General features: G+C 72.4%; 399 protein-coding genes and 1 pseudogene (1 of these 400 only partly in view). 205 read left to right on the plus strand and 195 right to left on the minus strand.

The features are described from left to right. Positions 1–115: 115 nt before the first annotated feature. Complete coding sequence (locus AB0H12_RS00005; RefSeq protein WP_499619576.1) at positions 116–298, minus strand: hypothetical protein; 183 nt, start codon at positions 296–298, stop codon at positions 116–118. A 167-nt stretch (positions 299–465) separates the two neighbouring features. Here AB0H12_RS00005 and AB0H12_RS00010 point away from each other — a divergent pair, with 167 nt between their 5' ends. The 4 genes from AB0H12_RS00010 (at position 466) to AB0H12_RS00025 (ending at position 6,040) form a co-directional block, all read left to right on the plus strand. Beyond that, a complete protein-coding gene (locus tag AB0H12_RS00010; protein WP_499619577.1) occupies positions 466–2,928 on the plus strand; it encodes an ABC transporter permease in 2,463 nt (820 codons plus the stop codon). Between the two features lie 755 nt (positions 2,929–3,683). Next, entirely contained in the window at positions 3,684–4,349 is a 666-nt protein-coding gene (locus AB0H12_RS00015) for an ABC transporter ATP-binding protein (RefSeq protein WP_499619579.1), read from the plus strand. Next, the gene (locus tag AB0H12_RS00020; RefSeq protein WP_499619581.1) at positions 4,346–4,990 is read left to right on the plus strand and encodes an ABC transporter ATP-binding protein; all 645 of its coding nucleotides are present in this window, start codon (positions 4,346–4,348) and stop codon (positions 4,988–4,990) included. Before AB0H12_RS00015 ends, AB0H12_RS00020 begins: the two co-directional genes overlap by 4 nt. A gap of 6 nt (positions 4,991–4,996) precedes the next feature. Next, the gene (locus AB0H12_RS00025; protein WP_499619583.1) at positions 4,997–6,040 is read left to right on the plus strand and encodes a GDSL-type esterase/lipase family protein; all 1,044 of its coding nucleotides are present in this window, start codon (positions 4,997–4,999) and stop codon (positions 6,038–6,040) included. A 16-nt stretch (positions 6,041–6,056) separates the two neighbouring features. On the opposite strand, the gene AB0H12_RS00030 is transcribed toward AB0H12_RS00025, so the two are convergent. The 7 genes from AB0H12_RS00030 to pdhA form a co-directional block, all read right to left on the minus strand. Then, the gene (locus AB0H12_RS00030; RefSeq protein WP_499619584.1) at positions 6,057–6,677 is read right to left on the minus strand and encodes a histone deacetylase; all 621 of its coding nucleotides are present in this window, start codon (positions 6,675–6,677) and stop codon (positions 6,057–6,059) included. A gap of 11 nt (positions 6,678–6,688) precedes the next feature. Then, a complete protein-coding gene (locus AB0H12_RS00035) occupies positions 6,689–6,940 on the minus strand; it encodes a hypothetical protein (RefSeq protein WP_499619586.1) in 252 nt (83 codons plus the stop codon). 7 nt (positions 6,941–6,947) lie between these two features. Next, a complete protein-coding gene (locus AB0H12_RS00040; protein WP_499619587.1) occupies positions 6,948–7,529 on the minus strand; it encodes a GNAT family N-acetyltransferase in 582 nt (193 codons plus the stop codon). 10 nt (positions 7,530–7,539) lie between these two features. Next, the gene (locus tag AB0H12_RS00045; protein WP_499619589.1) at positions 7,540–8,316 is read right to left on the minus strand and encodes a class I SAM-dependent methyltransferase; all 777 of its coding nucleotides are present in this window, start codon (positions 8,314–8,316) and stop codon (positions 7,540–7,542) included. Between the two features lie 111 nt (positions 8,317–8,427). After that, the gene (locus AB0H12_RS00050; RefSeq protein ID WP_499619591.1) at positions 8,428–9,738 is read right to left on the minus strand and encodes a dihydrolipoamide acetyltransferase family protein; all 1,311 of its coding nucleotides are present in this window, start codon (positions 9,736–9,738) and stop codon (positions 8,428–8,430) included. Beyond that, a complete protein-coding gene (locus AB0H12_RS00055; RefSeq protein ID WP_499619593.1) occupies positions 9,731–10,753 on the minus strand; it encodes an alpha-ketoacid dehydrogenase subunit beta in 1,023 nt (340 codons plus the stop codon). The genes AB0H12_RS00050 and AB0H12_RS00055 overlap by 8 nt, the downstream gene beginning before the upstream one ends. Continuing rightward, complete coding sequence (gene pdhA, locus AB0H12_RS00060; protein ID WP_499619595.1) at positions 10,750–11,823, minus strand: pyruvate dehydrogenase (acetyl-transferring) E1 component subunit alpha; 1,074 nt, start codon at positions 11,821–11,823, stop codon at positions 10,750–10,752. The genes AB0H12_RS00055 and pdhA overlap by 4 nt, the downstream gene beginning before the upstream one ends. A 131-nt stretch (positions 11,824–11,954) precedes the next feature. Between pdhA and AB0H12_RS00065 the strand changes: the two genes are divergently transcribed. Continuing rightward, entirely contained in the window at positions 11,955–12,437 is a 483-nt protein-coding gene (locus AB0H12_RS00065) for an Lrp/AsnC family transcriptional regulator (RefSeq protein ID WP_498779499.1), read from the plus strand. Here AB0H12_RS00065 and AB0H12_RS00070 read toward each other — a convergent pair. The 4 genes from AB0H12_RS00070 to AB0H12_RS00085 all read right to left on the minus strand — a co-directional run bounded on the left by AB0H12_RS00070 (position 12,419) and on the right by AB0H12_RS00085 (position 15,934). Next, a complete protein-coding gene (locus AB0H12_RS00070) occupies positions 12,419–13,123 on the minus strand; it encodes a CAP domain-containing protein (protein ID WP_499619597.1) in 705 nt (234 codons plus the stop codon). The two genes, AB0H12_RS00065 and AB0H12_RS00070, sit on opposite strands and share 19 nt — an antisense overlap. A gap of 243 nt (positions 13,124–13,366) precedes the next feature. Further along, positions 13,367–14,647, minus strand: a complete 1,281-nt coding sequence (locus AB0H12_RS00075) for a HAMP domain-containing sensor histidine kinase (protein ID WP_499619599.1) — start codon at positions 14,645–14,647, stop codon at positions 13,367–13,369. Beyond that, the gene (locus AB0H12_RS00080) at positions 14,644–15,324 is read right to left on the minus strand and encodes a response regulator transcription factor (protein WP_499619600.1); all 681 of its coding nucleotides are present in this window, start codon (positions 15,322–15,324) and stop codon (positions 14,644–14,646) included. The genes AB0H12_RS00075 and AB0H12_RS00080 overlap by 4 nt, the downstream gene beginning before the upstream one ends. Before the next feature lie 49 nt (positions 15,325–15,373). Next, positions 15,374–15,934, minus strand: a complete 561-nt coding sequence (locus AB0H12_RS00085; protein ID WP_499619601.1) for a TetR/AcrR family transcriptional regulator — start codon at positions 15,932–15,934, stop codon at positions 15,374–15,376. Between the two features lie 135 nt (positions 15,935–16,069). Between AB0H12_RS00085 and AB0H12_RS00090 the strand changes: the two genes are divergently transcribed. Continuing rightward, positions 16,070–16,852 (plus strand): SGNH/GDSL hydrolase family protein, encoded by a 783-nt coding sequence (locus tag AB0H12_RS00090; protein ID WP_499619602.1) that lies wholly within the window; start codon positions 16,070–16,072, stop codon positions 16,850–16,852. 55 nt (positions 16,853–16,907) lie between these two features. On the opposite strand, the gene AB0H12_RS00095 is transcribed toward AB0H12_RS00090, so the two are convergent. After that, positions 16,908–17,639, minus strand: coding sequence for an SDR family NAD(P)-dependent oxidoreductase (locus AB0H12_RS00095; RefSeq protein ID WP_499619603.1), 732 nt, complete (start codon positions 17,637–17,639; stop codon positions 16,908–16,910). Between the two features lie 93 nt (positions 17,640–17,732). Here AB0H12_RS00095 and AB0H12_RS00100 point away from each other — a divergent pair, with 93 nt between their 5' ends. Both AB0H12_RS00100 and AB0H12_RS00105 read left to right on the plus strand, forming a co-directional pair. Beyond that, positions 17,733–18,083, plus strand: a complete 351-nt coding sequence (locus AB0H12_RS00100) for an ArsR/SmtB family transcription factor (protein ID WP_499619605.1) — start codon at positions 17,733–17,735, stop codon at positions 18,081–18,083. Positions 18,084–18,126: 43 nt separating this feature from the next. Next, positions 18,127–18,663 (plus strand): hypothetical protein, encoded by a 537-nt coding sequence (locus tag AB0H12_RS00105; protein ID WP_499619607.1) that lies wholly within the window; start codon positions 18,127–18,129, stop codon positions 18,661–18,663. Between the two features lie 24 nt (positions 18,664–18,687). On the opposite strand, the gene AB0H12_RS00110 is transcribed toward AB0H12_RS00105, so the two are convergent. After that, complete coding sequence (locus AB0H12_RS00110; RefSeq protein ID WP_499619609.1) at positions 18,688–19,314, minus strand: peptidoglycan recognition protein family protein; 627 nt, start codon at positions 19,312–19,314, stop codon at positions 18,688–18,690. A 132-nt stretch (positions 19,315–19,446) separates the two neighbouring features. Between AB0H12_RS00110 and AB0H12_RS00115 the strand changes: the two genes are divergently transcribed. From AB0H12_RS00115 to AB0H12_RS00130, 4 genes are all read left to right on the plus strand, one after another. Next, positions 19,447–20,148, plus strand: coding sequence for a VIT1/CCC1 transporter family protein (locus tag AB0H12_RS00115; protein WP_499619611.1), 702 nt, complete (start codon positions 19,447–19,449; stop codon positions 20,146–20,148). Positions 20,149–20,287: 139 nt separating this feature from the next. Continuing rightward, entirely contained in the window at positions 20,288–20,500 is a 213-nt protein-coding gene (locus AB0H12_RS00120; protein WP_499619613.1) for a hypothetical protein, read from the plus strand. Positions 20,501–20,882: 382 nt separating this feature from the next. Beyond that, entirely contained in the window at positions 20,883–25,370 is a 4,488-nt protein-coding gene (gene gltB / locus AB0H12_RS00125) for a glutamate synthase large subunit (protein ID WP_499619614.1), read from the plus strand. Then, positions 25,363–26,814: a glutamate synthase subunit beta gene (locus AB0H12_RS00130; RefSeq protein ID WP_499619616.1), complete on the plus strand. Its 1,452-nt coding sequence runs from the start codon at positions 25,363–25,365 to the stop codon at positions 26,812–26,814. The genes gltB and AB0H12_RS00130 overlap by 8 nt, the downstream gene beginning before the upstream one ends. Positions 26,815–26,994: 180 nt before the next feature. Here the strand turns inward: AB0H12_RS00130 and AB0H12_RS00135 are convergent, their stop codons facing one another. From AB0H12_RS00135 to AB0H12_RS00145, 3 genes are all read right to left on the minus strand, one after another. Beyond that, complete coding sequence (locus AB0H12_RS00135; protein WP_499620760.1) at positions 26,995–27,603, minus strand: DUF4360 domain-containing protein; 609 nt, start codon at positions 27,601–27,603, stop codon at positions 26,995–26,997. 110 nt (positions 27,604–27,713) lie between these two features. Continuing rightward, entirely contained in the window at positions 27,714–28,331 is a 618-nt protein-coding gene (locus AB0H12_RS00140; protein WP_499619618.1) for a DUF4360 domain-containing protein, read from the minus strand. Positions 28,332–28,588: 257 nt separating this feature from the next. Next, positions 28,589–29,107: a MarR family winged helix-turn-helix transcriptional regulator gene (locus AB0H12_RS00145; protein ID WP_499619620.1), complete on the minus strand. Its 519-nt coding sequence runs from the start codon at positions 29,105–29,107 to the stop codon at positions 28,589–28,591. 59 nt (positions 29,108–29,166) lie between these two features. On the opposite strand from AB0H12_RS00145, the gene AB0H12_RS00150 reads away from it, so the two are divergent. Beyond that, positions 29,167–30,678: a diguanylate cyclase domain-containing protein gene (locus tag AB0H12_RS00150; RefSeq protein ID WP_499619621.1), complete on the plus strand. Its 1,512-nt coding sequence runs from the start codon at positions 29,167–29,169 to the stop codon at positions 30,676–30,678. Between the two features lie 36 nt (positions 30,679–30,714). Here the strand turns inward: AB0H12_RS00150 and AB0H12_RS00155 are convergent, their stop codons facing one another. From AB0H12_RS00155 to AB0H12_RS00165, 3 genes are all read right to left on the minus strand, one after another. Further along, complete coding sequence (locus AB0H12_RS00155; RefSeq protein WP_499619623.1) at positions 30,715–31,302, minus strand: hypothetical protein; 588 nt, start codon at positions 31,300–31,302, stop codon at positions 30,715–30,717. Positions 31,303–31,336: 34 nt separating this feature from the next. After that, entirely contained in the window at positions 31,337–31,909 is a 573-nt protein-coding gene (locus tag AB0H12_RS00160) for a hypothetical protein (protein WP_230570876.1), read from the minus strand. Between the two features lie 232 nt (positions 31,910–32,141). Continuing rightward, on the minus strand, positions 32,142–32,780 hold the full coding sequence (locus AB0H12_RS00165; RefSeq protein ID WP_230570877.1) for a RhiA family protein: 639 nt from the start codon (positions 32,778–32,780) through the stop codon (positions 32,142–32,144). Positions 32,781–33,115: 335 nt separating this feature from the next. On the opposite strand from AB0H12_RS00165, the gene AB0H12_RS00170 reads away from it, so the two are divergent. After that, the gene (locus tag AB0H12_RS00170) at positions 33,116–33,439 is read left to right on the plus strand and encodes a hypothetical protein (RefSeq protein WP_499619625.1); all 324 of its coding nucleotides are present in this window, start codon (positions 33,116–33,118) and stop codon (positions 33,437–33,439) included. Between the two features lie 262 nt (positions 33,440–33,701). On the opposite strand, the gene AB0H12_RS00175 is transcribed toward AB0H12_RS00170, so the two are convergent. Beyond that, positions 33,702–34,673, minus strand: coding sequence for a hypothetical protein (locus tag AB0H12_RS00175; protein WP_499619627.1), 972 nt, complete (start codon positions 34,671–34,673; stop codon positions 33,702–33,704). Positions 34,674–34,892: 219 nt separating this feature from the next. Here AB0H12_RS00175 and AB0H12_RS00180 point away from each other — a divergent pair, with 219 nt between their 5' ends. After that, entirely contained in the window at positions 34,893–36,173 is a 1,281-nt protein-coding gene (locus tag AB0H12_RS00180; RefSeq protein ID WP_499619629.1) for a serine/threonine-protein kinase, read from the plus strand. A gap of 48 nt (positions 36,174–36,221) precedes the next feature. After that, positions 36,222–36,419, plus strand: a complete 198-nt coding sequence (locus tag AB0H12_RS00185) for a hypothetical protein (RefSeq protein WP_499619631.1) — start codon at positions 36,222–36,224, stop codon at positions 36,417–36,419. Between the two features lie 58 nt (positions 36,420–36,477). Here AB0H12_RS00185 and ppk2 read toward each other — a convergent pair whose 3' ends face one another. Next, entirely contained in the window at positions 36,478–37,428 is a 951-nt protein-coding gene (gene ppk2 / locus AB0H12_RS00190) for a polyphosphate kinase 2 (RefSeq protein WP_499620762.1), read from the minus strand. A gap of 121 nt (positions 37,429–37,549) precedes the next feature. Then, positions 37,550–38,692, minus strand: coding sequence for a trypsin-like serine peptidase (locus AB0H12_RS00195; protein ID WP_499619633.1), 1,143 nt, complete (start codon positions 38,690–38,692; stop codon positions 37,550–37,552). Between the two features lie 370 nt (positions 38,693–39,062). On the opposite strand from AB0H12_RS00195, the gene vanH reads away from it, so the two are divergent. The 3 genes from vanH to vanX are packed head-to-tail and all read left to right on the plus strand — an operon-like array spanning position 39,063 to position 41,730. Further along, positions 39,063–40,019: a D-lactate dehydrogenase VanH gene (gene vanH, locus AB0H12_RS00200; RefSeq protein WP_499620763.1), complete on the plus strand. Its 957-nt coding sequence runs from the start codon at positions 39,063–39,065 to the stop codon at positions 40,017–40,019. After that, positions 40,016–41,047 carry a D-alanine--(R)-lactate ligase gene (vanA, locus tag AB0H12_RS00205; protein WP_499619634.1) on the plus strand — a complete coding sequence of 344 codons (1,032 nt, stop codon included), beginning with the start codon at positions 40,016–40,018 and terminating at the stop codon, positions 41,045–41,047. Before vanH ends, vanA begins: the two co-directional genes overlap by 4 nt. Beyond that, positions 41,044–41,730, plus strand: coding sequence for a D-Ala-D-Ala dipeptidase VanX (gene vanX, locus AB0H12_RS00210; protein WP_499619636.1), 687 nt, complete (start codon positions 41,044–41,046; stop codon positions 41,728–41,730). Before vanA ends, vanX begins: the two co-directional genes overlap by 4 nt. 44 nt (positions 41,731–41,774) lie before the next feature. On the opposite strand, the gene AB0H12_RS00215 is transcribed toward vanX, so the two are convergent. Together AB0H12_RS00215 and AB0H12_RS00220 are read right to left on the minus strand one after the other, a co-directional pair. After that, positions 41,775–42,890 carry a sensor histidine kinase gene (locus AB0H12_RS00215; RefSeq protein ID WP_499619637.1) on the minus strand — a complete coding sequence of 372 codons (1,116 nt, stop codon included), beginning with the start codon at positions 42,888–42,890 and terminating at the stop codon, positions 41,775–41,777. Beyond that, the gene (locus AB0H12_RS00220) at positions 42,883–43,578 is read right to left on the minus strand and encodes a response regulator transcription factor (RefSeq protein WP_499619639.1); all 696 of its coding nucleotides are present in this window, start codon (positions 43,576–43,578) and stop codon (positions 42,883–42,885) included. Before AB0H12_RS00220 ends, AB0H12_RS00215 begins: the two co-directional genes overlap by 8 nt. A gap of 86 nt (positions 43,579–43,664) precedes the next feature. Here AB0H12_RS00220 and AB0H12_RS00225 point away from each other — a divergent pair, with 86 nt between their 5' ends. Then, on the plus strand, positions 43,665–44,174 hold the full coding sequence (locus AB0H12_RS00225; RefSeq protein ID WP_499619641.1) for a M15 family metallopeptidase: 510 nt from the start codon (positions 43,665–43,667) through the stop codon (positions 44,172–44,174). A 58-nt stretch (positions 44,175–44,232) separates the two neighbouring features. On the opposite strand, the gene AB0H12_RS00230 is transcribed toward AB0H12_RS00225, so the two are convergent. Beyond that, positions 44,233–44,823 (minus strand): hypothetical protein, encoded by a 591-nt coding sequence (locus AB0H12_RS00230; protein WP_499619643.1) that lies wholly within the window; start codon positions 44,821–44,823, stop codon positions 44,233–44,235. A gap of 241 nt (positions 44,824–45,064) precedes the next feature. Here AB0H12_RS00230 and AB0H12_RS00235 point away from each other — a divergent pair, with 241 nt between their 5' ends. Beyond that, positions 45,065–46,093, plus strand: coding sequence for an ankyrin repeat domain-containing protein (locus AB0H12_RS00235; protein ID WP_499619644.1), 1,029 nt, complete (start codon positions 45,065–45,067; stop codon positions 46,091–46,093). A 9-nt stretch (positions 46,094–46,102) separates the two neighbouring features. Here AB0H12_RS00235 and AB0H12_RS00240 read toward each other — a convergent pair whose 3' ends face one another. Next, on the minus strand, positions 46,103–47,092 hold the full coding sequence (locus tag AB0H12_RS00240; RefSeq protein WP_499619645.1) for a LacI family DNA-binding transcriptional regulator: 990 nt from the start codon (positions 47,090–47,092) through the stop codon (positions 46,103–46,105). A gap of 103 nt (positions 47,093–47,195) precedes the next feature. Here AB0H12_RS00240 and AB0H12_RS00245 point away from each other — a divergent pair, with 103 nt between their 5' ends. Together AB0H12_RS00245 and AB0H12_RS00250 are read left to right on the plus strand one after the other, a co-directional pair. Beyond that, positions 47,196–49,115, plus strand: coding sequence for a discoidin domain-containing protein (locus AB0H12_RS00245; protein ID WP_499619647.1), 1,920 nt, complete (start codon positions 47,196–47,198; stop codon positions 49,113–49,115). A 252-nt stretch (positions 49,116–49,367) separates the two neighbouring features. After that, a complete protein-coding gene (locus tag AB0H12_RS00250; protein WP_499619648.1) occupies positions 49,368–50,819 on the plus strand; it encodes a protein adenylyltransferase SelO in 1,452 nt (483 codons plus the stop codon). A 205-nt stretch (positions 50,820–51,024) separates the two neighbouring features. Here the strand turns inward: AB0H12_RS00250 and AB0H12_RS00255 are convergent, their stop codons facing one another. From AB0H12_RS00255 to AB0H12_RS00270, 4 genes are read right to left on the minus strand one after another with little or no spacing between them, the layout of a single operon-like run. Further along, entirely contained in the window at positions 51,025–51,837 is an 813-nt protein-coding gene (locus AB0H12_RS00255; protein ID WP_499619650.1) for a cyclase family protein, read from the minus strand. 59 nt (positions 51,838–51,896) lie between these two features. After that, complete coding sequence (locus AB0H12_RS00260) at positions 51,897–52,997, minus strand: zinc-binding dehydrogenase (protein WP_499619652.1); 1,101 nt, start codon at positions 52,995–52,997, stop codon at positions 51,897–51,899. Beyond that, positions 52,994–53,410, minus strand: a complete 417-nt coding sequence (locus AB0H12_RS00265) for an acyl-CoA thioesterase (RefSeq protein WP_499619653.1) — start codon at positions 53,408–53,410, stop codon at positions 52,994–52,996. Before AB0H12_RS00265 ends, AB0H12_RS00260 begins: the two co-directional genes overlap by 4 nt. A 16-nt stretch (positions 53,411–53,426) precedes the next feature. Then, positions 53,427–55,919, minus strand: a complete 2,493-nt coding sequence (locus AB0H12_RS00270; protein WP_499619655.1) for a helix-turn-helix transcriptional regulator — start codon at positions 55,917–55,919, stop codon at positions 53,427–53,429. Positions 55,920–56,089: 170 nt separating this feature from the next. Between AB0H12_RS00270 and bdeA the strand changes: the two genes are divergently transcribed. From bdeA to ispH, 5 genes are all read left to right on the plus strand, one after another. Continuing rightward, a complete protein-coding gene (bdeA, locus tag AB0H12_RS00275; protein WP_499619657.1) occupies positions 56,090–56,956 on the plus strand; it encodes a bis(hydroxyethyl) terephthalate hydrolase in 867 nt (288 codons plus the stop codon). Positions 56,957–57,386: 430 nt separating this feature from the next. Next, positions 57,387–58,790, plus strand: a complete 1,404-nt coding sequence (locus AB0H12_RS00280) for a family 2B encapsulin nanocompartment shell protein (RefSeq protein WP_499619659.1) — start codon at positions 57,387–57,389, stop codon at positions 58,788–58,790. Positions 58,791–58,822: 32 nt separating this feature from the next. Next, positions 58,823–60,232, plus strand: coding sequence for a family 2B encapsulin nanocompartment shell protein (locus AB0H12_RS00285; RefSeq protein WP_499619661.1), 1,410 nt, complete (start codon positions 58,823–58,825; stop codon positions 60,230–60,232). 104 nt (positions 60,233–60,336) lie between these two features. Continuing rightward, positions 60,337–61,377: a family 2 encapsulin nanocompartment cargo protein polyprenyl transferase gene (locus tag AB0H12_RS00290; protein ID WP_499619663.1), complete on the plus strand. Its 1,041-nt coding sequence runs from the start codon at positions 60,337–60,339 to the stop codon at positions 61,375–61,377. A gap of 24 nt (positions 61,378–61,401) precedes the next feature. Next, complete coding sequence (ispH, locus tag AB0H12_RS00295; RefSeq protein ID WP_499619664.1) at positions 61,402–62,340, plus strand: 4-hydroxy-3-methylbut-2-enyl diphosphate reductase; 939 nt, start codon at positions 61,402–61,404, stop codon at positions 62,338–62,340. A 24-nt stretch (positions 62,341–62,364) separates the two neighbouring features. Here the strand turns inward: ispH and AB0H12_RS00300 are convergent, their stop codons facing one another. From AB0H12_RS00300 to AB0H12_RS00315, 4 genes are all read right to left on the minus strand, one after another. Beyond that, a complete protein-coding gene (locus AB0H12_RS00300) occupies positions 62,365–62,541 on the minus strand; it encodes a hypothetical protein (protein WP_499619665.1) in 177 nt (58 codons plus the stop codon). 67 nt (positions 62,542–62,608) lie between these two features. After that, positions 62,609–62,818 carry a hypothetical protein gene (locus AB0H12_RS00305; RefSeq protein WP_499619666.1) on the minus strand — a complete coding sequence of 70 codons (210 nt, stop codon included), beginning with the start codon at positions 62,816–62,818 and terminating at the stop codon, positions 62,609–62,611. A 90-nt stretch (positions 62,819–62,908) separates the two neighbouring features. Then, positions 62,909–63,400: an SGNH/GDSL hydrolase family protein gene (locus AB0H12_RS00310; protein ID WP_499620764.1), complete on the minus strand. Its 492-nt coding sequence runs from the start codon at positions 63,398–63,400 to the stop codon at positions 62,909–62,911. Beyond that, positions 63,283–63,609 carry a hypothetical protein gene (locus tag AB0H12_RS00315; RefSeq protein ID WP_499619668.1) on the minus strand — a complete coding sequence of 109 codons (327 nt, stop codon included), beginning with the start codon at positions 63,607–63,609 and terminating at the stop codon, positions 63,283–63,285. The genes AB0H12_RS00310 and AB0H12_RS00315 overlap by 118 nt, the downstream gene beginning before the upstream one ends. A gap of 920 nt (positions 63,610–64,529) precedes the next feature. Between AB0H12_RS00315 and AB0H12_RS00320 the strand changes: the two genes are divergently transcribed. The 9 genes from AB0H12_RS00320 to AB0H12_RS00360 all read left to right on the plus strand — a co-directional run bounded on the left by AB0H12_RS00320 (position 64,530) and on the right by AB0H12_RS00360 (position 73,781). After that, positions 64,530–65,765 (plus strand): MFS transporter, encoded by a 1,236-nt coding sequence (locus AB0H12_RS00320; RefSeq protein WP_499619670.1) that lies wholly within the window; start codon positions 64,530–64,532, stop codon positions 65,763–65,765. Positions 65,766–65,791: 26 nt separating this feature from the next. Further along, on the plus strand, positions 65,792–66,967 hold the full coding sequence (locus AB0H12_RS00325; protein WP_499619671.1) for a radical SAM protein: 1,176 nt from the start codon (positions 65,792–65,794) through the stop codon (positions 66,965–66,967). A gap of 3 nt (positions 66,968–66,970) precedes the next feature. Beyond that, complete coding sequence (locus AB0H12_RS00330; protein ID WP_499619673.1) at positions 66,971–67,243, plus strand: acyl carrier protein; 273 nt, start codon at positions 66,971–66,973, stop codon at positions 67,241–67,243. Then, positions 67,244–68,449: an ATP-grasp domain-containing protein gene (locus AB0H12_RS00335; RefSeq protein ID WP_499619675.1), complete on the plus strand. Its 1,206-nt coding sequence runs from the start codon at positions 67,244–67,246 to the stop codon at positions 68,447–68,449. It begins immediately after the preceding gene. After that, the gene (locus AB0H12_RS00340) at positions 68,439–69,416 is read left to right on the plus strand and encodes a Gfo/Idh/MocA family protein (protein ID WP_499619677.1); all 978 of its coding nucleotides are present in this window, start codon (positions 68,439–68,441) and stop codon (positions 69,414–69,416) included. Before AB0H12_RS00335 ends, AB0H12_RS00340 begins: the two co-directional genes overlap by 11 nt. Further along, the gene (locus tag AB0H12_RS00345) at positions 69,413–70,381 is read left to right on the plus strand and encodes a phosphotransferase family protein (protein ID WP_499619678.1); all 969 of its coding nucleotides are present in this window, start codon (positions 69,413–69,415) and stop codon (positions 70,379–70,381) included. The genes AB0H12_RS00340 and AB0H12_RS00345 overlap by 4 nt, the downstream gene beginning before the upstream one ends. Further along, positions 70,378–71,433: a hypothetical protein gene (locus tag AB0H12_RS00350; protein WP_499619680.1), complete on the plus strand. Its 1,056-nt coding sequence runs from the start codon at positions 70,378–70,380 to the stop codon at positions 71,431–71,433. Before AB0H12_RS00345 ends, AB0H12_RS00350 begins: the two co-directional genes overlap by 4 nt. Further along, positions 71,430–72,659: a condensation domain-containing protein gene (locus tag AB0H12_RS00355; protein ID WP_499619682.1), complete on the plus strand. Its 1,230-nt coding sequence runs from the start codon at positions 71,430–71,432 to the stop codon at positions 72,657–72,659. Before AB0H12_RS00350 ends, AB0H12_RS00355 begins: the two co-directional genes overlap by 4 nt. A 465-nt stretch (positions 72,660–73,124) precedes the next feature. After that, positions 73,125–73,781 carry a flavodoxin family protein gene (locus tag AB0H12_RS00360; RefSeq protein ID WP_499619683.1) on the plus strand — a complete coding sequence of 219 codons (657 nt, stop codon included), beginning with the start codon at positions 73,125–73,127 and terminating at the stop codon, positions 73,779–73,781. Here the strand turns inward: AB0H12_RS00360 and AB0H12_RS00365 are convergent. From AB0H12_RS00365 to AB0H12_RS00390, 6 genes are read right to left on the minus strand one after another with little or no spacing between them, the layout of a single operon-like run. After that, positions 73,724–74,260: a hypothetical protein gene (locus AB0H12_RS00365; protein WP_499619685.1), complete on the minus strand. Its 537-nt coding sequence runs from the start codon at positions 74,258–74,260 to the stop codon at positions 73,724–73,726. The two genes, AB0H12_RS00360 and AB0H12_RS00365, sit on opposite strands and share 58 nt — an antisense overlap. After that, positions 74,250–74,642 carry a carboxymuconolactone decarboxylase family protein gene (locus AB0H12_RS00370; RefSeq protein WP_499619686.1) on the minus strand — a complete coding sequence of 131 codons (393 nt, stop codon included), beginning with the start codon at positions 74,640–74,642 and terminating at the stop codon, positions 74,250–74,252. Before AB0H12_RS00370 ends, AB0H12_RS00365 begins: the two co-directional genes overlap by 11 nt. Before the next feature lie 3 nt (positions 74,643–74,645). Then, a complete protein-coding gene (locus AB0H12_RS00375; RefSeq protein WP_499620765.1) occupies positions 74,646–75,014 on the minus strand; it encodes an MFS transporter in 369 nt (122 codons plus the stop codon). Positions 75,015–75,050: 36 nt separating this feature from the next. Further along, a complete protein-coding gene (locus AB0H12_RS00380) occupies positions 75,051–75,563 on the minus strand; it encodes an aromatic-ring-hydroxylating dioxygenase subunit beta (protein WP_499619687.1) in 513 nt (170 codons plus the stop codon). Beyond that, positions 75,560–76,879, minus strand: a complete 1,320-nt coding sequence (locus AB0H12_RS00385) for an aromatic ring-hydroxylating oxygenase subunit alpha (protein WP_499619689.1) — start codon at positions 76,877–76,879, stop codon at positions 75,560–75,562. The genes AB0H12_RS00380 and AB0H12_RS00385 overlap by 4 nt, the downstream gene beginning before the upstream one ends. 11 nt (positions 76,880–76,890) lie before the next feature. Beyond that, complete coding sequence (locus tag AB0H12_RS00390; protein WP_499619690.1) at positions 76,891–78,042, minus strand: glycosyltransferase; 1,152 nt, start codon at positions 78,040–78,042, stop codon at positions 76,891–76,893. A 994-nt stretch (positions 78,043–79,036) separates the two neighbouring features. Here AB0H12_RS00390 and AB0H12_RS00395 point away from each other — a divergent pair. Further along, positions 79,037–79,381: a DUF742 domain-containing protein gene (locus AB0H12_RS00395; protein WP_230570908.1), complete on the plus strand. Its 345-nt coding sequence runs from the start codon at positions 79,037–79,039 to the stop codon at positions 79,379–79,381. On the opposite strand, the gene AB0H12_RS00400 is transcribed toward AB0H12_RS00395, so the two are convergent. The 3 genes from AB0H12_RS00400 to AB0H12_RS00410 all read right to left on the minus strand — a co-directional run bounded on the left by AB0H12_RS00400 (position 79,361) and on the right by AB0H12_RS00410 (position 81,705). After that, positions 79,361–80,242 carry an NAD(P)-dependent oxidoreductase gene (locus tag AB0H12_RS00400; RefSeq protein WP_499619692.1) on the minus strand — a complete coding sequence of 294 codons (882 nt, stop codon included), beginning with the start codon at positions 80,240–80,242 and terminating at the stop codon, positions 79,361–79,363. The genes AB0H12_RS00395 and AB0H12_RS00400 overlap by 21 nt on opposite strands. A gap of 163 nt (positions 80,243–80,405) precedes the next feature. Continuing rightward, positions 80,406–81,137 (minus strand): anti-sigma factor family protein, encoded by a 732-nt coding sequence (locus tag AB0H12_RS00405; protein WP_499619693.1) that lies wholly within the window; start codon positions 81,135–81,137, stop codon positions 80,406–80,408. A gap of 4 nt (positions 81,138–81,141) precedes the next feature. After that, the gene (locus tag AB0H12_RS00410; protein WP_230570911.1) at positions 81,142–81,705 is read right to left on the minus strand and encodes a sigma-70 family RNA polymerase sigma factor; all 564 of its coding nucleotides are present in this window, start codon (positions 81,703–81,705) and stop codon (positions 81,142–81,144) included. A gap of 177 nt (positions 81,706–81,882) precedes the next feature. Here AB0H12_RS00410 and AB0H12_RS00415 point away from each other — a divergent pair, with 177 nt between their 5' ends. From AB0H12_RS00415 to AB0H12_RS00450, 8 genes are all read left to right on the plus strand, one after another. Continuing rightward, positions 81,883–82,461 carry a hypothetical protein gene (locus tag AB0H12_RS00415; protein WP_499619694.1) on the plus strand — a complete coding sequence of 193 codons (579 nt, stop codon included), beginning with the start codon at positions 81,883–81,885 and terminating at the stop codon, positions 82,459–82,461. Positions 82,462–82,473: 12 nt separating this feature from the next. Further along, a complete protein-coding gene (locus AB0H12_RS00420; RefSeq protein WP_230570913.1) occupies positions 82,474–83,226 on the plus strand; it encodes a DUF4142 domain-containing protein in 753 nt (250 codons plus the stop codon). Positions 83,227–83,394: 168 nt separating this feature from the next. Further along, the gene (locus AB0H12_RS00425) at positions 83,395–84,234 is read left to right on the plus strand and encodes a ferredoxin (RefSeq protein WP_499619695.1); all 840 of its coding nucleotides are present in this window, start codon (positions 83,395–83,397) and stop codon (positions 84,232–84,234) included. Further along, on the plus strand, positions 84,231–86,057 hold the full coding sequence (locus AB0H12_RS00430; protein WP_499619697.1) for an NAD(P)/FAD-dependent oxidoreductase: 1,827 nt from the start codon (positions 84,231–84,233) through the stop codon (positions 86,055–86,057). The genes AB0H12_RS00425 and AB0H12_RS00430 overlap by 4 nt, the downstream gene beginning before the upstream one ends. Before the next feature lie 323 nt (positions 86,058–86,380). After that, complete coding sequence (locus AB0H12_RS00435; protein ID WP_499620766.1) at positions 86,381–87,046, plus strand: D-Ala-D-Ala carboxypeptidase family metallohydrolase; 666 nt, start codon at positions 86,381–86,383, stop codon at positions 87,044–87,046. A gap of 239 nt (positions 87,047–87,285) precedes the next feature. Continuing rightward, positions 87,286–91,758, plus strand: a complete 4,473-nt coding sequence (locus tag AB0H12_RS00440; protein ID WP_499619699.1) for an nSTAND1 domain-containing NTPase — start codon at positions 87,286–87,288, stop codon at positions 91,756–91,758. A 4-nt stretch (positions 91,759–91,762) separates the two neighbouring features. Beyond that, a complete protein-coding gene (locus AB0H12_RS00445) occupies positions 91,763–92,605 on the plus strand; it encodes a hypothetical protein (RefSeq protein WP_499619700.1) in 843 nt (280 codons plus the stop codon). Between the two features lie 105 nt (positions 92,606–92,710). Next, positions 92,711–93,121, plus strand: coding sequence for a hypothetical protein (locus tag AB0H12_RS00450; RefSeq protein WP_499619701.1), 411 nt, complete (start codon positions 92,711–92,713; stop codon positions 93,119–93,121). A 282-nt stretch (positions 93,122–93,403) separates the two neighbouring features. Here the strand turns inward: AB0H12_RS00450 and AB0H12_RS00455 are convergent, their stop codons facing one another. Together AB0H12_RS00455 and AB0H12_RS00460 are read right to left on the minus strand one after the other, a co-directional pair. Continuing rightward, the gene (locus AB0H12_RS00455; RefSeq protein ID WP_499619703.1) at positions 93,404–94,891 is read right to left on the minus strand and encodes a trypsin-like peptidase domain-containing protein; all 1,488 of its coding nucleotides are present in this window, start codon (positions 94,889–94,891) and stop codon (positions 93,404–93,406) included. Further along, positions 94,891–95,529: a hypothetical protein gene (locus tag AB0H12_RS00460; protein WP_499619705.1), complete on the minus strand. Its 639-nt coding sequence runs from the start codon at positions 95,527–95,529 to the stop codon at positions 94,891–94,893. Before AB0H12_RS00460 ends, AB0H12_RS00455 begins: the two co-directional genes overlap by 1 nt. 119 nt (positions 95,530–95,648) lie before the next feature. On the opposite strand from AB0H12_RS00460, the gene AB0H12_RS00465 reads away from it, so the two are divergent. After that, positions 95,649–96,107 carry a YkvA family protein gene (locus AB0H12_RS00465; protein ID WP_499619706.1) on the plus strand — a complete coding sequence of 153 codons (459 nt, stop codon included), beginning with the start codon at positions 95,649–95,651 and terminating at the stop codon, positions 96,105–96,107. 3 nt (positions 96,108–96,110) lie between these two features. Here the strand turns inward: AB0H12_RS00465 and AB0H12_RS00470 are convergent, their stop codons facing one another. Continuing rightward, positions 96,111–96,845, minus strand: coding sequence for a lysophospholipid acyltransferase family protein (locus tag AB0H12_RS00470; RefSeq protein WP_499619708.1), 735 nt, complete (start codon positions 96,843–96,845; stop codon positions 96,111–96,113). Between the two features lie 77 nt (positions 96,846–96,922). Here AB0H12_RS00470 and AB0H12_RS00475 point away from each other — a divergent pair, with 77 nt between their 5' ends. From AB0H12_RS00475 to AB0H12_RS00490, 4 genes are all read left to right on the plus strand, one after another. Further along, positions 96,923–98,113, plus strand: coding sequence for a PP2C family protein-serine/threonine phosphatase (locus AB0H12_RS00475; RefSeq protein ID WP_499619710.1), 1,191 nt, complete (start codon positions 96,923–96,925; stop codon positions 98,111–98,113). Then, a complete protein-coding gene (locus tag AB0H12_RS00480; protein WP_499619712.1) occupies positions 98,113–99,606 on the plus strand; it encodes a sensor histidine kinase in 1,494 nt (497 codons plus the stop codon). Before AB0H12_RS00475 ends, AB0H12_RS00480 begins: the two co-directional genes overlap by 1 nt. Further along, a complete protein-coding gene (locus AB0H12_RS00485; protein ID WP_053716822.1) occupies positions 99,603–100,040 on the plus strand; it encodes a response regulator in 438 nt (145 codons plus the stop codon). The genes AB0H12_RS00480 and AB0H12_RS00485 overlap by 4 nt, the downstream gene beginning before the upstream one ends. Positions 100,041–100,398: 358 nt before the next feature. Continuing rightward, a complete protein-coding gene (locus AB0H12_RS00490; protein WP_499619713.1) occupies positions 100,399–100,800 on the plus strand; it encodes a hypothetical protein in 402 nt (133 codons plus the stop codon). On the opposite strand, the gene AB0H12_RS00495 is transcribed toward AB0H12_RS00490, so the two are convergent. The 5 genes from AB0H12_RS00495 to AB0H12_RS00515 form a co-directional block, all read right to left on the minus strand. Further along, positions 100,793–101,791, minus strand: a complete 999-nt coding sequence (locus AB0H12_RS00495; protein ID WP_499619715.1) for an MBL fold metallo-hydrolase — start codon at positions 101,789–101,791, stop codon at positions 100,793–100,795. The two genes, AB0H12_RS00490 and AB0H12_RS00495, sit on opposite strands and share 8 nt — an antisense overlap. Positions 101,792–101,800: 9 nt before the next feature. Then, positions 101,801–103,075, minus strand: coding sequence for a glycosyltransferase 87 family protein (locus AB0H12_RS00500; protein ID WP_499619716.1), 1,275 nt, complete (start codon positions 103,073–103,075; stop codon positions 101,801–101,803). Beyond that, complete coding sequence (locus tag AB0H12_RS00505) at positions 103,065–104,306, minus strand: glycosyltransferase 87 family protein (RefSeq protein ID WP_499619718.1); 1,242 nt, start codon at positions 104,304–104,306, stop codon at positions 103,065–103,067. The genes AB0H12_RS00500 and AB0H12_RS00505 overlap by 11 nt, the downstream gene beginning before the upstream one ends. Then, the gene (gene mptB / locus AB0H12_RS00510; RefSeq protein WP_499619720.1) at positions 104,299–105,909 is read right to left on the minus strand and encodes a polyprenol phosphomannose-dependent alpha 1,6 mannosyltransferase MptB; all 1,611 of its coding nucleotides are present in this window, start codon (positions 105,907–105,909) and stop codon (positions 104,299–104,301) included. Before mptB ends, AB0H12_RS00505 begins: the two co-directional genes overlap by 8 nt. A gap of 379 nt (positions 105,910–106,288) precedes the next feature. Further along, positions 106,289–106,558, minus strand: coding sequence for a GNAT family N-acetyltransferase (locus AB0H12_RS00515; RefSeq protein WP_499619722.1), 270 nt, complete (start codon positions 106,556–106,558; stop codon positions 106,289–106,291). 63 nt (positions 106,559–106,621) lie between these two features. Here AB0H12_RS00515 and AB0H12_RS00520 point away from each other — a divergent pair, with 63 nt between their 5' ends. Together AB0H12_RS00520 and AB0H12_RS00525 are read left to right on the plus strand one after the other, a co-directional pair. Then, entirely contained in the window at positions 106,622–107,638 is a 1,017-nt protein-coding gene (locus tag AB0H12_RS00520; RefSeq protein ID WP_499619724.1) for an LLM class flavin-dependent oxidoreductase, read from the plus strand. A gap of 136 nt (positions 107,639–107,774) precedes the next feature. Then, positions 107,775–107,939, plus strand: coding sequence for a hypothetical protein (locus tag AB0H12_RS00525; protein WP_499619726.1), 165 nt, complete (start codon positions 107,775–107,777; stop codon positions 107,937–107,939). Positions 107,940–107,943: 4 nt separating this feature from the next. Here the strand turns inward: AB0H12_RS00525 and AB0H12_RS00530 are convergent, their stop codons facing one another. Beyond that, a complete protein-coding gene (locus tag AB0H12_RS00530; protein WP_499619727.1) occupies positions 107,944–111,048 on the minus strand; it encodes an AfsR/SARP family transcriptional regulator in 3,105 nt (1,034 codons plus the stop codon). Positions 111,049–111,174: 126 nt separating this feature from the next. Here AB0H12_RS00530 and AB0H12_RS00535 point away from each other — a divergent pair, with 126 nt between their 5' ends. Next, positions 111,175–112,725 (plus strand): MFS transporter, encoded by a 1,551-nt coding sequence (locus tag AB0H12_RS00535; protein WP_499619729.1) that lies wholly within the window; start codon positions 111,175–111,177, stop codon positions 112,723–112,725. A 581-nt stretch (positions 112,726–113,306) separates the two neighbouring features. Here AB0H12_RS00535 and AB0H12_RS00540 read toward each other — a convergent pair. Continuing rightward, entirely contained in the window at positions 113,307–115,301 is a 1,995-nt protein-coding gene (locus tag AB0H12_RS00540; RefSeq protein WP_499619730.1) for a UvrD-helicase domain-containing protein, read from the minus strand. A gap of 149 nt (positions 115,302–115,450) precedes the next feature. Here AB0H12_RS00540 and AB0H12_RS00545 point away from each other — a divergent pair, with 149 nt between their 5' ends. After that, complete coding sequence (locus AB0H12_RS00545; protein ID WP_499619732.1) at positions 115,451–116,221, plus strand: carbon-nitrogen hydrolase family protein; 771 nt, start codon at positions 115,451–115,453, stop codon at positions 116,219–116,221. 2 nt (positions 116,222–116,223) lie between these two features. After that, positions 116,224–117,051 carry an SDR family NAD(P)-dependent oxidoreductase gene (locus AB0H12_RS00550; RefSeq protein ID WP_499619733.1) on the plus strand — a complete coding sequence of 276 codons (828 nt, stop codon included), beginning with the start codon at positions 116,224–116,226 and terminating at the stop codon, positions 117,049–117,051. Between the two features lie 12 nt (positions 117,052–117,063). Here the strand turns inward: AB0H12_RS00550 and AB0H12_RS00555 are convergent, their stop codons facing one another. From AB0H12_RS00555 to AB0H12_RS00565, 3 genes are read right to left on the minus strand one after another with little or no spacing between them, the layout of a single operon-like run. Then, entirely contained in the window at positions 117,064–117,900 is an 837-nt protein-coding gene (locus AB0H12_RS00555; RefSeq protein ID WP_499619735.1) for an ABC transporter ATP-binding protein, read from the minus strand. Then, positions 117,897–118,925 (minus strand): FecCD family ABC transporter permease, encoded by a 1,029-nt coding sequence (locus AB0H12_RS00560; RefSeq protein WP_499619737.1) that lies wholly within the window; start codon positions 118,923–118,925, stop codon positions 117,897–117,899. Before AB0H12_RS00560 ends, AB0H12_RS00555 begins: the two co-directional genes overlap by 4 nt. After that, complete coding sequence (locus tag AB0H12_RS00565) at positions 118,922–119,923, minus strand: FecCD family ABC transporter permease (RefSeq protein WP_230570940.1); 1,002 nt, start codon at positions 119,921–119,923, stop codon at positions 118,922–118,924. Before AB0H12_RS00565 ends, AB0H12_RS00560 begins: the two co-directional genes overlap by 4 nt. 74 nt (positions 119,924–119,997) lie before the next feature. Between AB0H12_RS00565 and AB0H12_RS00570 the strand changes: the two genes are divergently transcribed. Continuing rightward, complete coding sequence (locus AB0H12_RS00570) at positions 119,998–120,480, plus strand: hypothetical protein (RefSeq protein WP_499619739.1); 483 nt, start codon at positions 119,998–120,000, stop codon at positions 120,478–120,480. 3 nt (positions 120,481–120,483) lie between these two features. Here AB0H12_RS00570 and AB0H12_RS00575 read toward each other — a convergent pair whose 3' ends face one another. Continuing rightward, positions 120,484–120,888, minus strand: a complete 405-nt coding sequence (locus AB0H12_RS00575; protein ID WP_499619740.1) for a DUF1304 domain-containing protein — start codon at positions 120,886–120,888, stop codon at positions 120,484–120,486. 110 nt (positions 120,889–120,998) lie between these two features. On the opposite strand from AB0H12_RS00575, the gene AB0H12_RS00580 reads away from it, so the two are divergent. Continuing rightward, complete coding sequence (locus tag AB0H12_RS00580) at positions 120,999–122,039, plus strand: helix-turn-helix transcriptional regulator (RefSeq protein ID WP_499619742.1); 1,041 nt, start codon at positions 120,999–121,001, stop codon at positions 122,037–122,039. On the opposite strand, the gene AB0H12_RS00585 is transcribed toward AB0H12_RS00580, so the two are convergent. Further along, positions 122,034–122,756, minus strand: a complete 723-nt coding sequence (locus AB0H12_RS00585; RefSeq protein ID WP_499619743.1) for a hypothetical protein — start codon at positions 122,754–122,756, stop codon at positions 122,034–122,036. The two genes, AB0H12_RS00580 and AB0H12_RS00585, sit on opposite strands and share 6 nt — an antisense overlap. 101 nt (positions 122,757–122,857) lie before the next feature. Here AB0H12_RS00585 and AB0H12_RS00590 point away from each other — a divergent pair, with 101 nt between their 5' ends. The 3 genes from AB0H12_RS00590 (at position 122,858) to AB0H12_RS00600 (ending at position 125,711) form a co-directional block, all read left to right on the plus strand. After that, a complete protein-coding gene (locus AB0H12_RS00590) occupies positions 122,858–123,172 on the plus strand; it encodes an ArsR/SmtB family transcription factor (protein WP_499619745.1) in 315 nt (104 codons plus the stop codon). 52 nt (positions 123,173–123,224) lie between these two features. Further along, on the plus strand, positions 123,225–124,133 hold the full coding sequence (locus AB0H12_RS00595; RefSeq protein WP_499619747.1) for an NADP-dependent oxidoreductase: 909 nt from the start codon (positions 123,225–123,227) through the stop codon (positions 124,131–124,133). 81 nt (positions 124,134–124,214) lie between these two features. After that, complete coding sequence (locus tag AB0H12_RS00600; protein ID WP_499619748.1) at positions 124,215–125,711, plus strand: hypothetical protein; 1,497 nt, start codon at positions 124,215–124,217, stop codon at positions 125,709–125,711. Between the two features lie 18 nt (positions 125,712–125,729). Here the strand turns inward: AB0H12_RS00600 and AB0H12_RS00605 are convergent, their stop codons facing one another. Further along, on the minus strand, positions 125,730–127,091 hold the full coding sequence (locus tag AB0H12_RS00605) for a hypothetical protein (protein ID WP_499619750.1): 1,362 nt from the start codon (positions 127,089–127,091) through the stop codon (positions 125,730–125,732). Continuing rightward, positions 127,091–127,942: a WXG100 family type VII secretion target gene (locus AB0H12_RS00610; protein WP_230570947.1), complete on the minus strand. Its 852-nt coding sequence runs from the start codon at positions 127,940–127,942 to the stop codon at positions 127,091–127,093. Before AB0H12_RS00610 ends, AB0H12_RS00605 begins: the two co-directional genes overlap by 1 nt. A 164-nt stretch (positions 127,943–128,106) precedes the next feature. On the opposite strand from AB0H12_RS00610, the gene AB0H12_RS00615 reads away from it, so the two are divergent. Next, positions 128,107–128,976: a class I SAM-dependent methyltransferase gene (locus AB0H12_RS00615; RefSeq protein ID WP_499619752.1), complete on the plus strand. Its 870-nt coding sequence runs from the start codon at positions 128,107–128,109 to the stop codon at positions 128,974–128,976. Here AB0H12_RS00615 and AB0H12_RS00620 read toward each other — a convergent pair. Continuing rightward, positions 128,942–129,379 (minus strand): DUF4267 domain-containing protein, encoded by a 438-nt coding sequence (locus tag AB0H12_RS00620; protein ID WP_499619754.1) that lies wholly within the window; start codon positions 129,377–129,379, stop codon positions 128,942–128,944. The genes AB0H12_RS00615 and AB0H12_RS00620 overlap by 35 nt on opposite strands. Before the next feature lie 90 nt (positions 129,380–129,469). On the opposite strand from AB0H12_RS00620, the gene AB0H12_RS00625 reads away from it, so the two are divergent. Further along, positions 129,470–130,039 carry a TetR/AcrR family transcriptional regulator gene (locus tag AB0H12_RS00625; RefSeq protein WP_499619756.1) on the plus strand — a complete coding sequence of 190 codons (570 nt, stop codon included), beginning with the start codon at positions 129,470–129,472 and terminating at the stop codon, positions 130,037–130,039. Here AB0H12_RS00625 and AB0H12_RS00630 read toward each other — a convergent pair. After that, positions 130,036–130,443, minus strand: a complete 408-nt coding sequence (locus AB0H12_RS00630) for a PPOX class F420-dependent oxidoreductase (protein ID WP_499619758.1) — start codon at positions 130,441–130,443, stop codon at positions 130,036–130,038. The two genes, AB0H12_RS00625 and AB0H12_RS00630, sit on opposite strands and share 4 nt — an antisense overlap. Positions 130,444–130,574: 131 nt before the next feature. On the opposite strand from AB0H12_RS00630, the gene AB0H12_RS00635 reads away from it, so the two are divergent. The 3 genes from AB0H12_RS00635 to AB0H12_RS00645 all read left to right on the plus strand — a co-directional run bounded on the left by AB0H12_RS00635 (position 130,575) and on the right by AB0H12_RS00645 (position 133,132). Next, positions 130,575–131,330 carry an SDR family oxidoreductase gene (locus AB0H12_RS00635; protein ID WP_499619760.1) on the plus strand — a complete coding sequence of 252 codons (756 nt, stop codon included), beginning with the start codon at positions 130,575–130,577 and terminating at the stop codon, positions 131,328–131,330. Next, on the plus strand, positions 131,327–132,280 hold the full coding sequence (locus AB0H12_RS00640; RefSeq protein ID WP_499619761.1) for an RNA polymerase sigma-70 factor: 954 nt from the start codon (positions 131,327–131,329) through the stop codon (positions 132,278–132,280). The genes AB0H12_RS00635 and AB0H12_RS00640 overlap by 4 nt, the downstream gene beginning before the upstream one ends. Positions 132,281–132,370: 90 nt before the next feature. Continuing rightward, positions 132,371–133,132: a hypothetical protein gene (locus tag AB0H12_RS00645; protein WP_499619763.1), complete on the plus strand. Its 762-nt coding sequence runs from the start codon at positions 132,371–132,373 to the stop codon at positions 133,130–133,132. Positions 133,133–133,156: 24 nt separating this feature from the next. Here the strand turns inward: AB0H12_RS00645 and AB0H12_RS00650 are convergent, their stop codons facing one another. The 3 genes from AB0H12_RS00650 to AB0H12_RS00660 are packed head-to-tail and all read right to left on the minus strand — an operon-like array spanning position 133,157 to position 135,438. Further along, positions 133,157–134,332, minus strand: a complete 1,176-nt coding sequence (locus AB0H12_RS00650; protein WP_499619764.1) for an FAD-dependent oxidoreductase — start codon at positions 134,330–134,332, stop codon at positions 133,157–133,159. Then, positions 134,329–134,910, minus strand: coding sequence for a PadR family transcriptional regulator (locus tag AB0H12_RS00655; RefSeq protein WP_499619766.1), 582 nt, complete (start codon positions 134,908–134,910; stop codon positions 134,329–134,331). The genes AB0H12_RS00650 and AB0H12_RS00655 overlap by 4 nt, the downstream gene beginning before the upstream one ends. Before the next feature lie 51 nt (positions 134,911–134,961). Continuing rightward, entirely contained in the window at positions 134,962–135,438 is a 477-nt protein-coding gene (locus AB0H12_RS00660) for a GNAT family N-acetyltransferase (RefSeq protein ID WP_499619767.1), read from the minus strand. A 150-nt stretch (positions 135,439–135,588) separates the two neighbouring features. Here AB0H12_RS00660 and AB0H12_RS00665 point away from each other — a divergent pair, with 150 nt between their 5' ends. Beyond that, positions 135,589–136,161, plus strand: a complete 573-nt coding sequence (locus AB0H12_RS00665; RefSeq protein ID WP_499619769.1) for a snapalysin family zinc-dependent metalloprotease — start codon at positions 135,589–135,591, stop codon at positions 136,159–136,161. A 147-nt stretch (positions 136,162–136,308) separates the two neighbouring features. Here the strand turns inward: AB0H12_RS00665 and AB0H12_RS00670 are convergent, their stop codons facing one another. The 4 genes from AB0H12_RS00670 to AB0H12_RS00685 all read right to left on the minus strand — a co-directional run bounded on the left by AB0H12_RS00670 (position 136,309) and on the right by AB0H12_RS00685 (position 152,325). After that, the gene (locus AB0H12_RS00670) at positions 136,309–136,503 is read right to left on the minus strand and encodes an MbtH family protein (protein WP_498773308.1); all 195 of its coding nucleotides are present in this window, start codon (positions 136,501–136,503) and stop codon (positions 136,309–136,311) included. After that, positions 136,500–149,816, minus strand: a complete 13,317-nt coding sequence (locus AB0H12_RS00675) for an amino acid adenylation domain-containing protein (RefSeq protein WP_499619771.1) — start codon at positions 149,814–149,816, stop codon at positions 136,500–136,502. Before AB0H12_RS00675 ends, AB0H12_RS00670 begins: the two co-directional genes overlap by 4 nt. An 87-nt stretch (positions 149,817–149,903) precedes the next feature. Then, positions 149,904–150,914: an iron-siderophore ABC transporter substrate-binding protein gene (locus tag AB0H12_RS00680; RefSeq protein WP_499619773.1), complete on the minus strand. Its 1,011-nt coding sequence runs from the start codon at positions 150,912–150,914 to the stop codon at positions 149,904–149,906. Positions 150,915–150,996: 82 nt separating this feature from the next. Next, positions 150,997–152,325: a lysine N(6)-hydroxylase/L-ornithine N(5)-oxygenase family protein gene (locus AB0H12_RS00685; RefSeq protein ID WP_499619774.1), complete on the minus strand. Its 1,329-nt coding sequence runs from the start codon at positions 152,323–152,325 to the stop codon at positions 150,997–150,999. A 140-nt stretch (positions 152,326–152,465) separates the two neighbouring features. Between AB0H12_RS00685 and AB0H12_RS00690 the strand changes: the two genes are divergently transcribed. Next, positions 152,466–154,142, plus strand: coding sequence for an ABC transporter ATP-binding protein (locus AB0H12_RS00690; RefSeq protein WP_499619776.1), 1,677 nt, complete (start codon positions 152,466–152,468; stop codon positions 154,140–154,142). Further along, positions 154,139–155,866, plus strand: a complete 1,728-nt coding sequence (locus AB0H12_RS00695; protein ID WP_499620768.1) for an ABC transporter ATP-binding protein — start codon at positions 154,139–154,141, stop codon at positions 155,864–155,866. Before AB0H12_RS00690 ends, AB0H12_RS00695 begins: the two co-directional genes overlap by 4 nt. Positions 155,867–155,884: 18 nt before the next feature. On the opposite strand, the gene AB0H12_RS00700 is transcribed toward AB0H12_RS00695, so the two are convergent. The 6 genes from AB0H12_RS00700 to AB0H12_RS00725 all read right to left on the minus strand — a co-directional run bounded on the left by AB0H12_RS00700 (position 155,885) and on the right by AB0H12_RS00725 (position 159,813). Continuing rightward, a complete protein-coding gene (locus tag AB0H12_RS00700; RefSeq protein WP_499619777.1) occupies positions 155,885–156,283 on the minus strand; it encodes a hypothetical protein in 399 nt (132 codons plus the stop codon). Between the two features lie 25 nt (positions 156,284–156,308). Then, positions 156,309–157,421 carry an ATP-binding protein gene (locus AB0H12_RS00705; protein WP_499619778.1) on the minus strand — a complete coding sequence of 371 codons (1,113 nt, stop codon included), beginning with the start codon at positions 157,419–157,421 and terminating at the stop codon, positions 156,309–156,311. Next, on the minus strand, positions 157,421–158,080 hold the full coding sequence (locus tag AB0H12_RS00710; RefSeq protein WP_499619780.1) for a response regulator transcription factor: 660 nt from the start codon (positions 158,078–158,080) through the stop codon (positions 157,421–157,423). The genes AB0H12_RS00705 and AB0H12_RS00710 overlap by 1 nt, the downstream gene beginning before the upstream one ends. A 71-nt stretch (positions 158,081–158,151) precedes the next feature. After that, on the minus strand, positions 158,152–158,301 hold the full coding sequence (locus tag AB0H12_RS00715) for a hypothetical protein (protein ID WP_499619781.1): 150 nt from the start codon (positions 158,299–158,301) through the stop codon (positions 158,152–158,154). A 127-nt stretch (positions 158,302–158,428) separates the two neighbouring features. Continuing rightward, positions 158,429–159,415 (minus strand): LacI family DNA-binding transcriptional regulator, encoded by a 987-nt coding sequence (locus AB0H12_RS00720; RefSeq protein WP_499619783.1) that lies wholly within the window; start codon positions 159,413–159,415, stop codon positions 158,429–158,431. Between the two features lie 161 nt (positions 159,416–159,576). Next, positions 159,577–159,813 carry a hypothetical protein gene (locus AB0H12_RS00725; RefSeq protein ID WP_499619784.1) on the minus strand — a complete coding sequence of 79 codons (237 nt, stop codon included), beginning with the start codon at positions 159,811–159,813 and terminating at the stop codon, positions 159,577–159,579. Between the two features lie 84 nt (positions 159,814–159,897). Between AB0H12_RS00725 and AB0H12_RS00730 the strand changes: the two genes are divergently transcribed. Further along, the gene (locus tag AB0H12_RS00730) at positions 159,898–160,437 is read left to right on the plus strand and encodes an MOSC domain-containing protein (RefSeq protein ID WP_499619785.1); all 540 of its coding nucleotides are present in this window, start codon (positions 159,898–159,900) and stop codon (positions 160,435–160,437) included. A 105-nt stretch (positions 160,438–160,542) separates the two neighbouring features. Then, a complete protein-coding gene (locus AB0H12_RS00735; protein WP_499619787.1) occupies positions 160,543–162,423 on the plus strand; it encodes an ATP-binding protein in 1,881 nt (626 codons plus the stop codon). 47 nt (positions 162,424–162,470) lie between these two features. Here the strand turns inward: AB0H12_RS00735 and AB0H12_RS00740 are convergent, their stop codons facing one another. Beyond that, positions 162,471–163,112 carry a DUF6928 family protein gene (locus AB0H12_RS00740; protein WP_499619789.1) on the minus strand — a complete coding sequence of 214 codons (642 nt, stop codon included), beginning with the start codon at positions 163,110–163,112 and terminating at the stop codon, positions 162,471–162,473. Positions 163,113–163,209: 97 nt separating this feature from the next. Between AB0H12_RS00740 and AB0H12_RS00745 the strand changes: the two genes are divergently transcribed. The 7 genes from AB0H12_RS00745 (at position 163,210) to AB0H12_RS00775 (ending at position 169,207) form a co-directional block, all read left to right on the plus strand. Beyond that, positions 163,210–164,271 carry an AAA family ATPase gene (locus tag AB0H12_RS00745; protein ID WP_499619790.1) on the plus strand — a complete coding sequence of 354 codons (1,062 nt, stop codon included), beginning with the start codon at positions 163,210–163,212 and terminating at the stop codon, positions 164,269–164,271. Further along, positions 164,268–165,878: a vWA domain-containing protein gene (locus AB0H12_RS00750; protein WP_499619792.1), complete on the plus strand. Its 1,611-nt coding sequence runs from the start codon at positions 164,268–164,270 to the stop codon at positions 165,876–165,878. Before AB0H12_RS00745 ends, AB0H12_RS00750 begins: the two co-directional genes overlap by 4 nt. 28 nt (positions 165,879–165,906) lie before the next feature. Further along, entirely contained in the window at positions 165,907–166,656 is a 750-nt protein-coding gene (locus AB0H12_RS00755; protein ID WP_499619794.1) for an SDR family NAD(P)-dependent oxidoreductase, read from the plus strand. 124 nt (positions 166,657–166,780) lie between these two features. Then, the gene (locus tag AB0H12_RS00760; RefSeq protein ID WP_499619796.1) at positions 166,781–167,155 is read left to right on the plus strand and encodes an SSI family serine proteinase inhibitor; all 375 of its coding nucleotides are present in this window, start codon (positions 166,781–166,783) and stop codon (positions 167,153–167,155) included. A gap of 204 nt (positions 167,156–167,359) precedes the next feature. Further along, complete coding sequence (locus AB0H12_RS00765; RefSeq protein ID WP_499619798.1) at positions 167,360–168,031, plus strand: hypothetical protein; 672 nt, start codon at positions 167,360–167,362, stop codon at positions 168,029–168,031. Then, positions 168,018–168,533, plus strand: a complete 516-nt coding sequence (locus AB0H12_RS00770) for a phage holin family protein (protein WP_499619800.1) — start codon at positions 168,018–168,020, stop codon at positions 168,531–168,533. Before AB0H12_RS00765 ends, AB0H12_RS00770 begins: the two co-directional genes overlap by 14 nt. After that, positions 168,509–169,207 (plus strand): DUF3618 domain-containing protein, encoded by a 699-nt coding sequence (locus AB0H12_RS00775; RefSeq protein ID WP_499619801.1) that lies wholly within the window; start codon positions 168,509–168,511, stop codon positions 169,205–169,207. The genes AB0H12_RS00770 and AB0H12_RS00775 overlap by 25 nt, the downstream gene beginning before the upstream one ends. Before the next feature lie 144 nt (positions 169,208–169,351). On the opposite strand, the gene pcaC is transcribed toward AB0H12_RS00775, so the two are convergent. The 7 genes from pcaC to AB0H12_RS00810 are packed head-to-tail and all read right to left on the minus strand — an operon-like array spanning position 169,352 to position 174,689. Further along, positions 169,352–169,714, minus strand: coding sequence for a 4-carboxymuconolactone decarboxylase (gene pcaC / locus AB0H12_RS00780; protein WP_499619803.1), 363 nt, complete (start codon positions 169,712–169,714; stop codon positions 169,352–169,354). Next, positions 169,711–170,460, minus strand: coding sequence for a 3-oxoadipate enol-lactonase (gene pcaD / locus AB0H12_RS00785; protein WP_499619804.1), 750 nt, complete (start codon positions 170,458–170,460; stop codon positions 169,711–169,713). The genes pcaC and pcaD overlap by 4 nt, the downstream gene beginning before the upstream one ends. Next, a complete protein-coding gene (gene pcaB, locus AB0H12_RS00790; RefSeq protein WP_499619805.1) occupies positions 170,457–171,845 on the minus strand; it encodes a 3-carboxy-cis,cis-muconate cycloisomerase in 1,389 nt (462 codons plus the stop codon). Before pcaB ends, pcaD begins: the two co-directional genes overlap by 4 nt. After that, complete coding sequence (gene pcaG / locus AB0H12_RS00795; RefSeq protein ID WP_499619807.1) at positions 171,820–172,395, minus strand: protocatechuate 3,4-dioxygenase subunit alpha; 576 nt, start codon at positions 172,393–172,395, stop codon at positions 171,820–171,822. Before pcaG ends, pcaB begins: the two co-directional genes overlap by 26 nt. Next, entirely contained in the window at positions 172,388–173,110 is a 723-nt protein-coding gene (pcaH, locus tag AB0H12_RS00800) for a protocatechuate 3,4-dioxygenase subunit beta (protein ID WP_499619808.1), read from the minus strand. Before pcaH ends, pcaG begins: the two co-directional genes overlap by 8 nt. Before the next feature lie 35 nt (positions 173,111–173,145). Then, positions 173,146–173,868, minus strand: coding sequence for a CoA-transferase subunit beta (locus AB0H12_RS00805; protein ID WP_499620771.1), 723 nt, complete (start codon positions 173,866–173,868; stop codon positions 173,146–173,148). Between the two features lie 23 nt (positions 173,869–173,891). Continuing rightward, entirely contained in the window at positions 173,892–174,689 is a 798-nt protein-coding gene (locus AB0H12_RS00810) for a CoA transferase subunit A (protein ID WP_499619810.1), read from the minus strand. 186 nt (positions 174,690–174,875) lie between these two features. Between AB0H12_RS00810 and AB0H12_RS00815 the strand changes: the two genes are divergently transcribed. The 3 genes from AB0H12_RS00815 (at position 174,876) to AB0H12_RS00825 (ending at position 179,102) form a co-directional block, all read left to right on the plus strand. Beyond that, on the plus strand, positions 174,876–176,444 hold the full coding sequence (locus AB0H12_RS00815) for a DUF4331 domain-containing protein (protein WP_499619811.1): 1,569 nt from the start codon (positions 174,876–174,878) through the stop codon (positions 176,442–176,444). A gap of 61 nt (positions 176,445–176,505) precedes the next feature. Next, on the plus strand, positions 176,506–177,768 hold the full coding sequence (locus AB0H12_RS00820; protein WP_499619813.1) for a tetratricopeptide repeat protein: 1,263 nt from the start codon (positions 176,506–176,508) through the stop codon (positions 177,766–177,768). Next, entirely contained in the window at positions 177,765–179,102 is a 1,338-nt protein-coding gene (locus AB0H12_RS00825; RefSeq protein ID WP_499619814.1) for a nickel/cobalt transporter, read from the plus strand. Before AB0H12_RS00820 ends, AB0H12_RS00825 begins: the two co-directional genes overlap by 4 nt. 110 nt (positions 179,103–179,212) lie before the next feature. On the opposite strand, the gene AB0H12_RS00830 is transcribed toward AB0H12_RS00825, so the two are convergent. Next, on the minus strand, positions 179,213–179,899 hold the full coding sequence (locus AB0H12_RS00830) for a maleylpyruvate isomerase family mycothiol-dependent enzyme (protein ID WP_499619816.1): 687 nt from the start codon (positions 179,897–179,899) through the stop codon (positions 179,213–179,215). Between the two features lie 103 nt (positions 179,900–180,002). Here AB0H12_RS00830 and AB0H12_RS00835 point away from each other — a divergent pair, with 103 nt between their 5' ends. After that, positions 180,003–180,836, plus strand: coding sequence for a septum formation family protein (locus AB0H12_RS00835; protein ID WP_499619817.1), 834 nt, complete (start codon positions 180,003–180,005; stop codon positions 180,834–180,836). Positions 180,837–180,844: 8 nt separating this feature from the next. Here the strand turns inward: AB0H12_RS00835 and AB0H12_RS00840 are convergent, their stop codons facing one another. Beyond that, entirely contained in the window at positions 180,845–182,254 is a 1,410-nt protein-coding gene (locus AB0H12_RS00840) for a PP2C family protein-serine/threonine phosphatase (RefSeq protein ID WP_499619819.1), read from the minus strand. A 95-nt stretch (positions 182,255–182,349) separates the two neighbouring features. Here AB0H12_RS00840 and AB0H12_RS00845 point away from each other — a divergent pair, with 95 nt between their 5' ends. Then, positions 182,350–186,795 (plus strand): hybrid sensor histidine kinase/response regulator, encoded by a 4,446-nt coding sequence (locus AB0H12_RS00845; RefSeq protein ID WP_499619820.1) that lies wholly within the window; start codon positions 182,350–182,352, stop codon positions 186,793–186,795. 200 nt (positions 186,796–186,995) lie between these two features. Here AB0H12_RS00845 and AB0H12_RS00850 read toward each other — a convergent pair whose 3' ends face one another. Next, a complete protein-coding gene (locus AB0H12_RS00850) occupies positions 186,996–187,859 on the minus strand; it encodes an aminoglycoside phosphotransferase family protein (RefSeq protein ID WP_499619822.1) in 864 nt (287 codons plus the stop codon). Further along, on the minus strand, positions 187,856–188,185 hold the full coding sequence (locus AB0H12_RS00855; protein ID WP_499619823.1) for an STAS domain-containing protein: 330 nt from the start codon (positions 188,183–188,185) through the stop codon (positions 187,856–187,858). The genes AB0H12_RS00850 and AB0H12_RS00855 overlap by 4 nt, the downstream gene beginning before the upstream one ends. 169 nt (positions 188,186–188,354) lie before the next feature. On the opposite strand from AB0H12_RS00855, the gene AB0H12_RS00860 reads away from it, so the two are divergent. Both AB0H12_RS00860 and AB0H12_RS00865 read left to right on the plus strand, forming a co-directional pair. Then, the gene (locus tag AB0H12_RS00860) at positions 188,355–188,741 is read left to right on the plus strand and encodes an ATP-binding protein (protein WP_499619824.1); all 387 of its coding nucleotides are present in this window, start codon (positions 188,355–188,357) and stop codon (positions 188,739–188,741) included. A 146-nt stretch (positions 188,742–188,887) separates the two neighbouring features. Beyond that, positions 188,888–189,124, plus strand: coding sequence for a hypothetical protein (locus AB0H12_RS00865; RefSeq protein WP_499619825.1), 237 nt, complete (start codon positions 188,888–188,890; stop codon positions 189,122–189,124). A gap of 55 nt (positions 189,125–189,179) precedes the next feature. On the opposite strand, the gene AB0H12_RS00870 is transcribed toward AB0H12_RS00865, so the two are convergent. Then, on the minus strand, positions 189,180–189,380 hold the full coding sequence (locus AB0H12_RS00870; RefSeq protein WP_230569698.1) for an antitoxin: 201 nt from the start codon (positions 189,378–189,380) through the stop codon (positions 189,180–189,182). Between the two features lie 206 nt (positions 189,381–189,586). Continuing rightward, on the minus strand, positions 189,587–189,898 hold the full coding sequence (locus AB0H12_RS00875; protein ID WP_499619826.1) for a hypothetical protein: 312 nt from the start codon (positions 189,896–189,898) through the stop codon (positions 189,587–189,589). A gap of 349 nt (positions 189,899–190,247) precedes the next feature. Between AB0H12_RS00875 and AB0H12_RS00880 the strand changes: the two genes are divergently transcribed. Genes AB0H12_RS00880 through cutA form a run of 3 tightly spaced genes read left to right on the plus strand, consistent with a single transcriptional unit; the run spans position 190,248 to position 192,471 of the window. Next, positions 190,248–191,078: a peptidoglycan-binding domain-containing protein gene (locus AB0H12_RS00880; RefSeq protein ID WP_499619828.1), complete on the plus strand. Its 831-nt coding sequence runs from the start codon at positions 190,248–190,250 to the stop codon at positions 191,076–191,078. 42 nt (positions 191,079–191,120) lie between these two features. After that, positions 191,121–192,092 (plus strand): pirin family protein, encoded by a 972-nt coding sequence (locus AB0H12_RS00885; protein ID WP_499619829.1) that lies wholly within the window; start codon positions 191,121–191,123, stop codon positions 192,090–192,092. A 52-nt stretch (positions 192,093–192,144) separates the two neighbouring features. Next, entirely contained in the window at positions 192,145–192,471 is a 327-nt protein-coding gene (gene cutA / locus AB0H12_RS00890; RefSeq protein WP_499619830.1) for a divalent-cation tolerance protein CutA, read from the plus strand. On the opposite strand, the gene AB0H12_RS00895 is transcribed toward cutA, so the two are convergent. Continuing rightward, positions 192,455–193,720: a helix-turn-helix domain-containing protein gene (locus tag AB0H12_RS00895; protein WP_499619831.1), complete on the minus strand. Its 1,266-nt coding sequence runs from the start codon at positions 193,718–193,720 to the stop codon at positions 192,455–192,457. The genes cutA and AB0H12_RS00895 overlap by 17 nt on opposite strands. Before the next feature lie 252 nt (positions 193,721–193,972). Between AB0H12_RS00895 and AB0H12_RS00900 the strand changes: the two genes are divergently transcribed. After that, positions 193,973–194,440, plus strand: coding sequence for a bifunctional DNA primase/polymerase (locus tag AB0H12_RS00900; RefSeq protein WP_499619832.1), 468 nt, complete (start codon positions 193,973–193,975; stop codon positions 194,438–194,440). Beyond that, on the plus strand, positions 194,437–194,778 hold the full coding sequence (locus AB0H12_RS00905) for a hypothetical protein (protein ID WP_499619833.1): 342 nt from the start codon (positions 194,437–194,439) through the stop codon (positions 194,776–194,778). The genes AB0H12_RS00900 and AB0H12_RS00905 overlap by 4 nt, the downstream gene beginning before the upstream one ends. Positions 194,779–194,859: 81 nt before the next feature. On the opposite strand, the gene AB0H12_RS00910 is transcribed toward AB0H12_RS00905, so the two are convergent. Together AB0H12_RS00910 and AB0H12_RS00915 are read right to left on the minus strand one after the other, a co-directional pair. Next, positions 194,860–195,753: an aminoglycoside phosphotransferase family protein gene (locus tag AB0H12_RS00910; protein ID WP_499619835.1), complete on the minus strand. Its 894-nt coding sequence runs from the start codon at positions 195,751–195,753 to the stop codon at positions 194,860–194,862. Continuing rightward, positions 195,750–196,082 carry a YnfA family protein gene (locus tag AB0H12_RS00915; RefSeq protein WP_499619837.1) on the minus strand — a complete coding sequence of 111 codons (333 nt, stop codon included), beginning with the start codon at positions 196,080–196,082 and terminating at the stop codon, positions 195,750–195,752. The genes AB0H12_RS00910 and AB0H12_RS00915 overlap by 4 nt, the downstream gene beginning before the upstream one ends. A gap of 97 nt (positions 196,083–196,179) precedes the next feature. On the opposite strand from AB0H12_RS00915, the gene AB0H12_RS00920 reads away from it, so the two are divergent. Genes AB0H12_RS00920 through AB0H12_RS00935 form a run of 4 tightly spaced genes read left to right on the plus strand, consistent with a single transcriptional unit; the run spans position 196,180 to position 198,197 of the window. Further along, the gene (locus tag AB0H12_RS00920; protein WP_499619838.1) at positions 196,180–196,989 is read left to right on the plus strand and encodes a class I SAM-dependent methyltransferase; all 810 of its coding nucleotides are present in this window, start codon (positions 196,180–196,182) and stop codon (positions 196,987–196,989) included. A 2-nt stretch (positions 196,990–196,991) separates the two neighbouring features. Continuing rightward, positions 196,992–197,390 carry a hypothetical protein gene (locus AB0H12_RS00925; RefSeq protein WP_499619839.1) on the plus strand — a complete coding sequence of 133 codons (399 nt, stop codon included), beginning with the start codon at positions 196,992–196,994 and terminating at the stop codon, positions 197,388–197,390. Continuing rightward, positions 197,372–197,608: a hypothetical protein gene (locus AB0H12_RS00930; RefSeq protein ID WP_499619840.1), complete on the plus strand. Its 237-nt coding sequence runs from the start codon at positions 197,372–197,374 to the stop codon at positions 197,606–197,608. Before AB0H12_RS00925 ends, AB0H12_RS00930 begins: the two co-directional genes overlap by 19 nt. Continuing rightward, positions 197,577–198,197: a TetR/AcrR family transcriptional regulator gene (locus AB0H12_RS00935; protein ID WP_499619841.1), complete on the plus strand. Its 621-nt coding sequence runs from the start codon at positions 197,577–197,579 to the stop codon at positions 198,195–198,197. Before AB0H12_RS00930 ends, AB0H12_RS00935 begins: the two co-directional genes overlap by 32 nt. On the opposite strand, the gene AB0H12_RS00940 is transcribed toward AB0H12_RS00935, so the two are convergent. Both AB0H12_RS00940 and AB0H12_RS00945 read right to left on the minus strand, forming a co-directional pair. Then, on the minus strand, positions 198,184–199,125 hold the full coding sequence (locus AB0H12_RS00940; protein ID WP_499619842.1) for a hypothetical protein: 942 nt from the start codon (positions 199,123–199,125) through the stop codon (positions 198,184–198,186). The genes AB0H12_RS00935 and AB0H12_RS00940 overlap by 14 nt on opposite strands. Further along, positions 199,122–199,523 (minus strand): hypothetical protein, encoded by a 402-nt coding sequence (locus tag AB0H12_RS00945; RefSeq protein ID WP_499619843.1) that lies wholly within the window; start codon positions 199,521–199,523, stop codon positions 199,122–199,124. The genes AB0H12_RS00940 and AB0H12_RS00945 overlap by 4 nt, the downstream gene beginning before the upstream one ends. 64 nt (positions 199,524–199,587) lie before the next feature. Here AB0H12_RS00945 and AB0H12_RS00950 point away from each other — a divergent pair, with 64 nt between their 5' ends. Next, on the plus strand, positions 199,588–203,547 hold the full coding sequence (locus AB0H12_RS00950) for a CHAT domain-containing protein (protein WP_499619844.1): 3,960 nt from the start codon (positions 199,588–199,590) through the stop codon (positions 203,545–203,547). 40 nt (positions 203,548–203,587) lie between these two features. Here AB0H12_RS00950 and AB0H12_RS00955 read toward each other — a convergent pair whose 3' ends face one another. Further along, on the minus strand, positions 203,588–203,722 hold the full coding sequence (locus tag AB0H12_RS00955; protein WP_499619845.1) for a hypothetical protein: 135 nt from the start codon (positions 203,720–203,722) through the stop codon (positions 203,588–203,590). 8 nt (positions 203,723–203,730) lie between these two features. Here AB0H12_RS00955 and AB0H12_RS00960 point away from each other — a divergent pair, with 8 nt between their 5' ends. After that, positions 203,731–205,974 carry a tetratricopeptide repeat protein gene (locus AB0H12_RS00960; RefSeq protein WP_499619846.1) on the plus strand — a complete coding sequence of 748 codons (2,244 nt, stop codon included), beginning with the start codon at positions 203,731–203,733 and terminating at the stop codon, positions 205,972–205,974. Between the two features lie 458 nt (positions 205,975–206,432). Continuing rightward, entirely contained in the window at positions 206,433–208,715 is a 2,283-nt protein-coding gene (locus AB0H12_RS00965; protein WP_499619847.1) for an ATP-binding protein, read from the plus strand. Between the two features lie 236 nt (positions 208,716–208,951). Here AB0H12_RS00965 and AB0H12_RS00970 read toward each other — a convergent pair whose 3' ends face one another. Both AB0H12_RS00970 and AB0H12_RS00975 read right to left on the minus strand, forming a co-directional pair. Then, positions 208,952–210,022: an acetate/propionate family kinase gene (locus tag AB0H12_RS00970; RefSeq protein WP_499619848.1), complete on the minus strand. Its 1,071-nt coding sequence runs from the start codon at positions 210,020–210,022 to the stop codon at positions 208,952–208,954. Between the two features lies 1 nt (position 210,023). Next, entirely contained in the window at positions 210,024–212,357 is a 2,334-nt protein-coding gene (locus AB0H12_RS00975; protein WP_499619849.1) for a phosphoketolase family protein, read from the minus strand. Positions 212,358–212,525: 168 nt separating this feature from the next. Between AB0H12_RS00975 and AB0H12_RS00980 the strand changes: the two genes are divergently transcribed. Beyond that, positions 212,526–214,877: an HAD-IC family P-type ATPase gene (locus AB0H12_RS00980; protein WP_499619850.1), complete on the plus strand. Its 2,352-nt coding sequence runs from the start codon at positions 212,526–212,528 to the stop codon at positions 214,875–214,877. A gap of 16 nt (positions 214,878–214,893) precedes the next feature. Here AB0H12_RS00980 and AB0H12_RS00985 read toward each other — a convergent pair whose 3' ends face one another. After that, positions 214,894–215,400, minus strand: a complete 507-nt coding sequence (locus AB0H12_RS00985; RefSeq protein ID WP_499619851.1) for a DinB family protein — start codon at positions 215,398–215,400, stop codon at positions 214,894–214,896. A 36-nt stretch (positions 215,401–215,436) separates the two neighbouring features. Between AB0H12_RS00985 and AB0H12_RS00990 the strand changes: the two genes are divergently transcribed. Both AB0H12_RS00990 and AB0H12_RS00995 read left to right on the plus strand, forming a co-directional pair. Beyond that, entirely contained in the window at positions 215,437–216,567 is a 1,131-nt protein-coding gene (locus AB0H12_RS00990) for an alkaline phosphatase family protein (protein ID WP_499619853.1), read from the plus strand. Between the two features lie 234 nt (positions 216,568–216,801). Next, positions 216,802–220,611, plus strand: a complete 3,810-nt coding sequence (locus tag AB0H12_RS00995; protein WP_499619854.1) for a DEAD/DEAH box helicase — start codon at positions 216,802–216,804, stop codon at positions 220,609–220,611. On the opposite strand, the gene AB0H12_RS01000 is transcribed toward AB0H12_RS00995, so the two are convergent. Continuing rightward, entirely contained in the window at positions 220,612–222,678 is a 2,067-nt protein-coding gene (locus AB0H12_RS01000; protein ID WP_499619856.1) for an acyltransferase family protein, read from the minus strand. A gap of 176 nt (positions 222,679–222,854) precedes the next feature. Here AB0H12_RS01000 and AB0H12_RS01005 point away from each other — a divergent pair, with 176 nt between their 5' ends. Further along, on the plus strand, positions 222,855–223,454 hold the full coding sequence (locus tag AB0H12_RS01005) for an acetoacetate decarboxylase family protein (RefSeq protein ID WP_499619857.1): 600 nt from the start codon (positions 222,855–222,857) through the stop codon (positions 223,452–223,454). On the opposite strand, the gene AB0H12_RS01010 is transcribed toward AB0H12_RS01005, so the two are convergent. Next, positions 223,451–225,025, minus strand: coding sequence for an ABC-F family ATP-binding cassette domain-containing protein (locus AB0H12_RS01010; RefSeq protein WP_499619859.1), 1,575 nt, complete (start codon positions 225,023–225,025; stop codon positions 223,451–223,453). The two genes, AB0H12_RS01005 and AB0H12_RS01010, sit on opposite strands and share 4 nt — an antisense overlap. A 56-nt stretch (positions 225,026–225,081) precedes the next feature. Here AB0H12_RS01010 and AB0H12_RS01015 point away from each other — a divergent pair, with 56 nt between their 5' ends. Continuing rightward, positions 225,082–225,741 (plus strand): TetR/AcrR family transcriptional regulator, encoded by a 660-nt coding sequence (locus AB0H12_RS01015; protein WP_499619861.1) that lies wholly within the window; start codon positions 225,082–225,084, stop codon positions 225,739–225,741. Between the two features lie 50 nt (positions 225,742–225,791). On the opposite strand, the gene AB0H12_RS01020 is transcribed toward AB0H12_RS01015, so the two are convergent. Together AB0H12_RS01020 and AB0H12_RS01025 are read right to left on the minus strand one after the other, a co-directional pair. Next, complete coding sequence (locus AB0H12_RS01020; RefSeq protein ID WP_499619863.1) at positions 225,792–226,544, minus strand: hypothetical protein; 753 nt, start codon at positions 226,542–226,544, stop codon at positions 225,792–225,794. Positions 226,545–226,684: 140 nt separating this feature from the next. Further along, complete coding sequence (locus tag AB0H12_RS01025) at positions 226,685–227,884, minus strand: cysteine desulfurase-like protein (protein WP_499619865.1); 1,200 nt, start codon at positions 227,882–227,884, stop codon at positions 226,685–226,687. 198 nt (positions 227,885–228,082) lie between these two features. Between AB0H12_RS01025 and AB0H12_RS01030 the strand changes: the two genes are divergently transcribed. Next, positions 228,083–229,675 carry a beta-1,3-glucanase family protein gene (locus AB0H12_RS01030; RefSeq protein ID WP_499619867.1) on the plus strand — a complete coding sequence of 531 codons (1,593 nt, stop codon included), beginning with the start codon at positions 228,083–228,085 and terminating at the stop codon, positions 229,673–229,675. An 89-nt stretch (positions 229,676–229,764) separates the two neighbouring features. Here AB0H12_RS01030 and AB0H12_RS01035 read toward each other — a convergent pair whose 3' ends face one another. After that, a complete protein-coding gene (locus AB0H12_RS01035) occupies positions 229,765–230,394 on the minus strand; it encodes a dienelactone hydrolase family protein (protein ID WP_499619869.1) in 630 nt (209 codons plus the stop codon). 160 nt (positions 230,395–230,554) lie between these two features. On the opposite strand from AB0H12_RS01035, the gene AB0H12_RS01040 reads away from it, so the two are divergent. The 4 genes from AB0H12_RS01040 (at position 230,555) to AB0H12_RS01055 (ending at position 233,379) form a co-directional block, all read left to right on the plus strand. Further along, entirely contained in the window at positions 230,555–230,785 is a 231-nt protein-coding gene (locus AB0H12_RS01040) for a hypothetical protein (RefSeq protein WP_499619870.1), read from the plus strand. Between the two features lie 73 nt (positions 230,786–230,858). Next, positions 230,859–231,323, plus strand: a complete 465-nt coding sequence (locus AB0H12_RS01045) for a hypothetical protein (protein ID WP_499619872.1) — start codon at positions 230,859–230,861, stop codon at positions 231,321–231,323. After that, positions 231,296–233,026, plus strand: coding sequence for an ABC transporter substrate-binding protein (locus AB0H12_RS01050; RefSeq protein WP_499619874.1), 1,731 nt, complete (start codon positions 231,296–231,298; stop codon positions 233,024–233,026). The genes AB0H12_RS01045 and AB0H12_RS01050 overlap by 28 nt, the downstream gene beginning before the upstream one ends. After that, positions 232,990–233,379: a hypothetical protein gene (locus tag AB0H12_RS01055; RefSeq protein WP_499619876.1), complete on the plus strand. Its 390-nt coding sequence runs from the start codon at positions 232,990–232,992 to the stop codon at positions 233,377–233,379. Before AB0H12_RS01050 ends, AB0H12_RS01055 begins: the two co-directional genes overlap by 37 nt. A gap of 17 nt (positions 233,380–233,396) precedes the next feature. On the opposite strand, the gene AB0H12_RS01060 is transcribed toward AB0H12_RS01055, so the two are convergent. Continuing rightward, the gene (locus tag AB0H12_RS01060) at positions 233,397–234,317 is read right to left on the minus strand and encodes an aminoglycoside phosphotransferase family protein (RefSeq protein ID WP_499619878.1); all 921 of its coding nucleotides are present in this window, start codon (positions 234,315–234,317) and stop codon (positions 233,397–233,399) included. A 32-nt stretch (positions 234,318–234,349) separates the two neighbouring features. On the opposite strand from AB0H12_RS01060, the gene AB0H12_RS01065 reads away from it, so the two are divergent. Continuing rightward, positions 234,350–235,423, plus strand: coding sequence for a DUF2332 domain-containing protein (locus tag AB0H12_RS01065; RefSeq protein WP_499619879.1), 1,074 nt, complete (start codon positions 234,350–234,352; stop codon positions 235,421–235,423). Here AB0H12_RS01065 and AB0H12_RS01070 read toward each other — a convergent pair. After that, entirely contained in the window at positions 235,420–236,400 is a 981-nt protein-coding gene (locus AB0H12_RS01070) for a squalene cyclase (protein ID WP_499619881.1), read from the minus strand. The two genes, AB0H12_RS01065 and AB0H12_RS01070, sit on opposite strands and share 4 nt — an antisense overlap. Before the next feature lie 9 nt (positions 236,401–236,409). After that, positions 236,410–237,723 (minus strand): aminotransferase-like domain-containing protein, encoded by a 1,314-nt coding sequence (locus AB0H12_RS01075; RefSeq protein WP_499619883.1) that lies wholly within the window; start codon positions 237,721–237,723, stop codon positions 236,410–236,412. Positions 237,724–237,771: 48 nt separating this feature from the next. On the opposite strand from AB0H12_RS01075, the gene AB0H12_RS01080 reads away from it, so the two are divergent. Continuing rightward, on the plus strand, positions 237,772–238,602 hold the full coding sequence (locus AB0H12_RS01080; RefSeq protein WP_499619884.1) for an alpha/beta fold hydrolase: 831 nt from the start codon (positions 237,772–237,774) through the stop codon (positions 238,600–238,602). Here the strand turns inward: AB0H12_RS01080 and AB0H12_RS01085 are convergent. Next, positions 238,599–239,447: a serine/threonine-protein kinase gene (locus tag AB0H12_RS01085; RefSeq protein WP_499619886.1), complete on the minus strand. Its 849-nt coding sequence runs from the start codon at positions 239,445–239,447 to the stop codon at positions 238,599–238,601. The genes AB0H12_RS01080 and AB0H12_RS01085 overlap by 4 nt on opposite strands. A gap of 404 nt (positions 239,448–239,851) precedes the next feature. Next, a complete protein-coding gene (locus AB0H12_RS01090) occupies positions 239,852–240,802 on the minus strand; it encodes a lysyl oxidase family protein (protein ID WP_499619887.1) in 951 nt (316 codons plus the stop codon). Between the two features lie 215 nt (positions 240,803–241,017). On the opposite strand from AB0H12_RS01090, the gene wecB reads away from it, so the two are divergent. Beyond that, positions 241,018–242,190, plus strand: coding sequence for a non-hydrolyzing UDP-N-acetylglucosamine 2-epimerase (wecB, locus tag AB0H12_RS01095; RefSeq protein WP_499620773.1), 1,173 nt, complete (start codon positions 241,018–241,020; stop codon positions 242,188–242,190). On the opposite strand, the gene AB0H12_RS01100 is transcribed toward wecB, so the two are convergent. Together AB0H12_RS01100 and AB0H12_RS01105 are read right to left on the minus strand one after the other, a co-directional pair. Continuing rightward, positions 242,108–243,418, minus strand: coding sequence for an FAD-dependent oxidoreductase (locus AB0H12_RS01100; RefSeq protein ID WP_499619889.1), 1,311 nt, complete (start codon positions 243,416–243,418; stop codon positions 242,108–242,110). The two genes, wecB and AB0H12_RS01100, sit on opposite strands and share 83 nt — an antisense overlap. Beyond that, complete coding sequence (locus tag AB0H12_RS01105) at positions 243,418–244,224, minus strand: glycosyltransferase (RefSeq protein ID WP_499619890.1); 807 nt, start codon at positions 244,222–244,224, stop codon at positions 243,418–243,420. The genes AB0H12_RS01100 and AB0H12_RS01105 overlap by 1 nt, the downstream gene beginning before the upstream one ends. 356 nt (positions 244,225–244,580) lie before the next feature. Between AB0H12_RS01105 and AB0H12_RS01110 the strand changes: the two genes are divergently transcribed. Both AB0H12_RS01110 and AB0H12_RS01115 read left to right on the plus strand, forming a co-directional pair. Continuing rightward, a complete protein-coding gene (locus tag AB0H12_RS01110) occupies positions 244,581–245,996 on the plus strand; it encodes a sugar transferase (RefSeq protein ID WP_499619891.1) in 1,416 nt (471 codons plus the stop codon). Positions 245,997–246,016: 20 nt separating this feature from the next. After that, complete coding sequence (locus tag AB0H12_RS01115) at positions 246,017–247,396, plus strand: putative glycoside hydrolase family 15 protein (protein ID WP_499619893.1); 1,380 nt, start codon at positions 246,017–246,019, stop codon at positions 247,394–247,396. Positions 247,397–247,444: 48 nt separating this feature from the next. Here the strand turns inward: AB0H12_RS01115 and AB0H12_RS01120 are convergent, their stop codons facing one another. From AB0H12_RS01120 to AB0H12_RS01160, 9 genes are all read right to left on the minus strand, one after another. Next, the gene (locus AB0H12_RS01120) at positions 247,445–248,518 is read right to left on the minus strand and encodes a glycosyltransferase family 4 protein (RefSeq protein WP_499619894.1); all 1,074 of its coding nucleotides are present in this window, start codon (positions 248,516–248,518) and stop codon (positions 247,445–247,447) included. A 288-nt stretch (positions 248,519–248,806) separates the two neighbouring features. Further along, positions 248,807–249,895: a glycosyltransferase gene (locus tag AB0H12_RS01125; protein WP_499619895.1), complete on the minus strand. Its 1,089-nt coding sequence runs from the start codon at positions 249,893–249,895 to the stop codon at positions 248,807–248,809. Continuing rightward, positions 249,892–251,337, minus strand: a complete 1,446-nt coding sequence (locus tag AB0H12_RS01130; RefSeq protein ID WP_499619897.1) for an oligosaccharide flippase family protein — start codon at positions 251,335–251,337, stop codon at positions 249,892–249,894. Before AB0H12_RS01130 ends, AB0H12_RS01125 begins: the two co-directional genes overlap by 4 nt. Further along, positions 251,334–252,608, minus strand: a complete 1,275-nt coding sequence (locus AB0H12_RS01135; protein WP_499619899.1) for a glycosyltransferase 87 family protein — start codon at positions 252,606–252,608, stop codon at positions 251,334–251,336. The genes AB0H12_RS01130 and AB0H12_RS01135 overlap by 4 nt, the downstream gene beginning before the upstream one ends. Beyond that, complete coding sequence (locus AB0H12_RS01140; RefSeq protein ID WP_499619901.1) at positions 252,602–253,525, minus strand: hypothetical protein; 924 nt, start codon at positions 253,523–253,525, stop codon at positions 252,602–252,604. The genes AB0H12_RS01135 and AB0H12_RS01140 overlap by 7 nt, the downstream gene beginning before the upstream one ends. Continuing rightward, entirely contained in the window at positions 253,522–254,565 is a 1,044-nt protein-coding gene (locus tag AB0H12_RS01145) for a glycosyltransferase (RefSeq protein WP_499619902.1), read from the minus strand. The genes AB0H12_RS01140 and AB0H12_RS01145 overlap by 4 nt, the downstream gene beginning before the upstream one ends. 1 nt (position 254,566) lies before the next feature. Next, on the minus strand, positions 254,567–255,793 hold the full coding sequence (locus AB0H12_RS01150; RefSeq protein ID WP_499619903.1) for an O-antigen ligase family protein: 1,227 nt from the start codon (positions 255,791–255,793) through the stop codon (positions 254,567–254,569). Then, entirely contained in the window at positions 255,790–256,743 is a 954-nt protein-coding gene (locus tag AB0H12_RS01155; protein ID WP_499619904.1) for a polysaccharide deacetylase family protein, read from the minus strand. Before AB0H12_RS01155 ends, AB0H12_RS01150 begins: the two co-directional genes overlap by 4 nt. Further along, on the minus strand, positions 256,740–257,564 hold the full coding sequence (locus AB0H12_RS01160; protein WP_499619906.1) for a hypothetical protein: 825 nt from the start codon (positions 257,562–257,564) through the stop codon (positions 256,740–256,742). The genes AB0H12_RS01155 and AB0H12_RS01160 overlap by 4 nt, the downstream gene beginning before the upstream one ends. Before the next feature lie 407 nt (positions 257,565–257,971). Between AB0H12_RS01160 and AB0H12_RS01165 the strand changes: the two genes are divergently transcribed. Next, entirely contained in the window at positions 257,972–258,595 is a 624-nt protein-coding gene (locus AB0H12_RS01165; RefSeq protein WP_499619907.1) for an SAM-dependent methyltransferase, read from the plus strand. A 19-nt stretch (positions 258,596–258,614) separates the two neighbouring features. Here the strand turns inward: AB0H12_RS01165 and AB0H12_RS01170 are convergent, their stop codons facing one another. From AB0H12_RS01170 to AB0H12_RS01180, 3 genes are all read right to left on the minus strand, one after another. Beyond that, positions 258,615–259,520, minus strand: a complete 906-nt coding sequence (locus AB0H12_RS01170) for a phenylalanine 4-monooxygenase (protein WP_499619909.1) — start codon at positions 259,518–259,520, stop codon at positions 258,615–258,617. 95 nt (positions 259,521–259,615) lie between these two features. After that, entirely contained in the window at positions 259,616–260,488 is an 873-nt protein-coding gene (locus AB0H12_RS01175; RefSeq protein ID WP_499619910.1) for an NAD-dependent protein deacetylase, read from the minus strand. Between the two features lie 10 nt (positions 260,489–260,498). Further along, complete coding sequence (locus tag AB0H12_RS01180; protein ID WP_499619912.1) at positions 260,499–261,533, minus strand: LacI family DNA-binding transcriptional regulator; 1,035 nt, start codon at positions 261,531–261,533, stop codon at positions 260,499–260,501. A 69-nt stretch (positions 261,534–261,602) separates the two neighbouring features. On the opposite strand from AB0H12_RS01180, the gene AB0H12_RS01185 reads away from it, so the two are divergent. From AB0H12_RS01185 to AB0H12_RS01195, 3 genes are read left to right on the plus strand one after another with little or no spacing between them, the layout of a single operon-like run. Then, on the plus strand, positions 261,603–263,546 hold the full coding sequence (locus tag AB0H12_RS01185; protein ID WP_499619913.1) for a cellulase family glycosylhydrolase: 1,944 nt from the start codon (positions 261,603–261,605) through the stop codon (positions 263,544–263,546). Continuing rightward, complete coding sequence (gene manD, locus AB0H12_RS01190) at positions 263,543–264,772, plus strand: D-mannonate dehydratase ManD (RefSeq protein WP_499619914.1); 1,230 nt, start codon at positions 263,543–263,545, stop codon at positions 264,770–264,772. Before AB0H12_RS01185 ends, manD begins: the two co-directional genes overlap by 4 nt. A 7-nt stretch (positions 264,773–264,779) precedes the next feature. Beyond that, on the plus strand, positions 264,780–265,343 hold the full coding sequence (locus AB0H12_RS01195; RefSeq protein ID WP_499619915.1) for a dihydrofolate reductase family protein: 564 nt from the start codon (positions 264,780–264,782) through the stop codon (positions 265,341–265,343). A gap of 3 nt (positions 265,344–265,346) precedes the next feature. Here AB0H12_RS01195 and AB0H12_RS01200 read toward each other — a convergent pair whose 3' ends face one another. Both AB0H12_RS01200 and AB0H12_RS01205 read right to left on the minus strand, forming a co-directional pair. Then, entirely contained in the window at positions 265,347–265,769 is a 423-nt protein-coding gene (locus AB0H12_RS01200) for a Dyp-type peroxidase (RefSeq protein ID WP_499619917.1), read from the minus strand. Between the two features lie 232 nt (positions 265,770–266,001). Next, positions 266,002–266,490 (minus strand): annotated as a pseudogene (locus tag AB0H12_RS01205) (Dyp-type peroxidase domain-containing protein); the annotation flags it as partial. A gap of 64 nt (positions 266,491–266,554) precedes the next feature. On the opposite strand from AB0H12_RS01205, the gene AB0H12_RS01210 reads away from it, so the two are divergent. From AB0H12_RS01210 to AB0H12_RS01220, 3 genes are all read left to right on the plus strand, one after another. Then, positions 266,555–267,871, plus strand: coding sequence for a right-handed parallel beta-helix repeat-containing protein (locus tag AB0H12_RS01210; RefSeq protein WP_499619919.1), 1,317 nt, complete (start codon positions 266,555–266,557; stop codon positions 267,869–267,871). Positions 267,872–267,972: 101 nt separating this feature from the next. Next, a complete protein-coding gene (locus tag AB0H12_RS01215) occupies positions 267,973–268,548 on the plus strand; it encodes a TetR/AcrR family transcriptional regulator (protein WP_499619920.1) in 576 nt (191 codons plus the stop codon). Continuing rightward, positions 268,532–269,935: a nitrilase-related carbon-nitrogen hydrolase gene (locus AB0H12_RS01220; RefSeq protein WP_499619921.1), complete on the plus strand. Its 1,404-nt coding sequence runs from the start codon at positions 268,532–268,534 to the stop codon at positions 269,933–269,935. Before AB0H12_RS01215 ends, AB0H12_RS01220 begins: the two co-directional genes overlap by 17 nt. Positions 269,936–269,942: 7 nt before the next feature. Here AB0H12_RS01220 and AB0H12_RS01225 read toward each other — a convergent pair whose 3' ends face one another. Continuing rightward, positions 269,943–272,141 carry a M20/M25/M40 family metallo-hydrolase gene (locus AB0H12_RS01225; RefSeq protein ID WP_499619923.1) on the minus strand — a complete coding sequence of 733 codons (2,199 nt, stop codon included), beginning with the start codon at positions 272,139–272,141 and terminating at the stop codon, positions 269,943–269,945. Between the two features lie 66 nt (positions 272,142–272,207). Between AB0H12_RS01225 and AB0H12_RS01230 the strand changes: the two genes are divergently transcribed. Beyond that, positions 272,208–273,152, plus strand: a complete 945-nt coding sequence (locus AB0H12_RS01230) for a GNAT family N-acetyltransferase (RefSeq protein WP_499619925.1) — start codon at positions 272,208–272,210, stop codon at positions 273,150–273,152. Positions 273,153–273,168: 16 nt separating this feature from the next. Here AB0H12_RS01230 and AB0H12_RS01235 read toward each other — a convergent pair whose 3' ends face one another. The 3 genes from AB0H12_RS01235 to AB0H12_RS01245 form a co-directional block, all read right to left on the minus strand. Next, positions 273,169–274,743 (minus strand): serine/threonine-protein kinase, encoded by a 1,575-nt coding sequence (locus AB0H12_RS01235; RefSeq protein WP_499619926.1) that lies wholly within the window; start codon positions 274,741–274,743, stop codon positions 273,169–273,171. Between the two features lie 242 nt (positions 274,744–274,985). Beyond that, the gene (locus AB0H12_RS01240; RefSeq protein WP_499619928.1) at positions 274,986–276,029 is read right to left on the minus strand and encodes a hypothetical protein; all 1,044 of its coding nucleotides are present in this window, start codon (positions 276,027–276,029) and stop codon (positions 274,986–274,988) included. A gap of 15 nt (positions 276,030–276,044) precedes the next feature. Beyond that, the gene (locus AB0H12_RS01245) at positions 276,045–277,340 is read right to left on the minus strand and encodes a CoA transferase (protein ID WP_499619929.1); all 1,296 of its coding nucleotides are present in this window, start codon (positions 277,338–277,340) and stop codon (positions 276,045–276,047) included. A gap of 62 nt (positions 277,341–277,402) precedes the next feature. Between AB0H12_RS01245 and AB0H12_RS01250 the strand changes: the two genes are divergently transcribed. After that, positions 277,403–278,572: a cytochrome P450 gene (locus AB0H12_RS01250; RefSeq protein ID WP_499619931.1), complete on the plus strand. Its 1,170-nt coding sequence runs from the start codon at positions 277,403–277,405 to the stop codon at positions 278,570–278,572. A 341-nt stretch (positions 278,573–278,913) separates the two neighbouring features. Here the strand turns inward: AB0H12_RS01250 and AB0H12_RS01255 are convergent, their stop codons facing one another. The 8 genes from AB0H12_RS01255 to AB0H12_RS01290 form a co-directional block, all read right to left on the minus strand. Continuing rightward, the gene (locus AB0H12_RS01255) at positions 278,914–279,918 is read right to left on the minus strand and encodes a sugar phosphate isomerase/epimerase family protein (RefSeq protein ID WP_499619932.1); all 1,005 of its coding nucleotides are present in this window, start codon (positions 279,916–279,918) and stop codon (positions 278,914–278,916) included. After that, positions 279,915–281,054: a Gfo/Idh/MocA family protein gene (locus tag AB0H12_RS01260; RefSeq protein ID WP_230569632.1), complete on the minus strand. Its 1,140-nt coding sequence runs from the start codon at positions 281,052–281,054 to the stop codon at positions 279,915–279,917. The genes AB0H12_RS01255 and AB0H12_RS01260 overlap by 4 nt, the downstream gene beginning before the upstream one ends. Before the next feature lie 55 nt (positions 281,055–281,109). Next, positions 281,110–282,156, minus strand: a complete 1,047-nt coding sequence (locus AB0H12_RS01265) for a substrate-binding domain-containing protein (RefSeq protein ID WP_499619933.1) — start codon at positions 282,154–282,156, stop codon at positions 281,110–281,112. Between the two features lie 50 nt (positions 282,157–282,206). Then, entirely contained in the window at positions 282,207–283,211 is a 1,005-nt protein-coding gene (locus tag AB0H12_RS01270) for an ABC transporter permease (RefSeq protein ID WP_499619935.1), read from the minus strand. Beyond that, on the minus strand, positions 283,208–284,758 hold the full coding sequence (locus tag AB0H12_RS01275; protein ID WP_499619936.1) for a sugar ABC transporter ATP-binding protein: 1,551 nt from the start codon (positions 284,756–284,758) through the stop codon (positions 283,208–283,210). The genes AB0H12_RS01270 and AB0H12_RS01275 overlap by 4 nt, the downstream gene beginning before the upstream one ends. Beyond that, a complete protein-coding gene (locus AB0H12_RS01280) occupies positions 284,755–285,951 on the minus strand; it encodes an ROK family protein (protein WP_499619938.1) in 1,197 nt (398 codons plus the stop codon). The genes AB0H12_RS01275 and AB0H12_RS01280 overlap by 4 nt, the downstream gene beginning before the upstream one ends. A gap of 462 nt (positions 285,952–286,413) precedes the next feature. Continuing rightward, positions 286,414–287,619: an ROK family transcriptional regulator gene (locus AB0H12_RS01285; protein ID WP_499619939.1), complete on the minus strand. Its 1,206-nt coding sequence runs from the start codon at positions 287,617–287,619 to the stop codon at positions 286,414–286,416. Positions 287,620–287,628: 9 nt separating this feature from the next. After that, a complete protein-coding gene (locus AB0H12_RS01290) occupies positions 287,629–288,177 on the minus strand; it encodes a DUF6939 family protein (RefSeq protein ID WP_499619940.1) in 549 nt (182 codons plus the stop codon). Between the two features lie 161 nt (positions 288,178–288,338). On the opposite strand from AB0H12_RS01290, the gene AB0H12_RS01295 reads away from it, so the two are divergent. From AB0H12_RS01295 to AB0H12_RS01305, 3 genes are all read left to right on the plus strand, one after another. After that, positions 288,339–288,968, plus strand: a complete 630-nt coding sequence (locus AB0H12_RS01295) for a LysE family translocator (protein WP_499619941.1) — start codon at positions 288,339–288,341, stop codon at positions 288,966–288,968. A 248-nt stretch (positions 288,969–289,216) separates the two neighbouring features. Continuing rightward, positions 289,217–289,456, plus strand: a complete 240-nt coding sequence (locus AB0H12_RS01300) for a hypothetical protein (RefSeq protein ID WP_499620816.1) — start codon at positions 289,217–289,219, stop codon at positions 289,454–289,456. Continuing rightward, positions 289,453–290,082 (plus strand): MBL fold metallo-hydrolase, encoded by a 630-nt coding sequence (locus tag AB0H12_RS01305; protein WP_499620775.1) that lies wholly within the window; start codon positions 289,453–289,455, stop codon positions 290,080–290,082. The genes AB0H12_RS01300 and AB0H12_RS01305 overlap by 4 nt, the downstream gene beginning before the upstream one ends. Before the next feature lie 5 nt (positions 290,083–290,087). On the opposite strand, the gene AB0H12_RS01310 is transcribed toward AB0H12_RS01305, so the two are convergent. After that, the gene (locus tag AB0H12_RS01310) at positions 290,088–292,814 is read right to left on the minus strand and encodes an ABC transporter substrate-binding protein (protein WP_499619942.1); all 2,727 of its coding nucleotides are present in this window, start codon (positions 292,812–292,814) and stop codon (positions 290,088–290,090) included. A 213-nt stretch (positions 292,815–293,027) separates the two neighbouring features. On the opposite strand from AB0H12_RS01310, the gene AB0H12_RS01315 reads away from it, so the two are divergent. Together AB0H12_RS01315 and AB0H12_RS01320 are read left to right on the plus strand one after the other, a co-directional pair. Then, entirely contained in the window at positions 293,028–294,389 is a 1,362-nt protein-coding gene (locus AB0H12_RS01315) for an alpha/beta hydrolase family protein (protein WP_499619943.1), read from the plus strand. A gap of 234 nt (positions 294,390–294,623) precedes the next feature. Continuing rightward, a complete protein-coding gene (locus AB0H12_RS01320; RefSeq protein ID WP_230569622.1) occupies positions 294,624–295,433 on the plus strand; it encodes a transglycosylase SLT domain-containing protein in 810 nt (269 codons plus the stop codon). Between the two features lie 78 nt (positions 295,434–295,511). Here AB0H12_RS01320 and AB0H12_RS01325 read toward each other — a convergent pair whose 3' ends face one another. Further along, positions 295,512–296,906: a BNR repeat-containing protein gene (locus AB0H12_RS01325; protein WP_499619944.1), complete on the minus strand. Its 1,395-nt coding sequence runs from the start codon at positions 296,904–296,906 to the stop codon at positions 295,512–295,514. A 190-nt stretch (positions 296,907–297,096) separates the two neighbouring features. Between AB0H12_RS01325 and AB0H12_RS01330 the strand changes: the two genes are divergently transcribed. The 5 genes from AB0H12_RS01330 (at position 297,097) to AB0H12_RS01350 (ending at position 305,075) form a co-directional block, all read left to right on the plus strand. Continuing rightward, positions 297,097–298,332 (plus strand): epoxide hydrolase family protein, encoded by a 1,236-nt coding sequence (locus tag AB0H12_RS01330; RefSeq protein ID WP_499619946.1) that lies wholly within the window; start codon positions 297,097–297,099, stop codon positions 298,330–298,332. Positions 298,333–298,463: 131 nt separating this feature from the next. Then, positions 298,464–298,934 (plus strand): (2Fe-2S)-binding protein, encoded by a 471-nt coding sequence (locus tag AB0H12_RS01335; RefSeq protein ID WP_499619947.1) that lies wholly within the window; start codon positions 298,464–298,466, stop codon positions 298,932–298,934. Beyond that, positions 298,931–300,946, plus strand: a complete 2,016-nt coding sequence (locus AB0H12_RS01340) for a xanthine dehydrogenase family protein molybdopterin-binding subunit (protein WP_499619948.1) — start codon at positions 298,931–298,933, stop codon at positions 300,944–300,946. The genes AB0H12_RS01335 and AB0H12_RS01340 overlap by 4 nt, the downstream gene beginning before the upstream one ends. A gap of 58 nt (positions 300,947–301,004) precedes the next feature. Next, positions 301,005–301,673: a hypothetical protein gene (locus AB0H12_RS01345; protein WP_499619949.1), complete on the plus strand. Its 669-nt coding sequence runs from the start codon at positions 301,005–301,007 to the stop codon at positions 301,671–301,673. Positions 301,674–301,862: 189 nt separating this feature from the next. Next, positions 301,863–305,075 (plus strand): S8 family peptidase, encoded by a 3,213-nt coding sequence (locus tag AB0H12_RS01350; protein WP_499619951.1) that lies wholly within the window; start codon positions 301,863–301,865, stop codon positions 305,073–305,075. A gap of 76 nt (positions 305,076–305,151) precedes the next feature. On the opposite strand, the gene AB0H12_RS01355 is transcribed toward AB0H12_RS01350, so the two are convergent. The 3 genes from AB0H12_RS01355 to AB0H12_RS01365 all read right to left on the minus strand — a co-directional run bounded on the left by AB0H12_RS01355 (position 305,152) and on the right by AB0H12_RS01365 (position 307,113). Further along, positions 305,152–305,562 (minus strand): SSI family serine proteinase inhibitor, encoded by a 411-nt coding sequence (locus AB0H12_RS01355; RefSeq protein ID WP_499619952.1) that lies wholly within the window; start codon positions 305,560–305,562, stop codon positions 305,152–305,154. 132 nt (positions 305,563–305,694) lie between these two features. Then, positions 305,695–306,060 (minus strand): hypothetical protein, encoded by a 366-nt coding sequence (locus AB0H12_RS01360; protein WP_499619953.1) that lies wholly within the window; start codon positions 306,058–306,060, stop codon positions 305,695–305,697. A gap of 189 nt (positions 306,061–306,249) precedes the next feature. Further along, positions 306,250–307,113 (minus strand): LysR family transcriptional regulator, encoded by an 864-nt coding sequence (locus tag AB0H12_RS01365; RefSeq protein ID WP_499619954.1) that lies wholly within the window; start codon positions 307,111–307,113, stop codon positions 306,250–306,252. Positions 307,114–307,183: 70 nt separating this feature from the next. On the opposite strand from AB0H12_RS01365, the gene AB0H12_RS01370 reads away from it, so the two are divergent. The 4 genes from AB0H12_RS01370 (at position 307,184) to AB0H12_RS01385 (ending at position 311,466) form a co-directional block, all read left to right on the plus strand. Continuing rightward, positions 307,184–308,068 (plus strand): DMT family transporter, encoded by an 885-nt coding sequence (locus AB0H12_RS01370; protein WP_499619955.1) that lies wholly within the window; start codon positions 307,184–307,186, stop codon positions 308,066–308,068. After that, complete coding sequence (locus AB0H12_RS01375; protein ID WP_499619957.1) at positions 308,065–308,901, plus strand: alpha/beta hydrolase; 837 nt, start codon at positions 308,065–308,067, stop codon at positions 308,899–308,901. The genes AB0H12_RS01370 and AB0H12_RS01375 overlap by 4 nt, the downstream gene beginning before the upstream one ends. Before the next feature lie 97 nt (positions 308,902–308,998). Next, entirely contained in the window at positions 308,999–310,663 is a 1,665-nt protein-coding gene (locus AB0H12_RS01380; protein ID WP_499619958.1) for a glycoside hydrolase family 99 protein, read from the plus strand. A 35-nt stretch (positions 310,664–310,698) separates the two neighbouring features. Then, positions 310,699–311,466, plus strand: coding sequence for an SDR family NAD(P)-dependent oxidoreductase (locus AB0H12_RS01385; RefSeq protein ID WP_499619960.1), 768 nt, complete (start codon positions 310,699–310,701; stop codon positions 311,464–311,466). Here the strand turns inward: AB0H12_RS01385 and AB0H12_RS01390 are convergent, their stop codons facing one another. Continuing rightward, entirely contained in the window at positions 311,467–311,664 is a 198-nt protein-coding gene (locus tag AB0H12_RS01390) for a hypothetical protein (protein ID WP_499619961.1), read from the minus strand. 67 nt (positions 311,665–311,731) lie between these two features. Here AB0H12_RS01390 and AB0H12_RS01395 point away from each other — a divergent pair, with 67 nt between their 5' ends. Continuing rightward, positions 311,732–312,547 carry a TIGR02569 family protein gene (locus tag AB0H12_RS01395; protein ID WP_499619963.1) on the plus strand — a complete coding sequence of 272 codons (816 nt, stop codon included), beginning with the start codon at positions 311,732–311,734 and terminating at the stop codon, positions 312,545–312,547. On the opposite strand, the gene AB0H12_RS01400 is transcribed toward AB0H12_RS01395, so the two are convergent. Continuing rightward, complete coding sequence (locus tag AB0H12_RS01400; RefSeq protein ID WP_499619965.1) at positions 312,522–313,445, minus strand: SDR family NAD(P)-dependent oxidoreductase; 924 nt, start codon at positions 313,443–313,445, stop codon at positions 312,522–312,524. The two genes, AB0H12_RS01395 and AB0H12_RS01400, sit on opposite strands and share 26 nt — an antisense overlap. Before the next feature lie 111 nt (positions 313,446–313,556). On the opposite strand from AB0H12_RS01400, the gene AB0H12_RS01405 reads away from it, so the two are divergent. Together AB0H12_RS01405 and AB0H12_RS01410 are read left to right on the plus strand one after the other, a co-directional pair. Next, positions 313,557–314,093 carry a TetR/AcrR family transcriptional regulator gene (locus AB0H12_RS01405; RefSeq protein WP_499619966.1) on the plus strand — a complete coding sequence of 179 codons (537 nt, stop codon included), beginning with the start codon at positions 313,557–313,559 and terminating at the stop codon, positions 314,091–314,093. Between the two features lie 105 nt (positions 314,094–314,198). Next, a complete protein-coding gene (locus tag AB0H12_RS01410) occupies positions 314,199–314,771 on the plus strand; it encodes a hypothetical protein (protein ID WP_499619968.1) in 573 nt (190 codons plus the stop codon). 5 nt (positions 314,772–314,776) lie between these two features. Here AB0H12_RS01410 and AB0H12_RS01415 read toward each other — a convergent pair whose 3' ends face one another. Next, a complete protein-coding gene (locus AB0H12_RS01415) occupies positions 314,777–316,273 on the minus strand; it encodes a flavin-containing monooxygenase (RefSeq protein WP_499619970.1) in 1,497 nt (498 codons plus the stop codon). Between the two features lie 69 nt (positions 316,274–316,342). Here AB0H12_RS01415 and AB0H12_RS01420 point away from each other — a divergent pair, with 69 nt between their 5' ends. Beyond that, positions 316,343–317,344 (plus strand): AraC family transcriptional regulator, encoded by a 1,002-nt coding sequence (locus AB0H12_RS01420; protein WP_499619971.1) that lies wholly within the window; start codon positions 316,343–316,345, stop codon positions 317,342–317,344. Between the two features lie 171 nt (positions 317,345–317,515). Then, complete coding sequence (locus tag AB0H12_RS01425; RefSeq protein ID WP_499620776.1) at positions 317,516–318,337, plus strand: SDR family NAD(P)-dependent oxidoreductase; 822 nt, start codon at positions 317,516–317,518, stop codon at positions 318,335–318,337. Here the strand turns inward: AB0H12_RS01425 and AB0H12_RS01430 are convergent. From AB0H12_RS01430 to AB0H12_RS01440, 3 genes are read right to left on the minus strand one after another with little or no spacing between them, the layout of a single operon-like run. Beyond that, on the minus strand, positions 318,307–319,161 hold the full coding sequence (locus AB0H12_RS01430) for a transglutaminase-like domain-containing protein (RefSeq protein WP_499619973.1): 855 nt from the start codon (positions 319,159–319,161) through the stop codon (positions 318,307–318,309). The two genes, AB0H12_RS01425 and AB0H12_RS01430, sit on opposite strands and share 31 nt — an antisense overlap. Before the next feature lie 56 nt (positions 319,162–319,217). Beyond that, positions 319,218–319,904: a class I SAM-dependent methyltransferase gene (locus AB0H12_RS01435; protein WP_499619975.1), complete on the minus strand. Its 687-nt coding sequence runs from the start codon at positions 319,902–319,904 to the stop codon at positions 319,218–319,220. Positions 319,905–319,939: 35 nt separating this feature from the next. Continuing rightward, positions 319,940–321,370: an AfsR/SARP family transcriptional regulator gene (locus AB0H12_RS01440; RefSeq protein ID WP_499619977.1), complete on the minus strand. Its 1,431-nt coding sequence runs from the start codon at positions 321,368–321,370 to the stop codon at positions 319,940–319,942. Between the two features lie 206 nt (positions 321,371–321,576). Between AB0H12_RS01440 and AB0H12_RS01445 the strand changes: the two genes are divergently transcribed. Then, positions 321,577–321,954, plus strand: a complete 378-nt coding sequence (locus tag AB0H12_RS01445; RefSeq protein WP_499619978.1) for a hypothetical protein — start codon at positions 321,577–321,579, stop codon at positions 321,952–321,954. Positions 321,955–322,248: 294 nt separating this feature from the next. After that, the gene (locus AB0H12_RS01450; protein ID WP_499619979.1) at positions 322,249–323,913 is read left to right on the plus strand and encodes a peroxidase family protein; all 1,665 of its coding nucleotides are present in this window, start codon (positions 322,249–322,251) and stop codon (positions 323,911–323,913) included. A 73-nt stretch (positions 323,914–323,986) separates the two neighbouring features. Here AB0H12_RS01450 and AB0H12_RS01455 read toward each other — a convergent pair whose 3' ends face one another. Further along, positions 323,987–324,679 (minus strand): FadR/GntR family transcriptional regulator, encoded by a 693-nt coding sequence (locus AB0H12_RS01455; RefSeq protein WP_499619980.1) that lies wholly within the window; start codon positions 324,677–324,679, stop codon positions 323,987–323,989. A 71-nt stretch (positions 324,680–324,750) separates the two neighbouring features. Here AB0H12_RS01455 and AB0H12_RS01460 point away from each other — a divergent pair, with 71 nt between their 5' ends. The 5 genes from AB0H12_RS01460 (at position 324,751) to AB0H12_RS01480 (ending at position 332,116) form a co-directional block, all read left to right on the plus strand. Next, positions 324,751–325,479, plus strand: coding sequence for a (Fe-S)-binding protein (locus AB0H12_RS01460; RefSeq protein WP_499619982.1), 729 nt, complete (start codon positions 324,751–324,753; stop codon positions 325,477–325,479). Continuing rightward, positions 325,476–326,870: a LutB/LldF family L-lactate oxidation iron-sulfur protein gene (locus tag AB0H12_RS01465; protein ID WP_499619983.1), complete on the plus strand. Its 1,395-nt coding sequence runs from the start codon at positions 325,476–325,478 to the stop codon at positions 326,868–326,870. The genes AB0H12_RS01460 and AB0H12_RS01465 overlap by 4 nt, the downstream gene beginning before the upstream one ends. A 584-nt stretch (positions 326,871–327,454) precedes the next feature. Continuing rightward, positions 327,455–327,838: a LutC/YkgG family protein gene (locus AB0H12_RS01470; RefSeq protein ID WP_499620778.1), complete on the plus strand. Its 384-nt coding sequence runs from the start codon at positions 327,455–327,457 to the stop codon at positions 327,836–327,838. 163 nt (positions 327,839–328,001) lie between these two features. Beyond that, positions 328,002–331,589 (plus strand): methionine synthase, encoded by a 3,588-nt coding sequence (metH, locus tag AB0H12_RS01475; protein ID WP_499619984.1) that lies wholly within the window; start codon positions 328,002–328,004, stop codon positions 331,587–331,589. Positions 331,590–331,741: 152 nt separating this feature from the next. Beyond that, positions 331,742–332,116 (plus strand): hypothetical protein, encoded by a 375-nt coding sequence (locus tag AB0H12_RS01480; protein ID WP_499619985.1) that lies wholly within the window; start codon positions 331,742–331,744, stop codon positions 332,114–332,116. Between the two features lie 117 nt (positions 332,117–332,233). Here the strand turns inward: AB0H12_RS01480 and AB0H12_RS01485 are convergent, their stop codons facing one another. Continuing rightward, entirely contained in the window at positions 332,234–333,262 is a 1,029-nt protein-coding gene (locus AB0H12_RS01485) for an aldo/keto reductase (RefSeq protein WP_499619986.1), read from the minus strand. Positions 333,263–333,375: 113 nt separating this feature from the next. Here AB0H12_RS01485 and AB0H12_RS01490 point away from each other — a divergent pair, with 113 nt between their 5' ends. Further along, on the plus strand, positions 333,376–333,972 hold the full coding sequence (locus AB0H12_RS01490; RefSeq protein ID WP_499619987.1) for a TetR/AcrR family transcriptional regulator: 597 nt from the start codon (positions 333,376–333,378) through the stop codon (positions 333,970–333,972). Between the two features lie 346 nt (positions 333,973–334,318). On the opposite strand, the gene AB0H12_RS01495 is transcribed toward AB0H12_RS01490, so the two are convergent. From AB0H12_RS01495 to AB0H12_RS01510, 4 genes are all read right to left on the minus strand, one after another. Continuing rightward, positions 334,319–337,408: an efflux RND transporter permease subunit gene (locus AB0H12_RS01495; protein ID WP_499619988.1), complete on the minus strand. Its 3,090-nt coding sequence runs from the start codon at positions 337,406–337,408 to the stop codon at positions 334,319–334,321. 341 nt (positions 337,409–337,749) lie between these two features. Further along, positions 337,750–338,175 (minus strand): hypothetical protein, encoded by a 426-nt coding sequence (locus AB0H12_RS01500; protein ID WP_499619990.1) that lies wholly within the window; start codon positions 338,173–338,175, stop codon positions 337,750–337,752. After that, positions 338,168–338,551, minus strand: a complete 384-nt coding sequence (locus AB0H12_RS01505; protein WP_499619991.1) for a hypothetical protein — start codon at positions 338,549–338,551, stop codon at positions 338,168–338,170. The genes AB0H12_RS01500 and AB0H12_RS01505 overlap by 8 nt, the downstream gene beginning before the upstream one ends. A gap of 46 nt (positions 338,552–338,597) precedes the next feature. Continuing rightward, positions 338,598–339,044: a GNAT family N-acetyltransferase gene (locus tag AB0H12_RS01510; protein WP_499620779.1), complete on the minus strand. Its 447-nt coding sequence runs from the start codon at positions 339,042–339,044 to the stop codon at positions 338,598–338,600. Between the two features lie 112 nt (positions 339,045–339,156). Between AB0H12_RS01510 and AB0H12_RS01515 the strand changes: the two genes are divergently transcribed. After that, positions 339,157–342,417 (plus strand): NACHT domain-containing protein, encoded by a 3,261-nt coding sequence (locus tag AB0H12_RS01515; RefSeq protein WP_499619992.1) that lies wholly within the window; start codon positions 339,157–339,159, stop codon positions 342,415–342,417. Here AB0H12_RS01515 and AB0H12_RS01520 read toward each other — a convergent pair. Further along, positions 342,398–343,504: an amidohydrolase family protein gene (locus AB0H12_RS01520; protein WP_499619993.1), complete on the minus strand. Its 1,107-nt coding sequence runs from the start codon at positions 343,502–343,504 to the stop codon at positions 342,398–342,400. The two genes, AB0H12_RS01515 and AB0H12_RS01520, sit on opposite strands and share 20 nt — an antisense overlap. 138 nt (positions 343,505–343,642) lie before the next feature. Here AB0H12_RS01520 and sigJ point away from each other — a divergent pair, with 138 nt between their 5' ends. Further along, complete coding sequence (gene sigJ, locus AB0H12_RS01525) at positions 343,643–344,482, plus strand: RNA polymerase sigma factor SigJ (protein WP_499619995.1); 840 nt, start codon at positions 343,643–343,645, stop codon at positions 344,480–344,482. Here the strand turns inward: sigJ and AB0H12_RS01530 are convergent. Beyond that, positions 344,479–345,048 carry a TetR/AcrR family transcriptional regulator gene (locus AB0H12_RS01530; RefSeq protein WP_499619996.1) on the minus strand — a complete coding sequence of 190 codons (570 nt, stop codon included), beginning with the start codon at positions 345,046–345,048 and terminating at the stop codon, positions 344,479–344,481. The two genes, sigJ and AB0H12_RS01530, sit on opposite strands and share 4 nt — an antisense overlap. Before the next feature lie 121 nt (positions 345,049–345,169). On the opposite strand from AB0H12_RS01530, the gene AB0H12_RS01535 reads away from it, so the two are divergent. After that, complete coding sequence (locus AB0H12_RS01535) at positions 345,170–345,946, plus strand: SDR family NAD(P)-dependent oxidoreductase (RefSeq protein ID WP_499619997.1); 777 nt, start codon at positions 345,170–345,172, stop codon at positions 345,944–345,946. Positions 345,947–345,949: 3 nt separating this feature from the next. Here the strand turns inward: AB0H12_RS01535 and AB0H12_RS01540 are convergent, their stop codons facing one another. Further along, a complete protein-coding gene (locus AB0H12_RS01540; protein ID WP_499619998.1) occupies positions 345,950–348,451 on the minus strand; it encodes a hypothetical protein in 2,502 nt (833 codons plus the stop codon). Between the two features lie 185 nt (positions 348,452–348,636). Between AB0H12_RS01540 and AB0H12_RS01545 the strand changes: the two genes are divergently transcribed. Then, on the plus strand, positions 348,637–350,052 hold the full coding sequence (locus AB0H12_RS01545; RefSeq protein WP_499620000.1) for an aminopeptidase P family protein: 1,416 nt from the start codon (positions 348,637–348,639) through the stop codon (positions 350,050–350,052). Here the strand turns inward: AB0H12_RS01545 and AB0H12_RS01550 are convergent, their stop codons facing one another. After that, positions 350,053–351,318, minus strand: coding sequence for a hemolysin family protein (locus tag AB0H12_RS01550; RefSeq protein ID WP_499620002.1), 1,266 nt, complete (start codon positions 351,316–351,318; stop codon positions 350,053–350,055). It abuts the gene before it with no gap. Positions 351,319–351,431: 113 nt separating this feature from the next. On the opposite strand from AB0H12_RS01550, the gene AB0H12_RS01555 reads away from it, so the two are divergent. Then, positions 351,432–352,334 (plus strand): effector-associated domain 2-containing protein, encoded by a 903-nt coding sequence (locus AB0H12_RS01555; protein WP_499620004.1) that lies wholly within the window; start codon positions 351,432–351,434, stop codon positions 352,332–352,334. Between the two features lie 55 nt (positions 352,335–352,389). Here AB0H12_RS01555 and fxsT read toward each other — a convergent pair whose 3' ends face one another. Genes fxsT through AB0H12_RS01570 form a run of 3 tightly spaced genes read right to left on the minus strand, consistent with a single transcriptional unit; the run spans position 352,390 to position 359,692 of the window. Continuing rightward, a complete protein-coding gene (gene fxsT / locus AB0H12_RS01560) occupies positions 352,390–356,169 on the minus strand; it encodes an FxSxx-COOH system tetratricopeptide repeat protein (protein WP_499620005.1) in 3,780 nt (1,259 codons plus the stop codon). A gap of 28 nt (positions 356,170–356,197) precedes the next feature. Beyond that, positions 356,198–357,691 (minus strand): VMAP-C domain-containing protein, encoded by a 1,494-nt coding sequence (locus AB0H12_RS01565; protein ID WP_499620006.1) that lies wholly within the window; start codon positions 357,689–357,691, stop codon positions 356,198–356,200. Between the two features lie 48 nt (positions 357,692–357,739). Continuing rightward, positions 357,740–359,692: an MDR family MFS transporter gene (locus tag AB0H12_RS01570; protein WP_499620781.1), complete on the minus strand. Its 1,953-nt coding sequence runs from the start codon at positions 359,690–359,692 to the stop codon at positions 357,740–357,742. A 135-nt stretch (positions 359,693–359,827) separates the two neighbouring features. On the opposite strand from AB0H12_RS01570, the gene AB0H12_RS01575 reads away from it, so the two are divergent. Beyond that, a complete protein-coding gene (locus tag AB0H12_RS01575) occupies positions 359,828–360,751 on the plus strand; it encodes an alpha/beta hydrolase family protein (protein ID WP_499620008.1) in 924 nt (307 codons plus the stop codon). A gap of 149 nt (positions 360,752–360,900) precedes the next feature. Then, positions 360,901–361,908 (plus strand): NAD(P)-dependent alcohol dehydrogenase, encoded by a 1,008-nt coding sequence (locus AB0H12_RS01580; RefSeq protein WP_499620010.1) that lies wholly within the window; start codon positions 360,901–360,903, stop codon positions 361,906–361,908. 48 nt (positions 361,909–361,956) lie between these two features. Here AB0H12_RS01580 and AB0H12_RS01585 read toward each other — a convergent pair whose 3' ends face one another. After that, positions 361,957–364,248 (minus strand): effector-associated constant component EACC1, encoded by a 2,292-nt coding sequence (locus AB0H12_RS01585; RefSeq protein WP_499620012.1) that lies wholly within the window; start codon positions 364,246–364,248, stop codon positions 361,957–361,959. A gap of 443 nt (positions 364,249–364,691) precedes the next feature. On the opposite strand from AB0H12_RS01585, the gene AB0H12_RS01590 reads away from it, so the two are divergent. The 5 genes from AB0H12_RS01590 to AB0H12_RS01610 all read left to right on the plus strand — a co-directional run bounded on the left by AB0H12_RS01590 (position 364,692) and on the right by AB0H12_RS01610 (position 370,155). After that, positions 364,692–365,579, plus strand: a complete 888-nt coding sequence (locus tag AB0H12_RS01590) for a phosphotransferase (RefSeq protein ID WP_499620014.1) — start codon at positions 364,692–364,694, stop codon at positions 365,577–365,579. 131 nt (positions 365,580–365,710) lie between these two features. After that, entirely contained in the window at positions 365,711–365,992 is a 282-nt protein-coding gene (locus tag AB0H12_RS01595) for a hypothetical protein (protein ID WP_499620016.1), read from the plus strand. A 28-nt stretch (positions 365,993–366,020) separates the two neighbouring features. Then, entirely contained in the window at positions 366,021–367,844 is a 1,824-nt protein-coding gene (gene glmS / locus AB0H12_RS01600; RefSeq protein ID WP_499620018.1) for a glutamine--fructose-6-phosphate transaminase (isomerizing), read from the plus strand. A gap of 164 nt (positions 367,845–368,008) precedes the next feature. Continuing rightward, entirely contained in the window at positions 368,009–368,878 is an 870-nt protein-coding gene (locus AB0H12_RS01605) for a TIGR03621 family F420-dependent LLM class oxidoreductase (RefSeq protein WP_499620019.1), read from the plus strand. Continuing rightward, entirely contained in the window at positions 368,875–370,155 is a 1,281-nt protein-coding gene (locus AB0H12_RS01610) for an APC family permease (RefSeq protein WP_499620020.1), read from the plus strand. The genes AB0H12_RS01605 and AB0H12_RS01610 overlap by 4 nt, the downstream gene beginning before the upstream one ends. 45 nt (positions 370,156–370,200) lie before the next feature. Here the strand turns inward: AB0H12_RS01610 and AB0H12_RS01615 are convergent, their stop codons facing one another. Both AB0H12_RS01615 and AB0H12_RS01620 read right to left on the minus strand, forming a co-directional pair. Continuing rightward, the gene (locus AB0H12_RS01615; RefSeq protein WP_499620021.1) at positions 370,201–370,719 is read right to left on the minus strand and encodes a hypothetical protein; all 519 of its coding nucleotides are present in this window, start codon (positions 370,717–370,719) and stop codon (positions 370,201–370,203) included. Positions 370,720–370,728: 9 nt separating this feature from the next. Further along, positions 370,729–371,076 carry an NIPSNAP family protein gene (locus tag AB0H12_RS01620; protein WP_499620022.1) on the minus strand — a complete coding sequence of 116 codons (348 nt, stop codon included), beginning with the start codon at positions 371,074–371,076 and terminating at the stop codon, positions 370,729–370,731. 796 nt (positions 371,077–371,872) lie between these two features. Here AB0H12_RS01620 and AB0H12_RS01625 point away from each other — a divergent pair. From AB0H12_RS01625 to AB0H12_RS01710, 18 genes are all read left to right on the plus strand, one after another. Then, positions 371,873–372,211, plus strand: a complete 339-nt coding sequence (locus tag AB0H12_RS01625) for an MmcQ/YjbR family DNA-binding protein (protein ID WP_499620782.1) — start codon at positions 371,873–371,875, stop codon at positions 372,209–372,211. A gap of 162 nt (positions 372,212–372,373) precedes the next feature. Continuing rightward, positions 372,374–374,845 (plus strand): aminopeptidase N, encoded by a 2,472-nt coding sequence (gene pepN / locus AB0H12_RS01630; RefSeq protein ID WP_499620024.1) that lies wholly within the window; start codon positions 372,374–372,376, stop codon positions 374,843–374,845. Continuing rightward, positions 374,842–375,840 (plus strand): NAD(P)/FAD-dependent oxidoreductase, encoded by a 999-nt coding sequence (locus AB0H12_RS01635; RefSeq protein WP_499620025.1) that lies wholly within the window; start codon positions 374,842–374,844, stop codon positions 375,838–375,840. The genes pepN and AB0H12_RS01635 overlap by 4 nt, the downstream gene beginning before the upstream one ends. After that, a complete protein-coding gene (locus AB0H12_RS01640) occupies positions 375,837–376,340 on the plus strand; it encodes a VOC family protein (RefSeq protein WP_499620026.1) in 504 nt (167 codons plus the stop codon). The genes AB0H12_RS01635 and AB0H12_RS01640 overlap by 4 nt, the downstream gene beginning before the upstream one ends. Before the next feature lie 232 nt (positions 376,341–376,572). After that, positions 376,573–377,607: a 3-oxoacyl-[acyl-carrier-protein] synthase III C-terminal domain-containing protein gene (locus AB0H12_RS01645; RefSeq protein WP_499620027.1), complete on the plus strand. Its 1,035-nt coding sequence runs from the start codon at positions 376,573–376,575 to the stop codon at positions 377,605–377,607. Further along, complete coding sequence (locus AB0H12_RS01650) at positions 377,607–379,448, plus strand: HAD-IIIC family phosphatase (RefSeq protein ID WP_499620028.1); 1,842 nt, start codon at positions 377,607–377,609, stop codon at positions 379,446–379,448. Before AB0H12_RS01645 ends, AB0H12_RS01650 begins: the two co-directional genes overlap by 1 nt. Then, positions 379,445–379,681: an acyl carrier protein gene (locus AB0H12_RS01655; RefSeq protein ID WP_499620029.1), complete on the plus strand. Its 237-nt coding sequence runs from the start codon at positions 379,445–379,447 to the stop codon at positions 379,679–379,681. Before AB0H12_RS01650 ends, AB0H12_RS01655 begins: the two co-directional genes overlap by 4 nt. 130 nt (positions 379,682–379,811) lie before the next feature. Next, positions 379,812–381,134, plus strand: a complete 1,323-nt coding sequence (locus tag AB0H12_RS01660) for a lysine N(6)-hydroxylase/L-ornithine N(5)-oxygenase family protein (protein ID WP_499620783.1) — start codon at positions 379,812–379,814, stop codon at positions 381,132–381,134. A 19-nt stretch (positions 381,135–381,153) separates the two neighbouring features. Continuing rightward, a complete protein-coding gene (locus AB0H12_RS01665) occupies positions 381,154–381,525 on the plus strand; it encodes a cupin domain-containing protein (protein WP_498772898.1) in 372 nt (123 codons plus the stop codon). Then, the gene (locus AB0H12_RS01670) at positions 381,522–383,153 is read left to right on the plus strand and encodes a class I tRNA ligase family protein (RefSeq protein ID WP_499620030.1); all 1,632 of its coding nucleotides are present in this window, start codon (positions 381,522–381,524) and stop codon (positions 383,151–383,153) included. Before AB0H12_RS01665 ends, AB0H12_RS01670 begins: the two co-directional genes overlap by 4 nt. A 13-nt stretch (positions 383,154–383,166) precedes the next feature. Beyond that, entirely contained in the window at positions 383,167–384,408 is a 1,242-nt protein-coding gene (locus AB0H12_RS01675) for an ATP-grasp domain-containing protein (RefSeq protein WP_499620031.1), read from the plus strand. 82 nt (positions 384,409–384,490) lie between these two features. After that, entirely contained in the window at positions 384,491–385,321 is an 831-nt protein-coding gene (ddaH, locus tag AB0H12_RS01680; RefSeq protein ID WP_372470762.1) for a dimethylargininase, read from the plus strand. Next, positions 385,318–385,665, plus strand: coding sequence for an avidin-fold protein (locus AB0H12_RS01685; protein WP_230571786.1), 348 nt, complete (start codon positions 385,318–385,320; stop codon positions 385,663–385,665). Before ddaH ends, AB0H12_RS01685 begins: the two co-directional genes overlap by 4 nt. 21 nt (positions 385,666–385,686) lie before the next feature. Further along, positions 385,687–387,486 carry an ABC transporter substrate-binding protein gene (locus tag AB0H12_RS01690; protein WP_499620032.1) on the plus strand — a complete coding sequence of 600 codons (1,800 nt, stop codon included), beginning with the start codon at positions 385,687–385,689 and terminating at the stop codon, positions 387,484–387,486. Between the two features lie 66 nt (positions 387,487–387,552). Next, positions 387,553–388,869 (plus strand): cation:proton antiporter, encoded by a 1,317-nt coding sequence (locus AB0H12_RS01695; RefSeq protein WP_499620033.1) that lies wholly within the window; start codon positions 387,553–387,555, stop codon positions 388,867–388,869. Further along, the gene (locus tag AB0H12_RS01700; RefSeq protein ID WP_499620035.1) at positions 388,866–390,110 is read left to right on the plus strand and encodes an ATP-grasp domain-containing protein; all 1,245 of its coding nucleotides are present in this window, start codon (positions 388,866–388,868) and stop codon (positions 390,108–390,110) included. Before AB0H12_RS01695 ends, AB0H12_RS01700 begins: the two co-directional genes overlap by 4 nt. Next, on the plus strand, positions 390,110–391,333 hold the full coding sequence (locus AB0H12_RS01705) for an MFS transporter (RefSeq protein WP_499620036.1): 1,224 nt from the start codon (positions 390,110–390,112) through the stop codon (positions 391,331–391,333). Before AB0H12_RS01700 ends, AB0H12_RS01705 begins: the two co-directional genes overlap by 1 nt. Then, positions 391,326–391,775, plus strand: coding sequence for a hypothetical protein (locus AB0H12_RS01710; RefSeq protein WP_499620038.1), 450 nt, complete (start codon positions 391,326–391,328; stop codon positions 391,773–391,775). The genes AB0H12_RS01705 and AB0H12_RS01710 overlap by 8 nt, the downstream gene beginning before the upstream one ends. Before the next feature lie 51 nt (positions 391,776–391,826). On the opposite strand, the gene AB0H12_RS01715 is transcribed toward AB0H12_RS01710, so the two are convergent. After that, positions 391,827–393,056, minus strand: a complete 1,230-nt coding sequence (locus AB0H12_RS01715) for an MFS transporter (RefSeq protein WP_499620039.1) — start codon at positions 393,054–393,056, stop codon at positions 391,827–391,829. Positions 393,057–393,327: 271 nt separating this feature from the next. On the opposite strand from AB0H12_RS01715, the gene AB0H12_RS01720 reads away from it, so the two are divergent. Next, positions 393,328–394,419 (plus strand): S-(hydroxymethyl)mycothiol dehydrogenase, encoded by a 1,092-nt coding sequence (locus AB0H12_RS01720; protein ID WP_499620041.1) that lies wholly within the window; start codon positions 393,328–393,330, stop codon positions 394,417–394,419. A gap of 27 nt (positions 394,420–394,446) precedes the next feature. Then, the gene (locus AB0H12_RS01725; protein ID WP_499620042.1) at positions 394,447–395,280 is read left to right on the plus strand and encodes a siderophore-interacting protein; all 834 of its coding nucleotides are present in this window, start codon (positions 394,447–394,449) and stop codon (positions 395,278–395,280) included. Positions 395,281–395,293: 13 nt separating this feature from the next. On the opposite strand, the gene narI is transcribed toward AB0H12_RS01725, so the two are convergent. Genes narI through AB0H12_RS01750 form a run of 5 tightly spaced genes read right to left on the minus strand, consistent with a single transcriptional unit; the run spans position 395,294 to position 403,299 of the window. Continuing rightward, positions 395,294–396,019 carry a respiratory nitrate reductase subunit gamma gene (narI, locus tag AB0H12_RS01730; RefSeq protein ID WP_499620044.1) on the minus strand — a complete coding sequence of 242 codons (726 nt, stop codon included), beginning with the start codon at positions 396,017–396,019 and terminating at the stop codon, positions 395,294–395,296. After that, entirely contained in the window at positions 396,016–396,651 is a 636-nt protein-coding gene (gene narJ / locus AB0H12_RS01735) for a nitrate reductase molybdenum cofactor assembly chaperone (RefSeq protein ID WP_499620045.1), read from the minus strand. Before narJ ends, narI begins: the two co-directional genes overlap by 4 nt. Further along, on the minus strand, positions 396,648–398,360 hold the full coding sequence (gene narH, locus AB0H12_RS01740; RefSeq protein ID WP_499620046.1) for a nitrate reductase subunit beta: 1,713 nt from the start codon (positions 398,358–398,360) through the stop codon (positions 396,648–396,650). The genes narJ and narH overlap by 4 nt, the downstream gene beginning before the upstream one ends. Then, positions 398,360–402,061 (minus strand): nitrate reductase subunit alpha, encoded by a 3,702-nt coding sequence (locus AB0H12_RS01745; protein ID WP_499620048.1) that lies wholly within the window; start codon positions 402,059–402,061, stop codon positions 398,360–398,362. The genes narH and AB0H12_RS01745 overlap by 1 nt, the downstream gene beginning before the upstream one ends. Next, entirely contained in the window at positions 402,058–403,299 is a 1,242-nt protein-coding gene (locus tag AB0H12_RS01750) for an MFS transporter (protein ID WP_499620050.1), read from the minus strand. The genes AB0H12_RS01745 and AB0H12_RS01750 overlap by 4 nt, the downstream gene beginning before the upstream one ends. 322 nt (positions 403,300–403,621) lie before the next feature. On the opposite strand from AB0H12_RS01750, the gene AB0H12_RS01755 reads away from it, so the two are divergent. After that, positions 403,622–404,635 (plus strand): TerC/Alx family metal homeostasis membrane protein, encoded by a 1,014-nt coding sequence (locus AB0H12_RS01755; protein ID WP_499620051.1) that lies wholly within the window; start codon positions 403,622–403,624, stop codon positions 404,633–404,635. Between the two features lie 419 nt (positions 404,636–405,054). Here AB0H12_RS01755 and AB0H12_RS01760 read toward each other — a convergent pair whose 3' ends face one another. After that, positions 405,055–405,837, minus strand: a complete 783-nt coding sequence (locus tag AB0H12_RS01760; protein WP_499620785.1) for an MBL fold metallo-hydrolase — start codon at positions 405,835–405,837, stop codon at positions 405,055–405,057. A gap of 85 nt (positions 405,838–405,922) precedes the next feature. Here AB0H12_RS01760 and AB0H12_RS01765 point away from each other — a divergent pair, with 85 nt between their 5' ends. Further along, complete coding sequence (locus AB0H12_RS01765; protein WP_499620052.1) at positions 405,923–406,519, plus strand: CGNR zinc finger domain-containing protein; 597 nt, start codon at positions 405,923–405,925, stop codon at positions 406,517–406,519. Between the two features lie 209 nt (positions 406,520–406,728). Continuing rightward, a complete protein-coding gene (locus tag AB0H12_RS01770; RefSeq protein WP_499620054.1) occupies positions 406,729–407,898 on the plus strand; it encodes a cytochrome P450 in 1,170 nt (389 codons plus the stop codon). 44 nt (positions 407,899–407,942) lie between these two features. Here the strand turns inward: AB0H12_RS01770 and AB0H12_RS01775 are convergent, their stop codons facing one another. Beyond that, the gene (locus tag AB0H12_RS01775) at positions 407,943–408,485 is read right to left on the minus strand and encodes a TetR/AcrR family transcriptional regulator (protein WP_499620055.1); all 543 of its coding nucleotides are present in this window, start codon (positions 408,483–408,485) and stop codon (positions 407,943–407,945) included. A gap of 85 nt (positions 408,486–408,570) precedes the next feature. On the opposite strand from AB0H12_RS01775, the gene AB0H12_RS01780 reads away from it, so the two are divergent. Then, complete coding sequence (locus tag AB0H12_RS01780) at positions 408,571–409,761, plus strand: FAD-dependent monooxygenase (protein ID WP_499620057.1); 1,191 nt, start codon at positions 408,571–408,573, stop codon at positions 409,759–409,761. Here the strand turns inward: AB0H12_RS01780 and AB0H12_RS01785 are convergent. After that, complete coding sequence (locus tag AB0H12_RS01785; protein WP_499620058.1) at positions 409,754–410,812, minus strand: glycosyltransferase; 1,059 nt, start codon at positions 410,810–410,812, stop codon at positions 409,754–409,756. The two genes, AB0H12_RS01780 and AB0H12_RS01785, sit on opposite strands and share 8 nt — an antisense overlap. Positions 410,813–410,931: 119 nt before the next feature. Here AB0H12_RS01785 and AB0H12_RS01790 point away from each other — a divergent pair, with 119 nt between their 5' ends. Continuing rightward, entirely contained in the window at positions 410,932–411,306 is a 375-nt protein-coding gene (locus tag AB0H12_RS01790; RefSeq protein ID WP_499620060.1) for a DUF3592 domain-containing protein, read from the plus strand. A gap of 9 nt (positions 411,307–411,315) precedes the next feature. Here AB0H12_RS01790 and AB0H12_RS01795 read toward each other — a convergent pair whose 3' ends face one another. Further along, complete coding sequence (locus AB0H12_RS01795) at positions 411,316–413,142, minus strand: DNA/RNA non-specific endonuclease (RefSeq protein WP_499620061.1); 1,827 nt, start codon at positions 413,140–413,142, stop codon at positions 411,316–411,318. A gap of 261 nt (positions 413,143–413,403) precedes the next feature. Between AB0H12_RS01795 and AB0H12_RS01800 the strand changes: the two genes are divergently transcribed. Further along, positions 413,404–414,636 (plus strand): S8 family peptidase, encoded by a 1,233-nt coding sequence (locus tag AB0H12_RS01800; protein WP_499620062.1) that lies wholly within the window; start codon positions 413,404–413,406, stop codon positions 414,634–414,636. A gap of 34 nt (positions 414,637–414,670) precedes the next feature. Here the strand turns inward: AB0H12_RS01800 and AB0H12_RS01805 are convergent, their stop codons facing one another. Further along, positions 414,671–415,294, minus strand: coding sequence for a response regulator (locus tag AB0H12_RS01805; RefSeq protein WP_499620063.1), 624 nt, complete (start codon positions 415,292–415,294; stop codon positions 414,671–414,673). Next, positions 415,291–416,403, minus strand: a complete 1,113-nt coding sequence (locus AB0H12_RS01810; protein ID WP_499620065.1) for a sensor histidine kinase — start codon at positions 416,401–416,403, stop codon at positions 415,291–415,293. Before AB0H12_RS01810 ends, AB0H12_RS01805 begins: the two co-directional genes overlap by 4 nt. A gap of 316 nt (positions 416,404–416,719) precedes the next feature. On the opposite strand from AB0H12_RS01810, the gene AB0H12_RS01815 reads away from it, so the two are divergent. After that, the gene (locus AB0H12_RS01815) at positions 416,720–417,298 is read left to right on the plus strand and encodes a hypothetical protein (RefSeq protein ID WP_499620067.1); all 579 of its coding nucleotides are present in this window, start codon (positions 416,720–416,722) and stop codon (positions 417,296–417,298) included. Here the strand turns inward: AB0H12_RS01815 and AB0H12_RS01820 are convergent. Then, positions 417,238–417,534: a hypothetical protein gene (locus AB0H12_RS01820; protein ID WP_499620068.1), complete on the minus strand. Its 297-nt coding sequence runs from the start codon at positions 417,532–417,534 to the stop codon at positions 417,238–417,240. The two genes, AB0H12_RS01815 and AB0H12_RS01820, sit on opposite strands and share 61 nt — an antisense overlap. A 43-nt stretch (positions 417,535–417,577) precedes the next feature. Next, a complete protein-coding gene (locus tag AB0H12_RS01825) occupies positions 417,578–420,301 on the minus strand; it encodes an AbfB domain-containing protein (RefSeq protein WP_499620070.1) in 2,724 nt (907 codons plus the stop codon). 231 nt (positions 420,302–420,532) lie between these two features. Between AB0H12_RS01825 and AB0H12_RS01830 the strand changes: the two genes are divergently transcribed. Further along, positions 420,533–421,540 carry a LacI family DNA-binding transcriptional regulator gene (locus tag AB0H12_RS01830; protein WP_499620071.1) on the plus strand — a complete coding sequence of 336 codons (1,008 nt, stop codon included), beginning with the start codon at positions 420,533–420,535 and terminating at the stop codon, positions 421,538–421,540. Continuing rightward, the gene (gene galK / locus AB0H12_RS01835) at positions 421,537–422,637 is read left to right on the plus strand and encodes a galactokinase (protein WP_499620073.1); all 1,101 of its coding nucleotides are present in this window, start codon (positions 421,537–421,539) and stop codon (positions 422,635–422,637) included. Before AB0H12_RS01830 ends, galK begins: the two co-directional genes overlap by 4 nt. Positions 422,638–422,642: 5 nt before the next feature. Here galK and AB0H12_RS01840 read toward each other — a convergent pair whose 3' ends face one another. Next, positions 422,643–423,017: a helix-turn-helix domain-containing protein gene (locus AB0H12_RS01840; protein ID WP_499620074.1), complete on the minus strand. Its 375-nt coding sequence runs from the start codon at positions 423,015–423,017 to the stop codon at positions 422,643–422,645. 461 nt (positions 423,018–423,478) lie between these two features. Between AB0H12_RS01840 and AB0H12_RS01845 the strand changes: the two genes are divergently transcribed. Together AB0H12_RS01845 and AB0H12_RS01850 are read left to right on the plus strand one after the other, a co-directional pair. Further along, positions 423,479–424,990 (plus strand): alkaline phosphatase D family protein, encoded by a 1,512-nt coding sequence (locus tag AB0H12_RS01845; protein WP_499620076.1) that lies wholly within the window; start codon positions 423,479–423,481, stop codon positions 424,988–424,990. Next, positions 424,987–426,198 (plus strand): hypothetical protein, encoded by a 1,212-nt coding sequence (locus tag AB0H12_RS01850; protein ID WP_499620078.1) that lies wholly within the window; start codon positions 424,987–424,989, stop codon positions 426,196–426,198. Before AB0H12_RS01845 ends, AB0H12_RS01850 begins: the two co-directional genes overlap by 4 nt. A gap of 140 nt (positions 426,199–426,338) precedes the next feature. Here AB0H12_RS01850 and AB0H12_RS01855 read toward each other — a convergent pair whose 3' ends face one another. Beyond that, entirely contained in the window at positions 426,339–426,728 is a 390-nt protein-coding gene (locus AB0H12_RS01855) for an MmcQ/YjbR family DNA-binding protein (RefSeq protein ID WP_499620080.1), read from the minus strand. A gap of 93 nt (positions 426,729–426,821) precedes the next feature. On the opposite strand from AB0H12_RS01855, the gene AB0H12_RS01860 reads away from it, so the two are divergent. The 4 genes from AB0H12_RS01860 (at position 426,822) to AB0H12_RS01875 (ending at position 429,417) form a co-directional block, all read left to right on the plus strand. Continuing rightward, positions 426,822–427,895 (plus strand): epoxide hydrolase family protein, encoded by a 1,074-nt coding sequence (locus AB0H12_RS01860; protein WP_499620082.1) that lies wholly within the window; start codon positions 426,822–426,824, stop codon positions 427,893–427,895. Positions 427,896–427,973: 78 nt separating this feature from the next. Then, positions 427,974–428,288: a PadR family transcriptional regulator gene (locus tag AB0H12_RS01865; protein ID WP_499620083.1), complete on the plus strand. Its 315-nt coding sequence runs from the start codon at positions 427,974–427,976 to the stop codon at positions 428,286–428,288. Further along, complete coding sequence (locus AB0H12_RS01870) at positions 428,285–428,803, plus strand: hypothetical protein (protein ID WP_499620085.1); 519 nt, start codon at positions 428,285–428,287, stop codon at positions 428,801–428,803. The genes AB0H12_RS01865 and AB0H12_RS01870 overlap by 4 nt, the downstream gene beginning before the upstream one ends. Beyond that, entirely contained in the window at positions 428,800–429,417 is a 618-nt protein-coding gene (locus AB0H12_RS01875; RefSeq protein WP_499620087.1) for a nucleotidyl cyclase domain-containing protein, read from the plus strand. Before AB0H12_RS01870 ends, AB0H12_RS01875 begins: the two co-directional genes overlap by 4 nt. Before the next feature lie 16 nt (positions 429,418–429,433). Here the strand turns inward: AB0H12_RS01875 and AB0H12_RS01880 are convergent, their stop codons facing one another. Continuing rightward, positions 429,434–430,027: a LysE/ArgO family amino acid transporter gene (locus AB0H12_RS01880; protein WP_499620089.1), complete on the minus strand. Its 594-nt coding sequence runs from the start codon at positions 430,025–430,027 to the stop codon at positions 429,434–429,436. A gap of 69 nt (positions 430,028–430,096) precedes the next feature. Here AB0H12_RS01880 and AB0H12_RS01885 point away from each other — a divergent pair, with 69 nt between their 5' ends. The 6 genes from AB0H12_RS01885 to AB0H12_RS01910 all read left to right on the plus strand — a co-directional run bounded on the left by AB0H12_RS01885 (position 430,097) and on the right by AB0H12_RS01910 (position 438,797). Further along, the gene (locus AB0H12_RS01885; protein WP_499620787.1) at positions 430,097–430,957 is read left to right on the plus strand and encodes a LysR family transcriptional regulator ArgP; all 861 of its coding nucleotides are present in this window, start codon (positions 430,097–430,099) and stop codon (positions 430,955–430,957) included. Between the two features lie 190 nt (positions 430,958–431,147). Continuing rightward, positions 431,148–432,539, plus strand: coding sequence for a CBM96 family carbohydrate-binding protein (locus tag AB0H12_RS01890; RefSeq protein WP_499620091.1), 1,392 nt, complete (start codon positions 431,148–431,150; stop codon positions 432,537–432,539). Positions 432,540–432,608: 69 nt separating this feature from the next. Continuing rightward, entirely contained in the window at positions 432,609–433,820 is a 1,212-nt protein-coding gene (locus AB0H12_RS01895) for an MFS transporter (RefSeq protein WP_499620093.1), read from the plus strand. Next, entirely contained in the window at positions 433,817–434,773 is a 957-nt protein-coding gene (locus tag AB0H12_RS01900; protein ID WP_499620095.1) for a hypothetical protein, read from the plus strand. The genes AB0H12_RS01895 and AB0H12_RS01900 overlap by 4 nt, the downstream gene beginning before the upstream one ends. A gap of 61 nt (positions 434,774–434,834) precedes the next feature. After that, complete coding sequence (locus AB0H12_RS01905; RefSeq protein WP_499620097.1) at positions 434,835–435,935, plus strand: pentapeptide repeat-containing protein; 1,101 nt, start codon at positions 434,835–434,837, stop codon at positions 435,933–435,935. A gap of 174 nt (positions 435,936–436,109) precedes the next feature. Beyond that, entirely contained in the window at positions 436,110–438,797 is a 2,688-nt protein-coding gene (locus tag AB0H12_RS01910; RefSeq protein ID WP_499620098.1) for a lectin, read from the plus strand. Positions 438,798–438,898: 101 nt separating this feature from the next. On the opposite strand, the gene AB0H12_RS01915 is transcribed toward AB0H12_RS01910, so the two are convergent. The 6 genes from AB0H12_RS01915 to AB0H12_RS01940 all read right to left on the minus strand — a co-directional run bounded on the left by AB0H12_RS01915 (position 438,899) and on the right by AB0H12_RS01940 (position 445,813). Further along, positions 438,899–439,753: a carbohydrate ABC transporter permease gene (locus AB0H12_RS01915; RefSeq protein WP_499620100.1), complete on the minus strand. Its 855-nt coding sequence runs from the start codon at positions 439,751–439,753 to the stop codon at positions 438,899–438,901. After that, positions 439,750–440,682, minus strand: a complete 933-nt coding sequence (locus AB0H12_RS01920; protein ID WP_499620101.1) for a carbohydrate ABC transporter permease — start codon at positions 440,680–440,682, stop codon at positions 439,750–439,752. The genes AB0H12_RS01915 and AB0H12_RS01920 overlap by 4 nt, the downstream gene beginning before the upstream one ends. Further along, on the minus strand, positions 440,679–441,965 hold the full coding sequence (locus AB0H12_RS01925) for an ABC transporter substrate-binding protein (RefSeq protein ID WP_499620102.1): 1,287 nt from the start codon (positions 441,963–441,965) through the stop codon (positions 440,679–440,681). Before AB0H12_RS01925 ends, AB0H12_RS01920 begins: the two co-directional genes overlap by 4 nt. Further along, positions 441,965–443,020 carry a LacI family DNA-binding transcriptional regulator gene (locus AB0H12_RS01930; RefSeq protein WP_499620103.1) on the minus strand — a complete coding sequence of 352 codons (1,056 nt, stop codon included), beginning with the start codon at positions 443,018–443,020 and terminating at the stop codon, positions 441,965–441,967. Before AB0H12_RS01930 ends, AB0H12_RS01925 begins: the two co-directional genes overlap by 1 nt. 445 nt (positions 443,021–443,465) lie before the next feature. Beyond that, the gene (locus AB0H12_RS01935; RefSeq protein ID WP_499620105.1) at positions 443,466–444,605 is read right to left on the minus strand and encodes an ROK family protein; all 1,140 of its coding nucleotides are present in this window, start codon (positions 444,603–444,605) and stop codon (positions 443,466–443,468) included. A gap of 104 nt (positions 444,606–444,709) precedes the next feature. Further along, positions 444,710–445,813, minus strand: a complete 1,104-nt coding sequence (locus AB0H12_RS01940) for a hypothetical protein (RefSeq protein ID WP_499620107.1) — start codon at positions 445,811–445,813, stop codon at positions 444,710–444,712. A 304-nt stretch (positions 445,814–446,117) separates the two neighbouring features. On the opposite strand from AB0H12_RS01940, the gene AB0H12_RS01945 reads away from it, so the two are divergent. Next, on the plus strand, positions 446,118–446,255 hold the full coding sequence (locus AB0H12_RS01945) for a hypothetical protein (protein WP_499620108.1): 138 nt from the start codon (positions 446,118–446,120) through the stop codon (positions 446,253–446,255). A gap of 121 nt (positions 446,256–446,376) precedes the next feature. Here the strand turns inward: AB0H12_RS01945 and mmsB are convergent, their stop codons facing one another. The 8 genes from mmsB to AB0H12_RS01985 all read right to left on the minus strand — a co-directional run bounded on the left by mmsB (position 446,377) and on the right by AB0H12_RS01985 (position 458,039). Further along, a complete protein-coding gene (mmsB, locus tag AB0H12_RS01950) occupies positions 446,377–447,597 on the minus strand; it encodes a multiple monosaccharide ABC transporter permease (RefSeq protein ID WP_499620109.1) in 1,221 nt (406 codons plus the stop codon). Beyond that, positions 447,594–449,120 (minus strand): multiple monosaccharide ABC transporter ATP-binding protein, encoded by a 1,527-nt coding sequence (gene mmsA / locus AB0H12_RS01955; protein WP_499620110.1) that lies wholly within the window; start codon positions 449,118–449,120, stop codon positions 447,594–447,596. The genes mmsB and mmsA overlap by 4 nt, the downstream gene beginning before the upstream one ends. Before the next feature lie 11 nt (positions 449,121–449,131). Further along, positions 449,132–450,241 (minus strand): multiple monosaccharide ABC transporter substrate-binding protein, encoded by a 1,110-nt coding sequence (gene chvE / locus AB0H12_RS01960; RefSeq protein ID WP_499620111.1) that lies wholly within the window; start codon positions 450,239–450,241, stop codon positions 449,132–449,134. A 74-nt stretch (positions 450,242–450,315) separates the two neighbouring features. Beyond that, a complete protein-coding gene (araA, locus tag AB0H12_RS01965) occupies positions 450,316–451,824 on the minus strand; it encodes an L-arabinose isomerase (protein ID WP_499620112.1) in 1,509 nt (502 codons plus the stop codon). 20 nt (positions 451,825–451,844) lie between these two features. Then, the gene (locus AB0H12_RS01970) at positions 451,845–452,498 is read right to left on the minus strand and encodes an L-ribulose-5-phosphate 4-epimerase (protein ID WP_499620113.1); all 654 of its coding nucleotides are present in this window, start codon (positions 452,496–452,498) and stop codon (positions 451,845–451,847) included. A 3-nt stretch (positions 452,499–452,501) separates the two neighbouring features. Continuing rightward, positions 452,502–454,157, minus strand: a complete 1,656-nt coding sequence (gene araB / locus AB0H12_RS01975) for a ribulokinase (RefSeq protein ID WP_499620114.1) — start codon at positions 454,155–454,157, stop codon at positions 452,502–452,504. A 335-nt stretch (positions 454,158–454,492) separates the two neighbouring features. Beyond that, entirely contained in the window at positions 454,493–455,479 is a 987-nt protein-coding gene (locus AB0H12_RS01980; RefSeq protein WP_123742618.1) for a LacI family DNA-binding transcriptional regulator, read from the minus strand. Between the two features lie 355 nt (positions 455,480–455,834). Further along, positions 455,835–458,039 (minus strand): immunoglobulin-like domain-containing protein, encoded by a 2,205-nt coding sequence (locus tag AB0H12_RS01985; RefSeq protein ID WP_499620115.1) that lies wholly within the window; start codon positions 458,037–458,039, stop codon positions 455,835–455,837. 254 nt (positions 458,040–458,293) lie between these two features. Here AB0H12_RS01985 and AB0H12_RS01990 point away from each other — a divergent pair, with 254 nt between their 5' ends. The 3 genes from AB0H12_RS01990 to AB0H12_RS02000 all read left to right on the plus strand — a co-directional run. Beyond that, entirely contained in the window at positions 458,294–459,277 is a 984-nt protein-coding gene (locus tag AB0H12_RS01990; RefSeq protein WP_499620117.1) for an ABC transporter substrate-binding protein, read from the plus strand. Positions 459,278–459,418: 141 nt separating this feature from the next. After that, positions 459,419–460,930 (plus strand): sugar ABC transporter ATP-binding protein, encoded by a 1,512-nt coding sequence (locus AB0H12_RS01995; RefSeq protein WP_499620789.1) that lies wholly within the window; start codon positions 459,419–459,421, stop codon positions 460,928–460,930. Next, positions 460,927–461,373: the 5' portion of an ABC transporter permease gene (locus tag AB0H12_RS02000; protein WP_230572986.1), read on the plus strand. It continues 531 nt past the right edge of the window; the window shows 447 of its 978 coding nt (coding positions 1–447); its start codon is at positions 460,927–460,929; its stop codon lies off the right edge, out of view. The genes AB0H12_RS01995 and AB0H12_RS02000 overlap by 4 nt, the downstream gene beginning before the upstream one ends.

A 461,373-nucleotide genomic window follows, 5' to 3' on the forward strand; every position in this document is an offset into this window, starting at 1 on the left:
CCCCTCGGTTAAAACCATGAGGAGCCCCGACCAACCACCACCCATACCAACCCCCCCCCCCCGGCCGGCCCCCCGGCCCCCCCCCCCGCCCGTGCCCCGGGACGAGCCGGTGCGGTCAGTTGTCGCCGTCCTGGCCGTCCTGGCCGTCCTGGTCGTCCTGCTCGTCCTGCTGCTCGACGCCCGGCTGGTCGCCGTTCTCGCCGTCGCCCTCGTTCTCGCAACCCGCGCCCAGGGTCAGGAACAGCGCCGCGCCACTGACCAGCACCGCGAGTGACTTCTTCAGCACGTTCGGTTTCATGCTGTCCCGGTACCCCGAACGGGCCCGCGCCAACCGGAGCAGGCTCCGTGTCAGGTTTCGGTCGGCGGAACCGGACAACAGGACGCGTTGTCCGGACGTTGTCCGGAGGATGATCGTCGTTCACGAAAAGTCTCCTGCGCCGAGAGACCGGAGGTTACCGTGCGCGGGTGCAGATCCCGTGGCGAGCCGCCCCGCGCGCGGCCCTGTCGAGTCCGCTGACGTTGCTGGTCAGCGTGGTCACCGCGCTGCTGCTGAGCTTCGTGGTGGCCGCCGCCGTGATGCACTCGGCGGCGTCCGGCAGCGCGGCGATCGACTACGAGCGGGACCGCCTGTGCCAGGAGGCGCTGCACCCGTCGCTGGAGGCCACCGGGGTGCGCCAGGAGCACGTCCCCGGGATGGTCCAGGCGATCAAGGAGTCGATGCCGGGCCACGAGCCGTTGATCGGCACCTACCTCCGCGAGGAGCGCGTCGACTTCGGCGGCCGGCCGACCGACGCGAAGTTCGGCTACCGCCCGGGCGCCACCGATCACCTGAAGGTGCTCGAAGGCGGCTCGAAGGACGGCCTGTGGGTGCCGAAGAGCATCGCCGAGACCACCGACCTGCGGCTGGGCGAGCGCGGCCTGGGCGGGCGGTTGCCACCGGTCACCGCGGTCTACGCCGACATCCTCGACCCGCTGCCCGACTGGTGGTGCCCGGAACGCCACTTCGTCGTGCCCAACGTGCTCGACCGCGACGAGCTGGCGACCGCCGTGGTGTGGATGCCGAGCGCCGAGTCGTTCGCCGCGCTGCCGCCGGAGCTGAACGGCGTGGTCGACGTGACCGTGCGCTTCCCGGCCGTCCCGCCGGGCACGATCGCCGAGGCCGAGGCGCTGCTCGCCGAGGGCACCGCGCGCGTCGCGCCGATCGAGGAGCACTTCAACCGCACGATGTCGCCGCTGGTCCTGCCGGTGCAGAACGCCAGGCAGACCGTGGGCAACGTGCGTTCCGCCGTGCTGCCGCTCACCCTGATCAGCCTGCTCATCGGCCTGGCCGGCGTCGCCACGGTGACCGTCCAGTGGGCGCAGCGCCGCCAGGCCGAGCTGCGGCTGCTGTGGGTGCGCGGCTCCGGGCCGTTCGCCCTCGGCGGGCGCGGCGTGCTGGAGCTGGGCCTGCCGCTGGTGGTCGGCGGCGCGCTCGGGCTGGGCACGGCCCGGTTGCTGCTGCCGGTGTACGCGCCGTCCGACCTGCTGCCGCCGGGCACCGTGACGACCGCGGCGCTGGCGGTGGTCGTGGTGGTGGCGTTGAGCATCGTGGTCACGTTCGCCACGGGCGCGCTGCGCACGCACCGGATGTTCCAGGTCGCGGGCCGCGGCAACCGGCTGCGCAAGGTGCTGACCGCGTTGCCGTGGGAGCTGGCCACCGCCGCCCTGGCGGTGTGGGCGTGGAACCGCGTGCAGCACAGCGGTCTCGCCACCACGACGAAGATCGGCGCGCTGCCGCGCATCGACGCCGCCGCGCTGGCGTTCCCGCTGCTGGTCGTGCTCACGGTGGCGCTGCTGACGGCCCGGTTGGCGAAGTGGGCGTTGGCCGCGTCGCACCGGGCGAAGCTGTGGTCCGCACCCGCCGCGCAGTTGGCGATCCGGCGGCTCGCGGCCGGCGCCGGCCCGGTCACCGGTGTGCTGCTGATCGGTGTGCTGGCGGTCGGCACCATCGCGGCCGGCAGCGCCATCGCCCAGTCGCAGGAGACCGCGCTGGAGGTGAAGTCGGGCATGTACGCGGGTGCCAACAGCTACGCCCAGGTCTCGGCGGAGGTCACCGAGCTGCCGGAGGCGTTGCGCGGCAACTCCACCATCGTGGGCTACGTCAAGCAGTACGAGCGCGCGGCGCTGGTGGTGGACCCGAGGACGTTCCACGACGGCGCGTTCCCGTCCGGGATCGACCCGGCGCTGCCGGCCGAGCCGCTCCGGGTGGGCGACGTGCCGCGCGGCGAGGTCCGGTTGCCGGGGCTGCCGCCGTTCGAGCCGGACGCGTGGGTGCCGTCGTTGCCGAAGCTCGGCAGGTTCGGCTGGGTCCTGCCGGTCGACCGGATCGAGGACCGCCGTGACGTCGGTTCCTGGTACGTGTGGTCGAGCAAGCCGTTGCGAGAGGTGACCGAGGCGCTCTCGGCGGCCGGCGTGAAGGTGTCGCACGACGTCGGCGTGAAGGAGAAGGCGGTGCAGGGCCTGCCGTTCCTGACGATCAAGTGGACGTTCGGGTTCGTCGCGGCGCTGGGCGCGGTGCTCGCGGTGGTGGCGTCGATCGCGCTGCTGCTGGCGGTGGAGGTGCGGCGACGGCAGAACGCCCTGTCCGGGGCGTTCAGCGCCCGGATGGGCCTCGGACCGGCCGCGATGCTGCGCAGCCACCTGCTCGAACTGGGCGCCGTCGCCGCCGCCGCGGTGGTCGTCGGCTCGGCCGCGAGCGCGGTGAGCAGCGGCTTCACCGTGCCGAAGCTGGATCCCGCGCCGCGGCTCACCCCGCTGCCGGAAGTGCCGAACCTCCTGCCGCTGCTGGTGACGACGGTGGTCGGGGGCGTGCTGGTGGTGCTGGTGGCGGCGTGGATCGCGGTGCGCGCGGTGCGTTCGGCGAAGATCGGGGAGCTGATCCGCGGTTGACCACTCGTTGGCGTGACGGGCAGTGACCGTCCACCGTTCAGCGGCTAGGATTCGATCAAGTGTTCGAGGGGGTGAATTGGTGCTGACCGGTCGTCGCCACCGAGTGGACCGCACATCGGAGCAAGAGACTGTCGCCGAAACCGTTGGCGGGACCTGCCGATCGGACTGGAACACCGCTCTGGAACTCGCCGAAGCCAAGGCCGACTTCCCGTGGCCGGCTGAACCTCCGTCGCACACCCTCCGACGAACGTTGGTGGACTTGGACAGGGCCTGCACGACGCGAGGAACGTGGCGCGTGAAGCGGCGATCGGCACACCGCTGGTCGCCGTCGTCCCGCTTCCCCGGCCCGACGCAGATCACCGTCCACAAGGCTCATGCGAGTGCGCGCGAGATCGAGCGCTGCGAGGTGTTGCAGCAGCGACCGGCTCGCACGGCGAGGGGTTCGAACCGCCGCGAATCCGCTGCCGCCGCCCTGAACCGCGCACTGGGCGAGGTCCGAAGTCGCCGACAGGACTTCACCACGAAGCTCGCTCATGCGCCGGCAAGCGACGACAGCCTCATCGTGTTCGAGGCGCTGCGCCTCAAGATCATTGCGATCAACCCCGCGTGCACGTCCGCGAGCCCGGGTTGGGGCGGGCGAACCCGGACGGACAAGCGGGGCCGGAAGGCACGACGCCCACCAACAGCGGTCCAGCGGTCTTCGGGCAACCGGCCTGGTGGGGATCCCTCGACATGGCCAAGGGAGGACGTCAACCGTGGTTGAGCACGTGTTGCGGCTGCGCGAGGTGGGTGTGGACTACCGCACGCCCGCCGGGGCGGTGACCGCGGTGTCGGACGTGACGTTGGACGTGCCCGCGACCGGGTTGACGGTGCTGGCCGGGCCGTCCGGGTCGGGCAAGTCGACGTTGCTGCGGGTGCTGAGCCTGGTGGAACGGCCGACGCGCGGCGGCGTGGAGTTGCGCGGGATGGGCACGGCGCGGTTGTCGTCCGGTGCGCGGCGGAAGCTGCGGCGGCGCGACATCGCGCTGGTGTTCCAGAACCCGGGGGACAACCTGCTCGGCCACCTGGAGGTGGGCGACAACCTGCGTGCGGCGGCGCAGGCGGCGGGCCGGGTCGCGCGGGTGGACGAGGTGCTGGGGCAGCTGGGGCTGCCGGGCACGGCCACGTGGAAGGTGTCGGCGCTGTCGGGCGGGCAGCAGCAGCGGCTGGCGTTCGGGTGCGCGTTGGCGCGGCAGGCGACGGTCGTGCTGGCCGACGAGCCGACCTCGCAACTGGACGCGTCGTCGGCGGACCTGGTGCTGGAGACGTTGGCCGACCTGGCGCGGCGGGGCGTGCCGGTCGTGGTGGCGTCGCACGACCCGAGGCTGATCGCGTTGGCGGACACCAGGTTCGACCTGCGGGACGGAGGGTTGGTGGCATGACGGCGTTGCTGGTGAAAGGGATCGAGCGGACGTTCCGGCACGCGAGCGGGCCGGTGCGCGTGCTGCGCGGGGTGGACCTGGAGGTGGCGCCGGGCGAGTTGGTGACGTTGTCCGGGCCGTCCGGGTCGGGCAAGAGCGCGTTGCTGGCCGTGCTGGCGGGGTTCGACCGCGCCGACGCGGGCACGGTGGAGATGGCCGGCGAGGTGCGGACGTCGCCGCCGTCGTGGAAGGTGTGCGCGTTGCTGCCGCAGGCGCTCGGTCTGGCCGGTGAGCTGACGCTGGCGGAGAACGTGGCGCTGCCGATCCGGCTCGGCCGCACCGGCGGTTCACTCGACCGGGTGGCAGAGCTGCTGGCGGAGCTGGGTATCGGCGGGTTGGCCGACCGGTACCCGGCCGAGGTGTCGTTCGGGCAGCAGCAGCGGGCCGCGCTGGCCCGGGCCGTGGTCGGCGAGCCGGAGGTGCTGCTGGCCGACGAGCCGACCGCGCACCTCGACCAGCGCAGCGCGCCGACGGCGGTGCGGGTGCTGCGGCGAGCGGCCGACGCGGGCGCGGCGGTGCTGGTCGCCACGCACCACGACGAGGTGCACCGGGCGGCGGACCGCACGCTGGTGCTCAGCGGCGGGCGGATCTCCGTAGGATAGGCACCGATGTCGCGCCGAATCGTGTCCGTTGCCCTGGTCTTCCCCCTGCTCGCCCTGTTGCTGCTGGTCAGCGACTCGCCGTACCCGTCGCTGCCGGGACCCGGGCGCGACGCCCCGCGCGCGATCGTGGCGATGGGCGACAGCACCATGGCCGGTGAGGGCGCGGGGTCCTACGAGCCGGGCACGAACGGCGAGAACGACAACTGGTGCCACCGGTCGACGAAGGCGTCGGTGCACAAGACGCAGGTCGCCGGCGTGGACAAGGTGTTCAACCTGGCTTGTTCGGGCGCGAACTCCGAGCAGGTCGGCATCACCGACCAGGTGCGCAACACCGAGGGCTCGCAGGCGAGGCAGCTGGCCGCCATCGCGCGCGAGTACCGGGTGTCGGTGGTCGTGGTGGCGGTGGGCGCGAACGACGACCCGCGTTTCGCCGACGTGCTCGGCGCGTGCCTGCGGGCGTGGATCGAACGGCGTGCCGACTGCGCGAAGGCCATGGCCGACGAGTGGCGGGCCCGGGTCGAGCGGATGACGCCCAAGGTGGAGCGCGCGCTGCGTGACATCCGGCGGGTGTTGCAGGACGAGGGCTACACGCCCCGTTCGTACACGCTGGTGCTGCAGTCCTACGCCGCGCCGGTCGCGCCGGGGTTGCCGTTCGACCTGCAGAACCTCGCGGGGTGCCCGTTGCGCACGGGTGACCTGGAGTGGGTGCGGGACAGGGCGGTCGAGCAGCTGTCGGAGGGTTTGCGGACGGCGGCGAAGGCGGCGCAGGCGCGGTTCCTCGACCTGTCGAAGGCGGGTGACCGGCACGAGGCGTGCATGGGTGGCAAGAAGGCCGACCAGGAGTGGTTCACCCGGCTCACGGTGGACTTCGACGGCCTGCGGGACGAGGCACGGGCGCGGCACGCGTTGCAGGAGTCGTTCCACCCCAACGACCGGGGCTACGAGCAGTTCGGCCGGTGCATGACGGAGTTCCTGGCCACGACGGCGCGGGAGGCGTCGTGCGTCGCCGGTGACGACGGGAACCTCGACGCGGTGGTGGCGAAGGACTGACCGGCGCTCGCCTTCGTCAGCGCCGCGGAGGGTCGAGCAGCGCCGCGACCTCGGCCGCGGACCAGAACGGGGTGCGGCCGGCGAGGTAGCCGGCGATCCGCCCGGTGCTCCAGGCGTGGGTCTCGGCGAGGCCGGTCGCGAGCATGGTCAGGTAGTTGGCGGAGGGCTTGGTGTGCTCGACGTCGGCCGCGCTCCAGGGCGCGGTGAACGTCAGCGCCGGGTGGCCGTCGTGCTCGCCGAGGTGGAGCAGGGTCTCGTAGCGGCCGGGCCCGAGCGCGTGCCTGCCGTCGGCCACCACCACCGTCAGGTCGAGGTCCGCGCCGGGGTCGCGGTACATCTCCTGCGCGGCGACGTCGGCGAACTGCGCGGTGGTGACGAGGTAGCCGCGGGCGGCGGCGGAACCCGGCAGCCCGGGGTCGTAGAACGCCCGGCCGCCGAGCCAGACGGGCGACTCGGTGGCGAAGTAGATCCCACCGGGCACCTCCAACGCCCTGGTGTCGCACGGCGGGCTGGTGTCCCGGCACCCCGGGTACCCGCGCGTCGCACCGACCGGCGTCCCACCGGCGAGGTAGCACGCGAACCTGTCGGCGTGCATGTTCGAGCCGTAGCTGACGTACCAGACCAACCGGCTCGGCATGACCTCCCCCGTCACAGGCAGAGGCGGCACGGGCGGGCGGTCGGGTGTTCGGCTTCCAGTTCCGCGCGGTTGCCGACGAGTTTCACGTAGCTGCCCACCCAGGTGGTGCCGCGGGCCGGCGTGCCGTTGATCGTGCGGCAGGAGGCGCGGTGCAGGACGAGGTTGTCCGGGTTCAGGTTGCGCTCGGCGTTGACGACGTACTGGTCCTGGTTGTCCGCCAGCCAGTGCTCGTAGGCGCCGCTGTCCTCCATGAACCTCTGCATCCGGACATCATGCGCCGTCCGGCCGCCACCGGCTGTCCGCCATCCGGTGCCACTCGTCCTCCAGGATCGCGTAGACCAACTCCTCGCCCCAGGCGCCCTTGAAGACCTCGTTGTGCCGGAAGTGGGCTTCGCGGCGCATGCCGAGCCGTTCCATCACGCGCCACGACGGCTCGTTGAACGCGTCGCACGACGCGCTGACGCGGTGCAGGCCGAGGTGGGTGAAGCCGAGGTCCAGCATGGCGGCGGCGGCTTCGGTGGCGTAGCCCTTGCCGTGGTGGTCGGGGTGGAAGATGTAGCCGACCTCGCCCTGCCGGTGCGCCTCGCTGAGCCACTTCAGCACGGCTTCGCCGATCACCTCGCCGTCGCGCTCCACGGCGAGCGCGAGGTGGTCGCCCTCCTTCTCCGGCCACGTCACCGACGCCTTCAGCGCCAGGCTCTGAGCCGTCTCCTCGGGGGTGCGCTCTTCGCCGTAGAGGTATCGGACGACGTCCGGGCGGGACTGCCACGAGTGCAGCGCGGCGTGGTCGTCGAGGGTGAACGGGCGCAGGGTCAGGCGCCGGGTCCGGATGGGGTAGTCGGGCTTGGTCACGTCGGTCAATCTACGAAATCGCGGTCTCGCCGTCGTCCGGGTTTCCGCGCCGGAAGACCAGGTGGAAGAAGCGGGCGAGGAGCGGGTACGGCATCCGGTGGGCCAGGGCCAGTTCCAACCGTTCGAGGTCGGCGAAGAACGCCGGGTCGTGCTTGCGGTCGTTGTCGGAGACGTAGTCGGTGACCGCGCGGATGCCGTAGTGGCCGACGAGCGCGCAGTCGGGCAGCCAGTCCCGCACCTGGTCGGCCGTGTAGAGGGTGAGGGTGGTGTCGAACGTCTGCGTGCGCGCCTGGTCGGTGTCCAACGCGGTCAGGGCGGCGGCCGGGTCGAGGTGCTGGGTGGCGTGCCGCAGCGGCTCGGCGTGGCGGTTGAGCGCGATGACCGACAGCAGCCCGCCCGGCGCGACGAGTCCGACGGCCGCGCGCAGGGCCGCCGCCGGGTCCGGCAGGTACTGGATCACGTTGTGCGCCAGCACCACGTCGTGCTCGACCCGCACGTCCTCGGGCAGGTCGGCGAGATCGGCTTCGACCAGCTGCGCCGGCAACTCGGCTCCGGCGAACGCCCGTTCCGCCTCGGCCAGCATCTCGGCGGACCGGTCGACCACGGTCACGTGGTGGCCGCGCCGGGCCAGCCGCAACGCGTCCGCGCCGTCCCCGCCGGCCAGGTCGAGCACCGACACCGACGCGGACGGCAGGTGGCGGGCGAGGTTGGCCTCCGCCTGCGTGTAGCGCAGCCGTCCCCACGGGGCTCGCTGCCACTCCCGCCACTGCCGTGTCGCGTCGGTCATGCCGCCCAGGCTAGTGCGGTGACCGGTGACCTTCGCCGCGTCTTCCGGCGCTCGGCAGGGCGCCTCGCGTCCGACCGCCGAAACACGGGGCAGAGGCCGACGGCCACGGCACTAGAGGTCGGCCAAGGCGGTGATCGGGGACTCGACGCAGTCCGCGACGAACCGCAGGAACCCGCCCGCCGTGCCGCCGTCGCACACCCGGTGGTCGAAGGCGAGCGTCAACTGGGCGACCTTGCGCACGGCGAGCTGCCCGTCAACGGCCCACGGCCGGTCGATGATCCGGCCGATGCCGAGGATCGCGGCCTCCGGGTGGTTGATGATCGCGGCCGAGCCGTCGACGCCGAACACGCCGTAGTTGTTGACGGTGAACGTGCCGCCGGTCATCGCGGCGGGCGTGAGCTTGCCTTCGCGCGCCGACGCGGTGTGCGCGGCGATGGCGGACGCGAGCTCGGCGGTGGTCAGGGACTGGGCGTCCCGCACCACCGGCACGACCAGGCCGCGGTCGGTCTGGGCGGCGAAGCCGAGGTGCACCGCGTCCAGGACGACGATCTCGTCGCCCTCGACGCGGGAGTTCAGCTCGGGGAACTTCTTCAGGCCCAGCACGGTGAACCGGGCGAGCAGCGCGAGCAGAGACACCGTCGGCATCGCGGCCCGTGCGGCGAGGAAGTCGGTGGCGTCGACGTCCACCCAGACGGTCGCTTCGGGGATCTCCCGGCGTGAGGTGGCCAGCTTCGCCGCGACCGCGCCGCGCAGGCCGCGCAACGGGATGCGACGGCCGCCGGTGGGCGCGGGGTCGGGCGTGGCGCGGGCGGCGAGTTCGCGTTCCACGTCCGCGCGCCGGATGACGCCGCCCGGTCCGGTGCCGGGGATCCGGTCGAGCGCCAGGCCGTGGTCCCGCGCGAGTCGCCGCACGAGCGGGGAGATGACGGCGGGTGCGGTGGCACGGCCGGTGTCCGGCGCGGGAATCGCGGCGGGCCCGGCGGCGGTGCCCGGAGCCGCCGACCCGGCCGCGGCCGACGTGCGGGCGGTGGCGATCGCGGCCCCGTCAGGTGTTCCGGGCGTTGAACTCGGGTGTTCCGAGCGCAGGACACTCGCGTGCTGAGCGTCGGACTCGCGGGGGCGGCGTCGGCGGCGCGGGGTTTCGGAGGTGCCGTAGCCGATCAGGACGTTGCCGCTGCCCGACTGCTCCGGCTCGCCCACGGTGAGCAGCACCGAGCCGACGGCCAGCTTCTCCCCCGGCTCGCCGAACCGCGCGCTCACCACGCCCTCGTACGGGCACGGCACCTCGACCACGGCCTTCGCCGTCTCCACCTCCACCACGGGCTGGTCGATCGACACCTGGTCGCCGACCGACACCAGCCAGGTGACGATCTCGCCCTCGGTCAGCCCTTCGCCCAAGTCGGGCAGCCGGAAGTCAGGCACCGTGGCTCCCCACGACCTCGTCGTCCCACTGCAGCCGGGCGATGGCGTCCAGGATGCGGTCCACGCCCGGCAAGTGGTGCTCCTCCAGCTTCGGCGGCGGGTAGGGGATGTCGAACCCGGTCACCCGCAGCACCGGCGCGTGCAGGTGGTGGAAGCACCGCTCGGTCACCCGCGCCACGACCTCCGCGCCGTACCCGCCGAACCCCGACGCCTCGTGCACGACCACCGCACGCCCGGTCTTGCGCACCGAAGCGCACACCGTCTCGTCGTCGAACGGCGACAACGACCGCAGGTCGACGACCTCGACGTCCCAGCCCTCCTCCGCCGCCGCCTCGGCCGTCTCCGACGCCGTCGCCACCATCGGCCCGTACGCGATCAACGTGACGTCACGCCCGGTCCGCCGCACCAACGCCCGGTCGAACCCGATCGAGTCGGACGAGGACGGCAGCGCGCCCTTGGTCCAGTACCGCCGCTTCGGCTCCAGGAAGATCACCGGGTCCGGCGAGTCGATCGAGTCGCGCAGCAACCGGTAGGCGTCGTCGGGTGTGCCCGGCGTGACGACCCGCAACCCCGGCGTGTGCGTGTAGTAGGCCTCCGACGAGTCGCAGTGGTGCTCGACCCCGCCGATGCCGCCGCCGTACGGCACCCGGATCACCACCGGAAGCGACACCCGGCCGCGCGTGCGGTTGCGGAGCTTGGCCAGGTGGCTGGTGATCTGCTCGAACGCCGGGTAGGCGAACGCGTCGAACTGCATCTCCACCACGGGCCGCAGCCCGTTCATCGCCATGCCGATCGCGGTGCCGACGATGCCGGACTCGGCCAACGGCGTGTCGAACACCCGCTGCTCGCCGAACCGCGCGGCCAACCCGTCGGTCACCCGGAACACGCCGCCGAGCGCGCCGACGTCCTCGCCGAACACCAGCACGGTCGGGTCGGCGGCCAGCGCGTCGGCCAGCGCCCGGTTCAGCGCGCCCGCCATCGAGACCTGGGACTCCTGTGCGACGACCGCGGTCATGCCAGCTCCTCCCGCAGTGCCGCGGCCTGCTCGCGCAGGTGGCGGGGCGTGGTCGCGTAGACGTGCTCGAACAGCTCGTCGGGCGAGGGCACGACGTCGGCGTTCAGCCTCGCCCGCACGGACGCCGCGAACTCCTCCGCCTCGGCCGCCACCGCCGCGCGCCGCGCGTTGTCCAGCAGCCCCCGTGACGTCAGGTACGCCTCCAGCCGGTCCACCGGGTCGCGGTCCAGCCACGCCGCGACCTCGTCGGACGTGCGGTAGCGGGTGGCGTCGTCGGCGTTGGTGTGCGCCTCGATCCGGTAGGTCAGCGCCTCGATCAACGTCGGCCCGCCCGACTCCACCGCCTCGCGCACCACCGCGAACACGGCGGCCACGTCGTTGCCGTCCACCAGCACGGACGGCACGCCGTACCCGATGCCCTTGTGCGCCAACGACGGCGCGGCGTTCTGCTTGGCCATGGGCACGCTGATCGCGTAGCCGTTGTTCTGCACCAGGAACACCACCGGCGCCTGCCACACCCCGGCGAAGTTGAGCGCCTCGTGCGTGTCGCCCTCGGAGGTGGCGCCATCACCGAGCATGACCAGCGCGGCGGTGTCCTCGCCCTTGAGCCGGGCCGCGTGCGCGAAGCCCACGGCGTGCAGCGTGTTGGTCGCCAGCGGGGTGCACTGGGGGCCGACGCGGTGCTCGTACGGGTCGTAGCCGAGGTGCCAGCCGCCTTGCAGCAGGGTCAGCGTCTCGGCGGGGTCGACGCCGCGGGTGACCAGGGCGACGGAGTCGCGGTAGGTCGGGAACAGCCAGTCGTCGGGGCGCAGCGCGAGCACCGCGCCGACCTCGCACGCCTCCTGGCCGCGCGAGGACGGGTAGACCGCGAGCCTGCCCTGCCTGGTCAGGGCGGTGGCCTGGGTGTCGAAGCGGCGGCCGACGACCATCCGGCGGTGCAGTTCGACCAGCACGTCGTCATCGGGCATCGACAGCGGCGAGTCGTCCACCGGCGTGCCGTCCTTGCGCAGCAGCGACAACGGTTCGTCGCTGGGCAGCAACGTCCGCTCGGGCGCGCGGGTGCGGGCCATGGGCTCCTCCGGGTGTCCGACTGTCCCACTGGGCGGGATGGAGGGCATGGTCCTGCTCACAACGACCAAAGTTCCAGATCCCGGCCCGGAATCCGGACGAACGGTCGCGCAGACGGGTTATGGTCGGCCACATGACGGCTCGAGCTGGACATTCGGCACCGCTGGACGAGCTCGACCGGCGCATCGTGGAGGAGCTGCGCGCGGACGGGCGGATGTCGATGCGGTCGTTGGCGGAGAAGCTGCACATCTCGCGGGCGAGCGCGTACTCGCGGGTGGAGCGGTTGCACCGGGACGGCGTCGTCACCGGGTACACGGCGGTGGTCGACCCGGAGCGCTACGGCTTCGGCATCTCCGCCTACGTCTACCTCAAGATCAGCCAGCACTCGTGGAAAGCCGTGCGGCGGCGGGTGATGGAGATCCCCGAGGTGTGGCACGGCGCGCTGGTGTCCGGCGACTACGACCTGGTGCTGCTGGTGCGCGCGCCGGACGCGCACAGCCTGCGCGACCTGGTGCTGTCGCGGTTGCAGACGATGCCGGACGTGACGTCCAGCCACACCGTGCTGATCCTGGACGAGCTGCCCGCCGGCGGCGACGGTCACCAGCCGAAGTTCTGAGTCCAGTAGATGCCGTAGGAACCGCCGCGGGCCATGCCGACGCCCAGCGTCTTGAGCTTGCAGTTCAGGATGTTGGCGCGGTGGCCCGGCGAGTCCATCCAGCCCTTGATCACGGCCTCGGCGGTGCGTTGACCGGCGGCGATGTTCTCCGCGCCGGGCGCGGCGTAGCCGGCGGCCTTGACCCGGTCGACGAAGCTGCGGCCGTCCTGGGAGACGTGGTCGAAGTAGTCCTGGGCGGCCATGTCGGCGCTGTGCGCGCGGGCGGCGGCGGCCAACCGGTCGTCGGCGGCCAGCACGGGGCAGCCGTTCGCGGCGCGTTCGGCGTTGGTGAGCTCGAACGCCTTGGCCTCGGCCAGTTCGACCTCGGTCCTGGTCCTGGTCGGCGCGGGGGGCGCGGGCGGCTCGGCCGGGACCTGGGCCTGCTTCGGCGGCTCGACGGTGGTCGTCGTGGTCGTGGTGGCCGGCGGCAGCTCGGACGTCGTGGTGGCGGACGAGGACGGCGTGGCGTCCGGCGAGGTGGTCGCGGTGGTCGCGGTGGTCGGCTCGGCGTCCGGTTGCGGCGTGGTGCGGACCGTGGCGGTGGCGCTCGCCGCGACGAGGGCCATCCCGTCCGGGTGCTCGCACCCGGCCAGGGCCAGCCCGGCGAGGACGACGGCGACCGGCAGCACACTGCTCTTGCGCGACACGCGGAAAACCTCAATCTGCATTCGGCGGCATTCGGGCGCGGCGACCGCGGGTGCGCTTCTTCGCAGGGTAAGCGCACGCGGTCGCCGCACCGAAGGGGGAACCGGGCGGGCCGGGCAAGGGTGGGAGCGCCGCGGCCGACCTCAATTCCGTGAATAGCTTTATCCAGGAATGCAGAACTGTCAACAGCCGTTTATTTAAGGAACATTTAAAGGTCGCATCAGGCGCGGAAAAGGGACCGCGGGTCAGACTGGCTCTTCCGCGCGGCCGAGCCGGAGCTGGACCCGCGTGCCGCCGAGCGGCCCCCGGTCGACCACCAGGGAGCCGCCGGCGGCCTCCGCCGCCCGGCGGGCGATGTCGAGGCCGAGGCCGGTCGAGCCCGCGCCGCTGCTGCCGCGCCGCAGCGCCGCCTCCAGGTCGTCGATGCCCGGCCCGGCGTCCTCGATCACGATGACCACGCGTTCTGGCTGGTGGAACAGTGCGACGACGAACCCGACACCCTCCGGCGTGTGCCGGAAGACGTTGCCGAGCACGGCGTCCATCGCGGCGGCGAGGTCGCTGCGGGTGAGCGGGACGAACGCGTGGCGCTCGGTGCCGCGCAGGTTCCACAGCCGCTGCTGGTCGTCGGCGAGGGCGGACCAGAAGACGAGGCGGTCGTGCACGACCTGGGCGGCGTCGCACCGGCCGCCGTCGGGGTCGTCCAACTCGCGGCGGGCGGCCCGGATGAGTTCGTTGACCTCGCGTTCGAGCGCGTGCACCGCTTGCCGGACGCGGTTGGCGCCGGGGTCCTGGCCGAGCGTTTCCGAATCGAGCCGCAACGCGGTGAGCGGTGTGCGCAAGCGGTGCGAGAGGTCGGCCAGGATTTCGCGTTCGTTCGCGACCAGTTGGCCGATCCGATCGGCCATCCGGTTGAACGCCGTGCCCGCGTCGAACAATTCCGGCGGATCACTCGGCGTCACCCTCGTGGCGAGATCGCCCTGGCCCATTTTGCGCGCGCCTTCGGCGAGGGCGGCGGCGGCTTTGACGACCCGCGCGCCGAGGCGGTCGGCGACCAGCACCGAGCCCAGCACGAGGACGACGGCGACGCCGCTGAGCGCGAGCCAGGCCTGCTCGACGCCCCGGGACAGCTCGGCGCGCGGCACGAACGCCTCGACCACGGCCACCCGGCCCTCGCCGAGCAGCACGGGTTGCAGGTGCACGAGACCGGCCGGTATGGGCTCGGTGGACGCCCGGCCCTCCTCCCGCGCGGTGCGGATCTGCTGGTCGGTCGCCACGGGCACGCCGACGACCTCGCCGTCGGCCAGGTGCACGGCGACCCGGCCGGCGCTGGCGGTGAGGGCCTGGCCGACGGAGGCCGGGTCGGAGGTGATCACCAGGACGGGGGTGAGCGCGCCGGCGAGGCGTTCGGCGTCGACGAGCGCGCGGTCCTCGGCGAGCTGGCGCACCACGAGGGCGAGCGGGATCAGGAACGCGAGCGCGACCATCGAGGTGACGGCCAGCGAGACGAGGGCGAGCGACTTCCTCACTCGGCCGCCGTGAGCTTGAACCCGACACCGCGCACGGTGTGCAGGTAGCGGGGCTGGGCGGCGCGTTCGCCGAGCTTGCGGCGCAGCCAGGACAGGTGCACGTCCAGCGTCTGGTCGTCGTGCCTGCCGGGCAGGTTCCACAGGTTGGCCAGGAGTTCGGCGCGCGGCACCACCTTGCCCTCGCGCGCGGCGAGGTAGGCCAGCAGGTCGAACTCCTTGCGGGTCAGGTTGAGCTCGCGGCCGTCCAGGCGTGCTTCGCGGCGGTCGGGGTCGACGGTGAGGCGGCCGATCCGGAACGTGGCGGGCGCGGCGTCCTTGCGCGCGCGGCGGAGCACGGCGGAGAGCCGGGCGGCGAGGTGCTCGCTGGAGAACGGCTTCACCAGGTAGTCGTCGGCGCCGGCGTTGAGCAGGCGGACGATCTCGCTCTCGTCGTCACGGGCGGTGGCGACGATGACCGGCACGTCGCACACCCCGCGCATCATCCGCAGGGTGTCCGCGCCGTCCATGTCGGGCAGCCCGAGGTCGAGCACGACCAGGTCGAACGCGCCGCCGGTGATCTCGCGCAACGCCTCCAACGCGGTGCCGACCGGCAGCACCGCGTGCCCGAGCCCGGTCAGCGCCCGGGTCACCGCCGACCGCACCACCGGATCGTCCTCGACGAGCAGCACCGAGACCATGGCGCGCACCGTAACGCGATCGGGTGAGTTCCCCGCCGCTCCCCCGGCGCTACCCGTGCACCGACCCGGCCGTGCGATCGGGTTCGGGGAGGAACAGGCCGTCCAGCAGGACGGGGATCGCGCGGTGCGGTTCGGGTGTCCGGTCGACGGCCGCCTGGAGCATCGTCAGCACGACCACGACGTCGTCGAGCACGATGTCGTGGCGCAGGTGGCCCGCCGCCCGCGAGCGGTCGAACGGTCCGCGCAGCACGTCCAGCAGTCGGCGCACGTGACCGCGCTGGTCGGGCTCGGGGAACCGGCGCAGTTCGTCCACCAGCGGGCGCATCGACACCTGGTAGGCCATCACCGAGTGGAGCAGCGCGCGGAAGGCGGCGGGGTCGTCGGCGTCGCGCTCGGCGGCGGCCACCAGCAGCCCCAAGTGCTTGCGCGCCACCGCGAGCAACAGCGTGCGGCGGTCGGGGAAGTGCCGGTACACCGTCGCCTGGCCGAGGCCGGTGAGGCGGGCGATCCGCGCCGGTGACGGTGTCGTGCCGCGGACCACCAGCTCCTCGGCCGCGCGGATGATCGACGCCCGGTTCCTCAGGGCGTCGCTGCGGCGCGGAACGGTCATGGCGGCACCCCGACGAAGCAGTCCAGGTTACTCGCAGGTAATGAGAATAGCACCGACTGTGATCCCTCGGAACGCCTTCGTAACGTCGTCGACCTGCCGCCTTCACGCAGGTGATGTCTCGAGGAAGGACTGGACGTGCGCGGACGTCTTCTCAGGGTCGTGTGCGCGGTGCTGCCCGCCGCCTTGGCCGTCATGCTCACCTCGACCGCGGCGCGGGCCGCCGCTCCGGTCGACTACGTCGCACTCGGCGACTCGTACTCCTCCGGCACGGGCGCGCCGCCGTACCTCAGCGGGTCGTGCTACCGCAGTTCCCGCGGGTACGCCCAGTTGTGGGCGAACACGCACGAGGTGTCGTCGTTCAAGTACGCCGCCTGCGGCGGGGCGACCACGCAGAGCATGACCGACCAGTTCGCCTCGCTGGACGCGGGCACGGACCTGGTCTCGATCACCATCGGCGGCAATGACGTCGGGTTCGCCAACACCATGATCACCTGCGTCACGGGCAGCGACACCAGCTGCGTCAACGCGGTGAACGCCGGCATCGAGAGCGCGCGCACCACGTTGCCAGGGCGGCTCGACGCCACGTACGCCACGATCCGCAACCGTGCGCCGAACGCCACCGTGGTCGTGCTGGGCTACCCGCGCCTGGTGGAGCCGAACGGCACGTGCATGAGCTCGACCAAGCGTGCGGCCCTCAACCGGGGCGCCGACGACCTGCACGCCGTGATCTCGGCCCGGGCCGCAGCCGCCGGCGTCCGCTACGTCGACGCCCGCGCCCACTTCGCGGGCCACGGCGCGTGCGGGAGTTCCCCGTGGATCAACTCGTTCTCCCTGTTCCGCCTGGCGGAGTCGTTCCACCCCAACGCCACCGGCTACGCCTCGGGCTACCTCCCCCTCCTGAACTCCGCCACCTCCTGACCGCGAGAGTCCTACCTTCCCGCGGGCTGAAGGTAGGACTCTCGCGGGGCGGGGGTTAGCCGATGGTGCGGCCGCCGTCGGCTTGGAGGAGTTCGCCGTGGACGTAACCGGCACGAGGCGAGGCGAGGAAGACGATGGCCTCGGCGATCTCCCGCGCCGAAGCCGTGCGGCCGAGCGGGGACTTGCGGCCGGTCTCGTCGACGGCGTCGGGCGCGAGGGCCTGCGTCCCCTCGGTCACGGTGGCGCCCGGCGCGATGGCGTTGACCCGGACCCCGGTGCCGCGGTACTCCACGGCCCACGTCCGGGTCAGGGATTCCAGCGCCGCCTTGGTCGCCGAGTACGCCGCCGCGCCCGGCACGGCGAACGAGGTCGCGGACGTGGACACGTTGACCACGCTGCCCCGGCCCCGGGCCGCCATGCCCGGCAGCAGCGCGGCGGTCAGGAAGAACGGCGCCCGCACGTTCACGTCGAACAGCCGCTGGAAGCCCTCCTCGTCCTGATCGACGGTCGCCGCGAACGGGAAGATCCCGGCGTTGTTGACCAGCACGTCCACCTCGCCGACGGCCCCCGCCAACGCGCGCACCGACGCCAGGTCCGCCATGTCGGCGGCGATGAACTTCGCCTGCCCGCCGTCCGCCTCGATCGACGCCACGGTCCGAGCACCGCGCGCCTCGTCCCGCCCCGTGACGATCACCGTGGCGCCACCGGCCGCCAACAACCGCGCGGTCTCCCGCCCGATACCCGCCGTGCTGCCCGTGACCAGCGCGAGCTGCCCGTCAAACTCCATGGTCCCCACCTCGTTCGAAGTTCGGTGAACATCGAACAACCTACTCTCGCCGGTTCGATGTTCGCAAAACATCGAACATCTAGACTGGGAGACGTGCGCCACGCCGACAGCAACCCGGACGTCGCTCAGCTCACCCTGACCGACGTCCTCGCGGCGCTCAGCGACCCCCTCCGCGTCGGCCTCGTCCGCCTGCTCGCCGACGGCGAGGAGTTCAACTTCGGCGAGTTCGACGCGCCCGTCGCCAAGTCCACGCTCAGCCACCACCTCAAGGTGCTCAACGCCGCAGGCCTGACCTGGCGGCGCGAGGAGGGCACCCGCTGCTACATCCGCCTCCGCCGCGACGACATCGACGCCCGCTTCCCGCACCTGCTCGACACCGTGCTCGCCGCCGCCGACCGGGACGACGTCGGCAACCACGTCACCACCCCGGGCGCCGCGTGCTGAGCAAAGGGGTCCACGACGCCGGTCCCGCCGGCAGGATGTCCGCGTGACCAGGGGCCTGCAGTACTTCGCCGCGTGGTCGGCGTCGACGGCGGTCGCGGTGGTGCTGTCCTGGCTGGGCATCCGGTTCGTGCTGGACGCGGGCGCGCCCGAACGACCGCGCGTCGTCGCCGGACCGACGCAGTCGTCGGCGATCACCACGACCACCACCACCTCCGCGCCCATCACGACGACGACCACCGTCGCAGTGATCGCCACGGTCGCGCCGACCACGACGACGACGGTCGTGCCGACCACCACCACGACCACGCAACCCCTGCCGTCGGAGAACGGCACGTGGACCGAGCGGAACGGCGAACCGGTCTACCTGCGCAGCTTCACGCTGCAGGGCGGGGTCGCCGCGATCAGCTTCTCCGCCAAGGACATGGAGCCCATCTCGGCCACCCCGCGCCAGGGCTTCGCCGCCACCGTCGAACAGCCCGCGGACGCCGTCGTGGTCGAGTTCACCGGCGGCGGCCACCGGTCCCGGCTCGAGGCCACCTGGGTCGGCGGACCGCAGTGGCGGATCGTGGAAGCCGGCTGACCGCGGCGCGCGGAGCACCCCGACCTAGACCGCCAGCGCGACCTCGGCGCGCAGCCTCGGCAGCAACGCGTGGAAGGCGTCGCCCGGGCACACGGTGCCGTCCCAGAAGTCGCGGTGGCCGTGGATCTCCGCCGGCGGGATCGAGTACTGCCGGCAGATCACCGCGCACAGCCACACCAGCGCGTCCCACTGCCCGTCGGGCGGCGCCTGGTCGACGTAGGTGCCCTCGTTCTCGATCCCGATCGAGTTCCGGTTCTGCCCGAACGCGTGCGCGCCCTCCACCATCCGGTCACCGGCCAGCAGCGCGTCCACGCTGCCGTGCCTCCCCTCCAGCACCACGCCGCCGCGCGTGATGGTGAAGTGCTGCCCGGTGTCGCCCCAGTCGTTGGCGTCCATGTGCAGGTTCTGGAAGAACCGCGCCAACTCGTGCGCGTGCCGCCGAGAGCCGTCCGCCACGTTCTCCGTCGCCGTGTGGTGGATGAGGATCCGCTCCGGCCCGCGCCCCAACGGCACCGGCTGTTCAACCGGCGGTCGCGCGCCCCACTCGGGGCACCGCTCGATCCGCCGTCGGGCGGCACGGGGCGGCAACGTGGCGGCGACCGACCCGACCACCGCGCCGACCCCGAGCAGCACCGCGCGCCTGCTGACCACCGCTCCCCCTGATTCGTCAGCCGGGAGCCGATCACCCGGGCCCCGGCGGGCGCACTGCCCCCGCTGTCCATGCTTTCACCCGTTCGCGGGACGGACGCCACCCGTTAGCCGAGTGGTGGTTCGATCACGGTCATGACGCACCCCGGCGAACCCCACCACGACCTCTCCGGCCGGCTCAACTGGCTGCGCGCCGGCGTCCTCGGCGCCAACGACGGCATCGTGTCGACGGCCGGGCTGGTGGTCGGCGTCGCGGGCGCCACCGCGGACCGGGCCACGATCTTCGCGGCGGGCGTGGCCGGGCTCGTCGCGGGCTCGCTGTCCATGGCGGGCGGCGAGTACGTGTCGGTCAGCACCCAGCGGGACACCGAGCGGGCCGCGCTCAGGCTCGAGGCGCGCGAGCTGCGCGAGATGCCCGAGGAGGAGGAACGCGAGCTCGCCGAGATCTACCAGGACAAGGGCCTGTCGGAGGACCTCGCCGCGCAGGTCGCCCGCGAGCTGACCGAGCAGGACGCCCTGCGCGCGCACGCCGAGGCCGAGCTGCAGATCGACCCGGACAACCTGACCAGCCCGTGGCAGGCCGCGTGGGCGTCGCTGGTGGCGTTCGCGGCGGGCGCGCTGATCCCGCTGGTCGCGATCGTGCTGCCGCCGACCGCGTGGCGGGTGTGGGCGTGCGCGGTGGCCGTGCTGGCCGGCCTGGTGCTCACCGGTGTGGTCAGCGCCCGCCTCGGGGCGAGCCGGGTCAGCCGCGCGGTGCGCCGCAACGTGGTCGTGGGATCGCTCACGATGATCGTCACGTATTACGTCGGCCTCCTGTTCGGAGTAACGGTCGGCTGACCCGATCACGCTCCGCACACACCCTCGCGAGCCCTTCGAAAAAAGTCACCACCTGAAGGTGTGAGGTACGCAAAGTGCGGGTACCCCCAGCCGACTTGTCGCCGTCGAGCGCGACAGGCCTTGACTGGAGGTGCGCACCGTGACCCACCCACCGACATCGTTGCCCCTCCTGCGCGGCGAGAAGGCCGAACGCCGGCTCTGGGCGCTGCTGGCGGCGCTCTTCGCGCTGGTCTCGGGCGTCAACGTGATCTTGGCCGTGAGCGAGGCCGCGTGGTGGCAGGGCGCGCTCGCGACGCTGTGCCTCGTCGTCGCGGTGGGCTGCGGACGGGAGTCCAGAAGAGCAGCCAGCTGATTTCACCTGTCACTGAAGTTGCGAAACTGAGCGAAACTCTGGTCCGACCGGGTGTACCCCGTTGGTCGGAACGGCGTCAAGTAGTGGTGTGATTCACCACGACGCCCTGTCGGACTAGAGCCATAACCGCGAATTCACACTATCGTCACAAGACCCCGGCAATCCCGGTGCACCGCCAAGCGCACCCGAACGGCCCCATCCGGCCGCGAGGCGCGCACGAGCAAGTGCAGTTCTCCCGCACAACGGAGTGCGGAACCCACGCCGACGATCGCTCGGGCGTGGGTCCACAGCCAGTACCTGCAGGCCGAGTTGTCCGCGTCAAGCCGCGCGCGGGCGTTCGGCCGTCTCCGTATGCCCGGACGACGCCACGGGAGGGCCCGTTGTGACCCACCACCAGCCGCAAGGCCTTTACGACCCGCAGTACGAGCACGACGCCTGCGGTGTCGCGTTCGTCGCCGACCTGGCCGGTCGCAGAAATCACGCGATCGTCAACCAGGCCCTGGTGGCGCTGCGCAACCTCGAACACCGGGGAGCGCGCGGCGCCGAGCCGGAGACCGGCGACGGCGCGGGCATCCTGATCCAGGTGCCCGACGCGTTCTACCGCGAGGTCGTCGGCTTCCCCTTGCCCGCGCCCGGCGGCTACGCGGTCGGCACCGCGTTCCTCCCCCAGGAGGGTCAGGACGAGGTCAAGGGACAGATCGAGCGCATCGCCGCCGAGGAGGGCGCGACGGTCCTCGGGTGGCGCGAACTGCCGGTGGACGCGGACCACGTCGGTCCGACGGCGAAGACCACCATGCCCGCGTTCAGCCAGCTCTTCCTCAGTGGCGCGGAAGGCCTGGAACTGGAACGCCTGGCGTTCGTGGTGCGCAAGCGCGTCGAGCACGCGACCGACGTGTACTTCCCGAGCCTGTCCGGGCGGACGATCGTCTACAAGGGCATGCTCACCGAGCCGCAGGTGGAGAAGTTCTTCCCCGACCTGACCGACGAGCGGGTCACCAGCTCGATCGGCCTGGTGCACTCGCGGTTCTCCACCAACACGTTCCCGTCGTGGCCGCTGGCCCACCCGTACCGGTACGTGGCGCACAACGGCGAGATCAACACGTTGCGCGGCAACCGGAACTGGATGGACGCGCGCGAGTCGGTGCTCGCCACCGACCTGATCCCCGGCGACCTGTCCCGGGTCTTCCCGGTCATCACGCGCGGCGCCAGCGACTCGGCGACGTTCGACGAAGTGCTGGAGCTGCTGCACTTGGGCGGGCGCAGCCTGCCGCATGCGGTGCTGATGATGATTCCCGAGGCGTGGGAGAACCACGCCGAGATGGACGCGCAACGGCGCGCGTTCTACGAGTTCCACTCCACGCTCATGGAGCCGTGGGACGGCCCGGCGCTGGTGGCGTTCACCGACGGCACGCTGATCGGCGCGGTGCTCGACCGCAACGGCCTGCGCCCCGCCCGGTACTGGGTCACCGAGGACGGCCTGGTCGTGCTCGGCAGCGAGGCGGGCGTGCTGGAGCTCGACCCGGCCACGATCGTGCGCAAGGGCAGGCTGGAGCCGGGCCGGATGTTCCTGGTCGACACCGCCCAGGGGCGGATCATCGACGACGAGGAGATCAAGGGGCAGCTCGCGGCCGAGCACCCGTACCAGGAGTGGGTCGCCGACGGCATCCTGCACCTGGCCGACCTCCCGGCGCGTGAGCGCGAGGTGCCGACGCACTCGTCCCTGGTGCGTCGTCAGCAGGCGTTCGGCTACACGGAAGAGGAAATGGCGCTGCTGCTGCGCCCGATGGCGCGCTCCGGCGCGGAACCGATCGGCTCGATGGGCAACGACGCGCCCTTCGCGCCGCTGTCGGACCGGCCGCGGCAGCTGTTCGACTACTTCACGCAGCTCTTCGCCCAGGTGACCAACCCGCCGCTGGACGCGATCCGCGAGGAGCTGGTGACCTCGCTGCACGCCACGCTCGGCGCGGAGCCGAACCTGCTCCTCGTCGACGCCACGTCGTGCCGCCGGATCTCGTTGCCGTTCCCCGTGCTGGACAACGACGAGCTGGCCAAGCTCGTGCACGTGGACGACGACGGCACGCTGCCGGAGTTCCGCACGTTCACCGTGCGCGGCCTCTACGAGGTGGCGGGCGGCGGCGAGGCGCTGGTGCGGCGGCTGGACGAGATCCGGGCCGAGGTGTCGCAGGCGATCCGGGACGGCGCGCGGCTGGTCGTGCTGTCGGACCGGGGCGTCGACCAGGAGCACGCGCCGATCCCATCGCTGCTGCTGACCGGCGCGGTGCACCACCACCTGGTGCGGGAGAAGACCCGCACCCAGGTCGACCTGATCGTGGAGTCGGGCGACGCCCGAGAGGTGCACCACATCGCGCTGCTCGTCGGCTACGGCGCGAAGGCGGTGAACCCGTACCTGGCGATGGCGTCGGTCGAGGAGCTGCCGGACGTCGAGCCGGAGGTGGCCACCCGCAACCTGATCAAGGCGCTGGGCAAGGGCGTGCGCAAGACGATGTCCAAGATGGGCGTCTCGACCGTGGCGTCCTACACCGGCGCGCAGATCTTCGAGGCGATCGGCCTCGGCGACGAGGTCGTGGACACGTGCTTCACCGGCACCACCTCGCGGCTGGGTGGCGTCGGCTTCGACGTCATCGCCGAGGAAGTGGCGCGGCGGCACCGGATGGCGTTCCCGGCCGACGGCGTCCGGGCGCACCACCGCGAGCTGGAGGTCGGCGGCGACTACCAGTGGCGCCGCGAGGGCGAGGCGCACCTGTTCAACCCGCAGACCGTGTTCAAGCTCCAGCACTCCACGCGCACCGGGCGTTACGACATCTTCAAGGAGTACACCCGGGGCGTGGACGAGCAGGCCAAGCGGCTGATGACGCTGCGCGGGCTGTTCGCGTTCAAGGAGGGCGTGCGCGAGCCGGTGCCGATCGACGAGGTCGAGCCGGTCTCCTCCATCGTGAAGCGGTTCGCCACCGGCGCCATCTCCTACGGGTCCATCTCCAAGGAGATGCACGAGGTGCTGGCCATCGCGATGAACCGGCTGGGCGCGAAGTCCAACACCGGCGAGGGCGGTGAGGACGCCGAGCGGTTCACCCCCGACGCCAACGGGGACTCGCGGCGCAGCGCCATCAAGCAGGTGGCGTCCGGCCGGTTCGGCGTGACGAGCGAGTACCTGGTCAACGCCGACGACATCCAGATCAAGATGGCGCAGGGCGCGAAGCCCGGCGAGGGCGGCCAGCTGCCCGGCGCGAAGGTGTACCCGTGGATCGCCAAGACCCGGCACTCCACACCCGGCGTCGGCCTGATCTCGCCGCCGCCGCACCACGACATCTACTCGATCGAGGACCTGGCGCAGCTCATCCACGACCTGAAGAACGCCAACCCGGCGGCGCGCATCCACGTGAAGCTCGTCTCCGAGGTCGGCGTCGGCACGGTCGCGGCGGGCGTCTCCAAGGCGCACGCGGACGTCGTGCTGATCTCCGGCCACGACGGCGGCACCGGCGCGTCCCCCTTGTCGTCCATCAAGCACGCGGGCGGACCGTGGGAGCTCGGCCTGGCCGAGACGCAGCAGACGTTGCTGGCCAACCGGTTGCGCGACCGGATCGTGGTGCAGACCGACGGCCAGCTCAAGACCGGGCGCGACGTGGTGATCGCGGCGCTGCTCGGCGCGGAGGAGTTCGGCTTCGCCACCGCTCCGCTGGTCGTCTCGGGCTGCGTCATGATGCGGGTCTGCCACCTGGACACGTGTCCGGTCGGCGTGGCCACGCAGAACCCGGTGCTGCGGGCGAAGTTCGCGGGCAAGGCCGAGCACGTGGTGAACTTCTTCGAGTTCGTCGCGCAGGAGGTCCGGGAGCTGTTGGCGCAGCTGGGTTTCCGCACCCTGGCCGAGGCCGTCGGGCACGCGGACCTGCTCGACACGCGGGCCGCGGTCGACCACTGGAAGGCGGCCGGGCTCGACCTGTCCCCGATCTTCCACGTGCCGTCGTTGCCCGAGGGCGCGGCGCGGCACCGCACCACCTCCCAGGACCACGGCTTGGACAAGGCGTTGGACAACACGCTGATCCAGCTCGCCGAGGGCGCCATCGCCTCCGGTGACCGGGTGCGGTTGGAACTGCCGGTGCGCAACGTCAACCGCACCGTCGGCACCATGCTCGGCTCCGAGGTGACCAAGCGGTGGGGTGGCGAGGGCCTGCCCGACGACACGATCGACATCACGTTCACCGGCACGGCCGGGCAGTCGTTCGGCGCGTTCGTGCCGCGCGGCATCACGTTGCGGCTCATCGGCGACGCGAACGACTACGTGGCCAAGGGCCTGTCGGGCGGGCGGATCGTCGTCCGGCCGGTGCCCGACGCGCAGTTCGCCGCCGAGCAGCACATCATCGCGGGCAACGTGATCGGCTACGGCGCGACCGGCGGCGAGATCTTCTTGCGCGGCAAGGTCGGCGAGCGGTTCTGCGTGCGCAACTCGGGCGCGCTGGCCGTCGTCGAGGGCGTGGGCGACCACGGGTGCGAGTACATGACCGGCGGCCGGGTAGTCGTGCTCGGCGCGACCGGGCGCAACTTCGCGGCGGGCATGTCCGGCGGCATCGCGTACGTGCTGGACGCGGCCGTGCAGCGGGTCAACCCCGAGATGGTGGACCTGGACCCGGTGGACGAGTCCGACCGCGAGTTCCTGCGGCGCGCGGTGGAGAAGCACTACCTGGAGACGGACTCGGCGGTGGCGCACGCGCTGCTGGCCGACTGGGACCTGGCCGCGGACCGGTTCACGAAGGTCATGCCGAAGGACTACAAGCGGGTGCTGGCGGCACAGGCCCGGGCCGAGCTCGAAGGCCGGGACGTCAACGAAGCGATCATGGAGGCGTCTCATGGCTGACCCTCGTGGGTTCCTCACCACCGAGCGTGAGACCCCGCGCAGCCGTCCCGTTTTCCTGCGCCTGCGCGACTGGCGCGAGGTGTACGAGGAGTTCGAGCGGCCCAAGCTGGAGAAGCAGGCCGGTCGGTGCATGGACTGCGGCATCCCGTTCTGCCACCAGGGCTGCCCGCTGGGGAACTTGATCCCCGAGTGGAACAACCTGGTGTGGAGCGACGACTGGCGCAAGGCGTCGGACCGGCTGCACGCGACCAACAACTTCCCGGAGTTCACCGGGACGTTGTGCCCGGCGCCGTGCGAGGCCGCGTGCGTGGTGGGGATCAACGGCGACCCCGTCACCATCAAGCGGGTCGAGATCTCCATCATCGACCGGGCGTGGGACGAGGGCTGGGTCACGCCCCAGCTGCCCGCCACGCGCACCGGCCGTTCGGTGGCCGTGGTGGGTTCCGGGCCGGCGGGCCTGGCCGCAGCGCAGCAGCTGACCCGTGCCGGTCACTCGGTCGTGGTGCTGGAGCGGGCCGACGCGATCGGCGGGCTGCTGCGCTACGGCATCCCCGAGTTCAAGATGGAGAAGTGGCGGCTGGACCGCCGGTTGGACCAGATGCGGGCCGAGGGCACCGAGTTCCGGACGAACGTGAACGTCGGCGTCGACGTCACCGTCGAGCAGCTGCGGGAGTCCTACGACGCGGTGGTGCTGGCCGGCGGCGCGACGGCGTGGCGCGACCTGCCGGTGCCCGGCCGGTCGCTGACCGGCGTGCACCAGGCGATGGAGTACCTGCCGGGGGCCAACAAGGTGGCGCGCGGCGAGCTGGACGCGCCGCCGATCACGGCGGAGGGCAAGCACGTCGTGGTCATCGGCGGCGGCGACACCGGCGCGGACTGCGTCGGCACGGCCCACCGCCAGGGCGCGTTGTCGGTGACGCAGCTGGAGATCATGCCCCGGCCGCCGGAGAAGCGCGCCGAGGCGCACCCGTGGCCGACCTACCCGATGCTCTACCGGGTCACGTCGGCGCACGAGGAGGGCGGCGAGCGGCTGTACTCCGTGTCCACCGTGGAGTTCCTCGGCGACGACGAGGGCGCGGTGCGGGCGTTGAAGCTGGTCGAGGTCGAGGCGTCCGGCGGGCGGTTCGAGCCGGTGCCCGGCAGCGAGCGGGAGATCCCGGCGCAGCTGGTGACGTTGGCGATGGGCTTCGTCGGCCCGGAGAAGGACGGCCTGCTCACCGAGCTGGGCGTCGACCTCGACGCGCGCGGCAACGTGGCGCGCGACGAGGAGTTCGCGACCTCGGTCGACGGCGTGTTCGTGGCCGGCGACATGGGCCGCGGCCAGTCGCTGATCGTGTGGGCCATCGCCGAGGGCCGCTCGGCCGCCGCCGGCGTGGACGCCTTCCTGACGGGGCGGGCCGTGCTGCCCAGGCCTATCGAGCCGACCGACCGGCCTCTCGTGTGACTCGTCCCCGGTCGCACAACGACGTGCGGCCGGGGACGGCCTTCCCGCGCGCCCGGACAGCGTGGTCCGGCCGCGCGGGAAGTCGGAACGGCGCGTGCGCCAACCGGTCGAGCCTTCCGCGCACGCGCTCAGGCGGGCCGGTCCGGTGGGTGGGGACCACCACTCATCGGGCCGGTTCGCTCACGGGCAGGTCTTCCAGGCGAAGTGGTACGTCGTCTCGACGCTGCCGTCCGTGGAGTCCATGGACATGAAGCTGGTGGTCGTCGTCGTGTCGGACGACCCGGCGCTCACCCGCAACTCCGTGTTGATGTTGAACAGCCGTTGCTCGCCGCACGGGTGGTAGACGATCGCGGCGAGTTCGGTGGTGTCGGTGGCCTGCCAGTCGTCGCTGAACGGTCCCGCGTAGCTGTGGCTCCGGTACGCCGTCGGCGACATGCCCTGGAAGTAGTAGTTGGCCCGTTCCAGACCGGTCGCGCCCCGCTCGAGGTGGGCGAAGCCGCGGTAGTCGGTTTGCGCGATGCCGTAGGTGAACCCCTGTGGGATGTTCAGCCTCAGGTTGAGCTGGCAGTTCTTCCGGAAATCGGTGGGCAGCGCGCCTACGCCCACCTGCGCCATGAACTGGCTGTAGGTGACGGTGAACGCCTTGTTGTCCGGTGAGACCGCCACGGCCGCGGTACCGGCCGGGCATCCGGAGCCGTTGACGGTCACCACGTCGATGGTCATGTGATCCGGCGGCGGGGTGGTGTTCGGCGCCCCGCCGGGAGGAATGACGATCACCGCCGCCGCCATGGTGACGGCCGCCACGAAATTGAACATGCAGCACCTTCCGACTCGTCGATGAGCACGGTATCGGCGGCGAATTGACGCAAGTCCCTGGCCCGGTCACCAATCGGGCCGCCCTAGCACCGCTTCCACGAGAAGTGGTACGTGGTGCTCACGTTGCTGTCGGTCGAGTCCATCACCATGAAACTGGTTCCGGTCGACGTGCCCGCGGTGACCCGGAGTTCTGTGTTGATGTTGAACATCCGCTGTTCGCCGCACGGCGCGTACACGATGGCGTCCCATTCCGTGGCGTCCGTCGCCTGCCAGTTGTCGCTGTAGGGCCCGGCGTAGGAATGGCTCTTCCGCGCCGTCGGCGACATGCCCTGGAAGTAGTAGCTGCCCTGCTCCATTCCCACCGCGCCGCGCTGGAGGTGCGCGAACCCGCGGTAGTCGGCCTTGGCGATGCCGTAGGTGAAGCCCTGGGGGTAGTTCAACTCCAGCGTGAGCTGGCAGTTCTTCCGGAAGTCCGTCGGCTCGGAGTCGGCGCCCGCCTGCGCGAGGAACTGGCTGTAGGTGACGGTGAAGGCGATGCGGTCGGGCGAGGCGGCGACCGCCGCGGTGCCGGCCGGGCAGCCGGATCCGTTCACGGTCCTGACCTGGACCGTGACGTATTCGGGCGCGGTCTCGACCGTTGTTTCACCGAATGGGACGAGCGCGGACATGGTCAATGCAGCCGCAGCCACTGAGGTCAGCATGAACGGCCTTTCTCGTACGGGTTGACGTGCGGTGTGACGGCGGTTACAGGACCGTAGCGCAACGTCACCGGAGCATTGCTCCTCCATTCGAGTGGAACCGCTCCCAAATATTGGGAAGAATGTTTCCCCGAAGAAATGCCGACGCCTTTCCAGTCGACCGGGCATACCCGGCCCATGAATTCGATGGCGATCGCAGGCCATCCGCACGGCGTTCGTTGAAATTGCGACGACATTGCGAAAACCGCGTCTCGGCGGGACTACCTCGGACGGGCGGCGGCCACTCGTCGGATCAATTGCACCATCTGCGCGCGCTCGTCGGAGTCCAGCACCTCGAACCAGCGCGCCTCGCGCGCGTTCTGGTGCGGGAAGACGCGCGACACCGCCGTGCGGCCCTCCTCGGTGAGCGCGACGAACACCACGCGCCGGTCCTGGCCGTCCCTGGTCCGCTCGACCAGCCCGGCCCGCTCCAGCGTGTTGATCAGGTTGGACATGGCCGACCTGGTCGTGCCGGACAGGTCGGCCAGCCGCGCGGGCTGGGTCGGGCCCAGGATCCACAGCTTGAACATCAACCGGAACCCGGGCATGGTCCACCCCTGCTCGCGGTGCACCAGCGCCTCGTAGTCGGTGATCATCATGTACGCCAGGTGCAGCACGTTGTACGAGAGGCCGAACGCGTCCGCGTCGCCTCCCAAGTCGCCGATCCGGTGCCGGGCGAACCGCTCGTACTCCTGCTCCGTCGCCACGTCGGCGGCGACGGGATCCTCCTGCTCTGCCACCCGCCGATCCTCCCAGGGCGACCCGGCCGAAGGCACCGGAATGCGGCACACTGACCGACGTGATCGGGACGAGGCGGTTCGCCCTCACGGCCGCGGTCGTGGTGGCGCTGGCCACCGCCGCGTCCGTGGCCGCGAGTTTCGACGTCGTCAAGGGCGAGGGCGCGGTGGTCCTCGACGACCTCGCCCAGCTCGCCACCGGCCTGTTCGCCACCGGTTGCTGCTGGTGGACGGCTCGCCGCGCGACCGGGCCGGATCGCCGTTGGCGGCTGGCGATGGGGTTCGGCATGGCCGGCTGGTCCACCGGCCAGGCGTTGTGGACGTGGTACCAGTTGATCGAGCGGCGCGCGGTGCCGTCACCGTCGCCGGCGGACGCCGGGTACCTCAGCATCGTGCCGTTCGCGTTCGTCGCGCTGCTCGTCATCGGCAACTTCCGCCGGTCGGACTCCCCCGACGCGCTGCTGGACCGCCGCTCCCGCAGCGCCCGGCTGGTACTGCTGCTGGACGGCCTGATCGTGGTCGGGTCGCTGTTCGTGCTGACGTGGACCACGTCGCTCGGCGGGCTGGTCGCGGCCGGGAACCCGGGCTCGGCGGCGTTCCTGGTGGCCATCGCCTACCCGGTGACCGACCTGGTGCTGCTGGTGATCGTGGTGGTGCTGAGCGCGGACCGCAAGGTCGTGCTGCGACCGCAGCTGCGGTTGTTGGGCCTCGGCCTGGCGGGGCTGGCCGCGTCCGACTTCGCGTTCGCCTACCTGGTCAGCATCCAGGCGCCGGAGGTGCCGCCGCTGGCCAACGCCGGGTTCGTGGTGGGACCGGCGCTGATCGCATTGGCGGCCCTGGCGCCCGTGCCGTCGCCGCCGACCGGCCGGAGCCGCAACCGGCGGCCGTGGCAGTGGGCCTACCTCCTGATGCCGTACGTGCCCTTACTGATCAGCACCGTGCTGGTGCTGCGGCGCACGATCATCGGCGACCTCGGGCCGTTGGACGCGGTGGAGATCGGCTGCGGCTTCACGGTGTTCGTCGCGGTGATCCTGCGGCAGCTGGTGACCCTTGTGGACAACACGAAGCTCGTGCTGCTGTTGCGCGAGTCCGAGCGCACCCTGACGCACCAGGCCCACCACGACCCGTTGACCGGGCTGGCCAACCGGGCGCTGTTCGAGCGCAGGCTGGACGAGGCGATGGCCGAGCACCACGGCGACGGCACGCCGTTCGGGCTGCTGTTCGTGGACCTGGACGACTTCAAGGCGGTCAACGACGTCTCCGGCCACGCGCACGGCGACGCGATGCTCGAACGGGTGGCGCAGCGGCTGCGGCAGTGCGTCCGCGACACCGACGTGGTGGCCCGGCTCGGCGGCGACGAGTTCGGCGTGCTGGTCGAAGGGCTGGAGGAGCCGGAGAAGGTGGCGTTCCGCATCCTCGACGCGCTCGGCGAGGAGATCAGCGCCTCGGTCGGCGTGGTGATCTGCGCCGACCACGACCCCGAGGCCACCGCCGCGTCCGTGCTCAGCCGTGCGGACAAGGCCATGTACGAGGCGAAGCGCGACGGCGGCCGGGGTCTGGTCATCCACTCGTAGGGCCGGGCCGCCGGACGGCCCGGCCCCACCTCCGGCTCAGTGGATCTCGAGGTCGCTCCACCACTGGACGGCGACCAGGGGATTCCCGCCGGCGAACCTGACGGTGAAGCCCGGGGCCCGGTCGTGGTCGGCGTAGTAGGGGCCGATGCCCAGCGCGATGACGACCCTCCCGCGGCTCGCGGGATCGGGGAGCAGGGCCGGGTCGACCCGGTGGAGCAGGGCGACGTCCGTGCTCAGCGCGGCGTGGTAGTCGGTCCACGCCGTGGTGGAGGACTCGCACCTGAGCTGCATCACGATGAGTGGCGGAGCCTGCTCGTCGACGTTCTCGTCCACGTTGAAGACCAGGTCCGCCCGCTCGACGCGCTCGCCGGGCCGCCGTCGGAAGACCGGCACGGCGGCCTGCCCGGTCCAGACCTGGCCGACCTCGGTCATGACGTCGAGCGGGTCGAACCTGCCGGTGGTGTCGCGCAGGTTCCGCTGCAACCACTTGGCGAACTGGTTGTGCGCCCACCCGTCCCAATCCCCGGCGAACCGGATGACCTCGTTGATCAGCGGCTGCTCCTCGTCAACCCACTGAGCGACCTTGTCGACGGCCTCGTGGGGGTCGAGCGTGAGTTTCGACATCCGTGTGCTCCTCGCAGGTGGGGTGGAAAGCGGGTCAGCCGACCAGGCCGGGGTCGGCCCACCACTGCACGGCGTACTGGCGTCCGGCGCTCTCGACCCGGTAGCCCGCGGCGGGGCGGAGGCCGGGCTCGTTGAAGCAGATGCCCAGCGACAGCACCATCACGTTCTCCGGGCCGAACGCGTCGTCGACGTCCGGGTTGACGCCGTAGAGCTTGGTCACGTCACGGCTCAGCCCGGCGCGGAACGCGGGCCACGGCTGTTTGGGCGACTGGCACTTCAGCTCCGTGATGATCACCGGCGGCTCGGCCTCCACGGTCGGGCTGAGCGCGTTGAACACGATGTCCGCGCGCTGCTGAGGGCTGTCGAAGACCGCGATCGAGCCCTCGCCGGTCGGGATGTGGTTGGCCTCGGTGAGCACGTCGAGCGGGTTGTTGTTGCGCAGCCGCAGCTTGAGCTGGCCCTGCAGCCACAGCGCGAACTGGTTGCGCGCCCAGCCTTCCCAGCCGCCCGCGAACAGGGAGAGGGCTTCGATCGTCGGTTGTTCGACCTGGATCCACTCGATGAGGGCCTTGATCACGTCGACCGGGCCGATGGTGTTGTAAGCCATGACTTCACTCCTGGGGGGAGAGGGGAGAGAGGGGGCGCAGAGCGCGCCGGGGGAGTCGCGCTCTGCGCCCGGGACGACGGGCCGGTGTGGTGGGGGCACCCGGGCTGTCGAGCGGGGCGGGTCGTGGGCGCCTCCGGAGCTCGACCCCGTCGTCCTTCGCGGTGCGCCGGAGGGGGCCTTCCGGCGCACGGGTCCTACGGCAGACCGGGGAGAGATCCGGTCAGGGGTGTGCTCAGGCCGCGACCGACTGCGTGCCGGTGCTGATCGACCACGTGTTGTCCGGGTGCAGCACCGCGGTCATCTCGAAGCCCGCGTTGTAGTCCAGTTCCACGGTGTTGCTGATCTGCTCGACGTCGAGCACCTCGCCGTGGACGTAAGTGCCCGCGGTGAGCCAGTAGCTGGGGTGCGGCGTGAAGACGAGGTTCTCGTTGGGCTGCGCCTGCACCGCGAACACGCCGGAGTTCGACATGCCGATGCCGACCGAGGCGCCGTCGGCGGGCACCGTCGGCAGTTCCCGGATGTAGAGGCTGCCGAGCTCCGGCACGCCGAACGCCTTGCCGGGCACGAAGCGGTGCGCGCCGTCGGTGTAGTCGAACAGGATCTGGTTCGTGGTCAGGTCCTGCGGGTTGGCCCGCCGGATCTCCTGCGCGCGGAACCGCGTGCCCGGCTTGAGCGAACCCGTGTACGACCAGACGAAGCTGTAGTCGAGGGTCCACTCGAAGGTCACGGTGGTGCCCGGCCACGCCGGCGCGGTCAGCCAGGCCAGCGACATGGCGTTGCGCACGCCGAGGTCCACGGGCTGCTGGTAGACGCACAGGTCTTGGAACTGGGTAGATTCATTGCGGACCGTCAGTGAGTACTGGGTTGGCATGGCAGCACAACTCCTTCACGAGGAGACGATTCGGATAAATTCGAACGAGGGCGCGGAATGGTCGGGAGCAGTGCGACCGGTCGCGGGCCGGTCGATCCCACCGCGTTCCTCCGTGCTCGGAACGGCCGGCCGGTCAACGCATTCGGGATTTCTCGATTTCGCTTTGTCGGTCCGTCCGCCTAAACCAGTACACGCCGGCGATCGCAGGGCGTCAAGCGACCGGCCTTCACCCGATACGTCGACGTCGCATTCACCTGACTTGGCCTCCGGAAGCGCCGGGCGCGCCTTTTCGCAACGTGAAAACGCCAGGCGACCCGTAACGAAAGTCGCGCGAATTGAATTGCCAGCAGTGTCGGAAGGAGTTCGCCGCGCAGAGCACCGGCCGGCCCCGTCGGTACTGCTCGTCGGCGTGCCGGCAGCGCGCGTTCCGGGCCAGGCGGGTCACCGAGCGGTCGACCGTGGCGCTGCCCGGTCAGGTCGAGGCGCTCGCCGCCGAGCTCCGGGACAACGCCGAGGTGATCCGCTTCCTCGCCCGCGGCTGGACCCCGGTGGAGGCCGGGATGTCCCTGTCCGACCTGATCGAGGCCACCGCGGACCTCGCCGAGCGGTTACGGGAACTGGGCGGTCGCCTGGCCGACGCGCCGTCCGGGCACGGGTGACGCAACGCGCGACGCAACTCCGTGAGCGAGACCGCCCGCGGGTGACCCCCGGAGGCCTGGCGACGACCGTCGGAGGGGCGCCGTCCGGTCCGTCACCGGGTTCGTCCGCGGCTCACCGGACCGGTCAGGTCGGGCCGGGGCGTGCTCGACCTCGCCGGGCGGACGTCATGGGAGCGTTCGACCGGAGGGAGAGCCGGTCGAGGCGCCGCGGCCCCCGGACCGCCGCCTCCCGGCTCCGTCCGGTTCGACGTCGTGCCGGTCGTCACTTCGGCAGGCCGGCCCACACCTCCGCCGCGACGACCCTCACCGCGGCGCAGGCGTCCTCGACCGCCGCGCCGGTCGGCAGGGCGACGGTGACGAGCGCGAGCTCGCTCAACCCGTTCTCGAACGGGATGTGGGTGGTCTCCGCGCCGCACAGCACGAGCGAGGACGTGGTCAACCCGGACATCACGGTGGGGCGTCCGGCGATGTCCTCGAGCTTGCTGTTCCCGCCGTTCGGTTCGGTCGGCGTGCCCACCGAGTACGTGACCCGCACCCTGGGCGGCGTCGTCGTGCCATCCGGGCTCCACCGGCACTGGTGCCCCGCCGGGTAGGGCCAGGCACGCGAACCCGCCAGCCCGGGCAGCCGCGCGACCGTCGCGTCCGACAGCCCGCGGCACGCGTGCACCGGCCCGAGGGACTTCGCCGCGAACCGCCGGTGCTCCACGTCGCCCGCGAGCACGCGGTCCGCGACGGCGCGCACCACGACGTCGGCGACCTCGCACAGCCGGGTCGCGGCCACCTCGACGTCGGAGTAGTTGTCGACGGTCACGTTCAGCGCCACGAGGTCGGCGAACACCAGGCCGCGCTGGCACTGGACGCTGCCGCCCCGGATCTCGACGATCCGCAGTTCCTTGTACGGCACCAGCGGCCCGTCGAACACGGCCTCGTGCAGCACCCGGTCGAGGCCGCCCGCCACCACGTCGAGCACCGCGCCGCCCGTGGACACCTTGAGCAGGCAGTGGTCGAAGGACTCGACGGGCGCCACCGAAGCCTCGCCGAACGCCGCCACGTCCGCCGGCTCCACCTGTCCGCACGGGTCGACCGACGCCAGGTCGCCGAGCAGCACCTCGGCGGTGCGCGCGGGAGGTTCCGGGAAGGTCGGGTTCGGCACCGGCACGGCGATCCCGCCCACGGTGGCGCTGCACCCGACGAGCAGTGCCGATAACAGGACGACGCCAAGCGCTCTCGCCATGACGGAAGGGTAGGCGAGGATCATCCGCGCAGGACACGACTTCACCCGAGCGCCACGCGGTTCGGACCACGTCGTGACCCGCCGCGGCACCACGGCCGACGGGTCGCGGTCGACGGGTCATCGCCGCCACGACGCCGACCCGAGGCGCGCTCACCTGTTTGCCGCCGGCGTGATCAGGGCATTCGGAACTGTCCCCGCTCACGCGACCGGAGGTACGAGGTGTCACCCTCGGCAGGCGAGAACGTGCTGGCCGACCGCTACCAGCTGATCGAGCCGATCGGGATCGGCGGCATGGCCGAAGTCCACCGGGCCTGGGACACCGTCCTGCGGCGGCACGTCGCGGTCAAGCTGGTGCAGCCCGGTTTCGACCCCGAGGCCGCCCGGCGGTTCGACAACGAGGTCCACCTCCTGGCCGGGCTCACGCACCCCGCGCTCGTGTCGGTCTACGACGCCGACACCACGGCGGCGACACCGTTCGTCGTGCTGCGGTTGGTCGAAGGCCGGACCCTGCACGACCGCCTGGTCCTCGGACCGCTGCCGCCGGACGAAGTGCGCCGGCTCGGTGCCCGGCTGGCCGACGCGCTGGCGCACGTGCACGCGCACGGCCTCGTGCACCGCGACGTGAAGCCGGCGAACATCCTGCTCGACCACGAGGACGACGCCTACCTGGCGGACTTCGGCCTGGCCCACCTCACCGGCGCCACCCGGCTGACCCGCACCGACCAGTTGGTCGGCACCGCCGGTTACCTCGCCCCGGAACAGGTGCTCGGCCAGGAGATCGGCCACCCGACCGACGTCTACGCCCTGGGGCTGGTGCTCCTGGAGTGCCTGACCGGACGGCGCGAGTACGAGGGCGGTGACGTGGAGGCCGCGGTCGCCCGACTGCACCGACCGCCGGTGATCCCCGATCACCTGCCCGCTGACGTCCGCGAGCTGGTGGCGCGCATGACCTCCGCCGCACCGGAGGACCGGCCCACCGCGCACGACTGCGCCCGGGTCTTGGCGGGCGCGGCCCTGCCGCCCGACGACGGGGACGAGGCGGACACCGAAGAGCTACCGCGTGCGGCGACCCGCCCCTCGTGGCAGGTGCTCGTGGCCTCGGCGGGCGCCCTGGTCGGCGCGTTCGCGATCACGATGGCCGCGATCTCGGACGACCCGCCGACGACTCCCGCACCGCCCGCGTCCACCACTCAGCAGGCGTCACCCGGCACCGCGGGGTCGTCGGACGCGCCACAGGACCAGGCCGAGCCCCGGTTCATCGTCACGCCGCAAGCCACGGGCACGGCTCCGCCGTCGACCACTCCCCCGCAGCCGACGTCCCGAGCCGACCACCCACCGGCCGAGGACACGGCGGAACCGGCGGTCGGGCCGGACGGCGGCACCACCCAGCCCGTCGTCACCACCACAAGCCCGCCGACCTCGGCCGCGCCGACCACCACGTCCGTGAGCCCGGAACCGGAGCCGGAACCGTCGCTCCAGCCGACCGAGGACGGGAGCTGACGCCACTCGGCGGCCTGCCCGAGAGGGAACGACCGCTGGTGGCCACTCTTGGTCATCGCTCGCGTGCGGACCGCGTCGACTCCGGAGAACTCGCCGGGTCCGGGCGAACGGCCGGCGGAGACCGAACCCCGCTTCGCCCTCATGGGCCACGCGATGGGCTACGTGTTCTCGGCCGCCCTGCGCGCGGTCGCGGCGTTGGGCGTGGCCGACCACCTGAGCCAGGGACCCGCCCGGTCTCCGACCTGACGGAGTCGGTCGGCGCCGGCCCGCTCAACCTGTCCCCGCAGGTGAGGACGGCGTGCTCTCACGGGTGCACGCCCGGCCCGTGGTCGGCGTCCGGGGGGTGCGTGTCGTCGGCGTGCGCGAGGGGGGTCGGGCTGAGCGTGGTCTCGTCCTCCCCCTCCTCCAGCAGCGTGGCCGCCGGGCCGACCACCCGCGGGTCCGGCTCGCCGACCACGTCGGGGTCCTTGTCGGTGTAGTCCACGCGGGCCAGCACGCTGCGCATGGCCTCGATCCGGGCCCGCTTCTTGTCGTTGCTCTTCACCACGGTCCACGGCGCGGCGTGCGTGTCGGTGGCCCGGAACATGGCCACCTTCGCCGCGGTGTAGGCGTCCCACCGGTCGAGCGACCTGATGTCGTTCGGGCTGAGCTTCCACTGTCGGACCGGGTCGACCTGACGGATCAAGAACCGCGTCCGCTGCTCCGCACGTGACACCGAGAACCACAGCTTGACCAGCGCGATCCCGTCGTCCACCAGCATCCGCTCGAACGTCGGCGCCTGCCGCATGAAGCGCTCGTACTGCTCGTCGGTGCAGTAGCCCATGACCCGCTCGACGCCGGCGCGGTTGTACCAGGACCGGTCGAACAGCACGATCTCGCCCGCCGTCGGCAGGTGGGAGACGTACCGCTGGAAGTACCACTCGCCCTGCTCACGCTCGGTCGGCTTGCCCAACGCCACCACCCGTGCCCCGCGCGGGTTGAGGTGCTCGGTGAACCGCTTGATGGTGCCGCCCTTGCCCGCCGCGTCACGCCCCTCGAACACGACGACCATCCGCCCGCCGGTGTCCTTGATCCAGTACTGCAGCTTCAGCAGCTCGATCTGGAGCAGCCGCTTGGACAGCTCGTACTCCTCGCGCGACAGCCGCGTCGGGTACGGGTAGTTCTCCCGCCAGGTGTCGATCTCCGTGCCGTCGGGGTGCCGCAGCACGGGGTCGTCCCCGTCCTCGTAGTCGACCACGAGGTCGTCCACGCGCAGGCCGGGGAAGAGGTCGCCGAGGTCGAGCACGCTGTCCACCGGTTCGGCGTACCCGGCCGGGGTTCGGCGAAACCTGCCGGTCACGCGGGTCGCACTCCGGGAGCGCGACCCGCGTGGGGCGTCACAGCAGCGTGCTGATCTGGGCGGCGACCAGGTCGATCCGGACGCCCTGGTTCGGGCAGCCGCCGTAGTGGTGCAGCCCGATCACCTTGTGCGTGCGCCGGGACAGCACCGGCGAGCCCGACGAGCCGCCCTCGGTGTCGCACCGGTAGGCGATGTCGGACTGCGAGGAGCTGCCGTTCACCCGGACGGCAGACACGGCGCAGTAGCCACCGCCGTTCTGGTCGTCACGCAGGGAGAGCTTCTTGAGCTTGCCCGCCGGGTGGCCGACGACGTACATCTCCTCGCCGACCGCCGGGACCCGCGCGTCCAGCTCCAGGTAGCCGAACGACGCCAGCGACGCGAAGTTCGTGACGCTGAACAGCGTGTAGTCCAACGCCGCGCTGGTCTTGAGCACCGACGACACCAGCACCTTGGTGACCGCGGCGCCGGCCGTGCCGCCGCAGGTCGGGCACTGGTAGTTGAACCACACCTCGATGCCGGCACCGCTGGTGAAGCAGTGGTTGTTGGTCAGCATCCGGTTGTTCGCGCCGACCCGCCAGGCGGTGCACAGCGAGCCGCCGTTGCGCAGCAGCTTCGCCACCGCCCTGGTCCTGCCGAACTCGGTGGGGTTGCTCGACTGGTAGCAGACGGCGTCGCGGTAGTCGTTCGTGCCGCAGATGCTCTTGGGCGCCAGTTCCGCCGCCGCGGCCAGCTCGGCGTCGGTGTACCCGCGGGTGATCTTGTCGAGCTCCACCCGGCTGGCCGGGTGCGCCGGTCCGCCGTCCCGGCCGCGCAGGCTGACCACGGCCCGGTCGCCGGTGACCGACATGGCCCAGAAGCCGGTGCCGTCCGCGGTCGCGGTGCCCGACGCCGTGACGTCGGAGGTGTAGCGGTAGGACTCGACGCCTGCCGGGTCGGACACCGTGAGCACGTCGCCCGCGACCAGGCGCAGGCCGGTGAAGTGGGTCTTCAGGTACCACGAGCCGGGGCGTTCGAGGGACGCGGTCTGGTCCTTGCCGCCGAGGACGGTCGAGACGACCTCGTCCTCGCCGACCTTCTGGGTCTGTTCGACGTAATCCGGCGCCGGCGCCGCGGTCGCGGTTCCGCCTGACAGCGGTACCACGAGGAGAGCGGCAGCGAGGAGTTGCAGGGTTCTCCGCACTGGTTCACCTCACATCTGGAGCAGGGATGGGTGACACCTCGATGCTGCTCCTCGGAACGTGAGGTGTCAGCCCTCCGAAGGTCGGGTACTCGAACGTCCACTTAGGACCACGCGAACCATCGAGGGTCGGCACGACGGACCCTCGCCGCGCGGACGTCGACCGTCCTCTGTGGACTGGACAGGCTTCCGAGGGCGGTCACGCGCCCTACCGGTCGGTAACATATCGTCCGCGTATCGAGAACCGCATACGTGCCGGCAACGCCGCGCCGTCTTGACTGGCGGCATGACCGACAGCGAACCGGCACGGACGTCGGCCCGCCACACCCGGTCGCCGGTGTCCTGGTCCTCGTCGGCCGGTCCGACGACGGGGATCACGGTGTACGGCTGCGAGCCGGACGAGGCCGCCCTGTTCCGGGAGATGTCGCCTCGCTTCGGCGTCGTGCCGACCATCACCGAGGCCCCGGTGTCCGAAGCCAACGTCGAACTGACCTCGGGGAACCGCTGCATCAGCGTCGGGCACAAGACCCGGATCACGAGTTCCACGTTGCTCGCGCTCAGCCGGGCCGGCGTGAGGTACATCTCCACGAGGAGCATCGGGTACGACCACGTCGACGTGGACTACGCGGCGCGCGTCGGCATCTCCGTCGAGAACGTCGCCTACTCGCCCGACAGCGTGGCCGACTACACGGTGATGTTGATGCTGATGGCGCTGCGGAACGCGAGGTCCATCATCAGGCGCGCCGACGCCCACGACTACCGGTTGCCCGAGGTGCGGGGGAAAGAACTGCGCGACCTGACCGTCGGGGTGGTCGGCACCGGCCGCATCGGCGCCGCGGTCATCGATCGGCTGTGGGGTTTCGGCTGCCAGAAGCTCGCCTACGACATCCGTCCCCGGACCTCCGCCGACTACGTGCCCCTCGACGAACTGCTGCAGCAGAGCGACATCGTCACGCTCCACACGCCGCTCAACGCCGACACGCACCACTTGTTGAACCGTCGGCGCATCGAGCAGATGAAGCACGGCGCGGTCGTCGTCAACACCGGACGAGGTGGGCTCATCGACACCGAGGCCCTCGTTCCGGCGTTGGCGAGCGGCAGGTTGGGCGGCGCCGCGCTGGACGTCCTCGAAGGAGAGGAAGGGATCTTCTACGCCGATTGCCGGAACCGGCCCACCACGAGCACGCAGCTGTCGCGGCTGCAGGGGCTGCCGAACGTGCTGATCAGCCCGCACACCGCCTACTACACCGACCACGCGTTGAGCGACACGGTGGAGAACTCCCTCGCCAACTGTCGCGACTTCGACCGCAGAAAGCAGCACTGGATATGAAAATCGGAATTGTCTTCGGCGGCCGCTCCGAAGAGCACGACGTCTCCGTCAAGTCCGCGCGGGAGGTGGCGAAGCACCTCGACACCGAGAAGTACGAACCGCACTACATCGGCATCACGAAGAGCGGCTCCTGGCAGCTCTGCGACGGGCCCGACGCGGACTGGGAGAACGGCCGTCTCCGCCCGGCCGTGCTGTCGCCGGACAGCGGCGTGCGCGGGTTGCTCGTGCTGGAGGACGGGCAGTACCAGACGATCGGGCTGGACGTGGTGCTGCCCGTCCTGCACGGCAAGCTCGGCGAGGACGGCGCGGTGCAGGGCTTGTTGGAGCTCTCCGGCATCCCCTACGCCGGCTGCGACGTCCAGAGTTCCGCCCTGTGCATGGACAAGTCCCTGACCTACCTCGTCGCGCGCGGCGCGGGGATCGCCACGCCGGACTTCTGGACCGTCCCGGCGGGCGAGCAGGTCGATCCGGACCGGCTGACCTATCCCGTCTTCGTGAAGCCGGCCCGTTCCGGGTCGTCCTTCGGGGTCGGCAAGGTGACCCGGGCGGAAGACCTGCGAAGCGCGGTGGACACCGCGAGGCAGTACGACTCGAAGGTGTTGATCGAGGAGGCGGTCGTCGGCAGCGAGGTCGGCTGCGCCATCCTGGGCAACGGCGCGGAGCTGATCGCCGGCGAGCTGGACCGGATCGCGCTGTCCCACGGCTTCTTCCGGATCCACCAGGAGAACGAGCCGGAGAGCGGGTCCGAGAACTCGACCACGATCGTCCCGGCCGACATCCCGGCCGAGTCGCGCTCGCTCGTCCAGGAGACCGCGAAGGCGGTGTACCGCGCGCTGGGCTGCCGGGGGCTGTCGCGCGTGGACATGTTCCTGAAGGAGGACGGCACGGTGGTCCTCAACGAGGTCAACACCCTGCCCGGCCTGACCTCGTACAGCCGGTACCCCAGGATGATGGCCGCCGCCGGGCTGTCGCTCGGCGACGTGATCGACCGGGTCGTGTCGTCGGCGTTGGCCGGACAGGCCCGATGAACGACGACTTCGTCTTCCTGGACGAGTTCGCGCCCGGTATCCGCTGGGACGCCAAGTACGCCACCTGGGACAACTTCACCGGCAAGCCCGTGGACGGCTACCTGGCGAACCGGATCGTCGGCACGAGGGCCTTGTGCGCGGCCTTGGAGCGCGTGCAGAGGAAGGCCGCGGCCCTCGGCTTCGGCCTGCTCGTCTGGGACGGCTACCGCCCGCAACGCGCCGTCGACTGCTTCCTGCGCTGGTCACGGCAGCCGGAAGACGGCCGGACGAAGCCGCGGCACTACCCCAACATCGATCGCGCCGAGATGTTCGACAAGGGCTACGTGGCCGCCAGGTCGGGCCACAGCCGCGGCAGCACGGTCGACTTGACGCTCTACCACTCGGACACCGGCGAACTCGCCCCCATGGGTGGCGACCACGACCTGATGGATCCGATCTCACATCACGGCGCACCGGGGATCACGCAGGTCGAAGCGAGGAACCGCCGGCAGCTCCGCTCGCTGATGGAGGACTGCGGTTTCCGCTCCTACGACTACGAGTGGTGGCACTACACGCTGAACGACGAGCCGTACCCGGGCAGCTACTTCGACTTCCCCATCACGTGGTCGACGCCGCGTGACCTCGAAGTCGGGACCGCTCCGCGACGACTTCACGAGTCCGGCGCCGGCGGGATCGCCCGGTGACGGGGCCGGGCGTGGGCGGCCGGCGCGCTCGACGCGGAGTCGCGTCAGGCGCCGGTGTGCGGCGGCGCGACAGGTAGCCGCACGCTGATGCGGAGCCCGCCGCCGGCCCGCGGGGTGAGGGTGAGGGTGCCGTCGTGGGCTTGGGCGATGCTCTTGACGATCGCCAGGCCGAGTCCGACACCGGCGTGGTCGCGGCGCACGCGTTGGGTGCCGCGCTGGAACGGTTCGGTGAAGGTCGAGATCAGCTGCGGGGTGAGCTTCTCGCCGGTGTTCTCGACCGCGAGCACCGCCTTCTTGGCGTCGACGCCGGTCGTGACCCACACGGTGCCCTGATCGGGCAGGTTGTGGACGATCGCGTTGTGGACGAGGTTGGTCGTCAGCTGCAGCAGCAGCGCGTGCGATCCGGTGGTGGGCGTCATGTCGCCGGAGGTCTCGATGGTGAGGCCGCGCTTCTCCGCGAGCGGGAGGAGCGTTTCGGCGGCTTCCTCCGCGACGAGCGACAGGTCGACGTGCTCCCGGTTGAAGGTCCGCTGGTTGGCGCGGCTGAGCAGGAGCAGCGCCTCGGTGAGGTCGATCGCCCGGGTGTTGACGAAGCGGAGGCGTTCGACGAGCTCGCCGGCATCGCGGTTCGGGTCGTTGCGGGCGACGTCGAGGAGCGTCTGGGTGATCGCCAGCGGGGTGCGCAGTTCGTGGGAGGCGTTGGCGGTGAACCTGCGCTGTTCGTCGTCGTGCGCTTCGAGCCGCGCGAGCATGGTGTCGAAGGCGTCGGCGAGTTCGCGGAACTCGTCTTGGCGGCCCTCCAACGCGATCCGGTGGGAGAGAGATCCCGCCGCGGCCCGGCGGGTGGCGTGGGTGATGCGGGTCAGGGGCGCGAGCATGCTGCCGGCGAGGAGCCACCCTCCCAGGAGGCCGAACACCAGCAGGAACGCCATCGCCAGGCCCGCCTTCGGCACGAAGGCGTCCTCCAGGGCAGCGCGGTCGGGCACCGACGGGCCCGGCCGCCAACTCCCCGGGGGCTCGAGTTGGACGATGGTCTCGGGCACGTAGCGCAGCAGGAACACCCAGACGACCGCGAGCAGGGAGCCACCCGCGAGCATGAGGAACCCGGCGTAGCTGAGGGTGAGTTTGAGGCGGACGCTCAACCCGGGCGGCCTATCCACGGTCTCGTGCCTCGCGCCCGGCGTCGGACGCCGTGTCGATGCGGTAGCCGACGCCGGCCACGGTGGCGATGACCCACGGTTCACCGAGGCGCTTGCGCAGCGCGGAGACCGTGATGCGCACGGCGTTGGTGAAGGGGTCGGCGTTCTCGTCCCACGCCCGTTCCAGCAGCTCCTCGGCGCTGACGACACCGCCTTCGGCGGCGACGAGGACTTCGAGCACGGCGAACTGCTTCCTGGTCAGCGCGACGTACCGGCCGTCCCGGTAGACCTCGCGGCGGAACGGGTCCAGCCGCAGGCCCGCGATCTCCCGCACCGGCGGCCTGCTGTGCCCGCGCCTGCGGTCGAGCGCCCGGAGCCTGAGCACGAGCTCCTTCAGCTCGAACGGCTTGGTGAGGTAGTCGTCCGCGCCGAGCTCGAACCCGGAGGCCTTGTCGTCGAGCCGGTCGGCGGCGGTGAGCATCAGGATCGGCATGCCGCTGCCGGACGCGACGATGCTCTCCGCGACCTCGTCACCGGACGGTCCGGGGATGTCGCGGTCGAGGACGGCGATGTCGTAGGGGTTGACGCCCAACAGCTCCAGCGCGGTGTCGCCGTCACCGGCGATGTCGGCGGCGATCGCTTCCAGGCGCAGCCCGTCGCGGATGGCCTCGGCCAGATAGGGCTCGTCCTCGACGACCAAAACACGCATGCTCCGATGCTACGGTCCGCAGCATATCGCGGGCATATCGAGAATCTCGAACGTGCTCGCAACACCGCATCGCCTTCATTGGCGGTATGCGCTACCGCGAATCAGCACGCACCACGACCCGAATGCCGGCGTCCCCGGCCGACCCGCGCCCGCACGGCGCCGTCCCCGATCCCGTGACGGTCTTCGACGAGGGGATTCCGGCCGTGGCCAACCTGGATCCCGATCTGCTCGCCGCGCTGCGCCGAGCCGCGACCGATGCCGCGGCCGACGGGGTCGAGTTCTCGGTGAATGGCGGTTGGCGTTCCCCGGAATACCAGGAGCGGCTATTCGACGAGGCGGTTTCCAAGCACGGCTCGGAAATGGCGGCGGCCCGATGGGTGGCCACTGCCGACACCTCCGCCCACGTGTCGGGGGACGCGGTCGACATCGGGCCGGCCGCGGCCAGGGCGTGGCTGTCCGAGCACGGCGCCGGGTACGGGCTGTGCCAGGTCTACCGCAACGAACCCTGGCACTACGAGCTGCGCCCCGAAGCCGTCGCCAACGGCTGCCCGCCCCTGTACGCCGACCCGTCGCACGATCCGAGGATGCGGCGGTGACCGGTGGGCGCGGCGGGTCCGAGCCCGCGCACGGCGACCTGGACGCGCGGGACAGCCGTCAGTGGCGCAGCCGGCCCGTGATGCCGCGGCCGTCGGTCGCCACGCCCTCGATCCTGGTCGGGTCGACGCTCCAACGGTGGGCCAGCGCCATGACGTCGTGCTCACCCGGGATCGTCCGCAACCAGGTCTCGTCGTCCGGCGACTCGGGCCGGGTGCCGATGCCGAGCGCGGTCTCGTCCACCGTCACCTCGCCCTCGAACAGCGGCACGCCGCCGCCGTCGAAGTGGTAGGCCCGGCGCACCTTCCCGCCCGCGGCCAACACCCAGGCGCACGTGCCGGTGATGCGGTAGGTCTGGAAGAACTGCACGTGCCCGAGCCGCTCGCTCAACCCGGCGATCCAGTCCAGGAATCCCGGGCTGGACGCGTCGGGCAGGCCGCGACCCGGCACCAGCACCCAGGGACCGATCGGCGGGGCGACGAACACCGCGCCGTCGTAGGCCAAGTCGACCCCGTGCGCCCAGGTCACCCGCTTGCGCCGGATCAGACCGAGCACGTCGGCCGCGGTCGCCGCGTCCGGTGCGGTGACGGCGAGCCACCAGCACTTGTAGCCGAACGGGACTGCCCGGTCCACGCCCATGCCGAAAGCCACGCCCAATCCTCGCATCCCGCACGCCCTCACCGCTCCCGTTTACCGCAGCCCCGACGTGTCGGCGCGTCGGCGTGCGCGACCCGCCGGCGCCGCTCGGCCGACCGGTATGCTCGGCTCGGCGTCGGAGGGCGCCGCCGGGTCCGTCGGGCAGGACCGAGTCCACCTCCACCACCGAGCGAGTCATCTCTCGTGACGATCTCTTTCGACCCGGACGCGGACCACGGGCGCCGAAGGAGACGTCATGCCCGAGCTTCCCGCGCGGCCCAACCTCGACCAGTTGCGGCACCGGGCCCGGGACCTGCTGCGCGCCGCCCGACGTGGTGGCGTCGACGCCCTCGCCCGCGTCGGGGCGGTGTCCGATCGGGTCGTCCTCGCCTCGGCGCAGCTCGCGATCGCCCGGGAGCACGGGTTCGCGAGCTGGGCCAAGCTCAAGCTGGAGGTCGAGCGCCGCGACGTCCTCAACCAGCGGGACGTGTCCCGGCTGGCGGACCTGCTGGCCCGCCACCCCGAAACGGCCACCACCCGGATGGAAGGCTGGTCCGACCACCGCAAGGGCGCCGACGTGCTCGGCTACCTGGCCATGCTGCGGCTCGACCACCGGCGCCTCGGCCTGCCGCGCGACGTGCCCGGCTCGGACGTGGCGGCCAGGGCGCTGATCGACGCCGGCGCGCCGGTCGACGGTCATCCCGGCGACCAGGAGACGCCGCTGATCACCGCCGCCAGTTGCGGGGACGTCGACGTCGCGAAGGTGCTGATCGAGGCGGGCGCCGACCTGGACGCGGTGGCCGCACCGGACTCCGGCGGCGTGCCCGGCGGCACGGCGGTCGAGCACGCGGCGGTGTTCGGGATGACCGACGTCCTCGACCTGCTGGTCGCCGCCGGAGCCCGGGTCGACAGCCCGGAGATGGCCGCCGCGGCGGGAGACCTGACCGCCTGGCCGCCGCGACGGCTGAGCCCGCAATGCCGACTGCGGTGCCTGGTGTTCGCCGCCGACCACCAGCGACTGGACGTCATCGACCGGCTCGTCGCCGCCGGCACCCCCGTCGACGAAGCCGACGCCGAGTGGCGGCGGATGCCGCTGCACGTCGCGGCGGCCCACGGCAAGCCCGCCGGCGTCCGCCGGATGCTCGACCACGGCGCGGACCCGACGCTGCGCGACCCCCGGCACCTCCGCACGCCGCTGGAGTGGTGCCGGCTCTCGGAGGACGAGAGCCCAGGGCACGCCGAAGTGGCCGCCCTGCTCGTGGAACAAATGAAACAACGGCTGTAACGCGGGCGCTCAGATCGGTGCGGGACCGGTGGAGTCACGGATGACCAGCGTCGTGGACAGCTCCAGGTGCAGGGCCTCGGGCCGGTGCCCGTCGAGGACGCGCATGAGCTGGGTGACCGCGATGCGACCCATCTCCTGCAACGGCTGGCGGACCGTGGTCAGCGCGGGACGGGTCGCGCGACTGAGGTCGATGTCGTCGAAACCCGCGACGGAGAGGTCCTCGGGCACCCGGAGCCCGCGGTCGTGGGCGGCTTGGAGCGCGCCGACCGCGAGCTTGTCGTTGAAGCAGACGATCGCGGTCGGCCGGCTCGGCTCGTCCAGCAGGTCAGCCGCGGCGCGCAACCCCTCGGCGGCGGTGGGCTCCACGTGGTGGACGCGGTGGCGGGCGGGCAGGACGCCCGCCTGGGCCAGCGCGGCGTGGTGGCCCGCGGTGCGCGCGTCGCCCGCGAGCCAGTCCAGGGGCCCGGCGATGACGCCGATGTCGCGGTGGCCCAACTCCACCAGGTGCGCGGTGAGCGCGCGGGCGCCCGCGAGGTGGGCCGCCGACACCGAGGCGACGTCCGGCGGCGGCGCGGTGCGCGGGTCGACCACGACGAACGGGAAGCCGCGACGGGCCAGCGCGACGAGCCGGTCGCCGTCCTCCGGCGGCAGGATCAGGATCGCGGCGTCGACGTCCGGCTCGTCGGGCAGCGTGGTCAGCACGTCGGCCCGCTGGGAGGACACGCCCGCGTCGAGGACCATACGCACGCCGTGCAGGCGCAGCGTCTCGGCGATCGAGGAGACGATCAGGCCGAAGTAGTCGGTCAGCAGGTAGGGGCACCGGACGTGCACGGTGCGGCGGCTCTCGGGCGCGTCGGCCCGGCTGCGCGCCATCGCCTGGAGCACGAGTTCGCGCGTGCGCGGCGCCACGTTGACGTGGTCGTTGAGCACCCGGGAGACGGTGGCGATCGAGACGCCCGCCTCCGCGGCGATGTCGCGCACCCGCGCCCGCCTGGTCACCTCGGCAGCTTAACCGCGTCTTGCACCTTGACTTGTCCGGCACGTCACGTGTTCCATCACGAAACACATTCTCCTAGCTTGTTACATTGCTCGAAGGAGAGCGATGAAGAGATCCCGGACGATCGCCCTGACCGCCGCCGCGGCGCTCTCGGTCGGCCTGACCGGCGGCGCCGTGCAGGCGGCCGACCGCGGCACGACCTCGGCCCGGGTGTGGGTCACGACGGTGGATCGCAGCGAATTGCTCGCCGAACGCCCCTCCGTGGCGTTCCGGACCGGCTCGTCGCCGCACCAGACCATCGTGGTCGACCCCGACGTGACCTACCAGGAGGTCGACGGCTTCGGCGCGTCGATCACCGACTCGTCGGCCGACGTGCTGCACCGGCTCACACCGGCGGCGCGCGAGGAGACGATGCGCAAGCTGTTCGACCCGGTGCGCGGCATCGGCGTGAGCTTCCTGCGGCAGCCGATCGGCTCGTCGGACTTCACCGCCGAGGCCGAGCACTACACCTACGACGACGTGCCTCCCGGCCGGACCGACTTCGAGCTGCGCCACTTCAGCATCGCCCACGACCAGGCCGAGATCCTGCCCCTGCTGCGCCGGGCGAAGCAGCTCAACCCGGCGTTGCGGGTCATGGGCACGCCGTGGAGCCCGCCGGCGTGGATGAAGACCACCGACTCGCTGGTCGGCGGCCGGTTGAAGGACGACCCGGCGATCTACGACGCCTACGCGCGCTACCTGGTGAAGTTCGTCCAGGCGTACGCCGCCTCCGGTGTGCCGGTGGACTTCCTGTCGTTGCAGAACGAGCCGCAGAACCGGACGCCCGACGCCTACCCCGGCACGGACATGCCGGTGGCGCAGCAGATCAAGGTCGTCGAGGCGCTGGGACCGCTGCTGCGCAAGGCGAGCCCGCGCACGAAGATCCTCGCCTACGACCACAACTGGAGCACCCACCCGAACGACGTCGCCGCCACGCCACCCGGCGAGGACCCGGAAACCGACTACCCGCACCGGATCCTGGAGAGCCCGGCCGCGCGGTGGCTCGCGGGCACCGCGTACCACTGCTACTCGGGCGACCCGGCGGCGCAGACCGCGTTGCACGACGCGTTCCCGGACAAGGGCATCTGGTTCACCGAGTGCTCCGGCTCGCACGGCCCGCAGGACCCGCCGGCGCAGGTCTTCCGCGACACGCTCAAGTGGCACGCCCGCAACGTCGTCATCGGCACCACCCGCAACTGGGCGAAGTCGGCGGTGAACTGGAACATCGCGCTGGACAGCGCGGGCGGGCCGCACAACGGCGGCTGCGGCACGTGCACCGGCCTCGTCACGGCCCACCCGGACGGGACCGTGTCCACCGACGCCGAGTACTACACGATCGGTCACCTGGCGAAGTTCGTGAAGCCCGGCGCGAAGCGCGTCGCCAGCACGTCGTTCGGCACGACGGGCTGGAACGGCCAGATCATGGACGTCGCGTTCCGCAACCCGGACGGTTCCACCGCGTTGGTCGTGCACAACCAGAACGACGACCCGCGCACGTTCGCGGTCCAGGTGGGCGAGCGGATCTTCGACCACACCCTGCCCGGCGGCGCGCTGGCCACGTTCACCTGGCCGCGGGCCAAGGCGTTGGACAGCGGGCTCGACCCGGTCTCCCTGACCGGCGCCACCGCCACCACCGCGCCGAACGGGGAGAACCCGGCCGCGGCCGTGGACGGCGACGCGTCGACCCGGTGGAGCAGCGGCCAGGGGCAGGAGCCGGGCCAGTACCTCCAGGTCGACCTCGGCCGCGAGACGACGTTCCGGCGGGTGGCCGTCGACAGCGGCGGCAACCTCGGCGACTACGCCCGCGGCTGGCGGCTGTCGGTCAGCGACAACGGCACCGGCTGGCGGACCCTGGCGTCCGGAGTCGGCGCCGGTCAGTTGACCACGGTCGACGTGCCGCGCACGCGGGCCCGCTACCTGCGTGTCAGCACCACCGCGTCGGCCGGCGACTGGTGGAGCGTCGCCGACGTCCGCCTGTACCGCTGAGGTTGTCCCGGTCGGGGTCACGCCATCGCGGACCCGACCGGCCGGACGTCGTCGTCACCGCCGCGGATCTGCCCGACGACCAGGTGCGGCCCGTCGTTCGGCAACCGCGTGACGGTCTGGTCGAACTGGCGACCAGCCGGAGCGAGCGCAACGTCCTCGGCTGGGGCCTGGCCGCGAAGGACCGGGGGTCGAGGCCTTCGACCAGGACTCGTGACGCGGACGACGCAACGTGGACCACGTACCGTGGACCGGGTGAGCATCGCACCGGCAACCGTCACCCTGAGCGACCAGTTCGCCCGAACGCTCCCGGAGATGGCCCTCGCGTGGCAGGCCGAGCACGCTCCCTCGCCGAACCTGCTCGTGCTCAACGAGCGGCTGGCCGCCGAACTGGGCCTGGACGCCGACTGGTTGCGGAGCCCGGACGGCCTGCGACTGCTCGTCGGCGAGCAGGTCCCCGACGGCGTCACGCCCGTGGCGCAGGCCTACGCCGGGCACCAGTTCGGGCACTACGCGCCACGGCTCGGCGACGGTCGCGCCCTGCTCCTCGGCGAAGTCGTCCACGCCGACGGCGGCACGCGCGATCTGCACCTCAAGGGCTCCGGGCGCACGCCGTTCGCCCGTGGCGGCGACGGCCTGGCCGTGGTGGGTCCGATGCTGCGCGAGCACGTCGTCAGCGAGGCGATGCACGCCCTCGGAATCCCGACGACCCGTTCGCTGGCCGTGGTGGCGACCGGGCGACCGGTGCGCCGCGAGACCGTGCTGCCGGGAGCGGTGCTCGCCCGCGTGGCGAGCAGCCACCTGCGCGTCGGCAGCTTCCAGTACGCCCGCGCGACCGGGGACGTCGACCTGCTGCGCCGGCTGGCCGACCACGCGATCGCCCGTCACCACCCCGAGGCCGCGGACGCCGGCAACCGCCACCTCGCCCTGTTCGAGGCGGTGGTCTCGGCGCAGGCGTCGCTGGTGGCGCGGTGGATGCTCGTCGGTTTCATCCACGGTGTCATGAACACCGACAACACGACGATCTCCGGCGAGACCATCGACTACGGACCCTGCGCGTTCATGGACGCGTTCGACCCGGACACCGTGTACAGCTCGATCGACCACGCCGGGCGGTACGCCTACGGCAACCAGCCGCGCGTGGCCGAGTGGAACCTGGCCCGGCTCGCCGAAGCCCTGCTGCCGCTGTTCGCCGAGGACGAGGAGCGGGCGGTCGAGGCGGCGGTCGAGGCGCTCGGCGCGTTCCGCGGGCAGTACGACGACGCCTGGTCGGCCGGCGTCGCGGCGAAGCTCGGCCTCGCCGGCACCGCGCCCGCGCCGCTGGTGGACGACCTGCTCACCCTGCTGCGGGACAACCATGTCGACCACACCTCGTTCCACCACCGCCTGGGCGCGGCGGCAGACGGCGACACCGAGCCCGCGCGCGAGCTGTTCCTCGACCTCGCCGGGATCGACGCCTGGCTGGACCGCTGGCGCGCCCTCGGACCCGACGCCGACGCCATGCGCCGGGTCAACCCGGTCTACATCCCCCGCAACCACCTGGTGGAGGAGGCGCTCGCCGCCGCGACGGGAGGCGACCTGGTCCCGATGGAACGGCTGCTCGACGCGGTGACGTCCCCGTTCGACGAGCGGCCCGGCCTGGACCGCTACGCGGAGCCCGCGCCGGCCGACTTCGGCGCCGCTTACCAGACCTTCTGCGGAACCTGAGCGACCACGTCGCGGGCGGCGAGCGCGGTGAGGTCGTGGTGCGGCCCGACGAGCACCGGCCGCTTCAGGGCGGCCGCCTCCACCTGCACCGCGCCGGAATCGGTGACCGGAGAAGGACCCGACGACGCCGCTGACCACGTTCGACGACGACCAACTCGTGAGCTGCGGCTGACGCCCGGCGATCACCCGTCCGGGAGTCAGTGCGCTACCGCTTGGGCACGAAGGCGTAGATGCTGGCGGGCGAGCCGGAACCGCGGCGGTTGACCGTGCCGCCGACCAGGACGTGCGCGCCCTGCTCGGGCAGCTCGGCCAGGTTCGCCAGGACCTCCAGGCTGATCCGGTGCTCGCGGTAGAGCAGCTTGGAGACCCGGTACTCGGCGTCGAGCGCGGACTCCGGGCTGAACGTGTCCGTGCCCAGCGCGCCGCGCCGGCCGAGGCGCCCGGTGTCCACCAGCCACCGCACGGCCTCCAGCGAGAACCCCGGCTGGTGCATCAGACCGTCGGCGTCGAAGTTGAAGAACGCCGGGGTGCCCCAGCGCTCCTCCCACCCGGTCCACAGCACGACCGCGGCCTCGTTCGGGATGCGGCCGTGCCGCTTCTCCCACCGCTGCAGGTCGGCGACGCTCACCTCGTGATCGGCGTCGCGCGCGGCCTGTACCCGCACGTCGATCTTGACCGCGGGCAGGAACAGGTCCTCGGCGTCGAGCTCGTCGGCGTGCGGCTGGTCGTCGTTGAAGTGCGAGGGCGCCCCCCAGTGCGTGCCGGTGTGCTCGCCCTGCTGCACGTACTGCAGGTAGAACCCGTGCTCCGGCACCGTGGTCACGGTGGTGAGGGTGAACGCCGGGTCGCCGGGGTAGACGTTGGTCCGGTCCGGGTCGTTGACGTGGGCCAGGTTCACCAACCGGTAGTCGGCCAGGCCGAGTCGGCCCGAACGACCCGAAGCACCCGCCGCACCACCGCCCGCGAACATGCCGCCCACCGCTGTCACCACACCCGCGAGCATCGAGCGTCTCCGCACCGCCGACCACTCCTCTGCCTAGCCGTCACCCGATCCGGGCAACGGTACCGGCTGGGTGATCACAGGAGGATGACCTGGCGGACGGCTTCTCCGGAGGCCAAACGGGTGAACCCGGTGTTGATGTCGTCCAGCGCGAGGCGTCCCGACAGCAGTTCGTGCACGGGCAGCTGCCCGGCCCGGTAGAGGTCGACGAACCGGGGCACGTCCCGCCGCGGCACGCACGACCCGAGGTAGCTGCCCTTCAGCGTCCGCTCCTCGGCGACCAGGCTCAACGCGGGCAGCGAGATCGTGCGGTCGGGGTGCGGAAGGCCGACGGTCACCGTGGTGCCGCCCGCGCCGGTGGCCAGGTAGGCCTGCTCCAGCACGGCCGCGACGCCGGTGGTGTCGATGACCTTGTCCGCGCCGCCGCCGGTCAGCGAGCGCACCTGTTCCACCGCGTCGGGACCGCCGGCCACGTCGTGCGTCGCGCCGAGCCCGCGCGCCAGCTCGCGCTTGTGCGCCACCACGTCCACCGCGATGATCTGCGACGCGCCGGCCGCCCGTGCGGCGAGCAACGCGGCCAGCCCGACGCCGCCGAGCCCGAACACCGCGACCCGGTCCCCCGGCGTGACGGCCGCGCTGTAGAACGCCGCGCCGGCGCCGGTGAGCACCGCGCAGCCGAACAGGGCGGCGATCTCGAACGGCAGGTCGGCCGGCACCAGCGTGGCCGACTTCTCCGACACCACGGCGTACTCGGCGAACCCGGACACGCCGAGGTGGTGGTGCGGGCGCGTGCCGTCGGGCAGCCGCAGCCGCCGTTCGCCGCCGAGCAGCGTGCCCTCGCGGTTGGCCGCCGCGCCCGGTTCGCACAGCGCCTGCCGCCCGGACACGCACCGGCGGCACGACCCGCAGGCCGGGACGAACGACAGCACCACCCGGTCGCCGACGGCGAAGTCCGACGCGCCGGGCCCGGTCTCGACCACCTCGCCCGCGGCCTCGTGGCCCAGCAGCATCGGCAGCGGCCGGACGCGGGAGCCGTCGATCACCGACAGGTCGGAGTGGCACAGCCCGGTGGCGCGCACCTTGACCAGCAGCTCGCCCGCGCCCGGCGGGTCGAGGTCGAGGTCGAGCACCTGAAGCGGTCCGCCGACCTCGGTCAGCACCGCGCCCCTGGTCTTCACGCGACCACCAGCCCTTCCATCGCGGCGCGCAGGCCGTCCGGGATCGCCACCGGCTTGCGGGTCCCGCGGTCGGTGAACACGTGCACGAAGTGCCCTTCGGCGACCACGTCGTCCTTGCCCTCCGGGTAGAAGCCGACCTCGTAGCGGACGCTGGATCGGCCGAGGTGCCCGATCCGCAGTCCCGCGTCCACGGCCTCCGGGAACGCGATCGACGCGCGGTAGTTGCAGTGGGATTCCACGCACAACCCGATCGCCTGCCCGTGGTGGATGTCCAACTCGCCCTCCGCGATCAGCCACGTGTTGATCACGGTGTCCATGAAGGCGTAGTGCACGACGTTGTTCACGTGCCCGTACACGTCGTTGTCGTGCCACCTGGTCGGTATCCGCTGCCAGTGCCGGTACTGCTCGCGCACCGAACCTCCTCCTGAGTCAGTCGAGCATCCGGGTCAGCTCGACCCGGGACCGCACCTCGAGCCTGGCGAAGATGTTGCGCAGGTGGTGCTCGACGGTGCGGTGGCTCAGGAACAGCCGCGCGGCGACCTCGCGGTTGGTCGCGCCCTCGGCGACCAGGCGGGCGATCTGCGCCTGCTGCGGGGTCAGGCCCGCGGTCGGGTCGACGTCGGAGCGGCCCGCGGCCCGGTTGGCGGCGCGGTCGGCGGTCCGGTCGGCCCGGGTCGGCCCGACCGCCTCCCCCGCCGCGCGCAGCTCGGCGCGGGCGCGGGCGACCCAGCGGTCGGCGTCGTAGCGCTGGAAGATCTTCACCGCGTCGCGCAGCAGGTCGCGCGCGGCGCGCGGCTTGCGGTCGCGCCGCAGCCGGTGGCCGTAGAACAGCTCGGTCTTGGCCAGTTCCATGGCGGTGCCGCTGGCCCGGTGCAGCCGGATCGCCTCGCGGAAGTGGTCCTCGGCGCGCAGGCCGTCGGCGAGCAGGCCGCGGCAGCGGTGCGACAGCGCGAGCCGGGCCGCGCTGCCCGTGGTGCCCGCCCACTTCTCGTACCGGCGCAGCGCCCGGTCCGCGGTGGACGGCCGGCCGCAGCCCACGGCGGCCTCCACCACGTGCGGCGCGGCCATCACCTTGATGCCGGTGTGCACGCCGCCCGACCCGGCGGCCATCAGCCGCAGCCGGTCCAGCGCGTCGGCCGGACGGTCGAGCGCGAGGTCCACGCAGGCGAACGCCCACGCGCCGAACGTGCCGGAGCGGCCGAGACCCCGTTCGGCGATCTGCTCGGCGGCGGCGTCGATGCGGTGCACCGCGGTGTCGGTGTCCCCGCGCAGGGCGGCGACCAGCGCGAGGATCGTGAGGTGGTCGACCACGGCGTTGTGCTGGCCGATGGAGGTGGCCGCGTGCACTCCCTCGAACGCGGCCGACAACGCCACCGAGTGCTGGTCCAGCAACAACGCCGACAACGCGCGGTAGACCAGCGCCCACGGCACCAGCGCGGTCAGGCCGTGCTCGTGCGCCGCGGTGACCGCGCTGGTCGCCAGCTCGTGCGCCCTGGACGCGTCCCCGAGGGTGTAGGCCGCCTGGCCGCCCCAGATCTTGGCCTGCGGGTGCGGCACCCGTTCGGCGAGCTCGACCACCGAGCGCAGCACGGGCAGGGCCTCCTCGTGCCGACCGGCGAACGTGGCGGCCATGCCGGCGAGGTGGTCCAGGGTGATCCGGGTCTCGTCGGGCTCGTCGGGCCGGCGCAGGCTCGCGGCGAACGCGGCGGTCTCGGCGTACCGGGCGTGGTCGCCCGCGATGCTGGCCGCCTCGCCCGCGAAGCCCAACGCGGTGATGGCCAGCGTGCGGTGGGTGCCGACGAGTTCGCCCGCCGCGTGCAGCAGCCGGCGCACCGCGACGTCCGGCAGGCCGTTGCCCAGGTCGATGCCGCCGCGCAGCAGCTCGGTGCGCGCCCGCAGCTCGCCGCTGTCGGTCAGCCGGGCCGCGGTGCGCAGCGCGACGCGGGCCCGGCGGGGCGCGCCGGACGCCCAGTGGTCGGTGGCGGCGGCGATCAGGTGGCGTGCCCTGGCGTCCGGGTCGGCGGCGAGCGCGGCGGCGCGGTCGTGGTCACGGGCGGCGGCCGGGTAGTCGCCGCAGCGGCGGGCGCGGCTCGCGGAGGCTTCCAGCCGTTCGGCGAACGCGTCGCGCAAGCCGGGCACGCGGGCGGCCTCGTGCCAGGTGCGGCGCGGTCCCGGCGCCAGGTTCTCGGCCAGCGCGGCGTGCGCGGCGTAGCGCAGGGCCAGCGGTATCGCGGTGCGCAGCGTGGAGCGGACGAGCGGGCCGCCGTCGAGCAGGGAGTTCGCCTCCTCCACCGCGGCCAGGTCGAGGTCGGGCATCCGGGCCAGCGCGTCGGCGTCGACCTCGTCGTCCACCACGCTCAACGCCGCCGCCAGCCGCGCCTGCGGCGAGAGCGCGTGGAAGCGGGCGCTGAACCGGGCCCGCAGCGAGCTGTCCTCGGGCAGCTCGTCGGGCGCGGGCGCGGTGCCGCCGAGCTGCTCGGAGGTCAGCGCGCGGGCCAGTTCGGTGAGCGCGAGCGGGTTGCCCCTGGCCAGGTCGGCGACGTCGTCGGCGAGCCCTGACGCGAGGCCGGGCCGCAGGTCGCGCAGCACGCGCAGGCTGTCGGCGTGGTCGAGCGGGTCCAGCCGCACCCACGGCAGCCCGAGCGGCTCGCCCTCCGTGGCGATCAGCACGGCGACCGGCTCGTCGGCGGCCCTGGCGACCAGCTCCACGAGCCAGTCGGTGTCCTCCAGGAGGTGGGCGTCGTCCACGCAGAGCAGCACCTGGCGGTCGGTCGTGACGGCGGACTCCCGGACGGCGGCCAGCATCGCCGTCTTGCCCGCGCCCGGACCGCCACGCAGGACCAGCGCCCCGCCGTGACCGGCACGGGCGCGGGCGAGCAACGCGTCGGCGGCGACGCGCTGCCGGTCACGTCCGCGCAGCATGTGGCCAGTCTGGCGGGAGGTCGACGTCCGGCGGAAGAGGTGCGGCCGAAATTATCTACCAGTGTTAGTTTTCGCGCCGGGACCGGTGGTTGCACCGATGCGGAGCGCTCACGTAGTGGCGCAAGGTCATCGCTGTCCGTAGTTCCCTGCCAAGCGAGGTGTACACCGACGTGCAACTCCGCAAACTGATCCCCGCGCTGATCCCCGCGCTGGCCCTGTCCTTGGTCGGCGTGACGCCGGCCAACGCCGTCGAAGAGGAGTTCCGGCGCGGTCCCGCGCCGACCAACTCCAGCATCGAGGCGTCCCGCGGCCCGTTCGCCACGGCGTCCACCACGGTGTCCTCCTTGGCCGTCTCCGGCTTCGGCGGCGGCACGATCTACTACCCGACGAGCACCGCCGAGGGCACCTTCGGCGCGATCGCCATCTCGCCCGGCTTCACCGGGACGCAGTCGACGATCTCGTGGCTGGGCCCGCGCATCGCGTCGCAGGGCTTCGTGGTGTTCACCATCGACACCAACACCACCCTGGACCAGCCCGACAGCCGGGCGAGCCAGCTGCTGGCCGCGCTGGACTACCTGACCCAGCGCAGCACGGTGCGCACCCGGATCGACGCGTCCCGGCTGGGCCTGATGGGCCACTCGATGGGCGGTGGCGGCACGATGCGCGCCGCCGAGCAGCGGCCGTCCCTGCAGGCGGCGATCCCGCTGACCGGGTGGCACACCGACAAGTCGTGGGGCAACAACCGGGTGCCGACCCTGGTGGTCGGCGCCGAGGACGACTCGGTCGCGCCGGTGTCGTCGCACTCGATCCCGTTCTACACCTCGCTGCCGTCCACCCTGGACAAGGCGTACCTGGAGCTGAACGGCGCCAGCCACTTCGCGCCCAACAGCTCGAACACGACGATCGCGAAGTACAGCATCGCGTGGCTCAAGCGGTTCATCGACAACGACACCCGCTACGAGCAGTTCCTGTGCCCCTCCCCGGCCAACAGCTCGCTGATCTCGGACTACCGGGACACCTGTCCGCACTCGGTCTGACCCGCCGATCGCGGACCCGGGCGTGGTGTCGCGAACGCATCGCGACGCCACGTCCGTTCCACGGATCGACCACGCGGTGTCGACATCACGTCGGCACCGCGTTTTTTCGTGTCCCCCTGACGATCGAACTTCCTGCCCGCACATCTGCGGACTGACGACCGCACGTCGCACGAGCCATCGTCAACGACACTTTCCGGTGAACATCCTTACGACAAACGAGGTAGTTATTCCGTTCCACCACGAAGTTTCACCAATGCGCGCCAAGATCACCCGTTAATTACTTGCGAGGTGGACAAGGTCCACAGTGAGTACGCACAACAGGCCCGATTGACCCTCAGGGATGTCGTCACATCGGCCGCTTCCCGTAAGGCATTCAGGCTCACTACGGTCAATCCGGACCATCGAGTGAACCCGATTGGCGGTGTGAGCGGTGACTGTGACCGATTCGGACTTGGAGACCGAGCGACCACGCTTGAGCCTCGGCACGGCGGCAGCGCGGAACCTGGCGACCACGACCAAGTCCGTTCCCCAAATGCAGGGCATCACCTCGCGGTGGTTGCTGAAAGTCCTGCCTTGGGTGGAGGCGAAGGGCGGTGCCTTCCGGGTCAACCGCAGGCTCAGCTACGAGATCGGCGACGGCCGGCTGACGTTCACCAACATCGGCGCGGACGTGCGGGTCATCCCGCAGGAGCTGACCGAGCTGGCGCTGCTGCGCGGGTACGAGGACGTCGAGGCGCTGAGCGCGCTCGCCGACCGGTTCACCCAGCACGAGTACGAGCCCGGCGCGGTGATCGTCGAGGAGGGCCGGCCGCAGGACGCGGTGCACCTGATCGCGCACGGCAAGGTGAACAAGATCGGCCGCGGCGAGTACGGCGACCAGACGGTGCTCGGCTCGCTGGCCGACGGCGAGTACTTCGGCGGCGAGGTCCTCGCCGGGCCGCAGGGCGAGTGGGAGTTCACCATCAAGGCCGTCACGCCGGTGATCGTCCTGGTGCTGTCGTGGGAGGTGTTCGAGCAGCTCAACGGCGAGGCGGGCGGCCTGCGCGCGCACATCCAGCGGATGTCCGCGGCCGGCGGCCGGGCCAACGCCTACGGCGAGGCCGAGATCGACATCGCCTCCGGCCACGAGGGCGAGCCCGACCTGCCCGGCACGTTCGTCGACTACGAGGTCGCGCCGCGCGAGCTCGAGCTGAGCGTCGCGCAGACCGTGCTGCGCGTGCACAGCCGCGTCGCGGACCTCTACAACCAGCCGATGGACCAGGTCGAGCAGCAGTTGCGGTTGACCATCGAGGCGCTGCGCGAGCGCCAGGAGCACGAGATGGTCAACAACCGCGACTTCGGCCTGCTCAACAGCGCCGACCTCAAGCAGCGCATCCACACCCGCACCGGCCCGCCGACCCCCGACGACATGGACGACCTGCTGGCCACGGTGTGGAAGGAGCCGACGGCGTTCCTGGCGCACCCGAAGGTGATCGCCGCGTTCGGCCGCGAGTGCAGCAAGCGCGGCATCTACCCGTCGACCGTCGACCTCAACGGCCACCACGTGCCCGCGTGGCGCGGCGTGCCCGTGCTGCCGTGCAACAAGATCCCGATCACCAAGACCCGCACCAGCTCGGTGATGCTGCTGCGCGCCGGCGAGCACAACCAGGGCGTCATCGGCCTGCACCAGACGGGCCTGCCCGACGAGTACCAGCCCGGCCTGTCGGTGCGGTTCATGGGCATCAACGAGAAGGCGATCATCTCCTACCTCGTCAGCGCCTACTACTCCACCGCGATCCTCGTGCCGGACGCGATCGGTGTGCTGGAGCACGTGGAACTCGGCCGCGAAGACTGAACCAGTCCCCCCGACCAGATTGGGCAGCCCAAGTGACCGTGACAGACCCCGGCCTCGCACCGGAAGAGGCCGAGCAGCAGCGGCAGAGCCTGAGCACCGCGAGCGCGCGGAACCTGGCGAGCACCACCAAGTCCACCCCCCAGATGCAGGGCATCTCGCCGCGGTGGCTGCTGCGCAAGCTGCCGTGGGTGACCACCCAGGCAGGCACCTACCGGGTCAACCGCCGCCTCACCTACGCGCTCGGCGACGGGCGGGTGAGCTTCAGCAGCACCGGCGCCGACATCCGGGTCATCCCGCAGGAGCTGCGGGAGCTGCCCGTGCTGCGCGACTTCCCGGACGACGACGTGCTGGTCGCGTTGGCCGACCGGTTCCGACAGCGGGAGTTCCAGCCGGGCGACGTGCTGGTGTCGTCGGGCGACCGGGCCGACGAGGTCTACCTCATCGCGCACGGCAAGGTGAACAAGATCGGGCAGGGCAAGTACGGCGACGCGACCGTGCTCGACACCCTGGCCGACGGCGACCACTTCGGCGACGAGGTGATGTACGGCGGCGAGGTGGAGTGGGACTTCACCATCAAGGCGGTCACCCCGGTGATCGTGCTGGCGCTGCCGTGGCGGTCGGTGCAGGAGCTCAACGGGCAGGCCGACGCCCTGCGAGCGCACATAGACGCGTTCGCCGCCAACGCGGGCAAGCCGCAGAACAAGCACGGCGAGGCGGAGATCGACATCGCCTCGGGCCACGAGGGCGAGCCGGACCTGCCCACGACGTACGTGGACTACGAGCTGTCGCCGCGCGAGTACGAACTGGAAGTGGCGCAGACCGTGCTCCGGGTGCACAGCCGCGTCGCCGACCTCTACAACCACCCGATGAACCAGACCGAGCAGCAGTTGCGGTTGACCATCGAGGCCCTGCGCGAGCGCCAGGAGCACGAGATGCTCAACAACCGCCGGATCGGGCTGCTGCACAACGCCGACCTCAGGCAGCGCATCCACACCCGCACCGGCCCGCCCACCCCGGACGACCTCGACGAGCTGGTGTCCCGGCGGCGCAAGACGGCGTTCATGCTGGCCCACCCGCGCGCGATCGCCGCGTTCGGCCGCGAGGCCAGCAAGCGCGGCCTGTACCCCGGCACCGCCAACGTGGACGGCACGCAGGTCGTCACCTGGCGCGGCATCCCGCTGCTGCCGTCGAACAAGATCCCGATCACGCCGCGGGGCACGACCTCGATCCTCGCCATGCGGATCGGAGAGAAGGACAACGGCGTGATCGGGCTGCACCAGCCGGGCATCCCCGACGAGGTGCAGCCGAGCCTGAACGCGCGGTTCATGGGCATCAACGAGAAGGCGATCGTGTCCTACCTCGTCAGCGCCTACTACTCGGTGGCCGTGCTGGTGCCCGACGCGCTCGGGGTGCTGGAGCACGTGGAGCTCGGCCGGTCCTGACCACACCGTCGTGCACGGCAGCCGGGCCGCCATGCCCGGCTGCCCCTCCCCGCCCGTGCCCGCTCCGGCAGCCGGGCGCATCCCCCCGAACAGGAGTTGTGGCGATGACCGACCTGGACGTGAGCCGCGATCACCGGACCGCGCGCGAGGTGCTGGACTGGAGCCGTGCCGGGCTGGACCCCGCGATGCGCACGGCGGTCGACCGGTTGCCGGACTCGATGCGGGCGATCGCGGGCTACCACTTCGGCTGGTGGGACGAGCACGGCAGGCCGACGGGCGCGGACGCGGGCAAGGCGATCCGGCCGGCGCTCGTGCTGCTGGGCACGCAGGCGGTGGGCGGCGCGGCGCACGCGGCGCTGCCGGCCGCGGTGGCGGTCGAGTTGACGCACAACTTCTCGTTGCTGCACGACGACGTGATGGACGGCGACAAGACCCGGCGGCACCGGCCGACGGCGTGGCACGTGTTCGGCGTGAACCCGGCGATCCTGGCCGGTGACGCGTTGCTGACGCTGGCGCTGGACGTGCTGGCGGGCAGCGGCCACCCGAAGGCGCAGCAGGCGATCCGGGTGCTGTCGGTCGCGGTGCAGCGCCTGCTGGACGGGCAGAGCGCCGACCTGGCCTTCGAGGAACGCGACGACGTGCGGTTGGCCGAGTGCGTGCGGATGGCCGAGGGCAAGACCGGCGCGCTGCTCGGCGCGGCCTGCGCGTTGGGCGCGCTGTTCGGCGGCGGGCGGGCGGACCAGGTCGAGCACCTGCGGTCGTTCGGCGAGAAGGTGGGGCTTGCGTTCCAGTTCGTGGACGACCTGCTCGGCATCTGGGGCGACCCCGCCGTGACCGGCAAGCCGGTGTACTCGGACCTGCGCAACCGCAAGAAGTCCCTGCCGGTGGTGGCGGCGCTGACGTCGGACACGCCCGCCGCGCGCGAGCTGAACGCGCTGTACCGCTCCGAGCAGCCGCTCGGCCAGGCCCAGCTGGCGCGTGCGGCGGAGCTGATCGAGACCTCGGGCGCGCGGGCGTGGAGCCAGGGCCGGGCGGACGAGCTGCTGGCCCGGGCGCGGGAGCACCTGCACGCCGCCGGACCGTCCGAGCGCGCCGCGCGCGAGCTGGACGCGGTGGCCCGCCTCGCCACCCGACGCGACCACTGACACCCCGCCTACCCAGGAGCGCTCATGGCTTTCCCCGTTGTGCTGCTGGCGTCGCCCCGGTCGTTCTGCGCCGGTGTGGAACGGGCGATCGACATCGTCGACCGGCTCCTGGACCAACGCGGTGGGCCCATCCACGTGCGGAAGCAGATCGTGCACAACACCCACGTCGTGACCGAGCTGGAGGCGCGTGGCGCGGTGTTCGTCGACGAGCTGGACGCGGTGCCCGACGGCGCGACCGTGGTGTTCTCCGCGCACGGCGTGTCGCCCGCGGTGCGCGAGGAGGCCGCGCGGCGCCGGTTGGACGTGATCGACGCGACGTGCCCGCTGGTGACCAAGGTGCACGCGGAGGCGAAGCGGTACGCCACGCGCGGCGACACGGTGGTGCTGATCGGGCACGCCGGGCACGAGGAGGTCGAGGGCACGTTCGGCGAGGCCCCCTCGCAGACCGTGCTGGTGGAGACGGTCGCGGACGTGGAGGCGCTGGAGTTGGCGGACCCGACCAAGGTCTCCTACCTGACCCAGACGACGCTCGCGATGGACGACACGGCCGAGGTGCTGGCCGCGCTGCGGGAGAAGTTCCCGGCGCTGCGCGGTCCTTCGTCGGCGGACATCTGCTACGCCAGCACCAACCGGCAGGACGCGGTGCGCGAGATCGCGCGCGAAGCCGACGTGGTGCTCGTGGTGGGTTCGCCGAACTCGTCGAACTCGGTGCGGCTGGTGGAGACCGCCCGCCGGATGGGCACGCCCGCGCACCTGATCGACGACGTCTCCGACATCCGGGAGGACTGGTTGGACGGCACGCGGGTGGTCGGGGTGAGCGCGGGCGCGTCCGCCCCGCCGAGGCTGGTGGACGAGGTCATCGAGGCGCTGGGCGCCTGGGACGTCCAGGTGCGCGAGACGGCGCGGGAGACGATCCGGTTCACCCTGCCCGCGGCGGTGCGCGCGACGCCCGGTCGGTCCTGAGCGGACCGACCGGGCGCGTCCGGCTCACTCGTGGGAGCTCGTCCGCAGGACGTTCAGCCGGGCGACGCGGATCTCGGGCAGGATCGCCGCGACCACACCGACACCGGCGGCGATCAGCAGGTAAGCGCCCAGCTGCGCCCACGGGATGCCCAGGTCGGCGAGCGCCCGGACCGCCGCGATGCCCGGCGCGGTCCCGACCACCAGACCGAGCAGCGCGCCGACAGCAGCGCACGGAGTCCCTGGCTCGGTTCACGGGTGGTCATGTCCCTCACCATCCCGTCGGCAGGCTGCTGAGGAACGGGGCAAGCCGGTCGGCGATCACCCGGTCGTCTTGAGCCGAGGTGTGCTCGTCACATCCGAGGAAGTCGAGGCCCGACTGATCGAGGAACCAGTAGTGGACCCCGCTGTCGCCGGCGGCGTTGCGCGCCTCGACAACCTGCCGCACGTGCTCGGCGTTCACGTCGAAGCCGACGGCCACGAGGGTGGTGCCGGCACCGTAGCGCGTCCGCAGTTTCCGGAGGAACTCGTCGTAGGCGGTGCGGTAGGCGGCCGCGAGGCTGTCTGGCGTTCACGGTTCACCGGGGGTGAGGTCGGAGAAGTCGTTGGCGCCGAGGTTGACCACCACGATCTGGGGACGCCACGTCCCCGGGTTCTGCCAGACGTCGCCGTCCACGTTCAGCAGGGCGCGGTCGTAGTAGGTCCGGTACGTGACGTCCGGGGAGATGCCGGCGACGTTGCGCACCATGCCGAGGCCGGAGAAGCCGTTGATCTGGTAATCGGCGTCCAGCTGCCGGGCGGTCAGGGCGCTGTAGCTCACGTCGGTGTTGGTGTTCCGCTTGAGCTGCTCCGGATTGCAGTCGCGGGTGCCCGAGACATTGCCGTAGCCCACGGTGAGGGAGTCCCCGATGAACTCGATCTGGCGGTCCCGGGGCGCCGGCTTGCTCAGTACGGCGCCCCGGGCGCGGCGACGAAGCCCCTGAACGTGCTGGTGTCCCCTGGGGTTTCGTTGCGTTTGACGACCCGGACCGTGTGCTCGCCGTCCCGCAGGCCGTTGATCCAGTACGTGGTGTCGCCGGGTGTGACCAGGGTGGCGACGGTGGCCCCGTCGACCTGGACGTCGTAGTCGGCGGCCGCGCAGTCGAGTACCACCCCGAGGCCGGTCCCGCGGAAGCGGCCCTCGAAGTACACCCCTGGCCAGCTGAACTGCACCGCCTTCCCCAGGTCCGTGACCCGCCCGGCGGTGTGCACCTGCTCCGAGACGCTCTTCACGGGGACCGGTTGCCGCTGCTGGTTGGCGCCGCCCAGTCGGTGAACCGCACAACCTCGGCACCGTCCGTGGTGGCGGCGTTCCGGACCTCGACGGCCTTGCCGCTGTTGCGGTTGATCAGACGGACGTACGGCTCCCTCAGCAGTACTTGCGCCGGAGATGTCCAGCGCCTTGCCGCTGCCCTGGTTGATCAACTCATACCACGAGCCCGCGTCCACCGCGGCCGCTTGCGCCCTCCCGCGCCCCGGCTTCGGGTCCCTGTCTCTGAAGGTCATGTGCGTGCCATCTCTCGGGCCCTGCGGCGCATCGGTGGGTCACGGCCGAACGTCCGACAATCCACCCCTGGATGTCAACCAATTTGAAGATCTTCCCTGTTGCTCGCTCGCCGGGTCGTGCCGTCCACTCCGGATAGATCGCCGAGCAGTTCGGTGTGGACCTTCGCACCGCCGTCGCCCGCCGAACAGCCGCCGTGCGCGGCCGAGCGGGCCGCGCAGCCTTGTCAATATTCGAGATTGCTCTCTTCGCAAATACGTTCCGCGGTAACGCGACGAACTGAGACAGGGTTCTCCGACACCTTCCGACACCTCCGCCGGACGGAGTCTTCCGCAAGTGGCAGAAGGGCTTCGCGCACTGGTTCGCCGCCTTTGACCGACATCACCGAACGCTATCGCGCCGCGAAACATTTCGGAGCAGAGCCACGCCACACCAGCGCGAATCTGTCGATCCAAGGCAACGCTGCGTGGCCACCGGAGCGCTCTTGCCAACGTTCGGGTGATGTTCTTGAGTTCGATTGATCCCGTAGTTATGGTCGTCCTCAACAGGGCGGCTACGAGTCCGTCTGGGGGTTTCTTTGTTTGTCGGAGCGAATTCCGACGACGTCGACCGGAAGGGATCGGTCGGCGCTGTCGACTCGATGTCAACGTTGTCGAAAGTCGCCGGCGCGACCCGCCAGGGCCGCGACTTCACCTTGTTCTGGGGCAGCCAGGCGGCGAGCGCGGTGGGCGACCGGCTCACCGGTTTCGTCGCGCCCACGGTCGCGATCCTGGCGTTGGACGCGTCCAACGCCGAGGTGGGGATCGTGGCGGCGGCGGGGTGGCTCGCGTACCCAGCCGTCGGGCTGTTCGCGGGCGCGCTGCTCGTGCGCGCGCGGATCCGACGGGTGATGGTCGTGGCCGAACTGGTCCGCTTCGGCGCGTTCACGGCGGTCGCGGCCGCGATCGCGGCCGGGTGGGTCACATCGGTCGTGCCGTTGATCGTCGCGGTCGCCGTGGCCGGGGTGGCCACGGTCTTCACCGATCTGTCCTCACAGGTCCAATTGCCCGCGCTGGTGCCCGCCGACCGGCTCGTCGGCGCGAACGCCCGCCTGCAAAGCACCGACAGCGCGTCCAAGCTCGTCGGCCCGGCGCTCGGCGGCGCGGCCGTGAGCGCGCTCGGCGCGGTGTCCTCGCTGGTGCTCGGCGCGGCGCCGTTCCTGCTGTCCGCGCTGGGTCGGGCGCGCCTTCGCGCTCCCGAACCCGCAGTGCCGCCCGGGAACGAGCCGGTGCTGGCCAGGGTGCGCGACGGGCTGCGGTTCACCAGCCGCCACCCCGTCCTCGGCCCGGTGGTGCTCAGCTCGGCGGTCCGCGCGTTCGGCACCGGTGCGATCGACGCCGTCCTGCTGCTGTTCGCCTACCGCGCGCTCGGCATGTCCGGCACGACCACCGGTCTGCTGCTCGCGTCGGGCGCGGCGGGCGCGCTCGTCGGCGTGCTGTGCGTAGGACCGCTGGTCCGCGCGCTCGGCGCCCGCGGCGCGCTGCTCGCCACGGCCGCGGAAGGCCTGACGTGGTGCGCGATCCCGCTGTGCCTGGCCGTGTCCGCGCCGGTGCCGGTGCTGTTCGCCATCCGGGTGCTGTCCGCGCTGTGGATACCCACCTGGGCCGTCGTCACCACCAGCGTGCGGCAGCGGGTGACGCCGGCGGACCGCCAGGGCACCGTGCACGGCACCGCGCGCGTGCTGACCTCGTCGACCATCCCGCTCGGCTCGTTCGCGGGCGGTCTGGCCGCAGGCGTGGGCGCCGGGCTGGTGGGCCAGTCGGCGGCGCTCGTGTGCGTCGTCGTGGTGGGCGCCCTGTGCGCCGCCTGCTCCGTCCTGCTGCTCCCGTCCGAGGTCGATCCCTGAACATCCGCTGTGGACCTGGAGGCCCGATGCACCCGAAGACGACCCGGACGTTGAACGTCAAGGAGTTCGCGGACATCAAGCACACGGTGTCCATCCGCTCCGCGGCCCGCCGGAAGCTGCGCGCCGACCCCGGCTACGCCGCCGCGCTGCCGCAGGAGGTGAGCCTCCAGCTCACCTACCGCTGCAACCTGCGGTGCACCCACTGCTACCAGTGGAACGAGCAGGGCTTCTTCCGCGACTACAGCGCCGAGAAGCAGCGGACCGAGCTGGACGTGTCGGTGGTCGAGGACGTCCTGCGGGCGACCGCCCCGCGCCGCTCGAAGCTGTTCCTGTGGGGCGGCGAGCCGCTCATGCACACCCGCTTCAACGAGGTCGTCGACCTGCTGGAGAAGTACCCGCGCACGGTCAACATGTGCACCAACGGGCTGCTGTTCAAGCGCAAGCTGGACGACCTCCTGCGCATCGGCGAGAACCTCAACCTGCTGGTCAGCCTGGACGGGCTGGACGAAGACCACGAGGCGCTGCGCGGCCGCGGCACGTTCCGCAAGACCACGGAGAACATCCAGCGGATGCTGGAGCTCAAGCGCGACGGCGAGTTCGACGGCGAGGTCTCGCTGTCGTGCATGGTCTCGCACGTCACGGTCGGCAAGATGTACGAGTTCATGGAGTGGGCCGAGGAGCTGGGCGTCAACACGGTCTACTTCCAGTTCCCGTGGTACATCAGCCCCGAGGTCGCCGAGGCGATGGACGCGCTGTACGAGAAGACCTTCGCCTGGCTGGGCAACGACACCGGCACTCAGCGGCCGACCTGGCACTCCTACACCTACCAGCTCCCGCCCGAGCAGCTCCCCGTCCTGCGCGAGTCGATGGCCCGGCTGGCGAGCCGCGCGTGGCGGGTGCGGGTGCGCTACCAGCCGCAGTTGGAGGCCGACGAGGTCGAGGACTTCATCCTCGGCACGTCCCGCCCCGCGCAGCACCGCAGCAAGTGCCTGGCGGTGTCCAACCGGCTCGAGGTGCACGCCGACGGCAACGTCAGCTCCTGCAAGTTCTTCCCCGAGTTCGTCGTGGGCAACCTCTACGACTCCGGCGTCTCCGAGCTGTGGCAGAGCGAGTCCTTCCGCGAGGTCCGGAAGATCCTCTCGGCCAACGGGATGATGCCGGTCTGTTCCAAGTGCATCCTCCTCTACCTGAACGGAGTCTGAGCCGTGGACGCGATCTACCGGAAGATCAAGGACGTGCTGGCCGGGGTGCTCGCGAACGGCACGGCGCCCGACGAGATCGCCGACGACGCCGACCTGGTCGAGGAGTACGGGCTCGACTCGCTGCAGATGATCTCCTTCCTGCTGGGCGTCGAGGACGCGTTCGACGTTGAGCTGGACTACGAGGCGCTCGACCTGGACCACCTGCGGTCCGTTCGCCAGTTCGGCGACTGGGTCGCCAAGCTCGACGGCGCTGACCTCGACGGCGCGGTGGTGTGAGTGCGGCCCGTCCTGCGGCTGGGCGCGTTCGACGCCGAGCGCTCGTGGCGGCCCGCGGACCTGGCCCGGCTGCCCGCCGTCGCCGCCGAAGGGCATCACGTCGACGCCATGGACGAGCTGCTGGCGGGCCTGTGCGCGCCCGAGGACACGCTGGTGACCCGGCACGGGCTCGACCCGCGGCTGCGGGCGGCGCTGGCGGACGCGGGCATCGCGTTCCGGCACCACGTCGTGCCGGACGGGCCGGGCACGGTGGAGGAGCTGTTCGCCCGCGACCCCGCTGCTCCGGAGCTGTTGCGCGACAACGACTTCGCGCCCTACGCGGTGACGGCGCCGGTCGCCGCGCTGGCACCCGGACTTCCCGCGGTGGCGGACGTGGCCCAGGTCAACTCCAAGGCGTGGTCCAACGACCTGGTGGTGGAGCTGGGACTGCCGGGCGCGGGCGTCGTCGTGCGGTCGACGGCCGAGCTGGCGCGGGCCGTCGACGGTCCGGTCGTGGTGAAGGACCCCTACGGCGTGTCCGGCAGCGGGGTGCTGGAGGTGCGCTCCCCCGGCGTGCTGCGGGCGATCACCCGCGTGCTGGACCGCCAGGCCGGCGCGCGGGTCGAGCTCGTCGTGCAGCCGCTGTACGACAAGCTGCACGACCTGTCGGCGCACGGCGAGCTGGAGCCGGACGGCACGTGGCACTGGCTCGGCGTGCGCCAGGTCCGCAACCGCGGCTTCCGCTACGCCGGTTCCGGTCCGCCCGGGTCGGACGCGCACGAGCAGGCGCTGCGGGACGCGGCCGCGGAGGTGGCGCGCCGGGCGTTCGCGGAGGGCTACTGGGGGCCGATCTCGATCGACGCCATGGTCCTCCCCGACGGCGTGCTGATCCCCGTGCTGGAGGTCAACGCCCGCGTGTCGCTCGGCAGGCTGTCCCTCGAACTGGACCGCAGGTTGGGCGACGGCCGACGGCGCTGCCACCTGTGGCAGGTCGAGCTGGCCGTGCCGGGGGGTGTGGGCGTCGGCGCCCTGGTCGACGCGCTCCGCGACGACGGCCTGCACGAGCGGTGCGTGGTGCTGGGTGGCGGCGCGGTGGCACCGCCGACCGGCCGGGTGCACTGCGCGCTGCTGTCCGAGCCGTTCACGGTGGACGGCCTCAAGGACCGCGTGCTCGCGTCGTTCGGGCGCGCCGGGGTGCGGGTGCGGGGTGCGGTCCATGCGGCTTGACGTCGGGCTGATCGGCGCCACGGGCATCGCCGAGCGCGCGGTCGTCGCGCCGAGCAGGGGCATGCCCGGTGTCGTGCCCGTGGCGGTCGCGGCGAGTGACCCGGACCGGGCGCTGGCCTTCGCGCGGCGCAACGGGCTGGAGCGCGCGCACCGGGACTACCGGGCGTTGGTCGACGACCCGGCGGTGAACGCCGTCTACGTGTCGCTGCACAACTCGGCCCACCACCGGTGGGCCGCTGCGGCGGCGCGGGCGGGCAAGCACGTGCTGGTGGAGAAGCCGCTGTGCCTGTCTGCCGACGAGGCCGACGAGCTGGCCGAGGCGGCGGACGCGACCGGCGTGCACCTCGTGGAGGCGCTGCCCGCCGCCGGGCACCCGTGGCAGGACGCGGTGCGCGAGATGGTTCTGGACGGCCGCTGCGGGCCGCTGCACGCGATCACCACGCGACTGCGGTTCGCCCTGCCCGCCCACGGCGGCTACCGGCTGCGCCCGGAACTGGGTGGCGGGATCTTCCTGGACACCGCCTGCTACTGGCTCCAGGCCGTGCAGGCCACGGTCGGGCTGGCCGACGCGAAGGGCGGCGGGCGGGCCGTGCGCGACGTGCCCGGCGGGGTGGACGTGGAGTTCGCCGCGTGGCTCGACCTGCCCGGCGGGGTGCGTGCCGAGCTGGACTGCCGGTTCGACGAGCGGCACGTCGCCGAGCACGAGTTCCGCTTCGCCGACGCGGTGGTGCGCGTGCGGGGCTTCCTGCGCCCGATCGCGGGCGCGCTGCCGCTCAACCTCACCGTGCGGCGTGCGGACGGAGGCACGTCCGTCGAGTCGTTCGCCCCGGTCGCCTACTACGACCGGCAGCTGCGCCGGTTCCACGCCCTGGTCGTCGGCGAGGGGCGCGGCGACGAACTCGCCGCCGCAGCGGAGCGCGTGCGCCTCATGGCCGAGATCCACGACAACGCCGAGGAGGAGCGGTGAAGGCTCGCCCCGACCGCGACCGGCTGACCGAGGTGCTGCGCCGCGCCGGCGTGGCGGACCCGGAGCGGGCGCGGGTCGAGGAGATCGACGGGGGCACGTTCAACACCGCCTACCGGGTGGCGGCGGGCGACCGGCGACTGGTGCTCAAGATCGCGCCACCGCCGGAGGTCGCTGGACTGTCCTACGAGCACGGTCTGCTCGCGACGGAGGCGATCTTCCACCGCGCCGCCGCCGACGCCCTGCCGGTGCCGGAGGTCGTGCACCTCGACCGCGACCGGGACCTGCTGCCGTCGGACTGGCTGCTGCTGACCGAACTGCCCGGCGTCAACTGGCACGAGCACCGCGACCGCGTCGGGCCGAAGTCCGCGTTGCGAGGCCGGCTGGGCGCCGCCGTGGCCGGGCTGCACCGGGTCACCGGCGACGGGTTCGGCTACCCGCAGTGCGGGCTGGTCGCGGACTGGCCGACGGCGTTCACCGCGATGCTGGGGGCCGTGCTGTCCGACGCCGACCGCTACGGCGTCGACCTGCCCGTGCCGGCCGACCGGTTGCGGGCAATGCTGCACGCCGCGCGCGACGCGCTGGCCGAGGTGGTCGTGCCCTCGCTGGTCCACTTCGACCTGTGGCCGGGCAACGTGCTCGTGGACCCGGGGACGGCACGCGTCACCGGCGTGGTCGACGGCGAACGGGCCTTCTTCGGCGACCCGCTGGCGGACATGCCGTCGTTGGCGCTGTTCGGGCTCGTCGAGGAGGACCAGGACTTCCTCGCGGGCTACCGGGGTGCGGGCGGGCGGTTCGAGCCGACCCGCACGGCGCGACAGCGGCTGGAGCTGTACCGCTGCCACCTCTACACGATCATGACCGTCGAGGCCGTGCCGCGTGGCACGACCGGGTCCGCGGCGCTGCGCCGCCTGGTGGCGACGCACCTGCGCCGCGCCGCCGACCGGCTGGAGAGGGAGTTGGCGTGATCGAGATCCTCACCTCCGGGGTGGCGCTCGGCGTCCACGTGCCCGGTCTGCTGCTGGCCGACCGCCTGCGGGAACGCGGCGCGCGGGCCGGGGTGAGCGTGCTGGAACGGCTGCTGCCGCCCGAGAAGCTGGCCACCACCGAGGCGATGAAGCTGGCTTTCCACCGCGACTTCCGGGTGGCCCTGGTCGGCCAGCGGATCGCGACCGACCCGGTCGACGCGGTGCGCCGCGACCGGTTGGACGCGCTGTTCGCCCACTGGGCCGAGCGGGACGTGCGCCGGTTCGTCGTGTTCTCCGGCTACTGGTGGTCCATTGTGGACGAGTACCGCGGTCGCCACGGCCCAGTCGAGGTGGACGCCTGCCACGTCGACTCGACGACCTCGCCCTCGTTCCGGAACGCGCGGGAGACCGACGCGCGGCAGCTGTGGCTGGCCGACGCCGACCGGGACGCGCTGCCGGCCACCATCCCGGTGTCGCACGAGCCGCAGGCGCCGTGGGAACGGCGCGACCGGGCGCTGCTGCTGCACGGCGGCGGCTGGGGCATGGGCACCTACCGGGAGCGGGTCGGCGAGCTGCGGGGAGCCGGGTACGCGCTGGACGTCGTCGCCCACGAGGAGGCCGACGCGGAGGTGTCCGACCCGCTGGTGCGCTACCACCTGGTCGACCCGGCGTGGCACCCGTGGCTGGACGACGGCTACCCGCCACTGGGCAGGCTGCGCCCCGGAACCCCGACGAAGTACACGCGGGGCTTGCGGCACCACGGTTCCTTCGACCTGATGCGCGGGCTGATGGCCGCGGTGAGCAAGCCGGGTGGCGGCACGCTGCTGGACTCCCTGTGGTCGGCGACGCCGCTGGTGCTGCTGGAGCCGTTCGGCGACCACGAGCGGCGCAACGGCGAGCTGTGGCAACGGCTCGGCTTCGGCATCACCCTGGAGGACTGGCGTGCCGGCGGGTTCTCCCCTGACGTGCTGCGGCGGTTGCACCGGGCGCTGCTCGGCGCCGCGCACCGCGTGCCCGACCTGTGCGACCTGCTGCTCGGAGGTGTGCGATGAGCGCTACGTGGCCCGCGTCCCTGTGGCAGCGCTTCGCGTTGAGCTTCGACGCCGACCGGCCCGGCGTGGCCACCGGTCCGGCGTTCACGATCAACGCCTCGCTGCGCGTCGAGGGCGACTTCGACCCCGGGTTGCTGGTCGCCGCGACGCGGGACCTCGTCGCGCGGCACGACCTGCTGCGCTCGCGACTGGACCGCGAGGCCGTGGTGCAGGTCGTGGAGGCTTCCGCCGCGGCCGACGTCGACGTGCTGGACGACCCGGCCGAGGTGGCGGTGCCGCACCGTCCCGTGTCGTCGGACGCGGTGACGCCGTTGGCGGTGCGGGTGGCGCGCCGGTCGCCGCGTGAGCACGTGCTGTCGGCGCACCTGCACCACCTGATGGGCGATCCCGCCACGTTGTGGCGGCTCTTGGACGACCTCGGCGCGCTTTACACGGCCCGTTGCGGCGGACCGGAACCCGACGCGCCGACCGGGCAGTACGGCGAGTACGCCGCGTTCGAGGCAGAGCTGGAGAACGCAGGCCGCGCCGAGAACGAGGCGTGGTGGAACCGCCAGCTCGACAAGGTCCCACTGGCCGCACCCCCGGCTTCGACGCGGGGCGACCGGTACGCCAAGCGGCGTCCCGTCCTGGCGCCCGAGGAGCTCGCCGACTTGGAGGCACGGGCCCGTGCGCTGCGCGGCAGCCCGTTCGCGGCGCTGATGGCCGTGCTGGCCGAGGGGATGGCCGAGCACACCGTCGGCGGCGACCGGGTGGCGTTCTGCACGTTGTTCCTGCGCCGGGACCACCCGCGCTGGCGCACCATGGCCGGGCCGGTGATCACACCGGCCTACCTGGTGATCCCGTTCGACGCGCCGTCGGACGTGCGCGGGCTGGCGGCGTCGATGGGTGCGGCGCAGCGGTTCTCGCGCTACCCGGTGTGGACGTTGGAGCGCATGGCGGGTGAGAAGGGCGCTTACGTGCCGTTCGTCGAGCTGATCCCGCAGCTGCGGCCGGTGGCGATCCCGTTCGGACCGGCGCGGGCCTTCGTGGAGCACGCCGCCGGGCAGCCGGACGACGGTCGCGCGAAGAACCTCGGGCTGCGGTTCCGCAAGACGACGGACGGCTCGCTGACCACGCACCTCAGCGGCGACGGCGTCGGCTGGACCGAGCCCGCGGTCGACGCGGTCCTGGACGGGCTGGCGGCACGCGTGCCCGCGCTGGGCCGTGCGCCGCTGCCGGCTCGTTGACAACGGTCGGTTCCTGCCCCGGGCATCGTGGCAGGAACCGACCGGTCCGACCGGGGCGCCGCCGCGAACCCGACTCGCGGCGACACCCCGGTGCTCCGGTGGACCGGACATCGGCTCGGTCCCGCGAGCCGCCGGCGGAGGACGCGGACCCACACCCTCCGCTGAGGACCGCAGCTGTCCATCGCAACACCACCGGCCGACCGGCCACCGGCGCATCGTCCAAGTTCCGGTCATAGCGGCCGTGCACCCGACCATGATCACAGACCGCGATACCTGCCAGCAGCCACCCGAACTCGTTGATCACGCAATCCGCGACAGAACCACTCGTCTTGCAGCCCCGCGGCCGCAGCCGTTTCGGTGGTGGTCGATTGTCGGTAGGTTGAGACTGCCTCGGTGTGCGGCCACGTGGGCTTTCGTCAGGTGGCCGGTCTTGGGTGGCGCTGAGCGGACAGGGGAGGCCATCGGATGAAGATCGTCGCGTTGTCCTGCACGCAGAAGCGTCTCCCGTCGCTGACCGACGCGCTGCTCGATGCGGCGATCACCGGGGTCGTCCGGGAGGTCGGTGACGCGGAGGTCCAGCGGATTCGGCTGATCGACCACCGCATCGCGATGTGCGAAGGCGAGGACACGTGCCTCGATCCCGAGGTGGGCCGGTGCACGCTCGACGACGACTTCGAGCACGTCCTCGACCTGGCCGAGGGTGCGCAGGCGATGCTGCTCGCCATGCCGGTGTACGCGGGGAACGTGCCCGCGGTGCTGAAGATCTTCCAGGAACGCTTGAAGAGCACCATGAACGCCACGCAGCGCCCGTTCGGCGACCTGCTGGTGGGGACGATCGTGCACTCGCGCACGATGCTGACCGAGCCTGCGCTGGGATCGTTGTTCCCGTGGTACCTGCGCCTGCGGAACAAGAATGTGGCGTCGGCGTGCTTCACCCAGAACGATCACGAGGACCTGACCCGCACCGCGGCGGTCGACCTGTGCGTGGCCGTGGGCCGGCAACTCGGCATGACGCTCGACGCCAGCCGGTCGCCGGTCGCCCGCCGCACGGCGCTGCCGCTGGTTCAACCACCGGCTCGTCCGCGGTGCGGAGACCCGGCCGCGTCCTCTCCTGGAGGGTGAGGAGATTCCGCGCGCCAGGTGCACCCGTCGCCCGTCTGGTCGCACGACACCGTGACCTCCGGTTCCACGTAACGGGCGGCGATGGCGGTGTTGAGTTCCTGGCAGTACGGGCACGGTGACGAGAACGTCAGTACGACGCCGGCGCGGGCGGCCCGTTTGCGGTACCGGAGGATCCCGCAGTCTGCGTTGCGCAGGACAGTGCCCGAGGGCCGGGTCTCACTGGTCACGGCCGAGTCGTACAGCAACAGCTGGCGCTGCAGCCGGGTCATGAAGTGATCGGTGGCGGACACCCCGGCGGGGCGTTGCGCTCGCAGCAGCTCCGCGGTGATGCGGGCGTTCGCCTGGATCCACGCGGCCAGGCCTTCCTCGCCGTGCTCCCCCAGGATGAACTCCTCCGCGGCCGCCTGGGCCTCGAAGAACCGCTGGCGCCACAGGTCGACCTTCTCGTCCGGGTCGAGGGGAGGCGGTTCACCGGTCATGGTCCGCGTCTCTCCCGGTGGCGCCGTCCAGCTCGGCGAAGACCTCCTGGGCGACGCGCAGCCCGTTGTTGGCGACCGGCCAGCCACCGTAGTAGGCGAGCTGGATGATGACTTCGACGATCTTCTCCCGCGACATCCCGAGGTGCAGGGCGGCGCCGATGTGGCCGCGCAACTCCCAATCGGTCCGCGCCAGCGTGACCGCGGTCAGCGCGACCAGTTCGCGCTCCTCGACGCTCAGGTGCGGACGTGTCCAGATCTCGCCGAACAAGTGGTCGACGGTGATCCGCAGGAACTCCGGGTAGGAACCCGGGCGCGGTTCGCGGCCGAAGACCTGCTGGAACATGGCCTCGCCCCGCTCGTGCCGGGCAGACGGCTGATTCATCGATCAACTCCTCCGTGTTGGCCGAACAGTTGTCAACAGCACCGAGCCGAGGCCGCGGAGCACGAGAAGCTGCCCGTAGGACCCGGCGAACGCCGTCAGGGCCGAGGAAACCGCGCACAGCAGCAGGCCGGTGACCAGGACTCGCCGCTCCCCGGAACGAACTCCGAGCCGGCTGCAGAACGGACTGGTGACCAGCCGCATCAACGCGAGCAGGGCGACGAGCGCTCCGATCCGGGTGGGCCCGGCCCCGAACGTCGCCGCGCACACCGGGAGCACTGGGAGCACCAGTCCCAGGCCCAGCATGACGCAGCCACCGACGACGCTGAGGACGTGGACCTCGCGAGGGGACTCGGCTGGGTGGCGGCAACGGATGGGACGCTGCCCGTGCCGGCCACCGTCACTGTCCGATCACAGGATGATGCTGAGCTTCCCGTGCTCGTACAACGTCTCGTGGTCGAGCACCACGACCCGTCTCCGGACCCGGAACGACTCGCCCTCGACGACGAGCTCGAACCGGTACTTTCCGACGTATGCGTCAGAGCGCCCGTGCCCGAACCGGTGCACGACGACGTTCGCCGCCACGTCGAGGTGCGTGCCCCGATCGGTCAGGATCTCCACGTTGCCGATCATCCGATTCGTGCGCGACCGGGGGTTCTCGCACCACACCTCACCGTTGAGGAGTTGTTCGATCCGCTGGCGCAACCGGGCGGCATCGTCGTCGATGAGCCCGAGCGCATCGGCCGTCCCGCCGCGGACGTCGGTGGCCGGCACCGAGTAGCGGATGTCGTCGGTCAGCATCTCGTCGTACCACTCGAGCAGGCGCCACTCGTCGAGCAAGCGCGCCTCGCGGAAGAGGAACTGGCTGACCCGGTGCCACAACCGCACCCGGGCCGCTTCGTCGACCATCAGCTCGGTGGTCATCGTGGTTCCGCCCCTTGCATCTCGGCCCGGTGGGCGACCTCGAGGTGACCGTCGTCGCCGTGCATCAGCCGGTCCCACTGCCGCCAGAACTCGCGGGCGGGAAGCTCGTCGGTCGTCTCCGGGACCTCCTTGTTCATACCGCGTGACAGGTCCGAGTAGCGGACCGTGCGGTTGAGATAACCCCGCTGGCACGACTCGACGATCTCGATGTCGTCGGGGGTGGCGAAGCCGGCGGGGCCGAGGAACGTCAGGTAGTGGCTCTTGCGGAGTTCCCGGATGTCCGGGTCCTCGTCCTTGGGGGCCAGGGCGACCGAGGTGATGGCCATCTGGCCGGCGCCGACCGGGTCGATCTTGCGGATCGTGATCGCGATCGCGTCGATGATCATCAAGTTGGGGAAGATCAGCACGGCACGATTGGTGCCGGTGATCCGTTCGGCGCGTTCGGCGCCGAACCGGTCGACGAACCGCGCGGCCGTCGCCTCGATCCGCGGCCGGACCTCGGCGCCGAACATCGGCGTCCAGTAGGCGAGCGGGCGGGCTGCCGCCGGTGGCAGCTCGTTGGCTCCGTGCCCCAGTCCGAGGGCGCAGCCGAAGCCGCCTCGTCGTCGTGGTGGCACCGTCCCCAGCGACTCCATGTAGCTGACGTAACGCTTGTGCAGGGCCCGGAAGTGGTAGATGTCGACGCTGTTCTCCATCATGAGCTTCCAGTTGGCCCGAGCGCCGTGGAGTTGCGCACCTTGGATCACCTCCATCCCGACCTCGGACTGGTCGTCGATCAGGTCGAGGTACTCCGTCGCACCCGCCAGGTACTCGGTCAAGGTGCGCGGCTGCTCCGGATCGAAGGTGGCGAACACGAAACCGCGGTAACTGTCACTGCGGTGCCGCGCCAGGCCGAAGTCCGCCTTCCGGAAGCCCGGCCCGTACCCGTCCGGGATCGGGACCCCGACCAGGTCGCCCTGGTTGGAGAACGTCCAGTCGTGGTACGGGCACCGGAACGACCTGGCCTGCCCGGCCGGCTGCGAGCAGATCAGGGCCCCGCGGTGGGTGCAGCTGTTCGCGAACACCCGGATCGCCCCGTCGGACCCGCGCGCCATGACCACCGGGCGCCCGCCGACGTCGCGTGCCACGTAGGAGCCCGGCTCGGGCACCTCCGATTCGTGCCCGACGTACAACCAGCAGCGATCGAAGATCCTGGTCATCTCCAGTGCGGCCAGGTCGTCATCGGTGTAGGCGCGGCGGTCCACCCGGAACGAGAGGCGCTCGAGATCATCGATCACGATCGGGTCGCCCACCGGCCGCTGGGGTTCGATCGTCACTGCTCCCCCTTTCACTGCAACGTCTCGACCGTGCTGATGACCAGCTCTGCCGTGCGCACGGCAGAATCGCCGCACTCCGGCTGCGCAGCGCGCAACCGGGCCTGGTAGTCCCGAGCGGGATCGAGCAGATCGGTGACGGCGTCAGCGACCGCCTGCTCGGTGACGCCGGCCGGCTCCAGCGCCGTCCCAAAGCCCGCGTTGGCCACGAAGTACGCCTGGACGGGCTGATCCACGGCCAGCGGGATCACCAGCATCGGTGTCCCCGCCCGGATCGACTCCGCCACGGAGTTGTACCCGCCGTGGGTGATGAACACGTCGGCGCGCTCGAGCACCTCACGTTGCGGCAGGTACGGTGCGGTGAGCACGTCGTCGGGCAGCGCGAGCTCCTCGGCGAGATCCCCTACCGCGGCGATCACCTGTGCACCGGTCGCCGCCGCCCCGGTGATCACCGTGCGCAGCAGGTCCGGCCGTCGGTAGAAGATCGTGCCGAAGGAGACGTACACCACCGGGCGGGCGGGGTCGATCCGATCCAGGCCGGAGAAGACGACCTCGTCGCCGCGGGGTCCCGCCGCACCCGGCAACCCGACCAGCTGCACACCGTCGTCGGTGACCGCGTCGTCCCCGACGAGAGCAGGAATCGTCGGCATCAAGTTGAGGATCGGCGAACGCGCCGAGTGGGTCCGGGTCGACCACAACACCCCGTGCCCGGTCAGGTAGTCACCGACCTGCTCGTCGTACGGCCAGCGACCTCGTCGGTGCTCGCTCGGGCACACCCCACCCAGGTTGGCCCAGATCATCCCGTACGGCACGCCGGACGCCTGTGCGCCGACCATGGCCGACGCCGTGACCGGCAGCGAGTCGACGAGCACGAAGTCCGGAGCCGTCGCACGGAGCACGTCAGCCGTCTGGTCCGCCACCGGCGACGACCGGAGCATCGGTCCGATCTTCGCCGGGTCACCGCTCCACGGCGCCATCTCGACCTGCCCGATCGCGTGGACCTGCGCCTCGCCCAGGGCCTGTCGACGCTGCTCGTCGAGCACGCCACCGTCCGCGGACAACAGCAGCAGCGCAACCTCACTGCCGGCAGCCCGGAGCGCGTTGACCACCGGGACGTACGGGTTCAGGTGACCATGCTGAGTCGTCGTGAGGAGGGCGACGCGCATCAGATCTCCGATCCGTCGAAAGAAGACGACCAGGCCGACTCAAGCTCTGGCTCCGGATGCACCACAGCAGCCACGACCCCCTGCCTTCAGACGGCGACGCACCAACGGCAGAACTCCGCCCCGGGCAGGCGAGAACGCCCGGGAGGCGCAAAGATCGTCGATGTCCAGGTACTGGTACTGGTACGAGACTCTGCGCGTTCCCACCATCGCTGAGGGGACGCCGATCGACGCTACTCGGAACAACCTCGGAACAACCGGGTTCACCACCTGCCCCTTCGGGGGTTCGCACCCCTGCCTGGATGTGCAATCGATGTCGACGCCTCGCAACTGCCGGCCGGCTGCAGGTGTGTCACAACGTTCTCGACGTAACCCGGGTGGAGGGGTTGCGCCAAACGGCCCTCGAAGGCCAGGGTCCCACCCCTTCGCCCCGGGACGGCGCTCGCCGTCCACTCCTGGCAAATGTGGCCGGCGGGCGGGTCGCGGCGCGTCGGGAATGACCCGGGAATCCCGGTCGGGGCAATCCCCCGGCCCGTGCGGGAAAGCCCAACATCAAACCTTGGTCAACAACCGTTGTGAGAGCGCTCCACCCGTCACTACCTTCGGTTTCGGCCACAAGCCGCTCGGTGGTGAGCTCATCGCCAGGACACTCGAAACCCGCAACGTGTTCTGCGAGGTAAGCGTGATCGCGAATCCCACACCCATCGGGTAGACCCCCGGCGGACGCCTGGGACGACCAGTCCCAGGCGATCCGGAGCCGAACGGCCGGCGAACGGACGGTGAAGAAGTCCGATCATCCGATGCCTGTGCACAGGCCTTGCACAGCGTCGGACACCCCCTGGAAGCGACCGGGCACGGACCGTCGCGACGACGCGCAATCCCTCCCACATGCCGGGAAAACAGAGACAGGAGCGGTGATCGCTCGTAGGGTCTAGCGGCGTCGGCGACCCTGACCCCCGCACGACCATGATCACTTCGACGGCTTTGAGGAGCTGGTGTGTCGACCCTCCGGGTGCGTCCCTACACCAGAACCGGCGGGCGGACGCGCTCCGCGACGACGCTGGCCATCGAGACCATCGTGACGACGAACGAAAGAGCGGCGAGAGACGCTCTCACGTCGACCGCGGAACACCGCATCATCAGCGACCTGTGCCGCAATCCGCATTCCGTCGCGGAAGTCGCGGCGACTTTGCGATTGCCGCTCGGCGTGGTCCGGGTGTTGTTGGCGGACATGTCCGACATGAGCCTGATCAACGTGCACGAGGATCAGGCGGTCGACGCCGCGGGACGGCCTTCGCTGGAGTTGATGGAACGCGTCCTCTCAGGCTTGCGCCGAATCTGAGCGTTCCCGCAAGGCGTGCACGACGGCGGCCACGTCCTGCTTGCCGTGCCCCAGTTCCACCGTGCGGCCCATCAGGGTCAGGCACTCGTCCATCAGCGGCGAGGCGACCCCGGCGGCGCGGGCGGCGGCGGTGATCAGCCGGGTGTTGGTGAAGACGTCGGCGGCGGCGGCCTGCGCCTCGAAGTCGTCGGCGAGCAGCTTGGTGGCCTTCGCGCGGGACACCTTGCTGGCCATCGGGCCCTTGTCCAGCACCTCGACGAGCGTGCCGAGGTCGAGCTCGTGCCGTTCGGCGAAGTGGAACGCCTCGACCAGGCCGGTGGTCATGGTGATCAGGAACAGGTTCACGGCCAGCTTCATCAGCAGGGCGTTGGGAGTCGGTCCGCAGGACACGACCTCCACGCACATCGGCGCGACCACGTCGCGGACCCGTGCCACCGCGTCCTGGTCGCCGGCGAGCATGGCGACGAGCTCACCGGCCTCGGCCGGGCCGCGCGAGCCGGAGACGGGCGCTTCGACGTAGTCGCCGCCGGCGGCGCGGACGTCGGCGCCGAGGGCGTGCGAGTAACCGGGCGAGGTCGTGCCCATGTGCACGATCGTGCGGCCGGCGACGTGCTCGGCGAACCGGTCCGTGCCGCGGTCGAGGACGACGTCCATCGCGTCCTCGCCGGAGAGCATGAGGATCACGGTCCCGGCGGCGGCGAAGACCTCGCCCGGTGTCGCCACGACCCGCGCGCCCGCGTCCCGCAGCGGTTCCGCGCGGTGCGGCGAGCGGTTCCACACCACGAGCGGCCGACCGGACCGGGCCAGGTTGAGCGCCATCGGCTGCCCCATGATGCCGAGACCGACGAATCCGACCTCCACCGAGACCTCCCTCGCACGGCGGCACGGCGCCGCCTCCCTGGTGGGATTAAACGCCGTGCCGGTGGAGCCGGTCGAAGGGTGGTGCGCCGCGCGTGTCGCGAGCGTTCAACTCAGGTGTTCTGAACGTAGGACTCTCGCGGTTTGGAGGTAGGACCCTCGCGGGTCAGGAGGTCGGCAGGCGGACCAGGGTCGCGCCTTCCTTCGTGTCCCGCACGACGAACTCCACGATGTCGTGCCAGCGCATGCCGACGGAGGCCTGCAACGTCACCGGGTCCTTGCCGGGACCCGTCGTCGTCACCAGCCAGGAGCCGAGGACCATCGCCTCGCCCGTGCGCGACTTCGCCACCAGCTCGCACCGGGTGGGGCCCTTCGCGCCCTTCACCTCGACCTGCACCGACGTGCCCCACGGCTCGGGGCTGGCCGAGAGCCGGGCGAACACGCCGGTCGCGGGGTCGGTGCGGGTGATGGAGCCGGACGCGTCCGGGGCGCCCTTCGCCACGTTGGACTGCTCCGGCACCGACGGCGTGGTGGAGGTGGCGACCGAGTCGGACGGTGCGGCGACGTACACCGACACGACCGCGGTCAGCACGACGAGCAGCGTCGCGGCGGCGGCGGCCAGCAGCGCGACGTTGCGGCGCTTGCGCGCCCTGGTTTCCGAGACCGAGTCGAGCATCGCGCGCACCGAACGGCCGTCGGGCCGCTCCCCCGCGTTGGCGCGCAGCATGCCGTTGGCGTCGGCCTCGTCGAGCAGATCGGGCAGTTCGGCGAAATCGCGCAGGTCGAGCGCACATCGACGGCATTGGGCGAGGTGGTTCTCGAACGCGTCGACCTCGTCCTCGTCGAGGACGCCGAGGACGTACGCCGCCACGTCGACGTGGAACGGCTGCGAAGTCACCTGTTCAGCCCCGATCCTGCAAAGCACGTCGCAGGGCGCGAAGCGCGTAGTACACCCTGGACTTCACCGTGCCGGGCGGTACCCCGAGCACCGCCGCGGCTTCCCCGACCGTTCGATCTCTCAAGTAGGTCTCGAGAATAGCCTCCCGGTGTTCCTCCGTCAGTCCGTTCATCGCTTCGGCTACGACTATGGCCGCCAGCGTGCGGTCCGCTTCGTCCCGCTGCGGGGCCTCGTCGGACGGCGTCAACTCCGACTCCTGCGGTCGGACGCTCCGCTTGCGACGGTCGTCGATGACCAGCCGCCGGGCGACGGTGAACAGCCAGGAGCGCAGCAGGACGGGGTCCCGCTCCAGCTTCTCGGCGTTGCGCCACGCCCGCACGAGCGTCTCCTGGACGATGTCCTCTGCCCACTGCCGGTCGCTGCCGGTCAACCTCATGGCATGCCCGAGCAGCGCGCTGCCGAACTCCTGGTAGAGCCTGCGGATCAGCTCGTCTTCCAGACTCAAGTCCGGCCAACTGCGATCTCTCTGGGGGGAAGTGCTGCGTCTGTGCCGCGCCACGCCGAGCATCCAAGCGCGCCGAGGGCTTCCGCGTCGAGGGTTCAGCCACAAAAAAAGTCGTCGATTTGTTCGTGAACCGTCATCGCATCGTGTCCGTACTCCACGGTATCCGCTTCAGAGGCTCGGACCGGTCCACCGGTCTGCTAGCCCTTTCGGCGGACCCGCCGGCAGGAGAAAGGACCAACGATGCGAAGTCGACGTTCCCGGAAGGCGTTGCTGCTGGTTCCGGCGGCCGCGGCGTTGATGCTGGTCAGCGCCTGTGGCGCGACCGGTGTCGACAACGTGGCGAGCCAGAACCCCGCGAACGGCGCCGGATCCGGTTCGACGACTCTCCAACAACAGCCGGAATTCGGCAAGGAGCCGCACCAGATGCTCTCGGCGACCGAGTCGAAGCAGGTCGGGTGGTTCGTCGCGGACGCGGGCGGCTTCGCGCTGTACCGCTACGACAAGGACACCGCGAAACCGTCGAAGTCCACTTGCGACGCCGAGTGCCTGAAGAACTGGCCCCCGGTGCTGGTCAGCGACCACACCATGACCTCCGGCGTCGACCCGACGCTGGTCGGCTCGGTGGCCCGCGCGGACGGCAGGAAGCAGGTCACGCTGGCCGGTTGGCCGCTGTACCGGTACGCGGGTGACAAGAAGGCGGGCGACCTGACCGGGCAGGGCAAGGGCGGCACGTGGTTCGCGGTGACGCCCGAGGGCAAGAAGGCGCAGGCGAACGACGGCGCGGCGCCCGGCCAACCGTCCACCGGCGACGGCTACTAGGACGAGAAACCCATGTCAGCCAAGCGTTTCGCGGCGGTCGCGCTGGCCCTGCACCTGCTGTTGATGCCCGCGCTGCCCGGTGTCGCGCACGCCGACGACCCGCCGGGCGCGGGACCGGTGGAGCAGACGCCGCTGGGCCCGATCACCGCGCAGGACAAGGAACTCCTGGTCAAGGTGCGACTGGCCGGCCTGTGGGAGATGCCCATGGGCGAGGAGGCGCAGAGCCGCGCGGCCAGCACCCGGGTCAAGGAGGTCGGCGCGCAGCTGGCGAGCGACCACACGTTCCTCGACGAGCGGGTGGTGCGGCTGGCGTCCCAGATGGGCGTCGCGCTGCCGGACGAGGCCAACGCCGACCAGCAGTCGTGGATGGCGGAGATGCGCGCGCGCACCGGCGCGGCGTTCGACGACTCGTTCGCCAACCGGCTGCGCGCCGCGCACGGTTCGATCTTCCCGGCCATCGCCACCGTCCGGGCGACCACGCGCAACGAGGCGATCCGGCAGTTCGCCCAGGTGTGCAACCAGATCGTGCTCAAGCACATGACCTTGTTGGAGAGCACCAACATGGTCACCGACATGGGCCTGTCCAAACCCGTGGCCGCCGGCGCCGCGCCCGGGAACGCGGTGACCGCCGACCCGGTGCGGGCCGCGGCGCAGCTGCCGGCGGGCGGCCCGAGTGCCCTCTCCGTCCTCCTCATGTGCCTGGTGGGCGCGGTCGTGACGATCGGGATCCTGCGCCTGCTCCGGCCGCGCAACACCGTCAAGTGAAAGGAGGTGGTGGCCGACCGACACCACAACGCGTCTCCCACCGCGGAGAAACTCCCACACCCTCGAACCCGCCCGGCAGGTCGTGACCACTCCTGCGCGGCCGGCCGGGCGGGTCGGACCTCTCCCACCGCCTGCGAGTCTCTCCCGCCATCTCGGAGGTAAAGACCAGTGCTCACCCAGGTTCCGCTGCTGATCGCCCAGGCGACCGGCGGCGACCACGACGCCGGAGTGCGCCACGTGGCGCAGATCTCGGCCCGCCTGGCCTACGCGACCATGTGCGCCACCCTGTGCTGGGGCGTGCTGATCGCCACGGGCTGGGCCAACAAGATCTCCGGCAGACAGGGGTTGCGCAACAGCCACATGGTGCTGGCGACGATGGCCCTCACGTTCGGGTCGCTGCACGCGTTCGCGTTCACCCTGTTGCAGCTCGGCGCCTTCTCGTACTTGAAGCTCCTGGTGCCGTTCTACGACGGCGGCCTGCTCCGGCACGCCCTCGGCATCCTCGGCCTGGAGATCATGCTGACCCTCGCGATCACCGCGGGTCTGCGCAAGAAGATCTACTACCGCAAGTGGCTGCGGCTGCACCAGCTGGCCTACCTCGCGGTCGCCGTGACCGTGGTCCACTCCTGGTTCGGCGCGATCGCGAACGGCAACCTGGCCGTGCTGTGGTTGGCCGGCCTCACGATCCTGGTGCCGACGGCGACCATCGCCATCGCCCGCTTCCTGCCGCCGGACTGGCTGGTGAAGCTGGGCATGCTGGAGCCGGAGCCCGGTTTCGAGCCCGAGCCGGACGGCGCGGGCGGCAGCGCGTTGGACATCAGCGTCGACAACGAGCGCTGCCACCGCTACGGCATCTGCCAGGCCGAGGCGCCGGGGCTGTTCCAGCTGGTCGACGACGAGCGCCTGCGCTACGAGCGCAGGCCACCACCCGAGCAGTTCGCGAAGGCGCGGGCCGCCGCGCGCGCCTGTCCGATGCGCGCGATCGAGCTGCGGGAGCGTGTGCGGTGAAGAACGAGGAACGCGTGGTCATCGCGGGCGGCGGGTTGGCCGGTCTGCGCGCGGGCGAGCGGTTGCGCGAGCTCGGCTTCCGCGGCGAGATCGTCATCGTGAGCGCGGAGCGGCACCTGCCCTACCACCGGCCCGCGCTGTCCAAGGAGGCCATCAACGGCGAGCTGGTCGCCTCCGACCTGCGGCTGACCATCAGCCGCGAGCTGAACGCGGTGTGGCGGCTGGGCACGGCGGCGACCCACCTGGAGCCGGACCGGCGCGTGGTGGGCCTGCCCGGCGGCGAGGAGCTGGGGTACGACGGGCTGATCATCGCGACCGGCGTCGAGCCGCGCCACCTCGCGGGCGCGCCGCGCCAGGACCCGCGCATCCACGTGCTGCGGACCGTGGACGACGCGATCGCGATCAAGCGGGCGATCAACTCGACGCAGGGGCTGGTCGTGGTGATCGGTGGTGGCCTCATCGGCTGCGAGATGGCCGCGTCGGTGAAGACGATGGGCCGGGACGTGGCCATCGTGAGCCGGTCGTCCGCGCTGCTGGGCAGCGCGGTCGGCAAGAACATCGCCGACACGGTCACCGAGGCGCACCGGGTGCGCGGTGTCCGGATGGCGATGGGCGTGAAGATCCGGCACTGGGTGCGCCAGGCGGGCGGGGTGGCGATCCACCTGTCCGACGGGCAGGTGTTCTTCGCCGCGGTCGTGGTGATCGCGGTGGGCGCCTCGCCGTCGATCGCCTGGCTGCGCGGATCGGGTCTGGTGCTGGAGGACGGCGTGCTGTGCGACCCCACGTGCCACGTGGTCGGCGGGTCCGACATCGTGGCCGCGGGTGATGTCGCGCGGTGGCCGAACCTCCGGTTCGGAGGGCAGCCGCGTCGGGTGGAGCACTGGCTCAACGCGGTGGAAATGGGGCGGGCGGCCGCGGAGAACCTGTTGGCGGGCAGGGACAATTCGCGGCCGTTCACCCCTGTGCCCCGGTTCTGGACCGAGCAGTACGGGATGCGCATCCAGGGGTCGGGCCTGCCCGCGATGGGCACGGACACCACGACGTTGGCGGGGTCGCAGAAGGACCACCGGACCATCACCGGGTTCGTCAACGACGGGCGCCTGGTCGGGATGGTCGGGTTGGACGCCCCGACGGCGATGATCAAGCTGTCGACCGAGCTGTGGCGGCAGAACCGGGTGACCGCGAGCGGGCCGCGCCGCCGCCCGCCGCAGCACGTGCCACCGGACGCCGCGGCCCCGACCGTGTCGCAGAACGTGCCACCGCCCGCGCCGCCGAAGGAGAACCCGGTGCCGGCGGCCGGACCGATGGCCTCACCGGCCCGGCACGAGGAGTCGGTGCGGTTCGAAGCACCACGTACGGACTCGGTGCATTTCCAAGCGCCACGCACCGAGTACGCGCGCTTCGAAGCGCCACCCACCGAATCGGTCCGGTTCGAGGCGCCACGCACCGGGTCCGTGCACTTCGAAGCGCCCCGGGCCAGACCGGAGCGGGCCAAGCGGACGCGGTCGGAGCAGTCGATGCGGTTCGAGGCCGTGCGCTCCGAGGCGTTGCGCCTCGAGAACGCGCTGCTCCAGGAAGCGGTCCGAGCCGAGGCCGCGCGCTCGAACTCGGCGCGCGCCGAACCGGTGCGGTCGGACTCCGTGCGATCCGAGCCCGGCCCGACCCGCACGCAGTTCTCGGACCCGGTCGAGCTGGCCAGGGTGCCGCGCCAACAACAGGAGTCCCAGCCGCTGCCCTTGCCGCCCTCGCACGCCCCGGTCGTGCGCTCACGCGGGCAGAGCCGGTCGCTTGCCCGCACCGGTCCGAAGGCGAGACCCCGGTGATCCGCAGGCGGCGGTGTGCGGTCGGCCGGCTTCGCGGCCCCGAAGGCACTTGCGGCGCACGGTGGCGGTGGGACGGTCGGAGTCGGCGCGCGACCGCCTGGTCACGTTCTACGGTGACCGGACCGAGCGGCGAGAGCGCCCGCGTGACCAGTCGTTCACAAACTGTTCGCGTGGTGTGAAATATTCAGACATCGGGGACAGATTGACGCAAGTTTACCTCTCCGACAGGCTCCAGACCCGTCCCCCAACCCGGTCTGGAGGTCCCTGTGCTCCGACTAGTGTCCTACCTGGCGTCGCTAGCGCTCGTCGCCGTGGTTCTCGTGATGGGTGGTGGCACGGCGCAAGCCGACGGCTGCTACACGTGGAACCGAACCCTGTCCCAGGGCGCGTCCGGCGAGGACGTGCGGCAGCTGCAGATCCGGCTGTCCGGCTACCCCGGCTACGGCGCCGTGCTCGGCCTCGACGGCGAGTTCGGCCCGGCGACGCGGTCGGCCCTCGTGCGCTTCCAGCAGGCTTACGGCCTGGCGGCGGACGGGGTGGCGGGTAGCGCGACCTACTCGCGGATCTACTCGCTGCAGGACGACGACTGCACGCCGATCAACTTCTCCTACGCGGAGTTGAACAACTGCAACTCCACCTGGTCGGGCGGCGCCGTGTCCGCCGCGACGGCGAAGGCCAACGCGCTGGTGTCGATGTGGAAGTTGCAGGCGATGCGGCACGCGCTCGGTGACCAGGCGATCCGGGTCACCAGCGGGTTCCGCAGCGTCGCGTGCAACAACGCGGTCGGTGGCGCGTCCAACTCGCGGCACCTGTACGGCGACGGGGTGGACCTGGGCGCGGGTCCGCACTCGCTGTGCCGCTTGGCGCAGCAGGCCCGCAACCACGGGTTCAACGGCATCCTCGGCCCGGGCTACCCGGGTCACGGCGACCACACGCACGTCGACCACCGGAGCAGCCGCTTCTGGTCGGCCTCGTCCTGCGGCATCTGACCGATCCGCCAGGACGCCGCCCGGCCGCGCGCCGGTCCACCCCTCGACCCGCGCGCGCCGAGCTCCGGATCCCGCCGGCGCCAACCCCTTCACCCGGCGGGATCCGCTGGAGCACCGCGGGCCGCGGACGGGCCTCCACAACCCGTCCGCGGCCCGCGGTGCGCCGCCACCCGCGCTCGCCCGGTGGAATCGCGGGCACGGCCCAGTAAGGTCTTGGGCGGGCGAGACGAGGGGGCGCTATGGGGGCGCGGTCCGGATTAGCGGACTTCGGGCGGTACGAGATCCGGGAACTGCTCGGGCAGGGCGGCATGGGTGTGGTGCACCGCGCCTACGACACCGTCCACGACCGGGTCGTCGCGCTGAAGCGGCTCTCCGCCGCCGCGACCGATCACGAGTACCGGGCCCGGTTCCAGCGCGAGTCGCGCATCGCCGCCGCGCTCAGCCACCCGAACGTCATCCCGGTCAACGACTTCGGCGAGGTCGACGGCCACCTCTTCCTCGACATGATGCTGGTCGAGGGCACGGACCTGCGGCGCGCGTTGGGCGCGGGCGGTGTCGACCCCGTCCGGGCCCTGAAGGTCCTCGGCCAGGTCGCCGCCGCCGTGGACGCGGCCAACGAGCGCGGTCTGGTCCACCGGGACGTGAAGCCGTCCAACATCCTGATCACCGCCGACGACCACGCCTACCTGGCCGACTTCGGCATCGCCCGGGAGACCTCGCCGGACGCCACCGCCCTGACCCGGTCGGGCGACCTGATCGGCTCGTGGGACTACATGGCGCCGGAACGCCTGTCCGGCGGCGCGGTCGACGGCCGCTCGGACCAGTACTCCCTGGCGTGCGTGCTGTTCGAGTGCCTGACCGGCCGCCTGCCGCACCCGGCCGCCGATCCGGCCGCGAAGGTCGCCGCCCACCTGTTGCAGCCCCCGCCCGCGCCCTCGGTGTTCAGCCCGACCGTCAGCCCCGCCCTGGACGCCGTGGTGCTGCGCGGCCTGGCGAAGGACCCGGCGCGGCGGTTCGAGTCGGCGACGGCGCTGATCGCGGCGGCGGAGGCGGCGGCGTTCGGCGGCGACACCGAGCACGCCGCCCGGCCGACGTCGCCCGGCCCGGCCGAGGACCAGGACCGGCTGGTGCGCGCGATCCTCCGCTCCACCAGCAGGCCGCGCACGTCGCGCCCGCAGCCGCCGGCCACCCCGTACCCGGGCCTGAGCGGGTTCGAACGGGCCGACGCGGACCTGTTCCACGGCCGCTCGCACGTCGTCACCGAACTGCTGGTCCGCCTGGCGGAGCAGGTCCGCGGCGGTGAGCCGGTGGTGCTGGTCGGCGCGTCGGGCGCGGGCAAGTCCTCCGTGCTCAAGGCCGGCTTGCTGCCCGCGCTGGCCGGTGACGGCGACGAAACCTGGCCCCAGGTGGTGTTGACGCCGGGGGTGGACCCGGTCGGCAACCTGGCCGCCGCCATGGCCGCGCGCACGGCAGTCGACGCCGGTAGCGGCGCGGCGGTCGGCATGGCCGGCGGCCCGGCGGTCGGTGCCCCTGCTGCTGGTGCGGCGCAGTGGGCGCGGCTGATCCGGGAGTCGCCCGGCCGGTTCGGCGAGTGGTGCGCCGGCACGACGCGGCCGGTGATCGTGGTCGACCAGTTCGAGGAGGTGTTCAACGCGCCGGAGGCGGACCGGTTGGCGTTCGCCGCCGCCTTGACCGCGGCCCGCCCGGCGCTGGTCGTGCTGGCCGTCCGGGCGGACCTGGTCGACCGGTGCATCGAGCTGGCGCCGCTGCGGCCCGCGCTGGCCGCGCCCGTGCTGCTCGGCCCGCTGGACGCGACCGGGCTGCGGCAGGCGATCGTCAGCCCCGCCAAGGACTTCGGCGTGGAGGTGGAGCCGGGCCTGCCGGAGCGGATGATCGCCGACCTCGGCGTGCGCGGCGAGATCGGCTACGACCCCGGCGCGCTGCCCCGGTTGGCGCACGCGCTGCGCGAGTCGTGGCTGCACCGCGACGGGCCGGTGCTGACGCTGGCCGCCTACCGCCGCGCGGGCGGCATCGACGGCGCGGTGTCGCGCACCGCCGAGGAGATCCACTCGGCCCTGGACCCGGTGGGGCGGCAGGCGTTGCGGGCGATCCTGCTGCGGCTGGTCGCGGTGCTCGACGACGGCGCGGTGGTCCGGCGGCGGGTCGACCCGCGGGAGTTCGCCGCGCAGCGGCACGTGCTGGACCGGTTGATCGCGGCACGTCTGGTGACCGTGGACGGCTCGGGCGCGCGGCTGAGCCACGAGGCGTTGTTCACCGCGTGGCCGAGGCTGCGGGACTGGATCGAGGAGGACCGCGCGGGTCTCGTGCAGCACCGCCGGTTCACCGACTCGGTCCGGGCGTGGGTCGAGTCCGGGCGGCACGACGACGACCTGTACCGGGGCGTGCGGCTGGCGTCGCTGACCACGTGGCTGGAGTCGGCGCGGGACCGGGTGCGGTTGCAGCCGGTGGAGCAGGACTTCCTGACCCGGTCGACGGCGGCCGAGCACGCCGGGCAGCTGGCGGCGCGCAAGCGCACGAACCGGTTGCGCGGCTTGGTGGCGGCGTTGAGCCTGCTGCTCGTGGTCGCGTCGGTGGCGGTCGTCGTGGCGACCCGCTTGCAGCAGTCGGCGCAGGCCGAGCGGGACCGGGCGGACACCGGGCGGCAGCAGAACCTGTCGCGGCAGTTGGCGGCGGAGTCGGCGTTGGCCAGGACGGTGGACCCGCGGCGGGCGGCGTTGGCCGCGTTCGGCGCGTGGCGGGCCAGCCCGACCGTCGAGGGGCGCAGCGCGCTGCTGTCCGCGACCACCGACGCCTACCGCGGCCGGATGACCGGGCACGTCGGCGCGATCAACGCGCTCGCGGTCAGCGACGACGGGAAGGTCGCGGCGTCCGGCGGCCGGGACGGCACCCTGCGGCTGTGGGACGTGCCCTCGCGCCGGGAGCTGGCCGTGCTGGACGACAAGGGCGGCTGGTACCGGACGGTGTCGATGAGCGCCGACGGTCGGCTGCTGGCCACCGCCGACCCGGGCACCACGAAGGTCGAGCTGTGGGACGTGCCGGCGCGCAAGAGGGTCTTCACCGTGCCGGGCAGGGCGGTGGACGCGGCGCTCTCCCCGGACGGCGGCACGCTCGTCGCCTACACCGATCGCGGTGTGGTGCTGTGGGAGACGGCGGGGTTCACCGAACGGGCGGTGTTCGCCGCGGAGCCGTCGATCCGGATGGTGTTCCTGCCGGACCCCGGGCTGGTCGCGTTGACCGACGGCAACGACGTCGCGGTGCACCGGGCGGCCGACGGCGCGCTGGTCGCGAAGCTGACCGGGCACACCGGCGAGGTGAGCGCGCTGGCGTTCGCGCCGGGCGGCGGCCTGCTGGCCAGCACGGGGATGGACGCGACGGTCCGGTTGTGGGACACCGCGACGTGGACGACGCGCCAGACGTTCAGCGCGCCCGAGGTGGGGTTGAGCTCGGTCACGTTCACGCCGTCCGGCTCGGCCGTGGTGGCGGGCGCGGTGGGCTCGAGCGTCTACTCGTGGGACCTGGCGACCGGCGACCTGCTGACCCAGTACGCGGCCGGGTCGGTGACCACGTTCGCCGTGGTCATGACCGCCGACGGCCGCACCCTGCTCAGCTCCGACTCCACCGGCGTGATCACGGTCTGGTCCTACCTGCGGTCGACGATGGTGCCGGGCGACTCCGCCGTGCTCAGCGCCGCGTTCCAGCCCGGCGGGGAGCTGCTCGCCACCACCAGCGGCAACGGCGTGGTGCGGCTGTGGGACCACCGGAACGCGCGGCTGGTGCGAGAGCTGCGGGGCCACGGTGACGACGCCTACGACGCGGCGTTCAGCCCGGACGGCTCCGAACTGGCGACCGTGAGCGAGGACGGCGTGCTCGTGGTGTGGAAGGCCGAGACGGGCGCGGAGGCGCGCCGGTTCTCCCGGCCCGGCACGGAGTTCACCGCGGTGAGGTTCAGCCCGGACGGCGGCACGATCGCCGTCGCGGGCCGCAACCCGACCGGGTCGAAGGGCGACCGCGACGAAGTGCTCCTGCTCGACGCCGACGACCTCGAGCTGGTGAACCGCCGTCCGACGGACCAGGAACCGCGCAACACCCCGGTCAACGGGGTCGAGCCCAACCACCCGACCGGCCTCTCGTTCAGCCCGGACGGCCGCACGCTGGCGGTGACGCTGGCGGCGGGCCGGATCGGGCTGTGGGACCTGGTGGACCCCGGCTCGCAGTGGACGATCCTGGCCGGCCACGACAACCTCGCGATCGACGCCGAGTTCAGCCCGGACGGCTCGGTGCTGGCCACGGGAGGCGGTGACCGGCTGGTGAAGCTGTGGCGGGTCAAGGACGGCGTCGAGATCGGCGTGCTCACCGGCAACGACGCGCCGGTGCGCCGGGTGACGTGGAGCCCGGACGGCCGGACGCTGGCCACCGCGAGCCAGGACACCGTGGTGCGCCTGTGGGACGTGGACGGTGCGCGTCAGCTTGCCCGGCTGGACCGGCACGGCGCCGAGCTGAACGACGTGGCGTTCCACCCGAGCGGCGAGCAGGTCGCGTCGGTGGCCGCCGACGGCACCGTCCGCATGTGGAACCTCGTGCCGGACCGCGCGGTCGAGGTCCTGTGCGGTGCGCTCGACCGCGACTCGCTCGCGGACGAGTGGCGCGCGCTCGGGCCGGACCGGGGCGACCCGCCCGGCTGCCCGGAGTAGCGCCGTGCCGAGGGTGGTGGTGCGTGGCGCGGGCCTGGCCTCGGTGGCGCTGGGGCCGGGCGAGTCGCTGCTGTTCGGACGTGCGCCGCACGGCGTCGTCGGCCCGGCCAGGCCGGGGCGGGTGGTGGTCGCGCTGCCGGACTGCGCGCCGCACGTGTCGCGGCTCGTCGGCGAGCTGGCGGTCGGCGCGGACGTGGTGTCGTTGACGTGGCTCGGCGCGGGCGAGGCGCAGCTGTCCAGCCTGTTCGACGCGCCGGGCGGCGCGCGGCGGGTGATCCTGACCCGGTCGGCGACGGCGTTGCTGGACGTCGGCGAGAACCAGCTGGTGCTGCTGCTCGGCCGGCGCGGCGACCGCGACGGGTTCGCCGACCTGCAGCTCACCATCGACGTGGAGCACGTGCCGGCGGCGTCGGAGGCGGCGTTCGGGTCGGCCGGCGGCGACACCCGGACCGGTCCGGGGCTGGTGCGGGGCGGGCGGGACTGGTTCGTCGCGCTGGCGCTGTGCGAACCGTGGTTGGTCGGCGCGGACGACTACCCGCGGCCACCGTCGAACCGGGAGATCTTCGAGCGGGTCCGCGAGTGGCACGGCTACACCTGGAACCTGCACCGGCCGCAGCGGGTGGACGACGCGATCCGGGCGATCTCGGCGATCGCGTTCGGCGCGGCGGACGACCCGTTCCTGGCGGCGCACGCGGGCCGGCTGCAGAACACCAGGTTCGCCGTGGCCCGCCGCGCCGCCGAGGTCCGCCTGGTGACCGCCGCCGACCTCGCCGAGGTGCAACGGTCGGCCAGGAACCGGAAACTTCCACCCCCGCCGTCCTCGCCCGGCCACCCGCCGGCTCCGTAACGTCACCGGTCAGGGGCGCCGACGGGTCGCCCCACTCCTCACGGCACCCGACCGGTCCCGCCCGCGGCGACCGGGGTCGCGCCGTACCCGGAAAGGACCGCCGCCATGGTGCAGCACGATTCCCCCGACTCGCCGACCACCGCCCGCCACGCCGAGCCGCGCGCCAGGAAGGGCGGCGGGATCATCGCGCTGCTGGTGCTGATGACCCTCGCGAACGCCTTCACGCTGGTCGTCGCCGTCGTGGGCTGGGTGGACGAGGTGGACCACGGCGCGGACTGGGGCGACGACTCGTTGCAGTTGGTCGTCTTCGTGGCGTTCGCGAGCCTGGTCGCCGTCATCGGGCTGATCGGCGCGTGGTTCACCCGCAAGTGGGGTCCCCGGCTGTACGTGCTGACAAGCGGGTTCAGCCTGCTGTTCGGCCTGCTCATCTCGGGTGGCGCCGGGTTCTCGCCCATGTCCCTCGTCGCCCTCGGCCTCGCGGTCGGGCTGTGGCTGCACGCCGAGAACAAGTGGTGACAGCGGGAGGCGCGGTCGGTGCGTCCACACCGGACGCACCGGCCGCTCCGCTTGACCCGTGCACGCCGAAGCCGGTGGTGCGGGTCATCACCACGCGGTCAACCCGCCGGCCGCCAGGGCCGCGCACGCGGCGACGACGAACAGCACCACGACGACCGATCGCGCCGGTTACCGGGGATGACCGCTCGCCGGGCCATCGTCTTGACCGCCCGGCCCGCGGAGCACCGCACCCGATCCGGACGTGTCCACGCCGTGCCCGCGACCGGGGCGCCACGACCGCGGTCAGGACCGCGGCGTGGTGGGCTCGTCCTCGTCGCGCCGCTCGACCTTCGCGGTCTCCGCCTCGCCGTCCACCGGCGGCTCGACGGCGGGCTGAACGGCGGGCTGATGGGCGGGCTGAGCGGCCGACGACCGGACGGTGGGCGACTCGGCGATCGGCTCCACCGTCGACGGCTCGGCGATCGGCGGAACGGTCGGCGGCTGACCGGTCGGCTGAACGACCGGGGCCTGCACCGGGATGCCGAACGGCGGGGTGTCCACATCGGACACCACCGGCGGCACCGGACCCAGCGGCACCGGACCAGAGGGCGACAGCCGACGCCTGCGGGTCAGCGCGATCGCCGTGCCCGCCGTCGCCGTGGCCACCGCGACACCACCGCAGAGCACCGCGAACCCGATCAGCAACGACGAACCCGCACCGGCCGACCCACCGCGGTCGACCGCGAGCCGCCGGTACTCCGTCGCCTGCAGGTGACCGGGCGCGGCGGCCAGCACGTCGTCGAAACCCTCCACCGCGCCGTCGAAGTCGTCCGCGAAGTAGCGGTCCAGCGCGGCCCGGTAGTCGCGGTCGTGCGCGCCGGGTTCGACCTTCACGTCCTTGCCCGCCAGCACGTCCAGCAACGTCGAGGACGCGGCGGCGAAGTTGAACGACTGCGTCTCCCCCGGCGAGCCCTGGCTCACCAGGCCGACGATCCGGCCGTCCATGTCGACCACCGGCCCACCGCTCATGCCCTGCGTGGCCGCCGCGCTGAACTCGTAGAACGGCTGGTCGTTCTGCGTCCGGCGAGCCGACACCTGGCCGTTCTTGTTGCTCGGCTCCAGGCTCGGGTCGACCGCCGCGCCCGCCGAACCGGGGTAGCCGATGGCCAGGATCGGCGTGCCGACCGCCGTCTGGTCGGTCCGGATCGCCAACGACGGCAGGTTGTCGCGCGGCACCTTCAGCACCGCCACGTCACCCTCGGTCGGCGCGACGAGGTCGACCACGGTGGCCGGCGCGACGTCCCGGATCGGGCCGTCGCCGGTGGCCTCCATCCGCTCGACCTGGATCGCGCGGTCGACCGGGCGGTCCGGGTCCGCGCCCTCGGCGACGGCGTGCTCGGCCAACTGCGCCTTGGCGGTGGCCCGGTCCACGACCCGGCCGGCCGCCGCCAGGTCCTGGATCGCCGCGTCGAACAACGCGCCCGCGCCACCCTGCGGTCCGGTGTGGACGCAGTGGCTGGCGGTGGCCACGTGCCCGTCCGGGCTGATCACCGCGCCGCTGCACGTCGCCTTGACGACGTAGCCGCTCGCGCCGCCGAACACCTCGCCGGTGCGCTTGTCCCGCACCCACCCGTGCCACTCCACGGTGATGAGCACGATCGCCGGCCTGGCGATGGCCGCGGCCAACTCCTCCGGGCTCGACGGCTGGGCCGCGGCGACCGGAGCAGCGGGAAGAGCGGCGGGAGCGGCCGTGAACGCCAGCAACGCCGCCGCGACGAACCACGCGCGCATCAGCCGTACACCCCGAACCCGGTGGTCCGCGCCCACACCGACCGGTAGCCGCCGGCGTTGCTCTCCACGAGCTGGGTGCCCTGGCAGGCGTAGTCGTCCACTTGGTGCCGCACCTGTTCCGACGGGATCGTCTGGGTCTCCACCAGACCTCGCTGGTCGTAGTAGGCCCAGGTGAACTGCGTCTTGGTCTGGTTGACGTAGGTGATGGCCTTGTCGGTCGCGGTCCAGGTGAACTCGATGAACCCGTTGCCGACGAGCCGCAGCGCGTTGCCCTGGTACGTGCCGTGGAACACCACGTTGTCCATCCGCTCGGTCCCGGTGCCGTCCGGCCGGAACTCGTACGCCCGCCCGCTGGTGACCATCGGGAGCGGGTCCACGCCGTTGTAGAACTTGACCATCACCTGCTCCTCCACCGTGCGCCACGAGCCGATCAGGCACAACGGCGGACCGACGGGGCGGGTGGTGTCCGGACGGGCGGTGGGCGAGGCCCGTCCGGCCGCCACCGGCGCGGCCTGCCGCGGCCGGTCGTCCGCGAGGACGACGGCGGTCAACCCGCCGGCCGCCAGGACCGCGCACGCGGCGACGACGAACAGCACCACGACGACCGATCGCGCCGGTAACCGGGGGGAATCGCTCACCGGGCCATCGTATTGACCGACCCGTCCGGGCCGTGAGCCGGTTGATCCGGAAGTTTCCGCGCCGTGACCCGGCGCCCGCTCCACCCGCGCGCACGCCGCAGCGCCACTACGATGACCGTGTGATCTTCCTCAGCGTGGTCCTCACCCTGCTCGGGCTGAGCACACTGCTGTGGCGTGACGACGAGCTGCTCGGCCTGCCACCCGTCGCCGCCGGTTCCGGCCTGGTCGTGCTCGGCGTGGCGGCCGGTGTGCTGTGGGTCGTGCGCAGGCGCCGCCGGTGGGAGCGCAACGGCGAGCCCCGCCCGGTCGGCAACGTGATCGACCGGGCCAAGGCCCTGCCCCGGTTGCTGCGCGAGCGCAAGGCCTACGGCCTGCCGACCACCACGATGGCCACGTGGGCGTTCGCCGTGCTCTACCTCGTCTCCCCGGTCGACCTGCTGCCCGAACTGCTGCCGCTGATCGGCGTGACCGACGACGCGGGCGTGGCGGTCTGGCTGCTGACCAGCGTGTCCACCGTCACGGGCCAGTACCTGCGGTGGGAACGCGAGCGCTCCGGCAAGGGCGAGAAGACCCGCTGACCGTCACGGACCGGCCGGTGACGGCAGCTCGCGCACACCGCTGAGCAGCGTCGTCACGGCGGCCATGATCCGCGCGGTCGCCTCGTCCAGCACGGCCTTGGTCGGCTCCAGCCCGTACAGGTCGGACAGGTCGACCTCCGCGCCCGCGACCACGGACACCTTCCGCCACGGCCGCGGCACGAACTTCCCCGGCGGCAGCAGCTCCCGGGTGCCCCACTGCGCCACCGGCACGACCGGCGTGCGGGTCGTCAACGCCAGCCGCGCGACACCGTTCTTGCCGCGCATGGGCCAGCCGTCGGGGTCGTTGGTGAACGTGCCCTCGGGGTAGACGATCACGCACTCGCCCGCGTCCAACGACGTGCGCGCGTTGTCCAGCGCCTTTCCCGCGCGCACGCTGTCGCGGTCGACCGGGATGTGCCGCCCGGACGACATCACCCACCCGAGCACCGGCGCCTTCCACAGGCTCGCCTTGGCCAGGTACCGGGGCACCCGCCCGGAGGCGAGCGCGAACGCGGTCAACGTCACCGGATCGGCGAAGGAGAGGTGGTTGGAGGCCAGCAGCACCGCGCCCTCGCGCGGGATGTTGGTCCGGCCCGCCATCCTCATCCGCACGAACAGCACCACCAGCGGCCACAGCACGTCAATGGCCACGGAGTACCAGAAACCCCGGCCCCGCCGGGGCAGACGGGTCGTCAGCGCCACCATCTGGGAGAACGTCACCCGAGGATCTTCGGTCATGGCCGCGAGCGCGGTCACCGCGCCCCACCGCACCGCCGTCGCCCCGTTCTGATCGAGGTCGACTAATCTCCTCCCCCGTGGCAGGGCTCCCCGCACCGCGGACCGCGGTGAACCGGATCAACGTGCTCCTCGTGGAAGACGACGAGGGCGACGCCGTGCTGGTCGAAGCCCTGCTGGACGAGGTCGAGGCGGACGTCGCCCTGCACCGGGCGCGGACGCTGCGAGAAGCGGAGGGCCTGCTGACCAGGGCCGACTGCGTGCTGCTCGACCTCGGCCTGCCGGACACGACCGGGCTCGACGGCCTGACCAGGCTGCTCGCCCACCCGGCGCCGGTGGCGATCATCGTGCTCACCGGCCTCAACGACGAGCACCAGGGCACCCAGGCGGTGGCCCAGGGCGCGGAGGACTACCTGGTCAAGGGCCAGGTGGACGGCGTGGGCCTGGCCCGCAGCATCCGCTACGCGGTCGGCCGCAAGCGGGTCGAGGAGACCCAGCGCCAACTGCGCGACGAGCAGTTGCTCGCGGCGGAGAAGACCCGCCTGGAACGCGGCCTGCTGCCGTCGCCGATCATCCACGGCGACGACATCGGCTGGGAGGTCAGCTACCGCCCCGGCGGCAGCCGGATGCTGCTGGGCGGCGACTTCTACGACGCCGTGCGCACCTCCGACGGCACGCTCCAGCTGCTGATCGGCGACGTGTGCGGGCACGGCCCGGACGAGGCCGCGATCGGCGTGTTCCTGCGCATCGCCTGGCGGGCGCTGGTGCTGGCGGGCCAGGAGCCGTCCCGGGTGCTGCGCACGCTGCACGAGATCCTGCAGCACGAACGCCACCAGCCCGGCCTGTTCACCACGGCGTGCATGGTGACGATCTCGCCGGACCGCCGGTGGGCGCGGGTCTACCTGGCCGGGCACCCGGAACCGATGCTGCTGGTCGGCGACCGGGTGGTGGAGCTGCCGCGCGACCGGGCCGGGCTGCCGCTGGGCGTGCTGCCGGACAGCACGTGGAGCGGGCTCGACGTGCCGCTGCCGCCGGGGTGGTCGATGCTGCTCTACACCGACGGCCTGGTCGAGGGCCGCGTGCACGGCGACACCGAGCGGTTGGGCTCGGAGCGGCTGATCGACCTGATCGGCGAGATCACCAGGCAGCGACCGGACTGGACGCGCACGCCGGCTACGCTGCTGGACGACCTCATCAGCCGGGTGAAGGAACTCAACGGCGGGGAGCTGGACGACGACATGGCCGTGCTGCTGATCTCGGACCGCGACTGATGGACTACCGCACCCGCTGGCCCGCGAGCAAGCTCCTGATCGCGGCGGTCGTGGTCCTGGTCGTGGTCTGCGCCGGCGCCATCGGCAGCCTCCTGGTCGCGCTGAACGCCCTTACCGACGCCCGCACCGAGCTGCTGGAGCGGATCGACCCGGCCGGCCGCGAGGTGCTCGAGATGCAGACCGCGCTGGTCAACCAGGAGACCGGTGTGCGCGGGTACGTGCTCACCGCCAACCGGAACTTCCTCTCCCCCTACACGGAGGGCAGCGAGGCGGAGCTGGCCGCCGTGGAATCCGCCCGCGCGCTCCTGTCGGGCGTGCGGCCCGACCTGGTCCGCGAGTTGGAGGAGGTCGAGCGGCTGGCGACCGACTGGCGGCAGAGCTACGCCGACCCGCTGGTCGACCTGGTGTACGTGTCGGGCATCCCGCAGACCACGCTGGCCGAGCCCGAGCGCGGCAAGGTGTTGTTCGACCGGGCGCGCACGGCGACGGCGGCGCTGAAGACCAGGGTCGAGGAGGTGTCCGCCGCGTCCCGGGACAACGTGACGACCATGGCCGGGCGGGCGAACTGGCTGGTCGTCGGGCTGGGCGTGCTGCTGGTGCTGATCATCGCCGGGGTGGCGGTGATGCTGTACCGGATCGTGATCGCACCGTTGACGGGGCTGGCGGCGGACGTGCGGCAGGTGTCGTCGGGTGACTTCGCGCACGCGGTCGAGGCGGGCGGGCCCCGGGAGACGGTGATGCTCGGCCAGGACGTCGAGACCATGCGGGTGCGCATCCTGTCCGACCTGGAGGAGCTGCGGCGGTCGAACTCGGAGCTGGAGCAGTTCGCCTACGTCGCCTCCCACGACCTGCAGGAGCCGTTGCGCAAGGTGGCGAGCTTCTGCCAGCTGCTGGAGCGGCGGTACTCGGGTGAGCTCGACGAGCGCGGCGAGCAGTACCTGCGGTTCGCCGTGGACGGCGCGAAGCGGATGCAGGTGCTGATCAACGACCTGCTGGCGTTCTCCCGGGTCGGCAGGCTCACCCGCGAGCTGACCATGGTGGACTGCGACGAGCTGGTCGCCCAGGTGCTGGACAACTACTCCGAGGTCGTCGAGCGGACCGGGGCGACGATCGAGGTGGCGGACCTGCCGACGGTGCGCGGCGAGGAGTCGTTGCTCGGCGGGGTGTTCGGCAACCTGATCAGCAACGCCCTGAAGTTCCACGGCGACGAGCCGCCGCACGTGCGCGTGGACGTCGACCGGACGGACGGTTTCTGGACGTTCACCATCAGCGATCAGGGCATCGGCATCGACCCCGAGTACGCTGAGCGGATCTTCGTGATCTTCCAGCGCCTGCACCACAAGGACGACTACCCCGGCACCGGCATCGGGCTGGCGATGTGCCGGAAGATCGTGGAGTACCACGGTGGCACGATCTGGCTGGACACCAGCGAAGGCCAGACCGGGACCACCTTCAAGTTCACGCTGCCGGCTGTAGAGGACGACGAGCAATGAGCAACCCGCTGAACGTGATCGACGTCCTGTTGGTGGAAGACGACCCCGGCGACGCCCTGATGACGCAGGAGGCGTTCGAGCACCACAAGATCCGCAACCAGCTGCACGTGGTGCGCGACGGCGTGGAAGCGCTGGAGTTCCTGCGCCGCCAGGGCCCGTACGAGGACGCGCCGCGACCGGGGCTGATCCTGCTCGACCTGAACCTTCCGAAGATGGACGGCCGCGAGGTGCTGGCCGAGATCAAGGCGGACGAGACGCTGCGGCCCATCCCGGTGGTGGTGCTGACCACGTCGGAGGCGGAGGAGGACATCCTGCGCAGCTACAACCTGCACGCCAACGCCTACGTCACCAAGCCGGTCGACTTCGACCGGTTCATCGAGGTCGTCCGCCAGATCGACGACTTCTTCGTGACCGTCGTGAAGCTGCCCCGCTAGCGCTGGTAGGCGGCCAGGAAGACGCGCACGACCTCGTCGGCGAACCAGGTGCCGGCCGGCTCGGGGAACCGGTCGGTCTCGGCGAGCGCCGCGACCTCGTCCATGCCCGGTACCGTCCAGTTCCCTGGCGGAGGAGTGGTGATGGGCACCGTGACCTCGAAGGACGGCACGACGATCGGGTTCTCGCGGGTCGGTGACGGTCCCGCCGCGGTGTTGGTGGACGCCGCGTGCTGCTTCCGGGGCGGCGGCCCTATGCCCGACGTCGCGGAGGCGTTGCGGGGGTACGCGGCCTACACCTACGACCGCCGGGGCCGTCGGGGAGAGCGCGGGTCGCGGACCGTACGCGATCGACCGCGAGGTGGAGGACCTGGCGGCGGTCGTGGAGGCGGGCGGGCCCGACGCGCGGGACGAGATCGACGCCCCGGTGGCGGCCGGACGGCGCGGTGACGCGGTGGTCCGGTTCCAGGTCGCGTGCGGCGTTCCGGAGGAGTTCACCGCCGGGCTGCGGCGGTCACCGGGCCGGCCGGCGCTGGAGGCGGTGGCCCACACCACCGCCTACGACCTGACCACCACCGGCACTCCCCCGGACCTGACCTCGATCACCACGCCGACTCTGGTGCTCGACAGCGCGGGCAGCGACGCGCGGCTGCGCGCGTGGGCCGACGGCGTGGCCGAACGCCCGGCGCCGCACGGTGGCCGGCGACTGGCACGGCGTGGCGCCGGACGTGCTCGCGCCCGTGCCGGCCGAGACTTCAGCTGACCGCGTACCGCACCACGCCGTCGTCCTCGTCGGCCGTCAGCAGGCCGCGGTGGACCAGCACGTCGAGGTGCGCGGCGGTCTCGCCGGTGGCCAGCACCTGGTTGAACAGGTCGAGCTCGGCGAACCGCCGACCCCGCCTGGTCCAGCCGAGCTCGCGCGCGGTCTCGAAGGCGGTGCCGGTGCCCGCGCGCACGGCGTCCAGCGTGGCCGTGAGCCGGTCCTCGTGGTGGGCGAGCAGTTCGTCCACCCTGGCGTGGCTCGACTCGGTGACGGGGCCGTGGGCGGGCAGCAGCCGCAGGTCCGGGTAGTCGCGGACGAGGCGCAGCGAGTCCAGGTAGTCGCCGAGCGGCAGCGCGGGCCGGGCGGGCTCGAAGCCGATCGACGGCGTGATGTGCGGCAGCACGTGGTCGCCGGCGAACAGCAGCGACGACTCGACGTCGACGAACACCACGTGCCCGCGGGTGTGGCCGGGTGTCGGCAGGACGCGCAGCACCCGCTTCTCCAGGGCCAGGTCGCTCTCGCGGAGCCACTCGTCGGGCTCCTCGTAGTCGCGCAGCTCGGCCTCGCCGATCGACTCGACCACGGCACGCCACTGCTCGGCCAGGTGCGGCGCGCCCCAGGTGGCCAGGTCGCGGTAACCGTCCCGGCGCCGACCGACGACCTTGGCCAGCGACGGCTGCTCCCCCGCGCCGAGCGCGATCTTCGTGCCGAACCGGCGGCGCAGGGCCACGGCCATCGTGTAGTGGTCGCGGTGGACGTGGGTGACCAGGAAGCGGCGGACGTCCTCGAAACCGCGCCCGAGCGCGCCCAGCGCCGCTTCCAGCGCCGTCTCGCCCGCGTCTAGGGCCCAGCCGGAGTCGATCAGGACCAGGCCGTCACCGTCGTCGATCGCGTACACGTTGACGGTGTGCAGCCCGTCGTTGGGCAGGGGCAGCGGTATGCGGTAGACACCGGGCGCGACCTCGAAGACTCCGGGTTCGGTCCACTCCATCCCCGGATCCTACTTGCCGGTAACCTCGATTCGGCCGGCCAGTGGCGCGTCCGCCGGTTCGCGCCGCGCCACCGCCTTCACCACGAACGGGATCACGGCCAGCGTGAGCAGCGCCAACGCCGGGTAGGCCCAGCCGATCGCGGACAGGTAGCCGGGCCTCGGGATGGTCCAGATCGTGGGCTGCCGGTCGAGCTGGAACGCGATCACGTCCCAGAACATGATCGGGCACCACAGGACCAGCAGCACGCCACGCGCCCACGGCGCGATCCTGGTGTGCACCAGCCAGATCAGCAGCGGCGCGATCCACACCCAGTGGTGGTCCCACGAGATCGGCGAGAGCAACAGGCCGAGGACCTGCACGACCAGCACGCCGATCAGCACGTCGCCCGCCCGCACCGCGGCGCGCAGCGCGAACCCGGCGAGCACGGCCGACACCACCACCGCGAGCACCCACGGCCACGTCATCTCGACGTCGTAGCCGAGCGTCCGCGACAACGCGCCGCGCAACGACTGGTTGTGCGCGGTGGCGATCGGGCCGACCCGGTCCGCGGCGCCGAGCAGCTCGAACCAGTAGTGCTTGGCCTGCGCCGGGTCGACCAGGAAGCCGAGGCCGACGCTCACCGCGAACGCGACGATCGACCACACCGCCGCCGCGAACCTGCGCGTGACCAGGTAGTACAGCCCTGAGATGGCGGGCACGAGCTTCACGCCCGCCGCCAAACCGATCCCGGCGCCCGCGAGCCGCGAGTCCCTGGCCGTCATCGCGCCCAGCACCACCGCCGCCAGCAGCAGGTTGACCTGCCCGAAGTCGAACGTGTGCACCACGGGCTGCATCCACAGCAGCACGGCGGTCCACAGCAGCGCCCGACGCCGCCACAACGCGGCGTCCGCCGTCCAGCCGTCGCCTGCCACGAAGCGCAGGGCGACGCGCACCATCCAGTACAGGCACAGCCCGGACAGCAGCCGCAGCGCCCACTGCGCGGCGACCCACGGCAGCCACGTCATCGGCAGGAACACCAGCGCGCCGAACGGCGGGTAGGTGAACGGCAGCGGGAAGTCGGGCGGCGAGTTCGGCGACGTGACGTCGTAGAGGTCGCCGGAGAGCACGTGCGGCGCCAGCGCCCAGTACACGTACAGGTCGATCGTCTCGTTGCCGAACCCGGTGACGATCGTCCAGCCGCGGCCCAGGGCGGACACCACCAGCAGCAGCGGCGCGGCGACCAGCAGCCACCGCTCCGCGTTCACGAGCACGCGCACCGCGGGCGAGGTCGGTTCAGGTGACACTGGGCTCGACCTTCGACGTCGTGGTGATCGGCGTGCCGACCGGTTCGCGGCGCTCGGCGCGCAGCGCCGTCGGCATCACCGCGAGGGTGATCAGCCCGAGCAGCGGGTAGCACCAGCCGAGCGCGGCCAGCGGCCACGGGCGGGGGATCTCCCAGATGGTCGGCTGCTGGTCGATCAGGAACGTGATCAGGTCCGCGCCGGTCACCACGACCCACGCCGCGGCGACCGCCAGCACGGGCCACGTGCGGCGCGCGCCGTAGACGGCCCACAGCACCAGCGGGATCACCCACACCCAGTGGTGGCTCCACGAGATCGGCGAGAGCAGCAGCCCGAACAGCTGCACGGCGACGACGGTGGCCAACGTGTCCCCGGCCTTCACCGCGGCGCGCAGCGCGAACCCGGCGAGCACGGCCGACACCACCACCGCGAGCACCCACGGCCACGTCATCTCGACGTCGTAGCCGAGCGTCCGCGACAACGCGCCGCGCAACGACTGGTTGATCGCGGACCCGACCGGGCCGACCCGGTCCGCCGCGCCGAGCAGCTCGAACCAGTAGCGCCACGAGTCGGCGGCCGAGGCGGCGAAGCCGACGGCCACGGTGAACGCGAAGCCGACCGCCGTCCACACCGCGGCCTTGAACCGGCGCGTCACCAGGAAGTAGAGCACCGAGATCGCCGGGGTGAGCTTCAGCCCCGCCGCGACGCCGACGCCGACGCCCGCCACCAGGTGCCGGGTGGCGACCATCGCGGCGAAGGTGCCGGCGATCAGCACCAGGTTGATCTGCCCGAAGTCGAGCGTCTTGCGCACCGGCTCGCACCACAGCGCCAGCGCGGTCCACAGCAGCGCCCGGCGCGACCAGGTGGCGTCGAACCGCTGCCCCGACCTGGCGGCGACCAGCGCCAGCGCCGTGCGGACCAGCCACCAGAGGCAGACCAGGGACAGCACCTGCCACGCGATCCGCGCGGCCACCCAGGGCAGCCAGGACAGCGGGAGGAACAGCACGGCCGCGAACGGCGGGTAGGTGAACGGCAGCGGGAAGTCCGCCGTGAACGGCATGTCGATCGTGTAGAGCTGATCGGTGAGCAGGTTCGGCGCCAGGCTCCAGTAGACCTTGAGGTCGATCATCCCCCAGCCGCTCGGCACGCCCAAGCGCCAGAAGTACCAGCCCAGCGACAAGCACAACACCAGCGGCGCGAACCTCAGCACCCGCTGCTCGACCCGTTCAACCACCCGTGCTCCCACACTGCTTCCCGGCCCCGTCGGGCTCGCCCGCCACGTCGTCCTCGACGGCGGGCGGCGCCTGCTCGACGACGGGCGGCGGCGCCTGCTCGACGACCCGCGCCGGCGGGTCCACGAGCCGCGTCGGCTCCGCCTCGCTCGACCGGGCCCGCAGCTCGCTCACCAGCGACCACACGGGCCGGCGTTCCAGGAGCGACCGGCCGACCCACACGCCGATCAGGACGGTGACGGCCAGGTAGGACCACCACACGACGGGGTTCGCCGAACCATAGTGCCAGCGCGCGACGATCGTGCCGTCGGGGAGCGTGATGAGGACCATCCAGACCGAGAAGCCCGCGGCGAACGCGAGCCACCGGTCCTTCCAGGCGAACGCGGCGGCGAGCGCCAAGGCCCAGGTGAAGTACCACGGGAGCACGGACGGCGCGAGCACGGAAGCGGCGAGCAGGGCGATCGCGGCACGCCGCACGGCGTCCACACCGCCCGCCCGGGCGAGCCACCACTGGCGGACCAGCACGGCGGCGAGGACGTACACGCCCACCGACCGGAAGAAGCCGAGGAAGCCCTCGTAGGTCGCACCCGGGATGTGCCTGCCGACCGAGTAGTAGAGCAGCTCCGCGACGGCGCAGGGCAGCGACATCCACGTCAGCAGCGGCGTCTGGCTCTGGAGCACGTTGACCCAGCCGAGGTCGACCCCGGCGATGATCGTGGACAGCGCGAAGACGCCCGCGAACGTGATGCCGCCCACCGCGCACGCCTGGAAGAACCGCTGGCGGGCCGGGCCGGACATCCGCGCCACCCAGACCCAGATGAGGAACGGGATCACCAGCACCGCCGTGGCCTTGACCGCGGTCGCCAGGGCGATCACCGCGATGCCGCGCACGTGCTTGCCGTCCAGCACCATCAGCACGCCGACCGCCATCAGGCCGACCATCAGGATGTCGTTGTGCGCGCCGCCGATGCCGACCGCGATCACGAACGGGTTCGCGGCGGTCAGCCACAGCGCCACCGACGTGCGCCCGCCGAGGTGCCGGACCAGTCCGGGCATCGCCCAGGCGAGCATCGCCAGCCCGCTGAGCACGGCGAGCCGCATGAGGACCGCGCCGATGATGACGTTGTCGCCCGTGACCGCGACCACGGCCTTGGCCACCAGGAGGAACAGCGGCCCGTACGGCGACGGCGTGTTCTGCCACAGCGACGCCACGTTGCCGCCCAGCGACAAGGGCAGCACGGACGCGCCGTTGGTGTAGGGGTCGAACCCGTGCAGCGCCACCGCGCCCTGGGCGAGGTAGCTGTAGACGTCCCGGCTGTACAGCGACGGGCCGATGAGCAGGGGAGCGGTCCAGACGGCGGCGGCCAGCACCACGCCGCGCCCGTCGACCTGGCCGGCGCGCACCATCCGACCGAGCCGGACCCACGAGTAGACCAGCAGCGCCACGCCGACGAACACCACGGCGGTGGCGAGGTCGCGGCCGTGGCCGTACCGCACCGCGTTGAGGATGGTGCCGGTCAGCAGCGGGTCCCGGCGGAGCACCGCGCCCGCGCCGACGCCGCCGAGCGCGATCAGCAGCCCGCCGAGCGCGCCGAGCCTCAGCACCCGGGGTGGAACCTGCCGGAGCACTACCGACCACGTGCCCGTCCGGCGGGTCGGGCCGTCCGTCCGTGCGCCACTTCCGCTCACCTCAGCGGTCACAGCCAGGCCCACCTCATCGGTCTCGTGATCGGTCCTCGTCCCCGTCGACCGCATCTGCTGTCGACGACATCACCATCATGGCGGGGATCAAAGACGAGTGAGGCCACGATCAGCAATGTTGACACGATCAGCTAGCACTGTTGACCAAAAGCCGCCTACTTAGCCGTGTTGTTACCCCCATTTGTGATGCTTCACACGAAGAAGCAACCCTGACGGGGTATGCGCTGGTGAGCCGGTTCGACTAGCGTTCGCGCGCGGCGTGCCGGCCCGGATCGGGAAAGCGTCACCCGGTCCGCAGTTCCGGGTGCTTCTCCAGGTAGCCGCGCACGAACGAGCATTCGGCCACGACGGTCAGGCCCTTGGCGCGCACGTCCTCGAGCGCCTGCCGGACGAGCTTGCCGCCCAGGCCCTTGCCCTCGACGGCGACCTCCGTGTGGGTGAACGTGACGACGCCGTCCGCCGAGGTGTACTCGGCGAAACCGCCGAACTCGCCGTCCAGGCGGACCTCGTAGCGGGACTGCTCGGGGTTGTCGGACACGGACACAGCGGTCACGGGTGCTCCTCCTGGCTGCGGCTCGGTGGGTGCCACCGTAGTCGCAGCGGGCAAGATTGTCGGATGGACGTGTACCTGCTGATCCTGGGCGATCACCTGCCCAACCCGTACACCGGTCGGGCCGTGACCGAGTGCGAACGGCTGGGGGCGATGGTCGAGCAGGCCGTCGTGGCGGAGGAGGCCGGCTTCACCGGGGTGGCGATCGGCGAGCACCACTTCACCCGGTACATCGTGTCGGCGCCGGAGCTGCTGCTGGCCACGATCGCCGACCGCACGTCGACGTTGCGGCTGTCCACCGGGGTGACGCTGCTGGCGCACCACGACCCGGTGCGGGTGGCGGAGAACGTGGCCACGCTGGACGTGCTGTCGGGGGGTCGGGCGGAGCTGATCGTGGCGCGGGGTGTGTCGCAGCGCACGGACGTGGCGTTCGGGGTGCAGGACGACCTGCGGGCGCGGTTCGACGAGAACCTGCGGCTGATGCTGCGGCTGCTGGAGGAGAAGCACGTCACGTGGGAGGGCAAGTACCGCAGTCCGCTGGTGGACGTCACGACGACGCCGCGGCCGGTGCAGCAGCCCCGGCCGCTGGTGTGGATCGGCAGCGGTTCGGCGGTGTCGGCGGACCTGGCGGTGGAGCTGGAGCTGCCGTTGATGCTGCCGAGCACGTTGCGCGACCCGAGCACGCACCGGCCGGTGGTGGAGCGCTACCGGGCGTCGATGGGCGGTGGTGGGCGGGTGGCGTTGCCGAGCCACGTGTTCGTCGCGCCGACGGCGGCTGAGGCGCGGACGACGTGGCGGCCCCACCTCGCGGCGTACGCGGAGTTCGCCGACCCGTGGCGCGGTGACGGCGAGGCCGACGTCGACGTGCTGATGGACGGTGCGGCGGTGTGCGGCGATCCGGCGGAGGTGACCGAACGGCTGAACCGGCTGACCGAGCTGCTCGGCCTGGACGCGCAGCTGGTGATGGTCGACATCGGCGGTCTCCCGCACCAGGCCGTGCTCGACACGATCCGCCTGTTCGGCCGGGAGGTCCTGCCGAACCTGAAGCCGGCGGCGGCACGAGCCGCGGACCGCGCGTCCTGAGCGTTGAACTCAGGTGCTCTGAACGTAGGACACGCGCGTTCTGAACGTAGGACTCTCGCGTCTTGAACGTAGGACTCTCGCGTTCTGGATGTAGGACACGCGTGGAGTGGGTAGTCCGGGTGGGAAGGAGGTTGCCATGGTCCAGCCACAACCGCCCCCGCAGCGACCCGTGCCCGTGCCGCCCCCGGTGCCGCAGCCGCCCCGGGAGCCGTCACCCGGCACCGAGCCGCCGATCCCGCCCACCCCGGAGCCGCCACCGCCCAACAAGCCGGCGCCGAACGAGACTCCGCCCACCGGGTGACGGGCTAGGGGACCAGGAGGTCCGGCTCCGCGCCCTGGGCTCGACCTTGGGCGAAAGCTGTGGTGAAAGCGTCGTCACCCAGGGCTGAGCGGGTGGTGGCGGTGATCCGGGAGACGTCGCCGCGTTCGCCCTGCGGGAGTGGGGCGCCCGCTCGCTCCCGCAGGGTGGCGGCGGCACCCAGCAGGTGGGCCGCCCGGTCGTGGACGCCTGCCAGGGCTTCCGCGCCGGCCAGGCCTTCCAGCGCCAGGGCCACGGCCCGCGGGTCGGCTGCCTTGCGCGCCGCGGCCAAGCCCTCCAGGTGCAGGGCGCGGGCGGTGTCGGCGTCGCCCCGCTGTTCGGCGATGAAGCCCAGTTCGGCGAGGATGAGGGCGACCGCCATGTCCGACTCCAGCCACCGGTCGTGGGCCAGCCACTTGCGCAGCAGCTCCTCCGCCTCGTCGAACCGGCCCTGGCGGCGCGCGCCGAGCGCCAGGCCGAGTTCGGCGAACTCCTCGCCGATCGTGTAGCCCTGCGCCACGGCCTGCGCACGGGCGCATTCGTGCAGCTCATCGGCCTGTTCGTGGTCACCGGTCAGCAACGCGATCCGGCCGAGCGCGGACAGCTTGTCCGCCACGTCGGTGCTCAGGCCCAGCTCCTCGGCGATCCGCAGACCCTCGCGGTGCACCTCGGCGGCGCGGCCGTAGTCGCCGACGACCTCCGCGTGCGCGCCGAGCCCGAACGTCGCGTGCAGCCGGCCCCACCGGTCGCCCACCTCGGTGAACAGCTCCATGCTGCGCTCGCCGTGCCGCGCCAACGCGTCCAGGTCGCTGCGCGCCAACGCGTACCGCGCGAGCGTGCCGAGCGCGGCGGCCGTGCCCCACCGGTCGTCCTGGGCGCGGAACACCTCCAGCGCCGCGCCGACCAGGTCCTCGCCGACGCCCAGCTCGCCGATGCCCAGGCCGACGAACCCGAGGAACCACTCGGCGCGGGCACGTCGTGCCGCGGAGTCCCGATCGGCGGGACGGGTGGCCCGCGGCGGCACGAGTCCCGACGCCACGCCCATGAGCAGGCTGAACGCGGTGTGCCACGCCCGGACCGTGCCGGCCACGTCCTCCGGGCCGCCGCCGGCAAGCGCCGCCGTCAACGACCGACGGCCCTCGCCGAGCCTGCCGCGCAGCACCCAGTACCAGGCCAGCGAGTCGACCAGCGGCAACGCCTCGCCGTCGCGGGCCGCGTGGTCGATCGCCGCACGCAGGTCGGCCGCCTCGGCGTCGAGCAGGCGCAGCCACCGCTGCTGCTCCGGGCCGCGCAGGTGCGGGTCGGCGGTCGCGGCCAGTCGCGCGTAGTGGTCGCGGTGCCGTCGCTCGACCAGCGCGACCTCCCCCGCCTCGCGCAGCCTGGCCGACGAGTACTCGGCGACGGACTCCAGCAGCCGGTAGCGCGGCGGGTCGTCGCCGAGGGTGGCGGTGACCAGCGACCGGTCCACGAGGCGCGCCAGCAGGTCGGGCACGTCGAGGTCGTCGTCACCGGACACGGCCTCCGCCGCGCTCAACGTCCAGCCGTCCACGTGCACGGACAGCCGGCGCAGCACGGTCCGCTCGGCCTCGGTCAGCAGCTCCCAGCTCCAGTCGAGCACCGCCCGCAGGGTGCGCTGCCGGGCGGGCGCGCCGCTGTGCCCGGCGGTCAGCACGCGGAACCGGTCGTCCAGTCGCGCCAGCACCTCGTGCACGCCCCACGCGCGCACCCTGGTGGCGGCGAGTTCCAGGGCCAGCGGGATGCCGTCCAGCCGGCGGCAGATCGCCGCGACGGCGTCGGCGTTGTCGGGGTCGAGGGCGAAGCCCGGCACGCCCGCCGCGGCACGGGCCACGAACAGCTCGACGGCGCTGGGCTCGGCCAGCGTCGGCACGTGCCACAGCAGCTCACCGCCCACGCCGAGCGGACGTTGGCTGGTGGCCAGCACCCGCAGGCCCGGCGCGGCGCGCAGCAGCCCGGCGGCCAGCTCCGCCACGGCCGGCGCGACGTGCTCGCAGTTGTCGAGCAGGAGCAGCATCCGCTTGGCGCGCACCGCCTCGGCCAGCTTGCCCGCCAGGTCGGTCACCACGCAGTCGCGGATGCCCACGCTCGTCGCGACCAGGGCCGCCACCTCGTCCGGCGGCGCGCCCGCGGGCAGGGCTGCCAGCTCGACCAGCCACGTCCCGTCCGGGTACCCGACCACCAGGTCGCGTGCCACGGCCAGCGCCAGCCGCGTCTTGCCCACGCCGCCGGGGCCGGTGAGCGTGACGAGCCGGTCGGCCGCGAGCAGCGACCGCACCTCGCCGACGTCGGCGTCCCGGCCGACCAGGTCGCCGAGCGGGTGCGGCAGGTTCGTCGGCGGCTCCGCCGTGCCGCCCAGCGAGGGGTCCTGCTCCAGGATCGCCCGGTGCAGCGCGGCCAGCTTCGGCCCGGGTTCGACGCCGAGTTCCGCGATCAGCCTGGTCCGCAGGTCGCGGTAGCCCGCCAACGCCTCGCTCTGCCGTCCGGCCTGGTAGAGGGCGCGCAGGTGGGCGGCGCGGAGGCGTTCGCGCAATGGGTGCCTGGCCACCAGGTCGCCGAGCTCGTCGGCCAGCCCGCCCGGCTCGCCGAACTCCAACCGGGCCTCGGCGCGCTGCTCCCACGCGGTGAGCCGCAACTCCTCCAGCCGGGAGGTGACCTCGCGCGCGAAGTCCTCGTCGGCGAAGTCGGCCAGCACCGGTCCGCGCCACAGCGCCAGGGCGTCGTCCAGCAGGGCGACCCGGGCGCGCGGGTCGCCGGTGGCCTCGGCGAGGAGCGCTCCGAACCGGCCCGCGTCCACCGCGTCGGGGGTGACGTCGAGCAGGTAGCCGGGCGGGCGTGAGACGACCAGCCGTCGGGCGCCGGGTTCGGCCTCGTCCAGCGCGGCGCGGAGCTGGGACACCCTGGTCTGCAGCGCGCCGGCGGGGTTCGCGGGCAGCCGGTCGCCCCACAGGCGGTCGATCAGCCGGTCGGCGGGCACCACGCGGCCCGCGTCGATCACCAGCTGGGCCAGCAGCGCCCGGACCTTCAGCTCGGGAACGCGGACGGGACGGGCGTCCGACGTCCACGCCGCGAGCGGGCCCAGCACCCCGAAACGCACGGTCAGACCGTACCTGAAGGCGTCCCGAAGTCGATCTGGACGGTTCCTGGAGCCGCGCCGGCCACCGTGGGTTCCAGACGGGCGGGACCACCGCCCGAGCGGTTCGAGCAAAGGGAAAGAAACACCATGTCTGTCGATGTCGGTGACCGGGCCGGGACCAGGGAATGGCTCGGACTCGCCGTGCTGCTGCTGCCGACCGCGCTGCTGTTCCTGGCCATGACCGTGCTGTTCCTGGCCACCCCGCACATCGCCGCCGACCTGCGGCCGACCAGCGACCAGCTGCTGTGGGTCAACGACGTGTACGGGTTCGTGATGGCCGGGCTCCTGGTGGCGATGGGCACCGTCGGCGACCGGATCGGCCGGCGGCGGGTGCTGGTGTTCGGCGCGGTGACGTTCGGGTTGGCGTCCGTCGGCGCCGCCCTCGCGCCGAACGTCGAGCTGCTGATCGCCGCGCGCGCCGTGATGGGCATCGGCGCGGCGGCCGTGATGCCGTCCACGTTGTCGCTGGTCAGCACCATGTTCCGGGATGCGCGGCAGCGGGCGACGGCGATCGGGCTGTGGGCCGCGTCGGTGTCGGTGGGCGTCGCGGTCGGGCCGCTGGTCGGCGGGCTGCTGCTGGAGTCGTTCTGGTGGGGCGCGGCGCTGCTGATCGGCGTGCCGGTGATGGCGCTGGTGGTGGTCGTGGCGCCGCTGTCGGTGCCGGAGTACCGGGCGCCCGGGGCTGGGCTGCCGGACGTGCCGAGCGTGCTGCTGTCGATGGCGTCGTTGCTGCCGTTCGTCTACGGGATCAAGGACTTCTCCAAGTCCGGGCTGACGGTGACCTCGGTGGTGACGGTGGTCGTCGGTGTCGCGTTCGGGGTGCTGTTCGCGCGCAGGCAGCTCCGGCTGGACAGCCCGCTGCTGGACGTGCGGCTGTTCGCGAACCGGACGTTCAGCGGCGCGTTGGGCGTGTTCCTGCTGTCGGCGATCGCGCTCGGCGGCATCTACCTGCTGTTCACGCAGTACCTGCAACTGGTGGCCGGGCTGTCGCCGTTGGCCGCGGGGCTGTGGATCCTGCCCGCCGCGCTGGCGCTGGTGGCCGTGTCGACGTTGTCCCCGATCATCGCGCGGCGGGTGCGGCCGGCGTACGTGGTGGCGGGCGGCGCGGTGTTCTCGGTGGCCGGCTACGTGGTGCTGACCCAGGTGGGGAGCGTCGGCGGGCTGCCGCTGCTGATCACCGGGTTCTACCTGCTCTACCCCGGCATCGCGCCGACGATGGCGCTGACGACCACGCTGGTGATCACGGCCGCGCCGCCGGAGAAGGCGGGCGCCGCGTCGGCGGTCAACAGCACGGCGAGCGACCTCGGCGTGTCGCTCGGGATCGCGTTGATGGGCAGCATCGGCACGGCGGTCTACCACGCCACGATGCCGTCCGACGTGCCCGCCGAGGCCGCGGACTCGTTGCCCGGCGCGCTGTCCGCCGCGGCCGGCCTGTCGGCGGACGCGGCGCGGGCGTTGGTGGAACCGGCGAGGGTGGCGTTCACCAGCGGGCTGAACGTGGCCGCGGTGGTGGCGGCGGTCCTGGTCGCGGGCGCTGCCCTGCTCGCGGTGACCGTGCTGCGGAACGTGCCCGCGACCGCCGCGCCGGCGGAGGAGAAGGCGCCGGCCGAGCGGGAGGGCACGGCAGCGGCCTTCTGAACCCTCGCGCAGCGAGGGCGCGGGCCCCTTTCCGCAACGCCGCGGGGAGGGGCCCGCACCCGTGTTCGTCGCACGCGCCGATCCGGTACCACGACGCCGAACCGGCCCTGTTGTGCATGATACCGTTGCGCCCCAACGTTCTCGCTTGATCAAGCGATGCCGACCGAATGCCCGTTCGAATATCACCTGGCCATGGACACGTCGCCCGCGCTGCCCACCGAGCACGGCCTCTTCGCCGCCGTCGCCTCGGTCGAGCCGTCGATGCGGGCGTTGCACCGGCCCAGCGATCGGCCCAGCCGCCCTCCGAGACCGGGAACACCCGCGCATCAGCGTCACCCCCGACTTCCGGACCCCGCGGCGCGGCGCCGGACACGCGATGCTCCAGGCCGCCACCACCCCGACGCGGCACGAGCACGACGGACCGCCCGTGACGCCACGGTCATCCCGGTCCTGCCGGACACCGACTCCGACGTGCTCGACCTCGGACGGACACGGCGTTCACCCCACCCCGCCACCTCGACCCCGCCCGACTCCCCCACCAGAACCCGCTCCGCCGACCACCCACCGCCATCGCGGCCTGATCACGTGGTGTGCACGACGACCAAGCGTTGGGTGGCGCGGGTCAGGGCGACGTACCGCTCGGCCGGCGTCATGCGGTCCGGGTCGACCACCACGACGGTGTCGAACTCCAGGCCCTTGGCCGCACGCGGCGTGAGCGGGCCGGCCGGGGTGATCACGGCGAACGTGCCGGTAGGCGGGCGGAACGACTCCGGGTCGGCGCCGGTGACTTCGAGGGGTGGTTCGCCGTGCCGCACGGACCTCGGCGGGGCGGCGGCGGGGTCCACTTCGGCCAGCGCGCCGGCGGCGTAGGCCATGATCTCGGCGGGCGTGCGGTAGTTGACCGTGAGCCGGCGGTACTGCCAGCGGTCCCGGGCGAGTGGGTCGAGCACCGTCCGCCAGTCGCGGGCGCCCGCTTCGGACTGGCGTTGGGCCAGGTCGCCGACGATGGTCATGGACCGGTTCGGCCCGCGCCTGGCCAGCAGCCGCCAGTCCATCTCGGACAGTTCCTGCGCCTCGTCGACCACGATGTGGCCGTAGGTCCACTCGCGGTCGACGGCGGCGCGTTCGGCCAGGACGCGGTGGTCGACGGCGGTGTGGCGGTCGGCCAGCCACTCGGCGTCGACCAGGTCGACGGCCCGCAGTTCGTCCTCGTGCATGGCCTGGTCGGTGTCGATGACGTGCAGCACGCCCTGCGCGTACTCGACGGCACGCCGGCGCTCCTGCGCCGCGCGTCGTTCGGCCCGGCCGTCGGAGCCGAGCAGTTCGGCGGCTTCGTCCAGCAGCGGCACGTCGGAGACCGTCCACGCGTGCGGGTCGTCGCGGTGCAGCTCGGGGTGGCCGAGGGCGGAGCAGCGGCCCGCGTAGAGGTCGGCGAGGAGTTGCCGCGGGGTGAGGACCGGCCACAGCGCGGTGACGGCCCGCCGCACGTCGGGGTGGCCTGCGAGTTCGCGGCGCACGTCGTCCGCGAGTTCCGGCCAGTCCTCGCCGATGAGGTCGAGCGCCGGCGCGACCAGCGCGTCCACCAGGGCTCGGTGGAACACGGGCTGGGCCTCGTTGTGCTTGAGCCCGGCGGCGCGCGCGCGTTCCCTGGCTCGGGCGGCGATCTCGGCGGTGAGCGGGACCGTGACGTCCTCCAGTTCGACCGGGATGGGCTCGACGGGCACCTCCTGCCGGTCGGCGATGGCTTCCACGAGCAGGTCGACGGCCGCGAGGCCGCCCTTGAGGGCTTGGAGCTCCGGGGCGTCCTCGCGTTCGGTCCGGACGCCGGGGAACAGCTCGCCCGGCGTGGCGAACACGACGTCGGTCTCGCCGAGGGACGGCAGCACTTCGCCGATGTACCGCAGGAAGCCCGGGTTCGGGCCGACCACCAGCACGCCGTGGCGGGAGAGCCTGTCGCGTTGCGTGTAGAGCAGGTAGGCCACGCGGTGCAGCGCCACCGCCGTCTTGCCCGTGCCCGGGCCGCCCTCGATCACCAGCACGCCCCGGTGCGGGAGGCGGATCACCTCGTCCTGCTCGGCCTGGATGGTCGCCACGATGTCGCGCATGGCGCCGGAGCGGGGGGCGTTCAACGCGTCGAGCAGCGCTTTCGAGCTGAGCTGGAGCTCGTCGTCGTAGAAGCTCTCCAGGCGCCTGCCCTTGGTGCGGAAATGACGGCGCAGCGTCACTCCTCCCGGGTTCGCCGCGGTCGCGGTGTAGAACGGGCGGGCCGCCGGCGCCCGCCAGTCGGTCAGCAACGGCTCGTAGTCGCGCTCGGTGTCGAACAAGCCGATCCGGCCGACGTAGACGCGGTCCTCGGTGGTGTCGATGCGGCCGAAGCACAGGTTCTCATCCGCCACGTTCAGGCGGCTGACCTGCTCGGACAGCGTCCGGACGGCCACTTCGCGCTGCCAGCGCTGCTCGTCGCCGTCCTTGAGCGCGGCGTCCAGCTCCGCCCGCGCGGCGGCCCGTGCCAGCTCCAGCCGGTCGTGCAGGAAGGCGATCCGCTGTTGTTCGGCGGACAATTCCCCGGTGGTCACGCTTGCCCCCTGTGATATACTCGGGTTGTCTCCATTCCGCCATTTCCGGCGAAGTCAACCTTTATGTTTACCACGTTTACGTGAGCGTTTCGCGACACCTCCTCCGCGACCCTGCCCGCGTCGCCCGATCGCGTGAAATGATCGATGCTGTGGAATCCGACGAGTTGGTGGTCGCCGTCGCGCAGCACGCGCCCGTGCCCGGTGACGTCGCGGAGAACGCGCGCCGTGCGGCCGTCACGGTCGCCGACGCGGAGGGCGCGGGTCTGGTGCTGTTCCCGCTGCTCTCGTTGACCGGCTACGACCTGGACCGGCTCGCCGATCCGGCGTGCTGGGTGACGGCCGACGACCCGAGGCTGGACGTGGTCCGCGAGGCGAGCCGGGCGCACGGGGTGACGGCGGTGGTCGGCGCGGCGTGGCTCGGGCCGGACGGTCGCCGGTTGCTGGCGTCGGTGGCACTGGCCCCGGACGGCTCGGTCGAGGTGATCGGCAAGCAGTACCCGAGCCGGGCCGAGCGGGAGCTGTTCGAGCCGGGTGAGCCCGCGCCGCCGCTGGACGTCCGCGGTTGGCGGGTCGCGCTCGCGGTCTGCTACGACGCGGCGGCTCCCGAGCACGCGCTGGAAGTCGCGCGGCGGGGCGCGGACGTCTACGCCGTGTCCGCGCTGTACACCGAGGGCCAGGAACGGCGGCTCGAGGTGCACCCCGCCGCCCGCGCGATGGACCACCGGATGTACGCGCTGGTCGCGAACCTGGCGGGCGCGGGGCCGGGTTGGCGCTCGTGCGGCGGCAGCGGGGTGTGGCACCCGGACGGGCGGCGGGTGGTCGCGGCGGGCGCGGGCCCGCAGGTCGTGACCGCGCGGTTGGACCGCGTCGAACTCGACCGGTTGCGCGTGGACGACTCGAAGGCCGGTTATCGGGGGTAGGCATGGGGATCCTGGACGGCAAGGCCGTGATCGTGACCGGCGCCGGTCGCGGGCTGGGTGAGGCGTACGCGCGGCACGCGGCGGCGGCGGGCGCGCGGGTCGTGGTGAACGACGTCGAGGGCGCCCCGTCGGTCGCCTCCTCGATCGTCGACGCGGGCGGCGAGGCCGTGGCGCACACCGGGTCGGTGACCGATCCCGCGGTCGCGGCGGCACTCGTGGAGCTGTGCGCGTCGTCGTTCGAGCGGGTCGACGGGCTGGTGAACAACGCGGGCGTCACGCACTTCGCCGAGCCGTGGGAGGACGAGCCGGACGTGCTGCGCTCGGTGATCGAGGTGAACGTGCTCGGCACGATGTACTGCGGCACGGCGGCGGCGAAGGTGATGCGCGGCGGCTCGATCGTGAACGTCGTGTCGGGCGCGATGCTGGGCCGTGCCGGCGCCGCGGCCTACTCGGCGTCGAAGGGCGCGGTGGCGTCGTTGACCCTGTCGTGGGCCGGTTCGCTGGCCGCGCGGGACGTCCGCGTCAACGCCATCGCTCCGCTCGCGTGGACCCCGATGATGGACCTCGATCCGCGAGCCGACCAGATCAGCTCACGGGACCAGACACCGGCCAAGATGGCGCCCCTGGTGACGTACCTGCTCAGCGACCTGGCCCGCGGCGTGACCAGCCAGCTGATCCGCTTCCTGCCGGACAAGCTGCACGTGATCTCGCAGCACGCCGTGAAGCAGCCCGTGCTGACCCGCGACTCGTGGGACGTCGACGCCATCGCCGCCGCCTTCGAGTCCGACCTGACCCCCGAACCCCCGGGCCGCGCGAGGTGGCGGGTCTGAGCCGGGGGCTCGCTAGGCGTTGGACGGTTGGGGGACGCGCTGCCGCCGCAACGGCACGATCAGGGGCGTGTCGGTCTCCGGGTCGGCGATCACCCGGCACGGCAGGCCGAACACGTCCTCCACCAGCTCGGCGGTCACGATGTCGGCCGGCTTGCCCTGCGCCACCACGCCGACACCGGGCTTCATCGCGATCAGGTGGGTGGCGTAGCGGCACGCCTGGTTCAGGTCGTGCAGCACGGCGACGAGCGTGTGGTTGCCGTCCTCGTGCAGGTCGGCGCACAGGTCGAGCACCTCGACCTGGTGCGCGATGTCGAGGAACGTCGTCGGCTCGTCCAGCAGCAGGATCGACGTCTGCTGCGCCAGCACCATGGCCAACCACACGCGTTGCCGCTGCCCGCCCGACAGCTCGTCCACCAGGCGGTCGGCCAGGTCGTGCACGCCGGTCATCCGCATCGCGCCGGCGGTGACCTCCTCGTCCTCGACGGACCACTGCCGCAGCAGCCGCTGGTGCGGGTACCGGCCCCGGGCCACGAGTTCCCCGACGGTGATGCCGCCGGGCGCGATGGAGGTCTGCGGCAGCAGGCCCAGCCGGCGGGCGACCTCCTTGGAGCGGTACGCCGAGATCGCCTCGCCGTCGAGGTACACGGCGCCGGCGCGTGGTTTGAGCATCCGGGCCAACGCCTTGAGCAGGGTGGACTTGCCACAGGCGTTGGGGCCGACGATGACGGTGAACGAGCCGTCCGGGATCTCGACGTCCAGCCCGGACACGACGACGCGCTCGTCGTAGGACAGCGTCAGGTCCGCACCACGCAGTCGTCCGGTGGTCGGCTCCGCCTCGGGCACCGTCACGTCGTGCTCCCCTTCCGCCACTCGTGGGCCAGCAGCCACACCAGGTAGAGCCCGCCGATCGCGCCGGTGGCGATGCCGACCGGCAGCTGGGTCGTCGGGAACAGCCGTTGCACCGCGAAGTCGCTGACGACCAGCAGCAGACCCCCGGTGAGCGCCGAGGCGGCCAGACCGGGCCCGGACGCGCCGGTGAGCCGTCGGGCGACCTGCGGGGCGGCCAGGGCCACGAAGCTGATCGGCCCGGCGGCGGCCGTGGCGACGGCGGCCAGGCCGACGCTCACCGCGAGCAGCGCCAAGCGGGTCCGCTCGGCGTTCACCCCGAGCCCGGTCGCGGCGTTGTCGCCCATCTCCAGCAACGCCAACCGCCTGCCGAGCGCCAGCGCGCACGGCAGCAGCACGGCCAGCACCGCGGCGACCACCTGGGCCTGGTCCCAGCCCCGGTTGTTCAGGCCGCCGACCAGCCACGCCTGCGCGGCCAGCGCGCTCTCCAGGGTGGCCCGGGTGAGCAGGTAGGAGTTGGCCGCGAGCAGCATCGCGCTCACGCCGATGCCGATGAGCACCAGCCGGAACCCCTGCACGCCCTGCTTGAGCGCCAGCAGGTAGACGGCGGTGGACGTGAGCAGGCCCGCGACGGTCGCGCCGAGCGCGGTGGCCGCCATGCTGCCCTGCGCCAGCACGAGGACCGCGATCGCGCCGGTGGCCGCGCCCTGGGTGAAGCCGATGATGTCGGGGCTGGCCAGCGGGTTGCGGGACAGGCTCTGCAGGATCGCGCCGCTGAGCGCGAGCGCCGCGCCGACCAGCAGGCCGGTGATCAGGCGTGGCAGGCGCAGCGTGAAGACGACGAAGTCGGCGTAGCCGTCGCCCTGCCCGACGAAGGTGGCCAGCACCTCGCCGACGGTGAGCGGGAAGTCGCCGGTGACCACGGTGGCCACGGCGGCGACCGCGGTCAGCACGGCGATGGCCGCGCTGACGAGCAGGGCGCGTTCGCTGATCCGCAGCGAGACGGCGGGGGTGCGGATGGTCCTCACAGCGTGGCCAACTTCCGACGCCGGCACAGCGCGATGAACACGGGCGCGCCGATGAACGCGGTGATGATGCCGACCTCCATCTCCTGCGGCGCGATGACGACGCGGCCGACGATGTCCGAGCCGAGCAGCAGGATCGGCGAGAGCACCGCCGAGTACGCCAGCACCCAGCGCTGGTCGCTGCCACCGATCATGCGGGCCACGTGAGGCACGGTCAGGCCGACGAACGCGATCGGCCCGGCGGCGGCGGTCGCGGCGCCCGCCATGAGCGTGACGGCGAGGACGCCGAACGCGCGCGTGCGGTTGACGTTCGCGCCGAGCGCCTTGCCGGTGTGGTCGCCGAGCGCCAGCACGTTGAGGTTCCTGGCGAGCAGGAACGCGATCAGGATGCCGGGCAGCACGAACGGCGAGACCTGGCCGATGAGCTCGAAGTCGCGGCCGGCGAGCGAGCCGACGTTCCAGAACCGGAACGAGTCGAACGTGTGCGTGAACAGCAGCAGGATCGCCGAGACGTAGGCGTAGAGCACGGCCGTCAGCGCGGCGCCGCTGAGCACCAGCCGGTCGGGGGTGGCCGCGCCTCGGCCCGCCGCGCCGAGGACGTAGACGACGGTCGCCGTGCCGGCCGCGCCGAGCAGCGCGAACCACACGTACCCGGTGGGGCTGGTGATGCCGAAGAACGCGATGGCGGACACGATCGCCGCCGCCGCGCCCATGTTCACGCCGAGCAGGCCGGGGTCGGCCAGCGGGTTGCGGGTCAACGCCTGCATCACCGCTCCGGACAGGCCGAGCGCGGCGCCGACCAGCAGGCCGAGCACGGCCCGGGGCACGCGGACGTCGCGCACGATGGCCGCGTCGCCGGTGCCGTCGTCGGCGAGGAGCAGGGCGAAGGTGTCGGCGAACGGGATGCTCTTGGTGCCGATCCACAGGCTGAGCAGCACGATCAGGCCCAGCACGCCGATCGACACCAGCAGGCCGACCCCTCGCACCGCGTCGCGCGACACCCGCACCTCCCCGAAGTTTAGGCAAGGCTAACCGACACATCGGGTGAGTCGATCGTCCGGTTAGCCTCGGCGACGTGGACGAGGACGAGGCAGCCGCGTGGCGCGGGCTGGCGGCGCTGCTGCCGCCCGCCCTGGCGAGGGACGTGCTCGAGTGCCGGGACGTCGGCGAGCAGGAGGCCGGGATCGACCTGCTCGTCACCGGGCTGGTCGACGGCGACGTGGCGATCAGCGGGGACGAGCGGGCGGGCATCGCGGTCATCGCCGAGGTCTGGGGCGTGCGGGAGTCGCTCGAACCGACCCTCCGCCGCTGCCGGTCACGCGACGGCGGCCGGGTCCGGGTGGTCGAGGGCGAGCCGGTCGAGGCGGAGGAAGGGCTCGTCGTGGTCCCGTGGCTGGCGTGCGCCGGGTGCGACCGGGTCCTCGGCCGCGTGCACCGGCGTGAGCCGTGGGACGACCTGTCCTACGAGGCCGTGCGCTACGAGCTGCCGCCGCGGCTCTTCGGGCCCGAGGAGGCTTGGGCGGCGTTCACCGCGCTGACGTCCTGCGCCCACCGGTGATCCTCACGCGAGGGCGAGCGCGACGACCGCGACGAGCGCCGGGGTGATCTGCGCGATCGCGCCGACGACGCCGGCGCCCTTGGGGCGGCTCATCGCGAGCCGGTCCGACACGCCGAGGCCGATGCCGGCCAGGACCATGAACCCGCACGTGTAGAACACGAGCGCGCGGCCGACTGCTTCGTCGCCCGTGTTCAGCGCGATCAGGCCGATGACCGTCCCGGCGCCGAGGAACAGGTTGTACAGGCCGACGTTGAACGACCACAACCGGACCGGTTCGACGTCCTCGGCGGGCACCTTGAACACGCCCCAGTGGACGCCGGGCCGCCGGAACAGCAGCGTCTCCCACACGAACACCAGCACGTGGATCCCCGCCGCCACCCCGGCGGCGACCTGGGCGACGGCGTTCACGACGACCACTCCCCTGCCTTCATGGCCCGACGGTAGGAGCGGTCCGCGACCGCCCGCCATCCCGGGAATGTGGGATGGCAGCGCCGCCGTGACCGGCGCATACTCCGGGCATGTGGGAAGGCCGGGCAGTCGGCGCGCGACGCGAGATCGCCGCGCTGGCCGCGGCCGGCCTCGGGGTCGTCGAGCTGCACCGGGCGGCGATCGACGTGGTCGAGCGGGTCGTGCCGACCGACCTGACCTGCTGGGCGTCGCTCGACCCGGACACCGCCGTGATCAGCACGATGACCGGCGGCCCGAACCCGATCCCCGCCGAGTACGAGCCGCTGCTGGCGGCCTTCGAGTACGGCGGCGGCGAGCCGCACACGTTCGCCGAGCTGGCCCGCCGACCGGAGCCGGTGGCGCGGCTGTCGGACGTGCCGCGCCGCGAGGTGGCCCGCAGCGGCAGGCTCAACGAGGTGTGGCGACCGCTCGGCCTCGGTCACGAGCTGCGCGCGGTGTTCCGGGTGGCCGGCACGTGCTGGGGCGCGGCGGGCATGGTGCGGCGTGGCGAGTTCACCGACCGGGAGGTCGGGTTCGTCGCCTCCGTCGCGCCCGCGCTGGCCGCCGCGACGAGGGTCGCGGCGCGGTCCGGCGCCCACCGGGCCGGTGGCGAGCCCGCGATCGTGGTGGTCGGCCCGGACGGCGAGCCGCGTGCGGCCACGGCCGCCGCCCGGACCTGGCGGGAGGAGCTGGACGCGATCGCGCCCGGCCGGTTCGCGCTGATGCTGCGCGCCGTGGTGACCGGCGCGCGGGCCGCGCCGTCCGGCACGTTCCGGGCACGCGTGCGCGACGCGTCCGGCGGTTGGGTCCTGTTGCAGGCCAGCCGGTTGATCGCGGAGGACGACCGCGAGACGGTGGTGACCGTCGAACGGGCGTCCGGCGGCGAGCTGCTGGGCCTGCTCCTGGCCGCCTACGGCCTCACCGCCCGGGAACGCGAGGTGTGCCACGAGGTCATCGCGGGACGGTCCACTTCGGACATAGCGGCCCGGCTCGCCATCTCCGCGCACACCGTGCAGGACCACCTCAAGTCGGTGTTCGGCAAGGTCGACGTGCGCAGCCGCGGTGAGCTGGTCGCCAAGCTCCGACCCGAGGAGCACGCGGCCCCGTCATGACCCGCGGGTCGTGCGCCCCTCGGTGAGCGTGACCTGACCGGTGACGTAGTGGCTGTACACGCCGAAGTCCATCGGCGCGCCCACCGGCGTGTCCGCCTCGGCGAAGCTGCGCCCGGCGTGCCGCCCGCCGAACGTCACCGAGAACGCCTTGGTGACCGCACGGTCCTGCGGCGGCACCGCGCTCGGCGGGATGTGCTCGTCCGAGCCCAACGTGTACCGGTCGCGGTACGGGCGCGAGACGCGCTCGAACGTGTTGTCCAGGATCGTGCCGCTCGCGGGGATCGTGATGAGCACACCCCGACCGCCGTTCGCGAACCTCGTGTTGAACACGGCGACCTCGGCCGATCCGGTCGGGTGGAACTCGGCCGTGCCGCCGCCGACGCGCGAGCCGGGCGGGCACCCGCCGACGCCGTCCCGCTCGATGGTGGCGCGGTCGCAGGTGGGGAACGCGGTGGTGTTGAAGCGGACCGAGTCGTCGAAGAGGAAGACGAACCGGCGCGGCGCGGCCGGCTTCTCCCCCGACTCGGTCCAGCGGCGGGTGTCGAAGGTCAGCAGCACGCCCTTGCCGCCGTCCGTGGTGACGTCGACCGCGCCGGCCTCGACGTTGACCGGGCCGGGCACGTCCGGCTCGTGGTGCAGCCGCTGCCCGGCGGGCGCCGGGTCCGCGACCGGACAGGCGAGCGTGGCGATCAGCGCGGTGCTCAGGACGAAGCCCATGGGCGCCTCCCCGGGTGGCATCTATTCGATGCCTCTCCAAGAGACCATCCCGGAGGTAGTCTTTTCGTGAAGTGTCGAAGAGAGCTGAGAGGACCGCCGGGATGGGGTTGGGCCGCTGGGTGCCGCTGAGCCACCCGGACATCGACGACGTGCGGCTCGACGACGTGCTCAAGGCGCTGGCCGACCCGCACCGACGGGCCATCGTGCGACTGCTGATCGCCGAGGGCGACCGCCCGTGCGGCACGTTCGGCCTGCCGGTCGCCGCCTCCACGCTCAGCCACCACTTCCGAGCGCTGAGGCAGGCCGGGATCATCCGGCAGTGGGACGAGGGGCGGCAGCGGATGAACACGCTGCGCCTGCAGGAGCTGGACACCCGGTTCCCCGGCCTGGTGACCAAGGTGCTGGCGGCCGGCTGAGCGTGGTGACGTACGGTCGAGCGCTCGACCGCGCGTCCACAGAGGAGACACCGTGAAAGCCGTGGTGCTGCACCGCTTCGGCGGGCCCGAGACCCTGCGCCTGGACGAGGTCGAACGGCCCGAGCCCGGCCCCGGGCAGGTGCGCCTTCGGGTGCGGGCGGTCGGGGTGAACCCGTACGACGCGAAGATCCGTTCAGGCGCCATGGAAGCCGTCTTCAGCACACCGCTGCCCACGATCCTCGGCCTCGAAGTCGCGGGCGTGGTCGACGCGGTCGGCTCGGACGTCACCGCCTGGTCGGTCGGTGACGAGGTGCTCGGCTGGTCCGACACCGGCGCGTACGCCGAGCACGCGTTGGCCACCACGGTCGCGCGCAAGCCCGAAGGGCTGTCGTGGGAGCACGCCGTGACGCTGCCCGTGGCCCTGGAGACCACCGACCGCGTGTTCGGCCTGCTCGGCGTCAAGTCCGGCGAGACGCTGCTGGTGCACGGCGCGGCGGGCGGTGTGGGCACGGTGGCCGTGCAACTGGGCGTGCTGGCGGGGCTGCGGGTCGTCGGCACCGCCGGTCCGGCCAACCAGGAGCACGTCGCCGCGCTCGGCGCCACGCCGACGACGTACGGCGAGGGCTTGGTGGAGCGGGTGCGCGCGGTGGCGCCCGAGGGCGTGGACGCGGTGTTCGACGTGGCGGGCAAGGGCGCGCTGCCCGCCTCGATCGACCTGCGCGGCGGCACGGACCGCATCGTCACCATCGCCGACGGGCCGGCCGCCGCCGAGCTGGGCGTGGTGTTCACCCACGGCCCGCAGCGGCGGTCCGCCGAACGCCTGGCCGAAGTGGCCGCTCTCGCCGCGAGGGGCGAGCTCGTCACCACCGTCGGCCGCGTGTTCCCGCTGGCCGACGCCGCCGAGGCGCACCGGGCCGCCGCCGAGGGCCACGGGCGGGGGAAGCTCGTGCTGACCGCGTGAGCCCGCCGACCCCTGGACACTTGGCCACACCTGCCTGTAACACATGGTTAACAAGTACCGGCAGGAGTCCGAGGAGGTCCGATGGCGGCACGGGACATGGATCGGCGCACGCTGCTGCGCCACGCCGGGGCGGCCGGTGCGGTCGGGGCGCTCTCGACGCTGTTCGGTGACGTGCCCGCGATGGGTCAGCCGTCCACGACTCCGTTCGACCTGCACTTCGAGGTGGCGCACAAGCACCGCCCGTTCGACCTCGTCGCGCCCCGGTTCGTGCAGTACGACAGCGCGATCGCACCACCGCCCACCACGGCGGACACGCTGGTCAGCACCGGTGTGCGACCCCGTGCGCCGTTCGGGTCGGTGCTGGTGGAGGTGCAGCGCGCCGAGGGTGTGGTGGTGGCGGGCCTGGCGGGCGGCGGCACGTCCGTGCTCGGCACGCTCGACGCGGCCACCGGCAAGGCGGCGATCGAGGTGACCACCGGCGGCGCCACGACCACGCTGAAGTCCGCCGACGTGCGCGTGACCGGCGCGTTCCGGTTCGCCGTCGTGGTCAACGAGAACGCGGTCACCGTCCTGGTCGACACCACCGGCACGGGCACGGGCTGGCAACCCGTGCTGACCGAGCGGGACGGCGTGCGCGCGTTGGTCGACCTACGGGTGCCCGCGGTGCTGGGCGGCCTCGACTACGTCTACGGCGGACGCGGCGACGTGCGGGTGGGCCGGGTGCGCGCGGGCTACTTCGGCCAGGCGGGCGTCCGCGACCCGCACGTGGTGCAGCACGCCGACGGCAGGCCGTTCATCCGCGACGGCAAGCTGTACCTGACCATGACCAACGCCGGGCTGGGCTTCTTCCAGCAGGCGCACTGGGCGGTGTGGACGATCGACCTGGCCGACCCGTCCCGCTTGGAGCAGGTCGCGATCCTGTTCTTCGAGCGCGACGGCGTGGTGCTGGGCGACCACGCCGGGCAGGTCGTGTACGACGACCGCACCGGCCGGTTCATCGTGCTGATGAGCTCGTGGGGCGACTTCGCGTTCCGGGGCGTGCACATCCGGCACGCCGCGACCACCGCGAACGTGCTGCGCGGCGTGCACGTCCTGCGCACCGAGCGGTTGCCCCTGCCGACCTCCGTCAGCTCGTGGGACCCGGCGCTGACCCGCGTGAACGACCGCTGGCACCTCGCGTTCGTGGAGAGCGAGGCGCAGCAGCCGGCGTTCGTCTTCCACCCGGCGCTCGCGGTCGCCGCACCCGGCGCGGACTACACGGCGACGCGGCTGGTCGGCGCGGACACCGCCGTGGACCAGACCGAGGGCACGATCATCCAGCGCGTCGGCCGCGAGTGGTACCTCTTCGCCAGCGACGGCGACGCGCGCAACTACCCGGTGTACGACCTGGCGATGCGCAAGCTGGGCACGCTCGACGCGCCGTACGGCACGAACATCCCGCACCCGATGCTGCTGCCGGTCGGCCGCGAGTGGTGGCTGATCACGTTCGACGGCACGCAGTACGCCGAGCCCGTGCTGGGGTACGGCGGTCACGGCGACCTGATCGTGATGCGCAGCCCCGCCCCCGGCCGAGGTTAGCCGGGGGCCGGGCGGGCACTACCCCTGCAACTGCTTCTCCTTGGCGAAGAACTCCTTGATCAGGTTGTCGCGCACCCGGGCCCCGTCGGCCGCGTACGGGCCGCCGGGGCCGGTGAGCTGCTCGATCTGGTCGAGCAGGACCAGGCTCTGGTCCCGCTGCGCGGGGTTCATGGTGAACTGCCGCCCGTCGAGGGTCACCGGGTTGCCCTGGACGTAGTCGCGCAGGCCGTTCCAGTCGGTCGGGGGTTGGCCCGGCGGGGGCTGGTAGGACAACCGCGGCGGGTTGCCGTTGGCGTCGTGGTGGGCGTTCTCGTTGACCAGCACGTTCTGGTATTCCAGCAACGTGTTGTGCGAGTTGTGGTGGTCGAAGCCGTGCTCGTTCTGCCTGGCGTGCCCGACCTCGTGCACCAGCGTCGCGTTGTCGTTGTGCTGGTCGTCGAGCATGAGCAGGTTGCTGTCGCCGTTGTAGGCGCCGCCGCCCTGCATGTCGAGGGCGTCCTTGGCCGGGGTGCCCGCGAAGTCCGGGTCGGCCATGAGGTCCGGTGGGAAGCCCATCATCTCGCCGAGGGTCATCCCCTGCTGCTCGGGGGTGAGGCCGTGGCGGTTCCCCGGCGGCAGGTCCATGACCGGCGTGTCGAGGGTGTACGGGCGGCCGTCCGGCCGGTTGCCCGTGGGCACGACGACCGCACCGACGTCGTTGGTGACGCCGAGCTGCTGCCGGATGTCGCCGATGCGGTCGCCGATCGGCCTGGGGTCCGGGTCGGGCATCCGCGTGGCGTTCGGCGGTGGCGCCATCGGGCCGTCACCGGACACCTCGGGAGGCGGCGGCACGGTGCTGTTGTCGCCGTTGGTGGTGTCGCCCTGGCCGTTGGTGCCGCCATCGGACCGGCCGCCCGAGGAGCCGGGCGGTCCCTGGTAGACGTCGTTGTCCTGCCCGATGCTGTTCAGGTCGTCGGTGATGTCGCTGTCGGTCGTGCGCATCGTCTCGGCCGAGTCGCGGACCTTCTGCGCGGCGTTGGCGGCGGCGTCCGCGGCGGCCTTGGTCGTGTCCGCGCCCTGGCTGATCGTCGTGTTCAGCGGTGACGCGATCATGCTGCCGAACGCGCCGTAGGCCTGCGCCGTCGCCTGGTGCGCGCCGAGGTTCTGGCTCGTCGTGGTGAGGCCGTCGCCCAGGTTGTCCAGGTTCTGCGCCTGCCAGTCCAGGTTGTCCAGGCTCATCGCGCTGCCGTTGTCGCTGATCTGGTAGAAGTCCGAGAACGGGTTGGGCGAGGGTGGCGGGCTGACCTCGTACCGGTCGCTGAACGGGTTGCTGGTCGTGCTGGTGGTGCTGTCCGGGCTGCCGGGCGGCGGGGTGGAACCGCCGCCTCCGTGGCGGGCCATCAGACGGCCGCCTTGGACTGGTCCGGCGCGCCGCTCTTGCCGTCGCCGTAGAAGTCGCCGTACCCGCCGCCCGCCTTGACCGTCTCGTGCACGATGCCGCCCGCGTCGCCGAACCGCGAGAAGCCCTGCGCGATCGAGCCCATCGAACCGCCGAGCTTGCCCAGCCGCGCCGCCTGCCTGCCCAGCGCGGCGATCAGCTTGGCGATCCGGGCGCCGATCTGCACCGCCAGCGCGGTGGCCGCCCCGACCGCGTACCCGATGAACCCGACGATGGACGCGCCCAGGGTGAACACCGCGGCCGCCGCCGCGATCAACGCGCCCTTGACGAGCTGGGCGAGCAGGCCGGCGATCAGGTCGCGCACGATGTCGCGCAGGATGATGATCAGCGTGCCGGTCACCGCCGTGACGCGCGCCGTGCCGTCCACGACCTCGGCCAACGAGTCCAGCTCGCCGCCGAGCCGGTCCATGCTCTGCTTGAACGCCTCGGCCGCCTTGCCCTCCCAGCCGGTGAACTGGGCCATCGCGGTCTTGTGCAGCTCGGCCTGGTCGCGGATCTGCTTGGCGTCGGCCTTCACCAGCTCGATGTGCGCCTGGATGGCGTCGCGGTCGCCCATCAGCATGTCCAGCGGCTCGCGCAGGAAGCTGACGTGCTCGATCAGCCACCCGATCCCGGCCGCCAGCAGCGTGCCGATCGGGTCGATCGCCAACGCCACCGTCGAGGCCACGACGTCGATCGCGCCGAACGTGATGTCCAGGACGCGTTCGGTCTCGCTCTGCGCGTCACCCTCGATCGTCTTGACGAAGCTCGCGTAGCTCTCGAAGATCCCGGCTCCGGTCCACTGGTCGGTCATCGCCGGCCCTCCCCGGCCGCGTCGCCGCCGTGCCCTCGCGTTCCCACGAAATCTCTCCCCCTGCTCGGATCCGTCCGAGTGACAGTGCAGCGCGGCGCGCCAACGGCAGACCAACGTCCGACCAACTCCCGGTTACCACCTGCGCGTTTGGCATGCTCGGGGCCGTGACGAACCACATCGACGAAGCTCTGCGGGCACTGGCGGACGGCGACATCGGCGGCGCGAGAGAGGTGCTGCGCGGTGGGGGCACACCGCTGGCGGCGGCGTTGGCGGAGCACTTGGCGGCGGAGCGGGACGGCTCGGTGTACGACCAGCCCGCGGCGTTCGAGGCGTTCATCGACGGCGGCGGCAACGTGGGCCTCTACGGGGCGGTGACCGAGGCGTTGGGGCGGGTGTACGCCGACGCGCGGCCGTCGAGCCTGCTGGACATCGGCTGCGGTGACGGGCGGGCGCTGCGGCCCGTGCGGGCCTCGGAGCACGCACCGGCCTCGGTGACGCTGGTCGAGCCCTCCGCGGCGTTGCTCGACGAGGCGGTGCGGGCGTTGGCCGGGTACGACGTGGACGCGCGGCACACCAGGGTGGAGCCGTTCGCGGCGGCGTTGCCGGCGGACGCGGTGTTCGACGTGGCCCAGTCGACGTTCGCCCTGCACACGTTGCCGCACGAGGTGCGCGACGGCGTGCTGGCCGACCTGGTCGGGCACGTCGGCGTGCTCGCCGTGGTCGAGTTCGACGTGCCGGACCTGCCGCACGGGAGCCCGGAGCACCTCAGGTTCCTGGTCGAGGCCTACGAACGCGGGCTGACCGAGTACGAGGACGACCGGGACCTGGTGGCGCAGGGGTTCCTGATGCCGGTGCTGACCGGCCAGTTGGTGCCGGGCGCGACCCGGGCCACCTGGGAGCAGCCCGCGGCGCGGTGGGCGGAGCAGGTCGAGCGGGCCGGGTTCACCGAGGTCCGGGTCACCCGGCTGCACGACTACTGGTGGTCCCCCGCGTTCCTGCTCACCGCTTCAGGGTCTCCAGGGTCTGCGGCTTGAGGGTTTCCGCCTTCGGGATCTCCCGCTTCCGGGTCTCCCACAGCAGCGACGCCGCCACGACGAGCACCAGCACGGCCGCCGAGCCGTGCACCGCCAGCGCGTAGGCCACCGTGCCGCCGTTGGTGAACACGGCGATGCAGTCGCCGATCGGGATGACCGCGTCGGCCAGCACCACCCAGCCGAGGGCGCGGCGGTGCCGGAGCAGCAGCAGGATCAGGGCGGTCAGCGCGTAGGCGATGTCGCGGACGCCCTTGACCACGAAGTACCCCGGTTCCTGCGGCCACGGGTCGATGCCGAACCCCGCCGCCGCGTTCTGCGGGTCGAGCAGGAAGCCGAGGCCGAAGTAGAAGCCGGCGACGACGACGAGCGCGGCGAGGACCGTGTTGATCCGGTGGTGGGACATGTCCCGACTCCCAAGTGCTAGCAGTGCTAGGTACAAGAGCGACACTAGCTTGAACTGCGCTCGAATGTCTAGCACTGCTAGCATCGGAGTGTGTCCATCCAGGAGCGCCGTGAGCGCGAACGCGCCGAACGCCGGCGGCTGATCGTCGACGCGGCCAGGGAGCTGGCCGAGGCCGAGGGGTGGGACGCGGTCACCACCCGTCGCCTGGCCGAGCGCGTCGAGTACAGCCAGCCGGTGCTCTACAGCCACTTCAAGGGCAAGGACGCGATCGTGCGCGCGGTGGCCGTGCAGGGTTTCGTCGACATGACCGAGCGCATGCGCGCGGCCCGCACGGCCCACCGTTCGCCCGCGCGGGCGCTGCGGGCCCTGGCGATCGCCTACCTGGACTTCGCCGCCGAGCGGCCCGCGTTGTACGACGCGATGTTCGTGCGGGAGGTCGACCTGTCGTTCGGCACCGCCGAGTCGCCGCCCGAGCTGCGGGCCGCGTTCGGCGAGTTCGTGGCCGCCGTGGAACCCCTGGCCGGTGACGACGACCTGGAGACCAGGATCGAGGTGTTCTGGAGCGCCCTGCACGGCCAGGCCACCCTCGACCACGGCCGCCGCCTGCGCCCCAGCCACCGCCGGGCCCGCCTCGACCTGCTGCTGAGCCGCTTCTCCTAGTGCACGGTCTTGTCCGCCTGGTACCACTCGGCACCGACGGGCTCGCCCGCGAGGTTCCAGCTCCAGGACACCGTCGGCGTGATGCGCAGGTAGGTGCCGGGACCGACCATGCCGACCCGGTCGAAGGGCTGGGCCGCGTCGCCGTACACGCGAATGCCGCGAGCGACGAACGGTTCGAGCGACACCAGGTCGTCGACCACCAGCGCCACCTTGTGGTTCCCGGCGGCGACGTTGCGGAACTTCCGGGTGTCGCGCACGGTCGCGCCACCGCCGACCCACAGGAACGTGCCGTCGAACTCGACGGCCACCGGCACGACGTCGGGCTGCCCGCCCGCGCCGAGGGTCGCCAGCCGGCCGAGCGGCTGCGACCGCAGGTACGCGATCTCCTCATCGGTGAAGGCCATGCCGAAAGCTACCGGCCACGACGGTGGCCGGCACCTTCGGCGGGCGGTGTTCCCGGCCGGATGTCACAGGGGCCGGGGCTGTCTCGTCTCGGGTTCGGACGACGGGGTTCGACGGAGGACGGGAGCAGGTCATGAGCGAGCACGGGGTCGCGCTGGTCACCGGGGCGAACAAGGGGATCGGCCGCGGGGTCGCGGAGCGCCTCGCGGCGCTGGGCTTCACGGTCCTGGTCGGCGCCCGGGACCCGCGGCGAGGCGAGGAGGCAGCCGAGGCGCTGCGTGTGGCGGGCGGCGACGCGCACGCGGTCACGCTGGACGTCACCGACGGGGCCACCATCCGGGAGGTCGCGAGGCAGGTCGAGGAGCGCTTCGGCCGCCTCGACGTGCTGGTCAACAACGCCGGCATCACCGGTTCCGGGCAGGTCTCGCCCGCGGACGCCCACGACCAGGTGCCCAGCACCGTCGACCTGGACATGGTCCGGGCGGTGTTCGAGACCAACGTCTTCGGGGTGATCGCGGTGACCAACGCCATGCTGCCGCTGCTGCGGCGCTCACCCGCGCCGCGCGTGGTGAACGTCAGCAGCCACGCCGCGTCGCTGACCCTGACGAGCGATCCCGGCGGCCCGTTCGCCACGCTGCTGCCGTCGGCGGCGTACTCGCCGTCCAAGTCCGCGTTGAACGCGCTGACCGTGCAGTACGCCAACGAGCTGCGCGCGGACGGCGTGCTCGTCAACGCCGTCGCACCCGGCTACGTCGACACGGACAGCAACAACCACACCGGGTTCCTCACCGTCGAGCAGGGCGCCTCGGTCGTGGTGCGGCTGGCCACGCTCGGCGCGGCCGGACCGACCGCCGGGTTCTTCGGCGAGGAAGGCCCGGTGTCCTGGTGACCCGTGACGAGGAGTTCGAAGAGCTGCGACCGCTGCTGTTCTCGATCGCCTACCGGATCCTCGGCAGCGTCGGCGAGGCCGAGGACGCGGTCCAGGAGACCTGGCTGCGCCACGACGCCTCCCCGACCCGGCCGACGTCGACCAAGGCGTTCCTCTCGGCGGTGGTCACCCGGATCTCGATCGACGTGCTGCGCTCGGCCCGCGTCCGGCGCGAGGAGTACGTCGGGCCGTGGTTCCCCGAACCGCTGCTCACCGACCCTTACCAGGACCCGGAGCGGTCGGCGGAGCTGGCGGACTCGCTGTCGATGGCGGCGCTGCTCCTGCTGGAGCGGCTGTCGCCGCTCGAACGCGCGGTCTTCGTGCTGCGGGAGGTGTTCGGGTTCGGCTTCCCCGAGGTCTCGGCGGCCGTGGGGCGGTCGGAGGCGGCGTGCCGCCAGCTCGCGGTGCGGGCGCGCCGGCACATGGACGCGGGCCGGCCCCGGTTCGAGGCCGACCGGCGTGAGCGGGAGGAACTCGCCGGGCGGTTCTTCGACGCCTTCCGGGAGGGTGACGTGGACGGGGTGCGCGAGCTGCTCGCCGCCGACGTGCAGATGATCGGCGACGCCGGCGGGAAGGCCCCGCAGTGGGCCGCGCGGTTCGTCGGCGCGGAGAAGGTCGCCAGGGTGCTCGCCGCGCTCGTGCCGCCGTTCGTCCGGATCGGCGGCGTGGTCGAGCCGCGGCAGGTGAACGGCGAGCCGGGCGCGGTGTTCCGCGACCGGGACGGCAAGGTGGTCAACACCTGGGCGCTCGACGTCCTCGACGGGCGGGTCCAGACCATCCGCACGGTGATCAACCCCGACAAGCTCGGCCACGTCGGCCCGGTGGCGGACGCGTGGGCGGTGCTCCGGGAGACGACGGGGGCGGCCGGTGTCCGGTGCTCGCCGGACACCGGCGGAACCGCTGACCCCTAACGTGACGATCAGCTGTCGCACCGGCGCACGGGCACTTGCCGCCAAGACGACAGGCTCCCCGATCGACAACCACCCCGGAGGACGCGCGCCGTGACCACCCCACCGACACCCGGTCGTCGGCGAAGGCCGGGCAAGGGCTTCGTGGCGGTCCTCGCCACCGGTCTCCTGCTCGCCGCGTGCGGAGGTGGCGGCGGCAACGGGGGCACGCCTCCGGCCCCTCCGACCGCGCCCGGCGTCCGGTCGATGGACGAGGTGAAGGCGGGCACCATCGAGGGCTGGTACGCCTGCGAGATGTTCGCCGACCACGTGCGCGAGTTCGCCGAGTTCCTCGACTACCGGACGTTCGCCGACGACCTGCTCGGCACGAACGGCAAGAACACGGCCGGGGTCAAGCTCTGCGAGGGGCGTGCCCTCTTCTACGAGGACCCCGAGCACACGAGCAACAACGCCGAGGGGAGGATCTCCATCGGGTTCGGCAACGCCAACGTGGAGAGGCACCTCTACCACGAAGAGAAGGACAAGACGCCGACCGGGCGCTACGACCTGAAGTTGCAGCTCATGCGCGACGTCTACGCGAAATCGGGCGGCAACGCGGCCGAGCGCGCCGTGGACGGCCCGTGGGACGAGGCGACCGTCCTGCTGGAGGACACCGGCACCGGCACGACTCTCAGCGCCTTCGTCGTGGACACCAAGCGCGACTTCATGCTCGGGCTGACCTTCAGCGACCTGGACGTGGAGTACCACGGGGACAAGCTGACGTGGGACTGGGACAAGGCCGCGAAGCACTTCCGCGAGGTCACGGTGGTGAACGCCTACCAGGCGATGGCCGAGCGCTACGACAAAACGCGCTGAGGGCGGAAGGTCCCGCCTCACGCACTAGGCGTGGCTGAGGGTCTCGTCCCACTCGATCCGGTGGTCGAACTGCCAGGTGAACTTCGCCGGGTCGGCGAACTTGAACGCCAGGGGCAGCAGCGCGTCGCGCAGCAGGCGGCCGACGGGACCGGCGGCCTTGTCGCGGTTCGTCCGCGCGGCCTGGGCGATGATCCGCTCCACCCGGCCGCGGCGCAGTTCCTCGTAGGCCCGGAACGCCTCGTCGTGCGGCAGGTCGCGCAGGCAGCGGGCCAGCTGCACGGCGCTCTCGAACGCCAGCGACGCGCCCTGCCCCGAGCTCGGCGACGTGGCGTGCGCGGCGTCGCCGACCAGGACCAGCCTGCCGCGGCTCCACTTCGGCACGCTCGGCACGTCCTCCAACGCGCCCGTCACGACCAGGTCGGCCGGGTCGGTGGCGGCGATCATGCGCGCGGCGGGCGTCCGGTCGGCGGCGAAGGCCTCGCCCAGCACGGCCAGCCACCGTTGCGGGCTCGTGGCCCTGGCCTCGGCGGTGGTCAGCGGTGCCCGACGGGGCAGGTTGGCGAACCAGCCGCCGGAGCCGTCGTCGTCGACCTGGTAGCCGAAGAACGCGCGCTTGCCCGACACGAGCCGCATCGCGCCGCCGGACGACGGCTCGCCGGTCCGCGCCAACCGCGCGCCGAAGCCGAGCAGCCCGGTGTGCCGGGGGCCCGGTGCGTCCGGGTCGATGACCCGCCGCACGGTCGACCGGATGCCGTCCGCGCCGACCAGCAGGTCGCAGTCCTCCTCGGAGCCGTCGGCGAAGCGCGCGGTGACGTGCGTGCCGCGGTCGACGGCGTCGACGAGCTCCCGGCCGTGCTCGATGGTGATCCCGCGCCGGACCGCCTCGTCGCGCAGCACGCGGTAGAGGTCGTAGCGCCACACCAGCAACTGCGGCGGCTCGCTGCCGAACCGGCCGAGCGCCTTGCCCGTCCAGCTCTGCAACTCCATCGCGGTGATCGGCGTGCCGATCGCGCGCACCGCGTCGGCCAGGCCGACCACCTCCAGGGCCTGCAAGCCGTTGGGCGCGATGCTCAGCGCCCCGCCCGAGCCGTGGGCCGTGCGGTCGTACCGCTCGTGGACGGTCGCCTCGATCCCGGCCTTCCGCAGGGCCATCGCGGCCACGGGGCCGCCGATGCCGCCGCCGATGACGGTCGCTCTCATCGTTCCCCCTCGTGGAAGCCCGCCCACAGCGGGCGCCAGTCGTCGATGCGCTCCAGGAAGTGCCGGACGAACGCCACCTCGGCGTTCAGCAGCGCGATGCGGTACTCCTCCTCGACCAGGAAGAGCGGGTGCGCGTCGGCGCCGGCCACGATCGCCTCGGCCTCGTCCAGCTGCCGGCGCAGCCCGTCCAGGCGGTCGCGCAGCAGCGCGGCGACCTCGTCCGGGTGCAGGGCCGCGATCATGGACAGGGCCGCGACGAACCGCGGGTGCTCGTGCACCGGTTCGGCGACGAGCTCGCGCATCCAGTCCTTCAGCTCGGCACGACCGGCGTCGGTCAACGCGTAGACCGTGCGCTCCGGCCGCTGCCCCTCGCGGGACGTCTCGTGCTCCACGATGAAGCCGGCCTTCGCGAGCTGCCCGAACACCATGTAGAGCGAGCCGTGGGTGAACTTGATGCTGCGATCGTCACCGTGCGCCCGCATGAGCCTGCTGAGCTCGTAGGGGTGCATGGGCTCGCGGACGAGATAGCCGAGCACCGCCAACCCCAGCAGGTTGCCGACCTTCCGCTTGGACTTCACCGCCACCTCCTAGTCAACTCTGACTATCCATGAGTAACTAGTCAGAGTCAACTACCGGTGGTGCCGCATGCACACCAGACCGGGCCGGTCGTCCCACGAGTCCTCACGGGTGAAGCCGAGCCGTTCGTAGAGCGCGATGGCGTCCTCCCGCCACTGCCACACCGACAGCCGCACCGAGCCCGCCCCCGCGTCGGCGGCGTGCCGGAGCGCCGCGCCGACCAGCGCCTTCGCCGCTCCCCTACCGCGGCACGCCGGGTCTACCCACAGCCGCTTCAGCTCCACCGAGCCCTCGGCAGCCGCGGAGACCACCACGCAGCCCACCGCGTTCCCGGCGATCTCGGCCACCAGGACGGCGTCGGCGGCGAACGCGGTTCGCGGGTCGAGCGCCTCGGCCCGGTAGCGCGGTGGCAGCTCGTCGACCGCGGACACCGCCGCGCCCTTCTCGGCCTCGGTGCGCAGGTGGTAGGCGAGCAGCAGGGGCGCGAGGGCCTGGTCGCGCCACCGGGAGACGGCGATCTCGTCGGTCATGACCGCAGCATCACACGCCGGCGGACCCGATCGCGTCCCCACAACCCTACGTATGGGGCTGGTGACGAGCGGCTACGGACTGGTTCGTTGGTGGTGGGAGCCTCCCCTGTCACACGGCTCCCTCTTTCCCTGTACCCCAAGGAGACCACCATGCTCGTACGAAAGGCCGTCGGCGTCCTCGCCGGCGTGCTGGGCCTGCTGCTGCCGCTCGTCGCGGTGGCCGCACCCAGCGCGTCGGCCGAGCCGCAGGCCCTGGTGCGCACCCTGTACTACGACGTGAGCCAGGCCCAGGAGTTCGTGGCGGACTGGGATCGTGCCGCGACGAACTGGAACAACTCGGTGTCCAACGTCAAGCTGGCCCGCCGGACGTCCACCTCCGGCGTCAACATCCGCATCCTCGCGGACAACGGCTGGCCGCGCGCCTACGTGACGTCGCTCGGCAACGGCACCGTCTACATGGGACGCCAGGCCGTCCAGCAGGGCTACTACCGGCCGCGGATCTCGACGCACGAGATCGGCCACATCCTCGGCCTGCCGGACCGGCGGACCGGCCTGTGCGCCGACCTGATGTCCGGCTCCAGCGCGCCGGTGTCGTGCCGCAACGACCTGCCGAACGCCGCCGAGCGCGCCGAGGTCGAGCGCCGGTTCGCCGGCTCGTTCGCCCCGGCCGACGTGCGCGCGGCGGGCTTCACGGGCAGCAGCACGGAGTGCTTCGTCTACTGACCCGCGCGAGTCCTGCGTTCGCGTCACGAGAGTCCTACGTTCAGAGCACCCGAGTTGAACGCTCAGAACGAGATCAACTGTTCTGGGTGTTCAACTCGGGGTACGCGAACGTAGGACTCTCGTGTTCTGGACGTGGGGCTCTCGCGGTCAGCGGAGGGACAGGGGGCGCAGGTCGGTCCAGTGCTCCTCGACGTAGGCGACGCAGGCGTCGCGCGTGTCGGGGCCGAAGCGCGTGGTCCAGCCGGCGGGGACGTCGGCGAACGACGGCCACAGCGAGTGCTGCCCCTCGTCGTTGACGAGGACGTGGAAACGGCCTTCGGGGTCTTCGAACGGGTTGGTCACGGCTCGATCCTCCGGTCGGGGTCGGTCGTCGCGCGGTGCAGGTGGTGCAGTACCGCGTCGGCCAGGTGTTGGGCGGTGGTCGGGGTGAACAGGTCGGTCGCGTAGACGAGGTAGCACGGCACCGGGCCGTCGTCCTGCGGTTCGTAGAAGCTGATGGTCAGTTCGGCGGGTGTCGTGCCGGTCGGGACGGCTTCGAGCGAGCCCGTGCCGCCCTCCAGGGTCGACAGGACCGCCTTCTCGTGGTGGACGATCATCACCTGCGGCTCGACGGGCACCGGCACGTCCGCGTGGTCGAACGCGGCCAGGTCCGTGGCGCGGACGCGGGCCAGCAGCTCGGTGTAGCTCGGCCGGCCGGCGGTGTCGGTCCGCAGCACGATCCGGTTGAAGAAGCAGCCGACGAGGTCGGCCAGCGCCTCCTCGGTCCGCCCGGCGACCATCGTGCCGATCGGGAGGTCCGTGCCGTACGGCGTGAGCGCGGCGGCCACGGCGGCCTGCACCACCATGAACATGCTGGTGCCGGTCCGGGTGGCCAGTCGGTCGACGGCCGCGTGCAGCGACGCGGGCAGCGAGAACGGGATCACGGCGGCGGGGTGGCGGCCGGGCCGCCGGTCCCCGGAGCGGGGCAGGGCCAGGTCGGGCAGGTCGCGCAGCGCGTCGCGCCAGAACGCGTGCTGCTCCTCCCCCACCGCCTCCACGACTTCCGTCGACCACAGCGTGTAGTCGGCGTAGGTCACGGGCAGTTCGGTCCACTGTGGAGCCTCGCCGCTCCGGCGTGCCGCGTAGGCGTGCTGGAGGTCCCGGAACAGCGGCACGACCGACCACTCGTCCACGGCGAGGTAGCTCATGGTCAGCAGCAACGCCTGCGCGCCGGACGCGTCCACGACCAGCCGGGCCCGCACGGGCGGTCGGCCGGGCTCCGCGGGCTCGGCGGCGAGGGCGCGCAGCGCCTCGTCCAGCGCCACCACGGGCTCCACCGACAGCGGGGACACCCGAACGGCGCGCTGCACGTCACCGTCCAGCACCGTGCGCAGCGGCTCGTGCCGCTCGACCACGTCCGCGTACGCGGCGACGAGGGCAGGCACGTCGAACGGCGTCGTGGCCTTCAACGCCAGCGCGTGGTCCCAGGACACCGGACCCCGCTGCACCGGCGCCGCCGGCAGGTCCACCGGCCGGTCGAAGCGGCGCAACGGCGGCCGGGCCGACGTGGCGCCGGTCAGCCGCCCGGCCAGCCCGGCGACGGTGGGCGAGTCGAACACGTCGCGCAGCGCGACGTCGACCCCGAACACCGACCGGATCTTGCCGACCAGCCGCATGGACGCCATCGAGTGGCCGCCGAGGGTGAAGAAGTTGTCGTGGATGCCCGGCGACACACCCAGGATCTCGGCGAACAGCTCCGCGATCGCCTTCTGCTCCGGCGTCACCGGCCGGTCGTCGCCCGTCAGCGCGGACCAGTCGGGTTGCGGCAGCGCGCGGCGGTCGAGCTTGCCGTTCGGCGTCAACGGCAGCGGGCCGTCCAGGAAGATCACCGCGGCCGGGACCATGTACTCGGGCAGCCGTTCGGCGACGAGCGCGCGCAGGTCGTCGTCCGTCGAGCCCACCACGTACCCGACGAGCCTGGTCACGTCACCCGTGCGGTCGGCGACGACGGCCGCCTGCGCCACGGCCGGGTGCCTGGTCAGGGCGGCTTCGATCTCACCGAGCTCGATCCGGTAGCCCCTGATCTTGACCTGGGTGTCGACGCGGCCGAGGAAGTCCAGGTTGCCGTCCGCACGCCAGCGCGCGCGGTCGCCCGTGCGGTACATGCGGGCTCCAGGCGGACCGAACGGCGAGGCGACGAACCGGGACGCGGTCAGCGCGGCCTGCCCGATGTACCCGCGGGCCAGGCCGCGACCGGACACGTACAGCTCGCCGACCACGCCGGGCGGCACCGGCCGCAGCCGGTCGTCCAGCACGTACACGGTGGTGTTGGGGTCGGGGACGCCGATCGGCACGGCCGAGTCCCACTCCGGCACGGCCTTCCACAGCGTGGAGTTGACCGTGGCCTCGGTGAGGCCGTACGCGGCGAGCAGGTCGAGCCGCCCGGCCCAGCGGCCGATCACGTCCGGCGGCACGGTCTCGGTGCCGACCAGGATCGTGGAGCCCTCGGGCAGCTCGCAGTCGGCGGGCAGCGCGGACACCAGCGACGGCGGCAGGATCATGTGCGTGATCCGCCGGTCGCGCAGGAAGTCGGTCAGCTCCGGGCCTGCCACGCGGACCTCGTCCGGCGCGAACACCAGCCGCCCGCCCACGCACAGCGCCATGGTCAGCTCGAACACCGCCACGTCGAAGCCGACCGAGGCGAACTGCAGCACCCGGCTCTCGGCGGTGAGCCCCATCCGGTCGATGGCGGTCGCGGCGAGGCTGGAGATCCCCTCGTGCGGCACCACCACGCCCTTGGGCCGACCGGTCGACCCGGACGTGTAGATCACGTACATCGCCGAGTCGAGCGCGGACGGTCCACTGTGGACCAGAGGTCCGTCGGGCGCGACGGCCAGCTCGTCCGCCACCGCGTCCAGGACCAGGGTCTCGGCCACGTCCGGCACCGGGGCGTCGTGGGTGGTCACGACCAACGTCGCGGCGGAATCCTCGATCATGTAGGCGATCCGGTCGGCCGGGTGCGAGAGGTCGAGCGGCAGGTAGGCCGCGCCGAGCTTCAGCACCGCCAGCACGGTGGCGACCATGTCCGCCGACTTGGGCACCGCGATGCCGACCACGGACTCGCGGCCGACCCCGCGTGCCGCGAGCAGGCGGGCGACCCGGTTGGACCGGGCGTCCAGCCAGGCGTAGTCGACCGAGCGGTGGCGGTCGACCACGGCGACCGCGTCCGGCTTCTCGGCGACGCACCGGGCGAACATCGTCGTGAACGTCTCCTCCGGCACCGCCCGCTCGGTCCGGTTGAACTCGTCCACCACGCGGCGGCGCTCGTCGGGCGCGAGCAGGTCCACCGCGCTCACCGGCGCGGACGGCGCGGCCAGCACGGCGTCGACCAGCGTGGTCAGCCGCGCGCCGAGCCGTTCGACGGTCACCCGGTCGAACAGGTCGGTCGCGTACTCCAGCCGGCACACCACCGGACCGTCGACCACCTCGGTGAAGCTGAACACCAGGTCGAACTTCGCGGTCGTGGTCTCGTGGCCGACCCACGTCACCGGCAGGCCGTCGAACGACCCCGCGTCGCCGCCGCGGCTGTGGTAGCCGACCATGACCTGGAACAGCGGGTTGCGCGCCGCCGAACGGGTCGGGTTCAGCCGGTCGACCACGGCCTCGAACGGCACGTCCTGGTGCGAGAACGCCGCCAGCGACGTCTCCTTCACCCGCCCGACGAGCTCGGCGAAGCTCGGGTCGCCGGACAGGTCGGCCCGCAGCACGAGCGTGTTGACGAAGAAGCCGACCAGGTCGTCCAAGGCCTCGTCGGTGCGACCCGCGATCGGCGCGCCCAACGGGATGTCGTCGCCCGCGCCCAGCCGGCCCAGCAGGGCGGCGACGGCGGCCTGCACCACCATGAACATCGACGCCCCGGACGCCTGCGCCAAGGCGCGCAGCCCGTCGGCCTGGTCGGGGGTGAACGCCACTTCCAGGTCCGAGCCGCGGAACGTCGGGCGTCCCGGACGCGGTCGGTCCACCGGGAGCTCCAACTCCTCCGGCGCGCCGGCCAGCGCCCGCGACCAGAAGTCCAACTGCTGCTCGCCGACGACGTCCAGCACGTCCCGCTGCCACACGGTGTAGTCCGCGTACTGCACGGGCAGCGGCGCCCACTCGGGAGCCTCACCGGCCCGCCGCGCCCGGTACGCCGCCGCCAGGTCGCGCAGGAACGGCCGGTCGGACCACTCGTCGGTGGTGATGTGGTGCAGCAGGATGACGATCAGGTGCTCTTCGCGCGCCAACGACGCGATCGTCACCCGCAACGGCAACTCCGTGCGCAGGTCGAACGGCCGCTCGACCTCGTCGCGCACGATGGCGGGCACGTCCTCGCGGGACGCCTCCCGGACCGCCACGACCGGGCTGACGTCGTGCAGCACCCGTTGGAACGGCGTGCCCTCGTGCTCGCCGAACACCGTCCGCAACGCCTCGTGCCGGTCGACCACGTCGCCGACGGCGGCGGTGAACGCGGCCACGTCCAGCGGGCCGTGCAGCGTGAACACCAGCGGGAAGTTGTAGGCGGCGGACGTGCCCTCCATCTGCTGGATCAGCCACAACCGCTGCTGCGCCGACGACAGCGGCAGCTCGGCGGGCCGCTCGACCGGCGCCAGCGGCGGCCGAACCGACCCGCCACCGGCCCGCAGGGCCAGTTCCGCGACCGTGGGCGCGTCGAACAGGTCGCGGATCGCCAGCTCCACGCCCAGCGCCGACCGGGCCCGGCTGACCAACCTGGTGGCGAGCAGCGAGTGGCCGCCGAGGTCGAAGAAGTTGTCGTCCACGCCCACCGAGGGCACGCCGAGCACGTCGGCGAACAACCCGCACAGCACTTCCTCTTCACGGGTGGCGGCGGCGCGCGACGACGCCGCGCCGGAGACCACCGGTTTCGGCAAGGCGCGCACGTCGAGCTTGCCGTTCACGGTGAGCGGCAACGCGTCCACCGGCATGATCGCGACGGGCACCATGTAATCGGGCAGGCTGCGCTTGAGGTTCTCCCGCAGCGCCGCGGGATCGGTGTCGGAGACCACGTACCCCACGAGGCGCTTCACCCCGCCCGGACCCGCGTCCACGACGACCGCCGCGTGCGTCACGCCCGGCTGGGTGGCCAGGGCCGACTCGACCTCGCCGAGCTCGACCCGGTAACCGCGGATCTTGACCTGGTCGTCGGTGCGGCCGAGGAAGTCCAGGTTGCCGTCGGCCCGCGCGCGCACCAGGTCCCCCGTGCGGTACATGCGGGTTCCGGGCGGCCCGTACGGGTCGGCGACGAACCGCTCGGCGGTCAGGCCGAACCGGTCGTGGTAGCCGCGGGCCAGGCCGACGCCCGCGATGTAGAGCTCACCGGGCGAGCCGGGCGGCACCGGCCGCAGGCGCGCGTCCAGCACGTACGCCCGCGTGTTCCAGATCGCCTTGCCGACGGTCGCCGTCTCGCTGTCCTCGGTGGACGCGCCGAGCGTGTTGATCGTGTACTCGGTGGGCCCGTACAGGTTGTAGCCGTACGTGCCGGGCGTCTCGCGCAGCCGCTGCCACACCGATTCCGGCACGGCCTCGCCGCCGAGCAGCACCAGCGCGGGCACGTGGCCCTCCAGCAGGCCCTCTTCGATGAGCAGCTGGGCGTAGGTCGGGGTCACGTTGACCACGTCGACGAGGTGCTCGTCGCAGTACGCCACCAGGGCCGCCGCGTCCCGGCGCAGCTCCTCGTCGCACACGTGCACCTCGTGGCCCTCGACCAGCCACAACAGCTCTTCCCACGACATGTCGAACGCGAACGACACGGTGTGCGCGATGCGCAGCCGCCGACCGCCGGCCGCCGCGATGGCGGGCGCGAAGATCGCCTGCTGGTGGTTGAGCTGCATGTTCGTCAGGCCGCGGTACGGCGTGACGACGCCCTTCGGCCGGCCGGTCGAGCCGGACGTGTAGATCACGTACGCCGGGTGGTCCAGCGAGAACGTCGGCCACTCGACGTGGTCCGGCGCGTCGGGCAGGTCGTGCGCGCCCGGGTCGTCCAGGCACAGCGCGTCCGGCACCAGCCCGACCGCCGTGGTCGACAGCACGCACAGCGGCTTGGTGTCCTCGATCATCATCAGCAGCCGGTCGGCCGGGTGGTCGAGGTCGAGCGGCAGGTAGGCGGCCCCGGCGCGGAGCACCGCGAACAACGCCACCACCATCTCGATCGTGCGCGGCAACGCCAGCGCGACCACCCGTTCCGGCCCCGCGCCCCGGCTGATCAGCAGCCGGGCCAGGGCGTCGATCCGGTCCTGTAGCTCGGCGTAGGTGAGCCGCTGGTCGCCGAACACGAGCGCGGTCGCGTCCGGTGTCCTGCGGGCCTGTGCGACGAGCAGGTCGGCGACGGTCTCGGAGACCATCGGGTTGGCGCCGGCGTCCCACTCGGCCTCCAGCGCGCGCCGTTCGCGTTCCGGCAGCACGTCGAGCGTGCCGAGCAGCGCGTCCGGCGACTCGACCAGCCGGCGCAGCACGGTGGTGTACCGGGTGAGCAGCGCCTCGGCGGCGTCGGCGGTGAAGACGTCCGGGCGGGACGCGAGCGTGACGCGGGTGCGCGCGCCGGGCGTGATGATGAGCGTCAGCGGGAAGTGCGTTCCGTCCACATTGGACACTTCGAGCACGCTGTGCCGGGCCGCGAACTCGCCCTGGCGGTCGTCGCCGTCGCCGGTGCGCAGCACGAACAGCGTGTCGAACAGCTGCCGGTGCCCGGCCTCCCGCTGGATCTCGCCGAGGCCGACGTGCTCGTAGGCCATGAGCGCGGTCCGCTCGGCCTGGACGCGCCGCAGCAGGTCCAGCACGGTTTCGCGCGGGTCGACCGCGATGCGGGTGGGGATGGTGTTGAGGAACATGCCGATGACGTGCTCGACGCCGTCGACCTCGACCGGGCGGCCCGCGACGGCGGTGCCGAACACCACGTCGTCCCGGCCGACCTGGCTCGCCAGCACCATCGCCCACGCGGCGTTGAACACGGCGTTCGCGGTCAGGCCGTGCCGCCGGGCCTGCTCCCGGATGCGGTCGGTCAGCTCCTCGGTCAGCTCCTGGTGGAACTCGGCCGGGATGACCGGCTCGCGTGAGCGGTCGACGGGCGCGACCAGGGTCGGCTCGCGCAGGCCGGACAACGCGGTGCGCCACGCCCGCAGCGCCGCGTCGTGGTCCTGCCGGGCCAGCCACGCGAGGTAGTCGCGGTAGGAGCCGGGCGGCGGGAGTTCGGCGTCGACGTCGCGGTACAGCTCCAGCAGCTGCTCCAGGAACAGCCACGCCGACCAGCCGTCCCACAGGATCAGGTGGTGGGTGATGACGAGCCGGTCGCGGCCGTCGGGCAGGCGCAGCACCAGGAACCGGCACAGCGGCGGCGCGGCCAGGTCGAACCGCTCGCGCCGGTCGGCGGCCAGCAGCCGCGGCACGTCGGCGTCCTCGGCGTCGACCACGCGCAGCGGGATCTCCAGGCCGGGCGCGATGAACTGCACGGGTGACGGCACGCCGTCGCTGGTGAACCCGGCGCGCAGGCTCGGGTTGCGCTCCAGGAGCGCGGCGCCCGCGCGGCGCAGGCGTTCGACGTCCAGCCGGCCGGCGAAGTCCATCGTCTCCTGGGAGAGGTAGACGTCGAGCGCGCCGGTGTCGTAGCTGGAGTGGAAGTACAGGCCTTCCTGCAACGGCGAGAGCGGCCAGACGTCCTCCGCCTCGGGCAGGGCGGCGCGCTGCTCGTCCGTCAGCACGAGCAGCGGCGCGTCGTCGGACGTGTCCGTCGTGGTCTCGACGGCGGCCAGCGCGGCGACCGTGCGGTGTTCGAACACGTCGCGCGGGCTGATCCCGATGCCCAGCCCGCGGGCCCGGCTGGACACGGCGATGGACGTGATGCTGTCGCCGCCGAGCACGAAGAAGTCGTCGTCCACGCCGAGATCGGCCAGGCCGAGCACGTCGGCGAACACCTCGCGCAGCAGGCGTTCCCGGTCGTTGCCCGGCGCACGGCGTCCGGTCTTCGCCAGGGTCGGCGAGGGCAGCGCGTTCTGGTCGAGCTTGCCGCTGGGGGTGAGCGGGAAGTCGGACAGCGCCACGATCGCGTGCGGGACCATCGCGGCGGGCAGGGCGGCGGCGATGCCGGTCCGCACCGCGTCGAGGTCGACGTCGGCCGGTGTCACGTACCCGAGGAGCTGGTTGTCCCGGGCGATGACGGCGGCCCGCCGGATGCCGGGCAGCGTGACCAGCGCGGACTCGACCTCGCCCAGCTCGATCCGGTTGCCGCGCACCTTGACCTGCCGGTCGGTGCGGCCTAGGTAGACCAGCACGCCGTCCGGGCGGCGCACCACCAGGTCGCCGGTGCGGTACATGCGTTCGCCGGGCGCGCCGAACGGGTTGGCGACGAACCGCTCGGCGGTGAGCGCGAACCGGCCGTGGTAGCCGAGGGCGAGCTGGACGCCCGCCAGGTACAGCTCACCCTGCACACCGGTCGGGACGGGCCGCAGGAACGGGTCGAGCACGTGCAGCTGCGTGTTCCAGACCGGACGCCCGATCGGCACGGCCGGGTCCGGTGCGGCGTCGTACTCGAAGTGCGTGACGTCGACGGCGGCTTCGGTGGGGCCGTAGAGGTTGTGCAGCGGCACGGCGGTGAGCGCGAGCCACCGGGCGGCCACGTCGCCGGTCAACGCCTCGCCGCTGCTGAACACGCGGCGCAGGCTCGCCGACCACGCCGGGTCCTCGTGCACCTCGGGGACGCCGAGGAACGCGGCCAGCATCGACGGCACGAAGTGCAGCGTGGTGATCCGCTCGCGGCGGATCAGGTCTGCGAGGTAGGCGGGGTCGCGGTGGCCGTCCGGCTTGGCGAGCACGACGGCCGCGCCCTCGCACAGGGCCCAGAAGAACTCCCACACCGAGACGTCGAAGCTGGAGGGTGTCTTCTGCAGCACGCGGTCGTCGGCGGTGAGGCCGTACTCGTGCTGCATCCAGGCCAGCCGGTTCACGATCGCGCGGTGCGTGACGACGACGCCCTTGGGCCGCCCGGTCGAGCCGGACGTGTAGATCAGGTAGGCGGGCTGGTCCGGGTGCGGCGCGGGGAGGTCGACCGGCGGGGCTTCGGTGTCGACGCAGTCCTCGGGCCGGACGACGGTGGTCGCGCCGGAGTCGGCCAGCATGAACTCGACGCGCTCGGCCGGGTAGTCGAGGTCGAGGGGCAGGTACGCGGCGCCGGCCTTGAGCACGCCCAGCAGCGCCACCAGCAGCTCGGCGGACCTCGGCACCGCGACGCCGACGACGCGGTGGCCGCGGAGCCTGCGGGCCAGCGCGGTGGAGCGCCGGTCGAGTTCGGCGTAGGTGAGGGTGACGTCGTCGTAGACGACCGCGACGGCGTCCGGGGTGCGGGCGGTCCGGTCGGCGATCCGGCTGACGAGCGTGCCCTCCGGCACGTCGGCGGCGGTCGCGTTGAGCCGCGCCAGCCACTCGGCTTCGGCGTCGGAGACGAGGCCGAGGCTCGCCACCGGCCGGTCGGGGGTGGTGGCGAACGCGGACAGCAGCCGGACCAGCCGTTGGGCGAGGGAGGCCACCTCGGCGTCGGGGAGGCGGTGCTTGAGGCGCAGTTCGATGCGCTCGCCGGGGAGGGCGATCAGGGCGAGCGGGTAGTGCACCTGGTCGCGGATCTCGACGTCGTCGACGACGTCGGGGAAGTTCTCGACCACGACGAGCGTGTCGAACAGCTCGCCGTGCCCGGTGACGCGCTGGATCTCGGCGAGGCCGAGGTGCTGGTGGTCCAGCAGCCGCGCCTGCTCGCTCTGCAGGTGCTGGAAGGCGGTCGCCAGGCTGTCCGTCCCCCGCCAGCGCTGGCGGACGGGGACGGTGTTGATGAACAGGCCGACCGCGTTCTCGATGCCCGGCACCTCGGCCGGCCGCCCGGCCACGGTGGTGCCGTAGACGACGTCGGCCCGTCCGGTGAGGCCGCCGAGCAGCAGGCCCCACGCGCCGTGCAGGACGGTGCTGAGCGTGAGGCCGCGCCGCCGCGCCTCGCCCAGGAGCGCCGCGCTCAGCTCGGCGGGCAGCCGCACGCGGTGCTGCCCGTGGCGCGGCGAGACCTCGAACTCGCCCACCGGCGCCGCTTCGCGGGCGTCCCCTCCCAGGGGACCCCTGCTTTCATTCTGCCGGCCAGGTCCGGCAGTTCCGGGCCGCGCGGGTGAGGCTGTGGACAGACCGGCGATCCTGGTCGGTTCGTCCACATCGGACAGGGCCGCGCGCCAGGCCTCGTGCGCCGCGTCGCGGTCACGGCTCGCCAGCCACGCGAAGTAGCGCCGGTGGTCGACCGGTTCCACCCGGCCACCGACGAGCTCACGCCGCAGCAGCCCGACCGACCACCCGTCCAGCAGGATGTGGTGCAGCGTCAGCACCAGCCGGTCACCGTGCCGGGCCGCGCGCATCAACGGCGGCCGGGACAGGTCGAAGGGCGCCGCCCGTTCAGCCGCCAGGACGGCCTCGACGTCGTCGCCCGCCGGGTACTCGCGCCACGGCAGGACCAGGGTCTCCGCGATCACCTGCTCCACGCGCCCGCGATCGGTCTGGCGGAAACCCGCCCGCAGCAACGGGTGCCGGTCCAGCAGCCCTTGCACGGCGTCCCGGTCGACGTCCAGGCCCAGCACTTCCTGCACCACGTACGAGTCGTCCTCGTCGTACTGCGCGTGGAAGAAGAAGCCCTCCTGCAACGGCGACGCAGGCAGCACGTCCGAAGAGAACCCGTCCAGCGAGACCTCGTCGGCGCCGGCCACCCGCGCGACCCGCGCCAACCCGGCCACGGTCCGGTGCTCGAACACCTCGCGCGGGGTGAACTCCATGCCCGCGGCACGCGCCCGCGACACCAGCTGCATCGTGACGATGCTGTCGCCGCCCAGCTCGAAGAAGTTGTCGTGGATGCCGGGCGTCAGCCCCAGCACCGCCTCGACCAGGTCCACCAACGTCCGCTCGACCGGGTTCGTGGCCGGGGCGTCGCCGGCCGACGCGGTCCAGTCCGGCTCCGGCAGCGCCGCGCGGTCCAGCTTGCCGTTCGGCGTCAACGGCAGCGGCCCGGCCACCGGCACCACCACGGACGGCACCATGTACTCCGGCAGCGCCGAAGCGACGTGCTCGCGCGCGTCCACCGGCGAAGCCGTGCCGACCACGTACGCGACGAGCCGCTTCACCCGCCGGTGGTCCTCCCGCACCAGCACGGCGGCCTGCGCGATCCCCGGGTGCGCCATGAGCACGCTCTCGACCTCGCCCGGCTCGATCCGGAACCCCCGGATCTTCACCTGGCCGTCGGACCGGCCCAGGAAGTCGAGGTTGCCGTCGGCGCGCCACCGCGCCCGGTCGCCCGTCCGGTACATGCGGGAACCAGGTCCCGCGAAGGGATCGGCCACGAACCGGGACGCGGTCAGCGCCGCCTGTCCCCGGTACCCCCGCGCGAGCCCGCGCCCACCGACGTACAGCTCGCCCTCGACGCCCACCGGCACCGGCCGCAACGCCGAGTCGAGGACGTAGCAGCGGGTGTTCGGGTCCGGCACGCCGATCGGCACCGGCCCGGTCCAGTCGGGTCGGGCGGCCCACAGCGTGGAGTTCACCGTGGCCTCGGTCAGGCCGTACGCGGCGACGACGCGCAACCGCCGCGCCCACCGGGCGATCAGCTCGGTCGGCACGGTCTCCGTGCCGACGATCAGCACCGCGCCCTCGGGCAGCTCGCACTCGGGCGGCAGCGCGGCGACCAGCGACGGCGGCAGGATCATGTGCGTGGCCCCGTGCGCGGCGATGTAGGAGGTCAGCTCCTCGCCCGCGACCCGCCGGTGCGACGGCACGACGACCGCGCGCCCGCCGACGCCGAGCGACATGCACAGGTCCCACACGGCCACGTCGAACCCGACGGACGCGAACTGCACGACCCGGCTGTCCGGCGTGATCCCGATCCGGTCCAGCGCGGTCGCGATGAGGCTCCCGATGCCCTCGTGCGTCACCACGACGCCCTTGGGCCGCCCGGTCGAGCCGGACGTGTAGATCACGTACGCCGCCTGGTCCAGCGCGATGTCCAGCCCCAGGTCGGAGCCGTCGTCGGGCAGCTCGAACCGGGTGTCCGGCGTGATGACGATCTTCGCGCCCGCGTCGGCCACCATGTAGTCGACCCGGTCGCGCGGGTGGTCGAGGTCCAGCGGCAGGTAGGCCGCACCCGCCTTCATCACCGCGAGCAGCGTGACGACCAGGTCGGCCGACCGGGGCAGGGCCACGCCCACGACGTCCTCGGCCCCCACGTCCGAGGCGACGAGCGCGCGGGCGAGCCGGTTGGCGGCGACGTTCAGCTCGGCGTAGGTCAGCGTCACGTCCTCGCACACCACCGCCACGGCGTCCGGGCGCAGCGCGGCCCGCCGTTCGAACGCGCCGGGCCACGTCACCTCGTCCACCTCGCGCGGCGACGTGCCGAAGTCGAGCAGCCGTGCGCGTTCCTCGTCGTCCACCAGGTCGATCGACGCCACCGGCTGGTCGGGGTCGGCGTCGAGCACGCGCAGGAAGCGGCGCTGGTGGTCGGCCAGCTCCTCCGGCGTGCACACGGCGGCGTTCGCCTCGAACGTCACGACCAGCCGGCCGTTCGCGCGTTGCAGGAACGACGTGGTGAGGTCGTTGACCGGGCCGAGCGACAGCATGTGGAACGCGGCGTCGAGGTCGGCGAAACCCATCTCGCGGCCGAAGCCCAGGTAGTTGACCGTCGGCCCGACCAGCTCGGGGATGCCGTCGCGCAGGCCGAGTTCGCGGGCCAGGTCCTCGCCGCGGTAGGCGCTGTGCGGGATGACCTCGCGGATCTCGCGGTCGACGTCGGCGATCAGGCCGGTGATGGTGCTGTCCGGCCGCACGGTGACGCGCAGCGGCAGCACGGTGGACGCCATGCCGGGCGTGACCCGGCTGACCGCGTCGCGCCGACCGGTCACCGGCATGGCCAGCACCAGGTCGGACGCGCCGGTCACGCGGTGGGTGTAGGCGGCGACGGCGGCGATGACCTGCCGTGACGTCAAGGGGTTCGGCAGCTCGACGGTGCGGCGGATGACCTCGCGCACCTGCCCGGCGGCCCGCGGCACGAGCCGCACCGGCTCGGGGTGGTCGGCCATCTTGGCGTGCCAGAACGCGCGGTCGTCTTCCCGCGCCGGCGAGTCGCGGTAGGCGAGGTCGGCGTCGACGAGCGCCCGCACCGGCTTGGGCTGGGACTCGGCGGAACCCTCGTACAGCTCCCCGGCGCGGCGGGTGATCAGCACGCAGCCGTAGGCGTCGACCACGAGGTGGTGGTAGCGCTGGTACCAGAGCACGTGGTCGTCGGCGATGCGCAGCAACGCGTGGTGGAACACCGGGCCGTCGGCGATGTCGGTCAGCCGGGCCATGTCGTCGTCCATCCACGCCCGCGCGTCGGCGAGCGAGTCGAACGACAGCAGCGTGACGTCGGTGGTCGGCGGGACGGGAACCTGGCCGTCCTCGGTGAACCGGACGTGCAGCGCGCCGGTCTCGCCGATCACCTGCCGGACGGCCGCCTCCAGCCGGTCGTGGTCGACCGGTCCGCGCAGCTCCAGGTACCACGCCACGTTGTAGACGGGGTTGTCGGGCTCCAGCTGCTGTGCCAACCAGACACCGGTCTGAGCACCGGTCAAGGGCAGCGCCATCGTCAACCTTCCCGTTCCTTCCCGACTTCCCCGCACACACCGCGGGTGGAGGTGCCGTCGGCACCCCCACCCGCGGTGGACCGCCGACTAGTTCTTGACCGCTTCGAGCAGCGGCACGACCTGCTCGATGCCGTAGGGCACGCTCAGCACCGTGTTGAACGACATGGCCGCGCCGATCGGCGGGTCCATGTAGGTGAGGAACAGGTCGCGCTTCTCGCTGACGACCCCGAGCCGCTGGTACGCGGGCACGGACTTGATCCGGTCCCACGCGCTCTGGTCGAACATGATCCACACCAGGCGGTCGGCGTCGAGCAGGTCGAACCGCTCCTCGCTGAACTCGGCCACGTTCATCTGACCGGCGAGCTTGCCGATCTCGTCGACGAGGGTGAAGCCCAACTCCTTCATGAAGATGGCCTTCGGGTCGGTCGGCGCGAACGCGGAGTACTGGCCGGGCTTGAAGCTGTCGGCCACCACCATCGTCTTGCCCGCCCACTCCGGGTGCGCGGCCTTCGCGTCGGCGAACCGCTTCGCCACGCCGTCGATCAGCGCCTGCGCTTCCTCCGCCTTGCCCAGCGCCTTGCCGATGTGCAGGGTCTGGTCCTGCCACGGCGCGGCGTAGTCCGGGAACGCCTTGGGCTGCGCGACCACGGGCGCGATCTTGGACAGCGTGTCGTACTGCTCCTGCTTCATGCCGGAGTAGACCGCGAGGATCAGGTCGGGCTTGAGCGCGGCGACCTTCTCCAGGTTGTACTCGTCGCGCTCACCGACGATCTCCGGCTGGGTGGAGCCCCACAGGTCCTTGGTCCACGGCCAGTTGCCGAACGGCCGCTCCTTGAACCAGTCCACGACGCCGACCGGCTTGACGCCCAGGGCCAGCACGGGCTCCTGGTCGGACAGGCCGAGCGTGACGACCTTCTTCGGCTCGGCCTTGATCTCGGTGGTGCCGTACTTGTGCTCGACCGAGACCGGGAACGCGCCGGTGGAGGCGGCGTTGCTCTGGCTCGTCCCGCCGGAGCCGGCGTCGCCGCCGCCCCCGCAGGCGGCCAGCGCCAGCGCTGCGGCCGAGACGGCCGCGACCAGCTTGAACTTCGTGGACATCACAGGGTTTCCCTTTCGGAGGCGCGGCGGCGCGCCGCTGTACCAGGTTAGGTTTGCGTAACCTAACAAACTGCGAGGCGTTTCAGCTCACCCGTGAGACGCTGATCGCGTATTCGGGCGGCGAGGGCACTGCCGGCGTGCGGCGGCCGAGCACGGACTGGAGGATCTCCCCCACCCGCACGGACGTGTTGGACAGCAAGGACGACGAGATGCCGTGCGTGTGCTCGGTGCCGCCCTGGAGGTAGAGGCCGGCCAGCAGGTCGTCGTCGGTGTCCAGGCGGTAGTCGCGGCCGACGCTGAGCCTGCCGTGCGCGTCACGGGCGCAGCGCCCGGCCAGCTCGCCCAGCAGACCGGTCGGGTCGGCCTCGCGGTAGCCGGTGGCGTAGACGATCGCGTCGGCGTCGAGCACGTCGCGCGCGCCGGTGCTCAGCGACTCGACGGTCACGACCACACCGTCCCCGCGGTCGTCCAACTCGGCCACCCGGGAGAGGTTGAGCAGCCGCAGCCGCTGCTCGCCCAGGACCTTCTCCCGGTACACCCGCCGGTACAGCTCGGCGATCAGCTCGTTGTCGACCACCGCGTAGTTGGTGTTGCCGTGGTAGTCCATCAGCTTGCGCTTGACCTGCTCGGGCGCGGCGAAGTAGTCGTCGACGGCGGCGGGGTCGAAGATCCGGTTCGCGAACGAGCTGTCGTCGGCCGGGCTGTAGCCGTAGCGGGCGAACACCGCGCAGACCTCGGCGGTCGGGAACCGCTCGTGCAGGAACGCGGTGACCTCGGCGCCGCTCTGCCCGGCGCCGACCACGACGAGCCGGCGCGGGTCGGCCAGCGACTCGACGCGGTGCAGGAAGTCCCGGTTGTGCCAGACCCGCTCGGACGGCCGGACGCCCTCGGGCAGCGCCGGGCGCAGGCCGGTGGCCAGCACCAGGTTGCGGGCGCGGCGCACCTCCACCTCGCCCGCCGAGGTGCGCGAGACGACGTCGAAGTGCGTGATCACGCCGTCCTCGGTCACCGGCCGCACGTCCACCACGTCGTGGTCGTAGGACACCAGGTCGTCGACGCGGCCGGCGGCCCACTCGAAGTAGTCGTGGAACTCGACCCGCAGCGGGAACAGGTTCTTGTGGTTGATGAAGTCGACCAGCCTGCCCTTGCTGTGCAGGTAGCTCAGGAAGGTGAAGGTGCTGTTCGGGTTCCGCAGCGTCACCAGGTCCTTGAGGAACGAGACCTGCATGGTCGCGTCGTCGATCAGCATCCCGCGGTGCCAGCCGAACCGCGGCTGGCGTTCCAGGAAGTGGGCGGTCACCACGTCTTCGGCACGCGCGTTGGCGTTGTACTCGGTGACGGCGATCGCGAGGGCCAGGTTGGACGGCCCGAAGCCGACGCCGAGGACGTCGAAGACTGGTGGCTGTGGCATGGCTGTCCCATCGGTGCGAGAACAGGGCGTGATCGAACTTTGGTTACCCTAACCTAAGTTGATCCTCCGCGGGAGTGATCCAGGCCTCTCTTCTGATTAGGGTAGCCTCACCTAGCACTCAGCGGAAGGCGGGCACAGGGGTGAAAACCGACCTCAGGACCGACGTCCTCAAGGGCGCGGTGACCGGGCAGTGGAGGTCGGTGACCGTCGCGTCGGCGCTCGGGGCGGCGCACCAGACCGGCGAGGCCGCCGTGCCCCTCCTCATCGGCGTGGTGATCGACGAGGCGGTGCGCACCGGCGCGAGCGGGCGGCTGGCGCTCTGGATCGGCGTGCTGGCCGCGGTGTTCGTGGCGCTGTCGTTGAGCTTCCGCTTCTCCTTGCGCAGCGGGGAGAAGGCCTCGCACCAGGCCGCGCACGAGGTGCGGTCGACGTTGGCCGCGCGGGTGCTGTCGGCCGACGGCGGCGCGGCGCACGGCAGGCTGTCCGGGGAGCTGGCGAACATCGCGACCAGCGACGCGCAGCGCGTCGGGCAGGTGAACCTGGCGTTGCCCATCGCCTTCTCCGCGGTGATCGGCGTGCTGGTGGGCGCGGTGGCGCTGCTGCGGGTGTCGTGGGTGCTCGGGCTGCTGGTGCTGGTGGCCGCGCCGGTCCTGCTCGGCCTGGCGCACGTGCTCGGCAAACCACTCGAACGGCGCAGCGACGCCGAGCAGGACCGGGCCGCGCTGGCGTCCGGGGTCGCGGCCGACCTGGTCGCCGGGCTGCGGGCGTTGAAGGGCATCGGCGCGGAGGCCACGGCGGCGCGGCGGTACCGGGTGACCAGCCGGTCGTCCATGGAGGCCGCCATCCGCGCGGCCGGGTCCCGGGCGTGGCTGGACGGGTCGATGCTGGCGGTGACCGGCGTGTTCCTGGCGATCGTGGCGCTGGTCGGCGGGCACCTGGCCGCGTCGGGGACGATCACCGTCGGCCAGTTGGTGGCCGCGGTCGGGTTGGCGCAGTTCCTGTTGTGGCCGCTGTCGATCTTCTCGTGGGTCAACGGGCTGCTGGCGCAGGGCCGGGCGTCGGCCGCGAGGGTCGCCGAGGTGCTGGCCGCTCCCCTGGACGTGCCGCCGGGTTCATCGCCCCTGCCGACCCCGGTGGCCGGGCGGGTGGAGCTGACCGACGTGGTGTCCGGGTCGTTGCGCGGTGTGTCGTTGACCGCGTCGCCCGGCGAGCTGCTCGGTGTGGTGGCCCGTGATCCGGCGGACGCGGTGTCGTTGCTGGCCGTGCTGGCGCGGGAGGTGGACCCGTCGGGCGGCACGGTGGCGTTGGACGGCGTGCCGCTGTCCACTGTGGAAAGTTCGGCGCTGCGGGCGGCGGTGCTGGTCGCGGCGCACGACGCCGACCTGTTCGAGGGGTCGGTGCGGGACAACGTCGCGGCCGGTGGGGTCAGGCTTCACGAGGCCTTGGACGCGGCACGGGTGGACGACGTGGCGCGGGCGTTGCCCGACGGGTTGGACACGGTGATCTCGGCGCGCGGCCGGTCGCTGTCGGGCGGGCAGCGGCAGCGGGTGGCGCTGGCGCGTGCCCTGGCCGCCGCTCCCCCGGTGCTGGTGGTGCACGACCCGACGACCGCGGTGGACGCGGTGACGGAGGTGTCGCTGGCCGCCGGGATCAAGCGGGTGCGGGCCGGGTCGACGACGATCGTGGTGGCCACGAGCCCGGCGCTGCTGGCCGCGGCCGACCGCGTCGTGTTCATGGCCGACGGCGCCGTCGTCTCGTCCGGCGCGCACGCGGACCTGGTGGCGGACGAGGACTACCGACTGGTGGTGTTGAGCTGATGCGCGAGTTGTTGGCGACCGCCTCCGCCGCCCGGACGTGGGCGGCGGTCGGTGAGCTGGTCCGGCCGCGCCGCGCGTTGGCGTGGGCGGCGCTGCTGGTGCTGCTGGCGGGCACGGCGGTCGGGTTGCTGACCGCGCCGGTGCTGGGCCGGATCGTGGACCTGGTGGGCGCGGGGTCGTCCGCCATCGCCTGGCCCGTGGTGGTGTTGGTGCTGGTCGCGGTCGTCCAGGGCGTGTCGACGGCGTTCGGCACGTCGTTGGTCGCGCGGCTGGGCGAGGGGATGCTCGCCGACCTGCGCGAGAAGTTCGTGGAACGCGCGCTGCACCTGCCGTTGGAGCGGGTGGAGAAGGCGGGCTCGGGCGACCTGACCTCGCGGGTGACGCGGGACGTGCAGGTGATCGCCGACGCGGTGCGCAACGCGCTGCCGGTGATGGCGCGCTCCGCGCTGACCATCGGGTTGACCGTGGTCGGCATCGCGGTGCTGGACTGGCGGTTCCTGATCCCCGTGCTGCTGGCGATGCCGATCCACGTGCACACCGTGCGCTGGTACGGCGGGCGTGCGGTGAAGCTGTACGCGGCGCAGCGCGTGGCCGTCGGCGTGCAGCAGCAGCAGTTGCTGGACTCCATCGGCGGCGCGGCGACCGTGCGGGCGTTCGGGTTGGCCTCGGCGCACGTCGCGCAGGTCCGGTCGCGGTCGCAGGAGGCGGTGGACCTGGCGTTGCGCGGCATCCGGCTGCTGACCCGGTTCTACGGTCGGCTGAACGCGGCCGAGTTCATCGGGCTGGCCGGCGTGCTGGTGACCGGGTTCTGGCTGGTCGGCGCCGGTTCGGCGTCGGTGGGCACGGCGACCGCCGCGGCGCTGTACTTCCACAGCCTGTTCAACCCGATCAACGCCGCCCTGGCGCTGGCCGACGACGCGCAGGCCGCCACCGCGTCGCTGTCCCGGCTGGTGGGCGTGTCCGACGAGCCGATGCCCGTGCTGGAGGGCCGGGTGCGGCCGGCGGACACCACGATCAAGCTGGCCGGCGTCTCCTACTCCTATGTGGACGGTCACCCGGTGCTGCGGGACATCGACCTGGAGTTCGCCGCCGGTGAGCGGGTGGCGCTGGTCGGCGCCTCCGGCGCGGGCAAGACCACGTTGGCGAAGCTGATCGCGGGCGTGCACGAGCCGACGACCGGGTGCATCAGCATCGGCGGCGTGGAGCTGGCGTCGGCGGTGCGGTCGGTCGCGCTGATCACGCAGGAGGTGCACGTCTTCGCCGGTCCGCTGGCCGACGACCTGCGGCTGGCCCGCCCGGGGGCCACCGACGACGAGATCGCGGCGGCGTTGGCGCGGGTCGGGGCGCTCGGCTGGGCCTCCGCGCTGCCGTCGGGCCTGGAGACCGTGGTCGGCGAGGGCGGGCACCGGTTGACCGTGGCGCAGGCGCAGCAGCTGGCCCTGGCACGGCTCGTGCTGGCCGACCCACCGGTGGCGATCCTGGACGAGGCGACCGCGGACGCGGGCAGCGCGGGCGCGCGTGAGCTGGAGGAGGCGGCGGCACGGGCGTTGGACGGGAGGACCGGACTGCTGGTGGCGCACCGCCTCACCCAGGCCGTGACGGCGGACCGCGTGGTCGTGATGGAAGCGGGCCGGGTCGTGGAGAGCGGCGCGCACGAGGAGCTGCTGGCCGCCGGCGGCCGTTACGCCGAGCTGTGGGCGGCCTGGTCGGGCACCCGGTCGTAGTGCCCGACCAGGCCCGGGTCACGCCGCGTCGTGCACCACGACCTTCAGCGCCGACCCGATCTCGCCCTTCACCACGACCCCGGACGCGGTGACGCGGTCGCCCTGCGCGATCGCGGTCGCCGGGACCGGCACGCCGCCCTTGATGACGACCGCCTCCGCGGTCGCGACCCACGGCGAGGTGCGGACGTCGTCGGTCACCTTGAACACCGTCACGACCTCACCGTCCTTGCCGGTGTCGGTGACCACGGGCGCGGTGACGACACCGTCCTGCACGACCTCCGCACCCTTGACCGGTGGTTTGGCCACCGCGACCTTGCCCTCCGCCACGACAGCGCTCGCCGGAGAGGCGAAAGCCGACCCCGCGGTGAGGAGCGCGGCCACCGCGACCGCGACGCGTCGGATCTTGTTGTTGTCCATGAGGACGACGCTAGCGACACCGACATCAACAGGACTTCAACGGAAATGCCGCCATGGCAACGATTCCGCCACCCTCGCGCGGCTGGAGGCGCAGGGAACCGCCGTGCGCGGCCATGATCGTGTCCACGATGGCCAGTCCCAGCCCCGCGCCCGCACCCGAACCGGTGCGGTCGCGGCCGCCTCGGCGGAACGGCTCCGCCAGCTCGGCCAGCCGTTCGGCCGACAGCTCCGGCCCGGTGTTCACGATCCGGACGGCTCCGTCACCGGTCCGCACCCGGACCCGGCCGCCCCGGTGGTTGTGCGCGACGGCGTTGCGCACGAGGTTGTCCACCATGATCTCGATCAGCACGGGATCGCCGACGACGGTGGTCGGCGTCGACTCGGCGGTCAGGTCGACACCGGCCTCGGAGGCGGCGGCACGCCACCGCCCGACGACCTCGCCGACGACCGCGTCGAGCGCCAGCGGCTCGCGCCCGGCCGGCCCGTGCTGGCTCGACGCCAGCTCGAACAGGCCGTTGACCAGCCGTTCCTGCCGGAGGAACACCTCGCGCAGGCTCCTCGCCAGTTCGATCGCGTCCTGGCCGGCCCGCGGCGTCGCGAGCACCACCTCGACCAGGGCGCGCTGAGTGGTCATCGGGCCGCGCAGCTCGTGCGAGGCGTTGGCGGTGAACAGCCGTTGGGCCGCGAACGCCCGTTCCAGCCGGGCGAGCATCTCGTTGAACGTCTCCGACAGCTCCTTGAGCTCGTCGTCCGGACCGGCGACCGGGATGCGCTCGTGCAGGTCCCGCTCGGACAGCCGGCGCGCGGCGGAGGACACCGCGCGGATCGGCCGCAGCACCCGGCCCGCCATCACCCACCCGAAGCCGAGCGCGATGACCGTCATCGTCCCGATCGCGAGGCCGGAGGCGGTGAGCAGCCGGGTCCGCAGCTCGTCGCGCGCGTGCTGCTTGGGGTCCGACCACGTCTGCTCGACGTCCGCCGTCTTCCACTTCGGGAGTTCGGCGGTGGTCAGCTTCGGTGTCGTCGGCGCGAACACCAGAGCCAGGATCAGGCCGACCAGCACCACCCCGGACACCAGGAACAGCGCGCCGTAGAACGCGGTGAGCCGCACGCGGGCGGGCAGCTTCGGCGGGCGCATCAGGGAATCCGGTAGCCGACGCCCACCAGCGTCTCGACCAACGGCGGCGGGCCCAGCTTGCGGCGCAGCGAGGCGACCGTGGTGCGCATGCTGTTGGTGAACGGGTCCGTCAGCTCGTCCCAGGCCCGTTCCAGCAGCTCTTCGGCGCTGACGACCGCGCCGTCGGCGGCCAGCAGCACCCGCAGCACGGCGAACTCCTTGGGCGACAACCGGATCGGCACACCGTCCCGGCTCACCTCGAACCTGGCCGGGTCGAGCACCACGCCCGCCCGGCGCAGCACCGGTGGGCCGGCGGGGCCCGACCGGCGCAGCAGCGCCAGCACCCTGGCCACGAGTTCCTCGAACGCGAACGGCTTCGGCAGGTAGTCGTCCGCGCCCAGGTTCAGCCCCGCCACGCGCGACCGCACGTCCACCGCGCCGGTCATCATCAGCACGCGCACCGCTCCCTGCCACCGTTCGACGACGGCGCGGCACACCTCGTCGCCGTGCACCTCCGGCAGGTCCCGGTCCAGCACCACCACGTCGTAACGGGTCATCGCGACCCGCTCCAACGCGGCGTCGCCGTCCAGCACGACGTCCACCGCCAACGCCGCCTGCCGCAACCCGCGTGCCACGGTCTCGGCCAACAGCCGGTCGTCCTCGACCACCAGCACCCTCACCGACGCCTCCCTGCCCGCCGGGCCAGTGAACACCGGAGGACATCAACAGGAGGTAAACGCCGTGGCGGTGGTCAGAAGACGACGATCAGAAGCACGATCGCCAGGATGACGGCGATGACGATCGGGATGGTGGCCGGCGACCGGCGGTAGTGGCTCTGCACCGAGGTGGTGCGGAACCAGCTGTGCGGCAGGCGTCGTCGATGTCTCTGGACCCAAGGCATTTCGGCTCCCAACGTCGTTCCGTCCCCCGACGATCACGTGGGTGGTACCCGGGAAGCCCTGCCGTTAAGCCGAAACGTGTCCTCGACGACGAAACCGCCGACCGGCGCGGGCCGCCGACCCGAGCGATCAGCCCGAGCGGCGGGCGACGAAGGTCGTGGGCAGGACCACCGGTTCCCGCGTCGGAGCGGCGCCTTCGAGCCGGGACAGCAGCAGGCGCGCGGCGGCCTCGCCCATCTCCCTCATCGGCTGGCGCACCGTCGTCAGCTCGGCGTGCGCGGCGATCGGTATGTCGTCGAAGCCGACCACCGCGACGTCGTCGGGCACCTTTCGCCCGGCGGCGTCGAGCGCCCTGATCACGCCGAGCGCGGACAGGTCGTTCTGCGCGAAGACGGCGTCGAAGCGCAACCCGGTGGCCATCAGCTTCTCGGTCGCCACCGCGCCGCGGTCGGTGCCGAAGTCGCCCTCCACCACCAGCCGCGGGTCGACGTGCACGCCCGCGTCCCCGAGCGCGTCCAGGAACCCGTCCAACCGCTCCCGCACGCACCCGAAGTTCGCCGGCCCGGTCACCACGGCGAACCCCGTGCGGCCTGCCGCCACCAGGTGCTGCGCCGCCGCCTGCGCGCCCTCCCGGTTCGTCGTGCACACCGAGGGGAACCCGGGACGGCTGCCCCGGTCGTCGATCATCACGACGGGCAGCCCCTGGTCGTGCAGGGTCTCGATGTAGCTCAACGTGTCCGGCGGCTCGATCACCAGCAGCCCGTCGAACGCCTTCGCGGACACGTGGCTGGCGAACTGCGCCAACGACTCGGCGCCCCGGTTCACGGTGTAGAGCAGCAGCCCGTACCCCTCGGCCTCCAGCTCGTCCACCGCGCCCTGCACCACTTCACCGGTCCACGGCCAGGTCAACGACGGGACCAGCATCCCCACCGTCCTCGCCCGCCCGCGCGCCAACCCGACCGCACGCGCGCTGGGCACGTACCCGACGTCCGCGATCACCTGGCGCACGCGTGCCGCCGTCGCCGCGTCGACGTCCGGTTTGCCGTTGAGGACTCGGGACACGGTCGCCTTGCTCACCTGGGCGCGTTGGGCGACTTCGGCGATCGTGACTCGCACAGTGCACTCCTCGACTCCGGTCGACGGCGACCCCGGAACCGGTACCGAAACCGGTTACGGACACGCAGTCAACCGCTCCGTGCACGCAGCGTCAAGAGTCGGGAGGCCGAGGCCGCCGGTCAGGCGCGCCCCATTCGGGCGTGGACCGCCCACGACCCGGGTCAGGCGAGCACCGCACGGCCCGCGGCCGTCAGCTCGGCCCGCACCCACGGCCCGGACCCGTCACGTTGCGCCGGGCGGAGCAACCCGGCGTGCGCCAGCTCCCGCGCCGCGCACTGGTCGCTGCACAGCAACCCGTCGACCTTCAGGTCCGGCTCGCTGCTGCGCGTCACCTCGGCGCGGCCCGCGGCGATCGCGCGCAGCAGGGCGCGTGCCCGGTGGTTCAACTCGTCATCCATGATCTTCACCATCGTCCCCAGAAAGGTGTGCGCTACTCATATCGTCGCGACGCCCGAAAGTCTTACCTCGGTAGGGTCGGGCGCATGGGGACGATCACGGCCGTGAGCCGGAGCGGGGAGTACACGTTCACCAAGCCCAACCAGGACTCGATCACCCTGCTCGCCGGGCTCGGCGTCGAGGGCGACGTGCACCAGGGCGTCACGGTGAAGCACCGGTCACGCGTCCGGCGCGACCCCACGCAGCCGAACCTGCGCCAGGTCCACCTGATGCACGCCGAGCTGCACGACGAGCTGAACGCCTCGGGTTTCCACGTCGAGCCCGGCCAACTGGGCGAGAACGTGACCACGCGCGGTGTCGACCTGCTCGCGCTGCCGACCGGCGCCCGCCTGCACCTGGGCGCCCAGGCCGTGGTCGAGGTGACGGGCCTGCGCAACCCGTGCCCGCAGATCGACGCGTTCGAGGAGGGCCTGCTCAAGGAGGTCGTCGGCCGCGACGAACAGGGCAACGTGGTCCGCAAGGCGGGCATCATGTCGATCGTCCTCGTGGGCGGCGAGATCCGCCCCGGCGACGGGATCCGCGTCGAACTGCCGGCCGCCCCCCACAGCCCGCTCGTGCCGGTCTGAGCGGCGGCGACCTCCCCGTCGGGCGCCGGCGGCCGGTACGGCGGTTGACCGGTTGACCGGTCACCGCGTGGTGTAGAAAGTCTCGTGGTCGATACGCACAACGACGTGAGCGGCACGGTGTCGGGCCCCCTGATCCAGGCGCGGGACGTGGTGCTCGCCCCCGGCGTGTCGCACGCCCGGTCCGGACTGCCGCCGATCGGCCCGGTCACCGGGCGGGACGTGGAGCTGCGGGCTCTGGCCGCGATCCTGGAGCCGGACTCGACCACCCCGGCGGTCTCCGTGGTCGCGGGCCTGGCGGGCGTGGGCAAGACGACCCTCGTCATCCGGGCGGCTCACGACGCCCGCGCCAAGGAGTGGTTCCCCGGCGGCGTGTTCTTCCTCGACCTGCGGGGCTACGACCCGCACCACGCCGTGCACCCCGAGGTGGCGCTGGCGACGCTCCTGCGCGCGATGGGCGTGCCGCACGAGCAGATCCCCCCTGACCAGGCCGGTCGCGAGATCTTGTACCGCTCGATGCTGAACCACTCCGAACCGACGCTCGTGGTCCTCGACAACGCGTCCTCGACGTTGCAGATCCGGCCGCTGCTGCCCTCGGCCGACCACCGCGTGCTGGTGACCAGCCGGCACACGCTCGCCGACATCACGGGCGCGCGGCTGATCGACCTGGGCGTGCTGGAGCAGGGCGAGGCCGAGGCGTTCGTGCGCACGGCGCTGCGAGCCGCCAATCCGCACGACACCCGGGCCACGAGCCGGCCGGAGGCGGTCAGGGAGATCATCAGGCTCTGCGGCAACCTGCCGCTCGCGCTCACCATCGTGGCCGCGATCCTGGCCGGTGACCCCGATCAACCGGTGGCCGAACTGGCCGAAGCGCTCAGCGACAACGTCACCCGGCTGAGCGAGCTCTCGTTCGGCGACAACCTCGGCGTCCGCGCCGCCTTCGACCTGTCCTACCAGCGGCTCACCCCGGACGAGGCGCGGCTCTTCCGCATGGTGTCGCTGGACCCCGGCCAACAGGTCAGCACGCACGCCGCGGCGGCCCTGGCCGACCTCAGCGAGAGGGACGCCGCGAAGCTGCTGACCTCCCTGCGGCGGGCGCACATGCTGGAACCCGGTGAACGACGGGGGTGGTTCCGCTACCACGACCTGTTACGCCTGTACGCCGAAGAGCAGGCGGTCGACGAACCCGACCGCGCGGCGGCCGAGGTGCGCCTGCTCGCCTACTACATCGCGGTGGTCGAACAGCGCAACGTCATGGACTCGTCGGGCCGGTACGCGCGGTGGTTGGAGTCGGAGCGGAGCACCTTGGTCCGGGTGGCCCTGCTCGCCGACAAGCTCGGCCGGCCGGAGTCGGCGATGCGCCTGGTGTTCGGGCTGTCCGACTTCCTGCTCCTGCACGGTTACCTGAACGACTGCGACGTCCTGTTCCCGATCGCGCTCACCGCCGCGCGGTCGGTGGGCAACCGCCTCGACGTGGTCTACGCGCTGAGGAACAGCGGAGAGCTGGCGTGGGAGCGCCACGACGACGACAGCGCCCGTGCCCACTACGGCGATCTGCTCGCGGTCAGCCGTGACGCCGGCAACCCGGTCGGTGAGGCCTTGGCCCGGAGGCGCCTCGGCGCGGTGCTCAGGAGGGCCGGGGACCCGCGCGGCGCCGACGTCCACTTGACGGCCGCGTTGCAGCTGGACCGACGTCTCAAGGACTGGCGCGGTGAGGTCGACACCTTGCTGTTGCTGGGCAAGCTCGCGCGCGAGCGAGGTCGGGACGAGGTGGCGTTGGGTCACTACCTCCGGGTGCTGGAGCTCGCCCTCGACCACCACGACCTCGGTCGCGAACGGCGCGTGCTGGCCGCGACGTCGCACGGGCAGCTTCGCCGATCCGCCTTCATGCGCTTGTGGTGGAGTCACGCCGTGAGGGTGTACGTCGGACGCGGGCGGGCCGAGCGCGCCCGCGTCCTGGTCGAACTCCTCGGCGGCTCGCGCGGCTGACCGGCCCGACTCGCCCCGCACCGCCCGCTCGTGCCGGTCTGAGAGGACTACGCGGGGCCGGTGACCCGGAACCCGTGCAAGAGCACCCGATCCGCGTCGACGTCCTCCGGGTCGGGGTAGCCCTCCAAGATGAACCCGAAGAACGCCCGCAACGCTTCCTCCCCCAGGTCGAGTGGGTGGAACGGCAACGGGTACGGCTCCTCGTCTTCCCAGTCGGGATCAGGTTCGACGGGATGCCCGCCCGCCCAGTACGGCCGCTCGAAGTCGTACGGCTCGCCGACGTTCTCCTCGATGCCGTACTCGGGTGACAGGCTGAGCGACCGCACCAGCACACCGTCCTCCCAGACCGCGAACGCGAGCCAGTCCACCACCGAGTGCATCGAGTGCACGACGATCCGCCGACCCCGGCCGAGCTCGAGCAGGTGCTCCGGCAGCTCGGACGGCCGAGCGAACGTGAACCTCTGGTCGCAGACGATGTCGACCCCGGGCAGCGCGGCGGCGTACGTGAGACCGACCGGTGGGCGGGTGAACTCGTCCAGCGTGCCGTCGGGGGCCGGCTCGATCCCCCGGTTCGGGTGCACTCGACGCACCAGCGCCTCGGCAGCGGCCCGGTCGGACCCCGTCACACCGCGCAACGCGGCGCGGATGTCGCCGTCGGCGAACGCCACCAGCGCCGTCTTCGCGCCCATCCCCGACTCCGATCCCCCGGCGATCAAGGATGCGGACCCTACCTCCCGGCGCGAAAACAGATCGACTTTCCCCGCCGGAACGCGGATTCTTCCCGGCATGCGCAGTGCCGTGGCCGTGACTCCCGTGCAGCTCCCCGAGGTGCTGCTGCACGTCGCCGTCGTGCGCCCGGTGTTCCTGTGGGGCGCGCCGGGCATCGGCAAGTCCTCGCTGGTGCGCGAGTTCGCCGAATCCCTCGGCCTGGACTGCGTCACGCTGCTCGGCACCCAGCTCGCGCCCGAGGACCTGATCGGCGTGCCCGAGCTCGTGAACGGCCGGTCGCGGTTCGCGCCGCCCGAGTCGATCGCCCGCGACGAGCCGTACTGCCTGTTCCTCGACGAGCTGAACGCCTCCTCCCCCGAGGTGCAGAAGGCGTTCTACTCGCTGATCCTCGACCGCCGCATCGGCGCGTATGAGCTGCCCGAGGGCTCGGTGGTGATCGGCGCGGGCAACCGGGCCACCGACAACGCCCTCGCCCGGCCCATGGCCTCGGCCCTGGTCAACCGCATGGTGCACGTCCACCTCACGGCGTCGCCGAAGGACTGGCTCGCCTGGGCCGGCGGCGCGGGCATCCACCCGTGGGTGCTGGACTACCTGACCCAGCGGCCCGACCACCTGTGGAGCGCGCCGCCGAAGGTCGAGGAGCCGTTCTCCACGCCGCGCGGCTGGCACATGCTGTCCGACGCGCTGCACTCGTACGGCGACGACGTCACCGACGACGTGCTGGGCGTGTTGGCGTTCGGCACGCTCACGTCGTCGCACGCGTCGATGTTCAAGGCGTACGTGAAGACCGTGCGGCACGCGTACGGGCTGGAGGCCGTGCTGCGCGGCGACGTCCGCTGGCCGCACGCGCCCGAGGACCGCGACCTGCTGTTCTTCCTGGCCGAGGCGTTCCGGGCCCGGCTGGTGAAGGAGCTGCCCGCGGACAAGGCGCACGCGCCGACGAACGGCAAGCTGCTGGCGCACCGGGGCAAGGCGCTGCTGGTGGAGCTGGCCGAGCTGTCGCTGGAGATCGCGCAGATGGTGATCGCGGCCGACGAGCACGGCAACTCCGCGCTGCCGGCGTGGTTCCTCGTCGAAGTGACCCGCGACCTGCCCCGGCTGGTCGCCGCACGCGCGTGAAGCGGGCCCGCGTCGACCCGGGCGCGCAGGCGTTCGCGGACGCGTGGCAGCTCATCCGGAGGCACCCGCTGTTCGAGCCGATGGCGATCAGGGCGAACGTCGTCCGCGACGGCGACCGACCGTGGGCCACGATCGGGACCACCGGCCGCCTGCACGCGCACCGGACCCGGATCGCCGACCGCGACGAGTGGGTGTGGGTGTTCGCGCACTGCCTGCTGCACCTGGGTTTCGACGTGGTCGAGTGCCACGAGGTGGTGCGGTTCCAGGCGGCGGTGAAGCTCGGCCGGCGGCCGGACTCGTGGGAGGAGTTCGGCTGTCTCGACGTGACACCTCCCGGCCCGAACCCCACCCGGTGGACCGACCGGTTCGCCGCCGGCCTGGCGAACGCGGCCGTGGCGGCGGTGGACATCGCCGGTGGCGCGCGCAAGCAGCTCACCGACCCACGTCCGACGCGTTCGGTGTGGGAGCTGGCGTTGAGCTGGTTCGTCTCGTCGTACCCCCTGCTCGGCGCGTTGGCGTCGGGCATGACGGTGGTCGCGGACGCGGACCTGGCGCAGGGCTGGGACATCTCGATCGCCGCGGTCGACGCGTCGGTCGGCGAGATCTACGTCAACCCCCGCGCCCACCTGTCCCCGGCGGAGTGGCGGTTCGTGCTGGCGCACGAGATGCTGCACGCCGCGCTGCGCCACGGCGACCGCGCGGACGGGCGCGACCCGTACCTGTGGAACGTCGCCGCGGACTTCGTCGTCAACGGCTGGCTGGTGGAGATGGGCGTCGGCGTCGCGCCGGACGGCGTCCTGCACGACCCCGAGCTGGCCGGGCTGTCGGTGGAGTCGGTGTACGACCGGATCACCACCGACCTGCGCCGCTACCGCAAGCTCGCCACGTTGCGCGGTCGTGGCTCGGACCTGCTCGGCGATCCCTCCCGAGTACCCCGACACACCGCCGACCTCGACGCGTTCTACCGCCGTGCCCTGCTGACCGGCCTGAGCTACCACACCACCGAGCGCGGCCTGCTGCCCGCGGGCCTGGTGGAGGAGATCCGCGCCCTGGAGCAGCCGCCGCTCGACTGGGACGCCCGGCTGGCGCGGTGGTTCGAGGAGCACGTGCCGTCGGTCGAACGCCGCCGCACGTACGCCCGCGCGTCCCGCCGCCAGTCCGCCACGCCGCACATCCCCCGGCCGGGCTGGGTGCGGCCGGAGGAGCTCGAGCGGCGGTCGACGTTCGGCGTCGTGCTGGACACGTCCGGATCGATGGACCCCAAGGTGCTCGGCAAGGCGCTGGGCGCCATCGCTTCGTACGCCTTGGCGCGGGACGTCCCGGCGGCGCGGGTGGTGTTCTGCGACGCGGTCGCCTACGACGCGGGGTACGTGGCGGTGGAGGACATCGCGGGCCGGGTGCGGGTGCGGGGCCGCGGCGGCACGATCCTCCAGCCCGGCGTCGACCTGCTGGAGCGTGCGGCCGACTTCCCCGACGACGGCCCGATCCTGGTGATCACCGACGGCCAGTGCGACTACGTCCGCCTGCGCCGGGAGCACGCGTTCCTGGTGCCGAAGGGCGCGCGCCTCCCGTTCCGGCCACGCGGCCCCGTGTTCCGGATGAGCTGATCCGCGCGCAGCGCTACTCTCCGTGCCCGTGACAGGACTTCTCGCCGACACGGTCGCGCTCGTCACCGGGGCCGGTGGGCTCATCGGGCACGGTATCGCGGTGCGGTTCGCGCGGGCCGGTGCGGCGGTGGTGGCGCACAGCCGACGAAGTGACGTGTCGGCGCTCGTCGCGGAGATCACGGCGAGCGGCGGTCGGGCCGTCGGGATCCTGGCCGACCTCACCGAGGAGGACGAGTGCCGGCGGCTGGTGCGCGAGGCGGCCGAGTGGGGCGGCCGGCTGGACGCGGTGGTCAACAACGCGGGCGTGCAGCCGGCGCAGGGACTGCCGGGCATGACGGCCGCGCAGTGGCGTGCGGTGGTGGACCTGAACCTCACCAGCGCGTTCTCCTGCACGCAGGCCGCCGCGGAGGTGCTGGCGGCGGGCGGTTCGGTCACCCACATCGCCTCGATCGAGGGCACGCGCCCCGCCGCCGGGCACGCGCACTACAGCGCGTCCAAGGCCGCCCTGATCATGCACGCGCGGTCGGCCGCGTTGGAGTACGGGCCGCGTGGCATCCGGGTCAACACCGTCTCCCCCGGCCTCGTCGACCGTCCCGGGCTCGCCGACGACTGGCCCGACGGGGTCGACCGGTGGACGAGGGCCGCGCCGCTCGGTCGGCTCGGTCGACCCGAGGACGTTGGCGACGCCTGCGTCTTCCTCGCCTCCCCGATGGCGTCGTGGATCACCGGGAATGACCTGGTGGTGGACGGTGGGATCAGCGCGCGACCCACTTGGTGAGCCATTCCCGGCGATGTGGAAACGTTAATTCACAGATTACGACATCCCGGTGAGATGGGAATCCGAGCGAATACGTGCCGCCCGATCAGGTCACCCCGGGGCCATGCGACGAACACGAACCCTCATGGCTTCCCTGTTCGCGTCCGGCCTGCTGGCCGCTCCGCTGATCGCCACCGGCACGGCATCCGCCGCGCCACCGGAGACGGACCTCGTGCTGGCGGTCTACCAGGAGGAAACCGGCGTCGACAGCACCCTGCTGACCTGCGACCCGGCGGCGGGTGACCACCGCGCGGCGCAGGCGGCGTGCGGTGAGATCGCGGCCGCCGACGGCGACTTCACGCAGTTGGCGGGCACCGAACCGCAGGTGTGCACCTTCGACTACCGGCCGGTGACCGCGGTCGCGTTCGGCTCGTGGCGCGGCACTCCCGTGCAGTACGTGGAGGAATTCCCGAACCGGTGCGTGATGGAGCAGGAGACGGGCACCGTTTTCTCGTTCTGACCGGCTGACCGGATAATCAACCGACTACCGACGACCCTGCGGCCGGAACACCGGCCGCAGGGTCGTCACACATTTTTCGACCATTCCGCGCCACCGCGCGAACGGCGCCGCCCGCGCCGGGATCGTTGTCGTTGCGAAGGAGGTTAGGCCTCGTCCACGGGGGTAGCTGGGTAGGGAGAGCACGCCGACCTTGAGGAGTCAGTCGTGGACGAGAACCAGGTGGGTGCGGTCCGCGAGACCGCCGGACAGGAGGGCGCGGCCGTGGCGCAGCACGCCAGGCAGGCGGCCGAGGACGTGCGTTCGACCGCGCGCGAGCAGGTCGGGCAGGTGGCCCACGAGGCGACGGGCCAGGCCAAGCACGTGGTGCACGACATGCGGGAACGGGTCGCGACCGAGGCCGAGGAGCAGGCGCGGCGGGTGTCGCGGCAGATCGACCGGATCGCCGACGAGCTGGGCACGATGGCCGACGGCTCGGGCCCCGATTCGCTGACCGCGGGCGCGCTGCGCCAGGTCTCCGACGCCGGCCGGCAGGCGGCGCGGTACCTCGACGAACGGGGTGCGCGCGGGCTGCTCGACTCGGCGCAGGACTTCGCGCGGCGCAAGCCGGGGACGTTCCTGATCGGCGCGGCGGTGGCGGGTTTCCTGGTCGCCCGCGCGGCGAAGAGCATGAGCGCCGGCGACCAGCAGCCGGCGCAGCCGCGGTACCCCCAGCGCGGCCACACCGACCAGACGCCGACGACGCCGGTGACCACGCCGACCGCCGTGCCGACGCCGAGTTCGACGCCGTCCTCACCGTCGCCGGTGCCGTCCGAGTACGGCACGCCGTCGCCGCGCGCCCCTTACCAGCCGGAGGGATCGCCGTATGTCCAGCGCTGAGACCCGCATGACCGGCGGCCTGGGGCCGCAGGTGCAGGGCCACGTGCCGGAGAGCCGCGCGGCGAGCGGTGCGGTGCCGTCGACCGGAGCGACACCGCCTCCGGGAGCCGTGCCGCCGACCGAGGACGAGCCCTCGTTGGGCCAACTCGTCGGCGAGCTGACCGAAGACCTGTCCCGGTTGATGCGCCAGGAGCTCGAACTCGCCAAGGCCGAGATCCGGCAGGAAGCCACCAAGGCGGGCAAGGCCGCCGGGATGCTCGGCGCGGCCGGTTTCGCCGGGTACATGACCGCGGTCCTGCTCAGCCTCGCGCTGGCGTTCGGCCTGGCGACGTTCCTGGGCTTGGGCTGGGCGACGCTCGTCGTCGCCGTGCTGTGGGGCATCGCCGGGTTCGCCCTGTTCTCCACCGGCCGCGCCCGGCTGCGCCAGGTGAACCCCAAGCCGGAGCGCACCATCGAGACCTTGAAGGAGGACGCGGAATGGGCCCGTCACCCGACCAGATAAGGCACGACATCGATCGGACCCGCGCCGAGTTGGTGGCGGACGCCAACCGGATCGTCGACCACGCCAGGCCGCGCAACATCGCGCACCGCCGGGCCGACCGGGTCCGACACCGGATGAGCACGTTGAAGGAGCGAGTCATGGGCACGGTTCCGGAGACCGCCTCGACGGTGCAGGACCGCACGGCGGGCATGGCGTCCGCCGTGGGCGAGCGCGCGCAGGACGCCGCCTCGACCGTCGGGGACAAGGCGCAGCACGCCGCGTCCGCGGTCGGTGAGAAGGCGCAGGAGGCCGCGCACGCCGTTCAGCAAGCGCCTGAGCAGGCACGACAACAGGCGCGGGGCAACCCGCTGGCGGCGGGGCTGATCGCGTTCGGCGCGGGTGCGCTGGTCGCGACCCTGATCCCGGCGACGCGGGCCGAGCAGGACGCCGTCCGCCGGCTCAGCGAACGCGCCGGCGGCGCCATGGAGCCGGTGAAGGAGGCGCTCACCGAGTCCGCGCAGAAGCTCAAGGACGACGCGGGCACCGTCGTGGGCGAGGCGGCGGACCAGGTCAGGCAGGTCGCCCAGGAGGCCAAGCAGACCACCGTCGAGCAGGCCAAGGGCTCCGCCCAGGAAGTCGGCCAACACGCGCGCGAATCCGGGCAGCAGGTGAGGTCCGAGGTCCGCAACCAGTGACCCGACGCGCCGACGGCGCCGACCGAGTGCCGGCGCCGTCGGTGTGCGGTCCGCGAAAGCACCCATCCGTCCAAGTTGGACGTGTAGCCCGCGGTCGGCGCGGGCCAAGCCGTAGCCGCCGGAGGAGATCGCGGGGGCGGTGGGTCAGTCCGACGCCAGGAGCGGCTGGGCCACGGCGAACGCGCGGTTCGCGGCCGGGACGCCCGCGTAGACGCCGACCTGCAGCAGCACTTCCTTGATCTCTTCGGCCGTCACGCCGTTGCGCAGCGCCGCGCGCACGTGCATGGCCAGCTCGTGCTCATGCCCGAGAGCGGCCAGCATCGCGAGCGTGACGCAGGACCGCACCCGCCGGTCCAGGCCAGGTCTGGTCCACACCTCGCCCCACGCGTAGCGGGTGATGAAGTCCTGGAAGTCCGCGGTGAACGCGTCGGTGTTCGCGACCGCCCGGTCGACGTGCTCGTCGCCGAGCACCTCCCGCCGCACGCGCATGCCCTCCTCGAAGCTCACAGGTGACCCTCCAGGATCGCGGAGACCTCGTCGGCCGCCTCCACGTTCGCCAGGTGCGCCCCCGGCACGAGGTGGAACGACGCGCCCGGCACCGAGTCGGCGATGAAACGACCCCAGCCCGGCGGCGTGGCCTCGTCGTCCGCACCCGCGACGACCGCCGTCGGCGCCTCGATCACCGGCAGCACGGACCGCAGGTCCATCGCCGCCAACGCCTCGCAGCACCCCGCATAGCCCTCGTCGTCCACTGAGGACAGACCGGCCTCGAACGCGGCCACCACCTCGGGTGACCGGGAGCGGAACGCCGGGGTGAACCAGCGGCCGGCCGCCGCGGCCGCGAGGGAGCCGGTGCCGGACGACCGCGCGGCCGCCGCGCGGTCCAGCCACGGCTGCGCGCTCGGGAACCCGGCCGCCGTGCAGCACAGCACCAGCCGCTCGATCCGCTCCGGCGCGTGCCCGGCCAGCCACATGCCGACCATGCCGCCCATCGACACGCCGCAGTACGACACGCGGGCCAGCCCGAGCGCGTCCAGCAGCTCCAGCACGTCGTCGGCGAGGTCGTCGATCCGGTACGGACCCGGCGCCGCCCCGGAACCGCCGTGACCCCGGTGGTCGTAGCGCAGCACCCGGAACCGCCGGTGCAGCGCGGGCAGCTGCCGGTCCCACAACGCGGTCGTGGTGCCGAGCGAGTTGCCCAGGACGACGACCGGCGCGTCCGGCGGCCCGCTCAACTCGTAGTGCGGCTTCACGGCCGCCTCCTCCCCCGGTGCGCCGCGAGGGCGCGGTCGGTGAACTCGCCCGCGCTGCCGGTGTACCCGGCCGGGTCGAGCGCCTCGTCTATCTCCTTCTCCGACAACCCGATCCGCAGGTCGGACAGCAGCGCGTCGCGCAGCGACTGCCCGGCCGCCACCGCGGTCCGGCACACCTCGCCGACCAGCTCCTGCGCCTCCGACCGGCCGATCTCGCCGGCCAGCCGCACGGCCACGTTCTCCGCCATCAGCAGCCCGCCGGTCAGGTCCAGGTTGCGGCGCATCCGCTGCGGGTCGACCCGCAGCCGCGACAGCAGCTCACGGGTGCCGCGCACCGCGCCGCCGACCAGCCGCAGCAGCTCGGTGACGGTCTGCCACTCGCTGTGCCACGCGCCGGCCGCGCGTTCGTGCTCCTGCGCCATCGCCGACAGCACCGTGGCCACCAGCCCCGGCACGCGGCGGGCGCACGCGGTCACCAGCACCGCGCGCACCGGGTTGTGCTTGTGCGGCATCGCCGACGACGTGCCGCCGTCGGCCTCGGCCACCTCGGCGACCTCGGTCTGCGCCAGCAGCACCACGTCCTGCGCGATCTTGGCCAGCACCCCGGACGCCTCGCCGAGCGCGCCCGCCAGCTCGGCCACCCTGGTCCGGTTGGTGTGCCACGGGATCAGCGGCGCGGCCAACCCGAGCTGGGCGGCCAGCTGCGCGGTCAGGTCGCCGCCCGAGCGCACCGCGGCCAGCGTGCCCGCCGCGCCGCCGAACTGCACGGCCAGCCGCTGCGTGCGCACGCGGGTCAGCGCGGCCTCGGCCTCGTCCACCGCGACCAGCCAGCCCGCGCACTTGAGCCCGAACGTGGTCGGCAGCGCGTGCTGGGTCAGCGTGCGGCCGGCGATCAGCGTGTCCCGGTGCCGTCGCGCGAGCCGTTCGCACTCGTCGGCCACGCCGCGCAGCCCGTCCAGGATCGGCCCGAGCGCGCGGAACGCGACCAGCGACAACGCGGTGTCGAGCACGTCCTGGCTGGTGGCGCCGTTGTGCACGGCCGCACGCCCCTCCGCGGTGACGTGCGCGCCGATCGCCCGGACCAGCGGCACGACCGGCGTGCCCGACGTGAGGGCGCCCTCGCCGAGGGCGACCGGGTCGTAGCGGCCGACGTCGATGGCCGTGACGACCATCCGGGCGGCCTCCTCGGACACGATGCCCGCCCTGGCCTGCACGATCGCCAGCGCGCGCTCGAAGTCCAGCATGGCGCGCAGCCACGCCCGGTCGCAGGTCTCGTCGTCCACGTCCGGGTCGGTGAACAGCGTGCCCCAGAGCGACCGCGTGCCCGGTTCCCGCGGCCCGGACGACCGGCCGCCGTGCTCAGAGGTCGAAGAAGACGGTTTCATGCTCCCCTTGCAGGTGGATGTCGAAGCGGTAGCCAGGTGGCTCCGTCTCGGCGATGAGCGTCGGCCGCCTGGTCGGGTCGATCGAGGTGAGCACCGGGTCGTCGGCGTTGGCCTCCTCGTCGGGGAAGTAGATCCGCGTGACCAGTCGCACCAGCATGCCCCGGCAGAACACCGACACGTCGAGGTGGGGTGCCTGCCGGCCGTCCGCCGCCGCACCGCCGCCGGTCGCGGGCAGCGGGCCTGGTTTGACGGTCAGCAGCGAGTACCGCCCCTCGTCGTCCGTGGCGCTGCGGCCGAAGCCGCGGAAATCCTTCCAGCGCACCGCGCCACGCGGGTCGTCGGGGTGGTCGAACCGGCCGTCGGGGTCGGCCTGCCACGTCTCGACCACCGCGTCCGGCACCGGCGCGCCCGCTCCGTCGTACACCGTCCCGCCGATCCAGAACGCGCCCGGCGTGCCCTCGGGCACCACGAACGGGCCGTCGGACCACACCAGGCCGAACGAGAAGAACGGGCCGACGGTCTGCGACGGCGTCGTCTGGAGTTCACTCATCGTCGTCCTCCTCTTCGAGCGGCGTCGGGTTCTTGCCCCGCAGCACGATGTCCCACCGGTAGCCCAGCGCCCACTCGGGCACGGTGGTGTCCAGGTCGAACCGGGCCACCATCGCCTCGCGGGCCTTCGGGTCGCGGACCGAGTTGAAGATCGGGTCCTGGGCGAACAGGGGGTCGCCCGGGAAGTACATCTGGGTGATCAGCCGCTGGGTGAACGCGGTGCCGAACAGCGAGAAGTGGATGTGCGCGGGCCGCCAGGCGTTGTCGTGGTTGCGCCACGGGTACGCGCCCGGCTGGATCGTGGTGAACGAGTACCGACCCTCGGCATCGGTGATGACGCGGCCGACGCCGGTGAAGTTCGGGTCCAGCGGCGCGGGGTGGCGGTCGGCGTCGTGCCGGTAGCGCCCGCCCGCGTTGGCCTGCCACACCTCCAGCAGGGTGCCCGCGACCGGCCGGCCGTCGCCGTCGAGCACGCGGCCGGCGACGATGATGCGCTGGCCCTGCGGCTCGCCGTCGTGGCCGAGGGTCAGGTCGTTGTCGTGCGGACCGACGCGGCCCTCGCCGAGCAGCGGCCCGGTGATCTCGCCGAGCCGCTGCGGGAGCAGCTCGAACGGCCGGTGCGGCGCCCGCAGCACGTTGGACCGGTACTCGGGGAAGGCCACGGGCGGGTGTGACGGCGCGTCCGGCCGGTAGGTGTGCGGCAGGTGGGTCGGCACCGGGTTCTCCTGTTCGTCGTGCCGAGGGGGATGGCCTAGCGGGTCAGCTCGCGGAGCACGGCGAGTTCGAGGTCGGTCGGCGGTTCGCCGCGGTCCAGCTCGTCGGCGACCTCCAGGTCCCACCCGGTGCGCTCACGCGCGGTCGCCAGGTCGACGCCGGGGTGCAACGCGGTCAGCACCAGCTCGCAGGTCCGCGGGTCGGGCCGCAGCACGCCGAGGTCGGTGATCACCAGCCGCGGCCCGGAGCCGGACAGGCCGAGCTCCTCCCGCCCACCCGGCCCGGACCCGAAGCCGAACGACGTGACGAAGTCGACCCGCTCCACGAACGCACGCCTGGTCTGCCGCACCACCACGACCACCTCGCGGCACGACGCGGCGATCTCGGGCGCGCCGCCCGCGCCGGGCAGCCGCACGCCGGGGTTGCGGTAGTCGCCGCCGATCACGGTCGTGTTGATGTTGCCGAACCGGTCCAGCTGGGCCGCCCCGAGGAAGCCGACGTCGATCCGGCCCGGTTGCAGCCAGTAGTTGAAGATCTCCGGCACGCCGACCACGCTGACCGCCGTGTCGGCCAGCACGCCGTCGCCGATCGACAGCGGCAGCCGGTCCGGTTTCGCGCCGATCGTGCCGGACTCGTAGACCAGCACGAGGTCCGGCGCGTGCGTGCGGCGGGCCAGGTTGGCCGCGGTGCTGGGCAGGCCGATGCCGACGAAGCACACGGCGCCGTCGCGCAACGCCCGTGCCGCCGCGACCGTCATCATCTCGTCGGACGTGTACTCCGCGCTCACGCGACGCTCTCCAACCACTGCGCGAACCGGTCCCGGTCCCGGCTGATCTCGTCCCACGCCACGTAGAAGTCGTTGTCCCGCACCGAGTAGTCGTGCGCGTAGGACGGGTGCGCCCCGCCCGGCGCCTCGGCGACGTAGTCCACCACCCACGACGGCAGCACCACCGCGCCCGGCCGGGGCTCCAGCTCGTCCACGACCTCCTCAACGGTGACGAGCGAGCGGGTCGCGGCCAGCACCGCCTCCTTCTGCACGCCCGTGATGCCCCACAGCTGCACGTTGCCGTGCCGGTCGGCGCGTTGGGCGTGCACGACGGCGGCGTCCAGGTCGAGCGCGGCGACGGCGGTCAGCACCTCGCCGGTGAACGGGCAGGTCACCGACGCGATGTTGGAGGTCTGGGCGGGCAGGTCGGTGCCGGTGTAGCCGCGCAGCACGGCGAACGGCAGCCCGGACGCGGCGGCGACGTACCGGTTGGCCATGCCCGCGTGGCTGTGCTCCTCCAGCTCCAGCGGGCGCGGCCAGCCGTGCTGCACGGCGTCGCGGAACCGGTGCAGCGAGCCGACACCGGGGTTGCCGCCCCACGAGAACACCAGCTTGCGCGCGCAGCCCGCGCCGATGAGCTGGTCGTAGAGCACGTCGGGCGTCATCCGGACCAGGGTCAGGTCACGCCTGCCCTGCCGGATCACCTCGTGCCCGGCGGCGAACGGGATCAAGTGCGTGAACCCCTCGAAAGCCACGGTGTCGCCGTCGCGCACGACCTCCGCGACGGCCTCCGCGAGGGGGGCGATGGTGGCCAATCCGACCTCCCGTTCCGACCGCCGTGAACCGGCTTCGACGTGCGGCGAACGCTAGGTAGGCCGTCCGGAACGGGTCAACGGGATCTTCCACTCACCGGAAGCACCGACCCCCTACCTTCTGAACCGGACGTGCCCGCGGGCCGAACTTCCTCATGTCAGCCCGCGCACCTGATGGAGGGATCGAGCATGTCCACACCGCTCACCGGCCGCCGTGCCGCCAAGGCGGTCGCGCTGGCCGCGGTCGGCGCCACGGCGCTGGCCACCGGTCTGCTCGGCGCGACCGGTGCGGGTGCGTCGAGCCACCGCGAGGCGCCGCTGATCGCGGGCGACCCGGCGGTCGACAACACCGACGTCTACGCGTTCGTCAGCCCCGACCACCCGGACACCGTGACGCTGATCGCGAACTTCTCCCCCTTCCAGGAGCCGAACGGCGGCCCGAACTTCTACCCGTTCGCGACCGACGCGCGCTACGACCTCAACGTCGACAACGACGGCGACGCCCGAGCCGACCTCACCTACCGCTTCACGTTCCAGAACGACGACCGGCGCGGCAAGTCGACGTTCCTGTACAACAACGGCGCCGTGACGTCGTTGGACGACGAGAACCTGCTGTTCCGGCAGACCTACACGCTGGAGCTGGTGGATCGGCGGGGGGCGTCCACGAAGCTGGTGGGCAAGGGGAAGGTCGCGCCGTCCAACACCGGGCCGAAGTCGATGCCGGACTACCGCGCGTTGCGCGACCAGGCCATCACGCCGATCCAGGGCGGCGCGAAGGCCTACGTCGGGCAGGCGGACGACTCGTTCTTCCTCGACCTGCGGGTGTTCGACCTGCTCTACGGCGGCGACCTGTCCGAGGTCGGGCAGGACACGCTGCGCGGCTTCAACGCCAACACCATCGCGTTGCAGGTGCCGAAGGCGTGGCTGGCGTTGAAGGGCGACGCGAAGCGCAACCCGGTGATCGGGGTGTGGGGCGACACCGAGCGCCGCTCGATGGAGCTCAGCCCCGGCCGCTACCGGGCGCACGGCGACTGGGTGCAGGTGTCCCGGCTGGGTAACCCGCTGGTCAACGAGGTGGTCGTGCCGGCGGGGCTGAAGGACAGGTTCAACTCGCTGACACCGGACCAGGACGGCAAGGTCAAGGAGCTCGTGGACCGGGTGACGAACCCGGAGCTGCCCGCGCTGGTGGAGGCGATCTACCGGATCCCCGCGCCGAAGGGCCGGCGCGACGACCTGGTGGAGGTCTTCCTGACCGGCATCACCACGGAGCTCGGCGGTCCGATCAAGGCCGACCTGAACTCCCAGGTCCTGAACGCCGACGTGGACGAGCGCGAGTTCGTGCCGTCCGAGCAGCTGCGGCTCAACATGTCGGTCGCGCCGGCGGCCGAGCCGAACCGCCTCGGCGTGCTCGTCAAGGACAACCAGGGCTTCCCCAACGGGCGCAGGCTGTCCGACGACGTGCTGGACATCGGGCTGCAGACGCTGGAGGGCGCGGCGGTGAACGGCGTGGTCGAGGCGCTGGCCGCCGGTGACAAGGTCGACGCGAACGAGAACGCGTTCGAGAAGCAGTTCCCGTACGTGGCCCTGCCGAACAACACCGCGGTCAACGCCGGCGGCGCGGAGGTCGCGATCAAGCCGACAGCGGGTGGCGGCCTGCCGACCGCGCCCCTGTTGAGCGGACTGCTCGCCATCCTGCTGATCGGCGCCGGGGCCTGGGTCCTGCGCCACCGCGTTCAGCAGGACCCCCCGACCGAGTAGTCCGCGTCCCCCTTGGAGGGTCTCCCCTCCCTCCAAGGGGGACATCTCCTTGGAGGCCGCCATGCTCCGGCTCGTCGCCGTCACCGCCGTCGTCGGCGGGATCGCCCTGCTCGTCACGGCCGTGACCTCCCTGTCCACTTCGGACGCTCCGGCGCCGCCGGCCGGCGCGGTGGCGGAGGTCGCCGCGCACCGGACCGTCTCGGCGTTGCAGGACAAGCTGCGCCGCACGCCGTCGGACGCGGGCGCGTGGGCCGCGCTGGGGTCGGCGTACGTCGAGCAGGCGCGGATCACCGGCGACCCGTCGTACTACGAGAAGGCGCAGGGCGCGCTGGACACGTCGTTGCGGCACCAGCCGGAGGGCAACGGGTTCGCCTCGATCGGGTTGGGCGCGCTGGCGAACGCGCGGCACGACTTCGCGGCGGCCCGGGACCACGCGTCACGGGCGCAGGCAGTGCTGCCGGGCACCGCCGAGGTGTACGGGGTGCTGGCCGATGCGTTGACGCAGCTCGGGATGGCCGCCGAGGCCACCGCCGCGGTGCAGCGGATGCTGGACCTGGAGCCCGGCGTCCCGTCGTTCACGCGGGCCGCCTACGACCTGGAGCAACGAGGCGACGTGCCGGGCGCGCGCGAGGCGCTGGAGCGGGCGTTGAGCGCGGCGGGCGCGGCGCCGGACGTGGTGTTCTGCCGCTACCACCTGGGTGAGCTGGCGTTCGACAACGGTGACCTGGACGAGGCGCTGTCGCAGTACTCGCAGGCGTTGGCGGTGGACCCGCGCGACGTGATGTCGTCGCAGGGCAGGGCGAAGGTCTTGTTCGCGCGCGGTTCGGTGGACGAGGCGCTGCGGCTGTACTCGGAACTGGTCCAGCGCGCGCCGTTGCCTCAACTCGTGCACGAGTACGCCACCATGCTGCGCGCGGCGGGACGTGACCCCTCGCCGCAGTTCGCCGTGCTGGAACGGCAGTTCGCGCTGGCGCCGGACGACCTGGCGGCGTCCGCGGTGGCGGCGGACCGGGGTGACGCGGTGTCGGCGTTGCGGCTGGCCCAGGCCGAGTGGGGACGGCGGCAGCACGTGCTGGTGGCGGACGCGCTGGGGTGGGCGTTGCACCTGAACGGTCGGCACGAGGAGGCGTTGGCGTTCGCCGACCGCGCGGTCTCGACCGGGTGGCACAACGCCGCGTTCCTCTACCACCGGGGCGTGATCCTGGCCGCGCTGGGACGTGGTGACGAGGCGGCGGGGGTGCTGGACGAGGCGTTGCGGATCAACCCGCACTTCTCGTTCGTGGACGCCCCGCGGGCGCGTGCGGCGCTGGACGGTCTGCGGTGAAGGTCCTCGGCCTGGTGCTGATGGGGTTGCTGCTGTTCCCGGCGCAGGCGGGGGCGCACCCGTTGGGCAACTTCACGGTCAACCACTACCACGGGATCACCGTGCACCCGGATCGCGTGACCGTGCGCGCGGTGGTGGACATCGCCGAGATCCCCACCGTGCAGGAGCGGCCGGCGGAGGTGGCTGATTACGCGGCACGCGAGTGCGCCGCCCTGTCGCGGGCCACGTCGGTCGAGGTGGAGGGCCGGGCCGTGCCGGTCGAGGTGCGGTCGAGCGCGGTCGAGTTCCCGACCGGTGACGCGGGGCTGGCGACCACCCGGCTGACGTGCGTGGTGGAGGCCGCCGCGTCGGGGTCGACGGTGGCGGTGCGGGCCGGGTACCGGGACGACCGCGTCGGCTGGCGGGAGATGACGGCGGTGGGCGACGGCGTGGCGCTGCTCGACCCGCCGGTGCCGGCGGTGAGCGTGACGGGTGAGTTGCGGGAGTACCCGGACGACCTGCTGGCGGACCCGTTGGACGTGCGCTCGGTGGTGTTGGAGGTCGGGGCGGGGTCGTCCGCGCCGGTGGTCGGCACGGCCGTGGGCGGGTCGTCGTTGTGGGGTGCGGCCACGCGGACGTTCACGTCGTTCGTCGGCGTTCGGCACCCGACGCCGCTGGTCGGGGTGTTGGCGGTGCTGTTGTCGCTGGTACTGGGCGCGGGGCACGCGGCGTTGCCGGGGCACGGGAAGACGGTGATCGCGGCGTACCTGGCGGGTCGGGCGGGCAGGCCCCGTGACGCTCTGGTGGTGGGTGCGACGGTGACGGTGACGCACACGGCCGGGGTGTTGGTGGTGGGGCTGCTGATCAGCGCGACGAGTGCGGTGACCGGTGACGCGGCGCTGCGGTGGGCGGGGGTGGTGAGCGGCCTGCTGGTGGCGGCGATCGGCGTCGGGCTGCTGCGCACGTCGCTGAGGGAGCGCCGGCCCGCGCTCGTCGGACACGGACACGGGCACGGGCACGGGCATGGGCATGGGCATGGGCACGGTGTCGGGCGGAGCGGTCTCGTCGGCATGGGTGTGGCCGGTGGTCTGGTGCCGAGCCCGTCCGCGCTGGTCGTGCTGCTCGGCGCGGTGGCGTTGGGCCGGACCTGGTTCGGAGTGCTGCTCGTCCTCGGCTACGGCCTCGGCATGGCCGCCACGCTGACCGCCGTCGGCCTCGTCCTGGTCCGCCTGCGGGACCGCCTGGCCGCCGTCGAACGCCTGCGCGACCGCTTGACCGCCCTGCCCGTGATCACCGCGGCGCTCGTGGTGACCGTCGGCGTGGGACTGGCCGTGCGGGCGGGATCGGGGCTGTGAGTACCTTTGCGGACCGCGACGACGCCGGTGGCACGCGTGACCGAGCGGTCGGGGAAGTCCTGGGACGAGCCGTCCCAGACCGCCCTGCACCGGGTGCCGTTGTCGCTGGATCAGTTCGGCAAGTCCTGACGGCGCGCCGGGTACGACGGCCACGGGCCGAGTTCCGGCAGCGGCGCGGCGGAGGTGGGCGGCTCGTCGGGCACGCGCCTGGCGAGCCAGGCGGCGAGGTCGCGCACCCCGCCGACCACCTCCGTGCCCGCGCCCCACGTCCTCGGCACGTCGGTCGCCCGCAGGGACACGCCGGCGGGCAGCCGCGGCAGCAGCACACCGGTGGTGTGCGCGGCGAAGTCCGCGCTCCACTCGGCGGGCCGGACGCCGAGGTCGAGGTCCAGCAGGTGGATCCACACCTCGCGCCAGCGCGTGAACACCGGCGGGACCGGATCGGCCTCGTCCGGGTCGACCGGCTCCGACCAGTCCACGATGCCCGCCCACGCCCGTTCCAGGCGTTCGGACTGCTCGGCGGTCGCGGCACGGTGCTCGTCCGCGCCGCGGGACGCGGTGGCCTCGATGATCGCGTCCCGTTCACCCGGCTCCCACATCGCGACCCGCTCGCCACGGGACAGGTGCTCGATCACCCGGCTGCGGGCGCGGGCGGCGTCGGCGAGGTGTGCCAGCACGTGCCCCCGCGTCCAGCCCGGCAGCAGCGACGGCTCCGCGACCTGCGCGTCGGTCAGGCCGGCGATCGCGTCGAGCAGCCGGCGGTGGGCTCGCGCGATCTCGTCGAGAGGTGGCTCCACAGCACCCGATCCTAGGGACCCGGGGACGTCGGGGGCGCCGTCCCGCAGGCAGGTTGCTGCCATCACGGCGTCGGTGTCGGTGGCGGGACCTTACGTTGGCCGGGTGGTGGATTCCCTGTGGTGGCGCGGCGTTGCCGGCGTGCTCGCGCTCGTGCTGACGAGTGCCTGCGGCAGCACCTCGGTGCCCGGCACGCCGAGAGCGGCGCCGTCGGTGGTGACCACGACCTCCGCCGAGCCACCGCCGAAGCGGGTGGGGACCTACGGACCCGGCGACTGCCTGGCCATCGTGGACAACGCCTTCCAGCCCGTCGGCTGCGAGCGGGAGCACAAGGCGGAGGTGGTGCTGTCCGACCACCTGCCGACCGGGTTCCCGGCCGACTTCCCGCCGGTGGGCACGACGATCTCACCCACGTGCCGGACCGCGGTGGCCGCGTACCTGGCCGGTCCGGACGCCCAGGCCACGAGGCTGGAGCACCGGGTCCTGTGGCCGACCCAGGAGCAGTGGGCCGCCGGTGAGCGGTGGTTCGCCTGCGCGATGCTGGAACGCGGGCCGGACGACAAGGCGGCGACGCGGACCGGGAGCCTCAAGGGCGCGCTCTCGGCGGGTCTCGGCGCGCTGCGGCGGTGCTACGCCGGCGAGCCGCTGGACGAACCGGCCCGGGTCGTGCCCTGCGACCAGCCGCACCGCAGCGAGGCCGTGCCCGGGGTGGTCCGGCTGGGATCCCACACCGATCCAGTGCCGAGCTACCGGACGATGATGGAGCTGTCGCTGGCCCCCTGCACCCGGGCGGTCGAGGCGTACTTGGGCGGGTCACGGCCCGGTGTCACGGCGCACTCGGTGATGCCGGCCCCGGAGTACTGGTCGTCCGGCGCCACCTACGCCGTCTGCTACGCCATCACCGCCGAACCGGTGACCGGCACGCTCGGCGCCCGTTAGCCGCTCCCTCAGGACGCCGCTTGCAGCAACAGCAGGGTCAGGTCGTCGTGCTCCCCCTGCCCGAGCCAGTCGAACACGACGCGCCGCAGGTGGTCGGACACCGCCTCGGCCGACAGGCCGGCGCAGTCCGCCAGCGCCGCCTTCAGCCGCACGTCGCCGAACAGCTCCTGCCGGTCGTCGTGCTTGCGCGCCTCGGTCAACCCGTCGCTGTAGAGCAGCAACGTCTCCCCCGGCGCCAGGGCGACGGTCGTCTGGTTGAACCGCACCTCCGGCAGCACGCCGACGATCCCGCCGTGCACGGCGATCTCGTCCACCCGACCGTCTGCGCGCAGCACGAGCGGCGCGGGGTGGCCGCCGGCGGCCAGGGTCAGCCGCAGGCCGCCGGTCTGGACCGGCATCGCCGTGCCGACGACGAGGGTGGTGAACAGGCGGCTGCCCGCGGCGCGCAGAGCGGCGTTGAGCAGGTACAACAGCTGTGCGGGCCGTTGCTCGACCACGAGCAGGGTGTGCAGGCTCCGCCGCACCCGGCTGCTGTGCACCGCGGCCTCCAGCCCGTTGCCCGCCACGTCGCCGAGCACGAACGCCGCGCTGCCGTCCTCACGCGGGTGGACGTCGTAGAAGTCGCCGCCGACCAGGACCCGCCGGTGCGCCGGCTCGTAGACGCGGGCCAGGTGGACGCCCGGGACTTCGGGCAGGGGTACGGGCAGCAGGTCCGCCCGCAGGGCCTCCACGGTCTGCTGCTGCTCGCTGAACCGGGTGCTCGCCTCGACCGCCGCGGCGGCCCGTGCCGCGTACCGCTTGAGCAGGTCGACCTGCCACGTGCCGCCGAAGCAGACCAGCGCGCCGCCCTCGGTCAGCGGCACGGCCACGCCGACACCGGACGCGCCCCACGGTCCCTCGCCCAGCTCGGTCAGCTCGGCGTGGTCGACCAGTCGTTCCAGCACGGCGGTGAGGCCGGGCGCGGTGCCGGCGACCTGGGGGGTGGTGCGGGCCACGGCCACGTCGCCCGCGGGCGTGCGCCGCCACCATTCGAGACGGCCCCGGACGCCGGGCAGCACCAGGACGGTGTGCTCGGCGGGCGCCAGCTCGACCACGGCGCGCAGCGTCGCCGCGCGGTCCGTGAGCGACGCCAGCCGGCGCGCGGCGTCGTCCAGGACGTCGTCCACGCCCCGGTACAGGGCGACCCAGCCGTCGCCGAGGTCCTGCCGCCGGCCGCGACCGGCGCCGCCGGCGCCGTCGTCCGGCAGCATCGAGCCCGTCCGGACCTGCGGGAACAGCGCGGGTGCGAGAGGGTTGGCCAACCGGACGACACCTTCCGGGTCCAGCACGACGACGGCCTCGTGGAAGCCGTCGACCACACGACGCCACGCGTCGAGGTCGAGGCCCGTGTCGGCGCCTTGCCGGTAGCCCTGGGCCATCACGGCTCCTGTGTGTCGGGTTGACCCAACCTATCGGACAAGTTGCCTCCAACAGTGGCAGGCTTGGCGCAGTTCCGCTGACATCGGAGGCTCGTGTGACGACCGCCCAGGACGACACGGACGTGACCCTGTCCCGACTGCTGACCGCGATGCGTGAGATGAAGGACGGCAATTTCCGCCGTCGTCTCGTGGTGCCACGCGACGGGGTGACAGCCGAGCTGGCCGAGGTCTTCAACGAGATCGCGGAGCGCAACCAGTGGCTGGTCGGCGAGCTGGTCCGGGTGCGGCAGTCCGTCGGCCAGGAGGGCAGGCTGGGCGAGCGGCTGGCCCCGAGCACCTCGACCGGCGGCTGGGCCACGGCGGCCGACTCGGTGAACGGCCTGATCGACGACCTGACCAGGCCGACCGCCGAGCTGAGCCGCGTGCTCGCCGCGGTCGCCGAGGGCGACCTGTCGCAGGAGATCGTGGTGGACGCGCGCGGCGAGGTCGCCGTGCTGGTGGAGAGCTTCAACTCGATGACGGCCACGCTGCGGACGTTCGCGGGCGAGGTCACGCGGGTGGCGCGCGAGATCGGCACCGACGGACGGCTGGGCGGCACGGCGGTCGTGCCCGGGGTGGCGGGCACGTGGAAGGACCTGACCGACTCGGTCAACTTCATGTCCGACAACCTGACCAAGCAGGTCCGCGACATCGCGCAGGTGGCGACGGCGGTGGCGCAGGGCGACCTGTCGCAGAAGATCACCGTGACGGTGGCGGGCGAGATGCTGGAGTTGAAGGACACCGTCAACACGATGGTGGACCAGCTGTCCTCGTTCGCCGACGAAGTCACCCGCGTGGCCCGCGAGGTGGGCACCGACGGACGGCTGGGCGGCCAGGCCCAGGTGCCGGGCGTCGCGGGCACCTGGCGCGACCTGACCGACAACGTGAACTTCATGGCGAACAACCTGACGTCGCAGGTGCGGAACATCGCGCAGGTCGCGACGGCGGTGGCACAGGGCGACCTGTCGCAGAAGATCACGGTCGACGCGCGCGGCGAGATCCTGGAGCTGAAGTCGACCATCAACACGATGGTCGACCAGCTGTCCTCGTTCGCCGACGAAGTCACCCGCGTGGCCCGCGAGGTGGGCACCGACGGACGGCTGGGCGGCCAGGCCCAGGTGCCGGGCGTCGCGGGCACCTGGCGCGACCTGACCGACTCCGTGAACTTCATGGCCGGCAACCTGACCTCGCAGGTCCGCAACATCGCGCAGGTCACGACGGCGGTCGCGCAGGGCGACCTGTCGCAGAAGATCGACGTCGACGCGCGCGGCGAGATCCTGCAGCTCAAGACCACCATCAACACGATGGTCGACCAGCTGTCCTCGTTCGCGGCCGAGGTCACGCGGGTGGCGCGCGAGGTCGGCAGTGACGGGCGGTTGGGCGGCCAGGCCCAGGTGCCGGGCGTCGCGGGCACCTGGCGGGACCTGACCGACTCCGTGAACTTCATGGCCGGCAACCTGACCTCGCAGGTCCGCAACATCGCGCAGGTCGCGACGGCGGTCGCGCGGGGTGACCTGTCGCAGAAGATCACGGTCAACGCGCGCGGCGAGATCCTGGAGCTGAAGGACACCATCAACACGATGGTGGACCAGCTGTCCTCGTTCGCCGACGAAGTCACCCGCGTGGCCCGCGAGGTGGGCACCGACGGACGGCTGGGCGGCCAGGCCCAGGTGCCGGGCGTCGCGGGCACGTGGCGCGACCTGACCGATTCGGTCAACTTCATGGCCAACAACCTGACGGCCCAGGTCCGGTCGATCGCCCAGGTGACGACGGCGGTGGCCGGTGGCGACCTGTCCCAGAAGATCACGGTCGACGCGCGCGGCGAGATCCTGGAGCTCAAGTCGACCATCAACACGATGGTCGACCAGCTGTCCTCGTTCGCCGACGAAGTCACCCGCGTGGCCCGCGAGGTGGGCACCGACGGACGGCTGGGCGGCCAGGCCAGGGTGCCGGGGGTCGCCGGCACGTGGAAGGACCTCACGGACAACGTCAACGTGATGGCCGACAACCTGTCCACGCAGGTCAGATCCATCGCGGCGGTGGCGACGGCGGTCGCGGGCGGCGACCTGTCCAAGAAGATCGCGGTCGAGGCCAAGGGCGAGGTCGCGGCGCTGGCGGACACCATCAACGGCATGGTGGACACGCTGCGGGCGTTCGCCGACGAGGTCACCCGCGTGTCGCGCGAGGTCGGCACCGAAGGGATCCTCGGTGGTCAGGCACGCGTGCCGAACGTGGCGGGCACCTGGAAGGACCTCACCGAGAACGTCAACTTCATGGCGAACAACCTCACGTCGCAGGTGCGCAACATCGCCCAGGTGACGACGGCGGTGGCGCTCGGCGACCTGTCCAAGAAGATCGACGTCGACGCGCGCGGCGAGATCCTGGAGCTGAAGACCACCATCAACACGATGGTCGACCAGCTGTCCTCGTTCGCCCAGGAGGTCACGCGCGTCGCGAGGGAGGTCGGCACCGAGGGCAAGCTCGGCGGCCAGGCCGAGGTGGAAGGCGTCTCGGGCACCTGGAAGCGGCTCACCGAGAACGTCAACGAGCTGGCCGGGAACCTGACCCGGCAGGTCCGCGCGATCGCGGTGGTGGCGACGGCGGTGACGGCGGGCGACCTGACCCGGCAGATCACCGTCGACGCCTCCGGCGAGGTCGCCGACCTCAAGGACAACATCAACCGGATGATCGGCAACCTGCGGGCGTCCACCCGCGCCAACCAGGAGCAGGACTGGTTGAAGACGAACCTGGCGAGGTTGTCCGGCCAGATGCAGGGGCACCGGGACCTCAACGCCATGGCGTCGCTGGTGATCAGCGAGCTGACGCCGCTGGTGTCGGCGCAGCACGGCGCGTTCTTCCTGGCGGACCCCGAGTCGAACGCCCTGGACCTGACCGCGTCCTACGGGTACACGCCGCTCGGCGGTCGGCCCACGCGGTTCACGCGTGGCGAGTCGTTGGTCGGGCAGGTCGCGGTGGAGAAGAAGACGGTGCTGGTCACCGACGTGCCGCCGGGGTACATCGAGATCGGCTCCGGGCTCGGTTCGGCGCCGCCGGCGAACCTGGTGATACTGCCGATCGTGTTCCAGGGCGAGACGCTCGGCGTGATCGAGCTGGGGTCGTTCGGCGAGTTCACCGAGGTGCACCTGGACCTGCTGGACCAGCTCAAGGAGAACATCGGCGTCAACCTGAACACGATGCTGGCGAACGCGCGGACGGACACCCTGCTGGTGGAGTCGCAGCGGCTGACCGAGGAGCTGCGGGCCGGTTCGGTCGAGCTGGAGGCGCGGGCGCGGCAGCTGTCGTCGGCGTCGAAGTACAAGTCGGAGTTCATGGCGAACATGTCGCACGAGCTGCGCACGCCGTTGAACAGCCTGCTGATCCTGGCGAAGCTGCTGGCGGACAACCTGGACGGGAACCTGAACCCGAAGCAGGTGGAGTTCGCCAAGACGATCCACTCGTCGGGCACCGATCTGCTGCAGCTGATCGACGACATCCTGGACCTGACCAAGGTCGAGGCCGGGCACATGCAGGTGCAGACGGACCCGGTGCACGTGTCCGACGTCGTCGGGTACGTCGAGGCGATGACCTCGCCGCTGGCCGCGGAGAAGGGGCTGGCGTTCGAGGTCGTGGTGGAGCCGGACGTGCCGCCCACCCTGCACACCGACGAGCACCGGTTGCAGCAGATCCTGCGGAACCTGCTGTCGAACGCGGTCAAGTTCACGCACGACGGTGAGATCAAGCTGCGGATCCGGGTGGTCGAGGGCTCGATCGCGTTCGACGTGCAGGACACCGGCATCGGCATCCCGTCGGACAAGCTGTCGGTGATCTTCGAGGCGTTCCAGCAGGCGGACGGCACGACGTCGCGGAAGTACGGCGGCACCGGGTTGGGCCTGTCGATCAGCCGGGAGCTGGCGGCGTTGCTCGACGGTCGGTTGGACGTGCGGTCCGAGCCGGGCGTCGGGTCGACGTTCACGCTGTACCTGCCGTTGGCGGAGCAGGGCCTTGTGCCGCCGGTCCCGGTGGAGCCGGAGGTCGTGCCGGAGCTGCTGACGCCCGCCGACGACCCGACGCAGCAGCTGGTCGCGCCGTCGGAGCTGCCGCCCGCGCCGATGCGGTTCCACGGCGAGAAGGTGTTGATCGTCGACGACGACCTGCGGAACGTGTTCGCGCTGACGAGCGTGTTGGAGCTGCACGGGTTGCAGGTGATCTACGCGGACAACGGGATCACCGGTGTGCGGGCGTTGGAGCAGTACGACGACGTGACGCTGGTGTTGATGGACATCATGATGCCGGAGTTGGACGGCAACGCGACCATGGCCGCGATCCGGGCGATGTCGCGGTACGCCGACCTGCCGGTGATCGCGGTGACGGCCAAGGCGATGAAGGGTGACCGGGAGAAGTCGCTGGCTTCGGGCGCTACCGACTACGTGACCAAGCCGGTGGACACCGAACACCTGCTGCGCCTGATCGCCTTCTACCTGGGCCTCGACCAGACCGACTGACCCGCACCCCCGCGTGCCGAACCCTCACAACGCGAGAGTCCTACGTCCAGAGCGCGAGAGTCCTACGTTCGGACACCCCGAGTTGAACGTTCGGGTCGGGGTCGAGCGCGGCTCGATGCGTGGTTTCGGGTCCGTGGTGGGGTGGTCGGGTGTGAGGTCTCGGGGCCCGACGGGGAGTTCCGGGGGTTCGGGGTCGAGGGTCAGGTCAGGGCGGTGATCAGGCGGTGGCAGCGGATGGGGTCTTCGGTCAGACCCGCGTCCAGGCCCCACAGCCAGTAGTCGATGGCGCGGAAGACGACCCAGTTCCGGGCTTGGTCGCGGTTCAGGCTGGCGGCGTCGACGACGATGTCCAGGTGTTCGGTGATCGCGGTGCGGTCGGGCATGTCGTCGAGCCTGGTCCAGAGGACCCTGGCCAGGTCGTAGGCGATGTCGCCGCGCAGGAGGATCGGGTCGACGGTCAGCCAGGGCTCGCGGGTTCCGGCCAGGACCTGTGCCGAGTGCAGGTCGCCGTTGACCGCGAGCGTGGACGTGGTGGTGACGAGGGTTTCCACCGCCTTCTCCCCCGCGCGGAGGATGGCGCGGTCGAAGGGCTTGCCCTGGCGCAACCAGTCGGATTCCAGGCTGTCGGCGCGGGCGAGGGCCAGGTCGGCCGTCGAACGGGCGGTCGGCGGGGCCGGCACGGCCAGTCGTCGGGCCATCACGCCCAGTACCGCCATCGCCTCCTCGGACGGGAGGTTCAGGGCGCTGTGGTGCAGGTCCAGGCGTTCCAGGAGCATGGCGCCGGCGCTCGGGTCGGCGTCGACGAGGTGGACGGTGCCCCGTCCCCGCCAGAAGCGCAGGGCCTCGATGTGCGCCGTCACGTCCTCGCTCGGCGCGTTCATGCGCAGCACGAGCGGTGTGCTCTCGCGGGTCACCGGGATGACCAGGGCGTGCGAACCGTGCCTCACCTGGCCGTCCGGGCGCAGGTTCCAGGCCGCCAAGCGGTGCTCGATGGCGGCGGGGAGGTTGGCCAGCCAGTCCTCGTCGCGTGGTATCGGCGAGTTGCGGAAGGTCTCGGGGATCACGTGGTCGTCGTGGCCGATTCGACGGTGTCGTGGATGTGCATGACCTCGGTCAACTCGGTCAGCCGGAACAGCTTGTGCACGGAGGGCTGCATCGACGCCATCCGGAACTCCCCGCCCGCGCCGTCCAGTCTGCGGTGCCAGTCGAGCATCAGGGACAGTCCCGTCGTGTCCATGAACGGCACCCCGCTCAGGTCCACCACGACGTTGGCGCCCGTGCTCTCTTCGAGGCGGTCGGACAGCACGGGGACGGTGTCCGCGTCCAGTTCGCCCGACACCGCGACGACCGTCCAGTCGCCCCGCACCTCACTGCGCACCTGCAACTCCATGGTGCACGAGCCTAGCCACCGGATGGGCCCTGTGCCGATACCGCGTCCCGGCGGACTGGTCACCGCCGTGCCGCCGGACGTCGCCAGGACGCCAGTCGGCGCGACCGCCCGGTGCCGCGCCCGGTGGATGTGCGACGATGCGGTGACGGCCGATCAACGGGGAGCGGATGTGCGCAACGAGCCAGCAGCGCCGGTGGCCGTGACGCTGCCCGCGTCAGCGGGTTCATCGGCGCGGGCCCGTCAGGTGGTGGGCGACGCGGCGGCGGCCTGGGGGTTGTCGGAGGATGCCGGCGACGACGCCGCCTTGGTGGTGACCGAACTGGTGTCCAACGCCGTGGACCACGCGATCGGACCAGTGGGCCTGACCGTCTCGCGGACGGAGTCCGGGCTCCGGATCGAGGTGGCCGACCGGTCGTCCGCGCTGCCCCAGCCAAGACCCGTGCAGGTCGACTCCGCACGGGGGCGCGGGCTGATCATCGTGGCGGCGCTGAGCCGGGCGTGGGGCACGGACCCGACCGCCGACGGCAAGGTCGTGTGGGCCGAGCTCGACGGCTGAAGGACCGTGCTCGTCCCTCTGTCGGGTGACGGCCGAACGGGGACGACCAGCGCGGTGACCCGCAGGGGCACGGCACTTCTCGGGGGCCCCGCGTTCAGGGCGTGGAAAACGGGTATCCCCGGTGCGCCGACTAGTGAGGAGGTCATGTGTCCACCACGACCGAAACCGGTCAGGTGACCGGAACGCAGGACAAGGACTACAACATCATCTGGTTCGTCGAGGCGTGCCTGAGCAACGCGCTGCGGCTGGAGAGCTACATCGCCGACGCCGAGCGCGCGGGCGACCGCGAGCTGGCGGACTTCTTCCGCCGCGCCCAGGGCGAGAGCCGCAAGGGCGCGGAGCAGGGCAAGGCGCTGCTCGCCTCGCGCCTCACGCGGTCCTGACCACGCACGGAAGGGCCGCCCTCGATCGAGAGGGCGGCCCTTGGTCGTCTTCGGGCTACTGTCCTTCGCGGAATCGGTCCAGGCCTTCCTTGGCCTTGTCCGTCCCCTTCTGGATGTGCTCGGAGTGCTCACCGCCGGTGCGTTCGTCGACGAACTGACCGGCCTTGTCGAGGCCCTCGTCGGCCTTGTCGCCGTGCTGGCCGAGAGCGTCCTTGGCCTTGCCCTTGAGGTCGTCGAACTTGTCGCCAATGCCCATCTGCGCTCGAACCTCCTCCGGGTGTCCCTCGTGGACACACCACAAGTGGGCTACCGCCGTAGTCGGCCGTTGATGCGTTCGAGCCGACAACTCACCCGGTCGAGTTAGGTCGATGGTCGACGAGCCCTGCGGGGTCCGCACGCCGCGTCGAATCGTCCGCGGACTGCCGCCGAAGAAGCCCGCGACCGTCCACTTGCGACACTTGCCTAGTCGCGCGCTCCCGCTTGGTAGGAAGCGACCGGCGCGTCCTGGTACGGGTACTCGGGCACGCGGTGCTCGGCCGTGCGCTGGTCCTGCGCCCGCTCGTTGCGGGTGCGCACCGGCGCGTCGTCCGCGGGCGGGTCGGGCAGGCCGAGCATCAGCAGCAGCTCGCGGCAGTCGTTCGCGTCGACCGAGTTGTCGGCGACGGTGCGTGCGGCCTGGTTGCGCTGCACGGTCTCGGCCCTGTCGGCCGCGGCCCTCGCGTCGGCGAAACCGACCGCGGCACCCTGTGATCGACCAGGTCTGGTCTGCGTCATGACGACCCCGCCTCCCCTGCCGGCAGGGCCGCGCCACGCGTGGGGAAAGCGTGGTGGATCGGACCGGCGCGCCTGCGGGCCTTAGGGGTAGATGATGTGAACGGATGGTCCGGCGACAAGCCGGTGCTCCCGTCCCCGGCCCTGGGATGCGGCCGGACTGGATCGGGGACCGCGCCGACCGAGTGCCGACAGCTCGTGCCCCAACCCGCCGAACTCTACTCCACGACCCTCGGCGGACGAAGCGCGGCACCGAATCGTCAACATCCAACCAACTACGACGAGGTGTTGCCAAGAACCGCCCGTTCACGCTTGACTGGCTGCGCTTCGTCGGAGTCGACCGGAGGTGGACGTGGTCAACGTCAGAGTCGCGGTGGTCGGTGCGCTGATCGGGTTGGTCGGCCTGGCGGTGCCCGCCACCGCCGCGCCCCAGGCCGTCGCACTGCCCGTGGTCGACATGGAGTCCGTGCTCAAGGCCGCGCAGATCGACCCGCGCCGGGCCGACTCGGCGATCACGCCGGGCAGCGGCGACAGCGTGCGACTGGTGGAACGGGCGCTCGCCGCGAAGGGGCACCTCGCCTCGACGTACGTGGACGGGCACTTCGGCACCCGGACGATCGACGCCTACGCGGCCTACCAGCGCTCGCTCGGCTACACCGGGCTCGACGCGTCCGGCATGCCCGGACCGACGTCGCTGCGGCTGCTCGGCGAGACGACCTACACCGTCACCCGCGTGGTGTCGGCGGGCAGCCGCGTGACCTACCACAGCGCGCTGATGAACACCCGCACGAAGGCGATGCTGGTCGAAGCGGAACGGCTGCTCGGCCGGACGCTCGGCATCACCCAGGGCTCGTACAACCCGGGCGGCGTGCCCGGCTCGGCGGGCACCCACGACGGCGGCGGCGCGCTGGACATCTCGGTGTCGGGCATGACCGCGACGACCCGCACGAACGTGGCCAGGGTGTTGCGCCAGGTCGGGTTCGCCGCGTGGATCCGGACACCCGCGCAGGGCTTCGACTACCACATCCACGCGATCGCGCTGGGCGACCCGGACCTGTCCACCGGCGCGCGGAACCAGGCAGGCGACTACTACCTCGGCTTCAACGGGCTGGCCAACCGCGGACCGGACGACGGGCCTGCGGTGAGCCCGAAGCGGACGTGGGAGGAGTACCAGCGCCTCTGAGCGCCTCTAAGATGGCCTGATGGCCGTCCGAACGGGGTCGCGATGAGCAACGTGGAGACCCACCCGTCCGAGTTGATCTGCGAGAGCGCGTCCGGCGTCGCGGCGGTCGAGGTCCTCGACCCCCGCGACGTGCCGCTGGGCGGGCCGCGGGCGATGACCGTGCGGCGGACGTTGCCGCAGCGGTCGCGGTCCATGATCGGCGCGTGGTGCTTCGCCGACCACTACGGGCCCGACGACGTGTCGGTCAGCGGCGGGATGGACGTCGCGCCGCACCCGCACACCGGCCTCCAGACCGCGAGCTGGCTGTTCAGCGGCGAGATCGAGCACCGCGACAGCCTCGGCGTGCACGCGCTGGTGCGGCCGGGCGAGCTGAACCTGATGACCGCCGGGCACGGCATCTGCCACTCCGAGGTGTCGACGCCGGAGACGACCGTGCTGCACGGCGTGCAGCTGTGGATCGCGCTGCCCGACGCCCACCGGGACGCACCGCGCGACTTCCAGCACTACGTGCCCGAGGCGGTGGCGTTGGACGGTGCTTCGGCCAGGGTGTTCCTCGGCACGGTCGCGGGTCGGACGTCGCCGGTGCGCACGTTCACGCCGTTGCTGGGCGCGGAACTCGTGCTCGAACCCGGCGCGCGGGTGGCTCTCGACGTGGACCCGGCGTTCGAGCACGGCGTGCTCGTCGACATCGGCGCGGTGGAGCTCGGCGGCACGGCGCTGGCGAGCGGCGCGCTCGGTTACGTCGGACCGGGCGAGTCGGTGCTGCACCTGGCCAACGTCACCGAGGCCTCGGCCCGGGTGGTCCTGCTCGGCGGCGAGCCGCTGGGCGAGGACCTGGTGATGTGGTGGAACTTCGTGGGCCGGTCCCACGAGGAAATCGTGCGGTACCGCGACCAGTGGCAGGCCGAGTCGGAGCGCTTCGGCCGGGTCGAGGGCTACCCGGGCGACCGCCTCCCCGCCCCACCACTGCCGATGGGCCGCCTCCGCCCGCGCGGCAACCCACCACCGGCCTGACGTTCCCGGCGCCTGCGCACCGGGAGACGGGCAACCACCTAGCCTGACGGTCATGACGGAGTTCCTCCAGGTGACCACGACAGCCGCCGACCGCGTCACCGCCACGAACCTGGCGCGCTCCGCCGTCGCCGCTCGCCTGGCAGCGAGCGCACAGGTGTCCGGCCCGGTGCTGTCGTTCTTCTGGCACCTGGGAGAACAGGGCGAGGGTGAAGAGTGGCAGGTGGTGCTGAAGACCACGGCCGAGCGCTACCCGGAGTTGGAGGCGCACCTGCGGCGTGAACACCCGTGGGACAACCCGGAGGTGACTGCCCTACCGCTGGCCGCGGCCTCCGAGGACTACCTCGCCTGGCTGCGCCGGACGGTCAGCGCTGCGCGGTAGCCAGGAGCCCCGCGGCCTCGATGACGGTGGACACAACCGGCAGCGAGCGGTGCGGCTTCAACCGCCGCACGACCTTCTCGATCTTCTCGGCCGGCCGCACAGACCCCACTCCGCCTGCCAATCGCACCGCGTGCTCGGTGACCGTCGCGGCCTGTTCCACCTCCCCCGCATCGAGGTAGGCGTGGGCGAGCGACGTCAGGTAGATGGCCTTGTCACGCGCATGGGTGTCGCCGTAGCGGCTGAGCACGTCCTCCAAAATGGGTACGGCGCGAAGAGGTCGCCGGAGCTGCGTCCAACACCGTCCGGCCATGATTCGGATCTCGTCGTCGTCCACCCAGAAGACCCAATCGGGTTCGGGGCGGTCATCACGCCGGCGGACGACCTCTGCCGCTTCAGCCAGGGCACGGTCGGCCGCGTCGCCCTGACCGGCGACCGCGTGCGTCCAAGCCATGCGGTCCAGCAACAACGCTCGCACCTTCGGCGTGGCGTGCCGCACCGCGATGGCACACGCGGCTGCCGCCGTCTCGACGTCCGGCTTGCCGACGGTCACCCGTTGATAAGCAAGGCACGCGAGGGCGTTGCCGGCCAGTGCGGAGTCGTCGGCTTCCTTGGCCGCCGCGAAGCTGGTCAGGTAGTGCTGCTTCGCCACATCGTGCAGCCCGGCGTCGAAAGCCGCCCACCCGGCAAGTTGCGCTTGCTCGGCGATGACCGCCGTACCCGCCTTCCGGACCGCGGCCGTACAGCCGGCTTCGCGCATCAGCTTCGTGGTTGCTGCCAGCTCAGTGGCATAAAGATGAGCGGTGTCGGCGCCACCGAGGTAGTCGTCCAGGCGCCGGAGTCTGGCAGTGCGTGCCAGCATTGCCTGCACGTCGCTCATGCCCAGCCGGGAGCCCACTGCCGGCTGCGCGACGCTCGGCAGGGTCACGGCCAATCCGGCCATCGCTCCAAGGAATATTCGCCGCTGCACGTCATCCCCTCCGTGGTGCTCTCGCTGATCGAGCCGACGCTTGGCCTCGGCAGCCGCAACCGCTCGCTTCACAATGTCCACGGGAATACCGAAGCTGTCGGCGTAATGCTGTTGCCAGTACGGCGTCAGCATGCGCTTTTCAGCCTCCCAGCGAGACACCTCATTGCGAGTGACCGCACGACCGGCACGTCCGGACAGCACATCGGCTTGCTCGCTCTGTGAGCGCCCAGCGCCGGCGCGGAGCCGGCGCAGCAGCTCCCCGATGCTCGTCGGCTCGTGCATAGGATCATCCTGACGGGCGAGCAGGCGGGACGTCACCATTGTGGCCCCTGTTTCTGGTCACTCCCCGCCATATGGCCCCCTTCCGGGGCGACTCCGCCCAAACGGTCTAACGCCCACCCTTGTTACAGGGATCAGCGCCGGAGATGACCAAGGGCGTATCGCTACCGGCGTTACTCCTCACCTCCTGTGCAGCGATTGCGTCCTACTTTCGGCGCTGGTTGCTTCCACACAACGGCATCGAGAAGGGCACCCATGTCGACCACGACAACACAAACCGAACAACTCACCGCAGCACTGGACTACGCGGCGCTGGGGTGGCCGGTCGTACCTGGCGCTGTCTGGTGTGACGGGCACTTCGCCGACCCGGTGGACGAACGGCAGGTCACCAGTCCCTGCTTGCGGCCGATCGAGGAAGCAACGACTGACGCCGCGTTGGTGCGCGAGTGGTGGTCGACGCCTGGCCTGCACATACCGAACGTTCTTACCGTGACCGGCACGGAGGCTGGCGCCTTCGCGGTCGCCGAGTCCCTGACGATGACGCTGGCCGACAATCCCTGGTTCGCGGCCTTCCCGACGCCGGTGTTGGCCTTCCCCACCATGCCACTCGCCTACTTCCTCGTCCGACCGCCCATGCCGTCGGTACTGCTGAGCCGTGAGGCACACGTCATGGAGGCCGGGATGCATGCCCCCACCTACAGCGTCGAGAGGAAGAGCGCGTGAACGAGTTGGACGAGCCCAGCCCCGACATGGTGGCGCAGCCGCTGTGGACCAAGGACCAGTTCACCAACCTCCTGCACCTGATCGCCAAGGAGCAGGCCCCGCGGCTGTTCGCGATCGTGGAGGAGTACGGCGAATGGGAAGACAGCCGGGTCGCGGGCTACGGCCTGGCGTACTCAGACCGCGTCGACGTCAACTCGGTGGAAGGCGACTTCCACCTGAACTCTCAGAGCCCCGAGCGAGCTCGGCAGGTTTTCGAGCTTTCTGCTCGGTCTCGCGGGGTGCGGACCCACCTGGTGTGGCTGGCCGGCGCGCCGGAGGGCACCGGAGAAGTGGGCTGAACGGGGCCTGCGGGCGGCGACCAGACCTCCGGTCGCCGCCCGCGGCTGTCTTGGCACGCATCGCGACTCGACGATGGCCGATCAGGTTCGGCCGAGCAGGGCGGTGGCGATGGCGACCTGGACCGGGTTCAGCGCGGTCTCGCCGTCCTCCACGTCCCACAGCGAGTTCTGCAGCACCCGACCCAGCGTCCACGCCGCCGCACGGTCGCGGTCGAGGTCCAGGGTGGACGTCAGCAGGTCGAAGCGGCGCAGCACCGCTCGCGGCACGTCACCCGTGGCGACCACGGCGTCCCAGCGGTTGTCCAGGGCGGGCAGCAGGTCGAAGCCCGGATCGCCGGCCAACGGCTCCGGGTCGATCGCCAGCCACGGCTCGCGTTCGCCCGCCAGCACGTTGTCGTAGTGCAGGTCCCAGTGCAGCAGCCGGTCGCCCGCCTCACCCGCCACCTCGGCCACGGCGGACGCGCAGGTCCGCACCAGGTCCCGGTCGGCCGCCGAACGCAGCGCCGGCACGGCGCCCGGCGCCTGGTCCAGCATGGCGCGCGCGAGGTCGGCCAGCCGCCGCACGCCCGGCGGCGCGGGCACCGCGACCAGTCGGGCCAGCAGGTCGGCGAGGACCCGCAGGGCGACCACGTCGTCCACCGAGGACAGCGGACGGCTCGCGTCCAGCCGTTCCAGCAGCATGGCGCCCGGCTCGTCGGCGAGCAGCCGGACCACGCCGTCGCCGTCCCACGTGCGCAGGCCGATCGGCGCGGCGGCGTTCCCCTCGGTGACGGGCTGGAGCTTGAGCACGGCGGGCGTGCCGTCCGCGCGCACGACCGGCAGCACGAGCGACGCCATGCCGCTGCCGACCGACCCGTCCGGCCGCAACTCCCACCGGTCGAGGAAGTCGCCGACCTGGCCGGGCAGCGCGGCGAGCCACGCCCGTCCCCACTCGGTGCGGTGGTACGACGCCGTCAGCGCCTCCGGGACCCTCACGGGCGCGGCGCGTACATGATCACGACCACGCCGACCAGGCAGATCACCGCGCCGGCGTAGTCCCACCGGTCGGGCCGGAACTTGTCCACCACCACGCCCCAGGCCAGCGACCCGGCCACGAACACCCCGCCGTACGCGGCCAGGATGCGGCCGAAGTGCGCGTCGGGCTGCAACGTCGCCACGAACCCGTACAGGCCGAGCGCCGCCACGCCCGCGCCGATCCACAGCAGGCCGCGGTGCTCGCGCACGCCCTGCCACACCAGCCACGCGCCACCGATCTCGGCCAACGCGGCCAGCACGAACAACAGCAACGAGCGGACCACGGTCATGGCGGCGACGATAGCCGGCGTCCCGCTCTTGACAACACCGGGTTCCGTTGTGAACAGTTGTTCATGAACACACGTTCACTACCGGGGGGGCAGCACCGTGCCGAAGATCGTCAACACCCACCAGGCCGAGGCGTGGAACGGGTACGAAGGCAAGCACTGGGCCGAGAACCAGGACCGCTACGACGCCGTGAACGCCGGCTTCAACGACGTGCTGATCACCGCGGCCGACCTCTCGCCCGACGACCGGGTGCTCGACATCGGCTGCGGCAACGGCCGGATCAGTTGGCTCATCGCGCCCCACGTCGCGCACGTCACCGGCGTCGACCTGTCCGGGCCGATGCTGGCCCGCGCGCGGATGACGACCGTGGGCGCGCCGAACGTGACGTTCGCGCAGGGTGACGCGCAGGTCTTCCCGTTCCCGCCGCACGCGTTCGACGTGGTGGTCAGCCGGTTCGGGATCATGTTCTTCGCCGACCCGGTCGCCGCGTTCGCCAACATCCGCGGCGCGCTGCGGCCCGGCGGGCGGCTGGCGTTCCTGTCGATGCGCGACCTCGGCGACCTGGCCGAGGTGTTCGCGGCGTTCGGCGGCTCACCGATGTCCACGTCCACCGAGACCGGACCGCTGTCGCTGTCCGACCCGGCCGTGATCGACCGGGTGCTGACCGGCGCGGGCTTCACCGACGTGACCGCCGAAGCGGTGGAGGCGGACCAGGTGTGGGGCCGCGACGTCGCCGACGCGACGGAGTTCCTCATGGGCTGGGGCCCGGTGCGGTTCGCCCTGCGCGGCGCCTCACCGTCCACTGTGGACGGCATCCGGGCCTCCGTCGCCGCCGCGCTGGCACCGCACGCCGACGGTGACGCGGTGCGGCTGCGCGGCACGGCCCGGCTCGTCATCGCGAGGGCCTGACCGTGGCCAGGGTCGTGATCCTCGGCGGTTACGGCGCGGTGGGTCGGGGAGGCGGCGGCCGTGACGTCGAGATCGGCGTGCTGCTGGGCGGTGGGGAGCGGCACGGCGCGGCGGCGGTCGCGTGGACGCTCGACGGGCTCGCCGACCTGGGCCCGTCCTGGCGGGTGGAGTTCCCCGCGCCCTACGGCACGCGCACCGTGCACGGGTTCCCGTTCTCCGACCAGCGCACGTTGCCGGACACGCTCGACGTGGACCGGGTGCGCACGGGGCTGTGCCCCGACTCCCGGCTGACGACCGCGCTGCTGCCCGCCGCCGCGCGGTTCGCGCACCGGCTGGGCCGCTGGCGAAGGCGCGCGTCGGCGGCGACGGATTTGCGGTCGCGGTGTCGGCGGGCGGGGTGACGTGCGCGTTCAGCGGGAGGCGGCAGAGCCGCGCCACCGGTGTCGTCGCGGCGCTGCTCGTCGACCTGCTGCCCGCCCTGCCTCACGGCGTGTGGCACGTGGACCAGGTCGTCGACCCGGAGGCGTTCCTGAGCGAAGCCGCGGCCCACGGCTTCGACCTCCACCTACCGCATACGATGCACGGCGATGGCACCGCGACGAGCAGCAGCACTGCGTGACGGCGACGTGAGCCTGCGCGACCACCTGATCGCCGCGGCCACGCGCCTCATCGCCGAACGCGGCACCGCCGGGCTCACGGTCCGCGACATCGCCCGCGCGGCCGATGTCGCGGTCGGCGTGCTCTACAACCACTTCGCGGACAAGGAGGAACTGCTCGCGCTGGCCCTGCACGAGCACGTCCGCGAGGTGGAGCGGCGCATCGGCCGGCCGGACACCGACGGCACGCTGGCGGAGAACCTGCACGCCTTCGTGACGCACGCGCTGGCCGTGCACGCGGCGTTCCTGCCCGCGTTCGCCGGGCTGATCGGCCAACCCGAGGTGTTCGCCCGGTTCGACGCCCTGCCCAACCCGATGGCCGACGGACGCGGCCTGCACACCGCCCTGGTCGACTACCTGCGCACCGAACGGGACCGCGGCCGGATCTCCCCGGACACGGACCTGCGCGCCGTGGCCACGCTCGTCGTCGGCGCGTGCCACGAACTGGTCCTCCCCCGCGTCTACCGGGGCCTGACCGAGCCGGTGGACGTGCCGGCGGACCACGTCTACGCCCTCGTCGCCACCGTCCTGAACGGCATCACGCCGCGCTAGGCGGGTCGTCGCCGTGGTCGTACTCGTCCGGGAGTTGGACGCCTTGCCGCCACTGCAGGCACAAGCCCCCGGCCAGGCGCTGTTCGTCCGCCCTCGTCCGGGGCAGCGGCAGGTGCAGGGCGGTCAGCAGGGCGAACCGCCCCAGGTCGAAGGCCACGACGAGCGCCTCGCCGTACGCGACCGCGGCGCGCACCGCGCCGGCGTAGGCGAGCCACCCGACGCCCAACGGGGCCAGGGCCAGCAGCCACCACCACCCGCTGCGGGCCAGCAGGGCGGCGGACGCGACCGCGGTGACCGCGCCGGTCAACGCGAGCCGGGCGGTGCCGTCGAGGCTGTCGCGCCGGGCGTCCACGACGGCCCGCACCTGGTCGGTCAGCACGGGGTACAGGCGCGGCCACGCGACGACGGCGTCCCAGCCGTAGTTCGCGCCCGCCCGTTGTTCGGCGGCGGCCAGCACGTTGCCGAGGGTCGTGGCGCGCACGTGCTCCTCGTCGGGGTAGCGCCGTTCGAGCTGTGTGCCCGCGAGGCCGGCGGCGAGGACCTGGGCCGGGGTCGGTTCGGCGTCGCCGGGCAGCTCGGCCCTCTTCTCGAGCCTGCCGCGCCGCCACCGCTGCACCACCCGCAGCAGGCGGTCCAGCGGCGTGAGCAGCCGCGGCCAGTACCCCTCCAGCAGCCGCACCATCGTCAGCTGCAACGGCATCAGCGCCACGGCGAGCAGCGCCAACGCCACCGCCAGGCCGATGGCCTCGCCCGCGCCGAGCCCGGCGGCGGTCTTCCACGCGCGCGACCACGTCAGCGGACCGGGCGCGCCCGCCCAGACCAGCAGGAGCAGGAACACCGCCGCCGCGAGCGAAGGCAGGTAGCTCACGACGACGAAGCGCGGCGAGAACCCCTCGCCCGCCGGTTTGGCCAGACCGGCGAGCGTCACGGCGCGGCCTCCATCGGACCGTGACCGTTCGGGCAGCCCGGCGCGCCGTACATGCCGACGTGCACGCGGTAGGCCGTGGTCTCGCACGTCCCGCAGGCGAAGCGCAGCAACGTGTACCGCGTGGACTCGCCGGGCAGGGTCGCGCCGTCGCCCTCGCCCAGCCCGCGCAGGGCCGATCGCCCCAGCCGGCCCAGGTGTTCCCGGGTGGTCACGCCGACCTCGCCGTCCGCGACGCGCAGCACCAGCGCCGGCACGGCGGCGTCCGCGGCGAAGACGGTCGCGGCGGCACGGGCGGCGTCCACCGGCCCCGTCCCGGCCGGCAGGTCCAGGCACGGCGCGCCCGAGCGCGTGGCGCCGGGGTCGACGAGCACTCGGTAGAGCCACGGCTGACCGGTCATGGACCGGGACGATACCGGCAGTAACGAGCGGTCAGCGGCGTGCGACCCCATTCAGGGAGGACGTGTGGACATCGAGCAACTGATCGAGTCGATCTTCCGGCGGGTCGACGCCTTCCTCGACGACGGGGACGCGGACCCGGTCCTGGCGCCCGAGGCGATCGAGGAAGCGGGCGCGCTCCCGGACGTGGGGGACGCGGACGCACTCGCGGCCGTGGCGTGGTTGTGCTGGTGCCGGTACTTCGCCGGCGATCCCGGCGCCGACGTCGTGTCCGCCTACCTGGACCGGTTCCTCGCGGTGCGGGCGGAGCACCCCGACGCGTTGCCGGACCACCTGGTGGCCGCGCTCGACCTGCTGGACGGCGGCGACCCCGGCGGCGACGAGTTCGACCCGCACTTCCTCCACAGCCTGGGTGGCGCCTTCTCCCGCCGGTTCGACGCGACCGAGGACCGGCTCGACCTCGATCGCGCGGTGGCGGCGATGACGGCGGCCGTCGCGAGGCTGCCCGCGGGCGACGAGTTCCACGGCGCGGTGCTGTGCCAACTCGGGGCGTTCCTGACCCGGCGAGGTCGACGGGACGCGCCCGGCAGCCCGGACCACGCCGAAGCCGAACGGGTGCTCACCGCTTCCCTCGCGGTGGCGCGACCGGAGTGGCGCTACCGGCCGGTGGCGTTGATGAACCTGGTCAACCTGCGGGCCGTGCGGTACGAGACGAGCCCCGGTCCCGAGTCCGCCCGCCTGCTGATCGAGGAGATGTCGCGGGCGTTGCGCGAACTCGACCCGGGCGACGAGATCCGGGCGCTCACCGCGGGCCTGGCCGCCGACCTGCTCGTCGACCTGGGCGACCACGTGCGGCTGGAGGAGCCGGACACCGCGATCGCCCTGTACCGCCTCGGGGTCGAGGCCACGCGGCCCGGTCAGCCGCTGCACGTCCACGCACTGGGCGAACTGGGCGGCGCGCTCACCTTCCGCGGCGGCAACGGCGCCGCGACCGCCGACTTCGACGAGGCGATCGAGGTGCTGCGACGCGCCGCGGACCTCGCCGAAGGGCCGCTGCTCGCCCTGGCGCACACCAGGTTGTGCCTCGCCCACCTGGGCCGGTTCGAACGGCTCGAAGACCCGCGTGACATCGCGGACGGCATCGCGGCGGGGCGTGCCGCCCTCGGTCCGGCGCGCGGCGAGCGGATGTTGGCCGACTTCTGCGTGACGAACCTGGCGAGCGTGCTCATCTCGGCGCACGACTCCGGCGTGGTGGCCGGCGCGCTGGCCGAGGCCATCGAGTTGCTGCTGACCGCGGTGGACACCGATGACGCGAACGTGCGCGCCAGGGCGCGGTTGATGCTCGGCAACGCCTACCGGAAGTCGTTCAGCCAGACGAGCGACGCGGCGACCCTCGACGAGGCGATCCGCCGGCACCGGTCGTCGATCGAGACGTTCCCGCCGGACCAGTTCGGGTACGCCGACCACCTCAACAGCCTCGCCGCCGCGCTCATGGAGCGGGCGCGGCGGTTCGGCGGCGACGAGGACCTGGACGAAGCGATCGAGCTGTTCACCGCGGCCGCGGCCCGCATGCCGCAATGGCATCCCGAGCGCTTGATGTACCTGGCCAACCTCGTGCAGGCGCACCTCTTCCGCCACGACCGGCACGGCGACCCGGAGTCCGCCGCGCGGGCGTCGGCCATCGCCCGCGAGATCACCGGCGCCGAGGTGCCCGCGGGGATGGCGGCCACCCAGCTCGGCGCGATCGGGAGCGCGCTGATCACCGCCTACGACTTCGGCGGCTCCCCCGCCGACCTCGACGAGGCGGTCGCGGTGATGCGGCGCTGCGTCGCGGTCACGTCCGGCCGGGGTCCGGCGGCGCTGAACCAGCTCGGCAGCGCGTTGATCCGCCGGCACGAGCGGACGGGCGCCGTGGCCGACGTCGTGGAGGCGGTCGAGTCCCACCGCGCCGCGCTGGCGTCGGTCGCCACGACGGACTCGCGCCGGGGTGAGTACCTGACCAACCTGTGCAACGCGTTGGAGCAGCTCTACCACGTCACCGGCGACCTCGGACACCTGGACGAGGCCGTGCGCGCCGGCGCCGAGTCGACCGCCGCGGACGTGGGGTCGCCCACGCGCGTCTCGTCCCTGACGAACCTCTCGAAGGCCGCCGCGACGCGCTACCACGTCCGGCGCGACCCGACCGACCTCGACCTCGCCGTCGAGGCGCAACGCGAGGCGCTGGCGCTCGTCGGGCCGGACAACCCGCGGCGGGTGCGCTACCTGTCGAACCTCGGTGGCTCGCTCGCCGACCGCTTCCTGGTCACCGGAGAGGCAGGCGACCTGGACGAGGCCGTCGCCCTGCTGCGGGAGTGCGCCGAGCGCACGACGGCGGGCGACACCAGGCACGCGACGCACCTGCACAACCTCGGCCTCGTGCTGGTCCGCAGGCACCGGGCCGGGCACGACCCGGCCGACCTCGCGGAGGCCGTCGGCGCGCTGTCGGCGGCGGCCTCGGGCACGTCGCCCGCGATCGTGCGGGTGCAGGCGGCGCGGTTGTGGGCCGTGTCGGTCGCCGAGCACGACGTCGCGGCATCGCTGGCGGGCTACGAGCAGGCCGTGGCGTTGTTCCCGGTGCTCGCGTGGCACGGCCTGCACCGCGAGGACCGGGAACGGCAACTGCTCGACCTCGTGGGCGTCGCCTCCGACGCCGCCGCGACCGCGCTGGCGGCCGGTCGGCCGGAGCGCGCCGTCGAACTGCTGGAGCAAGGCCGATCCGTGCTCTGGTCGCAACTGCTGGACCTGCGCACGGACTTCCTCGCGCTCCGAGGTGTGCGCCCGGACCTCGCGCGGCGGCTGGAGGAGCTGCGCGACGGCCTGGAGGAGCCTCCGGCGAAGGACGACCTCGATCCCACGCCCGTCGCGCTCGACCACCGCATGGCGCTCGCCCGTCAGTGGGACGAGACCGTCGCCGAGGTCCGCGGGCTCCCGGGGCTGGCCGACTTCCTGCGGCCCCGGCCGTGCGCCGAACTGCTGGGGGCCGCGGCCGACGGGCCGATCGTGATCGTCAACGTGAGCGCGCTGCGCTGCGACGCCCTCGTCATGACGCCCGACGGGGTCGACGTGGTGCCGCTGCCGGGCCTGACGGCGCACGACGCCTCGGAACGCGCGGACGAACTGGCCGCCGCGGCGCACGCCGCGCACGACCTCGCCGGTGTCGTCGCGCACAACGCGGTGCTGAGCGACGTGCTGGCGTGGCTGTGGCAGGCGGTGGCCGAGCCCGTGCTCGCGCACGTCGGCGCGGCGCCCCGGCTGTGGTGGTGCCCGACCGGGGCCCTGACCCGGCTGCCGCTGCACGCCGCGGGCATCCCCGGCACACCGGCGTCCGTGCCCGACCTCACGGTGTCGTCGTACACGCCGACGGTCCGGGCGCTTTCCCTGGCGCGCGAGGGGAAACCGGCCGAGGGCGACGGTGTGCTCGTCGTCGCGGTCCCCGAGGTGCGGGGCGCCGTGCCGCTGGACGTCGAGCCGGAGGTCGCCGCGCTCGCCGAGCTGTCACCCGGTCGGTGCACCGTGCGCCGCTCCGCCGACGCGGTGCGCGACCGAGTGCTCGCCGACCTGCCGCGGCACGGCCACGCGCACTTCGCCTGCCACGGCGTCGTGGACCCGTCCCGGCCGTCGGCCTCGGGCCTCCTGCTGCACGACGAGCGGCTGACGGTCGCCGACGTGTCCCGGCTGCGGCTCGGCGCGGAGCTCGCCTACCTGTCGGCGTGCGACACCGCGAGCGGCGGCGACCTGCCCGACGAGTCGCTGCACCTGGGCGCGGGGCTCAACCTCGCCGGGTACCGGCACGTCGTGGCGACCCTGTGGCCGATCCACGACGCCACCGCCGGCGAGGTCGCCCGCGGCTTCTACGGGCACCTCGGCGCGTCGGCCGCACCCGACCGCGCCGCGTTCGCGTTGCACGAGGCCGTGCGGGACATGCGGGCCCGGGGCTGGGACACGCTGCCGACCAGCTGGGTGCCGTACGTGCACGTGGGGCCGTGACCTCATGTGCCCGGCAACTCCTCGCGGCTCACCGTGCCCCTCAGAGCGCCCACGTGCCGGCCGTGCACGCGGCGTTCCTGCCCGCGTCCGCCGGGCTGATCGCCGTGGCGACATCGCCGACACCGGTGTCGACCGTCTTGAACGACATCACACCGCACTTGATCGGCTGGTACACCTGACGACGTGACCGAAGTGCGCAACGTCGTCGCCGGGCACGTCGTCGGTGACGTCGTGCAGGTCGGTCACGCGACCGTGACCGCGCCGCAAGCACGACCGACGGCAGTCGCGGGACTGCCGCCGCTCGCCGTGTTCGTCGGCAGGGAGGCCGAGCTGTCCCGGCTGACCGCCGCGCTGCGCCCCGAGTCGACGGACCCGGTGCTCGTGTGGTCCGTTGGCGGGCTGCCCGGCGTGGGCAAGACGGCGCTGGCCGTCGCGGCGGCACATCGCGCGGTCGCCGCCGGCTGGTTCCCGGGCGGGGTCGTGATGGCCGACCTGCGCGGCTACGACCAGCGGGTAACGCCCTCGACCGCGTTGGCCGGGCTGCTGGGCGCGCTGGGCGTGGCGAGCGAACACATCCCGCAGGAGGAGGCGGACCGGGTCAGGCTGTGGCGTTCACTGCTCACCCGGCGCGAGCGGATGTTGGTGGTGGCGGACAACGTCTCCGGGGCCGACCAGGTCGTCCCGCTGCTGCCCGGCGACCCCCGGCACCGGGTGCTGATCACCAGCAGGCACCGGCTGGCCGGTCTCGATCGCACACGACTGTTCGACCTGGACGTCCTGGACGTGCCGGACGCGGTGCGGATGCTCGTCGAGGTACTGCTGATGAGCAACCCCGGCGACACCCGCACCGACGACCTCGCGGCCTGTGAACAAGTCGCGCGGCTGTGCGGCGGGCTGCCGTTGGCCGTGCGCGTGGCGGCGGCCCTGCTGGTCGCCGATCCAGAGCGGGCCATGACCGACCTGGCCGAAGCGCTGGCCGACGGCCACCAGCGGCTGCGCGAGCTCGACTACGACGACGATCTCGCCGTGCGCGCCGCGTTCGACCTGTCCTACGCGCATCTCGACCCCGACCAAGCCAGGTTGCTCCGCCTCACCGCTCTCGACCCCGGACCCGACGTCGCCCTCGACACCATTGCCGCGATCGCCGACACCGACCGCGCCACCGCGGCGCGGCTGATCCGGCGGTTGCGGGCGGCGCACCTGGTGCAGCCCGGCAGGTCCGCGGGGCGTTGGCGGATGCACGACCTGGTCAGGCTGTACGTGCGGAACAAAGCCGCTGAGGACCCGGAACGTGACCGGGCGGTCGTCCGGCTGCTCGACCACTACCTGGCCGCAGTCCGGGCCACCACTGACCACCACGGCGAGGTGCGGGCGGGCACCGCGGCGGTGCGGGCGGTCGATGCCGAACGCGCCAAGCTGGTACCGGTGATCGAGCTGGCTCACGCCACCGGCCACTCCGCGCACGTGATCGGGATGGCGAGCGGTCTCGTCGAGTACTTCTCCCTGCACAAGCTCTGGAGCGAGTGGATCACCACCCATGAGCTGGCCTTGGCGGTCGCCCGGCGGACTGGTGACCGGGCAGGCGAGGCTCGACTGCTGCACGGACTCGGCGTCGGGCACGGCCAGCTGCTGCACACGGAACTCTCGATGCGCTACCTGCGCGACGCCATGTCCCTGGCCCGGCGACTGGGCGACCGGCGGTTGTTCGGCCGCTCGCTCAACCGGCTCGGCCAGCGCTTCCGCAACACGGGCCGATTGGAGTGGGCGATGGCCTGTCACCAATGGGCGACCGCGCTCTTCCACGAGGCGGGCGACGCGCACTCGTACTTCAAGGCGCTGCACGACATGGCGGTCGTCCACCGGCGTCGGCGCGAGCTCGACCAGGCTGTCGCACTGCACCTGGAATGCCTGTCCCTGGCCCGCGAGCACCGGTGGCCGCTGATCGAGGGACGGGTGCTGGACCACCTCGGCATCGCCTACCGGGAGATGAACCTCGTAGCCGAGGCGATCGAGTGCCACCAGCGCAACCTGCGAATCGTCGCGGACATGGCCGACCGCCACGGCTACGCGCGGACCATGGCGAACCTCGCCGTCACCTACCGGGTGGCCGGCCGACCGGCCGAAGCGGTGGACTGCCACCTGGAGGCGTTGCGGACGTTCCGTGACTTCGGCGCGGTCCACGCGGTGGGCAGCGTGCTGAAGGACCTGGGCATCACCTACCGGCGACTCGGCCGGGACGACGAGGCGGCGCGGTGCTGGACCGAGGCGCTCGCGATCTTCGAGGCGTTGCCCGCGGAGACCGCCGCGCCGGTCGCGGAGCGCACCCGACAGCACCTGGCCGAGCTCACCGCCGTGGATCCGACTCCTCCGGCGGCCAGTCGTCGTCGGCCTGCTCTTGGACCTCCGCACCCACCAGGGACCTCCTGAGCAACGGCCGCAGCGCTTCGGACAGCGCCTCGACGGGGACGGCGGCGAGGTCCCGCAGCGGCACGGCCGTCACGTCGGGGATCTTCACCTCTATGTCGTCGCGACGATCGGACACGGCGACCTCCAGGCTCGGCACCCCATCATGGCAGTCGACGCCGCGGTCGGGCAGTCCGTCGGCAACACCACCGTGAGCCACCTCACCCGTCCGACCGCGTCGCGTTCGTCGACGCGGTCGGACGCCCCCCTCAGACACCCGCCGCAGGGTGTCGTCGACGGGCCGGCGACCCCGGGTCCCCCTAGAGCACCGGGTCGGGCGGTCCGTCTTGGTCAACGGTGGCGGACCGGCGCGCGGCGGCGCGAGTGGAACGGGACGCTGGGACACCGCGGATCCGTTGACCTGCGAGGACGTGGACCGGTGGGACGGCCTGTGGGACGCTGGGCGATCGAGGGGGCGGGGAATGTCGTTATCGGGGCACGTGGACGCGTTCGCGCGCGCGCTCGCCGAGCTGAAGCGGCGCAGCGGGCGCAGCTACCGGACGCTGGGCGAGCGCACCGGGCTGAGCAGCTCCGGGCTGCACCGCTTCTGCCAGGGCCTCGCCGTGCCGGAGCACTTCGAGGTGGTGGCCAGGATCGCGCGGGCCTGCGGCGCGACCAAGGCCGAGCTGGTCGAGCTGCACCGGCTGTGGGCGATGGCGACGTCGGACAGCGCGGGCGCCCACGACGAGCCGGTGGCCCGGCAGCTGCCCGCTCCCCCGGCCAGGTTCGCCGGGCGGGAGCGGGAGTTGGCGCACGTCACGGCCGCGCTCGCGGCGCAGCCCGCCGCCGTGGTGATCTCGGCCATCAGCGGGGCCGGTGGCATCGGCAAGACGTGGTTGGCGTTGCACTGGGCGCACCGCAACCTGCACCTGTTCCCGGACGGTCAGCTGCACGTCGACCTGCGCGGTTTCGACCCCACCGGCTCGCCGGTGCCACCGGAGGCGGCCGTGCGCGGCTTCCTGGAGGCCATGGGCGTCGCGCCGGCCACCATCCCCACCGACCCGCAGGCGCAGGCCGGCCTGTACCGCAGCGTGATCGCCGGTCGGCGCATGCTCGTGGTGCTCGACAACGCGCGTGACACGGCGCAGGTCGTGCCGCTGCTGCCGGGCAGCCCGACGTGCACGGTGCTGATCACCAGCCGCCGCCGGCTGACCCGCCTGGTCACCGCGCACGGCGCCCGCCAGGTCGACCTGGACGTGCTGCCGGAGGGCGAGGCGCGCAACCTGCTCGCCCGGCACCTCGGCGCGGACCGGCTGGCCGCCGACCCGCGCGCGGTGGACGACCTGGTCGCGTTCTGCGCGGGCCTGCCGCTGGCGCTGGGCATCGTGGCGGCCCGCGCGACGAGCCACCCCGAGTTCTCGCTGTCCGCCCTGGCCGACGAGCTGCGCGACCACACGGGCCGGTTGGACGCGCTCAACATCGACGACGCCGAGGCCAACCTGCGGGCCGTGTTCTCCTGGTCCTACCGGGCGTTGGCGGAGCGGACGGCCACCGCGTTCGGCCTGCTCGGCCTCGCGCCGGGACCGGACATCGGGCTGCCGGCCGCCGCGGCGCTGATCGGCACGTCCACCGCCGAGGCCCGGGTGCGGCTGCGCGACCTGGAGGCGGAGAGCCTGGTGCAGGAGCACTCGCCGGGCCGGTACCGGATGCACGACCTGGTGCGGCTGTACGCGGCCGAGCAGGCGGCGCGGGACCTGGCTGAGCCGGTGCGCCACGAGGCGACGACCCGGCTGCTCGACTTCTACCTGCACACCGCGTACTCCGGTGAACGCGTGCTCGACCCGTACCGGCCGCCGATCGTGATCGGCCGCCCGGTCACCGGCGTGGCGCCGCACCCGCTGCCCGACCTTGCCCGCGCGGTGACGTGGTTCGAGGTCGAGCACGCCAACCTGATGGAGGCGCAGCAGTTGGCCGCGCGGCACGGCAGGCACACGACGACGTGGCGGCTGGGCTGGGTGATGCACACGTTCCACTACCGGCAGCGGCACCGCCGGGACAACCTCGTCACGTGGCGCACCGCCGTCGCCGCCGTCGAGCACCTGGACGACCCGGGCGACCAGGCCCGCGCGCACCGGCGGCTCGGCGTGGCGCTGCTGGACGTCGGCGAGCACCGCGACGGGCTGGCGCACCTGCACCGGGCGCTCGAGGAGTTCCACCGGGCGGGCGACGTCGCGGGCCAGGCGCGCACGCACGAGGCGTTCGCCGCCGCGTGGGACCAGCAGGGCGACAGCGAACGCGGGTTGGCGCACGCCTACGAGGCGTTGGAGCTCTACCGGGGGCTGGACGACCGGACCCGTGAGGCGAACATGCTCAACTCCGTCGGCTGGTACCACGCGGCGCTCGGCGACCTGACCCGTGCGGCGGAGTACTGCACGGCGGCGTTGGCGCTGCACCGGCGGGTCGGCTACGTCGACGGTGAGGCGTACACGTTGAGCAGCCTGGGCCACATCGCCCACCGCACCGGCGACCACGCGCGGGCGGTCGACCACTTCCGCGCGGCGATCACCGTGCTGCGCAGCCTGAACGACCGCGGCGAGGAGGCGAGCACGCTGGACCTGCTGGCGCAGGCGCACTCCGCGTTGGGGCAGCACGACCAGGCGCGTGAGGCCTGGTCGCAGGCGCTGGAGCTGTACCACTCGCAACACCGCACCGCCGAGGTGCTGGTGGTCCGCTCGCGGCTGGCCGCGATCGACACCGTCGCCTGAGCACCCCGCGGGCCCTCGCTCCTCCAGTGTCCGGTCACCCGGCCGTCGCGGCATCACTCCGGGTGCGGGAGTCCGCGCCGGGTGATCCGCCTGACATCCCGGACCGAACACCCGTCGGCCGAGCGCCTGGCGGAACGGGACGACGCCTACGACCTGCTCCAGCACGCCCCGGGCCGGACCTTCGAGCAGTTGGACGCCGAAATCGCCGCTGAGGCACGGCGCATCGTGATCGGCGGTCAGCGGCTGAGCGCGCTTCGGGTGCCGTGCGCGATCTCCAGGTCTTCACGCGCGGTGACGACGAGGGTCCGGGCGCTCGCGCTCGGCCCGGTGATGTCGGTGTCACCGTCGGCTTGGTCGTTGCGCGCCGAGTCGACCGCCACCCCGAGGAACGCCAACCGCTCGGCGGCACGGCGGCGCACCGTGGCCGACTTCTCGCCGACACCGCCGGTGAACGCGAGGACGTCCAGACCGCCGAGCGCGGCGGCCATCGAGGCGATGCCGCCGACCAGCCGGTGCGTGTAGACGTCCAGCGCCAGCACGGCGTCCGGGTCGCCGTCGGCCGCCGCCGCGTCGATCTTTCGCATGTCGCCGGTGCCGGCCAGCGCGGTGAGCCCGGACTGCTCCTCCAACGCGGTCGCGACCTCGTGCGGGGTCAGCTCCTCGTGCTCCTCCAGCCACAGCACCAGACCGGGGTCGACCGTGCCCGACCTGGTCGCCATCACCAAGCCCTCCAACGGGGTGAAGCCCATGGTCGTGTCGACGGCGCGGCCGTCGGCGATCGCCGCCAGCGACGCGCCCGCGCCCAGGTGGCAGCTGACGAGCCGCAGGCCGGGCGACACGAGTTCGGCCACCCGGCGCGCGCAGTAGGCGTGGGACAGGCCGTGGAAGCCGTAGCGGCGGATCGCGTACCGGTCCCGCCACTCCCGGGGCACGGCGTACGTGGCCGCCGACGCGGGGATGGTGGTGTGGAACGCGGTGTCGAAGCACGCGACCGCCGGCACGTCCGGCAGCAGCCGGTGCACGGCGTCCAAGCCCGCCAACGACTTCGGCTGGTGCAGCGGCGCGAGCGAGGTCAGGTCGACCAGCGCCTGCCGCACCAGGTCGTCCAGCACGACGGGATCGGTGAACCGCGTGCCGCCGTGCACCACGCGGTGCCCGACGGCGTCCGGTGTCGGCCAGTCCTCCAGCACGTCGGCGAGCCGCTCCGGGTCCGGCTCGACGTCGGCGGTGCGCTCCACCTCGTCGTCGGCCGCCAGCAGCCGCAGCTTCAGGCTGGACGAGCCCGCGTTGACCACCAGGACCCGCACGTCAGCCCCACGTCCAGTCGGCGATCGCCGGGTCGTCCTCGCCGTGCTCGCGGGTGTGCTGACGGGCGGCGAGCCGGGCGTCCGCCATGCGCTGCCGCAACGACGCCGCCGCGCCGCCCAGCGACGGCACCCGGTCGATCACGTCCATGACCAGGTGGAACCGGTCCAGGTCGTTGAGCATCACCATGTCGAACGGCGTGGTCGTGGTGCCTTCCTCCTTGTAGCCGCGCACGTGCAGGTTGCCGTGGTTCGTGCGGCGGTAGGTGAGGCGGTGGATGAGCCACGGGTAGCCGTGGAACGCGAAGATCACCGGCTTGTCCTCGGTGAACAGCGCGTCGAAGTCGCGGTCCGGCAGGCCGTGCGGGTGCTCGGTGTCCGGTTGCAGGCGCATGAGGTCCACCACGTTGACCACGCGCACCTTCAGGTCGGGCAGGTGCGCGCGCAGCAGCTTGGCGGCGGCCAGGGTCTCCAACGTCGGGATGTCGCCCGCGCAGGCCAGCACCACGTCCGGCTCGCCCTCGGTGGTGCCCGCCCAGTCCCAGATGCCCAGGCCGCGCGCGCAGTGCGCGACCGCGTCCGGCATGTCCAGGTACGTCAGCGCGGGTTGCTTGCCCGCCACGATCACGTTCACGTAGTGCCTGCTGCGCAGGCAGTGGTCCGCGACCGACAGCAGCGTGTTGGTGTCGGGCGGCAGGTAGACGCGGACGATCTCGGCCTTCTTGTTCACCACGTGGTCGAGGAAGCCGGGGTCCTGGTGGCTGAACCCGTTGTGGTCCTGCCGCCAGACGTGCGACGACAGCAGGTAGTTCAACGACGCCAGCGGCGCGCGCCACGGGATCGTCCGGGTCGTCTTGAGCCACTTGGCGTGCTGGTTGAGCATCGAGTCGACGATGTGGATGAACGCCTCGTAGCTGGTGAACAGGCCGTGCCTGCCGGTGAGCAGGTAGCCCTCCAGCCAGCCCTGGCACAGGTGCTCCGACAGCACCTCCAGCACCCGGCCGTCCGGTGCGAGGTGGTCGTCGCCGGGCGCGGTGTCCGCCCGCCACTTGCGGCCCGTCACGTCGAACAGGGCCGACAGCCGGTTGGAGGCCACCTCGTCCGGGCCCATGACGAGGAAGTTGTCCGGGTTGAGGCGCACCACGTCGCGCAGGAACGCGCCGAGCACCTTGGTCGCCTCGCTGCTCCCGACGGCGGGCCGTTCCACGGTCACCGCGTGGTCGCGGAAGTCGGGCATCCGCAGGTCGCGCAGCAACCGGCCGCCGTTGGTGTGCGGGTTGGCGCTCATCCGCCGGTCGCCGGTGGGCGCGAGGGCGCGCAGTTCGGGCACGAGCCGGCCGTCGTCGTCGAACAGCTCCTCGGGCCGGTAGCCGCGCAGCCACTCCTCCAGCAGCGCGCGGTGCCCGTCGTCGGTCCGCGTGGCGGCGAGCGGGACCTGGTGCGAGTGGAACGTGCCCTCGACCTGCTTCCCGTCCACTTCGCGCGGTCCGGTCCAGCCCTTCGGGGTGCGCAGCACGATCACCGGCCACGGCGGTCGTCGTGCCGACTGCTTCATCTCGGCGATGTCGTCCAGGACCGTGTCCAATGTGGATGCGAGCTGTTCGTGCACGGCTTTGGGCTCGTCGCCGACGACGAAGTGCGGCGTGTGGCCGTAGCCCCGCAGCAAGGAGGCCAGCTCGTCGTCCGGGATGCGGGCCAGCACCGCGGGGTTGGCGATCTTGTAGCCGTTGAGGTGCAGCACGGGCAGCACGACGCCGTCCCGGGCGGGGTCGAGGAACTTGTTCGAGTGCCAACTGGCGGCCAGCGGCCCGGTCTCCGCCTCACCGTCCCCGACCACGCACAGCGCCAGGAGGTCGGGGTTGTCGAACACCGCGCCGTACGCGTGCAGCAGGGCGTACCCGAGCTCGCCGCCTTCGTGGATCGAGCCGGGTGTCTCCGGCGCGACGTGACTCGGGATGCCGCCGGGGAAGGAGAACTGGCGGAACAACGCGCGCAGGCCGTCGAGGTCCTCGCCGATGCCCGAGTAGACCTCGCTGTAGGTGCCTTCCAGGTAGGCGTTGGCGACGAGCCCGGGACCGCCGTGGCCGGGTCCGGTGACGTAGAGGGCGTTCAGGTCGCGTTGCCGGATGGCGCGGTTCATGTGCGCGTAGAGGAGGTTGAGGCCGGGGGTCGTGCCCCAGTGGCCGAGCAGGCGGGGCTTGACGTGCTCGGGACGCAGGGGTTCGCGCAGCAGCGGGTTGTCGAGCAGGTAGATCTGCCCGACGGACAGGTAGTTCGCCGCACGCCAGTAGGCGTCCAGCAGGTCCAGGTCGTCCGCGGTCCGCTCGGTCGACGGCATGGTCCGACGCTAGCTCTGATCACGGGGGTCCGAAACTCGAGCGCCCGCTCGCGCGAGTCGGCGCCGCGGTCGGCACTGGTGCGCGGTTCCCGAGCGGACGAGGGCCGTCGTGCCGCACTGGCGGGCGGGAAGCGACGCGGCGGGTGACCATGGGCGCGGGAGGTGGCTGTGTCCGAGGTCGCCGGCGTGCGGGCGGAGCGGGCGGCGGGGTTGAGCGCGGCGGAGGTCGCGGAGCGCGTCGCCGACGGGCGGACCAACGCCGTGCGGTCCCGCACGAGCCGCAGCACGGGTCAGGTCGTCCGGGCGAACGTCATCACGCCGTTCAACGGCCTGCTGACCGCGTTGTTCCTGGTCGTCCTCGCCACCGGGCGCTGGCAGAACGGCCTGTTCGGGCTGGTCGTCGTGGCCAACACGGCGATCGGCGTGGTCCAGGAGCTCCGCGCCAAGCGCACCCTCGACCGGCTCGCCGTGCTCAACGCGCCACACGCCCGGGTGACGCGCGACGGTGTGACGTCCGAGGTCGACGTCGGCGACGTGGTGGCTGACGACCTGATCACCGTGCGCGCCGGCGACCAGGTCGTGGCCGACGGCGCGGTCACCGCGGCCGAAGGCCTGGAACTGGACGAGTCGCTGCTGACCGGCGAGTCCGAGCCCGTCCACAAGGCCGTCGGCGACGACGTGCGGTCCGGGTCGATCGTGGTCGCCGGGTCGGGCCGGTTCCAGGCGACGGCGGTCGGCGCGGACGCCTACGCGACCCGGCTCACCGCCGAGGCTCGCCGGTTCACCGCGGTGCGGTCCGAGTTGGTCGCCGGCACGAACAAGCTGCTGCGGTGGATCTCGCTGATGATGCTGGTGGTCGGCCCTCTGCTGCTGTGGGGCCAACTGCGCAGCCCCGACACCGACGACTGGCAGGAGGCGATGACCGGCGCGGTCGCGGCGCTGGTCGGCATGGTCCCCGAAGGGCTGGTGCTGCTCACCAGCCTGGCGTTCATGCTCGCCGCGGTGGCCCTGGCGCGGAGGCAGACCCTGGTGCAGGAGCTGCCGGCGGTGGAGGTGCTCGCCCGCGTCGACGTCGTCTGCCTCGACAAGACTGGCACGCTCACGCACGGCGAGATCGTGTTCGACCAGCTGATGGCGGACGGCCCGCAGGATGACGTCCGGGAGGCGCTGGCGTTGCTGGCGACGGCGCCCGACGCGAACGCCACGTCCGCCGCGCTGGCCGAGGAGTTCTCCTCCACCACTTGGCAGCGCGTGGGAGGCGTGCCGTTCTCGTCGACCCGGAAGTGGTCCTCTGTGGACGCTCTCGGTCACGGCACGTGGGTGCTCGGCGCGCCGGAGATGGTGTTCCCCGAGGGCGGACCGGCGGCCGAACGCGCCGCCGACCTGGCAGCGCAGGGCAAGCGCGTGCTGGTCCTCGCCTCGGCCCACTCCCCCGCCGATGGCACGTCGCTGCCCTCCGGTCTCACCGGGCGCGCGCTGGTCGTGCTCGCCGAGCGGATCCGCGACGACGCCGCCGACACGTTGCGGTACTTCGCCGAGCAGGGCGTGACGCTGCGGGTGATCTCCGGCGACAACCCGCGCACGGTCGGCGCGGTCGCGGTGTCGGTCGGCTTGCCCGGCATCTCCGACGCGGGCGAGGCGGTGGACGCGCGCACGCTGCCCGACGACCCGGACGCGCTCGCCGACGTGCTGGAGACCTCCGCCGTGTACGGGAGGGTCACGCCGCAGCAGAAGCGGGCGGTGGTGGGCGCGTTGCAGCGGCGCGGGCACGTGGTCGCGATGACCGGTGACGGCGTCAACGACGCGATGGCGTTGAAGGACGCCGACATCGGCGTGGCGATGGGCAACGGCGCCGCCGCGACCAGGGCGGTGGCGCAGCTCGTGCTGCTGGACAGCCGGTTCGCGCACCTGCCGGACGTGGTCGCGGAGGGTCGGCGGGTGATCGCGAACATCGAGCGGGCGGCGAACCTGTTCCTGGTGAAGAACGTGTACTCGCTGGTGCTGGCGCTGGTCGTGCTGGCGAGCGGGATCGCCTACCCGCTGGCCCCGATCCAGCTCACCATGATCTCGACGGTGACGATCGGCGTCCCGGGTTTCGTGCTCGCCCTCGCCCCGAACCGCCGCCGTTATGTGCCCGGGTTCCTGGGGCGCGTGCTGCGGTTGGCCGTGCCGGCGGGTGTGGTGATCGGGCTGGCGGCGTTCGGCGGCGACCTCGCGATCCGCTCGCTCGACCCGGCCGGCGGGCGGGTGGCCGGTCAGACGGTGGCGGCGGTCGTGGTGCTGGTGGCGTCGCTGTGGACGTTGTCGCTGCTGGCGCGGCCGTTGACGGGGTGGAAGGTGGCGCTGCTGGCGGGCTTGGCGACGACGGCGGCGGTGATCCTCGCCGTGCCGGTGCTGGCGACCGACGTGTTCCTGCTGGAGGTGACGCCGCAGCGGCTGCTCGTGGGTGTGGCAGTCGGCGCCGTGGCGGCGGCGTTGGTGGAACTGGTCGGCCGGATCAGCCGGCCGACCGCGGCTTGACCGCGCAGAGGTGGCGTTACGCGCCCACCGTGCCGTCGATGCCCTCGCGCAGGAAGTCGGCGTGGCCGTTGTGCCGGGCGTACTCGTGGATCAGGTGGAGCATGACCAGGCGCAGCGACACGTCCTCGCCCCAGCGCTCGTGGTGGCCCGTGACGTCGAGCGACTCGGCTTCCCGCTCGATGCGACGGGCGTGCTCGACCTCCGCCTGCCAGGCCTCGAACGCCTCGGACCTGGTCGCGGTGGAGGCGTCGTAGGCGACCTGGAAGTCGCCGTCGGCCGACCAGACCAGCGGGACGTCCTCGTGGTTGATCACGCGCCGGAACCAGGTCCGCTCGACCTCGGCCATGTGCCGCACCAGGCCGAGCAGGGTGAGCGTGGACGGCGGCATGGAGCGGCGGCGCAGGTCTTCGGTGGACAGGCCGTCGCACTTCATGGCCAGGGTGGCGCGGTGGTAGTCGAGGAACGCGCGCAGCGTCTCGCGTTCGTCGGCGCGCAGGGGTGGGCCGACGCGTTCGGTGGTCATGGGTCCATGGTCCCCGGAGGGCTAGGGTCGCGTGCCATGGACCCGCTGGTGCCCCGGTACGGGGGCGGATCGCTGGCCGACGTCGTGCCGTCGTTGCTCGCCGGGCTCGGTGTGCCGGGGATGGTGGACGTGCTCGGCATCTCCGGCCCGTCCCGGGTGTGCGTGCTGCTCGTGGACGGTCTCGGGTGGCGGTTGTTGCGGGAGCACGAGGCGGACGCGCCGTTCCTGTCGTCGTTGGCGGGTCCGCCGATCACGGCCGGGTTCCCGGCGACCACGGCGAGCAGCCTGGCCGCGTTGGGCACCGGGGTGCCGACCGGTGAGCACGGGTTGGTCGGGTACTCGTTCGCCGACGGTGGCGAGGTGCTGAACGCGTTGCGGTGGTCGCGGTACGGGGCGACCCCGCACGTCGACTTGCGGGACGTGCTCGTGCCGGAGGACGTGCAGCCGCGGCGGACGGCGTTCGAGGCGGCGGCCGACGCCGGGGTGGCGGTGCGGCTCGTGCTGCCGCGCGAGCAGAAGGGCAGCGGGCTGACGCGGGCCGTGCTGCGGGGTGGGCGGTTCCAGGGCGTGCTCGGGTTCGGCGACCTCGTGGCGCGGGTGGCGGAGGCGATGCGGTCGGACGACCGGGTGCTCTGCTACGCCTACCACGCCGACCTGGACGCGCTCGGGCACGTGCACGGGCCGGGCAGCGAGGCGTGGCGGTGGCAGTTGCGGTTCGTCGACCGGTTGGCGGCGGCGGTGGCCGACGGGTTGCCGGCCGGTGGGGCGTTGGTCGTGACGGCCGACCACGGGATGGTGGCGGCGGACGACCGGGTCGACTTCGACACCGACGACGTGCTGCGCGACGGTGTGCGGTTGCTCGGCGGCGAGGCCCGGGTGCGGCACGTCTACACGTCGGCGGTGGAGGCGGTGCGGGCCCGGTGGGTGGAGCGGCTGGGTGATCGGGCGTGGATCGCGTCGCGCGCGGAGGCCGTGGCGGCGGGGTGGTTCGGGCCACGGGTGGACGACCACGTGCTGCCGCGGATCGGCGACCTGGTGGTGGCGGCGAAGGGGTCGCTGGCTGTGGTGCGTTCGACGGTGGAGCCGGGACTCACTACCTTTGTCGGGCACCACGGCTCGCTGACGGAGGAGGAGCAGCACATTCCGGTCCTGAACACGATCGGGTGATCATGGCCCGGAAATGTACGGAAACAGTGTTCTCGTACATCGGTTGGATAGACCGAGCGCCGACCAGCCCCGCCCGTCACCGCCGCAGCCGCCCGGACGCGGCTCGGCATAGCATCACGTGTCGGCCGCCAGGAGGACGCCCGGCGCTTCCGGGGCCTCCGGGGCCGTGCCGGGAGGCGCTGGGGCGTGCCGGGAGGCGCCGACACGACCGCGGCCGGGGACGGGAGGCGACGAGTGGAGCACGGGTCGCCGGTGGTGGACACCTCGGTCGCCGGGGTCGTGGAGGCCAGGTGGGGTGTCCGCCCGGAGCCCGCGATCGCGCGGTACGCCGAGCCGGGCTGGCAGCTGTCGCCCCTGCCCATCGACCGGCGGTGCCCGAAGTGCGCAGGCGAGCTGCACGGCCTGTACCGCGCCCACCCGGATCGTGGCAGGCAGCAGCTGCAGGCCGCCGTCGCGTGCCCCGCGTGCCCCGCTTCGTTCACGCTGCGGGAGTTGAAGCTCGCGCAACGCTCGGTGCTCGGCGACCTGCGCCCGGACGCCGTCTCGCGCCGCCTCGCGGAGGACGCCCAACTCGAAGCCCTGGCCCGCAGCTCGCGCGCCGTCCGCCGACCGGCGGCCGATCGGCCGCCGGCCGCGCCGCCCGAGCCCTTGGAACCACCCCGGAACCCGCCGACGCGAACCGGCCGCGCCACCGCGCCGGGCACCGGGTTCGGCGAGCCCGAGACCGCGCTGGACCTGCCGCCGGCGGCGGGTTCGCGGCAGCCGGCGGCGGGGCCCGGCTCCCCGGAGGCGGGCCCGCGGCGTCCGGAAGCCGGTGCCGGATCGCCGGCGACGGGTTCGCGATCGGCGGCGGGTTCGCAGCGGTCGGAATCCGGTGCCGGGTCGCCGAAGGACGGTTCGCGGCGGCCGGGGGCAGCGGATTCCGGGCGGCGGCGGGCGGAGTCGCAGCGGGCGGCGCGGGATTCGCGGCGGGCGGGCGGATCGCGCGGTGAGGTGGAGGCCGGTTCGCCTGCCGCTGAGGGTGGTGCGGCGGCCGGTGGCGGGACCGAGGTCGTTGGGCCGGCAGTCGAAGGTGCCGTGCGGGGCGCGACGGCCGGCGGTGCGGCCGAGGTCGACCGCGGGGCGCAGGATGCGGCAGCCGCCGGGGCGGGCGTGGACGCCGAGGCGGAGGCGGACGGGGCGGCCGAGGGCGGAGGTGAGGCGCGGGTTCGGGTGGGGCGGCGCGTGTCCACCGTGGCGATGGCGGCTCGGATCCGGTCGATCCTCAGCGGCTCGGAGGTTGCGCCGGCGGCGCGTTCGGCGGCGGTGCCCGTGTTGCCGCCGGCGTTGGCGGCGCTGGAGTCGCGGCCCGTGTGGTGGTGCAAGACGGTCGACCCCGCGTTCGACGTGCCCGACGTGCCGACCGGCGTGGACGCTCGGGTCGTTTTGCCTGATTTGTCCGTATTCGACCCGCTGAAGCAGCGGCTCGAAGCGGCCGGGGTGCCGTACCGCGCCATCCGCCACTGGTTGGAGCAGGAGGAAGTGTCCGCGACCGCCGCCACCGCCTGGCTGTCCGACGTCGGCGGCGTGGTGCCGGAGCGGTGCGAGTCGGTCGTCGGCGAGGGGGCGAGAGCGGCTCGACTGGCCTTCGAGATGCTGTGGGACCTGCACGAACCGACCAACGCCGACGACGTGCCCGACCCCGTCCCGGTCACCCGGCACGTGCCCGCCGACTGGACGCGATTCCTGCCCTTCCCCGTGCTCAACCCCGCCCAGGCCCAAGCCGCACCCCACCTGGTGGACGGCGACTCCCACCTGCTGATCACCGCACCGACCGGCGCGGGCAAGACCGCGATGGGCATGCTGGCCGTGCTGAAGGCGATCCTGCACGAAGGCCGCAAAGCCGCCTGGCTCGTCCCCCAGCGCTCGCTCACCGACGAACTCGACCGCGAGCTGGAGACCTGGCGCGACGAGGGCCTCCGCGTCGAACGCCTCTCCGGTGAGTACGCCGTCGACGTCGAAGCCGTCAAAGCGGCCGACCTCTGGGTCGCCACCACCGAGAAGTTCGAGGCGATCTGCCGCGCGTCCTCCCTCCAGGCCGCGCTCGGCGAGGTCGGCTGCCTCGTCGTGGACGAGATCCACCTGCTGGGCAGCCCCAACCGCGGCGCGTTGCTGGAAGCCCTCCTGGCCCGGGTCCGCGGCATCGACTCGCCGGTCCGGATCGTGGGGCTCTCGGCGACCGTGTCCAACGCCGCCGAGGTCGCCGAGTGGCTGGAAGCCGACCTCGTGGCCACGACCTGGCGGCCGTCCAAGGTGACCTGGCAGCTGCCGACGATCCCGGCCGCCTCCGGCTTCACCGCGAACAACCGGCTGCGCGAGCAGGTCGTGCTCGACCTGACCCAACGGCACACCGCCGAGGGCGGCAGCGTGCTGGTGTTCTGCGGCTCCAAGCGCAACGTCCGCTCCACCGCGATGGCGATCGCCGCCGACCGGGGCGCGCCCGTGCACACCGTCGCCCCCGACGACGTCGACGGCCTGACCGAGGCGTGCGCGGAGGTCGGCGTCCGCCTGCACTACGCCGACTACGAGCACAAGCACGCCGCCGAACGAGCCTTCCGCGCACGTGAAGCGGACGTCCTGGTCGCCACGTCCACCGTCGCCGCCGGCGTGAACCTGCCCGCACGGGCCGTGGTCGTGCGCGACGTCTCCATCGGCGGCGAGCCGATCGACACGTCCACCGTGCTGCAGATGTTCGGCCGGGCCGGGCGCATCGGCGCGGGAGAGACCGAGGGCTGGTCGTACCTGATCGTCGACGAGACGCAGCGCGCCGACTGGCAGACCCGGCTGGTGGCCGGGTACTCGGTCTACTCGCGGATCCGCGACTCGCTGCCCGACCACGTGCTGGCCGAGGTGCTCCAGGGCCGGATCGGCACGGTGGACGACGCGCAGGCGTGGTGGGTCGAGACGCTGGCGCACGCGCAGGGCGACGACGACCTGGAGCCGGTGCAGGAAGCCGTGGCGTTCCTGGTGGACGAGGGCCACCTGACGTCGACCGGCGACCGGCTCGACATCACCGAGCTGGGCCGCCTCACCGCGCGGATGATGGTGTCCACGCACACCGGCCACCGGTTGCGCCGCACGCTCGGTCTGCTGCCCGTGCCGCACGACCCGGACGAGGCGGAGAACGCGCTCAGCCTGGTCCTGTCGGTCGCCGTCCGCGACCTGGCGGGCATCCCGGTGCCGGAGCCGGTGCGGCCGGCCGTGGCCACGGTCATCAAGGCGGGCGGCAAGACGTCGCAGATCACCCACACGACGTCGGTCAAGGGCCTCGGCTCGCAGACGACCACCGCGCCGGGCGACCTGGCGTGGGCGGCGCTGCTGCTCGCGGCACGGTCGCCGCACCTGTTCGACGGGAAGCGGCGCGTGGCGGGCGGCATCCCGCTGGCCACCCTGCACCCGGTGTACGAGCAGGCGCCGAGGTTCCTGGCGTGGCTGGCCGCGCAGGGCGTGCTGGGCACCGTGCACCCGTGGATCGCCGTGGTGGCCGCCGACCTCGACCACCGCGTCCGCTGGCGGAGCCTCGCACCGGGCCGCGGCGCGGGCAGGCTGCTGTGGATGTGCGAGGAGATGGCCACCCGCGCCCACCTCAGGGACGTGGTGCCGGGCCTGTGGCGCTCGGCGGTCGCGCGGGGTCTCCGCGCGCCGGACTGGCCACCGGGGCGTTCACCGGCGGGCTGCGTCCTGGACCACGCCGGCTACACCGCGTTGCTGCGCGAGCGCACCACCAACCACACCCTCACCGCGCACGCCGACAACGCCACCGTCACGGGCGGCACGGGCGCGACCGCGGTCGCCTGGCGTGGCCGGACCTGGACCACGCCGACGACGGCCGCGACCGTCGCCTACCCACCGGCGGAGGACGACGACCCGACCGAGACCGGGGTGGCTGTGTTCACCCGCCGCGGCGACTACCGCGCCACCGGCTGGCTCACCGCCTACACCGGCCTCGACACCGAAGGCACCCCACCGCCACCGGCACGCACCCGCCGAGGGCTCGGCCGGTGACTACCCGCGGTCGAGCGCCCCTGCCAACACCGGCGCGAGGCTCCGGCTGAACGCGGCGTTGAGGTGGTCGGGGTCGTAGTACACGGCGATGTTGCCGACCACGCCGTGGCACTTGTGCGCGTCGCAGAAGTAGTCGGTGAAGTCCGCCAACGACACCATCTCGTTGTCGCTGGTCCGCGCGACCTCCGACAACGGGTCCGAAGGCTGCGCCGTCGCACGGTCCACCGCGCACACCCCCGGGTCACCGGGGTTGAGCGCCACGCACTGGTGGTCCCGCACCTCGCCGTTCAACGGCGGGTCGCCCAACACCACCACGCGCGCACCCGCGTCGGTCCACCGCTTCCACCGCGGTTCGAGCCCGTCGCGGTACTGCTCGGTCTGCGAACGGCCGCTGCCGTCGTCCACGAGCTCCTTGCGCGCGTAGAACGAGGTCAGCACCAGCGACGGCGAGTCCTCCGCGATCTCGTCGGTCATCCGCGCGGTCCAGTCGGCGCACTTGCGCCTGGCCTCGTCGGTCGCGACGCCGCGGTAGCCGACGAAGTCGACCTCCGCGAACGGACACCCGCCCAGGTAGGCGAACTTGAGCACCCAGCCGTGCTCGCGGGCCAGGTCGACCACCGGTGGCTGCCACTGCTGGGCGTGCGAGTCGCCGACGAGCCAGACCACCCGCGCGGACGCCGATCCACCGCTGTAGTCGCACAGCGAGACGTCGGCCACGCCCTCGACACCGACGCAACCGGGCGGCGCCTTGAAGTACTCGTTGACGGGCCCCATGTGCACGACCTCCGCCGGACCCAACGGGTTCGGGCAGCCGTTGGCCGGGATCAGGGCCTGCCCGCCGACGCACACCCCGACGCCGCGCTCCTCGGCCTCCCGCTCGGCCTGCGCGACGTGCCGCCCGTAGGTCCAGTTCAACCCGGCCGCGGCCGCGGAGACGACGAGGAGGCCGACCACCATCGCGGCGAACGTCCGGCCGGTCCCGAGGCGGACCGCGATGCCCCTGTCCTCGACCAGCACCTTCGACAGGTACGCCAGCACGAGCGACACCCCGAGCACCACGAGCAGCAGTGGCGTGGTCATCCGGCCCGCCTGCAACGCGTCCGCGAACACGAACGGCGCGACCATGATCAACGGCCAGTGCCACAGGTACAGCGAGTAGCTGATGCCGCCCAGGAACTGCACCGGCGACGACGCCGTGACCGCGGCGTGCCACTGCCGTCCCGGGCGTTGCCCGGACGCGATGACGAGGGCCGTGCCGACGGTCGGCACCAACGCGAGGTAACCGGGGAACGGCGTCGCGTGGTCGTAGAGGAACGCGGACCCGAGGATCATGGCGAACCCGACCGCCGAAGCCACCCCGGCCAGCCGCTTCGACAACTCGACGCCGGTCAGCGCGATGAGCGCGCCCAGCGCGAACTCCCAGACGCGGCCCTGCGTGACGAAGTACGCCTGGTTCGGCTCGACCTGCGTGTAGTGGATGCTGAACGCCAACGACGCCGCGCCGACCAGCGCGATGCCGACGACCTGCGCCCGCCGTTGCCGGACCTTGAACAACACCACCAGGAGCAACGGCCAGACCAGGTAGAACTGCTCCTCCACCGACAGCGACCAGTAGTGCTGCACGAGGCTGGCCGCCGTGTTGGCCGCCGAGTAGTCGACCGACTTCGCCGCGAGGAGCCAGTTCTCCCAGTACAGGGCGGAGGCGACCGACTCGGCCGCGGTCGCCTCCCACCGCGGGTACGGCAACAGGAGGTACGCGGCGACGACGCTCACGCCGAGCACCAGCAACGCGGCGGGCAACAGCCGGCGGATGCGGCGGGCGTAGAAGCGGCCGAGGCGGACGCGGCCGGTGGAGGTGATCTCGCGGTCGAGGTGCGAGCTGATCAGGAAGCCGGAGATGACGAAGAACACGTCGACGCCGACGTAGCCGCCGGTGAGACCGCCCGGCCAGAGGTGGTTGACCACCACGGCGAGCACCGCGATGGCGCGCAAGGACTGGATGTCGGTGCGGAACGCCGACTGTCTTCGCGCCTCCGCGGGCGCGCGTTCCTCGATGACCGTACTCACTCTTTCGCCCGTCCCCCACACGTGTCGCCTGACTACAGGCTGTCGGCGCAGCACGGTACATGACCGCTCGGCGCGGTGGCGGGTGCCGCCGTGGATGCCACTGCCGAGCGCGCGATGTCGAGGTGGCCGGACATATGGTGACCGTGACCCGCGTCCGGAGCCGTGAGGGGTGATCGGTGACCTATCCGCCGGAACCGTGGGAGCTGCACGGCCGCGCGTGCGTGTCGGTGTGGCTGGTCCGGGCGACGGTGCTGCCACCGCTGCCGGTGCGGCCGGTGACCGTGTTCGGGCGGGCCGTGGTCGGCACGGCGTTCGTGGACTACCGGCCGCCCGGCTTGGCCTACCACGAGGTGCTGGCCGCCGTGCTGGTGCGGCGTGGCCCGCGGTTCGGGGTGTCGATCACGCGCATCTGGGTGGACAGCCCGGCGTCGCGGGCGGGCGGCCGTGAGCTGTGGGGCATCCCGAAGGAACTGGCCGAGTTCGAGTGGGGTCGGGACCTCGCCGCGTCGGCCCGGGACGAGCGCGGTCCGATCGCCTCGATCCGGGCTCGGACGCCGCGGTTCGGCGTGCGGCTGCCGGTTCTCGGGTCGACCTGGCAGGCGTTCGGTGACGGCCTGGCCCGCACGCCCCTGCGCGCCACCGGTCGCGTGGCCCCGGTCCGCGCTCGCTGGCACGTCGACCCGGCGGGCGGACTGGCGTGGCTGCTCCCCCACCGGCCGCTGGTCAGCGTCGCCGTCCGCGGGCTGCGAATGGCGTTCGGGCCGCGCCACCGCTAGGACCAGACCGGCTCGGGCACCTCCTCGACCCGGCCGTCCCGGTCGACGTGCAGGTACCGGTCGAAGTCGGCGGCGAACCAGCGGTCGTGGGTGATGGCCACGACGGTGCCGGTGAACGCGCGCAAGCCCTCCTGGAGGGCGTCCGCGGCGGCCACGTCGAGGTTGTCGGTCGGCTCGTCCAACAGCAGCAGCGTCTCGCCGGCCAGCTCCAGCAGCAGGATCTGCAACCGCGCCTGCTGGCCGCCCGACAGCGTCTCGAACGGCTGCCGCCACGCGGGGGCGAGCTCGTAGCGGGCGAGGGCGGCCATCGCGTCGTCGCGCTCGATCCCGTTGTCCTGCGTCACGATGTCGGCCACCGCGCGGCCGACCAGGTCGGGACGGGCGTGGGTCTGGGCGAAGTGGCCGGGCTCCACCCGCGCGCCGAAGGAGATCCGGCCCGAGTGCCGGGTGGCGGACGGGTCGGCGAGCACGCGCAGGAGCCAGGACTTCCCGGTGCCGTTCGCGCCGACCACGGCGATCCGCTCGCCGAACCACACGTCGAGGTCGAACGGCTCGATCAGGCCGGGCACCGCGAGACCCTGGCAGCTCAACGCCTGCTTTCCGGTGCGACCGCCCTGGAGGCGCATCCGGACGTTCCGCTGCTTCGGCGGCCGTTGCGGCGGGCCGGCCTCCTCGAACCTGGCCAGCCGGGCGCTCGCGGCGCGGTAGGCCGAGGACACGGCGTCGTTGCGGGCGGCGCTCTGGCGCAGGGTGTGCACGGTGGTCTTCAGCCTGCGGTGCTCGTCGCGCCACCGCTTGCGCCGCTCGTCGAGCCGGTCGATCCGGTCGTGCCTGGCCCGGGCGAACGTGGCGAAGCCGCCGCCGTGCACCCAGACGCCGCGGTCCTCGACGGCGACGATCCGGTCGGCGGCGTCGGCGAGCAGCTGCCGGTCGTGCGAGACCAGCAGGATCGTCTTGCGGCTCGCGACCAGCTCCCGGGCCAGCCACTGCTTGCCGGGCACGTCCAGGTAGTTGTCCGGCTCGTCCAGCAGCAGCACGTCGTCCGGGCCGCGCAGGAGGGCTTCCAGCACCAGGCGCTTCTGCTCGCCGCCCGACAGCGTGCCGACGGGCCGGTCGGCGGCCTGCGCGAACGGCAGGCCGAGCGCGACGGTCGTGCACGTGTCCCAGACGACCTCGATGTCGTAGCCGCCCGCGTCGACGTGCTCGGCGATGGCGTTCGCGAGGGCCAGCTGGGTGTCCTCCTCGTCGCGTCCGGTCACCGCGGCCTCGGCATCGGCCAGGGCCTCCGCGCTCGTCCGGACGCGGTCGGGCGCGACGGCGAGCAGCAGGTCGCGAACGGTGTCGCCGGTGATGAACTGCCGCATCACCCCGACGCCGCCGCTGGTGGCGATCTCGCCGGACGCCGGACGCAGCTCACCGGCCACGAGCCGCAGCAGCGTCGTCTTGCCGGCGCCGTTCGGACCGACCAGGCCGGCGGTGACGCCCTCGCCGACGCGGAACGACACGCGGTCCAGCAGCACGCGACCGTCGGTCAGCGCGTAGGTCAGGTCGGACACCTCGACGTGAGCCATCGGCCACCCTCTCGAACATTGGTCGAGAACCCGACCAACGTACTAGAGTCCCGATCGTGGACTCGACGGGTTATCAGGGCGGGGTGTGGTTGAGGCCCGCCAGGGGGCGGCGGGACGCGCCGCTCACCGTGGACCGGATCGTCGTGGCGGCGGTGGCGCTGCTGGACGCCGAGGGCGCGGGCCGACTCACCATGCGCGCGCTCGCCGACCGCCTCGACGTCGCGCCTCCCACGCTGTACTGGCACGTGAAGACCAAGGACGACGTGCTGGACCTGGCCGTGGACGCGATCTTCGCCGAGGTCCCGGTGCCGGACGGCGGGGAGTGGGCGGACGCGGTCCGCGCCCTGGTGCTGGCGTGGCGGGCGACGATGCTGCGCCACCCGTGGTCGCCGCCGTTGCTGGGTCGACCGACGCTGGGCCCGAACGTGCTGCGGCGCACCGAGTTCCTCCAGGCGACGCTGGCCGCCGCGGGCTTCCGGGGCGTCGACCTGGCCGCCGCGACGCACGGCCTGGCCAACTTCGCCATCGGCTCCGCCCTGACCCAGTCCACGTGGCGGAACGCGGCCGTGCGGGACGCCGCCAACGCCCACGTCCGGGCGAACGCCGACGCCTACCCCACCCTGGCCGCCAACGACCACCTCGACGACCCCGACTGGGACACCCTGTTCAGCCAGGGCCTCGACCGCTTCCTGACCGGCCTGGCCGGCTCGCCCTGAACGGCGCGGGCCGGTCCGGGCGCACACCCGGACCGACCAGGGTTCTCCGCTCACCCCAGCGAGCACTCGGCGAACCGCTCCAACCCCTCGGGCTTCTCCGCGACCCGACCGATCGCCGTCTCGATCCGGTTCAACGCGGCCGTCCGCTTGCTCGCCAACGGACCCAGGATCGCGTTGTCCACGAAGTTCGGCCCACCCTGGCCCTCGGTCTCGACCAGCCGCTCGTTCGCCTCCTCCACCTGCTCGTCGAGGTTCGCCAGTTCCCGCGCCACCTCGTCCTGAGCCGCCGCGGGCACCTCCGCCAACGCGCCCACCGGCGACGGGCACTCGATCACCTGCTCGGCGACCTCCTCCACGACCGGGGGCGAGGTGACCTCGACGACGTCGCCCGCCTCGCCCAGCGCGCACTCGGCGAAGTCCTCCAGCCCGTCCGGCCGCTGCCCGGCGACCCGGCCGATGGCGATCCCGATCCGGTCCAACGCGGCGGTCCGCTTGCTCGCCAACGGGCCGAGGATCGCGTTGTCGACGAAGTCCGGCCCGCCCTCGCCCTCCGATCGCGCCAACCGCTCGTTGGCCTCGCCGAGCTGCTCGTCCAGGTTCGCGAGTTCACGGGCGACCTCGGTCTTCGCCGCGTCGGGCACGGCGGACAGCGCGCCGACCGGCGACGGGCAGACGATCGCCTGCCCGTCGCCGCCACCGGCGGTGGCGAGGGCGGCCACCGCCGTGACCACCATCGCCGCCACACCGACCGCACCGATCACCACCGCGCGCTTCCTGCCGAACTGGGGACGTGTGTGCCTCATGGACCACCTTCCTGTGTGGGTACGGGCGCACCTGCGCGGCGGGTGACCCGTTCTCGTCCGGGGGTACGGCCACCCGATGAGCGGTGTTCACCGGTCACGTCGACATTGCGCCGGTCGTCCCATCACGTCAGGGGTCGTCACTAGGCCGAACGCAGGAACGCGGCCACCCCGCCGAGCAGCCGGTCCACCTCGGCGTCGGTCGAGTACGGCGCGAGCCCGACCCTGAGCCCGCCGGTGTCGCCGAGCCCCAGCCACCGGGACGCCTCGATCGCGTAGAACGAGCCCGCCGGCGCGTTCACGCCCAACCCGGCCAGGTGCCGGTAGACGTCCGCCGCCGCGTGCCCGGCGAACGTCACCAGGACGGTCGGCGTGCGCAGCCGGGCCCGCGACCACACCGTCACGCCGGGCAGCGCCGCCAGCCCCGCCTCGACCCTCTCCCGCAACCGGTCCTCGTGCTCGCCCACCGCCGCCAACGACGCCGCGATCCGCTCACGGCGGGCCCCGACCGACGGGACCAGGCCGGCGATGAAGTCCACCGCGGCCGTGCAGCCGGCCAGCACCTCGTACGGCAGAGTGCCCAGCTCGAACCGCTCCGGCACCGCGTCCGGCGACGGCAGCAGCTTGTCCGGCCGCAGGTCCGCCAGCACCTCCGGCCGCCCCGCCACCACACCGCAGTGCGGCCCGAAGAACTTGTACGGCGAGCACGCGAAGAAGTCCGCCCCGATCGCCTCCACGTCCACCGGGTGGTGCGCGGCGAAGTGCACGCCGTCCACGTAGAACAGCGCGCCGCGCTCGTGCGCCGCAGCGCCGATCCCCGCCAACGCGGGTCGCGTGCCGATCAGGTTCGACGCCGCCGTGACGGCCACCAGCCGGGTCCGCTCCGACAGCACCTCGGCGACGTCGTCGAGCTCACCGGTCGCCGGGTCGAACCCCACCCACCGCACCACCGCGCCGACCGCCTCGGCCGCCTGCACCCACGGCCGCACGTTCGCGTCGTGGTCGAGCCTCGTCACCACCACCTCGTCACCGGGCGCCCAGGTCCGCGCCAGCGTGCGGGCGAAGTCGTAGGTCAGCTGCGTCATGCTGCGCCCGAACACCACGCCTTCCGGCGGCGCGCCGAGCAGGTCCGCCACGGCGCGTCGGGCGTCCAGCACGATCGCGTCGGCCGCGCGTTCGGCGTCGGTCACCACGCCCCGGTTGGCCAGGGACGAGGTCATCGCGTCACGCATGGCGTCCGCGACGGCGGCGGGCACCTGCGAGCCTCCCGGACCGTCGAAGTGGGCGGTGCCGGTGGCGAGGGAGGGGAAGCGGGCGCGGACGGAGTCGACGTCGTAGGTCATGCCACCACTCTGACCGCCGATCCACATCGGACTCCAGTGGTCCGGGTCACGTTCTCCCCTTGACAGTGGTCCAACCATCGCACAACGCTATGGAAGCGCTCTCACGGACTGCGTCCGCGTCGGCGCCCGACCGCCGGGCCGCCCTGAAACCGGCCGGGAGGTCGGGACAACCTTGCCCTGCACCGAGGAGTCGCACCCATGCGCACCCTGACGAAGTGGTTGAGCGCGTTCGCCGCGCTCGCCACGTCGGCGTCACTGGCCGCCGCCACACCGGCCGCGGCCGTCGGACCTGACCTGCTGCCGATCACGATCACCAACAACAGCGGCCGTGCCGAGGCCGTCCACCTGTACGTCCTCGGCACCGACATCCGTCCCGGCGGCCGGCTCGGGCACGTCAACCAGTCGGGCACCTTCACGCCGTGGCCGGCCGGGGCCAACCCGCCCTCGCCCGCGCCGGACGTGTCGATCGCGGGCCCGCCCAACGGCGGCGCCATCACGCTGCGCGTGCCGCGGTTCATCTCCGGCCGCGTCTACATGTCGTTCGGGGAGCGGCTCAAGTTCTTCCTCACGCCGGACGGCCTGGTGCAGCCCGCGCCGTGGTCGCCGAGCGACCCGAACCGGGACATCCTGTTCGACTGGAGCGAGTTCACCTACAACGACGCGGGCCTGTGGTTGAACAGCTCGCAGGTGGACATGTTCGCCGTGCCGCACGCGGTCACCGTGACCGGCGCGAGCGGCGTGACGAAGAAGACCGGTGAGCTGGTCGCGAACGGCCGCGACAACGTCATCAACGGCGTGCGCGACCAGGCCGGCTGGGCGGGCTCGGTCCGCACCCGCGCCGACGGCACGGTGGTGCGCGTGCTCGCACCGGGCAAGGCGGCCGACGCGGGCCTGTTCGACCGCGCCTACCTCGACCCGTACATCACGCAGGCGTGGAACGCCTACACCACCAAGACGTTGACCGTGGTGCCGTTCGGCGACCGGCCGGACATCCGCTACTTCGGCCGCACGTCGGGCAACACCATGAACTTCACCGACTCGTCAGGACGTCAGGTGGCATCGTTCGCCAAACCGTCCACGTCGAACGTGTGGGGTTGCGACGGCGCGCTGCACGCGCCCAACGACCAGGTCGTGGGTCCGATCGCGCGCACCCTGTGCGCCGCGCTGCACCGCTCCACGCTCGGCCGGATCGACACCCAGCCCGGCGGCGGGCCCGCCGACTTCTACCAGGGGCCGCTCACCAACCACTACTCGCGGCTCGTGCACCAGAACATGGTGGACGGCAAGGCCTACGGCTTCGCGTTCGACGACGTGCAGGCGCAGGAGTCGTTGGTGCACGACGGCGACCCGCGTTCGGCGGGGATCGTCCTGACGCCGTTCACGGGTGGCGGCGGCACTCCTCCGCCGGGGCCGGCGGGCAGCATCGTCAGCGCGTGGCACGGCAAGTGCGTCGACGTGCCGAACTGGGACTTCGCCGACGGCCGGCGCCTGGTCGTGTGGGACTGCACGGGCGGCACGAACCAGCGGTGGGAGTCGACCGGCGGCACGTTCCGCACGCAGAACGACATGTGCATGGACGTGGCCTGGGGCTCGACCTCGAACGGCGCCGCCGTCCAGGTCGCGAGGTGCAGCGGGAACCCGGCCCAGCAGTTCGTCCTGACCGCCGCGGGCGACCTCGTCAACCCGCAGGCGAACAAGTGCGTGGACATCGCCGACTGGAACCCCGACAACGACGCGGTCCTGCAGCTGTGGGACTGCGCGGGCACGGCGAACCAGAAGTGGCGTCGTTGAGCGCGCCGTAGGCGACGCTCACAGTCCACCACCGACCGGACGCGGCGCGACCACCCGCCGTCGCGCCGCGTCCACCCCGCGAGACGGGATCAGAGGAAATCCCGGAACCACGAACCCGCCAGCTGGGCGACCTGGTCCAACGCCCCCGGCTCCTCGAACAGGTGCGTCGCGCCCTCCACCACCTCGAGCCGCCACAGCACCGACAACTCCTCCGCCGCCGCGCGGTTGCGCTCCAGCACCTCCTCGTCACGACCACCGACCACCAGCAACGTGGGCGCACGCACCCGCGACAACGCCCGCCCCGCCAAGTCCGGCCGCCCGCCACGCGACACGACCGCCCTCACCAGGTACGTCCCGGCCGCCGCCACCAACGCCGCCGCCGCGCCCGTGCTCGCACCGAACAGCCCGATCGGCAGATCCCGCGTCACCGGCGCCCGCGACGTCCACTCCACCGACGCCGCCACCCGCTCCGCCAGCAGCCCGATGTCGAACCGCAGCCGCCCGGTGACCCGGTCCTCCCGCTCCTCGCGCTCGGTCAACAGGTCGAGCAGCAGGGTCGCGTACCCATCCCGCCGCAGCGACTCCGCCACGGCCTGGTTGCGCCCGCTGTGCCGCGAGCTGCCCGACCCGTGCGCGAACACCACCACACCGGCCGGATCGGACGGCACGCCAAGGTCGGCGGCCAGGTCGACACCCCAGGCGTCGACCGACACCGCCATCGTGCCGCTCCTCGTCATGACCTCCGGGTTCACCGGCTCACGCGCGGGCAAACGAGCAGTGTCCGATCGGGGCACACGGGGTAACCCGTCTGTGTGCCCCCTGCCCGGCACGGGAGGAGCGACCATGGGCGACGAACGAGCGCACGCCCGAGGAGGACCGATGTCCGAGCAACAAGAGGCGATCGAGCCGCGATGGGGCACGGGCGAGGGCCACAGCCTGCGCCGCGACCCCGAAGCGCCAGGCCCGCAGTACTCCGCGCCCGACGACGACGGCGACTTCGTCGACGAGGAGCCGACGTCGATCGCCGACGAGGCCGGGTCGAACTACCTGCGCGGCCCCGAGGACGCGGCCATGCACATCGAGGACGAGGACGGCCGCCCCATCGAATGACCTGATCAGGTCACGATGCCACGATCAAGGGATCCCGCGATCGGGCACCAGGTGGCATGCCTAGCCTGCGCCCGTGCCTGAGAAGCCCGCCAAACCCGACACCGCCGTCACGCTCACGCACCGGGCGATCGCCCTGCGTGCCACGGACCCCGCCGGAGCACGGGAGCTGCTCGGCGTGGCGCTGGCCGAGGACACCGGGTACGAGCCCGCCTGGCGCTGGCTCGCCGAGCTGGTCGCCGACGACGCCCAACGCCTGTTCTGCCTCGACCGGGCGTACGCGATCAAGGCCGACCCCGCCACCGACCGGGCCCGGCGCGCGCTGCGCGGCGTCGAACCGCAAGCGCCACCGGAGGCGCAAGACGTGGTCGAACCGCCGCGACCGGAACCCCTCGACACCGCGCCGGGACGCCGCACGAAGCTGAACTCGCTGGTCGCGGCGGTCACCGTGGTCCTGGTGACGCTGATCGGCGCGGGCGTGTGGACCGCGGTCGGCCAAGCCACCGACGCCCCGTGCACGTCGCCCTGGTCGCGGGCCTGACCGGGCGCGACCCGGCCGCCGCCGCCCACGTCGAACGCGGCGTGCGGATGGGCCTGGACGACGTCAACGCCGACGGCGGCGTCAACGGCCACCCGGTCGAGCTGCTCGTCTACGACGACGCGGACCAGCCCGAACGGGCGAAGCAGATCGCCGAGGAGATCGTCCGCGAGAACAAGGCGCTGTACGTGATCGGGCACGGCGTCACGGTCACGTCCCTCGCCGCCGCCCCGATCTACCAGGCGGCCGGCATCCCCGCCGTCACGCCGTCGGCCGGCGGGTCGAGCGTCACCGACGGCAACGACTGGTTCCTCCGCAGCACGTTCGGCGACCGCACCCAGGGCGACTTCCTCGCCGCGTACGCCGCCGAGGTGCTCGGCGCCGACAAGGTCGCGATCGTCCACGACGACCACGCCTCCGGCCGCTCCGCGCAGGCCGCGTTCACCGAGTCCTACCGCCGGTTCGGCGAGGTCCTCGCCACCGTGCCCGTCACCGACGACCCGCGGGCGGCCGTCGACCGGATCAAGGCCCTCGACCCCGGCACGCCGGTCCTGCTCGCCACCGAGGACCGCAACGGCGTCGCGCTGGTGAAGGGCCTGCGGGAGGCGGGCGTGGACGCGCCGATCCTGGGCACCGCCGCCCTGGGCACGATGTCGTTCCACGACGCCCTCGGCGGCGCCACGCGCGACCTGCACCTGGCCACCCCGATGGCGCACGACTCCCTGTCCGGCCCCGCGCCGGCCTGGGCCGAGGACTTCCAGCGGCGGTACGGGGAACGCCCGCGCCGGCACGCCGCCACCGCCCGGGAAGCGCTCAACGTCGGCCTGCACGTCGTCACCGCCGACCGCATCGGCCTCGACGAGACGACCCTCGCCGACGACCGCGAGCGGCTGCGTGACGGCCTCGCCGCGTTGAAGGACGAGAAGAACGCGTTCCCGGCGCTGCTCGGCCCGCTGTTCTTCACCGCCAACGGCTCGGCGCAGATGCCGGTGTCCTTCGTGACCAGCGACGGCGAGCGGCTGGTGTCCGCGCCCGTGCAGCTGAGGGTGTACGAGCCGCCGTCGCCCGAGGCGTTGGGCGCAGGCCTGGCCGACGGCACGGTGATCGCGATCGGCGAGGACCGGTACCTGGCGCGCCGCCAGGTCGTGGCCACCGGCATCAACATCAACGAGGTGCGCGACCTGGACACCCGCGACGGCACGTACTTCATGGACTTCTTCCTGTGGCTCAAGTACACCGGCCCGCACACGGCGGCGGACGTGCACTTCGTCAACGCGGTCGAGCCGGGCCTGAAGCTGGGCGAGCCGCTGCGCGACGTCACCGGCGAGGACGGCACCTACCGGCTGTACCGGGTGGCCGACCGGTTCAAGAACGGCTTCGAGTTCCGCAGCTCCCCGTTCGACCACCAGCGCCTCGAGGTCGTGCTGCAGAACCGGACCCGGACCGCCGACGAGGTCGTGTACGTGACCGACAAGGAGATCCTGGACGTGCCGCCCGAGCACCACCTGCGCAGCGGCGCGGACGCGGAGGCGACGATCAACGACATCCCAACTGGCTGGCCACGTCGGCCCGCTTCTTCCAGCGGACCGTCGGCAGCAGCGACGCCCTCGGTGACGGCTCCGCGGTCGGCGCCGCCGGGGGCATCTACTACAGCCAGTACACGGGCGAGGTGGAGATCGTCCGCGACACGCTGCCGTTCCTGCTGAAGAACCTGCTGCCGCTGCTGCTGATCTCCGTCACGTACCTGTCGCTGTTCTTCAAGGCCACCGACGGCGCCGCGCCCGTGTCGATGGGCGTCACGGCGATCCTGAGCACGGCCGTGCTGCTGAACAACGTGACGTCGCAGCTGCCGTCGGTCAGCTACACGGTGGCGCTGGAGTGGGGCTGCTACGCGTTCATCCTGCTGGCCGCCGGGTGCGTGCTGGTCGCCATGCCGCGCAAGCGGCTGGCGTCGGTGCGGCGGGACGACGCGGAACGCCGGCTCGCCCGGGCCTCCCGCGTCGGCTACCCGGTGTACCTGCTCGCGGTGGTGGCCACGTACCTGGTGGCGTTCGGCTGATGACCCCGCCCTGGCCGTCAGGCCACCGACAGGACGCGTTCCAGCGCCGCGTGGCCCGCGGGTTCCCAGGTCGGTTTGCCGCCGGGCAGGCCGAGCCTCCCGTTGCGCCCGATCCCGATCAGGACCAGGGCGCGCAGGACCGCCCAGCCGCGGGCCCTGGTGACGGTCGCCCCGTCGGCCTGCCCGTAGGCGTCGAAGAACCGACCCGCCGCGCCGGCGGGCAGCAGGACCCACGCGGCGGCGAGGTCGGTGGCGGGATCGCCCGCGCACAGCTCACCGAAGTCGATCACCCCGGCGAGCGTCCCGTCGCGGACGACGACGTTCGCCGGGTGCAGGTCACCGTGCAGCCACCGCGGCGCGCCCGACCAGACGGGCGCCGCCACGGCCTCCTCCCAGACCTCCCGCGCGCCGTCGGCACCCGGGTGGCCGGCGATGAGCCCCACCCAGTCGTCGAACCCGTCGCTCAACCCGGCCAGGGGGATGCCGCGCGTCGGGTTGGCCGGCGCGTCGGCGGGCGCGGGGTCGTGCAGCGCGCCGAGGAACTCCGCGAGGACCTCGGCCGCGTCGACGCGGGTGACCGGCGCGTGGTCGGCCGGTTCGCCCTCGACCCAGCGCACGATCGTCCAGGGGTGCCCGAACAGGCTCGACGGTCTGCCGAGGCGCACCGGGACGGGCGTCGGCAGCGGCAGGCGGTCGGCCAGCACCGGCAGCCACGTCTGCTCGGCGTGCAGCGTGGCGGGCCCGCGGTCGACGCGGGGCAAGCGCACGGCCAGGTCGTCCCCGAGCCGCCACACCTGGTTGCCCCAGCCCCCCTCGACGTCCCGGACTTCGAGGTCCGCGAGATCCGGGTGCTGATCGCGCAGCAGTGCCCGCACCAGGTCCTGGTCGAACGCGAGGTCACCCATCACCGGGCCCTTGATCGCCGCATGGCCGGGCACGCTAGCACCGGCCGACCCGTAGGATCGTCGGGATGCCAGGTCGAGCACGGGCGCGCACGCTCGCCGAGGTGTACCGGCGCTTCGGCGAGGTCGACGCCGCCGGGACTTCGCCGCTGCACGAGCGCGTCGCCGTCGCCCTGAGCGAGTCCGACGAGGCGTTGCGCGCCATCGGATCGGCGCCGGCGCGCAAGCGGCGCCCCGCGGTGATCCTCGCCGCGCTGCACGACCTCGCCCTCGCCGGACGCGCCCCGGCACTCGCCGCCGCCTATGCCGCCGGGGACGGCGACGGCGCCGCCGCCGCGGCGATCGACGCGCTGCTGCGCCTGACCGACTCGGTGGTGGACATCGCCGTGCGCCGGCGGCACCGCGCCGACGAGACCGGACGGGCCGCGGTGCTGTACCCGGCCGTCGCCGAGGCGGCACGACGAGTGGGCGCGAACGCCGTCGGGCTGATCGACGTGGGTTGTCCGGCCGGCCTCAACCTCACGGTCGATCGCGTCGGCATCGCGTACAGCGACGGGCACTCGCTGGGCGACCCGTCCTCTCCCGTGCAGGTGTCGGCTTCGATCGTGGGTGGCCAGCCCGTCCCGGCGCGGGTGCTGCCCGAGGTCGTCGCCAAGGTGGGCGTCGACCTCGATCCGCTCGACGTGACGGACGCGGACGACGCCCGCTGGTTGCGCGCCTGCCTGCCACCCGACGAGCCGGCGCGGATCGCGAGGCTCGAAGCGGAGATCGCGTTGGCGGCGACGGACCCTCCGCTGCTGCTGCGAGGTGACGCCGTCGACGTGCTGCCGGACGCCGTCGCCCGTGTCCCGGCGGACGCCCTGCCCGTCGTCACCACGACGTGGGCGCTGTCGCGGTTCCCGCCGGAGAGCCGCGTGCGCTTCCTGCGCCGCCTCGACGAGGTGGCCGCGGACCGGCCGGTGGCGTGGGTGTCGGCGGAAGGGGTCGGGGTCGCGCCGTCGGTACCGACGCTCGGCGATCGCCCCGCCTCCGGCCACAGCATCATCGGCGTGGTGGTGTCCGACGGGTCGGTCCGGCACGCCGAAGCCGTCGGCCGCTGCTGGTCGCGGGGCCGCCTGCTGGCGTGGCTGGTGGACTCCTAGTGCGCTGACCCGGCGGTGGCGTCCCACCAGTCCAGCACGCGGGTTCCGTACAGGGTCAGCCACTTCGACGGCTCCCCCGCCGGCACGTCGACCTCGAACCACACGCGTCCGGGGTGCCTGCGGGCCTGGAGCCACGTGCCGTCGGGTTGTCGCTCGGCGCGGACGAGCCCGATCGCGTCGGCCATGCGCGGGTCCGGCGGCGTGCCGTCGAACAACCAGACCTGGCGGAAGTACTCGGCCGCGTTGAGCACGTCGTAGAACCAGCGGAACGGGTACGAGAAGCGGTTCACCCACGGCGCCACCGGCTCGCCCGTGGACAGCCGGCGGAACAGCCCGCGGGCCAGCAGGTACTCCTCGCCGGCACGGCGGGCGGCACGCGTCGCGTCCGTGCCGCCGGTCGCGGCGTCGTAGGCGAGCAGTCCCTTGAGGGAGTTGAGGGTCGAGTGGAACGACGACCGCGTCGAGCCCTCGACCCACTCGCAGTTCCAGCCGCCGTCGGGCAGGCGGTGCTCGACGAACCAGTCCACGATGCCGGTGACGTCGGCGCCGAGCCACAGGCCGTTCTGGACCGTCCACGCGTTGATGCAGCAGTCGACCTCGCCGCCCCAGTACGGCAGGTCGTCGTACTCCCAGCGGCAGTTGCGCTCCAGCAGCTCGGCCGTGCGGCGTTCGCGCAGGACCGCGGCGTCCATGCCCCACTCCCGCAACGAGCACAGCGTCCACGTCGTCGCGGTCCAGGGCTGCCCGGCGCCCTCGGCCGCTTCCGGGCCGTGGAAGTCGAAGCCGGCGGGGAAGAACGCGCCGCCCGCCCACTGGCCGTCCGGGTCCTGCAACGCGAGCAGGCGTGCGCCGAAGCCCTCCGTCGCGATCCGGGCCCGCGTCGCCTCCCAGACCTCGGCCGGCTCGTGGACGAGGTCGCGCTCGACCTGCCAGCGCAGCGCCGGATCGGCGTCGAGCAGCCAAGACACCCTGGTCATGTCGCGACTCTAGTCGACCTGCTCATCTTCCGGACTGCCCTCGGCGAGCACGGAGAGCACGTCCAGCGCGGCGGCCAGGGTCGGCGCCGGCGCGGACGCGAGGGCGAGTCGGACGGCGTTCGGCGCGTGGCCGGGCACGACCGCGAACGCGGCGGCGGGCGTGATGGCGATGCCGCGCCGTGCCGCGGCGGCGACGAACGTCTCGGCCCGCCACCGGTCAGGCAGCCGCCACCAGCAGTGGTAGGAGCCGGGGTCGGCGCTGATGTCGAAGCCGGCCAGGCGTGCGCGCACGAGCTGCTGCCGTTCGTGCGCGAGGGCCCGTTTCCGGTCCACTATGGACTCCACGGTGCCGTCGCCGAGCCACTCGGTCGCGGCGGCGAGCGCGAAGTGGCCGACGGCCCAGCCGCCGGAGCGCGCGGCGGCGGCGACCCGGTCGACCAGGTGTCCGGGCGGGACGGCGAACCCGACCGTCAGGCCGGGCGCGAGGCGCTTGGACAGGCTGTCCACCACGGTCGTGCGCTCGGGCGCGAGCGGCGGCAGGTCGGGGCCCAGGAAGGCGTAGATGGCGTCCTCGATCACCTGGACGTCCAGCTCGCGCACGGTGTCGACGAGTTCGGCGCGGCGTCGTTCGGGCATGGTGGCGCCGAGCGGGTTGTGCAGGGTCGGCTGGAGGTAGACCGCGCGCACGTCGGCCGCGCGCACGGCCTGCGGCAGCACGCCCGCGTCGTCCACCGGCAGCGGCACGAGCGTGACGCCCAGCCTGGTCGCGATCGCCTTCACCACCGGGTAGGTGACCGCCTCCACCCCCAGCCGCCCGCCGACCGGCACCAACGCCGACACGGCGGCGGCGATCGCCTGCCTGCCGTTGCCGGTGAACAGGATCCGGCGCTCGTCCGGCGTCCACCCGCCCCGGGCCAGCGTGCGTGCGGCGGCGGCGCGTGCCTCGGGCGTGCCGCGGACGCCGACCGGCGCGAGCGCGTCGCCGAGCCCGTGCCGGACGAGCCGGTCGAGACCGGGAGCCAGCAGGGTGGGCTGGTCGGGCAGCACGCAGAAGTTCAGCTCCAGGTCGACCCGCGCACCGCCCGGCTCGGCCAGCGCGGGCTCGACCGGAGGGCGTGCGGCGCGCACGAACGTGCCACGCCCGACCTCGCCGACCGCGAGCCCGCGTCGGATCAGCTCGCCGTAGACGCGGGCCGCCGTGGAGCCCGCGATGCGGTGCCTGCGGGCGAACGCGCGTTGCGGCGGCAGTCGGTCACCCGGTTTGAGCCGGCCGGCCGCGACCTCGGCGGCGAGCCGGTCGGCGATCAGGCGGTAGTCCGCCACGCGTGCACCCCACATTGCACCGAGAGCATTGTTTTCATTGCACCGGGCATGGTGGTCTTCCTAGGCTTCTCCCGTCAACGGACGCTGGGGGAGATCATGCGGGTCAACGACATCGACATCGCCTACGACGACGAGGGCGACGGCGTCCCGGTGCTGCTCGTGCACGGCCACCCGTTCAACCGGACGATGTGGCGACCCCAGGTGGCACGGCTGCGCTCCCGTTACCGGGTCATCGCGCCTGACCTGCGTGGATACGGTGAGACGACGGTCGTGCCCGGCACGACGCCGTGGGGCGCGTTCGCCGACGACCTGATCGGCCTGCTCGACCGCCTCGACCTGGACCGGGTGGTGGTGTGCGGGCTGTCGATGGGCGGCCAGATCGCCATGGAATTGCACCGAGCGCACCCGTCACGCGTCCGTGCGCTCGTGCTGGCGGACACGTTCCCCGAGGCGGACCCGACGGCGGCCCGCGACCTGCGGCGCGAACTGGCGTCGAGGGTGCTGCGCGAGGGCATGGGCCCCTACGCCGACGAGGTGCTGGACAAGATGATCTCGCCGCACAACGTGGTCGCGCTGCCGGCCGTCGCCGAGCACGTGCTGGGGATGATGCGCGGCACGTCGCCGGAAGGCGCGGCGGCGGGCTGGCGCGGACGTGCGGAACGGCCCGACTACGCGGACTCGCTGTCCCGCGTCGCCGTGCCCGCGCTCGTGGTCGTCGGCGAGGAGGACGAGTACACGCCGGTCGCCGTGGCCGAGCGGATGCACGCGACCATCCCCGGTTCGACGCTCGCGGTGATCGCCGGGGCGGGCCACCTGCCCAACCTCGAACGGCCGGCGGAGTTCACCGATGCGATCGAGCGGTTCCTGTTGACGCTCTAGGCGGGGCGGGCCGACGTCCGGACGCCGCAGAGGAGCCGGTCGCGGGGCAGGGCGGCCGGTGCGGGGCGCAGCTTGTCGGCGACCTGGGCGGCCGTGGGGCGGCGGCGGGCGGACAGCGAGGTCATCGCCGCGAGCAGGCGGGCCAGGCCGGCGGGCACGTCGTGCGGCACGTGGGGCGGGCGGTGCAGGCGGGCGATGGCGGCCTCGACCCGGTCGCCCTGGTACTCGCGGTAGCCGGTCAGGCACTCCAGCAGGAGCAGGCCGAGCGCGTAGACGTCCGCGGGCGGGCCGACCTCGTCGCCGCGCACCTGCTCCGGCGCCAGGTAGGCGGCGGTGCCGACGACCTCGGTGGTCTCGGCGATGCGGGTCGAGCCGAGCGAGCGGGCCAGGCCGAAGTCGGCGAGGTAGGCGGTGTCGGAGCCGTCGAGCAGGACGTTCGACGGCTTCACGTCGCGGTGCACGACCTGCTGTTCGTGCACGTGGGCGAGGGTGTCCGCGAGCTGGTGGCCGAGGGCGCGCACCTGCGCGGGCGTGAACGTGCCGTCCAGCAGCCGGTCGCGCACCGTCGTGCCTTCGACCAGCTGCATGACCACGAACGACGTCCCGTCGCACGTGCCGACGTCGTAGACGGACAGCAGGCCGGGGTGCGACAGCCCGGCCAACGTGCGGACCTCGTTGTCGAACCGACGCCCGTCCACCTCGTCGCCGTCGAACACCTTGACCGCGACGAACCGGCGGAGCAGCAGGTCCCACCCCCGGTGGACCTCCGCCGCACCGCCCGCGCCGAGCTTGCCGGCCAACCGGTAGCGACCTTCGAGCACTCGGTTCTCGGTGGCCAACGACATGGCCCCACCCTTCGGTCGCCGATCCGGACGTCTGGCGAATTCCCGGACGGCGAGGCCGCCAAACGCCGGGGCGACCGGGCGTCGATCCTCCTCAGAGGACATCCAGGCGGGGCGCGGCGGGCGCGGGCGGCGACCTGGCCCGGCACCGGCGGACACTCGACCGGTCAGCCACCCACGTCGCACCGGCGGTCGGCCCGCCCGGTCGGCAGCGCAACCCGGCCCTGCGGATTGCCCGGCGACTCGACCGCGCACGCCACCCGCCGAGTCAGTCGCGAACGCCGCCCGGGGTCAGCAGCCCGACCCGAGGTCTGCCGGGCGGGTCGGCGGCGCAGGTCCCTCAGCAGGTCCGTCGGCGCATCCCCGGCAGGCCACCCGGCAGCTCCGTCAGCCGACCGCTCTGCGCGTCAGTCGCGCAGGGTGGCGCACTGCTCCGCGCCGGGGCAGTTCCGCACCAGCCGCACCTGCGGCGGGATGGTGACCGTGGCCGGCGGCTCGATGGAGTTGCCCGGCCAGCGGATCGAGACGGTCATCGCCGAGGCGTTGTTCGTGTACGACTTCTCGACCAGGGTGCGGTCGCCGTTCACGATGTTCACCACGTCGTACACACCCGACGGCACCTTGGTGATGTCCAGCCACTGGAAGTCGACCGTGTGCGGGTAGTCGTCACCCGAGCCGACCGAGATGCCCTGCACCACGCTCAACGCCTCCGGCGCGTGGTGGCCGCACCGGTTCGCCCGCAACAACGCCGCCAACCGCCCCTGCGGGCTGTCGTCCGCGGTCGGCCGGTTCGGCAGGTGGCCGCTGACCCCGTACCGGTCGCCGAGGCAGAAGCCGTTCTTCCGGTCGGTCACCACCGTGTCACCCGAAAGTGTGCGGAGTTGGAAGTGCTCGAAGCCGAGCAGGTGCCAGTGCTCGTGCGTCGCCGCCGGCTCGTAGTACATGGTGGCCGGGATCGGGTGCTGCGCCTGCGCGTGGTCCATCGGGATCGAGCCGTCCACAGCTGACTGGAACGCCTGCCGCGCGGTCATCTCCCGCTGCCCGACGTCGCGCCGGCTGCCGTGGATCAGCAGCGGCCCGTCGCCGATGTTGTCCGCCGATGTGGTGAACCTCAACCGGACCGCCCCGATCGGGCCCACTTGCGCGCACTCGCCGTTCGGCGCGGCCGGGTCGGCGACCGGGCACACGTCCCAGTCGACGCACCGCGACGGGTTGCCGGAGAACCCTCCGCCGCACCCGACCGGCGCCTGCCGGAGGTCGGGCAGCAGCACGGTCCCGGACGCCTGCGCGTGCGAAGGCCCCACCACCACCGCGACGAGCAACACCGTGGTGATCAAAGCCGCGTGTCTTCGAAACATCAAAAGATCCGTCCACTCCAGAATGATCCACTCATCAATCTACTGAGACACACCGGCAACTCGAGCACCACCACGTTCAGATTCACTCGATCGACTGAGCCACAAGGGAAATCGGCCCACCTGACTCTAACCTTCACCGCGATCGCGCCCCGGGCGCGCGTCATCCGCGACTGGAGGTGGGTCCGATAGACCAGGGAGTTCCCGGCACCGTCACGATGGTGTGCGGCACCAGGCCGGAGCTGATCAAGCTCGCGCCGCTGATCCGCGTGATGGGCGCCAACGCCACCGTCGTCTACACCGGACAGCACTACGACACCGCGATGTACCACCGGATCCGGCAGGACATCGGCCGCCCGGGTCGGTTCCACGAGCTGGCCGTCGGCGGCGGCAGCCGCGGCGGTCAGCTCGGCGCGGCCATCGCGGCCGTGGACGAGCTGCTGGCGCAGCACCCGACCAGGGCGGTGATCGTGCAGGGCGACACCACGTCCGCGCTCGCCGGCGCGTTGGCCGCCAACGCCAACGACGTGCCGCTGGTGCACGTGGAAGCGGGGCTGCGCAGCTACGACCGGGCGATGCCCGAGGAGCACAACCGGGTCGCGATCGACCACCTCGCCGACCTGTGCTGCGCGCCGACCCCGCTCAACCACGCCAACCTGCTGGCCGAGAGCGTGCCCGAGGAGCGCATCGCGATCACCGGCAACACCGTCGTCGAAGCCCTCCTGACCGCGCTGCCCGGCCGTGACGAGGAGGCCGTCGTGCTGGCCGCGCACGAGCTCGAGCGCGACGGCTACGTGCTGGCCACCGTCCACCGGCCGGAGAACGTGGACGACCCGGTCAACCTGGAGACGATCCTGCGCGAGCTGAACCGCCTGCCGCTGCCGGTGGTGCTGCCCCTGCACCCGCGCACGGCCAAGCGGGTCGAGGCGTTCGGCCTCACGACCCTGCTGGGCCGGCTCAAGGTCGTCGAGCCCCAGGCCTACCCGGCGTTCCTGGCGCTGGCCCGGTGCGCCGCCGTGGTCGTGTCCGACTCCGGCGGCATCCAGGAGGAGGTCAGCGTCCTCAAGCGGCCGGTGGTCGTGGTGCGCCGCAGCACGGAACGCCCCGAGATCGAGGGCACGTTCGGCACCCTGGTGCCGCCGGGACCGCGGGTGTGCGCGGAAGTGCTGCGGTGGCTGGACGACGTGGCTGGCCACCGGGAGCGCCTGGAGCACATCCCGTCGCCCTACGGCACCGGCTCGCCGTCCGCCCGGATCGCCGACGCGCTCCGGCAACTGGTCCGCGGCGAACCGGTGCCCGCCCGGCGGCTCAGCCCGGCACAGGTTGTGGTGCCTCCGCCAGCCTCGCGGCGACCCGTCGCGCCAGTCCCGCACTCGAGTTCCAGCTCGTGACGTCCGGGTAGACGTGCGCGGTGGTCGCCAGCAGCAGCGGGGTGCCGGCGACCACCACGGGAGGCCGGCGCGCCAGGTACCCGAGCGGGTACACCGGTTCCACGAACGGCGCCTTGAACACCCGCACGTCCTCCACGTCCTCGCGGCACAACGCGGGGTGCAGGGCCAGCAGCTGCGAGGTCCACCGCGCCGCGATCGCCGCGTCGTCCTCCTGGAACAGCGCGGACTCCCGGTCGGTGTACCGCATCGCGTAGACGAGGTGCCGCCCGTCGTACCGCTCCACGCCGGCCAGCGGTGTCATCTGGATCAGGCCGTCGAACTCCGTGCCGGACCGCACCACCGGCGTCCAGTAGTGCCCGGACAACGGCCGGCGCAGGAAGAACAGCGCGTTCACCACGCCCTGGTACGGCAGCCGCACGTCGGGCAGCCGCGCGGCCAGGTCCTCGTCGGCGAGCCGCCGCAGCAGCGGCAGGGGCAGCGTCGACACCACGTGGTCCGCCGACACCGACTCGCCGCCGTCCAGCGCGATCCGCATCCGCTCGCCGGTCACGCCCATCCGCCGCACCGGCGCGTCCAGCCGCACCACGCCGCCACCCGCCTCGATCGACGCCCTCAGCGCGTCGATCACGGCCCGGTAGCCGCCGTCGGGGTAGCCGCGCACCGACACGGCGCCTTCGCGCCCCAGGCGCTGCCACAGGTACAGCGCGGGCACGTCGCCGAAGCGCGCGCCGAACTTCGCGCCGAACAGCGGCGCGAGCAGCAGCTCCCACACCCGGTCGCCGTACAGGCCGCGCAACCAGTCCTCGGTGCGCGTGCGGTCGAGGTCCTTGCCCTTGCCCAAGCGCCGCAGCAGCACCGAGACCGCGCCGAACCTCAACCGGTCGGGCACGCCCAACGGGGTGAACTTGAGCAGGTCCAGCGCCGTGTTGAACGGGAACGCGCGACCGTCCACGACCATGCCCATCCGGGTCGGCCGCCACGTGATCGAGTCGCGCAGCCCGAGCTCGCCGAGCAGGTCGAGCAGGTGGTCGTCGGTCGGCATCACGCAGTGGTAGAAGCGCTCCACCCAGCGGTCGCGCCACGCGAAGAACGTGCCGAGCCCGCCGAGCTGGTCGCTGCCCTCCAGCAACGTCACCCGCGTGCCGGCGCGCACCAGCCGGTGCGCGGTGGCCAGGCCGCAGATGCCGCCGCCGACCACCACCACGTGCCCGCGGTCCGCCCGCCGCATCACAGCGCCCGGTACGGCGCGGGCGTGAGCCGGTCGCGGACCAGCAGCTTCACGTACTGCCCGACGGTGCGGGCGATCCGGATCTTGCTCGGGCCGTGCTTGCGGTCGTAGCGCAGGGCCAGCGGCACCTCGGTGACGACCGGCCGGCAGTGCCGCAGCTTGAGCAGCAGCTCGACCATGCAGGCGAACCCGCGTTCCTCGATCAGCCGCTCGCCCCAGTGCCGCTCGGCGCGGGCCAGCAGGCTGACCCGGTAGGCGCGGAAGCCGCTGGTGCAGTCGCGGACACCGTCGAGGCGCAGCACGCGGCGGAACAGCACGGCCGCGCCGCGCGACAGCAGCCGGCGCAGCGGTGGCGCGGTCGCGTCGTCGCCGCCGTCGACGAACCGGGAGCAGATCACCACGTCCGCGCCGGCCGCGATCTCCCGCTCCATCCGGTCGATGAGGGCCGGGTCGTGGGTGTCGTCGGCGTCCATCACGACGACGACGTCCTCCTCGCCGGCCTCGGACAGCACGGCGCGCAGCCCCGATCGGACGGCTTGGCCGAGGCCGAGGTTGACCGGGTGGCTGACGAGCCGGACGTCCAGGCCGGGCCACCCCTCGGCGACGACCTCGGCGGTGCCGTCGGACGAGCCGTCGTCGACGACCCAGGCGGTGAGCTTCCCGGCGGGGGTCGCGTCGGCCAGGCGGGTCAGCAGCGGCGGCAGCGAGGCCGCCTCGTTGTAGGCGGGCAGCACGACGTGGGCGCGGGCGTGGGTGCGCGGGCCGTCGGAAAGGGCCGGTCCGCCCTGTTCCGACGCGGCGCGCACGTCTCCTTCATCGACGCTCAATGGGCCCCATTTCACTGGATGGCGGATGACGGTCCAGAATTATTCGCCTCCGGACCGCGACGGGATTCGACCACCCCGGCGGTATCTCGTCGCACGTCTGGATGAATTACCGCAGAAGTCGGGCCCGACCGTCACCAGAAAGGAGAACGGTGATCACCGAAAGAGTGAATTAGATCCTCAACATCACGCTTGATACACACCGAGTGAGCAGATAGTCCCGTTCGGATGGTCTCGAACGGGTGACCAAATAATCGGGTTCATGGCGGGAAGGACGTCGTCCGAATGTGGTGTGGCGTGGACGGGACGCGCTCGGTCCCTGGCAAGGGCGGTCCCAGGTGAACGGGGTCGGCTCGGCGACGACCCCGACCCTGGTGTCGCGGTGGCGGCACCAGAGGCTCCGCGAGGTGCCGGGGTCGGACCTGCTGCGGCGGGTGAACGCGGTGGCGGTGCTGCTGGTCGCGGTGGACGTGACCGCGGTGGTGGCGGTGGCGGCCCGGTACTCGCCGGGCTCGGGGTGGACCGCGGTGGTGGCGGCGGCGCTGCTCGGCGTGCGGGCCGCGTGCCGGCTGTACCGGAGGCGGTTGTGGCTGTCCTGGTTCCACGACCTGCCGCGCTCGGTCGGCGCGACGGCCGTGGCGTTCGCCCTGGTCACGCTGGCCGGCCTGGTCAGCGGCGCGCCGCCGGGCACCACCCTCGCCACGCAGTGGGCGGTGCTGGCGTTCGCCGCGCTGAGCGAACCGGCGCGGCTGCTCGTGTTCGCCTTCGGCCGATGGTGCCGGCGGAAGTTCGACCGCTGCGACCGCACGATCGTGGTCGGCGCCGGGAAGGTCGGCGTCGACCTGGTCGGCGCGATGCTGGCGCACCCGGAGTTCGGCCTGCGCCCCGTCGGGTTCGTCGACCCGGAGCCGGCGCTGGACCGCGAGGCCCTGCCGGTCGCGCTGATGGACGAGGCCCTGTCCGACGCGATCACCCGGTTGGGTGTCGGCACGGTCGTGCTGGCGTTCTCGCACGCCCGCGAGTCGTCGGTGGTCGACTCGGCCATCGCCGCGCACCGGCTCGGCTGCACCACCCTGGTCGTGCCCCGGATGTTCGAGCTCTACCAGGACGGTCCGGACATCGAGCGGCTGCGCAGCTACCCGCTGATGCGGCTGGGCACCGCGCCGACCAGCAGGCCGAGCTGGTGGGTCAAGCGCGCCATGGACGTGCTGCTGGCCGCCGTGGCGCTGGTCGTGCTGTCCCCGGTGATCGCGCTGTGCGCGTTGGCCGTGCTGCTGGAGAGCGGGCGGCCGGTGGTCTTCCGCCAGGTCCGGGTCGGGATGGATGATCAGCCGTTCGTGCTCTACAAGCTGCGCAGCGTGAGAATGAACGGCGAAGACGATTCCCAAGTCACCTGGTCGGTGGTCGGAGATCGCCGGGTCGGGCCAGTCGGACGATTCCTGCGTAGCAGCTCGTTGGACGAACTGCCCCAGTTGTGGAACATCATCAAGGGCGACATGTCCATCGTCGGACCGCGGCCCGAACGACCGGGTTTCGTCCGCGAATTCTCGGCCATCCACGAGCTATACTGGGCCCGGCACCGCGTTCCGACGGGGCTGACCGGGCTCGCGCAAGTGCACGGGCTGCGGGGTGACACGTCGATTGTCGACAGGTCTCGATACGACAACTACTACATAGCCAACTGGTCGTTGTGGCTGGACGTGAAAATCCTGTTGCAGACGGTGGGTGAGCTGTTGTGCCGAAGGAATCGCTGAACCGGCGACGATCCAGCCGCGTGCTCGGCCTGGTGTGCGCCGCCGCGCTCCTGGTGCCGAGCGCGGCGTGCACGACCACCGCCGCCGCCGGCAGACCGACGCCACCGCACTCCCCGCTCGGGCCCGTGCCGAAGCCGCTCGCGCCGTGCGGCTGGTGGTACGGCATCGGCGAGCCGCCGACCGGCCGGGACATCACGTTCGCCGCGCAGCACTACAGCCTGGTCGTGCTCAACGCGACCGAGACGTCGTCGCTGCGCCGGCTCAAGCAGCTCAACCCGAAGATCAAGGTGCTGGTCTACAAGGACTTCTCCAGCGCGCGCAACTACCCCGGCGCGGTCAACGGCGAGGTGGACGCGCCGTTCCTGCCGACCGGTATCGGCTACTTCAAGGCGCACCGCGAGAACCCGAACTGGTTCGCGGTGGACACCGAGGACAACCGGATCGAGTGGAATCCCTACCCGAAGCACTGGCAGATGACCGTGTGGGACCCGGCCTACCAGAAGGCGTGGAGCGAAGCGGTCACCGCCGAGGTGGTGCGCGAGGGCTGGGACGGCGTGCTGGCCGACAACGACTTCAGCTCCCTGAAGTACTACTCGTCGGCCGTGCTCAAGGGCGCGGAGGACGCCGCCGAGTCCGACCGGGTGATCCGCGAGGGCATGGACACGTTCCTCACCACGGCCGGTGACGCCCTGCACAAGGCCGGGAAGATGCTGATCCCGAACGTGTCCGAATCCCACCTGACCGCGGGAAGGTGGACGGCGCACTCGCGCTACGACGGCGCGATGGAGGAGAACTTCGGCCTGCGCGACACCGGCACGGGCGAACTGCTCACGTTCAAGGGCAACGAGTGGAAGGAGCTGCGGTCGCAAGCCGCCCTCGGCGAGACGTGGCTCCTGCTGATCACCCACACCAAGGGCGCCAGGGAGGAACGCGTCGGCTACGCCACCGCGGCCCTGCTGGCGAGCCCGCACACGTGCTGGTCCGGTGCGACCACCAAGGACTACCGCAACCCCGACTGGTCGCGGTACCAGGAAGCGCCCCTGGGCGAGGCGACGGAAACCGCGAACCGCCTCCCGTCCGGCGTGTGGGACCGGCGCTTCACCGGCGGCTACGTGGCCGTGAACCCGACCGGACAACCCGCGAGGGTGACACCCCCACCGGGCTTGGTCAACATCGACGGCGGCGCCGCCGCCCCGGCCACGATCGAGATCGCCGCCGGCGACGCCATCGTCCTCCTCAACCGCACCGATATCACCACCACCACCGTCGCGACCGCCACCACCACCCCAACCACCACCAACCCCGCTACCAGCGAGCCGACCACCAGCCCGACCACCACCAACCCCGCCACGACCGCGCCGACCACCTCCCCGACCGAACCACCACCCCCTCCCTCATAACCGCCTCACATCGGCCGTCACAACGGCTGCACAACCCGCATGACGGCATCACGTCGCAACCGGCTCGACCCATGGACTACCCAGGACCTCGCGGTAGAGGGCGAGGTGGCGCCGCGCGCACACGTCCGGCGCAAACCGCTCCCGCGCCCGCTCAGCGAGCTCCAACCCGATCCGCGCCGGATCGGGTTCCGCGAACAACGCACGCAACCGAGCAGCCAACCCCTCGACATCACCCGGCGTCGCCAACGCCGCAGCCGCTCCCCGGTCCCCCAGCATGTCGGCCACCCCACCGGTGTCCGTCGCCACCACCGGTTTGCCCGCCGCCATCGCCTCGGCCACCACCAGCGGCTGCTGCTCCATCGTGGACGGCAGCACGAGCGCGTCGTGGTGCCGCAGCAAGTCGGGCACATCGGTCCGGAACCCCAAGAACTCCACCCTCCCACCCAGCTCACGGGCCAACGCCTCGGCCTTCCCCCTCTCCGGCCCGTCACCCACCACCGTCAACGTCGCGTCCACCGGCATCACCCCGGGCAACGCCAACGCGGCCAACAACGTGGCCAACCCCTTGCGCTCCACCAACAACCCGACGAACACCAACCGCCGCACCCGCCCCACCGGCGGCTGGGTGTGCGCGGGCTCCACGCAGTTGTCGATGTGCGCCAACCCCGACGCGGGCACCTTCAACCGCGCCGACAGGAACCGCCCCATAGCCCGCGCCGGCACCACCGTCCGGTGCACCGCCCGCGCCACCACGGCATCGGCCGCCAACACAACCCGCGTATAGGCAGAAGGCCCGACCGCCCCCGACACACCCCGGAACCACTCTTCACCCACATCGTCCGGCACACCGTGGTAGGTCTGGATCACCTTGTGCCGCAGCCGCAACCCAGCACTCACCAACCCGGCCCGCCGGTCCTGCGCGTGCACGACATCCGGCCGCCACTCCCGCACCACCGCCCGCGCCCGCCGCCCAGCCCGGACATCAGCCTTGTCCCCCACCTCGACAACCTCCTGGTGCCCGCGCAACACCTCCGCCCCCCGCCGAGGCAGGGGCCCGAACACCCGCACCTCCGCCTCCCCAGACTCGATCACCGCCCGCGCCAACCGAACGGTGACGTCCACCGGCCCCCCACTGTCCTGAGTCAACACATACGCGACCCTCAACCGCCCGCTCACCACTGACCACCAATCCTCTCAACCACAACGGACCCGCCACACCACCGCAGAGGCCCGATCTGACATGGCTCCGTCCTGCGTGGAGTGCCCGTAAGGGCCCCATGTCACATCGAGCCGGGCTGGACCACCGAACCTGAACGTTGAGCTCAGGGCACCTGAACGTAGGACACGCGCGCCCTGAACGTTCGACACGCGGGGCCTGATGGTTCGACACGCGCGGTCTGGAGGTTCGACTCACCGCGCCCCCACCAACAACTTGTCCACCAACGTCGCGATCTGATCCGCCACCTGCCTCCGGTCGAACAGCAGCTCCACCCGCCGCCGCCCGTGCGCACCCTCCAGATCAGCCGCCGACGGATCGGCCAACCGCACGGCCACCGCCTCCGCCAACCCCTCGACGTCACCGGCCGACAACACGGCCCCCGCCTCCCCCACGCTCTGCCGCACCCCGCTCACGTCGAACGCCACGACGGACCGCCCACACGCCATCGCCTCCAACGGCACCAACGCCATCCCCTCGGCCCGCGACGGCAGCACGACCACGTCCGCGGCGGCGTAGAAGTCCGCGACCGAATCGTCGTGCCCCCACCACCACACGGACCCGTCGTCGCACGCCCCCCGCCACCTCTCCGCCATCGGGCCGTCCCCGACCAGCACCAACAGCGCGTCCGGCACCTGCTCCCGCACCACCGGCCACGCCGCGAGCAACTGGTCCTGCCCCTTGTACGGCACCAACCTCCCCACGCACACCGCCGTCGGCACGTCCGGCAAGCCCAACCGCCGCCGCGCCGCCGCCCGGTCGCCCGGCCGGAACCGCTCGACGTCCACGCCGTTGCACACGACCTCCGCCGGCCCCCGCACGCCGACCGCACGCCCGGCGGCCAACTCGTCGTCGCTCACGCACACCAGCTGGTGCGTCCACCGCGCACCGACCCGTTCCCAGATCCGGGCCGCCCACGCCACCACCCCGCCTGCGCTCTGGAACGACCACATGTGCGGCTGGAACAACGTCGGCCGCCGCCCGCGCACCACCAGCCGCCCGACCAACCCGGCCTTGGAGCTGTGCAGGTGCACGACATCCGCCTCCAGGCCGCGCAACACGCGCCGGAGCCGCACCGCCTCCCCCACCGTCCCGATCCCCGGCTGCCGACGGGCCCGCCACGCCCGCACCTCCACGCCCAGTCCACGCGCCCGTTCGGCGAGCGGCCCCGGCGGGGACACGACGGTCACCGACCACCCGAGGTCCCGTTGCGCACGGGCGAGTTCCAGCACCACCGCCGCCACCCCCGCCGTGACGGGTTGGCTCACGTGCACGACCCTCACCGGCGCACCACCTCCGGGTTCGCCGCCAGCACGACCACGACGCACACCACCGCCAACACGACCCCTTCGCCCAATGCGGCCACCACGGAACCGGGTGGCCCGAACACGTCACCGACTCCGAACGCCACCGCCGCGCAACACCCGGCCGCCGCGACCACCCCGGCGGCGCCACGCGCCAACGAGGCCAACGGCGGGCCGATCCCCCGCCGGGCCAACGCCCACCACGTGCACGGCACCACCAGCCACGCCGCCGCGACCTGCACCAGCGCGACCGCCACCAGCCCGTGCTGGGTGAACACCACCAACCCGCCGACCAGCAGCACGAGGTGGCTCACCTCCAGCGCCAGGTATCGGCGCGCGTGCCCGGCGGCCTTGAGCACCTGGTACCACAGGTGCAGCAGGCTGATCCCCAAGCCGTACAGGCACAACAGGGCCAGCGGCAGGGCCGCCTCCGCCCACCGCACCCCGAACACCACGACCCGGTCGGCCAACGCCGCCGTCACCGCGTACAGGCCGCCGGTCACCGCCAGCACGGCCGACGTGAACCGTCCGACCACGGTGGACAGTCCCTCACCGTCGCGGATCAGCTTGGCGCACAACGGCAGCACCACACCACCCAGCACGACCGCCACCAGGATGTACGGCACCCACGCGATCCGGTAAGCCAACGAGTACACGCCCACCGCCTCCGGCCCGTGCACCCGGGCGATGGCCAGGTAGTCCACGTTGATCAGCAGCACGGCCACCAACGCGCCCGGCCCGACCACCGCGATCCACCGCGTCGCCTCACCGGCCGCGCCCGCGTCCCACGCCGGCCGCACCCGCACGCCGACCACCACGCCGAGCACGGGCTGCGCCACCGCCGTGCACAGCAACCCGACGACCAGCGAGTACGGCCCGGCGCCGGTCACGGCCAGCACGACCGTCACCGCCGCGCCGAGCACCGCGCCGCCCGCGTCCGGCAGCAGCCGACGGCGGAAGTCCAGGTCCCGGTGCAGCAGCCCCATCTGCACACCGGCCACCGCGGAGAACGGCAGGCTCACCGCCGCCAGCCGCACCAGCGGCGCGGCCGACGGCGCGTCCAGCGCGTGCGCGATCCCGTCGGCCGCGAGCACCAGCGCTAACGCCAGCACCACCCCCGTGCCCGCGCTGAGCACGAGCAGGGTGCCCGCCACCCGGCGCGGGTCCCGGTCGGTGCGGCTGACCACGTCGTACACGCCCATCGACTGGACGACCTGGCCGATGTTGACCAGCGCGACGGCCAGCGCCACCAGCCCGAGCCCTTCCTCGGTGAGGAACGCGGCCAGCACCAGCGTGACGGCCATCTGGCTGCCCTTGCTGACCAGGTTGACCAGGAACAGCCACAGCGACCCCCGCACGGCCCGCCGCCCGACCTCCGACGCCGCACCGGAACCCGGCCTCGCCTCCGACCCCGGCGTCACGTCCGAACCGTGCCCACAGCCGAACAACGGCGGGTCGCCGCGAACACCGCCGCCAACGCCCACGCCAGCACGACGGCCACCCCGTCGACCGTCACGTCCACCCGCGCCCCGGTCACCTCCCGGATCGCCAGGCTGACGAAGTGCAGGTGCGCGAACGGGACCAGCAGCAGCACCACCGACAGCCCCAGCCGCCAGTCCCGCTCGCACCGGCGCCCCCACCACACGACACCCACCGCCACCAGCGACGGCACGGCGATCAGCACGTCACCCGGCTGGTGCACCACGGCCGCCACCACCGCGAGGCACGTGAGCAGGTCCGCCGCGGCGGGCTGTCCCATCCGGTCCAGTCGCCGCACCAGCAGCGCGCTCACCACCAGCACACCCACCAGCGCGACCGGCTCCGCGCCGCCGGGCAGCCAGCCCGTGACCCGGTAGAACACGGCCGCGAGGTCGACCCGCTGCGCCGTCATCGAGTCCACCGCGCCGTACGCCGTCTCACCCGCGTGCGCCAGGTTCGCCGCGATCACGTCGAGGAACGGCCCGACGCCGCCTCCTCGCACCACCAACGGCACCACCACGACCGTGCTCGCCACCGCCGCGACCGCCGTCCCGGTCACCGCCACCCGCTGCGACCCGCGCACGAACAGCAGCACCGCCAGCGGCAGGCCGAACTGCGGCTTGAGCCACGCCAGCGCCAACGCGACGGCCGCCCACCTCGGCGCGTCCCGCCGGGCCAGCAACGCGCCCGCCGCGCCGAGCGCGATCAGCGGGTTCACCTGGCCGACGTACAGCTGCGCCTTGCCCACCTGGCTGAGCACGAGCAGCGTCGCGATCACCGCCGTGCCCAGCGCCAACGGCACGTGCGGGCGCAACCGGCCGGCCGCCAGCACCGCCAGCGCGATCAGCAGCACCAGCGACGCCAACGCGAACGCCACCGCGCCGACCCGGTACCCCGGCAGCGCGAACGGCGCGTGCAGCAGCAGGTGGTAGGGCTGGTAGAGGTTGAAGCTCTGCCGCACGGGCCAGTGCTCCACCATCGTGGCCGGGTGGTACGGGTTGCCGCCCGCCAGGAACTCGCGGATCGGGAAGTACAGCGCGTCCCGGAAGTCCTGCATCCGCTCCTCGGGCCGGGTGGCCCAGGTCGGGAGCGGCACCTGCCACGACGGCCGCAGCGCACGCCACGACGCCACGGCTCCGACCACCACGGCCAGCGCGGTGAGCACCCACACCTTGTCCTTCAGCGCGGTCTTCAGCGCGACGGTCTTCAGCACGTCACCACCGCCACCAGGGTCGCCGTGGCCGGCAGCGCGCCGACCACGGTCGCCAGCTCGTCCTGCGGCCCGCCGCGGGGCACGACCGCGATCACCGCGTCGCCGTCGGCGGGCTCGCCGGTCTTCTCCGGCAGCTCACCGGCCAGGGCCTCGGCGCGGTCGGCCAGCTCCGGAACGACCGCCACGACGCGCGCGGGCAGTGCCGACGCCTCGCACAGCAACGCCAACCGCTGCGCCAGTTCCGGGTCGTCGTCCGGCAGCACGGCCACCGGCCGCCGCACGCCACCGGCGGTGAGAGCGGCGCGCACCCGGTCACGCGGCCGGGTCCGGCGCAGGTGGCCGACGGCGTGCGCCGCCAGACCGGCCAGCACGCCGGCGATCAGCGCCAGGCCGTAGGCCAGCGGCCGGTCGGGCGCGACCTGCGTGGTCTCGGGCCGGTCGAGCAGGCGCAGCCGGGCGGCGGGCGCGAACAGGTCGGCCTCCACCACGGTCTGCGCGATCCGGGTCGCGGCCTGCGCGGCCCGGTCGGCGGTGTCGGCGCGCACCGACAAGCGGGCCAGACCGGAGGCCGGCACCAGCTCCACCGACACCCGGCGGGCCAGGTCGTCGATCGTGGTGCCCAGCTCCCCGGCCGGGCCCCGCAGCACGGACGGGCTGCGCGACACCTCGACCAGCGCGGGCAGCGACAGCGCGACCACCTCGCCGAAGCTCGCCTCGGGCGGCTGGTCGGGATCCCCGACGGCCGGCACCGCGAGCACGCCGACGCGGCTCTCGTACTCCTTGCCCGCCACCTCCACCGCGACCACCACGGCGGTCGCGACCAGCAACGCGATCCCGAGGCTGACCGCGAGCGGACGCTTCAGCACCGCGGGCACCTCCGGGACGCGCAGGTCCCACAACACGCTCAGGCCCTTCATGACGCTCCGATCGCGGTGCGCAGCAGTTCGTCGTAGGACCGCATCAGCAGACGCGGGTCGTGCTCGCGCCGCACGGACGCGCGGCCGGCCTCGGCCAGATCGGCCCGGGCCCGCGGGTCGAACAGCAGTGACCGCAACGCCTCGGCCGTCGCGCCGGGGTCGCGGCGCGGCACCACCACTCCCCCGCCGCCGGCCAACGCCTGCCGCACACCGTCCACGTCGGTCGCCACCACCGGACGTCCGGCTGCCAGCGACTCCAGCACCGCGATCGGCATGCCCTCCCAGTCGCTGGTGAGCACGGTGACGTCGGCGGCGGCCAGCAGGTCGGGCACGTCGCAGCGGTTGCCCAGGAACCGCACCCGGTCCGCGACGCCCAACTCCGCGGCACGCACGCGCAGCACGTCCCGGAGGCTGCCGTCGCCCGCCAGCCACAGCACCGCGCCGCCGTCCAGCTTCGCCCACGCCTCCAGCAGCACGTCGTGCCGCTTCTGGGGTTCCAGCCGGGCCGGGCACAGCGCGACCGGAGTGTCCGGTGCGACGCCGTGCACCGCCCGGACCGCGTTCCGGTCCACCCGTTCGGGTTGCGGGAACACCGCGTTCGGGATCACCACCGGGTCGGGCACGCCCGCCGCGCGCAGCCGGTCGGCCGTGGCGTCGGCGACCGCGACGACCGTGCGCGAGGTCCGCTTGAGGATGCGGGCCGCGCCGGTGTAGTCGGTCTCCGCGACGCCGTGGAACACGGTCAGCAGCGGCAACCTGCCCGGCAGCACGGCGAGGCGCGCGACGAGGCTGGCCGACACGTTGTGCGCCAGCACGACCTGCGGCCGGAAGCTGCGGATCGCGGCCTTGGTGGCCGTGGTCGCGCGCAGCACGCCGGTCGCCCGGCGCCGGGCGACGGGCACGGTGAACGTCGGCACGCCGCACGCGCGCAACGCCTCGGCCCGGTGCCCGCCGCCACTGGCCACGGCCGACTGCCAGCCGAACTGCCCGCCCGACCTGGCCATCCCGGCGACGAGCGCTTCGGCGCCGCCGGTACCCATCTCACTGATCACGTGGAGCACACGCAACGTCGCTCGCTCTCCTCAGACGAAGGTCGGCCGCGGCCACGACCGCGACCAGCGACCACAACGGCAGGTAGTACTGCTGGGACAGGAAGGTCGAGGCGACCACGACCGCGATCAGGGACGCCTGGACGGCGACGATCGGCAACGGGTCGTCGGTGGTGCGGCGCACGCGTTCGCAGGTGACCGCCGTGAGCACGAGGAGCGCGGCGAACAACGCGAAGCCGGGCACGCCGAGTTCGGCGGCGACCTCCAGGTACATGTTGTGCGCCACCGGGGTCTGCTCGTCGATCTCGGCGTTGTTCGAGGCGGCGGGGTAGCCCTCGCGGAACCCGCCCGGTCCCACCCCGAGGGTCGGGTGCTCGGCGACCATGCGCGCGGCGGCCTGCCAGCGCAGCTCCCGGGTGTCCACGTTGGTCTCGGCGACGTGGGTCTTCTCCCGCACCGCCCGGTCGAGCTCCGGTCCGGCGAACAGCACGGCGGCCACGCCGAGCACGGCCAGCGCCGCCACACCGCCCGCCAACGCCTTGAGCGGCACCGCGCGGCGGGCCGTCAGCCACGCCACGGCGGCGGTGAGGGCGAGCGCGCCGCCCCGGGAGAACGTCGCAGCCGCGCCCGCCGCCAGCACGACGGCCGCCGCCGCGGTCAGGACCGAGCGGCGCAGCGCGACCAGCAGCGGCAGGGCGGCGACGAGGAAGTAGGCCAGGTCGTTCGGGTCCTCCAGCGGCCCGGCGGCCCGCGTCTGCCCCTCGGCGACCATGCCGAGCAGCGCGCCGACGGCCGCGACCACAGCTCCCGCCACGGTCGCGGCGAGCACCGCCCGGAGGGGCACCTCCCGGGAGACGACGTCGATCAGCACCACCGTGACCAGCAGGAACGGCAGCCAGCGCAGGGCGTACCCGGTCGCGAACGGGCCGCCCGCGTGCACCGCCCAGGACGCCAGCAGCACGACGGCGAGCGCCGCGAGGACGACGTGCGCTGGGTGCGGCTCGGGCGCGCGGCGTTGCCGCACCCGCAGGACGGCCCAGACGAGCACCAGCAGGGCGGACGGCGCCTTGGCCAGCTGGTCGTGGGCGTGCAGGAGGTAGCCCTCCAGGGGCGCGGCGAACACCGTCGCGCACGCCAGGGCCCGCACCAGCCACGTCATCGACCGCATCGCGCCCGCCACGTCATCCGCCGCACCGCGCCACGTCATCCCCCGCGTCATCCCCCGCACCGCGCCAGCAGCCCGGTGTCGTGCTCGCGCAGGCCGGCGTCGAGCCGGTCGACGTGCGCGCCGGTGCCGATCACCTCGAAGTGGTGCTCGCGCAGCGCGCCCAGCACCCAGCCGAGGAACTCGACCTTCCGCGCGCCGGGCACCGCCATGCCGGGGAAGAACTCCATGCCGGGCGCCTCGGCCGCGCCGAGCACGTCGGTGGGGTGCAGCAGCAGCGACGGCTGAACGCCACGTGCCCGGCACAAGCGCAGCGCTGCGGTGAAGTACGCACGCGCCACGCGTGGCGAGACCTGGTGCAGTTGCAGCAGGTAGGAGCCGTGGATCGGGACGCGCAGCAGCGGCATGGTGGTGACCGGCAGCTCGACCAGGCCCGCGCCGACGCGCCAGCGGTAGGCGGCGTTGGGAGCGCGGACGCGGGAGAAGCCGCCGAACAGGTCGCGTTCGCCGCCGGTCGGCGCGGTGCGGTTGTGGTAGGCGCGGGCGAGCGGGCCGATCCAGGTGGGCAGGGTGCTGGCGTCGTAGCGGTAGCCGCGCTCGGCGAGCAGTTCCAGCAGGTCGCGGGTGACGCTGTAGCCGGGGCCGCGGAAGCCGGTCGGCCGCGGCGCGCCCGCGGCGACGATGGCCGCCTCGGTGCGGGCGAGCTCGGCTTCGAGCCGGTCGCGGGTGTAGCGGTGCAGCCAGGGTTCGTGGCCGTAGGAGTGGTTGCCGATCTCGTGCCCGGCGGCGGCGATGTCGGCGACGGCCTGCGCCCCGTCGTCGCGTTCGGCGTCCGCGCCGACGACGAAGACGGTCGTGGTGAGGCCGTGCTCGCCGAAGACTTCGAGCAGGCGTGGCACGGCGGTGGGCAGGAAGCTGGGGCGGCGTTCCCACTCGGGGTCGCCGTGGGTCTTGAGGTAGGCCCAGAGGTTGTCGAGGTCGAGGGAGACGCTGGCGGTGTTCACCCGGCCACCTCCGCCGGCTCCTTGGCGAACCGGTCGGCGAAGCCGAGCAGGAGCACGCCGGACACGACGAGCGCGACGCCGAGCGCCACCCACCACTCGCGGCCGGGCGTGATCCGGTCGCCGAGGGCGGCGATGCCGATGATCGAGGTGAGCACGACGGTGGTGGCGTCCATCGTGGCGACGGTCGAGGTGGCCGAGCCGCGGCGCAGGGACAGCGCCAGGTAGGACTGGCCGACGAGCGCGGCGACGATCATCAGCCACGCCAGCGGGTACAGCGGGAGGCTGAGGAACGGTTCGTCGGCCAGCGTCCGGCTCGTCATGGCGACCACCGCGAACGCCAGGCCGGCGGACGCGGCCAGCGGCACCACGCCGCCGATCCGGCGCTGCACCAGCACGAGCACGACCAGGGGAAGTCCGAACAGGACGATGCCGGGGCCCTGGGGCACGTCGTGCGCGGCCGACGGCGTGGCCGCCGCGACGAGCAGCACCAGCCCCGTCGCCATCACGACGAGCACCACGACCTCGATCACGCGGACCCGCCAGCCGAGCACGGCGATGCCGAACAGCGTGGCCAGGCCCACCGCGCAGGACGAGCCGGCCTGGACGAGGTACAGCGGAAGCTCGGCGCGGGCCAGGAACGCCAGCGCGAACCCGCCCACCTGGCCCGCGAAGCCGAGCAGGTAGAGCCGGTCGCGGGCGAGCCGGGCGAGCAGCCCGAGCCCGCCGCCGCCTTCGTCGGCGCGGCGGGAGGCGATCGACTGGGCGACGATGCCCAGCGCGTACAGCACCGCGGACGCGGCGAGTTCGAGGTATCCAGTCACGCGACCCTTCCCATGGAGATAACGGCCCGTGGAGACAGCCGGCGCGCGGAAGCGGTCGGTGTGATCCCGATATCGGAAGGGCAGCGTAGAACCCGAAAAACCTCGACTCGTTCGAGCGATAGGCGACTACACGATCGAGTTAACTTGCCGACTACGCAACGACTTTGGGGCCGAGATGGCCGCCGTGATCACGAACGCTCGGAGCACGCCGCGCAGGCTCGGTGCCGGGTGGGCCGCGACCACGCCGAGGCGCAGGAGTCGACGACTCCAGGGCGGACCGGCCGGTGCGAGCGGTGGACGGGCACCACGCCTGCGCACCTGCGCCCCGGACGGTCGCACCGGCCGACGAGTTGCCGGATCGGCAACTTTGTTTGCCGGTCGGCCCGGGTGGTCCGCACTATCGGGGCATGGACGCAACTGAGGAGTACTGGGAGACGTTCTACCGCGACCGCGACCAGGTGTGGACCGGCAAGGCCAACGAGCTGCTGGTCCGCGAGGTCGCCCACCTCGACCCGGGCACCGCGCTCGACCTCGGCTGCGGCGAGGGGGGCGACGCGTTGTGGCTGGCCGAGCAGGGCTGGCAGGTGACCGCGGTCGACGTGTCCACCGTCGCCCTGGCCAGGGGCGCGGCCCGCGCCACCGAGCTGGGCCTGGCCGCGCGCATCGACTGGCAGCGGCACGACCTGGCGCGCTCGTTCCCGACCGGGGTGTTCGACCTGGTCTCGGCGCAGTTCCTGCACTCGTCGGTGGCCGTGGACGGCGAGCGGGAGGGCATCCTGGCGCGGGCGGCCGAGGCGGTGGCGCCCGGCGGGCGGCTGCTGGTCGTGGGGCACGCCGGCTGGCCTACGTGGCTGGCGCACAACCCGCCGGTGGACTACCGGTTCCCCACGAACGCCGACGTGCTGGCGTCGCTGGACCTCGGCCCGGAGTGGGTCGTGGAGGTGGACGAGTCGGTCGAGCGGGAGGTGATCAGCCCGGAGCAGGAGCACGGCACGCGGACGGACGTCGTGCTGCGCTTGAAGCGCGGCTGAGGACGGGCGAGCGGCGACGTCAGGTGACGGCGCCGCGCTCGTCCGGCGCGGGCAGGCCCAAGCGGTCGCGGGTGTCCTCGTCGAACTCGTCCAGGAAGTCGTGCAGGACGTCGGCGGCGTGGGCCGGCGAGCGCGCCGCGTACAGCACCGGCTGGTACCCGGCCGCGACGTAAGCCGTGGTCACGACCTGTTCGACGGCCCACGGCCTGATGTCGGCGCGGTGCAGCTGTCCGAGTTCGCCGTAGGAGGACAGCAGCGCCGCCCCGTACGCCTTGACCCGGCCCTGCTCGAACGCGACGCCGTACTCCAAGGTGAACCAGTACACGCGGCTGATCAGGTCCAAGGCGTCCTCGCCGGAAACGCGGGACGCCGCCGCGCCGACCAGCCGGTAGAGGTCGGCGAACCACGGCGAGGACAGGTGCGTGCCGTGGCCGAACACGTCGTGCACGACGTCGGGCTCGGGCGTGTACAGGGGCATCGCCGGGTGCCGCACGTACTGCACGGCGTGGAAGTACCCGCGCGCCATGGAACCCAGGAACCGCTCGTCCGGCACGAGCCCGCCGGCGAGGGTGAACCGGAACCCGGTCAGCTCGTGGAGGCGGTCGCCCACCTCGGCGTGCTGCGGCACGTGGTCGGCGGGGATGGGCGCGGCGTCACGGGCGCTCAACACCGCCCGGCACACCGTGTCCCGCTGGGCCGCCGTCAGCGCGGCGTGGACCTGCCGCCAGGTCTCGTGCTCCCGCTCGGTGTAGGCGATCGGAGGTGAGGGCGCGCCCACCTCGTGGCCCTCGGCCAGGGCCGCGATCGCGTCACGGCGGCGGACGTACGCGGGATCGCTCAGACCGGGGTGCAACGGGGCGGCGCCGAGCCTCCCGTCCGGCGCCACCGGCGTCCGTGCGCGCACGTCGACGGTTTCGCTCGTCATGTCCCTGGACGTACCCGGCCGTTCCGCCGTCACGCGGCTGACGGACAGCGCTCACCCTGTCAGGTGACACCGGGACCGACCCTCGGAACGGAGCGCTACAACCGGGCGAGCAACTCGGTCAGGGCCTGCCCCAGGGGCAGGTCGACGCGCACGGTCGCGTGGACGTCACCCCTGGTCACGCCCTTGTTGATGATGAGGACCGACTTGCCGGCGGCAGCGGCGTGCCGGACGAACCGCAGGCCGGACATGACGGTCAGCGACGAGCCGAGCACGAGAAGCGCGTCGGCCTCCTCCACCAGGCGGTAGCACTGCTCGACGCGCGGGCGCGGCACGTTCTCGCCGAAGAACACCACGTCCGGTTTCAGCACGCCGCTCTCGCAGTCGGCGCACCCGACCAACCGGAACGACCGGACCTCGTGCTCGGCCAGGTCCACGTCGCCGTCCGGGTTGATCCGGGTGGAGGTGGCCTCGAACGCCGGGTTGGCGGCGCGGAACCGGCGGTCGAGGTCCTCGCGCGGGCTCACCGCGCGGCAGTCCAGGCAGACCACGCGGTCCAGGCCGCCGTGCAGCTCGACCACGTCGGGCGTGCCCGCGGCCTGGTGCAGGCCGTCGACGTTCTGCGTGATCACGCCGGACAGGTGGCCGCGGGCGTGCAGCTCGGCCACGGCGCGGTGGCCGGTGTTGGGCGCGGCGCGGGCGATGGTCCGCCAGCCGAGGTGGCTGCGCGCCCAGTACCGGCGCCTGCCCTCGGCGCTGCCGACGAACTCGTCGTAGGTCATCGGGGTGTGCTTGCGCAGGCTGCCCGCCGCGCCCCGGTAGTCCGGGATGCCCGACTCGGTCGACAGCCCGGCGCCGCTGAGCACCACCACCCGACCGTCCGCGACGACCCGCACGACCTCGTCCAGGCTGGTGGTGCGCGGCAACGGCGCGCCGGTCGGCGTCCAGCTCAACGTCGGCCGTGTGCGCATGCGGTCCACTTTACGGGCGTGCGGGCGCGGGGCCGGTGGACTCGCGGACCACCAGTTCGGGTGGGTGCACGGTGACCGGGGCGTGGTCGGTCTCGTCGAGCGACGCGAGCAGCAGGCGGGCCGCGGCTCGGCCTAGACCGAGCAGGTCCTGGCGCACGGTGGTGAGCCGGGGGTAGACCAGTTCGCCCAGCGGCAGGTCGTCGTGGCCGACGACGGACAGGTCCGCGGGCACGTCGACGCCGAGGCGGCGGGCCGCGCTCATGCCGGCGACGGCCATGGAGTCGTTGGCGAACAGCACGGCGGTCGGTCGGCGGTGCTCCGCCAGCAGCCGCCCGATCGCGTCGGTCGCGCCGGCGGCGGTGAAGTCGGACACGACCGAGTGGCTGGGGGTGAGGCCGTGCGCGGCCAGCGCGTCCTCGACCACGCGTCGCCGGTGCAGCGTGTGCACGCGGTCCTCGGGGCCGGACACGTAGGCGACGCGCCGGTGCCCGTGCTCGACGAGGTGCTCGACGGCCGCGCGCAGGCCGGTGTCGGGCTCGGTCGCCTGCACCGAGGGCACCGGGTCGTCGCGCCACGGCGTGCCGATCAGCACGGTGTCCACGTCCAGGGTCCGCAGCAGCTCGAACCGGGTGTCGCCGATGCGGCTCTCGGTGAGCACGACGCCGTCGACCCGGCGTTCGTCGGCCAGCCTGCGGTAGGCGGCCTCCTCCGCGCTCGGCTCCTCGCCGACGATGTGCAGCAGCAGGCCGTACCCGAGCGGGGACAGCTCGCTCTCGATGCCGGAGATCAGCAGGGTGAAGTGCGGGTCGGCGCTGAGCAGGTCCGGCGAGCGCTTGGCGACCATGCCGATGGCGCGCGTCTTCGCCGAGCGCAGGGCGACGGCGGCGGCGGACGGCGTCCACCGGAGCTTGCTCGCGGCGGTCAGGACGCGGTCGCGGGTGGGCGCGGAGATGCCCGCCTTGCCGTTGACGACCTTCGACACGGCAGCCACCGACACCCCGGCGAGGGCGGCGACGTCGGCGATCGTCGGCTTGCGGCTTGCCACACGGTGAACGTTACACCTGTTGAGCGCTGTGCCTCGACAGATCCCAGGTTAAACGATATACCTGTGGCCATGCAGCGCAACTCCGCCAAGCTCGCCGGCCCCGACGTCTGGGTGGGGGTCAACTACTGGTCGCGGACCGGCGGCCCGTTGATGTGGCGCGACTACGACCCGTCGGTCGTGGACGAGGAGCTGCGGGTGATGCGCGACCACGGGATCGGCCTGACCCGCAGCTTCTTCTACTGGCCGGACTTCATGCCGACCGAGGACGCGCTGGACGCCGAACCGCAGGCCAGGTACGACGACTTCCTCGACCGGCACCTCGCGCTGGGCATGCGGACGATCCCGACGTTCGTCGTCGGGCACATGTCGGGCCAGAACTGGGACCCGGCGTGGCGGAACGGGCGGGACGTCTTCGCCGACGAGTCGTTCCTGGACCGGCAGCGCTGGTACGTCCGCGAGCTGACCGCCCGCTGGAAGGACCACCCGGCGGTGGCGGGGTGGCTGCTGAGCAACGAGATCCCGATCTACGCCGACTGGCGGTCGCGGGGCATCGGCACGCTGGACGCGGACGCGGTGACGGCGTGGGCGGCGGCGCTGGTCGGGGAGATCCGCGCGGCGGGCGCGACGCAGCCGGTTTCGGTCGGCGACGGCGCGTGGGGCGTCGAGGTCACGGGGCTGGACAACGGCTTCCGGGTGCGCGACCTGGCGCCGTTGATCGACTTCCACGGGCCGCACGTGTACCGGATGGACGACGACCAGCTGCGGCTGCACCTCGGGGCGGCGTTCGTGTGCGAGCTGCTCGACATCGGCGGCAAGCCGGTGATCATGGAGGAGTTCGGCGTGACGTCGGACTACGCGTCGGAGGAGAACGCCGCCCACTACTACCGGCAGGTCCTGCACACGACGTTGCTGGCGGGCGCGACCGGCTGGATCCCGTGGAACAACACCGACTACGACGACCTGGCCGACCAGGAGCCCTACCGGCACCACCCGTTCGAGATGCACTTCGGGCTGACGGACTCCGCGGGACGGCCGAAGGCGCAGCTGCTGGAGGTCCAGGCGTTCACGGAAGTGTTGCGGCGCACGGATTTCGCGCGGCTGCGGCGGCCGGACACCTCGATCGCGCTGCTGGTGTCGTCGTTCCTGGAGGCGCGGTACCCGTTCACGCAGCCCGAGGACGCGACGAGCGTGGCGAACAACTCGCGGCAGGCCTACATCGCGGCACGGGAGGCGGACCTGCCCGTGGGTGTGGCGCGCGAGCTGGACGGCGTGCCGGACGATTGCGCGTTGTACCTGGTGCCGTCGGTCAAGCAGCTCACCGCGCCGACGTGGCGGACGTTGGTGGAGCGCGCCGCGGCGGGCGCGGTGGTGTACGCGTCGTACTTCGTCGGCGAGCACCGGACGCAGCGCGGACCGTGGTGGCCGAAGCTGGACGAGACGTTCGGCGTGGTGAAGCAGCTGCGGTACGGGTTGGTCGACCCGATCGAGGACGACTCGCTGCGGATGGTGTTCCAGCGGGACTTCGGCGGCATCGGCGCGGGCGAGGAGCTGGTGTTCCGGGTCGGCGGCACGGCGGAGTCGCGCGCGTTCCTGCCGGTGGCGCCGGACGGGGCGGAGGTGGTCGCGGTCGACGGGCACGGGCGGCCCGCCTTGCTGCGGCACCGGGTCGGCGACGGGTGGATGGTGCTGTGCACGTACCCGTTGGAGCACATGGCCGCGATGACGCCCCGGGTGAACCCGGAGCCGACGTGGCGGCTGTACGCGGCGCTGGCCGCGGTCGCGGGCGTGTCGCCGGCGGTCCGGGTGGACGACCCGCTGGTGATGACGGGGTTGATGGAGCACTCCTCCGACGGGCGGGTGTTCGCGTGGTTCGTCAGCCAGCACGCGTCACCTGTGGTGGTGAACCCGGTTCTCGACGGGCGGTTGGTGACGTTGGACGGCGCGCCGTTGGGCTCCGTGGAGTTGGACGCGTACGGCGTCGTGGTGGCCGAAGTGCGGGAGGTGGAGTCGTGAAGGTCGCGGCGGTGGAGGTCGTGGTGACCTGTCCGGGGCGGAACTTCGTCACGCTGCGGATCACCACCGAGGACGGGATCACCGGTCTGGGTGACGCCACGCTGAACGGGCGTGAGCTGGCGGTGGAGGCGTACCTCCGGGAGCACGTCGTGCCGCTGCTGCTGGGGCGGGACGCGTCGGCCGTCGAGGACACCTGGCAGTACCTGTACCGGGGCGCGTACTGGCGACGAGGTCCCGTGACGATGGCCGCGATCGCCGCCGTCGACACGGCGTTGTGGGACATCAAGGCGCGTGCGGCGGGGATGCCGCTGTACCAGTTGCTCGGCGGGGCGTGCCGGGTGGGCGCGCTGGCGTACGGGCACGCGTCGGGACGTGACCTGCCGGAGCTGTTCGACTCGATCCGGCTGCACCTGGAGCTGGGGTTCCGGGCGATCCGGGTGCAGACCGGCATCCCCGGGCTGGAGACGGTGTACGGGGTGGCGGCGTCGGCGGCCGGCGGCGGTGACCGGTACGACTACGAGCCGGCGCGGCCGACCGCGTTGCCGGTGGAGGAGAGCTGGGACACGCGGGCCTACCTGCGGCACGTGCCCTCGGTGTTCGAGGCGGTGCGGTCGGAGTTCGGCCCGGCGCTGCCGTTGCTGCACGACGGCCACCACCGGATGACCCCGATCGAGGCGGCCCGGCTGGGGAAGGCGCTGGAGCCGTACGACCTGTTCTGGTTGGAGGACGCGACGCCCGGCGAGGACCAGGCGGCGTTGCGGCTGATCCGGCAGCACACCACCACGCCGTTGGCGATCGGCGAGGTGTTCAACTCGATCCACGACTACACGACGTTGCTGAGCGAACGACTGATCGACTACGTCCGTTCGGCGGTCACCCACACGGGCGGGGTGACGGCGTTGAAGAAGGTGCTGGACTTCGCCGCGGTGTACGGCGTCAAGTCGGGGATGCACGGGCCGACGGACATCTCGCCGGTCGGCATGGCCGCCGCGCTGCACCTGGACCTGGCCGTGCACAACTTCGGCATCCAGGAGTACATGCGGCACTCGGCGCAGACGCTGGAGGTGTTCCGGACGTCCTACACGTTCGCGGACGGCCTGCTGCACCCGTCCGACGAGCCGGGGTTGGGTGTGGAGCTCGATGTGGACGCGGCCGGCCGATTCCCCTACCGTGCCGCGTACCTGCCGGTGAACCGGCTGGCCGACGGCACCCTTCACGACTGGTGAGCGACCCATGCGGAAGATCGTGTACTCCCTGTCCGTGTCCGTGGACGGCTTCTTCGAAGGGCTCGACGGTTCGATCGACTGGGCCTCGGTGAACGAAGAGCTGCACGAGCACTTCAACACCGAGTTCGCGCCGATGGGCGCGTTCCTGGAGGGTCGGCGGACGTACGAGCTGATGGAGGGGCACTGGCCGACGGCAGACCAGGACCCGAACGCCTCCGCGCCGGAGGTGGAGTTCGCCCGGATCTGGCGCGGCATGCCCAAGGTCGTGTACTCGCGGACGTTGCAGGCGGCGGGGCCGAACGCGACGATCGTGCGTGACGTGGTGGCGGAGGAAGTGCTGGCCCTGAAGGCGTCGGCGGCCGGGGACCTGGTGGTGGGCGGCCCGGACCTGGCGTCGTCGTTCCGCCGCCTCGGCCTGATCGACGAGTACCGGGTGTACGTCCACCCCGTGCTGTTGGGACGCGGGCGGCCGATGTTCGGGCCGGAGGACGACAAGGCCGACCTGGACCTGGTCGAGACCCGGGCGTTCGGCAACGGGGTGGTGCAGCTGCGCTACCGCGTCCGGACCTGACGCTCACCGGAAGAGCGTGGCGCCCAACGGGTGTCGCCGGTCGAACCCGGGCAGGATCAGGAACGTCGCGCCGGCGGTGGCGGTGGTGAACGGCAGCAGGGCGTCGACGGCGTCCATCCGGGTGAGGGTGTTGGTGAACGTCCGCAGGTCGTTCTGGAAGCTGATGAACAGCAGGCCGGGCCCGGGTTCGTCGATGGTGTACGAGCGGCGCAGCATGTGGCCGACGCCGACCGCGTTCGGGTGCGCCCGCCGGACGTGGGCGTCGGCCGGGATGAGGTAGCGCCCGTCCGGCGTCTTGGCGCCGAGGTCCGGGTCGGAGGCGATGGCGCCGCCCGAGAGGGGCGCGCCGGTGTCCCGACGTCGACCGAAGACCGCCTCCTGGTCGGGAACGGGCAGCGCGGCGAACCTCGGCAGGTCGAGCTCCATGCGGCGGAGCACGGCGATGGTGCCGCCCGCGACCGGGGCCGGCCGGCCCGGCCAGCCACAGGTCCCGCTGCTGTTCAGCGGTCGTGTGCGGGCCCACGATGCCGTCGACGAACCCGAAGGCGTTGCGCGCCGCGGTGATGCCCTGCTCCACCGCGACGGTCGCACCGCGGCGCCCGGACTGCCGCCAGCGTTCGCGCACCCGGTCACCGGCCTGGCCCAGCAGCGCTGCGGCGGCGACCGGCACGACGACGGGGTCACCGGCGCAGACCTGCACCAGCAGGTCGCCGCCCCGGGTCTCTCCGGTCATCCGTTCCCGGGAGAACCGCGGGAGGTCCGTGCTGCCGGGCAAGGTCGGGTCGGCGAGGCGCACCAGTCGGGGGCCGACCCCGATCGTCACGGTGAGATCGCCCGGCGACAGGCCGAGCAGCCGTGCGTCGGTCCCCTCGGCGAGCGTGCGGACGGCCTCGCCGAGCTCGGCCAGCAGCGGACCGACCGCCACGCCGTCGACGACGTCGGCCACCACGACCAGCAGGTTGGGCTGGGCCTCCGCCGGGAGCACGACGCCCGCCTGATGAGGACCCGTCGGCGACACCGCCGGGACGTCGTGCCGCTCAACCGGTGCGGTGCGCGGTTCGCACCCGGCGGTGAGACCGGCGGCCAGCGCGGTGGCGCCGGCGCCGAGGAACGTGCGGCGTGACGGGTGTTCTTCGGCTCGGCGCACGGTGGGGAGAGTGCCAGATTCGCCCTACCGCAGGCGAATCCGCACGTCGTGCCAGACTGGGCCCATGCTTCGTTTCGGCCCTGCCGTGATCGCCGCGGCGCTCGTCCTGGCCGGTTGCGGAGCCGACGACGGCGGTGCGGGCGAGGGCGGGCGACCGCCCGGCGCGCAGGTGACGATCCGGGTGCCGGCCGACGCGCCGACGATCTCCGCCGCGGTGTCCCTCGCCGAGCCCGGTGACCTCGTGCTGGTCGCGCCGGGCGTCTACCACGAGTCGGTCAAGGTCGGGACGGACCGGATCACCCTTCGCGGCGAGTCCCGGGACGGGGTCGTCATCGACGGGCAGCTGCGGCAGCCGAACGGGATCGTCGTCACCGCGCCCGGTGTGGCCGTGCAGAACCTGACCGTGAAGAACAACACGCACAACGGGATCCTGGTCACCGGTTCGGCGGCGGCCGGCGGCACCCCGGGCGACGGCGGCTACGACACCGGCGACGAGCCCGTCACCTTCCTGAAGTCGTTCCTGGTCTCCCACGTGACCGCCACGCGCAACGGGCTCTACGGCATCTACGCGTTCTCCGCCCAGGACGGCGTCATCGAGCACTCGTACACCTCCGGTTCGGCCGACTCCGGGATCTACGTCGGGCAGTGCAAGCCGTGCCGCATCGTCGTGCGGGACAACATCGCCGAGCTCAACGCGGTCGGCTACGAGGGCACCAACGCCGGCGGCGAGATGTACGTGGTGGGCAACCGCCTCGTCGGCAACCGGGTCGGGCTCACCAGCAGCTCCGACCACCAGGAGAAGCTGCTCCCCCAGCAGGACGCCGTCGTCGCCGGCAACCTGATCGCGGCCAACCAGCAGGACTCGACCCCCGAGCAGGCCGACGGCGGGTGGGGCATCGGCGTCGGCATCGACGGCGGCAGCGACAACCAGGTCGTCCGCAACCGGATCGCCGACCACGTCAACGCCGGGCTGGTGATCACCGCGACCGCCGACATCCCGCCGAACGGCAACCAGGTCGTGGCCAACGCGTTCGCGGCCAACGGCGTCGACGTCGGCTGGACGTTCCCCACCGCCACCCGGGGTCGTGGCAACTGCCTGCGCGGCAACGACCTCGTCACGACGGCGCCCGACCGGCTGGCGACGACCGCGGCCTGCCCGGCGGCCGACCAGTCGCCGTCCGGCACCTGGGCGAACCCGAGGCCTCCTCGCGGCATCCCGTTCACCGACGTGGCCGCACCCGTTCCGCAGCCCCAGTTCCCGAACGCCACCACCGCGGGTCCCACCGCCGTGCCGGCCGTTCCGGTGCTGCCGGACACCGCGACCATCCCGTTGCCCCCGACGTCCCTGCTCGCCGAGGGCGCGTTGGTGCGAACGTCCTGAGCGGTGACGTCGGGCAGGTGGACGTGCCCCGGACGCACTGGCCTCCGCCTTGCCCCACCTGGACGTGTACAGCGTAGACAGGTGACGTGTACGGTGTAGACATGACGGGGACGACCGAGCGGATCTCTGCGGCGGCGTTGGCGATCCTGCTGGCCGAAGGCTCGCAAGCGGTGACCATGCGACGGGTGGCGGCGGATGCCGGGGTGACCGCCATGGCCACCTACCGCCACTTCCCGAACCGTGAAGCGCTGCTGCGCTCGGTGGCGGACGCGGCGGTGGCGGAGATGACCGCCGACTGGGGCGGACTCGGCCGTGAGCTGGGACTGGCCCGGCGGATCGACGCACTGGCCGACGCGTTCCTGGACTTCGCGCTCGGCCGGCCGAACCTCTACCGCTACCTGGTCACCGAGCACCGGCCCGACGCGCTGCGGTTCCCGGACGACTTCCGCACCGGCGGCTCGCCCGCGTTCGCCCCGGCGTTCGCGGCCGTCGAGCAGGCCATGGCGGAAGGCGTGCTGCGCGACGACGACCCGTTGGAAGTCACCTTGGCCCTCACCACACCGGTCATGGGCCTGGTCCAGCTGTACCTGGGCGGCCGGATGAACATGCCCGAGAGCGACTTCCGCGCGCTGTGCAAGCGCACGACAGGAAGGGTCCTCAATGGACTCCAGGTCTGAGCTCGCGCTGGTGGGACTGGCCGGGTCGGCCTCGGCCGCCCTGTTCTACTTCGGCACGGGCCTGGCGCCGGTCGCCGCGTTGGCCTGGCTCGCCCCGCTGCCCGTGCTCCTCGCCGCGCCGCGCACCTCCGGCCGCGTCGCCGCGGCCCTGGCCTTCGCGTCGTGCCTGCTGGGACTGACCAACAGCTGGCCGTTCCTGGCACACTCGTACGACCTGCCGCTGGTGCCGTGGGGCGTCGCCGTCACGGTCGGGATGGCGGCGACCTTCGCACTGGCGGTGACCCTGTTCCGCGCGCTGCTGAACCGGGGACGCGCGCTGCTCGCGGTGACCGCGGCGCCCGCCGCCTGGGTCGCGGTCCTGTACCTGGTGGCGTCGGCCAACCCCACGGGGATCATGGGCACGCTCGCGACGACGCAGGCGGACGTGCCGCTGATCCTGCAGACCGCCGCGATCACCGGCGCGTGGGGCGTCGAGTACCTGGTCCTCTTCGCGCCGGCCGCCGTCGCCGCGGCGGTGACCAGGCGCGACGTGCGGGTCGCCGCGGTCGGCGGTGTCGTGCTCGCGGCGGTGTCGATCGGCGGCGCGGTGCAGCTGGCCCAGGACGACGGACCGGCGCGGCGCGTGGCGCTGGTGGCGAGCAACGACCACGGCTGGGCCACCGACCTGGACACACCGGCCGGACCCGAGCTCGTGGCCGCGTACGCGCGGCAGGTCGAGGCGCTGCCGGACGGCGTGCGAGTCGCGGTGCTGCCGGAGGCCGCGTTCGGCGCGCGCGAGGCCCGGCCCGCGGTGCTGGTGGACACGATGACCGCGCTCGCCCGCACGGAGGGCATCGACATCGTGGTCGGCCTCGCCCAGTGGACGGACGGCAAGAAGTACAACTACGCGGTCACGTTCCCCGCGTCCGGCGGCGAGCCCGTGAAGTACCTCAAGCATCACGACACGGTCAGCCCGGCCGGGCGCGACCTCACGCTTCTCGGATCGACCGGCGTCGCGGTCTGCGCCGACGTCAACCACCCCGACCCGAGTTCCGACTACGCGACGGCCGGCGCACGGCTGCTGGCGATCCCGGCGTCCGACGAGGGCGACAACGGGTGGCAGCACAGCCGGACGGCGCTGCTGCGCGGTGTCGAGAACGGGGTCGGGGTGGCGTGGAGCGGGCGGAAGACGCGGTTGATGGCGTCCGACGCCCGAGGTCGGGTGGTCGCCGAGGCGGACACCGGCGGCGCGGGCGCGTTCACCGTGGTGGTCGCCGACGTGCCGACTGGTGACGGGCCGACGCCGTACGCGCGGCTGGGCGACTGGTTCGCGTGGCTGTGCGTGGGACTCGCGGCAACCGGTCTGATCGGCACGCGGGTCAGGGCCGCGCGGGTCAGGGCCGCGTGACGAGCGGTCAGAGGCGGAACTCGGCGCGGACCACGGCGGCGTCGAACGCGCGACTGCCGGACTGGACCGGCATGGCGTCGGGTGGGCGCGGGCCGACCAGGGACGTCGCCTCGGCGGGCAGCCCCGCCCACTGGTCGGCCACGGCCACCTCCAGCGGCGCGCCGGGGTCCAGGTCGCAGGTGATCTCGCGGGCGGACGGGCCGTACAGGTCCAGGGTGGCGCCGGGGAGTTCCGCGGCGCCGAGGCGGCAAGCCGGCCGACCGGGTCCGGACAGCGTCACGTGCGTCCGCCACGCCCGCGCGTTCGGCGTGACGCGGAACGTCACCGTCCGCACGGCGGCATCGGTGGCGGCCACCAGGACGACGGTGGGTGCGGGCAGGTCGAGGTCGGGCGCGGCGGCGCGCATCATCGGCTTGTCCAGCGTCGGGTACGGCAACGTCACCCGTTCCGGGTTCTCCCCCAACACCCGCGAGGTCCACTCGTCGGGCGCGGGATCGGCGGACAGCCAGCTCGCGCCGCCCGTGTCCTGCAGGTAGATCAGCGAGTCGGGACGCGGCTCGTCCGGCGCGAAGCCGAACCGCACCGTCCCCACCGCGATCAGCGCCACCGCGACCGCCGTCACGCCGAGCGCCGGCCGCCACGAGCGCCACACCGTGAGCAACGGCATCAGCAGCACACCGGCCAGCACCGCGAACACCACCGCCACGGCGCTCAACGGCATGCCCAACGCCACCATCATCGTGCCGACCAACGGCGGGAAGATCGCCGCCGCGACCAGCGGCGGGAGCAACGCCGCCCGGGTCGTCCACAGCGCGGGCAGGCCTGCCAGCAGCGTCCACTGGAACAGGAACCCGGCCCCCGGCACGGCCACCGTCGTGGCCGCCAGCAGCACGGCCGTCACCGCCAGCACCCCGGCGACGACCTCGGCCGGCGACCACCGCCGCACCACCCGTGCCGCCGCGATCAGCACCGCCGACCCGAGCAGGCAGAACCCGGCGACGAACCAGCCCCGCTCGGGCGGCTCCGACAACGCCAGGAATCCCAGCTCGGGCCGCACGGCCGCCACCAGCGCCCACGCCCCGAACGACAACGCGCCCGCCACGACCACCGCACCGACCGCGACCCCGGCCACCGCGACCACGCCCCGCCACCGCAGCCGTCCCCTCCGGACACCCAGGACCAGCAGCGACGCCAGCGCGAGGACCGTCACCGCGGCCAGCGCCACCGCGAGCCACGTCGGGTAGCGCACCAGCACCCGGGAGAACAGGTCGAAGTACACCGCGTCACCGGCGCCGGCCCGCAGGTCCCGGTCGCCCAGCGCCCGCACCAGCCCCACCATCGTCTCGCCGTGGTGCTGCAGGCTCCCCCGGTCCAGCCGCTCCAGGTCGTCGTACGGCGAGTGGTAGTCGCCGACGTGCTCGATGAACGCGCTGTTCAACCCGCGTGCGCCCGCCTCGGCGAACACCGTGAAGTCGCTGTAGTTCGGCATCCGCCGGTAGACCTCGTAGGCGAACGAGTTCGCGATCGGCCTGCTGCTCGCCTCGCCGAACGCCGACACGAGCGGCGCGTTGTCGTCGCCCGTCTGGAACATCCACACCGGCCCGCCGCTGCCCCGCGCCTCCCAGTTCAGCACCGCGCCGACGCCCTCGACCCCGTGGCGCCCCACGTACGCCGCCGCACCGAGCGCCCCGGCCTCCTCGCCATCGGTGAACAGGAACACCACGTCGTTGCGCACACCGCCGGTCTTCAGCGCGCGCAACGTCTCCAGCATCGCCGCGACCGCCGCGCCGTCGTCGGCCGCTCCGGGACCGGTCGGCACCGAGTCGTAGTGCGCGACCAGCAGCAACGCCTTGCCGCCGCTCACCGACGGCGCCGCGCCGCGCACGCGCGCGACGACGTTGTGCGCGGTGGCCACGCGGACGCCCCGCCACGGCCGGACGACGTCGTCGGACTCCACCACCACGTCCGCGCCGAAACCGCGGGCGGTGTCGACGATGTGGTCGCGGACGCGCTCGTTGTCCGCCGAACCGATCGGGTGCGGTCGTCGGGCGATGGCCGCCAGGTGCCGCTCGGCGCGCCCGGCGGCGAACTCGCCCGGCGGCGCGTCCACAACGGGCGCGGGCGGCCGGAACGCCAGCACGGCCAACGCGCCCACCCCGGCGATCACCGTGAGCAGGACCGACACCCGACGGACGCCCTCGACCATCCGGAGACCCTAGCCCGGCGGAAACCCGGTCGACAGGGTCGGACGCGCGGCGCACCATGTCCCGCCATGGACGCCCTTCCCGCCGGTCACACCGTCCGGCCGCCCCGCGCCGACGACGCCGAGCTGATCCTCGGCCTGGTGCACGCCTGCACCACGGCGGTCATCGGGTTCGCCGACTACACGCTCGACGACATGCGGGACGAGCTGGCCCGGCCGGGTTTCGACCTGGAGCGCGACGCGTGGCTGGTGCTGGACGCGGCGGGCGCGCCGGTCGGGTACGCGACCGCGAACGGCAAGGGCGACAGCGACGAGGTCGACGTCGAGGTGGTGACGCAGGACGCGGCGCTGGCGGACTGGCTGTTCACCAGGGTGCTGGGCCGCGCCCGTGAGATCGGGCGGGCCGGCGGGCACGACGGGGTCACCGTCGACCACGGCGTCTACCGGGACGACGTGGTGCTGCGGGCGCAGGTGGCGGCGCTGGGGTTCGAGGTCGCGACCACGTTCCACCGGATGCGGATCGACCACGTGGGCGCCGTGCCGCCGCCCGCGCAGGCGCCGGGGCTCGTGCTGCGGCAGGCCGTGGACGAGGACGTGCGGCGGGTCGCGCACGAGGTGCTGAACGCGTCGTTCGCCGGGCACTTCGGGTTCGTGCCGAGGACCTACGAGGAGTGGCACGAGCGGCAGGAGCGCAAGTCTACCTTCGGCTGGTCGGGGCTGTGGCTGGCGGAGCTGGACGGGCGGCCGGCCGGGTTCCTGGAGCGCAGCGACCAGTTCGCGGCCGACGAGAACTGCGGCTACGTCAGCCACTTGGGGGTGTCGGCCGGGGCACGGGGTCGTGGGGTGGCGAAGCACCTGCTGGGACATGCCTTCCACCTGGACGCGTCCGACGGGCGGGTGGGCACGATCCTGCACGTGGACTCGAACAACCCGACGCCCGCGCTCGGCCTCTACGAGTCGGTCGGGATGCGGCCGGTGCTGGTGATCGACGTGTGGCGCGGTCGGTTGGCGTGACCGGCGCCCTCGGCCGCTAGGCGTTCTGCTGCCCGTCGATCGCCCACTGCCCGTTGACCTTGACCAGCGTGTAGAGGTGCCGCTCGGTCTGGGTGCCACCGGACTTGAACGTGTACGACACGGTCGCCGTGACCTGCTGCGGCCCGACCGCCTGCACGTTGCTCACGGTCACCGCGCTCATCTGACCCCACCAGCCCTGGTAGTCGGCGAACGTCTGCGTCTTGGCGGCCTTGAAGCCGTCGGTGAGGCGGCCGTACGCGACTTCCAGGTTGTTCGGCAGCAGGCCGTAGTAGTCGCTCAGGGCCTGGTCCGGGCCGATGTCGGCGGGCGGCTGGGTCGTGGTCGCGGTCGTCGGCTCGGGTTCCGTGGTGGTGGTCGTGGTCGGCTGGTCGTCCTCGGTGGTCTGAGCGGGCTGGGTCTCGGCGGGCGCGTCGGACGTCGGCTGGGTGGTGGTCTCGCTGGTGGTGCCCGACCCGGCCGACGGTGAGGCGCCGTCACCCCGGTTGACCAGCCACGCCACGAAGGCGATGGCGATCAGGGCGACGACGGCGAGCGCGACGAGCGCCTTGCGGTCGCCTCGTTTCTCCTCGTTCGGCGGCGCGACCGCCGGCACGGGCTGCGGGGGCGTGGGGTGCGGAGGGGTGGGCTGCGGAGGCGTGGGCTGGGCCGGAGCGGGGTTGACCGGCTCGGGAGCGGGCTCGACGGGCGTCGGCTCGGGGGTGGCCACCGGTTCGAGGGGCGCGGCCAGGATCGCGGTCGGCGTCGGGGACGGTGGTGGCGGCGGTGACGTGCCGTCGAACCGCACGTCCCGCAGCATGTCCGCCGCCTCGGCCATGCTCGGCCGGGTCTCCGGGTTCGTGTCGAGCAGGCGCATCAGCACCGGCGTCAGCGGACCGGCGTTGCGCGGCGGCGGGAAGCGCCCGTCGGCGACCCGGTGCAGCAGCGCGATGGTGTTGCCGTCCACGCCGAACGGCGGCGTGCCCTCCAGCGCCGCGTACAGGGTCGCGCCCAGCGCGAACACGTCCGCCGGGAACTCGCCCTTGCCGCCGCGCGCCACCTCCGGCGCCAGGTAGGCGGGCGTGCCGACGAGCATCCCGGACGCGGTGACGGTCGCCTCGTCGGTCGCGCGTGACGTGCCGAAATCGGTGACCTTGACCGTGCCGAACTCGGTGACCAGCACGTTGCCCGGCTTCACGTCGCGGTGGGTGACGCCCGCGTTGTGCGCGGCGGCCAGCCCGTCCGCCAGCTGGACGCCGAGCCTGGCCACCTCGTCGGGCGGCAGGGTGCCGCGTTCGGTCATCACGGTGGCCAGGCTGCGCGACGGCAGGTACTCCATGATCAGCCACGGGTGGCCGTCGTACTCGACGACGTCGTACAGCGCGATCACGTTGGGGTGCGACAGGCGGGCCGCGATGCGCCCCTCCCGGATCGCGCGGTCGATCGACTCCTGGTCGAACCCGGTGCGGGACAGCAGTTCCTTGACCGCGACGATGCGGCGCAGCCGCTGGTCCTCGGCCCTCCACACCACCCCCATCCCACCCGTGCCGATCCGCTCGGTCAGCCGATACCGGCCTGCGATAGTGCGGTCCACCACCCGTGCTCCCAACGTCGCGCGCACGTCCGGCGACGGGGGTACCCGATCGGGTGACCCCTCGAACGTGCGTTTCAGTCGTAACACTTCCAGTGGTCGTTTGTCCCTTCACCACGCGGGTCGGTCACGCAGGTGAGCCGCGCGCCACGGTGCCGCCGGCGTGCGCGCTTCCCGGGCCCGGCGATGTCAGTCCTTTGTGGACTGAGAGTTCGAGGGTGCTGGTGCGCGGTTGGGCGGTTCGGCTAAGCGGGGTGGTTCGGCTGCTTGGGGCGGTTCGGCTGCTTGGGGCGCTCCAGCCCCGACCACAGCCGACCGTCGACCAGTCCGGGCGGCACCTCCACGGGCGCGTCGTCGAACAACGCGTGCACCGGCCCGTCCGGCAGCAGCACGGCGCGATCGGTGACGACGGCGACGTACCCGCCCACGCGGAAGTCACCGACGACGGTGGCCGGGAACAGGTCGTCCGGCGGCAGGTCCTCGTCCTCCGCGACCACGATGGCGGCGTGGGCGGCGAGGACGTCGGGCGCGTCCGCGTCCGCCGACCGGTGCACGACGCGGTCGAACACCAGCCAGGCGACCTCCCGGCGGTGCTCGTCGGCGGTGAGCAGGGTCGTTCGCGGTCCCGGCGCGAACCGGACCAGCACCCGCGCGGCCGGTGCGGGACGGGACAGGAGCCGTCGCGGGGCGAGCCGTGCGGCGGTGAGGCGTGCGGTCTGGACGGCGGCGACGAAACCGATCACGCCGACCACCAGCCACAGGGTCGGGTGGTCGCCGCGCCACGCCCACACCGCGAGCGCCGCGTCCGTCACCAGCATCACGCCGATCAGCAGCTTCCGCAGCCCCGGCGCGCGCCGCGTGACCGGGTCGTCCTGCGGCAGGTCGATCGTGACGGGTGCGGCGAGTCCGGCGAACACCCGCCGTTGCCGCCTCGGGCCGACCAGGAACCGCGCCAGGGAGTACGCGCAGTACGCGCCGTTGATCGCGAACGGGACGACGACCCACGGCGGTTCGCCGGCCACGCCCAGCAGGACCGCCGAGGCGACCGCCACCGCACATCCCAGCCTCGGCCGCGCGATCAGCACGAACGGGGTGGCCAGCACGACGAGGTAGCGCACGCTCCGCAGGACGGGGCTGTCGGCCTCGGAACCGTCCGCGATCAGCGCGATCACCAGCGCGACCAGCCACGTCGTCACCGCCAGCGCCACCCGACCGACCCGGAAGGCCGCCGGCTGCCGCCACCTCTGCGCGAACGCCCAGTCCAGCACCGGCGCCGGAGGTCTGCCCATGACGTCTCGCCCCTTTCATCGCCAACGGGGTTCGTCGGTGCCCCAGAGGGTTGGCGGATGGTCCCACGTCCCGTGATCGGTGAGCGGCGGTCGGGCGTGGCGGAGGGTGCCGTAGGGCGACGGGGTCTCGACCAGCCAGGGGCCGGGGTCGTAGTCGCCGCGCACCGGCGAGGGCTCGATGTCGTGCAAGAGCCAGGACGCGGTGCCGGCGAGCGACAGGCTGACGTGCCGGCCGTGGGGTTCGGCGAGGGCGCGGAGGACGGCGGCGGCGAGCAGGTAGCCGGTGCCGTGGTCGAGGGCTTGGGCGGGCAGCACGCCGGGGGCGCCGTCGGTGCTCTCCGCGGCGGCGATGCCGGTGGCGGCCTGGACCAGGCTGTCGAACCCGCGCCGGCCGGCCAGGTCGCCGGTGTCGCCCCACGCCGTCAGGTGGGCGACGACCAGGTCGGGGCGGTTCGCGTGCAGTGCCTCCGGGCTCGCGCCGTGGCGGTCCAGCGCGCCCGGCCGGTAGCCGGTGACGACGACGTCGGCGTGGTCGAGGAGGTCGTCGAACGTGCGCCGGTCGTGCCGGTCGGCGAGGTCGAGGAGCGTGGAGCGCTTGCCCGTGCCGGTGTCCGCGTGGGCGTCGGGGTCCTCGGGCAGGTGGGGTGGGTCGACGCGGAGGACGTCGGCGCCGAGGAACGCCAGGGTGCGGGTGGCGACCGGGCCGGCGATGACCCTGGTGAGGTCGAGGACGCGGACGCCCTCAGCGGGGCGGGAGGCCGGCGGGAGGACGCATTTCGCTGCGTCGGTGGGGCGGGTTTCGACCAGGGGACGTCGGATCGGGTCGGGTTCGGTGGCGACCGCGACGGCCAGGCCGCCCGCGGCGTAGACGGTTTCCTGGACGTCCAGGGCTCGTCGGGTGGCCAGCTCGCGGGCCAGTGCGGTGGGGTCGTCGGCGACGTCCAGGGCTTCGAGCAGGCGTTCGCGGTGGTGGGCGTAGTTGGCGTGGGTGCGGACCCAGCCGTCGGCGGTGCGCCAGAACCCGGACAGCGGCGCGAAGGTGGCGCCGGGGCGGCCGTCGACGAGGAGGTGGCGTTCGCTGGTGAACGCGGTGGCGACGGCGGCTTCGCGCACCGTGACCGGCGGGATCGGGGTGTGGTCGCGTGCGGCTTTCAGCTCGGCCGCGGCGAGGGCGCACACGCCGACGGTGGCGCGGGCGAGGTCCCGGACGGGCAGTCGGGCGCGGAGGACGTCGCCCGCCGGGGTGTAGTCGACGGTCAGGTCGGGTCGGCCGCCGAGGGCCGCCCAGGCTTGCGCTGTCACCGGGTCCACGGGTGCAGTTTGCTTCTTCTCGCGCCTGTGGGTGGCGGGAGGCGGCTATAAGGTCGATCACCATGGACTACCCGATCGCGCGTCGTCCCGGGTTCGACCCGCCGGCGGAGTTCGCGTCGTTGCGGGCGGAGGCGCCGGTGTGCCCGGTGTCGTTGCGGCACGGTCAGCAGGCGCACTTGGTGACCCGGTACGACGACGTGCGGGCGGTGCTGCGGGATCACGGCCGGTTCTCGTCGGATCCGAGCACGCCGGGGTTTCCGCAGCTGCGGCCGGTGGTGGACCGCAAGGCCGCGCCGGGGAGCTTCCTGGTCACCGATCCTCCCGAGCACACGCGGTACCGCCGGATGGTGACCGGTGAGTTCACCGTGCGGCGGATGGCAGCGCTGCATTCCGACGTGGAGCGGATCACACGGGAACGGTTGGCCGCGTTGCGTTCGGGGCCGCGGCCCGCGGATCTGGTGACGGCGTTCGCGCTGCCCGTGCCGTCGGACGTGATCTGCCTGCTGCTCGGCGTGCCGGTGTCGGACCAGGAGTTCTTCTCGACCCGGAGCCGCGCCCACCTGGACCGGTCGTTGTCGGCGGTGCAGGTGCAGGCGGCGTTGGACGAGCTGCACGCGTACCTGGCCGACCTGATCCGCGCGCGCAGGCTCTCGCCGCGGGACGACCTGATCAGCCGCTTGGTGCGGGAGCCGGGGCTGACCGACGAGGAGGCGGTCGGGATGACCGTGCTGCTGCTCGTCGGCGGGCATGAGACGACCGCGAACTCGATCGCGCTGTCCGTGCTGGCGCTGCAACGGGAACGGGCGTGGTGGGAGGCGCTGGTCGCGTCGCCCGATCTGGTCGACGACGCGGTGGAGGAGCTGCTGCGGTTCTTGAGCCCCGTGCACCACGGGGTGGTGCGGGCGGTGGCGGGTGAGGCGACGGTCGGTGGCACGGTGCTCGCGGCGGGCGAGGGCGTGATCGCGTCCTTGTTCGCCGCGAACCGCGACCCGGCCGCGTTCCCCGATCCGGACCGCCTCGACCTGCGCCGGGACGCGCGGACGCACCTCGCGTTCGGCAGCGGGGTGCACCAGTGCGTCGGGCAGCTGTTGGCGCGCCTGGAGATGCGGGTCGCGCTGCGGGCGTTGGTGACGGAGCTGCCCGACCTGCACCTGGCCGTGCCGTTCGAGGAGGTCGAGTTCAAGTTCGACGCCCCGATCTACGGCCTCCGCTCTCTGCCGATCACCTGGTAGCCGCGGTCCCCCGCCGGATCCGGTTCGGCAGGATCCGGGTTCGGCCGGATCGGAGGTCCGCCGGGCTGGTGTCCGCTTAGGCCGGGTCCATTGGGACCGGGGCATTCGAGGCGGCGGTCGGTGGTCGAGGCGGCGGTGGTGGTCGAGGCGGGTCCGCTGGTTTTCAACCGAGGTGCGGTAACAGTGTTTCCGTACATTGTCGGGACATGATCACCCGATCGTGTTTCGGAGCGATCGGTTGGGCAGCGAGCAGTGTGGCCGATCGGCGATCATGCGGCAACCGCACGGCACAGGGTGAAGGTGGTGCCGGCGCCCACCGGTGGGGTGGGCGCCGGCGAGGGTCACTCCCCCGTGCTGAACGCTGCGTCGAACGACGCTGCCGGTGGGTCGAACAGGTGCCGCCGGATGAAGCCGACCGCCTCCTCCGCCCCCCGCAACCGGTCCATCCCGGCGTCCTCCCACTCCACCGAGATCGGACCCCGGTAGCCGATCGCGTTCAACGCCCGGAACGACTCCTCCCACGGCACGTCGCCGTGCCCGGTCGAGACGAAGTCCCACCCCCGGCGCGGGTCGGCCCACGCCAGGTGCGAGCCCAAGCGGCCGTTGCGGCCGTCGAAGCGCTTCTTCGTGTCCTTGCAGTCCACGTGGTAGATCCGGTCGGCGAAGTCGAGGATGAAGCCGACCGGGTCGAGGTCCTGCCAGACGAAGTGCGACGGGTCCCAGTTCAGGCCGAACGCCGGCCGGTTGCCGACCGCGTCCAGCGCCTTCCGCGTCGTCCAGTAGTCATACGCGATCTCCGACGGGTGCACCTCGTGCGCGAACCGCACCCCCACCTCGTCGAACACGTCCAGGATCGGGTTCCACCGCCGGGCGAAGTCGGCGTAGCCCTCGTCGATCACGGCCTGCGACACCGGCGGGAACATCGCCAGGTACTTCCAGATCGACGAACCGGTGAACCCGACGACCGTGTCCACGCCCAGCCGGGCCGCCGCACGCGCCGTGTCCGCCATCTCCGCGGCGGCACGCTGCCGCACGCCCTCCGGCTCGCCGTCACCCCAGATCCGCGCGGGCAGGATCGCCTGGTGCCGGAAGTCGATCGGGTCGTCGCACACCGCCTGCCCGACCAGGTGGTTGGAGATCGCGAACACCTCCAACCCGTGCTGCTTGAGCATCGCGCGCTTGGCGGGCACGTAGTCGTCGTCCGCCAACGCCCGGTCGACCTCGAAGTGGTCGCCGGAACAGGCGATCTCCAACCCGTCGTAACCCCACCCGGACGCGAGCCGGCACACCTCCTCGAACGGCAGGTCGGCCCACTGGCCGGTGAACAACGTGACCGGTCGGCTCATCGGTGGTCTCCAATCGTGGTCCAGGTCGACTGCTGCCCGGCACTCTCCTCCACCGCCGCGAGCACCCGCTGCACCCGCAGGCCGTCGGCGAAGCTCGGCGACGGGTCGACTCCGCCGCCGATGGCCGTGAGGAAGTCCGCCGCCTCGTGGGTGAACGTGTGCTCGTACCCGAGCAGGTGACCCGGCGGCCACCACGCGCCCACGTACGGGTGATCGGCCTCGGTCACCAGGATCCGGCGGAACCCGGCCGCCGAGCCGTCGTCGGCCGAGAACACCGACAGCTCGTTCATCGACTCGAAGTCGAACGCGAGGCTGCCGCGCGTGCCGTTGACCTCCAGCCGCATCGAGTTCTTGCGGCCCAACGCGTACCGGGTCGCCTCGAAAGTGCCCAGCGCGCCGGACGAGAAGCGGGCCAGGAACACGGCCGCGTCGTCCACCGTCACGTCGGCGAACCCGTCACCGTCGGGCCGGGAGCGGACGAAGGTCTCGGTCGTGGCGCTGACGCCGGTGATCAGGTCGCCGGTGACGTACTGGGCGGCGTCCACGATGTGCGCGCCGAGGTCGCCCAACGCGCCCGAACCGGCCTTCTCCTTCCGCATCCGCCACGTCATCGGCGACGAGGGGTCGGACAGCCAGTCCTGCAGGTACACCGCGCGCACGTGCCGGACCTCGCCGATGCGGCCCTCTTCCACCAGCCTGCGGGCCAACGCGATCGCGGGCACGCGCCGGTAGTTGAACGCGACCATCGACCGGACACCGCGCCCGGCGGCCTCCTCGGCGGCGGCGGCCATCGCCTCGGCCTCCGCGACCGTGTTGGCCAACGGCTTCTCGCACAGGACGTGCTTGCCGGCGGCGAGCGCGGCGAGCGCGATCTCGGCGTGCGTGTCGCCGGGGGTGCAGATGTCGACGAGGCCGACGTCGTCCCGGGCGACGAGCGCCCGCCAGTCGGTCTCCACGGCCGCCCAGCCGTACTTGGTCGCCGCGTCCTTGGTGCGCACCGGGTCACGGCCGCCGAGGACGGCCAGGCGGGGCGTCAGGGGCACGTCGAAGAACCGGTGGACGCTGCGCCAGGCGTGCGAGTGCACCGCGCCCATGAACGCGTGGCCGACCATGCCCACGCCGATCTCTTCCGTCATCAGCAGCCTTTCGCAGCAGTGTCGATCCAGCGACGGTGTCGGTCCGGCGACCCGGTCAGGAGTCGAAGCCGACGTCGAGGTACTGGTCGACGTTCTCCTTGGTCACCACGGCGGAGTAAGTGGTGATGGACGCGGGGATGTCGTGCTCGGCCATGTCGCCGATGCCCTTGGCCTGACCGAGCAGCCTGGCCAGCGCGATCGCCGAGGAGGCCATCGACGGGCTGTAGAGCACGGTCGCCTTGACCACGCCGCTGTCCGCCTTGATCAGGTCCATCATGTTGCGCGAGCCCGCGCCGCCGACCATGACGAACTCCTTGCGGCCGGCGCTGTCGATCGCCGCCATCACGCCGATGCCCTGGTCGTCGTCGTGGTTCCACAGCGCGTCCAGCTTGGGCGCGGACTGGAGCAGGTTGGCCGTCTGCTGCTCGCCGGACTCGGAGGTGAACGACGCCGAGACGCGCGGTCCGACGGAGAAGCCCGCCTTCGCCAACGCGTCGCTGAAGCCCTTGCTGCGCTCCTGGGTCAGCGGCAGCGAGTCGATGCCCGCGACCTCGCCGATGATCGGGTTCGAGACGTTCTTGGCCTTCAGCTGCGCGACGATGTACTCACCGGCGTTGACGCCCATGCGGTAGTTGTCGCCGCCGATCCACAGCCGGTAGGCCAGCGGGGTGTCGAAGACGCGGTCGAGGTTGATCACCGGGATGCCCGCGTCCATGGCCTGGCGGCCGACCTCGGTGAGCGCCTTGCCGTCGAACGGCAGCACCACCAGCACGTCCACCTTGTCGTTGATCAGCGTCTCGACCTGGCCGATCTGCTGGTTGACGTCGTTGGTGCCCTCGGTGGCCTTGAACGTGACGTCGGAGAACTCGTCGGCCTGCGCCTTGGCGTTCTTCGTCATCGCGGCCATCCAGCCGTGGTCGGCGGCGGGCGCGGAGAAGCCGATGGTGACCTGCTTGCCCGGCTGGCTGTTCTGGCCCGACCCGCCCGCGACGGCGTTCGGCGCGGTGTTGCCGGACTCGTTGGACGTGCACCCGGCCAGCAGGGCGGCGGTGCCGACGGCGGTGGTTCCCCAGAGGAAGCGACGGCGGTCGAGTGAGGGCATGGCGGTCTCCCGGGTGGTGTGTCGGGGTGGTGGAGGCGTCGGGTGGCGCGTCAGGTGGTGTGCGCGCGGCGGCGGGCGGTGGTGCGCTGCAGGAGCACCGCGGCGATGATGATCACGCCCTTGGCGATGTTCTGGATGTCGGTGTCGAGGTTGTTCTGGGTGAAGATGTTGCCCACCACGGTGAAGATGAGGACGCCGATCAGCGTGCCGATCAACGAGCCCCGGCCGCCGCTGAGCAGGGTGCCGCCGATGACGACCGCGGCGATCGCGTCCAGCTCGTAGAACATGCCGTTGGTGGACGCGCCGGACGTGGTGCGGGCGACGACCATGAGCGCGGCGATGCCACAGCACAGGCCGGCGATGCCGTAGACGAGCGCGGTGTGCCTGCGGACGTCGATGCCGGCCAGGCGGGCGGCTTCGGCGTTGCCGCCGACGGCGAACGTGCGTCGGCCGAACGCGGTGCGGTTGAGCAGCACCCAGCCGACCGCGAACACCGCGGCCAGCATCCAGATCAGCACCGGGACGCCGAGGATGTCGCCGCGGAAGAAGGTGGTGAACCCGGTCTCGGTGACGACCTGCGTGCGGCGGCCGGAGAGCCGTTCGGCCAGGCCCTTCGCCGACGCGTACATGGCGAGGGTGGCGATGAACGGCACGATCTTGCCGTAGGAGATCAGCACCCCGTTGACCAGGCCGCAGCCGAGGCCGACCAGCAGGGCGCACAGCACCATCACCACCGGCCCGTAGGACTGGGTGGCGACGGTGGTCATCCACACGCCCGACAGCGCCACGATCGAGCCGACTGACAGGTCGATGCCGCCGCTGATGATCACGAACGTCATGCCGACGCTGACCACGCCGATCGCCGCGGCCAGCCGCAGCATGGTGGAGATGTTGGCCTCGGTGAGGAAGCTGTCGGGTCGGGTGGCGTAGCCGACGACGCACAGCACCACCAGCACGCCGAGCAGCCCGGTGAGCCTCAGGTCGAGGTTGCGGCGGTGCTTGGGCGGCTCCTGGGGCGCGGCGGATTTCGGGTCGAGGACCCTTGCTTCGGTCACGGGGCCTCCTCAGGCACGACCTCTGGTGTGTCGGTGACGGCGGCTTCGGTGACGGCGCTGCCCGCCATCACCATGTCCAGCACGGCGGATTCGGTGAGCTCGTCGGCACGCCGGTCCGCGATCACCTCGCCGTCGCGCAGCACCAGCACCCGGTCGGCGAGGCCGAGCACCTCGGCGACCTCGCTGGACACCAGCACCACGGCCACGCCGGCGGCGGCCAGTTCGTGGATCACCCGGTACAGCTCGGCGCGCGCGCCGACGTCCACGCCGCGCGTCGGCTCGTCCAGGAGCAGCACCTTGCAGCCCCGGACCAGCCACCGCGCCACCACGGCCTTCTGCTGGTTGCCGCCGGAGAACTCGGCGACCAGCCGGCGTGGGTCGGCGGGACGCGGGTCGAGCCGTTCCAGGGTGGCCTTGGAGTCGGTCAGCTCGCGGGCGCGGTCGAGGAAGCCCGCGCGGCTGTAGGCGGGGAGGCTGGACAGCGTCACGTTGTGCGCGACCGGCAGGTCGAGCAGCAGGGCCTGGGCCTTGCGCTCCTCCGGGGCCAGGCCGATGCCCGCTTTCACGGCCGCGACGACGCTGCCCGGCCGCACCGGTTTCCCGTCGACCGCGATGTGCCCGGTGTCCGGTTTCCGCGCGCCGAACACGGTTTCCAGGATCTCGCTGCGGCCCGCGCCGACGAGGCCCGCGATGCCCAGGATCTCGCCCGCGTGCACGTGGAAGCCGACGTCGCTGAACTCGCCCTTGCGGCTCAGGCCGGTGACCGTGAGCACCTCGCGCGCCGTGTCCACCGTGGACGCCTCACGGTGCGGGAAGACCGTCTCGACCTTGCGGCCGGACATCAGGTCGACCAGGTCGGCGGTCGGGGTGTCGGCGGGGAGGTTCGCGGCGACCGTGCGGCCGTCCTTGAGCACGGTGACGCGGTTGCCGATGCGGCGGATCTCTTCGAGGCGGTGGGAGATGTAGAGGACGGCGACACCGTCCTTGGTGAGCTCGCCGACGATGCGGAACAGGTTGTCCACCTCGTCGGCGGCCAGGGCGGCGGTCGGCTCGTCCATCACGATGAGCCGGGCGTCGTGCGCGAGGGCGCGTGCCATCGACACCAGCTGCTGACCGGCGGCGGACAACCGGCCGACCTCCCGGTCGGGGCCGATCTCGGGGTGGCCGAGGCGCGCCATCAACGTCCTGGTGAGGTCGCGGGCGGCGCGGCGACGGGTGAAGCCGAACCTGGTCGGCTCGTGGCCGAGGAACACGTTCTCCGCCACCGAGATGTCCGGCACCAGGTCCAGTTCCTGGTACATGGTGGCGATGCCCAACCGCAGCGCGGCCACCGGCGACGGGAGGGTGGTCTTCGCGCCGTGCCAGGTGATCTCGCCGTCGTCGGGCTGGTGCGCGCCGGCCAGCACCTTGATCAGGGTGGACTTGCCCGCGCCGTTCTGGCCGAGCAGGCAGTGCACCTCGCCCTCGGCGACCTCCAGGTCCACCTGGTCCAGGGCGCGCACGCCGGGGAACGTCTTGCCGATGCCGGCCATCCGGAGCAGGGTCATGACGAGGCCCCTTCGTGTGAACCGCCCGTCTTCGGGCCGCTTTCCTTGACGGGCACGACGGTCGGGTCGTCCAGCACGCGGCGCAGCGCGGCCAGCGCCGCGCCCGTCCCGCCCGCGGTGAAGCCGAGGGCGGAGGCGGTGACGCGGGTCCGGTCGTGCTCCTGCGGCGCCACCAGCCAGTCCGGCAGGGCGGCGAAGTAGCCGCCGAGCACGATCTTGCGCGGGTTGAGCACGGTGGCGAGGATCGAGAGGCCGGACGCCAGCGCGGTGGCGGTGCGGTGCAGCGCGTCGAGGGTGCGGGCGTCACCGCGTTCGGCCCGGCCGCGCAGGATGGCCATGCGCTCGGTCGGCGCGAGCGCGGGGTCGTGCACCCGGTCGTGGCGCGGCGCGCAGGCGTGCAGGAACGCGTCCAGCCCCACCTGCGTCTCCCAGCAGCCGCGCCGGCCGCACGCGCAGCACGTGCTGCCGTGCGGGTCGAGCACCACGTGGCCCACCTCGCCGGCGCGGTTGTCCGCGCCGCGCACCAGCGCGCCGTTGGCGATCACGCCCGCGGCCACGCTGTGGTCGCCGTTGAGGTAGACGAGGTCGTCGACCGGGTCGCCGTCGTGCTCGGCGTAGGCGGCGAGGTTGGCCTCGTTGTCGATGTCGAGCCGGTCGAGGGGCAGGCCGGTCCGTGCGGCCAGGCCGTCGACCACGGCCACCTCGCGCCAGCGCAGCCGGGTGGCGGTGGCGGTGCCCGCGGTGCGGTCGGCGCGGCCCGGCACGGCGACCGTGACGCCTGCCCAGTCGACTCTCGGCAGGTTGTCGAGGGCGGCGCGGGTCAGGTCGGCGAGTCGGTCGAGGGCGTGCTCGGGGACGCTGGTGTCGCACCTGGTCTGGCGGCGCAGGTGGACGTCGCCGGTCAGGTCGGTGATGGTCGCGCCGAGGTGGCCGGGGCGGATGTCGAGGCCGATGCCGCACACCGCGCCGGGGCGCAGTCGGACCAGCTGGCCGGGCCTGCCCTGGGTGGTCGTGGTGCCCGCGCGTTCGGTGAGGCCGCGTCGTTCGAGGTTCACGAGCAGCGGGGCGACGGTGGCCTTGGACAGACCCGATCCGGCGGCCAGTTGGGCGCGGGAGAGGGGGCCGCGGGTGCGGAGCGTGCGCAGCAGGAGGGCGAGGTTGGCCTCGCGCCTGCCTTCGGTCTGCGCCTGCATCGTGGCTCCGACTTCGTTGGAGAGTCGATCGAACGGGGTGGTCCAGCTCACGTTGGAGGCCGGGTTGCGGCAGATCCTGGCATTTGAGCGCGCCGTCTGACAAGAACTTGGGCCTGCTTTTGTCGATCTGTTGCAAAAGTCGGCGCAGTTTTGACGGAAGCTCGCGACCGGTTCTCGAGTGGGTGGGAGGTGCGGAAGGCACGGGGGCGGACGGGACGCGCCGCACGGGCGGCGGCGCGATATCCGGGGTGGGGCGCTGCGCTCGCGGGCAGGCTGAGGCCGCGCTCGGGCGCGGTAGCCGGATGGGGACGCGGCGCTCCCGGTCGGCCTCTGTGCTCGGGGCGGCCTGGCGTTCGGGGGCGGCTCGACGGCTCGGGGTGGAGCTCGGCGGTCAGGAACGCCCGGCGTTCGAGGAACGGCTCGGCGTCCGGGGCTCGGTGTCCCGGCGGGACCCAGCCCGGGTCAGCCGGCCGGGGAGAACGCGCGGTCGGTGGCGGACCAGGCGGCGCCGGTGACGCCGGCCAGGTCACCCAGTTCCGAGAGCACGATGGGCAGGTTGCCGGTGGCCAGCGGCAGGGAACGGCGGTAGACGGCGCTGCGCACCTCGGCCAGCAGGGAGTGCCCCAGTCTCGACACGCCGCCGCCGATGACGACCATTCCCGGGTTCAGGAAGCTGACCAGGGACGCGACCACGTGCCCGAGCCGCCTGCCGCCCTCGCGCACGAGGTTCGCGGCGGCGAAGTCGCCGGCCGCGGCGGCGGTGCCGACGTCCTCGGCGGTGAGCAGGCCCTTGTCGTGCAGGGCGGTGGCCAGGGCGACGGAACGGCCGCTGCGGGCCAGCGTGTTGGCGTCACGGGCCAGCGCCGAACCGCCGAAGTACGCCTCCAGGCAGCCGACCTCGCCGCACGCGCAGGCCGGGCCGAAGTCGTCCAGCCTGATGTGCCCGATGTCGCCCGCGGTCCCGGCGACGCCGCGGTAGACCTTCCCGCCGAGGACGATCCCGCAGCCGATGCCGGTGCCGACCTTGACGAAGATCAGGTCTTCCAGCGACCGCGCCACGCCCGCGTGGCGTTCGCCCAGCGCCATGGCGTTCACGTCGTTGTCGACCGTCACCGGGCAGCCCCACCGGCCCGCCAGCTCGTCCCGCACGGGATAGCGGTCCCAGCCGGGCATGATCGGCGGCGCGACCGGCATGCCGTCGCGGAAGCTCACCGGACCCGGCAGGCCGATGCCCGCGCCGATGAGCCGGCCCGACGCCTTGGCGTAGACGACGTCGGCCAGTTCGGCGACCCGGCTCAGCACCGGCGCCGGCCCGCTGCGGACGTCGCACTCCTCGCTGCGGCTCTCCAGCACCTCGCAGCGGCCGTCCGTGACCGCGACCGTCACCGAGGTCGCGCCCACGTCCACGCCGAGCACGCGCAGGTCGTCGGCCAGGTGGACGAGCGTCGACCGCCGACCGCCCCGGCTCGCCGCCGGTCCCCCGACCTGGACCAGGCCCACGTCCACCAGCCTGGCCAGCTCGGCGGTCAGCTTGGCCCGCGGCAGCTCCAGCCGCTCACCCAGCGCGACCCGGGACATCGCGCCCTCGTCGCGGAGCAGACCCAGCAGTTCGGACTGCCTGCCGGAAACCACCCGCGGCTGCTGGCCGCTGCCCGTCGCGCTGCTCATGGCACCAATTTACGGCCAGCGGTCCTCCAGGTGCGCGGCGATCAGGGCGGCGTGGGACAGCGGGGTCCGCAGGTCCGCCACGTCGCCGTTCGTCGTGTAGTCGAGCAACACCACCTCCCCCCGTGCGCTCAGCTCCTCCAGCTCGGCCACCTCCTCCTGCACCCGGTGCTCCAGGACCCAGCGGTAGGTGGGCAGGTAGATGACGCGCCGCGCGTCCTCGTAGGCCAGCAGGCGCTCACCGGCCAGCCCGTCGCGGTGGCCCCGGACCGGGCCCGATCTTCGGACCGTGCGCTTCAACCCGGCCATGGTCCTCACCTCGAGCTTCGCCCGGTCGACGTCCTCGCCCTCGAAGACCTTCAACGCCTGCCAGACGCCCTCCACCGACTGCGCCGTCACCTCCGGCGTGAACGGCACCGGTATGCCGCCGTGCGGGAAGAACGGGCTCAGCCGCACCCACGGCTGCGGCCCCTTCGACGTCACGTCCACGACCGTCGCGCCGGGATACGCCTTCGCCAACCACGCCGCGCCCCGCCGCCTGCTCGCCACTCGCACCGCCACCGCTGCTCCCCTCCTCGACACCGTGATGGTGCCGAAGGGGTCCGACAATTCCGGGTGTCCACTGCGGACGCCCGGCGGTCGCGCGGTCGGTCCGCGCGGGTGCGGTCCAGTGCTTGGGAATTCACGGGCGCACCCCGCCGACCGGGTGCTTGCATGCCGGCATGCCGATCGACCAGCACCTGCTCGTCCTGTTCACGTTGACCACCGTCGTCGCGATGGTCACGCCCGGTCCGGACATGCTGTTCGTCCTCGGGTGCGGGATGCGCGGCGGTCCGCGCGCCGGGCTGCTGGCCACCGCGGGTGTGGCGACCAGCGAGGCCGTCCACGTCACCGTGGCCGCCGCGGGCCTGGCGGCGCTGTTCGCCGCGGTGCCGGTGGCCTTCACGGTGGTCCGCACGATCGGCGCGGCCTACCTCGTCTACCTGGGCGTGCAGGCCATCCGCCACCGCGGGCGCACCGTGGTCGGCGAGCCGGTGACGGGCGGCATGTCCGGCCGCCGGGCCTTCCTGACCGGGATGGCGACCAACCTGCTGAACCCGAAGATGGTCACGTTCACGATCGCGTTCCTGCCGCAGTTCATCAACCCGGACCTGGGGCAGGTGTGGCTCCAGTTCGCCATCCTGGGCGCCATCCTGATCGCGCTGGAGTTCGTGGTGGACGGCGCGGTGGGCGTGCTGGCCGGCCGCATCGGCGGCTGGCTGCGCCGCAGGCACGCCGCCCGCCGCCGGATCGACGTCGCGACCGGCGGCGTGTTCATCGGGCTCGGCGTCCGGCTGGCCGCGGAGCGCTGACCAGCGCGGGCAGGCCGGCACGCGCGAGCACGACCGTCAACCCCGCGGTCGCCGGCACCGACCCGACGCACCGGTGCGGACCGCCGCCGAACGGCGGGAACTCTCGGCGATCACGTCGATCGCCGCGTCCACCGCGCGCTGCCTGCGACCGGGCACCACCTCGCCCGCCTTCGTCGACTCGGCAGGCGAGTCGACCCACCCACCCGGACCAGTGGCAGCGGTTGCGGGCCGGGCCCCGCCTTGCGAGGGTGGCGTTCGACGAGGCCGTGCGATGGGAGTCGCCCGTGCGGGCGATCTTCCGCACGGCGACCGCCGACATCCGGATCGGCCTGACCACCATCCCCGACGGCTCGCGAACAGGGGCCCGTGCGCGTGCACGACGACGAGAAGGGTTCTCGGTGACTCAAACGGTTCGTGGCGTGGTGGCCCGGGGCAAAGGCGCACCGGTCGAGGTGACCGACGTGCCGCGCTCGGCGGTGTCCCGCTGATGGCACGCGTCGACCACGCCGTCACGCGGGGCACGTTCAACCTCGACGGGCAGACCTTCGCCGTGGACAACAACGTCTGGGTCATCGGCGACGACACCGAGTGCGTGGTGATCGACGCGCCGCACGACGTGCGGGCGATCCTCCGGGTCGTCGGCGGCCGTGAGGTGAAGGCGATCCTCGCCACGCACGCCCACGACGACCACGTGCGCGTGGCGCCGGACCTCGCCCGCTCGACCGGCGCCCCCGTGCTGCTGCACCCCGCCGACCGCGTGCTGTGGGACATGACCCACCCGGACGTGCGGCCGGACGGCGACCTCGCCGACGGCCAGGTCGTGGAGGTGGCGGACATCGCGCTGCACGTGCTGCACACGCCCGGCCACGCGCCCGGCGCGTGCTGCTTCCACGTGCCCGCGCTGGGCGTGGTCTTCACCGGCGACACGCTGTTCCACGGCGGTCCGGGCGCGACCGGGCGGTCGTACTCCGACTTCGACCTCATCGTCGACTCGATCTCGCGGCGGCTGCTGACCCTGCCGGAGCGGACGGTCGTGCACACCGGTCACGGCGAGGACACCACCATCGGCGCGGAAGCGCCGCACCAGGGCGACTGGATGACGCGGGGACGCTGACCGCCTCAGCGTGGCGTGGTGGGGCACCAGGACGCGCGGCGGAGGTCGACGTCCTGGCGGTTCGGGTAGCCGCCGCACGACGCCAGCACGGTGGGCGCCTCGCCGTCCGCCACCCGCAGCACGGCCAGGAACTTGTCGATCGGCACCTGGCCGTCACCGAAGTCGATCACGCCGCTCTCGCCGGACAGCGCCCGCGGACCGCCGACGTCGCTCATCTCCTTCCAGATGTGGCCGGGCGAGACCGGGATGCCCCCCAACTGGATCATCGCGTGCACGTACAGGTAGAGGGTGTCGTAGGTGAGCGCGGCGTGGCCGTCCAGCGACGGGTCCGCGTTCCCCTCGCACTCCTCCGGCACGAGTTCGCGCAACGTCTGGTACATCTCGGTCGCCGCCGCGCAGCCTTGGGCGCCGACCGCGAACGACACGTACTCGAACGGGATCTCCGGGTGCCGGCCGCGCAGCTTGTCGTCGGCGGCGTAGCGGGCGATGTCGTCACCGGCGAGCAGCGCGGGCGGGTCGCCCTTGCACCCCGCGCTCACGCCGTCCAGCAGCTTGCCGAAGTCCGCGGGCCGCCCGGCGAAGAACACCACCTCGTCGTCGCCGACCTCGCACAGGGACTGGCCGAGCCGCCGGGCGTCGGAGCCCTGCCCGACCGCCACCGGCTGGTACGGCTCCTCGCGCACCCGCAAGCCCTGTTCGGCGAACCGCGCGGCCACGTCGAGGCGCAGGTTGGCGGCGTAGGAGTCCGCCTCGTCGCTGGAGTGCACGATCACGACGCCCTGCTTGCCGGGGTACGCCGCGCGCACGTGCCGCGCCGCGACCTGGGCCTGCCGGTCGTTGGTCGGCGAGACCTGGAAGTACATCCGGGACGCGGTGGGCATCGCGTCGTCCGACAGCGTCGCGGCCACCACCGGCAGCCCGACCTCGCCCAGCTTGGTGATGGTGTTCCTGGTCGGCGTGCTGCTCAACGCCATGCCGAGCACGCCGATGATGCTCTTGTCCTTCGCCAGCATCGACTGGAGCTTCTCGGCGACCACGTCACCGTGCTGCATGGCCGAACCCGCGTTGCTCAGCAGGATCCGGATCAGGGGTTCGTCGGAGTCGGTGCGGTCGAGCTGCCGCGCCTGCCTGGCCGCGACGCCGACCAGCCGGGCCGTGTTGCTGGCCAGCGCGTCGCGGGCCGCGCCCATCGCCGACACGTACACGACGGTCGCGTAGGGACGGCTGCGGTCGCGCTCGTGCGCCGCCAGCACCTCCGCGTTCTGGCGGACGATCAGCTCCTGGATGCGGTTGAAGCGCCGCAGGTCCGCGGGATCCGCCTCGCCGAACAGCGGCACGTGCCCGGTGGTGACGCCGACGCAGTCGTCACCGATCCGCTTGAGGGTGTGCGCGTCGGGGTTGTCGCGGTCCAGCCCGCAGTGCTCGTGGCGCCAAGCCTCGTCCGCGGCCACGACGTCGCGCACGTGCCGGTAGCCGACCGTCGCCACGGACGCGAGCAGCAGCAACACCACGATCGCGAGCACCGACGTGCGCGACCAGACCGGCGCCTGCCGCACGGACAGCGTGGCCGTCGGAGGCACCTCCCCGCGCACCACGCTCACGTCGGGCACCTGCAACGGCAGGAACCACGCGGTGGGTCGGCGGGCCCGGCTGTCGGTGGCCAGCTTGCGCGCCCACGTCTCGTAGGCGTGGCTCGCCTGGCTCACCGACGCCGGTTCGCGCTCGGCGGTGGTCTCCGCGTCCGGCGGCACCTTGGCGCTGCCGCTGATGATCACCAGCGGGTCGAACGCGCCGGTGTCGTTGCGCACGTCGTTGATGATCTTCAGCACGGCGTAGCCGCCGTTGTCGCGACGGATGCCGTCCAGCAGCACGACCGGGTACACCGTGCGGCGGGCCGACCTGATCCGCCACCACGACCGGCGGTACGCGCGGCGCACGTCCTCCAGGAACGCGTTGACCAGCAGCTTGGCCAGCTGGCCGGTGTCCTCGCGCGGCTCGGCGCTCTCACCGGGCACCAGCGCGGAGGTCAGCCGCTCGGCGAAGCCGATGAACGTGCCCGGGTCGTGCGGCGCGAGGTAGGGCTGGCGCAGCAGCCACCGGTACTCGCTGCCCGGCACGAGCCCGCGCAGCTTCGCCCGGAACAGGAACGACGGCACGAGCCGCACCACCAGCCGCACCCACCACGGCGCGGTCCCGGCGGCGTCGTCCAGCGCGTCCTTCAGGTCGTCGCCGCTGCGTCGGCCGAGGTCCCGTTCCCGCAATCGGGTCAACAGGGTGGCGGCCGACTCGGGGTCGGCGCCGTCCACGCGCTGGTTCATCAGCCAGTAGACGAGCTCGAAGCGGCGGAACTCGTGGCGCCCGTAGCGGTCGTTGGCGCCGTGCGCCAGTTCGCGGGCGACGCGCACCAGCACCGAGCCGACCGCTTCCAACGTGCCGGTCTCGGGTGCGCCGGCGTCACCGGCCGGTTCGGGGAAGCGGTGGTACGCGTGCGGCACGCGGCCGGGGTGCGCGCCGCGCAGGTGGGCTCGGAGCGCCTGGAGCAGGCCGTCGGCAGGCTTGCCGCGGACCAGGCAGACCAGCGGGATACCCCGATCGCCGCTCACCCGCCCGCCCGCCCGGCGGCCGGGCAGCTCGCCGAACCGCGGTCGTTCGGTGAGGTCCTGCAGGAGCTTCACCAGCTCGTCGACGACGTCGACCGACGACGAACGCCCCCCTGCACCGTGTTCGGCCACCGGACTCCTCGCGGACCAGCCTCGTCCCACCTCGGCGGCGTGACGCAGGACTTCCGACTTTAGCCGTCGGGAGGGTCCGGTTCGGGCTGTTCCGGCGCGATCGCCCCACGTCACCGCACTCTTGCGGACTACCGACCGCCCGTTGTCCGGCGTTGTCCGGAATTCACGCGGAACCGGCCCGTGAGCACCGCCTCGCCCGGTAGGAACGTCGTCATGCGCAAGCTCGCGGTCGTGCTCGTGGTCGTGCTCATGGGGTTGGTCTTCGCACCCGCGGCGGCGAGCGGTGTCCGCCGTTACGAGGGGGAGATCGACGGCGCGCGGTACCGCGTGATGGTGCCGGACCGGTGGAACGGGACGCTCGTGCTGTGGAGCCACGGCGCCTTCGGCTCGATGCCCGCCGCGATCCCGCTGACCAACCGGCCGGAGACCGAGGAGCACCTGCTGTCGCAGGGCTACGCGCTGGGCGCGTCCCTGTTCCGCACGCCGGTCGGGTGGTCGGCCGAGGACGGGTTGCGCGACCAGGTCGCGGTGCTCGACTGGTTCCGGCGCGAGGTCGGCGCGCCCCGGCGGACGATCTCGGCCGGCGCGTCGATCGGCGGCGCGACGTCGCTGGTGCTGGCGGAGCGCAACCCGGGGCGGTTCGACGGCGCGCTGTCGCTGTGCGGCGCGACGGCGGGCGGCGCGACGTACTGGAACTCCGGGCTCGACGTGGTGTTCGCGCTGTCGGTGCTGCTGGGCGTGGACGTCGACCTGGTGGAGGCGGCGGACCCGGCGGCCAACGAGGCGCGGCTGGCCGAAGCGATCACGGCGGCTTCCGCCGACCCGGCGGCCCGGCCGCGGCTGGCGTTGGCGGCGGCGCTGGCGGACGTGCCGGGCTGGTTCGACCCGACCGCGCCGCGCCCGGCGTCCGTGGACGAGCAGGTCGACTGGGCCGCCGTCTGGTTGCGGTACTTCCGGGTCTGGGCGGCGGGGCCGGCGCGGGCGGACATGGAGAGGTGGGCGGGCGGCAACCCGAGCTGGAACGCCGGCGTCGACTACCGGCGGGTCCTGGCGCGGTCCGACGAGCGCGCGCTGGTGTCGGCGGCGTACGCGGCGGCCGGGCTCGACCTGGAGGCGGACCTGGACCGGTTGGCCGCCGCGCCGAGGGTCGCGCCCGATCCGCCGGCGGTGGCGTACCTGGCGCGGACCAGCCTGCCGGTGGGGCTGACGCCGTGGCCCGTGCTGACCGTGCACAACGCCGGCGACGGCCTGCTGCCGGCGTCGAACGGGTCGGCCTACGCGGCCCGGGTGCGGCAGCCGGAGCGGCTGCGCCAGTACTCCGTCGACCGGGCCGGCCACTGCCGGTTCAGCGCGGCCGAGGAGATCGTCGCGTTCCGGGTGCTGTTCGAGCGGATCGGGACGGGGCGGTGGCCGGCCGCCGACGTGGCCGCGATGAACGCCGAGGCGACCGCGCTCGGCCCGGCCCGGCACCTCGTCCAGAACCCGCTGACGGGCGCCGAGGTGGCGGTGGCTCCCGCGTTTGCGCCGTTCGAGGCTGGTCCATCACCACGCCCAACTACCCTTCTCACCCGTTAGTGACACACAAAGCAACAATCGGTAGTGGTTGCTCGGCACAAACGTGACGAGCGTCACCCATTAACGCCCATACCTTGCCTCCGCAAAACACGAACGGTTACGTTCTCGGCCGCAGATCACGGTTCCATCACCGAAGGGACACGGGCCCGACATCCCCCGAGACGGCCCGAGTCCACCTGGATCCCCCGCCAGGTCTCCGGTGACGGAGTTCCCCGACCGCAGGAGGCTGCACCCTTGGCTCGGCACGTCCGTCACAAGAACAAACGTGGGCAAACCACCTTCCAGGTACCCCCGCCGCCGCCCGGCTACAAGGGCGCGCACCGGGCCGAGGCCGAGCGGGTCCTCCCGCGACGCATCGCCGGAGTCGCGGTGGCCGTCGGCATCGTCTCCGGCGCCGGAGCGGCTGCGCACGCGATGACCGGGACGTTCAGCCCGGTGGCCGGTGGCGCGGACCTCGGCGGCGTGCCGGACGAGACGGTGCGCACCGGCAAGGTCGACACGGTGCACGCCGTCGACCTCGGCTCGGAGACCGCCCGGATCATCCGCCAGGAGCAACTGGCCGCGCTGCACACGTTCAACCAGGCCAGCGGCATCGCGCAGGACGGCTACACGGCCCGCAAGGCGGCCGAGGAGCAGGCGGCGCGGGAAGCCCGCGAGGCCGAGGAGGCGCGCAAGCCGCCGAAGCAGCGCCAGATCGAGGGCTGGATCCGCGAGGCGATCGCCGTCCTGGCCGCCAACGGCACCGCGATCGACGAGAGCAGCGTCGACGAGATCTACACGATCATCATCAAGGAGTCCAACGGCAACCCGAACGCCGTCAACACCTGGGACTCCAACGCCGCCCGCGGCACACCCTCCAAGGGCCTGATGCAGTGCATCGACCCGACGTTCCAGTCGTACAAGCTTGCCGGGTACGACGACATCTACGCGCCGGTCGACAACATCATCGCGGGCGTCCGCTACACCTACGCGCGCTACGGCGGCTTCGCCCGCCACCCCGGGCTCGTCGGCATCAACGCCGGCACCGGGTACGTCGGGTACTGAGCCGGTCGCCGTCCCGGCGCAGGGATCCTCGGGCCGAGGACCCCTGACCGAGCAGGCGGGCGGGGTGTCGACCCGGCCTCAGCCGAGGCGGAAGTCGGCCACCCGGATCGGCGACGGCGTGGTGCCGCTGGAGCGTTGCTGGTACTGGACCGACAGCACGCCGTCCGCGGCCAGCCTGGACGTGTCGACGTTGACCTCGCCGAACGCGTTCATCGACGGCCGGTCGAAGACCAGGGCCCAGTCGGTCCACCCGCTGGCCTTGCTCGCCGACACGATCCGGCCGCGCGGCATCACCAGGTAGGCGTTGTCGGCGCGGTCGAAGACGAGCTTGGTCCGCTGGGTGCTGCCCGGCGGCACGGGCACCTCGCGCTTGGTCCACGTGCCGTTCGCGTTGCGCACGACGTGGAACGTCCGGCCGTACTGGGTGCGCTGCTGCGAGTAGTTCGAGACGCACTGCGTGAACCGGCCCGGCACGTAGCTGATCACCACGTGGGGCGTGCCCGCGGAGTCCGCGCCCTGGCCCTCCTGGTTCATCAGGCCGTGGTTCGGGTCCAAGGGGTCCGCGACGAGGCCCGGCGAGGTCACCGACACCCGCGTGCCGCCCGTCGTGCCGACGACCGCGCCCGCCCCGTTGCGCCAGGTCCGGCCGCGGTCGTCGCTGTAGACGTAACCGGTGTCGTGGTTGGTCAGGCCGCCCGGGCTGCACAGCACGCCCGAGTTGCCCTCGCGCCACGTGAACGCCGCGTGCAGCCGACCGCGCCGGTCGTAGGTCAGGCCGTGCAGGTACATGTTGCGGGTGGTGGACACGACGCCGTTCGGCCCCTTGTAGTTGCCGGTGGCCGAAGACCACCCGCCCAGCCGCCGCCACGCGCCGCCGGTGTACTCGGCCAACTCGTTCACGCCGTTGCCCGACCGGCCGGTGCGGAAGCTGAACTGCAACGCGCCCTCGGGCGTGACGACGAACTGCGGGTACGTCATGTTGCCGAGCTCCACGCCGCCCAGGGTCCGCTGCACGGCGCCGAACACCGACGGCGACCAGGGGTGCGAACCGGGCTGCGACGCGAGCCCGGCGACCGACTTCGAGTAGTACAGCCGCGTGTCGTGGGTGTCCATCGCGACGTGCAGCGTGCCGTCCTGGGGCGAGATGCCCAACGAGATCACGTTGTGCGAGTCGTTGGCGCTCAGCCGGTGCGGCAGCACCGCCTTCTCCCAAGCGCCGCCCAACGCGCGCCGCGCGATCACGGCGTTGCGGGTGGAGGTGTACCAGGCCGCGTACTGGTGGCCGTTGTAGGTGACCAGGGCGTCCTGGAACGCGTTGTTGTTGACCAGGCCGTCGTACGAGACGAAGTACAGCGCCGACTGGTCGAGCAGCGTGTCGGACAGCAGGGTGACGCCCGGCGCGGCCTGCGCGACGCCGGGTTGGACCAGGGACGCGGCCAGCACGATGGCCGCCGCGAGTGGTGCCTTCCTCATTGAAGACCTCGGGGATCGGTTGTCGGGGACGGTGGCGGGCGGACTACGACTGTCGCACAGAAGTGAAACGTTTCATAGAGTGTGGGGCGGCACTCCTCCCACCGGCGATCCCCGGGCGCCGCCGCCCCGGGCGGATGTGGAAACGTTCCAAGCTGGAGACACCGCCGACCCACCCGGAAGGGACCACGCCGTGACGACCGCGCACGCCTTCCCCCTGGAGCCCACGCCGATCCACGTGCCCGACGAGGTCCTCGACGACCTGCGCGCCCGTCTCACGTCGACCCGGCCCCCGGTGGACGAGGGCAACGAGGACTGGTCCTACGGCGTGCCGGACAGCTACCTCCGCGAGCTGGTCGCCTACTGGAGGGACGGCTACGACTGGCGCCGGGCCGAGGCCGCCATCAACGCCTACGAGCACTACCAGGTGAGCGTCGCCGGTGTCCCGGTGCACTTCATGCGCAAGCCCGGCCGCGGCCCCCGCCCGATCCCGTTGATCCTCACCCACGGCTGGCCGTGGACGTTCTGGCACTGGTCGAAGGTGGTCGACCCGCTCGCCGACCCGGCCGCGTTCGGAGGCGACCCCGCCGACGCGTTCGACGTCATCGTGCCGTCCCTGCCCGGCTTCGGCTTCCCCGGTCCGCTCACCGGCTTCCCGGACGTCAACTTCTGGAAGGTCGCCGACCTCTGGCACACCCTGATGACCGAGACCCTCGGCTACCGGAAGTACGCCGCCGGGGGCTGCGACATCGGCGGCGTCGTGACCAGCCAGCTCGGCCACAAGTACGCCGACGAGCTGTACGGCATCCACATCGGCTCGGGGCTGCCGCTCGACTTCTTCGCCGGCCCCCGCGCCTGGGACTTCGCCCGCAACCGGCCCCTCACCGACGACCAGCCCGCCGACGTCCGCGCCCGCACCGTCGAGCTGGACCACCGCTTCGCGTCCCACCTCACGGTGCACATGCTCGACGGCGCCACCCTGGCCCACGGCCTGAGCGACTCGCCCGCCGGACTGCTCGCCTGGCTGCTGGAGCGCTGGCGCGCCTGGAGCGACAACGGCGGCGACGTCGAGTCCGTCTTCACCAAGGACGACCTGCTCACCCACGCCACGATCTACTGGGCGAACAACTCCATCGCCACGTCGATGCGCTACTACGCCAACGCCAACCGCCACCCCTGGGCCCCCGCCCACGACCGCGCCCCGGTCGTGCGGGCCCCGGTCGGCCTCACCTTCGTCACCTACGAGAACCCGCCCGGCATCCACACCGCCGACGAGCGCGTCCGGGCCTTCCTGACCGGCCCGCTGAGCGGGTACTTCAACCACGTCAACGTCAACGCGCACGACCGCGGCGGCCACTTCATCCCCTGGGAGAACCCCGACGCCTGGGTGGGCGACCTGCGCCGCACCTTCCGCGGCCGCAGGCCCTGACCGACCCGGTCGGAGCAGGCGCAACCGCCTGTCAGCCGTACCCGGGCCATCGTTCAGCGGCTGATCGAATGATTGCCGGCTGGTCCGCGCGCCACCACGATGAGGTCAGGCCGAACGTGGAGGGGGCCGCGGTGGGGCGATACCGGTTGCACGTCAACGGCGAGCGGCGGGAAGTGGACGTTCCCGCGGAGACACCGCTGTTGTGGGCGTTGCGGGAACAGCTGGGCGTGCTCGGACCCAAGTACGGCTGCGGGGTCGGGGCGTGCGGCGCTTGCACGTCCCTTGTGGACGGTCAGGCGGCACGGCCCTGCGTCACGCCCGTCAGCGAGGCGCAGGGCAAGCGCGTGACCACCATCGAGGGCCTGGCGGAGGACGGCGACCACCCGGTGCAGCGGGCGTGGCTGGAGCTGAACGTCCCGCAGTGCGGCTACTGCCAGGCCGGCCAGATCATGTCGACGGTCGCGCTGCTGGCCGCCAACCCCGACCCGGACGACGCCGAGATCGACGCCGCCCTGCGCGACAACGTGTGCCGCTGCGGCACCTACACGCGGGTGCGGGCAGCCGTTCGACGTGCGGCCCAGCTGAAGCGGGACGAGCGATGAAGATCAGCCGGCGCACGTTCCTGGGTGGCGTGCTGGTCGTCTCCGTGCCCGTCGCGCTGCCCGGTCCGGCCGAGGCCGCCGAGGAGTTCGCGCCCAACGTCTTCGTCCGGTTGGACGAACGCGGCCGGATCACCGCGACCGCGCCCAAGCCCGACTCCGGGCAGGGGGTGCGGACCATGGTCGCGCTGCTGGTCGCCGAGGAGCTGGCGGTCGGCCTGGACGATGTCCGGCTGGAGCAGGCGCACGGCGACACGGCCCGGTTCGGCTACCAGGGCGTCGGCAACTCGTTCTCCACCCGGCAGCTCCACGAGCCGATGCGCCGTGCCGCCGCGACCGCCCGTTGCCTGCTGGTCGCGGCTGCCGCGCGGCGGTGGGGCGTGCCGGTCGAGGAGTGCGCCGCCCGGGACGGCGCGGTCCACCACGGGCGGCGCGTGCTGCGGTACGGGAGCCTGGTGCGGGACGCGGCGGCGTTGGACCCGGCGACCGTGCCGGTGACGACGACCCCGCCGGAGCGGTGGCGGCTGCTCGGCCGCACCCGGGCCGGCGGAGTGGACGCGAAGGCGATCGTGACCGGCAGGGCGAGGTACGGCATCGACACCCGGCCGCCGGGCGCGCTGGTCGCCGTCGTGCTCCGTCCGCAGTGGATCGGAGCGCTGGTCGACGCGGTGGACGACAGCGCGGCGAGAGCGGTGCCGGGTGTGGTCGCGGTGACGACGCTGGACCCGGCGACGTCCGGCCAGGGCGGGGTGGCGGTGATCGCCCGGTCGGTGCCGGAGGCGCTGCGCGGGCGCGAGGCGTTGCGCGTGACGTGGCGCGGCGGCACGCCGACCGCGGACAGCAGGCAGTGGCTCGCGGATCTCGAGGCCGCGCTGCCCGCCGTGCCGACCGCGCCGGGCCCGGTGGCGTTCGAGGCCACTTACAAGCTGCCGCTGCTGGCGCACGCGCCGATGGAGCCGATGAACGCCACCGCGCACCTCACCGCCACCGGCCTCACCGTGTGGACGCCGACGCAGGACCCGGGCTCGTTGCGGCAGTCCCTGGCCGGTCAGCTGGGGCTCGACCCGGCGGCCGTGCGGGTCGAGCCGACGTTGACCGGCGGCGCGTTCGGCCGGCGCATCGACCCCGACCCGGTGCTGGAGGCCGTCGCCTGCTCACGGGTGGCGGGCGCGCCGGTGAGCGTGCTGTGGACCCGTGACGACGACATGCGGCACGACTCGTACCGGCCTATGTCGGTGCACCGGCTGTCCGCCGTCCTCGACGCGTCGGGCGTGCCGACGTGGCGGGCGCACGGCATCGCGACCTGGCCGTTGACCGTCCTGCCCTTCTTCGACAACCCCGCCATCGTCAAGGCGAGCGGCGACCACTTCCCGTACGCGGTGCCCGGCCGGGTGGACGTGGTCCTGCGGGACGCGCCGCTGCGCACCGGGTTCTGGCGCGCGGTCTACGCCGGGCACTTCCAGTACGCCGAGGAGAACTTCCTGAGCGAACTCGGCCACCGCGCCGGGCTCGACCAGGTCGACCTGCGGCGACGGCTGCTGCCCGCCGACTCGCGACTGCGGCGGGCGCTGGACGCGGCGGCGGCCCGGGCGGGGACCGTCCGGCCGGGCTCCACCCGCGGTGTGGCGTGCCACGACGACTACGGCTCGGTGATCGCGGTGATCGCCGACGCCTCCGACGGCCGGGTCCGGCGCGTCACGGCGGCCGTCGACGTGGGCCCGGTGCTGCACCCGTCCGGGGTGCGCGCGCAGGTCGAGGGCGGCGTGATGGACGCGTTGTCCACGGTGTCGGGCGCGCAGATCACCGTGCGGGACGGGCGGGTCGTGCAGTCGTCGTTCCGGGACTACGCGTGGGCGCGCATCGACCAGGCGCCGGACGTCGACGTGGTGCTCGTGCGGTCGGACGCGCCCATCGGCGGCTTGGGCGAACTGGCCTACCCGCCCGCGGCGGCGGCGATCGCGTCCGCCACCGGACGGCCCGTCACCGGCATGCCGGTGAACGTGGACGTGGGCTGAACCGGGGCGGGCCGAAAACCCGGTGGTGCGACGGGGAGAGCACCCTACCCTCTCCGCCATGGACATGGTGGACCTGTGGCGCCCGACCGGACGTGCCGAGCTGGACCTCGTCGCCGCGTCGCGGTGGCGGGCGTGGCCGCCGCGGCTGCCCGACCAGCCGATCTTCTACCCAGTGGTGAACCGCTGGTACGCCACCAAGATCGCGCGGGAGTGGAACGTGCCCGCCGAGGGCGTCGGTTTCGTCACGCGGTTCAGCGTGCGGCGCGACTTCCTCGCCCGGTACCCCGTGCGGCAGGCCGGTGGGCGTGACGTGCTGGAGCACTGGGTGCCCGCCGAGGACTTGGAGGAGTTCAACGCCAACGTCGTCGGCGAGATCGTGTGCGAGGCCGAGTACCGGGGGCCGGTGGCGGACGAGGAGTTCGACCACGCCGAGGCCGCGCTGGGACGTCCGCTGCCGGCCGCGTGGCGGCGCTACCTCCAGGGCGAGTCGTGGTTCCGCAGCGGGTGGCGGGGCGACCAGTTCGTCGCCCTCTACACGCCAAGGGAGACGCTGGAGGCCACCGAGCACGCGGGCCCGGCGGTCATCGGCGACGACGGCGCACGGGGGCGGCTCGCGTTCGACCTGACCCTCGACCCGGCTCCCGTGTCGCTGTCGGGTGCCCTGCCGGTGGCCCCGGACGCCGACGCGTTCACCGCGCGGGTGGAGGCCGGCGACCTCTCCTGGTGACCGCGCACGAGCCGCCGGTAGTGCATTCGGGTGGCCGAACACCCTTCCAAAAGACGCTGACCGCACCGTGACGGGTGGCTAGCGTCGAGGCGTCGGGGGCTTCGTCACCTTCCGGTTCCACCGCCACCGCGGGTCTGCGACGCCCCCGGACCGCGCGATCCTCGCGCGCGCCGAATCCGGGAGGTATGTGTGTTCAGACCACGAAAGCGCGGTAAAGCCCTGGGAGCCGCCGTCCTGGCGTTGGGGCTCGTCGCCGCGCCGGTCACGGGGGTGGCCGGTGCGGAGACCGCGCCGGCCACCCCCGCGGCGGGCGTCCAGCCGCGGACCGTCACCCTCGTCACCGGTGACCGGGTCGTGGTGACCGGTGACGCGGTCGGGTCGCTGCGGCCCGGTCCGGGTCGCGACGACGTCACCTTCCACTCGACCTATCGGGACGGTCGGCTGAACGTCGTCCCCGAGGACGCGCTCAAGGGCATCGCCTCGGGCAAGCTCGACCCGCGGTTGTTCGACGTGACGGGCCTGGTCGAAGCCGGCTACGACGACGCCGGCAGCGACCACGTGCCGCTCATCGTCACCGGCACGCCGACCACCGGCCTGCGCTCCGCCCGCGCGCTGCCCGGCGCCATCGCAGCCCTCGCGCCCAAGGCGGACGCCGGCGCCGTGTTCCGCGACCTGCTCGCCGACCCCGGCGTGACCAGGGTGTGGCTCGACGGCGTGCTGCGCCCGTCCCTCGACCGCTCGACCGCCCAGATCGGCGCGCCGACCGCGTGGCAGGCCGGCCTGACCGGCAAGGGCGTCCGGGTCGCGGTGCTCGATGGCGGCGTCGACGGCGACCACCCCGACCTCAGGGGCAAGGAGGTCGCCGAGCGCAACTTCACCGCCGACCCCGACGCCACCGACGTCACCGGGCACGGCACGCACGTCGCCGCGACCATCGCCGGCGGCGGCAGGACCTACCGGGGTGTCGCGCCCGACGCCCGCATCCTCGACGGCAAGGTCTGCGGTGACAACGGCTGCCCCGAGTCCGCGATCCTGGCCGGCGTGCAGTGGGCCGTCGACGAGGGCGCGGACATCGTCAACCTCAGCCTCGGCGGCTACGACTCACCCGGCGTCGACCCCCTCGAGGACGCGATCAACCAGCTGACCGAGAAGACCGGCACCCTGTTCGTCGTCGCGGCGGGCAACGGCGGGCGGTCCAAGTCGATCGACTCGCCGGGCAGCGCCGACGCCGCGCTCACCGTCGGCGCGGTCCGGCACGACGACGACCTCGCCCACTTCTCCAGCCGCGGCCCGCGCAACGGCGACGGCGCGGTGAAGCCCGACATCACCGCGCCCGGCCTCAACATCGTGGCCGCCAGGGCCGCCGAGGGCACCCTCGGCACCCCCGTCGGCAGGCGGCACGCGGCCCTGTCCGGCACCTCGATGGCCACGCCGCACGTCGCGGGCGCCGCCGCCCTGCTCGCCCAGCGGCACCCCGACTGGACCGGAGCGCAGCTCAAGGCCGTCCTCATGGCCTCCGCCAAGCCGAACCCGGGGCTGTCCGTGTTCGACCAGGGCACCGGCCGGGTGGACCTGCCGCGCGCGATCACGGCGCACGTCGGCGCCACGCCGGTGAGCGTCACGTTCGAAGAGCAGCTGTGGCCCCACCACGACGACACCCCGGTCACCAAGACCGTCACCTACCGCAACAGCGGTCCCGAGCCCGTCACGTTCGACCTCACCGCCGAGCTCCGCGGCCCGAACGGCGCCGCCGCGCCCGCCGGCCTGCTCACCGCGACCCCGGCGAAGGTCACCGTGCCCGCCGGCGGCACGGCCGCCGTCGCGGTCACGGCGGACACCAGGGTCGGCACGCTCGACGGCGTCTACTCCGGCGCGCTGGTCGGCGGACCGACCCGCGTCCCGGTCAGCCTCGCCCGCGAGGTCGAGAGCTACGACATCGCGATCGAGAACATCGACGCCGACGGCAACCCGGCCCTGGACAACTCGACCGCGCTCGTCGGCATGGACAACGACGTCTACGAGAACTTGTACGGCCCCGACGGCACTGCTCGCGCACGCGTGCCCAAGGGCGAGTACATGGCGCGAGCGGTCATCCGCTCGTGGCCCAAGACCTGGGTGCTCGCCCGGCCGACCCTGACCGTCGACGCCGACCACACCCGCTACACCTTCGACGCCCGCGTCGCGAAACCGGTGCAGGTCACCGCTCCCGACCCCGCCGCGGCCCCGATGATCGGCGACATCAACGTGTCCCGGGTGCTCAACGGCAGGCGCGTCGTGCTCAACACGGCGTTCCTCGGCGGCTTCGGGGACATGGCGCTCGGTCACGTGGGCCCGACCCTGACCGACCAGGAGCTGACCGTCTCGATCGGCGCGCAGTTCCAGAGCCCGCCGGTCGACGGCACGCCGACGCACTACCGGTTCCGCTGGATGGAGCAGGGCGCGGTGCCCACCGGGTACACCCGCGCGCCGACCAGGGCCGAGCTGGCCGAGGTGCGGACCACGTTCGCGCCCGGCCCGGCCGACCGCCAGTACCTGCACAGCGGCAACGCCAGCCCGCCGGACGGCTCGGGCGGCTGGTCGGTGGGACTGCCCGTGCCCGTGGGCGGCGCGGTGGTCGACCTGGTCACGCCCGACCGGCTCACCTGGAGCTGGGGCTTCCAGCGGTTGTCGCCCCAGTACCGGACCGAGGCCGACTACTCCTCGTTCAACCGCACCTACCGACTGGGCGAGGAGCACGCGGAGCGGTTCGGGCGCCCGGTGCTCGGGCCCGGGTTGTCCGGCTACTCGGCCACCTACCTCGGCGTGCACGAGGACCGCGTCACGGCGCAGATCCCGCTGATCAACGACCGCGACGGCAACCTCGGCCGCGGCAGCCACGAGTCGGCGCGCACCTCGGTGTACCGGGACGGGCGGCTGGTCGGCCAGATCCGCGACCAGTGGGGCGAGTTCACCGTGCCGGAGGGCGAGGGCCGCTACCGGGTGGAGCACGACATCGTCCGCGATCCGACCGCGCACGAGCTGACCACGCGGGTCAGCGGCGCGTGGACGTTCCGGATGGCGACCCTGCCCGACGGGCACGGCCGCCGGCTGCCGATGTCGGTGGTGCGGTTCAACCCGGAGCTCGACGCCGCCGGCGGCACGCCCGCCGGACGGCTGCTGAGCGTGCCGCTGGTCGTGGAGCAGCAGGACGGCGCGGACAACGGCGAGGTGGGCCAGGTCCGGGTCGACGTGTCGTTCGACGACGGCAAGACCTGGCGCCGGGCGCCGGTGGCGGGCGGGGCAGCCCTCGTGCGGCATCCCGCCGCGGCCGGCTACGTCTCGCTCAAGGCGTCCGGCGCCGACAGCGACGGCAACACGTTCGAGCACACCGTGATCCGCGCTTACAAGATCACGCGCGAGTAGCGCGCACGGTGGCGCCCCGGGCCGGTCGACCACCGGCCCGGGGCGTCGGCGGGACGGGCACCGCGATCGGCGGGTGTCAGCCCCAGACCGGGAGCCACGCCTGCCAGCGGTCCTCCTCGCAGGAGTTGCGGCGGTTGAACTCGGCGGCCACCTCGACCCCGAACAGCCGACCGCTCACCTTGGCGTGCTCCGGCCCGAAGACGCGGTCGTAGCAGTGCGCCGTCGGCGGTGGCGGCTTGATCGTGCCCGGTGACTTCCGGATCGCCTCGCACGCCGCCTTGGGCTGCGGGTGCGTGCCGCCGTCCGGGTCGCACGTGAGGCGGAACTCGCGGACGACCGGCGTCAACCGGCCGTACACGGAGATGGTGAGGTCGGTGGTCGGGTCGGCGGTCGGGGCCGCGGTCGCGGCGGGTGCGAGCACCGCGGCGAGCGCGGCCACGACGGACAGCAGGGACAGCGCCCCGCGGATCGGGCTGATGACGGACACGTCGGTCTCCTCCAACTGATCTGCGTTGATCAAAAGGGAACCCGGTCGGGCGGCGGCGGTGTCCGCACCAGTAAACCATCTGTCCACTGTGGACAAGCTTCGGCAGGCCGCAGCGCCCCGGCACGGCCGGCGTCACCGAGGGCATGACGCTGATCGTGCACTCGTCGTCGTCCCGGCGCTCACGCCGCAAGTCGCCGAAGGCTCGCCGTCCGTCCCGCCCGGCCGATCTCCCGGGTCACGCAGACCCAGGTCGGTGATCACATCCTCGCGCACGGTCGTGCCCGCCGTGGCGGTGAGCGCGAGCACGGGCGGCCGGCCGACCCGCTCCACCGCCGAGCCGAGCCCCAGGCAGTCGGGCCGGAAGTCGTGGCCCCACGCGGACACGCGGTGCGCCTCGTCGACCACGACCAACGCGGGCTCGCCCAACCGGTCCGGCACGTCGGGCTTGGCCGGTTGCTCGGGCGAGACCAACAGGTACCGCGCCCGACGACCGCCCACGGGGCCTCGTTGTCCACTTCGGACTGCGCGGAGTTCACCAGGGCGGCGGGCGGCACGCCGTTGCCGCGCAGCGCCTCGTCATGGCCCGGGAGTTGCCGGCCCGGAGCGGATCTGACTCGCGTCACGCGCGGTCGAGGACCGCGGTGCGGTCGCCCGGTCCGGCAGTCACCGATCACCCGGAACGCGAGGTCACCCGTGATCGCCGCCGCCGCGCAGGGACGCCACCAGCGCGGTGACGGCCGGGTGCCACTCGCGCCCCGGCGGGCCGCACGCCACCAGCCGGCGCACCACCCTCGGCCGCAACGGCACCAGCACCAGCCCCGGCGCCGGCATCGACGCCACCAGGCCGGGCACGATCGAGATGCCGACCCCCGCCCGCACCATGGCCAGCAACGTGCCCAGCTCGCGCACCCGGTGCAGCGGGTCGAACGGCAGGCCCGCGTGCACCTGCCGCACGTGCCGCTCGCACCCGCCGCACGAGAGCAGGAACGGGTCGTCGGCCAGGTCCGCCACGTGCACCTCGCCCACACCGGCCAACGGGTGGTCGGCGCGCACCAGGGCGTGGAACGCGTCCTCGCCCACCAGCACGCCGCGACCGGGCGGCGGGTCGACCACCACGGCCATCTCCACCGTGCCGTTGGCCAGCCACTCGGCGACCTCGTCGTCCTCGCCCTCGAACACCCGCACCCGCACGTGCGGGAACTCCGCCTCCCACCGGGACATCAGCTCCGGCAGCAGCCCCTGGCACACGGTCGGCGGCGCGGCCAGCCTGATCGTGCCGCGGGCCGCCCCACCGTGCCGCGCGGCCAGGTCCGTGATCGCCACCGACGCGGCCACCGCGGCCCGGGCGTGCGCCACGACCTCCGCGCCGAACGCCGTCGGCCGGGGCCTGCCGCGCCGGACCAGCACCGGGTGGCCGAGGGTTCGTTCCAGCGCGGCCACGGCGTGCGACACGGCGGACTGCGTGAGGCCCAACGCGTCGGCGGCCGTGCCGAAGCCGCCCTCGTCCACAACGGCGAGGAACGCGCGGAGCTGCGCGAGGTTCAGGGCCATGAACAACTCTCATGGGTGGGCAGGTGTCACTTGTTGGACTCATCATCGCAGGTGCGGAGATCCTCGCCCAGTGCAGACGTCCGGGAAGTTCGCGCTGTTGTCGGTGATCTGGGGCGGCAGCTTCGCGTTGATCAAGGTCGCGGTGGACGCGGGCGTGCCGCCGGTGTGGGTGGCGTTGTTCCGCTGCCTGTTCGGCGCGCTCACGTTGTGGGCGGTCTGCCTGGCGCAGGGCGCGGCCGTGCCGCTGGACCGGCGCACGTGGGGTCACGCGGCGGTGGTCGCGCTGCTGCTCAACGCGGTGCCGTTCACGCTGCTGGCGCACGGCGAGACGCAGGTCAGCTCGGTGCTGGCCGGTGTCTTCAACGCCACCACGCCGTTGACCACGCTGGTGTTCGTGCTGCTCATCGTGCCGAGCGAGCGGATGACGGTGGCCCGGGTCGCCGGGCTGCTGGTCGGCTTCACGGGCGTGCTCGTGGTGCTGGGCGCGTGGCGCGGGTTGGCGGACGACGTCCTCGAAGGCAGCCTCGCCTGCCTGGGCGCGACCGCGTGCTACGGCGCGGGTTTCGCCTACACCCGCCGGTTCTTCTCCGGTGGCGACCACAGCGCGAGCGCGTTGTCGGCGGTGCAGATCACGTGCGCGGCGCTGCAACTGGCGTTGGTCGCGCCCGCGTCGGGCGGCTTGCCGTCGTGGCCGGGCATGTCGGCCGCGGTGGCGCTGGTCGTGCTCGGCGCGGCGGGGACGGGACTGGCGTACGTGCTGAACCTGGACGTGATCCGGGCGGCCGGGCCGGCGGTGGCGTCGACCGTCACCTACGTCGCGCCGCTGTGGTCGACGGCGATCGGCGCGGTGCTGCTCGGCGAGCCCGTGGGGTGGAGCACGCTGGTCGGCGGGGTGGTCGTGATCGGTGGTGTGCTGCTGGCCCGATCCCGGCCGAATGTGAGGATCACTGCATGAACGCGATCTACGTCTTCGTGCACGGCTCCAACAGCAACTCGTTCCACTGGTCTCCCCTGCTCCGCGAACTCACCCTGCTCGGCCGCCGCGCGCTCGCCGTCGACCTGCCCGGGCACGGCTTCGACGCCCCGTTCCCCGCGTCGTACCAAGCACCTCAGGACCTGGCGTCGCTGGCCACCGCCCCGTCCGCGCTCAAGGGCGCGAGCCACGCCGACAACGTCGCCCACGTGATCGACGTGGTGCGCCGGGCGGGCGAGCACGGCCCGGTGGTCCTCGTCGGGCACAGCCGGGGCGGGATGACCGTGACCGGGGTGGCGAACTCCGTGCCCGAGCTGCTGCACCGGGTCGTGTACGTGTCCGCGTGGTGCTGCGTCGACGTGACCGCCGGCGGGTACATGGAAGGGCCGGAGTGGGCGTCGAGCGCGCTCAACGACCTCCCCGGCCTGCTCGCGGGCAACCCGGCCGAGCTCGGCGCGCTCCGGATGAACTGGCGCACCGCCGACCCGGAGCTGCTGGCCAAGCTGAAGGTCGCGATGCTGGCCGACGGCACCGACGCGGAGTTCCTGGCCGCGCTGAACACCCTGGAGCCCGACGAAAGCCTCGACGGCGGCAGCGACCGCGTCGACCCGGAGGCCTGGGCACGCCTGCCGCACACCTACGTCCGACTGACCGGCGACCGCTCGGTCCCGGTCGGGCTGCAGGACCGGTTCATCCGCGAGGCCGACGCGCTGCTCCCGGACAACCCGTTCGACGTGCGCACCCTCGACACCAGCCACATGGGCTTCCTGGTCCGCCCGAGGCAGGCGGCCGAGCTGCTCACCGGACTCGCGTAGTCCCGGTCCGCCACCAGAATCCCGGTTTGTCGAATTATTGCGTGACCCTGCTCACTTCTTGCATGCTGATGCCGTCCCTCCAACGAAGGAGCGTGCGGTGTCCCTGTCACGCAGGACATTCCTCGGTTCGGCCCTGGCCGCCTCCGCCATGGCGGCCACCACGTCGACCCCGGCGGGCGCGGCCAGTCCGCCGGGCGACGTGGTCGGCAAGATCACCGTCGGCTACCAGGGCTGGTTCGCCGCCCGGGGCGACAACTCGCCGATCGACGGCTGGTGGCACTGGAGCGACGACTGGGGCCAACCGCCCTCGCCGTCGAACCACGCGCTCATGGCGTGGCCGGACATGACCGACTACGCGACCAAGTACCCCACCGCGTTCGGCACGCTGGGCAACGGCCAACCGGCCACCGTCTTCTCCAACCACGACTACCAGACCGTGGACGTGCACTTCCGCTGGATGCGCGAGCACGGCTGCGACACCGCCGCCCTGCAGCGGTTCAACCCGACCGGCGGCGAGGGCCCGATCCGCGACGCCGTCACCGCGCACGTCCGGCGGGCCGCCGAGGCGCACGGTGTGAAGTTCTACGTCATGTACGACGTCACGAACTGGACGACCATGCAGTCGGAGATCAAGGCCGACTGGCTCGCCAAGATGCGCGCCCACACCTCGTCGCCCATGTACGCGCGCCAGAACGGCAAGCCGGTGGTCTGCGTCTGGGGCTTCGGCTTCAACGACCCCGGCCGCCCGTTCACCCCGCCGCAGTGCCAGGACGTCGTCGACTGGTTCAAGGGCCAGGGCGTGTACCTGATCGGCGGCGTGCCGACGCACTGGCGGCGCGAGATCGAGGACTCCCGGCCCGGGTTCGGCGGCGTCTACCGCAGCTTCGACATGATCTCGCCGTGGATGGTGGGCCGGATCGGGACCGTGGCCGACGCCGACCACTTCTTCTCCAACGTGAACTCGCCCGACCTGGCCGAGTGCGCCCGGCTGGGCATCGACTACCAGCCGTGCGTGCTGCCCGGCGACCTGTCCCGGCGGCACCGGGCGCACGGCGACTTCATGTGGCGGCAGTTCTACAACATGTGCCGCCTCGGCGTGCAGGGCATCTACATCTCGATGTTCGACGAGTACAACGAGGCGAACCAGATCGCCAAGACGCCGGAGACGCAGGCGGGCATCCCGGTCGGCTCGGGCTTCCTCGCCCTGGACGAGGACGGCACGCGGTGCTCGTCGGACTACTACCTGCGGCTCACCGCCGACGGCGGTCGGATGCTCAAGGGGCAGATCGCGTTGACCGCCGTGCGCCCGACCAGGCCGATGCTCACCGACACACCGCCCGTCGATCGCGACCTCGCGGCGGGCAGGTCGACCACGCAGAGCAGCCAGACCCAGCACTACGGCAGCCACTTCGCGGTGGACGCCGATCCGCACAGCTACTGGGAGAGCGCGAACGGCGCGTTCCCGCAGTGGATCGGGGTCGACCTCGGCACGGTGGCCGCGCCGCGCCGGATGGTGCTCAGCCTGCCGCCGAACCCGGCGTGGGGACGCCGCACGCAGACCATCGCGGTGGAGGCGGGGGTGGACGGCTCGACGTTCACCACGGTGGTCGGCGCGGCCGGCCACGTGTTCGACCCGGCCACCGGCAACGCGGTCACCGTCACGCTGCCCACCGGGGTAAGCGCGCGGCACGTCCGGCTGAGGTTCAGCGGCAACACGGGCTGGCCGGCCGGGCAGCTGGCCCGGTGGCAGGTCTTCGCCTGAGCGCCTGGGAGCGCTCCCACGGTACGCTGCCGCGCATGACGAGCGTTCTGGTCACGGGTTCGGCGGACGGTATCGGCCGGGAGACGGCGGCGACGCTGGTGTCGCTCGGGCACCGGGTGGTGCTGCACGCGCGCGACGGGGCGCGGGCCGGGCAGGCGCTGGCCGCCGTGCCGGGTGCGGCCGGCGTGCTGGTCGGCGACTTCGCGTCGCTGGCCCGGACCAGGGAGATGGCCGCGGCGGCGGACGCCGAGCCCTTCGACGTGGTGATCCACAACGCGGGGCTCGGCGGCGGCCTGCCCGAGCGGAGGGTCACCGAGGACGGCCTGGAGCTGTTGTTCCAGGTGAACGTGCTGGCGCCGTACCTGCTCACGGCGCTGATGCCCCGGCCGCGGCGGTTGGTCTACCTGACGTCGGGGCTGGAGTCGCAGGGCGTGGCGGACCTCGACGACCTCCAGCACGAGCGGGGCCCGTGGAACGGCATGCAGGCGTACTCGGACTCCAAGCTGCTGGACGTGGTGCTGGCGTTCGCCGTGGCGCGGCGGTGGCCGGACGTGCTCAGCAACGCGGTCGACCCTGGCTGGATCAAGACCAAGCTGGGCGGTCCCGACGCCACCGACGACCTGCCGACCGGCGCCGACACCCAGGTGTGGCTGGCGGCGAGCGACGAGCCCGCCGCCACCGTCACCGGCCGCTACTTCAAGTGGCGCGAGGACCTGCGAGCCAACCCCGCCGCCTACGACGTGGAGATCCAGGAACGCCTGCTCGGCGCCTGCGCGGAGATCACCGGCGTCACGCTGACGTGATCACCTCCCCGGCGGACGGCGTCGCCACGAGCAGCGCGATCGGGTGAAGCTCGCCTCGACCAGGTCCGCGTCGTGCGACGGCAGGCCCCACTCCGGCACGACCGCCGAGCAGCCACCGCGAGAGCACCGGGCAGTGGCCGGGTCCATCGGCACGCCGATCGCCCACGCGGGTCCGGCGCGCGGTGGTGGCCCGGCCATGCGGCCCTCTCCCAGGGCGTGCCGAAATGGCCCGTCACCGCCGGGCGGGGTTGCCTACGATCGCCGCGTGCCAAGACCTCCGCGGACCGCGCTGTCCGCGTTCGTCGTCACGGACGAGCCAGTCGTGCTGCCCGGCGGCCGGGGCGGGACGTGGCGCGCCGGCGGGGTGGTGCTCAAGCCGGTGGACTTCGAGCCCGAGACGCGGTGGCGCTCCGACGTGCTCGCCGCGCTGCCGCCGTCGACCGCGTTCCGGGTCGCCCCTCCCGTGCGGTCCGCGTCCGGTGACTGGGTGGTCGACGGGTGGAAGGCGTGCCGGTTCGTGGCGGGCGAGCCGGACGTCGGCCGACCCGACGACGTGCTGCGGGCCGGGATCGCGTTCCACGAAGCCGTGCGCGACGTGCCCCGACCCGCGTACCTCGACCTCCGCGGCGACCCGTGGTCGGTCGGCGACCGGGTCGCCTGGGAGGAGTCGCCGGCGGACGTCGGTCCGGCGGCGCTCGACCTGCTGGCGCCGCTGCTCGCGGCGCGGGCTCCGGTGGACCTGCCGGCCCAGGTCGTGCACGGCGACCTCGCGGGCAACGTGCTGTTCGCCGCCCACCTGCCGCCCGCGGTGATCGACTGGCCGCCGTACTGGCGACCCGCGTCGTGGGCGGCGGCGGTCGCGGTGGCGGACTGCCTGTGCTGGCACGGCGCGCCCCCGGAACTCCTCGACCGGTGGTCGCACCTGCCGGAGTGGGACCAGGTGCTGCTCCGGGCGTTGATCTACCGGATCGTCACCCAGGACCGGGCCGCCGGGGACTGGCCGGCGGACCAGGTCCGCGCCTACCGGCCCGTGATCGACCTGGTGGTGGCCCGGGTCAGCGGGCCAGGGTCTCCTCGGTGACCTGCCACAACTTCGCGGCCGCCTCCGGGTCGAGCGCGTAGGCCGCGACACCGCTGATCATGGTGTCGCCCGTGTTCGGCAGGGCTTCGCCGCAGTCCTCGAAGTACCGACCGCCGACGCCCTCCAGCAGCGGTGACGTCGCCAGCAGCACCGACGTGGCCGCGCCCTGCTCAGGGGTCTTCAGCGTGAAGCCGTCGGCCACGGCCTGGCTGATCATCGCGTCCATCTGCGCGCGGTCGGCGTGCCGTTGGAGGTTGGTCATGATCCCGCCGGGCATCACGGCGTTCACCGTGATCCCGTCGGCCGCCCAGCGCTTGTTCGCCTCCACGGCGAACAGGATGTTCGCGGTCTTCGACTGCCCGTAGGCCGTCCACGGGTCGTAGGGGCGGTCGGTGTAGTGGATGTCGTCGAAGACGACCGGCGACATGAGGTGCGCGCTGGAGCTGACGGACACGACCCGTGCGCCCTCCTGGGCCAGGAACGGGTGCAGGCCCCTGGTCAGCGCGAAGTGGCCGAGGTGGTTGGTGGCGAACTGGAGTTCCCAGCCCTCCGGCGTGCGGGTCTCGGGCGTGGCCATCACGCCCGCGTTGTCGACCAGGATGTGCAGCGGGCCGTCCCAGCCGGCGACGAACGCCGCCACGGACGCCTGGTCGGCCAGGTCGAGCCGCGCGACCCGGACGTCGCCGCCGATCTCGTCGGCCACCCGCCGCCCGGCCTCGGTGTCGCGGACCGCCAGCGTGACCTCGGCGCCCGCCGACGCCAACGCCCGGGCGGTCTCCACGCCGATGCCGGACGCGGCGCCGGTGACCACCGCGCGCTTGCCGGTCAGGTCGATGCCCGCGACGACCTGCGCCGCGGTGGACTCCGCGCCGAACGGCGTGGTGATGTGCTCGGTCATGTCTGCTCCCCTGCCGTACACTGAAGCGGAGGTTCCTCCGTTACGTTCGACAGTAACCGGAGACTCCTCCGCTTAGCAGTGAGAGCCGCGTCACACCCGCATGGAGGCACCGTGTCCCGCCCACTGCGCGCGGACGCCCAGCGCAACCGCCACCGCTTGATCGAGACGGCGCTGGAGGCGTTCACCGTCGAGGGCGCGGACGCCACGCTGGACGCGATCGCCAAGCGCGCGGGCGTCGGCATCGGCACGCTCTACCGCCACTTCCCCACCCGTGAGGCGCTGGTGGAGGCGGTCTACCGCAACGAGCTGGCCAAGCTGTGCGACGCCGTGCCCGACTTGCTGCGCACACTGCCGCCGCACGAGGCGACCAGGGCGTGGATGGACCGGTTCGTCGAGTACATGGCCACCAAGCAGGGCCTGGGTGACGCGTTGCGCGCGGTCATCGCGTCCGGCGGCGACCCGTACGCGGAGAGCAAGGACCGGCTGACCGAGGCGATGGGCACGTTGCTGAAGGCCGTCGACCGTCCGGACGTCGAGCCGTTGGACGTGATCGCCACGATCGCCGGCATCGCGCTCACGGTGCCCGACGTCGGCCCGGCGGACGGGATGCTCGACCTCGTGATGGACGGCCTGCGCTACCGACCCTGACGCCGCCCGCTCGTGACGTCCTCCTAACGGGCTACGACCTGTAACGCGTCCGCCCGGCCCGGCGAGTCCCCGAGCAGGTATGGGCCGAGCGGAGTGGAGCGGGTGATGGTGAACCGTCGGGTGTTCCTGGGTGCGGCGGGCGGCGCGGTGGTGGCGACCGCCGCCGGTCAACTCGTCGCCCCGGCCACGGCGCACGCCGCCCAGGGTGGGTGGTCGAGGTGCCGGAAGTGCCGGAGCTTGTTCTTCCCCAACGTGGCGGCGGTGTCGCTGTGCGTCGGAGGCGGGGTCCACGAGCGCGACCCGTTCGACGGGGTGGTGTACAAGGTGCTGCTGGAGCAGGACGGTCTGACGGAGCAGGTGGGGTGGCGCTCCTGCGCGGCGTGCCAGTGCCTGTGGTGGGCGGGCGGCTTCTCCGGCCACTGCCCCGGCGACCCCCACGGCCACCGGGTGAACAGCCGGACCGTCCGGGCGTCGTTCGCCTACGTCGTCGAGCACGACCTGGGCAACCCCGAGCACTGGCACCACCGGGGCTGGAGCTCGTGCTTCAAGTGCGCCGACATCTTCCTGCCCGCCTACGGGACCATCCCGGCGGACAACGGCCGGTGCATGGCCGCCCCCGGTTCGGGTCACGACGCCACCAACTCGTTCGACTACGCGTTGCAGGTCCACTCCGCCTAGCCGCGCTACCGGCGCACCGACAGCGCGCCGTCGACGGCCGCACGCCGCGTGCCGACGAGGTGCCGGCCCAGGTCGCCGCGCAACGTGGACACGGCGTCGAGCGGGTAGTTCTGCCGCACCCGCCACGGACCGCGGTCGCCTTGGCGCGGGAACGCGTCGACCGCCCGCTGGATGTAGCCGGAGGCCAGGTCCAGCAGCGGGCGGCGGACCAGCGGGCGGTCCGGGGTGGGCACGACGGAGGCGTAGCCGTGCCGGTCCATGTGGTTGACCACCCGGCACACCAGGCGTGAAGTCAGGTCGGCGCGCAACGTCCACGACGCGTTCGTGTAGCCGATGCACACGGCGAAGTTCGGCAGCCCGGTGATCATCGCGCCGCGCCAGACGAACTGCTCGGACAGCTCCACCCGCCGCCCGTCCACGCTCGGCGCGATCCCGCCGAAGGCGAGCAGCCGCAGCCCGGTCGCCGTGACCACGACGTCGGCCGCCAGCTCACGCCCGGACCGCAGCCGCACGCCGTCCGGCGTGAACGTGTCGACGTGGTCGGTGACGACCGACGCGCGACCGCGCTTGAGGGCCTCGAACAGGTCGGCGTCCGGGATCGCGCAGAGCCGCTGGTCCCAGGGGTCGTAGGTGGGCGTGAAGTGCTCGCGGACCACGGCCTCGTCCTGCAGCGCCTTGGTCGACAGCCCGGTGAGCACCTTGCGCGCGGCCTTCGGCCAGCGGCGGCAGAACTGGTAGAAGGCCACGCCGAACAGGATGTTCTTGGTCCGGATCAGCCGGTGCGCGACGTGGGCGGGCAGCAGCTCGCGGACCTTGTCGGCGAGCTTGTCGCGGCCGGGCACCACGCCGACCCACGTCGGCGAGCGTTGGAGCATGGTGACGTGCGCCGCGGACTCGGCCATCGCCGGCACCAACGTCACCGCGGTCGCGCCGCTGCCGATCACGACCACCCGCTTGCCCGCGTAGTCCAGGTCGTCGGGCCAGAACTGGGGTCGCACCACGTCGCCGCGGAACGACTCGACGCCGGGGAACACCGGGTCGTGGCCCTGGTCGTAGTCGTAGTAGCCGGCGCAGGAGTAGAGGAAGTCGCAGGTGATCACGCTCTCCGCGACGGCGCCGTGCTCGTCGCGACGGCTGATCGTCACCGTCCAGCGGGCGGTCTCGGTGGAGAAGTCGGCGGCGAGCACCCTGGTCCGGTAGCGCACCAGCCGGTCGATGCCGAACCGCGCGGCCGTGGCCCGGATGTAGCGGAGGATCGACGGGCCGTCCGCGATCGACTTCGCCTCGCGCCAGGGGCGGAACGGGTAGCCGAGGGTGAACATGTCCGAGTCGGACCGGATGCCCGGGTACCGGAAGAGGTCCCACGTCCCGCCCATCGCGTCGCGGGCTTCGAGGATCGCAACGGACTTGCCGGGGCACTCGGTGCGCAGCCGGTAGGCCGCGCCGACACCGGACAGTCCGGCGCCCACGATCACGACGTCGAGGTGCTCGGGAGTGGTCATGCGCCCAGTGTGCTGGAGGGGCCGGCGCGGTTCTTGACTAAGAACGACAAGTATTTGACCCTGTACGACATGTCGGTGGTCCGGTCGGCGGGGTTGCGGGGGTTCCGGGCGACGGTGGCCGAGCTGGGCGGCCGGGCCGAGGACTACGCCCGCGCGGCGGGCCTGCCGGTGGCCGCGCTCGACGTGGACGACCTGCTGGTGTCGGACCGGGTGATGGCGGCCGTGCTGGAGGTCGCCGCCGAGCGACTGGGCTGCCCGGACCTCGGCCTGCGGGTGGCCGCGCGGCAGGACTTCGGCATGCTCGGGCCGCTGGCGCTGGCCATCCAGAACTCGCCGACCGTGGCCGACGCGCTGGAGTGCACGTCGCGCTACCTGTTCGTGCACGCCCGGTCGTTGAGCCTGTCGCTGGTGGACGACCCCTACGGCGCGCCGGACCTCGGCGCGCTGCACTACGGCGTGCCGCCGGGCCTGCCGATCTCGGTGCAGGCGATCGACCTGGGTCTCGGGTTCCTGCACCGGTCGATCACCTACCTGGTGGGCGGCTCGTACGGGTTGCGCAGCGTGGAGCTGCCGTACACGCCCGTCGCGCCGCTCGCGGTGTACGAGGAGTTCTTCGGCGCGACCGTCCACACCGGACAGGAGGCGCCGTTGCTGCGGATGCCGCGCGCCCTGCTGGACCGGCGGTTGGCGGGCGGTGACGAGCGGGTGTGGCGGTTGGCGCTGGCGTTCCTGGCCGAGCAGACCGCGGGCGACGGTGCGACCACGACGGCACGGGTGCGCGGCGTGCTGACCCGGTCGTTGGGCACGTTCCCGCCGGAGATCGGCGCGGTGGCCCGGCTGGTGGACCTGCACCCGCGCACGGTGCAGCGGCGGTTGGCCGCCGAGGGCACCACGTTCGCCGCCGTGCTGGACGAGGTGCGGCGGGAGGCGGCCAAGCGCTACCTCACCACGACGGACATCCCGATGAGCCAGGTGGCGGGGATGCTGGGGCTGTCCGAGCAGTCGGCGCTGAGCCGCTGCTGCCGCCGGTGGTGGGGCATCACGCCGAGCGCGGTCCGCCGCGGGGCGTGATGCAGCAGGCGTCCGACGCGGGCGTGCTGTCGTGCCGGGTCAAGTTCCTGTCGCGTGAGGTCAAGCCGCGCCGGGCGGGCCGGGCCAGACTGGTGGTGTCCACCCACACGTCCTCCGGGAGACCTCATGTCCCAGCTCGCGCGTTACCGGTTCGCAGGCGGCACGGCGGTGGTGACCGGCGCGGCCAGTGGGATCGGCGAGCAGGTGGCGTACGGGTTGGCGCGGCGCGGCAGCGACCTCGTGCTGATCGACCGGGACGCCGAGCGGCTCGCCGCGGTGGCCGGGAGGATCCGGGGCACGCGGGTCGAGGCGCTCGTGGCCGACCTGTCCGACATCGCCGGGCTGGCCGACCTCGCGGCACGCGTGCTGGCCGCCGCACCGCGGATCACCCTGCTGGTCAACAACGCGGGCGTGGCGCTCGGCGGGACGTTCGACCAGGTCAGCGCGGACGAGTTCGACTGGGTCATGGACATCAACTTCCGCGCGCCGGTGGCGTTGACCCGGCTGCTGCTGCCGACGTTGCTGGACTCGCCGGGCAGCCACGTGGTCAACGTGTCGAGCCTGTTCGGCCTCATCGGGCCGCCCGGCCAGACGGCCTACTCGGCCAGCAAGTTCGCCCTGCGCGGGTTCAGCGAGTCGTTGCGCCACGAGCTGGCCGACCGGGGCGTCGGCGTGACCTGCGTCCACCCGGGCGGCATCCGCACCAGGATCGCGGAGACCGCGCGGGTGGCGTCCGGGGTCGGCGAAGCCGAGGCGGCGCAGGGCAAGGCGAGCTTCGCGAAGCTGCTCACCTACCCCGCGGACAAGGCGGCCGAGCGCATCCTGGCCGGCGTGGCGAAGCGCCAGGGTCGGGTGCTGATCGCGTGGACCGCCATCGCACCCGACATCCTGGCCCGCCTCTTCCCCACCTCGTACCTGGCCGTGATGAACCGCCTCAGCCCGGCCACGGCCCGCAACGCGACTCAGCGCAACACGACCTCCACCGGCAACTGAGTCACCTGGTCGTGCGACGTGATCACCGGCGACACGCGGTAGTCGTCGGTGTCGAAGAGCGCCCGCAGGTCGGCGCGGGGGTCCTGCATCGCCGCCGCCAGCCCGTCGGCCGCCGCGACGTCCTCTTCGGACAGTTCCGGGTCGTCGCTCAACCGGCCCCACAGGTCCCACAGGATCATCTCGTGCTTGTTCAACGACGCCAGGTCCTGCACGAGGTCGTGCCGCACCTGCGTGAGGCCGCGCGTGCCGGGGATCGTCAGCTCGGGCGAGACCACGAACCTCTCGGGCTCGATCGCACCCGAACGGCACGCCTGCCACGCGTCCGCGCCGACGAGGAACCGGTCCCTCGGCACGTCCATCAGGTCGACCTCGCCGTCCAGGAACTGCGGGTCGACCAGCCGCCACCGCCGCCCGTCCCACACCTCGGCCACCACGTGGTCCAGGTACCAGTCGGCGGCGACGTACCCGGCGAACCCGACCCGTGACCGCGCCGGCACGCCGTGGTGCCGCGCCATCGACACGAACAGCAGCGTGAAGTCGCGGCAGCAGCCCACGATCCGCTCGGTCGGCGCACGCTCCTCCCCCAGCGGCGCGGGGTTGAGCGAGTGCAGCCGGGCGAACATGTCCGCCGCGTACCGCAGGTCGACCTCCGCCAGCCGCCCCGCCGGGAACCCGTGGTCGGTGATGTCCCCGTTGCCCCAGTAGTGGAACACCAGCCCGGCCGCGGCCCGCCGCAACTCCGCCAGGTCTGGTCCGACGCCGTCCAGCCACCCGGCCGCCGGACCGGGGTCGGTGAACCGGCTGTGCGTGGTGTAGTCGATCATGTGGGCTCCCCTCGGCCTGTGTGCCGCCCTGTCTAACGCCTGCCCCTGGGACACGGTCAAGCGGTCACGGTGAACAGGACGTAGCCGTAGCTCAACTCCCGCCGACCGGGGTTCGCGCGGACCCAGCCGTCCACGACGTCGCCGGGGAACTCGATGCGCAGCACGGCTTCCAGCTCCGCCGCGTCACGGCACCGCCAGCACGCCATCACCTCGGTGCGGTCGGCGCCCCGCTCCCGCCACCACGCGTCGGTCGTGTCGGCGGTCCCCTGCGCGGACGCCCACGGTGAGGCGGCGAGCAGCTCGGAGAACTCACCGCGCCGCCAGTCGTTGTCGATCACGACCAGCGTGCCGCCGGGCCGCAGCACGCGCCGCACCTCGGCGAGACCGGGCTCGCAGTCCGGCGGGAAGAAGTAGGCGAACCGGGCGTGCACCACGTCCACGCTCGCGTCGGGCAGCGGGACGTGCTCCGCCGAACCGTGCCGCGCGTCCCCCCGCTCCCGCGCCCTGACCAGCAGGTCCGGGTCCGGCTCGACGCCGATCACCTCGCCCGCGTCGACCGCGTAGCGGGGCAGCCAGAACCCCGTGCCGCAGCCGAGGTCCAGCAACGTGCGCCCGGCCCAGTCGGCCTGCTCGCGCAGCGCGCGCCACACCAGCCCGCCGGGGTCGATCGCCTCGTTCTCCCGCTCGTAGAGGTCGGGGTGGTCGGCGACGTTGGGCGCGCGGTGGAAGTCGGAGAACGTCACGACGCACACCGTAGACACCGGCGCCCCGACCGCGCTCAGGATTCGAGGAGCCGCTCGAAATCCGTGCCCGACGTCCCGTGACGGGAATTCGAGCCGTCCACGACCGCCCTTTTCAACACTTCGGGCTCGACGTCGGCGACGTCTCGCGGGGAGGTCAATCCGGGCGCCTGCTCGTAATTCCAGACGATGACGTCGAGGAACACCGGATCCGTGAACCGCCAGCCCTGGAGCAGGAGCGCTTGGGAAATGGCCGGGAAGGGGGTGAAAGCCGGATTGGCGAGCCAGGTCAGCAGCAGGTCCTGCGTGACGCTGAAGTCCACGCCGGCGGTGCGCAGCGCCTCGATGATCGCCGGGGCGAGGGGCGGCGCGTTGCGCTCCGGGTCGAGTTCGACCAGCTCGCCGTAGAGGCGCACGGCGTCGGCCACCGCGGCCCGGGCGTCTTCTCCCCTTCCCTCCTGGTCGAGCTTTCGAGCGGTGGCGAAGAGCTCTTGCGCGCGTTCGACAGACGGCGGGTCCGAGGACGGGACCTCCCCCTCGTCCCGCTGGAAGGCGAGCACCGACCCGATCGACGCGGGCAGGCCGACGGCGATCAACGCGACGAGCACGGTCCGCCGGCGCGACCACCTCGGCGCCTCGGGCACGTGCGGCGTCCCGCTTGGGCCGGCGGCGCTGTCCTCCGACGCCGGCGGGTCGTCGTCCGCCCTGCGCGTGGACGACACCGCGGAGTCCAGCGGTTCGCCGCGGAGGACGGCCTGGTGCGCGGCCCGCAGCTCCGGACCGGGGTCGGCGCCCAGCTCGTCGGCCAACCGCTGCCGGACGGCGGTGTAGCGGTCGAGGGCTTCCGCGCCGCGCCCGGTCGCGTGCAGCGCACGCATGAGCAGGGCTTCGAGGGGCTCTACCAGCGGGTGCTCGGCGGCGAGGTCGGGCAACGCGGTGAGCACCGAGCCCGGACGGCCGAGCCGCAGCTCGAGCCGGGCCCACTGCACCACCGCGTCCAACCGCCGCCGGTCCCAGCTGTCCCGGACCTGCGCGGCCCACTCACCCGGCAGACCGGCCAGGGGCGAGCCCCGCCACAGCCCCAACGCCTCCGCGAGCGCGGCGGCCCGGTCCTCGTCGTCGCGGCGCGGATCCTCGCCCTGGTCGACCAAGCGCCGGAAGCGGTGCAGGTCCACCGACTCCGGGTCGATGTCCAGCACGTAACCGGCGTGCCTGCGCTCGACCCGCACCGCCGTCACGCCGGCGAGCGCGGCGGCCTGCTCCAGCAGTCGGCGGATCCGGCTCAGGTGCGAGTACAGCACGGCCCGCGGATCGGCGGGCGGCGCGTGATCCCACACGCGGTCGATCAGCGTCCCGATCGCCACCGGTCTTCGCGCGTCGAGGACGAGTGCGGCCAGCACGGCCTGCTGCCGCGGCGTGCCCACGTCGAGCGACCGGCCTGCCGACCACACCTCCACCTGGCCGAACATGCGGAATTCCACGTGCCCCCCGAACCGGTCGACTGTGCGTGGAGAAGCAGGCGGAAACCCGATGCTGACTGCTCCGCAAGATCGCCGCAAGGTCCGCGCACAGGGTGCGACACCACGGTGGAATCCGCTGCGCCGACCGATGAGGAGGCAATGACCTCAAGGGAGGAAGGCAGCGCGCATTCACTTCGTCGGAAATGGAGTCCCCCATGAACAGGTTGCGGACGTTGTCCGTGTTGTGCGCGGTGGCCGCCTTCGCGGTCGCCGGCACGTTCACCGCGTCGACCGTGATCGCCGACCCCGCGCCGGCGGGCACCGGTGATCGGCAGGTGGTCGAGGCGGTGCCGGACAAGGCCGACCCGAACCACATCGCTCCCGACCGCGTGCTCACCGCGGCGGAGGGGATGGCGATCAAGCAGCGCATCGCGTCGCAGCGGGCGTTGGCGCCGCAGTGGCACTGGATGGGCAACTACGCGAACCCCGGCGACGCGGCGGCCGTCGCCAACATGCCGCCCGCCTCCGGAGCGGGGGCGATCATGTTCGAGGTCGCCGACAACGGACTGGTCCCGGCGTGGATGTACTACTGACGCGGTGACGGCGCGACAGTCCCGCGCGGGGCTGTCGCGCCACCGCGTCGGACGGCGGCCCCGACTCGTGGTGTGACGGTGACGACGAGAACGTTGTGGCGCCGGATTCACAGGCTCTCTCAGGAAGCGTCGGACCTGCCGGTTGCCCGCTCACTTGGACTAGCGCAACCGGACCAGCGGATTGGGCCGTGTATCTGATCGACAAATCCTGGTACATGTGTCGTCGAGGGCGGCACACAGGGGGTGCGTTCGTCCCACCCGGGATTCCCGGGGAACCAAGACCTGGGGGGGTCTATGAAGCAGCACGGCACGAACAGCTTCTTCGTCGTGGGCGAGGGAGTGCTGGAGTTCGACCGCGACGGCGAGGCCACGACCCGTCGCCCGCTCACGGTGGAGGAGCTGCGCCGGTTCCGGTTCTCCCGGTTGGGGCCGGAGGGGACGCCGCTGGACGAGGAGACCAGGGTCGCCCTGGCCACCGCCATGACCGCGGACGTGCCGCAGCCCGACTCGGCGGACCCGTCGATCCCGGCGGGATTCACCTACCTCGGTCAGTTCGTCGACCACGACCTGACCATGGACCGCACCGAGTCGCAGCTCGGCGAGGACGTCACGCTCGACGAGCTGGTGCAAGGCCGCTCGCCCGCGCTGGACCTCGACTCGGTGTACGGACGCGGTCCCCGCGACCGCAACGACCGGATCTTCTACGCCGCGGACGGCGTGAAGCTGAAGGTGGGCACCACCTCGCCGACGCCGTTCCCGGACGAGCGGGTCAACGTCGCGTTGGAGGGGTTCGACCTGCCGAGGTTCGGCGCGGCGGGCACGACGGGGGCGGACCGGCGCAGGCCGCTGATCCCGGACGCCCGCAACGACGAGAACCTGGCCGTCGCCCAGACCCACCTGGCGTTCATCAGGTTCCACAACCGGGTCGTGGACGAGCTGGCGCTGCGCGGGCTGACCGGGCAGCGGCTGTTCGCCGCGGCACGCGAGCAGGTGGTGCGCCACTACCAGTGGGTGCTGCGCACCGACTTCCTGCCGCGGATCGCAGACCCGGCGATCGTGGACGACGTGTTCGCCAACGGTCGGCGGTTCTTCGAGGCGCCGGGCCGGGGCACGTCGCCGCACGGGCTGGGGCCGACCATGCCGCTGGAGTTCTCGGTGGCGGCGTACCGGGTGGGCCACAGCATGATCCGGGGCGCGTACCAGTGGAACCGGGTGTTCACCACGGACGGGCCGGGCGGCGCGGCCACCCTGTTCCTGCTGTTCGTCTTCACCGGCACGTCCGGCAACTTCGACCCGGGGTCGCGGCTGCCGGACCTGGACAACCCCAACTCGGGCACGGTCGACACGCTGCCCACCAACTGGATCGCCGACTTCCGCAGGCTGTTCGACTTCGCCGAGGCCGACCGGCCGGACCTCGCGCCGCCGACCGCCGACGGCGGGAACGTCACCAAGCGGGTCGACAGCCTGCTGGTGAACCCGCTGACGCAGCTCCCGGCGGGCACGTTCGACGGGCGCGGCTCCACGTTCCCGGAGATCGAGCGCAACCTGGCGTTCCGCAACCTGACGCGGGCGAACATGGTCCGGCTGGCGAGCGGGCAGCAGATGGCGGAGTTCCTCGGCGTGGAGCCGTTGACCGGCGAGCAGATCCTGCTCGGCGACGGTGGCGTCACGTTGGACTCGTTGGCCGACGCGCAGAAGGCCGCGGTGACCGCCGCGACCCCGTTGTGGTTCTACGTGCTGCGCGAGGCGGAGTTCAACCACGGCAGGCTCGGGCCGGTGGGTGGCCGGATCGTGGCCGAGGTGTTCCACCGCGCCATCGAGGGCAGCCGCACGTCGATCGTCCGCGAACCGTCGTGGCGGCCGACGTTCGGGCCGGACTCGCAGACGTTCCGGATGACGGACCTGCTGCTGTTCGCGTTCGAGGGCAAGGCGGACCTGCTCAACCCGCTCGGCGACTGACGCCCGCCGGCGACCGGTCCGGTCCCCGGTCCTCCCGGGGACCGGGGACCGGACCGGTCGCGTCCTCGACGGTTCAGGCGTGCCGGGCCCACTCGCGGTGGAACCCTTCGACGTGGCGGGTGACCCTGGTGGCGGCCAGCTCGCCGTTGCCCGCCTGGACGGCGCGCAGTATCGACCGGTGCTCGCGGCGCAGCCGCACAGCGGTCCGCGACCAGTCCGGCAGCGCTTGCACGGCGTCCAGCACGGTCCCGTGGATCGCGTCGCGCAGCGCCGCCATGATCGCGGTGTTCACCGCGTTGCCCGCGGCGGCGGTGAGGGCGACGTGGAAGTCCGCGTCGAGCAGGTGGAACGTGTCGGCGTCCAGGTCGGGGGCGTCCATGCGGGCCAACAGCTCGGCGGCCCGCGCGAGGTCGGGGTGGTCGGGACGGACCGCCGCCGCGCGCACGGAGTGGCTCTCGATCATCACCCTCGTGCCGACGAGGTCGGCCAGCGGCAGCCGGCGCGTGGCCAGGTGCAGGCGCAGGGCCGCGCCGAGCCCGCCCGCCGGGTCGGCGATGACGGTGGTGCCCGCGTCCGGACCCGACCCGACGCCGCTGCGCACCACGCCCATCGCCTGGAGCACCCGGATCGCCTCGCGCACCGTGGCCCGGCTGACGCCGAGGTCCTCGGCCAGCTTGCGCTCGGCGGGCAGCTGCTGCCCCACCCCGAGCCGGCCCGCGCTCAGCTCCGACTCCACGTGCCGCAGCACCGCGCCGTACCCGGACAAGGGAACACCTCCGCCGTGTGGTCTGACCACAGTCCTGGTGTGGTCAGACCACACAGTCTAGAGTCACGGCGGTGAGAGTCGCGCTGTTCGTCACGTGCCTGGTCGACGGCCTGTTCCCGGACGTCGGCAAGGCCACCGTCCGACTGCTGGAACGGCTCGGCCACCAGGTGGTCGTCCCGTCGGCCCAGACCTGCTGCGGCCAGATGCACGTCAACACCGGCTACCCCGGCCAGGCGATGCCGGTGATCCGCAACCACGTCGACGCGTTCGAGAACGCCGACGTGATCGTCGCGCCCTCCGGGTCGTGCGCGGGATCCGTGCGCCACCAGCACGCCGACGTCGCCCGCGCGCACGGTGACGCGAAGCTGGCCGACGCCGCCGCGGCAACCGCCGAGCGCACGTACGAGCTGTCGGAGTTCCTGGTGGACGTCCTCCAGGTCACCGACGTGGGCGCGTACTTCCCGCACCGGGTCACCTACCACCCCACGTGCCACTCGTTGCGCGTGCTGAAGGTGGGGGACCGGCCGTTGCGGCTGCTCCGCGCGGTCGAGGGCATCGACCTGGTGGAGCTGCCGTCCGCCGAGACGTGCTGCGGCTTCGGCGGCACGTTCGCGGTGAAGAACTCCGACACCTCCACCGCCATGCTCGGCGACAAGATGAGCGCGGTGCTGAGCACGAAGGCGGGCGTGCTCACGGCGGGCGACTCGTCGTGCCTGATGCACATCGGCGGCGGCCTGAGCAGGCTGCGCAGCGGCGTCCGACCGCTGCACCTGGCCCAGGTCCTGGAGCACACGCGATGACGTTCCTGGGCATGCCCGCCGGCGGCGGGAACCTGACCGGCGAGCCGTTCCCGAAGGCCGCGCGCGCGGCCCTGGGCAACGCCCAGCTGCGCCGCAACCTCGCCAAGGCCACCTCCACGATCCGGGCGAAGCGCGCGAACGTCGTCGGCGAGCTGCCGGACTGGGCGCAGCTGCGCGCGGCGGGCGCGGCGATCAAGGACGAGGTGCTGGCGAACCTGGACGAGCACCTCGTGCGGTTCGAGGAGGCGTTGACCAGCCGGGGCACGCACGTGCACTGGGCGCGTGACGCCGACGAGGCCAACCGCATCGTCTCCGACCTGGTGCGGGCGACCGGCACGCGCGAGGTGATCAAGGTCAAGTCGATGGCCACGGTCGAGATCGGGTTGAACGAGGCCCTGGCCGACATCGGCGTGCACGCGGTGGAGACCGACCTGGCCGAGCTGATCGTGCAGCTGGGCAACGACAAGTCGAGCCACATCCTGGTGCCCGCGATCCACCGCAACCGCACGGAGATCCGGGAGATCTTCCGGCGCGAGATGCCGGGCGTGGACCCGGACCTGACCGACGACCCGCGTGCGTTGGCCGAGGCGGCGCGCAAGCACCTGCGGCACAAGTTCATGACGGTGGACGTGGCCGTCTCGGGCGCGAACTTCGGCGTGGCCGAGACCGGGTCGCTGGTGGTGGTCGAGTCCGAGGGCAACGGCCGGATGTGCCTGACGTTGCCGCGCACGCTGATCAGCGTGGTCGGCATCGAGAAGCTGGTGCCCTCGTGGCGTGACCTCGAGGTGTTCCTGCAACTGCTGCCGCGTTCGTCGACCGGTGAGCGGATGAACCCGTACACGTCGGTGTGGACGGGGCCGACCGAGGGGCAGACCAGCCACGTGGTGCTGGTGGACAACGGCCGCACGGCCGCGCTCGCCGACCCGGACGGGCGCGCGGCGCTGCGCTGCATCCGGTGTTCGGCGTGCCTGAACTCGTGCCCGGTGTACGAGCGCACCGGCGGGCACGCGTACGGCTCGACGTACCCCGGCCCGATCGGCGCGGTGCTGTCGCCGCAGCTGACCGGCGTCGACCGCAATCCGACGCTGCCGTTCGCCTCGTCGCTGTGCGGTGTCTGCTACGACGTGTGCCCGGTGGCGATCGACATCCCGTCGATGCTCGTGCACCTGCGGGAACGGGTCACCTCGTCGAAGCCGACCACGCCGGAGTCGACGGCCATGCGCGCGTTGGCGTGGGCGATGTCGGACGCGCGGCGGTGGCGGCGGCTGGTGCGGTTGGGCCGGTTCGGGCGGGTGGCGAGCCGGCACGTGCCGCTGCCGGGGTGGTCGACGGCCCGTGACCTGCCGGAGCCGCCGAAGGAGACGTTCCGCGACTGGTGGGAGGCCCGGTGAGCGCTCGGGACGAGGTCTTGGCGAGGGTGCGGCGGGCGAAGGGTCCGCGTGAGGTGGCGCCGGTGCCCCGCGACTACCGGGTGGCCGGCACGCGGGGGCCGGGTGACCTCGAGCTGTTCGCCGAACGCCTGCGCGACTACCGCGCCCTGGTCCGCGTCGTGGCCGCCGACGAGGTGGCCGGAGCCGTCGCCGCTGCCCTGGCTGAACGGGGCGCGCGCCACGTCGTGACCGCGCCCGGCACGCCGCCCGAGTGGACGGCGGCCTGGGTCGGGTCGTCGGCGGCACCGGGCGCGGCGGCCGGAGGCGGACCGGCGGCAGGGTCCGGGACGCAGCGGGCTGCCGCATCGGCCGCAGAACCAGCGGCGGGGTCCGACGTGGAACCGGAGGCTGGGCCAGGCGTGCAACCGACGGCCGGGCCGGGCGCCGAACCGGCTGGAACCGGAGCACAACCGCAGGCCGGGCCGGGCATCCAACCAGCTGGACCAGGGGTCGAACCGGAGGCCGGACCTGCGACGGGACCGGGCGGACCAGGGGCGGAACCGGGCGCGCGGCGGGCGGAACCGGGCGGGCGGCGGGCGGAGCACGTGGAATTGTCGGACCCCGTCGGTAGAATCGAATCAAGGGTTCCCCTTGGCGGGGACGCTCGCGAAGCGATTCGCGAAATCGTCGAAGCGGCCGACGCCGTCGTCACGGCCTGTCACGTGGCGATCGCGGAAACCGGCACGATCGTGCTCGACCACGACGCCGCCGACCAAGGCCCCCGGGCCCTCACCCTCGTGCCGGACTACCACCTGGTGGTCGTGCGAGCCGACCAAGTCGTGGCCGGCGTGCCGGACGCGGTGGCGGCGTTGGCCGGGGTGCGCACGCAGACGTGGATCAGCGGGCCGTCCGCGACCAGCGACATCGAGCTGGAACGCGTCGAAGGCGTGCACGGGCCACGCACGCTGGAGGTCGTGATCACGCGCTGAAACACCGGTGATCGTGTTCTCACCCTTTGGGCGGATCCGCCCACGATCGCGTGGTTCGCTAGGATCGGACTCCCGATCGAGAGGCGCTGCAACGGGCGACGAGCCCGCCACGCTCGGCCGGGGCTCGACGATCCGAAGGGCGCCTCCCAACCTGGGAGGCCGCGTGTCGGAAAACGCCCTGCGAGAGCTGCTGGACCAGCGCGTCGCGGTGCTGGACGGCGCTTGGGGCACGATGCTCCAAGCCGCCGGGCTCACCCCGGCCGACTACCGCGGCGACCTGCTCGGCAACCACACGCACGACGTCACCGGCGACCCGGACCTGCTCAACCTGACCCGCCCGGACGTCATCCTCGACGTCCACCGGCAGTACCTGGCCGCGGGCGCGGACATCACCACCACCAACACGTTCACCGCGACCAGCATCGCGCAGGCCGACTACGGCCTGGAGAAGCTCGTGCGCGAGATGAACGTGCGCGGCGCGCAGCTCGCCCGCCAGGCCGCCGACGAGGCGGGCGGCCGGTTCGTGGCGGGCTCCGTCGGCCCGCTCAACGTCACCCTGTCCCTGTCGCCGCGGGTCGAGGACCCGGCGTACCGGACGGTGACGTTCGACCAGGTCAAGAACGCCTACGCGGAGCAGATCGGCGCGCTCGCCGAGGGCGGCGTCGACCTGCTGCTCATCGAGACGATCTTCGACACGCTCAACGCCAAGGCCGCCGTCGCCGCGGCCCGCGAGGTCGCGCCCCACCTGCCGCTGTGGATCTCGGTCACCATCGTGGACCTGAGCGGGCGGACGCTGTCCGGGCAGACCGTCGAGGCGTTCTGGAACTCCGTCGCGCACGCCGAACCGCTGGTCGTGGGCGTGAACTGCTCACTGGGCGCGGCCGAGATGCGACCCCACGTCACCGAGATGTCCAGGATCGCCGGCACGTACACCGCGAGCCACCCCAACGCCGGGCTGCCCAACGCGTTCGGCGGCTACGACCAGACCCCGGAGGAAACCGCGGCGCTGCTGCACGGCTTCGCCGAGGAGGGCGTGGTCAACATCGTCGGCGGCTGCTGCGGCACGACGCCCGAGCACATCGCGCGGGTCGCGGCGGCGGTCAAGGACATGCCGCCGCGATCGGTGGCGCGGGTGCCGGACCGGACCAGGTTCAGCGGTCTGGAGCCGTTCGAGATCAGCGCGGACACCGGGTTCGTGATGATCGGCGAGCGCACCAACGTGACCGGGTCGGCGAAGTTCCGCCGGCTGGTCGAGAGCGACAACTACCAGGCGGCGGTGGACGTCGCGCTGGAGCAGGTGCGCGGCGGCGCGAACCTGCTCGACGTGAACATGGACGCCGACCTGCTCGACAGCGAGCGGGCGATGACCACGTTCCTCAACCTGGTCGCCACCGAGCCGGAGATCGCCCGCGTCCCGATCATGATCGACAGCTCGCGGTGGAGCGTGCTGGAGGCCGGGCTGAAGTGCGTGCAGGGCAAGGGCGTGGTCAACTCGATCAGCCTCAAGGAGGGCGAGGAGTCGTTCCTGACCCAGGCCCGCCGCATCCGCGACTTCGGCGCGGGCGTCGTGGTGATGGCGTTCGACGAGCTCGGCCAGGCCGACACCGCCGAGCGCAAGGTCGAGATCTGCGCCCGCGCGTACGACCTGTTGACGCAGAAGGCCGACTTCCCGGCCGAGGACATCATCTTCGACCCGAACGTGCTCGCGGTCGCGACCGGCATCGCCGAGCACAACGGGTACGCCAAGGCGTTCCTGGACGCGATCCCGCTGATCAAGCAGCGCTGTCCTGGCGTGCGGATCAGCGGCGGCATCTCGAACCTGTCGTTCTCGTTCCGCGGCAACGACACGGTGCGCGAGGCGATGCACTCCTCGTTCCTGTACCACGCCGTGCGCGCGGGCCTGGACATGGGCATCGTCAACGCCGGACAGCTCGCGGTCTACGAGGACATCCCGGCCGACCTGCTGGAGCTGGTCGAGGACGTGCTGTTCGACCGCCGCCCGGACGCCACGGACCGGCTGGTGTCGTTCGCCGAGACGGTGGCGAGCTCGGGCACCAAGCGCGTGGTCGACCTGGCGTGGCGCGAGGGCCCGGTGGCCAAGCGGCTGGAGCACGCGCTGGTGCACGGCATCGTCGACTTCATCGTCGAGGACACCGAAGAGGCGCGGCTGGAGGCCAAGCGCCCGCTCGACGTGATCGAGGGTCCGCTGATGGACGGCATGAAGGTCGTCGGCGACCTGTTCGGCGCGGGCAAGATGTTCCTGCCGCAGGTGGTGAAGAGCGCGCGGGTGATGAAGCGCGCGGTCGCGCACCTGGAGCCGTACATGGACGCGGAGAAGGAAGCCTCCGGCTCCACCCGCGGCAACGGCAAGGTCGTGCTGGCCACGGTGAAGGGCGACGTGCACGACATCGGCAAGAACATCGTGGGCGTGGTGCTGGGCTGCAACAACTACGACGTGGTCGACCTGGGCGTGATGGTGCCCGCGGCGAAGATCCTGGACACCGCGATCGCCGAGGGCGCGGACGCGATCGGCCTGTCCGGGCTGATCACGCCGTCGCTGGACGAGATGGTGTCGGTGGCGGCGGAGATGCAGCGGCGCGGGATGAAGCTGCCGCTGCTGATCGGCGGCGCGACGACGTCCCGCCAGCACACGGCGGTCCGGATCGCGCCCGCGTACGACCAGACCACCGTGCACGTGCTGGACGCGTCACGGGTGGCCGGCGTGGTGTCGGCGCTGCTCGACGAGGAGCGCGCCGAGGAGCTGGCCGCGGCGACGCGGGTCGAGCAGCAGCGGTTGCGCGAGGAGCACGAGAACCGGCAGAGCACGCCGTTGCTGACGGTGGAGCAGGCGCGGGCGAACGCCGAGGTGGTGTCGTTCGAGGAGCTGCCGACGCCCGCGTTCACCGGGCTGCGGGTCGTGGAGCCGTCGCTGGCCGAGCTGCGCGAGATGATCGACTGGACGTTCTTCTTCCTGGCCTGGGAGCTCAAGGGCAAGTTCCCGAAGATCCTGAAGACGAACCCGGCCGCGCAGGAGCTGTTCGACGACGCGAACGCGATGCTCGACCAGATCATCGCGGACGGCTCGTTGCGGGCGAAGGGCGTGTACGGCTTCTGGCCCGCGCACTCCGAGGGCGACGACATCGTGGTGGACGGGCGGCGGCTGCCGATGCTGCGCCAGCAGACGCAGAAGCCGGCGAGCAGGCCGAACCGGAGCCTGGCCGACTACATCGCGCCGGCGGGCGACCACCTGGGCGGGTTCGCGGTGGCCATCCACGGCGCCGAGGAGCTGTCCGCGCGGTACGAGCGGGAGCAGGACGACTACAAGTCGATCATGGTGAAGGCGTTGGCGGACCGGCTGGCCGAGGCGTTCGCCGAGCACGTGCACCTGCGGGCGCGGCGGGACTGGTTCGAGCCGGAGGCCGACCCGGCGCTGGAGGACCTGCACGCCGAGCGGTTCCGCGGCATCCGGCCCGCGTTCGGCTACCCGGCCAGCCCCGACCACAGCGAGAAGCAGGACCTGTTCGCGATGCTGGAGGCCGAGGAGGTGGGCCTCGCGTTGACCGACTCGTTCGCCATGACGCCGGCGGCGGCCGTGAGCGGCGTGATCTTCGCGCACCCGGAGGCCCGCTACTTCACCGTGGGCCGGATCGGCCGCGACCAGGTGGTCGACTACGCGCGCCGGCGCGGCATGCCGGTCGCGGAGGTCGAGCGCTGGCTCCGGCCGAACCTGGCCTACGAGCCGGGCGCCTGACACCGCGACGGAGCCGGCGCGAATGCGCGAATAATGGATCAACAGTCCCTCGTCGGAGTGCCTCCGCAGTCACACCGACGAGGGACTGCCAAGCGTTGCCGAAATGGCTATCGTCACCTTCGGGACCGTGAAAGGATCCCGAAGGGGGAGCTGTGAATAAGAATTCTCTGGCCGCATCTCTCGGCGCGCTGATCGTTTTCGTCATGATGGCGTTGTCGCCGTCGTCCGCCTCCGCGGCGTCGGTGGCCGCGCCGGCACCGGCCGGCCACGCGGTGGACCGGTCGGACGTGCCCGCGTGTTACGTCACGCCCAAGTCAGGCGTGAGCGTCCGCTTGCGCACCAACGACGACTCCACCCGCCTCGGCATCATCCAGCCCGGGCAACGCGCTGTGGCGTCGTGCGACGCCACCTCGGGCAGCAGCTACACCGCGTGCGGCGGCACGAGCAGCTGGTGGATCCAGGTGCAGTGGGACGGCCGCACCGGTCACGTCGCCCACCTCTGCGTGAACTGGTACGAAGAAGTCTGATCCGCCAACCGGAAATCGACGGTCCCGCACGTGAAGAATGGTGCCACCCTCTTCCCCGTGAACGAGGGCGGCACCATCGCGGGATAAATCGGAAATCGATCGGAAAGGGATTTCCGGTCAGGCGGCGGAGCGTTCCCCGGCCGGACGGCGGCGCAGGCGGGCCTGCTGCACGGCGGGCGGGCGGTAGTCCATGTCGAGCGCCCCGACGCCGGTGCCGGGCGGCACGATGGCGTCGATCCGGTCGAGCACGTCGTCGTCCAGCACGGCGTCCGCGCCGGCGAGCAGGTCGTCCAGCTGCTCCGTGGTGCGCGGGCCGATGATCGCGGACGTGACGCCGGGGTGGGCGATCGCGAAGGCCATCGCCAAGTGCGTCAGGGACATCCCGGCGTCCTGGGCGACGGGGATGAGCTGCTCGACCGCGTCGAGGCGGCGTTCGTCGGTCATGTGCTTGAAGCCGTAGCTCGCGCGCTTGCCCTCGGCCTGCACGCCCTTGCGGTAGCGGCCGGTGAGCAGGCCCTGCGCGAGCGGGCTCCAGACGAGCGCGCCCATGCCGTAGCGCTCGCAGACGGGCAGCACCTCGTTCTCGATGCGCCGGTCGAGGATCGAGTACGGCGGCTGCTCGGCGCGGAACCGCGTCAGGCCGCGCCGTTCGGCGACCCACTGCGCCTCGACGATCTCCGAGGCGGGGAAGGTGGAGGAGCCGATGGCCCGGACCTTCCCCGCCCGCACGAGGTCGGTGAGCGCCGACAGCGTCTCCTCCACGTCGGTGTCCGGCGCGGGCCGGTGGATCTGGTAGAGGTCGACGTGATCGGTCCGCAGGCGGCGCAGGGAGTCGTCCAGGGCGCGGACCAGCCAGCGCCGCGAGTTGCCCTGGCGGTTCGGGTCCTCGCCCATCGGCAGGTGCGCCTTGGTGGCCAGCACGACGTCGTCGCGACGACCCTCCAGGGCCTTGCCGACGATCTCCTCGGACTCGCCGTGCGAGTAGATGTCGGCGGTGTCGACGAAGTTGATGCCCGCGTCCAGCGCCTTGTGGATCATGCGGGCGGAGTCGTCGTGGTCGCGGTTGCCCGCGGCGCCGAACATCATCGCGCCCAGGGCGTACGGGCTGACCTTGATGCCGGTGCGGCCCAGCGTGCGGTACTTCATGGTTCTCCTCGTGCATTGGCGGGTGCCCGGCGCAGCGCTACGCTGACACAAAACGGAACAACGTTCGACTTCGACAATACGGAACGATGTTCCGCTTAGCAAGGAGGGGTGCCGTGAGCGAGGAAGTCGACGCGGGCGTGACCGAGGAGCGGCCGGGCAAGCGCGTGCGCGCCGACGCGCGGCGCAACACCGACGCGCTGCTCAGCGCCGCCGCGGAGGTCTTCGCCACCTCGGGCGTGGACGCGCCCGTGCGCCAGATCACCGCCAAGGCCGGGGTGGGCGCGGGCACGCTGTACCGCCACTTCCCGCAACGCTCGGACCTCATCGCCGCGGTGTTCCGCCACGAGGTCGACGCCTGCGCCGACGCCGCGCCCGTGCTCGCCGCCCAGTACGAGCCGCTCGAAGCGCTGGTCAAGTGGCTGCAGCGCTTCACGGGATTCATCGGCACGAAACACGGGCTCAGCGCCGCCCTGCACTCCGGCGACCCGGCCTACACCAGCCTGCCCGCCTACTTCCAGCAGCGCTTCGTGCCGGTCCTGCGCGGCCTGCTCGACAGCGCGGCGCGAGCCGGCGAGGTCCGCGCCGACGTCGACCCGTACGACCTGCTGCGCGCCACCGCCAACCTGACCCTGCCCGCCCGGGAGGACGACGGCCACACGCAGCGGATGGTCGCGCTGCTCATCGACGGCCTCCGCTTCGGAGCGCGCTGACCGGTCAGAGGGGCGCGCTGATCCCGAGCCGCCGGTCCACGGCCCCGACGAACCGGTCGGGCACGGTGGACCGCGCCCACGTGCCCAGGGCGGGCCGGTGGTATCGCACGGCAGAAGGTGCACCCGGTCGCCGCTCCCGCCGAGGACGGCGGTGGAAGGCCAACGGGCGGCGAGCGGAGCGACGTCGTGCACAGCAGCGGCGCGCAGCACATCGTCGCCTCGATCGTGGAAGCCGTCGCCCGCTGACGGCGAGCTGACGCGCCGAACGGGGCTCGTCCTCCCGTTCCCGAGTCGAGAACGCCCCGCCGCCCGGTGTGGACGGCAGGGCGTTCTCGACCCCGCGGGCTCAGACGCCGACCGGCTCCCGGTCCTCGACGGGCTGCTCGGCCTTGCGCGCTCGGCGACGTTCCTTGCGGCCCTCCACCATCGAGTACAGCGTGGGCACCAGCACCAGGGTGAGCAGCGTCGAGCTGATCAGGCCGCCGATCACCACGATCGCCAGCGGCTTGCCGATGAACGCGCCCTCGCCGGTGATGCCCAGCGCCATCGGCAGCAGCGCGAAGATCGTGGCCGCGGCGGTCATCAGGATCGGCCGCAGCCGCCGCCGTCCACCCTCGACCACCGCCTCGCGCACCGGCATGCCTTCCCGCCGGTACTGGTTGACCAGGTCGATCAGCACGATCGCGTTGGTCACCACGATCCCGACGAGCATCAGCATGCCGATCAACGCGGGCAGGCCGAGCGGGGTCCCGGTGAGCAGCAGCAGGCCGATCGCGCCGGTCGCCGCGAACGGGATGGACACCAGCAGGATCAGCGGCTGCACCAGGCTGCGGAACGTCGCCACCATGATCAGGAACACGATCGCGATGGCCGCGAGCATGGCCAGTCCCAGGTCGGCGAACGTCTCGGCCTGGTCGGCGCTGACGCCGCCGATGCTGTGCGTGGCGCCCGCGGGCAGGTCCAGCGCGTCGAGCCGCGACGTCAGGTCGGCCGTCACCGCGCCCAGGTCGGACCCGGTGGCCTTGGCCGACACGGTGGCGCTGCGCGCGCCGTCCGTGCGCCGCACCTGCACCGGACCGTCCACCACGGCCACCTCGGCGACCTGGCCGAGCGTGACGCCACCGGGCAGCGGCAACGCGCGCAGCGCGGCCACGTCGGTCGGCGCCGTGCCCGTGCGCAGCAGGACCTGCTGCGAACGGCCGTCGATCGGCAGCTGACCCACCGGCACGCCGCGCAGCGCCTGCGCCGCGAACTGACCGATGGTCTGGCCGCTGAGCCCGCGGGCCGCCGCGGCGGCCTGGTTCACCGTCACCTGCACGCGCGGCGCGCTCACCGACAGGTCATCGGTGACCTCGCCGACGCCGGGCGTGCCGGACACGACCTGCCGCACGCGGTCGGCCGCGTCCCGCAGCGCCTTCTCGTCGGGCGCGGTGACCAGCACGTCGATCGTGTCCGAGCCGAAGCCGGACGCCGCCGCGCCGAACGCCACCTCGCCGGCGCCGGCCGTGTTCTTCAACTGCTCGGTCAGCCGGTCCTGCAACGCCTCCAGGTCCGTGCCCTCGCGGACGGTGGCGCGCACGCTGGTGTCGCCGTCACCGCCGACGCCGAAGGCGGCCAGGCTGTTGTCCGTGCCGACGGTGACCTGGTAGGTCTCGACCTCCTCGGTCTCCGCCAGCACGCCTTCGAGCTTGCGCGCCGCGTCGTCCCGGGCGGCGAGGCTGCTGCCCGGCGGCAGCTTCTGGCTGCCCTGCAACGCGGTGCCGCCCGCGTTGTCGATGAAGTTGGTCTCCAGCGAGCCGGCCAGGCCGAGCGTGCCGCCGAAGATCAGCACGGCGATCACCAACGTCACCCAACGGCGCGTGGTGGCGAACTTGAGCACCGGCACGTAAGCGCGCTGCAACGGGCTGCGCTTCTCCTTCTCCAGCGCCGCCTCGCGCGCCTTCGCCGCCTCCTCCGGGTCGGTCGGCACGGCCGGGCGCTTGAGGAACCAGAACGCCAGCACCGGCACGATCGTCAGCGACACCAGCAGCGAGGCCAGCAGCGCCACCGTGACCGTGACGGAGAACGGCCCGAACAGCTCGCCCGCGATACCGCCGACGAACGCGATCGGCAGGAACACCGCGACCGTGGTCAGCGTGGACGCGGTCACCGCGCCCGCCACCTCGCGCACGCCGTCCAGCACGGCGCGTTGCTTCTCCTCGCCGTACCCGAGGTGCCGCTTGATGTTCTCCAGCACCACGATCGAGTCGTCCACCACCCGGCCGACCGCGATGGTGAGCGCGCCGAGGGTGAGCAGGTTCAACGACAGGTCGCCGGTGTAGAGCGCGATCAGCGCGACCACCACGGACAGCGGGATCGACACCGCCGTCACCAGCGTGGACCGCACCGACAGCAGGAACAGCAGGATCACGACGACCGCGAACAGCAGGCCGAGCAGACCCTCGGTGGTCAGCCCGCTGATCGCCTTCTCCACCTGCGGGCCCTGGTCGAACGCGACGGTGAGCGTGGAGTCGGCCGCCTCGCCCCACTCGCCGAGCTTGTCGCGGACCTGCCGGGAGATCTCGACCGCGTTGCCGTCGGCGGTCATGGTGACGCTGACGCCCAGCGTCGCCTCGCCATTGGTGCGGGTGAGCACGGTCGCCGCCTCGGGCGCGGACTCGACCCGGGCCACGTCGCCGAGCTTCACCGCGCCGGCGGGCGAGGCGAGCAGCAGGTTGCGCAGGTCGTCGACGGTGCCGACGGGGCTGCCGACCTGCACGGTCAGCGTCTTGTCCGCCTCCGGCACGGTGCCCGCGGGCATGACCGCGCCGGCCGTGGTCAGGGCGGCGGTCAGCGCCTGGGGGTCCACCCGGGCCGCGCCGAGGCGGGCGTAGTCGACGGTGACGTCGACCTGGCGGTCGCGCTCTCCGCTGACCCTGGCCTCCCGCACGCCGGGGATGGCCTCCAGGCCGGGCACGACCTCGGCGCGCAGCCGGGCCGCGGCGGCGATGTCGTCGTCACCGGAGGTCGCGGCGAGCGCGATCACCGGGATGTCGTCGGTGCTGCCCTGGGCGACGGTCGGCTCCACGCCCTGCGGCAGGCGCGGCTGGAGCCGGTTCACCGCCTGCTGCATCTGGGCCACGGCGGCGTCGATGTCGGTGCCGTAGGTGAACATCACCTGCACCGTCGCGGAGCTCTCGGCGGAGCGGGTGAACACCTGCTCGACGCCGTCGACGCCGCGCACGGCCGACTGGATGGGCTCGGCCACCTGGCTGTCCACCAAGTCCGGCGACGCGCCGGGGAAGGGCGCGATGACCACCGCGGCGGGCAACTCGATGGACGGGAAGAGCTGCTGCTTGATCGAGGGCAGCGTGAACGCGCCGAAACCGATCACGAGCAGGCTGAGCAGCCCGACGAGACTTCGGTTGGCCAGGCTCAGTCGAGCCAGCACGGACATCGTGGGAATCTCCTTGGTGAGCGGACCGGCCGGCAGGCGACTGCGCGGGGTGCCGCGGGCGGATGTGCGCACGCTGGCACACGCCACCTGAGAACGGGCTCAGACATGGGTTGACCGCATCCCCACCGAACCGGCTCTGACCTGCGCGAACGGCAGGCGTTACCGGATCGCGCGGACGTGGTGATCTTTGTCACGGAGACCGGGGACGCGTGCCCCCGGCCTCCTGCACCCACGACGGCGTGCCCTGCCGGACGCCCTTGGTCTCGGCCGCCGCCACGGACCGGCCGCCGGTTGTGGGGCCCGGCGACCTGAATGCATTACGAGATAGCCGCCCCGATGGTTCAGCGCGCCTGTTCGGAATGCCGCAGTCCGGTGTGGCGCAGCCAGAGCAGACCGAGCACGGGCAGCACGAGCGGGACGAACCCGTAGCCGCCGCCGAAGTCCGACCACACCGTGGCGTCCGGGAAGGCGTCGGCGAACGCCAGGCTCGCCGCGCCGACCACGACCACCCCGACCAGCTCGACACCGCACGCGAGGTAGGCGACCCGCCGTGACACGACGCCGGCCAGCGCGGCGGTCGCCACGACGTAGACGACCGCCGCGAACGCCGACAGCGCGTACGCCAGCGGCGCCTGCTCGAACCGGGTGGCGAGCTGCACCGCGGAGCGGGCGGTGGCGGCGACGGCGAAGATCCCGTACACCGCGATCAGCATCCGGCCGGGCCCGGACCGGGTCGTCTCCTTCAGCTCGTCGCGCCGCTCACCCATGGGTCGCCCAGAGCTGGTTGAGCCGCAGGATCATCGCCGGCACGCTCAGGCACGACACCGCCAACACCCCGGCGCCCCACCGAGACCGGTCGCCCAGGGCCCAGAACGCGCCGACCGGCAGCACGGCGACCACCGCGATCAGGTAGCCGAAGAACGTGGGCGCGTCCAGACCGGCCCGGTCGGAGCCCAGCACGGCGACCGTCGCGGCCACCGCCTGCACGAGCAGCCCGACTTCGAGGAGCACGACGACCGCGGCGAGGCCGAGGGTCGGCTTGGTGGCGAGCGTGATGGGCCGGTCGGCGACCACCAGCACCAGCGACCACAGGGCCGCGACGAGCGCCACGACCGTCAACGCGGTCGCGAGGACTTGGATCATCAGAACTTCCCGGTCGAGCGGACTTACCGCCGCAACCTACCCGGCGTCACGACAGCGGCAGCTTGAAGCCCTCGTGGGACTGGACGAAGCCGAGGCGGCGGTAGAAGCGGTGCGCGTCCACGCGGGTCTTGTCCGACGTGAACTGGACGACGACGCAACCGCGAGCCCTCGCCTCGTCGATCGCCCACCGCACCAGCTCCTCCCCCAGCCCCTGCCCGCGCACCGGGGACGCCACCCGCACGGCCTCGACCTGCGCCCGCGCCGCGCCCCGCCGCGACAGGCCGCGCAACACGGTGAGCTGCAGCGTCCCCACGACCTCGCCGTCGCGTTCCGCCACCGCCAGCACCTCGTGCCCGGCCGCGTCGATCGCCTCGAACGCCCGCAGGTAGGGCGCCAGGTCGTCCGGTGACTCGCGCCGCGCGCCCAACTCGTCGTCGGCGAGCATGGCGACGATCGCGGGCACGTCCTCGGCGGTGGCACGGCGGATGATCACTGGCACGGTCCTCCCTGGTGGCTGGCGCCCTCACCTCATCACATGCCGGCGAACCGGTGCGGAGCGTGTGCCGGACGCGATACACAGGACGCCGACGGTGGAGGAGGAGTCCGTGGAGCCGGTGGTACTGCGGGTTGGCGGCACGCTGGTCGGGTCGGCGTTGAAGCTGTGGCTGACTCAGCGCACGGGCCGGGCGGAGCGGACCAAGCCGCTGGTGGACCTGGTAGGGGCACGGCTGACCGACGACTTCCAGCGGCGGCGGTTCAACCGCGAGGTCGAGGCCCTGGTGGACGCGGTCGCCGAACGGCTGCTGCCGCTGTGCCGCCAGGAGGTGCCCGGCCTGCCCGAGCACGAACGGCTCGCCGCGATGGCCGAGGTGGTGTCGGCGTTCGAGGGCGCGGACCTGTCCGACGCCGGGCTGTTCGAGGTGGACGTCGACCCGGCGAAGCTGGCCCGTCGGCTGCGCGCCGGGCTACCGGGCGGCGCCGGGCTCGGCGAGGCGGCGTCGTGGTTCCACACCGTGCTGCTGGACGAGTGCTGCGCGTGCTTCGTCCAGCTCGTCGTGCACCTGACGCCGTTCGCGGCACGGGCGAGCGCCGAACTGCTGGGCCGGGTGTCCGGTCTGTCCGAACAGGTCGGGCAAGTGCTCGCCCGGCTGCCCGCGCCGGCGTTGATGGCGCCGCAGGGCACCGCGAACGACGCCGAGTTCCGCACCCGCTACCTGCGGCTGGTGAGCGAGTCGTTGGACGACATCGAGCTGTTCGGCGTGGACGTGCGCCGCTTCCGGCCCCGGACCACGTTGAGCGTCGCGTACATCAGCCTGTCGGTCAGCGGGGCGCAACGGCGCGCGCACGCGGCCGACGAGCTGACGCGGTGGCGCGACGGGACGCACGACGGGCAGGACGGCGCGGTGCGGGTGGAGCGCGCTCTGGCCGCCAACGAACGCATCCTCATCCGGGGCGAGGCGGGTTCGGGCAAGTCGACGTTGTTGCGCTGGCTCGCGATCAACGCGGCACGCGGCGCGTTCCGGGGTGAGCTGGCGGACCTCAACGGCCGCGTGCCGTTCCTGATCAAGCTGCGTGGTCACGCCGGTCGCGGTCTGCCCGGTCCCGAGGGGTTCGTGGAGGACACCGCTCAGCCGTTGGCCGGGGTGATGCCGCCCGGTTTCGCGCACCGGCAGCTGGAGTCCGGGCGCGCGCTGGTGCTCGTGGACGGCGTGGACGAGCTGCCGGCGGCCGAACGCGGGCCCGTGCGGGATTGGTTGAGCAAGCTGAGCCGGGCGTTCCCGGACGTCCGCTGGGTGCTGACCTCACGTCCCGGCGCCGCGACGGCGGGCTGGTTGAAGGCGGAGGGCTTCGAGTCCGCGTTCCTGGAGCGGATGAGCGCCGCCGACGTCCGCGCGCTGATCCGCCACTGGCACCGGGCCGCGCGGGACGCGGGCGGGCTGCCGTGCGACGAAGCCGACCTGCCCCGGCACGAGGGCGCGTTGCTCAGCCGGTTGGACGCCAACCCGCACCTGCGCGCGTTGGCCACCAGTCCCCTGCTGTGCGCGATGCTCTGCGCGCTCAACCTCGACCGCCGCACGTTCCTGCCGCGTGACCGCCTGGAGCTGTACCGGACGGCGTTGACGCTGCTGCTGGACCGGCGTGACGCCGAGCGCCACATCCCCGGCGCGACCGAGCTGGCCGGTCAGGACCGCCGTCGCCTGCTGCGGCACCTGGCCTGGCGGCTGTCGATCAACGGCCGGTCCGAGCTGAGCCGCGAGGAAGCCGTGCGCCGCCTGACCGAACGGCTGGCCGCCATGCCGCGCGTGGCGCACGACGCGGAGACGGTGCTCGACCACCTCGTCCACCGCAGTGGCGTCGTGCGCGAACCGGTGACCGGCCGGATCGACTTCGTGCACCGCAGCTTCCAGGAGTTCCTGACCGCCGAGGAAGCCGCGGACCAGGGCGACGTCGGCCTGCTGGTGCAGCAGGCGCACCTCGACCAGTGGCGCGACATCGTGGTGATGGCCGCCGGTCTCGCGAACGCCCCGCTGCGCGCCGAGCTCCTGTCCGGCCTGCTCGACCGCGCCGATGCCGAGCCGCGGCGCCGCCGCCGACTCCACCTGCTGGCCGCCGCGGCGATGGAGGCCAACCCGGCTCTGTCCCCGGACCTGGCCGAACGCGTCGAGCGTTGCCTGGCCGACCTCCTGCCACCCCGCAGCGTCGTGGAGGCCCGGTCCCTGGCGGCAGGCGGCGAAGCCCTGTTGCCGCGCCTGGGCGCCGACCCGAGGGACCTGTCGGCGGCCGCCGCCGCGGCGACCGTGCGCACCGCCGCGTTGATCAACGGCCCCGACGCCTGGCCGGTCCTCGAACGCTTCGCCCAGGACCCGCGCCACGAGGTCCAGCGCGAGTTGATCAAGGCGTGGCGCTACTTCGACCCGGGCGAGTACGCCGACCGCGTGCTGGCCGACGCACCCCTCCTCGACGGGGAGATCAGGGTGGATGACGAGGTCCTCCTCCCCCAGGTCCCGAAGCTGCGCCACCTCGGCGGGCTTCGCGTGGAGTTGGAGGACATGGCCGACCTGCGCCCCCTCGCCGGCCTGCCCCACCTCACGTCCGCTTCGCTGGGCGGCCAGTTCGACGACCTCGCCCCGCTGCTGGAACACCGGGAACTGCGCACGCTCCTGCTCAGCCCGGTCCCGCACGTCCACCTGGAGCCGCTCGCCGGTTTGGCACTGGAGCGCCTGTACTTCTACCCGCGCGGCGATCAGTCGGTCGACTTGTCCGAACTCCGGGCGCTGCCCCGGCTGTCCGGGCTGGGTGTGAAGAACCTGGCCCCCACTGCCGATCTGGCGCCGCTCGAGGGCCTCTCCCGGCTGGAGCAGCTGGCGTTCTACGACTTCCCCACCGGCCTCGACCCGGCACCGCTCGGCAAGCTCGAAGCGCTGCGCGACCTCGACCTCGGCTGGCTGGAAGACGGGCGACCACCGGGGTTCGAAGGCGGGCTGCGAGCGCTCGCCAAGTACGCGCCGCACCTGACGAGCCTCGGGTTCTACCAGGTCGACGGGCTCGACGACCTCGCTGAACTGGCGCACTTCCCCGCGTTGCGGGCGTTGTCGTTGCGCCTGTGCGGGGCGCTCGACCTGTCGAGGCTCGGCGCGGTGAGAACCCTGACCACTCTCCAGATCTCCACGACGGCCCACGCCGAGTACCTCGACCAGATCAGGGGGCTGCCCGGGGTCCAGGTGGTGGAAATCCTGTCCAGCCGGGACGACATCCAGGACATCGACCTGTCCCCGTTGCGCGACCGGCGGATGACGGTCCGCGTCTACGCGAACCGCCACCGCGTCGTGGGAGCGGGCAGGGGGATCAAGGTCGAGCGGATCTGACCCCGCGCCGCCACACGTCGGCCACCGCGCCGATCGCCGTGATGTCGGTGGCCGGGTCGCCGTCCACCAGCAGCAGGTCCGCGCGCAGGCCCGGCGCGATCCGGCCGCGATCGGTGAGTCCGAAGTGGACGGCAGGCGCGCTGGTCGCCGCGGCCAGGGCTTCCAGCGGGGTCAGGCCGGCCCGGGTCAGCAGTTCCAGTTCGCGGTGCATGGCCACGCCGTGCCGGGGCGCCCACGGGTTCGCGTCGGTGCCCGCGACGATCGGCACGCCGGCCTGGTGCAGCACACGTGCCGCGTGCAGGGCGTGCTCGAAGCTGCCGTGCGCCGCGTGGTCGACGGTGGTCGTCCGACCGCTGATGGACTCGAAGTACACGAGTGTGCTGACCACGAAGGCACCCCGTTGCGCGACCCGGCCGACCAGGTCGTCACCGGCGTCGCACCACACGTGCGCCAGGCCGTCGACCCCCGCGTCCACCGCGATCCCGACCTCCTTCGCGGTGATGGCGTGGGCGATGACCTTCAACCCCCGCTCGTGCGCCGCGTCCACCAACGCCTCCACCACCTCCGGCGCGAGGACGGGCAGGTCGGCGCCGTGCACCGCGCCGTCGTCGATCACGACCTTCAGGTAGTCCACGCCCTCTGCCGCCCGTGCCGTGACGAACGCCCGCGCAGCCGCCACGTCGGCGACCGTCTCGAACGGGTGCGCGGCGTCGCCGAGGTCGCCGAGCGAGGCCAGGAGTTGGCTCGGGTGGCCGCCGGGTGCGGTGGCGAGCAGGCCCGCGCTGCGCAGGTCGGCGACGTCGTCGCGGGACGCGGCCAGCTCACGCTGCCGTGCCAGGTTGCCCGGCAGGCAGAACATGTCCAGCTCGGTCGTCACACCGGCGGCCAGGGCGGCGGCCAGGCTGCCGTCGAACGCGTGGGTGTGCCCGTCGATCAGGCCGGGCAGCAGGGTCCTGCCCCGGCCGTCCACCTCGACGTCGCACCGACCACCGGGCTCGGCGATCAGCGGGCCGTCGATCAGCACGTCGGCGCGCGGCACGACGCGGTGGCCGTCGAACACGCGCACGTCGCGGATCAGGGTTCGCATCGGTGTCTCCCTCCAGCGGGTTGGGTCGCCAACCAAGAGGGATGTCGCCGGGCGACTGTGACCTGGTGAGGTCCACGTCACATCACGTCACAGCCCACGCCGGTCCAGCACTCTTACGTGCGACACGAGGGAGGGGCCATGGGCGGCACGGACGCGTTCGTCGAGCACCGGGAACTGCTGTTCTCCATCGTCTACGGGATGCTCGGCACGGTCGCCGACACCGAGGACGTGCTCCAGGAGACGTGGCTGTCGTGGGCGCCGAGGGCCGACGTCGAGAACCCGCGCGCCTACCTGGTCCGGATCGCGGTCAACCACGCGTTGCGCCGCCGCGGCCGGACCGGCCGTGAGACCTACCCCGGCCAGTGGCTGCCCGAACCGCTGGTCGACGACGCGGCGGACGAGGTGGTGCGCGGCGAGGAGTTCTCCATGGCCGTGCTGGTGGTGCTGGAGACGCTCACCCCGGCCGAGCGGGCGGTGTTCGTGCTGCACGAGGTGTTCGGGTACCCGCACCCGGAGATCGCGGTGATCCTCGGCCGCACTCCGGCGGCGGTCCGGCAGCTCGCGCACCGGGCGCGTGAGCACGTCGAAGCCAGACGGCCCCGGTTCACCGTCGACCCGCGCACCCGGCGGCAGGTGACGGAGCGGTTCATGGCCGCCGCGCTGGGCGGCGACCTCGAAGGTCTGCTGCGGGTGCTCGCGCCGGACGTCGCGCTGTGGACCGACGGCGGCGGCAAGGGGCCCGCGACGAGCCCGGACCCGGTGCACGGCAGGGAGCGGGTGGCCCGCCTGCTGGTCGCCGTCGCCGGGAACGTCGCCGACACGGTGGACGTGCGGTTCCGCCGCGTGCACGGCGACCCGGCGGTGCTGCTGTTCGCCGACGGCACGCCGTTCGCCGTGCTGGTGCTGGAGGTGCACGGCGACCGGGTCGGTGGCGTCTACTCGATCACCAACCCGGACAAGCTCACCCGCCTGCGCTAGCGCGGCCCGGCGCCGTGCAGGAGGGTGTCGACCACCCGCTGCGCCAGCGGGTCGGGTTCGAGGCCGCTGTCCGGCCCGTGCACCGCCTCGCCGATCAACGCGTAGAACACCCGGCGCGTCCAGTCGAGGTCGGCGGAGGCGTCGAGCAGCCCCTCGTCCCGCGCCCGGCGCAGCAGCACCAGGCAGCGGTCGTCCACCCGGCGCTTGCCCTCGGCGGCGGGCGAGTCGGCGGCGGTGAAGACGACGCCCATCGCGAACGGCCACCCGATCTTGACCCGCAGCACGTTCGCGGTGATCTCGTGCAGCGCGACCAGCGGTGGCGCGGTCTCCGGCCGGCCCGCGTCCATCACCTCGTCCAGCTGCCGCACCACGTCGGCCGTCATCGCCTCCACCAGCGCCTGCCGGTTGGCGAACCGCCGGTGCACGGTGGTGCGCGCGACGCCCGCGGCCTCGGCGATCTGCTCCATCGACGCGCCGGGGTTCACCGACAGCAGGCGCTCGGCGGCTTCCAGGATCGTCCGCACGCTGCGTTCGGCATCGGCGCGCAACGGCCGTGTCGCTCCCAAGACGGTCTCCTTCCGTGCACCACCGATGGTACAGCTATCGCATTAACTGGAACATGCATGTTGCAGTTAATCGCCTACCCGTGCCTAAGATGTCTCACATAACCGAGCCGATGGAGATGCCATGACCCACCGCCCCACCGCCCTCGTCACCGGCGCGTCCGCCGGCCTCGGCGTCGAGTTCGCCACCCAGCTCGCCCGACGCGGCCACGACCTGGTCCTCGTCGCCCGCTCCGCCGACCGCCTGGACGCCCTCGCCGACCGCCTCCGCCACGAGCACGGCGCCGAGGTCGACGTCGTCGTGCAGGACCTGTCCGCGCCGGACGCGGTCGACTCGATCGCCGCACGGCTGCCCCGCCCCGTCCACACGCTGGTGAACAACGCGGGCTTCGGCACCGCCGGCCGGTTCGAGGAGATCCCCGACGGCCACGACCAGGAGCAGCTGATGGTCAACGTGGTCGCGTTGGTCGGCCTGACCCGCGCGCTCGTGCCCGGGATGCTCGAAGCGGGCTCCGGCGCCGTGGTCAACGTCGGTTCCACGGCCGGGTTCCAGCCCTCGCCGTACTTCGCCACCTACAGCGCGGGCAAGGCGTTCGTGCTGAACTTCAGCCTCGCGCTGCGCCGGGAGTACCGGGACCGGGGCATCAAGGTGCTCGCCCTGTGCCCCGGCCCGACCGAGACCAGCTTCTTCGACCGGGTCACCCCGCGCGCCGCGATCGGCGGTCGGATGATGAGCGCCGAGGCCGTCGTGCGGGCGGCCCTCGACGGGCTGGACCGCGACCGCGCCTACGTCACGCCGGGCCTGCGCAACGCGCTCAGCGCCCACCTCATCCCCCGCCGCCCGCGCACGGCGGTGGCCGCGATCGCCGAACGCGTCACCCGGTCCGTGCTCCAGGGCTGAGGCTCAGGACCCGCCGGACAGGGACAGGTCGCCGATCACCACGGTGGTGCGCGCCGGCGCGACGGCCTCCGCCACCCTGGCCACCACCTCGTCGAACACCGGGTCGTCGTAGTAGTCGCTGTGCCCGCGCAACGGCGAGGCGACCATGTCCGGGTCCGGGTCGAGGAACTCCGGGTCACGCAGCCGCACGTCGTTGCCGCAGCGCACGCCCCACAGCTTGGGGCCGGCGAACACCTGCTCCTCGGCCGTCTCCGGCCACACCTGCACCGGCCCGCCCAACGGGTCGGTGAGCCGGTGCACGTTCCACCAGCGGTCGCCGAGCTCGTCGTGCAGGCGGACGAGCTCGGCGTGGCCGAGGTAGTGCGGGAACAGCCGCGAGTACGCCCACTGCAGCTGCGAGCCGTACGTGACCAGGCCGACCCGGCGCAGCGCGGCGACCGCGTCCGCCTGCCTGATGTACCGCTCGCCGTCGGCCGGGTCGGGCCGCTCGCTCTCCCGGCGCAGCAACGACAACGCGGCGAAGCACACCACGCTGCCCTGGCTGTGCCCCGACAGCACGACCGCGCCCACGTCGTGGTGCCCGGCCAGCCGGACCGCCCGGGAGGTCAGCTCGATGGTGGCGCGGCCGCCGTAGGGCGGCGGGCAGATCGGGTGCGCCGACCTCGGCCAGAACGCCACCAGGTCCCACACGATGCCGACCGCCGTGCGCATCCGCGGGCTCTGCCACGTCCGCACACCCAACAACAACAAGACCAGCACGAGCCCGGACACCACCAGGCTGCCCAACGCGCCCAGCTCCTGCGCCGGGAGGGTCGACAGCCAGTCGGCCAGGCCCGGCGGCGGGGCGGCCCGCCAGTCCGGGTGCACGAGCCGGGCCAGCGCGAGCCCGCCACCCGCCGCCACCAGCACACCGCCCAGCAACGCGATCGCGCCGAGCAGCCAGTGGTAGCGGTACTTCGCCGAGGCCAGCCGCTGGTTGAACGCCACCTTGCCGATGCCCTGCCGGTCCGAGCGCCCCGGGTAGTCGGTCACGACGCCCTTGCGGACCTCCACGCCGTTCGCGTGGCGCGCCCAGGACACCGCGCCGACCGCGTACAGCAGACCGGCCGCCACCGCGGCGGCCCAGAACACCCAGCCCGGCATCGGCGTCCACCGCAACACCACCGCCACCGCCGCGGCGGCCGAACCCGCCGCGAACACCAGCGCGCTCGACACCTGCCGCACCATGGCCGCCACGATCGGCGCCACCAGCAGCGGGAACGCGATCGCCAGCACGCCCCACAGCCCCGCGCCGACCAGGTAGCTCGTGCTCAGCACCAGCCCCTGGCGCCCCGCCTCCGGCACCGGGTCGCCGATCCAGTCCACCACCCGGTACGCCAGCCCACCGCTGAACCCGACCGCCAGCGTGGTGGCGACCGCCGCGATCACCACGGCCGCGTAGCCGTGCCACATCGGCCGGAACCGCTTGTCCGCCACCATCAACTCGACACCGCGCGCGGAGTGCCGCAGGCGCACGCACGCCCCCAGCAGCACGACCAGCAGCAGCATCGCCGAGGCCGCCAGGATGTTCGTGACCGACTCGAACCCCGCCAACGGCGTCACCGACCCGGACGCGCCCGTCGGCGCCCGCCACAGGAACGCCGTCGCCAACCCCGCCGCGAGCAGCAGGTACGCCGCCGACGCCCACTTGAGCGCCCGCGAGTTCACCTCCCGCCGGTCCGGCGACATCACCACGCACCCGATGGCCCACGCCAGCACCAGCACGCCCAGCCCCACGACCGTCCACGACAGCACGTCCGACGGCCGGTCCGGTTGCGAGGTCCGCAACGCGCCCGCGTACAGCACCCCCACCACCACGCACGCCGCCGCCACGTGCGCGTCACGCAGCACGGGCGTGCGCGGCGACGTGTGCCAGAACGCGTAGTCGCCGAGGCTGCCCGTGCGGGTCTCCCACGCGTGGTGCGTGCCCTTGGGCTCGTACAGGAACGTCTGCCGGCCGAACCACCACAGCACGGTGATCACCAGCCCCGGCGGGACCGCGCCGACCAGCAGCATCGCCCCGAACGGCCAGCCGTCGAAGAACCCCAGGTGCTCCGACCGGCACGCCGCGGTGCCCGCGCACTGCCGCACCAGCAGCTCCAGCGAGACGTACGCGGTGGCCGCGACCAGCATGCCCGTCAGCACGAGGCCGAGCAGCCGCAACACCGCCTCGGCGAACCGGCCCGCGCCGAGCAGCGTGTACCGGGCCAGGTTGAGGATCGCGAACGGGATCAGCACCAGCCACAGCGCCCGGCTCGCGCCGCCCGAGGTGAACCGGCCCCAGTGGAACGCCTCCACGGTCCGCGTCCGCCCGCTGGACGCCGCCCGCGCCGGCTTGGCCGCCCGCAGGAACCGCGCGACGTCGTCACCGGCCACCGGGGTCGGGAACGGGTCACCCAGCATCGCTTCCGGCGGGGTGCCGGACACGCCGTGCACCCGCAGTTCGACGACGTCCTCGGGACGCATGCGTTTCCCCTGCCGTAGGTAGCCGTGAGCTGTTACCTACCGGATCGCCCACGCGTGGTAGGCCGTTTCAGCACAGGAGACACCCGGTTGGGCGATGCACGGGCTGGTGAGAGCATCCTGGGTGACGCCCGGTCGCCGATCGCGATCGGGCGTGCTCACGGCCCCGACCCGAAAGGCTGCCCACGGTGACCAAACCCGCCCGCCGCGACCCGAGCAAGCTCGTCGACGCCTCCGGGTTCCGCGAGTTCGTCCAGCACGGCTGGGGCCCGGCCGACCGCGCCGCCCGGGTCGCGCCCGGAGCCGCGCGGGCCGCCGCCGCGCACCGCGACCGGCTCAGCGCCGCGTTGCCCGGCGCGCGCATCGCGGTGGCCGCCGGCTGGGCGCCGGTGCGGTCCAACGACACCGACCACGGCTTCCGGCCCGACAGCGATTTCTCCTGGTTGACGGGCTGCGCGGCGGAGGGCGCGGTGCTGGTGATGCACCCCGTCGCCGGCGGTCACGACGCGGAGCTGTTCCTGCGCCCGCCGGCCGGTCCGGACGAGCCCGACTTCTTCGCCAACGCCCGCGACGGCGAGCTGTGGATCGGCCCGGTGCCCGGCCTGGCCGAGTGGGGCGAGGCGCTGGGCGTGCGCTGCCGCCCGCTGCACGAGCTGCCGTCGGCGCTGCGCGGCAGGCTGCCCGCCGTGCACGCGACGACCGGCGTGGACCCGCTGCTGGACGCGTTGGCGGGCGCCGACCACACCGCCGAGCTGCGCACCGCGCTGGCCGAGCTGCGCCGGATCAAGGACGACTGGGAGGTCGGCCAGCTCCAGGCCGCCGTGGACGCCACGATCCTCGGTTTCGCCGACGTCGCCGCCGAGGTGGGAGCGGCCGTCAAGGGCGGTGGCGAGCGGTGGTTGCAGGGCACGTTCGACCGGCGCGCCCGCACGGCGGGCAACGGCCCGGGTTACGCCTCGATCGTGGCCGCCGGGCCGCACGCGCCGGTGCTGCACTGGGTGCGCAACGACGGGCCCGTGCCCGAGGACGCCGTGCTGCTGCTGGACGCGGGCGTCGAGCTGGACACCCTCTACACCGCCGACATCACCCGGACGTTGCCGGTGTCGGGCTCGTACAGCCCCGCGCAGCGGCAGGTGCACGAGCTGATCGAACGCGCGTCGGCGGCGGCGCTGGCGGTCGTGCGGCCGGGTGCGGCGTACCGGGACTTCCACCAGGAGGCCATGCGGGTGCTCGCCGAGGGCCTGCACGACTGGGGCCTGCTGCCCGTGTCGGTCGAGGAGTCGCTCGACCCGGACGGCCAGCACCACCGCCGCTACATCACGTGCGGCGTCGGCCACTTCCTCGGGCTGGACGTGCACGACTGCGCCAACTCCAGCCCGGCCGCCTACCACGAGGGCACGTTGGAGGTCGGCATGGCGCTGGCCGTCGAGCCCGGCCTGTACTTCCACCCCAACGACGAGACCGTGCCGCCGGAGCTGCGCGGCATCGGCGTGCGGCTGGAGGAGAACGTCGTGGTGACCGGGGAGGGCAACCGGGTGCTGTCCTCCGCGCTGCCCAACGACGTGGCCGGCCTGGAGGCGTGGGTCGCGGCGGCGGGCCGGTAGTCAGCGCCGGCGCAGCCGCACGGACGTGATGGCGTGGTGCTCGACCTTCAGCACCTCGATGGACCAGCCGGAGATCGTGATCCGGTCGCCGGGGCCCTCGGGGATGCGGCCGAGCACCACCAGCACCAGGCCCGCGACGGTGGCGTAGTCGCCCTCGGGCGGGTCGGCCAGCTCGACGCCCAGGTCGACCAGGTCGTGGACGGGGAACGTGCCGGGCAGGACGAGCGAGCCGTCCGCGCCGCTGCGGACGGCCATCACGTCGCGGTCGGTCTCGTCCAGGATCTCGCCGACGATCTCCTCCAGCAGGTCCTCGAGCGTGATGATGCCGTCGACCGCGCCGTGCTCGTCCACGACCAGGCCGAGCTGCTCGCGCTCGGCCTTGAACCGGCGCAGCGCGTCGGACACCCGGACCGAGTCGGGGAACACCATCGGCGAGCGGGCCACGTCGACCAGCTTGGCGTCGTCGTCGAGCAGGTCGCGCAGGTGCACGACGCCCACGACGTCGTCCAGGTGACCGCCGCGCGCGACGGGTGCGCGCGAGTGGCCCGACGCGGCCAGCTCGGCACGGGCGGACGGCACGTCCGTTTCCGCGGCCAACGTGACCACCGACCGGCGCGGCACCAGGACCTCGCGCAGCCGGCGCTCGCTGATCTCCAGGGCGCCGGTGATGATCATGCGCTGCTCGGCGTTGAGGCCGCGTTGGGCGGAGACCAGCTCGCGCAGCTCCTCGGACGACATCTGCTCCGACTCCGGTTCCGGTTTGCCGCCGAACAGCCGGACCACCAGGTTCGTCGACGCGCTCAACGCCCACACCGCGGGCCGTGAGGCGGCCGACAGCACGTGCAGCGGCCGTGCCACCAGCAACGCCCAGCGCATCGCGTACTGCATCGCCAGCCGCTTGGGCGCCAGCTCGCCGAACACCAGGGTCAGGAACGTCAGCACCACCGTGACCAGCGCGATCGCCACCGCGTTCGCCGCGCCGCCGAGGAACGACAGCGCCGGCACGAGGGGCTCGGCCAACGACACCGCCGCCGTCGCCGAGGCCAGGAACCCGGCCAGCGTGATGCCGATCTGGATGGTGGCCAGGAACCGGTTCGGGTCGCGCGCCAGTCTCACCAGCGTCTTCGCGGACGCCCGGTCGTCACGCTCCAACGCCCGCAGCTGCCCCTCGCGCAGGCTGATGAGCGCCATCTCACTGCCCGCGAACAGCGCGTTCAGCAACACCAGCACCGCGACCAGCGCGACCGTCCACCCGTACCCGTCCACACCCGACTCCATACCCGATCCGGGCCGTCCCGCAACCGGGGTGTTGGTCATTTCGAGTGGCGGCACTCCCACCCGGTCGCTCTCCTGGGCTACAACCGTCACGGGGAGGTCCTATGGGATCAACGGGGCACCATCGTTCATTCGTCGTGGTCGACGTCGAGGGCTACGGCGCCGAGACCAGGACCTCGAGGCATCGCACCGCCGTGCGCGACGGCCTGTACGAGGTGCTGACGACGGCCTTCGCCGACTGCGGCCTGCCGTGGGACGACGACGCCTCGGACGACGCCGGGGACAGCGTGATGGTCCTGCTGCCCGCCGACACGCCCAAAGGCGTCCTGGTCGACAGACTGCCCGAACGACTGGTGGCCGCGCTCCGCGAGCACAACCACGTGCACGCGAACGGGGCGCGCCTGCGTTTGCGGATGGCCGTGCACGCGGGCGAGGTGCACTACGACGAGCACGGCAAGACCAGCGCCGAGATGATCTTCACTTACCGCATCCTGGACGCGGCCGAGGCCAAGCGGGCACTGCGCGAGTCCACGGCCACGCTGGTGCTGATCGCCTCGGACCCGTTCTACCAGTCCGTGGTCCGCCACCAGCCCGCCGCGCGCCCGGACGCGTACCGCCAAGCGGATGTCGACGTGAAGGAAGTGCACGCACAGGTGTGGGTGCGACTGGTGGACGGGCAACCCGCCGCCGCCGAGCGGTCGGCCTCCGGTTCCCGGCAGGCTCCTCTCACCCTGGCCGACCTGGGCCCGATCGTCGCCGCCCTGCTGCGCGCCCCCGGCTTCGACACCCGCGACGGACGGGACCTGGTGCTGCGCGAACTGGCTTTCGCCGCGTCCGTCCCCCGCCACAGCTCGGACCGGGCGGACGTGGTCAGCATCGTCCGGACGTGCGCGCACTACCCGAACGGCCTCAAGGCGCTACAGGAAGCGCTCCGCTTCTACGCCGACGGCACCACCGCCATGGCCGAACTGGACACCCTGCTGGCGCAGCGGACCGGCGGCGTCTAAGGGGCCCGGAACCACCTGCCACCGCCCTTCGGCCGTTCGACCGGGACCACCCGGCTCAGAGCGGCATCGGGTCGACGTCGCAGTCCACCCGGACGTCGGGATCACCCAGTCCCAGCGCCGCCGAGTGGTGATCGCCGAGCCGTTCGCGCAGGACGCTCACCGCTCGCCGGCGCAGCGCGTCCGCCTCGTCGGCGCGCCCGAGCGACCGCAGGTCCTGCGCGAGGTTCACCTGGCAGGCCAGCGTCGTGGGGTGGTCCGCGCCCAGGACCGCTGTCACGCGGCTCAGCACCTCGGCGTCGACATCGTGGGCTCCTTGCACGTCGCCCGATCCGTGCAGGTCGCTGGCCAGGTGGATCCGGGTGGCCGACGTCGACGGGTGGTCCTCGCCCAAGCGGGCGCGAAACCCGTGCAGCGTCACCCGGTCGAGATCACGCGCACCCGCAGGATCACCCATCAACCGGGCCAGGACCGCCACGTTGACCGCCGCGCCCAGCGTGTGGGGGTGGTCGGGGCCCAACGCCCGGGCGTACCGGGCCAGCGTCTCCTGGCCGAGTCGCGCGGCGGTTTCGTGGCGACCCAGGCGCCTCAGCCCGATGGAACAGGCGAGCGCGGCGGCCAGTGTCTCGGCGTGGTCGAGGCCGTACTGCCGACGCAGGCCTTCGAAGGCCGCCTCCGCCGCGGCCAGCGCGCCCTCGTGGTCACCGACCTTTCGGCGCGCCACGGCGAGATGACGCACGGCGGGTAGCAGATCCGGGTCGAGCGGGCGCCCCTCACCGCGCCGTTCGTACGCGCGGACGATCTCTTCCTGCTCGGCGCAGGCCACCTCGTAGTGGCCGAGTTCCCGGATGTCCAGGACGAGGCCCACCTTGGACCGGAGCGACAGTTCGTGCTCCGGACCGTGCATCCTGACCCTGCGGCGCCACGTCTCGACGTCGAGCCTGATGGCGGAGACGAAGTCACCGACGAGGCGGAGACCCGCGCCGAGGTTGTGCGCCGCTTCCAGGGTCGCGGTGTCGTCATCGCCCAGATGGCGGGCACAGATCTCATAGCCACGCCTCGACAGCTCCAATGCGCCGACGAAGTCACCCTCGGCCCGCCTGTCCGCCACGACGTTCGCCAGCGCGGCGACGGTCTGCTCGTGCGCTTCGCCGAGGACGCGCAGGTGCCGTTGCAGCATCTCCGCGTTCATCGCCGCCGCCTCGTCATGTCGGCCCACCACGCCGAGCGTGAAGCCGGACCAGCGACCCATCCACAGGGTGTCGAGGTCGTCCTCCCCCGACCGCGCCAGCCAGGTCCGGTACAGGTCCCCCGACAGTCGGGCACTGCGCTCACGCTCGCCGCACCAGTAGAGGAACTGCACGTAGTTGCGGAGCAGCGACCGGACCGACGCGGCATCGCTCTCGTGGGCGTCGGAGGCCGCCAGATGTGCGCTCAGCTCGGCGTAGATCGGCCAGCTCTCCGACTCCCTCGGCGTTCCCGGGTCGTTCTCACCCAGCATCAGGTGCGCCGCGTTGCGCATGGCCGCGCGCTCGTCCTCGCCCATCCGGCCGACGAGCACGGCTTGGACGAGGCGGTGCAGTTCGATGGAGTTCGTCCGGTGCTCCACGCGCACCAGCGCGAAGCGGTACATGTCACGGATGGCCTCGTTGAGCCGCAAGCGGTCGCGCAGCACCCGGGAAAGCTCGCTCGGCACGTCGGTGATTTCACGGCTGTTGACGAACACACTGCGGTTGATCGGCTCCGGCGCCAGGAAAGCGCACACCTGGAGCAACCTGAACGCCGACGGGTTCATGCGCTCGAGCTCGTTCAGCGACAGGTCCCACATCGCCGCCACCGGCTCGGGGTAGTCGAGCGTCGCCGTGAGGTCGAGCAGCTCCAGCCGCCTCTCGGCGAGCAACTCCAGGTACTCGGCGGCGGGCGTGCCCGTCTGCGCGCGCCACGCCGCCGCCTGCGCGACGGCGAGCGGCAGGTCGCCCAACGCCTCGGCCAGCCGGTCGGCGTCCTCTTCGCCGAGGTCCGGGTCGCGCCGGCACAACAGCTGCACGCTCTCGGAGCGCCGGAAGACGTCGACCTCCAGCGGCCGCGCGACGCTCGACCACCGGGAGTTCCGCGAGGTGACGAGGACCCGCCCGGTGCCGCCCGTCGGCAGGTACCGCTGCACGGCGTCCGGGTCGTCGGCGTTGTCGAACACGAGCAGCCAGGCGGTCGGCACCTTGGGGTGGTTGCCGCTGCGCAGGGCGTCGAGCACCTGTCGGGCCGCGACGTCGGCCTCGCCGCTCAGGTCGAGGTCGAGCCGCTCGCCCAGTTCCACCAGGGCGTTCACGATCCGGTCGGACCGCGCCGCCGGAATCCACCAGATCAGGTCGAAGTTCGCGCGGTTGCGGTAGGCGTGCTCGACGGCCAGGTACGACTTCCCGGCGCCGGCCATGCCGTGGAGCACTTCGGGGAGCACCGCCGCGGTCGCGCCACGGGCGAGTCGCCGCCCCAGCTCGGCCAGGAGGTCCACCCGCCCGGTGAAGTCGACGTTCCTCGGTGGCACGCCGCCGAAGACGGGCGACGCGAGGGTCTTCCTCCTCTCCTCCCCCTCGATGACCGCGGTAACCGCCACTCCCTCTCTGCTGAATTCGGGATCGGCACCACTGCTGATCACCGACTTCAGCCTGATCCTGCTTCCCGGAGGGGAATCGCGCAGGTGCACCCCCGACCAGGCGGCCCGGATCGCCCGGTCCGCTTCGGCCACGTGGGGCGGCGCGGTGATCGACGACAGCGGCGAGGTGCGCGTGCCGTCCAACTCCGACTCGAACCCACCGGTCCCGGGTCGGCGTTCATCGAGGTAGCGGCGCACCACCTTGCGCACCCGCTCGGTGTCGATTCGACGCCCGTGCGCGAGCAGTTCGCCCCGGACGCCTTCGGCCACGAAGCTGAAGTCCGCCCGGTCCACGTCGCCCCGCGCCTCCCCGGGTGGGATCGACACCAGCGGTCCACCGAGGAACTCGGAGAGCGCGGCACGCGTGGTGTCCGGGTGCAGGCGTTCCAGGATGCGCACGAGGAGCTCCACCTCCAGCGGAGCCGCCGCCAGGTGCACGGCCAGGTCGAACACCGCGGTCGACGCGGTGGCCCGGTACGCCGCGACGAGTTCCGCCGCGGTGTACGACACGCCGCCCGGATGGCGCTGGAACGGCACCGAGACGAGGTCCGCCCCGGTGGGCACGAGCGCGGCGCCGAGGTTCGCCCACCCGTTCCCCCCGACCAGGTCGGCCCAACGACCCAGCTCCGTCGGAGCGAGTTCCACGAACGGGATCGGCACGGCGTCGCCGAGGTCGTCGTACAACCCCGGCACGTCCACCTGCCGTTCCCACTCCTGGAGGTGGTTCGGCGCGCCCGGCTCGACCGCCCGCAGGCGGAGGCGGTGCAGGTCCAGCCCTGTACGACAGGCCATCGGCCACGACAACGGGCTGACCACCGCCACCGGGTGCGCCGCGCCCAGCTCACGCAGGGCCGCCCACGCCCCGCCGGCGCGCCAGGCCGGATCGACGGCGTCGGTCAGCGCGAGCAGCAGGCGGCGCTGCGTCCCGTCCCGTTCCGGCGGGCCGCCTCCGTCGGAGTCGCGCAGTTCCGCCGCACCGCTGTCATCGATGCTGAAAGCACACACGGTGACGCGCCCGAAGACACCGGACTCGGCCAGCGCTCGGGTGAAGTCCTCGACGGTCGACGCCCAGATCGACATCGCCGGACCGTCGTCGACGGCCACCACGAGATCGTGCGACCCGCCGACGAGTGGGGCGAGCACGTCCCGCAGCCGGTCCGCCGTCCACTCGTGGGAGCCTTCGCGCATGGCGCACACCTTCCGAACCTCCCGTGGCTCAACCGCGTCCCGAGGGACCTCGATCGGAGGTCAGGGGATTCGGCAGGCGTTCCGCGTCGTCCCACAGCACGGCGAGGGTCCGGCCGGCGTGCGGCTCGTCGGAGTTCTCCGCCAGGAGCGCCTCCCGACGCAACTGGGCCAACCGGTGCGGTAACCGTCGCACCGCGCCGGCGGCGAACAGACTGGTCACGGCTTCGTGGAAGTGGCTGCTGGAACAGTCCTCGCGGTCCCAGATGATGATCGGGATCCCGGCGCGCAACGCCATCGCGGCCTCGTCCCACGCCCGTCCCCGGCGATCGCCAGGGGGCTCGCTGAGCACCAGGGACACGATCGAGGCGTCGTGCAGCTCCACCGCCATGCCGGTGAGGTCGCGGACGCCGTCGGCCAGGCTCCAGTACGGCCGCGCCCCTTCACCCGAAACGGCGCTCCAACGCCGCTTCCACGCCAACCAGTACCGCTGCGCCCTCGCCCGCTCCAGGCTCCGCACCAGCACGGGGTGATCCACCGCGAGCGGCACGGTGGCGTCGGACGGCGACGCTTTCGGCCAGAACTCGACCGCGGTGTTGACCATCTCCCAAGGCAGCACGAACTCGATCACGATCGCGCTCACCGTCTCGGCAGCCGGTGTGACACCCAACTCGGCTTCCAAGGTCGCGATGACGCGGTCGACCTCCCCTTCCAGGTCCTCCCGGCGGACCGCGGCGTCACCACGACGGCGGCCGTGCCACCCGTGACCTTCCCAGTGCAGCCAGTGCGAGAGCACCACCTCGTCCTCGCCCGCGGGGAGGGGGTCGACCTCGAAGACCAGGTGCACCACGTCGCCGTCACCTTCGGAGGCACGTGCGGTGCGCCACCGATCCGGCTCGACCAGGTCGGTCACCCCGAACGTCTCCGCGAGCTGCCGAGTGCAGCCGAGCAGTTGCTCGGCCACGACCCCGTCCCCGAGCCCGCGTGCGAGGCGGTCGACCAGCACCATGGCGGGCGGCAGGGCGCCGGGGCGCGCGTTGTGGTCGGCGAGGTGCAGGAACAGGGACCACACCGAGCGGCAGCGCACCGGCAGGTCGTCGCAATGGCCATCGGTGGCCACGCCGGCCAAGCGACGCAACTCGCGGCGCTCGTCGAACGGGTCGTCGGCCAAGCGCACGGACTTCAGCAGCTCGGCCATCCGGTCCCAGTCCTTGATCGGCAACGCCCGGCACGCGGCCCACTCGTCGCCGAGGTCGCCCAGCTCGGTGAGTTCGGGCGCGTACGGGTCCATCACCCTCAGGCACTCCACCAGGTCGCGCAGCCCACCCGCGTGGCGGCGGCAGCGCCGGACGACGCCGAGCAACTGGAGGGGGACCTCGTAACCCTCCAGCGACACGGGCTCTTCGAGGGCGTCGGACAACAGGCTCACCAGCATGGCGCGCCCCTGGTCGGTGCGCAGGCACTCGCAGCGCATCAGCACCGCGACGATCTCACCCTGCAACCGGATCTGGGCGCCTTGGCTCACGGTCGTCACTGTTACACAGGCGCAACTGGGGTTTTCCGCAAAATGCGGTCACCCGACGGCGGCGTGGCGGTCCGTGGTGAGGGAGCGGCCGCTGGTGGTCAGTTCGGTGGCGACGCGGTCGACCGCGTCGGTGAACTCGGGCTCGTCGCAGTGCCAGTCGGTGAGCTTGACGAGCAGCCAGCGGCGCCAGGCGGCGACCAGGTCGGCGAACACCTCGGTGCCCTGAGGCGTGAAGCGGTAGCGGGCGTCGGATTCCGTGAGGTAGCCCCTGGTCTGGAGTTGGCGGGCCACCGGTTCGAAGACGCCCGCGGGGACCTTGGTGGCCTCGGCCAGCCGTTCGAGGGTGGCTTCGCCGTGGTCGACGCTCTGCCGGAACACCTTGACCACCAGCCACGCCTGGGCGTGCGTGAGCGGGACGCCCGAGTCCCTCAACACGTCCGGCGTGGGGTCGCGGCGCTCGCGGCTGACGATCAGGGCGACCAGCTTCTCCAGCTCGTCCCCGGAGTCGGACGTGTGCGGCGCGGCGAAGTTGTCGCCCACCTCGGTCGCGGCGGCACGGGCGGTGTCGCGCAGCGGGACTTCCTTGAGGAACAGGGCGACCAGGAACGCGACCGCGGCGACCGGCGCGGCGGACAGGAACACCAGGTGCAGGGTGTCCGCGTACGCGGCGATGATCGGGGCCTTGAGCTGGTCCGGCAGGGCGTGCAGGGCCTGCACGTTCGCCGCGGCGGCCGGGTCGACGCCCGGCGGGACGGCGGCGGCGAGGTTGTCCGGCAGGGTGCTCGCGTACACCGTGCCGAAGACCGCCACGCCGAACGAACTGCCCAGCGTGCGCAGGAAGCTCACCCCGGACGTGGCCACGCCGAGGTCCTCGTAGCTGCTGGTGCTCTGCACGACCACCATCGCCACCGGCATGCACATGCCGACACCGAGGCCGAGCACGAGCATGTACGTCGACGCCTGCCAGAACGACGTCTCCGGCTGCAGCCGGGACAGCAGGAGCAGCCCGCCGACCATGAGCAGGCTGCCGACGAGCGGGAACACCCGGTAGCGGCCGGTCTTGCTGATCACGTTGCCGGTCGTGATCGAGGCGACGAGCAGGCCGACGACGAGCGGGAGCATCTCCAGGCCCGACCGGGTGGCCGACGCGCCGTGCACGTACTGCAGGTAGGTGGGCAGGAACGTGACGCCGCCGAGCATGGCGAACCCGACCACGAAGCTGAGCACCACGCACACGGTGAACACGCGGTCGCGGAACAGGCGCATGGGCAGCATCGGCTCGGCGGCCCGGTTCTCCACGACCACGAACAGGCCGAGCGCGATCACCGACCCGATCGCCATGAGGATGATCGTCGGCGACGCCCAGGGGTACTCCACGCCGCCCCAACTGGTGACGAGGGTGAGGCCGGTCGCGGCCAGCGAGACGAGCAGGATGCCCATGTAGTCGATCTTCGGCCGGGCGGTGCCGCGCAAACCGGGCGCACCAACGCCGGGCAGCGCGAACGCGCCGACGGCCAGCACCACCACGCCGAGCGGCAGGTTGACGTAGAACGCCCAGCGCCAGCTCAGGTGGTCCACGAACAGGCCTCCGAGCAGCGGGCCGACCACCGTGGCCACGCCGAACACCGCGCCGATGAACCCCTGGTACTTGCCGCGTTCCGACAGTGGCACGACGTCCGCGATGACGGCGGCCGACGTCACCATCAGCCCGCCCGCGCCGAGCCCCTGCACCGCGCGGGCCAGGATGAGCCAGGTCATCGAATCGGCCCAACCGCACAGGAACGAACCGACCAGGAACAGCGCGACGCTGGTCAGGAACGCCCGCTTGCGGCCGAACAGGTCGCCGAACTTGCCGATCAGCGCGGTCATGACGGTCTCGGCGAGCAGGTAGGACGTGACCACCCAGGACAGGTGCCCGCCGCCGCCGAGGTCGCTGACGATGGTCGGCAGCGCGGTCGCCACGATCGTCTGGTCGAGGGCGGCGAGGAGCATCCCGAGCATGATCACCGCGACCACCGCGCGCCGCGCGCCGCGCCCGACCTCCACCCGTTCGACCACGTGGACCTCCCGGCCCGACGATAAAACCGCCGCCGCGCACCCGCCCGCCACGACCACGGCCGGGTGATACTCGACCGCATGGGGAACCTCCGCGACATCACCGTCGCCGGCGCAGGCGTGACGTTGGCGGGTTCGCTGACCACGCCCGGCATCGGCGAGCCGGCGCCCGGCGTGGTCATGGTCGGCGGCTCGGGACCGTCCGACCGGGACAACGGCGGCTACTTCCCGGCGATCCGCGCGCACCTGGTGGCCGCCGGGTTCGCCGTGCTGTCCTACGACAAGCGCGGCGTCGGCGGCTCGTCCGGCGACTGGCGCGACTCGACGCCCGCCGACCTGGCCGCCGACGCCGCCGCCGCGCTGGACTTCCTGCGCGGTCAGCCCGGCGTGCGGGCCGAGGCCGCTGGGCTGTTCGGCCACAGCGAGGGCGGCGGGGTGGTCCTGCGCGCGGCCACCCTGCGCGACGGCGTGCCGTGGGTGGTCACCAGCGGCACGCCGGGCATGACGTACGCCGTCCAGGACCGCTACGCGGTGGCCACCTGGCTGAGCCGGGTCGAGGGCGTCACCGACGAGGGTGTCGACGCCGCTCTGGCCGCGTACGACCGCGTGGTCGAAGCCGGTCGACGCGACGCCGACTTCGCGGAGGCGAACCGGCGGTTCGAGGAAGAGCCGACGCCGCCCGAGTTCGTCGAGAACTGGGCCGACGTGGACGAGCGCCTCTGGGAGTCCATGAAGCGCAAGCTGGACCACGACCCGATCCCGGACGCGCTGCGCCTGCGCTGCCCGCAACTGGCCGTCTTCGGCGGCGCGGACGAGCTGGTCCCGGTCGCCGACAGCGTCGAGCTGTTCACCGCCGCCGCCGCGCACCCCGACCGCGACCCGCGGGCGACGTTGACCGTCGAGGTGTTCCCGGGCGCCGACCACCGCGTCCTCGTCGACGGCGGCCGACTGGCACCCGGCTACCTCGACACCCTGACCCGCTGGCTCACCGCCCGCACCGGCTGAGGACGCCGGTTGCCTCCCGTGCGGCGAAATCCGTGCCCCCCTTAGGGTTCCTCCCTGATGTCCGCACGGCGTGCGCTCCTCTACCGTCGCCGCCAGAGCCGACGCTTCCGGCAGGCCGGCCACGCACCCCGCACGCCACGGAGGCCCCCATGAAGGCGATCGTCCAGGACCGCTACGGCTCGTCGGACCGCTTGCGGTTGGCGGAGGTGGACACCCCGACACCGGCCGATGACGAGGTGCTGGTGCGGGTGCACGCGGCATCGGTCAACGCGGCCGACTGGCACATCATGCGCGGCGACCCGCGCCTCGCGCGCCTGGTGATGCCGGCGGCCTTCGGCTGGTCCGGCCCCAAGCGGCGGATCCGCGGTCGTGACTTCGCCGGTCGGGTGGAGGCGGTCGGCCGGCGCGTGAGCCGGTTCCGGCCCGGTGACGAGGTGTTCGGCGACCTCGGCTTCGCCGACGGGGCGTTCGCCGAGTACGCGTGCGCGCCGGAGGAGTCGGTGGCGCGCAAACCGGCGGCGCTGACGTTCGAGCAGGCGGCGGCGATGCCGTTGGCGGGCAACACCGCCCTCGTGGGCGTGCGCGACCTGGCCGAAGCCCGACCGGGACAGCGGATGCTGGTCAACGGGGCCTCAGGCGGCGTCGGCACGTTCGCCGTGCAGATCGCCAAGTCGTTCGGCGTCGAGGTGACCGCGGTGTGCAGCACGAGGAACGTCGACCTGCTCCGGGCGATCGGCGCGGACCACGTCGTGGACTACAAGAAGGAGGACTTCGCCGCGAGCGGGCAGCGCTACGACGTCGTCTTCGACCTCGTGGCGAACCGCTCCCTGACCGACCTCCGGCGGGCCCTGACGCCCGAGGGGGTCCTGGTGCTCAGCGGTGGCGGCGTGTCGGACGGCGGCAGCCTCGTCGGGCCCATGGCCCTGAGCGTCAAGGCCGCGCTGACGTCCCGCTTCGTCAGCCAGCGCTTCGCCGCGCTGAACACGAAGACGAGCCGGGAGAACCTGGCGACGTTGGCCGGGCTGGCCGAGTCGGGCGAGGTGGTCCCGGTCATCGACCGGACCTACCCGTTGCCCGAGGCCCCGGAGGCCGTCCGGTACCTCGAACTGGAGCACGCCCGGGCCAAGGTCGTCATCACGGTCGACCAGTCGGGTTGACCCCGGAACACGAACCCGACCCGAAAGCGACCGGGAGCCGATGAGGGCTCAGTCGGGGAGCGTGATGCGGAAGGCGTACAGGCGGGTGATCTGGACGCTGTTGTCGTTGTCGTCGGTGATCAGGTACAGCAGGCGCGTTCCCCGCTCGGCGCCGGTGGTCGCCGCCGGGCCCACGGCCATGCCCTCGACGTTGCCCAGCAAGGGGTTGGCCTGCGGTTCCTTGACGGCGACCCGGCCTGGGCTGCCGGCGGGGCAGTCGGCCAGGTCGAACAGCAGCGTGCGGGGCACGAACACGTCGGCGGTGTCCTCGGCCAGGGAGGGCTTGGCGGTGACGTCCTCGGCGTCGGCGAGGTTCACGTCGTAGACCCTGACGGCGTTGCCGAGCCCTGCCACGTACTGCCGCTCCAGGGCGAGCAACCGGTCCTGCTCGACCACTGCGAGTTCGGTCAGGTAGAGCCCCGCGTCGGTCTCATACGCGTACTGGCGGTCCGGCGTGTACGTGCCGCCCGGTTCGCCTTGGTAGCGCTGGATCCTTATCCGGCTGCGTCCTCGCTGGTCGCCGTCGCGGTTGAGCGGCGCCTCCCAGCCCGCGTAGAGGTAATCGCCCCCGGGTGTCGCCGTCAGGGACTCGATGGTGCGGCCGGTGTGCGCGGAGCCGGTCGGCGGATCCTGCAACGTGGTCGGCACGGCGATGGGCTCCCCGATCTCGCGCCCGCCGTTGACCGGGAAGCGGCGGATCGACGGGCCGTCCTCGGAGCTCACGAGCATCGTGCCGGTGCCCGGCTCGATCACCAGGCCTTCCCCGTCGATACCGCCGGTGTACGGCTCGTTGTCCCGGTTGCGCAGCGTCCGACCGGTTCCGGCGGAGACGGTCAGGTCCTCCGGGTTGCCCAACGTCAGGGGGAAGACCCGGCCGGGCTCGTTGTCCGCGAGGACGAGTGCGCTCGACTCACCCGTGAGCGCGATCGCGGACAGGCCGGTCACCCCCTCGCCGTTCACCTCGATCTTGTCGAGTTCGTCGGAATAGCTGAGAAGGGTGGCGTTCGGCGAGCACCGCCCGCCGGGTTCGCGCCACCAGTCGAAGCTCGGCACGGCGGCGCCGGCGACCGCGGCCGCCACGACCGCCGCCGCGAACACCAGCCTGCGCCGGACCCGCTGACGACGCGTGGTCCGCGCCGGGGCCGCCACGTCGGGAGCAGGCTTCGTCCTGAGCGCCACGTTGTGCGCGAAGTGCAGGTCGCCGACCTGGTTCTGGTCCTGTTCCTGCGGTTCCGGGCGGTTGTCCCTCCTCAGTCTTCTTCGCACCTCCCGGAAGACCACGCCGAAGCTGAGCGCCAGCCCGGCCCCCTCGGGAATGCCACCACGCAGGACGTCCACCAGTTCGCCGGTGAAGACGGTGCAGACGTCGGCGCTCGGCGCGAGTGCTTTGCGGTTGGGCGCCGCGGAGCACATCAGGTACGAACCGCGGACGTCGTCGACGCCGGCGTCGACGCGGATGTCGTCCGTCGCGGTCGCCATACCGCCGTCTATCGCGACACCGCTGTAGCAGCAGTCCAGGATCACGACCACGCGCTGCGCCTGGCGACTCTGCGTTATCGCCTGTTTGACGGCCTTGTAGCGGACCGCGCTTTCCGGCTGTCCCGGAACCGAGTTCGGCAGGGCCAGGTAGAGCTCGTCCTCCAGGAGGTCCTTCAGGCCGTGCCCCGCGTAATAGACGATCAGGGTGTCGGTGGCCAGTTCGGACATCTCCCTGATCGGCCGGACCAGATCCGTGGGGGTCCGCGGGTTGTGCACCTTGCGTATGCGACCGGGCTTGACGCCCCAGATCTCCTCGTCGGTCAGCACGTCGTGGAGCTGCTCGACGTTGTTGTACACCGCGCGCAACGACGGCAACTCCTGGTCGTCGTAGCGGTCCACGCCGATGAGCACGCAGGCGGATCTGTCCGGGTCGATCCGCCCGAGGGGACTGGCGCCGATCGTCGTCGCGCCTTCGGACCGGTGGCGCGCCTCCACCGGTCCGCGCAACGCGTCGGAGACCACGCGGGCGATGTCCCGGTGCTCCTCGGGCACGACGAGTCGGACACTCGTCGGACGCTTCAGCGCGTCGCGCCAGGCCCGGATGGCGACCGCCAATTGCCCGACGCCCGCGACCGTGGCCACGACAGCCAGCACGATCTCCGCGGCGCCCAACTCACCGGGCTTCACCGGCTCCCGTTGGATGAAGATCCGCGCGTCTTGCTGGAGTTCGGGGTGATCGGCCAAATGCCGGTAAAGCGTCCGCAGGTCGTCGGGGGAGCCGTCATTGCCGTCGGCGACCTCGAACCTTAACTCGATGTCCATCTTCTCCCCAGGCAACACCGAACAAGGGCAGCCGACACGAGAACCTCGGATCGATGCCCACTATGGCACAGGCGGGTGAACCGATCCCGAGGTCGGCGCAACGGTGAGGAAGCCGTGACAGCGGCTCGTGGCCGGACACCTCTCCCGGTCGACCGCGTCGCGGACGACGTCCCACTCCGCCGCGCTGCAGCCGCCACCGGTCCGCCCCGCCCGGCACCCGGCTTGGGGTCTCGCTCACGATTCTCGGTCACCACGTCGACTTCGACCGGGTCAAAACTCAGTTCACTTCCCCAGCCATTCGGTCAAGTCATGATCCGCCAATGACCCGCCACACCACCCGTGCCGCAAAGAGCGGCCAGACCAGGTGTGTCCCGGCCACCCGCGGGTGGTGTCGCCGCGGATGAGCAGTGCCGGGGGCGGATCGGACGTGCCAGGATTCGAGAATGGAGATGTCCGACGTCACGCGTGCGATGGCGGCTGCGACTTCGGTCGCCGCATCGCTCGGCCTGCCGGTCAGCGGCGCACTCGTGCTCCACAACTCGAACAAGCTGGCTCTGCGGCTGACGCCGTGCGACGTCTTCGCCCGGGTCGCACCCGTGGGACAAGAGGTCGCGCAGTTCGAAGTCGAACTCGCTCAGCGGCTCACCGAGGTCGGGAGCCCGGTGTGTCCCCTGGACCCTCAGGCGGGCCCGCGTGTGCGCACGAGCGATGGCTTCGCAGTGACGCTGTGGACCTACTACGAGCCCGTGACACCTCCTGTCTCACCGGTCGACTTCGCTAAGGCGCTGGAGCTGCTGCACGTCGGCATGCGCGAGGTCGACATGCCGAGCCCGCGGTTCACGGACCGGATCACGGAGGCGGAAGAAGTCGTTGCCGACCCGGATCGCTCGCCGGAGCTCGCCGGCGCGGAGCGCGTCTTCCTCGGCGGCAGGCTGGCGGGCCTGCGACGAGCGATCGAGGAGCGCGGCGCCGTGGAGCAGCTGCTCCACGGCGAGCCGCATCCGGGCAACGTGCTCAGCACGAAGAACGGCCCGTTGTTCATCGACCTCGAGACGTGCTGCCGCGGCCCCGTCGAGTTCGACCTCGCCCATGTTCCCGAGGCGGTCTGCGAGCACTACCCGAACGTCGACCGGGGACTGCTGGACGAGTGCCGACAGCTCGTCCTCGCGATGGTCGCGGCGTGGCGCTGGGAGGTTGACGACCAGTTCCCGAACGGGAGGCTGTTCGGAGAAGAAATGCTGCGCGCGCTGCACGACGGCCCTCCTTGGCCGACACTCGACACGATGAACAGGCGCGTGGGCGGCCTGCCGGGGTCGCCGAAGGTCACGTGAGATCGGCGAGCGACCACACCTCGAGTCCCCGCGATCCCGGGGACGACCCGGTTGCGCGCGGTCACCCGTGGTCGCGGGTCGGCTGTGCCCGAATCCGGGCACGGCATTTGGACCGGTGGTTGGCTGTGGCCATGCTGGAGCCCGTGGGAGACGAGGTGCCGGACGAACTCGCCCGCCACGTGGTCAGGACAACCGGGTTGCCTCCCGCGCTCGCGCGGCGCGTGGTGTCGGACGTCATGGGCTACTTCGTCGAGACGGCGGAGGAGTACGTGCTGCGCCGGCACGCCGAGTTGCGGCGCGACGGGCTGGGCAACGCCCGGATCTGGGCGGTGCTGCGGGAGGAGCTGGACGTGCGGCCGGTGGCCGCGCCGCCGCTGTCCGAGCGCCAGCTGCGCCGGATCGTCTACGGCTAGGTCGACGTCAAGAGGGAGATCACCGGACATGTGCGGAATCGTCGGTTACGTGGGTCCGAGGGACGCCGTCCCCGTGCTGCTGGAGGGCCTGCACCGGCTGGAGTACCGGGGCTACGACTCGGCCGGCGTCGCGGTCGCGGACGACGACGGGCTGCGGGTCGTCAAGACCGCCGGACGGGTCGGCGACCTGCGCAAAGCCGTTCCCGACGGCGCCGCCGGGCGCACCGGCATCGCGCACACCAGGTGGGCCACCCACGGCGAGCCGACCGACCGCAACGCCCACCCGCACGTGGACGCCGCCGGACGCGTCGCCATCGTCCACAACGGCGTGTTCGAGAACTCCGACCGGCTGCGCGCCCAGCTGGCGGCCGACGGCGTCGCGCTGGCCTCCGACACCGACAGCGAAGTCCTCGCCCACCTCGTCGCCCGCAGCGCGGCGGACACCCTCGAAGACGCCGTGCGGGAGGCGTTGGCGCAGGTCGAAGGCACCTACGGGGTGATCGTGATGGACGCCGACCGGCCGGGAGAGCTGGTCGCCGCGCGTCGGGGCAGCCCGGTCGTGCTGGGCGTCGGCGAGCAGGAGATGCTGGTCGCCTCCGACGTCACCGCGCTGGTCCGCTTCACCCAGCAGGTGATCTACCTGGACGACGACGAGATCGCCACGGTCACCGCCGACGGCTACCGCACGTCCACCATGGACGCCCGCGCCACCAGCACCACCCGCTCCCCCACCGCGATCGACGTCGCGAGCGCCGAGTACGAGCTGGGCGAGCACCCCGACTTCATGTACAAGGAGATGCGCGAGCAGCCCGACGCGGTGGACCGCTGCCTGCGCGGGCGGCTGGACCACCGGTTCTCCTCGGCCAGGCTGGACGGCGTCGGCCTCACCCCGCAGGACTACCAGCGCATCCGCCGGGTCAAGCTGCTCGGCTGCGGCTCGGCGTACTACGCCGGTCAGCTCGGCGCGCAGCTGGTCGAGGAGCTGGCCCGGATCCCGGCGGACGCCGAGCCCGCGTCCGAGTTCCGCTACCGCAACCCCGTGGTCGACCCCGACACGCTGTACGTCGCGATCAGCCAATCGGGTGAAACCCTGGACACGCTCGCGGCCGTGCAGGAGCTCAAGCGCAAGGGAGGGCACGTCATCGGCGTGGTCAACGCGGTCGGCAGCACGATCGCCCGCGAGTGCGGCCACGGCATCTTCCTGCACGCGGGCCCCGAGGTGTCCGTGGCGGCGACGAAGTCGTTCACCACGATGGCCGTGGCGCTGGCGATGCTGGCGCTGGACCTGGGCCGCGTGCGCGACCTGTCCATCACGGAGGGCAGGCGGCTCGTCGCCGGGCTGTCGCAGCTGCCGCACCAGATCGCGCAGGTCCTCGCCGCCGAGGACGAGATCGCGGCCATCGCCCGCAAGCACGCCGGCGCGCGGCACATGTTCTTCGTCGGCCGGGTGCGCGGTTGGCCGGCCGCGCGCGAGGGCGCGCAGAAGCTCAAGGAGATCTCCTACGTGCACGCCGAGGCCTACCAGGCGTCCGAGCTGAAGCACGGGCCGCTCGCGCTGATCAACCCCGAGATGCCGACCGTGGTGCTGGTGCCCGACGACGAGCTGCTGGCCAAGAACACCGCCACCATCGAGGAGATCAAGGCACGGGGCGGTCCGGTCATCGCGGTCACCGACGCCGAGCTGCCGCCCGGTCTGGCCACGGACGTCATCCGGGTGCCGAAGTCGCACGACGCGTTGGCCCCGATCACGCTCTCGGTGCCGTTGCAGCTGTTCGCGTACCACCTCGCGCACGCGCTGGGCCGTGACGTCGACCGGCCGCGCAACCTGGCCAAGAGCGTGACCGTCGAGTAGCGCGTCGGGGGTGAGGCCGGGCCGTTCGGCTCGGCCATTCGCGTGACGGCATCGGGGATCGCTATCGCTTCACATCCGGCGGGGATGGGGAGGTGTTGACCCGCGTCGTCCCCGCACGGAACTGTTTGCGTATTTTCGCCGACAACACACCCGCGGGGGACGCCGTGAACCACCTATCGTTCGGGATCACGCTGGCCACACCGGCCACGCACGACGCGCTCGTCGAGGCCTGCCGCACCGCCGAGGGGTACGGGTTCGACTCCGTGCTGGCCGTCGACCACCTCGGACCGAACCGGACGTCGCCGTTCTCGGTGCTGAACCTCGCCGCCCAGGTGTCGCCCACCCTCAAGGTCGGCACCTACGCGCTCAACGGGGCGTTCTGGAACTCGTCGCTGCTGGCCAGGGAAGTGCAGACGGTGCAGCGGATGAGCGGTGGGCGGCTGCAGCTCGGGATCGGCGCGGGGATCATCAAGCAGGAGTTCGACCTGGCCGGCATCCCGTGGACGCCGATGGACGCCCGGGTCGCCCACGTCGGCTCGCTGCTGGACGAGCTGCGGAAGCTGCTCGACGACGAACCCGACGTCGAGCACCCCCCGGTGCTGATCGGCGGCACGGGTGACCGGATGCTGCGCCTGGCCGCCGAACGCGCCGACGTCGTCAGCGTGGGCGGCATCAGGCACATCAAGGGCAAGGCGACGGGCAACTTCCGCGTCATCGGCACGGACGAGACCGAGGAGCGCGTGGCGTTCGTGCGGGACGCGGCGGCGGGGCGCGACGTCACGCTCAACGCGTTCGTCCAGGTCGTCGAGGTGACCGACGACCGGGAGGCCGCGGCGGCGCGGATCGCCGCGGACTGGGAGCTCGCGGCGGAGGTCGTGCTCGACTCGCCGTACATGCTGATCGGCACCGCGGCCGAGATCGCCGAGCAGGTCGTGGCCTCGCACCGCCGGTTCGGGTTCACGTCGTTCAGCGTGCAGCGGCCGTACCTCGACGCGCTGGGACCGTCGATCGCGCTCGCCCGCGCCGCCGCATGACGGCCACGAAGGGCGGTGCCCTGACCGTCGGCCAGGGCACCGCGATGTACGTCGGCGCGGTGCTGGGCACGGGTGTGATCGCGCTGCCCGCGCTGGCGGCCGAGATGGCGGGCCCGGCGTCGCTGCTGGCGTGGCTTGCGCTCGTGGTGCTGTCGGCCCCGTTGGCGGCGACCTTCGCGGCACTGGGCGCGCGGCACCCGGACGCGGGCGGCGTGTCCACCTACGCGCGGCTGGCGTTCGGGGAACGCCTCTCCGCCGTGGTCGGCTGGTGCTTCTACTTCGCCGTGCCGCCGGGCACGACGGCGGCGGCGCTGTTCGCCGGCGCGTACGTCGAGGAGGCCATCGGCGGCGGGCAGTGGACGGTCGTGGTGACCGCGCTGACGCTGCTGACCAGCATGGCCGTGACGAACTGGATCGGTCTGCGCGCGTCGGGCGCGGTGCAGTTCGTGCTGGCCGCGCTCCTGGTGTTCCTGGTGCTCGGCTCGGTGCTGCTGGCGGTGCCGCACGTCGACATGGGCAACCTGACGCCGTTCGCGCCGCACGGCTGGCTCGCGATCGCGCCGGCCGCGGGCCTGCTGGTGTGGAGCTTCGCCGGCTGGGAGGCGATCACGCACCTGGCGCAGGAGTTCCGCAACCCGCAGCGCGACCTGCCGCGTGCCACGGGCATCGCCGTCACGATCGTGGGCCTGCTGTACCTGTCGGTGGCGTTCGCGATCATCGCGGTGCTCGGCCCGGCCGCCGCGGACGGCGAGGCGCCGCTGGGGCAGCTGATCGCGCGCACGGTCGGCGGTGACGTGAAGGTGGTGGCGGCGGTCGCGGCGGTGCTGCTCACCATCGGCTCGATCAACGCCTACATGGCCAGCGCGTCGAAGCTGAGCGCGGCGCTGGCGCGGGACGGCGCGTTCCCGCGCATGCTGTCCGGCGGCACCGTCGCGGGCGAGGTGCCGCGCCGCAGCCTGCTGGTCGTGGTGGCGCTGTGCTTCGTGTCCCTGGCGGTGGCCATGGGCACGGGCACGGGCGCGAAGCTGTTGGTCCTGCTCACCACCGGGCAGTTCGTGGCGGTCTACCTCATCGGCACGGCGGCGGCGTTGAAGCTGCTGCCGACGCGTTCGCCCGCCTGGTACGCCGCGCTGGTGGCGTTCCTCGGCGTGGTGGGGCTGACGGTCGCCACGGCGGTGTACATGCTGTGGCCGTTGGTGGTGACCGCGACGGCGCTGCTGTTCCTGCGGTGGAACCGGAAGCGGCGCCAGGACCCGGTGGAGGAAGTCGTCACGTGACGGGACGCCCGGGGTCGCCGCGGCGTGCGGCGACCCCGGACGACGTCACACGCTGCCGGTGAACCGGTCGTCCAGGTAGGCGATCTTGGCCTGCTCGTCGCGGTCGGAGTAGAGGTAGCGGATCCAGGCCTGCTGCTCGTGCAGCAGCGCGCCCATCTCCCAGACGCAGAGCACCTCCCGGTGCTTGCCCTGCTCCAAACGGCGGAAGCTGTCGTGCTGCTTCACGTCCCGGATGTAGACGGTCTCCCACATCTCGTTCTCGCGCCGCCAGGTGCAGACGATGAGGAAGTAGAAGTCGCCGCGGCACAGGTGGTGGATGGCGAAGCCGAGGTCGCCGGAGATGTCCAGCTCACCGGAGGCCGCTTCCGCGCGCAGGAACGACTTGGCGTCCTCGCGCAGCGCCGGGTCGACCACGTCCTGCGGCTCGCGCACCTCGTACCACTTCAGGTGCGCGTCGGGCAGGGCCAGGTCGTGGTCGGGCAGCGCGATGACGTCCTTGGCGTAGTGGCGGTAGTCGGCGTCGACGTTCGAGATGGCCGCGAGGTGCGACAGATTCCTGGTCACCGAACGATCCTAGGCAAAGGCGCCGGGCTCGGACAGGAGCTTGACCGTGCTCTCGGGCACGGGCACCAGCGCGGTGCTGTAGTCGGCCATCATCTCGCCGATCGGGCCGTCGAACTGCGCCCACTCGGGCCGCTCGTACAGCGAACCGGCGAGGCGGACGCGCTCGTCCATCCCGGGGAACGCGCGCACCAGGTGCCACTCGTCTTCGTCCAAAGGGGACGGTCCGAACGCGAGCACCGTGATGCCGATGCTGCGCATGAGCGGGATGGTGCCGTCACGGCTGATGCGGTCGAACTCGGCTCGGGTGCCGGGCTTGAGCTTGAACACACGGGTTTCCAGCAGCCAGGGCTCGGTCATTCGGGCACTCCAAGGACGCGGCGGTATGCCGAAGCGGGTTTTGGGGTGCGCGCAGCTGGGGCGGGCCGAACGCCGGGCTCGCCGACGTTTCTACCGACGACGACGCCGGCGCGCAAGGGGTGAACTAGGGTGCCGCGTCGTGAAACCGGATCTGAGCACCCTGCGCGCCGCCGTGTCCGAGTTCGGCGGCTTCACCACCCCGGAGAAGTCGTGGACGGTCCTGACCGCCGCCACCGCCCCGGCGTTCGACCTGGGCGTCGCCGCGCACCGGGAGGCCGCGCACGTGTGGCTCAACGCGTGGGGCTGCCGCATCCGCACGCCCCGTCCCGGCGAGCCGCGCGTGCTGGACGAGAGCCTGGCGGCCTGGTGGGAGGCGTGGCAAGACGCGCTGCCCGGCACCGGGACGTGGCTCGCCGACCTGACCGACGAGCGGGTGGAGCGGCTGGCCGAGGGCTTCGCCGCGCTGTCGGCGAGCACGGCGGCGGCCACGCCGCGCGGCACCCGGACGCTGGGTCCGACGGCGGCCTCCAAGCTGCTGTTCGCCTTGCGCCCCAACAGCCTGCCGCCGTGGGACAACATGATCGCCGACCGGCTGCACGGCGGTCGTGACGGCGCGGCGTACCGGGCGCACCTGCTGCTGACCCGCGGCTGGGCGGCGGACCTGCTGGCCGAGGCGGGTGTGCCCGAGCCCGAGCTGCTGGCCGACCTCGGCCGGCCGGGGCGCTCGCTGGCGAAGGTGATCGACGAGTACTGCTACCTGGCGTTCACCCGCGGCTGGACGGCGCCGCGCCGGGGCGTGACGTCCGACGACGTGCGCCGGATCGCCCGGTCGCTCCCCCGCACGGAGGAAGCGCTGGTCCGCGACCGGGTCAAATTCCGCATCGGGCGCATCGTGTACCTCGCCCTGTCACCCGATGAGCGGACGATGGGATTCGCGTTCCCCAAGGAGGAGCGGGCGGCGCTGATTGCCTCGGACCCAGATAAATTCCATCCGCCGGTGACTTCGGACGAACGGTACAACTGGGTTCGGGCCACCCTGTCTCAATTGGACGAGGCGGAGTTGACCGAGTTGGTCGTGGAAGCGTGGCGAATGTGCGTGCCGAAACGCGTCGCGCGCGCCTACCTGGGGCGATAGCGGCCCCGATACCGCCGGACGGGCGAAACGGCGGTCACGGGATGCTGGCCGAGCGGGTCATCAGCATTTCTTGGGCAGACCCTATAAGGGAACCGAATTGGGCCGTTGACGTCGCACAAGGCGTGTTTACGATCCTCCATACCAAGCAGGAGGGGACGCCGCATGGCCAGTTTGACCCGATCCGAAGCAGCCGCACGGGGCGCTTTATTGGAGGTCGACTCGTATCACGTGGACCTGGACCTGACCGGCGACGGGAAAGTATTTCGGTCAACGACGAAAATCGCTTTCACCGCCCACGAGGGCCGGTCGACGTTCGTGGACGTCAAGCCGGAGGCGCTGCTGGGGGCCCGGCTCAACGACCGCGACCTGGACGTGTCCGCGCTGGTGGACGGTCGGTTGCCGCTGACCGGGCTGGCCGCGGACAACGAGCTGGTCGTCGTCGCGGACATGGCGTACTCGCGGGAGTCCAAAGGGCTGCACCGCTACGTAGACCCGGCCGACGACCGGGTCTACGTGTACGGAGCGGTGTTCCTCGACCACGCTCCGCGCATCTTCGCGTGCTTCGACCAGCCGGACCTGAAGGCGCCGTTCACGTTCGACCTCACCGTCCCCGACGAGTGGACGGTCCTCGGCACGGGTGCGGCCACGAAGGTCGCGCCCGGCCGGTGGCGGGTGGTGCAGGAGGTGGCGCAGGCGACGTACCTGACCACGGTCGTCGCCGGGCCGTACGCCTCGTTCGAGACCGTGCACGACGGCGTGCCGCTCGGCGTGCACTGCCGCGCGTCGGTCGCCGAGGCGCTGGAGGCCGACATCCAGGAGGTCTTCGACGTCACGGCCCAGTGCCTCGACGAGTTCCACCGGCTGTTCGGCGTGCGCTACCCGTTCGGCCGGTTCGACCAGGTCTTCGCGCCGGAGTTCAGCTACCTGTCGCTGGACCACCCCGGGTGCGTGCTGCTCAAGGAGCTGTACCTGTTCCGCACGCCCGCGCCGCGCAGCGAGCACGAGACCCGCGCGGTGGTCATCGCGCACGGCCTGTCGCTGATGTGGTGGGCCGGCCTGGTGACCAACAAGTGGTGGGACGACCTGTGGCTGGGCCAGGCGTTCGCCGACTACCTGGCGCACCGGGTGCCCAGCGAGGTCACCGAGTTCACCGGCCCGCTGACGACGTTCTCCGCCCGCCGCAAGGGCCAGGCGTACACCGCCGACCAGCGCCCCTCGACCCACCCGGTCTGGATCGACGGCGCGGACGCCATGTCCGCACTGCTGGACCTCGACCGGATCTCGTACTTCAAGGGCTCGTCGGCGTTGCGGCAGCTCGCGCACCACATCGGCGACGACGCGGTGCGCGAGGCGTTGCGGATCTTCTTCGCCCGGCACGCGTACGGCGCGGCGACGTTCGCGGACTTCAACGCGGCGATCGGCGAGGCCGTCGGCCGGGACATGACCGACTGGGCGGACCGCTGGCTGGGCACCGCGAACGTCACCACGCTGGCGCCGGACTTCACCGTCGCCGACGGCGTGATCACGTCGTTCGCCGTGACGCAGTCCGCGCCGGCGTCGCACCCGACGCTTCGGCCGCACACCATCGACATCGGCCTGTACGGCGACGCGCACGAGACGGTCCGCGTGACCGTGGACGGCGAGCGCACCGAGCTGCCCGAGCTGGTGGGCCGCAAGGCCCCGAAGTTCCTCCTGCTCAACGAGAACGACCTGACCTACGCGAAGATCCGCTACGACGACGCGTCACGCCGGGCGCTGCCCGAGGTGCTGCCGACGCTCGCGCCGATCAACCGCGCGATGGTGTGGGCGCAGCTGTTGCAGGGCGTGGTGGACGGCGCCGTGCCCGCGACCGACCACCTGGACCTGGTGACGCGGATGCTCGGCTACGAGACCGAGCTGTCGATCGTCATCGAGGTGCTCGAACAGGCCCGCATCGACGTGGCCGACCGGTTGCTGGACCCCGAACTGCGACCGGGGCTGCTCAAGGCGGTGGCGGACGCGGCACGCGACCGGCTGTCCCGCACCGCGCCGGAGGACGAGCTCGGCCTGGCGTTGTTCCGGGGTCTGGTGGAGTTCACCTCCGACACCTCGGAGCTGCGCGGCTGGCTCGACGGCGTGCCCCTGCCCGCCGGGCTGGAGCTGGACGCCGACCTGGCGTGGCGGGTGCGGTACCGGCTCGCGGTGCTGGGCGCGTTCACCGAGGCGGAGATCGACGAGGCGTACGCGGCGGACCCGAGCACGCACACCGAGCAGTTCGCGGTGAAGGCGCGGGCGGCGATCCCGACGGTCGAGGCCAAGCAGGCCGCGTGGCGCGCGATCACCACCGACGCCGAGCTGTCGAGCTACCGCCTGTGGTCCACCGCGGAGGGGTTCTGGCAGCCGGAGCAGCGCGAGCTGACCGCGCCGTACGTGGCCCGGTTCTTCACCGAGATCGTGGACGTCGCACGGCTGCGCGAGGACAAGGTGCTGGACACGCTCGTGCTGTGGCTCTACCCGCGCTACGCCGGGGAGCCGGGGACGATCGCGCAGGCCGAGGAGCTTTTCGCGCGCGACGACCTGCCCCTGCCGCTGCGCAGGCGCGGCGCGGACCTGACCGACGACCTGCGCCGCGCCGTGCACGCGAGGCACGGGTGAGAGCGGCGGTGGTCGGCGGCGGCGTCGCGGGGGCGGCGCTGGCCTGGCGATTGCGGACCGCCGGTGCGGACGTGACGGTGTACGCGCCCGGCGCGGCCGACGCCTCGGGCGCGTCCGGAGGGCTGGTGCGCGGCTTCGAGGTGGACGCGGGCGCGGCACGGGACGCGGCCGAGTCGCTGGCCGAGCTGCGCTCCGACGAACGGGTCCGGGACTGGGCGGGCTACCGGGAGACCGGGTCGGTGTACGTGACGGCCGACGACGTCACGCCGTGCGTGGACGCCGTCGAAGCGGTCCTGCCGGGCTCCGCGTCCGTCGTGGACGGTGTCGAGCTGGCGCGGCGCTTCGGGTTCCGGGACCTGCCGGCGGACGCGGCCGGGGTCGTGGAGCGGCACGCCGGGCACTTCTCCCCCGACCGGTTCCGCGGGCAGGTGCTGCGGTGGCTGGGCGAGCACGGCGGCGACGTCCGCGCCGAGCGGGTTGCCGAAGTCCTGCCCGGCCCGGCGGTTCGGACTTCCGCCGGTGTGACGGCGTTCGACGCGGTGGTCGTCGCGGCGGGCGCGTGGACGCCGCGGCTGGTCGGCGGCGAGCCGCTGCGGGCCAAGCAGATCCAGTACGGCCTCTACCGGCTGCCGATCCCGTGCGCGGCGTCGTTCGTGGACGACCGGACCGGGCTGTACGGCCGGCCGGACCGCGACGGCGCGTTCCTGCTCGGCCTGGGGTGCGACCGATGGGACGTCGACCCCGACGGCGTGACGCCCGACCACGACCTGGCCGCGAGGGTGCTCGACACGGCCCGCCGCCGGTTCGGCGTCGCGGACGGCGAGGTCGCGGCCGACCGGGTGGTGGCGTCGTTCGACTGCTACCGCTCGCCGGGCGGACTGCGCCTGGTGGACGTCGGCGCCGGGGTGTCCACGTTCACCGGCGGCAGCGGCGGCGCGGCGAAGACCGTGCTGGCGGCGAGCCGGCGGGCGGCGGCGGAGCTGGTGGCGTCGTGATCCTCGGCATCGACCACGTCGGCCTGCTCACCGCGGACCCCGAGGGGGTGGGGGCGCTGCTCGCCGTACTCGGACTGTCCAAAGTGGATGGTGGTGTCGCGGGCGACTACGGCGTCTCGTGCGACTTCTGGCAGGTGGGCGCGGATCCCGCGGCCCCGGCCGTGGAGGTGGTCGCCCCGGTGCGGGAGGACTCGGCGGTGGCCGGACGGCTCGCGCGCGGACCCGGGCTCTACCACATCGCGTTCGAGGTGGACGACCTGCGAGCCGAAGCGTCCCGCTTGCGCGCCAACGGTTTCGCGCTCGTGGATGCGGAGCCGTGCCGCGGCGCGCGGGACGGGATGGCGGTGCAGTACCTGTACGCGCCCAAGCCCGCCGGCGTGCTCGTGGAGCTGGTCCACTACGCCACCGCTCGCCGGGACCTATCGCAGCCATCGGCAATCCCGATCAGCACACCGCAGAAAAGCGGTCGCCCGACATTGCTTCCGCCGCACCGGCGGTAAATAATTAACAGAGACGGCAGGTAGCTGGTCGAGCAATCCGGCCGACTGGGCTCGTCGAACCCAGGGTTGCTTTTCACCGCACCATCTACGCACGTCAGCGCGTCGCGGACGTCAGGGGTGACGTCTTCGACGCACACCTTCCCGCTTTCCGACAATTATTTCCCAGGCCCCGGAAAAATGCCCGGGGCGGGCCTTCAACGTGCCGAAAAGCAGTCACATGACAGGAGTGCTCATGGCCAGCCAGCTCGTGGATTTCGGAGTCGCGGGCTTCGGGTACGCCACCGGCGAGGACCAGGACGTCGCGCAGACGGCCGGTGACTACGTGGGCGATCCCGAACGCGTCGTCCGCTGGGGCTACCACACGTTCCACCGCGCGCCCGACGGCGTGACCGCGACCGACCTGGCGACGCTCGCCGGGCAGGACGCGCTGGACCGCCTCGGCCTCGGGCCCAACGACGTCGACCTCGTCGTGGTGGCCGCCTCCGAGGTGCCGGACTACCACCACTGGGACACCTCCGCCGCCGTCGCGCGCCGGCTCAAGGTCGAGGGCACGACGCAGACGCTGCTGCTCACCGAGGGATGCGCGTGCGGCGTCACGGGCCTCGGCTACGTCGCCGGGCTGCTGGCGCTGCAGCCGGAGCTGGAGACCGTGCTGTTCATCGCCGTCAACCGGGTCAGCGAGTTCCACCGCAACCGGATGAACGTCAACAACGCCGTGCACAGCGACGGCGCGGTGGCCGCCGTCCTCAAGCGCGGCCACGAGAGCGTGCAGTGGCTGGCCACGGACCAGTTCGTGGACCCCGACCTGTCGGACTTCTTCCGCACGGAGGTCGGCGGCGCGGCCAACCCGCTCCCGTTCGACGGCTGGACGGCCAAGGACGCGCCTCCCGGGCACGCCCGCATCCAGGCGCACTTCGACAAGGACCCGGCGAAGCTCCGCGAGTTCGTCGCCACGCTGAACCAGCGCATCACCGACACCGTGGACAACGCGCTGCGCCGCGCGGGGCTGACCCGCGACGACCTCAAGCACGTCATCTACATCAACGACTCCACCGACACGATCGAGGAGGTCGCGGAGCCGTTCGGCGTCACGGTCGAGCACACCAACGCCGAGCTGTCGCTGGGCCACGGCCACATGGGCGCGGCGGACCAGCTGTTCTGCCTCGGCGAGCACATCGAGCGCGGCGACGTGAAGCCCGGCGACGTCGTGGCGCTGTGCGGGATCTCCATCGGCATGCGCTGGTACTGCACGTTGGTGCGGATCTGATGGGCGACCGGCCGGACCTGGTGGAGTCGTTGCGCGCGGCCGTGGCCGAGGGTCGCGCGCCGTCACCCGCGGACCTGACGCGGCTGGCGAACGTGTCCGACCCGCTCGTGCTGCGCAAGGCGGGCAAGCTGTTGGCACGCCTGGAGGACGCCGAGGGACTGCGACCGCTGCGCGTAGCCGTGCTCGCGACTTGCACGATCGGGTCGTACGAGCAGATCCTCCGGGCGAGCCTGGTGTCGGCCGGCGTGCTGCCGGACCTGGCGCCCGGCCCGTACGGGCTGTTCGAGCTGACGCTGGCCACCGATCCGTTCGACGGCGTCGACCTGATCACGCTGCTGCTGGACGAGACCTGCTTCCTGCCCGACGACTGGGCCGCGACGGACGTCGACGGCCTGGCCGGGCACCTCGAAGCCCGGCTCGCGGACCTGCGGGGCCTGGTGCTCTCGGCGGTGGAGCGCTCGACCGCGACGGTGCTGCTGCACACCGTGCCGCTGCCCGCCCAGGTGCGCGACTCGGTGATCAGCTGGCGGGCGCGCGCCGCGCTGTCCAAGGCGTGGGCGAAGCTCAACGAAGGCCTGCTGGACCTCGCCGCGCAGCACCGCCAGGTCGCCGTGACCGACCTCGTGTCGGTGCTGGCGGACTCGCCGTTCCCGGCGCGCGACGACCGGCTGCACCGCTACGGCGACCTGCCCTACACCGACGGCGCGCTGTACCTGCTGGCGCGCGAGGTCCGGCGGTTCGCCCAGGCGCGGGCAGGCCTGTCCCGCAAGGTGCTGGCGCTGGACCTGGACAACACGCTGTGGGGCGGCGTGCTCGGCGAGGTCGGCGCGGAGGGCGTGCAGCTCGGCGGCCTGTACCCGGGCAACGCCTACCGCGAGGTGCAGCGCACCGCGAGCAGGCTGCGCGACCAGGGCGTGGTGCTGGTGCTGGCCAGCAAGAACGACGCCGACCTGGTGGACGAGGCGCTGACCGCGCACCCGGAGGTGCTGCTGCGGCCGGAGGCGTTCTCCGCCAAGGCGGTCAACTGGTCGCCGAAGGCGGGCAACCTGCGCGAGGCCGCGTCCGCCCTCGGGCTGGGCATCGGGTCGTTCGTGTTCCTGGACGACTCGCCGTTCGAACGCGGCCACGTCGAGGAGGAGCTGCCCGAGGTCGTGGTGCTGCCCGCTGACGGCGACCCCGCGCACATCGTGCGGACGCTGCTGGCGCAGGGCTGGTTCGACGTCGCGGAGCTGACCGAGACCGACCTGGCGCGGCCGGAGCTGTACCGCAGCCGGACGCTGCGCAACGACTTCGCCGGAGGCTTCGGCTCCTCGGAGGACTACCTGCACGCGCTGGACGTGCGGCTGGTCGTGGCGGAGGCGGACGGCTTCGCCGTGGCGCGCGTCGCGCAGCTGGCTGCCCGCACCAACCAGTTCAACCTGACCGGCCTGCGGTTCGACGAGGCCGAGACCGGCCGGCGCATCGCCGACCCGGACCACCTGGTCGTCACGTTCGCGGTGGCCGACCGGTTCGGCGACGAGGGAGTCATCGGCGCGGCGTGGGTCGACCGCTCGGGCGCCGAGTGGCACGTGGACAACCTGGTGCTCAGCTGCCGGGTGCTGGGTCGCGGCGTGGAACTGGCCATCGCCGCGTGGCTGGCGCGCCGGGCGCACGCCGCGGGCGCCACCGCGCTGCGCGGCCGGTACGTGCCGTCCAAGAAGAACGGCCTGGCCAAGGGCTTCTGGACCGACGCCGGGTTCGCCGACGAGGGCGACGGCGCGCACGCGCTGGCCCTGGACACCGGGCTGCCCGACGTGCCCGCGTGGATCAACCTGCTGGAAGGGAACGAGGTAGCCCGATGACCGAGACCACGGTGGAGCAGTCCGTGCTGGAGATCCTGGCGGGCGCGCTCGACGTGAGCGTCGACGTGCTGCGCGGCGAGCCGGTGCTGGCCCGGCACGAGTGGGACAGCATCAGCTCGCTGGACGCCCTGGCCCAGCTGGAGAACCGGTTGGACGTGACGCTGGACCTGCGCGCGTTCCACGCCGCCCGGACCGTCGAGGACGTGGTGGCGCTGGTGCGCCCCGCCTCCTGACGCGCCCTCCCGACGCCGGGGCCGCACGACGTACCCGGCGACGCGGACCGGGCCGCGCACCCGCGCCCGGTCCGCACGTCCCGCACTCCGGCACCGCCGCCGCGGCGCCACCCGACAAGGCTTGGAGACTGTGTTGGACCACCAGGATGTAGAACTGCTCGCGATCGGAGCGGGCCCCGCGAACCTGGCCCTTGCCGTCGCGCTGGAGGAGCTGTCCCCCGACCTCGCCGCACGCGCGCTCGTCGTGGAGCAGCACGACGACATCGTGTGGCAGCGCGGGATGCTGCTGCCCTGGTCGCGCAGCCAGGTGTCCTTCCTCAAGGACCTGGTGACGCTGCGGAACCCGACCAGCCCGTACTCGTTCGTCAACTACCTGCACTCGACGGGTCGCCTCGACGAGTTCATCAACCTCGGCACCTTCACGCCCTACCGCCTGGAGATCTCGGGCTACCTGGCGTGGGTGGCGCGGTCGTTGACGAAGGTCCGGCTCCAGCACGGGCGGCGCGCGGTCGCCGTCGAGCCGCAGCACGGCGAGGCCGGTTCGGTGGACCGGTGGCTGGTGCGGTTCGCCGACGGCAGCACGGTGTCGTGCGCGACGCTGGTCATCGGCGTCGGCCGCGACCCGCACCTGCCGACGGAGTTCGCGGCGCTGCCGAGGGAACGCGTGGTGCACAGCACCGAGTTCGTGACCCGGATCGGCGCGCTCGACCCGGAGGGCGAGCACCGCATCGTCGTGGTCGGCGGCGCGCAGAGCGCGGCGGAGATGCTGTGGTCGGCGCACGAGACCTTCCCGCGCGCCAAGGTGACGATGGTGATGCGCTCGATCGGCCTCAACGGCTACGAGAGCAGCAAGTTCACCAACGAGCTGTTCTACCCGTCGTTCGTGGACAAGTTCAACGAGGCGCAGCCCGACGCGCGGACGCAGCTGCTGCGCGAGATGCACCGCACCAACTACGCGGGCCTGTCGCCGGCCATGCTGGACAACCTCTACCACACGATGTACCTGGAGAAGCTGACCGGCACCCAGCGGCTGTCGATGGTGACGATGGCCGAGGTCGTCGACTCCGCGCTGGTGGACGACGAGGTCGTGCTGACGCTTCTGGACCGCCGCACGGGCGAGCGCAGCGAGCTGCGCTGCGACCGGGTGATGCTCGGCACCGGGTTCGACAAGCGGATGCCGACCCTGGTGCGCTCGATGGCCGCCGAGGTCGGCCAGGAGGACTTCACCGTCACCCGCAACTACCGCCTGCAGCTGCCCGAGGCGGTGTCCGCCCGGGTGTACCTGCAGGGCGTGAACGAGGCCACGCACGGCATCGCGGACTCGTTGATCAGCGTCCTGGCGATCAGGGCCGCGGAGATCGTCGCCGACCTCGCCGACGCCGACGAGGACAGCGTGCCCGTGGTGCCGCAGCGCGTCACCGAGCTGTTCGCCGAAGCACCCCAACCCGCCTGACCCGAGAGGAGTCGTCACCATGATGGAAATCCGCCCCCTGGACCGGGACAACCTCAAACTCGACAACGGACTGGTCGCGCAGCGGCTGATGCCGTGGGACCTGGTCAACGCGCCGTTCGAGGGCTCGTGGTGCGTCGTGCGCCCCGGCGCCGAGTCGGGCGCCCACGGCCACCACGAGTACGAGATCTGGGTCGCCATGACCGGCGAGGCCGAGATCATCACGCAGGCGGGCGCCACGCCGTTCAAGGCCGGTGACGTCGTGCACTTCACGCCGCACGAGAAGCACCAGGTCGTCAACAAGGGCGCCGAGGACTTCCAGTTCTACGCGATCTGGTGGGACGCCGAGCTGGCCGGGAAGTTCGCCGCCCGCCACGAGGGAGCCGCCTCGTGACGACCCGTTCCCGACCGGCGATCGTCGTCGCCGCGACGCCCACGTCGAACGGCGACCTGCACGTCGGTCACATGTCGGGCCCGTACCTGGGCGGCGACGTGTACGCGCGTTACCTGCGCGCCACCGGTCGACAGGTGCTCTACACGACGTGCACCGACGACAGCCAGAGCTACGTGGTGTCCACCGCGCACCGGCGCGGCCTGGCGCCCGACGAGCTGGTGCGGACGTCGATGGCGAAGATCGAGCGCTCGCTCGACGCGATGGGCACGCTGATGCCGGGCCTGCCGCCGATCGACGACCGGTACCGCACGACGGTGCTGGACTTCCTCAAGGAGCTGCACGCCGCCGGTCGGTTCCACCTCCGCAAGGTGCAGCTGCCCTACGCGCGCAACGCGGGCGCGTTCCTCTACGACGGCCTCGTCACCGGCACCTGTCCGTCGTGCCTGGCCGGCAGCTGCGGCGGCGCGTGCGAGAACTGCGGCCACCCGAACAACTTCGACGAGCTGCTCGACCCGAAGTACACCATCGACCCGAGCGACACCGTGGTGTACCGGGAGTGCGAGATCCTCGTGCTGCCGATGGAGGACTACCGCGAGCGGCTCACCTCCTACTACGCGGCGCGCACGCCCCGCTGGCGACCGCACGCCCGGCAGCTGATCAGCGAGCTGCTGTCCAAGCCGCTGCCGGACATCCCGGTGACGATCCCCGGCACGTGGGGCATCGCCGCGCCGTTCCCGGAGACCCCGGGCCAGATCGTCTACCCGTGGGTCGAGGCGATGCCCGCCTCGATGTACGCCACCTGGTGGACGGCGACGCAGCTGGGCCGTCCCACGGCGGGGGTCGACGAGCTCTGGCGGGCCGACCACGACGCGGAGCTCGTGTACTTCCACGGCTTCGACAACGTCTACCACTGGGGCCTGGTCGACCTGGTGATGCTGCTCGCGCACGGCGACAAGTACACGACGCCGGAGTCCAACGTCTGCAACGAGTTCTACGACCTGGACGGCGAGAAGTTCTCCACCAGCCGCAACCACCTGATCTGGAGCGCGGACCTGCTGGCGGAGGTGCCGCGCGACCTGGTGCGGTTCTACCTGGCGCTGACCGGTCCCGAGTTCCAGCGGGCGAACTTCACCCGCGACGCGCTGCACTCGACGACCACGCGCCGCCTGATCACGCCGTGGAACGAGCTGGCCGAGGCCATCGCGCTGGCCATGGTCGGGGTGGACGGCACCCGGCCGCTGGCCACCACCGAGGCCGGGCGCTGGCGTGCGGCGACCGTGCTCAAGCGGTTCCGGCTGTGCTACGACCTGCCCGGGTTCAGCATGGGCCGCGCCGCGGAGACGATCGTGACGCAGCTCGGGCGGCTGCGGGCGCTGGCCGACGCGGTGGACCACCGCCGCAACGGCAAGGCGCCGACGCAGCCCGGCGACCTGCTGCTGGAAGCGCGCACGCTGCTCGCGTGCGCCGCGCCGATCCTGGTCGACGTCGCGGCCGACGTGTCCGCGCAGGGCGTCGACCTGTCCATCGGCGACGACATGCCGGCCGAGATCCGGCCGTTCCGGTTCCCGTCGCTGCCCGGCACGCACGCGCGGGCCGAGCAGCACGCGGCCCTCGACGGCGTGAGCTAGGAGGCGACGCACCGTGAAGCTGCTGACCATCGAGACCCGCCAGTACCTCGAGTACTACCACTCGCGCTACCGGCAGGTGCAGGACCTGGGCGTGGACCTGTACGTGCTCAACGGCGAGGGCACCGAGGACTTCTGGCCCGCCGACCGCTACCGCCTGGTGGGGTCGAAGAACATCGACGAGATGATCGCCACCGCCAAGCAGTGGCACGCCACCGAGGCGTTCGACGGCGTGATCACGTTCTCCGAGGCGGCCGTGGTGGCGGTCGCGGCGATCGCCGAGGCGCTCGGCCTGCCCGGCATCGGCGTCGAGGCGGCGCTGAACAGCCGCAACAAGTACCTGATGCGGCAGGCGCACGAGAAGGCCGGCGCGCCGATCCCCGGTTTCCGGTTCGTCACCTCGCTGGCCGAGGCGAAGGCGGCGGCGGACGAGTTCGGCTACCCCGTGATCGTGAAGCCGACGCTGGGCGCGGGCAGCCACTTCGTGTTCCGCTGCGACGACGAGGCCGAGCTGACCGAGCACTACGGGCAGGCCGCGCAGGGCATCCAGGACCTGTTCTGGGCCAACTCCGAGGCGGACGGGATCGACCTGGGGCCCAACGGGCTGCTCGTCGAGTCCTTCCTGGACGGCAAGGAGTACCTGATGGAAGCCGTCGCGTGGGACGGCGAGGTGTACCTCGGGTCGGTGGTGGACCGCATCACCGCCGAGGGTGGGACGTTCGACGACGACGTGCACCACGCGCCGACGTCGATGAGCCCGGACGACCTGGAGGCCGTGCACGAGGTCGTCACCGCGGGCGCGCTGGCCCAGGGCCTCACGAACAGCGTGATGCACGCCGAAGTCCGCTTCCACGAGGGCAAGCCGTACCTGCTGGAGATCGCGGCACGGGTCGGCGGCGGCGGGCTCGACATGATCGCCCGCATCACCGCCGAGCACGACCCGATCGCGGCCGTGGTGGACATCGGCGCGGGACGGCGGCCGAACGTCCGCCACTTCCGGCCCACCGGCACGCACATCGCCGCGATGTGCCTGATCTCCGACGCCGGGGTGGTGCGCGAGGTGCGCGTGCCCGAAGAGGTGTCCACTTCGGACCGCGTGTTCCTGCTCAAGATCACCGCACGGCCCGGCGACGTGGTCAAGCGCCCGCCGGACGGCAACACGATCATCGGCTTCCTCGGCGCCACCGGCACGTCGGAGGCCGACGCTTTCGCCCTGATGAACGACTACGCAGCGAAGATCGAGGTCGATTTCCAGTAGCGCCACACCGCAGGCGTCGCCGGCCCTCCGCGTCACATGTGGCGGACCGGTGGCGCCACCGGCCAGAGAGGACTCCACCCCCGTGTCCGAGCCCGAGCAACGCACCGCGCGCCGCCGCAGGTACCTGATGTGCCCGCCGGAGCACTTCGACGTCTCCTACTCCATCAACCCGTGGATGAACCCCGAGAAGCCGACCGACGCGTCCATCGCCCTGCTCCAGTGGAGCCGGCTCCGGTCGCTGTACCTCGACCTCGGCCACGACGTCGAGCTGATCGAGCCCGAGCCCGGGCTGCCGGACATGGTGTTCGCCGCGAACGGCGCGACCGTGGTGGACGGCCGGGTCCTGTCGGCGCGGTTCCGGTTCCGGCAGCGCGAGGCGGAGGGGCCGGCGTACCTGGAGTGGTTCCGCGAGCACGGCTTCCGCACGCACGAGGCGTTCTGGGTGAACGAGGGCGAGGGCGACTACCTGCTGGTGGGCGACCGGATCCTGGCGGGCACGGGCTTCCGCACCGACCAGCGCTCGCACGTGGAGGCGGCCCGGTTCTTCCGGCGCGAGGTCGTGACGCTCGACCTGGTCGACCCGCGGTTCTACCACCTGGACACCGCGCTGGCGGTGCTGGACGACGACCTGATCATGTACTACCCGGAGGCGTTCTCGACGTGGAGCAGGGGCGTGCTGCGCTCCCTGTACCCCGACGCCGTGATCGCCGGCGACCACGACGCCGAGGTGTTCGGCCTCAACGCCGTCAGCGACGGCAAGCACGTCCTGCTGGCGCAGGAGGCCACCCACCTGGCCGACCAGCTAGCCGACCGGGGTTTCACGCCCATTGGTGTCGACCTGTCCGAACTTCTCAAATCCGGCGGCAGCGCGAAGTGCTGCACGCTCGAACTGCGTGGGGAGCCAGCTCGATGATCAACTACGACGGCAAGAGGTTCCACCCGGTCACCGGCGGCGGTCCCGAGGAGAGCCGGGTCGCCGTGTACCACCAGGACGGCGACCTGCTCTGGGGCGAGTTCCTCGGCGGCAAGGCGCGCCGCGGCGCGCTGACCGGCACCGCGAAGCCCGACGGCGCGCTCGACTTCGCCTACTGCATGGTGCTCGACGACGGCCAGGTCATCTCCGGGCACTGCCGCAGCACGCCGAAGGTGCTGGAAGACGGCCGCATCCGCCTCGACGAGGTGTGGGAGCGCTTCGGCGAGCACGCCGCGTCCGGCGTCTCGACCATCGAGGAAATCCCCGCTCAGACCGCGAACTGACCGAGAGGCCGACGAGCAGCCATGACTTCCGCGAGCACCATCACCGCCCGCAAGGAGGACACGCCGCGCAAGGGCGGCGTCGTCACGTGGGCGTGCGCGCCGGGCTTCCCGCCCGCCGTGATCTTCCCGTTCACGCCCGCCGAGCGCATGGGCACCCGCAACATCCTGGAGTTCCAGGCGCTGATGTACCGGACGCTGTACTACTTCGGCAGCGACGGCACCCCGAACGTGGACTACACCCAGAGCATCGGCGAGGAACCGGTGTGGAGCGAGGACGGCCTGACCGTGCGGGTCAAGGTCAAGCCGTGGAAGTGGTCCAACGGCGAGACGCTGTCCGCCGAGAACGTGCTGTTCTGGGTGAACCTGATGAAGGTCAAGGGCGCCCGGTACGGCGAGTACGTGCCGGGCTACTTCCCGGACAACCTCACCGACTACGGCAAGGTCGCCGACGACGAGGTGTTCTTCACCTTCGACAAGGTCTACTCGAAGCACTGGGTGCTCTACAACCAGCTCAGCACGATCACGCCGCTGCCCAAGGCGTGGGACCGCACCGAGGCGGGCCCGGCGAACGCCTCCGGCGACCTCGCCGACGTCGAGGCGGTCTACGAGTACCTGATGGCGCAGCAGGGCAACATCGTCGACGAGGGCAACGCCCACCGCACCAAGTGGGCCGACAGCCCCATCTGGAGCATCGTGAGCGGCCCGTGGCGGCTCAAGAGCTACACGTTGGAGGGCGTGGTCACGTTCGTGCCCAACGAGCACTACTCGGGGCCGAACAAGCCGTACCTGGACGAGTTCCGCCAGGTGCCGACGTTCTCCGACGAGGAGCAGTACGACATGCTGAAGGCGGGCCCGGACGCCGAGAACGGCATCCAGGTCGGCTACCTGCCGCTGAGCTTCGCCACGGAGCCCGCGGTCGACCCGGTGGTCGGCGGACCGAACCCGTTGTCCGAGTACACGATGTTCCCGCAGTCGGCGTTCTGCATCCGGTACATCTCGTTGAACTTCAACAACCCGACCGTGGTCGGCAAGATGTTCGCGCAGACGTACCTCCGCCAGGCGTTGCAGTCCTCCCTGGACCAGGACACCGCGGTGCGCGACATCTACCAGGGTTACGCGTACCGGCAGAACGGCCCGGTGCCGATGTACCCGAAGACCGACTACGTCTCGCCGCGCCAGCGCGAGGGCGCGTGGCCGCTGCCGTTCTCCCCCGAGAACGCCAAGGCGCTGCTGGAGGCGAACGGCTGGGACACCAGCGTCACGCCCGCGGTGTGCGTGCGGCCGGGCACGGGTCCTGGCGAGGCGGGCGCGGGCATCCCCGCGGGCACGAAGCTGTCGATCCTGCTGCGCTACGTCGAGGGCCGCCCGGCCCTGACCCGGGTGATGGAGAACTTCCGCGACGCCGCCGCGAAGGCCGGCATCGAGCTGCGGCTCCAGGAGGTGTACGGCTCGATCCTCGTGGCCGAGGACGCGCCGTGCGAGCCGACCGCCACCACGCCGTGCACGTGGGAGATGTGCTGCTGGAACGGCGGCTGGGCCTACCACCACCCGACCGGCGAGATCCTGTTCTCCACCAAGGCGGGCGGCAACTTCGGCTTCTACAGCGACCCCAAGGCCGACGCGCTGATCGAGCGCACCGTCACCAGCGACGACCTGGACGTGCTCTACGAGTACCAGGACTACATCGCCAACGAGGTGCCGGTCATCTTCACGCCGAACTTCCCGATCCGGCTGTTCGAGGTCGCCAACACGCTCGGCGGGTTCGGGCCGATCAACCCGTACGGGATGATCAACCCCGAGAACTGGTACTACCGCGACTGATCCCCTCGGCACGGGGTCCGCACCGGACCCCGTGCCGCTTGTCCACCGCTCACAGGGGGTTCGCCCGTGGTCTTGTCCGCCGCGCCGCCGAGCACGCTCGGCGCGCATTCGCTGCTCGTGTTCCTGGTGCAGGTCGGTGTGCTGCTGGGGATGGCGCTCGTGCTCGGGCGGCTCGCCGTCCGGTTCGGCATGCCCGCCGTCGTCGGCGAGCTGGCGTCCGGCGTCGTGCTCGGGCCGTCGCTGCTGGGCACGTTCGCCCCGGTGTTCGACGACCCGGCCCAACTGCACCTGCTCGACGCCGTCGGCCAGTTCGGCGTGCTGCTGCTGGTGGGGTTCACCGGGATGCACCTCGACCTCGGCCTGGCTCGCCGACAGCGCCGGGCCGCCGCCTGGGTCGGCGCGGGAGGCCTGCTCATACCGCTGGGGCTCGGCGTCGGCGCCGGGTTCCTCCTGCCCGTCGCCATGCTCGGCCCGGCGGCGGACCGGCCTGTCTTCGCGCTGTTCCTCGGGGTGGCGGTGTGCGTGAGCGCCATCCCGGTGATCGCCAAGGTCCTGCTGGAGATGAACCTGCTGCACCGCGACATCGGGCAGCTCACCGTCACGGCCGCCGCCGTGGACGACGTGGTCGGCTGGTCGCTGCTGGCCGTGGTGTCAGGGATGGCCGCCTCCGGGCTGACCGCCGGGCACGTGGCGTGGTCGCTGGGCGCGCTGGCGGTGGTGCTCGTCCTCGCCCTGGTCGCGCTGCGACCGGTGACGCGCGGCGCGCTGCGGCTCGCCGAGCGCTCCGGTGATCCGGGCGTGACCGTGGCGGTGGTCGTGTTGCTGGTGATAGCGTCCGCCGCCGGCACCCACGCCCTGGACCTCGAGCCGGTGCTGGGGGCGTTCGTGTGCGGCTTGGTCATCTCGTCGGTCGGCGGTGTCGCCCGTGAGCCGCTGACCGCGCTGCGGACGTTCGTGATGGGCGTCCTGGCGCCGCTGTTCTTCGCGACGGCGGGCCTGCGGATGGACCTCACGGCCCTGCGGCACCCGACCGTGCTCGGCGCGGCGCTGGCAGTGCTGCTGCTGGCCGTGGTCGGCAAGTTCGCGGGCGCCTACGCGGGCGCGCGGCTGGCCAGGCTCAGCCACTGGGAAGGTCTCGCGCTCGGCGCGGGGCTCAACGCGCGCGGTGTCATCGGCGTGATCGTGGCGCTGGTCGGCCTGCGGCTGGAGGTGCTGTCGACCGAGGCTTACACGGTCGTGGTGCTGGTGTCGGTCGTGACGTCGCTGATGGCGCCGCCGACGTTGCGGTACGCGGCACGGCGGATCGCCGTGACCGACGAGGAGCGCGAGCGCGAGAAGGCGTTCGGCGGTGTGCAAGTCCTATCGAGAGTGGAGCCCCGATGAGCAACACCGACCAGCGGCCCCTGCTGCTCGTGGTCGCGACCGGCATGCGGTTGTACCGCGAGTACCTGCTGCGCTCGATCAGCGCGGAGTACCGGGTGCACCTGTTCCTGACCGCCGAGCCCGACTGGGAGAAGGAGTACGTGTCCGGCTGGACCGTGCTGCCTTCCACGACCGACGGGCCGGCCATGGCGGCGGCAGCGGCGGAGATCCACGCCGGCACGCCGTTCTCCGGTGTGCTGTGCTGGGACGAGGTGCGCATCCACGCCACCGCGTTCGTCGCGCAAGCCCTGGGCCTGCGCAACGGCGACCCGGACGTCATCTGGCGCCTGCGCGACAAGGGAGGCACGCGGGCGGCGCTCAAGGCGTCGGGCGTGCCGCAGCCGAAGTCGATCCCCGTCAAGACCGCGGACGAGGCGGTGGCGGCGGCGGCCGAGGTCGGGTACCCGGCGATCCTCAAGCCGCGCGGTCTCGGCGCGAGCCTGGGCGTGGTGAAGGTGCACGACGAGGACGAGGTGCGCGCGAACTTCGCGTTCACGGAGGCGGCGCGCGGGCCGGAGCCGGTGGTGTTCGACACCGACCAGCCGATCCTGGTCGAGGAGTTCGTGTCGGGCGAGGAGATCAGCGTCGACTCGGTGGTGCGCGACGGTGTCGTGACGCCGCTGTTCGTCGGCCGCAAGGTCGTCGGCTACCACCCGTACGCCGAGGAGATCGGCCACTTCGTGGACGCCTCGGACCCGCTGCTGACCGACGACGTGCTGCTCGACGTGGCCCAGCGGACGCACAAGGCGTTGGGCTTCACCGACGGCATCACGCACGCCGAGTACATGCTGACCGCCGAGGGCCCCAAGGTCATCGAGGTCAACGGCCGCCTCGGCGGCGACATGATCCCCTACCTCGGCCTGCTCGCCACGGGCGTCGACCCGGGTCTGGTCGCGGCGGGCGCGGCCACCGGCGGCGAGGTTGACGTCGCCCACGCGCACGACCGCGTGGCCGGCATCCGGTTCTTCTACGTCGAGGAGGAGGACACCACGCTCGGCTCGCTGGCGTTCGACTCCGCCAGGCTGCCGGAGGGCATCGACCGCGTCGTCACGGTCGCGCAGCCGGGCGCGGTCGTCTCACCGCCGCCCAAGGGCACCGTGTGGGGCCGCATCGCGTTCGCCATCGCCACCGGCGCCTCGCGCGACGAGGTCGCCGCCCGGCTCGACGCGGCCGAAGCCGCGCTGGACGTGACGAGCGCCTGATGACCACCGCGAAGAACACCGACCAGGGCATCTGGCGGACGTTCGTCGAGTCGCCGGCAGCCGTGAAAGCCATGCTGGCCGGCGTGTTCGTGAACAAGGTCGGTGGGTTCCTCAACATCTTCCTGGTGCTGTTCCTGACCGCCCAGGGCTTCTCCGCCGGTCAAGCGGCGACGGCGTTGGGCGTCTACGGCATCGGCAACGTCGTCGGCGTCCTGGTCGGCGGCGCGCTGGCCGACCGGCTGGGCGCGCGCAACTCCACCGTGCTCAGCATGGGTGGCGCGGCGGTGCTCACCGCCGCGCTGCTCTACCTGCCGGACTACGCGCTGCTCGTCGCCGCGGTGGCCGTGCTCGGCGCGGTCTCCCAGGTCTACCGGCCCGCCTCGGCCACGCTGCTGTCCGAGCTCACGCCCGACGACCGGCAGGTCATGGTCTTCGCCATGTACCGGTTCGGCCTGAACCTGGGCACGACCGCCGCGCCGCTGATCGGCTTCGGCCTCTACCAGCTCGGCGGTGACGACTACAGCCTGCTGTTCTGGGGCGAGGCGGCGGTCGCCGCGGTGTACGCGCTGGTCGCCTACCGCGTGCTGCCCGCCAAGACCGGGGTGAGGCAGGCGGCGGGCGACGAGCCGGCGCCCGCGGGCAGCTACGTCGACGTGCTGCGCGACCGGCGCTTCCTGGTGTACCTGGTGGCGACGTTCTTCCACGCCGTGGTCTACGTGCAGTACCTGTCGACGCTGCCGCTGGACGTGCAGGCCTCCGGGGTGCCGATCTTCTGGTACACGCTCGCGGTCGCGTTGAACGGCGGCGCGGTCATCCTGCTCGAACTGGTGGTGACCAAGAAGACGCAGCACATGCGGGCCAACCTGGTCGTCGCGGTCGCGTTCGCGGTGATCGGCGCCGGCTTCGCGCTGTACGCGCTGCCACTGGGCCCGGCGGTGATCGTGGCGGGCACGCTGGTGTGGACGTTGGGTGAGATCATCGGTGGCCCCATGTTGTTCGCCTACCCCGGCATGGCCGGCCCCGCGCACCTCAAGGGCCGCTACATCGGCAGCTTCCAGTTCGTCTACGGCCTCGGCGCCGCCGCGGGCCCGATCGTCGGCGGGTTCCTGTTCCTCCAGCTGGGCCACGGCGCGTGGCCCGTGCTGGCGGTGGTGGAGCTGGGCGCCGCGGTCGCCGTGTACGCGGCCATCCGCAACCGGGCGGGAGGAGCGGGCGGTGGGTGACTTCGACTTCCTCATCGGCCGTTGGTCGATCCACAACCGCAGGCTGCGGCAGCGGCTGGTGGGCAGCGACGACTGGGAGGAGTTCGCCTCCTCCTCGGACGTGCGCCCGGTCTTCGGCGGCGCGGGGAACGTGGACGAGATCACGTTCCCCGACGGCACGTCCGGCCTGACCGTGCGGCTGTTCGACGCCGCCACCGGTCGTTGGTCGCTGAACTGGGCGAGCAGCGACTCGGGCGTGTTCTTCCCACCGCTGTTCGGCTCCTTCACCGACGGCGTCGGCACGTTCCACGGCGACGAGGTGCAGGACGGCGTGCCCGTCCGCATCCGCTTCCTCTGGCACCGCATCACCGGTGACTCGGCGCGGTGGGAGCAGGCCATGTCGGCCGACGGCGGGCGGACGTGGGAGACCAACTGGTACATGGACATCACGCGCCAGGCGTGACCCGCGCGGCAGCCCCCGTCCCGGATCGAGGACGGGGGCTTTCCCGTGCGCTCAGGCCGCCACGGGCTCGTCCGCGTCGACGGCGTTCGGGTCGGGTTGCAGTGCCACCAGGACGACCGCGCCGAGCGTGAGCGCGACGCTCGCCAAGATGACCGGCAGGTAGCTGCCCGCGGCGTCGGCCAGGACCGCGCCGAGTTGGCTGCCGACCGCGACCGCGACCATGTGCAGCGCCCACAGCACGCCGATCGCGGTGCCCTTGCGCCCGCGCGGCAGGATCTTCGCGATCCACATCGTGGTGGCGACGACCGTGACGAGGTAGCTGGCGCCGAACAGCGCGCCGAACACCAGCACGGTGAACTCGGCGGCGAAGAACGGCGCGATCATCATCGACGCGGCGCGCAGCGCGTAGCCGCCGATCAGCGTGGCCCGGATCAGGCCCTTGTCGCACAGCCGGCCCGCCACCAGCGAACCGGCGATCTCCAGCCCGCCCAGCAGCACGAACGCCACCGAGCTGGTCACCGGCGCGACGCCGTGGTCGTGCATGTGCGGGAACAGGTGGACGTCGATGAACGCCATCGTCGTGCCGCAGGCGAAGAACGGCAGGATGAGGCCGCGCACCCGCTTGTCCGCCAACGCCATCCGGATGCCCGCCCAGAAGCCGTGCTCGGACGGCGCGGACGGCGCGGCGTTGCGGTTCGAGTAGCGCACCAGCAGCAGCGACAGCGGCAGCATCACGACCAGGAACACCACGCCGACGCCGAGCAGGATCTGCTGCCACGACGTGACCGCGCCCAGGAACGTCCACAGCGGCACCAGCACCATGAACCCGACCGCCGCGCCGTTGGTCAGCACCGCGTACAGGAAACCGGCGTTGCGGCCCTGGAACAGCTGGTCGGCCAGCACACCCAGCGGCACGAACGACAGCATCGTGCAGCCGATCGCGCCGAGGATGCCGTAGGTCGGCACGAACACCCAGATGTCCTTCGCCAGCGCGCAGATCACGAGCACCACACCGGTGATGCCCGCGCCGATCGCCAGCACCGGCACCGCGCCGATCCGGTCGGCCAGGTGGCCCACCGCAGACGACGCGAGCGCCGTCACGACGGCGAACAGCGTGGTGCCGACCGCGAGCGTGCCGCGGCTGACGTCGAAGTCCTCCGCGATCGGCAGGAACAGCACCTGGACGGTGGACTTCATCGACGAGCCCGCCATGGAGATGACGAAGCTGACGGTGGTCGCGAACACCGCGAACGCGGTGATGCCGGACGCGACTCTCGGCACGGTGCTCATTGTTCTCCAGATCCGCCCGCGGTAGCCGCCCGCCGGGCCCGTTCATGCTGCCATGCTCGTTGTCCTGCGAAAACACCGCTTCCGCTATCGCAGGTTGCGCCGAACAGCGCAATTCCGGAGGGCGTTCGACAGGACATGCGACACCCGCCCATAGGAAATCCCGATGCCGGCGACCGGAGGCATCCCGGCTGGGCCGGTCGCAGTCATTCACTTCACCTATCCTGTGGCCGTCACGAGGCCGGTCGACCTGGAGGCTCGGGAGATGTCGAGGATCGTCAAGGCAGTCATCGCCACGGGCAAGGGCGAACCGGTCCGCAGCCACGACATCGTCGTCCCCGATCCCGGCCCCGGCGAGGCGACCGTGCGCGTCCTGGCCTCCGGCGTCTGCCACACCGACCTGCACTACCGCGACGGCGTGATCGGCGACGCCTACCCGTACCTGCTGGGCCACGAGGCGTCCGGCGTCGTCGAGCAGGTCGGCCCCGGCGTGGACTCCGTGGCGCCCGGCGACTTCGTGGTGCTGAACTGGCGCGCGGTCTGCGGTCGCTGCCGCGCGTGCCGCCGCGGCCGGCCCGAGGCCTGCGTGGACGACCACACCGCGTCGACCAAGATGACCCTGACCGACGGCACGCCGCTGCAACCCGCGTTGGGCATCGGCGCGTTCACCGAGCTGACGCTGGTGCACGCCGGCCAGTGCACCCCGGTCTCGCCCAAGGCCGACCCGGCGGTCGCCGCCCTCCTGGGCTGCGGCGTCATGTCGGGCCTCGGCGCGGCGATGAACACCGGCGGCGTCACCACCGGCGACACGGTCGCCGTGATCGGCGTGGGCGGCGTGGGCTGCGCGGCCGTCGCGGGCGCCAAGCTGGCCGGCGCCACCACGATCATCGCGGTGGACCTCGACGAGCGGAAGCTGTGCCACGCCCGCGTGCTGGGCGCGACGGACGTGGTCGACGCCCGGCAGACCCCGGACGTGGTGGCCGCCATCCGCGCCCTGACCGACGACCTCGGCGCGGACGTGGTGATCGACGCCGCCGGCACGCCCGAGACGTGGCGGCAGGCGTTCTACGCGAGGGCGCTCGGCGGCACGTTCGTGCTCGTGGCACGCCCCGACTCCGGGATGCGCCTGGAGATGCCGTTGCTGGACACGTTCCTGCGCAACGGCACCTACCGGACGAGCTGGTACGGCGACTGCCTCCCGTCACGCGACTTCGCGCCGCTGATCGACCTGCACCTCCAGGGCCGCCTGCCCCTGGACCACTTCGTCACCGAGCGCATCGGCGTGGCCGAGGTGGAGCAGGCGTTCACCGCGATGCGCTCGGGCGACGTGCTGCGCAGCGTCGTGGTCTTCGCCTGACGACTGGTTTAGGTTAGCCTAACCTCCATGCCCCGGTACTCGGCGTTGGACCAGTTGCAGCTGAAGGTGCTCACCAAGGCCGTCGGCCTGGTCACGGCGACGCCCAACCAGCGCGAGGTGTTCGACCAGTTCGTCATGACGGTCACCGCGGTGGCCGACGTCGCGCCGCACCTGCGCCGGGTGACGTTCCGCGCGCCGGAGTTCGCCGAGTACCGCGTGACCGGCCCGGACGAGTGCTTCGGCCTGTTGATGCCACCCGCCGACCGGCCGTTGACGATGCCGAGCGCGGACCGCGTCAACGTCCGCACCGCGATCCGCGCCCTGCCCGCCGAGGACCAGCCGGACCTGCGCTGGTACACGATCCGGGCCCACCGCCCCGAGCTGACCGAGGTCGACGTGGACTTCGTCCTGCACGGCGACGCCGGGCCGGGCACCCGCTGGGCGACCCGCGCCGAGGTGGGCCGGTCCGTCGGCTTCCGCGCGGGCAACTCCGGCTACCGCCCGCCGTCCACCGGCGCCGTCCTGCTGGCCGCCGACGAGACCGCGCTGCCCGCCCTGTGCGCGATCCTGGAGTCGGGCGTGCCTGCGGACGCCCGGATCTTCGCCGAAGTGCCCGACGAGGACTACCGCGCGGCCGTCGACGCACCCGTCACCTGGCTCTACCGCGGCGCCGGCGCACCCGGCTCGCACCTGCTCCGCGCGGTGGCCGACCTGCCCTCCCCCGCACCGGACTACGCCTGGGTGTGCGGCGAATCTGCTCTGGCCACCACCGTCCGCCGCCACCTGGTGAAGGAACGCGGCGTCGACCGCCGTTCCGTGATGTTCAGCGGCTACTGGAAGCTCGGCGCCGCCCGGCCGTGACCGCCGACCCGTGCTACCACCCGCGCCGGGCGGGCCGGTTGCCCAGCTGCTCGTCACGGCTGCGGTAGACGATGTAGGGGCGGGTCAGGTAGCCCAACGGCATCGAGAACACGTGCACCAGGCGGCTGAACGGCCAGAACGCGAACAGCGCCCACGCGACCAGCGCGTGCAGCTGGAACCCGAGCGGCGCGACGGCCATCAGCTCCGGCTTCGGCCGGAGGTAGAAGATCGACCGGAACCACGGCGACACCGACTCGCGGTAGTCGTGCGGGTGGTCGGTGAGGTTGCCCAGCACCGTCGTGCCGAGACCCAGCACGATGGCGCCGACCAGCAGCACGTACATCACCTTGTCGTTGCGGGTGGTCGCGGAGAACACCGGGCCGACGGTCCGGCGCCGGTAGACCAGGATCGCCGCGCCCGCCAGCGTGCAGGCGCCGGCGAGCACCCCGAGCACGACCGCGACCACGTGGTAGGCGGTGTCGCTGATCCCCACCGCCTGGGTCCACGACTTCGGTACCAGCACGCCACCGACGTGGCCGAGCACGACGACCAGGATGCCGAAGTGGAACAGCGGGCTGCCCAGCCGCAGCAACCGGCTCTCGTAGAGCTGGGAGGAGCGGGTGGTCCAGCCGAACTTGTCGTAGCGGTAGCGCCAGAAGTGGCCCACGACGAACACCGCGATGGCCACGTACGGCACGACGACCCACAGCATGATGTCGAGCGTGCTCGGCTCGGTCATCGCGGGCCTCCTCGCGGCATGTACTCGGGTGGGGCGAACGGGGCCAGGCCGACCTCCTCCTCGGGAGGTCCCTCGGCGACCAGCCGGGCGATCGCCTCGTGCTCGTGGCGGCCCAGGGGCGGCAGGGTCGCCGACACCGACTCCAGGACGTGCGCCCACGGCGAGCCGGCCTCGCGCAGGCCGAGGCGGATGAGCTCCAGCCCGGCCCGGTGCTCGCACATCAGCCGCAGCCCGCTCGCCGGGTCGCCGGTGGCGGCGAACTCCAGCACCACGGCCAGGTGGTCGGGCAGCTCGCCGTCGTCGAGCTCGAGCCCGGCGGCCCGGTAGGCGTGCTTGAACCGCAGCAACGCCATGCCGCGCTTGCGCGTGTCACCGTAGGCGAAGTAGGTCAGGTAAGGGCTGAACCGCTTGCGGTGGTCGAACGTCGCCACGTAGTCGGCGGCGAGGTCGGTCGGCGACGTGGCCGCCACGTGGTCCAGGAAGGCGTCCAGCGGGGCGGCGAGTGGCGCGGGCACCGTCCGGGTCGCGGCGCGCAGCAACGGCAGCCGGGCGAACGACGGCTCGTCGGGGTAGCCCAGCAGCAACGACTGGACCTGCCACGCGGTGGCGCGCTGCGCGTCGGTGACGGTCACGGCTTCGGCTCCACCTCACCGGCCGGGTCTCCCCCACCCGGTCGCTCTCCCCCGCCCGGCCGCTCCGCCGGCGGGAACAGCCCGTCCGGGCGGCCCTTGCCGTCCCAGTTGAGCAGGTTGACCCGGTTGCCCTTGTCGACCGGCGCGGCGAGGGTGTCGGCCCTCTGGCGGTCGCGCAGCACCCGGAAGTTCTCCACCGCGATCGGCGACGTGCCGCCGGAGCCCTCGCCGAACGGGCCGGAGCCGCCCATGCCCGGCCCGCCCTCGTAGTCGAGGCTGCACTCGGTGGCCAGTTCCTCCAGCCCGTGCGCCTGCTCGGCGTGCGCGGGCGGGATGACGTAGCGCTCGTCGTACTTCGCGAGGGCGAGCAGCCGGTACATGTCGTAGACCTGCTCGCCGGTCATGCCGACCTTCGCCGCGATGGCCTCCTGCGGTTCGCGCCCGAGGTTGATGTCGCGCATGTAGCTGCGCATGGCGGCGAGCCTGCGCAGCACCGCGTCCACCGGCTCGACGTCGCCGGCGGTGAACAGCCGGGCCAGGTACTCGACCGGGATGCGCAGCGCCTCGACGGCGGCGAACAGGTTGCCGTGGTCCTCGGCGTCGTGGCCGGTGTCGCGCACGACGTCGACCACGGGCGAGAGCGGCGGGATGTACCAGACCATCGGCATCGTGCGGTACTCCGGGTGCAGCGGCAGCGCGACCTTGAACGTGGTGATCAGCGCGTGGATCGGCGAGCGCTGCGCCGCCTCGATCCAGTCGCGCTGGATGCCGGCGCGTTCGGCCTCGCGGATGACGACGGGGTCGTTCGGGTCGAGGAACACCCGCCGTTGCGCCTCGCACAGGTCCTTCTCGTCGGGTGTCGAGGCCGCTTCGAGCACCTTGTCGGCGTCGTAGAGGACCAGTCCGATGTAGCGCAGGCGTCCCACGCACGTCTCCGCGCAGACGGTGGGTATGCCGACCTCGACGCGGGGGAAGCAGAACGTGCACTTCTCGGCCTTGCCGGTGCGGTGGTTGAAGTAGACCTTCTTGTACGGGCAGCCCGACACGCACATCCGCCAGCCGCGGCAGCGGTCCTGGTCGACCAGCACGATGCCGTCCTCGGCGCGCTTGTAGATCGCGCCGGACGGGCACGACGCGGCGCACGAGGGGTTGAGGCAGTGCTCGCAGATGCGCGGCAGGTAGAACATGAACGTCCGCTCGAACTCGAACTTCACCTTGTCGGCGATGCCCTCGAGCATCGGGTCCTCGTCACCGTGGTCGGGCGAGCCGCCGAGGTCGTCGTCCCAGTTCGCCGACCAGGTGATCTTCGTGGGCTCGCCGCTGATCAACGACCGCGGCCGGGCGACCGGGGTGTGCTCCTGCAGCGGCGCGCTGGTGAGGTTGTCGTAGTCGTAGGTCCAGGGCTCGTAGTAGTCGTCGAGCCCGGGCATCTTCGGGTTGCTGAAGATGGTGAGCAGCTTGCGCAGCCGGCCGCCGCCCTTGAGCTTCAACCGGCCGCGCTTGGTGAGCGCCCAGCCGCCGCGCCAGCGCTCCTGGTCCTCGTAACGGCGCGGGTAGCCCTGCCCGGGACGGGTCTCGACGTTGTTGAACCAGACGTACTCGACGCCGGGGCGGTTGGTCCAGGCCTGCTTGCACGTCACCGAGCACGTGTGGCAGCCGATGCACTTGTCCAGGTTCATCACCATCGCCAACTGGGCCATCACGCGCATCAGTACCGCACCTCCTGGCCGCGACGGCGGATCACGGTCACCTCGTCGCGCTGGTTGCCGGTCGGGCCGAGGTAGTTGAACGCGAACGACAGCTGGGCGTAGCCGCCGATCAGGTGCGAGGGTTTGATCAGCAACCTGGTCAACGAGTTGTGGATGCCACCGCGCTTGCCGGAGGTCTCCGCGCGCGGCACGTCGATCAGCCGGTCCTGGGCGTGGTGCATGTAGACCGTGCCCTCGGGCATCCGGTGCGACACGACCGCCCGCGCGACCACGACGCCGTTGCGGTTGACCGCCTCGATCCAGTCGTTGTCGGCCACGCCGATCTTCGCCGCGTCCTCTTTGGACATCCAGATGGTCTGCCCGCCGCGCGACAGGCTGAGCATGAACAGGTTGTCCTGGTACTCGGAGTGGATGGACCACTTGGAGTGCGGCGTCAGGTAGCGCACCGTGACGCCCAGCTCGCCCCGCTCGCCGATGCGGGGTTCGCCGAACAGGGCGTGCATGTCCAGCGGCGGCCGGAACACCGGCAGCTGCTCGCCCAGCTCGGCCATCCAGTCGTGGTCGAGGAAGAAGTGCTGGCGTCCGGTGAGGGTGTGCCAGGGCTTGAGGCGCTCGACGTTGATCGTGAACGGCGAGTAGCGGCGTCCCCCGGTCTCCGACCCGGACCACTCCGGGGAGGTGATCACGGGCACCGGCGCGGCCTGGGTGTCGGCGAAGGTGATCCGCTTGCCCTCGTGCTCGGCGGCGAGGTCGGCCAGCGCCGTTCCGGTGCGCTGTTCGAGCGTGCGGAAGCCCTGGGTGGCCAGGTGGCCGTTCGTGGTGCCGGACAGGGCGAGGATCGCTTCGCACGCGTGCACGTCGCGCACCAGCGACGGTCGCCCGTCGGCCGGGCCGCCGCGGATGGCGCCGTTCTGGTGCCGCAGGTGCTCCACCTCCCGTTCGACGCGGAAGGTGACGCCCTTGGTGGTGGCGCCGAGCGACTCGGCCAGCGGGCCGAGCGCGCCCATCTTGGCCCCGATCGCGGTGTAGTCGCGTTCCACCACCGCGAGCCTCGGCATGGTGACGCCGGGGACCGGCTCGCACTCGCCGGCCTTCCAGTCGCGCACCACGCCGTGCGGGGTGGCGAGTTCGTCGGGGGTGTCGTGCAGCAGCGGTGTGGCCACGACGTCCCGGCGCACGCCCAGGTGCTCCTCCGCCAGCGTGCTGAAGACCTGCGCGATGGCCTGGAACGCGGCCCAGTCCGTGCGGGTCTGCCAGGGCGGCGCGATCGCCGGGTTGAACGAGTGCACGAACGGGTGCATGTCGGTGGTGTTGAGGTCGTGCTTCTCGTACCAGGTCGCGGCGGGCAGCACGACGTCGGAGAACAGGGTGGTGCTGGTCATCCGGAAGTCCAGCGACAGCAGCAGGTCCAGCTTGCCGACCGGCGCCTCGTCGTGCCAGACCACGTCGCGCGGCCGGTGCTCCGGCGGGGTCTCCCGCGCGCGCAGCGAGTGGTCGGCGCCCAGCAGGTGCTTGAGGAAGTACTCGTTGCCCTTGCCGGACGAGCCGAGCAGGTTGGCCCGCCAGATGCTCAGCACGCGCGGGAAGTTCTCCGGCGAGTCGGGGTCCTCGCAGGCGAAGCGCAGCCGGCCCGCCTTGAGCTCCGCGACGACGTGCTCACCCACCGGCAGCCCGGCCCGCTCGGCGTCGTCGGCCAGGTCGAGCGGGTTGCGGTCGAACGTCGGGTAGGAGGGCATCCAGCCCATCCGCGCGGACTGGGCGATCACGTCGGCGGTGGTCCTGCCCGCGAGCCGGCCGCCGGTCGTGGCGGACGCGAGGGTGTCCGCGCCGAACCGGTCGTAGCGGAACTGGTCGGTGTGCAGGTACCAGTACGCGGTCTGGATCATCTGGCGCGGCGGGCGCGACCAGTCCAGCCCGAACGCCAGCTGCGACCAGCCCGTGACCGGACGGCACTTCTCCTGCCCGACGTAGTGCGCCCAGCCGCCGCCGTTGACGCCCTGGCAGCCGGTGAGCGTGGTCAGGGCCAGGAAGGCGCGGTAGATCGTGTCCGAGTGGAACCAGTGGTTGGTCCCCGCGCCCATGATGATCATCGACCGGCCGCGGGTGTCCTCGGCGTTGGCGGCGAACTCCCGGGCGATCCGGGCGGCGGCGCTCGCCGGGACGCCGGTGATCGTCTCCTGCCACGCGGGCGTGCACGGCTGCCCGGCGTCCTCGTAGCCGCTGGGCCAGGCGCCCGCGAGGCCGTCGCGGCGCACGCCGTACTGCGCGAGCAGCAGGTCGAACACCGTCGTGACCGGGTGCCCGCCGACGTGCCGCACGGGGACGCCTCGGCGCACGGTCGTCGCCGCACCGCCCGGGGAGTCGAACCGGGGCAGCTCCACCACCACCGACTCGCCGCCGTGCGCGGACAGCAGCGGGTCGACGTCGCCGAGGTCGAGGTTCCACCGGCCCGCGCCGTGCTCGCCGAAGCGGAAGCCGAGCGAGCCGCCGGGCACCGCGGGCTCACCGGAGGCCGAGTCGAGCAGGACGGTCTTGAACGCCGCGTGCTCCTGGCCGGCGTGGTCGGGCAGGTCGGCGGCGGTGAGGAACTTGCCGGGCCGGTGGACGTCGCCGTGCCGGTCGAGCCGGACCAGGAACGGCAGGTCGGTGTAGCGCTTGGCGTAGTCGGCGAAGTACGGCACCTGGCGGTCGACGAAGAACTCGCGCAGGATCACGTGGCCCATCGCCATGGCCAGCGCGCCGTCCGTGCCGGGCTGGGCCGCCAGCCACTCGTCGGCGAACTTCACGTTGTCGGCGTAGTCCGGCGACACCGCGACGACCTTCTGCCCCCGGTAGCGGGCCTCGGCCATCCAGTGCGCGTCCGGCGTGCGGGTCACCGGGAGGTTGGAGCCCCACATGATCAGGTAGCCGGCGTCCCACCAATCACCCGATTCAGGGACATCGGTCTGGTCGCCGAACACCTGCGGCGAGGCCACGGGCAGGTCCGCGTACCAGTCGTAGAACGACAGCATCGCGCCGCCCAGCAGCGACACGAACCGCGCGCCCGAGGCGTGCGACACCATCGACATGGCGGGGATCGGGGAGAAGCCGGCGACCCGGTCCGGTCCGTGGGCCTTGATCGTGTGCACGTGCGCGGCGGCGACCATTTCGGTCGCCTCGTCCCACGACGCGCGCACCAGGCCGCCCCTGCCCCGGGCCGCCTTGTACCGCCGTGCCCGCTCGGGGTCCTCCACGACGTCGGCCCACGCCAGCACGGGATCACCGGTGCGCGCCTTGGCCTCCCGGTACATCTCCAGCAGCACGCCCCGCACGTACGGGTACCGCACGCGGGTCGGCGAGTAGGTGTACCAGGAGAACGCGGCGCCGCGCGGGCAGCCGCGCGGCTCGTACTCCGGGCGGTCCGGGCCCGCGGACGGGTAGTCGGTCTGCTGCGCCTCCCACGTGATGATCCCGTCCTTGACGTAGACCTTCCACGAGCACGACCCGGTGCAGTTCACCCCGTGGGTGGAACGCACCACCTTGTCGTGGCTCCACCGGTCCCGGTAGAACTCGTCGGCCTGCCGCCCGCCGATCTCGTGCAACGTCCGCAGGTCCGGCGAGATGTCGGCGCGGGTGAAGAACCGGCGGGTGCGCACCAGGGCCTCGGCCAGTCCGCCGTCCAGCCCGGCGCTCGTCGGCGGTGGTCCGGTCCCGGTGCTCACGTCGTCACCCCTTCCCTCGGGGGAACCGCCCGCACGGCGCGACGCACGGCGGTCGCGGTGAACAGGAGCGCGGCCAGGGCGACGACGGCGAGCGCGGCGAGCCCGAGCGCGTACGAGGACAGCGCGCCGTAAAGAGCGCCCATCACCAGCGGCGGCACGAACCCGCCGAGCCCGCCGGCCGCGCCGACCACGCCGGTGACCGAGCCGACCTTGTCCGCCGGCGCGAGCAGCGCGACCAGCGCGAACACCGCGCCGCTGCCCGCACCGAGCGCGGCGGCCATGGCCAGGAACGCGATCGTGCCCAGCGGCATCAGCGCCGGCGTGAACGCCTGCGCCACCGCGCCCGCGGTCACCACGGCCAGGCAGGCGACGAGCACCCGTGCCGGGTCCGATCGGTCCGACAGCCATCCGCCCACCGGTCGCATCACGACCGCGAGCAGCACGAACCCGGCCATCCGGTTGGCCGCGTCCGCCTGCGTCAGGCCGTAGGCGGCGCCGAGGTACGCGGGCAGGTACACCGAGAACGCGACGAACCCGCCGAACGCCACCGCGTACAGCGCCGACGCCTGCCACGTGATGGGCAGCCGCGCGGTGGCCGCCATCCGGGCGGCCACCGACCCGGTCGGCACCGTCCGCCCCGGCGCGTCGCGCAACAGCAGGGCCGCGACGACCGCGTAGACCGCCAGCACGACCGCCGTCACCGCGAACGGTGTCGCCACGCCCCACCGCTCGACCAGCTTCACCGTGGTCAGGGCGCTGATCGCGGTGCCGCCCATGCCCGCGCCGAAGATCCCGATCGCCAGGCCACGCCGCTCGGGCGGGAACCACAGGTTGACGAACGGCACGCCGACCGCGAACGCCGTGCCGCCCACGCCCAGGAAGAACCCCCCGACGAGCAGCGCGGCCAGCGACGTGTGCCCGACCAGCCCGAGGAACAGGACCGGCACGATCGTCACCGCCGAGACCAGCGGGAACATCACCCGGCCGCCGAACCGGTCGGTGAGCGCGCCGACCGGTATCCGCCCGACCGACCCCACCACCACCGGGACCGCGACCAGCAACGCCTGCTGGAACGCGCTCAGCCCCAGGTCGTCCTTGAACCGGGGCCCCAGCGGGCTCAGCAGCGCCCAGGCCCAGAAGTTCAGCGCGAACCCGACCGTGGCCAGGCCGAGCATCAGCGCCCGCCGAGCGGTCGTCGGCGGGCGGTCGTCCGTGGCCGGCACTGCTGACAAGCCCATGACCGAGTCCTCGTCCGTGCTCCGGGTGCGCCCCGGCCATCGTCACCTGGACTCGGTCTCGTCGCACTTCGACGGACTCCGCCGCACGCCGCTCGGCGTCCACTTCGGACCCGTCCTCCCCGGCCGCCGTCGTCGGAACGCCGGCGGACCGTCCCACTTCTTGACCATCGCTTTACTCAGCGGACGCGGTGCCCGATACTGGTGTCGAGGGGAGTACTTCCCAAGTGCCCGGCCGGTCAGTACGGACATCCCGAGAGGTGTCCCCGGTGGGCCGCCCGCCAGGGTGAAGGAGACCTCGGACTGCCACGTTCGAGGAGCCTTGATGCCTGTGCACGTCGCCGTCGCGGCGAGCCCCGCCGACTCCGTCGGTTCGCCCGGTCTGTGGTTGATCAGCATCGCCGTCCTGGTCGCGCTGCTGATCGCCGACTTCGCGGTCACCCGCCGTCCGCACGACGTGTCGATGCGCGAAGCCGCGGGGTGGTCGGTGTTCTACCTCGCGCTGCCCGTGGTGTTCGGGCTCTGGCTGTGGAACGCCGCCGGCAGCGACCGCGCCCTGGAGTTCATGACCGGGTTCGTGGTCGAGAAGTCCCTGTCGGTCGACAACCTGTTCGTGTTCATGCTGCTGCTCGCGGCCTTCGCGGTCCCCACTGCCGTGCAGCAGCGCGTGCTGCTCTACGGCATCGTCGGCGCGTTGGTGCTGCGCGGCGTGTTCATCGCGGCCGGCGCGGCCATGCTGTCGGCGGGCACGTGGGCGTTCCTGGTGTTCGGGCTGGTCCTGTTCGCCTCGGCGGTCAAGCTGCTCCACGACGCGGTCAGCGGACCCGCCGCCGAGCGTGACGTCTCCCGGATGCGGTCGGTCCGGCTGTTGCGGCGGCTGATGCCCGTCACCGACGACTACCGCGGCACCCGCCTGACCGTGCGCGAGCACGGCCGACGCGCGCTCACCCCGCTGGCCGTCGTGGTGGTCGCCGTCTTCGCCACCGACGTGGTGTTCGCCGTCGACTCGGTGCCGGCCGTGTACGGCATCACCGACGACCCGTACCTGGTGTTCGCCACGAACGCGTTCGCCCTGCTCGGCCTGCGGGCCCTGTACTTCGTGCTGCAGTCCGCGCTGGCCAAGCTCGTCCACCTCAACCACGGGCTGGCGATCATCCTGGCGTTCATCGGGGCGAAGCTCGTGCTGCACTGGGCGCACGGCATCTGGCCGGGCGTGCCCGAGATCCCCACCCCGGTCTCGCTGGCGGTGATCATCGGTGTGCTCGCCGTCGTCACCGTGACCAGCCTGCGCAGCCGGCGACGCGCCGACGAGCAGGAGGCCGCCTCACCGCCGGGCTGACCGGTCGCGCGCGCCGACGACCGCGGGCACGACGGCCAGTGCCAGGGCGTCATCGTCATGATCGCGACCATGACGAGCTGGGTGGGCACCATGACGAGCACGCCGACCCGCGCACCGGGCCCGTGCCGTCCGACCGCCTCGCGCGGCCGGTCGTCCGGCTGGTCGAAGGCCGAGGCGGCGTCCGCGCGCTTGGGAGAGGCGCCCGACCGCGAACGCCGCCAGCGCGGTACCGGCGGTGCCCACGGCACTGGGCGTCCCGGCGAGGCCGGTGGAGCCCAGCACGTCCTGCGCGAGCAGTGCGCCGACCGTCACACCGGCCGCCAGTCCGGCGCCGCCGAGCACCTGGGCGACGCCCAGGACGACCAGGCTGCGGCGTTGCGCGGCCGTGACGTCCCCGACCGGCGTCGGCCTCGACCTGGTCAGCCCCGGTCACCCAGGTCGAGGCGGTCGAGCAGCCCGGCGGCGGTGAACGCGGCCACCAGGTCGTCACGGCCCTCGGTGAAGTGCGCCCAGCTGTCGTAGTGGACGGGCACCACCTGGCGCGCGCCGAGGATCTCGGCGGCCTCGGCGGCTTGGGCGCTGTCGAGGACGATGACCGCGCCGTCGAACAGGATCGGGAACCGGGGAGCGCCGGCGAACAGGATGGCGGTGTCCACCGGGCCGAAGCGCTCGGCGACCTGCCGGACCGCGTCGAGCGAGGCGTTGTCGCCGCTGACGTAGACCGCGGGCAGGCCGTCGCCGGTCAGCACGAAGCCGACGACCTGGCCGGTGAGCGGTTCGACCTCGGCGCGCGCCAGCGGACCGTGGATCGCGGGCACGCCGGTCACGGTGACCGTGCCGCCGTCGGGGCGGTCGAGCCGGACGGACTCCCAGTCGGCGAGTCCCCTGGCCCGACCGCCCAGCCGCTGTGCGCCACCGGGCGTGGTGAGGGTGAGCGGGACGTCCGCCAGCAGCGCCCGGCCGGCGCGGTCGAGGTTGTCGGGGTGCTCGTCGTGGGAGAGCAGGACCACGTCGACGAGGCCCAGGTCAGCCGGTGCGGCGGCGGACGGGGCCGTCTTGGTCAGCAGGCCGCGCGGCACGGGGTAGTCGCCCGGCGCGTCGAACGTGGGGTCGGTCAGGAAGCGCAGGCCGCCGTACTCGAACAGCGCGGTCGGACCGCCGAAGACGCGGACGGCGAGTCGTTCGCCGGTGGTGCGGGCCATCATAACCTCACGGATGATCAAGGGGTTATCCGTGAGGGACGGTAGCCCTTTCTCACGGAAGAGCACAACTCGTACCATGAGAGCCATGACGGACGCCCTGGTCGACGACGCCGCGCCGCCGCCCGCACCCGGCGCGGAGGACTACCTGGCCATCGACTTCGTCAACAGCGCCGTCGCGCTGCCCGGCGGGCAGTTCACCGACCTCCTCGGCACGCCCGGGGGCACGAACCAGTGGCTCTTCGAACGCGGCCTCGCGCCGGCCGACGCCGGGGTGCGGGAGATCTGCGCGTCACAGCTGCGCTCGTTGCGCGAGCAGCTCAGGTCGCTCTTCGCCGCCCGCGTCGCCGGGGTGCCCGCCCTGCCGGCGGCCCTGTCCGCCGTCAACGACGCGCTGAGCAAGGCCCCGACGGCCGCCCTGCTGCACTGGGACGAGCGGACCGGGCCCTACCGCGCGACGCCGTGCCCCACCAACGAGATCCTCGACCGCGCGCTCGCGACCCTCGCCGCCGACGCCGCCGACCTCCTCACCGGCCCCGACGCCGACCGCCTGACCCACTGCGGCTCGACCCCGTGCAACCGCTACCTGCTGCGCCACGGCCGCCGCCACTGGTGCTCCACCCGCTGCGGCGACCGCGCCCGCGCCGCCCGCGCCTACGCCCGACGCACCCGGAAGGCGGGCTGACCACCCGCCACCACGACTGTCCTCTGTGGACAGATTCGCCACGACCCGCCGGCTCGCGATCTCCCGGTCGCAAGTGGACACGGAGGTCCACCACGCGACGTGACGGAGCGTGTCCGAGCGGCACGCGTCATCCCACGTTGGTGGGATTCGGGCCGGCGGCGGGTCTTTCCGCGCCGAAAGGTGGCACCGTGGTCTTGGGGGGAATCGCGATGAGCACCGAAATGCGCAGGTTCCGGCGGGATCCGTTGGCTTCGATCGAACACCTGCGTCGGCGCGCCCGGGCACCGCTGTTCCGGCTGCCGTGGGGCGACTGGTGCGTGGGCGACGCGGACCTGGCGCGGACGGTGTTGCGCGAGCCCGGGTTCACCATCGGGATGTCCGCGTTCTTCGGGAGCTTGCTGCCGTCGCGCTCGGACCAGGTGGCGGTCGGCCGCGCGGTGCGGGACCTGCTGCGGGCGCGCGTGCCCGACTTCCGCGAAGGGCTGGCCGCGGCGGTGGCCGAACTGCCCGCGACGAGCAGGTGGCCCGCGGCCGGGACCGCACTGGCGCACCGGTCCCTGGCCGACCTGCTGCTGCACCCGCGCACGCCGTCCCGGCTGCGGCGGTCGGTGGAGCAGGCCGCACGCGGCGGCGTGCTGATCCGCCCGCCGCACGTGTGGCAGCGGGCGCGGGCGGAGGTGCTGCGCGGCAGGCTGCTGGCCGCCGTGGCCGAGGAGGTGGCGGAGCGTCGGGCGAGCGGGACCGGCGAGCCGCGCGACGTGCTGGACGCCGTGATCGGGACGAGCCCCGACGGGGTGGCCGACCAGGCCGTGGCCGAGCTGTTCGTGCTGCTGTTCCGGGCGATCGTGGCGCCCGTCGGCTGCACGGTGGCGTGGTCGGTGCTGCTGGCCTGCCTGCACGCGTCGGGCTCGCCGTGGCCGTGGCCGGTCGACCGGGTCGTGCGCGAGGCGTTGCGCCACCGCCCGATGGCCTGGATGGTCGTCCGCCCGGCGCCGGCCGGGTTCGGCGACGTCCCCGTGCGGGCCGGCGAGGTGCTGTCGGTCAGCCCCTACCTGGCGCACCACGACGAGCGGCACTGGACCGACCCCGACGTGTTCCGACCCGACCGCTGGGCCGAACCGGACGGGCACGGTCCCTACCTGCCGTTCGGCACGGGTCCGTTCACCTGCGCCGGCGCGCTGCCGGCCCAGGTCCTGATCACCGCGACGGTGACCGCGCTGACCGACGGCGCCCACCTGACCGTCACCGGAGGCGACGAGCGGCCGGTCCTGGCCGACGGCCTCGTCCCCCGACCGTTCACCCTGCACCGGAACGCGGAGGAGGTGGACGACCATGACCGCTGCGTTGCGACGCGTCTTCACGAACCAGACCGGCCGTAGGTGGAACCGGGAGCAGGGCTCAGCGGCCCGGGTGACCCGCGGGGTTACCCGGGCCGACCCGTCAACGCGGCGTGGGCGGCGTCCACCGCGGCCCTGCGCAGGGCGTCCACCGGCTCGTCGGCGAAGACCAGGACGCAGTCGGCCAAGCCGCCCAGCGCCACCGTCGCCCGGGTCGCGTCCGCCAGCGACGGGTCGTCGCCGACCAGGAGCGCCGCCAGCCGCAGGCGCCAGTCCAGGACGCGGTCGACCAGGCCGAGGTCGGCCAGCGCGACCAACTCCCGCACCATGAGCGCGACGACCTCGCGGTGCTTGAAGTGGAAGTCGAAATAGCCTTCCAGCAACGGTCGCGGACCACCGGGCGGACGGGCCTCCAGTTCCGCCACGAACGCGTCGCCGTCCTCGATCAACGGCTGGACGATGCTGCGCACCAGTTCCTCGCGCGACGCGAAGTGGTAGTAGAGCGCGGGTTTGGTGATCCCCAGGCGGTCCGCGATCTCCTGCAGGCTGGTGCCCCGCACACCCCGCTGGAGGAACAGCTCGCGCGCCACCGCCTGCGCGCGCGCCTTCGTGTCGGAGCCCCTGGCCATGGCGCTCAGCTTACCGAGCGTTCAGTAAGGCGTTGCGCGCCGAAGCGCACCGCACTTACCATCCGTTAAGTAAGGGAGGGGTGTCATGGGGGTTCTCATCTCCGGCGCCAGCGTCGCGGGTCCGGTGCTCGCGTACTGGCTGACCAGGCACGGGTTCGAGGTGACGGTGGTCGAACGCGCGCCCGGGCTGCGCAAGGCCGGCGGGCACGCGGTAGACCTGTTCCGGCCCGCGATGGACGTCGTGGAACGCATGGGCGTGCTGCCGAAGATCGTCGAACGGGTCACCGGCACCGACCGGATGGTGGTGCACAGCCCGGGCAAGAAGCCCGTCGAGCTCGACCTGGCGCGACTGTTCGACGCCGTGTCGGACCGGCACGTCGAGATCATGCGCGACGACCTCGCAGAGGTGTTCTTCGACGCCACGCGCGCCGACGTGGAGTACGTGTTCGGCGATTCGATCACGTCCGTCTCCGATGACGGCGTCGTCACGTTCGAGCACGGCCCGACGCGGCGGTTCGACCTGGTCGTCGGCGCGGACGGGTTGCACTCGAACGTGCGGCGGCTGGTGTTCGGCGACGTGCCGGGGCTGTTCATCGGCGCGTACTTGGCGGTGCTGTCGCTGCCGGACCACCTGGGGCTGGAGAACAGCACGGTCGCCCACGCCGACGTCGACCGGATGGCCGCGATCTACCGTGCCGAGCACCTGCCGGACGCGCGGGCGGTGTTCCTGTTCCGCTCGGAGCAGCCGCTGGAGTACCACTACCGGGACGTCGCGCGGCAGAAGGAGTTGCTGCGCGAGGCGTACGCGGACATGGGAGGCGAGGTGTCGCGGTGGTTGGCGCACCTCGACGGCACCTTCTACTTCGACTCGATCACGCAGTTGCGGATGGACACGTGGTCGCGCGGCCTGGTCACCCTGGTCGGCGACGCGGGGTTCTGCCCCGGTCCGGCGGTCGGCGGCAGCACGAGCCTCGCGGTGGTCGGCGCCTACGTGCTGGCGGGCGAGCTGGCGGCGGCGGGCGGTGACCCGGCGGTCGCGTTACCGGCGTACGAGGCGGAGATCGGCGACTACGTGCGGCGCAGCCGGGTGTTCGCGGTGGGCGCGGCGAAGCGGCTGATCCCCGGCAGCAAGCGGGAGCTGTGGGTGATGCGGCAGGCGATCCGGGCGTTCGGCCACCTGCCGCTGCCGCTGGGGCGGGCGCTGGCGCGGATGAACGGCAACGGCGTGCGGCTGCACGATTCCGTGGTGCTGAAGGACTACGCGGCGGTCAGGTGAGCCGGTCGACCACCTCGGCCGGTGACGGCATGGTGGCGATCTCGATCGCGAGGCGTCGGGCGCCCGCACGGGCCGCGTCGTCCACGAGCAGCGCGCCCGCCGCCGCCGTCACCGCTTCGCGGCTGAGCTCGTCGGGCAGCAGGCGCGCGCCGGCGCCCGCGTCGAGGACGGCCTGGGCGTTGGTGAACTGGTCCGCGCCCTGCGGCAGGAGCAGTTGCGGCACGCCCGCGGCGAACGCGCCGAGCATCGTGCCGCTGCCGCCGTGGTGCACGACCAGGTCGACCACGCGCAGCAGGCGGTGCTGCGGCGCCCACGCCGTCAGCCGCACGTTGTCCGGGGCCGGGCCCAACGCCGCCACGTCCACCACCGGCCCGGTCGCCACGACGACGTCCACCGGCAGCGCGGCCAGCCCGTCGACCGCCTGCCGCAGGACGTCGGTCGAGGCGTAGGCGGTGCCCAGGGTCAGGTACACGAACGGCCGTGAGCCCCGTTCGGGCACGTCGCCCGGCCGTGACCACCCGACCGGTCGCAGCGGGACGCGGTCGGTGGCGCGGAACTGCGGCGACTGCACCGAGTCCGGGCAGATGTCGACGCTGCGGGCCGGCGGGGGCGTGACGCCGAGTTCGGCGGCCAGCGCGTCGAACGACGCCACCATCGCCGCCGACATCGGCCCCGGCGACACCCGGCCGAAGGTGTGCGCGATCGTGGGCACGCCCGCCGCCGCGCCGGCCAGCGCCGCGCCGAGCGTGGCCAGGTCGTGGACCAGCAACTCCGGCCGGTGGACGCGCAGCAACGGCGTCAGGTCGGCGAACCACCGGCGGGGCAGCACGTCGCCGATGACGTGGCCGATGCCCCGCTCGGTGGGCTCGACCCCGGCGAACGCCTCCGCCATGCCCATCCCGGCGGGCACGGCGCGCAGCCCGGCTTCGCGCAACGCGGGCAGGAACGGCTCACCGGCGGCGAACACCACGTCGTGCCCGGCATCGCGGGCGGCGAGGGCCAGCGGGATCGAGGGGTAGGTGTGTCCGTGGGCTGCGAGCGCAGCGAACATCAAGCGCACTCTCCAGCCTACCGCCGGCAATCCGCACGCCACCGGCGTTCATCACCCGGTGAGGTGACACCCGATAAGATCCGCTTGGGGGTCGGTCGCTTGACACAGGGGGAACCGCGGTGCTCAGAGCTGTGATCTTCATCGTCTCGGGTGTGGCCATGATCGCGTTCGGCGGCTGGCTCGTGCTGGACGACCGGCGCTTGGTCGACACGCAGGCCGAGGTGGTCAGGGTCGCCCAAGCGGACGGCGGCGACTGGAAGTCGACCGTGCGGTTCACCACGACCGACGGCGAGGAGGTCACCGAGACCCTCCCGCCGTCCGACCGGAAGCCGGCGCGGGGCGACCGGGTGCAGGTCAGCTACCGGCCGAACAACCCGAGCGCCGCGCACTTCCCCGAGGACGGCCAGAACCTGTACCTGTGGCCCGGTATCGGGCTCGGGCTGATCGTGGTCGGGGCGGGGTCGGTCTTCTGGTTGCGGCGCCGTCCTCGCTGACGCTCACGCTCACCACTGGATGTCGCTCAACGCCTCCAGCGGTGCGCGCTCGTCCAGGGATTCCGGCACGACCAGGGTGTCCGCCGCCGTCAGCGCCGCCGGGAACGTGAAGCCGCACCGCTCCTCGACCTCGCCCAGTCGCACCTGGAACACGCGGAACTCGTCCAGCTCCAGCGACTCCAGCTGGTTCAGGTTCTGGGTCAGCACGAACGCCCGCGCCTTCAGCGCGCCCGCCGAGGTGAACGCGATCACCTTCCAGTACTCGCGCGGCAGCGCCACACCGCGGAACACGCGGTCGTCGGACCGGAACACCGGGCCGCCGCAGACGCTCACACGGAGGTCGTCGACGTCCACGTCGGACAGCACCGCGTCCTCGAGCCTGCCCCACAGGCCCTGCCGCATGCTCTGGTTGAAGTCGTCCATCTGGGGCGTGATGTTGGTGAAGAAGAACGAGTCGACGTTCGCCTTCTGCGCCACCGCCTTCGGGCCCCACAGCAGGTCGGCGCGCCGGGCCAGGTGGCCGCGGTCGAGCCGGTTGCCCCGGTACAGCTCGTCGCCGACCTGGAACTCCGCCGGCAGCCTCGGGTCGAGCACGAACGGGATGCCGGTGCGGTTGATCGACTTCAGGTCGCCGCCGTCGATGTTCCACGCCACCCAGAACGCGAACCGCCGCGACTTGCTCTGCGCCAACGAGAAGTGCGTGTAGTCGACCACCACGGACCCGTTCAGCTCGACCGCGTCGGCCCGCGCCGCCTCGCCGAGCTCCGGCACGCCGACCGGCGTGCCGAGGAAGTTCTCGTCGAACCCGACCAGCGCGGCGGCCTCGACCTTGCGCGGCGGCGTGAGCGTGATGCCCAGCTTTTCGAACACCGAGCCGGGCAGGCACGCGAGCGCGTGCTCGTCGGGGCTGTCGCCCGCCTCGCCCGCGAAGTGCAGGCCCGCCATGGTCTTGCCGGTCTTGCCGTTGGACGCCTTGAACACCCACGCGGAGCCGGAGTCGCCGCCCATGCTGATCTCGCCGTCGGCGGCGGGCCGCGCCGGGTCCGGCCCGATCTCGAAGCAGCCGATCTGCCGCTGGCCGACGCCGGGGCCGTAGTCGATCTTGACGAGGGTGTCCACGCGCCGGACCACGCCGTGCGTCACGCCGGTCGTCCTACCGCTCTTGACGACCTTGTCGCCCAGTTCGGGCTCGCCGATCCGGTCCACGCGCACGCCGAGGTCGAGGATCTCCGCCTCGAACCGCCGGTCCTCGATGGTGGCGATGGCGCAGTCGCCCGCCGCGCCGAGGTGCGAGCGGACGAGCCGGCCGAGCCGGTTGCGGTCGGTGCGGTTGTCGTCGTGCACGCCGGGCTGCACCACGTCCTCGCCCAGCGCGCCGTTCGGGCCGTGCAGGACGTGCCAGTTGCTCAGCGCGTACGGCGTGCCGTCGACCCGGTCGTAGACGACGCAGCCGAACGTCCCCGCGGAGACGCGCACGTGCCCCACGCTCACGCCCGGCGCCACCGGGTCGACCCGCGTCTTGCGCACGTCGCTGACCGTCTCCTCCACCACGTGGAAGTCGACCCGGTAGTCGCGTTGCAGCACGTCCGTCGGCACGGGCACGCCGTCGACCTCGATCGTCTCGGGCAGCAGCGCGGTGCCGAGCGCGCGCAACGCCTCGGGCTCGGCCTTCTGCCGGACGGTGAACTGGATGGCGATCTCGTCCGTCGGCTTGCCGTCGGCCACCTTGTAGCCGATGCCGATCGAGGACACGTTCGGGTCGCGCAGGTAGTCGGCGCCCTTGGTGCGCACGAACCGCCTCAACGACGACGGCAGACCGTTCTTCTTCTTGACCATGAGCGCAAACCCCCTGTGTGTGCGCGCCGGTGGCCTTGCTGTCGACGTCACCTGATCCGGTGTTAGCCCGAACCCGCTACGTTCACCCATTCAGCCTAGTGACTGACCACCAAATGCAGTCTGCACCCCCGAGAAGGCTGAAAGTTGACCATCGGACGACTGATCGTTGAACTCTGATCGGACCTGTCGCCGCTCCTGTGCACGTGCTGTGGTTCAAGGACGAGCACGTTCCCCGACGAAACCCTGCTTGTTGGAGGAGCCGTGAAGATCAGACACGTGGCGGTGGCGAGCGCGCTGTTGGCCGGCCTCGTCACCCCGACCGCGTACGCCGCATCGGCGCCGTACGCCGCCCCAGTGCTGCACGCCGACCGCGCACAGGCCGTAGCCGGCAGCTACATCGTGGTGTTGAAGCGGCACGAGGACCTGGCCGCCACCCGGTCCGCCGCTCCAGACGTCACGTTCACCTACCGGACGGCCCTGCCCGGGTTCGCGATGCGCGCGACCGCTTCGGAGGTCGCACGGCTCGCCGCCGACCCCCGCGTCGCCTACATCGCCCAGGACGCACGCGTTCGCCTCACCGCGCACGACCACCCCGCGCGGCCGTTCACCGGACCGGACGTCACCGCGCAGGACCTCGTGGTCCAGCCCGACCCGCCGTCGTGGGGCCTGGACCGGATCGACCAGCGCTCCCTGCCGCTGGACAAGAAGTACTTCCACCCGAACACGGCGTCCACCGTGCGGGCGTACGTCTTCGGCACCGGCATCCGGTACACGCACCAGGAGTTCGACGGCGCTGCCGTGCCGGGGTTGGACACCGTCGGCGGCGTCACCCCGCCCGGCAACGACTGCAACGGCCACGGCACGCACATGGCGGGCACGGTCGGCGGCCGGACCACCGGCGTGGCGAAGGACGTGACCCTGGTGTCCGTGCGGGTGCTGAACTGCCAGGGTTCCGGCACGTACTCGCAGATCATCGCGGGCATCGACTGGGCGACGCAGGACGCGGCGGCGAGCGGCCGGCCGGCGGTCGCGCTGATGACGCTCGGCGGCGGGGCGAACCAGGCGTTCAACGACGCCATCACCAGGTCGATCAACGCGAACGTGCACTACTCGGTGGTGTCCGGCAGCTCCAACGCCAACGCGTGCGGCTACTCGCCCGGCAGCACGCCGTTGGCCACCACCGTCGGCGCGACGGACGCCAATGACGTGAAGGCGAGCTTCTCCAACTTCGGCACGTGCATCGACGTGTGGGCGCCGGGCGTGAACATCACGTCGGCGTGGGGCACTTCGGACACCGCGTACTCGACCATCAGCGGTTCCACGGCGTCCGCGCACGCGGCGGGCGTGGCGGCGCTGTGGCGGCACCGGTTCCCGGGCGACTCGGCGGTGGCGGTGGCGGAGGCGTTGCGGGCCAACGCCACCCCCGGCGTGATCACCAACCCCGGCACGGGATCGCCGAACCTGTTGCTGTTCATGGGGATGGTCCCGGTGTAGGCCTGTTCCGGCGCAGGTCTCCCCCGGCGCAGGACTACAGGAGGCCCCGGTCGCGGGCGTAGACGGCGGCCTGCGTGCGGTCGCGCAGGCCGAGCCGCCCGAGGATGCGGGAGACGTGGTTCTTCACCGTGCCCTCGCTGAGGTGCAGGCGTCCGGCTATCTCGCGGTTCGTGCGTCCCCCGGCGACCAGCCGCAGCACGTCCACCTCGCGTTCGGTGAGCCCGTCCGGCCGCTCGGTCCCCAACGCGGACGCCAGCCGAGCCGCCGCGGCCGGGTCGAACTGCACCACGCCCGAGTGCGCGAGCCGCACCGCCGCCGCCAGCTCGACGGCCGGCCGGTCCTTGAGCAGGTAGCCGCTGGCACCCGCCTTCAGCGCCCGGACCACGTACCCCTCGTCGTCGAACGTCGTCAACATGACCACCCGCGCCCGCTCACCACGACGGCGCAGTTCCGCGAGCGCGTCGATGCCGTCCATCACCGGCATCCGCACGTCCATCAACACCACGTCCGGCTCTTCGGCGACCACCAGCTCGACAGCGGCCTCCCCGTCCCCGGCCGCGCCGACCACCGCGATGCCCGGCTGGATGTCGAGCAGGGCGGCGATGCTCTCGCGGATGAGCTGCTGGTCGTCCACCACGACCACGCGCACGTCGCTCACACGGTCCCCCTGGGCACGACCACCGTCAGCCGGGTGCCCGCGCCACCGTCCACCTCGACCGACCCACCGACCAACCCGATCCGCTCGCGCACCCCGCGCAGGCCGAAGTCCTCCCGTTCCGCCGAGAACCCGGGCCCGTCATCGGCGACGACCAACCGCGCCTGCCGGGGTCCGCAGTGCACGGTCACCGTGACGTCCGAGCCGCCGGCGTGGCGCATCGCGTTGGTGATCCCCTCCTGCGCGGCCCGGTAGAGCGCCAACAGGGTGCCGGGAGCGTAACGGGATTCATCACCCGTGCAGGCGACGGACACCCCCAGCCCACCGGCCAGGCGCGCCAGCGACTCAGCCAACCGGAAGGGCTCACGCATGGCCCGGACGGACGTGCGCACGTCCTCCAACGCCCGCCTCGCGGACTCCCGCGCGTCCTCGATCGCCTGATCCGCCACCGCCGCGTCCCGTTCCCGGAAGACCGACGCCTTCTCCAGCAGCACCGACACCGCGGTGAGGTGGTGCCCGAGCCCGTCGTGCACGTCCCGCGCCACGCGATTCCGCTCGGCGGCGGCCGACAGCTCGGCCATGGCCAACGCCAGCACGAGCCCGATCCCGAACATCAACAGGTCGGACACGTGCTCGACCGACCGCGTCCACCCCGGCTCGGTGAGCTGGAACGCAACCACCAGGAAGGCCGCCGTACCCACCCCGACCCCGACCGCCACCACCCGCCCGAACGCGAAGTACGCGCCGAACGGCAAGAGCAAGAACAACACCCGCGCCATGCCCGACCCGTCGGCGAACGCGATCACCACCACCAGCCCCGCCTGAACCGCCAGCACGACGACCGCCCGGTACCGCGACCCGACTGCCGCCGAATACCGGGACTCGGCGGCCGAGCGCCGGGAATCGACCGCCGTGCGCCGGGGGCCGAACGCCGACGGTCGCGAACCGAGCGCCGGATACCGCGACCCGAGCACGTCGACCAGCACGAGCGCGACGAGACCGGCGACGAACGGCAGCCACCGCGTCTCCCCGAGCCCGGCCAGCCCCGCGTAGCCGCCGGCCACCATCACCACGCCGCACAGCAGCGGCGACAACCACGACAGAGGACGCACACCCGCAGGCTACGTCGCACGCCCCTGATCCCGCGCCTGCCGCCGGAGGCCGGAGGCCGGAGGCCGCCAGTGATGGAGCGCCGCAGGCCCGACCCGCCAGTGGGCACACGCCGGTGGTGAGGGGCGCAGGCACCGGTGGTTGAGGGCGGCCTCTTCGTTCAACCGACGTTCGAGGGCTTCGAAAACGGCGTTCTGGTTGATGCGCATCGTGAGGATCACCCGATAGTGGCAGTCGGCGGCACGTGCCGATCGGCACCCCCGACACTGGCCGCTCGGCACTCCCAGCGCCCCGACGTGCGCGAATACCGTCCCCACCATGACGTTCCTGCTGCGATTCGGCGCCTTCTGCGGCACGCTCTCGGGCCTCTTCATCGCCCTACCGGGAGCGATCGAGGCGTTCACCGGCGAGACGACCGCCACCAGCCTGGTGCTCGGCGTCTCCCCCGCCCTGGCCGCACCGCTCGTCACCGCCCTCTACCTCAAACAACCCCGCACCGCCCTGAGCTCCACCGGCTACGCGGCGAACATCGTCGGCCTCGGCCTGTTCGGCGCGGCGGCCTACGCGGTGAACATCGTCCTGTTCCACCTCGACCAGCCGACGCTCGCCGCACCCGCCACCACGGTCCTCGCCGCCGGCGCCCTGGTCTTCGCCCTCGGCACGGCCACCTTCGCGATCAGCATGATCAAGAGCCGCGTCCACCCGCCCGTCCCGGTGTGGACCTACGCCATCGCCCTGCCGGTCTTCACCTTCGCCACCCGCCTGCCGGACTCGCTGTTCACCAGCGCCCTGCACGTCGTCGTCGGCGGCGCGCTGGTCTGGCTCGCCCGCTCGGTCTACCCGGCCAACCGCCCGGCCACGACCAGCAGCAGCACGATCACCGCGAGCGCCGCGTAGGGCACGTACACCCGAGGCCGGCCACGAGTGCCCGCCCACGTCAGCACCGCCGAGGCCGCCCACACCAGCGCGGTGCCACCGGCGGCCACGATCATCGGCACCCGCCCGTACGAACACACGCCCGACACCGAGTAGTCACAACTACCCGTCGGGGTGAACGCCATCAACCCGTACACCATGGCGATCGGCGCGAGAACGCACAGCAGCACCGTGCCGAGCACGGCGAACCCTTTCATGGACCCGCACGGTAGCAGCACCACCGTGCGGGTCCACAAAGGACTACGGAGTCCAGGGCGCGGTCACGGCCCAGCTCACGTCCGCGTCGTACGACGTCGGGTTGTCGTACGCGTGAGCGCCACCGTTCACCGCCACCCACACCTCCTCCGCGTAGTGCCGCACGCTCGCGCCCAACTCGTTCACCGACGCCAACCGCACGCCACCGACACCGGGCTGGGCGCAGAACGTCGCGTCCCGCCGGAACAGGTCGCTCCCGTCCGACGCGCCCAACCTCACCCGGAACGCCGCGTGCCGCAGGTACTGCCCCGGGTAGTTGCGCGACTCGAACGAGTAGCACGACGGCTCCGCCAGACCACGCCGCACGACGAAGGTCGCGTCACCCTTCAGCAACGCCGAACTGCCCGCGTTCACCACGTCGGTCCGCGCCAAGCCGTCCTGGTGCCGCAGGTACCGGTCCGTGAAGCCGGCCGTCGTCACCCGGAACGACCGCGCCTGGTCCAGCGGGAGGTCCGCACCGCTGCGCCAGAGCGGCACGACCGCCGCCCACGTCGTGTCCGCCGCGAAGCTCGTCGCGCTGTCCCACGGGTTCGTCCCGCCGGACCGCGCCAGGTACACGCCCTCCTGGTAGTGCCGGATGAACTGGCCGGGCAGGTTGCGCGACTCCAGCACCGTGCCGCCCGCCCCGGCCCGCGCGCAGAACGTGGCGTCGCCGGCGAACGCCGCCGACCCGTCGTTGACGTCCGACCGCACGCGCGACGCGGAGTGCCGCAGGTACCGCCCCGGGAAGTTGCGCGACTCGAACGACAGGCACGCCGCGTCCGACAACCCGGGCCTGGCCCAGAACGTGGCGTCCAGCCGACCCGTGTCGTCGGAGATCACGTCGGTGCGCGCCAGGGCGTCCCGGTGCCTCAGGTGCCGGTCGGTGTAGCCGGGCGTGGTCACCCGCAACGAGATCACCTCGCCGCGCCCGACCTCGGTGCCCTCGGCCAGCGCCAGCACCCGCCGGTTGACGTCGCGCACCCGCGACTCGGACACCTTCAGCACCTGGCGGTCGTAGGTGTAGAAGCCGTTGACCTCGTTCTCCACGTCATACGGCTCGGTGTACACCGAAGCCGACAGCCCGCGCGTGTGCACGAACCGGCCGACCTCCTTGGTGATCTCCACGTACCGCCCGGTCAACGACGCCTCGTCCGGGAACAGCTCGCCGTACGCGAACCCGGCGCCCGGCTGCCACTCGTGGCCGACGACCCGCCGGCCCAGCCCGCCGAACTCACCCAGCACCGCGACCCGGTTGGCGTCGGGCAGGCGCGTCGCGCTCGACATCTGATACGCGTGGTCGTCGATGATGTCGCCGTTGCCCGGATCGGGGTCGGAGACGCAGCAGTTCGAACCCGAGTTGTGGTTGATCAGCCGGGTGTTGTCGATCGACCGGACCAGGTCCACGATCCGGCCCGCGTCGTACTCGCCCCAGCCCTCGTTGAACGGCACCCACTGCACGATCGACGTGATGCCCTTGAGCTGGTCGACGATCCGCCGCAGCTCGGACTCGAAGTGGGTGCGCCCGTTGGGCACCTCGTCCACCGCGTCCAGCGACGGCATGTCCTGCCACACCATCAGCCCGAGCCGGTCGGCGTGGTAGAACCACCGGGCCGGCTCGACCTTGATGTGCTTGCGCACCATGTTGAAGCCGAGCGCCTTCTGGCGCTCCAGGTCGAACCGCAGGGCGGCGTCGGTGGGCGCGGTGTAGATGCCGTCGGGCCAGTAGCCCTGGTCGAGGGTGCCGAGCTGGAACACGAACTTGCCGTTGAGCAGCGGTCGCATCACGCCGCCGACCACCGCCTTGCCCAGCGACCTCATGCCGAAGTACCCGGTGACGACGTCGCTGCCCAAGGTGACCCGCAGGTCGTAGAGGAACGGGTCGTCCGGCGACCACAACCTCGCGTTCGGCACGGGCACGCGCAGGTGACCGCCCACCGTGCCGCTCGCCGTGCCGACGACCTGCCCGCCGGACAGGACCTCGGCGCGCACCGGCTGGCCGGCCGTGCCCTGCACGACCAGGTCGAGCACGCCCGCCGGCACGTCCGGCGTGGTGTCCAGGCGCGTGATGTGGTTGGCCGCGACCGGCTCCAGCCACACCGTCTGCCAGATGCCGGACGCCGCCGTGTAGAAGATGCCGCTGGGGTCGCGGCGCTGCTTGCCGATCGGGTACTGGCTGCCGTCGACCGTGGACCGCACGCCGACGATCACCTCGTTCGCGCCCGCACGCAGCGCGGAGGTGATGTCGAACGAGAACGCGTCGAACCCGCCGGTGTGGACGCCGACGCTGACGCCGTTGACCCAGACGCGGGTCTCCCAGGTGACCGCGCCGAAGTTCAGCTTCACGCGGCGGCCGTTCCACCCGGCCGGTGTGGTGAACGCGCGGCGGTAGAACATGTGGTCCTCGTGCCGCTTGATGCCCGACAGCGCGGACTCGATCGGGTAGGGCACCAGGACGCCCTCGGCGAGCGTGCGGCCGAACGGCGGCGAGGACAGGTTCGGCGCGCCGGCGAACTCCCACACGCCGTTGAGGTTGAGCCAGTCCGACCGGACCAGCTGCGGGCGCGGGTACTCGGGCAACGCGTTGGTCGGCGACACCTGACCCGTCCACGGGGTGGTGAGCGGCGCCGGTTTGGGCTGCCAGACCGCCGCGTTGGCGGCGCCGGGCAGCGCGACGAGGAGGGTGCTGAGGACCAGCAGTCCGGTCAGGCCGGACGACAGCTTGCGCATGGGTGGCTCCACGATCGGCAGGGTGCTGGTGACGTGGGTGCTCGTGAGCTCGGTGCTGGTAGTGCTGTCGGTGCTCGTGACCCGGGTGCGGCAGCGGTCGTGACCTGGGTCACGTGCAGTTCCTACCTCGTTGATACAACGTTGTAAAGCGGCCGGCCGGCCGGCTACGATCCCGGTCGTTCCCGAGAATCCCTGCCGAAGGCCCCGACCCGAGAGCACCGGAGGCACCGCTTGGCCACGCTCAAGGACGTCGCCGCGCTGGCCGGCGTGTCGGTGAAGACGGTGTCGAACGTCGTCAACGGCCACGCGTTCGTGAAACCGGAGAACCGCCGCCGGGTCGAGGAGGCGCTCACCGCCACCGGCTACCGGCCCAACATCGGCGCGCGCAACCTGCGCCGCGGCCGGACCGGGTTCCTGGCCCTCGTGCTGCCGGAACTGGTCGTGCCGTACTTCGCGGAGCTGGCCGGGCTGGTGCTCGGCGCGGCGCAGGAGCAGGAGCAGGAGTGGAACGTGCTGATCGAGCAGACCCTGGGCACCCGCGAGGGTGAACGGGACGTGCTGGCCTCGCTCGGCCCGCACATGATCGACGGCGCGATCGTGAGCCCGGAGGCGCTGGAGGCGCGCGACTTCGGCGAGCTGGCGCCCGGCATACCGGTGGTGATGCTCGGCGAGCACTCGGTGGACCTGCCGATCGACCACGTCGGCATCGACAACGTGGAAGCGGCACGGGTCGCCGTGGCGCACCTGGTCAGCCTCGGCCGCACCCGGATCGCGGCGATCGGCGCGCACCCCCACCGCGGCACGGCGGCGCAGCGCCTGGAGGGCTACCGCAAGGCCCTCGGCGAGGCCGGTCTGCCGGTGCGCGACGAGTTGGTCGCGACCGCGTTGAACTACCACCGCCGCGACGGCGCGGAGGCGATGGCGCGCCTGCTCGCCGCCGACGAGCCGCCGGACGCGGTGTTCTGCTTCAACGACCTGCTCGCGGTGGGCGCGGTGCGCTCCGCGGCCGAACGCGGCGTGCGGGTGCCCGCCGACATCGCGGTGGTCGGGTTCGACAACACCGAGGAAGGCACGTACAGCATGCCGACGCTGACCACGGTCGCGCCGGACAAGGCCGCGATCGCACGGGCGGCGGTCGACCTGCTGCGACGGCGCGTCGACGACCCTGGACGGCCGCCGGAGCACGTGCGGACGCCGTTCTCGTTGGAGGTCCGGGAGAGCACGAGGGGTGGAGCATGACGCGGGACGGGGTCTTCGAAGCGCCGGGTCGGATCAACCTGATCGGCGAGCACACCGACTACAACGGCGGTTTCGTGCTGCCGATCGCGTTGCCGCACGTCGTGCGGGTCACGGCGGCCCGAAGGGACGACGGCGTGCTGCGGCTGTCGTCGCGGCAGGCTTCGGGCGTGACCGAGATCCGCGTGGTCGACCTCGCGCCCGGCGCGGTGACCGGGTGGGCGGCCTACGTGGCGGGCGTGGTGTGGGCGTTGCGCGAGGAGGGTCACCCGATCGGCGGGTTCGGCCTGCTCGTGGACGGCCAGGTGCCGTTGGGGGCGGGGTTGTCGTCGTCGGCGGCGTTGGAGAGCGCGACCGCGTTGGCGGTGACCGAGCTGTCCGGTGTGCCGCTGGACCGGCGGTCGTTGGCGCGGATCGCGCAGCGGGCGGAGAACGAGTTCGTCGGCATGCCGTGCGGGATCATGGACCAGTCGGCGTCCCTGCTGGCGCGGGAGCGGCACGCGTTGCTGCTCGACACGCGCTCGATGGAGACCGAGCACATCCCGTTCGACCTCGCGCCTGCCGGACTCACGCTGCTGGTGGTGGACACGAAGGCGCCGCACCGGTTGGTGGACGGCGAGTACGCGGCGCGGCGGCGCGACTGCCACCGTGCGGCGGAGTTGCTCGGGGTGCCCGCGCTGCGGGACCTGGACGGTGCGGAGCAGGACCTGCCGGAGCGGCTCGGCCGGCGGGTGCGGCACGTGGTGACGGAGAACGAGCGGGTGGCGCGGGTGGCGGACCTGCTGCGCACCGGGCGGATCCGCGAGATCGGGCCGCTGTTGACCGAGTCGCACGTGTCGTTGCGCGACGACTACGAGGTGACGGTGCCGGAGCTGGACGTCGCGGTGGAGGCGTTGGTGGCGGCGGGTGCGCTGGGCGCGCGGATGACCGGTGGCGGGTTCGGCGGTTGTGTGATCGCGCTGGTGGAGGAGACGGCGGTGCGGGCGTGCACGACGGCGGTTCTGGAGGCGTTCGCCGGGTGCGGGTTCACGACGCCGGAGTGCTGGACCGCGGTGGCGGCGGCAGGCGCGCGTCGAGCCGACCACGTGACGGTGGTGTGAGCGGGTCAGTGGCGTGAGCGGGTCGACTGGTGGCCCGGGTCGGTGTCGGCAAAGATCGGGTTCGCGTGGTGGAGCGCCCTGCTGCCGTCGACGGCCGCGCGCAGGAAGCTGTCGCGCTCGGTCGACCCGAGCCGCAGTCCGAGCGCGTCGGCCAGGTCTCGCACCGTCGCCACCGTCAGGCCCGGGGCGGCGCCGGCCTCCAACCGCTGGACGGTGCGCACGCCCACCCCGGCTCGTTCGGCCAACGTCTCCTGCGTCAGGGCCTTCCGCTTCCGCGCCTGTCGGAGCAGCGCGCCGAACTCCGCGGCGGCATCCCCGTCGGTCCGGGCGAGAGGTCGGTCGCGCCCTGGCAGGCGGTCGTGGCCAGCGGTCGTGGCCACCGGTTCGGCCTACCGGCCCCTCGTCGTCCGATGAGGTCACTTGCCTGTTGGCTCCGCTACCCGGCCGGTCGCCCGACTGCCCGGACCAAGCCGGAGGACAGGCCGTGAACCGGCCAACCATGGCGGGTTGGCCGATTCTTTTCGAGCCCCACCGGTTCTCCCCGGCTGCCCGCCCGCCTCTCCGGCATCGCCATCCACCCGGCGGCGCCCCCGGCGGGCAGGTCCATGGGAATTCTCGATCAGCCGGGATCGGAGGCATTCGACAGGTTCTTCGGTAACCAATACAGCTGCTAGTTGGACAGCCATTCACCTGCACTGTCGTCCTTCGCCCCCCTCGCGCCGCCCACGACAACACTTCGGCCGCTCCACCGGGCGTACACGTCGGGGATGGCCACTGATCACCTTCGACGTGTACGCAGTACCGGAACGCGTTCTTCCCGGCCCTGCACCGAAGGAGAGCTGTGTCCCCACTGACCCGACGAACGCTCATCGCCGGCGGCATCGCGAGCGCCGGCGTGACGGTCCTCGCCCCCACCGCGGCGAACGCCATCTCCTACCCGTTCACGTTGGGCGTCGCCTCCGGTGAGCCCGTCGCGGACGGCTTCGTCATCTGGACGCGCCTCGCGCCCAGCCCGCTCAACGCCGACGGCCTCGGGGGCATGGGCAGCGCCTCGGTCCCGGTCGAGTGGCAGGTCGCGACGGACCAGCGGTTCACCCAGATCGCGCGCAGCGGCACGGCGACCGCGACGCAGTCGTGGGCGCACAGCGTGCACGTCGAGGTGTCCGGCCTGCAGCCCGGCCGCGAGTACTTCTACCGGTTCCGCGCCGCCGGGCACATCTCACCGGTCGGGCGCGGCGTCACCGCGCCCGCGGTCGGCACGAGCCCGTCGCTGACCATGCTGTTCGCCTCCTGCTCGCACTACGAGGAAGGCTACTTCACCGCCTACCGGCGGATGGCCGAGGAGAACCCGCACCTCATCCTGCACCTGGGCGACTACATCTACGAGGGCGCGGCCACGACCACGAAGGTGCGCAAGTTCGCGCCCGCCGTCGAGATCGCCGGCCTGGCCGACTACCGGGTCCGGCACGCGCAGTACAAGACGGACGTCGACCTCCAGGCCGCGCACGCCGCCGCGCCGTGGCTCGTCGTGTGGGACGACCACGAGGTCGAGAACAACTACGCGGACCTGGTGCGCGCCAACACCTCCCCCGCCGGCGACTTCAAGGTGCGACGCGCGGCGGCGTACAAGGCGTACTACGAGCACATGCCGCTGCGGGCGGCGCAGGCCCCGGTCGCGGAGAACATGCAGCTGTACCGCCGGGTCCGCTGGGGCAGCCTGGCCACGTTCCACATGCTCGACACCCGCCAGCACCGCGACGACCAGGCGTGCGGCGACGGCACGAAGGTGTGCGCGGAGGCCGACGACCCGGCACGCACGCTGCTCGGCGGCACGCAGGAGACGTGGCTGCTCGACGGCATGCGGCAGAAGCTCGGCACCTGGGACCTCCTCGGCCAGCAGGTGTTCTTCGCGCAGAAGCTGGCCTCGGCCGACGGCGCGAAGTCGATGGACTCGTGGGACGGCTACAGCGCCAACCGCGGTCGGCTGCAACGCGGCTGGGACGCGGCGGGGCTGCGCAACACCGTCGTGCTGACCGGTGACGTGCACCGGTCGTGGGCCGCCAACCTGATGAACGACTACGCCGCACAGGACCGGATCGTCGGCACGGAGCTGGTGACCACGTCGATCACGTCCGGCGGCGACGGCAACGCCACCGACGCGGGCCTGTCCAGCCTCAACCCGCACGTGAAGTTCTACAAGAACCTGCGCGGCTACGTCCGCACCGTCACCACACCGTCCCAGATGAACGTCGACTTCCGCTTCCTGGACCGGGTCACCGTTCGCGACTACCCGGTCCGGACCTTGCAGAGCTACGTCGTCCAGGCAGGCAACCCGGGATTGCAGGCGCCATGACCAAGCTGATCAAAGCACTCGCGGCGCCGGTGATCGCGGCGCTCGTGCTCGCAGGCTCCGCCGGAACCGCGTCCGCGGCGGTCTCGTGGATCGCGGCGAACAGCACCGCCACCGGCGACCAGGACAACGCCGCAGTGGCCGCCGTGCGCAACGGCTGGACCGCCGTGGTGTGGGAGGACGACCGCGACGACGCCACGCCCACCGATCCCGTGCACAGCGACGTGTGGATCCGCCTGTTCAAGGACGGCGTGTCCCGGTACGAGAAGAAGCTGTCCACCAGCGGCACGGGCAACTGGCGGCACGTCCAGCCGGACGTCGCGGTGCACGACAACGGCACCGCGGTCGTCGTGTGGGCCGACGACGGCGAGGGCAACGGCTACTACAACATCCAGGTGCGGGTGCTGAACACGAGCGGCACGGTGACCGGATCGGCGCGGGCCAACGCCAACACCGACGGCCAGCAGCTGAACCCCGCCGTGGCCGCCGATCCCGACGGCACCGGTTTCGCGGTGGCGTGGGAGGACAAGCAGAGCACCACCAACCCCACGGTGCGCGTCGCCGGGTTCGCGTCCGTGACGTCGAAGACCTACGAGGCGCAGGTGCACACGGCGGGCGGCACGCACCAGCGGCCGGACGTGGCCATGGGCGCGGCGGGCAACGCCGTCGTGGTGTGGGACGAGGACGGCGACGGCAACGGCTTCTTCAACATCGGCCGGAAGATCCTGACGCCGTCGGGCGGGGTGAAGGTCGGGCAGGGGGCCGTGAACGTCAGCGGCGACGGCCAGCAACGACGGGCCGTCGTGGCGGCGAACTTCAACGGTGACCACACGGTGGCTTGGGAGACCGACCACACCGGCACGGCGCAGGTGGGTGTTCGCTCGTTCGCCGCCGGCGGTGCCGCGCGCACGGCTGCGGACACGGTGCTGGCGGGTGTGGACCCGCAGATCGGCATCGACGACCAGTTGAACGTCGTGGTGTCGTCGGTCGAGGCGCAGGACGTGGTGACGCAAGGGCTCAACCCGGACGGCACGGTCGCGGGCCGGCTGCCGCGTCAGGTGACGGTGTCGACGGCGACGGGCAGGCAGGACGAGCCCGCGGTCGGGGTGGACGCTTGGGGTCAGATCACGGTGGTGTACACGGATGACAACGACGGGAACGGGTTCGATCAGGTCTATCTGGGGACTGGGCTGGTGAACAGCACCTGGTGAGGGTGGCGTCAGCAGCCGGAGATCGAGGGCTCGTCCTCGTCGGACGGGCAGATCAGCGGGATGACGGCCTGGTGGGTGGTTCTGCGCCGGGTCCGTTGTCGGTCCGGGTCTCGTGTCATGCCACCGACGTCCCTACGGGCTCAGTGGTCGGCCTCGTATTGCTGCGCGAGGCGTTTCGGGGCGCGGGTCAGCCAGGCTTCGGTCAGCAGTTCGGCCAGTTCGTCGGGGTCGATCTCGGCCAGCCGGACCAGGATCGCGGAGTAGCCGTCGAAGTGCGGGGTGGTGAAGTAGACGGTTGGGTCGTCGGCGAGCAGGGCTTCCTTCGCGCCCAGGTCCGGCACGCTCGCGGCCAGCACCGGGCCGTCCGGTGCGGTCGGGCCGAGGGCGGCCAGGTCGCTCTTGCGCAGAGGTCGGTCCCAGGCGAAGGCCTTGTCCTTCACCCGCCACGCCGGTCGTTGGTCGTACGACGGGCGTTCGGTTACCTCGGGCAGCGCCACGGCGATGCGCCGCACGTCGTCCCAGGTGGCCATGGGCTCACGATAGACCGGCACTGGTCGTTGGCGTTACCAACGAAGTGAGGTACCGTTGGTCTCACCAACATTGGTGAGACCAACGGAGTAATGATGATCAAGCCTTTTGCCCTCGACGTGCCACAGGCCGAGTTGGACGACCTGGCCGACCGGTTGGGGCGGACGCGGTGGCCCGAGGAGTTGCCGGACGCCGGGTTCGACTACGGGTTCCCCGTGGCGGAGGTTCGCGCGTTGGCGGATCGCTGGGCGAACGGGTACGACTGGCGGCGGCACGAGGCGGAGTTGAACGCGTTGCCGCAGTTCACGACCGAGGTCGACGGTCAGCGGGTGCACTTCGTGCACGTCCGGTCGACCAAGGCGGACGCGTTGCCGTTGGTGCTGGTCCACGGCTGGCCGGGGTCGGTGCTGGAGTTCCTGGACGTCATCGAGCCGCTGTCGCGCGACTTCCACCTGGTCATCCCGTCGATCCCCGGGTTCGGGTTGTCCGGGCCGACGACGTCGCGCGGGTGGGACGTCGACCGGGTGGCGCGGGCGTTCACGGAGGTGATGAGCCGGCTCGGGTACCGGCGGTATGGCACGCAGGGTGGCGACTGGGGTTCCGGGATCGCGAAGGCGATGGCCGCCGCCGCGCCCGGGAACGTGGTGGCGGTGCACGTGAACTACCTGCCCACGCCGCCGATCGAGGGGGTCGAGCTGTCCGGGGAGGACAGCCGGCGACTGGAGCGGATCAAGGGGATGATGCGCAGTCGGCCCGGGTACCAGGTGCTGCACGCGACTCGACCGCAGACGGTGTCCTACGCGTTGACGGACTCGCCGGTCGGGCAGTTGGCGTGGATCGCGGAGAAGTTCACCGAGTGGGTCGATCCGGGCTCGAAGATCGACGTCGACCGGGTGCTGACCAACGTGATGCTGTACTGGCTCACCGGGACGGCGGGGTCGTCGGCGCGGTTGGCGAAGGAGACGGGGATCGTGTCCAACGCCTGCCCCGCGCCGTTGGGGGTGGCCGTGTTCGCGCACGACATCGTGTTGTCGGTGCGGCCGTTGGCGGAGCTGACGTACCGGATCGAGCACTGGAGCGAGTTCGACCGGGGTGGGCACTTCGCGGCGATGGAGGTGCCCGAGCTGCTCGTCGGGGACATCAGGGAGTTCTTCGCCGGCCGGGCGTGAACCCCCGAACGGGGGACTTGCCCGACCCCACCCCCTAGGTAGAGTTAGACCATGGTCGGTTCACGGCGAGGGCCCAGGATGACGCTGCCCGCACAGCTCGTGCTGGGCGTCCTGATGGAAGATCCCGCGACGGCGCGGTACGGGCTGGAGATCTGCCAGGTCGCGGGGTTGCCGAGCGGCACGGTCCACCCCATCCTGGCCCGCCTGGAGCAGTGCGGGTGGGTCAGCAGCCGGTGGGAGGACGTCGACCCGAGGGAACGCGGGCGTCCCCGGCGCCGGTACTACCTGCTGGACCCGGACAGCATCGCCCAGGTCCAGGCGGCCCTGGCGCGGGCCAGGACCCCGGTCTCCCGGCTCGGCCTGCTGCGACCGCACGCGGCAGGTGGGACGTGACCAGGCGGCGGCGACGGCTCGCGCACATCAGCGCGCTCGCGCGTGAGCTGGAGACCGCGTTGGACGGCAAGCTCGACCGCATCCTCGACCGCAAGCTGGCGCACGACCTGGCGTTGGAGCTGCGCCGGGCGATCGAGCGGGGCCGGGTGTTCGACGACGCGCGGCTGTTCGAGGTGTACGAACGGGTGCGGGCGCTGGAGTCGGCGGTGGAGGTCAACTTCCGGGCCACCGTCAGCTTCGGCCCGCTGTTGGACAGCGCGCGGTCGATCCGGGTCGGGCTCGAGGAGATCGAGCGGACCGCGGTCGAATCCGCTTCGGCCGGCAAGGTGGTCGCGGTGGCGATCGCGGTGCTGCCGGCGCACCACCAGGCCCGGTACGGCGAGGAGTTCCGCGCCGAGCTCGCCGACCTGCCGCGCCACCAGAGGATCCCGCACGCGATCGGGCTCGTCAGCCGGTCGTTGCTGTTGCGGCGCGCGCTGCTCGACGCGCGGGCGACGAAGTCGGCACGACCATGAGCATCGCGCCGGACGTGGTGACGTGGGCGCTGCGGCGGCTGCGGCCAGTCCGGCACGCGCCCGGCCCCGAGCACCGGTCCATCCTGGTGGTGGACATCGCGGGCTTCGGGCGGTGGCACGATCCCGCGCAGATCGAGGCGCGGCACGCGCTCACCCACGCCGTGCGCACCGGGTTCCGCGCCGCCGGGGTCAGGTGGTCCGACCTGGCCGTGCAGGACCGCGGTGACGGCATGATGGTCCTGATCCCGGCGGCGGTGTCCAAGTTGGACCTCCTCGACCCGGTCATCCCGCGGTTGGTGGGAACGCTGCGGCAGCACAACCAGGGCGTCGCGCCGGGGCTGCGCGTCCGGGTCCGGGTCGGCCTGCACGCGGGCGAGGTGCACCGCGACCCGCACGGCTGGGTCGGGACCGATCTCAACAAGACGTGCCGGTTGGTCGACAGCGCGCCGGTGCGAGAACGGCTCGTGGACCACGCGGTGCTCGTGGTGTCGGAGGTGATCCACCAGGGCGTGGTGCGCCACGGCTACCGCCGGGTCGACCCGGCGTCGTACAGCCCGGTCGAGGTCGCGGTGAAGGAGGTCCACGAGCGGGCCTGGGTCACGACTCGGCTCTGAGCCTGCCGGTTCCGTGCTAGAGGACGAGGGAGACGCCGGTGGCGGTGACCACCACGGCGACCGCGGCGTCCAGGAGGCGCCAGGCCGACGGTCGGGTGAAGGCGCCGGACAGCCAGCGCGCACCGAACCCGAGCGCGCTGAACCACAGCACGCTGCCCGTGATGGCGCCGGCCGCGAACCACCACCGGTCGTCGCCGAACCCGGTGGACGCCGTGCCCAGCAGCAGCACGGTGTCCAGGTACACGTGCGGGTTGAGCCAGGTCAGCGCCAGGCAGGTGACGATCACGGCCGCGCCGGCCTTCGCCGCGCCGTCGAGCTCCAACGCGGACGGCCGCAGCACCCGCCGTGCCGCCAGCACCCCGTAGCCGATCAGGAACGCCGCGCCGACCCACCGCACCACCGCCAACGCCGCCGGCCACGACGTGAACACCGCGCCGACACCGCCGACGCCGAGCGCGATGAGCAGCGCGTCCGAGCCCGCGCAGATGGCCACGATCGCGGGCACCTGCCGGCGCAGAACGCCCTGGCGCAGCACCAAGGCGTTCTGGGCGCCGATCACGACGATGAGGGACAGTCCGGTGCCGAGCCCGGCGAGCAGCGCGTAGGTCACGACAGCGACGGTAGGAAGCGGACGCGGTTAAGGCCAGCTACCTTTTCTTATGTATCATCAGCGATTGTGATGCTCGATCCGGAGTGCGTGAGGACGCTGTTGGCGGTGGTGGACGAGGGGACGTTCGATGCCGCCGCCAAGGTGTTGCACGTCACGCCGTCAGCGGTGAGTCAGCGGATCAAGCTGTTGGAGCAGCGCACCGGCCGGGTGCTGCTGGTGCGTTCCAAGCCCGCACGGCTCACCGACTCCGGGGCCGTGATCGCCCGGTACGGGCGGCAGCAGGCGTTGCTGGACCGCGACGCGCGCGAGGCGCTCGGCCTGGTCGAGGACCCGACGCCGATCCCGGTCGCGGTCAACGCCGACTCGCTCGGCACCTGGTTCCGCCGCGTGGTCAGGGAACTGGCCGCCGACGAGGGCCTGGTGCTGACGGTGCGGCGCGACGACCAGGACCACACCGCCGAACTGCTGCGCCAGGGCCTCGTCGTGGGCGCCGTCACGTCGTCGCCCCAGCCGGTGCAGGGTTGCGCCGTCCGTCCACTCGGGAGCATCCGCTACCACGCGGTGGCCACCAAGCGGTTCACCCGGCGCTGGCTCGCCGACGGGCAGCCGCTGCACGACGCGCCGGTGATCGTGTTCGACGAGAAGGACGACCTGCAGGACCGGTTCTGCCGCGAGCTCTCCGGCCACAACGCCTCCGCGCGCCGCCACCACCTGCCCGACGGCCACGTGTTCGAGGACGCCGTGGTCGCGGGCGCGGGGTGGGCGCTGCTGACCGAGCACCAGATCGCCGCGCACCGCAGGCTCGTGCACCTGGCCCCCGACAAGCCCGTGGACGTGCTGCTGCACTGGCAGCAGTGGAAGCTCGACTCGCCGCCACTGGCCCGCGTCGCCGACGCGGTGTTCCGCGCGGCGGCGGCAGAGCTGCACTGACGGCGGGCGGCTGCCGCTTCGGGGTGCTCCCCGAGCGTGAGCCGGCCGGATACACCCATCAGTGATGTACGTGTGAGCGGTTCGCCGGTCGTTCACCGGCCGGCCGCCCGACCATCACCACACAGTGTTCACACGTCCCTACTGTCTGCGAAGCCCTCATTGCCGTCGTTCGAAGAACGAAGGGTTTCGCATGTCAGGACGCAGAGCTCCCCTCGCCCTGCTCGCCGTCGGCGTCGTCACCGCCGCCGCCCTCACCGCCATCGCCAACTCCGGACACGTGCCGACGGCCTCGGCCGCCACCACGACGTTCACCCCCACCGCCGACACCCACGTCGACAACTCCGTCACCGGCACGAACCACGGGACCTCCGGCCAGCTCGGCGTGGACGGCTCGCCGACCAAGCGGGTGTTCCTCAAGTTCACCGTCTCCGGCGTCTCGGGCACGGTCGGCAGCGCCACGCTGCGCCTGCACACCGACGACGTCTCGGGCTCGAACAGCCCGGCCGGCGGCACGTTCCGCGCCATGACGAACACCACCTGGTCCGAGACCGGCGTGACCTGGAACGACCAGCCCGCCATCGACGGCGCCACGCTCGACACGCTCGGCTCCGTCGCCCGCAACGCCTGGTACGAGGTCGACGTGACCGCGCACGTGCGGGCCAACGGCACGTTCAGCTTCGGCGTCACCTCCACCAGCACCGACGGCGCCGACTACGACTCGCGGGAGACCGGCGCCACCGCGCCGCAGCTCGTGATCACCACCGGCACCACCACGACCACCACTCCCCCGCCCAGCGGCGACCCCGTGCTGGTCGGCGTGGGCGACATCTCGAACTCCGGCTCCGGCGACAGCGCCACCGCCGCGCTGCTCGACACCATCCCCGGCACGGTCTTCACCACCGGTGACAACGTCTACAACAGCGGCACCGCCTCGGAGTTCGCGAACTACTACGACCCGACCTGGGGCAGGCACAAGGCACGCACCCGGCCCTCGCCCGGCAACCACGACTACGGCACCAGCGGCGCGACCGGCTACTACGACTACTTCGGCGCGCAGGCGGGCCCGTCCGGGCGCGGCTACTACTCCTACGACCTCGGCAACTGGCACGTCGTGTCGCTGAACTCCAACATCAGCATGGCGGCGGGCTCCGCGCAGGAGCAGTGGCTGCGCGCCGACCTGGCCGCGAGCACCAAGCCGTGCACGGCGGCGTACTGGCACCACCCGCTGTTCACCTCGGGCGCCAACCACTCGCCGTCCACGGCGACGCGCCCGCTGTTCCAGGCGCTGTACGACCACAACGCCGACGTGGTGCTGTTCGGCCACAACCACCAGTACGAGCGGTTCGCGCCGCAGAACCCCAACGGCGGCCTCGACAACGCCCGCGGCATCCGCACGTTCGTCGCGGGCATGGGTGGCGCCAGCCACTACGGCTTCGGCACGATCCGCGCCAACAGCGAGGTCCGCAACAGCACCGCGTACGGCGTGCTGAAGCTGACCTTGCACAGCACCAGCTTCGACTGGCAGTTCGTGCCCGTGGCGGGCCAGACGTTCACCGACAGCGGCACCACCGCCTGTCACTGACCCCCACCGACCGCCGCGCCCGGCCGTCCCCCGACCGGGCGCGGCGCCTGCCGTCCCCGGAGGTGCGCCGTGTACCTGTCCACGATCACCCGCCCCAAGGCCGCCGGCTGGAAGGGCATCAGCGCCAACGTCTTCGCGCTCGGCGCGGTCAGCCTCGTCACCGACGTCTCGTCCGAGATGGTCACCGCCGTCCTGCCGCTCTACCTCGTCGTCGGGCTCCAGCTCAGCCCCGCCGCCTACGGCGTCGTCGACGGCGTCTACACCGGGGCCACCACCCTGCTCCGACTCGTCGGCGGCTACCTCGCCGACCGGACCGACCGGCGCAAGGGCGTGGCCGGGTTCGGCTACGCCCTGTCGGCCGTGGCCAAGATCGGGTTGTTGCTGGCGGGCAGCTCCACCGCCGCGCTCGGCGCGGTGATCACGCTCGACCGGGCGGGCAAGGGACTGCGCACCGCACCGCGGGACGCGCTGATCACGTTGTCGACGCCCGCCGGCGACCTCGGCCGGGCGTTCGGCGTGCACCGGGCGATGGACGGGATGGGCGCGTTCGCCGGGCCGCTGGTCGCCCTGGCCGTGCTGGCGCTGGCCGGTGAGTCGTTCGACTCGGTGTTCATGACCAGTTTCTGCATCGCCGCGCTGGGTGTGGTGATCCTGCTGCTGTTCGTGCGCGACCACCGGTCGGCCGTGGCGTCGCAACCGGTGCGGGTCAAGGCGATCGGCGGGTTGTGGCGCGACGCCGGCGTGCGACGGGTCGTGCTCGCCGCCTCGCTGCTGGGCTTGGCCACGATCGGCGACGGGTTCGTGTACCTGTTGCTGCAGAAGCGCGAAGGCTTGTCGATCGGCTGGTTCCCGCTGCTCGCCGTCGGCACGAGCCTGGTCTACCTGCTGCTGGCCGCGCCGCTGGGCGCGGTGGCCGACCGGGTCGGCCGGCTGCCGGTGATGCTGGGCGGGTACGTGGCGCTGGGCGCGGTGTACCTGCTGGTGTTCGGGCCGTTCGGCGGGTGGGCGCTGGTCGTGGTGGTGGTCGCGCTGTACGGGGTGTTCTACGCGGCCACGGACGGCGTGCTGATGGCGTTGGCCGGGCCGTTGCTGCCGGAGCGGCTGCGCACGACCGGCATCGCGTTGATCCAAAGTGGACAGGCCCTGGCGTACCTGGGCTCGTCCGTGCTGTTCGGCCTGGCCTGGCAGTTCTGGGGTCCGGAGGCCGCCACCCGCCTGGCCGCCGCGGGCGTCGCGCTCACGTTGGCCGCCACCGTCGCACTCCTGGGACGCCGTTCATGACCACTCGGGCACGTCTTCTGGTCACCGCGCTGGTCGCCGTGCTGCTGGCGGGTGTCGCGGTCGGGTACGCCGCGTGGTCCGACCCCGAGCCCGACGAGGTGGCGTCGACCTCGGTCGACGGACCGCGGTTGGTGGTGCTGAGCAACGGCAGGCTGTCCACGGTGTCGCGGGCAGATCCGAGCGGGCCGCGCGAGGTGACCGAGCAGCGGTGCGACCGCGTCTACAGCGCCGGCGGGACGACGTCGTGCCTGCGGCCGGTCGGCGCGTTCGAGGCGGGTGGGCTGGCGGTGCTGGACGCGGGGTCGAAGGAGGTGCGGACGGTGCCGCTGACCGGGTTCCCCAACCGCACGCGCGTGTCGCCGAGCGGCCGGATGGTGGCGTGGACGTTGTTCGTGGACGGTCATTCGTACGCGGCCAACGGCTTCTCCACGAGCACCGGGATCCTGGACACGGCCACCGGCTCCCTCGTCACCTCGCTGGAGGAGTTCACCGCCACCGTGGACGGCACGCCCGCCACCGCCGTCGACCGCAACTTCTGGGGCGTCACCTTCACCGCCGACGACAACCGCTTCTACGCCACCATGTCCACCGGCGGGCACCGCTACCTGGTGGAAGGCGACTTCGCCGCACGCACCCTCCGGTCGATCGCGGACAACGTGGAGTGCCCGTCCCTCTCCCCCGACGGGAAGTTCATCGCCTACAAAGCGGCGGTGAACGGCGACCCGCAGCAGGGCTGGCGCCTGTCGACGATGGACCTGGGGACCTTGACCGCCACGCCGCTCGCGGAGACCCGCAGCGTGGACGACCAGCCGACCTGGATCGACCAGACGACCATCGCCTACGGCATCCAGCGCGACGACGGCGTCAACGACGTGTGGGCGGTGCCGGCGGACGGCTCCGGCACGCCGACGATCCTGGTCCCGGAAGCCAACTCCCCCGCGCCGATCGGCTGACGAACGGATCACCGGGCGGCGTTCGGGGTCGGCACGCGGTCGGTTGCGCCACCATGACGTCATGAGCGAGCAACCCTTACAGGTGAGCCGGGCCGTCCTCGGTTTCCGCCGGGGACCGCGACTGCGGCACGGGCTGGCGGCGGCGTCCCTGATCGCCGCGGTCGTGAGCCTGGCGCCCCGGTGGTGGGCGCAGACGGCGGTGGCAGGTGGCCAGTGGGTCGGGCGGCACTGGGCGGTGTGGGTCTTCGCCCTGGTGGCTGCGGCGCTCTCGGCGGGCGGAGGCCGCCGGGCCGCGACGGCCTTGGGGCGCCGGCCCCGCACACCGGCGATGCCGCTGCTCGTTCACGTGACCCTGCTGCTGGCGGCGGCCGCGGCGGTCGCGGCGGGAGTGGGGGTGGTCCTGTGGGGCGTGCTGGGACGACCGACCGGTGTCCAGGAGCGGCTCGACGCGGTGAAGGTCGTGCTGACCGTGGTCGGCGGCGTCGGCGCGGTCGTGGCGTTGACGGTCGCCTACCGGAGGCAGCGCCTCAACGAGGTCGACTCCCACCGCGAGGACGCGAAGGTGCTGCTCGACCGCTACGCCAAAGCGGCCGAGCTGCTGGGCGCGCCCGACGCCTCGGTGCGCGTCGCCGGTGTCTACGCGTTCGCGGCACTGGCGAACGACGCGCCGGAAGCGCGCCAGGGCTGCATCGACGTGCTCTGCGCCTACCTGCGCCAGCCCTACGGCACCGCCGACGCCGCGCAGCGGGACCCCGGTCAGGAGCGCCACGTCCGGCTCACCGTCATCCGGCTCATCCGCGACAACCTGCACCTCGCCGACGACGACCCGCGCACCTGGCGCGGCCACGACTTCGACTTCACCGGCGCGGTCTTCGACGGCGGTGACTTCTCCGGCGCGACGTTCACCGACGCCGGCCGGGTCACCTTCGCCGACGCCACCATCACCGGCCGCCTGTCGTTCGCCGCGGCCACGTTCGCCGGCGGGGTCGTCTCCTTCGACCGCGCCCGGTTCGCCGGGGGCTCGGTGTCGTTCGACGGGGCGCGGTTCGTCGGTGGTGTCGTCGACCTCTCCGGGATCGACCCGGAGTCGGCGGTCGAGCTGTGGCCGGCCGGCGTTCCGGCCCCTCAGGGCTTGCGGTTGCCGGACGCAGCGCGCGGGTAATTGGTTTCTGTCTACACTGAAACTATAAAGGGCTTCGCATCCAGTGAGCGTGTCCGGTGGACAACACCGGCCCAGCGCCGTTCCCCCGCGCAGCGGGTACCTGGTCTGGACCTCCGATGGGAGAATCGAGCCCTGACAACGTTGTCAGGCCTCCTACCCCTGCCGGAGGTTCAGATGCGTCTCCGCTCCGCGGCTGTCGCCGCGCTCACCCTCGCCGCGCTCGCCGTCCCGGTCCAGGCCGGCACGGCGCACGCCATCACCGATCCCGCGCAGCACGTCAACCCGTTCGTCGGCACCAAGCCCGGCGGCCCCGACTTCGGGCACGGCGGCGGCGCGGGCAACACCTTCCCCGGCGCCGTCGCGCCGTTCGGCATGCTCCAGTGGAGCCCCGACACGGTGACCCACCAGCACGGCGGCTACCACTACGACGACAACCGGATCCGCGGCTTCAGCCTCACCCACCTGTCGGGCCCGGGGTGCAGCGACTTCGGCACCGTGCCGTTCATGCCGTCCCTCGGCACGACGCCCGCGGCCCACTCCACGTTCACCCACGCCAACGAGCAGGCGTCACCGGGCTACTACTCGGTCCGCTTCGACAACGGCATCCGCACCGAGCTGACCGCCGACCAGCGGTCGGGCGTGGCCCGCTTCACCTACCCGGCCGGCCAGCGCGCTTCGCTCAACGTCGACGCCGCCCGCGCGTTCAACGCGGCCGGCGGCTCGATCACCATCGGGACCGACAGCCTGTCCGGCTACACCGACAGCGGCGGGTTCTGCGGCGCGGGCAACCGGTACCGGCTGCACTTCCACGTCACCTTCGACCAGCCGTTCGCCTCCACCGCCACGATCGCGAACGGCCAGGTGACGCCCGACGGCCGTGCGGTCGAGGGCAGCAGCCCGGGCAGCGTCCCGGCCTCGCCCAAGACCGCCGGGACGCAGCACGTGCCCGCGCCGTCCGCCACGGCGCAGGACGTGCGACCGTTCGCCGCGTCGGCGTTCGTGTCGTTCAACGCGACGACGGTCACCGCCCGGGTCGGCATCTCGTTCGTGAGCCTGGACAACGCCAAGGCCAACCTCGCGGCCGAGACCGGCACGCGGCCGTTCGACGAGGTCCGCACCGCCGCGCGCGCCGCGTGGAACTCCTGGCTCGGCCGGATCGACGTCACCGGCGGCACGTCGACCCAGCTCCGCACGCTCTACACCTCGCTGTACCACTCCCTGTTGCACCCCAACGTGTTCAGCGACGTCAACGGGCAGTACGCGGGCTTCGACCGGCAGACGCACACGACCGCGAGGACCCAGTACGCGAACTTCTCCGGCTGGGACGTCTACCGGTCCCAGATCGCGCTGATCGCGTTGTTGGGGCCGGCGGAAGCCGCCGACATCGCGCAATCCGCGGTGAACCAGGCAGCCCAGGGCGGGTACTTCGACCGCTGGACGGTCGCCAACGGCGGCACGGGCGTGATGAACGGTGACCCGATGGCGATCATCGTGTCGACCGCGCACGCGTTCGGCGGCACGGGCTTCGACACGGCGGACGCGTTGCGCCGAATGGTGGCGGGTGTGAACGACATCCGCCAGCGCCCGGGGTGGTTGCAGTTCAACGACTTCGGCTACGTGCCGACGGGTCTGGGCGACGTGTGGGGCTCGGCCGCGACCACGTTGGAGTACACCAGCGCGGACTTCGCCATCTCCCAGTTCGCGGCTCGGCTGGACGACGCGGGCGCCGCCGAGAACTTCCTCCGGCGGGCGCAGAACTGGCGCAGCCTGTTCCACTCGGGCAGCAAGTACCTGCAGCCGCGCAACACCGACCTGACGTGGCCGGGGTTCAGCCCGACGCAGGAGAACGAGTACGTCGAGGGCAACGCCGCCCAGTACACGTGGATGGTGCCGTACAACCACCGCGGGCTGTTCGACGCCATGGGCGGCAACGCGGCCGTCACCGCACGGCTGGACACGTTCTTCACCGAGCTGAACGCCGGGCCGAAGAAGCCGTACGCGTACCTGGGCAACGAGCCGACGCTCAACACGCCGTGGGCCTACGCCTACGCGGGCGCGCCGCACAAGACCCAGGACGTGGTGCGCCGGGCGTTGACGTCCCTCTTCCCGCCCACACCCGAGGGCATCGTGGGCAACGACGACCTGGGCGAGATGTCGTCGTGGGCGGTGTGGGCGGCGTTGGGCCTGTACCCGCAGGCGCCGGGACGGGCCGAGTTGGTCCTGGCGAGCCCGCAGTTCCCGAGCACGACCATCAGGCGCGGCAACGGCGCCACGATCGCCATCACCGCCCCGAACGCCTCGGACACCGTGAAGTACGTGCAGTCCTTGCGGGTCAACGGTGTGGCGTCCACCAAGCCGTGGCTGCCCGGGGCCTTCGTCGCGTCGGGCGGCACGCTGGACTTCAGCCTGGGCGCGACGGCTTCGAGCTGGGGCAGCTCCCCGGCCGACGCGCCGCCGTCGTTCGACGTCGGCCCGAACCCCGCGCGATCCGGCGCGGTGGTCGGCCTGGCGGGCAAGTGCGTGGACGGCGAGCCGGCGGGCCCGACCGACGGCGCGCCCGTGCGGCTGTGGGACTGCAACTCCTCGGCGGCCCAGCAGTGGAGCCTCGCCCCGGACGGCACGGTGCGGGCGCTCGGGCGGTGCCTGGACGTCAGCGGCAGCGCGCGCGTCAACGGCGCCAAGGTGCAGCTGTGGACGTGCAACGGGACGGGCGCGCAGCAGTGGTGGCCCAAGGGGTCGACGCTGGTGAACCCGCCGTCCGGGAAGTGCCTGGACGTGCCGAACAGCAACGCCGTCAACGGCATCCAGCTGCAGATCCACGACTGCAACGGCACCGGCGCCCAGCAGTGGCACCTCCCCTGACGGGGTCACCCGACAGGGCGATAACCAGGCAGAACGGTTAATTGGCCGGTCGCCACGGCTCTCCCATCACGTGGCGACCGGCCGTTGACACCGCCAGGCGGCTACTTGACGCCACCTGCGGTCAAGCCTGCGATGATCCTCCGCTGGAACAGCAGCACCACCACGACCAGCGGCACGGTCACGATCACGCCGGCGGCCATCTGCGTGCCGAACGGCTGGTCGAAACCGTACGCCCCGGTGAACCGGGAGATCGCGACGGTAGCAGTTTGCATGGTGCTGTCGTTGACCATCGACAAAGCGATGATGAACTCGTTCCACGCCGCGATGAACGTGATGATCGCGGTGGTGAAGATGCCGGGCGCGGCCAGCGGCAGGATGACCTTGCGGAACGCCTGGGCACGCGTGCAGCCGTCGATCATGGCCGCCTGCTCCAGCTCCTCCGGCATCTGCCGGAAGAACGCGGTCAGGTTCCACACCGCCAGCGGCAGCGCGAACGACAGGCTGGGCACGATCATCGACTGGTAGGTGTTGATCCAGCCGATGTCGGTGAACAACGCCAGCAGCGGCACCAGCAGGGAGATGCCGGGGAACATCGAGGTGGCGATGATCAGCGCCGCGACCGCGTTCTTGAACCGGAAGTGCAGCCGGGCCAGCGCGTACGCGGCCGACACGCCGATGATCAGCGTGAGGACCGTGGTGACGCCGGCGACGACCAGGCTGTTGAGCAGCGACCGGCCGAACCCGACGGCGGGCGAGAAGACCGCGGTCAGGTTGTCGAGCGAGAACGGCATCGGCAGCGCCGTCAGCTCGAACTGGTCGGACGGGCGGCGGAACGCCGACACCGCCATCCAGTAGAACGGCGCCAGGCAGTAGACCAGGATCAGCCCGAGCCCGCCGAACGTCAGCACTCGCTTCCACAGCGTCCCGTTGCCGCTGGTCTGGGTCGTGGCGCTCATTTTCGCGACCTTTCCCGAGCGGCGCCGATGACGTCCGCGCCGAGCAACCGCACGAACACCAGGGCCGTGACGGCCACGTAGACGAACAGTATCGTCGCGTACGCGGCGGCGGGACCGAACCGGAGGCTCGACGCCTCGTCGAAGGCCACCATGGACAGCGTCTCCACCGATTCCTTGCGGCTGCCGATGAGCACGAACGGCAGGTCGAACATGCGCAGCGCGTCCAGCACCCGGAACAGCACGGCCACCAGGAGCGCCGGCTTCACCAGCGGGAGCGTGATCTGCCAGAACTGCCGCCACGCCGACGCGCCGTCGACGCGTGCGGCCTCGTAGACGTCGTTCGGGATGATCTGGAGCCCCGCGAGCACCAGCAGGCCGACGAACGGCGCGGTCTTCCACACGTCCGCGAGGATGACCGCGAACTTCGCCTGCCAGCCCTCCGTGGTCCACAGGACCTGCTGGCCGATCAACGCGTTCGCCACGCCGTCGGCCTGGAAGATCCAGCGCCACAGCAGCGCCGAGACCGCGGTGGGCACGGCCCACGGCACCAGGATGCTGGCCCGCACGATGCCGCGCCAGCGGATCGCGTGGTGCATCACCAGCGCCATGCCGACGCCGAGCAACACCTCCAGAGCGACCGTGATGACGGTGAACACCGTGGTGTTGCCGAACGCGTTCCAGAACCGGGCGGCGGACTCGCCGACGAAGATCGCGGTGTAGTTGTCGACACCGACGAAGCGCGCGCCCTCGACGACGAAGCCGCTCTCGTCGAGGTCGGTCCCCTCCCGGAACACCGACTCGCGCAGCGCCGCCACCAGCGGGTACCCGACCACCAGGCCGAGCACGACGAACGTCGGTGACAAGAGCGCCGCGGCGAGTCGCCCCGCGCCCGAGGTCGCGCCCCGGGCGCGGCGAGCGACCGCCGTCACTTAAGCAACTCCTGCAACTTGGTCTGCAGCTCCTTCAGCGCCACGTCGCTGGTCTTCGCGCCGGTCAACGCGGCGTAGGCGGCTTCCTGGATCGCCTGCGTGACGTCGCCGTAGCGGACCGCCTGCGGGCGCGGCTTCGCCGACAGGATCGACTCCTTCAACGTCGGCAGGTACGGGAACTGCTTGATCAGCTCGGCGTCCTCGTACAGGCTCGCCAGGGTCGGCGCCTGCGAGGTGGCCAGCAGGTTGGAGCGCTGCGAGGCCTCGCTGGTGAAGAACTTGATGAAGTCGAGCGCGGTGGCCTTGTTCTTGCCGAACGCGGAGATGGCGAAGTTGTGGCCGCCGAGGGTGGAGCTGCCGGGGCCGTTCAGGCCGGGCAGGGGCGCGACGTCGAACTTGCCGGCGACCTGCGAGGAGCCGTCGGTCTTGCCGGCCAGGTTCCACTGGTAGGGCCACTGGCGGTGGAACAGGAGCTCGCCCGCCTGGAACGCGCGGCGGCCCTCCTCTTCCTTGTAGGTGATGGCCTTCTCCGGGATGATGCCCTGCTGGAACCCGGTGACCAGGGTGTCCAGACCGGCCTTCGCCTCGGGCGAGTCGACCGCGGCCTTGCCGGCGGAGTCGACCACGTCGCCGCCCGCGGAGTGCACGGCCTCGTCGAAGTTGACAGTGAGGCCCTCGTACTTCTCGAACTGACCGGCGTAGCAGCCGATCGCGGGCTGCGTCGCCTTGACGGCCTGGCAGGCGGTGGTGAGCTCGGCCCACGTCTTCGGCGGCTTCTGGCCCGCCGCGTCGAGCAGGTCCTTGCGGTAGTACAGCAGGCCGCCGTCGGAGTACACCGGCGCGGCGTAGAGCTTGTCCCGGTACTGCGCGGTCTTCACCGCGGGCTGGAGGAACTTGTCCAGTTCGAACTCCTTGGCGGGCAGTTCGACGACCCAGCGGTTGGCCGCGAACTCGGCCGTCCACACCACGTCGAGGTTGAGGATCGTGTACGCGTCGGACTTGACCTGCGCGTTCTGCACCATCTGCTGGCGCTGGGCGTCCGCGGACTCGGGCAGTTCGATGATCCGGACCTGCTCGTTCGCGTGCGCGGCGTTCCACTCGTCGACGAGCTTCTGCATGTTGCCGGAGGTGTCCTTGCCGGTGGCGAAGGTGACCTCGCCCCGACCTTCGAGCGCACCGCTGGGCTGCTCGCCGCCTTCGTCCCCTCCGCTGCCGCACGACGCGAGGAGGACTGCCACACCCAGCGCCGCGGTTGCCCGCGCCGCCGTTGTCCGAACGCCCATTACCGAGACTCCCATTCGTTCAGGTCTTGCTCTGTCAAGCGGATCGGGGCGCTGCCGCGGCTGATGATCTCGCCCGGCAGCAACACGCCCCGATCGCCGTTCGCACCGGTGGTGCTCTCCAGGAGGTCCACCACGGTGCGGGCGAACCTCTCGACGGGCTGCCGCACCGAGGTGAGACCACCGTCCACAACAGAGGCCAACGGCGAGTCGTCGAAACCCGTCACCGCGACGTCCGTCCCCGGCCGGAGCCCCTGGCGGCGCACTTCACGGTGCACACCTACCGCAAGTGGATCACTCACCGCGATCACCGCGTCCGGTATCACTTCGGAGTCCAGCAGGTCTCGCATCGCCGCCCCGCCCGCTTCGACGGTGTCGGCCTCGGCGAGCACCAGCCGGTCCGAGGGCAGGTCGAACGCGGTGCAGCCGGCTTTCCAGCCACGCAGCCGTTCGAGGTTCTGCGCCGTCGTCCCGCGCCCGCCGACGAACGCGACGCGACTGCGGCCGAGGTCGTGCAGGCGGTCCACGAGCCGGTGGCACACGGCCGCGCCGTCGAGGTCGACCCACGGCCCGGGCTGGTCGTCGTTCCCCGTGCGCCCGAAGGACACGAAGGGCACGTCGTGGTCCGCCAGCCACTGGTGGCGCGGGTCCCGGTCGACGGTGTTGGCCGGCACGAAGCCGTCCACGGCGCGTTGGGCCACCAGGTCGGCGTAGGCGTCGACGTCAGTGGTGCTGTTGGTCGTGCCGGTGAACAGGAGCACGTGTCGACCGGATCCTTCCACCTCCGCGGTCAGCAGGTGCAGGAACCGGTCCATGAACGAGCTCGGCGTGTTGGTGACCGGGACGCAGTAGCCGATGAGGCCTGCTCGGCGGGCGGCCAGGTTGCGCGCGTTGCGGTTCGGCCGGTAGCCGAGGGCCTCGATGGAGGCGCGGACGCGCCGGTGGGTGGCCGGGTCCACCCGGTGGGGCGCGTTGAGCACGTTGGACACGGTCTGGCGGGAGACACCGGCGTGCAGTGCCACCTGGCGGATCGTCACCGGACCGCCGGGACGCGCCATGGCCTGCTCCCCCTCCCCCGGTTCGAGCTGGTGTGGTGCCGTTCGCGCTGGTTTCGTGCTCGTGTCGTGGCGGTGACGGAGCGCACCCGTCCGAATACTCCACCGATCGTTTGACCGCTCAAAATCGGCGGTACTGTGTCGCGGGCCACAGCACTGTGTCAAGGAGTGGGAAGCCTGCGTGACCGGACCGCAACTTCTTCGCTCCGCAACAACGCAAGGCGGAACCGTCCGCCAGGGACCGCGACACCACCACCCACACCAGCCGGCACGGCCGATTGCCGCAGCCCAACCACCACGAACCACCCAACAGGTCCGCAGCACACCCACCGTGGCCCGGACTTGACCCTGAGCGTTCAACTCGGCGTACCCGAACGTAGGACTCTCGCGTTCTGGACGTAGGACTCACGCGTTCTGGACGTAGGACTCACGCGGGGGCAGGGCGGGGTTAGGGGCGGAGGGTGCTGGTCAGGGTGGCGCGGATGGCCAGTGCCGCGGCCGAGCGTGCCCACTCGCTGAAGTCGAACGGCTGGACGTCCAGGTCGATCAGCGCCGGGTCGGCCTCGTAGCTCGCCCTGATCCCGTCCGCCACCCGCTGCTCCGACACCTCGTAGAGCGGGAGCCCGTCACCCGTCAGGAGGATCTTCCGCGGATCCAGGAAGTTCGCCACCGTGCCGATCAGGACACCCAGCGCGTAGCCCGCGTTGTCGAACACCCGCTTCGCGACCGGATCACCCGCCAACGCCCGCCCGACCGCTTCCTCGTACGTCGGGTCGCCGTCCAACTGGCGCAGCATCACGTGCGTCATGAGGTAGCTCGACGCGCACCCCCGGTGGCCGTACCCGCACCGCGGACCGCTTGGGTCGACCAGGATGTGAGAAATCCTCGGCATGAGGCCGTGCGCGCCCCGGACCAGCTTGCCGTCGACGATCAGGCCGCAGCCGACGCCCGCGCCCACCGTGATCAGGACCATCGAGTCCAGCCCCGCGCCCGCGCCGAACCAGTGCTCCGCCGACGTCAGCGCCTGCACGTCGTTGTCGACCGCCGTGGGGAGCGACGTGGCGGCGGTGACGGCGTCGTGCAGCGGCACGTCCACCCACCGCAAGAACCCCGCCTCGGCCACCACCCCGTGGTGCACGATGCCGCCCAGCGTCACGCCGATGGCCGTCAGGTTCGGGAAGGTCGCCGCGACCTCGGCGATCTGGGCGACCACGTCGGCCGGGTCGGTGGACCGGAGCGGCTGGTCCGCGGTGTCGACGACCTTCGCGGTGAGGTCCGTGACGACGGCGTAGAGGCGGTCGGCGGTGAGCTTCACGCCCAGGAAGTGGTGGGAGTCGCCACGCACGTGGAGCATCTCCGAGGGCCTGCCGGTGGACGAGCGCAGTTGCGTCTCGCCCTCGACGAGCAGTCCGTTCAGCACGAGGGTGCGGGTCACCCTGGTGAGGGTGGGCCGGGACAGGCGCAGGCGGGTCGCGATCTCGGCCCGGGGCATGGCGCCGTGGATCAGGACCTCCAGCAGCACGTCGCGCGCGACTTCGGGCAGGTCAGGCCAGGACGGGGCGGTGCGAGGGTCGGTTCCCGAGGTCACCGACCGAACATACCCGGACCCGTCTCAACTGGACCGCGGCCCGGATCGCCGCACCGCCACGGCCCGGGCCGCCGCACCGCACGACCCGGGCCGCCACCGCGGCACTAGCAGATGCTCTGCCTGCTGTTGACCAGCGTGTTGTTGCGGAACGTGGTGTTCGTCCCGCACGGGTTCTCGGTGATCGCCGAGTTGGTCACGGTCAGGTTCTGGATGATGATGTCCCGCGTCACCGGGAACTCGCTCCGCGCCGCCAACCGGATCTCGCCCCCGCCGCTGACGCTGCCGCTCTGGGCGGCGATGTTCACGTTGTAGCAGTTCTCGAGCAGGATCGCGTTGTTGCCGGTGTTGGCGATGTCGATCCGGTCGATCTGGAGACCGCCGCTCTCCGAGACGCAGAAGATGCCGCGACCACCGCCGCGCGCCTTGACCGTGCCGACCCGGATGTTGATCGGGTAGCTGCTGCCGACCCGGCCGTTGCGGTTGGCGGTGCGGAACGCGGCGTAGCCGGTGCCGGCGCCCGCGTTCTCGGCGTCGACCGTGCCCACCGTGGCGTTGATCGTCTGGTTGAGCAGCAGGCCCGACTCGCCCACGCTGCGCGCCACGACCGTGCCGATGGTCAGGCCGTCCACGCCGTAGGTCTCCACGGCGTGCGACCTGGCGCCCTGCACGTAGACGTAGTCGATGCGGACGTTGCGGGTCCACTGGCTGGTGTCGCCGCGGTTGTCGATGCGCACGCCCAGCCCACCGGACAGGCGCATGTTGACGTTGCCGATCACCACGTTGGTGACGTTGCGCATGAAGATGCCGTACAGCGGGGTGCCGGTGAGGGTGAGGTTCTGGACCTCGATGTCGCGGACGCCGCGCGCGTAGACCGGCGCGTAGTCGCCCGAGCCGCTGCCGGTGACGTTGATGGTGCCGCACAGGTCGATCGTGGTGTAGCTGCGCATCGAGTACCGCTCGCCCGCGGGGATGGAGCCGGACGCCCGGACGACGATCCGCTCCTTGGAGGTGCGGTTCGCGGTCAGGCTGTCGTTGGCCGCCTGCATCGCGGCGCGCAGGCTGCTTCCGGTGTAGACCGTGCTGCTGCCCCGGCGGGCGGTGAAGCTGCTGCCGGACCCGGTCACCTCGGCGTGGTAGGTGCCGTCGCCGCAGGCGGCCTGTGCCTCCGGCGCGGTGACCTGGAGCAGCGCCGCTGTCAACGCTGACACGGCGAGTAGTGCTTTCATAGGACGATCTCCTGAGGTTGGTAAGCGCTTTCCTGCGGTGGCGGCGGAGACCTTGGCGGTGGAAGGGGTCGGGGTGGGAGCGGTGGTGGCCCGCCGAGTGACGTGGCGGGCAGCCACCGGACTTCCGGGCTGGGAGCGGTCCCAGGACTATCCGGTAGTGAATCGGACAACGGAAAGCGCGTCAAGGCCCACCCGAGGCCGTGGATCTTGCCCTACCCGGCCCGATCGAGGTCGGGCAGCTCGTCCCGGGTGACGACGCAGACGTGGCCGGCCGCAGACCCCCCAGGTGGCCGACGTCGTCGCCAACGGTCAGGCGGTCGCCGTGCCACGTGCCGCAGAGCACCGGCGCGGCTGCGGCGAGCAGGGCTCGGCCGACGTGCGCGCATCCCACGAGAGCCGCGCGGCGGCCCGCCGGGGGACGTGACGGGCCGCCTGCGCCATGGCTCTGGGAACGTTCCCAGCCCCTTCAGTGAATCCGAAGTGGACGGGAAACGTCAAGGGCCCGCCCCCGAGGTGTGAGGCAGGCCCTTGATCGGTACAGCGTCTCAGGCGCGGCCGCGGCGCTTGGTCCACACGTCGTAGGCGACGGCGGCGAGCAGGACCAGGCCCTTGACCAGCATCACCCGTTCGCTGGGCGCGCCGATCAACGACATGCCGTTGTTGATCACACCCATGATCAGGCCGCCGGTGATCGCGCCGACCACCCGGCCGACGCCGCCCTGCACCGCCGCGCCGCCGATGAACGCCGCCGCGATCGCGTCCAGCTCGAACGCGTTGCCCGCGGTCGGACCGGCCTGGTTGAGGCGACCGGCGAAGATCACGCCCGCCAGCGCGGACAGCAGGCCCATGTTCACGAACACCCAGAACGTGACCTGCTTGACCTTCACGCCGGACAGCGTCGCGGCCTGGAGGTTGCCGCCGATGGCGTAGATGTGCCGGCCGAACACCGACTTGTTCGCCATCACCGAGTAGCCCAGCGCCAGCACCGCGAGCAGCACGAGCACCCACGGCAGGTTGCGGAACCGGGCCAGCTGCACGACCACCGCCAGCACCACGGCCGCCGCCAGCGCGATCTTCGCCACGAAGATCGGGAACGGGTCGACGACCTGCCCGTAGCTCAGCCGCGCCTTGCGGTTGCGCCACTGGTTGAACGCGAACCCGGCCACCACCACGACGCCGACCAGCAGGCTGACCAGGTCCGCGCCGCCGAGCGGGCCGAGGCCGACGTTGCCGAGGTAGCCCTCGGTGAAGCCGTTGGCCAGGGTGCGGATCTGGTCCGGGAACGGCCCGATGCCCTGGTTGCCGAGCACCGTCAACGTCAGCGCGCGGAACACGAGCATGCCCGCCAGCGTCACGATGAACGCCGGGATGCCGAAGAACGCCACCCAGTAGCCCTGCGCCGCGCCGATCACCGCGCCCGCGAGCAGCGTGATGATCACCGCCAGCGGCCACGGCAGGCCCATCTGGACGGTCAGCACCGCGCAGATCGCGCCGGTCAGCGCGACCACGGACCCGACGGACAGGTCGATGTGCCCGCCGATGATCACCAGGATCATGCCGATGGCGAGGATCAGCACGTACGAGTTCTGGACGATGATGTTGGAGATGTTCTGCGGCGTCAGCAGAGCGCCGTCCGTCAGCACCGTGAAGAGCACCACGATCAGGGCGAACGCGATGTAGATGCCGGACTGCCGCAGGTTGAACGTGAACCTGCGCTGCGGCCCGGCCGGGGTCTTCAGCGCCTTGGCCGCGGTTTCGGTGGTCATGAGGTCTGTCCCTGGGTCATGTGGTGCATCAAGCGTTCCTGGGTTGCTTCCGCGCGGTCGAGCTCACCGGTGATGCGGCCCTCGGACAGGGTGTAGACCCGGTCGCACAGGCCGAGCAGCTCCGGCAGCTCGGAGGAGATGACCAGCACCGCGCGGCCCTGGTCGGCCAGGTCGTTGATGATCGAGTAGATCTCGTACTTCGCGCCGACGTCGATGCCGCGGGTCGGCTCGTCGAGGATGAGCACGTCCGGGTCGGTGAACATCCACTTCGCCAGCACGACCTTCTGCTGGTTGCCGCCGGACAGCGATGCGGTCGGGGTGGCGACGCTGGGCGTCTTGATGTTCATCGAGTCCCGGTACTTCTCGGCGACCGAGTGCTCCTCGTTCTCGTTCACCCAGCCGCGGGGCGCCAGCTTGGCCAACCCGGCCGCGGACACGTTGAGCTTGACGTCCTGGATCAGGTTGAGCCCGTAGCGCTTGCGGTCCTCGCTGACGTAGGCCAGGCCGTGGTCGATCGCCTTGCGGACGGTGCGCGTGTCGATCTCGCGGCCGTCCTTGATCACCCGGCCGGAGACGCCGACGCCGTAGGACCGCCCGAACACGCTCATCGCGAGCTCGGTGCGGCCCGCGCCCATGAGGCCGGCGAGACCGACGATCTCACCGCGCCGCAACGACAGCGTGGCGTTGTCGACCACGACCCGGTCGGGCTGGGACGGGCTGTGCACGGTCCAGTCCTCGATCCGCAGCACCTCGTCCCCGATGTGGGGCGTGCGCGGCGGGAACCGGTGCTCCAGGTCGCGGCCGACCATGCCGGAGATGATCCGGTCCTCGGTCACGTCCTTGGCGGGCAGCGTCTCGATGGTGCGGCCGTCGCGCAGGATCGTGATGCTGTCGGCGATCCGGGTGACCTCGTTGAGCTTGTGCGAGATGATCACCGAGGTGATGCCCTCGTCGCGCAGCCCGTCGAGCAGGTCGAGCAGGTGCGCGGAGTCGTCGTCGTTCAACGCCGCGGTCGGCTCGTCCAGGATCAGCAGCTTCACGTCCTTGGCCAGGGCCTTGGCGATCTCCACCAGCTGCTGCTTGCCGACGCCGAGGTCGTGCACCGGCGTCGTCGGGTTCTCCCGCAGGCCCACGCGGGCGAGCAGGGCGCCCGCCGCGTGGTTGGTGCGGTTCCAGTCGATGAACCCACGCTTGGCCCGCTCGTTGCCGAGGAACAGGTTCTCCGCGACGGACAGCTGGCCGCACAGCGCCAGCTCCTGGTGGATGATCACGATGCCGCGCCGCTCGCTGTCGCGGACGCCGCCGAACGAGCAGGGCTCGCCCTCGAAGACGATCTCGCCCTCGTACGAACCGTGCGGGTGCACGCCGGAGAGGACCTTCATCAGCGTGGACTTGCCCGCGCCGTTCTCACCGCAGATCGCGTGGATCTCACCGCGCCGCACGGCGAGCGTGACGTCGTGCAGCGCGGTGACCCCGGCGAACCGCTTGGTGATGCCGCGCATCACCAGGATTTCGTCGGACATGGTGTGCAAACCTACTTCAGCTGATCCGCGGTGTAGTAGCCGCTGTCGACGAGCACCTTCTGGTAGTTGCCCTTGTCCACGATCACCGACTCGAGCAGGTACGACGGCACGACCTTCTTGCCGTTGTCGTAGTCCTTCTCGTTGTTGACCTCGGGCTTGTTGCCCTTGAGCACGGCGTCGGCCATCTTCACGGTGGTCGCCGCGAGCTCGCGGGTGTCCTTGTAGATGGTCGAGAACTGCTCGCCCGCGATGATCGACTTCACCGACGCGACCTCGGCGTCCTGGCCGGTGACGATCGGGTACGGGTTGCCGCCGGTGCCGTAGCCGCTGCTCTTCAGCGCGGACAGGATGCCGATGGACAGGCCGTCGTACGGCGACAGCACGCCGTGCACCTGCGCGCCGCCGTAGGAGGAGGTCAGCAGGTCTTCCATGCGCTTCTGGGCCGTGGCCGGGTCCCAGCGCAGGATGGCGACCGTCTTGAAGTCGGTCTGGCCGCTCTTGACCACCAGCGTGCCCTTGTCGATGTGCGGCTTGAGCACCGACATCGCGCCGTTGAAGAAGAACGTGGCGTTGTTGTCGTCCGGCGAACCGGCGAACAGCTCGACGTTGAACGGGCCGGTCGCGGTGCCCTGGCTGCCGTCGGCGTTGAGCACCTTCAGGCCGGTCAGCAGCGACGTCGCCTGCTGCACGCCGACCTTGAAGTTGTCGAAGGTCGCGTAGTAGTCGACGCTGTCGGTGTTGCGCAGCAGCCGGTCGTAGGCGATGACCGGGATGTTGGCGTCCTGCGCCTGCTGCAGCTGCGACGTGATCGCGGTGCCGTCGATCGAGGCCACGATGAGCAGCTTCGCGCCCTTCGTGATCTGGTTCTCGATCTGGTTGGCCTGCGTCGGGATGTCGTTCTCGGCGTACTGGAGGTCGACCTTGTAGCCCTTCTCCTCCAACGCCTTCTTGATGTTGTCGCCGTCGTGGATCCAGCGCTCGGACGAGCGGGTCGGCATGGTCACGCCGACGAGCGCGCCCTCCGTGGACCCGGTCTGCTGGTCGACGGACTTCTCCGCCGACCCGCAGGCGGCGAGCATCAGGCCGGCCGCGGTGATGGCGGCGATCCGCGGAAACCTCATTGTTTCTCTCTCTCCCTAGATGTGGTGCTTGGTCCGCGACCGGCCGGCTCGGGGCCGGCCGGTCGCGGGACCGGCTAGCGCAGACCTTGCGCGAGTCGGAAGTACGCCTGGTTCCAGCGCAGGCGGTCGCCGAACGACGCGGTCGTCGTGTCCTGGTCGATGACCACCAGTTCGGTGTTCACCATCGTCGCGAAGTCCCGCAGCGTATCCGCACCCACGGCCTGGGTCATCACGGTGTGGTGCGGGCCTCCCGCGGTCAGCCACGACTCGGCCGACGTGGACAGCGACGGCGCGGGCTTCCACACCGCGCGCGCGACCGGCAGGTTCGGCAGCGGCTCGTCCGGTGGCACGACCTCGACCTCGTTGGCCACCAACCGGAACCGCTCGCCGAGGTCGGCCAGGCCGACGACGACCGCGGGGCCCGCCGCCGCGTCGAACACCAGCCGGACCGGGTCCTCCCGGCCGCCGATGCCGAGCGGGTGCACCTCGCACGACGGCTGGTCGGCCGCGATGGTCGGGCAGACCTCCAGCATGTGCGCGCCGAGGATCTTCGGCTCGCCAGGTCCGAAGTGGTACGTGTAGTCCTCCATGAACGACGTGCCGCGGCCGGTGCCCGCGCCCATCGCCTTGACCGCGGCCAGCAGGGCGGAGGTCTTCCAGTCGCCCTCGCCGCCGAAGCCGTAGCCGTCGGCCATCAGCCGCTGCACGGCGAGGCCCGGCAGCTGCCTCAGCCCGCCGAGGTCCTCGAAGTTCGTGGTGAACGCGCCGAAGCCGCCCTCGGTGAGGAAGCGGCGCAGGCCGGCCTCGATGCGCGCGCCGTAGCGCAGCGAGTCGTGCCGCTCGGCGCCCTTGTGCAGCTCGGGCGCGAGCCGGTAGGTGTCGGCGTACTCCGCGACCAGCAGGTCGATCTCGTCGTCGTCGACCGCGTCCACCAGCTCGACCAGGTCATTCACACCGTAGGTGTTCACCGAGACGCCGAAGCGCAGCTCGGCCTCCACCTTGTCGCCCTCGGTCACCGCGACGCCCCGCATGTTGTCACCGAACCGGGCCAACTTCATCCCGTTCAGGTGACTGTGACCGGTGGCGGCACGCACCCAGCCGTCGATCCGGTCGGCCAGCAGCGGGTCGCTGGCGTGGCCCGCCACGGTCTTGCGCGGCACGCCGATCCTGGTCTGGATGAACCCGAACTCGCGGTCGCCGTGCGCGGCCTGGTTGAGGTTCATGAAGTCCATGTCGATGGTCGACCACGGCAGCGCCTCGTTGAGCTGCGTGTGCAGGTGCAGCAGCGGCTTGCGCAGCGCGTCCAGCCCGGTGATCCACATCTTGGCGGGCGAGAACGTGTGCATCCACGCGATCACGCCGATGCACGACGGGTCGGCGTTCGCCGCGAGCATGACGTCGCGGATGGCGGCGGTGTCGGTCAGCACGGGCTGCCACACCACTTCCGCGGCGATGCGGCCCGACTCGGTGAGCATCCGCTGGATCTGCTGCGACTGCTGGGCGACCTGCTCGAGCGTTTCCGGGCCGTAGAGGTGCTGGCTCCCGGTCAGGAACCAGACCTGCGGCTTCCCAGCAGGCGACATGCGGGGCTCCCCTCGTGGGCTCATTGCCCGTAGACGTTCTGGTAACGGGCGTACAGGCTGTCGATGTGGTGCTGCTCGATCGGCTTCGGGGTGCCGAGCTGGTGTGCGAAGTGGACGGTGCGGGCCACGTCCTCCACCATCACCGCGGCCTTCACCGCCGCACGCGCGTCCTTGCCGATCGTGAACGGGCCGTGGTTGCGCATCAGCACGGCCGGCGACCGGCTGCCGCGCAGGGTCTCCACGATGCCCTGGCCGATCGAGTCGTCGCCGATCAGCGCGAACGGGCCCACCGGGACGTCGCCGCCGAACTCGTCGGCGATCATCGTGAGCACGCACGGGATGGGCTCGCCGCGCGCCGCCCACGCCGTGGCGTACGGGGAGTGCGTGTGCACCACTCCCCCGACCTCGGGCATGTGCCGGTAGACGTAGGCGTGCGCGGCGGTGTCCGACGACGGCGAGTAGTCGCCCTCGACCAGGTTGCCGTGCAGGTCGGTGACGACCATGGCCTCGGGGGTCAGCTCGTCGTAGGACACGCCGGACGGCTTGATGACCATCAGGTCCTGGCCGGGCACGCGGGCCGAGACGTTGCCCGCGGTCCAGATCACCAGCTCGTAGCGGGTCAGCTCGCGGTGCAGGTCGGCGACCGTGCGGCGGAGGTCCTGGGCGATGGACACCGGTCACTCCCCCTTGACGGCGCGGCGACGCGCCTTGAGCCGGTGCATGACCTCGTTCGCGCCGCGGCCGAAGTAGTCGTGCAGCTCCTGGTACTCCACGAACATCCGCTCGTAGGCCTCGACGTTGTCGGGGATCGGCAGGTACGCGCCGCGCTTGATCGAGCCCATCGCCTTGGCCGCGGCGTGGATGTCCTCGTAGGCCTTCGCCGCGACGGCCGCGTGCATCGCCGAGCCCAGCGCGGGGCCCTGCTCGGAGCCGATGACCGACAGCGGCAGGTTCGTCACGTCGGCGTAGATCTGCATCAGCAGCGGGTTGCGGAGCAGGCCGCCCGCGATCACCAGCTCGGTGACCGGGATGCCCGCGTCGGTGTAGGAGTCCACGATGACGCGCGTGCCGTAGGCCGTGGCCTCCAGCAACGCCCGGTAGGTGTCCTCGGCGCGGGTGGCCAGCGTCTGCCCGACGATGACACCCGACAGCTCGTGGTCGACCAGGACCGAGCGGTTGCCGCTGTGCCAGTCCAGCGCGATCAGGCCGTGCTCGCCGATGCGCTGCTGCGCGGCCAGCTCGGTCAGCAGCTCGTGCACCGAGATGCCGCGCGCCCGCGCCTGCTCGTGGTACTCCGCCGGCACGCCGTGCTCGACGAACCAGGCGAAGATGTCGCCGACGCCGCTCTGCCCCGACTCGTAGCCCCACAGGCCGGGCACGATCCCGCCGTCCACCACGCCGCACATGCCCGGCACGTCGGCCAGCACGTCGGCGTTCATCACGTGGCACGTGGAGGTGCCCATGATCGCGACCATCTGGCCGGGTTCGACGGCCCGCGCGGCGGGCGCCGTCACGTGCGCGTCGACGTTGCCGACCGCCACCGCGATGCCGGGCTTGAGGCCGGTCCACTCGGCGGCCTGCTCGGTGAGCCCGCCCGCCCGGTCGCCGAGCTGGCCGAGCGGGTGCTCCAGCTTCTCGGAGACGAACGTCGCGAAGTCGGGGTTCAGCGCGGTCAGGAAGTCCGCGGACGGGTAGCCGTCCTGGTAGATGCCCTTGTAGCCGGCCGTGCACGCGTTGCGCACGTAGGTGCCGGCGAGCTGCCAGACGATCCAGTCGGCGGCCTCGACCCAGTGGTCCATCGCCGCGTAGACCTCGGGGGCTTCTTCGAGCAGCTGGAGGCCCTTGGCGAACTCCCACTCCGAGGAGATCAGGCCGCCGTAGCGGGGCAGCCAGCCCTCGCCGCGCTGCGCGGCCAGGTGGTTGATCCGGTCGGCCTGCGGCTGGGCCGCGTGGTGCTTCCACAGCTTCACGTACGCGTGCGGGTTGCCCGCGAACTCGGGCAGCTCGTTGAGCGGCGTGCCGTCGGCCTTGACCGGGACCATCGTGCACGCGGTGAAGTCCGTGCCGATGCCGATCACGTCGGCCGGGTCGACCCCGGCGTCGGCGATGGCCGCGGGCACCGCGTGCTTCAGCACGTCCACGTAGTCCTGTGGCACCTGCAACGCCCAGTCCGGGGGCAACGGGCGCCCGTCGGGCAGGGCCCGGTCCAGCACGCCGTGCCGGTAGTCGTGCACCGCGGTGCCGAGTTCGAGGCCGTCGCGCACCCGCACGACCACCGCGCGGCCGGACAACGTGCCGAAGTCGACACCCACCACCAATGGATCGCTCGCCATGATGGGCAGTGTTATCGCTAACATTCACGGCGTCAAGACCTGCCCGCAACGTGGTCTTAAAGTGTTAGTGAGCGTGCTCAAAACCCGGTGTTCAGCGTGGTGCGTGGCGACCGCGGTCACACCGTCAGCCTAGGCGTGTTCGGGCCGCGTGCGGGACCGCAGATGCGCGGAGACCGGACGAAAAAGTTACGGGGCCAGGTCCCGACGACGCCGGACCACCGCCACCACCGGGTGACGTGACGGTATACCGCCACCCGGAACGGCGTGAGGGCGGCACGACGCCGCCCTCATCCGCTCCGCCGCGGAGGCGGCACGACGCCGTGCCGCCTCCGCGGTCACTGCACGGGAGGCGCGACGCTGTCCCGCTTCACCAGCGCCGGTGGGACGTTGCGCTGCGGCGCGCCGACCTCGCCGTCGGCCACCTGCGCCAGCAGCAGCTCCAGCGTCTCCTTGGCGACGGCGTGGAAGTCCGGTCTGATGGTCGTCAGCGGCGGGATGAAGTAGGCCGCCTCCGGCACGTCGTCGAACCCCACGATGCTCACGTCGTGCGGCACCCGCCGGCCGCGCTCGCTCATCGCGCGCAGGATGCCGAGCGCCAGGTGGTCGTTCGCCGCGAAGATCGCGGTGACCTCCGGCATGCGGGCCAGCATCTGGCCCGCCCGGTAGCCCGAGGCCGCGCTCCAGTCCGCCGGCACGACCGGCGGCACCTCCAGGCCCGCCGTCTCCAACGCGGACCGCCACCCCCTTATGCGGCCGAGGCTGTCGAACCAGTCCGACGGCCCCGAGACGTGCCACACCGTGCGGTGGCCCGCCTCCAGCAGGTGGGTGGTCGCGGCGAACGCGCCCGCCGCCTGGTCGACCGTCACCAGCGGCGTCGAGCGCTCCGGGTCGCCGTCCACCGTGACCAGCGGGATGCCGGCGGACACGTCGCCGACCGCGTCGTTGGCCGACGCGGTCGGCGCGATGACCACTATTCCGGCGACCCGCTGGTCGCGGTGGCGTTCCACGGCGTCGGAGATGGAGTTGCGGTCCAGGACGTTGACCCGCCCCACGCTCACCGCGAACCCCGCCTCGGCCGCCGCCGCCTCGAACGCGGCGAGCAGCGACGCGGGACCGTAGAGCGTCGAGTTCTGCGCCACCACCCCGATCAGCTGCGACCGGCCGGTGACCAGCGCCCTGGCCGCCTTGTTGGGCCGGTAGCCCAGCTCCGCGATGGCCGCGCGCACCCGCAGCCGGGTCTGCTCCCGGACGTTGGGGTGCCCGTTCAGCACCCTCGACACCGTCTGGTGCGAGACCCCGGCGAGCCGGGCGACATCCGTCATCGCGGGATCGCGCGAGGTCCTGTGCTCCACTAGCGCCCCATCTCCCCTGTCGACATTGCAGCCTTCGTACTCGATGTTAGCGATAACACGCCTGATCCACCGTGAAGGTGCTCACGGTCCATTGTCCACCAGAGACCCTTCCGACCAGCGCAGGGACACGTCGGCTCACCCGGAAGGCCGCACGTCCCCGGGCCCCTCCGTCGCCACCCGGCTTGGACACGACCACCCGGCCGGCGCCGTGCGCGAAGTGGCGCCCTGGCCCGCCGTCCCGGTCCGTGCGCGGACGAGCGGGCTGCGCCGAACGCTGAGGCCGTCACAACGCGGGACATGCGTGCTCCGGTGCTCCTCGGTGTGGTCAGGGGAACGCTGCCCGGACCCGGTCGAGCTCGGCCTTCGTCACCGGCAGCACGGTGCCGTGCCGGGGACGGCTGGGCAGTTGGTAGTCCGTGGCGAGCGTCCACTCGCCGGACGCGAGGTCGGTCGTCTCGAACGGCACGTAGCCCCGGCCGCCGAACTCGTCGATGAACAGGTACCAGCGGTCCTCGGTGTTGGACTTGAAGACCGTCGGCCCCTCGCCCTGGTTGATCGAGCCCTTGCCGATGCAGTCGGCGACGAAGTCGTACGACGTGTCGCGCAGCTGCGCGGACTTCTCGGCGAGGATGAACTTGCTGCACGGCGTGGTGGACGTGTTGTTCCGCTCGTCCTTGGTGAACCGGTAGTACTCGTCGCCGTGCTTGATCACGGTCGAGTCGATGACCGAGTAGCCCGGGTCGACCCAGACCTGCGGCTCGCTGAACGTGCGGAAGTCGCGCGTGGTCGCGTAGAGCATCTTGTTGTAGGTGTTGCCGGTGTGCTCCGGGTCGTCCTCGGCGTAGAGCTTCGAGGCCCAGAAGACGACGTAGGCGCCGATCGACTCGTCGTAGTACGCCTCGGGGGCCCACGTGTTGCCCGCCGTCTCCGGCGACACCCGCACGTGGCGCTGCTGACCCCAGTTGACCAGGTCGGTCGACTCCCACACCTCGATGTGGCGGCTGCCCTTGCGCTGCACCAGGTCCCAGTTGCCGTTGCCGTGGATCTTCAGGTCGGTGGCGATGAGGTAGAACTTGTCGCCCTCCGGCGACCGGATGATGAACGGGTCGCGGACGCCCTTGTCGCCCAGCGAGGACGTCAGCACGGGCTTGCCCTGGTTCAGCTCGTCCCACTTGAGCGCGTCGTTGCCGCGGCTGGCGGCGAGGTAGACCTGCTCGCCGGTGGCCGAGCCCTCGCCGGTGAAGTAGCCGAACAGGTAGCCCTCGTAGTCCTGCTCCGCCGGCAGGGGCGTCACGGTGACCTTGAACTTCTTGCGGGTGGTCTCCTCGCCCGCGCGGATCTCCGCGGTGAGCTGCACCTTCACCGGCTTCTCGCCGAACGCGGGCCGGGTGACCTCGCCGGTGGGCGTGATGATCCCGGGCTTGTTGCTCTTCCACGTGATCGCGGTGCCGTGCAGGCCCGTGGTCGGCAGGGTGATGTTGCCGCGGATGTCGTCGGAGTCCCACACGACGAGCGCGGCGTCGGCCTCGGCGACCTTCTCGTCGTCGGTCAGCTGCGGGCGCACGGTGACCTGGAAGTCGCGGGTCTGCCCGAACGCGGTCGCGGTGAGCGTCACGGCAGCGGGCGCGGCGCCGGGCGCGGGGCGGGTCACGACACCGGTGGTGGACACGACCGCGGGATCGCTGGACCGCCAGGTGATCGCGGAGCCGTACGGACCGGTGGTCGGCAAGGCGAGGTTCGCGGTGACGGCGGAGGTGTCGCCGAGGTCGATCGCGGCCAGGTCGCGGCGGCCCTTCTCCTCGTCGGCGATGAAGCCGAGGTCGTGCGCCTCGGCCGCGGTGAGGGCGCGGTCGTAGAGGCGGAAGTCGCGGACCGCGCCCTTCAGGCGGCGGTCGCCGCTGTAGACGGAGCGGCCGATGTAGTTCGCGGTGGTCGTGCCACCGCCGATCATCGCCGGGGTGATCGTGACGCCGGTCTTGCGCGCGACCTCGACGCCGTCCTCGTAAAGCACGGCGGTGCCGCCGCCGAGCGTGTAGGTAAGCGTTTTCCAAACGCCCCTGGCGAGATTGCGGCCCGCCGTCACGGTCTGCTCCGTCGACCAGTTCCCGGTGGCGATGGACGACCGGTAGGCGTTGCCGGTGGTGAACAGGTAGCCGTTACCAGCCGTGCCCGAGGAATTACCGAGGCCGTAGATGAAGTACGGCGTCGCCTGGTCCGGCGCGATGCGCACCTGGAGCGACACGCTCACTTCGGTCAGATCGCGCAGCACGTTGTCGGGCAGCTTCACGTGACCGTCGACGCCACCCAACTGAAGGCCTTCAGGACCGCCGGGAGTGGCGTCGCCGATAACGGTTGCGTTGCGACCTCCGCCCGAGGTGTCGGCCACGACGGCGCCTTCGGTTTCGGTGAGGGGGTAGTGGAGCACGAGTCCGTCGGCGGCGGATGCCGGCGGGGCGCTCAAAGCCGCCGCGACCAGCGCCGCGACGACAGTCGCGACGAGGGTGCGTGGACGATGACGAAGGGTGACCATTTGGGGCGTCGCTCTCGTCTTGCGCGCGGCACGGGGCCGCGGATGAACAGGGGCATCCAGAGGTCGCGGTGTGTTGGGTCACAAAAGTGAGCGCTAACATACGACCGGCCTAACAAACGTGTCAAGGATGCGAAGTTGACGTTTCCGGGGGGTTGACGGGCCGATTGTGAGCGTTCACTCTTGTGCCCCAGGTGACCACCGTCACGCGGTTCGCCGATCCCGTCAGTGTCTCGGGTTCACACGGAGGAAGACCAGTGTTGAAGAAGATCACGACCGCCGCTGCCGCGGTCCTGTTGGCCGCGTTGACCGCGTGCGGATCCGGTGGGTCCGGGGACGCGGGGTCGACGGGAGCGCCCAAGGGCAACGACGACGGCAAGATCACGATGGGTTTCGCCCAGGTGGGCGCCGAGAGTGGTTGGCGCACCGCGAACACCAAGTCGATCCAGGAGGAGGCCGCGGCGGCCGGGATCGAGTTGAAGTTCTCCGACGCGCAGCAGAAGCAGGAGAACCAGATCAAGGCGATCCGGTCCTACATCCAGCAGAAGGTGGACGTCATCGCCTTCAGCCCGGTGGTGGAGACCGGTTGGGACGCCGTGCTGCTGGAGGCCAAGCGCGCGAACATCCCGGTGATCCTGACCGACCGCGCGGTCGACTCGGACGACACGTCGCTGTACAAGACGTTCCTCGGGTCGGACTTCGTGGAGGAGGGCAAGAAGGCCGGCGAGTGGCTGAAGGCCAACGCGGGCGGCGCGAAGAACGTCGTGGAGCTGCAGGGCACGACCGGCGCGGCGCCGGCGATCGACCGCAAGAAGGGTTTCGAGGACGCCATCGCGGGCACGGACCTGAAGGTCGTGGCCACGCAGACCGGTGACTTCACGCGGTCGGGCGGCAAGCAGGTCATGGAGGCGTTCCTGAAGTCGGTGCCGCAGATCGACGTGGTCTACGCGCACAACGACGACATGGGCCTGGGCGCGATCGAGGCGATCAAGGCCGCGGGCAAGGTGCCGGGCAAGGACATCAAGATCATCACCGTGGACGCGGTGAAGGACGGCATGACCGCGCTGGCCGCCGGTGAGATCAACTTCATCGTCGAGTGCAACCCGCTGCTGGGCAAGCAGCTGATGGAGCTGGCCAAGAAGGTCGTCGCCGGCGAGGAGGTGCCGCCGCGGGTCGTGACCGAGGAGGGCACGTTCACCGTCGAGCAGGCCAAGACCGAGCTGCCCAACCGCAAGTACTGATCCAGACCGCGGGCCCCGCCACCCTCCGGGTGTGGTGGCGGGGCCCGCTCCCGTCGTTCTCGTGTGAGGGTCTTGTCGTGAGGTTCTTGTTGTGAGGGTCCGCGTGAGGGGAGTTGTCCGGTGACCGAACCGGTCGTGGACATGCGGGGCATCTCGGTGGAGTTCCCCGGAGTGAAAGCCTTGCAGGAGGTGGATTTCCGGCTGTTCCCCGGCGAGGTCCACGCGTTGATGGGTGAGAACGGGGCGGGCAAGTCCACGCTCATCAAGGCGTTGACCGGGGTGCACCCGCTCGCGGCGGGCGAGGTCCGCTACGCGGGCGAGCCCGTGTCGTTCCACGCTCCAGCGCAGGCGCAGGCCGCCGGGATCAGCACGGTGTACCAAGAGGTCAACCTGTGCGGGAACCTCACCGTGGCGGAGAACATCCTGCTCGGCCGGGAGCCGCGCAGGTTCGGCCGCATCGACGGCAGGCGGATGCGCGCCCGCGCCGCGGAGCTGCTGGCCCGGATCGGGTTGAGCATCGACCCAGGCTCGGTCCTGGAGAGCCACCCGATCGCCGTGCAGCAGCTCGTCGCGATCGCGCGGGCCGTGGCGGTGGACGCGCGGGTGCTGGTGCTCGACGAGCCGACCTCCAGCCTGGACGCCGACGAGGTCGCGGAGCTGTTCCGGATCATCCGGGTACTGCGCGACGAGGGTGTCGCGGTGCTGTTCGTGACGCACTTCCTGGAGCAGGTCTACGAGATCTCCGACCGGATCACGGTGCTGCGCAACGGCCAGCTGGTCGCCGAGCACTCGACCGCCGCGTTGAGCCGGATCGACCTGGTCTCGGCGATGCTGGGCCGCGAGATGGGCCTGCTGGAGGAGATCGAGCGCCGTTCCGGCACGCCGGGCCAGGCGTTCCTCGTCGCCGAGGGGGTGGGGCGCAAGGGCTCGGTCGCGCCGTTCGACCTGGAGGTCAGGTCCGGTGAGGTGGTCGGCCTGGCCGGGTTGCTCGGCTCGGGCCGCACCGAGGTGGCGCGGTTGCTGTTCGGCGCGGACAAGGCCGACTCGGGCCGGATCCTGGTCAACGGCAAGCCCTTGAAGCTGACCGGGCCGCGGGCGGCGATCGAGGCCGGGATCGCGTTCTCGTCGGAGGACCGCAAGGCCGAGGGGATCGTGGCCGACCTGAGCGTGCGCGACAACCTGATCCTGGCGATGCAGGCCGCGCGCGGCTGGGCTCGGCCCGTGCCGCGCAAGCTCGCCGACGAGCTGGTGGCCAAGTACATCGAGCTGCTCGACATCCGCCCCGCCGACCCGGACCGGGCGGTGGGGAACCTGTCCGGCGGCAACCAGCAGAAGGTGCTGCTGGCGCGGTGGCTGGTGACCGAGCCGAAGCTGTTGATCCTGGACGAGCCGACGCGCGGCATCGACGTGGGCGCGAAGGCGCAGATCCAGAAGGTCGTCGCGGACCTGGCCGCGGAGGGCATGGCCGTGCTGTTCATCTCCGCCGAGTTGGAGGAGGTGGTGCGCGTGTCCGACCGGGTGGTGGTGATGCGCGACCGGCACAAGGTCGCCGAGCTGGACGGCGAGGTGGGCGTGGACGACGTGATGGCCCTCATCGCGGGCGGCGGCGACCACGGTCTGGACACGGAAGTGGAGAAGGCGGTGGCGTCGTGAAGAACCGACTGCTCTGGCCGGTGCTGGCGCTGGTCGCGCTGCTCGTGCTGAACGTGGTGGTGACGCCGTCGTTCTTCTCGCTGCGCCTGCAGGACGGGCACCTGTACGGGAGCCTGATCGACATCCTGCGCAACGGCGCGCCCACGCTGCTGATCGCACTGGGCATGACGCTGGTGATCGCCACCCGCGGCATCGACCTGTCGGTCGGCGCGGTCGCGGCCATCGCGGGCGCGGTGACCTGCACCTACATCGCCTCGGGCGGTGACGCGTGGACCGGCATGGGCCTGGCGCTGGTGCTGTGCGGCGTGCTCGGGCTGTGGAACGGGTTCCTGGTCTCGGTGCTGGGCATCCAGCCGATCATCGCCACCCTGGTGCTGATGACCGCCGGGCGCGGCATCGCGATGCTGATCACCGAGGGCCAGATCGTCACCGTCGACTCGCCG

The sequence above is a fragment of the Actinosynnema sp. NPDC023794 genome (assembly GCF_040639675.1).
Classification (GTDB): Bacteria; Actinomycetota; Actinomycetes; order Mycobacteriales; family Pseudonocardiaceae; genus Actinosynnema; species Actinosynnema luteola.

Bases quoted from the DNA above. Each gene is read 5' to 3' on its own strand.
- pdhA (WP_499619595.1), bottom strand. From the start codon at position 11,823: ATGGCCCGCACCCGCGCGCCCGAGCGGACGTTGCTGCCCAGCGACGAA.
- araA (WP_499620112.1), bottom strand. From the start codon at position 451,824: ATGTCGCCTGCTGGGAAGCCGCAGGTCTGGTTCCTGACCGGGAGCCAG.
- AB0H12_RS01430 (WP_499619973.1), bottom strand. From the start codon at position 319,161: ATGATCGACTACACCACGCACAGCCGGTTCACCGACCCCGGTCCGGCG.
- AB0H12_RS00365 (WP_499619685.1), bottom strand. From the start codon at position 74,260: ATGACCGGTGAACCGCCTCCCCTCGACCCGGACGAGAAGGTCGACCTG.
- mmsA (WP_499620110.1), bottom strand. From the start codon at position 449,120: ATGTCCGACGAAATCCTGGTGATGCGCGGCATCACCAAGCGGTTCGCC.
- AB0H12_RS01065 (WP_499619879.1), top strand. From the start codon at position 234,350: ATGCCAGGTCGAGCACGGGCGCGCACGCTCGCCGAGGTGTACCGGCGC.
- AB0H12_RS01445 (WP_499619978.1), top strand. From the start codon at position 321,577: ATGAACAGGTTGCGGACGTTGTCCGTGTTGTGCGCGGTGGCCGCCTTC.
- AB0H12_RS01390 (WP_499619961.1), bottom strand. From the start codon at position 311,664: ATGGCCGGGCCACCACCGCGCGCCGGACCCGCGTGGGCGATCGGCGTG.
- AB0H12_RS00020 (WP_499619581.1), top strand. From the start codon at position 4,346: ATGACGGCGTTGCTGGTGAAAGGGATCGAGCGGACGTTCCGGCACGCG.
- vanX (WP_499619636.1), top strand. From the start codon at position 41,044: ATGAACGACGACTTCGTCTTCCTGGACGAGTTCGCGCCCGGTATCCGC.
- AB0H12_RS01575 (WP_499620008.1), top strand. From the start codon at position 359,828: ATGGGGAACCTCCGCGACATCACCGTCGCCGGCGCAGGCGTGACGTTG.
- AB0H12_RS00975 (WP_499619849.1), bottom strand. From the start codon at position 212,357: ATGCCGTCGACCGAGCGGACCGCGGACGACCTGGACCTGCTGGACGCC.
- AB0H12_RS01280 (WP_499619938.1), bottom strand. From the start codon at position 285,951: ATGCAGGCGCAGACCGAAGGCAGGCGCGAGGCCAACCTCGCCCTCCTG.
- AB0H12_RS01375 (WP_499619957.1), top strand. From the start codon at position 308,065: ATGAACGCGATCTACGTCTTCGTGCACGGCTCCAACAGCAACTCGTTC.
- AB0H12_RS01255 (WP_499619932.1), bottom strand. From the start codon at position 279,918: ATGAGCCGACCGGTCACGTTGTTCACCGGCCAGTGGGCCGACCTGCCG.
- AB0H12_RS00435 (WP_499620766.1), top strand. From the start codon at position 86,381: ATGGGTGGTGGCACGGCGCAAGCCGACGGCTGCTACACGTGGAACCGA.
- AB0H12_RS00550 (WP_499619733.1), top strand. From the start codon at position 116,224: ATGGGGATCCTGGACGGCAAGGCCGTGATCGTGACCGGCGCCGGTCGC.
- AB0H12_RS01010 (WP_499619859.1), bottom strand. From the start codon at position 225,025: ATGGCTCACGTCGAGGTGTCCGACCTGACCTACGCGCTGACCGACGGT.
- AB0H12_RS00355 (WP_499619682.1), top strand. From the start codon at position 71,430: ATGAGCGCTACGTGGCCCGCGTCCCTGTGGCAGCGCTTCGCGTTGAGC.
- glmS (WP_499620018.1), top strand. From the start codon at position 366,021: ATGTGCGGAATCGTCGGTTACGTGGGTCCGAGGGACGCCGTCCCCGTG.
- mmsB (WP_499620109.1), bottom strand. From the start codon at position 447,597: ATGACCACCGAAACCGCGGCCAAGGCGCTGAAGACCCCGGCCGGGCCG.
- AB0H12_RS01900 (WP_499620095.1), top strand. From the start codon at position 433,817: ATGACCACTCGGGCACGTCTTCTGGTCACCGCGCTGGTCGCCGTGCTG.
- AB0H12_RS00380 (WP_499619687.1), bottom strand. From the start codon at position 75,563: ATGACCACCGAGCTGATGGTCGACGAAGCGGCCCGGGTGCGGTTGTGG.
- AB0H12_RS00580 (WP_499619742.1), top strand. From the start codon at position 120,999: ATGTGGGAAGGCCGGGCAGTCGGCGCGCGACGCGAGATCGCCGCGCTG.
- AB0H12_RS01140 (WP_499619901.1), bottom strand. From the start codon at position 253,525: ATGAAGGGCCTGAGCGTGTTGTGGGACCTGCGCGTCCCGGAGGTGCCC.
- AB0H12_RS01535 (WP_499619997.1), top strand. From the start codon at position 345,170: ATGACCCACCGCCCCACCGCCCTCGTCACCGGCGCGTCCGCCGGCCTC.
- AB0H12_RS01850 (WP_499620078.1), top strand. From the start codon at position 424,987: ATGACCAAGCTGATCAAAGCACTCGCGGCGCCGGTGATCGCGGCGCTC.
- galK (WP_499620073.1), top strand. From the start codon at position 421,537: ATGACGCGGGACGGGGTCTTCGAAGCGCCGGGTCGGATCAACCTGATC.
- AB0H12_RS01440 (WP_499619977.1), bottom strand. From the start codon at position 321,370: ATGTTCGGCCAGGTGGAGGTGTGGTCGGCAGGCCGGTCGCTCGACGTG.
- AB0H12_RS00495 (WP_499619715.1), bottom strand. From the start codon at position 101,791: ATGGAGTGGACCGAACCCGGAGTCTTCGAGGTCGCGCCCGGTGTCTAC.
- AB0H12_RS00705 (WP_499619778.1), bottom strand. From the start codon at position 157,421: ATGCGCCCGCCGAAGCTGCCCGCCCGCGTGCGGCTCACCGCGTTCTAC.
- AB0H12_RS01610 (WP_499620020.1), top strand. From the start codon at position 368,875: ATGACGGCCACGAAGGGCGGTGCCCTGACCGTCGGCCAGGGCACCGCG.
- AB0H12_RS01090 (WP_499619887.1), bottom strand. From the start codon at position 240,802: ATGTTTCGAAGACACGCGGCTTTGATCACCACGGTGTTGCTCGTCGCG.
- ispH (WP_499619664.1), top strand. From the start codon at position 61,402: ATGGCTTTCCCCGTTGTGCTGCTGGCGTCGCCCCGGTCGTTCTGCGCC.
- araB (WP_499620114.1), bottom strand. From the start codon at position 454,157: ATGGCGAGCGATCCATTGGTGGTGGGTGTCGACTTCGGCACGTTGTCC.
- AB0H12_RS01655 (WP_499620029.1), top strand. From the start codon at position 379,445: ATGACCGAGACCACGGTGGAGCAGTCCGTGCTGGAGATCCTGGCGGGC.
- AB0H12_RS00725 (WP_499619784.1), bottom strand. From the start codon at position 159,813: ATGGATGACGAGTTGAACCACCGGGCACGCGCCCTGCTGCGCGCGATC.
- AB0H12_RS01420 (WP_499619971.1), top strand. From the start codon at position 316,343: ATGTCGGTGGTCCGGTCGGCGGGGTTGCGGGGGTTCCGGGCGACGGTG.
- AB0H12_RS01555 (WP_499620004.1), top strand. From the start codon at position 351,432: ATGGGATCAACGGGGCACCATCGTTCATTCGTCGTGGTCGACGTCGAG.
- AB0H12_RS01770 (WP_499620054.1), top strand. From the start codon at position 406,729: ATGAGCACCGAAATGCGCAGGTTCCGGCGGGATCCGTTGGCTTCGATC.
- AB0H12_RS01345 (WP_499619949.1), top strand. From the start codon at position 301,005: ATGGACATGGTGGACCTGTGGCGCCCGACCGGACGTGCCGAGCTGGAC.
- AB0H12_RS01165 (WP_499619907.1), top strand. From the start codon at position 257,972: ATGGACGCAACTGAGGAGTACTGGGAGACGTTCTACCGCGACCGCGAC.
- AB0H12_RS01725 (WP_499620042.1), top strand. From the start codon at position 394,447: ATGCCCCGGTACTCGGCGTTGGACCAGTTGCAGCTGAAGGTGCTCACC.
- chvE (WP_499620111.1), bottom strand. From the start codon at position 450,241: ATGAGGTTTCCGCGGATCGCCGCCATCACCGCGGCCGGCCTGATGCTC.
- AB0H12_RS01620 (WP_499620022.1), bottom strand. From the start codon at position 371,076: ATGACCGAGCCCTGGCTGCTGGAAACCCGTGTGTTCAAGCTCAAGCCC.
- AB0H12_RS01665 (WP_498772898.1), top strand. From the start codon at position 381,154: ATGATGGAAATCCGCCCCCTGGACCGGGACAACCTCAAACTCGACAAC.
- AB0H12_RS00115 (WP_499619611.1), top strand. From the start codon at position 19,447: ATGACGCACCCCGGCGAACCCCACCACGACCTCTCCGGCCGGCTCAAC.
- AB0H12_RS01720 (WP_499620041.1), top strand. From the start codon at position 393,328: ATGTCGAGGATCGTCAAGGCAGTCATCGCCACGGGCAAGGGCGAACCG.
- AB0H12_RS00715 (WP_499619781.1), bottom strand. From the start codon at position 158,301: ATGCCTTGGGTCCAGAGACATCGACGACGCCTGCCGCACAGCTGGTTC.
- AB0H12_RS01785 (WP_499620058.1), bottom strand. From the start codon at position 410,812: ATGTTCGCTGCGCTCGCAGCCCACGGACACACCTACCCCTCGATCCCG.
- AB0H12_RS00935 (WP_499619841.1), top strand. From the start codon at position 197,577: ATGGCACCGCGACGAGCAGCAGCACTGCGTGACGGCGACGTGAGCCTG.
- AB0H12_RS00535 (WP_499619729.1), top strand. From the start codon at position 111,175: ATGTCTGTCGATGTCGGTGACCGGGCCGGGACCAGGGAATGGCTCGGA.
- AB0H12_RS01025 (WP_499619865.1), bottom strand. From the start codon at position 227,884: ATGACCTACGACGTCGACTCCGTCCGCGCCCGCTTCCCCTCCCTCGCC.
- AB0H12_RS00585 (WP_499619743.1), bottom strand. From the start codon at position 122,756: ATGGGCTTCGTCCTGAGCACCGCGCTGATCGCCACGCTCGCCTGTCCG.
- AB0H12_RS01995 (WP_499620789.1), top strand. From the start codon at position 459,419: ATGCGGGGCATCTCGGTGGAGTTCCCCGGAGTGAAAGCCTTGCAGGAG.
- AB0H12_RS00065 (WP_498779499.1), top strand. From the start codon at position 11,955: ATGACGGCTCGAGCTGGACATTCGGCACCGCTGGACGAGCTCGACCGG.
- AB0H12_RS01415 (WP_499619970.1), bottom strand. From the start codon at position 316,273: ATGACCACTCCCGAGCACCTCGACGTCGTGATCGTGGGCGCCGGACTG.
- AB0H12_RS00875 (WP_499619826.1), bottom strand. From the start codon at position 189,898: ATGACGCAGACCAGACCTGGTCGATCACAGGGTGCCGCGGTCGGTTTC.
- AB0H12_RS00815 (WP_499619811.1), top strand. From the start codon at position 174,876: ATGTCCACACCGCTCACCGGCCGCCGTGCCGCCAAGGCGGTCGCGCTG.
- AB0H12_RS01315 (WP_499619943.1), top strand. From the start codon at position 293,028: ATGCGCAAGCTCGCGGTCGTGCTCGTGGTCGTGCTCATGGGGTTGGTC.
- AB0H12_RS01250 (WP_499619931.1), top strand. From the start codon at position 277,403: ATGGACTACCCGATCGCGCGTCGTCCCGGGTTCGACCCGCCGGCGGAG.
- AB0H12_RS01185 (WP_499619913.1), top strand. From the start codon at position 261,603: ATGCAGCGCAACTCCGCCAAGCTCGCCGGCCCCGACGTCTGGGTGGGG.
- AB0H12_RS01265 (WP_499619933.1), bottom strand. From the start codon at position 282,156: ATGCCCTCACTCGACCGCCGTCGCTTCCTCTGGGGAACCACCGCCGTC.
- AB0H12_RS00620 (WP_499619754.1), bottom strand. From the start codon at position 129,379: ATGTCCCACCACCGGATCAACACGGTCCTCGCCGCGCTCGTCGTCGTC.
- AB0H12_RS01175 (WP_499619910.1), bottom strand. From the start codon at position 260,488: ATGCGCACACGGCCGACGTTGAGCTGGACGCCGACCGGCGCGCCGTTG.
- AB0H12_RS01485 (WP_499619986.1), bottom strand. From the start codon at position 333,262: ATGAAGTACCGCACGCTGGGCCGCACCGGCATCAAGGTCAGCCCGTAC.
- vanA (WP_499619634.1), top strand. From the start codon at position 40,016: ATGAAAATCGGAATTGTCTTCGGCGGCCGCTCCGAAGAGCACGACGTC.
- AB0H12_RS00485 (WP_053716822.1), top strand. From the start codon at position 99,603: ATGAGCAACCCGCTGAACGTGATCGACGTCCTGTTGGTGGAAGACGAC.
- AB0H12_RS00080 (WP_499619600.1), bottom strand. From the start codon at position 15,324: ATGGTCTCGGTGCTGCTCGTCGAGGACGATCCGGTGGTGCGGTCGGCG.
- AB0H12_RS01645 (WP_499620027.1), top strand. From the start codon at position 376,573: ATGGCCAGCCAGCTCGTGGATTTCGGAGTCGCGGGCTTCGGGTACGCC.
- AB0H12_RS00900 (WP_499619832.1), top strand. From the start codon at position 193,973: ATGTCGACCACGACAACACAAACCGAACAACTCACCGCAGCACTGGAC.
- AB0H12_RS01230 (WP_499619925.1), top strand. From the start codon at position 272,208: ATGGACGCCCTTCCCGCCGGTCACACCGTCCGGCCGCCCCGCGCCGAC.
- AB0H12_RS00665 (WP_499619769.1), top strand. From the start codon at position 135,589: ATGCTCGTACGAAAGGCCGTCGGCGTCCTCGCCGGCGTGCTGGGCCTG.
- AB0H12_RS00885 (WP_499619829.1), top strand. From the start codon at position 191,121: ATGAGCAACGTGGAGACCCACCCGTCCGAGTTGATCTGCGAGAGCGCG.
- AB0H12_RS01930 (WP_499620103.1), bottom strand. From the start codon at position 443,020: ATGGCGCGTCCCGGCGGTCCGGTGACGATCCGCCAGGTGGCACTGCAC.
- AB0H12_RS01170 (WP_499619909.1), bottom strand. From the start codon at position 259,520: ATGACGAGCGAAACCGTCGACGTGCGCGCACGGACGCCGGTGGCGCCG.
- AB0H12_RS00650 (WP_499619764.1), bottom strand. From the start codon at position 134,332: ATGAGAGCGACCGTCATCGGCGGCGGCATCGGCGGCCCCGTGGCCGCG.
- AB0H12_RS00675 (WP_499619771.1), bottom strand. From the start codon at position 149,816: ATGGCGCTGCCCTTGACCGGTGCTCAGACCGGTGTCTGGTTGGCACAG.
- AB0H12_RS01225 (WP_499619923.1), bottom strand. From the start codon at position 272,141: ATGGTCGAGGGCGTCCGTCGGGTGTCGGTCCTGCTCACGGTGATCGCC.
- AB0H12_RS00095 (WP_499619603.1), bottom strand. From the start codon at position 17,639: ATGGAGTTTGACGGGCAGCTCGCGCTGGTCACGGGCAGCACGGCGGGT.
- AB0H12_RS01705 (WP_499620036.1), top strand. From the start codon at position 390,110: ATGACCACCGCGAAGAACACCGACCAGGGCATCTGGCGGACGTTCGTC.
- AB0H12_RS01855 (WP_499620080.1), bottom strand. From the start codon at position 426,728: ATGGCCACCTGGGACGACGTGCGGCGCATCGCCGTGGCGCTGCCCGAG.
- AB0H12_RS00415 (WP_499619694.1), top strand. From the start codon at position 81,883: ATGCGAAGTCGACGTTCCCGGAAGGCGTTGCTGCTGGTTCCGGCGGCC.
- AB0H12_RS00220 (WP_499619639.1), bottom strand. From the start codon at position 43,578: ATGCGTGTTTTGGTCGTCGAGGACGAGCCCTATCTGGCCGAGGCCATC.
- AB0H12_RS01520 (WP_499619993.1), bottom strand. From the start codon at position 343,504: ATGCGAACCCTGATCCGCGACGTGCGCGTGTTCGACGGCCACCGCGTC.
- AB0H12_RS01885 (WP_499620787.1), top strand. From the start codon at position 430,097: ATGCTCGATCCGGAGTGCGTGAGGACGCTGTTGGCGGTGGTGGACGAG.
- AB0H12_RS01260 (WP_230569632.1), bottom strand. From the start codon at position 281,054: ATGACGGAAGAGATCGGCGTGGGCATGGTCGGCCACGCGTTCATGGGC.
- AB0H12_RS01685 (WP_230571786.1), top strand. From the start codon at position 385,318: ATGATCAACTACGACGGCAAGAGGTTCCACCCGGTCACCGGCGGCGGT.
- AB0H12_RS01985 (WP_499620115.1), bottom strand. From the start codon at position 458,039: ATGGTCACCCTTCGTCATCGTCCACGCACCCTCGTCGCGACTGTCGTC.
- AB0H12_RS00340 (WP_499619677.1), top strand. From the start codon at position 68,439: ATGCGGCTTGACGTCGGGCTGATCGGCGCCACGGGCATCGCCGAGCGC.
- AB0H12_RS01780 (WP_499620057.1), top strand. From the start codon at position 408,571: ATGGGGGTTCTCATCTCCGGCGCCAGCGTCGCGGGTCCGGTGCTCGCG.
- AB0H12_RS00225 (WP_499619641.1), top strand. From the start codon at position 43,665: ATGCGCTACCGCGAATCAGCACGCACCACGACCCGAATGCCGGCGTCC.
- AB0H12_RS01915 (WP_499620100.1), bottom strand. From the start codon at position 439,753: ATGAGCGCCACGACCCAGACCAGCGGCAACGGGACGCTGTGGAAGCGA.
- AB0H12_RS00730 (WP_499619785.1), top strand. From the start codon at position 159,898: ATGGGGACGATCACGGCCGTGAGCCGGAGCGGGGAGTACACGTTCACC.
- AB0H12_RS00870 (WP_230569698.1), bottom strand. From the start codon at position 189,380: ATGGGCATTGGCGACAAGTTCGACGACCTCAAGGGCAAGGCCAAGGAC.
- AB0H12_RS01385 (WP_499619960.1), top strand. From the start codon at position 310,699: ATGACGAGCGTTCTGGTCACGGGTTCGGCGGACGGTATCGGCCGGGAG.
- AB0H12_RS00085 (WP_499619601.1), bottom strand. From the start codon at position 15,934: ATGACCGTTCCGCGCCGCAGCGACGCCCTGAGGAACCGGGCGTCGATC.
- AB0H12_RS01765 (WP_499620052.1), top strand. From the start codon at position 405,923: ATGACGGACGCCCTGGTCGACGACGCCGCGCCGCCGCCCGCACCCGGC.
- AB0H12_RS00290 (WP_499619663.1), top strand. From the start codon at position 60,337: ATGACCGACCTGGACGTGAGCCGCGATCACCGGACCGCGCGCGAGGTG.
- AB0H12_RS00390 (WP_499619690.1), bottom strand. From the start codon at position 78,042: ATGCGCGTCGCCCTCCTCACGACGACTCAGCATGGTCACCTGAACCCG.
- AB0H12_RS00965 (WP_499619847.1), top strand. From the start codon at position 206,433: ATGTCGTTATCGGGGCACGTGGACGCGTTCGCGCGCGCGCTCGCCGAG.
- AB0H12_RS00820 (WP_499619813.1), top strand. From the start codon at position 176,506: ATGCTCCGGCTCGTCGCCGTCACCGCCGTCGTCGGCGGGATCGCCCTG.
- AB0H12_RS00420 (WP_230570913.1), top strand. From the start codon at position 82,474: ATGTCAGCCAAGCGTTTCGCGGCGGTCGCGCTGGCCCTGCACCTGCTG.
- AB0H12_RS00160 (WP_230570876.1), bottom strand. From the start codon at position 31,909: ATGGCTTACAACACCATCGGCCCGGTCGACGTGATCAAGGCCCTCATC.
- AB0H12_RS01340 (WP_499619948.1), top strand. From the start codon at position 298,931: ATGAAGATCAGCCGGCGCACGTTCCTGGGTGGCGTGCTGGTCGTCTCC.
- AB0H12_RS01890 (WP_499620091.1), top strand. From the start codon at position 431,148: ATGTCAGGACGCAGAGCTCCCCTCGCCCTGCTCGCCGTCGGCGTCGTC.
- AB0H12_RS01795 (WP_499620061.1), bottom strand. From the start codon at position 413,142: ATGGTCAAGAAGAAGAACGGTCTGCCGTCGTCGTTGAGGCGGTTCGTG.
- AB0H12_RS01400 (WP_499619965.1), bottom strand. From the start codon at position 313,445: ATGACCGAGCACATCACCACGCCGTTCGGCGCGGAGTCCACCGCGGCG.
- AB0H12_RS01200 (WP_499619917.1), bottom strand. From the start codon at position 265,769: ATGGAGCTCGACCTGCCGAGGTTCGCCGCGCTGCCCGTTCCCGACCAG.
- AB0H12_RS01700 (WP_499620035.1), top strand. From the start codon at position 388,866: ATGAGCAACACCGACCAGCGGCCCCTGCTGCTCGTGGTCGCGACCGGC.
- AB0H12_RS00370 (WP_499619686.1), bottom strand. From the start codon at position 74,642: ATGAATCAGCCGTCTGCCCGGCACGAGCGGGGCGAGGCCATGTTCCAG.
- AB0H12_RS00770 (WP_499619800.1), top strand. From the start codon at position 168,018: ATGTCCAGCGCTGAGACCCGCATGACCGGCGGCCTGGGGCCGCAGGTG.
- AB0H12_RS00685 (WP_499619774.1), bottom strand. From the start codon at position 152,325: ATGCCACAGCCACCAGTCTTCGACGTCCTCGGCGTCGGCTTCGGGCCG.
- narI (WP_499620044.1), bottom strand. From the start codon at position 396,019: ATGACCGAGCCGAGCACGCTCGACATCATGCTGTGGGTCGTCGTGCCG.
- AB0H12_RS01070 (WP_499619881.1), bottom strand. From the start codon at position 236,400: ATGACCAGGGTGTCTTGGCTGCTCGACGCCGATCCGGCGCTGCGCTGG.
- narH (WP_499620046.1), bottom strand. From the start codon at position 398,360: ATGCGCGTGATGGCCCAGTTGGCGATGGTGATGAACCTGGACAAGTGC.
- AB0H12_RS00480 (WP_499619712.1), top strand. From the start codon at position 98,113: ATGGACTACCGCACCCGCTGGCCCGCGAGCAAGCTCCTGATCGCGGCG.
- pepN (WP_499620024.1), top strand. From the start codon at position 372,374: ATGGCCAGTTTGACCCGATCCGAAGCAGCCGCACGGGGCGCTTTATTG.
- AB0H12_RS01980 (WP_123742618.1), bottom strand. From the start codon at position 455,479: ATGACGGATGTCGCCCGGCTCGCCGGGGTCTCGCACCAGACGGTGTCG.
- AB0H12_RS00630 (WP_499619758.1), bottom strand. From the start codon at position 130,443: ATGGCCTTCACCGATGAGGAGATCGCGTACCTGCGGTCGCAGCCGCTC.
- AB0H12_RS00030 (WP_499619584.1), bottom strand. From the start codon at position 6,677: ATGCCGAGCCGGTTGGTCTGGTACGTCAGCTACGGCTCGAACATGCAC.
- AB0H12_RS01325 (WP_499619944.1), bottom strand. From the start codon at position 296,906: ATGAGGAAGGCACCACTCGCGGCGGCCATCGTGCTGGCCGCGTCCCTG.
- AB0H12_RS01285 (WP_499619939.1), bottom strand. From the start codon at position 287,619: ATGAGCAGCGCGACGGGCAGCGGCCAGCAGCCGCGGGTGGTTTCCGGC.
- AB0H12_RS01820 (WP_499620068.1), bottom strand. From the start codon at position 417,534: ATGAAAGGGTTCGCCGTGCTCGGCACGGTGCTGCTGTGCGTTCTCGCG.
- AB0H12_RS01020 (WP_499619863.1), bottom strand. From the start codon at position 226,544: ATGAGGCACACACGTCCCCAGTTCGGCAGGAAGCGCGCGGTGGTGATC.
- AB0H12_RS00450 (WP_499619701.1), top strand. From the start codon at position 92,711: ATGGTGCAGCACGATTCCCCCGACTCGCCGACCACCGCCCGCCACGCC.
- AB0H12_RS01500 (WP_499619990.1), bottom strand. From the start codon at position 338,175: ATGGGTGAGCGGCGCGACGAGCTGAAGGAGACGACCCGGTCCGGGCCC.
- AB0H12_RS01815 (WP_499620067.1), top strand. From the start codon at position 416,720: ATGACGTTCCTGCTGCGATTCGGCGCCTTCTGCGGCACGCTCTCGGGC.
- AB0H12_RS01495 (WP_499619988.1), bottom strand. From the start codon at position 337,408: ATGTCCGTGCTGGCTCGACTGAGCCTGGCCAACCGAAGTCTCGTCGGG.
- AB0H12_RS00700 (WP_499619777.1), bottom strand. From the start codon at position 156,283: ATGGACAACAACAAGATCCGACGCGTCGCGGTCGCGGTGGCCGCGCTC.
- AB0H12_RS00605 (WP_499619750.1), bottom strand. From the start codon at position 127,091: ATGGCCCGCCACGGAGGCGGCGGTTCCACCCCGCCGCCCGGCAGCCCG.
- AB0H12_RS00245 (WP_499619647.1), top strand. From the start codon at position 47,196: ATGAAGAGATCCCGGACGATCGCCCTGACCGCCGCCGCGGCGCTCTCG.
- AB0H12_RS00045 (WP_499619589.1), bottom strand. From the start codon at position 8,316: ATGACCGACGCGACACGGCAGTGGCGGGAGTGGCAGCGAGCCCCGTGG.
- AB0H12_RS00840 (WP_499619819.1), bottom strand. From the start codon at position 182,254: ATGGCCCAGGGCTACCGGCAAGGCGCCGACACGGGCCTCGACCTCGAC.
- AB0H12_RS01145 (WP_499619902.1), bottom strand. From the start codon at position 254,565: ATGGGTACCGGCGGCGCCGAAGCGCTCGTCGCCGGGATGGCCAGGTCG.
- AB0H12_RS01365 (WP_499619954.1), bottom strand. From the start codon at position 307,113: ATGGCCCTGAACCTCGCGCAGCTCCGCGCGTTCCTCGCCGTTGTGGAC.
- AB0H12_RS01220 (WP_499619921.1), top strand. From the start codon at position 268,532: ATGGACTCCAGGTCTGAGCTCGCGCTGGTGGGACTGGCCGGGTCGGCC.
- AB0H12_RS00325 (WP_499619671.1), top strand. From the start codon at position 65,792: ATGCACCCGAAGACGACCCGGACGTTGAACGTCAAGGAGTTCGCGGAC.
- AB0H12_RS01570 (WP_499620781.1), bottom strand. From the start codon at position 359,692: ATGCTCGGGATGCTCCTCGCCGCCCTCGACCAGACGATCGTGGCGACC.
- AB0H12_RS00740 (WP_499619789.1), bottom strand. From the start codon at position 163,112: ATGGGCGCGAAGACGGCGCTGGTGGCGTTCGCCGACGGCGACATCCGC.
- AB0H12_RS01295 (WP_499619941.1), top strand. From the start codon at position 288,339: ATGCCGATCGACCAGCACCTGCTCGTCCTGTTCACGTTGACCACCGTC.
- AB0H12_RS00855 (WP_499619823.1), bottom strand. From the start codon at position 188,185: ATGGAGTTGCAGGTGCGCAGTGAGGTGCGGGGCGACTGGACGGTCGTC.
- AB0H12_RS00990 (WP_499619853.1), top strand. From the start codon at position 215,437: ATGGACCCGCTGGTGCCCCGGTACGGGGGCGGATCGCTGGCCGACGTC.
- AB0H12_RS01450 (WP_499619979.1), top strand. From the start codon at position 322,249: ATGAAGCAGCACGGCACGAACAGCTTCTTCGTCGTGGGCGAGGGAGTG.
- AB0H12_RS00635 (WP_499619760.1), top strand. From the start codon at position 130,575: ATGAGCGAGCACGGGGTCGCGCTGGTCACCGGGGCGAACAAGGGGATC.
- AB0H12_RS00760 (WP_499619796.1), top strand. From the start codon at position 166,781: ATGGCTTCCCTGTTCGCGTCCGGCCTGCTGGCCGCTCCGCTGATCGCC.
- AB0H12_RS01905 (WP_499620097.1), top strand. From the start codon at position 434,835: ATGAGCGAGCAACCCTTACAGGTGAGCCGGGCCGTCCTCGGTTTCCGC.
- fxsT (WP_499620005.1), bottom strand. From the start codon at position 356,169: ATGCGCGAAGGCTCCCACGAGTGGACGGCGGACCGGCTGCGGGACGTG.
- AB0H12_RS01690 (WP_499620032.1), top strand. From the start codon at position 385,687: ATGACTTCCGCGAGCACCATCACCGCCCGCAAGGAGGACACGCCGCGC.
- AB0H12_RS01195 (WP_499619915.1), top strand. From the start codon at position 264,780: ATGCGGAAGATCGTGTACTCCCTGTCCGTGTCCGTGGACGGCTTCTTC.
- AB0H12_RS00140 (WP_499619618.1), bottom strand. From the start codon at position 28,331: ATGCTGACCTCAGTGGCTGCGGCTGCATTGACCATGTCCGCGCTCGTC.
- AB0H12_RS00520 (WP_499619724.1), top strand. From the start codon at position 106,622: ATGGACGTGTACCTGCTGATCCTGGGCGATCACCTGCCCAACCCGTAC.
- AB0H12_RS00135 (WP_499620760.1), bottom strand. From the start codon at position 27,603: ATGGCGGCGGCGGTGATCGTCATTCCTCCCGGCGGGGCGCCGAACACC.
- AB0H12_RS00155 (WP_499619623.1), bottom strand. From the start codon at position 31,302: ATGTCGAAACTCACGCTCGACCCCCACGAGGCCGTCGACAAGGTCGCT.
- sigJ (WP_499619995.1), top strand. From the start codon at position 343,643: ATGGGCGGCACGGACGCGTTCGTCGAGCACCGGGAACTGCTGTTCTCC.
- AB0H12_RS01595 (WP_499620016.1), top strand. From the start codon at position 365,711: ATGCTGGAGCCCGTGGGAGACGAGGTGCCGGACGAACTCGCCCGCCAC.
- AB0H12_RS01775 (WP_499620055.1), bottom strand. From the start codon at position 408,485: ATGGCCAGGGGCTCCGACACGAAGGCGCGCGCGCAGGCGGTGGCGCGC.
- AB0H12_RS00055 (WP_499619593.1), bottom strand. From the start codon at position 10,753: ATGACCGCGGTCGTCGCACAGGAGTCCCAGGTCTCGATGGCGGGCGCG.
- AB0H12_RS00360 (WP_499619683.1), top strand. From the start codon at position 73,125: ATGAAGATCGTCGCGTTGTCCTGCACGCAGAAGCGTCTCCCGTCGCTG.
- AB0H12_RS01875 (WP_499620087.1), top strand. From the start codon at position 428,800: ATGAGCATCGCGCCGGACGTGGTGACGTGGGCGCTGCGGCGGCTGCGG.
- AB0H12_RS00915 (WP_499619837.1), bottom strand. From the start codon at position 196,082: ATGACCGTGGTCCGCTCGTTGCTGTTGTTCGTGCTGGCCGCGTTGGCC.
- AB0H12_RS00270 (WP_499619655.1), bottom strand. From the start codon at position 55,919: ATGCTGCGCGGACGTGACCGGCAGCGCGTCGCCGCCGACGCGTTGCTC.
- AB0H12_RS01150 (WP_499619903.1), bottom strand. From the start codon at position 255,793: ATGACGCGGGGGATGACGTGGCGCGGTGCGGCGGATGACGTGGCGGGC.
- AB0H12_RS01750 (WP_499620050.1), bottom strand. From the start codon at position 403,299: ATGGGCTTGTCAGCAGTGCCGGCCACGGACGACCGCCCGCCGACGACC.
- AB0H12_RS00805 (WP_499620771.1), bottom strand. From the start codon at position 173,868: ATGATGACGGTCGCGGCGGCACGGGCGTTGCGCGACGGCGCCGTGTGC.
- AB0H12_RS01080 (WP_499619884.1), top strand. From the start codon at position 237,772: ATGGTGGTCTTCCTAGGCTTCTCCCGTCAACGGACGCTGGGGGAGATC.
- AB0H12_RS01465 (WP_499619983.1), top strand. From the start codon at position 325,476: ATGACGTTCCTGGGCATGCCCGCCGGCGGCGGGAACCTGACCGGCGAG.
- AB0H12_RS01910 (WP_499620098.1), top strand. From the start codon at position 436,110: ATGCGTCTCCGCTCCGCGGCTGTCGCCGCGCTCACCCTCGCCGCGCTC.
- AB0H12_RS01040 (WP_499619870.1), top strand. From the start codon at position 230,555: ATGTCCGAGCAACAAGAGGCGATCGAGCCGCGATGGGGCACGGGCGAG.
- AB0H12_RS01860 (WP_499620082.1), top strand. From the start codon at position 426,822: ATGATCAAGCCTTTTGCCCTCGACGTGCCACAGGCCGAGTTGGACGAC.
- pcaB (WP_499619805.1), bottom strand. From the start codon at position 171,845: ATGAAACCGTCTTCTTCGACCTCTGAGCACGGCGGCCGGTCGTCCGGG.
- AB0H12_RS00600 (WP_499619748.1), top strand. From the start codon at position 124,215: ATGGCGGCACGGGACATGGATCGGCGCACGCTGCTGCGCCACGCCGGG.
- AB0H12_RS00410 (WP_230570911.1), bottom strand. From the start codon at position 81,705: ATGCTCGGCGTGGCGCGGCACAGACGCAGCACTTCCCCCCAGAGAGAT.
- AB0H12_RS00165 (WP_230570877.1), bottom strand. From the start codon at position 32,780: ATGCCAACCCAGTACTCACTGACGGTCCGCAATGAATCTACCCAGTTC.
- AB0H12_RS00025 (WP_499619583.1), top strand. From the start codon at position 4,997: ATGTCGCGCCGAATCGTGTCCGTTGCCCTGGTCTTCCCCCTGCTCGCC.
- AB0H12_RS00035 (WP_499619586.1), bottom strand. From the start codon at position 6,940: ATGCAGAGGTTCATGGAGGACAGCGGCGCCTACGAGCACTGGCTGGCG.
- AB0H12_RS01215 (WP_499619920.1), top strand. From the start codon at position 267,973: ATGACGGGGACGACCGAGCGGATCTCTGCGGCGGCGTTGGCGATCCTG.
- AB0H12_RS00130 (WP_499619616.1), top strand. From the start codon at position 25,363: ATGGCTGACCCTCGTGGGTTCCTCACCACCGAGCGTGAGACCCCGCGC.
- AB0H12_RS01650 (WP_499620028.1), top strand. From the start codon at position 377,607: ATGGGCGACCGGCCGGACCTGGTGGAGTCGTTGCGCGCGGCCGTGGCC.
- AB0H12_RS01030 (WP_499619867.1), top strand. From the start codon at position 228,083: ATGCGCACCCTGACGAAGTGGTTGAGCGCGTTCGCCGCGCTCGCCACG.
- AB0H12_RS01100 (WP_499619889.1), bottom strand. From the start codon at position 243,418: ATGCGGCGGGCGGACCGCGGGCACGTGGTGGTGGTCGGCGGCGGCATC.
- cutA (WP_499619830.1), top strand. From the start codon at position 192,145: ATGACGGAGTTCCTCCAGGTGACCACGACAGCCGCCGACCGCGTCACC.
- AB0H12_RS00525 (WP_499619726.1), top strand. From the start codon at position 107,775: ATGGTCCAGCCACAACCGCCCCCGCAGCGACCCGTGCCCGTGCCGCCC.
- AB0H12_RS01410 (WP_499619968.1), top strand. From the start codon at position 314,199: ATGGTGAACCGTCGGGTGTTCCTGGGTGCGGCGGGCGGCGCGGTGGTG.
- AB0H12_RS01540 (WP_499619998.1), bottom strand. From the start codon at position 348,451: ATGCGTCCCGAGGACGTCGTCGAACTGCGGGTGCACGGCGTGTCCGGC.
- AB0H12_RS01825 (WP_499620070.1), bottom strand. From the start codon at position 420,301: ATGCGCAAGCTGTCGTCCGGCCTGACCGGACTGCTGGTCCTCAGCACC.
- AB0H12_RS00455 (WP_499619703.1), bottom strand. From the start codon at position 94,891: ATGCGCGCGTGGTTCGTCGCGGCGGCGTTGCTGGCGTTCACGGCCGCT.
- AB0H12_RS01210 (WP_499619919.1), top strand. From the start codon at position 266,555: ATGCTTCGTTTCGGCCCTGCCGTGATCGCCGCGGCGCTCGTCCTGGCC.
- AB0H12_RS00610 (WP_230570947.1), bottom strand. From the start codon at position 127,942: ATGACCGACCAGTGGACCGGAGCCGGGATCTTCGAGAGCTACGCGAGC.
- AB0H12_RS01580 (WP_499620010.1), top strand. From the start codon at position 360,901: ATGAAGGCGATCGTCCAGGACCGCTACGGCTCGTCGGACCGCTTGCGG.
- AB0H12_RS00945 (WP_499619843.1), bottom strand. From the start codon at position 199,523: ATGACCGGTCAGCCGTGGCTCTACCGAGTGCTCGTCGACCCCGGCGCC.
- AB0H12_RS01755 (WP_499620051.1), top strand. From the start codon at position 403,622: ATGCCTGTGCACGTCGCCGTCGCGGCGAGCCCCGCCGACTCCGTCGGT.
- AB0H12_RS01925 (WP_499620102.1), bottom strand. From the start codon at position 441,965: ATGGGCGTTCGGACAACGGCGGCGCGGGCAACCGCGGCGCTGGGTGTG.
- pcaG (WP_499619807.1), bottom strand. From the start codon at position 172,395: ATGAGTGAACTCCAGACGACGCCGTCGCAGACCGTCGGCCCGTTCTTC.
- AB0H12_RS00590 (WP_499619745.1), top strand. From the start codon at position 122,858: ATGGGGTTGGGCCGCTGGGTGCCGCTGAGCCACCCGGACATCGACGAC.
- AB0H12_RS00680 (WP_499619773.1), bottom strand. From the start codon at position 150,914: ATGTCCACGAAGTTCAAGCTGGTCGCGGCCGTCTCGGCCGCAGCGCTG.
- AB0H12_RS01085 (WP_499619886.1), bottom strand. From the start codon at position 239,447: ATGTCGTTGGCCACCGAGAACCGAGTGCTCGAAGGTCGCTACCGGTTG.
- AB0H12_RS01240 (WP_499619928.1), bottom strand. From the start codon at position 276,029: ATGGGCAGACCTCCGGCGCCGGTGCTGGACTGGGCGTTCGCGCAGAGG.
- AB0H12_RS01585 (WP_499620012.1), bottom strand. From the start codon at position 364,248: ATGGACATCGAGTTAAGGTTCGAGGTCGCCGACGGCAATGACGGCTCC.
- AB0H12_RS01035 (WP_499619869.1), bottom strand. From the start codon at position 230,394: ATGGCGGTGTCGGTCGACGCCTGGGGTGTCGACCTGGCCGCCGACCTT.
- AB0H12_RS01865 (WP_499620083.1), top strand. From the start codon at position 427,974: ATGACGCTGCCCGCACAGCTCGTGCTGGGCGTCCTGATGGAAGATCCC.
- AB0H12_RS00005 (WP_499619576.1), bottom strand. From the start codon at position 298: ATGAAACCGAACGTGCTGAAGAAGTCACTCGCGGTGCTGGTCAGTGGC.
- AB0H12_RS01590 (WP_499620014.1), top strand. From the start codon at position 364,692: ATGGAGATGTCCGACGTCACGCGTGCGATGGCGGCTGCGACTTCGGTC.
- AB0H12_RS00775 (WP_499619801.1), top strand. From the start codon at position 168,509: ATGGGCCCGTCACCCGACCAGATAAGGCACGACATCGATCGGACCCGC.
- wecB (WP_499620773.1), top strand. From the start codon at position 241,018: ATGGTGTGCGGCACCAGGCCGGAGCTGATCAAGCTCGCGCCGCTGATC.
- AB0H12_RS00985 (WP_499619851.1), bottom strand. From the start codon at position 215,400: ATGACCACCGAACGCGTCGGCCCACCCCTGCGCGCCGACGAACGCGAG.
- AB0H12_RS00470 (WP_499619708.1), bottom strand. From the start codon at position 96,845: ATGACCGAAGATCCTCGGGTGACGTTCTCCCAGATGGTGGCGCTGACG.
- AB0H12_RS00660 (WP_499619767.1), bottom strand. From the start codon at position 135,438: ATGACCGACGAGATCGCCGTCTCCCGGTGGCGCGACCAGGCCCTCGCG.
- AB0H12_RS01505 (WP_499619991.1), bottom strand. From the start codon at position 338,551: ATGATCCAAGTCCTCGCGACCGCGTTGACGGTCGTGGCGCTCGTCGCG.
- AB0H12_RS00895 (WP_499619831.1), bottom strand. From the start codon at position 193,720: ATGCACGAGCCGACGAGCATCGGGGAGCTGCTGCGCCGGCTCCGCGCC.
- AB0H12_RS00440 (WP_499619699.1), top strand. From the start codon at position 87,286: ATGGGGGCGCGGTCCGGATTAGCGGACTTCGGGCGGTACGAGATCCGG.
- AB0H12_RS01275 (WP_499619936.1), bottom strand. From the start codon at position 284,758: ATGACCCTGCTCCGGATGGCCGGCATCGGCAAGACGTTCCCCGGCGTG.
- AB0H12_RS00745 (WP_499619790.1), top strand. From the start codon at position 163,210: ATGCGCAGTGCCGTGGCCGTGACTCCCGTGCAGCTCCCCGAGGTGCTG.
- AB0H12_RS00235 (WP_499619644.1), top strand. From the start codon at position 45,065: ATGCCCGAGCTTCCCGCGCGGCCCAACCTCGACCAGTTGCGGCACCGG.
- AB0H12_RS00175 (WP_499619627.1), bottom strand. From the start codon at position 34,673: ATGGCGAGAGCGCTTGGCGTCGTCCTGTTATCGGCACTGCTCGTCGGG.
- AB0H12_RS01760 (WP_499620785.1), bottom strand. From the start codon at position 405,837: ATGGCCCGCACCACCGGCGAACGACTCGCCGTCCGCGTCTTCGGCGGT.